The 461,373-nt window shown below is 40.5% G+C and carries 381 protein-coding genes, 13 tRNA genes, 1 other RNA gene, 7 pseudogenes, 2 CRISPR repeat arrays, 2 riboswitches and 1 other annotated feature (2 of these 407 only partly in view); of the genes and pseudogenes, 230 read left to right on the forward strand and 172 right to left on the reverse strand.

Translation table 11 applies throughout. The annotated features are described in order from the left end of the window. The 10 genes from HEMROJRC1_RS08445 to HEMROJRC1_RS08490 form a co-directional block, all read left to right on the forward strand. Positions 1–263, forward strand: partial view of a 4'-phosphopantetheinyl transferase superfamily protein gene (locus HEMROJRC1_RS08445; RefSeq protein WP_226692964.1) — the end only. It extends 445 nt beyond the left edge of the window; the window shows 263 of its 708 coding nt (coding positions 446–708); its start codon lies beyond the left edge, outside the window; it ends in the stop codon at positions 261–263. Positions 264–357: 94 nt separating this feature from the next. Beyond that, positions 358–1,575 (forward strand): FtsH protease activity modulator HflK, encoded by a 1,218-nt coding sequence (gene hflK, locus HEMROJRC1_RS08450; protein ID WP_226692498.1) that lies wholly within the window; start codon positions 358–360, stop codon positions 1,573–1,575. Further along, complete coding sequence (gene hflC, locus HEMROJRC1_RS08455; protein ID WP_226692499.1) at positions 1,575–2,462, forward strand: protease modulator HflC; 888 nt, start codon at positions 1,575–1,577, stop codon at positions 2,460–2,462. The genes hflK and hflC overlap by 1 nt, the downstream gene beginning before the upstream one ends. Positions 2,463–2,613: 151 nt before the next feature. Beyond that, positions 2,614–2,689: transfer RNA gene (locus tag HEMROJRC1_RS08460), tRNA-Gly, on the forward strand. Positions 2,690–2,693: 4 nt separating this feature from the next. Then, positions 2,694–2,780: transfer RNA gene (locus tag HEMROJRC1_RS08465), tRNA-Leu, on the forward strand. Between the two features lie 49 nt (positions 2,781–2,829). Beyond that, positions 2,830–2,905, forward strand: a tRNA-Lys gene (locus tag HEMROJRC1_RS08470). A gap of 761 nt (positions 2,906–3,666) precedes the next feature. Then, entirely contained in the window at positions 3,667–4,182 is a 516-nt protein-coding gene (locus tag HEMROJRC1_RS08475; RefSeq protein WP_304621905.1) for a toxin-activating lysine-acyltransferase, read from the forward strand. A 3-nt stretch (positions 4,183–4,185) separates the two neighbouring features. Further along, complete coding sequence (locus HEMROJRC1_RS08480; protein WP_226692501.1) at positions 4,186–7,218, forward strand: RTX family hemolysin; 3,033 nt, start codon at positions 4,186–4,188, stop codon at positions 7,216–7,218. 66 nt (positions 7,219–7,284) lie between these two features. Beyond that, positions 7,285–9,408, forward strand: a complete 2,124-nt coding sequence (locus HEMROJRC1_RS08485) for a type I secretion system permease/ATPase (protein ID WP_226692502.1) — start codon at positions 7,285–7,287, stop codon at positions 9,406–9,408. A gap of 23 nt (positions 9,409–9,431) precedes the next feature. Continuing rightward, on the forward strand, positions 9,432–10,868 hold the full coding sequence (locus HEMROJRC1_RS08490; protein ID WP_226692503.1) for an HlyD family type I secretion periplasmic adaptor subunit: 1,437 nt from the start codon (positions 9,432–9,434) through the stop codon (positions 10,866–10,868). Positions 10,869–10,978: 110 nt separating this feature from the next. On the opposite strand, the gene ycaO is transcribed toward HEMROJRC1_RS08490, so the two are convergent. Then, positions 10,979–12,742: a 30S ribosomal protein S12 methylthiotransferase accessory factor YcaO gene (gene ycaO, locus HEMROJRC1_RS08495; RefSeq protein WP_226692504.1), complete on the reverse strand. Its 1,764-nt coding sequence runs from the start codon at positions 12,740–12,742 to the stop codon at positions 10,979–10,981. Positions 12,743–12,913: 171 nt separating this feature from the next. Here ycaO and HEMROJRC1_RS08500 point away from each other — a divergent pair, with 171 nt between their 5' ends. Then, complete coding sequence (locus tag HEMROJRC1_RS08500) at positions 12,914–13,252, forward strand: YegP family protein (protein ID WP_226692965.1); 339 nt, start codon at positions 12,914–12,916, stop codon at positions 13,250–13,252. 4 nt (positions 13,253–13,256) lie between these two features. Here HEMROJRC1_RS08500 and HEMROJRC1_RS08505 read toward each other — a convergent pair whose 3' ends face one another. Continuing rightward, positions 13,257–13,961 (reverse strand): class I SAM-dependent methyltransferase, encoded by a 705-nt coding sequence (locus HEMROJRC1_RS08505; RefSeq protein ID WP_226692505.1) that lies wholly within the window; start codon positions 13,959–13,961, stop codon positions 13,257–13,259. A gap of 26 nt (positions 13,962–13,987) precedes the next feature. Between HEMROJRC1_RS08505 and gloB the strand changes: the two genes are divergently transcribed. The 7 genes from gloB to HEMROJRC1_RS08540 all read left to right on the forward strand — a co-directional run bounded on the left by gloB (position 13,988) and on the right by HEMROJRC1_RS08540 (position 17,367). Further along, entirely contained in the window at positions 13,988–14,689 is a 702-nt protein-coding gene (gene gloB / locus HEMROJRC1_RS08510) for a hydroxyacylglutathione hydrolase (protein ID WP_226692966.1), read from the forward strand. Positions 14,690–14,817: 128 nt separating this feature from the next. Next, complete coding sequence (gene hemA, locus HEMROJRC1_RS08515) at positions 14,818–16,140, forward strand: glutamyl-tRNA reductase (RefSeq protein ID WP_226692506.1); 1,323 nt, start codon at positions 14,818–14,820, stop codon at positions 16,138–16,140. Next, on the forward strand, positions 16,124–16,855 hold the full coding sequence (locus tag HEMROJRC1_RS08520) for a phosphodiester glycosidase family protein (protein ID WP_226692507.1): 732 nt from the start codon (positions 16,124–16,126) through the stop codon (positions 16,853–16,855). Before hemA ends, HEMROJRC1_RS08520 begins: the two co-directional genes overlap by 17 nt. Before the next feature lie 123 nt (positions 16,856–16,978). Beyond that, positions 16,979–17,055 (forward strand) — tRNA-Met (locus tag HEMROJRC1_RS08525). A 3-nt stretch (positions 17,056–17,058) separates the two neighbouring features. Next, positions 17,059–17,143, forward strand: a tRNA-Leu gene (locus HEMROJRC1_RS08530). 29 nt (positions 17,144–17,172) lie between these two features. After that, a tRNA-Gln gene (locus HEMROJRC1_RS08535) sits at positions 17,173–17,247 on the forward strand. A gap of 45 nt (positions 17,248–17,292) precedes the next feature. Beyond that, a tRNA-Gln gene (locus HEMROJRC1_RS08540) sits at positions 17,293–17,367 on the forward strand. Between the two features lie 109 nt (positions 17,368–17,476). Here HEMROJRC1_RS08540 and prfC read toward each other — a convergent pair. Next, positions 17,477–19,060 carry a peptide chain release factor 3 gene (gene prfC / locus HEMROJRC1_RS08545; RefSeq protein WP_226692508.1) on the reverse strand — a complete coding sequence of 528 codons (1,584 nt, stop codon included), beginning with the start codon at positions 19,058–19,060 and terminating at the stop codon, positions 17,477–17,479. A gap of 177 nt (positions 19,061–19,237) precedes the next feature. Between prfC and HEMROJRC1_RS08550 the strand changes: the two genes are divergently transcribed. Together HEMROJRC1_RS08550 and argG are read left to right on the forward strand one after the other, a co-directional pair. Next, positions 19,238–20,110, forward strand: coding sequence for a phosphoribosylaminoimidazolesuccinocarboxamide synthase (locus HEMROJRC1_RS08550; RefSeq protein WP_226692509.1), 873 nt, complete (start codon positions 19,238–19,240; stop codon positions 20,108–20,110). 185 nt (positions 20,111–20,295) lie between these two features. After that, positions 20,296–21,630 carry an argininosuccinate synthase gene (gene argG, locus HEMROJRC1_RS08555; RefSeq protein WP_226692510.1) on the forward strand — a complete coding sequence of 445 codons (1,335 nt, stop codon included), beginning with the start codon at positions 20,296–20,298 and terminating at the stop codon, positions 21,628–21,630. Positions 21,631–21,682: 52 nt separating this feature from the next. Here the strand turns inward: argG and ribA are convergent, their stop codons facing one another. Then, complete coding sequence (gene ribA, locus HEMROJRC1_RS08560; RefSeq protein WP_226692511.1) at positions 21,683–22,339, reverse strand: GTP cyclohydrolase II; 657 nt, start codon at positions 22,337–22,339, stop codon at positions 21,683–21,685. 67 nt (positions 22,340–22,406) lie between these two features. Here ribA and HEMROJRC1_RS08565 point away from each other — a divergent pair, with 67 nt between their 5' ends. The 4 genes from HEMROJRC1_RS08565 to HEMROJRC1_RS08580 all read left to right on the forward strand — a co-directional run bounded on the left by HEMROJRC1_RS08565 (position 22,407) and on the right by HEMROJRC1_RS08580 (position 27,279). Beyond that, entirely contained in the window at positions 22,407–23,126 is a 720-nt protein-coding gene (locus HEMROJRC1_RS08565) for a phosphatase PAP2 family protein (RefSeq protein ID WP_226692512.1), read from the forward strand. Positions 23,127–23,347: 221 nt separating this feature from the next. Beyond that, a complete protein-coding gene (gene nagK / locus HEMROJRC1_RS08570; RefSeq protein ID WP_226692513.1) occupies positions 23,348–24,262 on the forward strand; it encodes an N-acetylglucosamine kinase in 915 nt (304 codons plus the stop codon). Positions 24,263–24,437: 175 nt separating this feature from the next. Next, a complete protein-coding gene (locus tag HEMROJRC1_RS08575) occupies positions 24,438–25,871 on the forward strand; it encodes a sodium:alanine symporter family protein (protein ID WP_226692514.1) in 1,434 nt (477 codons plus the stop codon). 74 nt (positions 25,872–25,945) lie between these two features. Further along, positions 25,946–27,279, forward strand: a protein-coding gene (locus HEMROJRC1_RS08580; RefSeq protein WP_226692515.1) for an IS3 family transposase whose coding sequence is annotated in 2 segments (ribosomal slippage) — positions 25,946–26,450 and positions 26,450–27,279 — 1,335 coding nt in all. Because the reading frame shifts where the segments join, the coding sequence is not laid out codon by codon here. Positions 27,280–27,569: 290 nt separating this feature from the next. Here the strand turns inward: HEMROJRC1_RS08580 and HEMROJRC1_RS08585 are convergent. The 4 genes from HEMROJRC1_RS08585 to HEMROJRC1_RS08600 all read right to left on the reverse strand — a co-directional run bounded on the left by HEMROJRC1_RS08585 (position 27,570) and on the right by HEMROJRC1_RS08600 (position 35,069). Continuing rightward, a complete protein-coding gene (locus tag HEMROJRC1_RS08585; RefSeq protein ID WP_226692516.1) occupies positions 27,570–32,132 on the reverse strand; it encodes an autotransporter outer membrane beta-barrel domain-containing protein in 4,563 nt (1,520 codons plus the stop codon). 280 nt (positions 32,133–32,412) lie between these two features. Next, the gene (locus HEMROJRC1_RS08590; protein WP_226692517.1) at positions 32,413–33,606 is read right to left on the reverse strand and encodes a Bcr/CflA family multidrug efflux MFS transporter; all 1,194 of its coding nucleotides are present in this window, start codon (positions 33,604–33,606) and stop codon (positions 32,413–32,415) included. A gap of 1 nt (position 33,607) precedes the next feature. Then, complete coding sequence (gene rsuA / locus HEMROJRC1_RS08595) at positions 33,608–34,306, reverse strand: 16S rRNA pseudouridine(516) synthase RsuA (protein ID WP_226692518.1); 699 nt, start codon at positions 34,304–34,306, stop codon at positions 33,608–33,610. A 136-nt stretch (positions 34,307–34,442) separates the two neighbouring features. Next, positions 34,443–35,069 (reverse strand): DUF1919 domain-containing protein, encoded by a 627-nt coding sequence (locus HEMROJRC1_RS08600; RefSeq protein WP_374707292.1) that lies wholly within the window; start codon positions 35,067–35,069, stop codon positions 34,443–34,445. A 190-nt stretch (positions 35,070–35,259) separates the two neighbouring features. On the opposite strand from HEMROJRC1_RS08600, the gene HEMROJRC1_RS08605 reads away from it, so the two are divergent. Further along, positions 35,260–37,530, forward strand: a complete 2,271-nt coding sequence (locus HEMROJRC1_RS08605; RefSeq protein ID WP_226692519.1) for an NADP-dependent malic enzyme — start codon at positions 35,260–35,262, stop codon at positions 37,528–37,530. A gap of 106 nt (positions 37,531–37,636) precedes the next feature. Here HEMROJRC1_RS08605 and cmoB read toward each other — a convergent pair whose 3' ends face one another. Both cmoB and putP (HEMROJRC1_RS08615) read right to left on the reverse strand, forming a co-directional pair. Continuing rightward, the gene (gene cmoB, locus HEMROJRC1_RS08610) at positions 37,637–38,602 is read right to left on the reverse strand and encodes a tRNA 5-methoxyuridine(34)/uridine 5-oxyacetic acid(34) synthase CmoB (RefSeq protein ID WP_226692520.1); all 966 of its coding nucleotides are present in this window, start codon (positions 38,600–38,602) and stop codon (positions 37,637–37,639) included. Beyond that, the gene (gene putP / locus HEMROJRC1_RS08615) at positions 38,599–40,113 is read right to left on the reverse strand and encodes a sodium/proline symporter PutP (protein ID WP_226692521.1); all 1,515 of its coding nucleotides are present in this window, start codon (positions 40,111–40,113) and stop codon (positions 38,599–38,601) included. The genes cmoB and putP (HEMROJRC1_RS08615) overlap by 4 nt, the downstream gene beginning before the upstream one ends. Before the next feature lie 104 nt (positions 40,114–40,217). Between putP (HEMROJRC1_RS08615) and rng the strand changes: the two genes are divergently transcribed. The 8 genes from rng (at position 40,218) to HEMROJRC1_RS08655 (ending at position 54,471) form a co-directional block, all read left to right on the forward strand. Then, positions 40,218–41,693: a ribonuclease G gene (gene rng / locus HEMROJRC1_RS08620; protein WP_226692522.1), complete on the forward strand. Its 1,476-nt coding sequence runs from the start codon at positions 40,218–40,220 to the stop codon at positions 41,691–41,693. Positions 41,694–42,069: 376 nt separating this feature from the next. Beyond that, a complete protein-coding gene (gene uhpT / locus HEMROJRC1_RS08625) occupies positions 42,070–43,458 on the forward strand; it encodes a hexose-6-phosphate:phosphate antiporter (RefSeq protein WP_226692523.1) in 1,389 nt (462 codons plus the stop codon). Between the two features lie 110 nt (positions 43,459–43,568). Further along, a complete protein-coding gene (gene uhpA / locus HEMROJRC1_RS08630; RefSeq protein ID WP_226692524.1) occupies positions 43,569–44,171 on the forward strand; it encodes a transcriptional regulator UhpA in 603 nt (200 codons plus the stop codon). Between the two features lie 38 nt (positions 44,172–44,209). After that, on the forward strand, positions 44,210–45,685 hold the full coding sequence (gene uhpB / locus HEMROJRC1_RS08635; protein ID WP_374707293.1) for a signal transduction histidine-protein kinase/phosphatase UhpB: 1,476 nt from the start codon (positions 44,210–44,212) through the stop codon (positions 45,683–45,685). A 2-nt stretch (positions 45,686–45,687) separates the two neighbouring features. After that, the gene (gene uhpC, locus HEMROJRC1_RS08640) at positions 45,688–46,962 is read left to right on the forward strand and encodes an MFS transporter family glucose-6-phosphate receptor UhpC (protein WP_226692526.1); all 1,275 of its coding nucleotides are present in this window, start codon (positions 45,688–45,690) and stop codon (positions 46,960–46,962) included. Positions 46,963–47,112: 150 nt separating this feature from the next. Then, positions 47,113–48,897 carry an ABC transporter ATP-binding protein/permease gene (locus HEMROJRC1_RS08645; protein WP_226692527.1) on the forward strand — a complete coding sequence of 595 codons (1,785 nt, stop codon included), beginning with the start codon at positions 47,113–47,115 and terminating at the stop codon, positions 48,895–48,897. Positions 48,898–49,056: 159 nt separating this feature from the next. Further along, complete coding sequence (locus HEMROJRC1_RS08650) at positions 49,057–51,648, forward strand: TonB-dependent siderophore receptor (protein ID WP_226692528.1); 2,592 nt, start codon at positions 49,057–49,059, stop codon at positions 51,646–51,648. A 90-nt stretch (positions 51,649–51,738) separates the two neighbouring features. After that, positions 51,739–54,471 (forward strand): M16 family metallopeptidase, encoded by a 2,733-nt coding sequence (locus tag HEMROJRC1_RS08655; RefSeq protein ID WP_226692529.1) that lies wholly within the window; start codon positions 51,739–51,741, stop codon positions 54,469–54,471. 80 nt (positions 54,472–54,551) lie between these two features. Here the strand turns inward: HEMROJRC1_RS08655 and HEMROJRC1_RS08660 are convergent, their stop codons facing one another. Further along, on the reverse strand, positions 54,552–55,427 hold the full coding sequence (locus HEMROJRC1_RS08660; protein ID WP_226692530.1) for a D-alanyl-D-alanine carboxypeptidase family protein: 876 nt from the start codon (positions 55,425–55,427) through the stop codon (positions 54,552–54,554). Positions 55,428–55,661: 234 nt separating this feature from the next. On the opposite strand from HEMROJRC1_RS08660, the gene HEMROJRC1_RS08665 reads away from it, so the two are divergent. The 11 genes from HEMROJRC1_RS08665 to HEMROJRC1_RS08715 all read left to right on the forward strand — a co-directional run bounded on the left by HEMROJRC1_RS08665 (position 55,662) and on the right by HEMROJRC1_RS08715 (position 71,484). Next, complete coding sequence (locus HEMROJRC1_RS08665; RefSeq protein ID WP_226692531.1) at positions 55,662–56,801, forward strand: bifunctional tRNA (adenosine(37)-C2)-methyltransferase TrmG/ribosomal RNA large subunit methyltransferase RlmN; 1,140 nt, start codon at positions 55,662–55,664, stop codon at positions 56,799–56,801. A 117-nt stretch (positions 56,802–56,918) separates the two neighbouring features. Continuing rightward, on the forward strand, positions 56,919–57,464 hold the full coding sequence (gene pilW / locus HEMROJRC1_RS08670; RefSeq protein WP_226692532.1) for a type IV pilus biogenesis/stability protein PilW: 546 nt from the start codon (positions 56,919–56,921) through the stop codon (positions 57,462–57,464). A gap of 68 nt (positions 57,465–57,532) precedes the next feature. After that, positions 57,533–58,537, forward strand: a complete 1,005-nt coding sequence (locus HEMROJRC1_RS08675; RefSeq protein WP_374707294.1) for a RodZ domain-containing protein — start codon at positions 57,533–57,535, stop codon at positions 58,535–58,537. An 11-nt stretch (positions 58,538–58,548) separates the two neighbouring features. Further along, entirely contained in the window at positions 58,549–59,655 is a 1,107-nt protein-coding gene (gene ispG, locus HEMROJRC1_RS08680; protein ID WP_226692533.1) for a flavodoxin-dependent (E)-4-hydroxy-3-methylbut-2-enyl-diphosphate synthase, read from the forward strand. Positions 59,656–59,664: 9 nt separating this feature from the next. Beyond that, positions 59,665–60,936 carry a histidine--tRNA ligase gene (hisS, locus tag HEMROJRC1_RS08685; protein WP_226692534.1) on the forward strand — a complete coding sequence of 424 codons (1,272 nt, stop codon included), beginning with the start codon at positions 59,665–59,667 and terminating at the stop codon, positions 60,934–60,936. An 18-nt stretch (positions 60,937–60,954) separates the two neighbouring features. Continuing rightward, positions 60,955–61,569, forward strand: a complete 615-nt coding sequence (locus HEMROJRC1_RS08690) for a YfgM family protein (protein ID WP_226692535.1) — start codon at positions 60,955–60,957, stop codon at positions 61,567–61,569. 39 nt (positions 61,570–61,608) lie between these two features. After that, positions 61,609–62,043 (forward strand): isoprenylcysteine carboxylmethyltransferase family protein, encoded by a 435-nt coding sequence (locus tag HEMROJRC1_RS08695; RefSeq protein WP_308443650.1) that lies wholly within the window; start codon positions 61,609–61,611, stop codon positions 62,041–62,043. A 332-nt stretch (positions 62,044–62,375) separates the two neighbouring features. Beyond that, positions 62,376–62,918, forward strand: coding sequence for a C40 family peptidase (locus tag HEMROJRC1_RS08700; protein WP_226692537.1), 543 nt, complete (start codon positions 62,376–62,378; stop codon positions 62,916–62,918). A 124-nt stretch (positions 62,919–63,042) separates the two neighbouring features. Further along, a complete protein-coding gene (locus HEMROJRC1_RS08705) occupies positions 63,043–63,399 on the forward strand; it encodes a hypothetical protein (RefSeq protein WP_226692538.1) in 357 nt (118 codons plus the stop codon). A 105-nt stretch (positions 63,400–63,504) separates the two neighbouring features. Further along, on the forward strand, positions 63,505–64,380 hold the full coding sequence (locus HEMROJRC1_RS08710; RefSeq protein WP_226692539.1) for an OmpA family protein: 876 nt from the start codon (positions 63,505–63,507) through the stop codon (positions 64,378–64,380). A gap of 18 nt (positions 64,381–64,398) precedes the next feature. Then, complete coding sequence (locus tag HEMROJRC1_RS08715) at positions 64,399–71,484, forward strand: hypothetical protein (protein ID WP_226692540.1); 7,086 nt, start codon at positions 64,399–64,401, stop codon at positions 71,482–71,484. Positions 71,485–71,715: 231 nt separating this feature from the next. On the opposite strand, the gene HEMROJRC1_RS08720 is transcribed toward HEMROJRC1_RS08715, so the two are convergent. Together HEMROJRC1_RS08720 and sodA are read right to left on the reverse strand one after the other, a co-directional pair. Further along, positions 71,716–73,049 (reverse strand): IS3 family transposase gene (locus tag HEMROJRC1_RS08720; RefSeq protein ID WP_226692541.1). Its coding sequence is split into 2 segments (ribosomal slippage): positions 71,716–72,545 and positions 72,545–73,049, totalling 1,335 coding nucleotides; the frame shifts between segments, so codons are not numbered across the junction. Positions 73,050–73,135: 86 nt separating this feature from the next. Then, positions 73,136–73,783, reverse strand: coding sequence for a superoxide dismutase [Mn] (gene sodA / locus HEMROJRC1_RS08725; protein ID WP_226692542.1), 648 nt, complete (start codon positions 73,781–73,783; stop codon positions 73,136–73,138). Positions 73,784–74,067: 284 nt separating this feature from the next. On the opposite strand from sodA, the gene ccmA reads away from it, so the two are divergent. The 11 genes from ccmA to HEMROJRC1_RS08780 all read left to right on the forward strand — a co-directional run bounded on the left by ccmA (position 74,068) and on the right by HEMROJRC1_RS08780 (position 82,105). Then, the gene (gene ccmA, locus HEMROJRC1_RS08730) at positions 74,068–74,706 is read left to right on the forward strand and encodes a cytochrome c biogenesis heme-transporting ATPase CcmA (RefSeq protein WP_226692543.1); all 639 of its coding nucleotides are present in this window, start codon (positions 74,068–74,070) and stop codon (positions 74,704–74,706) included. 13 nt (positions 74,707–74,719) lie between these two features. Continuing rightward, entirely contained in the window at positions 74,720–75,385 is a 666-nt protein-coding gene (ccmB, locus tag HEMROJRC1_RS08735; RefSeq protein WP_226692544.1) for a heme exporter protein CcmB, read from the forward strand. A gap of 57 nt (positions 75,386–75,442) precedes the next feature. Beyond that, complete coding sequence (locus HEMROJRC1_RS08740; protein WP_226692545.1) at positions 75,443–76,183, forward strand: heme ABC transporter permease; 741 nt, start codon at positions 75,443–75,445, stop codon at positions 76,181–76,183. 75 nt (positions 76,184–76,258) lie between these two features. Continuing rightward, on the forward strand, positions 76,259–76,462 hold the full coding sequence (ccmD, locus tag HEMROJRC1_RS08745; RefSeq protein ID WP_226692969.1) for a heme exporter protein CcmD: 204 nt from the start codon (positions 76,259–76,261) through the stop codon (positions 76,460–76,462). Continuing rightward, complete coding sequence (ccmE, locus tag HEMROJRC1_RS08750) at positions 76,459–76,983, forward strand: cytochrome c maturation protein CcmE (protein WP_226692546.1); 525 nt, start codon at positions 76,459–76,461, stop codon at positions 76,981–76,983. Before ccmD ends, ccmE begins: the two co-directional genes overlap by 4 nt. Then, positions 76,980–78,926, forward strand: a complete 1,947-nt coding sequence (locus HEMROJRC1_RS08755) for a heme lyase CcmF/NrfE family subunit (protein ID WP_226692547.1) — start codon at positions 76,980–76,982, stop codon at positions 78,924–78,926. Before ccmE ends, HEMROJRC1_RS08755 begins: the two co-directional genes overlap by 4 nt. Before the next feature lie 100 nt (positions 78,927–79,026). Beyond that, entirely contained in the window at positions 79,027–79,575 is a 549-nt protein-coding gene (locus HEMROJRC1_RS08760) for a DsbE family thiol:disulfide interchange protein (RefSeq protein ID WP_226692548.1), read from the forward strand. Beyond that, complete coding sequence (locus HEMROJRC1_RS08765) at positions 79,572–80,036, forward strand: cytochrome c-type biogenesis protein (RefSeq protein ID WP_226692549.1); 465 nt, start codon at positions 79,572–79,574, stop codon at positions 80,034–80,036. Before HEMROJRC1_RS08760 ends, HEMROJRC1_RS08765 begins: the two co-directional genes overlap by 4 nt. A gap of 1 nt (position 80,037) precedes the next feature. Continuing rightward, complete coding sequence (gene ccmI, locus HEMROJRC1_RS08770) at positions 80,038–80,955, forward strand: c-type cytochrome biogenesis protein CcmI (protein WP_226692550.1); 918 nt, start codon at positions 80,038–80,040, stop codon at positions 80,953–80,955. Positions 80,956–81,236: 281 nt separating this feature from the next. Beyond that, entirely contained in the window at positions 81,237–81,806 is a 570-nt protein-coding gene (locus HEMROJRC1_RS08775; protein WP_226692551.1) for a hypothetical protein, read from the forward strand. Further along, positions 81,803–82,105, forward strand: coding sequence for a hypothetical protein (locus HEMROJRC1_RS08780; protein WP_226692552.1), 303 nt, complete (start codon positions 81,803–81,805; stop codon positions 82,103–82,105). The genes HEMROJRC1_RS08775 and HEMROJRC1_RS08780 overlap by 4 nt, the downstream gene beginning before the upstream one ends. 376 nt (positions 82,106–82,481) lie before the next feature. On the opposite strand, the gene HEMROJRC1_RS08785 is transcribed toward HEMROJRC1_RS08780, so the two are convergent. The 6 genes from HEMROJRC1_RS08785 to HEMROJRC1_RS08810 all read right to left on the reverse strand — a co-directional run bounded on the left by HEMROJRC1_RS08785 (position 82,482) and on the right by HEMROJRC1_RS08810 (position 88,445). Beyond that, positions 82,482–83,777, reverse strand: coding sequence for a serine dehydratase subunit alpha family protein (locus HEMROJRC1_RS08785; protein WP_226692553.1), 1,296 nt, complete (start codon positions 83,775–83,777; stop codon positions 82,482–82,484). An 11-nt stretch (positions 83,778–83,788) separates the two neighbouring features. Further along, positions 83,789–85,063 (reverse strand): amino acid permease, encoded by a 1,275-nt coding sequence (locus tag HEMROJRC1_RS08790; RefSeq protein WP_226692554.1) that lies wholly within the window; start codon positions 85,061–85,063, stop codon positions 83,789–83,791. Positions 85,064–85,089: 26 nt separating this feature from the next. Continuing rightward, positions 85,090–85,755 carry a transcriptional regulator gene (locus HEMROJRC1_RS08795; protein ID WP_226692555.1) on the reverse strand — a complete coding sequence of 222 codons (666 nt, stop codon included), beginning with the start codon at positions 85,753–85,755 and terminating at the stop codon, positions 85,090–85,092. Between the two features lie 704 nt (positions 85,756–86,459). Next, entirely contained in the window at positions 86,460–86,789 is a 330-nt protein-coding gene (locus tag HEMROJRC1_RS08800; protein ID WP_226692556.1) for a branched-chain amino acid transporter permease, read from the reverse strand. Then, the gene (gene azlC / locus HEMROJRC1_RS08805) at positions 86,786–87,508 is read right to left on the reverse strand and encodes an azaleucine resistance protein AzlC (protein ID WP_226692557.1); all 723 of its coding nucleotides are present in this window, start codon (positions 87,506–87,508) and stop codon (positions 86,786–86,788) included. Before azlC ends, HEMROJRC1_RS08800 begins: the two co-directional genes overlap by 4 nt. 10 nt (positions 87,509–87,518) lie before the next feature. Beyond that, complete coding sequence (locus HEMROJRC1_RS08810; protein ID WP_226692558.1) at positions 87,519–88,445, reverse strand: LysR family transcriptional regulator; 927 nt, start codon at positions 88,443–88,445, stop codon at positions 87,519–87,521. Positions 88,446–88,754: 309 nt separating this feature from the next. Here HEMROJRC1_RS08810 and HEMROJRC1_RS08815 point away from each other — a divergent pair, with 309 nt between their 5' ends. The 4 genes and pseudogenes from HEMROJRC1_RS08815 to HEMROJRC1_RS08830 all read left to right on the forward strand — a co-directional run bounded on the left by HEMROJRC1_RS08815 (position 88,755) and on the right by HEMROJRC1_RS08830 (position 94,126). Beyond that, positions 88,755–89,729, forward strand: coding sequence for a TAXI family TRAP transporter solute-binding subunit (locus HEMROJRC1_RS08815; protein WP_226692559.1), 975 nt, complete (start codon positions 88,755–88,757; stop codon positions 89,727–89,729). Between the two features lie 83 nt (positions 89,730–89,812). Beyond that, positions 89,813–92,452 (forward strand): TRAP transporter permease, encoded by a 2,640-nt coding sequence (locus tag HEMROJRC1_RS08820; RefSeq protein WP_226692560.1) that lies wholly within the window; start codon positions 89,813–89,815, stop codon positions 92,450–92,452. 79 nt (positions 92,453–92,531) lie between these two features. Beyond that, complete coding sequence (locus tag HEMROJRC1_RS08825) at positions 92,532–92,957, forward strand: universal stress protein (protein WP_226692561.1); 426 nt, start codon at positions 92,532–92,534, stop codon at positions 92,955–92,957. Between the two features lie 78 nt (positions 92,958–93,035). Further along, a pseudogene (locus tag HEMROJRC1_RS08830) lies at positions 93,036–94,126 on the forward strand (IS3 family transposase). 55 nt (positions 94,127–94,181) lie between these two features. Here HEMROJRC1_RS08830 and ggt read toward each other — a convergent pair. Together ggt and HEMROJRC1_RS08840 are read right to left on the reverse strand one after the other, a co-directional pair. Then, positions 94,182–95,936, reverse strand: coding sequence for a gamma-glutamyltransferase (ggt, locus tag HEMROJRC1_RS08835; RefSeq protein WP_226692562.1), 1,755 nt, complete (start codon positions 95,934–95,936; stop codon positions 94,182–94,184). Between the two features lie 150 nt (positions 95,937–96,086). Continuing rightward, entirely contained in the window at positions 96,087–98,042 is a 1,956-nt protein-coding gene (locus HEMROJRC1_RS08840) for a site-specific recombinase (protein ID WP_226692970.1), read from the reverse strand. Positions 98,043–98,495: 453 nt separating this feature from the next. Here HEMROJRC1_RS08840 and tesB point away from each other — a divergent pair, with 453 nt between their 5' ends. Continuing rightward, entirely contained in the window at positions 98,496–99,356 is an 861-nt protein-coding gene (gene tesB / locus HEMROJRC1_RS08845; RefSeq protein WP_226692563.1) for an acyl-CoA thioesterase II, read from the forward strand. Positions 99,357–99,539: 183 nt separating this feature from the next. Here tesB and HEMROJRC1_RS08850 read toward each other — a convergent pair. The 13 genes from HEMROJRC1_RS08850 to galT form a co-directional block, all read right to left on the reverse strand. After that, positions 99,540–100,873, reverse strand: a protein-coding gene (locus HEMROJRC1_RS08850; protein ID WP_226692564.1) for an IS3 family transposase whose coding sequence is annotated in 2 segments (ribosomal slippage) — positions 99,540–100,369 and positions 100,369–100,873 — 1,335 coding nt in all. Because the reading frame shifts where the segments join, the coding sequence is not laid out codon by codon here. A gap of 87 nt (positions 100,874–100,960) precedes the next feature. Further along, the gene (gene murA / locus HEMROJRC1_RS08855) at positions 100,961–102,241 is read right to left on the reverse strand and encodes a UDP-N-acetylglucosamine 1-carboxyvinyltransferase (protein WP_226692565.1); all 1,281 of its coding nucleotides are present in this window, start codon (positions 102,239–102,241) and stop codon (positions 100,961–100,963) included. A 15-nt stretch (positions 102,242–102,256) separates the two neighbouring features. Continuing rightward, complete coding sequence (locus tag HEMROJRC1_RS08860) at positions 102,257–102,514, reverse strand: BolA family protein (RefSeq protein WP_226692566.1); 258 nt, start codon at positions 102,512–102,514, stop codon at positions 102,257–102,259. Between the two features lie 13 nt (positions 102,515–102,527). Next, positions 102,528–102,857 carry a lipid asymmetry maintenance protein MlaB gene (locus tag HEMROJRC1_RS08865; protein WP_226692567.1) on the reverse strand — a complete coding sequence of 110 codons (330 nt, stop codon included), beginning with the start codon at positions 102,855–102,857 and terminating at the stop codon, positions 102,528–102,530. Between the two features lie 10 nt (positions 102,858–102,867). Next, positions 102,868–103,509 (reverse strand): phospholipid-binding protein MlaC, encoded by a 642-nt coding sequence (mlaC, locus tag HEMROJRC1_RS08870; RefSeq protein WP_226692568.1) that lies wholly within the window; start codon positions 103,507–103,509, stop codon positions 102,868–102,870. Positions 103,510–103,538: 29 nt separating this feature from the next. After that, positions 103,539–104,045: an outer membrane lipid asymmetry maintenance protein MlaD gene (gene mlaD / locus HEMROJRC1_RS08875; RefSeq protein ID WP_226692569.1), complete on the reverse strand. Its 507-nt coding sequence runs from the start codon at positions 104,043–104,045 to the stop codon at positions 103,539–103,541. 11 nt (positions 104,046–104,056) lie between these two features. Next, on the reverse strand, positions 104,057–104,842 hold the full coding sequence (gene mlaE, locus HEMROJRC1_RS08880) for a lipid asymmetry maintenance ABC transporter permease subunit MlaE (RefSeq protein WP_226692570.1): 786 nt from the start codon (positions 104,840–104,842) through the stop codon (positions 104,057–104,059). Continuing rightward, positions 104,839–105,633, reverse strand: a complete 795-nt coding sequence (gene mlaF, locus HEMROJRC1_RS08885) for a phospholipid ABC transporter ATP-binding protein MlaF (RefSeq protein ID WP_226692571.1) — start codon at positions 105,631–105,633, stop codon at positions 104,839–104,841. The genes mlaE and mlaF overlap by 4 nt, the downstream gene beginning before the upstream one ends. 92 nt (positions 105,634–105,725) lie before the next feature. Next, positions 105,726–107,264, reverse strand: a complete 1,539-nt coding sequence (gene lnt / locus HEMROJRC1_RS08890; RefSeq protein WP_226692572.1) for an apolipoprotein N-acyltransferase — start codon at positions 107,262–107,264, stop codon at positions 105,726–105,728. A gap of 111 nt (positions 107,265–107,375) precedes the next feature. Beyond that, positions 107,376–108,275, reverse strand: a complete 900-nt coding sequence (gene corC / locus HEMROJRC1_RS08895) for a CNNM family magnesium/cobalt transport protein CorC (protein ID WP_226692573.1) — start codon at positions 108,273–108,275, stop codon at positions 107,376–107,378. Between the two features lie 294 nt (positions 108,276–108,569). Then, positions 108,570–109,592, reverse strand: coding sequence for a galactose-1-epimerase (galM, locus tag HEMROJRC1_RS08900; protein ID WP_226692574.1), 1,023 nt, complete (start codon positions 109,590–109,592; stop codon positions 108,570–108,572). 9 nt (positions 109,593–109,601) lie between these two features. After that, a complete protein-coding gene (gene galK / locus HEMROJRC1_RS08905) occupies positions 109,602–110,756 on the reverse strand; it encodes a galactokinase (RefSeq protein WP_226692575.1) in 1,155 nt (384 codons plus the stop codon). 128 nt (positions 110,757–110,884) lie between these two features. After that, complete coding sequence (gene galT, locus HEMROJRC1_RS08910; protein ID WP_226692576.1) at positions 110,885–111,958, reverse strand: galactose-1-phosphate uridylyltransferase; 1,074 nt, start codon at positions 111,956–111,958, stop codon at positions 110,885–110,887. A gap of 212 nt (positions 111,959–112,170) precedes the next feature. Here galT and HEMROJRC1_RS08915 point away from each other — a divergent pair, with 212 nt between their 5' ends. From HEMROJRC1_RS08915 to mglC, 4 genes are all read left to right on the forward strand, one after another. After that, the gene (locus HEMROJRC1_RS08915) at positions 112,171–113,172 is read left to right on the forward strand and encodes a substrate-binding domain-containing protein (protein WP_226692577.1); all 1,002 of its coding nucleotides are present in this window, start codon (positions 112,171–112,173) and stop codon (positions 113,170–113,172) included. Between the two features lie 159 nt (positions 113,173–113,331). Further along, positions 113,332–114,324: a galactose/glucose ABC transporter substrate-binding protein MglB gene (gene mglB / locus HEMROJRC1_RS08920; protein ID WP_226692578.1), complete on the forward strand. Its 993-nt coding sequence runs from the start codon at positions 113,332–113,334 to the stop codon at positions 114,322–114,324. 64 nt (positions 114,325–114,388) lie between these two features. Then, on the forward strand, positions 114,389–115,909 hold the full coding sequence (gene mglA, locus HEMROJRC1_RS08925) for a galactose/methyl galactoside ABC transporter ATP-binding protein MglA (protein ID WP_226692579.1): 1,521 nt from the start codon (positions 114,389–114,391) through the stop codon (positions 115,907–115,909). Between the two features lie 18 nt (positions 115,910–115,927). Next, complete coding sequence (gene mglC, locus HEMROJRC1_RS08930; protein WP_226692580.1) at positions 115,928–116,938, forward strand: galactose/methyl galactoside ABC transporter permease MglC; 1,011 nt, start codon at positions 115,928–115,930, stop codon at positions 116,936–116,938. Between the two features lie 128 nt (positions 116,939–117,066). Here the strand turns inward: mglC and HEMROJRC1_RS08935 are convergent, their stop codons facing one another. The 3 genes from HEMROJRC1_RS08935 to HEMROJRC1_RS08945 are packed head-to-tail and all read right to left on the reverse strand — an operon-like array spanning position 117,067 to position 120,842. Further along, positions 117,067–118,101: an ABC transporter ATP-binding protein gene (locus HEMROJRC1_RS08935; RefSeq protein ID WP_226692581.1), complete on the reverse strand. Its 1,035-nt coding sequence runs from the start codon at positions 118,099–118,101 to the stop codon at positions 117,067–117,069. Continuing rightward, positions 118,101–119,768: an iron ABC transporter permease gene (locus tag HEMROJRC1_RS08940; RefSeq protein WP_226692582.1), complete on the reverse strand. Its 1,668-nt coding sequence runs from the start codon at positions 119,766–119,768 to the stop codon at positions 118,101–118,103. The genes HEMROJRC1_RS08935 and HEMROJRC1_RS08940 overlap by 1 nt, the downstream gene beginning before the upstream one ends. A gap of 57 nt (positions 119,769–119,825) precedes the next feature. Further along, a complete protein-coding gene (locus tag HEMROJRC1_RS08945; protein ID WP_226692583.1) occupies positions 119,826–120,842 on the reverse strand; it encodes a Fe(3+) ABC transporter substrate-binding protein in 1,017 nt (338 codons plus the stop codon). Between the two features lie 265 nt (positions 120,843–121,107). Between HEMROJRC1_RS08945 and mnmE the strand changes: the two genes are divergently transcribed. From mnmE to HEMROJRC1_RS09025, 16 genes are all read left to right on the forward strand, one after another. Next, positions 121,108–122,466: a tRNA uridine-5-carboxymethylaminomethyl(34) synthesis GTPase MnmE gene (gene mnmE, locus HEMROJRC1_RS08950; protein ID WP_226692584.1), complete on the forward strand. Its 1,359-nt coding sequence runs from the start codon at positions 121,108–121,110 to the stop codon at positions 122,464–122,466. 23 nt (positions 122,467–122,489) lie between these two features. Then, positions 122,490–122,738, forward strand: coding sequence for a manganese efflux pump (locus HEMROJRC1_RS08955; protein WP_226692585.1), 249 nt, complete (start codon positions 122,490–122,492; stop codon positions 122,736–122,738). A 78-nt stretch (positions 122,739–122,816) separates the two neighbouring features. Then, complete coding sequence (gene ppiD / locus HEMROJRC1_RS08960) at positions 122,817–124,679, forward strand: peptidylprolyl isomerase (protein ID WP_226692586.1); 1,863 nt, start codon at positions 122,817–122,819, stop codon at positions 124,677–124,679. A gap of 506 nt (positions 124,680–125,185) precedes the next feature. Continuing rightward, the gene (locus HEMROJRC1_RS08965; protein WP_226692587.1) at positions 125,186–125,842 is read left to right on the forward strand and encodes a nucleoside recognition domain-containing protein; all 657 of its coding nucleotides are present in this window, start codon (positions 125,186–125,188) and stop codon (positions 125,840–125,842) included. After that, the gene (locus HEMROJRC1_RS08970; protein ID WP_226692588.1) at positions 125,839–126,306 is read left to right on the forward strand and encodes a YjiG family protein; all 468 of its coding nucleotides are present in this window, start codon (positions 125,839–125,841) and stop codon (positions 126,304–126,306) included. Before HEMROJRC1_RS08965 ends, HEMROJRC1_RS08970 begins: the two co-directional genes overlap by 4 nt. An 11-nt stretch (positions 126,307–126,317) precedes the next feature. After that, positions 126,318–127,448, forward strand: coding sequence for a M20/M25/M40 family metallo-hydrolase (locus HEMROJRC1_RS08975; protein ID WP_226692589.1), 1,131 nt, complete (start codon positions 126,318–126,320; stop codon positions 127,446–127,448). A 150-nt stretch (positions 127,449–127,598) separates the two neighbouring features. Then, the gene (hinT, locus tag HEMROJRC1_RS08980) at positions 127,599–127,949 is read left to right on the forward strand and encodes a purine nucleoside phosphoramidase (RefSeq protein WP_226692590.1); all 351 of its coding nucleotides are present in this window, start codon (positions 127,599–127,601) and stop codon (positions 127,947–127,949) included. Positions 127,950–127,966: 17 nt separating this feature from the next. Then, on the forward strand, positions 127,967–128,317 hold the full coding sequence (locus HEMROJRC1_RS08985) for a DUF1425 domain-containing protein (RefSeq protein ID WP_226692591.1): 351 nt from the start codon (positions 127,967–127,969) through the stop codon (positions 128,315–128,317). A 2-nt stretch (positions 128,318–128,319) separates the two neighbouring features. Further along, positions 128,320–129,366: a beta-N-acetylhexosaminidase gene (gene nagZ, locus HEMROJRC1_RS08990; protein WP_226692592.1), complete on the forward strand. Its 1,047-nt coding sequence runs from the start codon at positions 128,320–128,322 to the stop codon at positions 129,364–129,366. Beyond that, positions 129,363–130,535, forward strand: a complete 1,173-nt coding sequence (gene rlmC, locus HEMROJRC1_RS08995; RefSeq protein ID WP_226692971.1) for a 23S rRNA (uracil(747)-C(5))-methyltransferase RlmC — start codon at positions 129,363–129,365, stop codon at positions 130,533–130,535. Before nagZ ends, rlmC begins: the two co-directional genes overlap by 4 nt. A 274-nt stretch (positions 130,536–130,809) precedes the next feature. Continuing rightward, a complete protein-coding gene (locus HEMROJRC1_RS09000) occupies positions 130,810–131,355 on the forward strand; it encodes a PTS glucitol/sorbitol transporter subunit IIC (RefSeq protein WP_226692593.1) in 546 nt (181 codons plus the stop codon). A 12-nt stretch (positions 131,356–131,367) separates the two neighbouring features. Continuing rightward, the gene (locus HEMROJRC1_RS09005; protein WP_226692594.1) at positions 131,368–132,357 is read left to right on the forward strand and encodes a PTS glucitol/sorbitol transporter subunit IIB; all 990 of its coding nucleotides are present in this window, start codon (positions 131,368–131,370) and stop codon (positions 132,355–132,357) included. 55 nt (positions 132,358–132,412) lie between these two features. Next, complete coding sequence (gene srlB / locus HEMROJRC1_RS09010) at positions 132,413–132,778, forward strand: PTS glucitol/sorbitol transporter subunit IIA (protein ID WP_226692595.1); 366 nt, start codon at positions 132,413–132,415, stop codon at positions 132,776–132,778. Positions 132,779–132,789: 11 nt separating this feature from the next. Beyond that, a complete protein-coding gene (gene srlD / locus HEMROJRC1_RS09015) occupies positions 132,790–133,572 on the forward strand; it encodes a sorbitol-6-phosphate dehydrogenase (RefSeq protein ID WP_226692596.1) in 783 nt (260 codons plus the stop codon). Between the two features lie 241 nt (positions 133,573–133,813). Next, positions 133,814–134,176 (forward strand): transcriptional regulator GutM, encoded by a 363-nt coding sequence (gutM, locus tag HEMROJRC1_RS09020; protein WP_226692597.1) that lies wholly within the window; start codon positions 133,814–133,816, stop codon positions 134,174–134,176. Positions 134,177–134,198: 22 nt separating this feature from the next. Beyond that, complete coding sequence (locus HEMROJRC1_RS09025; protein ID WP_226692598.1) at positions 134,199–134,969, forward strand: DNA-binding transcriptional repressor; 771 nt, start codon at positions 134,199–134,201, stop codon at positions 134,967–134,969. A 139-nt stretch (positions 134,970–135,108) separates the two neighbouring features. Here HEMROJRC1_RS09025 and HEMROJRC1_RS09030 read toward each other — a convergent pair whose 3' ends face one another. Next, entirely contained in the window at positions 135,109–135,606 is a 498-nt protein-coding gene (locus HEMROJRC1_RS09030; RefSeq protein ID WP_226692599.1) for a YbhB/YbcL family Raf kinase inhibitor-like protein, read from the reverse strand. 11 nt (positions 135,607–135,617) lie between these two features. After that, positions 135,618–136,610 carry a 16S rRNA (guanine(1207)-N(2))-methyltransferase RsmC gene (gene rsmC, locus HEMROJRC1_RS09035; RefSeq protein WP_226692600.1) on the reverse strand — a complete coding sequence of 331 codons (993 nt, stop codon included), beginning with the start codon at positions 136,608–136,610 and terminating at the stop codon, positions 135,618–135,620. Positions 136,611–136,723: 113 nt separating this feature from the next. Between rsmC and HEMROJRC1_RS09040 the strand changes: the two genes are divergently transcribed. The 3 genes from HEMROJRC1_RS09040 to rimI are packed head-to-tail and all read left to right on the forward strand — an operon-like array spanning position 136,724 to position 138,161. Continuing rightward, positions 136,724–137,302, forward strand: a complete 579-nt coding sequence (locus tag HEMROJRC1_RS09040) for a lipoprotein (protein ID WP_226692601.1) — start codon at positions 136,724–136,726, stop codon at positions 137,300–137,302. Between the two features lie 9 nt (positions 137,303–137,311). After that, entirely contained in the window at positions 137,312–137,719 is a 408-nt protein-coding gene (locus tag HEMROJRC1_RS09045) for a DNA polymerase III subunit psi (protein WP_226692972.1), read from the forward strand. Between the two features lies 1 nt (position 137,720). Beyond that, positions 137,721–138,161, forward strand: coding sequence for a ribosomal protein S18-alanine N-acetyltransferase (rimI, locus tag HEMROJRC1_RS09050; RefSeq protein ID WP_226692602.1), 441 nt, complete (start codon positions 137,721–137,723; stop codon positions 138,159–138,161). A gap of 48 nt (positions 138,162–138,209) precedes the next feature. Here the strand turns inward: rimI and fdhE are convergent, their stop codons facing one another. From fdhE to fdnG, 4 genes are all read right to left on the reverse strand, one after another. Further along, a complete protein-coding gene (gene fdhE / locus HEMROJRC1_RS09055; protein ID WP_226692603.1) occupies positions 138,210–139,121 on the reverse strand; it encodes a formate dehydrogenase accessory protein FdhE in 912 nt (303 codons plus the stop codon). A gap of 74 nt (positions 139,122–139,195) precedes the next feature. Further along, positions 139,196–139,906, reverse strand: a complete 711-nt coding sequence (locus HEMROJRC1_RS09060; protein WP_226692604.1) for a formate dehydrogenase subunit gamma — start codon at positions 139,904–139,906, stop codon at positions 139,196–139,198. Continuing rightward, a complete protein-coding gene (gene fdxH / locus HEMROJRC1_RS09065) occupies positions 139,899–140,831 on the reverse strand; it encodes a formate dehydrogenase subunit beta (RefSeq protein ID WP_304621903.1) in 933 nt (310 codons plus the stop codon). The genes HEMROJRC1_RS09060 and fdxH overlap by 8 nt, the downstream gene beginning before the upstream one ends. Before the next feature lies 1 nt (position 140,832). Then, positions 140,833–143,916: a formate dehydrogenase-N subunit alpha gene (gene fdnG, locus HEMROJRC1_RS09070; RefSeq protein WP_226692605.1), complete on the reverse strand. Its 3,084-nt coding sequence runs from the start codon at positions 143,914–143,916 to the stop codon at positions 140,833–140,835. A 267-nt stretch (positions 143,917–144,183) separates the two neighbouring features. Here fdnG and fdhD point away from each other — a divergent pair, with 267 nt between their 5' ends. The 6 genes from fdhD (at position 144,184) to HEMROJRC1_RS09100 (ending at position 151,340) form a co-directional block, all read left to right on the forward strand. Further along, on the forward strand, positions 144,184–144,999 hold the full coding sequence (fdhD, locus tag HEMROJRC1_RS09075; RefSeq protein WP_226692606.1) for a formate dehydrogenase accessory sulfurtransferase FdhD: 816 nt from the start codon (positions 144,184–144,186) through the stop codon (positions 144,997–144,999). Between the two features lie 153 nt (positions 145,000–145,152). Then, positions 145,153–147,333 (forward strand): DNA helicase II, encoded by a 2,181-nt coding sequence (gene uvrD / locus HEMROJRC1_RS09080; RefSeq protein ID WP_226692607.1) that lies wholly within the window; start codon positions 145,153–145,155, stop codon positions 147,331–147,333. A gap of 96 nt (positions 147,334–147,429) precedes the next feature. After that, positions 147,430–148,431, forward strand: coding sequence for an ABC transporter permease subunit (locus HEMROJRC1_RS09085; protein WP_226692608.1), 1,002 nt, complete (start codon positions 147,430–147,432; stop codon positions 148,429–148,431). Between the two features lie 15 nt (positions 148,432–148,446). After that, positions 148,447–149,334: an ABC transporter permease subunit gene (locus HEMROJRC1_RS09090; protein ID WP_226692609.1), complete on the forward strand. Its 888-nt coding sequence runs from the start codon at positions 148,447–148,449 to the stop codon at positions 149,332–149,334. Positions 149,335–149,345: 11 nt separating this feature from the next. Next, positions 149,346–150,338 (forward strand): dipeptide ABC transporter ATP-binding protein, encoded by a 993-nt coding sequence (dppD, locus tag HEMROJRC1_RS09095; RefSeq protein ID WP_226692610.1) that lies wholly within the window; start codon positions 149,346–149,348, stop codon positions 150,336–150,338. A 3-nt stretch (positions 150,339–150,341) separates the two neighbouring features. Continuing rightward, positions 150,342–151,340 carry a peptide ABC transporter ATP-binding protein gene (locus tag HEMROJRC1_RS09100; RefSeq protein WP_226692611.1) on the forward strand — a complete coding sequence of 333 codons (999 nt, stop codon included), beginning with the start codon at positions 150,342–150,344 and terminating at the stop codon, positions 151,338–151,340. A gap of 164 nt (positions 151,341–151,504) precedes the next feature. Here HEMROJRC1_RS09100 and HEMROJRC1_RS09105 read toward each other — a convergent pair whose 3' ends face one another. From HEMROJRC1_RS09105 to udk, 4 genes are read right to left on the reverse strand one after another with little or no spacing between them, the layout of a single operon-like run. Further along, entirely contained in the window at positions 151,505–152,683 is a 1,179-nt protein-coding gene (locus HEMROJRC1_RS09105) for a sugar transporter (protein WP_226692612.1), read from the reverse strand. Then, complete coding sequence (locus HEMROJRC1_RS09110; protein WP_226692613.1) at positions 152,683–153,873, reverse strand: AsmA-like C-terminal region-containing protein; 1,191 nt, start codon at positions 153,871–153,873, stop codon at positions 152,683–152,685. Before HEMROJRC1_RS09110 ends, HEMROJRC1_RS09105 begins: the two co-directional genes overlap by 1 nt. Then, entirely contained in the window at positions 153,874–154,458 is a 585-nt protein-coding gene (gene dcd / locus HEMROJRC1_RS09115) for a dCTP deaminase (protein ID WP_194812507.1), read from the reverse strand. Positions 154,459–154,466: 8 nt separating this feature from the next. After that, positions 154,467–155,108, reverse strand: coding sequence for a uridine kinase (gene udk, locus HEMROJRC1_RS09120; RefSeq protein WP_226692614.1), 642 nt, complete (start codon positions 155,106–155,108; stop codon positions 154,467–154,469). A 166-nt stretch (positions 155,109–155,274) separates the two neighbouring features. Here udk and HEMROJRC1_RS09125 point away from each other — a divergent pair, with 166 nt between their 5' ends. The 5 genes and pseudogenes from HEMROJRC1_RS09125 (at position 155,275) to HEMROJRC1_RS09145 (ending at position 161,942) form a co-directional block, all read left to right on the forward strand. Then, entirely contained in the window at positions 155,275–156,315 is a 1,041-nt protein-coding gene (locus HEMROJRC1_RS09125) for an ABC transporter substrate-binding protein (RefSeq protein WP_226692615.1), read from the forward strand. Positions 156,316–156,374: 59 nt separating this feature from the next. Further along, positions 156,375–157,409, forward strand: coding sequence for an ABC transporter substrate-binding protein (locus HEMROJRC1_RS09130; RefSeq protein WP_226692616.1), 1,035 nt, complete (start codon positions 156,375–156,377; stop codon positions 157,407–157,409). A gap of 60 nt (positions 157,410–157,469) precedes the next feature. After that, positions 157,470–159,527 carry an iron ABC transporter permease gene (locus HEMROJRC1_RS09135; protein ID WP_226692617.1) on the forward strand — a complete coding sequence of 686 codons (2,058 nt, stop codon included), beginning with the start codon at positions 157,470–157,472 and terminating at the stop codon, positions 159,525–159,527. A 23-nt stretch (positions 159,528–159,550) separates the two neighbouring features. After that, a complete protein-coding gene (fbpC, locus tag HEMROJRC1_RS09140) occupies positions 159,551–160,606 on the forward strand; it encodes a ferric ABC transporter ATP-binding protein (protein ID WP_226692618.1) in 1,056 nt (351 codons plus the stop codon). Between the two features lie 367 nt (positions 160,607–160,973). Next, a pseudogene (locus HEMROJRC1_RS09145) lies at positions 160,974–161,942 on the forward strand (IS110 family transposase). Between the two features lie 122 nt (positions 161,943–162,064). Here HEMROJRC1_RS09145 and HEMROJRC1_RS09150 read toward each other — a convergent pair. The 3 genes from HEMROJRC1_RS09150 to grpE form a co-directional block, all read right to left on the reverse strand. Further along, positions 162,065–163,398 (reverse strand): IS3 family transposase gene (locus tag HEMROJRC1_RS09150; RefSeq protein ID WP_226692619.1). Its coding sequence is split into 2 segments (ribosomal slippage): positions 162,065–162,894 and positions 162,894–163,398, totalling 1,335 coding nucleotides; the frame shifts between segments, so codons are not numbered across the junction. A gap of 77 nt (positions 163,399–163,475) precedes the next feature. Next, the gene (gene nrdD, locus HEMROJRC1_RS09155; protein WP_226692620.1) at positions 163,476–165,599 is read right to left on the reverse strand and encodes an anaerobic ribonucleoside-triphosphate reductase; all 2,124 of its coding nucleotides are present in this window, start codon (positions 165,597–165,599) and stop codon (positions 163,476–163,478) included. A gap of 267 nt (positions 165,600–165,866) precedes the next feature. Further along, the gene (gene grpE / locus HEMROJRC1_RS09160) at positions 165,867–166,454 is read right to left on the reverse strand and encodes a nucleotide exchange factor GrpE (protein WP_226692621.1); all 588 of its coding nucleotides are present in this window, start codon (positions 166,452–166,454) and stop codon (positions 165,867–165,869) included. 153 nt (positions 166,455–166,607) lie between these two features. On the opposite strand from grpE, the gene HEMROJRC1_RS09165 reads away from it, so the two are divergent. The 7 genes from HEMROJRC1_RS09165 to cpdA all read left to right on the forward strand — a co-directional run bounded on the left by HEMROJRC1_RS09165 (position 166,608) and on the right by cpdA (position 176,097). After that, a complete protein-coding gene (locus tag HEMROJRC1_RS09165; protein WP_226692622.1) occupies positions 166,608–167,498 on the forward strand; it encodes an NAD(+) kinase in 891 nt (296 codons plus the stop codon). Positions 167,499–167,576: 78 nt separating this feature from the next. Further along, positions 167,577–169,253, forward strand: a complete 1,677-nt coding sequence (gene recN, locus HEMROJRC1_RS09170; protein ID WP_226692623.1) for a DNA repair protein RecN — start codon at positions 167,577–167,579, stop codon at positions 169,251–169,253. Positions 169,254–169,562: 309 nt separating this feature from the next. Further along, the gene (locus HEMROJRC1_RS09175; protein ID WP_226692624.1) at positions 169,563–170,015 is read left to right on the forward strand and encodes a DUF441 domain-containing protein; all 453 of its coding nucleotides are present in this window, start codon (positions 169,563–169,565) and stop codon (positions 170,013–170,015) included. Between the two features lie 3 nt (positions 170,016–170,018). Then, entirely contained in the window at positions 170,019–170,411 is a 393-nt protein-coding gene (locus HEMROJRC1_RS09180; protein WP_226692625.1) for a DUF423 domain-containing protein, read from the forward strand. Next, complete coding sequence (hrpA, locus tag HEMROJRC1_RS09185) at positions 170,408–174,382, forward strand: ATP-dependent RNA helicase HrpA (protein WP_226692626.1); 3,975 nt, start codon at positions 170,408–170,410, stop codon at positions 174,380–174,382. Before HEMROJRC1_RS09180 ends, hrpA begins: the two co-directional genes overlap by 4 nt. Positions 174,383–174,630: 248 nt before the next feature. Next, entirely contained in the window at positions 174,631–175,263 is a 633-nt protein-coding gene (gene nudF, locus HEMROJRC1_RS09190; RefSeq protein ID WP_226692627.1) for an ADP-ribose diphosphatase, read from the forward strand. Between the two features lie 9 nt (positions 175,264–175,272). Next, positions 175,273–176,097: a 3',5'-cyclic-AMP phosphodiesterase gene (gene cpdA, locus HEMROJRC1_RS09195; RefSeq protein WP_226692628.1), complete on the forward strand. Its 825-nt coding sequence runs from the start codon at positions 175,273–175,275 to the stop codon at positions 176,095–176,097. A 63-nt stretch (positions 176,098–176,160) separates the two neighbouring features. On the opposite strand, the gene HEMROJRC1_RS09200 is transcribed toward cpdA, so the two are convergent. Continuing rightward, on the reverse strand, positions 176,161–176,487 hold the full coding sequence (locus tag HEMROJRC1_RS09200; RefSeq protein ID WP_226692629.1) for a zinc ribbon domain-containing protein YjdM: 327 nt from the start codon (positions 176,485–176,487) through the stop codon (positions 176,161–176,163). Between the two features lie 104 nt (positions 176,488–176,591). Here HEMROJRC1_RS09200 and HEMROJRC1_RS09205 point away from each other — a divergent pair, with 104 nt between their 5' ends. Both HEMROJRC1_RS09205 and HEMROJRC1_RS09210 read left to right on the forward strand, forming a co-directional pair. Further along, complete coding sequence (locus HEMROJRC1_RS09205) at positions 176,592–177,149, forward strand: YtfJ family protein (protein ID WP_226692630.1); 558 nt, start codon at positions 176,592–176,594, stop codon at positions 177,147–177,149. A 222-nt stretch (positions 177,150–177,371) separates the two neighbouring features. Then, positions 177,372–178,589 (forward strand): MFS transporter, encoded by a 1,218-nt coding sequence (locus HEMROJRC1_RS09210; protein WP_226692631.1) that lies wholly within the window; start codon positions 177,372–177,374, stop codon positions 178,587–178,589. 220 nt (positions 178,590–178,809) lie between these two features. On the opposite strand, the gene cysS is transcribed toward HEMROJRC1_RS09210, so the two are convergent. After that, positions 178,810–180,189 carry a cysteine--tRNA ligase gene (cysS, locus tag HEMROJRC1_RS09215; RefSeq protein WP_226692632.1) on the reverse strand — a complete coding sequence of 460 codons (1,380 nt, stop codon included), beginning with the start codon at positions 180,187–180,189 and terminating at the stop codon, positions 178,810–178,812. 251 nt (positions 180,190–180,440) lie between these two features. Here cysS and HEMROJRC1_RS09220 point away from each other — a divergent pair, with 251 nt between their 5' ends. Beyond that, positions 180,441–180,953 (forward strand): peptidylprolyl isomerase, encoded by a 513-nt coding sequence (locus HEMROJRC1_RS09220; RefSeq protein ID WP_226692633.1) that lies wholly within the window; start codon positions 180,441–180,443, stop codon positions 180,951–180,953. Between the two features lie 50 nt (positions 180,954–181,003). Next, positions 181,004–181,792 carry a TatD family hydrolase gene (locus HEMROJRC1_RS09225; RefSeq protein ID WP_226692634.1) on the forward strand — a complete coding sequence of 263 codons (789 nt, stop codon included), beginning with the start codon at positions 181,004–181,006 and terminating at the stop codon, positions 181,790–181,792. 2 nt (positions 181,793–181,794) lie between these two features. Here HEMROJRC1_RS09225 and nrdG read toward each other — a convergent pair whose 3' ends face one another. Continuing rightward, entirely contained in the window at positions 181,795–182,265 is a 471-nt protein-coding gene (gene nrdG, locus HEMROJRC1_RS09230; RefSeq protein WP_226692635.1) for an anaerobic ribonucleoside-triphosphate reductase-activating protein, read from the reverse strand. Between the two features lie 185 nt (positions 182,266–182,450). Here nrdG and ffs point away from each other — a divergent pair. Beyond that, an RNA gene (gene ffs / locus HEMROJRC1_RS09235) (signal recognition particle sRNA small type) lies at positions 182,451–182,549 on the forward strand. A gap of 19 nt (positions 182,550–182,568) precedes the next feature. Here ffs and cydC read toward each other — a convergent pair. The 5 genes from cydC to HEMROJRC1_RS09260 all read right to left on the reverse strand — a co-directional run bounded on the left by cydC (position 182,569) and on the right by HEMROJRC1_RS09260 (position 189,593). After that, complete coding sequence (cydC, locus tag HEMROJRC1_RS09240; RefSeq protein ID WP_226692636.1) at positions 182,569–184,311, reverse strand: cysteine/glutathione ABC transporter ATP-binding protein/permease CydC; 1,743 nt, start codon at positions 184,309–184,311, stop codon at positions 182,569–182,571. Continuing rightward, a complete protein-coding gene (gene cydD / locus HEMROJRC1_RS09245; protein WP_226692637.1) occupies positions 184,311–186,071 on the reverse strand; it encodes a cysteine/glutathione ABC transporter permease/ATP-binding protein CydD in 1,761 nt (586 codons plus the stop codon). The genes cydC and cydD overlap by 1 nt, the downstream gene beginning before the upstream one ends. Before the next feature lie 154 nt (positions 186,072–186,225). Next, positions 186,226–187,179: a thioredoxin-disulfide reductase gene (gene trxB, locus HEMROJRC1_RS09250; RefSeq protein ID WP_226692638.1), complete on the reverse strand. Its 954-nt coding sequence runs from the start codon at positions 187,177–187,179 to the stop codon at positions 186,226–186,228. Positions 187,180–187,296: 117 nt separating this feature from the next. Then, positions 187,297–188,154 carry a co-chaperone YbbN gene (locus HEMROJRC1_RS09255; protein WP_226692639.1) on the reverse strand — a complete coding sequence of 286 codons (858 nt, stop codon included), beginning with the start codon at positions 188,152–188,154 and terminating at the stop codon, positions 187,297–187,299. Positions 188,155–188,243: 89 nt separating this feature from the next. Continuing rightward, a complete protein-coding gene (locus tag HEMROJRC1_RS09260; protein ID WP_226692640.1) occupies positions 188,244–189,593 on the reverse strand; it encodes a GntP family permease in 1,350 nt (449 codons plus the stop codon). A gap of 226 nt (positions 189,594–189,819) precedes the next feature. Between HEMROJRC1_RS09260 and HEMROJRC1_RS09265 the strand changes: the two genes are divergently transcribed. Next, the gene (locus tag HEMROJRC1_RS09265) at positions 189,820–190,347 is read left to right on the forward strand and encodes a gluconokinase (RefSeq protein ID WP_226692641.1); all 528 of its coding nucleotides are present in this window, start codon (positions 189,820–189,822) and stop codon (positions 190,345–190,347) included. 42 nt (positions 190,348–190,389) lie between these two features. On the opposite strand, the gene gntR is transcribed toward HEMROJRC1_RS09265, so the two are convergent. Continuing rightward, the gene (gntR, locus tag HEMROJRC1_RS09270; RefSeq protein WP_226692642.1) at positions 190,390–191,385 is read right to left on the reverse strand and encodes a gluconate operon transcriptional repressor GntR; all 996 of its coding nucleotides are present in this window, start codon (positions 191,383–191,385) and stop codon (positions 190,390–190,392) included. Between the two features lie 116 nt (positions 191,386–191,501). Here gntR and selD point away from each other — a divergent pair, with 116 nt between their 5' ends. After that, positions 191,502–192,545, forward strand: a complete 1,044-nt coding sequence (gene selD, locus HEMROJRC1_RS09275) for a selenide, water dikinase SelD (protein WP_226692643.1) — start codon at positions 191,502–191,504, stop codon at positions 192,543–192,545. 294 nt (positions 192,546–192,839) lie between these two features. Here the strand turns inward: selD and hemH are convergent, their stop codons facing one another. Genes hemH through HEMROJRC1_RS09290 form a run of 3 tightly spaced genes read right to left on the reverse strand, consistent with a single transcriptional unit; the run spans position 192,840 to position 197,313 of the window. Further along, positions 192,840–193,811, reverse strand: coding sequence for a ferrochelatase (hemH, locus tag HEMROJRC1_RS09280; protein WP_226692644.1), 972 nt, complete (start codon positions 193,809–193,811; stop codon positions 192,840–192,842). Beyond that, positions 193,808–194,224, reverse strand: coding sequence for a hotdog fold thioesterase (locus HEMROJRC1_RS09285; RefSeq protein ID WP_226692645.1), 417 nt, complete (start codon positions 194,222–194,224; stop codon positions 193,808–193,810). The genes hemH and HEMROJRC1_RS09285 overlap by 4 nt, the downstream gene beginning before the upstream one ends. Next, a complete protein-coding gene (locus HEMROJRC1_RS09290; RefSeq protein ID WP_226692974.1) occupies positions 194,221–197,313 on the reverse strand; it encodes an FAD-binding and (Fe-S)-binding domain-containing protein in 3,093 nt (1,030 codons plus the stop codon). The genes HEMROJRC1_RS09285 and HEMROJRC1_RS09290 overlap by 4 nt, the downstream gene beginning before the upstream one ends. Positions 197,314–197,697: 384 nt before the next feature. Here HEMROJRC1_RS09290 and ompA point away from each other — a divergent pair, with 384 nt between their 5' ends. From ompA to bioB, 9 genes are all read left to right on the forward strand, one after another. Continuing rightward, positions 197,698–198,768 carry a porin OmpA gene (gene ompA, locus HEMROJRC1_RS09295; protein WP_226692646.1) on the forward strand — a complete coding sequence of 357 codons (1,071 nt, stop codon included), beginning with the start codon at positions 197,698–197,700 and terminating at the stop codon, positions 198,766–198,768. A gap of 133 nt (positions 198,769–198,901) precedes the next feature. Continuing rightward, a complete protein-coding gene (locus HEMROJRC1_RS09300) occupies positions 198,902–199,483 on the forward strand; it encodes a LemA family protein (RefSeq protein WP_226692647.1) in 582 nt (193 codons plus the stop codon). Positions 199,484–199,492: 9 nt separating this feature from the next. After that, positions 199,493–199,942, forward strand: a complete 450-nt coding sequence (locus HEMROJRC1_RS09305; protein WP_226692648.1) for a TPM domain-containing protein — start codon at positions 199,493–199,495, stop codon at positions 199,940–199,942. Then, positions 199,935–200,717 (forward strand): YgcG family protein, encoded by a 783-nt coding sequence (locus HEMROJRC1_RS09310; protein WP_226692649.1) that lies wholly within the window; start codon positions 199,935–199,937, stop codon positions 200,715–200,717. Before HEMROJRC1_RS09305 ends, HEMROJRC1_RS09310 begins: the two co-directional genes overlap by 8 nt. Positions 200,718–200,799: 82 nt before the next feature. Continuing rightward, a complete protein-coding gene (gene grxD, locus HEMROJRC1_RS09315; protein ID WP_226692650.1) occupies positions 200,800–201,126 on the forward strand; it encodes a Grx4 family monothiol glutaredoxin in 327 nt (108 codons plus the stop codon). A gap of 109 nt (positions 201,127–201,235) precedes the next feature. Continuing rightward, positions 201,236–201,328, forward strand: a riboswitch (TPP riboswitch). A 109-nt stretch (positions 201,329–201,437) separates the two neighbouring features. Further along, positions 201,438–202,439, forward strand: coding sequence for a thiamine ABC transporter substrate binding subunit (gene thiB, locus HEMROJRC1_RS09320; RefSeq protein ID WP_226692975.1), 1,002 nt, complete (start codon positions 201,438–201,440; stop codon positions 202,437–202,439). Between the two features lie 8 nt (positions 202,440–202,447). Continuing rightward, the gene (gene thiP / locus HEMROJRC1_RS09325; RefSeq protein WP_226692976.1) at positions 202,448–204,055 is read left to right on the forward strand and encodes a thiamine/thiamine pyrophosphate ABC transporter permease ThiP; all 1,608 of its coding nucleotides are present in this window, start codon (positions 202,448–202,450) and stop codon (positions 204,053–204,055) included. Further along, complete coding sequence (gene thiQ, locus HEMROJRC1_RS09330) at positions 204,048–204,677, forward strand: thiamine ABC transporter ATP-binding protein (RefSeq protein ID WP_226692651.1); 630 nt, start codon at positions 204,048–204,050, stop codon at positions 204,675–204,677. The genes thiP and thiQ overlap by 8 nt, the downstream gene beginning before the upstream one ends. A gap of 8 nt (positions 204,678–204,685) precedes the next feature. Further along, positions 204,686–205,699, forward strand: coding sequence for a biotin synthase BioB (bioB, locus tag HEMROJRC1_RS09335; protein WP_226692652.1), 1,014 nt, complete (start codon positions 204,686–204,688; stop codon positions 205,697–205,699). 243 nt (positions 205,700–205,942) lie between these two features. Here bioB and putP (HEMROJRC1_RS09340) read toward each other — a convergent pair whose 3' ends face one another. The 4 genes from putP (HEMROJRC1_RS09340) to HEMROJRC1_RS09355 all read right to left on the reverse strand — a co-directional run bounded on the left by putP (HEMROJRC1_RS09340) (position 205,943) and on the right by HEMROJRC1_RS09355 (position 212,994). Further along, the gene (gene putP, locus HEMROJRC1_RS09340; protein WP_226692653.1) at positions 205,943–207,439 is read right to left on the reverse strand and encodes a sodium/proline symporter PutP; all 1,497 of its coding nucleotides are present in this window, start codon (positions 207,437–207,439) and stop codon (positions 205,943–205,945) included. 313 nt (positions 207,440–207,752) lie between these two features. Then, positions 207,753–211,205, reverse strand: coding sequence for a bifunctional proline dehydrogenase/L-glutamate gamma-semialdehyde dehydrogenase PutA (gene putA / locus HEMROJRC1_RS09345; protein ID WP_226692654.1), 3,453 nt, complete (start codon positions 211,203–211,205; stop codon positions 207,753–207,755). A 197-nt stretch (positions 211,206–211,402) separates the two neighbouring features. Continuing rightward, entirely contained in the window at positions 211,403–211,726 is a 324-nt protein-coding gene (gene trxA, locus HEMROJRC1_RS09350; protein WP_226692655.1) for a thioredoxin, read from the reverse strand. A gap of 155 nt (positions 211,727–211,881) precedes the next feature. Continuing rightward, complete coding sequence (locus HEMROJRC1_RS09355) at positions 211,882–212,994, reverse strand: methionine biosynthesis PLP-dependent protein (RefSeq protein WP_226692656.1); 1,113 nt, start codon at positions 212,992–212,994, stop codon at positions 211,882–211,884. A gap of 246 nt (positions 212,995–213,240) precedes the next feature. Here HEMROJRC1_RS09355 and HEMROJRC1_RS09360 point away from each other — a divergent pair. The 4 genes from HEMROJRC1_RS09360 to HEMROJRC1_RS09375 all read left to right on the forward strand — a co-directional run bounded on the left by HEMROJRC1_RS09360 (position 213,241) and on the right by HEMROJRC1_RS09375 (position 213,631). After that, a tRNA-Gly gene (locus HEMROJRC1_RS09360) sits at positions 213,241–213,316 on the forward strand. 4 nt (positions 213,317–213,320) lie between these two features. Then, positions 213,321–213,394: transfer RNA gene (locus HEMROJRC1_RS09365), tRNA-Cys, on the forward strand. 25 nt (positions 213,395–213,419) lie between these two features. Beyond that, a tRNA-Leu gene (locus HEMROJRC1_RS09370) sits at positions 213,420–213,506 on the forward strand. A gap of 49 nt (positions 213,507–213,555) precedes the next feature. Continuing rightward, positions 213,556–213,631 (forward strand) — tRNA-Lys (locus tag HEMROJRC1_RS09375). A 161-nt stretch (positions 213,632–213,792) separates the two neighbouring features. Here HEMROJRC1_RS09375 and lysS read toward each other — a convergent pair. Beyond that, on the reverse strand, positions 213,793–215,301 hold the full coding sequence (lysS, locus tag HEMROJRC1_RS09380) for a lysine--tRNA ligase (protein ID WP_226692657.1): 1,509 nt from the start codon (positions 215,299–215,301) through the stop codon (positions 213,793–213,795). Positions 215,302–215,404: 103 nt separating this feature from the next. After that, a protein-coding gene (gene prfB / locus HEMROJRC1_RS09385) for a peptide chain release factor 2 (RefSeq protein WP_226692658.1) occupies positions 215,405–216,503 on the reverse strand; the annotation gives its coding sequence in 2 pieces (ribosomal slippage) (positions 215,405–216,427 and positions 216,429–216,503; 1,098 coding nt in all). A gap of 141 nt (positions 216,504–216,644) precedes the next feature. Here prfB and dsbC point away from each other — a divergent pair. The 11 genes from dsbC to yciH all read left to right on the forward strand — a co-directional run bounded on the left by dsbC (position 216,645) and on the right by yciH (position 226,048). Continuing rightward, entirely contained in the window at positions 216,645–217,325 is a 681-nt protein-coding gene (dsbC, locus tag HEMROJRC1_RS09390; RefSeq protein WP_226692659.1) for a bifunctional protein-disulfide isomerase/oxidoreductase DsbC, read from the forward strand. A gap of 128 nt (positions 217,326–217,453) precedes the next feature. Next, the gene (gene recJ, locus HEMROJRC1_RS09395; RefSeq protein WP_226692660.1) at positions 217,454–219,181 is read left to right on the forward strand and encodes a single-stranded-DNA-specific exonuclease RecJ; all 1,728 of its coding nucleotides are present in this window, start codon (positions 217,454–217,456) and stop codon (positions 219,179–219,181) included. A gap of 37 nt (positions 219,182–219,218) precedes the next feature. Then, a complete protein-coding gene (locus HEMROJRC1_RS09400; protein WP_226692661.1) occupies positions 219,219–219,875 on the forward strand; it encodes a thiol:disulfide interchange protein DsbA/DsbL in 657 nt (218 codons plus the stop codon). Beyond that, positions 219,872–220,561, forward strand: coding sequence for a 5'-methylthioadenosine/adenosylhomocysteine nucleosidase (locus tag HEMROJRC1_RS09405; protein WP_226692662.1), 690 nt, complete (start codon positions 219,872–219,874; stop codon positions 220,559–220,561). Before HEMROJRC1_RS09400 ends, HEMROJRC1_RS09405 begins: the two co-directional genes overlap by 4 nt. Positions 220,562–220,586: 25 nt before the next feature. After that, a complete protein-coding gene (gene cmk, locus HEMROJRC1_RS09410) occupies positions 220,587–221,258 on the forward strand; it encodes a (d)CMP kinase (protein WP_226692663.1) in 672 nt (223 codons plus the stop codon). 97 nt (positions 221,259–221,355) lie between these two features. Next, positions 221,356–223,005, forward strand: a complete 1,650-nt coding sequence (gene rpsA / locus HEMROJRC1_RS09415; RefSeq protein WP_226692664.1) for a 30S ribosomal protein S1 — start codon at positions 221,356–221,358, stop codon at positions 223,003–223,005. Between the two features lie 143 nt (positions 223,006–223,148). Then, complete coding sequence (locus HEMROJRC1_RS09420; RefSeq protein ID WP_226692665.1) at positions 223,149–223,433, forward strand: integration host factor subunit beta; 285 nt, start codon at positions 223,149–223,151, stop codon at positions 223,431–223,433. 82 nt (positions 223,434–223,515) lie between these two features. Next, positions 223,516–223,815: a LapA family protein gene (locus HEMROJRC1_RS09425; protein WP_226692666.1), complete on the forward strand. Its 300-nt coding sequence runs from the start codon at positions 223,516–223,518 to the stop codon at positions 223,813–223,815. Next, positions 223,815–225,005, forward strand: a complete 1,191-nt coding sequence (lapB, locus tag HEMROJRC1_RS09430; RefSeq protein ID WP_226692667.1) for a lipopolysaccharide assembly protein LapB — start codon at positions 223,815–223,817, stop codon at positions 225,003–225,005. Before HEMROJRC1_RS09425 ends, lapB begins: the two co-directional genes overlap by 1 nt. 24 nt (positions 225,006–225,029) lie before the next feature. Then, positions 225,030–225,722: an orotidine-5'-phosphate decarboxylase gene (gene pyrF / locus HEMROJRC1_RS09435; protein ID WP_226692668.1), complete on the forward strand. Its 693-nt coding sequence runs from the start codon at positions 225,030–225,032 to the stop codon at positions 225,720–225,722. A 5-nt stretch (positions 225,723–225,727) separates the two neighbouring features. Beyond that, entirely contained in the window at positions 225,728–226,048 is a 321-nt protein-coding gene (gene yciH, locus HEMROJRC1_RS09440) for a stress response translation initiation inhibitor YciH (RefSeq protein WP_226692669.1), read from the forward strand. Positions 226,049–226,096: 48 nt separating this feature from the next. Here the strand turns inward: yciH and HEMROJRC1_RS09445 are convergent, their stop codons facing one another. From HEMROJRC1_RS09445 to ettA, 4 genes are read right to left on the reverse strand one after another with little or no spacing between them, the layout of a single operon-like run. After that, the gene (locus HEMROJRC1_RS09445; RefSeq protein WP_226692670.1) at positions 226,097–226,438 is read right to left on the reverse strand and encodes a SirB2 family protein; all 342 of its coding nucleotides are present in this window, start codon (positions 226,436–226,438) and stop codon (positions 226,097–226,099) included. 8 nt (positions 226,439–226,446) lie between these two features. After that, positions 226,447–226,830 (reverse strand): FkbM family methyltransferase, encoded by a 384-nt coding sequence (locus tag HEMROJRC1_RS10885; RefSeq protein WP_255618276.1) that lies wholly within the window; start codon positions 226,828–226,830, stop codon positions 226,447–226,449. Then, complete coding sequence (locus HEMROJRC1_RS10890) at positions 226,808–227,293, reverse strand: FkbM family methyltransferase (protein WP_255618277.1); 486 nt, start codon at positions 227,291–227,293, stop codon at positions 226,808–226,810. Before HEMROJRC1_RS10890 ends, HEMROJRC1_RS10885 begins: the two co-directional genes overlap by 23 nt. A gap of 58 nt (positions 227,294–227,351) precedes the next feature. Continuing rightward, positions 227,352–229,022: an energy-dependent translational throttle protein EttA gene (ettA, locus tag HEMROJRC1_RS09455; RefSeq protein ID WP_226692671.1), complete on the reverse strand. Its 1,671-nt coding sequence runs from the start codon at positions 229,020–229,022 to the stop codon at positions 227,352–227,354. A gap of 396 nt (positions 229,023–229,418) precedes the next feature. Between ettA and zevA the strand changes: the two genes are divergently transcribed. Next, positions 229,419–230,000 carry a zinc transporter binding subunit ZevA gene (gene zevA, locus HEMROJRC1_RS09460; RefSeq protein ID WP_374707303.1) on the forward strand — a complete coding sequence of 194 codons (582 nt, stop codon included), beginning with the start codon at positions 229,419–229,421 and terminating at the stop codon, positions 229,998–230,000. 4 nt (positions 230,001–230,004) lie between these two features. Beyond that, positions 230,005–230,991 (forward strand): zinc transporter permease subunit ZevB, encoded by a 987-nt coding sequence (gene zevB, locus HEMROJRC1_RS09465; RefSeq protein ID WP_374707295.1) that lies wholly within the window; start codon positions 230,005–230,007, stop codon positions 230,989–230,991. A 97-nt stretch (positions 230,992–231,088) separates the two neighbouring features. Here zevB and HEMROJRC1_RS09470 read toward each other — a convergent pair. After that, positions 231,089–231,164, reverse strand: a tRNA-Asn gene (locus HEMROJRC1_RS09470). Between the two features lie 411 nt (positions 231,165–231,575). Here HEMROJRC1_RS09470 and uvrB point away from each other — a divergent pair. Continuing rightward, a complete protein-coding gene (uvrB, locus tag HEMROJRC1_RS09475; RefSeq protein WP_226692673.1) occupies positions 231,576–233,612 on the forward strand; it encodes an excinuclease ABC subunit UvrB in 2,037 nt (678 codons plus the stop codon). Between the two features lie 64 nt (positions 233,613–233,676). On the opposite strand, the gene HEMROJRC1_RS09480 is transcribed toward uvrB, so the two are convergent. From HEMROJRC1_RS09480 to HEMROJRC1_RS09490, 3 genes are read right to left on the reverse strand one after another with little or no spacing between them, the layout of a single operon-like run. Then, entirely contained in the window at positions 233,677–234,780 is a 1,104-nt protein-coding gene (locus tag HEMROJRC1_RS09480; RefSeq protein ID WP_226692674.1) for a Gfo/Idh/MocA family protein, read from the reverse strand. Between the two features lie 19 nt (positions 234,781–234,799). After that, complete coding sequence (locus tag HEMROJRC1_RS09485) at positions 234,800–235,870, reverse strand: Gfo/Idh/MocA family protein (RefSeq protein WP_226692675.1); 1,071 nt, start codon at positions 235,868–235,870, stop codon at positions 234,800–234,802. Beyond that, positions 235,863–236,561: a FadR/GntR family transcriptional regulator gene (locus tag HEMROJRC1_RS09490; RefSeq protein ID WP_226692676.1), complete on the reverse strand. Its 699-nt coding sequence runs from the start codon at positions 236,559–236,561 to the stop codon at positions 235,863–235,865. Before HEMROJRC1_RS09490 ends, HEMROJRC1_RS09485 begins: the two co-directional genes overlap by 8 nt. A gap of 197 nt (positions 236,562–236,758) precedes the next feature. Here HEMROJRC1_RS09490 and HEMROJRC1_RS09495 point away from each other — a divergent pair, with 197 nt between their 5' ends. Beyond that, the gene (locus HEMROJRC1_RS09495; protein ID WP_226692677.1) at positions 236,759–237,988 is read left to right on the forward strand and encodes an MFS transporter; all 1,230 of its coding nucleotides are present in this window, start codon (positions 236,759–236,761) and stop codon (positions 237,986–237,988) included. 211 nt (positions 237,989–238,199) lie between these two features. On the opposite strand, the gene HEMROJRC1_RS09500 is transcribed toward HEMROJRC1_RS09495, so the two are convergent. Then, a tRNA-Val gene (locus HEMROJRC1_RS09500) sits at positions 238,200–238,276 on the reverse strand. A gap of 220 nt (positions 238,277–238,496) precedes the next feature. On the opposite strand from HEMROJRC1_RS09500, the gene pyk reads away from it, so the two are divergent. The 3 genes from pyk to pntB all read left to right on the forward strand — a co-directional run bounded on the left by pyk (position 238,497) and on the right by pntB (position 243,250). Next, a complete protein-coding gene (pyk, locus tag HEMROJRC1_RS09505; protein ID WP_226692678.1) occupies positions 238,497–239,933 on the forward strand; it encodes a pyruvate kinase in 1,437 nt (478 codons plus the stop codon). 340 nt (positions 239,934–240,273) lie between these two features. Next, positions 240,274–241,815, forward strand: a complete 1,542-nt coding sequence (gene pntA / locus HEMROJRC1_RS09510) for a Re/Si-specific NAD(P)(+) transhydrogenase subunit alpha (RefSeq protein ID WP_226692679.1) — start codon at positions 240,274–240,276, stop codon at positions 241,813–241,815. A 10-nt stretch (positions 241,816–241,825) separates the two neighbouring features. Further along, on the forward strand, positions 241,826–243,250 hold the full coding sequence (gene pntB / locus HEMROJRC1_RS09515) for a Re/Si-specific NAD(P)(+) transhydrogenase subunit beta (protein ID WP_226692680.1): 1,425 nt from the start codon (positions 241,826–241,828) through the stop codon (positions 243,248–243,250). Positions 243,251–243,312: 62 nt separating this feature from the next. Here pntB and HEMROJRC1_RS09520 read toward each other — a convergent pair whose 3' ends face one another. Then, the gene (locus tag HEMROJRC1_RS09520) at positions 243,313–243,717 is read right to left on the reverse strand and encodes a MerR family transcriptional regulator (protein ID WP_226692681.1); all 405 of its coding nucleotides are present in this window, start codon (positions 243,715–243,717) and stop codon (positions 243,313–243,315) included. 81 nt (positions 243,718–243,798) lie between these two features. On the opposite strand from HEMROJRC1_RS09520, the gene HEMROJRC1_RS09525 reads away from it, so the two are divergent. From HEMROJRC1_RS09525 to HEMROJRC1_RS09545, 5 genes are read left to right on the forward strand one after another with little or no spacing between them, the layout of a single operon-like run. Beyond that, positions 243,799–244,491 carry a DUF4198 domain-containing protein gene (locus HEMROJRC1_RS09525; protein ID WP_226692682.1) on the forward strand — a complete coding sequence of 231 codons (693 nt, stop codon included), beginning with the start codon at positions 243,799–243,801 and terminating at the stop codon, positions 244,489–244,491. A gap of 11 nt (positions 244,492–244,502) precedes the next feature. Beyond that, on the forward strand, positions 244,503–244,988 hold the full coding sequence (locus HEMROJRC1_RS09530) for a carboxypeptidase regulatory-like domain-containing protein (protein ID WP_226692683.1): 486 nt from the start codon (positions 244,503–244,505) through the stop codon (positions 244,986–244,988). Beyond that, positions 244,988–245,608, forward strand: coding sequence for a cobalt transporter CbiM (cbiM, locus tag HEMROJRC1_RS09535; RefSeq protein ID WP_226692684.1), 621 nt, complete (start codon positions 244,988–244,990; stop codon positions 245,606–245,608). The genes HEMROJRC1_RS09530 and cbiM overlap by 1 nt, the downstream gene beginning before the upstream one ends. Next, a complete protein-coding gene (locus HEMROJRC1_RS09540; protein WP_226692685.1) occupies positions 245,605–246,252 on the forward strand; it encodes an energy-coupling factor transporter transmembrane protein EcfT in 648 nt (215 codons plus the stop codon). Before cbiM ends, HEMROJRC1_RS09540 begins: the two co-directional genes overlap by 4 nt. Next, the gene (locus tag HEMROJRC1_RS09545; RefSeq protein WP_226692686.1) at positions 246,239–246,859 is read left to right on the forward strand and encodes an energy-coupling factor ABC transporter ATP-binding protein; all 621 of its coding nucleotides are present in this window, start codon (positions 246,239–246,241) and stop codon (positions 246,857–246,859) included. The genes HEMROJRC1_RS09540 and HEMROJRC1_RS09545 overlap by 14 nt, the downstream gene beginning before the upstream one ends. A gap of 77 nt (positions 246,860–246,936) precedes the next feature. Here the strand turns inward: HEMROJRC1_RS09545 and HEMROJRC1_RS09550 are convergent, their stop codons facing one another. Together HEMROJRC1_RS09550 and HEMROJRC1_RS09555 are read right to left on the reverse strand one after the other, a co-directional pair. Then, positions 246,937–247,521 carry a class I SAM-dependent methyltransferase gene (locus HEMROJRC1_RS09550; RefSeq protein ID WP_226692687.1) on the reverse strand — a complete coding sequence of 195 codons (585 nt, stop codon included), beginning with the start codon at positions 247,519–247,521 and terminating at the stop codon, positions 246,937–246,939. A 106-nt stretch (positions 247,522–247,627) separates the two neighbouring features. Continuing rightward, positions 247,628–249,103, reverse strand: coding sequence for a leucyl aminopeptidase (locus tag HEMROJRC1_RS09555; RefSeq protein ID WP_226692688.1), 1,476 nt, complete (start codon positions 249,101–249,103; stop codon positions 247,628–247,630). 130 nt (positions 249,104–249,233) lie between these two features. Between HEMROJRC1_RS09555 and lptF the strand changes: the two genes are divergently transcribed. Together lptF and lptG are read left to right on the forward strand one after the other, a co-directional pair. Further along, on the forward strand, positions 249,234–250,328 hold the full coding sequence (gene lptF / locus HEMROJRC1_RS09560; protein WP_226692689.1) for an LPS export ABC transporter permease LptF: 1,095 nt from the start codon (positions 249,234–249,236) through the stop codon (positions 250,326–250,328). Between the two features lie 8 nt (positions 250,329–250,336). Continuing rightward, positions 250,337–251,413, forward strand: a complete 1,077-nt coding sequence (gene lptG, locus HEMROJRC1_RS09565; protein ID WP_226692978.1) for an LPS export ABC transporter permease LptG — start codon at positions 250,337–250,339, stop codon at positions 251,411–251,413. Between the two features lie 238 nt (positions 251,414–251,651). Here the strand turns inward: lptG and fbp are convergent, their stop codons facing one another. The 6 genes from fbp to HEMROJRC1_RS09595 all read right to left on the reverse strand — a co-directional run bounded on the left by fbp (position 251,652) and on the right by HEMROJRC1_RS09595 (position 258,217). Continuing rightward, positions 251,652–252,656: a class 1 fructose-bisphosphatase gene (gene fbp, locus HEMROJRC1_RS09570; protein WP_226692690.1), complete on the reverse strand. Its 1,005-nt coding sequence runs from the start codon at positions 252,654–252,656 to the stop codon at positions 251,652–251,654. A 209-nt stretch (positions 252,657–252,865) separates the two neighbouring features. Then, positions 252,866–253,552 carry a DUF484 family protein gene (locus HEMROJRC1_RS09575; RefSeq protein WP_226692691.1) on the reverse strand — a complete coding sequence of 229 codons (687 nt, stop codon included), beginning with the start codon at positions 253,550–253,552 and terminating at the stop codon, positions 252,866–252,868. Between the two features lie 78 nt (positions 253,553–253,630). Beyond that, positions 253,631–254,929: an adenylosuccinate synthase gene (gene purA / locus HEMROJRC1_RS09580; RefSeq protein ID WP_226692692.1), complete on the reverse strand. Its 1,299-nt coding sequence runs from the start codon at positions 254,927–254,929 to the stop codon at positions 253,631–253,633. A gap of 209 nt (positions 254,930–255,138) precedes the next feature. Next, complete coding sequence (locus HEMROJRC1_RS09585) at positions 255,139–255,921, reverse strand: LPS chain length-determining protein (protein ID WP_226692693.1); 783 nt, start codon at positions 255,919–255,921, stop codon at positions 255,139–255,141. Positions 255,922–256,029: 108 nt separating this feature from the next. Then, positions 256,030–257,382 (reverse strand): lysine-sensitive aspartokinase 3, encoded by a 1,353-nt coding sequence (gene lysC / locus HEMROJRC1_RS09590; protein ID WP_226692694.1) that lies wholly within the window; start codon positions 257,380–257,382, stop codon positions 256,030–256,032. A 160-nt stretch (positions 257,383–257,542) separates the two neighbouring features. Continuing rightward, positions 257,543–258,217: a vancomycin high temperature exclusion protein gene (locus HEMROJRC1_RS09595; RefSeq protein ID WP_226692695.1), complete on the reverse strand. Its 675-nt coding sequence runs from the start codon at positions 258,215–258,217 to the stop codon at positions 257,543–257,545. Between the two features lie 202 nt (positions 258,218–258,419). Here HEMROJRC1_RS09595 and HEMROJRC1_RS09600 point away from each other — a divergent pair, with 202 nt between their 5' ends. Beyond that, a complete protein-coding gene (locus tag HEMROJRC1_RS09600) occupies positions 258,420–259,502 on the forward strand; it encodes a homoserine O-acetyltransferase (protein WP_226692696.1) in 1,083 nt (360 codons plus the stop codon). A gap of 31 nt (positions 259,503–259,533) precedes the next feature. On the opposite strand, the gene HEMROJRC1_RS09605 is transcribed toward HEMROJRC1_RS09600, so the two are convergent. After that, complete coding sequence (locus HEMROJRC1_RS09605; RefSeq protein ID WP_226692697.1) at positions 259,534–260,088, reverse strand: NAD(P)H nitroreductase; 555 nt, start codon at positions 260,086–260,088, stop codon at positions 259,534–259,536. Between the two features lie 110 nt (positions 260,089–260,198). On the opposite strand from HEMROJRC1_RS09605, the gene sppA reads away from it, so the two are divergent. After that, entirely contained in the window at positions 260,199–262,052 is a 1,854-nt protein-coding gene (gene sppA / locus HEMROJRC1_RS09610) for a signal peptide peptidase SppA (RefSeq protein WP_226692979.1), read from the forward strand. A 289-nt stretch (positions 262,053–262,341) separates the two neighbouring features. On the opposite strand, the gene folK is transcribed toward sppA, so the two are convergent. The 3 genes from folK to dksA all read right to left on the reverse strand — a co-directional run bounded on the left by folK (position 262,342) and on the right by dksA (position 264,872). Further along, positions 262,342–262,818 (reverse strand): 2-amino-4-hydroxy-6-hydroxymethyldihydropteridine diphosphokinase, encoded by a 477-nt coding sequence (folK, locus tag HEMROJRC1_RS09615; protein ID WP_226692698.1) that lies wholly within the window; start codon positions 262,816–262,818, stop codon positions 262,342–262,344. A 3-nt stretch (positions 262,819–262,821) separates the two neighbouring features. Beyond that, positions 262,822–264,156 (reverse strand): polynucleotide adenylyltransferase PcnB, encoded by a 1,335-nt coding sequence (gene pcnB / locus HEMROJRC1_RS09620; RefSeq protein ID WP_374707304.1) that lies wholly within the window; start codon positions 264,154–264,156, stop codon positions 262,822–262,824. Positions 264,157–264,434: 278 nt separating this feature from the next. Continuing rightward, positions 264,435–264,872 (reverse strand): RNA polymerase-binding protein DksA, encoded by a 438-nt coding sequence (gene dksA / locus HEMROJRC1_RS09625; RefSeq protein WP_226692699.1) that lies wholly within the window; start codon positions 264,870–264,872, stop codon positions 264,435–264,437. 250 nt (positions 264,873–265,122) lie between these two features. Between dksA and HEMROJRC1_RS09630 the strand changes: the two genes are divergently transcribed. The 10 genes from HEMROJRC1_RS09630 (at position 265,123) to HEMROJRC1_RS09675 (ending at position 276,561) form a co-directional block, all read left to right on the forward strand. Then, entirely contained in the window at positions 265,123–267,510 is a 2,388-nt protein-coding gene (locus tag HEMROJRC1_RS09630; protein WP_226692700.1) for a DNA internalization-related competence protein ComEC/Rec2, read from the forward strand. Between the two features lie 58 nt (positions 267,511–267,568). Continuing rightward, positions 267,569–269,317: a lipid A ABC transporter ATP-binding protein/permease MsbA gene (gene msbA / locus HEMROJRC1_RS09635; RefSeq protein WP_374707305.1), complete on the forward strand. Its 1,749-nt coding sequence runs from the start codon at positions 267,569–267,571 to the stop codon at positions 269,315–269,317. A 175-nt stretch (positions 269,318–269,492) separates the two neighbouring features. Continuing rightward, positions 269,493–270,482 (forward strand): tetraacyldisaccharide 4'-kinase, encoded by a 990-nt coding sequence (gene lpxK, locus HEMROJRC1_RS09640; RefSeq protein WP_226692702.1) that lies wholly within the window; start codon positions 269,493–269,495, stop codon positions 270,480–270,482. A gap of 1 nt (position 270,483) precedes the next feature. Next, positions 270,484–270,666, forward strand: a complete 183-nt coding sequence (locus HEMROJRC1_RS09645; protein WP_226692703.1) for a Trm112 family protein — start codon at positions 270,484–270,486, stop codon at positions 270,664–270,666. Positions 270,667–270,725: 59 nt separating this feature from the next. Further along, on the forward strand, positions 270,726–271,490 hold the full coding sequence (gene kdsB, locus HEMROJRC1_RS09650) for a 3-deoxy-manno-octulosonate cytidylyltransferase (protein WP_226692704.1): 765 nt from the start codon (positions 270,726–270,728) through the stop codon (positions 271,488–271,490). A gap of 1 nt (position 271,491) precedes the next feature. After that, positions 271,492–273,318 (forward strand): excinuclease ABC subunit UvrC, encoded by a 1,827-nt coding sequence (gene uvrC, locus HEMROJRC1_RS09655; protein ID WP_226692705.1) that lies wholly within the window; start codon positions 271,492–271,494, stop codon positions 273,316–273,318. 75 nt (positions 273,319–273,393) lie between these two features. Further along, positions 273,394–274,107 carry a TerC family protein gene (locus HEMROJRC1_RS09660; protein WP_226692706.1) on the forward strand — a complete coding sequence of 238 codons (714 nt, stop codon included), beginning with the start codon at positions 273,394–273,396 and terminating at the stop codon, positions 274,105–274,107. A 94-nt stretch (positions 274,108–274,201) separates the two neighbouring features. Beyond that, positions 274,202–275,284 (forward strand): PhoH family protein, encoded by a 1,083-nt coding sequence (locus HEMROJRC1_RS09665; protein WP_226692707.1) that lies wholly within the window; start codon positions 274,202–274,204, stop codon positions 275,282–275,284. Position 275,285: 1 nt separating this feature from the next. After that, positions 275,286–275,750 carry an rRNA maturation RNase YbeY gene (gene ybeY / locus HEMROJRC1_RS09670; protein ID WP_226692708.1) on the forward strand — a complete coding sequence of 155 codons (465 nt, stop codon included), beginning with the start codon at positions 275,286–275,288 and terminating at the stop codon, positions 275,748–275,750. A 25-nt stretch (positions 275,751–275,775) separates the two neighbouring features. Then, positions 275,776–276,561: a Cof-type HAD-IIB family hydrolase gene (locus HEMROJRC1_RS09675; RefSeq protein WP_226692709.1), complete on the forward strand. Its 786-nt coding sequence runs from the start codon at positions 275,776–275,778 to the stop codon at positions 276,559–276,561. Between the two features lie 142 nt (positions 276,562–276,703). On the opposite strand, the gene fecE is transcribed toward HEMROJRC1_RS09675, so the two are convergent. The 5 genes from fecE to suhB form a co-directional block, all read right to left on the reverse strand. Next, positions 276,704–277,471: a Fe(3+) dicitrate ABC transporter ATP-binding protein FecE gene (gene fecE, locus HEMROJRC1_RS09680; RefSeq protein ID WP_226692710.1), complete on the reverse strand. Its 768-nt coding sequence runs from the start codon at positions 277,469–277,471 to the stop codon at positions 276,704–276,706. Next, positions 277,471–278,406 carry a Fe(3+) dicitrate ABC transporter permease subunit FecD gene (fecD, locus tag HEMROJRC1_RS09685; protein WP_374707306.1) on the reverse strand — a complete coding sequence of 312 codons (936 nt, stop codon included), beginning with the start codon at positions 278,404–278,406 and terminating at the stop codon, positions 277,471–277,473. The genes fecE and fecD overlap by 1 nt, the downstream gene beginning before the upstream one ends. A 44-nt stretch (positions 278,407–278,450) precedes the next feature. Then, on the reverse strand, positions 278,451–279,443 hold the full coding sequence (fecC, locus tag HEMROJRC1_RS09690; protein ID WP_226692712.1) for an iron-dicitrate ABC transporter permease FecC: 993 nt from the start codon (positions 279,441–279,443) through the stop codon (positions 278,451–278,453). Further along, on the reverse strand, positions 279,443–280,336 hold the full coding sequence (locus tag HEMROJRC1_RS09695; RefSeq protein WP_226692713.1) for a Fe(3+) dicitrate ABC transporter substrate-binding protein: 894 nt from the start codon (positions 280,334–280,336) through the stop codon (positions 279,443–279,445). The genes fecC and HEMROJRC1_RS09695 overlap by 1 nt, the downstream gene beginning before the upstream one ends. A gap of 126 nt (positions 280,337–280,462) precedes the next feature. Then, positions 280,463–281,266: an inositol-1-monophosphatase gene (suhB, locus tag HEMROJRC1_RS09700; RefSeq protein WP_226692714.1), complete on the reverse strand. Its 804-nt coding sequence runs from the start codon at positions 281,264–281,266 to the stop codon at positions 280,463–280,465. A gap of 198 nt (positions 281,267–281,464) precedes the next feature. Here suhB and HEMROJRC1_RS09705 point away from each other — a divergent pair, with 198 nt between their 5' ends. The 9 genes from HEMROJRC1_RS09705 to yfbR are packed head-to-tail and all read left to right on the forward strand — an operon-like array spanning position 281,465 to position 290,341. Continuing rightward, the gene (locus tag HEMROJRC1_RS09705; protein WP_226692715.1) at positions 281,465–281,980 is read left to right on the forward strand and encodes a type II secretion system protein; all 516 of its coding nucleotides are present in this window, start codon (positions 281,465–281,467) and stop codon (positions 281,978–281,980) included. Positions 281,981–281,984: 4 nt separating this feature from the next. After that, on the forward strand, positions 281,985–282,689 hold the full coding sequence (locus HEMROJRC1_RS09710; protein WP_226692716.1) for a type II secretion system protein J: 705 nt from the start codon (positions 281,985–281,987) through the stop codon (positions 282,687–282,689). Beyond that, positions 282,686–283,369: a DUF2572 family protein gene (locus HEMROJRC1_RS09715; RefSeq protein ID WP_226692981.1), complete on the forward strand. Its 684-nt coding sequence runs from the start codon at positions 282,686–282,688 to the stop codon at positions 283,367–283,369. The genes HEMROJRC1_RS09710 and HEMROJRC1_RS09715 overlap by 4 nt, the downstream gene beginning before the upstream one ends. Positions 283,370–283,373: 4 nt before the next feature. After that, positions 283,374–283,649: a DUF5374 domain-containing protein gene (locus HEMROJRC1_RS09720; RefSeq protein ID WP_226692717.1), complete on the forward strand. Its 276-nt coding sequence runs from the start codon at positions 283,374–283,376 to the stop codon at positions 283,647–283,649. Between the two features lie 43 nt (positions 283,650–283,692). After that, a complete protein-coding gene (recC, locus tag HEMROJRC1_RS09725) occupies positions 283,693–287,091 on the forward strand; it encodes an exodeoxyribonuclease V subunit gamma (RefSeq protein ID WP_226692718.1) in 3,399 nt (1,132 codons plus the stop codon). A gap of 58 nt (positions 287,092–287,149) precedes the next feature. Further along, positions 287,150–287,599, forward strand: a complete 450-nt coding sequence (nrdR, locus tag HEMROJRC1_RS09730; protein ID WP_226692719.1) for a transcriptional regulator NrdR — start codon at positions 287,150–287,152, stop codon at positions 287,597–287,599. Between the two features lie 2 nt (positions 287,600–287,601). Continuing rightward, on the forward strand, positions 287,602–288,720 hold the full coding sequence (ribD, locus tag HEMROJRC1_RS09735; protein WP_226692720.1) for a bifunctional diaminohydroxyphosphoribosylaminopyrimidine deaminase/5-amino-6-(5-phosphoribosylamino)uracil reductase RibD: 1,119 nt from the start codon (positions 287,602–287,604) through the stop codon (positions 288,718–288,720). Then, positions 288,721–289,740, forward strand: a complete 1,020-nt coding sequence (gene degS, locus HEMROJRC1_RS09740) for an outer membrane-stress sensor serine endopeptidase DegS (protein ID WP_226692721.1) — start codon at positions 288,721–288,723, stop codon at positions 289,738–289,740. A gap of 7 nt (positions 289,741–289,747) precedes the next feature. Continuing rightward, positions 289,748–290,341: a 5'-deoxynucleotidase gene (gene yfbR / locus HEMROJRC1_RS09745; RefSeq protein WP_226692722.1), complete on the forward strand. Its 594-nt coding sequence runs from the start codon at positions 289,748–289,750 to the stop codon at positions 290,339–290,341. A gap of 596 nt (positions 290,342–290,937) precedes the next feature. On the opposite strand, the gene cas6 is transcribed toward yfbR, so the two are convergent. The 20 genes from cas6 to queC form a co-directional block, all read right to left on the reverse strand. Further along, a complete protein-coding gene (gene cas6 / locus HEMROJRC1_RS09750) occupies positions 290,938–291,837 on the reverse strand; it encodes a CRISPR system precrRNA processing endoribonuclease RAMP protein Cas6 (protein ID WP_226692723.1) in 900 nt (299 codons plus the stop codon). A gap of 2 nt (positions 291,838–291,839) precedes the next feature. Further along, positions 291,840–293,378 carry an RAMP superfamily CRISPR-associated protein gene (locus tag HEMROJRC1_RS09755; RefSeq protein ID WP_226692724.1) on the reverse strand — a complete coding sequence of 513 codons (1,539 nt, stop codon included), beginning with the start codon at positions 293,376–293,378 and terminating at the stop codon, positions 291,840–291,842. A gap of 1 nt (position 293,379) precedes the next feature. Next, positions 293,380–294,339, reverse strand: a complete 960-nt coding sequence (locus HEMROJRC1_RS09760) for an RAMP superfamily CRISPR-associated protein (protein ID WP_226692725.1) — start codon at positions 294,337–294,339, stop codon at positions 293,380–293,382. A 9-nt stretch (positions 294,340–294,348) separates the two neighbouring features. Continuing rightward, entirely contained in the window at positions 294,349–295,047 is a 699-nt protein-coding gene (gene csm3 / locus HEMROJRC1_RS09765) for a type III-A CRISPR-associated RAMP protein Csm3 (protein WP_226692726.1), read from the reverse strand. 2 nt (positions 295,048–295,049) lie between these two features. Further along, the gene (csm2, locus tag HEMROJRC1_RS09770) at positions 295,050–295,472 is read right to left on the reverse strand and encodes a type III-A CRISPR-associated protein Csm2 (RefSeq protein WP_226692727.1); all 423 of its coding nucleotides are present in this window, start codon (positions 295,470–295,472) and stop codon (positions 295,050–295,052) included. Between the two features lie 11 nt (positions 295,473–295,483). After that, on the reverse strand, positions 295,484–298,069 hold the full coding sequence (cas10, locus tag HEMROJRC1_RS09775; protein ID WP_226692728.1) for a type III-A CRISPR-associated protein Cas10/Csm1: 2,586 nt from the start codon (positions 298,067–298,069) through the stop codon (positions 295,484–295,486). Positions 298,070–298,167: 98 nt separating this feature from the next. Further along, positions 298,168–299,832: direct repeats of the CRISPR family, unit length 37 nt; unit sequence ATCTCAATCCCTTTAGAACAGGGCAATGTCTTTCGAC. Positions 299,833–300,044: 212 nt separating this feature from the next. Beyond that, positions 300,045–300,326 carry a CRISPR-associated endonuclease Cas2 gene (gene cas2 / locus HEMROJRC1_RS09780; protein WP_226692729.1) on the reverse strand — a complete coding sequence of 94 codons (282 nt, stop codon included), beginning with the start codon at positions 300,324–300,326 and terminating at the stop codon, positions 300,045–300,047. Between the two features lie 8 nt (positions 300,327–300,334). Then, a complete protein-coding gene (gene cas1, locus HEMROJRC1_RS09785) occupies positions 300,335–301,393 on the reverse strand; it encodes a CRISPR-associated endonuclease Cas1 (RefSeq protein ID WP_226692730.1) in 1,059 nt (352 codons plus the stop codon). Positions 301,394–301,404: 11 nt separating this feature from the next. Further along, positions 301,405–301,686 carry a CRISPR-associated endonuclease Cas2 gene (gene cas2 / locus HEMROJRC1_RS09790; RefSeq protein WP_226692731.1) on the reverse strand — a complete coding sequence of 94 codons (282 nt, stop codon included), beginning with the start codon at positions 301,684–301,686 and terminating at the stop codon, positions 301,405–301,407. A 259-nt stretch (positions 301,687–301,945) separates the two neighbouring features. Next, positions 301,946–302,770 carry a hypothetical protein gene (locus tag HEMROJRC1_RS09795; protein ID WP_226692732.1) on the reverse strand — a complete coding sequence of 275 codons (825 nt, stop codon included), beginning with the start codon at positions 302,768–302,770 and terminating at the stop codon, positions 301,946–301,948. A gap of 81 nt (positions 302,771–302,851) precedes the next feature. Next, the gene (locus HEMROJRC1_RS09800; RefSeq protein ID WP_226692733.1) at positions 302,852–303,208 is read right to left on the reverse strand and encodes a hypothetical protein; all 357 of its coding nucleotides are present in this window, start codon (positions 303,206–303,208) and stop codon (positions 302,852–302,854) included. 117 nt (positions 303,209–303,325) lie between these two features. Further along, positions 303,326–304,528 carry a CRISPR-associated ring nuclease Csm6 gene (csm6, locus tag HEMROJRC1_RS09805; protein WP_226692734.1) on the reverse strand — a complete coding sequence of 401 codons (1,203 nt, stop codon included), beginning with the start codon at positions 304,526–304,528 and terminating at the stop codon, positions 303,326–303,328. 5 nt (positions 304,529–304,533) lie between these two features. Further along, entirely contained in the window at positions 304,534–305,703 is a 1,170-nt protein-coding gene (locus HEMROJRC1_RS09810; RefSeq protein ID WP_226692735.1) for a Card1-like endonuclease domain-containing protein, read from the reverse strand. Positions 305,704–305,712: 9 nt separating this feature from the next. Next, complete coding sequence (gene csx16, locus HEMROJRC1_RS09815) at positions 305,713–306,003, reverse strand: CRISPR-associated protein Csx16 (RefSeq protein ID WP_226692736.1); 291 nt, start codon at positions 306,001–306,003, stop codon at positions 305,713–305,715. A gap of 287 nt (positions 306,004–306,290) precedes the next feature. Next, the gene (rnb, locus tag HEMROJRC1_RS09820) at positions 306,291–308,270 is read right to left on the reverse strand and encodes an exoribonuclease II (RefSeq protein ID WP_226692737.1); all 1,980 of its coding nucleotides are present in this window, start codon (positions 308,268–308,270) and stop codon (positions 306,291–306,293) included. A gap of 92 nt (positions 308,271–308,362) precedes the next feature. Beyond that, entirely contained in the window at positions 308,363–309,151 is a 789-nt protein-coding gene (locus HEMROJRC1_RS09825) for an enoyl-ACP reductase (RefSeq protein ID WP_077417232.1), read from the reverse strand. A gap of 140 nt (positions 309,152–309,291) precedes the next feature. Next, a complete protein-coding gene (locus HEMROJRC1_RS09830) occupies positions 309,292–310,047 on the reverse strand; it encodes a Nif3-like dinuclear metal center hexameric protein (protein WP_226692738.1) in 756 nt (251 codons plus the stop codon). Between the two features lie 95 nt (positions 310,048–310,142). After that, positions 310,143–310,775 (reverse strand): 7-carboxy-7-deazaguanine synthase QueE, encoded by a 633-nt coding sequence (locus HEMROJRC1_RS09835; protein WP_226692739.1) that lies wholly within the window; start codon positions 310,773–310,775, stop codon positions 310,143–310,145. 2 nt (positions 310,776–310,777) lie between these two features. After that, positions 310,778–311,203, reverse strand: a complete 426-nt coding sequence (gene queD / locus HEMROJRC1_RS09840; RefSeq protein WP_226692740.1) for a 6-carboxytetrahydropterin synthase QueD — start codon at positions 311,201–311,203, stop codon at positions 310,778–310,780. 1 nt (position 311,204) lies between these two features. Then, positions 311,205–311,879, reverse strand: a complete 675-nt coding sequence (queC, locus tag HEMROJRC1_RS09845; protein WP_226692741.1) for a 7-cyano-7-deazaguanine synthase QueC — start codon at positions 311,877–311,879, stop codon at positions 311,205–311,207. A 3-nt stretch (positions 311,880–311,882) separates the two neighbouring features. After that, positions 311,883–311,927, reverse strand: a riboswitch (PreQ1 riboswitch). A gap of 168 nt (positions 311,928–312,095) precedes the next feature. Continuing rightward, positions 312,096–312,227, forward strand: a sequence feature (His leader region). 31 nt (positions 312,228–312,258) lie between these two features. On the opposite strand from queC, the gene hisG reads away from it, so the two are divergent. The 25 genes and pseudogenes from hisG to cas2 (HEMROJRC1_RS09970) all read left to right on the forward strand — a co-directional run bounded on the left by hisG (position 312,259) and on the right by cas2 (HEMROJRC1_RS09970) (position 334,257). Next, positions 312,259–313,170, forward strand: coding sequence for an ATP phosphoribosyltransferase (gene hisG / locus HEMROJRC1_RS09850; protein WP_226692742.1), 912 nt, complete (start codon positions 312,259–312,261; stop codon positions 313,168–313,170). Positions 313,171–313,213: 43 nt separating this feature from the next. Then, a complete protein-coding gene (locus tag HEMROJRC1_RS09855; RefSeq protein WP_226692743.1) occupies positions 313,214–313,813 on the forward strand; it encodes a DJ-1/PfpI family protein in 600 nt (199 codons plus the stop codon). A gap of 81 nt (positions 313,814–313,894) precedes the next feature. Then, positions 313,895–315,178: a histidinol dehydrogenase gene (gene hisD, locus HEMROJRC1_RS09860; protein ID WP_226692744.1), complete on the forward strand. Its 1,284-nt coding sequence runs from the start codon at positions 313,895–313,897 to the stop codon at positions 315,176–315,178. Between the two features lie 16 nt (positions 315,179–315,194). After that, positions 315,195–316,262 (forward strand): histidinol-phosphate transaminase, encoded by a 1,068-nt coding sequence (gene hisC, locus HEMROJRC1_RS09865; protein ID WP_226692745.1) that lies wholly within the window; start codon positions 315,195–315,197, stop codon positions 316,260–316,262. A gap of 145 nt (positions 316,263–316,407) precedes the next feature. Next, positions 316,408–316,770: an endonuclease domain-containing protein gene (locus HEMROJRC1_RS09870; protein ID WP_226692746.1), complete on the forward strand. Its 363-nt coding sequence runs from the start codon at positions 316,408–316,410 to the stop codon at positions 316,768–316,770. A gap of 64 nt (positions 316,771–316,834) precedes the next feature. Further along, positions 316,835–317,920 (forward strand): bifunctional histidinol-phosphatase/imidazoleglycerol-phosphate dehydratase HisB, encoded by a 1,086-nt coding sequence (hisB, locus tag HEMROJRC1_RS09875; RefSeq protein ID WP_226692747.1) that lies wholly within the window; start codon positions 316,835–316,837, stop codon positions 317,918–317,920. Between the two features lie 80 nt (positions 317,921–318,000). After that, positions 318,001–318,678: a uracil-DNA glycosylase family protein gene (locus tag HEMROJRC1_RS09880; RefSeq protein ID WP_226692748.1), complete on the forward strand. Its 678-nt coding sequence runs from the start codon at positions 318,001–318,003 to the stop codon at positions 318,676–318,678. Positions 318,679–318,684: 6 nt separating this feature from the next. Next, positions 318,685–319,278: an imidazole glycerol phosphate synthase subunit HisH gene (gene hisH / locus HEMROJRC1_RS09885; RefSeq protein WP_226692749.1), complete on the forward strand. Its 594-nt coding sequence runs from the start codon at positions 318,685–318,687 to the stop codon at positions 319,276–319,278. A 90-nt stretch (positions 319,279–319,368) separates the two neighbouring features. Next, the gene (locus HEMROJRC1_RS09890) at positions 319,369–320,223 is read left to right on the forward strand and encodes a BRO family protein (RefSeq protein WP_226692750.1); all 855 of its coding nucleotides are present in this window, start codon (positions 319,369–319,371) and stop codon (positions 320,221–320,223) included. A gap of 58 nt (positions 320,224–320,281) precedes the next feature. Then, positions 320,282–320,785, forward strand: a complete 504-nt coding sequence (locus HEMROJRC1_RS09895) for an isochorismatase family protein (protein ID WP_226692751.1) — start codon at positions 320,282–320,284, stop codon at positions 320,783–320,785. Positions 320,786–320,835: 50 nt separating this feature from the next. Beyond that, on the forward strand, positions 320,836–321,585 hold the full coding sequence (gene hisA / locus HEMROJRC1_RS09900; protein ID WP_226692752.1) for a 1-(5-phosphoribosyl)-5-[(5-phosphoribosylamino)methylideneamino]imidazole-4-carboxamide isomerase: 750 nt from the start codon (positions 320,836–320,838) through the stop codon (positions 321,583–321,585). Further along, complete coding sequence (hisF, locus tag HEMROJRC1_RS09905) at positions 321,567–322,337, forward strand: imidazole glycerol phosphate synthase subunit HisF (protein ID WP_226692753.1); 771 nt, start codon at positions 321,567–321,569, stop codon at positions 322,335–322,337. The genes hisA and hisF overlap by 19 nt, the downstream gene beginning before the upstream one ends. Before the next feature lie 12 nt (positions 322,338–322,349). Then, positions 322,350–322,901 carry a DUF2726 domain-containing protein gene (locus HEMROJRC1_RS09910; RefSeq protein WP_226692754.1) on the forward strand — a complete coding sequence of 184 codons (552 nt, stop codon included), beginning with the start codon at positions 322,350–322,352 and terminating at the stop codon, positions 322,899–322,901. Next, on the forward strand, positions 322,895–323,542 hold the full coding sequence (gene hisIE, locus HEMROJRC1_RS09915) for a bifunctional phosphoribosyl-AMP cyclohydrolase/phosphoribosyl-ATP diphosphatase HisIE (protein ID WP_226692755.1): 648 nt from the start codon (positions 322,895–322,897) through the stop codon (positions 323,540–323,542). Before HEMROJRC1_RS09910 ends, hisIE begins: the two co-directional genes overlap by 7 nt. A 66-nt stretch (positions 323,543–323,608) precedes the next feature. Continuing rightward, a complete protein-coding gene (locus HEMROJRC1_RS09920) occupies positions 323,609–323,752 on the forward strand; it encodes a hypothetical protein (protein WP_226692756.1) in 144 nt (47 codons plus the stop codon). A gap of 136 nt (positions 323,753–323,888) precedes the next feature. Then, on the forward strand, positions 323,889–326,138 hold the full coding sequence (gene cas3 / locus HEMROJRC1_RS09925; RefSeq protein WP_226692757.1) for a CRISPR-associated helicase Cas3': 2,250 nt from the start codon (positions 323,889–323,891) through the stop codon (positions 326,136–326,138). Between the two features lie 54 nt (positions 326,139–326,192). After that, the gene (locus tag HEMROJRC1_RS09930) at positions 326,193–327,113 is read left to right on the forward strand and encodes an AAA family ATPase (protein ID WP_226692758.1); all 921 of its coding nucleotides are present in this window, start codon (positions 326,193–326,195) and stop codon (positions 327,111–327,113) included. Positions 327,114–327,144: 31 nt separating this feature from the next. After that, positions 327,145–328,050 (forward strand): ATP-dependent endonuclease, encoded by a 906-nt coding sequence (locus HEMROJRC1_RS09935; protein ID WP_226692759.1) that lies wholly within the window; start codon positions 327,145–327,147, stop codon positions 328,048–328,050. Positions 328,051–328,109: 59 nt separating this feature from the next. Further along, positions 328,110–328,787, forward strand: coding sequence for a type I-C CRISPR-associated protein Cas5c (cas5c, locus tag HEMROJRC1_RS09940; protein ID WP_226692760.1), 678 nt, complete (start codon positions 328,110–328,112; stop codon positions 328,785–328,787). After that, positions 328,784–330,562 carry a type I-C CRISPR-associated protein Cas8c/Csd1 gene (cas8c, locus tag HEMROJRC1_RS09945; RefSeq protein WP_226692761.1) on the forward strand — a complete coding sequence of 593 codons (1,779 nt, stop codon included), beginning with the start codon at positions 328,784–328,786 and terminating at the stop codon, positions 330,560–330,562. The genes cas5c and cas8c overlap by 4 nt, the downstream gene beginning before the upstream one ends. 9 nt (positions 330,563–330,571) lie before the next feature. Then, positions 330,572–331,444 carry a type I-C CRISPR-associated protein Cas7/Csd2 gene (cas7c, locus tag HEMROJRC1_RS09950; RefSeq protein ID WP_226692762.1) on the forward strand — a complete coding sequence of 291 codons (873 nt, stop codon included), beginning with the start codon at positions 330,572–330,574 and terminating at the stop codon, positions 331,442–331,444. Beyond that, complete coding sequence (cas4, locus tag HEMROJRC1_RS09955; RefSeq protein ID WP_226692763.1) at positions 331,444–332,115, forward strand: CRISPR-associated protein Cas4; 672 nt, start codon at positions 331,444–331,446, stop codon at positions 332,113–332,115. Before cas7c ends, cas4 begins: the two co-directional genes overlap by 1 nt. Before the next feature lie 35 nt (positions 332,116–332,150). After that, entirely contained in the window at positions 332,151–332,855 is a 705-nt protein-coding gene (locus HEMROJRC1_RS09960; RefSeq protein ID WP_226692764.1) for a hypothetical protein, read from the forward strand. 29 nt (positions 332,856–332,884) lie between these two features. Beyond that, positions 332,885–333,897: pseudogene (gene cas1c, locus HEMROJRC1_RS09965) on the forward strand (type I-C CRISPR-associated endonuclease Cas1c). Between the two features lie 66 nt (positions 333,898–333,963). Then, positions 333,964–334,257: a CRISPR-associated endonuclease Cas2 gene (gene cas2, locus HEMROJRC1_RS09970; RefSeq protein WP_226692765.1), complete on the forward strand. Its 294-nt coding sequence runs from the start codon at positions 333,964–333,966 to the stop codon at positions 334,255–334,257. Between the two features lie 189 nt (positions 334,258–334,446). Further along, positions 334,447–336,310: direct repeats of the CRISPR family, unit length 31 nt; unit sequence GCAGCTGCTTCACGCAGCTGTGAGTTGAAAC. Between the two features lie 115 nt (positions 336,311–336,425). On the opposite strand, the gene yedF is transcribed toward cas2 (HEMROJRC1_RS09970), so the two are convergent. The 4 genes from yedF to moeA all read right to left on the reverse strand — a co-directional run bounded on the left by yedF (position 336,426) and on the right by moeA (position 340,026). Beyond that, positions 336,426–336,695 carry a sulfurtransferase-like selenium metabolism protein YedF gene (gene yedF, locus HEMROJRC1_RS09975; protein ID WP_226692766.1) on the reverse strand — a complete coding sequence of 90 codons (270 nt, stop codon included), beginning with the start codon at positions 336,693–336,695 and terminating at the stop codon, positions 336,426–336,428. Between the two features lie 30 nt (positions 336,696–336,725). Further along, the gene (gene yedE, locus HEMROJRC1_RS09980) at positions 336,726–337,943 is read right to left on the reverse strand and encodes a selenium metabolism membrane protein YedE/FdhT (protein ID WP_226692767.1); all 1,218 of its coding nucleotides are present in this window, start codon (positions 337,941–337,943) and stop codon (positions 336,726–336,728) included. Positions 337,944–338,077: 134 nt separating this feature from the next. Continuing rightward, positions 338,078–338,809: a molybdopterin-synthase adenylyltransferase MoeB gene (gene moeB, locus HEMROJRC1_RS09985; RefSeq protein WP_226692768.1), complete on the reverse strand. Its 732-nt coding sequence runs from the start codon at positions 338,807–338,809 to the stop codon at positions 338,078–338,080. A 2-nt stretch (positions 338,810–338,811) separates the two neighbouring features. Further along, entirely contained in the window at positions 338,812–340,026 is a 1,215-nt protein-coding gene (gene moeA, locus HEMROJRC1_RS09990; RefSeq protein ID WP_226692769.1) for a molybdopterin molybdotransferase MoeA, read from the reverse strand. 148 nt (positions 340,027–340,174) lie between these two features. Between moeA and folE the strand changes: the two genes are divergently transcribed. Beyond that, a complete protein-coding gene (gene folE / locus HEMROJRC1_RS09995) occupies positions 340,175–340,831 on the forward strand; it encodes a GTP cyclohydrolase I FolE (RefSeq protein ID WP_226692770.1) in 657 nt (218 codons plus the stop codon). Between the two features lie 76 nt (positions 340,832–340,907). Here folE and HEMROJRC1_RS10000 read toward each other — a convergent pair whose 3' ends face one another. Then, the gene (locus tag HEMROJRC1_RS10000) at positions 340,908–342,290 is read right to left on the reverse strand and encodes a DASS family sodium-coupled anion symporter (RefSeq protein WP_226692771.1); all 1,383 of its coding nucleotides are present in this window, start codon (positions 342,288–342,290) and stop codon (positions 340,908–340,910) included. A gap of 435 nt (positions 342,291–342,725) precedes the next feature. Between HEMROJRC1_RS10000 and HEMROJRC1_RS10005 the strand changes: the two genes are divergently transcribed. The 4 genes and pseudogenes from HEMROJRC1_RS10005 to tnpA form a co-directional block, all read left to right on the forward strand. Continuing rightward, positions 342,726–342,935 (forward strand): hypothetical protein, encoded by a 210-nt coding sequence (locus HEMROJRC1_RS10005; protein WP_226692772.1) that lies wholly within the window; start codon positions 342,726–342,728, stop codon positions 342,933–342,935. Positions 342,936–343,217: 282 nt separating this feature from the next. Continuing rightward, positions 343,218–355,889: a YadA-like family protein gene (locus HEMROJRC1_RS10010; RefSeq protein WP_226692773.1), complete on the forward strand. Its 12,672-nt coding sequence runs from the start codon at positions 343,218–343,220 to the stop codon at positions 355,887–355,889. A gap of 318 nt (positions 355,890–356,207) precedes the next feature. Further along, positions 356,208–356,477: a hypothetical protein gene (locus tag HEMROJRC1_RS10015; RefSeq protein ID WP_255618278.1), complete on the forward strand. Its 270-nt coding sequence runs from the start codon at positions 356,208–356,210 to the stop codon at positions 356,475–356,477. Between the two features lie 254 nt (positions 356,478–356,731). Then, positions 356,732–356,926, forward strand: a pseudogene (gene tnpA / locus HEMROJRC1_RS10020) (IS200/IS605 family transposase); the annotation flags it as partial. Positions 356,927–357,127: 201 nt separating this feature from the next. On the opposite strand, the gene pgsA reads toward tnpA, so the two are convergent. Together pgsA and HEMROJRC1_RS10030 are read right to left on the reverse strand one after the other, a co-directional pair. Continuing rightward, a complete protein-coding gene (gene pgsA, locus HEMROJRC1_RS10025; protein WP_226692775.1) occupies positions 357,128–357,688 on the reverse strand; it encodes a CDP-diacylglycerol--glycerol-3-phosphate 3-phosphatidyltransferase in 561 nt (186 codons plus the stop codon). 101 nt (positions 357,689–357,789) lie between these two features. Then, complete coding sequence (locus tag HEMROJRC1_RS10030) at positions 357,790–358,392, reverse strand: peroxiredoxin C (protein WP_226692776.1); 603 nt, start codon at positions 358,390–358,392, stop codon at positions 357,790–357,792. 135 nt (positions 358,393–358,527) lie between these two features. Here HEMROJRC1_RS10030 and metC point away from each other — a divergent pair, with 135 nt between their 5' ends. The 3 genes from metC to HEMROJRC1_RS10045 all read left to right on the forward strand — a co-directional run bounded on the left by metC (position 358,528) and on the right by HEMROJRC1_RS10045 (position 361,757). After that, entirely contained in the window at positions 358,528–359,718 is a 1,191-nt protein-coding gene (metC, locus tag HEMROJRC1_RS10035; protein ID WP_226692777.1) for a cystathionine beta-lyase, read from the forward strand. 100 nt (positions 359,719–359,818) lie between these two features. Continuing rightward, positions 359,819–361,174 (forward strand): UDP-N-acetylmuramate:L-alanyl-gamma-D-glutamyl-meso-diaminopimelate ligase, encoded by a 1,356-nt coding sequence (gene mpl, locus HEMROJRC1_RS10040; protein ID WP_226692778.1) that lies wholly within the window; start codon positions 359,819–359,821, stop codon positions 361,172–361,174. A 76-nt stretch (positions 361,175–361,250) separates the two neighbouring features. Continuing rightward, positions 361,251–361,757 (forward strand): DUF2301 domain-containing membrane protein, encoded by a 507-nt coding sequence (locus tag HEMROJRC1_RS10045; protein WP_226692779.1) that lies wholly within the window; start codon positions 361,251–361,253, stop codon positions 361,755–361,757. Positions 361,758–361,819: 62 nt separating this feature from the next. Here the strand turns inward: HEMROJRC1_RS10045 and gltS are convergent, their stop codons facing one another. The 5 genes from gltS to HEMROJRC1_RS10070 form a co-directional block, all read right to left on the reverse strand. After that, positions 361,820–363,028 (reverse strand): sodium/glutamate symporter, encoded by a 1,209-nt coding sequence (gltS, locus tag HEMROJRC1_RS10050; RefSeq protein WP_374707307.1) that lies wholly within the window; start codon positions 363,026–363,028, stop codon positions 361,820–361,822. A gap of 34 nt (positions 363,029–363,062) precedes the next feature. Then, a complete protein-coding gene (gene parC, locus HEMROJRC1_RS10055) occupies positions 363,063–365,330 on the reverse strand; it encodes a DNA topoisomerase IV subunit A (protein ID WP_226692781.1) in 2,268 nt (755 codons plus the stop codon). 75 nt (positions 365,331–365,405) lie between these two features. Continuing rightward, positions 365,406–366,578: a copper-containing nitrite reductase gene (gene nirK / locus HEMROJRC1_RS10060; protein WP_226692782.1), complete on the reverse strand. Its 1,173-nt coding sequence runs from the start codon at positions 366,576–366,578 to the stop codon at positions 365,406–365,408. A 1-nt stretch (position 366,579) separates the two neighbouring features. Further along, positions 366,580–368,478, reverse strand: a complete 1,899-nt coding sequence (parE, locus tag HEMROJRC1_RS10065) for a DNA topoisomerase IV subunit B (protein ID WP_226692783.1) — start codon at positions 368,476–368,478, stop codon at positions 366,580–366,582. 76 nt (positions 368,479–368,554) lie between these two features. Further along, a complete protein-coding gene (locus HEMROJRC1_RS10070) occupies positions 368,555–369,490 on the reverse strand; it encodes a Kdo(2)-lipid IV(A) acyltransferase (protein WP_226692784.1) in 936 nt (311 codons plus the stop codon). A gap of 86 nt (positions 369,491–369,576) precedes the next feature. On the opposite strand from HEMROJRC1_RS10070, the gene hldE reads away from it, so the two are divergent. Next, entirely contained in the window at positions 369,577–371,007 is a 1,431-nt protein-coding gene (gene hldE / locus HEMROJRC1_RS10075; protein WP_226692785.1) for a bifunctional D-glycero-beta-D-manno-heptose-7-phosphate kinase/D-glycero-beta-D-manno-heptose 1-phosphate adenylyltransferase HldE, read from the forward strand. 61 nt (positions 371,008–371,068) lie between these two features. On the opposite strand, the gene araA is transcribed toward hldE, so the two are convergent. The 6 genes from araA to HEMROJRC1_RS10105 all read right to left on the reverse strand — a co-directional run bounded on the left by araA (position 371,069) and on the right by HEMROJRC1_RS10105 (position 378,877). After that, the gene (araA, locus tag HEMROJRC1_RS10080; RefSeq protein ID WP_226692786.1) at positions 371,069–372,556 is read right to left on the reverse strand and encodes an L-arabinose isomerase; all 1,488 of its coding nucleotides are present in this window, start codon (positions 372,554–372,556) and stop codon (positions 371,069–371,071) included. 38 nt (positions 372,557–372,594) lie between these two features. Then, on the reverse strand, positions 372,595–374,193 hold the full coding sequence (locus HEMROJRC1_RS10085; RefSeq protein ID WP_226692787.1) for a xylulokinase: 1,599 nt from the start codon (positions 374,191–374,193) through the stop codon (positions 372,595–372,597). A gap of 218 nt (positions 374,194–374,411) precedes the next feature. Beyond that, complete coding sequence (gene araC, locus HEMROJRC1_RS10090) at positions 374,412–375,251, reverse strand: arabinose operon transcriptional regulator AraC (protein ID WP_255618279.1); 840 nt, start codon at positions 375,249–375,251, stop codon at positions 374,412–374,414. Positions 375,252–375,276: 25 nt separating this feature from the next. Further along, complete coding sequence (gene araH, locus HEMROJRC1_RS10095; RefSeq protein WP_226692789.1) at positions 375,277–376,248, reverse strand: L-arabinose ABC transporter permease AraH; 972 nt, start codon at positions 376,246–376,248, stop codon at positions 375,277–375,279. A 30-nt stretch (positions 376,249–376,278) separates the two neighbouring features. Continuing rightward, positions 376,279–377,781 carry an L-arabinose ABC transporter ATP-binding protein AraG gene (gene araG, locus HEMROJRC1_RS10100; protein WP_226692790.1) on the reverse strand — a complete coding sequence of 501 codons (1,503 nt, stop codon included), beginning with the start codon at positions 377,779–377,781 and terminating at the stop codon, positions 376,279–376,281. An 82-nt stretch (positions 377,782–377,863) separates the two neighbouring features. Then, on the reverse strand, positions 377,864–378,877 hold the full coding sequence (locus HEMROJRC1_RS10105; RefSeq protein WP_226692791.1) for an arabinose ABC transporter substrate-binding protein: 1,014 nt from the start codon (positions 378,875–378,877) through the stop codon (positions 377,864–377,866). A gap of 431 nt (positions 378,878–379,308) precedes the next feature. Between HEMROJRC1_RS10105 and rpsO the strand changes: the two genes are divergently transcribed. The 3 genes from rpsO (at position 379,309) to HEMROJRC1_RS10120 (ending at position 379,969) form a co-directional block, all read left to right on the forward strand. After that, positions 379,309–379,578 carry a 30S ribosomal protein S15 gene (gene rpsO, locus HEMROJRC1_RS10110; RefSeq protein ID WP_005628925.1) on the forward strand — a complete coding sequence of 90 codons (270 nt, stop codon included), beginning with the start codon at positions 379,309–379,311 and terminating at the stop codon, positions 379,576–379,578. 113 nt (positions 379,579–379,691) lie between these two features. Continuing rightward, positions 379,692–379,835, forward strand: a complete 144-nt coding sequence (locus tag HEMROJRC1_RS10935) for a helix-turn-helix domain-containing protein (RefSeq protein WP_226692982.1) — start codon at positions 379,692–379,694, stop codon at positions 379,833–379,835. Further along, entirely contained in the window at positions 379,787–379,969 is a 183-nt protein-coding gene (locus HEMROJRC1_RS10120; protein WP_226692792.1) for a hypothetical protein, read from the forward strand. The genes HEMROJRC1_RS10935 and HEMROJRC1_RS10120 overlap by 49 nt, the downstream gene beginning before the upstream one ends. A 207-nt stretch (positions 379,970–380,176) precedes the next feature. Here HEMROJRC1_RS10120 and ilvN read toward each other — a convergent pair whose 3' ends face one another. Together ilvN and HEMROJRC1_RS10130 are read right to left on the reverse strand one after the other, a co-directional pair. Further along, complete coding sequence (gene ilvN / locus HEMROJRC1_RS10125) at positions 380,177–380,668, reverse strand: acetolactate synthase small subunit (RefSeq protein WP_226692793.1); 492 nt, start codon at positions 380,666–380,668, stop codon at positions 380,177–380,179. Continuing rightward, on the reverse strand, positions 380,668–382,392 hold the full coding sequence (locus HEMROJRC1_RS10130) for an acetolactate synthase 3 large subunit (protein WP_226692794.1): 1,725 nt from the start codon (positions 382,390–382,392) through the stop codon (positions 380,668–380,670). The genes ilvN and HEMROJRC1_RS10130 overlap by 1 nt, the downstream gene beginning before the upstream one ends. A 365-nt stretch (positions 382,393–382,757) precedes the next feature. On the opposite strand from HEMROJRC1_RS10130, the gene HEMROJRC1_RS10135 reads away from it, so the two are divergent. Continuing rightward, the gene (locus HEMROJRC1_RS10135; RefSeq protein WP_226692795.1) at positions 382,758–382,958 is read left to right on the forward strand and encodes a hypothetical protein; all 201 of its coding nucleotides are present in this window, start codon (positions 382,758–382,760) and stop codon (positions 382,956–382,958) included. A 53-nt stretch (positions 382,959–383,011) separates the two neighbouring features. Here the strand turns inward: HEMROJRC1_RS10135 and mrcB are convergent, their stop codons facing one another. Genes mrcB through erpA form a run of 3 tightly spaced genes read right to left on the reverse strand, consistent with a single transcriptional unit; the run spans position 383,012 to position 386,086 of the window. Continuing rightward, positions 383,012–385,378 carry a penicillin-binding protein 1B gene (gene mrcB / locus HEMROJRC1_RS10140; protein WP_226692796.1) on the reverse strand — a complete coding sequence of 789 codons (2,367 nt, stop codon included), beginning with the start codon at positions 385,376–385,378 and terminating at the stop codon, positions 383,012–383,014. Between the two features lie 6 nt (positions 385,379–385,384). Then, positions 385,385–385,738 carry a YacL family protein gene (locus HEMROJRC1_RS10145; protein ID WP_226692797.1) on the reverse strand — a complete coding sequence of 118 codons (354 nt, stop codon included), beginning with the start codon at positions 385,736–385,738 and terminating at the stop codon, positions 385,385–385,387. 3 nt (positions 385,739–385,741) lie between these two features. After that, entirely contained in the window at positions 385,742–386,086 is a 345-nt protein-coding gene (erpA, locus tag HEMROJRC1_RS10150; RefSeq protein WP_226692798.1) for an iron-sulfur cluster insertion protein ErpA, read from the reverse strand. Between the two features lie 128 nt (positions 386,087–386,214). On the opposite strand from erpA, the gene map reads away from it, so the two are divergent. Together map and glnD are read left to right on the forward strand one after the other, a co-directional pair. After that, complete coding sequence (gene map / locus HEMROJRC1_RS10155; RefSeq protein ID WP_226692799.1) at positions 386,215–387,021, forward strand: type I methionyl aminopeptidase; 807 nt, start codon at positions 386,215–386,217, stop codon at positions 387,019–387,021. Between the two features lie 97 nt (positions 387,022–387,118). Next, positions 387,119–389,710 carry a bifunctional uridylyltransferase/uridylyl-removing protein GlnD gene (glnD, locus tag HEMROJRC1_RS10160; protein ID WP_226692800.1) on the forward strand — a complete coding sequence of 864 codons (2,592 nt, stop codon included), beginning with the start codon at positions 387,119–387,121 and terminating at the stop codon, positions 389,708–389,710. A 158-nt stretch (positions 389,711–389,868) separates the two neighbouring features. Here glnD and HEMROJRC1_RS10165 read toward each other — a convergent pair whose 3' ends face one another. The 6 genes from HEMROJRC1_RS10165 to HEMROJRC1_RS10190 form a co-directional block, all read right to left on the reverse strand. Continuing rightward, a complete protein-coding gene (locus HEMROJRC1_RS10165; RefSeq protein WP_226692801.1) occupies positions 389,869–390,798 on the reverse strand; it encodes a bile acid:sodium symporter family protein in 930 nt (309 codons plus the stop codon). Positions 390,799–390,904: 106 nt separating this feature from the next. Then, a complete protein-coding gene (locus tag HEMROJRC1_RS10170; protein ID WP_226692802.1) occupies positions 390,905–391,714 on the reverse strand; it encodes an ATP-binding cassette domain-containing protein in 810 nt (269 codons plus the stop codon). 3 nt (positions 391,715–391,717) lie between these two features. Beyond that, on the reverse strand, positions 391,718–392,773 hold the full coding sequence (locus HEMROJRC1_RS10175; RefSeq protein WP_226692803.1) for an oligopeptide/dipeptide ABC transporter ATP-binding protein: 1,056 nt from the start codon (positions 392,771–392,773) through the stop codon (positions 391,718–391,720). A gap of 2 nt (positions 392,774–392,775) precedes the next feature. After that, on the reverse strand, positions 392,776–393,663 hold the full coding sequence (locus tag HEMROJRC1_RS10180; RefSeq protein WP_226692804.1) for an ABC transporter permease subunit: 888 nt from the start codon (positions 393,661–393,663) through the stop codon (positions 392,776–392,778). After that, the gene (locus HEMROJRC1_RS10185) at positions 393,653–394,618 is read right to left on the reverse strand and encodes an ABC transporter permease subunit (RefSeq protein WP_226692805.1); all 966 of its coding nucleotides are present in this window, start codon (positions 394,616–394,618) and stop codon (positions 393,653–393,655) included. The genes HEMROJRC1_RS10180 and HEMROJRC1_RS10185 overlap by 11 nt, the downstream gene beginning before the upstream one ends. Then, a complete protein-coding gene (locus HEMROJRC1_RS10190) occupies positions 394,618–396,318 on the reverse strand; it encodes an ABC transporter substrate-binding protein (protein ID WP_226692806.1) in 1,701 nt (566 codons plus the stop codon). The genes HEMROJRC1_RS10185 and HEMROJRC1_RS10190 overlap by 1 nt, the downstream gene beginning before the upstream one ends. Positions 396,319–396,433: 115 nt before the next feature. Here HEMROJRC1_RS10190 and HEMROJRC1_RS10195 point away from each other — a divergent pair, with 115 nt between their 5' ends. After that, the gene (locus HEMROJRC1_RS10195) at positions 396,434–397,882 is read left to right on the forward strand and encodes a YcjX family protein (RefSeq protein ID WP_226692807.1); all 1,449 of its coding nucleotides are present in this window, start codon (positions 396,434–396,436) and stop codon (positions 397,880–397,882) included. 192 nt (positions 397,883–398,074) lie between these two features. On the opposite strand, the gene HEMROJRC1_RS10200 is transcribed toward HEMROJRC1_RS10195, so the two are convergent. After that, the gene (locus HEMROJRC1_RS10200) at positions 398,075–398,956 is read right to left on the reverse strand and encodes a DUF535 family protein (protein WP_226692808.1); all 882 of its coding nucleotides are present in this window, start codon (positions 398,954–398,956) and stop codon (positions 398,075–398,077) included. Between the two features lie 68 nt (positions 398,957–399,024). On the opposite strand from HEMROJRC1_RS10200, the gene HEMROJRC1_RS10205 reads away from it, so the two are divergent. After that, positions 399,025–400,086, forward strand: coding sequence for a TIGR01620 family protein (locus HEMROJRC1_RS10205; protein WP_226692809.1), 1,062 nt, complete (start codon positions 399,025–399,027; stop codon positions 400,084–400,086). Between the two features lie 276 nt (positions 400,087–400,362). Here the strand turns inward: HEMROJRC1_RS10205 and HEMROJRC1_RS10210 are convergent. From HEMROJRC1_RS10210 to cls, 6 genes and pseudogenes are all read right to left on the reverse strand, one after another. Further along, positions 400,363–400,827, reverse strand: a pseudogene (locus HEMROJRC1_RS10210) (surface lipoprotein assembly modifier); the annotation flags it as partial. A 123-nt stretch (positions 400,828–400,950) separates the two neighbouring features. Then, positions 400,951–402,969 carry a TonB-dependent siderophore receptor gene (locus tag HEMROJRC1_RS10215; protein WP_226692810.1) on the reverse strand — a complete coding sequence of 673 codons (2,019 nt, stop codon included), beginning with the start codon at positions 402,967–402,969 and terminating at the stop codon, positions 400,951–400,953. 38 nt (positions 402,970–403,007) lie between these two features. After that, positions 403,008–404,981: a Fe(3+)-hydroxamate ABC transporter permease FhuB gene (gene fhuB / locus HEMROJRC1_RS10220; RefSeq protein WP_226692811.1), complete on the reverse strand. Its 1,974-nt coding sequence runs from the start codon at positions 404,979–404,981 to the stop codon at positions 403,008–403,010. Further along, entirely contained in the window at positions 404,975–405,859 is an 885-nt protein-coding gene (locus tag HEMROJRC1_RS10225; RefSeq protein WP_226692983.1) for an ABC transporter substrate-binding protein, read from the reverse strand. The genes fhuB and HEMROJRC1_RS10225 overlap by 7 nt, the downstream gene beginning before the upstream one ends. A 4-nt stretch (positions 405,860–405,863) precedes the next feature. Continuing rightward, positions 405,864–406,628, reverse strand: a complete 765-nt coding sequence (locus HEMROJRC1_RS10230) for an ATP-binding cassette domain-containing protein (protein WP_226692812.1) — start codon at positions 406,626–406,628, stop codon at positions 405,864–405,866. An 82-nt stretch (positions 406,629–406,710) separates the two neighbouring features. Further along, entirely contained in the window at positions 406,711–408,171 is a 1,461-nt protein-coding gene (gene cls, locus HEMROJRC1_RS10235) for a cardiolipin synthase (RefSeq protein WP_226692813.1), read from the reverse strand. A 301-nt stretch (positions 408,172–408,472) separates the two neighbouring features. Here cls and HEMROJRC1_RS10240 point away from each other — a divergent pair. Beyond that, positions 408,473–408,723, forward strand: a pseudogene (locus HEMROJRC1_RS10240) (transposase); the annotation flags it as partial. A gap of 127 nt (positions 408,724–408,850) precedes the next feature. Here HEMROJRC1_RS10240 and ppx read toward each other — a convergent pair. Then, positions 408,851–410,365: an exopolyphosphatase gene (gene ppx / locus HEMROJRC1_RS10245; protein ID WP_226692814.1), complete on the reverse strand. Its 1,515-nt coding sequence runs from the start codon at positions 410,363–410,365 to the stop codon at positions 408,851–408,853. Positions 410,366–410,378: 13 nt separating this feature from the next. Then, complete coding sequence (ppk1, locus tag HEMROJRC1_RS10250) at positions 410,379–412,469, reverse strand: polyphosphate kinase 1 (RefSeq protein ID WP_226692815.1); 2,091 nt, start codon at positions 412,467–412,469, stop codon at positions 410,379–410,381. Between the two features lie 286 nt (positions 412,470–412,755). Between ppk1 and HEMROJRC1_RS10940 the strand changes: the two are divergent. The 3 genes and pseudogenes from HEMROJRC1_RS10940 to HEMROJRC1_RS10265 form a co-directional block, all read left to right on the forward strand. Further along, positions 412,756–412,885: pseudogene (locus tag HEMROJRC1_RS10940) on the forward strand (RNA pseudouridine synthase); the annotation flags it as partial. A gap of 203 nt (positions 412,886–413,088) precedes the next feature. Further along, positions 413,089–413,892 (forward strand): exodeoxyribonuclease III, encoded by an 804-nt coding sequence (gene xthA / locus HEMROJRC1_RS10260; RefSeq protein WP_226692817.1) that lies wholly within the window; start codon positions 413,089–413,091, stop codon positions 413,890–413,892. 9 nt (positions 413,893–413,901) lie between these two features. Beyond that, entirely contained in the window at positions 413,902–414,675 is a 774-nt protein-coding gene (locus tag HEMROJRC1_RS10265; protein WP_226692818.1) for a TIGR01619 family protein, read from the forward strand. A 133-nt stretch (positions 414,676–414,808) separates the two neighbouring features. Here HEMROJRC1_RS10265 and HEMROJRC1_RS10270 read toward each other — a convergent pair whose 3' ends face one another. The 6 genes from HEMROJRC1_RS10270 to HEMROJRC1_RS10895 all read right to left on the reverse strand — a co-directional run bounded on the left by HEMROJRC1_RS10270 (position 414,809) and on the right by HEMROJRC1_RS10895 (position 420,879). After that, the gene (locus tag HEMROJRC1_RS10270) at positions 414,809–415,471 is read right to left on the reverse strand and encodes an NAD(P)H-dependent oxidoreductase (RefSeq protein WP_226692984.1); all 663 of its coding nucleotides are present in this window, start codon (positions 415,469–415,471) and stop codon (positions 414,809–414,811) included. A 267-nt stretch (positions 415,472–415,738) separates the two neighbouring features. Next, positions 415,739–416,905 (reverse strand): MFS transporter, encoded by a 1,167-nt coding sequence (locus HEMROJRC1_RS10275; protein ID WP_226692819.1) that lies wholly within the window; start codon positions 416,903–416,905, stop codon positions 415,739–415,741. 59 nt (positions 416,906–416,964) lie between these two features. After that, entirely contained in the window at positions 416,965–418,419 is a 1,455-nt protein-coding gene (locus HEMROJRC1_RS10280; RefSeq protein ID WP_226692820.1) for a glycoside hydrolase family 32 protein, read from the reverse strand. A 7-nt stretch (positions 418,420–418,426) separates the two neighbouring features. Continuing rightward, complete coding sequence (locus HEMROJRC1_RS10285) at positions 418,427–419,038, reverse strand: glutathione S-transferase N-terminal domain-containing protein (RefSeq protein ID WP_226692821.1); 612 nt, start codon at positions 419,036–419,038, stop codon at positions 418,427–418,429. Between the two features lie 123 nt (positions 419,039–419,161). Continuing rightward, positions 419,162–420,088, reverse strand: coding sequence for an aminoimidazole riboside kinase (locus HEMROJRC1_RS10290; RefSeq protein ID WP_226692822.1), 927 nt, complete (start codon positions 420,086–420,088; stop codon positions 419,162–419,164). A 656-nt stretch (positions 420,089–420,744) separates the two neighbouring features. Continuing rightward, positions 420,745–420,879 (reverse strand): hypothetical protein, encoded by a 135-nt coding sequence (locus HEMROJRC1_RS10895; RefSeq protein WP_255618280.1) that lies wholly within the window; start codon positions 420,877–420,879, stop codon positions 420,745–420,747. Positions 420,880–420,939: 60 nt separating this feature from the next. On the opposite strand from HEMROJRC1_RS10895, the gene HEMROJRC1_RS10295 reads away from it, so the two are divergent. Beyond that, positions 420,940–421,809 (forward strand): OmpA family protein, encoded by an 870-nt coding sequence (locus HEMROJRC1_RS10295; protein WP_226692823.1) that lies wholly within the window; start codon positions 420,940–420,942, stop codon positions 421,807–421,809. A 17-nt stretch (positions 421,810–421,826) separates the two neighbouring features. Continuing rightward, entirely contained in the window at positions 421,827–429,908 is an 8,082-nt protein-coding gene (locus tag HEMROJRC1_RS10300; RefSeq protein WP_226692824.1) for an FG-GAP-like repeat-containing protein, read from the forward strand. Positions 429,909–430,150: 242 nt separating this feature from the next. On the opposite strand, the gene tyrS is transcribed toward HEMROJRC1_RS10300, so the two are convergent. From tyrS to melR, 3 genes are all read right to left on the reverse strand, one after another. Then, the gene (tyrS, locus tag HEMROJRC1_RS10305; RefSeq protein WP_226692825.1) at positions 430,151–431,338 is read right to left on the reverse strand and encodes a tyrosine--tRNA ligase; all 1,188 of its coding nucleotides are present in this window, start codon (positions 431,336–431,338) and stop codon (positions 430,151–430,153) included. 227 nt (positions 431,339–431,565) lie between these two features. Then, positions 431,566–432,285 (reverse strand): DNA/RNA nuclease SfsA, encoded by a 720-nt coding sequence (gene sfsA, locus HEMROJRC1_RS10310; protein WP_226692826.1) that lies wholly within the window; start codon positions 432,283–432,285, stop codon positions 431,566–431,568. Positions 432,286–432,323: 38 nt separating this feature from the next. Beyond that, positions 432,324–433,259, reverse strand: coding sequence for a transcriptional regulator MelR (gene melR / locus HEMROJRC1_RS10315; RefSeq protein WP_226692827.1), 936 nt, complete (start codon positions 433,257–433,259; stop codon positions 432,324–432,326). Positions 433,260–433,490: 231 nt separating this feature from the next. On the opposite strand from melR, the gene melB reads away from it, so the two are divergent. The 8 genes from melB (at position 433,491) to HEMROJRC1_RS10355 (ending at position 444,187) form a co-directional block, all read left to right on the forward strand. Next, on the forward strand, positions 433,491–434,870 hold the full coding sequence (gene melB / locus HEMROJRC1_RS10320; protein WP_226692828.1) for a melibiose:sodium transporter MelB: 1,380 nt from the start codon (positions 433,491–433,493) through the stop codon (positions 434,868–434,870). A gap of 12 nt (positions 434,871–434,882) precedes the next feature. After that, entirely contained in the window at positions 434,883–437,021 is a 2,139-nt protein-coding gene (locus HEMROJRC1_RS10325) for an alpha-galactosidase (protein WP_226692829.1), read from the forward strand. A 312-nt stretch (positions 437,022–437,333) separates the two neighbouring features. Next, positions 437,334–439,739, forward strand: coding sequence for a L,D-transpeptidase family protein (locus tag HEMROJRC1_RS10330; RefSeq protein ID WP_226692830.1), 2,406 nt, complete (start codon positions 437,334–437,336; stop codon positions 439,737–439,739). A gap of 67 nt (positions 439,740–439,806) precedes the next feature. Next, positions 439,807–440,619 carry a D-hexose-6-phosphate mutarotase gene (locus HEMROJRC1_RS10335; RefSeq protein WP_226692831.1) on the forward strand — a complete coding sequence of 271 codons (813 nt, stop codon included), beginning with the start codon at positions 439,807–439,809 and terminating at the stop codon, positions 440,617–440,619. Between the two features lie 130 nt (positions 440,620–440,749). Next, complete coding sequence (gene infC / locus HEMROJRC1_RS10340) at positions 440,750–441,292, forward strand: translation initiation factor IF-3 (RefSeq protein ID WP_226692985.1); 543 nt, start codon at positions 440,750–440,752, stop codon at positions 441,290–441,292. Positions 441,293–441,506: 214 nt separating this feature from the next. Next, positions 441,507–441,704, forward strand: a complete 198-nt coding sequence (gene rpmI, locus HEMROJRC1_RS10345; protein WP_005596065.1) for a 50S ribosomal protein L35 — start codon at positions 441,507–441,509, stop codon at positions 441,702–441,704. A gap of 65 nt (positions 441,705–441,769) precedes the next feature. After that, positions 441,770–442,123: a 50S ribosomal protein L20 gene (gene rplT, locus HEMROJRC1_RS10350; RefSeq protein ID WP_005596075.1), complete on the forward strand. Its 354-nt coding sequence runs from the start codon at positions 441,770–441,772 to the stop codon at positions 442,121–442,123. A gap of 132 nt (positions 442,124–442,255) precedes the next feature. Beyond that, positions 442,256–444,187, forward strand: a complete 1,932-nt coding sequence (locus tag HEMROJRC1_RS10355; RefSeq protein ID WP_226692832.1) for an ABC transporter ATP-binding protein — start codon at positions 442,256–442,258, stop codon at positions 444,185–444,187. A gap of 53 nt (positions 444,188–444,240) precedes the next feature. Here HEMROJRC1_RS10355 and HEMROJRC1_RS10360 read toward each other — a convergent pair whose 3' ends face one another. The 10 genes from HEMROJRC1_RS10360 to HEMROJRC1_RS10405 all read right to left on the reverse strand — a co-directional run bounded on the left by HEMROJRC1_RS10360 (position 444,241) and on the right by HEMROJRC1_RS10405 (position 456,037). Then, positions 444,241–445,608, reverse strand: coding sequence for a sodium-dependent transporter (locus HEMROJRC1_RS10360; protein WP_226692833.1), 1,368 nt, complete (start codon positions 445,606–445,608; stop codon positions 444,241–444,243). 75 nt (positions 445,609–445,683) lie between these two features. Further along, positions 445,684–446,319, reverse strand: a complete 636-nt coding sequence (gene nth, locus HEMROJRC1_RS10365; RefSeq protein WP_226692834.1) for an endonuclease III — start codon at positions 446,317–446,319, stop codon at positions 445,684–445,686. 35 nt (positions 446,320–446,354) lie between these two features. Further along, entirely contained in the window at positions 446,355–447,083 is a 729-nt protein-coding gene (locus HEMROJRC1_RS10370; protein ID WP_226692835.1) for an electron transport complex subunit E, read from the reverse strand. 1 nt (position 447,084) lies between these two features. Beyond that, a complete protein-coding gene (rsxG, locus tag HEMROJRC1_RS10375; RefSeq protein WP_226692836.1) occupies positions 447,085–447,711 on the reverse strand; it encodes an electron transport complex subunit RsxG in 627 nt (208 codons plus the stop codon). Beyond that, the gene (rsxD, locus tag HEMROJRC1_RS10380; RefSeq protein ID WP_226692837.1) at positions 447,698–448,786 is read right to left on the reverse strand and encodes an electron transport complex subunit RsxD; all 1,089 of its coding nucleotides are present in this window, start codon (positions 448,784–448,786) and stop codon (positions 447,698–447,700) included. The genes rsxG and rsxD overlap by 14 nt, the downstream gene beginning before the upstream one ends. Before the next feature lie 212 nt (positions 448,787–448,998). Then, the gene (rsxC, locus tag HEMROJRC1_RS10385; RefSeq protein ID WP_226692838.1) at positions 448,999–451,620 is read right to left on the reverse strand and encodes an electron transport complex subunit RsxC; all 2,622 of its coding nucleotides are present in this window, start codon (positions 451,618–451,620) and stop codon (positions 448,999–449,001) included. After that, positions 451,621–452,202: an electron transport complex subunit RsxB gene (rsxB, locus tag HEMROJRC1_RS10390; protein WP_226692839.1), complete on the reverse strand. Its 582-nt coding sequence runs from the start codon at positions 452,200–452,202 to the stop codon at positions 451,621–451,623. Positions 452,203–452,298: 96 nt separating this feature from the next. Further along, positions 452,299–452,877: an electron transport complex subunit RsxA gene (gene rsxA, locus HEMROJRC1_RS10395; protein WP_226692840.1), complete on the reverse strand. Its 579-nt coding sequence runs from the start codon at positions 452,875–452,877 to the stop codon at positions 452,299–452,301. Positions 452,878–453,031: 154 nt separating this feature from the next. Beyond that, a complete protein-coding gene (gene yccS, locus HEMROJRC1_RS10400) occupies positions 453,032–455,173 on the reverse strand; it encodes a YccS family putative transporter (protein WP_226692841.1) in 2,142 nt (713 codons plus the stop codon). 189 nt (positions 455,174–455,362) lie between these two features. Next, positions 455,363–456,037 carry a DUF2057 domain-containing protein gene (locus tag HEMROJRC1_RS10405; RefSeq protein ID WP_226692842.1) on the reverse strand — a complete coding sequence of 225 codons (675 nt, stop codon included), beginning with the start codon at positions 456,035–456,037 and terminating at the stop codon, positions 455,363–455,365. A gap of 420 nt (positions 456,038–456,457) precedes the next feature. On the opposite strand from HEMROJRC1_RS10405, the gene pxpB reads away from it, so the two are divergent. The 7 genes from pxpB to truC all read left to right on the forward strand — a co-directional run. Further along, the gene (gene pxpB, locus HEMROJRC1_RS10410; RefSeq protein ID WP_226692843.1) at positions 456,458–457,105 is read left to right on the forward strand and encodes a 5-oxoprolinase subunit PxpB; all 648 of its coding nucleotides are present in this window, start codon (positions 456,458–456,460) and stop codon (positions 457,103–457,105) included. Continuing rightward, entirely contained in the window at positions 457,102–458,031 is a 930-nt protein-coding gene (locus HEMROJRC1_RS10415; protein ID WP_226692844.1) for a biotin-dependent carboxyltransferase family protein, read from the forward strand. Before pxpB ends, HEMROJRC1_RS10415 begins: the two co-directional genes overlap by 4 nt. Further along, positions 458,018–458,761, forward strand: coding sequence for a 5-oxoprolinase subunit PxpA (gene pxpA / locus HEMROJRC1_RS10420; protein ID WP_226692845.1), 744 nt, complete (start codon positions 458,018–458,020; stop codon positions 458,759–458,761). Before HEMROJRC1_RS10415 ends, pxpA begins: the two co-directional genes overlap by 14 nt. 9 nt (positions 458,762–458,770) lie before the next feature. Beyond that, complete coding sequence (locus tag HEMROJRC1_RS10425) at positions 458,771–459,955, forward strand: NRAMP family divalent metal transporter (protein ID WP_226692846.1); 1,185 nt, start codon at positions 458,771–458,773, stop codon at positions 459,953–459,955. 51 nt (positions 459,956–460,006) lie between these two features. Next, on the forward strand, positions 460,007–460,282 hold the full coding sequence (locus HEMROJRC1_RS10430) for an acylphosphatase (RefSeq protein WP_226692847.1): 276 nt from the start codon (positions 460,007–460,009) through the stop codon (positions 460,280–460,282). Between the two features lie 70 nt (positions 460,283–460,352). Further along, positions 460,353–460,667: a YqcC family protein gene (locus HEMROJRC1_RS10435; protein ID WP_226692848.1), complete on the forward strand. Its 315-nt coding sequence runs from the start codon at positions 460,353–460,355 to the stop codon at positions 460,665–460,667. Then, positions 460,664–461,373, forward strand: the 5' portion of a protein-coding gene (truC, locus tag HEMROJRC1_RS10440) for a tRNA pseudouridine(65) synthase TruC (RefSeq protein ID WP_226692849.1). The gene runs 7 nt beyond the window's last position; 710 of the gene's 717 nt are visible here — the first part of the coding sequence; the start codon lies at positions 460,664–460,666; its stop codon lies beyond the right edge, outside the window. The genes HEMROJRC1_RS10435 and truC overlap by 4 nt, the downstream gene beginning before the upstream one ends.

Genomic DNA, 461,373 nt, shown 5'->3' on the forward strand with positions numbered 1-461,373 from the left:
GTTGTTGGTGTTTGCGGGAGGCCGTGTTGAAATCCCAGGGGGTTGGCATTGTGAAATTATCGGAAGTACGTCATTTTCCCTGTAAGCAAAAAATTTTTTCGGATTATTGCCCGCAAGGTGAACTATTGTTTACCAATGAACTTCCTTTTTATTTCGCAATGTTTGTCAATCAACGACAAAATCAACCGCACTTTTTTCAATGGAATGGTGAAAAATTGGTTCAAAAAACGCTTAAACATCTTATTCATTATGATGTTAATTAAAGCTGAAAATCCTTTTTACAACCTTGTATTTTTATAGACGAGCCCCCATTATTCCGATAAACTCGTCACAATTTTTTTACAAACGGAGAACGACATGTCACAGAATGATTCAGGACAGGATCCTTGGGGCAAGCCGGGGCAGAGCAATGAGCAAAAGCCCGACAATTCATCAAATAACGGATGGGATTCAAATCAAAATCGCGGTAAGCAAGAGCAATCGCCGCCGGATATAGAAGAAATCTTTAACAACTTACTGAAAAAACTGGGTGGTGGTAAAAAGAGCGGTCAAAATCATGGCAGTTCTAACAACACACCTTCCACACCGCTCAATTTTGGCAAGGCTTTACCCATTGCTGTTATATTAGGCGCGATCATTTGGGGGGCAAGTGGTTTCTACACGATAAAAGAAGCGGAACGTGGTGTAGTGTTGCGTTTCGGCGAACTACATTCCATTGTTCAACCTGGATTAAATTGGAAGCCGACTTTTGTGGATAAAGTTTTACCGGTGAATGTCGAGCAAGTGAAAGAATTGAAAACACAAGGCTCGATGTTGACGCAGGATGAAAATATGGTGAAAGTTGAAATGACCGTGCAGTACCGAGTGCAAGATCCGGCTAAATATCGTTTCAGCGTAACGAACGCAGATGACAGTTTAAACCAAGCAACGGATAGTGCGCTACGCTATGTGATAGGCCATATGACAATGGACGATATTCTTACCACCGGTCGTGCTGTCGTGCGTGAAAACACATGGAAAGCATTGAATGAAATTATCAAACCTTATGATATGGGAATTGAAGTTATTGACGTGAATTTCCAATCTGCACGTCCACCGGAAGAAGTAAAAGACGCCTTTGATGATGCGATCAAAGCACAAGAAGATGAACAGCGTTTTATTCGTGAAGCGGAAGCTTATGCCCGCGAAAAAGAGCCGATTGCACGTGGTGATGCACAACGTATCATAGAGGAAGCTACGGCTTATAAAGATCGTATCGTATTGGATGCACAAGGTGAAGTGGAGCGTTTGCAGCGTTTATTGCCAGAATTTAAAGCATCACCGGATTTATTACGTGAGCGTTTATATATCCAGACAATGGAAAAAGTGATGGCTAATACACCAAAAGTGATGCTTGATGGAAACAATGGCAATAACTTAACGGTGTTACCGCTTGAGCAACTTATGGGGAAAAAAGCAGCAAATAAAGCACAAAGTGCGGTAGATTATTCGCCTGTTTTATCACAGCCGGAGCCTCAGCAATCTCAAACCCAACCGACAACGGTAGAATCAATTCGCCAAGGGAGATTTAATTAATGCGTAAATTTTTATTACCTATTATTTTTGTTCTCGTTGCGGTGATCTATTCCAGTATTGTTGTAGTCACTGAGGGTACGCGTGGCATTATGTTGCGTTTTAATAAAGTGCAGCGTGATGCGGATAATAAAGTGGTAGTTTATGAACCGGGTTTACATTTCAAAGTACCGCTCATTGACACCATTAAAGTGTTAGATGCTCGTATTCGTACTTTAGATGGTTCCGCTACCCGTTTTGTTACCGTAGAGAAAAAAGACCTATTGGTTGATTCCTATGTAAAATGGAAAATCAGTGATTTTGGTCGTTTCTATACTTCAACCGGTGGTGGTGATTACAACCAAGCGGCAAGTTTATTGAGCCGTAAAGTAAATGACCGTCTGCGTTCCGAAATCGGTACGCGTACCATCAAAGACATTGTTTCAGGTACGCGTGGTGAATTGATGGAAGGGGCTAAAAAGGCATTAAACTCCGGACAAGATAGCACGGCAGAATTGGGTATTGAAGTGGTTGATGTTCGCGTGAAACAAATTAATTTACCGGATGAAGTTTCTTCTTCCATTTATCAACGTATGCGCGCAGAACGTGATGCGGTTGCACGTGAGCATCGTTCACAGGGTAAAGAAAAAGCCGCATTTATTCAGGCTGATGTTGATCGTAAGGTAACATTAATTCTTGCCAATGCAAATAAAACGGCTCAGGAGTTACGTGGTTCCGGTGATGCAACGGCTGCAAAACTTTATTCTGATGCATTTTCTCAAAATCCTCAGTTCTTCAGCTTTATACGTAGCTTAAAAGCTTATGAGGCAAGTTTTGCAAATTCGGATAATATGATGATCTTAAAACCGGATAGTGATTTTTTCCGTTTTATGCAAGCACCGAAAAAGTAGCTTTAAAATCGTAAGATAAAAGTGCGGTCAAATTGACCGCGCTTTTCTGTTTGAGTTATTTTTGAGCAGTCAAAGCAAATTTTATTATTTTTTATTTGACAGTCTTTTATAAATCCGTAGAATACGCCGCGTTGTCTGGTAACAGACAAATGCGGGAATAGCTCAGTTGGTAGAGCACGACCTTGCCAAGGTCGGGGTCGCGAGTTCGAGCCTCGTTTCCCGCTCCAATTTGCCCGAGTGGTGGAATCGGTAGACACAAGGGATTTAAAATCCCTCGCCTTTCGAGGCGTGCCAGTTCAAGTCTGGCTTCGGGCACCATTTTATAAAATTCCATTTTTATAAAAAACTCCTTTAAAATCCTATACTTGGGTCGTTAGCTCAGTCGGTAGAGCAGCGGACTTTTAATCCGTTGGTCGAAGGTTCGAATCCTTCACGACCCACCAATTATTCAATTCAATATCTACTCTCTTGTCAAGGTTCAATACTCCTTAACTTATTTTAATTCAATCGATTGATTCTTTAAATAATGTCTAAACTCTAAGTAATACACAGTATGGAGCAATGGTTAAAGAGTATTGACAATTATGATGTCATTGCTCTTATCTGAAGTTGCGTTAAATTTATATCAGTATGTTTTCTGGACGCAACTTGATTAAATTCCTGCAAAATGATCTTATGAAAATGTTCATAGATACCATTTATATCTGTGTAAGAAACTTTCGTTTTGATATGTTGAATGTCGTTGCAACGATATCTGCCTAAGTAATGACGGTTTTCATTCTTCGAGCTTATCTAGACAGATATTTATTGGTAAATCCATTCAACGCCTGTCTTTAAACCATAAACCATATTTTGGTTCATTCCCGTTACTTTATTAAATTTCTGAGTATCGGTTTAAGTATTAATCATTCTCAATTTTATTTTTGATTTATATCAAAAAAAAGTTATTTATTTCCTTTTGAAGGATAAAAATACTTTCTTTTCTAGATCTATTCTTGTAGATTTCACGGAATTTTCACTTCTGTCATAGTTATTAATATTATAAAGGAAGGAAGTAGTGGTATTAAATATCATACTATCTTTCAAATGACAGACAAAAAACTGTTGTTTTTGTGATTTTCGATATAAGAGTTTAACAAAATTAGACCGTCATATTAAATAATCTAAAATTTTAAAAGGAGATAAGTCATTGAGTGTTAATAACATAAATGCCCCATTTGAGACCTTAGGGCATATCGCTTGGCTGTGGGCAAATTCCCCACTACACCGAAATTGGTCACTTTCTTTACTCGCAATTAATACATTGCCTGCTATTCATCATAATCAATACGTTTTATTAATGCGTAATAATTTTCCTGTTGCATTTTGTAGCTGGGCAAATCTAAGTTTAGAAAATGAAGTGAAATATCTTGATGATGTCGCTTCATTATCTGCAGAAGACTGGAATTCCGGTGAGAGAAAATGGTTTATTGATTGGATTGCTCCTTTTGGTGATAACGGGGCGTTATATAAACACATGCGCAAGCTTTTTGCACATGATGTATTTCGTGCTATCAGGGTAGAACCTAATGGTAAAACAGGAAAAATAGTTGAGTTTCACGGAGGTAAAATTGACAAAAAACTAGCAAGTAAAATTTTTCAACAATATCACTTTGAGCTAATGAGTGAGCTAAAAACAAAACCGGATTTTAAATTTTCAATTCTTAAAGAAGGAGAATAGTATATGGCGAATCTACAATCAAAACTCGCTAATGTCAAACAAAGTGCAGCAGCAAAAGCTGCAGCAACTAAACAAGCGCTACAAAAAGCGGCAGAACGTGCTAAGCAAGCCGGAAAAAAACTCATTTTATATGTTCCAAAAGATTATGAAGGACAAGGCTCCAGCCTAAATGAATTAGTTAAGGCTGCAGATGACTTAGGTATTGAAGTTCATCGTTCAGAAAAAAATTCAACCGCTTTAGCTAAAGAAATTTTTGGCACCGGCGAACAATTATTAGGGTTAACTGAACGTGGTTTAGCGTTATTTGCCCCTACAATAGATAAATTATTGAGTAAATATAATTTTTCTAATAGTGCTGGGAACCTTGCTAACCATACCTCAAAAGCTGCAAGCGTATTATCTACATTACAAAATTTCTTAGGAACTGCGTTATCAAGTATGGATCTTGATGAACTAATTCAACGACGCAAAAATGGCGAAAAAATAGGCGGCGAAGAATTGGCAAAAGCAAGTATAGATTTAATTAATCAGCTTGTTGATACCGCTTCTAGTATTGTGAGTAATCTTGATTCTTTTTCAAGTCAACTAAACAAGTTAGGCGATGCGTTATCTCAAACTAAGCATTTAGGTAATGTTGGTAATAAATTGAAAAATTTACCCAATTTTGGCAATGTAGGTTCAGGGATTGAAGCATTATCCGGTGTTTTATCAGCGGTTTCTGCTGCTTTTATTCTTGCCGATAAAAAAGGAGATAAAGGCACACAAGCGGCAGCAGGTGTTGAATTATCAGCTAAAGTATTAGGTAATGTAGGTAAGGCGGTATCTAAATATATTATTGCCTATCGTGTAGCAAGAGGATTATCTACCAGTGCTGCGAGTGCTGGGTTAATTGCTTCAATGGTGACTTTGGCTATTAGTCCTCTTTCTTTTCTCAATGTAGCCAGCCAATTTGATCGAGCTAAAGAATTAGAAAAACTTTCGCAACGCTTTAAGAAATTTGGCTATGAAGGAGATGCTTTACTTGCCTCGTTTCATCGAGAATCCGGAACAATAGAAGCAGCCTTAACAACTATTAATACTGTAATGAATGCTATTTCTGCAGGAGTAAGTGCTGCATCAGCGGCTTCTTTAGTTGGTGCTCCGGTTAGCTTATTAGTTGGTGCGATCACAAGTATTATTTCCGGTATCCTTGAAGCATCAAAACAAGCAATGTTTGAGCATATTGCAGATAAGTTAGCAAGTGAAATTGCTGAATGGGAGAAAAAAAATGGCGGTAAAAATTATTTTGAGAACGGGTATGATTCTCGACATGCCGAATATATAGCTGAAAAGGCTTTAGAAAAATTCTCAGAGCTTGCGAAGGAATATAAGACTCAGCGCTCCCTTGCCATTATTCAGCAACATTGGGATGAAAATATCGGAGAACTGGCAGGAGTTACTCGAAATGGCGCACGGATCAAAAGTGGCAAAGGATATGCTGAATTATATGAAGACGGAAAAATCAAAAGTATGAATGTAGATCAGTATAAACAAGTTGTTTTTGATCCATTAAAAGGAAATATTGCCTTACCGGATAGTGATAAATCGACTTCCCTATCCTTTGTTAGACCGACGTTTGCCCCTGGAGAAGAGATTCGTTCAAGAAAACAAGAAGGTAAATATGAGTATATGACAAGCCTACTCGTTAAGGGGGTTGATAGATGGGTTGTTACCGGGGTTCAAAATGCATCCGGTGTTTACGATTATGCTAATTTGATACAGTTTATGTATGCAGGTTATTCGGATTTAACCAAGGGGGGGCGACAATATCGCGAGCTTAAAATTGTATCAAATCTAGGAAAAAGAAATGATACGGTTTTCCTTGGAGCCGGTTCATCAGAAGTGAATGCCGGGGAAGGACATGATACCGTTTATTATAATAAAACGGAAACAGGCTATTTAACCGTTGATGGTCGAAATGCTACTCAAGCAGGGAATTATACTGTATCAAAAGGGTTGGGTGGAGATGTAAAAATTCTACAAGAGGTTGTTAAAGAGCAAAAAGTTAGAAGAGGAAAATCAACTGAGACCTTACAATATCGTCATTATGAAATGGCACATAGTCATAACCATAATTTAAAAGCTGTAGATAAATTAAACTCTGTAGAAGAGATCTTCGGTGGAATGAAGAACGATACTTTCTATGGTAGTAAATTTAATGATATTTTCCACGGCGGTAAAGGTAATGATGTGCTAGAAGGAAATGACGGCGATGATCGCCTCTATGGAGATAGTGGTGATGATATCCTCAGAGGTGGAAATGGTAATGACCGTCTTTCCGGTGGTGAAGGTAATGATAAATTGTTCGGAGGACAAGGAAACGATTTTCTTGATGGAGGAGATGGTGACGATGAGTTACAAACACTAGGTGGTAAGAATGATAAAAATATCTTACTAGGTGGAGCCGGTAATGATAAATTATACGGTAGTACCGGCGATGATTTATTAGATGGTGGAACTGGTAATGATCTCATGTATGGTGGTTTGGGTAATGATATTTACCGTTATAAGGATGGTTATGGAAATCATATTATTGAAGATAATGGTGGTTATGATAAATTGAGTTTAGCTAACCTCACTTTCAGAGATGTGTATTTCCAAAGAGATGGGGATAATCTAGTTATGACTACAATGACACAATCTAGATCTACCATTACATTTAAAAATTGGTTTAAAAAACCAGACAGAGATAGTTCAGACAATAAAATCGAAGAAATTATTGATAAAGACGGAAGAGTTTTGACTCATCAGGAGCTTGATAAGTTTATTAATGATAGTGCTAAAGCTAAAGGAGGTAGTGATACGCATTTTTCCTGGTATTATACATACCCAAAACAAGAAGCTTTGACTTCATTAGGAAATGATATTCAAAAAATTATTTCTTCAGTCGGCAATTTTGGAGGCGATTCAGCTAAACCGGTCGCGGCTTCACTGTACTCTTCTATGCCAACACCATTTAATACTTATAATAATACCTTAGCTGCTTCGGCTGCTTAATCTTTTGTTAATAAAGGCAATCCTGTTTTAGATAGGATTGCCCTTTTATTTGTTTAGGGAGACATAATGAATTTTACTGAACAGCAAGATTGTGGATTATATGCCTTACAAGTTTTAGCTCAATATCATAATATTGCAATTAATCCGGAAGAAATAAAACATAAATTTGATCTTGATGGGAAAGGTTTAGATATTACGGCTTGGTTATTAGCTGCTAAATCTTTAGAACTTAGAGCCAAAAAAGTAAAGAAACCTATAGAGCGCTTAGACTTTATTTATTTACCTGCATTAATTTGGCGAAATGACGGTAAGCACTTTATTCTAACAAAAATTAATAAGGCAACGGATCAATATCTGATTTTTGATTTAGTACAACATAATGCTAGGATACTTACAAAAGAGGAATTTCAGCAAGCTTATGAGGGAAATGTAATTCTTATTACTTCTCGTGCCTCAATAATCGGAAAATTAGCAAAATTTGATTTTACTTGGTTTATTCCAGCTGTCATTAAATATCGGAAGATATTTATAGAAACGCTCGTTGTTTCTATTTTCTTACAATTATTTGCATTAATTACACCGCTTTTCTTCCAAGTGGTAATGGATAAAGTACTTGTTCATCGAGGGTTTTCTACCCTGAATATCATTACATTCTCACTGGCAATCGTCGTATTATTTGAGATTGTATTAAATGGTTTACGCACTTATATTTTTGCTCATAGTACCAGTCGAATTGATGTTGAATTAGGAGCAAAACTTTTCCGACACCTACTCGCATTACCCATATCGTATTTTGAAAATCGTCGTGTTGGAGATACCGTTGCTCGAGTCAGGGAATTAGATCAAATTCGTAATTTTCTGACAGGACAAGCACTAACTTCTATTTTGGATTTACTGTTTTCCTTCATATTTTTTGCCGTAATGTGGTATTACAGCCCCAAATTAACACTTGTTATTTTATTTTCTTTACCTTTTTATGCAGGTTGGTCTATTTTTATTAGTCCTATTTTACGTCGTCGTTTAGATGAAAAATTTGCTCGAAACGCAGATAACCAATCTTTTTTAGTAGAGTCCGTTACTGCGATAAATACGATAAAATCAATGGCGGTTTCTCCTCAAATGACTCAAATTTGGGATAAACAATTAGCAGGCTATGTTGCCGCAGGCTTTAAAGTAACGACATTAGCAACTATCGGGCAGCAAGGAATCCAATTAATTCAAAAAGCTGTAATGGTCATTAATTTATGGTTAGGCGCTCATTTAGTAATATCCGGTGATCTGAGTATCGGTCAATTAATTGCATTCAATATGCTTGCTGGGCAGATTATTGCTCCGGTAATACGATTGGCTCAAATATGGCAAGATTTTCAGCAAGTTGGTATTTCCGTTAGCCGTTTAGGAGATGTTCTTAATTCACCAACAGAAAGTTACCAAGGAAAACTTGCTTTACCGGAAATTAAAGGCGATATCACATTTCGTAATATTCTTTTTCGTTATAAACCCGATGCCCCTTTAATTCTAAATAATGTCAATTTATCTATTCAACAAGGGGAAGTAATTGGAATTGTCGGGCGTTCCGGTTCCGGAAAAAGTACACTCACAAAGTTAATTCAACGTTTTTACATTCCTGAAAACGGTCAGGTATTGATTGATGGACATGATTTAGCCCTTGCTGATCCAAACTGGTTACGCAGACAAGTTGGTGTCGTATTACAAGATAACGTACTTCTGAATCGCAGTATTCGTGACAATATTGCCTTGAGCAATCCCGGAATGGCGATGGAAAAAATTATCAGTGCAGCAAAATTAGCCGGAGCTCACGAATTTATTTCAGAACTGAGAGAAGGATACAACACTTTAGTTGGAGAACAAGGAGCAGGTCTATCTGGCGGACAACGACAACGCATTGCCATTGCAAGAGCATTGGTTAATAACCCTAAAATTCTGATTTTTGATGAAGCGACAAGTGCCTTAGATTATGAATCAGAACATATCATTATGCGTAATATGCATCAGATTTGTAAAAATCGAACGGTGATTATTATTGCACATCGTTTATCCACAGTAAAAAATGCAGATCGGATCATTGTAATGGAAAAAGGACAAATTGTAGAGCAAGGTAAACATAAAGAATTATTATTAAATCCTGAAGGTCTATACCATTATTTATATCAACTACAATCAGATTAAAATATATTATAAAGAGGAGAAACATGAAAACATGGCTAATGGGCGTTTATGAATTTTTCTTACGTTATAAAAGCATATGGCGTGATACTTGGAAAATTCGGCATGAACTTGATAGCCCGATTCGAGAAAAAGATGAACATGAGTTTTTACCTGCTCATTTGGAATTAATTGAAACACCGGTTTCAAAAAAACCAAGGGCAATAGCCTATTTTATTATGGCTTTTTTAGTACTTGCACTCATTTTATCTATTTGGGGGAAAGTTGAAATCGTTGCAACGGCAGGAGGAAAGCTTGTTTATAATGGGCATAGTAAGGAAATAAAGCCGATTGAAAATGCCATAGTCGATAAGATTCTGGTTAAAGAAGGGGATAAAGTGCAACAAGGAGATATACTCCTAAAATTAACCGCACTTGGCGCAGATGCAGATGCCCTAAAAACACATTCCTCTTTACAACAAATGAAGCTGGAACAATATCGTTATCAGCTTTTATCCCAAGCAATTGAAAAAGGTTACCTTCCCCCTTTTGAATTGCCTAAAGAGAGAATATTTGAAGATCTTGATGAAAATACAAAGTTAAGCTTGAAAAGCTTAGTTGAAGAACAATTTTCAACTTGGCAAAAACAAAAACGCCAAAAAGCGTTAAATTTAACAAAAAAAGAAGCTGAAAAACTTACCGCTTTAGCAAGAATAAAGCGTTACGAAGGAGTATCAAAAATTGAAAAAAGTCGATTAAATGATTTCAAAATTCTATTAAAAGAAAAATCAGTCTCTAAACATGCAGTTCTTGAACAAGAGAATAAGTATCTGGAAGCCATTAACGAGCTTGCTGTATATCAATCTCAGTTACAGCAAATAGAAAATGAAATTTTATTGGCGAAAGAAGAGTATGAGCTCGTTACGCAATTATTCAAAAATGAAGTATTGGATAAATTACGTCAGGTAACAGATAATATAAAAATCTCAAGGCTGGAGTTAGATAAAAATAAACAGCGCCAACAAGCATCCGTAATTAAGGCGCCTGTATCGGGCAAAATCCAACAACTTAAAACACACACTGAAGGAGGCGTGGTAACCACCGCAGAAACCCTAATGGTTATTGTACCTGAAGAGGACACCTTAGAAGTTGTTGCTTTAATTCCAAATAAAGATATTGGGTTTGTGAATCAAGGCCAGGAGGCTATTATAAAGTTAGAAGCATTTCCTTATACGCGTTATGGCTATTTAACGGGAAAAGTTAAAAATATCAATTTAGATGCGATTGAACATCAACAGCTTGGATTAGTGTTCAGTACAATTATTAGTATTGATAAAAATACTTTATTTGCAAAAGATAAAGAAATTGCTTTAACCTCCGGGATGGCTGTAACCGCAGAGATAAAAACAGGTATGCGCACAGTAATTAGTTACCTACTTAGTCCATTAGAAGAGTCCTTTAGTGAGGGGCTGCGTGAGCGTTAGGCTCTAAGGTCATTTCAGATAACTTGTTGAAGCAAAATAAATTGTCAGCACAAATGCTGATCCATTGATTATTATAGAAAAGGGCAAGTTTTTACTTGCCCTGATTTTCTTTATTTCCAATTTTCACGCTTGGCTTTTTGTAACTTTTCGTAAGCATTTAGTAAGGCTTGATGTTCTTTGAAATTTTTCAATTCTTCATCGCTTGCGGATAAGTTATAGAACGGATTGCCTTCTTCAGCAACGGCAGCCCAAGCCTGTTGCACGGCATCTTTGCCATACATTTTTTCAAATACGGGGCGATATTGCGCAGGTTTGCGATTTTCGTCCAAATGTAACTCAATAACACTGATTAAAGCCCGATAATAATTGACACGTTCTGCGGTGAATACGGAACTATTCATATTCAATGTCCAATTTGCCCAGTCAAGTGCTTGTTCCAATTCGCCCACAGCGAGATGAAGCATGGATTTTAGTTCGCCTATGCGCAAGGTTGTCCAACCGCTGTTTTTAGGGGCAACGATACCGATAAATTCACGAACACGGGTTGCATCATCAATACCTTGTGTGTCCAATTCTTCCAACAGTTCTTGGTAAGTTTCCGCATCATGATGCCAATTCGGTAAATCAAGTAAAATTTCGCGCCAGTCCATTCCCATATTGTTATTCGCATAAATAAGATCGTCGGCGGGATAAATATCGGACATACCCGGCACGATAATACGGCAGGCATACACATCCAGATGTTGATAATCCATAATGTACACTTCTTTATTTTCCCCACGGAAAATTGCCATAAGGTTGTTATATTCTTCTTGAGTTGTGCCGCTGAAGTCCCAATCGGCAAAGTCATAATCTGATTCTTGTTTGAACAGATCCCAAGAAATCAAGCCGCTTGAATCAATAAAGTGCGTTTCAAGATTGGCATGATCGGCAACGTCATCATTATTGAAAGACGGTGGTGAAAACACATCTAAATCTTTCAAGCTGCGACCTTGTAAAAGTTCCGTTACCGTACGCTCCAGCGCCACTTGAAAATTAGGATGCGCACCGAAAGAAGCAAAGCAAGTACCGTTATTTGGGTTTAATAACACAACACAGATGACCGGATATTTACCGCCTAATGAGGCATCAAAGGCATAAATCGGAAAGCCTTCTTCTTCCAATTTTGTAATTGAGGCTTGAATGGACGGAAAGCGAGCCATCACATCGGTGGGAATTTCAGGCAAACTGATTGCTTCTGCAATGATTTTGTTTTTCACATAACGTTCAAACACTTCGGACAAACCTTGCACACGCGCTTCAAATTTGGTGTTGCCGGCAGACATTCCGTTAGAGACATAAAGGTTTGCAATGATGCTTTGTGGGATATAAACGGTTTGGCTATCGGATTGACGCACATAAGGCAATGCCACAATACCGCGCGCATCATTACCGGATTGTAAATCTACTAATAATTCCGGCGTGAGTTCACTGTTGGGATCGAAATAGCTCAATAAATAATCGTCTAAAATGCCTTCCGGTAATATCGTGTCATCTTTGATCGGAAACCATTTTTCATTCGGATAATGTACAAAATCGCCGTTTGCAATGCTTTGCCCCAAATAGAAATCGGCGAAGAAATAATTAGTGGAAAGGCGTTCAAAATACTCGCCAAGGGCAGAGGCTAAGGCGGCTTTTTGGCTTGCACCTTTACCGTTTGAAAAGCATTGAGGGCAATTTTTATCACGAATATGTACCGACCATACATTCGGCACAGGGTTGAGCCAAGAGGCTTCTTCTATATTAAAACCAAGTGCGGTCAATTTTTGTTGAAATGTTGAAATACTGTCTTCCAATGCGGCATCTTTACCGGGAATAAAAGTTTGTTCGCTCATAATGGATCTCTATCAGAAAAAGAACGAGCATAATAGGGAAGTTTCTCGGGGTTATCAAGCTTAAAGTTTATCACTTGTTTTCAGGCGGATTTAAGCGTAAATTGTCCCTGTCCGAAATGATTTTCGACAAACGACCCGATGATGAAATATTAATCCGAATAGGAGGATATGATGGCGCAAGGATTTTATGAATTAAAAACAGCAAAAGACGGTCAATTTATGTTTAATTTGAAAGCGACAAACGGACAAATTATTTTGACCAGTGAGCTTTATAAAACAAAAGCCTCTGCATTAAATGGGATTGCTTCCGTACAAAAGAATGGTATTGAAGCAAATAATTTTGAATATCGTGTTGCTAAAAATGAAAAACCTTATTTCGTTTTGAAAGCGGCAAACCATCAAGAAATTGGTCGCAGCCAATATTATTCTTCACAAGCCGCCGCTGAGAAGGGCGTTGAATCTGTCATAAATAACGCTTCCTCTGAAACGATTAAAGAAGTCGAAGAATAGTGGGTTATTTACCCTTGATTTCTTTAAATGCACTTGCCGGCTCTAAAAATGCCGGCATTTTTGACCGCACTTTTTCTGTATTGAATGTGAGAGGGGTGAGGCGTTTTTGTGCCACGATTAGGGTTAAGGGGGAGAATAAGGTTGAATAAGTTTCTTTAATGGAAAGGTTTTTTTGCTCTAGAATTTCAAAGTTGAGCAGTTCCAACCAATCTATAATTCGATAAAGGGGATATTTCCGAAAAGGGAACTCGCCAAGTTTTCGTTTAAAAATCAGCGGGCTTATCGGATTAAATGAGGAAATAAAAACCCAACCGTCATCGGTTAAAACGCGCTGTACTTCCCTTAATATTTGATGAGGATCTTGAGCAAAATTGAGCGTATTTGCAAGAAAACAGGCGTGAATTTCCTTTTGAATCAAGGGAAGATCCGTTAATTCGGCTTGAATTAAACTGTCGCTAGGCGTTAAAAGTGCGGTCAAATTTGGCGATATTTTTTCACTGATAAGTATTTGGTGGCGCATAGGTAACAGAGTTTGTACTTCCGCACTTAATGCGCCCAGTTTTAAAATCTGACAACCTAAAATTTTTTCAAGCCAAGGCTCAAAAGCCCGTTGTAATGCGTTACAATATACTTCACCTTGTGGCAGCCGTTGCCAACCTGTCGGGGCGAAAAAAGAGTGTTTTGCTTTTGCCTGTAAATTAATAAACATTGAATATCCAAATTGAAAGAGGAAGTATGCTGGTCGCTTTGCCTGCGTTGAATGATAATTACATTTGGCTTTATCAACGAGAAAATCTCCCCCTCATTATTGTCGATTTACCCGAAACGGACAAGCTCTTTACGTGGTTTGATAAGCATAATTTACCAATTGAAGCGGTGCTGCTCACTCATGAACATCATGATCACACTCAAGGTGTGGTGGCATTTAAGGCGCGTTATCCGAACGTACCGGTTTATGGTTCTCAAGAATGTGCGAAAAAAGGGGCGACACACATTGTAAATGAGGGCTACATTATTACACCAAACTATCACATTCAAGTTATTCCAACAGGCGGGCATACCGCACAACACGTGAGTTTTTTACTGGATAACCATTTATTTTGTGGTGACGCATTATTTTCAGCCGGTTGCGGCAGGGTTTTCACCAATAATTATGAACAAATGTTTGAGGGATTGCAGCGTTTAAGGGCACTGCCTGATGAAACGATTATTTGTCCGGGACACGAATATACCTTAAGCAATTTAGATTTTGCAGAAACCGTGATGGCTGATAAAAGTGCGGTTAAAAATCATCGTATTTTGGTGAAAGATTTATTTGAAAAAGGAAAACCAAGCTTACCAAGTTCTTTAAAATTGGAGAAACTTATTAATCCGTTCTTACAGGCAAAAAATTTGGAGACGTTCACCGCATTGCGAAAGGCGAAAGATGTATTCTAACTCTTTCAGGTTATTCTGAAGGGATTATTGAATGTGGATTTGCTCAATGGATTGCAATTCATTAAAATAGCGCACAGTTTTTTTATTTTTTCCGTACCTAAAAAGTGCGGTTATTTTTGAACCTATTTATGACCCTTCTTGCTCTTGGTATTAATCACAAAACCGCTTCTGTTGCCGTTCGTGAAAAAGTCGCTTTTTCAGATGAAAAGCGAAATCTTGCTTTGCAACAAATTCAAGCGCAAAACCTTGCGGAAGGGGCTGTCATTCTTTCGACTTGTAATCGCACGGAAGTGTATTTGCACCATCGTCAGATTTCACCTCAAGAATGTGATAAATGGCGAGAAAAAGTAGAAAAATGGTTTGCCGAGATTCATCAACTTCCTTTGACAGAACTTGCTCCTTCTGTTTATGCACATCAAAACCAGCAAGCTGCACAGCATTTAATGCGGGTGGCATGCGGTTTAGATTCATTGATCTTGGGCGAACCTCAAATTCTTGGGCAGGTAAAACAGGCTTTTCAGATTACAGAAACGTTCTATCAAAATGCACATTTGCCCCTTTCCGGTGAGCTTTCCCGATTGTTTCAAAAAACCTTTTCTACGGCAAAACGGGTACGCACCGAAACCAATATCGGCGAAAGTGCGGTATCTGTTGCGTATGCAGCTTGTAGTTTAGCCCGTCAAATTTTTGAATCATTACGTGATTTAAATATCTTGTTAGTGGGAGCGGGAGAAACCATTGAGTTGGTTAGTCGCCATTTGTTGCGCCATGGCGTAAAAAAATTGATGATTTCCAACCGCACTTTGGCAAGAGCCGAACAGTTGGTGGAAAAACTTGCGTCAGATACACCTATTGATGTGTTCTCCTTAGACACTTTGCAGGAAGCATTGAATCAAGCAGATATTGTAATCAGTTCAACAGGCAGCCCGAATGTGCTGATTTATCAGGAAATGGTGAAAATCGCACAGAAAAAACGCCATTATTCCCCGATGTTGTTGGTAGATATTGCCGTCCCACGAGATATCGATGAAACGGTGGCAAAACTGGATAGTGTTTATCATTACACTGTGGATGATTTACAAGATATTATTCGGCGCAATCTAAGCCAGAGAGAAGAAGCTTCTAAACAAGCTGAGGGCATTATTACTCAGGAATGTGCGGATTTCTTTGAGTGGTTGAAGGTTCGCCAATTTTCCAATTTAATCAGACACTACCGTGAAAATGCAGAACATACGCGCCAAGATTTGTTGGAAAAAGCCCTACAGCATTTACAACAAGGCGGCGATGCAGAAACGATTTTAAAAGAATTAAGCTATAAATTAATGAATAAATTGATTCATACGCCAACGCAAACAATGCAATCAATGATGAAAGCAGGTAATGCGGAAGGACTGCATTTGTTTTCCAATACGCTAAATTTTCCCTCTTCTTTTGATGATAAAAACACCTAAATTTTTAACCGCACTTTGTGGCGTCCTCCCTTTCCTCGTATCGGCGGAATATCGAACTTTTACCGATGATAATGTTACTTATGGGATTTTTCACGCAAAACCGGAAGAGGTACGCTTTCACTGGCGGGATAGTGAAGGAAAAGCTTATCGTTCACTGACAAATTTAAAGCGTGCGTTGGAAAAAAATTATCAAGTAAAGATGGTTATGAATGCCGGTATTTATAGCAAAAATAATGAGCCGGCGGGATTATGGATTGAAAATGGTAAAATATTAAACCCGTTAAATACGCGGCGGGGGAGTGGTAATTTTCACGTTCAGCCGAACGGCGTGTTTGCTTTGATAGGAAAGCAACCTTATATTCTTACAACTAAAGCCTATCAACAGAAAAAGTTAAAGCCGACGTTTGCAATGCAATCCGGTCCGATGCTATTGATTAATGGAAAAATTAATCATCAATTTAAACCGACTTTGGAAAGCTATCATAAACGCAATGCCGTATGTTTGGATAAGCAAAATCGATTATTTTTTATTTTAACCACACAAGGTCAGCCGAATCTCTATACTTTTAGTCGGGGGTTACAAAAAATCGGTTGCTATAATGCGCTCTATTTAGACGGCACAATTTCGAATTGGTACATTCCCAATGAGTTTAACAGTTTCCACTGGCATTACTTTGTCGGAATGATTTCTGTAACGGAAAAGTATAAAAAATAACAAAAGCGTTTTTTTTATAAGCAAATAAACCTTAAATTTAGATTTTTTGAAAAAAATGATTGACGAGATAGGGGCAAATCCGCATAATACGCCCCGCAAAGCCGATATGGTTGGCAAATAAATGGCTACATAGCTCAGTTGGTTAGAGCACAACACTCATAATGTTGGGGTCGCAAGTTCGAATCTCGCTGTAGCCACCATTTGCGGGACTGGCGAAATTGGTAGACGCACCAGATTTAGGTTCTGGCGCCGAGAGGTGTGTGGGTTCAAGTCCCTCGTCCCGCACCATTTATCGCTTTGTAAGTCAAAATAGTTGTTGGGGTATCGCCAAGCGGTAAGGCACCGGGTTTTGATCTCGGCATCCCTAGGTTCGAATCCTAGTACCCCAGCCATACTATCCTAAAACTTTTCTTACATTCTTATAAAAGAATTTTTATTGGGGTATCGCCAAGCGGTAAGGCACCGGGTTTTGATCTCGGCATCCCTAGGTTCGAATCCTAGTACCCCAGCCATCTTGTTTCCTTCGTGTAGGCATTTTCTATATTTTCTAATCTCATTTTTCCTCTTGCTTTGAGGTATAAAAAAATGCGGTCAAAATTAACCGCACTTTTAGGCATTAAGTTAATGTTCTCTTGTTTTGAAAAATGCTATATCGGGGTAACGCTCTTGCGCTAAGTTTAAATTAACCATTGTTGGGGCGATATAGGTTAAGTTATCACCTCCGTCTAAGGCTAAGTTTTGTTCGTTCTTGCGTTTAAATTCTTCAAATTTTTTCGCATCACTGCATTCTACCCAGCGAGCCGTGGCGACATTGACATTTTCGTAAATCGCTTCTACGTTATATTCCGTTTTTAGGCGGGAAACGACAACATCAAACTGTAACACACCGACTGCTCCTACAATTAAATCATTGTTTATTAATGGGCGGAATACTTGTACTGCACCTTCTTCCGAAAGTTGTACCAAACCCTTTAACAATTGTTTTTGTTTGAGCGGATCTTTTAAACGAATACGGCGGAATAGTTCCGGTGCAAAGTTTGGGATTCCTGTAAATTTTAACGTTTCACCTTGAGTGAAGGTATCGCCGATTTGGATTGTACCGTGATTGTGTAAACCGATAATATCACCGGCATAGGCTTCTTCTGCGTGTGAACGATCGCCTGCCATAAAGGTTAATGCATCAGAAATGACGACATCTTTACCGATACGAACGTGTTTAAGCTTCATTCCTTTCTCATATTTACCGGACACCACCCGCATAAAAGCAACGCGGTCGCGGTGTTTCGGATCCATATTTGCTTGGATTTTAAAGACAAAACCTGAAAATTTTTCTTCCGAGCTTTCTACCGTGCGAGTATCCGCTTGGCGGGGTTGCGGCTTAGGCGCCCATTCTGTTAATCCGTCAAGGAAGTGATCGACACCGAAGTTACCTAATGCAGTCCCGAAGAATACGGGAGTGAGTTCGCCTTTAATGAAAGCCTCGTGTTCAAATTCATTGCTTGCTCCCTGCACTAACTCCAATTCATCACGTAGCTGTTGTGCTAAATCATCGCCTACCGCCGCATCTAATTCAGGATTATCCAAGCCTTTAACAATACGTACTTCCTGAATAGTTGAGCCTTGTCCTGATTGATAGAGGTAGGTTTCATCCTTGCCGATGTGATACACGCCTTTGAACAATTTGCCACAGCCGATTGGCCACGTGATGGGGGCACAACGGATTTTTAATATGTTTTCCACTTCATCCAATAATTCCATCGGATCGCGAATATCCCGGTCGAGTTTGTTCATAAAGGTGATAATCGGTGTATCACGCAAACGGGTAACTTCCATTAATTTAATCGTGCGTTCCTCAACCCCTTTGGCGGAATCAATCACCATCAAGCAGCTATCTACTGCGGTTAAAGTGCGGTAGGTATCTTCCGAGAAATCTTCATGCCCCGGAGTATCCAATAAGTTCACTAAGCAATCATTGTAAGGGAATTGCATTACGGAAGTGGTAATGGAAATTCCACGTTGTTTTTCCATTTCCATCCAGTCGGATTTTGCATGGGCGGTAGAACCTTTGCCTTTTACTGCTCCCGCCGTTTGGATCGCATTTCCGTATAAAAGCACTTTTTCGGTAATGGTTGTTTTACCCGCATCCGGGTGGGAAATAATCGCAAAAGTGCGGCGTTTGTTTACTTCTTCTAAAGGATAACTCATGATTTTTTCTTCGTTCAATTAAAAATGCGGGCTATTTTCGCTGATTTTGAGATTTTGCTCAAATCAAATTGGGAAAAACAACAAATTTCATTGTTTTTACAAAAATAGCAAACGTTTGCTTAAAAAGTGCGGTACAATGTGCGGCGATTTTTTATTGCGATAAAAAGGTTCAAACCAATGATACAAAATAATCCGACATTGAGTCTTAAAAAAATTTATTCAGGAAAAGTACGTGATCTTTATGAAATAGATGATAAACGTATGCTTATGGTGGCGACTGATCGCCTATCTGCGTTTGATGTGATTTTAGATGAACCGATTCCCCGAAAAGGTGAAATTCTCACGCAAATTTCTAATTTTTGGTTTAATAAACTGGCACATATTATGCCGAATCATTTCACCGGCGATTCCGTTTACGATGTGCTACCGAAAGAAGAGGCGGATTTAGTAAAAGATCGTGCGGTAGTATGTAAACGATTAAATCCGATAAAAATCGAATCTATTGTGCGTGGTTATTTAACGGGCAGCGGTTTAAAAGATTATCAACAAACCGGCACGATTTGCGGTTTGAAATTACCTGAGGGATTAGTCGAAGCGAGCAAATTGCCGGAGCCGATTTTTACCCCATCCAGTAAAGAAGAAGTGGGTAATCACGATATTAACATTAGTTATGCGGAATGTGAGAAATTAATCGGTGCGGATTTAGCGGCTCAAGTGAAGGAAAAAGCCATTGCGCTTTATACGGTGGCAGCGGAATATGCTTTAACCAAAGGCATCATTATTTGTGATACCAAATTTGAGTTCGGTTTAGATGAAAAGGGAACGTTAACCTTAATGGATGAAGTGCTTACACCGGATTCAAGCCGTTTTTGGGCGATTGATACTTATAAAGAAGGGATCAATCCCCCGTCTTTTGATAAACAGTTTGTACGCGATTGGTTAGAAACCAGCGGTTGGAACAAACAACCACCGGCACCGAAAGTACCGGCGGATGTAATTGAAAAAACCGTAGCTAAATATCAAGAAGCCTTAGATCTTTTAACGCAATAAGCGACAAAATCCCTGCAAGAAAGGCAGGGATTTTTGTGCGTGAGAGAGAAGGTAATAATGAATAAAAGTTGTGGATATAATATGGAAATCACTAGACAAAAATAAAAAGTGCGGTTATATTTTTGCGAGTTTTTATTCATATAAAGTGATTAAATATTCAAATTCATTGTCAGTAAGGAAAAAATATGTCAAATACTATTTTACAGGGTTTACCTAAAGGTCAAAAAGTAGGAATCGCTTTCTCCGGCGGTTTAGATACCAGTGCGGCATTACTTTGGATGCGTCAAAAAGGTGCGGTGCCTTATGCCTACACCGCAAATTTAGGGCAACCGGATGAAGATGATTACAATGCTATTCCGAAAAAAGCGATGGCTTACGGTGCGGAAAACGCACGTTTAATTGATTGTCGTGCGCAATTGGTTCACGAGGGGATTGCGGCGATTCAATGTGGTGCGTTTCATATTTCTACAGGTGGTATCCCTTACTTCAACACAACACCGCTTGGCCGTGCGGTAACGGGTACAATGCTTGTGGCGGCAATGAAAGAAGATGATGTCAATATCTGGGGTGATGGTTCTACCTTTAAAGGGAATGATATTGAACGTTTCTATCGCTACGGTTTATTAACCAATCCGAAATTAAAAATTTACAAACCTTGGTTGGATGATCAATTTATCCACGAATTGGGTGGTCGTTTTGAAATGTCCCAATTCCTTATTGAAAATGGTTTCGACTATAAAATGTCGGTAGAAAAAGCCTATTCAACGGATTCAAATATGCTTGGTGCAACTCACGAAGCTAAAGATTTAGAAGAATTAAGTACCGGTATGAAGATTGTGAAACCGATTATGGGGGTTGCATTCTGGGATGAAAGTGTAGAAATCAAACCTGAAACCGTCACAGTCACTTTTGAAGAAGGTGTGCCGGTCGAATTAAACGGCAAACGTTTTGATGATGCCGTAGAAATGATGCTTGAAGCAAATCGTATCGGTGGTCGTCACGGTTTAGGTATGTCGGATCAAATTGAGAACCGTATTATTGAAGCAAAATCCCGCGGTATTTATGAAGCGCCGGGAATGGCATTGTTACATATCGCTTATGAACGCCTATTAACCGGTATTCATAATGAAGATACGATTGAGCAATACCGCATTAACGGTTTACGCTTAGGTCGCCTATTGTATCAAGGTCGTTGGTTTGATCCGCAAGCATTAATGCTACGTGAAACGGCACAACGTTGGGTCGCGAAAGCAATTACCGGTACGGTAACCTTAGAATTACGCCGTGGTAACGATTTTACAATTCTAAATACCGAGTCACCGAATTTAACCTATGAAGCAGAACGCTTAAGTATGGAAAAAGTAGAAGATGCACCGTTTGATCCGATTGATCGTATCGGTCAATTAACCATGCGTAACTTAGATGTCGCGGATACGCGTGGCAAATTAGGTATTTATGCCGAAACCGGGTTGCTTTTGGTTGGTAAGGATTCTGTGTTACCACAGTTAGGTAAAAAATAATAATGTTGATATGAATAACCGCACAAAAGTGCGGTTATTTTTTTGAGCGTTTTTATTTATCACGCATTACTTCTTCCTGACAATGGGGACAATTCATTAAATGTTCTTCGTTATTATGCACAATGTAATGTCCCATTTTTTTAGCTTTGGTATCTAAGTATTTGGTGTTATAGCGGTTTTCGCCGACATTCAGGGGAACACGTTCCACCACATTAATTCCCGCCTTTTTCATTGTTTCCACTTTTTCCGGATTATTAGTCATTAAGCGTACTTTTTTCACGCCTAATAATTCAAACATATCCGCACATACTTCAAAATTTCGTTCATCAGCTTTAAAACCTAATGCGAGATTCGCTTCAATAGTATCCATTCCCTTATCTTGTAGGGAATAGGCACGAATTTTATTAATTAATCCTATGCCACGCCCTTCTTCACGATGATAAATTAATACGCCGCGACCTTCTTCTTTAATTTGATTAAGTGCCGTAGCAAGCTGAAATCCGCAATCGCATTTTAAACTGTGGAGCGCATCACCGGTTAAACATTCGGAGTGAATACGTGATAATACAGGTTCATCACTGTTTGAAATATCGCCCATCACTAATGCCACGTGTTCTTTTTTGGTATCGGGAAATTCAAAACCGACCATCTTAAAAATACCGTACTCAGTGGGTAAATCGGCTTGAGCAACCAACTGGATTTTTGCCATAAAGTTATCCTCATTCATTTCATTTCTGCTAAAATGCGCACTTCATTCTTATTATCAAGGAGCGAAAGTGTTTAAAAGGCTGTCATTATATACGTTATTACTTTGTCTTGTACCATTTTTTATGTGGGCGTTTTCTTATCAATGGAATGGTAATAGCCAATTGATCGAGGCCGATTATTGGCTTTATTTGCTCACCGAAACGGGCAGCGTTCCGTATGCGTTGATTACCTGCGCTGCATTTGCCTTGATTTTTGGTTTTTTATTTAAAAACCGCAAACAATGGTTCTTAGGTGTGATGGTGATGGCCTTTGCAGTAGTTGCTACCCAAGGGGTGAAAACCGGTTTGAAAGCAGTGTTCAAAGAACCTCGCCCGTTCACTGTCTATTTAGCGGAGCAAACACACACAAATGCGGAAAATTTCTATAAAAATGATCGTTCGCAACGTGCACTGATCGCAAGAGATTTTTATAGCAAGCAAGCCGATACGCCGACTTGGCTTGTAAAACATTATGAAAATGAAACGGGTTATTCTTTTCCATCCGGTCATACTATTTTTGCGGCGACTTGGTTAATGCTTGCGGTAGGCTTTACACAATTATTGGGAAACCGTACATGGAAGGCGAAATTACTGGTGGGAGCAATGGCGTTATGGAGCGTATTGATGCTAGTCAGTCGTGTTCGTTTAGGAATGCATTACCCAATTGATCTTTTGATCTCAACCCTTTCAGCGTGGATAATCTGTATGATTATTTTCGGTTTTTTACAGAAAAAACGATCTTCGTCATAAAACAAAGGGTTAAGTGCGGTTAAAATTTTCGGTATTATGCATCAGTTGCACAAAAGGCTGTTTTTAATTCAAATGTAGGGTGCGTTAGGCTTGCCGTAACGCACCAAACTTGGGTTTAACGGTGCGTTACGCCTTTGGCTAACACACCCTACTCTGGTTTTGTGCAACTGATGCATAATACCGAAAATTTTAACCGCACTTTTTATCAAGGAGTTTTGATTATGTATTATGGTTTAGATATTGGCGGTACGAAAATTGAGCTTGCCGTATTCAATGAAAAATTAGAAAAGCTGTATTCCGAACGAGTACCGACGCCAAAAACGGATTACGACGAATGGCTTAATACGATAGTCGATTTAGTGAAACGTGCTGATGAACGATTCGGTGAACCCGGCACGGTGGGAATGGGGGTACCGGGTTTTGTCAATCAACAAACCGGTTTAGCGGAAATCACCAATATTCGTGTGGCGGATAACAAGCCTATTTTACGCGATCTTTCCGAACGTCTGGGGCGTGAAGTGCGGGCTGAAAATGATGCAAATTGTTTTGCGCTGTCTGAGGCTTGGGACGAAGAAAATCAGCAATATCCGACTGTGCTGGGTTTAATTCTGGGAACGGGCTTTGGCGGTGGCTTTGTATTAAATGGCAAAGTGCATTCAGGGCAAGTAGGAATGGCGGGCGAATTAGGTCATTTGCAGCTTAATTATCACGCGTTAAAACTGCTTGGTTGGGACAATGCACCGATTTATGAATGTGGTTGTGGCAATAAAGCTTGTTTGGATACTTATCTTTCCGGCAGAGGTTTTGAAATGCTATATCGGGATTTAAAAGGGGAATCACTTTCCGCCCGTGAAATTATCGATGCTTTCTATCGTGGGAAAGAAAGTGCGGTCGATTTTGTGAAACTTTTTGTGGAGCTGACTGCCATTTCTATCGGTAATATCATCACTGCATTTGATCCGCATATGATCGTGCTCGGCGGTGGTTTATCCAACTTTGATTACCTATATGAAGCTTTACCGAAAGCATTGCCGGCTCATTTAATGCGCACGGCGAAAGTACCGCCGATCAAAAAAGCCAAACATGGTGATTCCGGAGGTGTGCGCGGTGCCGCCGCCTTATTTTTAGCGAAATAATTTTTTAAAGGCGTGTCAATTTTTTACACGCCTTTTAGATTTTATTTAGTTATATGTCTTTTTTATTAGAGAAAATCTTTTCTAATGTCTTTTATTTTCAAGTATTTCTGATAAACATCGCCTTCATTTTCTTCTTCCTCTACAATTTTATTTTTTCATTATTTTGGAGGAACTGATGGAATTAATCGCTTATTTAGAGCAACTTCTCACTTGGATTGTCGATCATTTTGATGGACCATTATGGAATCTCACCATTGTTATTTTACTGGGGGTCGGTCTCTTTTTTACGATCACTACCGGTTTTGTGCAATTACGTCTTTTCCCGGCAAGTATTCGTGAAATGTGGTTTGGACGTGCAGCGGAAGGGAATTCTTTGACACCGTTCCAAGCGTTTGCAACGGGGCTTGCCAGCCGAGTAGGTGTCGGCAACATTGGTGGCGTGGCAACGGCTATTGCGTTAGGCGGTGAAGGCGCGGTGTTTTGGATGTGGTGTACGGCATTTATCGGTATGTCGAGTGCTTTTGCCGAATCTACTCTTGCGCAGTTATTCAAAATTCAGGATAAAGACGGTACCTTTCGCGGTGGGCCTGCATATTATATCGTACAAGGTTTGAAATCTCGTACGATGGCCGCCGCCTTTGCCATTGCTTTAATTTTCACTTTCGGTTTCGCTTTTAATTCCGTGCAATCAAACTCTATTGTTGAGGCGACAAGTAATGCTTGGAATTGGAAAGGCGAATATGTGGGTATTGTATTAGTGATTTTGACGGCAGCGATTATTTTCGGCGGGATCAAACGTATTGCCATCATTTCCAGTAGTCTTGTGCCGATAATGGCATTATTTTATTTAATTATGGCGGTGATTATTCTTGGTATGAATATCGAGATGGTGCCGAATGTTATTCGTAATATCATAACCAGTGCTTTTACCTTTGATGCGGCTGCCGGCGGATTTTTCGGCGCAATGGTATCAAAAGCAATGATGATGGGGATTAAACGAGGTCTATTTTCAAACGAAGCAGGTATGGGATCTGCACCAAATGCCGCAGCAGCAGCGCATGTTAAACACCCCGTTAGTCAGGGGTTAGTACAGATGCTCGGCGTGTTTGTGGATACGATGATAGTGTGTAGTTGTACGGCAATCGTTATTTTATTATCGAACAATTATGGTGGCGAAGAATTAAAAAGCATTTCGCTTACACAAAGTGCGTTGCAGTATCACGTTGGGGAGTTTGGTGTACATTTCCTCGCATTTATACTATTGCTTTTCGCTTATTCCTCAATTATCGGTAACTATGCTTACGCTGAAAGTAATATTCGTTTCATCAAAAACAAACCTTGGTTTGTGTTTGTGTTTCGTTTAGTCGTGTTATTCTTCGTGTATTTCGGTGCGGTGCGTTCCGGCAATGTAGTTTGGAATTTTGCCGATACGGTGATGGCAGTAATGGCGATTATCAATTTAGTGGCGATTATCATACTTTCCCCGATTGTGTGGAAATTAATGAAAGATTATCAACATCAATTAAAATCAGGTAAAACGCCAGAATTTAAAATTGAAAATTATCCGGAATTAAGAAAACGAGTGCTTGAACAACAAACTTGGAAATAGAAAAAAGTGCGGTCAAATTGATCTGCCCCCCAAAAGTTGGACAAAATAAACCAACTCAGTCAGGGGCAGATTTTATGACCAAATACAATCAAACATTCAAACAACAAGCCATCGATTTTTATCTTAAAAATCACTTAGATGTTTCACTTACAAAAAAACAATTTCAACTTTCCGACACCACCTTAAGACGTTGGATTATCCAATATCAACATTCAGGCAATGCAGGGCTTGCCCTATTGCCCGGCAAACGCATTTATTCCGCTGAATTTAAATATCAAGTCATCCTTGCCGTTCAAAAAGGGGATTTCTCTGCAAGGCAAGCGACAATCCATTTCGGCATAAGTAATTCAGGTCTTATCAGCCAATGGTTGAAAGCCTTTGAAAAAGACGGTATAAACGGTTTACACCCCAAACCGAAAGGAAGACCGACAATGTCCCCGAAAAAACCAAAATACGCCAAAATGCCACCGCCGCCGAAGACCGAAGAAGACCGCTTACGGTTAAGGATTTTGGAGCTTGAAGCGGAGGTGGCATTTCTAAAAAAGTTGGACGAAGTGATACGGGAGGAAGAAGCCGAACGGCGGCGATTATCCAAAGATTGAGAGGGACGTTTCCGCTTAACATCTTGCTTTCATTGGCAAATTTGCCTCGTAGTGTGTTTTTCTATCATTTAAAGCCGAAGGCGGATAAAAATACCGCACTTAAAGCGGAAATCAGGCGGATTAAAGCAGAAAATCCGGCGTATGGTTATCGCCGAGTAAGTGCGTTATTGAAAGGCGTTAATCACAAACGGGTACAACACTTAATCCAACAAATGGGGCTACAGGTGAAGGGCAAAAAAGCGAGAAAGTACGCCGCCTATCGCGGTGAAATCGGAAACATCGCCCCAAACCGCTTACAACGGGATTTCACCACAACCCGACCAAACGAAAAATGGCTTACCGACATCACGGAAATCAAAGCCAAAGACGGCAGTAAATGTTACGTCTCACCGATTTTAGACTGCTTCAACTCGGAAATCATCAGCGTTGCTATCAGTCGAAGCCCGAATTGGCAACAAGTGAAAGTAATGTTGCAACAAGCGGTCGAAAAATTACCCAAAGAGGCGAAGCCGATACTGCATTCGGACCAAGGTTGGCAATATCAAATGTGTGCGTATCAACGCATCTTACAAGAAAACGGCATAGTGCAGAGTATGTCAAGAAAGGGAAACTGCCTAGATAATGCGATGATGGAGAGCTTTTTCGGGCGGATGAAAACGGAATGTATCTATGGTAAGCATTTTGACAATGCCGAGGAGGTTGCACAAGCGGTGAGGGAGTATATACGGTATTACAATGAGGAACGAATACAATTAAAATTAAACGGCTTGAGCCCGATACAATATCGAACTCAAACCATGTGTTAAATGGTCTAACTTTTTGGGGTCAGATCAAATTGACCGCACTTTTTTTATCCGTTTGTTCTTGCGCAAGTGCTACATAATATTAAAATTGAGCGGTATTATGTAGCAGCTGCACAAGGAGAATTTTATATCCGGAATTTATTTTGGGGCGTAGGGTGCGTTAAGCTTTGCGTAACGCACCATTTCATTATTAAACCCTCTATTGGTGCGTTGCGGGTTCGCCTAACGCATCCTACGATAATTTATGCAAGTGCTACATAATGCTGAAATTGAGCGCATATGCGACCTTTAGTTTAAAAGGTATAACCAAGTTTTATATTACCAATAGTTTGATTACCGCCTTTGCTCAAAGCTTTTTCAGCTTTCACATTAAAGGAGAAACCGTTGTGCCATTCGTAGCCGAAAGTTGCACCAATGTTAGCAATATTGCGGCTTGGTTCGGTGTTAATCGTAAATTGGTTACCGTTCCGGAAACGCCCTTGCAATGCTTTCTCACCGGAAAATACCCGATAATCTGCGCTAACTTTGAATTGTGCTTTGCCGTTCGTAGTCGGTAATGTTCCTATGATTTCCTGACCTATTCCTGCTTCCAAATGATTGCTGTGCAATGCATCAATATTTAGCCCTGCTACACCGTTTTCTTTCACTGCTTGCTGGTTGAAACGGGTATAAGCTACGCTCAGTTTAGGCACAAATTGCCATTGTTCGCTTAACGGTAAGGCATATTTCAGTTGTGTATAAACACTGACGGCATTTGCTTTGGTACGAGTGTCAAACTGATGGCTGTTATAGCCGTTGTTGATATAACGTTTGCCGTTTAAACGATTTTGAGCGTACATTACACCGCTTGTAAGTGTGAGACGATCAATGTATTTACTTAAATAAGCACCTAAGGAAACACCGTTACCGCTTAATCGACTTTGATTGAGACCGGTAATGGTCGTTTTATCCGTTCCGATGTGTGCACCAACGGTCAAATTATCATTTACACCGTAGTGAAGTGAGAGCATCGAACCCTTTGTCGTCGCTTTATCGGCTGTTTTACGATAATCGATCTTATCGAAGATCCCTTGCGCCGCAATGTGCCATTCTTGGGCTTTCAATTGTTTTTGCATTGCCGATAATGTAAGACGTTGTTGCGAAACGGTTTGATTCAAATGATGGATGACTGCACCGTAAATATTTTGTTCAACGGTTTCCGCCAAATAACGATTGATAGCGTCATTGGCTTGTTGTGCGGATTTATCTGTGGTTAAAGCCGATTCTTGTAATGGATTCACGCCACCGGCTTTCCAATTGGCAATGTAGCTGTCGTAGGCATCTTTATAGGCAGTGTTGAAACGGGCATCCGCTTCATTTTGTTTTGTTGCTAATGCTTGGTTAAGCTCTGTAATTTTTTGCTCCAGCTTCGCAATTTGGTTGCTGCTATTCGTTGTCGGCATATTCGGTTGTTCAGGTTGAGCGGAGGATTGATCCGCTTGTGGAGTAACCATTGCATTTTGTAAAGCCTGCAGTGTTTTTGACAATTCTTTGCGTAAGCTATCTAACTCAGCTTGTTTTTGCTGTTTTGTTTTGTTGTGATCAGCCAATGCCGCTTGTAGTGCTTTTTCCGCTTCTGCTTGTTTACTCTCAATATCGGCTAATTGAGCGTTCAAAGCATCCAATTTGGCTTGTTGCTGTTGTTCGGCTTGTTTTTGAGCCTGTTCCGCTTCGATTTTGGCTTTTTCTGCTTCGGCAATTTGCGCTTTCAGTGAATTTAGATCTTCTTGCTGTTTCTTAGCTTCTTCCGCACTCATGACCACTTTGGGTTGGATTAACAATTTACCGTCTTTAAAGACCGCAGATTGTAAAACATTATTGGTAGCAAAAGTAACTTTCGGATCAAGCTGTGAACGGGCAAATTGTATTTCGTATTCACTTGAGGTTTTAGCCGCGTTGACTACAAATTTACCGACACCGCTTAATGTGAGTTTATCGGCTTTATTAGCGTATAAAGCGTGAGTTTTCGGATCTAACACCTGATAATGGAGATCTTGATTAAGAGTGATATTATTCGTGCCGTCCACGTTAGCATTAGCTAAGAGGAGTGTTTCTTGGTTAATCACCAAATTTTCCGCATTAGCCACATTGTAACCCACCTTAATTGGTAAACCGCCTCCGCTCACTTTACCAAAGTTTAGGGTGTCGTTTCCTTCACCTAAATCAAGAGTTTTTCCATTAAAAATGGCACTGCTGTCTGCGATGGTTAGTTCGTCATCGCCCCCTTTGAGATCAATATCGCCGTTAATCCGAGATTGATTACCAAAGGTAAACTTATTCGCTCCATTATCTCCCAGCACGGCAAGTGGTTTTTCCGTTTTATTAATCATAAAGCCATTGACATTTAAGGTTGTACCGTCTGCATTCACTTCGGTATTTTCTGTAATTTTCAAGGCGGTTTTATAGCCGTTGATAATAGAATCGGTTAAATTGACCTGATGTTTGGCAACTAATGCACCGTTTTCTATCCCCACGCCATTAATAATTGTGTTGGCGATATTCTCATCGGCGGTGGTGATTTTTTCACTATCTTTACCGCTTGGAGTAAGAGGGGCGTTAATCACTTGATAGGTTTTACCATTTTTTGTGAAGGAAGATATATCGTTACCTACGGTTACACGTTCAATTCCCTCATTTTCATTGAGTTTAATGTATAAGCCGCTGTTTTTTACTTTGTAATCGGATTTATCCGCCGTATCAAAATAGCGATAATGTTGGTCGTGATTTTGATCAGGTTGATAGTTCCCAATAATCATTCGTCCGGCGAGAATACCGTAGTTCGTAATATTCCCTTTAAAACCTGAGCGATACTCCGGATTATAGCTACTCCAAGATGTATCAATTTTACCTCGAGCCAATAATGCACTGAGATTACCGGAAATAATTCCTGTGTTGGTAATTGCTGAACGGTGTTCGGCATTCAAGGCAATGCCCGCTCCATTATTGCGGTAATCCACGCGCGAATATTCCCCTTGTGAGAATCCTTGCCACACTCTTGTATAACCGGTAATGACCCCGCTGTTATCAATATCGCCTAAACGGGCGTTTTGTTGACCATATTCGCCTGATTCGGTGTAAGCCCACACCGAAATACCGTTCCCACTGGCGTGAACGGTGGCCGCACTCTGTACGCTGGCTTGTTGATGTGTTGCCGTTGTGGCGCTTGTTGGGGCTTCACAGCCCGGCGTACCGGCAGCCAGCCATTTACAAAGTTCGGCACTTAAACCGCCACTAACATTTGACGTTGTGGAAGAAGTTTGCTGTGTATTTACTTTTGGAATAAATTCTTTATTTTCTGCATTTCCTGCATTTCCTGATTTACCGCTACGCACTTCCAATTGACCACGAATAATTCCGCTATTGTTAACATTGCCGATAGCTGATATTTGTCCGCTGTTTCCTTTAACAAAGGTAGATAAGCCATTACCGGATGCATAGCTGTGCGCCATTATTTCACCCATACCATTTCCTGCCTGCACTTTTGCCGAACCGCTAATCCGGCCGTTGTTTTGTACGTTTCCTAAGGTTGCATTGGTTGGGTAAGTCGTTTGAGCGTTGGAAGATTCCGCCGTTACCGCCACACCGTTACCGCTATTTTGAGCATGTGCATTGGAATAAAGGTGAAACCCTTGATAATTGGAATTATTGCCTGAGATTTGTTCTAATGATCCGGTAATTTCACCGAAATTTTGCAGATTACCAACCGCACTTTCCGTTCTGTTTTTAGCAAATCGTCCGGTAATCGCCATCGCTGAAATACCGTTTCCACTATTGGCTGCTGATGTGCCGGTATGGGTTGTGTTTTGCCCTCCAAATAAATCTGCTTTGCCAACCAAATACCCGTTATTATGAATTTCGCCCAATTTAGCAAAATTATGTTTACCTTCCGAGAAAGTTTGCCTGTCAATGGTGTTCACATAGGAGGCTGCGGATAGGGCATTACCGGATGCGGTAGTGGCCACTGAATAGAATTGTGGTTTATAGCTTGCAGTATGCGAGGTTGCATTTTGATCTGCTTGTGCATGAATTTTAGCTGTAATCAGTCCGCCATTATTCACGTTATTTAGGCTTACCTCAACTGTTTTTCCCTCAAAGTCCACTCGTTCCAGTTCAGGCGAGCTTGGCGTAGATTCGGCTACAGCACGGGTTCTGGTTGTTGAATTGCGGCTAGTACGGCTACGGGAAACACCTGTTGCGCCACTATAACCGTCTGCAATACCATCGGCGCCGACCTCGGCATTGTGTTTACCAAAGTCTGCTAAGCCGATAATTGAAATACCGTTACCGCTGCCGTAGCTTTGAATATCACCATGGGTTTCTGCCGCACCACCTTGTAGAGCGGCTTCCGCTGCAATCGAACCGCTGTTAGAAACGGTATCTAGTTTGAAAACCACATCATTGGCATTACTGGGGGCAGACCAACCGAGGGCATCAATTCCATTGGCCACTCCATCAATAGAAATTGCACCACGCCTATCTTCGGATTCACTTGTCGCTTGCCCCGTTGCAATCACTTTACCGATAATTTGCCCTTGGTTATCCGCCCCGGTTTGTGCTGCTTTACCATCTTGATCCTTAGGATTGCCATACCAAATAATTCTCACGGGATTACCTGAGCGGTTAAATTTTCCTTTAATCCGTTCTTCGGTATTTTCTGTCGCTGTGAGCGTGTCAATTTTTTCAATTTTATCTTCAGTATATACTTTTGCAACGGTTCCTTTGCCTTGTTCGTAAGCATTGGCAGAAACAGAAACCAGCGCAACGGCAACTGCACTGAGAGTTAAACCTTTCAGTAAAGGATGAGGTTTGTGATCCATAGTATTTCCTTCTTGTTGTATTGATAAACAGGGCAGGATTTTAATGTTAATGATATTGATTATCAAGATCATTTTGTTTTTTGATCTTCTGATTCGGATAAATGTTGTATCTGAGAGGTTCAATTTTATAAAAAAAGGGGGGGGAGATAAGGATTGATGAAAGATTATTAATGTCAATTAAAATCGGGCAAAAGGTCGGAATTTAGAACTGAAAATTATCCGAAATTAAGAAAACGTATGCTTGAGAAGCAAAGTGCGGTCAATTTTGACCGCACTTTTTTTATGATTTCAAATTTCGATAAGTCAGAAAATAATAGGCTGACACCGAAATGATTACGCAAGCCCCCGTGGTAAGCAACATTGGTGCTGCAGTATCCATTTTCATCGTTGCAACTAGTGACCCTATAATTGCGCCCACTGCAAAGCGTACGCTGCCCATTAGAGAATTAGCTGTACCTGCCATATTAGGAAATTTTTCCAGCACGGATGCCATGGCATTGGACGAAATGAGTGGGTTTTGTCCTACGAAAAATGCGACACCAAGTGTCATAGACCAAAAACCGAAATCGAAAAGTGCGGTCAAAATCAGCCACATTCCGGATAAAAATTGAATGGTTAAACCAATGCGTAACATCGTTTCTGCACCAAGTTTCGTCACGAAGCGTCCATTTAAGAAAGAGGCGAGAGTCATTATTGCAATGTTCAGCATAAAGAAATAACCGAATTGATCCACTGCGATGCCATAAATACCAATGTACACAATAGAGCCTGCCGTGACGAAAGCAAATAAGCCGCCAAAACCGAATGCGGCGGCGAACATATAGCCCAGTACCTCTTTTTGTTTCCATAAACTTATAAAATTACGCGCGATAATATTGAGACGAAGTGGAATACGGTTTTCTTTTTTATGTGTTTCCGGAATGATGATAGAAACCAGTAAGGCGGATAATGTGCCCATTATGGCGATGACGTAAAAAATCGCATGCCAGTGAAAATATTTCACAATGTAGCCGCCGATAATCGGTGCAATTAAAGGTGCAATCATAAAGACGAGCGTAATACTGGACATCACTTTGGAAAGTTCGTTTTTACTGAATAAATCTTTCAGCAACGCCCCTGAAAGTACAACGGGTGCGGCACCGAAAAAGCCTTGGACAAAACGAAGTGCGGTAAAATTTCCGATAGAATTTATCTCGGTCAGAATAAGAGCGGTAAGCGCACCAATAATCACACCAAGTAAAATAATCGGCTTGCGTCCGAAGCTATCTCCAAAAGGTCCCCAAAATAACTGCCCGAACGCCATTCCGTAAGCAAAGGCGGTGAGCGTATGTTGTACTTGCTCGGGGCTAATGTTGAGATCTTTGGCGATTTCTAAAAATGATGGCAAATACATATCCACGCCAAAAGGCGGCAACATAGATAAAATGCCGAGTGTTGCGATAAAAATAAAGGTGGGTTTTATATTTTGTGTCATATTATTTTACCAAACTGTCAATTTCTGCTTGGGAGAGGGAACGGTATTCACCTTCTTCTAAGGTGTTATCCAATTCGACCTCACCGATTTTCCAACGATGTAAACCGATCACTTTATTACCAAGGGCGGCAAACATTCGTTTTACTTGGTGATAACGCCCTTCGGAAATCGTGAGATTTACATTGTAATCATCTAAAACTTCGAGCTTTGCCGGCTTGGTAGGATTTTTTTCACCCCGTAACAAAATTCCTTCTGCACAGGCTTGCTCGTAGTGTTTTTCCACCGGATCGGCAAGGGTAACAAGATAGGTTTTCTCACAATGATGTTTTGGCGAAGTAATACGGTGAGACCATTGTCCGTCATCGGTTAATAATACAAGCCCTGTGGTATCGACATCTAAACGCCCTGCACTGTGGAGCTTGGCGGACAGGGGATAGTCAAAGAATTGGTAAATGGTAGGATAATCGCCGTCATCATTTGAACATACGCAGCCTTGCGGTTTATTCAACATAAAATATTGCCCGCTTTCCAACCAAGTGAGGCGTTTATCTTCAAAATAAATTTCGTCATCTTGTGAAATTTGACGAGCGCTGTTTTTTTCAATTTCACCGTTAATTTTGACCGCACTTTGGCGAATGGCTTTGGAGGCCTGAGAGCGGGTTAAACCGGTGTTTTCGGCAATGAATTTATCTAATCGCATAGGGTATCTCTTTCTTTTGAGTAGTGAATATTTTACACGATGGCAAAATATTGGCTGATGAATATAGGAAATAATTTTTCTGAGGAATAAGTCCGGATCATCTAAGTCATCCGGTATTGTATTCGGTTTTCAATGATTAAATTTGATTAAACCATTTTACATAATTAAATTGATCATAATATTTCATTCCATTCCAACCTGAGAAGGTAAAAATATCACCCACTTGGTTTTGATTTTCAAACCCTTTGATATAAAAGGCGGATTGTAATTCCGGGTAAGGCTTGTGAGTAAACACGACTTTATTTTTGAACGGAAGCCTCTCAAATGCCGCAAGATCTTCATAAGCGATACCTTGTGCACCGTCTTTGTCCGTCATAATGATAAATAAGTTATCAAAATTCATTCGTGCAGTGCGAATTTGCCATTTTTCATTGGCTTCTTGTTCACTGTGGTAATGCATAAAATGAATCCTGAGATCCGCCAATTTACCAACGGGATAATTTTTTTCCGAAGGAATAAATTCAAGGGGCTGTTTTCGATAAAATTCGATATTTTGAAGATAACGAATGAAATCTTTCGGGCTAAGATAAAGGTTTACAAAAGGTGAATTAAAGGGTTCGTTTAGATCGTGCAGCATAAAGGCACCGACACAGTTGGCGGAAATCACCGTCATTCCGTGATTTTGTAAACTTGATTTTAGCTGATGATTAATTGCTTTTCTTTGCCACCGATTAATCGCATTTTTTAACTTTGAAAATAGCATAATTTCTCCTTGAACCGTCTATGCTATCGCTTTTCTATCTATTAATTCAATCATTATTTTTTGTAACAAATTTGTGAAAATTTGCGCTTCATCACAAATTTATCTGTAAAGAGAGAGTATAATCAAAACATCTTTTCAATTCGATTCTCGGGAATCGAGTTTCGTATCACTACAATGGAGTATTATTTATATGAGCGAACAATTACGCCAAGCAGCATTGGATTTTCACGAATTTCCTATTCCGGGAAAAATTGAAGTTACCCCAACAAAATCACTGGCAACCCAGCGCGATTTAGCACTCGCTTATTCTCCCGGTGTGGCGGAACCTTGCTTAGAAATTGAGAAAGATCCTTTAGCCTCTTATAAATATACGGCTCGTGGAAATTTGGTGGCGGTAATTTCAAACGGCACGGCTGTGTTGGGATTAGGTAATATCGGTGCGCTTGCCGGCAAACCCGTAATGGAAGGGAAGGGGGTATTATTTAAAAAATTCGCCGGCATTAATGTGTTTGATATTGAAGTAAATGAACACGATCCGGATAAATTAGTGGATATTATCGCCTCCCTCGAACCGACTTTCGGCGGTGTTAATCTTGAAGATATTAAAGCACCGGAATGTTTCTATATTGAGCAAAAATTGCGTGAGCGAATGAATATCCCCGTATTCCATGATGATCAACACGGTACGGCGATTATCAGTGCGGCGGCGATTATTAACTCACTTCGCATTGTCGGTAAGAAAATTGAAGAGGTTCGCCTTGTGGCATCCGGTGCAGGGGCGGCTTCCATTGCTTGTTTAAACTTGCTTTTATCATTAGGAATGAAACGCGAAAATATCACCATTTGTGATTCTAAAGGTGTGGTGTATAAAAATCGTGATGATCGAATGGATCAAACTAAAAAAGATTATGCTATTGATGACAACGGCTGGCGCACATTGGCTGATGCGATGCCGAATGCGGATATTTTCCTCGGTTGTTCTGCTGCAGGGGCATTAACTCAAGATATGGTGAAATCTATGGCTGCGCATCCGATTATTCTTGCATTAGCCAACCCGAATCCGGAAATTACGCCACCTGAAGCCAAAGCCGTGCGCCCTGATTCGATTGTTTGTACCGGCCGTTCCGATTATCCGAATCAAGTGAATAACGTACTTTGTTTCCCATTTATTTTCCGCGGTGCATTAGATGTAGGGGCTACTGCGATTAATGAAGAAATGAAGCGTGCTGCAGTTTATGCCATTGCGGATCTTGCGCTTGAAGAACAAAATGAAGTGGTCACTTCCGCTTATGGCGGGGAGGGGGCAACTTTCGGTGCCGATTATGTGATCCCACGTCCGTTCGATCCGCGTTTAATCGTGCGTATTGCACCGGCAGTGGCGAAAGCTGCAATGGAATCCGGTGTGGCAACCCGCCCGATTTCGGATTGGAACGAATACATCGAAAAATTAACCCAATTTGTTTATAAAACCAGTCTCTTTATGCGCCCGATTTTCCATCAAGCGAAGCAAGCGCCACAGCGTATTATTCTTGCCGAGGGGGAAGAAACTAACGCTTTACATGCGACACAAGAAGTGATTTCTATGGGGCTGGCAAAACCGATTTTAATCGGTCGTGAATCGGTGATTGAAAGCAAAATTAAAAAACTTGGTTTACGTTTACAACCGGGTGTTGATTTTGAGATTGTCGATAATGAAAACAATCCACGCTATGAAGAATGTTGGAAACATTACTATGAACTAACCAAACGTAAAGGCATTACTCAAGCAATCGCAAAACGTGTGGTGCGTTCAAATACCACCGTACTCGCTTCGATTTTGGTTAATCTCGGCTATGCGGACGGTTTAATCTGCGGTTTATTCGGTTCTTACGGTAAACATTTGACATCGATTCAAGATATCATCGGTTTAAAAGAGGGCGTGAAAGTGCCGGCGAGCCTACAAAGTTTAGTTTTGCCTAGCGGTAACGTATTTTTGACGGACATTCACGTAAATACCGATCCGAGTGCGGAAGAATTAACGGAAATTACTTTAATGGCGGCAGAGGAAGTGCATCGTTTTGGTATTGAGCCTGCTGTTGCGTTGCTTTCTCATTCAAATTACGGTTCATCAAATGAATTGGGCGCACCGAAAATGCGCGAGGTGTTAGAACTCGTGAAGGAACGTAATCCGAAATTAATGATTGACGGTGAAATGCGCGGTGATTTGGCAATGAATGAAGAACATCGCCGAGAAATTATGCCGGATAGCCCGTTAAAAGGTTCTGCAAACTTGCTTGTATTCCCGAATTTAAGCGCGGCACGTATTAGTTATAGCCTGTTGCGTGGCACAACAACGGCGATCACGGTAGGTCCAATCTTGATGGGAGTAAATAAATCCGCTCATATTTTGAACCCAAGTGCTTCCGTTCGCCGTATCATCAATATGATTGCTTACGCAGCGGTAAAAGCGCAGCAAGGTTAGATTGTTGTCGGTTAAATAGGAAAGTGCGGTCAATTTTTAAAGTGTTTTTAAATTGACCGCACTTTTATAGTGAATTAAGTTTAATTCGCTATATTTGTCCCAAATGTTATTTATTCGCCAATATTACCGCTCTTGTCGGGGCTTGATAGCCCTCAATGGTTTTAGCGTGATCATTCGGATCTAAGAAATCAATCAGGCTTTCATTTTCTAACCAATCGGTTTTACGTTGTTCTTCAAGTGTCGTGGCAGCTACGTCCACGCAACGTACATTGGTGAAACCGACTTTCTCTAACCAGTTTATTAATGCCGCCACAGACGGAATAAAATACACGTTTTTCATTTTTGCGTAGCGATCTGTCGGAACAAGAACCGTATTTTTATCGCCATTCACCACGAGGGTTTCCAGCACTAATTCTCCGCCTTTTTTCAGCTGATTTTTTAACTGTGTCAAATGATCCAATGGGGATTTTCGATGATAAAGCACACCCATAGAAAACACCGTATCAAAGGCGGCAAGCGGTTGCATTTGCTCAATACCTAACGGAATGAGGTTTACTCGACGATCATTATTAAGTAATTTGCGAACCGCCTCAAATTGACAAAGGAAAAGTTCTGTCGGATCAATCCCTACCACCATTTTTGCGCCTTCACCGAGCATACGCCACATATGATAGCCACTGCCACAACCCACATCTAAAATAACACGATCTTTTAAGGAGGCGAGATGGGGGAGAACGCGATCCCATTTAAAATCAGAACGCCACTCGCAATCCAGATGAATATCAAATAAATGATAAGGACCTTTTCGCCACGGCATAAGTTGTTTTAAATGATGAATAATCCGCTGTTTTTCACCTTCGGAAAGCGGCAAAGTGCGGTCAGATTTTACTGCGTTTTTTAAATCAATCCTGTCAGCCTGTAAATCAGGCAAAAAATCCACAATTTTTGACCATTTTGCATAATCGCCGTGAGTTTGTTTTTCCCATTCTTTTAATTGAAGAGGGAGTGTTTCCAACCAATGGGAAAGAGGGCCTATGGCAATTTGTTGATAAAAAGGGCGAAAATCTATCATTTGGCTTCCTTATAAGCGTTTTCCGCTTTATTAAACGTTTCAATCACTGCTTGTGGCGGCTCGCTGGAAATGAGGGAAACGATAAGAATGGATAAACTACTAAATAAAAATCCCGGGATCATTTCATAAATTTTAAACCAGCCGCTTTCTGCCGGAATAATGGCTTTCCACGAGAAAACGGTGATTGCGCCGACCAGCATTCCAGCCATTGCGCCGGAAGCGGTCATACGTTTCCAAAAGAGCGAAAAGAGCACAACAGGCCCGAATGCACTGCCGAATCCTGCCCAAGCAAATTCAACGAGTTTTAATACTTTGCTATTTTCATCTTGGGCTATCCAAATCGCAATGAGGGCTATCACCAACACCATTAATCGCCCTAACCAAACGAGTTCTTTTTCCGACGCTTTAGGTCGAATAAAACCTTTATAGAAATCTTCCGTTACAGAGCTGGATGAAATTAATAATTGTGCGCTTAACGTACTCATTACCGCAGCCAAAATCGCAGAAAGTAAAATACCCGCAATCCAAGGATTAAATAATAATTTTGCCAATTCGATAAATACTTGTTCGGATTCGTGATTTACCGTGCCGGCAACACTTGGATTGGCGAAAAAATAAGGAATGGCGAAAAAACCGATACCAATCGCACCGCCAAGGCAAAGTACCATCCAAGTCATACTGATGCGACGTGCTTTAATGAGGGATTTTACCGAATAAGCCGCCATAAAACGTGCAAGTATGTGGGGTTGACCGAAATAGCCCAATCCCCACGCTGCAAGGCTTAATAAACCCAGTGGGGTTGTTGTCGTAAACAGATCGGTAAAATCCTTATTTGCCGCCATTTCCGCTTGGTTTAATATTACCGAAAATTGTGTCGTATCACCAAGACTTAGCAGTACAAAAACAGGGGTGAGGATTAAGGCGAAAATCATTAATGTAGCTTGAATGGTATCTGTCCAACTTACGGCTAAGAAACCACCGATGAAGGTGTAGGCTATGGTTGCTGCAGCACCAAACCAAAGTGCGGTTGAATATTCCACAGAAAATAGATTTTGGAAAAGTTTTGCGCCGGCAACGACACCGGAAGCACAGTAAATGGTGAAAAACACTAAAATAATTGTTGCTGACAGGATTTTTAGTAATTGATGTGAAGTACCGAAACGGTGATGAAAATATTCCGGCAATGTCAGCGCATTATGATTAAATTCGGTATAAACACGTAATCGACCGGAAACAAGCAGCCAATTGAAATAAGCACCAATTATCAGACCAACGGCGATCCAGCCTTCCACTAAGCCGGATAAATACACCGCGCCCGGTAAGCCCATGAGTAACCAGCCCGACATATCGGAAGCACCGGCGGACATTGCCGTTACAAAACTGCCTAAACGACGGCCGCCCAAAATGTAATCGGATAAATTATTCGTATAATAATAAGCAAGTACACCGATAAGCAACATCCCGATAATGTAAATCGTAAATGTGATCAGTGTCGGGTCAAAAACAAACATCAATATAACCCCAAAAAAAGTGTTGAAAATTTGAGAAAGCTCGCATTTTATCTTATTTAAGTCTATTATTCTATTCCTTAAAAAGGAGACTCAGAGACAACAAAATGGATGCGGTAGAATTATTAATGAACGTTACACCGAATGAAACCAGAATAGCATTGGTGGAAATGGGGGTATTAAAAGAAGTACATATTGAACGCCGAGCCAAATGCGGCATTGTGGGAAATATTTATAAGGGCAGAGTGACACGTGTATTGCCCGGTATGCAATCTGCTTTTGTGGATATCGGTTTAGAAAAAGCGGCATTTTTGCATGCTTCCGACATTGTATCGCATACGGAATGTGTGGATGAAAACGAACAAAAACAATTCAAAGTAAAAAGTATTTCCGAGCTGGTACGTGAAGGGCAAGATATTGTGGTACAAGTGGTAAAAGATCCGCTTGGCACAAAAGGCGCACGACTAACCACGGATATTACATTGCCGTCGCGTTATCTTGTTTTTATGCCGGAAAACAGTCATGTGGGCGTATCTCAGCGGATTGAAAGCGAAGAAGAACGAGCTCGTTTAAAGGCATTGGTCGAGCCTTTTTGTGATGAACTTGGAGGCTTCATTATTCGCACCGCAACCGAAGGGGCGACTGAAGATGAATTACGGCAGGATGCGGAATTTCTCAAGCGTTTATGGCGTAAAGTGTTGGAAAGAAAATCGAAATACCCGACCCGTTCGAAAATTTATGGCGAACCGGCTTTGCCACAACGTATTTTGCGTGATTTTATCGGCACGACATTAGAAAAAATTCGTATTGATTCTAAACTTTGTTTTAACGAAGTAAAGGAATTTACCGATGAATTTATGCCTGAATTGAGTAATAAACTCGTCCTTTACAGCGGAAATCAACCGCTCTTTGATGTGTATGGCGTTGAAAATGGGATTCAGCAAGCGCTGGATAAACGGGTAAATTTAAAATCCGGCGGTTATCTCATTATTGAACAAACGGAAGCGATGACGACAATCGATATTAATACAGGGGCATTTGTCGGACACCGAAATTTGGAAGAGACCATTTTCAATACGAATATTGAAGCCACAAAAGCCATTGCACAACAACTTCAACTGCGCAATCTTGGCGGGATTATCATCATTGATTTTATTGATATGCAATTGGAAGATCATCAAAACAGAGTGTTGGAATCCCTTCAAGATGCGCTTTCAAAAGATCGCATAAAAACCAGCGTGAACGGTTTTACCCAACTGGGATTGGTGGAAATGACCCGTAAACGCACCCGTGAAAGTTTGGAGCGCGTGCTATGCGATGAATGCCCCGCTTGTCGTGGTCGTGGTCGCATAAAAACGGTGGAAACCGTATGTTATGAAATTATGCGGGAAATCATTCGCGTATATCATTTATTCAGCAGTGAACAGTTTGTAGTTTATGCCTCACCGGCTGTTGCGGAATATTTGATTAATGAAGAATCCCACGGACTTCTTCCGGAGGTTGAAATGTTCATCGGCAAACGGGTTCAAGTGAAAACCGAGCCCTTTTACAATCAGGAACAGTTTGATGTAGTGGTGATGTAACAGGAAAATGAAGAAAAAGTGCGGTCAATTTTGACAGCATTATATAGCACTTGCACAAAACATTGTAAGGTGCCGTTAGGCGAAGCCGTAACGCACCAAGTAACAAGATTTAATGATGAAACGGTGCGTTACGGCTTCGCCTAACGACACCCTACCCTAAGAAATCTCGGAGATAAAGTTTTCTTTGTGCGACTGATACATAATGCTGTCAAAATTGACCGCACTTTTTTTGTCTAAAACTGTGAGCTATATCACATTTTTATAAGAAAGTTAGGCATTATAGGAATAATTCTTAGATTTTCCGAGTTGCATTCGCAAGAGTAGGAATAGATTCCGATCTAATATGCGCACAATTATTTTACTTGGAGTCTATCTTATGCTTAATTTTTTAAATGAAGTGAGAAAACCAACACTTGATTTGCCGCTTGAAGAACGTCGTAAAATGTGGTTTAAACCCTTTATGCAATCTTACTTGGTTGTCTTTTTCGGTTATATGGCGATGTATTTGGTACGTAAAAACTTTAATATCGCCCAGAACGATATGATCGAGACTTACGGATTAACCAAAACGCAACTCGGTATGATCGGTCTTGGATTCTCCATCACCTATGGGGTAGGAAAAACCATCGTGTCTTACTATGCGGACGGTAAAAATACGAAGCAATTCGTTCCCTTTATGTTGATCCTTTCTGCACTTTGTATGCTTGGTTTTAGCGCAAGTATGGGCGGTAGCAGTATTGCGATTTTTCTCATGGTGGCGTTTTATGCATTAAGCGGTTTCTTTCAAAGCACAGGCGGTTCTTCAAGTTATTCCACGATAACCAAATGGACACCGCGTAAAAAGCGCGGCACATTCTTAGGATTTTGGAATCTTTCTCACAATGTGGGCGGTGCGGCGGCTGCCGGCGTGGCGTTGTTTGGGGCGAATGTATTCTTTAACGGACACGTAATCGGAATGTTCGTTTTCCCGTCTGTTATTGCGCTGATTATCGGTTTCATCGGTTTACGTTATGGAAGCGATTCGCCGGAAGCATACGGCTTAGGGAAAGCGGAAGAATTATTTGGCGAAGAAATTTCTGAAGAAGACAAAGACGCAGAAAAAAATCAACTCACTAAAAAACAAATTTTTGTTCAATATGTATTAAAAAATAAAGTGATTTGGTTACTTTGTTTTGCCAATATTTTTCTTTATATCGTGCGTATCGGCGTTGACCAATGGTCTCCGGTTTATGCTTATCAAGAACTCGGTTTTTCAAAAGATGCTGCGATTTCAGGTTTCGCCTTATTTGAAGTCGGCGCGCTTGTCGGTACGTTTCTATGGGGATATTTATCTGACTTAGCAAATGGTCGCCGTGCATTATTGGCTTGTGTGGCATTGGTTTTAATCACTTTCACGATTGGTTTTTATCAACACGCAAATAACGAAACGATGTATTTGGTAACGTTATTTGTTCTCGGTTTCTTGGTTTTCGGCCCGCAATTATTAATCGGTGTGGCGGCAGTCGGCTTTGTACCGAAAAAAGCGATTGCGGTCGCCGATGGGGTGAAAGGTACGTTTGCTTACTTAATCGGTGATAGTTTTGCGAAATTAGGTTTGGGTATGATTGCCGATGGCACACCGATTTTCGGTTTAACCGGTTGGGAAGGGACTTTTGCAGCATTGGATGCCTCCGCGATTCTTTGTATGGTATTGCTCGCTTTTGTGGCGATAGCCGAAGAGCGTAAAATCCGTCATTTGAAAAAACTGGAAACACAAAAAAACTAAGCAAAAGTCATTTTTATTCATAAAGCCAAAGTGCGGTCGAAACTGAAAAAGTTTTTACCGCACTTTTTCCAAATGCTACAATTCGCCCCCTTAAAAAGAGGAACGTTACAATGATAAAGGTAGCTATTATTGATGATCATATCATCGTGCGCTCAGGGTTTGCGCAACTACTTTCACTGGAATCGGATATAGAGGTGGTCGGCGAGTTCGGTTCGGCAAAAGAAACCCGCCAAAATCTGCCGGGTACGAAAGCCGATGTTTGTATTATTGATATTTCAATGCCTGATGAAAGCGGATTGGAATTATTAAAAAGTCTCCCTTCCGGCATTCGTTGCATAATGCTTAGCGTAAATGATAGTGAAATGATCGTTAGAAAAGCCCTAGAACTTGGGGCAAAAGGTTATTTGAGTAAACGTTGTAGCCCTGATGAATTAATTCAAGCCGTAAGAACGGTGAATGCAGGGGGAGTGTACCTAATGCCGGAATTAACGGTGAAACTCGTCTCTAATCGTAATCATAATCCATTAGAACAATTAACCAAGCGCGAATTGCAAATTTGTGAATTACTTAGTCAAGGGCTTGAAGCAAAAGAAGTCGGTGAAAAATTAGGGGTAAGTTTTAAAACGATTCACGCCCATCGTGCCAATATTATGAGTAAATTAGATGTGAAAAATAATGTCGAATTAACAAATCTATTTCATCAATATCATTAGCAATGAACTCTCTTATAGCCAACCTTTGTGGAGGAATAATGATGTTTTGCGCCTACTTTGCAATGTGGGCGATTTCGGATTATTTGTTGGGGAATGCTTTATTGGCATTGCTATTTTTACCTTTTGCCCTCCGTTTGGGGATTAATTTACACACCCCGAAAATATTTTGGCTTGTTAGTTATGGGGCGGAAATTGGCGTACTTGTATTGCTTATGTATGCCTCACCGGAAGAAGACTATTTTTCAGCAATGATTTTAAGTTTTTGCAGCTTACCTATTACAGTCATTATGCGAGAATACTATCAAGGTAATGAAAGGCGAAAACTTGCCGTGCAAGGTGTATTGGCACTAGGGGTGAGTGTATTTAATGGATTGATTGGTATGGCGTTATCGCAGCCCTTTTTCTATACCTTTCTCACCGCCTTAACCGGTATGCTGTTGATTCTTCCCGTTTGCTTTTTAGGAAACGAATATTTATTTAAACGTCATTGGATTCCACTCACAGCTAAATTGGCTCATAAACCTATTACCTTACGCACAAAACATATCTTAATTTATATCTTATTGTTTTTAATTAATATTTTTATTCAGATTTATACACCGGAAGAGTTTCACCGTTTTGCTTTATTTTTCCTTTCTATTCCGATCATCTTGCTTGCTTATTATTACGGTTGGCAAGGGGCGATTTTAGGTACGTTGCTTAATAGCATTACGTTAATCGCTTCCATCGGACACTTTTCACGGGGTGAATTAACGGATTTATTTCTCTCCATTTCAGCACAAACCATTACGGGGATATTTTTAGGGCTTGCGGTTCAATATCAACGTGATCTAAACCGAAATTTAACTTCAGAACTGACTCGAAATCGTGATTTAACCCGTAAACTCATTAATACGGAAGAAGCGATTCGCCGACAAATTTCGCGCGAACTGCATGATGAAATCGGGCAAAATATCACGGCAATTCGCACACAGGCTTCCATTATGAAACGTCTTGAATTTTCCCCAAAAATTGAAAACATCAGTAATACGATTGAACAACTTTCACTCAATGTTTATGACACAACCAAAAGTTTGCTTAATCGTATTCGTCCGAAAATATTAGATGATCTATCTCTACAGCAAGCGATCCAAAATTTATTTTTGGAACTGGATTTAAAAACTCACGGTATTTCGACCGCACTTTTTTGGGAAAATGAGGAAAATATTCAACTTGATCATATCCAAGAAATCACTCTCTATCGCCTATGCCAAGAAGGGCTGAATAATATCGTGAAATATGCGCAAGCCGATAAAGTGAATATCTCGATCAAAATACAAAAAGAGATTCAATTGCGAATTGAAGATAACGGAAACGGCTTTCAGCCTGCTTCCGTAAAACACGGTTTTGGATTGAAAGGTATGCAAGAGCGGGTTGATATTTTATGCGGGACGCTTCAATTAATTTCCCGTGAGCGCACGACATCGCCACATCGGCATGGCACTTGCATTACCATTACCTTGCCTAGGATTTAAAAATGAGCAAATTTACCCCGGAAATTGACCGCACTTATGCTTATTGGCGAGTACATTTAATGTTTGCAATGTATCTTGGTTATGCCGGTTTTTATCTTACACGTAAAAGTTTTAATTTCGCCGTACCGGAAATGATTGCCGTGCTTGGTATTGATAAAAGCGATATTGGGTTGATGGCAACGTTGTTTTATATCACATACGGCTTTTCCAAGTTTTTCTCCGGTATTTTTTCCGACAAAGCCAATCCGCGTTATTTTATGGCTATCGGTTTGATGATGACGGGAATCACGAATATTTTTTTCGGGCTATCCGATTCCGTGTTATTTTTCACCGCACTTTGGGTGGCGAATGCTTGGTTTCAAGGCTGGGGCTGGCCTGCTTGTTCAAAATTGCTGACCACTTGGTATTCCCGTAACGAACGTGGGCGTTGGTGGTCGATTTGGAATACGGCACATAATGTGGGTGGAGCGCTTACTCCTTTAGTGATTGGCTATGTGATATTGCATTATAGCTGGCGTGATGGTTTTGTGGTTGTCGGCGGTTTAGCGATTTTTATTAGTTTCTTTTTGTTATGGCGATTGCGCAATACGCCGGAATCGATGGGATTACCGAGTGTAGGTCATTGGCGTGATGATAAATTAGAACTCACTCAGGAAAAGGTCGCTCCTTATCTAAGTTGGCGAAAAATACTACGTCATTATGTTTTTCTGAATAAATATATTTGGTTGCTCGCATTGAGTTATACATTAGTATATATCGTACGTACAGCTATTAATGATTGGGGAAATATTTATCTTACGGAAAAACATCATTATGATCTCGTGTCTGCGAATAGTGCATTAGCGGTATTTGAAGTTGGGGGGATTTTAGGATCACTGGTCGCCGGTTGGGGATCGGATCGTTTATTTTCCAGTAATCGCGGACCAATGGCATTGATTTTTGCAATCGGCATTTTCCTTTCTATTACTGCATTATGGTTGTTGCCAAAAGAAAATTACGTTCTACAAGTTACCTTATTTTTTGTCGTAGGCTTTTTTATTTTCGGCCCTCAGATGTTAATCGGTATGGCTGCCGCCGAATGTTCTCATAAAAAAACACCCGGTGCTGCAACCGGATTTATCGGGCTATTTGCGTATCTTGGTGCAGCTATTGCCGGTTATCCTCTAGCATTAGTTATGCAGTATTTTCATTGGCGTGGCTTTTTCGTTTTTATCGCTTTTTGTGCTGCGGGTATTGCAATTTCATTGTTGCCGTTTTTGAAAGCGCAAAATGACTGAGAGTGAATTTGAAATGTAATCATTAAGGTAGTAAGCACAGAATTTTCCCCAAAATAGCTTGTTTTTTATTACGATTAATTATCAATTGATATTTTAGTGTTAAACTTCGGCACAACAATAATTTATTCTATTTATCCATAAGGAAACAAAATGAATTGGATACAAGAATTGTTAAATTCTTTCTATTGGATAATCAATGTGATGGGAATCATTTTGATTGTTTGCCCGGTTATCTCTGCGATAGTCATCAAGACGACTAAATGGGGACAACAGTTTTGGTTGTTAAGTGCCGATTATTTTTCCGTTAAACGGAGTATTAAGCCGATTGCTTACTTTTTTACCGTATTATTTTTTAGTTTAGTCACCGTTCGAATTGATATTCTATTATCTGAATGGAACAAGGCATTATACAATGCTTTACAACATTTGGATGCGGCGGAATTTTGGACACAAATTATTGTGTTTTCCGTGTTGGCGAGCGTGCATATTGCTAACGCGTTATTGATTTATTATGTGCAGAAAGCATTTACCATCCACTGGCGAACATGGGCGAATGAAGCCGGGTTGGATAAATGGTTCAGCCATCAGACGTATTATAAAATGTATTATGCGGATAAAAGAATCGACAATCCGGATCAACGTATTCAACAGGATATTTCCGCTTATGTGACAAGCTCTTTAAGTCTATCTTTGGGATTAATTAAAGCGGTAACCTCAATGGTTTCCTTTACGATAATTTTGTGGGGATTATCAGGTCCAATGTCAATAGGCGATTTTACCTTGCCTCACGCAATGGTTTTTTTAGTTTTTATTTATGTGTTGGTGAGTACGGCATTTGCTTTTCAAATCGGTAAACCTTTGATTAATCTTAACTTTAATAATGAGAAATTGAATGCAAATTACCGTTATTCTTTGGTTAGGGTCAAAGAGTATGCTGAAAGTATCGCTTTTTTTAAGGGGGAAAAAGTCGAAAAGCGTCAATTAATCACTCAATTTAATAATGTGATCGATAATGTGTGGCAAATCATATATCGAACGTTAAAATTTAACGGTTTTAACCTTGCGGTTACACAAATATCTGTGATTTTTCCGTTTTTGATTCAAGCTACCCGTTTTTTTGAAAAGCAAATTCAGTTAGGCGAGCTGATGCAAACGGCGCAGGCTTTTAGACGGGTGCAAACATCCCTTTCTTTTTTCCGTAATATCTATGATGATTTTGCAGGTTATCGTGCCGTGTTAGAACGCTTGAGTGATTTTTATCAAGCGGCGGATAATGTGCAATATGATGTTAATATTCGGCAGGCAACGGAAAATAACGTTATTTTTGAAGATCTTACGGTGAGAACACCGGAAGGTGATATTCTGGTAAAAAATTTCAATATTAACCTATTTGAAGGCGATTCTCTGTTGGTTCAAGGCATCTCCGGTTCAGGAAAAACAACATTATTGCGGGCAATTTCCGGTCTATGGCGACATTCTGAGGGGAAAATTTTTCTCCCTATTGATAATGTGTTATTTATTGCACAAAAACCGTATTTACCACAGGGTCGCTTAATTGATTGTTTGTATTACCCGAATGTCGTACCGGAAGATGCTGATATGGGGCAACTTACTTCTATTTTGCGTAAGGTTCAATTAGAACATCTTGTTGAGAAACTGAAACAAGAAGAGCATTGGATGAGTATTTTGTCTCTTGGAGAGCAGCAACGGGTTGCTTTTGCACGTATACTTTTACATCGACCGACAGTGATTTTCCTTGATGAGTCAACATCTGCGCTTGATGAATATTTGGAAGAACAAATGTACCTTCTTTTGAAAAAAGAACTGTCGCAGAGTATTATTATCAGTGTAGGTCATCGTTCTACGTTGGTTCGTCATCATAAGCAATATTTACAACTTTATAACGATGGACGTTGGGCATTAACGTATTCGTAACTAATTATCGTAAGATAAGGCGCTTCTATAATGAGGAGATATTTCTCCTCTTTTTTCTTTTTATTTTAAATTTGTGATCTAACTCTCGGTTTTTTTATTCATATTTTAGTATTCTTTTAAGGATAATACTTATTATTTACATTTTGAGAGCATCAATTTATGATGAAAAAAACGCAAATTGCTACCTTTATTTCTTCTCTATTTTTTACTTCAATAACCAATGCAACTCCTACGACATCAGATAGCCAATTAGATACGATCTCTGTGGTTGCAAGTGTTACATCTATTTCGTCAGGTTCAAAAACGCTTTCGGCTGAGGATATTGCCCGTATCCCTTCAAGAAATGGCAATATTTCGGAATTACTCAAAAATAATCCTGCCGTACAGTTTAGCGGTACAACGAATAACTCAAGACAAGCAGGTGAAATTGCGCCTGATTTAATCAGTTTTCATGGAGAACCCTACTATAACAATAGCTATTTAATTGATGGTTTATCAAACAGCGATATTCTTAACCCCGGTTCTGCCAATGGCGGATATAAATCAGCAGAAGATTTTACTCAACCGACTTCTATGTATATTGCCCCCGGTTCACCGGAGTCTTTCCACATAAATAGCCGCCTATTAAGAAATGTTACGGTTTATGATAGTAACGTACCTGCGAAATATGCACGTTTTACCGGTGGTGTAGTTGATGCTGAAATTAAAGATCCTGAACCGTCAAAAGCAAGCGGTTCGATAAGTTATCGTACTACTCGTGATAGTTGGACTTCTTTTCAACTAAACAATAAAGAGCGGGAAGAATTTGACAATGCTTACGCAGAAAGTGATGTTCAGCCGAAATTTACGAAACATATTTTTGATTTTACCTTAAATCAGCCTATTAATGATAAGGCCGGAATATTGTTCAGCTATAACCGTACACAATCAAAAATGCCTGAATATCATCGGGGATTAAATCGTTGGGAAAAAGAACGCCGTTTAGCCGAAACTTTTTTAGTAAAGGGAAGCTATCAAGCAAATGATCGCCATAAGTTATTGGCAACATTCTTATACTCTCCTCACGAAAATGTGTATTACAACGATAATGTTAAAAATGGACGTTATGTGAGCAAAGGTGGTGGTTGGCGCGCTAATATAGAATCACAATATGCGGGCGATTGGGGGGCGTTAAAAACAACGGTTGCATATCAACATAACCGTAACAAAATAGCCCACGATGCAGGGTACAACTATTACAACTGGCTTGGAGAAGGGCTATTACCGAATAGTGGAACGCAATGGTGTAGTTATATCAATATAAAAACAGGGAAATGTGATTTTAAGCGCGAAGGGGGAATCGGTGAGTTATCTTCCCAAATAAATACGTGGATCATCAAACAAGATTATGAATCGGAACGAGTAAATTGGGGAATGACCGAACATAAACTATCTTTAGGGTGGCAAATGGATTTTGCTTCCGCTAAATCGGAACGCCCTCACGCAGTACGCTATATGTCTACATCAAGAGGAGATGCGAAAGGAGTAAGGGTTAGACAAGGTCAAGATTGTGTGGATTGTATTCCAAACGAGCAATTCCAAAATAGTATGGCTTACTATCCGGCATTTAATGCCAAAGTGAATCTCAATAACTACAACCTTTATTTTTCCGATGAAATTAATTGGCAGCGTATTAAGTTAGTGCCGGGCGTAAATGTTAATTACGATAGTTTCTTGAAAAATCTTAATATTGCCCCTCGTTTTGCTTTCAACATTAACCTATTAAATGATGATAGCTTCAATATTACCGGGGGATATAACCGTTATTTTGCCAACAATATATTGGCTTATGCATTACGTTCAACAATTCCTTGCCCTCGAGAAAGCCATAAACGTCGTCGTGCCAATGATGAATGGGTATTGGGTGATTGTGCGAAGAGTTTCGCCTCTTGGGAAAATAGTCGTAATTTAAAAACGCCATATAGTGACGAATATAACCTTGGATTTAATTATACATTGGCGGATCACAGACTTGCATTTAACTGGGTTCATCGTAAAAGTGAACGACAATTTGTCCCGACAAGGCAAGATCCTAAAAATAAAGCACCGAAGAAAATAACGAATGATGGAAAAGGAAAAACCAATACCTTTACACTTAGTTTCCAAAATAACAAAGCCTATAAATTGAACAAATTATCAATGAATTATCGCTTTGGCTTGCGTTACCAACATAGAAATGTGAATTATCACGGTAACTATGATGAAAGTTTAGTTTTTGATCCGGCTTCCTTTAACGGAAGATATTACCTCTTCGAAGGAAAACGTTATGCTTCCGTAAATGAACTTCCGCCGTTTAACTTTAATCAACCGTGGGAAGGTTTTATCGAACTTCAAACCGATTTCTCTGACTGGAATTTAAAATGGACACATGTGCTTAACTATAAAACCGGTTATAAAGCTTATCACCGTTATGATATTGCCCAATGTGCGAACTCAAGCCAACCCCAAGCTTGTGGCGATTACACCGGTGCGGTTTACGACTATCGCTCGAAAAAGTATAGCGGAAAAGCAACGCTGGATTGGCATTTGCTTTGGACATTACCAATTCGTGAGCAAAAAATAGAAGTGAACCTTGATGTGCTTAATGTTTTTAATAGCAGTGTAGCGACAAGCAGCCCGAGTTCACAGTATTTGGGGGGAACGGAAAACCAAAGTTCAACGGGCTATGAATTAGGACGCCAGTTCTGGCTGGGTGTGGCTTACCACTGGTAATCAACTCAATCAATGTATTTATTAATTAAAAATCACGTTAGGTATATTATTACCTAACGTCATTTTTTTCTTTGTTTTACGGAGTATATTTTGCGTAATATATTTTATGTCTTGTTATTTTTATTCTCAACAGCCGCAGTAGCTGATACACCTATGCCGATACAAGGGCAGTTAGAAAACGGGTTGCGTTATACTATCTTACCTCTTCATTCTCAGCCTAAACGTGTAGATGTTATTATGCGGGTTTATGCCGGTGCGATTGATGAAACACCTACCCAAAGCGGCGTGGCACATATGGTTGAACATATGGCATTTCGTACTACAGAATCTTATGCTAAAGGCATCATGCCTTATCTTCATCAACAAGGCTGGTTAAGGGGTAAAAATTATAATGCCTTTACCAATCAGGAAAACACCACTTATATTTATATGCCACCGAAACATTTCAGCCTAATGCAAACGTTAGAGGTGGTAAAACAAATGCTTTTTAAAGCACAAGTCAATGCTTCGGATTGGGAGAGTGAACGTAAAATAATTTTAGAAGAATGGCGAACAAGAGATAGTGCCAGAAGACGACTTTTTGAACAACGACAAACGTCTCAACGTTTTGGTTCCCGCTATGAGAATCGAACTGTGATTGGTTCTCAAAAGAGCATTAATACAATGCCGGTGGCAGAATTACAGCAATATTATCAAACCTGGTATGTACCCAATAATATGCAATTACTGCTTGTGGGAGATATTCAGGTGAATGAAGCTGAAAAGTTGATTAAAGCTCATTTTTCCGATCTTCCGAAAAAACAACTTCCGATTCGTGATAAATATTATTATGAACCTAAATTAATTGAACAAATTAAGGTTGATCGCCTCAGTGATCCGCAAAATAATAACAGCCAAGTGAGCTATTTATGGCGATTTGATGATCATATAAGCCAAGAGCAAACAGAGGTTGGTTTTAAACAGCGTCTTATCGATCAACTGGCGGTAAATAGTTTAAATCAACGTTTTAGAGAAGAAAAAAATCAAATGCCGTCAGATTTATCTTCCCTGTCGGCACGTAAAATTCCCGTAGGAAAAATAACCTCCGCCTTAATTTTTTCGGCTAATGTTGAGAAACAATCACATCGGATCGGTGCAAACTATATGATTGAACAGGCCGAGCGATTAAAACATTATCCGATTACGCAATCTGAATTAGATAAACAGAAGGAAAAAATATTATCTCAACAAAAAAATGATAAAGCGAACCAACAAAATTTCACTTTTGAAGATTGGGTTCAAACCATGATTAGCACATTGCTTAATGAGAAAAGCTATTATGGCCAAGATCAGATTGAAAAAATGACAAAAGACGGAATAAATAAAATTAGTTTGAGCGAAGTTAATCAACGTATTCAATATTGGTTAAATGCCTCGGATCAAATTTTGCAATATATGCCCCCGTTAAATATTGAGATAGCGCCGATTGAACTTGCGGAAGTAAAACAATGGTGGCAAATGGCAAGGCAGGGAAGTTTTAATGTTCCAACGGAAAGTGCAAAAGAAAAAATGACCTTTGCCCCACTAAAACAACGGGGACATATTATGAAGGAACAGCGTTTTCCTGAACAGAATACGGTACGTTGGACACTTTCTAACGGAGATATTGTAGTTTGGCTAAAATCGCCTATCGCAAAAAATAAAAGTTATTTTGTCGCACAAAATCAGGTGGGATCGAATGCCTCAATTCTTCAAGATTGGAAAGGGAAGCTAGCAATACAGCTTATCAGTAATAACGCACCTTTAAATTGGAAGCGTAATCAAATGTTAGAGTGGAAAGAAAATAATCATATTCCCCTTGTGATTCGCCAAAGTTTTGACAAATTGAATATCTTAAGCACTGTTGAGAATGATAAATTCGCCGATTTACTCCGTTTTTACTATGCTCAGCAGAAAGAAACGACAATTAAAGAGGAATTTGAAAAAAACAAAAGAGAAGCTATCTGGCGTATTGAGCTACAATCCCATTCTGATGAATTTAAACGGAATTTAGTGTGGGAAACTTTTGTTTACGGGCATGCGATCAATCCTCAACCAACAATAAAACAAATAGAAGCATTAACCGAAACGGAACTTATGCAACAATGGCAGGCACTTTCCATGGTACCTGTTACTTACTTCATTATGAACGATATGGAAGAAAGTAAAGTGCGGTCATTTTTGGAGCTGAATTTAGCCGCTATCGAACGAGGGAAAACCATTGAAACCGAACCCTTGAAAGTACAAGCGGGTCAAGCTGAAGAGAAATTTGCAATGAATCCGGAACCAAAGGATAACGTCTATATCTCGTGGTTTACTCAAGATAATTGGGACGCTAAAAAAGCCTTAGTGATTGAATTTGCAAGTAGTATCGCTTCTGAAAAATTAAGCAAAAAAATGCGGGACGAGACATTAGGTATTTATAGCAAACGATTTAAAAGCCGTTTGCAAGCGGAAACGAATCGCATACAAACTACGTTGACTTTTTCCTCGAATCCGGAAATAACGGATAAATTGGTGAAAATTGCCAAACAGGTATTAATTGATTTACCAAATAGTATTACCGCAGAAGAATTTAAAACGGCAAAAAGTTATTTTTATCAAACCGAGGAAAGCCGGCAACAATCCCCCGAAGCTTGGTTAGAACGATTGATTTATAGTGAAAATCGCTTTCATACTCCTCAATATTTAACGGAAATTAAACCTCTGGTGGAAAGTATTACGCTTGATGAGGTGAAATTAGCCGCTAAATATCTCTATAATCCTGAAAATCAAAGAGTGTTTATTACAACACCTAAAAATTAATAAGAAAACAGCCGGTAAAACTAAACATTACCGGCTATTTTTTAGAACGTAAAAATACCTGCGGAAAAATCGGAATTCAACTATTTCGAAAGCTGTTCAATTAGGTTTGTTAAACCTTCCTCATCATAACCTTCCTCATATTGTGCTTCATCTGAGGTGAAGTTGTGAAGGCTACGGCCGGCGATACAACCGTACTTTTCTAATTTTCCTTTTGTGAAATTCGTACGATATTGAGAAGAGCTATTATTCAAACTTATCACGCCGATGGTTGAATTTCGGCAAGGGTGTTTATTGATAAAGACTAAGTTATAGCCCGATTCGCGAATATAGCCGGTTTTATTAATCGCCGCATCAAACACTTCTTCGCGCACCAGTTTATTGGTATTTCTCACGAATACATTGCGAGCCCCTGCTTGAATATAAGCACTTGGCATATTAGAAAGGTTTTTGATCTGTGGTTTATGCATAGAATATTTAGCAAGTTTTACTAAATCCATCACGCTTGAAATATTGCTATCCGAGAGTCCGGAACTATCAGTGAAACGAGTCGAACGCATACCCAATTCTCGGGCTTTTTCGTTCATTTTTTGAATGAATTGTAAACGACTCATTCCTGCCGAGCGGGAAAGCGCATGGGCGGCATAGTTATCGGAATGAACAAGCATTGCTTTTAATAATTCATTACAAGAAATAGGCGTATATTTAGGTAATTTTGTCTGCGTGCCTTTAATGTAATCATAGTCATCATCGGTAATCGAGGCGGTACAGCGAGGGTTTTTGTTATGTTCCAGAAATACATTCGCCGTCATTAATTTGGTTACGGAAGCGATGGGTTGAACATTATTGGGTGAGTGACTTTCCAACACTTTATTCCGTGTAAAATCATAAACGACATAAGATTGCGCCGTTGCAAAGGCGGGGATAAAAAATAAAATAGGAAAGAATTTCTTTAACATTGCTAACACCGATAAATAAAAAGACCTCATAATTCTACCGCACTTTTCCTTGAAATATCGCTTATTTTTGCGATCCGACTCCCAAAAAGTGCGGTCAAAAATCGCTTTGTTTTGGAAATCTGCTAGCTTATCGATTGGTAAATCTGTAAAATCGCTGCTCATTTTTATATCAGGCTTTTTTGTTGTGGAAAATACCACAATTTCCATTGCCGTAATGTGTAGCAACGAGGCTTTATGTTAGAACAAATCGAAACGAAAAAAATCAATTTAATGGATTTAACACGCCAGCAGATGCGTGAATTTTTTCAGGAATTAGGCGAGAAACCGTTCCGAGCCGATCAATTGGTAAAATGGATTTATCATTTTGGCGAAGATAATTTCGACAATATGACGAATATTAACAAAAAGTTACGTGAAAAATTAAAAGCGGTGGCTGAAATTAAAGCACCGGAAGTTGCAGTAGAACAACGTTCTGCCGATGGCACGATCAAATGGGCTATGCAAGTGGGAGAGCAGCAGGTTGAAACCGTCTATATTCCTGAGGCGGATCGTGCGACTCTGTGTGTTTCTTCACAGGTGGGTTGCGCGCTTGCCTGTACCTTCTGTTCCACCGCTCAACAAGGTTTTAATCGTAATTTGACCGTTTCTGAGATTATCGGGCAAGTGTGGCGGGCTTCAAAAATTATTGGTAATTTCGGTGTAACCGGCGTGCGTCCTATTACCAATGTTGTGATGATGGGAATGGGTGAACCCTTGTTAAACGTGGCGAATGTTGTGCCGGCAATGGAAATTATGTTGGATGATTTTGCATACGGATTATCTAAACGTCGTGTAACGCTTTCTACATCAGGCGTTGTGCCGGCATTGGATAATTTGAGTAAAATGATCGATGTGGCATTGGCGATTTCGCTCCATGCCCCGAATGATCAGTTACGCGATGAAATTGTGCCGATTAATAAAAAATACAATATCAAAAGCCTAATTGATTCTGTGAATCGCTATTTAAGCGTCTCTAATGCGAATCACGGAAAAGTAACGATTGAATATGTGATGCTTGATCATATTAATGACGGCGTAGAACATGCACATCAGCTTGCGGAAGTGTTAAAAAACACCCCATGTAAAATTAACTTAATTCCATGGAATCCATTCCCACAAGCGCCTTATGCGAAAAGTTCCAATACACGTATTGATCGCTTTCAAAAAACATTGATGGAATATGGTTTTACCGTGATTGTTCGTAAAACCCGCGGTGATGATATTGATGCGGCTTGCGGTCAGCTTGCAGGAGATGTTATTGATCGTACTAAACGCACTGCGATGAAGCGTCAGTTTGGGCAGAATATTGGGATTACACAAGTTATAGCGAATTAAATTAAAAAATGTCTACTGCATTGCCACGCCTCGCCGTACTATTTGTACTGTCTTCTGCTTGCGGCTTTGTATCCATTTAAATTTAATTCACTATTAATCATTGTTATCGGAGGAAAAATGAAACCTTTCTTTATTCAATACTTAAGTGTGGTCATTTTTCCTCTTGTTTTTTCAGCCTGCGTTTCTCAAACTTCCCCTGCTGATTTCAATAAACGGCAAGCGGCAAAGGCCCGTGTGGAATTAGCTTTAGGCTATCTGCATCACAACAATTTTCCTCAAGCTAAACAGAATTTAGATAAAGCCTTGGAGCACGATAAAAATTACTACCTTGTGCATTCTGCCTTTGCACATTTTTATCAGCTACAAGGCGATGTAACCTCCGCACGGGAATCTTATCTTCAAGCAATAAAACTTAATGATAAACAAGGCGAAACCTATAATAATTTCGGTGCCTTTTTATGTGGGCTGGGAGAATTTGAACAAGCCCGCCAAGCCTTTGACCGGGCCTTATCCTCACCTCATTATTATCGCCAAGCCGATACTTATGAAAATATGGCGCTTTGCGCACGAGCATTCAATCAAAAGGATGTTTACCAACAAGCTGTCGATAAATTACGGCAGATCGATGAATATCGTGCGGAAAAACTGAATCAAATCAAATAAAACGTTGCCAAAATGGGCTTTGGACTTTAAAATTCAGCCCTTAATTATGTCTCATAACTTAATATCTTATGAATATGCCAGCTGAACCCATTGAAGTGCAAAGCGATCGAGAAATGACTCTTGGTGAAAAATTTCGTCAAGCGCGTGAGTCGCTTAATCTCTCTCTTGAAGATGTTTCCAAACAAATTGCCTTACGTCCTGCTATTTTAGCGCAAATCGAAAATAATGAATTTATCCAAAAAAATGTTCCGGCAACCTTTATGAAAGGCTATGTGCGTAATTATGGAAAATTTTTACGTTTACCGGAAAGTTTGTGGGCGGATCTTTCTTTTGGCGAAACTGAAAAAAACGATTTAGGAAAAAATGCTCGTGCCAGACGTTCAGCGAATCAATATTCTTCACACGGTCGTTGGGTAGGCTATTTAACGGCTTTGGTGCTTCTTGTGGCTTTAAGTATGACGGGACTATGGTGGTGGCAAAATTATCAGAAATCCAATGAAGAGCGTGATACTTTAGTCCAAAATTATGTATCTGACACCGAGGCAAGCAAGGCGAAATCTGAAAATTCATCAACTCAATCCGTTGAAATTTTAGTATCACAACCAACCCAACCAGTAGAGACATCAGTAAATATTCCTACTACAGAGGTTTCAACAAATACTGAAATCAAGGTGGAAGATTCGGCTCAAACTCAGTTTGTAAAGACGGAAAATCCATTGCCAAAGTCGATGACATTTAAAGAAACTGAAACAGAATCAAACACAAATGAAGAGGTTGTGTCTGATACTCAAAGTGCGGTTGAAAATCCAAGTATTTCTTTAGCGCCACCGACGGCACAGGGTGATTTAGTGGTGGAAATATTAAAAAATACTAGCTGGTTAAGTGTTAAAGATAAAAATCGTAAAGTGCTTGCTCAAAAAGAATATAAGCAAGGTGAAGTGCTAACATTTAGCGGGGATGAATTTTCCTTGATTGTTGGCGCACCCGGTAATGTTCGCATTACTTATAAAGGTGAAAATTATCCATTGAAAGTCGATGGACGAATTGCAAAATTTAAACTTTCACAACCTTAATAAGGAAAGATATGTCTGCTTTTCAACCGACTATTAAGCGTCGTGAATCGACAAAAATTTATGTAGGAAATGTGCCGATTGGTGGAGATGCACCGATTGCCGTGCAATCAATGACTAATACCCGTACAACAGATGTTGAAGCCACTGTTGCTCAAATTAAATCTTTAGAGCGTGTCGGTGCGGATATTGTACGTGTTTCTGTACCCACGATGGATGCGGCGGAGGCATTTAAAGTTATTAAACAACAAGTGAATGTCCCGCTTGTGGCGGATATTCATTTTGACTATCGTATTGCACTTAAAGTCGCAGAGTATGGTGTCGATTGTTTGCGTATTAACCCGGGAAATATTGGACGTGAGGATCGTATTCGGGCCGTGGTGGATTGCGCACGTGATAAAAATATCCCGATTCGTATCGGTGTGAATGCCGGTTCTTTAGAGAAAGATCTTCAAGAAAAATATGGTGAACCGACACCACAAGCCTTATTGGAATCGGCACTGCGTCACGTGGAAATTTTAGATCGCCTTAACTTTGATCAATTTAAAGTCAGTGTGAAAGCCTCTGATGTATTCCTTGCGGTTGAGTCTTATCGTCTGCTTGCAAAAGCAATTAAACAGCCGTTGCATTTAGGTATTACTGAGGCCGGTGGTGCACGGGCAGGTGCCGTTAAATCTGCGATAGGCTTAGGTATGTTACTTGCAGAGGGCATTGGAGATACGTTGCGTGTTTCGCTTGCTGCAGATCCGGTGGAAGAAATTAAAGTCGGTTTTGATATTTTAAAATCCCTGCGTATTCGTTCTCGTGGTATCAATTTTATCGCTTGCCCGACCTGTTCCCGTCAGGAATTTGATGTAATCGGTACGGTAAATGCGCTGGAGCAACGTCTTGAAGACATTATTACGCCAATGGACGTATCGATTATCGGCTGTGTCGTAAATGGACCGGGAGAAGCCTTGATTTCAGATCTGGGCGTTACCGGCGGTAACAAAAAAAGCGGTTACTATGTAGATGGTGAACGCCAAAAAGAACGTTTTGATAACGAGGATATCATTAATCAATTAGAAGCAAAGATCCGTGCAAAAGTGGCATTACAGGATCCGAAGAATCGTATTATTTAAGGAAAACAAGTGGCAAAAATAATTCAAGCAATTCGTGGTATGAACGATTGCTCACCAACGGAAACGCCATTATGGCAATGGGTTGAAAAACAAGTACGTGAAGTATTGGGCAGCTATGGCTATTCTGAAGTGCGTATGCCGATTGTGGAAAGTACGCCTTTATTTGCTCGTGCCATTGGTGAAGTGACGGATGTCGTCTCAAAAGAAATGTACACCTTTTGGGATAATGATGAACAATTGACTCTTCGTCCGGAAGGTACGGCAGGCTGCGTACGTGCAGCGATTGAGCATGGCTGGATTTATAATAATGAACAACGTTTGTGGTATATGGGGCCGATGTTCCGCCACGAACGACCGCAAAAAGGGCGTTATCGCCAATTTCATCAAGCCGGTGTAGAAGTCTTTGGCATTGCAAATCCGGAAATTGATGCGGAATTGATCATTTTAACCGCTCGTCTTTGGAAAGCGTTAGGTATTGAGCAACATGTTTCTTTACAACTAAACTCTATCGGTTCGCTAGAAGCACGAGCAAACTACCGTTCGGCGTTCGTTGCGTTCTTAGAAAATCACCGAAATCTAATGAGTGAGGAAGAAAAAGAGCGTTTAGTAAAAAATCCTCTACGTATTTTGGATACCAAAAACCAAGAATTGCAGAAAGTATTGGATAGCGCACCTAAATTACTTGATTATTTAGATGACGAAAGCCGTGAGCATTTTGCTCAATTATGTTCATTGCTGGATGCGGTAGGTATTCGATATGAAATTAATCCAAAACTTGTACGGGGATTAGATTACTACAATAAAACCGTGTTTGAGTGGGTAACCTCAGCATTGGGCGCACAAGGCACAGTCTGTGGTGGCGGACGCTATGATGGTTTAGTTGATCAACTTGGCGGTCATTCCGCACCGGGGGTTGGTTTTGCTATGGGATTAGAGCGTTTGGTGCTGTTGGTTCAAGAAGTGAATACCAATATTCCGGTGAAAAGTGCGGTTGATATTTATGTTGTTTATCAAGGCGAAGGTACTACTTTGGCAGCATTTCAACTCGCCGAAAAAGTACGCTCGGAATTACCGCACTTACGGACAATGTTGCATTGTTCCGGTGGTAATTTCAAAAAACAATTTAAACGTGCGGATAAATCAGGTGCGGCATTAGCTTTGGTGATCGGTGAAAGTGAAGTTCAAAATAACCAAGTAGTGGTAAAACACTTGCATGGTGGAACGGAACAGCAAACACTTGAGAACACACTGGTGATTGATTATATTCGGTCTCAATTTTAGTTTATAAAGGAAAATAAAATGGCATATTCTATTGAAGAAGAACAAGAGATTAACCAATTAAAAGAGTGGTGGAAAGAAAACGGTAAAACGATCATTGTTGCTCTTATTTTAGGCGTTGCCGGCAATTTTGGCTGGCGTTATTGGCAGTCTCATCAAGCCAATCAAATAGCGGAGGCTTCTGCCGGATATGATGCTTTGATTTATGCGGCAGACCAAGATCCAGCAGCACAGCAGGCAAAATTAGCAGAATTTGTTCAAGTAAACAGCAAGACCAGCTATGCCGTATTTGCTTTGCTTGACGAAGCGAAAAATGCCGTTGCCAAACAAGATTTTGCACAAGCTGAAGCCGCATTGCAGCAGGCTTTAACTCAGTCTCAGGATGAACTATTAACTTCGCTTACCGCATTACGTTTAGGGGCAGTACAGTTTCAATTAGGTCAATTAGATAATGCATTATCTACATTAAATCAAGTTAAAACACTCAGTTTTACCGCCCGTAAAGCGTTATTGACCGGTGATATTCAATTAGCCAAAGGTGATAGTGTCGGGGCTAAAAACAGTTTTGAGCAAGCACTCCAAACAGGGGGGGCGTTAGAACGTCAAGCTGCTCAAATGAAACTTAATAACCTTTAATAAAGAACGCCCGAAAGGGCGTTGACTTTTTATATGCGTATCTTATTTCCTCTTCCCCCGATTCTTTGTGTTTTTATCGGCACAGCTATGTATTTTTTGCCGTTAATCGGACAATATCCCCGCAATCCATATCTCATTTCAATTTTTATTTTGCTCTCCGGAGCTATTGCCATCGCAAGTGTTTGGCAATTCTATCGATACAAAGCAAATATTGATCCGCAACAATTAGACAAAACGACTACTCTTGTTACTTCCGGCATTTTTCGGATTAGCCGTAATCCTATGTATTTGAGTTTATTATTGATGCTATCCGGCTGGGCGTTGTGGTTGGGAAATTTATTGTCTTGGGCTGGTGTGGCCACATTTGTTTTTCTAATGAACCGATTTCAAATTTCTCAAGAAGAAGCCTATTTAGAGCGGCAATTCGGTGAAGATTATCGCCGATATAAGTCAAAAGTAAGACGTTGGATATAAAAATGCGGTCAAAATCGACCGCACTTGTAGATTTTGTAATTAATTGTTAATTGTAAAGGCGAATAAATTAGGATATATGAAAATATCTGGTTATTTGGGTTTAATGGCTTTGAAGGTTCGGTGACAGCTCTTCCGAATGCGAAAGCAAAGAAAAAATAATAAAGTTTTAATGATTAAAAAGGCAACGCATTCTGTGTTGCCTTCTTTTTTGAGAGGTTTATCACAAATTTTCATAAAAGTTCAATTTTAATTAGCAATTTGTTCTTATATTTGATAGTCTTCAAAAGACTTAATCCTCTGCTTTTTCTTTTTGGTATTTTTTTATTTTCAATATGTTAAAACGAATTTTAATGATTGTTGGATTGGTAACTCTCGCAACTGCTTGTTCAAGTAATATGAATTATGCTCAAAACGGCAGAATTTCAGAGAGTGATGATGTTGAATTCCGCAGCAAATTAGAAAGAGTGGAGCCTAATCACCATCATAAACTCAGGACAAATCGCCCTCAAAGCGGTTTAATCGGTGATAAGGCACTTGTCGGAGTTTACAATGAATGGGTTGGTACGCGTTATCGAATGGGCGGAACCAATAAACGTGGTATTGATTGTTCGGCATTTATGCAAACTGCCTTTTGGTCGGCGTATGGTATTGAATTACCGCGTTCTACAGCAGAACAACGGCATTTAGGACGAAAAATCGGCAAACAAGAATTACAGAAAGGTGATTTGGTGTTCTTCCGTGGTAATAACCATGTGGGGGTTTATATTGGTAACAACCGATTTATGCACGCCAGCTCAAGCCAAGGGGTAACCATTAGCTCTTTAAACGAAAACTATTGGGCAAGGACCTATACTCAATCCCGTCGCATTATGTAAAGTGCGGTCATTTTTTATAAAAATTTTGATACTGAAAAAGCTGAAAAGCTTATTTTCAGGTTTATTAAAAAGAAAGTATTTTTTACTTATCGGTTATATTAAAAAAAGCTTTTATTTTAGGAACATGAAACATACACTGATGAGCACAGCACAGCACAGCACAGCACAGCACAGCACAGCACAGCACAGCACAGCACAGCACAGCACAGCACAGCACAGCACAGCACAGCACAGCACAGCACAGCACAGCACAGCACAGCACAGCACAGCACAGCACAGCACAGCACAGCACAGCACAGCACAGCACAGCACAGCACAGCACAGCACAGCACAGCACAGCACAGCACAGCACAGCACAGCACAGCACAGTTATAGCGTAAATCTTTCTTCTTATCAGCTAAAACCCAAGGTTAACGGTTTTTATTTATTAAAAACCGTTAACCTTGGGTTTTTTTGTTTTTCATTAAACTCAAGTGACTGATATTTATTAGATCTTTTACATACGAATTTTCCTTATTATCGGGTTTTATTCACATAACAAGGGAAGTCGGTATCGGATTGAATCATAAAATAAAGAGGTTTATGTATGAAAAAAACATTATTAGGAGTCGGTATTGTATTAGCGCTAAGCGGTTGTGCCCGTGATGCTAATCAACCATTAGAAGTATGGAGCAATTTTAGTCAAACGAAATTGGAAACCCAACTCGGGGAAAATCAAGCCTTAGCGGTCTTTTATCGTCAAGATGATTTTCAAGGTGCGGCAACCAATATCTATGTTGATGGCGATTATCAAGCATCATTGCTTCCAAAAGCATATAGTGCGGTGGCTGTTTGCGCGGATAAACATTTATTTAGTACATCTTTTAGTTCAAATCAAAAATTTGGAAATCGAAGCCAAGGTGCAAGCTATACCTTACCGGTGGGCGACATCGCTTACGTAAAAGTGTCGCAAAGTGTTAACGGACAACCTTACTTAGAACGAGTAGAGCCTTCGGTTGCCGAGCAAGAAATTGCAAACTTACCGAAAGAAAACCAAACTTTATCACGTGTTCCAATGGCAAATAATTGCCAACCACCGGTCGTGATTGCAGCGATAGCAGTAGATAGCAACGCCTTATTTGCTTTCAACAAATTCGGTTACAACGATATTCTTCCGGCCGGCAGAGAAAAATTAGAAAACTTTATAGAACAAGTAAAAACCTTAAAGGTTTCTCACATTATGGTTGGCGGTCACACCGATAATTTAGGTTCTGACAGCTACAACCAAACCCTATCTGAAAAACGTGCAAATAGCGTGAAACAACAGTTACAACAAGCCGGTATTAGCGCACCTGTCAAAGCTATCGGCTTTGGTAAAAAAGAACCGGTGGTAACGAATTGTTCTGCGTTAACTGGTGCGGCAAAAAATCAATGTAATTTACCTAACCGTCGTGTAGAGATTACCGTTTACGGTGAAAAATAATTGAAGAGAGAATAGCTTATGTCAACTACATTAAAAGTATTAAGTGCGAAAAAAGTGATTGCCAGCCATCAAATTAATCAGGGTGAGGCACTGATCATCGAAGCCAGAGATAAATCAAATTACCAATTAATTAACGATCAAACCGGTCTTGCACCGCAAAATATCATAGCCAAACGTGAAGGAAAAGATCTGAAAATTTTCCTAGAAGACGGTGATATGAGCGAAGATGTCATCATCAAAAACTATTATGGTGATGAAAACAGCGAAGAGACCACGAACCTAGTTGTCGGACAACACGAAAACGGTGGTATCTACGCTTACGTACCGGAATCGGGCTTAAAATCGGAAGCGGTCAGTATGTTGGCGGAAGAAGTTGCCGCACCACAAGCATTAGGCGGTGAAGATTTAGCCGGTGCATTTTGGGCATTTAACCCATGGTGGTTACTTGCGCTTGTTCCCCTTGCAGCAGGCATTGCGATTGCGGCGAACAATGGTGGCGGAAGCGGTAGCAAAAATAATGAAAATAAAGACACCACAGCGGATAGCCCGAAATTAAAAGCGGAAAATGACGGTTCGGTAAAAGTCACACCGGGAGCGGACAATACCACAGTTGAGATTAAATATACTGATGAAGCTGGTAAGGAGCATACCGCTATCGTGAAAAAAGATAGCGATGGTAAATGGACATCGGATGATCCGAATGTGATTGTCAATGATGATACTTTCACTATTCCTGCAGATAAAGTGAAAGATGGTTCAAAAGTCACCGCTGAAGGGACGGACAATGCCGGAAATAAAGCAAGCGATGAAGTAACAGCCGGTTCAAATCCTGTCGAACCGCAGCCGGAGCCACAACCGCAGCCGGAGCCACAACCGCAGCCGGAGCCACAACCACAACCGCAGGATACAAAAGCAGATAAACCTGTATTAAAAGCAGAAGATGATGGTTCGGTAAAAGTCACACCGGGAGCGGACAATACCAAAGTTGACATCAAATACATTGATGAAGACGGCAATGAGAAAACCGCGACAGTTGAAAAAGATAGCGATGGTAATTGGACATCAACTGATCCTAATGTTGTTGTAAATCCGGATGGCACCTTTACTATTCCGGCTGATAAAGTAAAAGATAACTCGAAAGTTGAAGCGACGGGTACCGATGAAAAAGGTAACAAAGCGGATGCGGATACGGTAACGGCAGGCGATACCAAAATCCCGGGTGATAGCAATGGTGATGGTGTTGTCGATGAGAATGATGATTCAGGCAACCAAGTGACCTTACCGGATGGTCAAGCTGTTCCTCGTAATACGGATGGTGCACCGAATATCGTCTTTGGCGAAGACAAAGACAAAAATGACAAAATCAATGCTGATGAAATCGATGACATTGATGGTAAAGAAACAACGCCTGTTTATATCACTATCCCGGATAAAACAGAGATTGGTGATACATTAGTGGTCAACGTAAACGGTAAACCGACATCAATTCCAGTTACAAAAGAGATGATTGACAACGGTTACACAAAAGTTGATGTACCTGTTTCTCAAGACGGCGGTATTACCGTAACGGCTAAAGTTACCGATCCTGCAGGGCAGTCTTCAGCAGAAGGTAGTAAAACCGTCACGGTTGATACAACAGCACCATCTAAACCGACAGTAACCGAGAATACTGATGGTTCGGTAAATGTTGATTTACCGGAAGATGCCGATAAAGTGGTGATAAATGTTCCACAGCCAAATGGTCCTGATAAAGAAGTAACCTTTACAAAGGATCCGGATGGTAAATGGATATCAAGTGATCCAAATGTTATTCCTAACCCGAATGATGCAGATCCAAGTCATGTTGAAATCCCGAAAGCTAATATCAAACCGGGAGCTGAAATTACAGCAAAAGCGGAAGATGAAGCGGGCAATACAAGCCAAGACTCGCTTGATTTAGCAGATAAACCAACGATTACGTCTCCTGATAACGATGGCAAAGTCACGGTTGAACCGGGTGCGGACAACAATAAAGTGGAAGTCAAGTTTAAAGACGAAGACGGTAACGACAAAAAAGTGGTTGCTGAGAAAGACGAAGACGGCACTTGGACGGTTACGAACGATGATGGCACGGGTGCTACGATTGAAGACGGTAAAGTGGTGATTCCGGCGGATAAAGTGAAAGACGGCGAACCGGTGAATGCTGAAGGGGAGAATAACGCAGGTAGTACTGCAAATGCTGATGAGGTCAATGCTGGTACTGATGTGAAGAATGCCAAACCGATTGCGAAAGATAAAGACGGAGATGGAAATCCGGATGGTATTACTTACCCAACAGAAGTGAATGAGGGTGAGAATCTAACAGTTAAAGTGAAGTTGGATAACAATAATGGTAACGATAAATTGCCATTCGGTGGCATTGCTGGCACCGGAACGAATCCAACGGATAATGCTGACTTTGGCGAACCAACCTTTACCAACGGCGTCACCAAAAATGCAGATGGAACACTTAATGTTCCGGCAGGCGTAACCGAGTTTGATGTTGTTTATCCGGTACAAGCGGATAATAAAACTGAAAATGATGAAAGGGCAAAAGTGAGCGTTGGCGGAGTTGAAGGTAACGAAGTTACTGTAAAAGATACTTCTCAAGCAGAGGAAGCCCAAGCCCCAACGATAGCTAAAGATCAATATCATCAAGGAGGAGCTGTAGTAATAGCGGGAAATGGTAATGATGAACTTGTTGTAAAATTTCCAACTGAAGCGACAGGTAATCCTGAAGAAATCATTACGGTGACAAAAGATACAACTACTCAAAAATGGACTGCAGATAAACAAATTCCTGGTGTTGTAGTTGATCCTGTAACAGGTAGTGTGCTAATTGCTCCGGATGCTGTGAAAGACGGCGGAAAAGTAGAAGCAACAGGTAAAGAAAGTGGTAAGACGGATAAAGACGGAACACCGGTTACTACTGATACTGATGCGAAAAATGCTAAGCCGATTGTGGGTGAAGTAGTAAGTGCGCCAGATACGATTGATGAAACAGGTAATAACAACAAAGTTGTTACAACAGTTAAACTAGATAACAACAATGGTGTAGATAATTTACCAATCAAGATGTTAGATAATGGATCTTATGAGCTTTCAGATGATGATTTTGAAACACCTGTGGTGAAATATACTGATCCAACAGATAATACTGAAAAAACGTTAGCACCAAATGAACACGGTAATTATAACGTACCGGCAGGAGTGACTGAACTTAAAATTGAACATACAGCGAAACCAGATGGTACAACAGAAGGTACGGAAACAGGTAAAGTGGAAGTAGGTGAGGTAGTAAGTAATTTAATTACTGTTAATGATACTTCGGCAGATCCAACTGTACCTGATACCACAGCAGATGCCCCAACAGTCAAAGCGGAAGACAATGGTGGCTTAACGGTTACTCCGGGAGCGGATAATACTAAGTTAGAAGTGCCATTCAATGATGAAGATGGTAATCCACAAAAAGTGACTGTTGTAAAAGATGGTAACACTTGGAAAGTGGAAGACGGCGCGACTTTACCGGCAGGTGTAACACTTGATCCTGCGACAGGTAAAATAACCATTGATCCTGAAGCAATTAAAGACAATCAAGAAGTAACTGCAACAGGTACGGACGAAAAAGACAATACAGCCACAGGTAATGGTACCACCAAAGCAGATACAACTCCTCCTGCGGTAGATAATTCTGGCAATGATGGAGTGGTAAGTAGTCCTGCAAGTATTGATGAAGGAGGTTCAGTCACAACAACGGTGAAACTGACCAACAATAATGGTGGAACCTTACCACTGGTAATTGGAACAGGTGCAACAGAGGAAAACGGTAAATTTAACACTGCGGACTTTGACTCTCCAACATTCAGTAATGGTGTAACTTTTGATCCTGCAACAGGTATGATGACAGTTCCTGCTGGCGTAAAAGAATTTACGATCACAACTACAGCAAAAGCAGATATGAAGACTGAAGGGACTGAGACGGGGAAATTAACGGTAGGTGGTGTTGAAGGTAATGAAATTACTGTTAATGATATTTCGGTAAATCCAACTGTACCTGATACTACAGCAGATGCCCCAACAGTCAAAGCGGAAGACAATGGTGGCTTAACGGTTACTCCGGGAGCGGATAATACTAAGTTAGAAGTGCCATTCAATGATGAAGATGGTAATCCACAAAAAGTGACTGTTGTAAAAGATGGTAACACTTGGAAAGTGGAAGACGGCGCGACTTTACCGACAGGTGTAACACTTGATCCTGCGACAGGTAAAATCACCATTGATCCTGAAGCAATTAAAGACAACCAAGAGGTAACTGCAACAGGTACGGACGAAAAAGACAATACCGCTACAGCAAATGACACGACTAAAGCGGATACAGCAGCACCTGCAGTGGATAATACTGATGGTAAAGGCGTAGTAAGTGCTCCGGCAACCGTAGATGAAGGTCAAGATGTTGTAACTACAGTGAAACTCACCAATAACAATGGTGGTACATTGTCGTTAGTAATTGGTACAGATAATGAGGACGGTAAGTTCGATAAAACTGACTTTGATGCACCGACTTTCAGTGATGGCGTAACTTATGATGAAGCAACAGGAATGCTTACTATTCCTGCTGGCGTAAAAGAATTTACGATCACAACCAAAGCGAAAGAAGACGCTGCAACTGAAGACGAAGAAAAAGGCAAGTTCAGTGTTGGCGGTGTTGAAGGTAATGAAGTAACGGTAAATGATACTTCTATTGAGGCAAAAGATCCTTCTATTGATATTGATAATATCGCTGGTCAAGCTCAAGCTGCGGAAGGTACGGATGGTTATGCACAGTTCTTGCCTAGTAATATTGCTACAACGGAAATTAGTAATGAAAATAGCGTTGTAACTAAAGGTTTCGTAATCAGTGGTACATCGCAAAACGTTCCTACAGATACTGATGTTTCGGTTACTATTACGGCTAATGGTGAAACCTATTTTTCCGGTACGGCAAAAGTTACAGGTGATGGAACTTGGTCAATTAAGGTTCCAACAACTACGATCACAACAATTGTGACCGGTAGTGGTGAAGATGAAGTAACAGAAGTGACTACTACATATAATAATCCAAAATTTGATGTGGCTTATGAAGTAAAAGCGACTGTCAATGTGAATGGAGACGATTATTCAGATATGGATATTACTGATAGTGCCCCTGTTGTTACGGATATTTATCTTCAAGATAATTTAACTGATGATGCGCCTAATGTAGAAAATTTCTATACCGATACTTCGAAATACATAGGTCGTGTTGATGGTATGGCAGATACGGATGCAACGAAGGCAATTAGCCGTGGTACGGGGTTAACGAATGATCCGAGTGCAGAATTACACTTTACACTTGATAAAGCACCTAAAGCAGGTCAAAGCATTAAGGTATTGCGCTACGCCATTGTAGATGGGGCTGAATCTTCCGTGGAGGATTTGACCACTCAGTTGTCAAATAATGGTCTTGAGTACACCCTTAGACCAACAACTCCACAGTCTGAAACAACAAATGCACTATATCGTTATAAAGTGCTTGTTGAAGATCAAAACGGTGCAGATCTTTCTAGTAAAGATTTCACTTACCGCTTAGATACGATTGTTGAGGCAATGGATGTTAAAGAGTTGAACTCAGATACTAACCAGATGATCCTTCAGGCTGATGGTGTTTCTGAAATTGGAGCAACCATTAAATATAAATACCAGACAGGTGCTGGAGAATCCGAGTTGAAAGATGTCGTTGATAATGGCGATGGTACTTATACCCTTGATTTAGCCAATTGGAATCGTAAAGTGAATGGCAGTATTACACTCCAAGTTATTGATGCAGCGGGTAATGTTTCAGAAACCAAGATTAATGCTGTTAGAAACTTGTTTAACGATTACACATTAGAGAAAGGTTTGAATCCTTCGGGCAATAATTTTGATGATCCGATCATTACAGGCTTAGGACCTAACGCAGGAGGACAATCAGCTTCTCTTGTCGCAGATAATCCGGAAACATTTGCATCCACAGATGGTAATGATACGCTTATCGTTGGTTTAGATAACTTCGGTAAAATGGGAGTCGGTAATGGCTCTGTTGGTCGAGGAATCTATATCGGTGGAACGGTGAAAATCGAAATGGGTAAAGGTGATGACCATATCCAAGTGCGTGGTACAACTCAATCGATGGGAACAGCTTCTGAAGGTTACTTTGATATGGGGGAGGGTAATGACAAGCTCTCATTTAGTGGTACGTTTGTTGTTGGCAACTATAATATTAGAATGGGTGAAGGCAATAATATCATTAACTTTGGTGGAACTACTGTACAAGCCGCAGGTTTAGATATTAGTTATGGTGATGGCAATGATGCCTTACGTGCAGATGTAAATAAAGATTTCGCCGGTGGTAAAACAATTAGTTTTGGTAACGGTGATAACTATATGGAGGTCGGTTACGTATACGATAAAAACGACATTACCTTCGGTAATGGAAATGATATATTTATAGCTAAATCTATTGGTACAAAAGCACCTTCAAGCGGTACGATTGATATGGGCGATGGTAATGATGTTTTCTCTGTTAGCGGTTTATTAGCTCGACAAGAAGTTAAGCTTGGTGCCGGTGATGATATCGCTATCATGGGTGATCGTATTGAAACCGGTGCTGCTTGGGGAAGACTTGATGGTGGTGACGGTAACGATACCCTAGTTCTCACTAAGTCTGATGGCAAAGTTAGCTTACAGAATGTGTTGAACTTTGAGGTTATTGATTTAACTGCACCAACGGCACAAACTATCGGTGTGAGTAATGATTATTTCACTCAGCAGAATGACACCACGAAAGCTGTCTATATTAAAGGTGGTACAAATGATACCGTTGACTTTGGTGATAACGGTAAATACATTAATGGTACTAAATTTAAAGATGGTGGTGGAGCTATTAAATCTAATTGGAATTTCTGGGAAAAAACAGAATCTGATGTGGTGCACGATGGTGTGACTTATGATAAATATACCTATCGTACAGCAGCCGGAGATGTGAATGATGAGGCGGTATATATCCAACAAGGTATCCAAATCATCTAATTTGTTCACTAACGTTTAGTGATAAACCAAATCCCCTAAGGTTCTCCTTGGGGGATTTTTTTCAAACCAGGTATCGCTGCTTTGTTTTTTAATGAACCGATTTCAAATTTCTCAAGAAGAAGCCTATTTAGAATGGCAATTCAGTGAAGATTATCGCCGATATAAGTCAAAAGTAAGACGTTGGATATAAAAATGCGGTCAAAATGATCTGACCCCAAAAAGTTAGACCATTTAACAAATGGTTTGAGTTCGATATTGTATCGGGCTCAAGCCGTTTAATTTTAATTGTATTCGTTCCTCATTGTAATACCGTATATACTCCCTCACCGCTTGTGCAACCTCCTCGGCATTGTCAAAATGCTTACCATAGATACATTCCGTTTTCATCCGCCCGAAAAAGCTCTCCATCATCGCATTATCTAGGCAGTTTCCCTTTCTTGACATACTCTGCACTATGCCGTTTTCTTGTAAGATGCGTTGATACGCACACATTTGATATTGCCAACCTTGGTCCGAATGCAGTATCGGCTTCGCCTCTTTGGGTAATTTTTCGACCGCTTGTTGCAACATTACTTTCACTTGTTGCCAATTCGGGCTTCGACTGATAGCAACGCTGATGATTTCCGAGTTGAAGCAGTCTAAAATCGGTGAGACGTAACATTTACTGCCGTCTTTGGCTTTGATTTCCGTGATGTCGGTAAGCCATTTTTCGTTTGGTCGGGTTGTGGTGAAATCCCGTTGTAAGCGGTTTGGGGCGATGTTTCCGATTTCACCGCGATAGGCGGCGTACTTTCTCGCTTTTTTGCCCTTCACCTGTAGCCCCATTTGTTGGATTAAGTGTTGTACCCGTTTGTGATTAACGCCTTTCAATAACGCACTTACTCGGCGATAACCATACGCCGGATTTTCTGCTTTAATCCGCCTGATTTCCGCTTTAAGTGCGGTATTTTTATCCGCCTTCGGCTTTAAATGATAGAAAAACACACTACGAGACAAATTTGCCAATGAAAGCAAGATGTTAAGCGGAAACGTCCCTCTCAATCTTTGGATAATCGCCGCCGTTCGGCTTCTTCCTCCCGCATCACTTCGTCCAACTTTTTTAGAAATGCCACCTCCGCTTCAAGCTCCAAAATCCTTAACCGTAAGCGGTCTTCTTCGGTCTTCGGCGGCGGTGGCATTTTGGCGTATTTTGGTTTTTTCGGGGACATTGTCGGTCTTCCTTTCGGTTTGGGGTGTAAACCGTTTATACCGTCTTTTTCAAAGGCTTTCAACCATTGGCTGATAAGACCTGAATTACTTATGCCGAAATGGATTGTCGCTTGCCTTGCAGAGAAATCCCCTTTTTGAACGGCAAGGATGACTTGATATTTAAATTCAGCGGAATAAATGCGTTTGCCGGGCAATAGGGCAAGCCCTGCATTGCCTGAATGTTGATATTGGGTAATCCAACGTCTTAAGGTGGTGTCGGAAAGTTGAAATTGTTTTTTTGTAAGTGAAACATCTAAGTGATTTTTAAGATAAAAATCGATGGCTTGTTGTTTGAATGTTTGATTGTATTTGGTCATAAAATCTGCCCCTGACTAAGTTGGTTTATTTTGTCCAACTTTTGGGGGGCAGATCAAAATCGACCGCACTTTTTATCTTTTATTATTTATTTTGCACAGTTACAATCTGCCGTTTTCTTTTCAAAACGTTCGGAAACGTAATCCCAGTTTACGACATTCCAAAATTCTTTAATGTAGTCCGGACGGCGGTTTTGGAATTTTAAATAGTAAGCGTGTTCCCAAACGTCTAAACCGAGAAGTGGGAAACCTTCACAGCCGGCGACATCTTTACCCATTAACGGATTATCTTGATTGGCGGTGGAAACAACCGCTAATTTTCCTTCTTTGTTTAATACTAACCAAGCCCAGCCGGAACCGAAGCGGGTTGCCGCCGCTTTTTCAAATTCAGCTTGGAAGGCCTCAACAGAACCGAAATCACGCACGATTGCATCTTTTAATGCGCCCTGCAAGGTTGTGCCTTTTTTCAAGGATTTCCAAAATAAGCTGTGGTTTGCATGACCACCGGCATTATTGCGTAATGCGACACGTTTTTCAGCCGGTAATCTATCAAGATTTGCGACTAATTGACCCGGACACATTTCCAAAAATTCAGGTGCTAAACCTTCCAATGCTGCGTTTGCATTATTTACGTATGCTTGGTGGTGTTTACTGTGGTGAATTTCCATCGTTTGCGCATCAAAATGCGGTTCTAATGCATCGTAAGCATAACCTAATTCAGGTAGAGAGTAAGCCATAATTCGTTCCTTCTATAAAGTGAGTTTTCGTTTTGACTATTTCGGCTAATTTGATTTTAAACAGACAAAATCTAGCCAAAAGTGCGTGAATAGTAGCAGAAAATTTGATTTAGATCATTAAATGTTTTTTTATTCTGTTAATATTGAATATTTTTAGAAAGCTTGTTCTAAATCAATAAACCCTATAATCTACTTCTAAAGAGTTATCAGTTTTGCCTGTCTGAATCTCGTCAAATTTTTCCCTTGTGGTAGAATATCGCCAAATTTAACGTGATGATTTCCCTATGTTTAAGCTTCATACCTTGTCTGTTAAAAATCTTTCTTGCCGACGTGGCGAGCACTTGCTTTTTCAGGATCTTTCATGTGATTTCAGCAGCGGTGATTTTGTGCAAATCGAAGGACATAACGGTATTGGAAAAACGAGTTTATTGCGTATTCTGGCAGGGCTAGCGGAACAATCGGCAGGTGAAGTGCGGTGGGATTTTGAGCTTATTTCTAAGCAACGGGAAATTTATTACCAAGATTTGCTTTATTTAGGGCATCTTGCCGGTGTGAAACCGGAACTTTCAGCTTGGGAAAACTTGCAATTTTATCAACGTATTAGCCAAGCAGAGCAAGGTAATGATGTACTTTGGAAGGTATTAGAGAATGTGGGGTTATTAGGGCGTGAGGATTTACCCGCAGCGCAACTTTCAGCCGGTCAACAAAGGCGTATTGCTTTAGCGCGTTTATGGCTTTCTCAAGCCCCTTTGTGGATTTTGGATGAACCTTTTACTGCGATTGATAAAAAAGGGATCGGTATTTTGACCGCACTTTTTGAAAAGCACGTTGAACAAGGCGGTATCGTGTTACTGACCAGTCATCAAGATATACCGAGTTCGGCGTTAAAGAAACTTAATTTAGCCCATTATAAAATCATATAGAAAGGAATAGTTGATGATTTTCCTTGAAATTATTAAACGGGAATTACAAATTGCAATGCGCAAGCGGGCTGAAATTTTAAATCCGCTATGGTTCTTTTTAATTGTAATTACGCTGTTTCCTTTGGTTATTGGGCCTGATCCTAAATTACTTTCCCGTATTGCACCGGGGATAGCTTGGGTGGCAGCGTTACTTTCAGCTTTGCTTTCTTTTGAACGTCTTTTCCGCGATGATTTTATTGACGGTTCGCTTGAGCAATTAATGCTAATCCCGCAATCTCTTGCATTAACGGCATTGGCAAAAGTAACGGCACATTGGCTTTTAACCGGTTTGCCGCTGATTTTACTTTCCCCTATCGCTGCATTACTGCTTTCCCTTGAGGTGAATATTTGGTGGGCATTGGTGATGACTTTATTATTGGGTACGCCGATATTAAGTTGTATCGGTGCTATTGGTGTCGCTCTAACTGTAGGCTTGCGTAAAGGCGGTGTACTGTTAAGTTTGCTTGTCGTGCCTTTATTTATTCCCGTGTTGATTTTTGCCTCCTCCGTGTTGGAAGCGGCAAGTTTGAATGTTCCCTACAATGGACAACTTGCTATTTTAGGAGCGATGATGGTTGGTGCGATAACGCTTTCGCCTTTTGCGGTGGCGGCGGCATTGCGTATTAGTTTAGATAATTGATAAGCAAATGGCACGAAAGTGCGGTTATTTTTCTTTTGATTTTTTAAGGATCTTTTTATGTGGAAGTGGTTACATCCTTATGCGAAACCGGAGACTCAATATCGCATTTGTGGAAAATTGAGCCCGTTATTTGCGTTTCTTAGTTTGTTGTTACTTGGGATTGGGGTTATATGGGGCTTGGCTTTTGCGCCTGCGGATTATCAACAGGGAAATAGTTTCCGAATTATGTATGTACACGTGCCGTCGGCGATTTGGTCGATGGGGGTATATGGTTCTATGGCGATAGCGGCTGTGGTGGCGTTGGTATGGCAAATTAAACAGGCTCACTTGGCAATGATTGCGATGGCTCCCGTTGGTGCATTATTTACTTTTTTAGCCCTTGTTACCGGTGCTATTTGGGGCAAACCTATGTGGGGAACTTGGTGGGTGTGGGATGCCCGTTTAACCGCGGAATTGATTCTATTCTTCTTATATCTCGGTATTCTTGCGCTTTATTCCGCCTTTTCTGACAGAACGACCGGCGCAAAAGCGGCAGGGATTTTATGTATTACCACTGTGGTTATTTTGCCGATTATTCACTTTTCAGTGGAATGGTGGAACACTCTTCATCAAGGGGCAAGTATTACAAAATTAGAAAAACCGTCTATCGCCACACCAATGCTGATACCGTTAATTTTATGTATTTTCGGTTTTTTAACGCTCTATATTTGGCTTACTTTGGTGCGTTATCGTGTGGAATTATTAAAAGAAGATGCGAAGCGGCCGTGGGTAAAAGAATTGGCGAAAGAATTGAAGTAGTCCGAATTTGATTATGGGAGATGTATTATCCCTTAAGCGGATTGGTATTTTTTAGAGGGAAATGAGGAAGCAATGATGTTTTTCCAAACTTGGAGTGATTTTTTCAATATGGGTGGCTATGGGTTTTATGTCTGGCTGTCTTATGCGATTAGCTTTGTATCTATTGTTGTACTGATTGTACAAAGCGTGAAACAACGCAAGCAGGTGTTGCAAAACGTCCTGCGTGAAGTGCAACGCGAAGCCCGTTTACAACAAGCCGATAAGGAGAACACCCTATGAATCCGAGACGTAAATCAAGACTTAAATTAGTTGTTTTCGTTGTGCTTGGCATTGCTATTGCAAGCGGTTTGATGTTGTATGCTTTACGTCAAAACATTGACTTGTTCTATACACCGTCAGAAGTGATTGAAGGCAAAGATAACGATCCGAATAAAAAACCGGAAGTAGGGCAACGTATCCGAGTGGGCGGTATGGTTGTGGAGGGATCGGTCGTTCGTGATCCGAAAAGTCTAAAAGTGCGGTTCGATTTGAATGATATCGGACCTGCGATTAGCGTGGAATATGAAGGTATTTTGCCGGATCTTTTCCGTGAAGGACAAGGTATTGTAGCACAGGGTGTGCTGACAGAGCCGACAGTATTAACGGCAACGGAAGTATTAGCAAAGCATGATGAAAATTATGTGCCGCCTGAGTTGGATGAAAAAATGCAAAAAGTACATAAACCTATGGGTGTTGACGCTTCGGATTTAAAAGGCGAAAGCAACCGTGATCGTCAAGAAAAACAAGAAGGCGGGAAATGATTGCTGAATTAGGAAATTATGCGCTCGCACTGAGTTTAGCCGTTTCTTTAATGCTGGCTATTTTTCCTCTGTGGGGGGCGGAAAAAGGTCATGCGCAGTTGATGGCGTTGGCGCGCCCGATGACTTACGGCTTATTTGTTACGCTCACTATTGCCTTTATCGCATTATTTTATTTGTTTGCCGTAAATGATTTCAGTGTGCAATATGTGGTGAATAATTCTAACAGTACGTTGCCGATCTATTATCGTCTGTCTGCGGTTTGGGGATCACACGAAGGCTCTTTATTACTTTGGATTTGGTTGCTCACCTTATGGTCTGCTGCAGTAGCATTATTCAGTAAACATTTGCCGCAAGAAGCTGTAGCCCGTGTACTGGGTATTATGGGCATTATCAGCGTGGGTTTTGTCTTATTCGTGCTGTTTACTTCAAACCCATTTACCCGCACTTTTCCTAATTTCCCTGTGGACGGTAAGGAACTTAATCCGATGTTGCAGGATGTCGGCTTAATTTTCCACCCTCCTTTACTTTATATGGGCTATGTGGGTTTTTCCGTCGCCTTTGCTTTTGCGATTGCCTCCTTAATAACCGGCAAATTGGATTCCGCTTGGGCGCGTTGGTCCCGCCCTTGGACACTTGCCGCCTGGGTATTTTTAACACTAGGGATTGTGCTTGGATCTTGGTGGGCATATTACGAACTCGGTTGGGGAGGCTGGTGGTTTTGGGATCCGGTAGAAAACTCCTCTTTTATGCCTTGGCTGGCCGGCACGGCATTGATTCACTCGCTTTCAGTAACGGAAAAACGGGCTTCTTTTAAAGCTTGGACCGTATTGCTTGCGATTTTAGCTTTTTCCCTTTGCTTGCTCGGTACGTTTTTGGTTCGTTCAGGAATTTTGGTTTCGGTACACGCTTTTGCTTCCGATCCTACACGCGGTCTATATATTCTGGCTTATTTAATAGTTGTCATCGGGGGATCTCTTGCGTTGTATGCCTACAAAGGTAGTCAAATTCGTTCGCGCGATAATGCGGAACGCTATTCTCGCGAAAGTATGTTGTTACTGAATAATATCTTATTAATGACCGCACTTTGCATCGTATTTTTGGGCACATTATTGCCGCTTGTGCATAAACAGTTAGGTTTAGGAACGATCTCAATCGGTGCCCCGTTCTTTGATCAAATGTTTTTGATTATTATGACGCCATTTGCATTGCTACTCGGTATCGGACCACTAGTGAAATGGCGACGTGATCAATTCTCCGCAATCCGTATGCCGGTAATAATAAGTCTGATTGTTATGTCGGTTGCAGGTTTTGCCTTGCCTTATTTCTTGCAAGATAAAATCACCGTAAGTGCGGTGCTTGGTTCAATGATGACGGTTATTATCGTTTTATTGGCATTGTATGAATTACAACAACGGGCAACCTATCGTGAATCATTTTTCACCGGAGTGCGTAAACTATCCCGCTCTCATTGGGGTATGTTGTTTGCGCATTTAGGCGTAGCAATGACGATATGGGGCATTGCCTTTAGCCAAAACTTTAGCGTAGAACGGGATGTACGTATGAAAGTAGGCGACAGTGCGCAAATCGGTCATTATGAGTTCAAGTTTACCGGTGTAAGTGATGTTAATGGTCCAAACTATATCGGCGGTAAGGCGCAAATTGATATTACCGAAAATGATAAACCTGAAGCGGTTTTATTTGCAGAGAAACGTTTTTACACGGTAAGTCGTATGTCTATGACGGAGGCGGCAATTGACGGCGGTTTCACGCGTGATCTTTATGTGGCGCTTGGGGAAAAACTTGATGATGATTCTTGGGCATTGCGTTTGTACTATAAACCTTTTATTCGCTGGATTTGGATTGGCGGGTTATTTATGGCATTAGGTGGATTATTATGTATGTTTGACCGACGTTATCGCTTTAATTCATTATTGAAAAAATAATACCGGTGAATGAAATAAGGTTTTAATCATCATATTTTAGATTTATGTGTGGGGTTTTAAATCTCCACGTTCTGTAACAGGTCGTAAAGTGCGGTAAAAAATGAAAAAGAAATTACTCATTCCTCTTGTTCTCTTTTTGGCGGTGGCAATGATGTTTCTTGTGCAGCTTAATCGTAATGCGCAAGGGGAAGATATAAAAGCGTTAGAATCGGCGTTAATGGGGAAACCTGTACCGATTAAAAATTTAACGGAGCTTTTTGAAAATAAAACTTACGGTAAAGAACTGTTTCAACAAGGAAAACCGATTTTACTCAATGTGTGGGCGACTTGGTGTCCGACTTGTTATGCGGAACATCAATATTTAAATAAACTGGCACAGCAAGGGGTAACGATCATCGGTTTAAATTATAAAGATGACAGTACAAAAGCCGTGAAATGGTTGAAAGATTTAGGCAATCCGTACCAAGTTGTGTTAAAAGATGAAAAAGGTGCTTTGGGGCTTGATTTAGGCGTGTATGGCGCACCGGAAACCTTTATTGTAGATGGCTCGGGTGTGATTCATTATCGTTTAGCCGGTGATGTCAACGAAAAAGTCTGGATACAAACCTTGAAACCGATTTATGACAAATTGACGGGGCAAACACAATGAGAAAATTAAGTATTTTTTTGACCGCACTTTTCTTTAGCTCGGTTGCATTTTGTGCGATTGACGTATTAAATTTCGCCTCACCACAACAAGAAAGTGATTATCACCAACTCACACAATCATTGCGTTGCCCTCAATGTCAAAACAATAATATTGCGGATTCTAATGCGACAATAGCGGTTGATATGCGTAACAAAGTATTTGAATTATTGCAGGAAGGCAAATCGAAAAATGAAGTGGTGGATTACATGGTGGCGCGTTACGGCAATTTTGTCACCTATGATCCGCCGATAACGGCTGCTACGCTCATTCTATGGATTGCGCCGTTATTTTTAATCGTATTTGGCGTAATCGTCTTATTAAAACGCAAACCGAAAGCCCAAAGTGCGGTTAAATCCGACACTGTTTTAACGGAAGAAGAGAAGACGCGTTTAGTGGAATTATTAAATCAAAAGGATAAATAGAATGTATTTTGTATTAAGCCTGATCACAATCACTTTGATGGTAGCATTCATTTGTTTTTATCCTTTACTGCGTCAATTTAAGGTTAAAAATGAACAAAAACGTGATGAATTAAACAAAGCATTATATTTTTCACGCTTGCAAGAGATTGAACGGGAGGATTCGCAAGGTTTAGTGGAAAATGCGGCACAACTAAAACAAGAGTTGCAAAAAACTTTATTGGATGATGTCCCCTCTCTGCAAGAAACCTCTATTCAATTCGGAAAATCCTACGGGAAAATTTGGTTTGTTTCCGGCTTGCTTGCTTTAGGAATTATTGCCGGCACAGCTTACTTTATGGTCGGAGCTTGGCGAGCGGAATCGATGCTTGAACAAACTTATGCAAAATTGCCGTATTTTTATGAACGAATGAAAGAAGAAGAGACAAATCCGCTTTCTGAAGTGGAAATGCAGCAATTTTCTACCGCACTTCGTATTGATTTACAGAAAAATTCAACCGATGCTAAAAAGTGGTGGCTGCTTGGTCAAATCGGAATGAATTTAGGTGATGCACGCTTAGCCTTTGATAGTTATCAAAAAGCACATAAGCTTGATCCTGAAAATTCACAATACAAACTTGGCTATGCACGCGTATTGATGTTTTCTGAGGATACGACTGATAAATTGAAAGGAAGTGATTTATTACGTGAAGTTATTCGTAAAGATCATACTAATATTGAAGCGCTCAGTTTATTGGCTTTCCGTTATTTTGAAACGGAAGATTACAAAATGGCGGCTGTAACTTGGGCTATGATGTTACGCTTAATGCCAAAAGACGATAAACGTATCCCATTGATTGAAAAGAGTATTCGTGCAGCCCGCGACGCTTTGGAAACGCAAGAGCAGGAAAAATCAAAAAGTATCACACCACAGAAAAATTGATATTGAAATAATATTGTAATAGTTTGGATTTAAAATTTTGTTGCGTCAAATTAAGTCCTTTTAAAAGTTAGCCCAACATGAAAGAACTATTTAGAATTGACTAATATTTCCTTTTTCAGAGGATATATTGAGAAATGAGTGAAGTTATTTAGTGAATGATAATCTCGTTATCGACATTTATGTATTGATAAATTAACTTTAATGAGGTATTTTTCACTAAGAAAGGGAGTAATTTACTCATAAAGTTTGAGCGAATTAGTGGTTATAAAAGGACTGTATGTATGAGTTGTCGTAAAAAAATAAATATTTCCCTTTTGCTATTTTCTACTTTATCGGCTTTTTCTTTTTCAACTTTTGCGAATACAACACAAGCTACGGATAAAAACGCAGAATATACAAGAAGTTTAACCCGCTATGTTGATTCCAGAACTCAAGAAACTTTAGAACCGGAAACCTCACTCCAAGACACTAAAAAATTAGCCGGTAGCATTGAGTTTTCGGTTTATGTTGTGAATGAAGAGTTTTCTTCTCACAGTATTTTTGTTTCCAATGCCGGGGTATGTGATGGCTTTCAAAGCAGCTATGGTGTGGATTTTACGAATACGACCAGTAATTATGTAAAGCGTGGAGATAAGAGCCAGTATTACGGTGGAATTACAGGTGCTTCAATCTATAAAGAAAGAAATTCTACAAATTTGAGGTATGCACCTGTTTATGTGATTAATAACGCTGAATTAGAGAAAAAAATTCGTAAACGGGAAGAAGAAAAAATTGAGCAAACCGTTAAGGATAAAATTGATACAAGTAAGCAGTTTTTGGACAAAACAATTTGTAAACCGGGTAAAAAATGAAAAAATTATTGATGACATTTCCTATAGTGTTTCTTGTCGCTTGCAGTTCAACGCAACCTCAACAAGATAATGGTATCTATGATATGAAAACGGTTCAAGAGTATCAGGCTCGCGTTGCGAGCGGAAATACGGTAACCGCAGAACAGAAAGCAAATGCTGCAAGAGATATTGATGATCCGATAAAAGTAAATGCGAGTGATTCCCGACCTAAAGTGCGATATCGTCAATCTGTACCGGTTGTGGTTATGCCAAGTGTCGGATTTGGTTATTATCGTGGCTATCATCACCGTTATTGGTAACAAGAAGTCGTTTATCTCTAAAAACAACAGACCGCACATAAAGTGCGGTCTGTTTTTATCGAATTTTCGGTATTATGTGTCAGTTGCACAAAGAGAATTTTATCTCCAATATTTCTTAGGGTAGGGTGTCGTTAGGCGAAGCCGTAATGGACCAAGTAATTTACCACTCTCCTATACCTTGAATTTCGGTTGTCAGCCTTGCTCATATTATATGGGAGGATTTTTCCACCGCTCAATCTCTTTGATTTCATATGCCTAGCGTATGGTTTTTATAGATAGACATTGTCTTATTTATAAATTAAAACCGACAAGATAAAGTTTGTCGGTTTTTAGAGAAAAAACCTAGTATAATTTGAATAAAATAGAGTTAAGTCATTTATCTGGATTTATTGACCATTATTTCAATAACTTGACGATCTGTATATTGCATACTATGTGAGGCAATATTGCACAAGTTATTAATGGAACGATCGATATCATGTTCAACAATCCCTTCATCTCCGGTTACACGCATACCATCTAATGCCATTAGCATTGATTTATAACTTGATGTTACACTGGTCGAGACTTTCATCGCACAGCTATTTGCTGCTCCGTCACAGATAATACCGCTAATATCGCCGATCATGCTGCTGATAGCCATACTAATACAATCAAATTTTCCCGTCAGTAGCCAAGTAATACCGGCACAACTTCCCATTGCAGCAGTAGTCGCTGCGCAAAGTGCGGATAATTTCGGTAATTTACTGTGAATGTAAATTGCCATTAAATGTGATAAAAATAGTGCACGAATTTTTTGTTCTTCCGAGGCGTGCACATGACGAGCAACTACGACGATCGGCATAGTAGCCGTAATTCCTTGATTACCCGAACCGGAGTTACTCATTGCCGGTAAATTTGCGCCTCCCATTCTGGCATCAGATGCTGCAACCGTTTCAATAACTATACGATTGAGTAAATCATCGCTTAGTAGTTTTGCTCCGATTTGTTTTTGTAATGTACGCCCTATATGTAAACCATAGTCAGTACGTAATCCTTCTTGAGAAAGAGTAGAATTAAGTTTTTCAGCCTCTTTAATGAAGGAAATATCCGCCAATGGTACTTCCATTGAAAAATCAAAGATGTCTTTAGCTGAAAGTGCGGTGAAAATTTCCTGTAGATTTTCAGTTTCTACAGCACAAGATTTACTAAATAACACATTGCCGTTTTTCTCAATATAAATCACATTGGTGTGATGGGCGGCAACGCAAACTTTTACCCAATCTGTTTGATGATATAAACAAGCTTCAGAATATAAGATATGTTTGGTTTCTAACATTGAAACCTGTACTTTATTGTCACACAACATTTGTTTGGCTTGTATAACTTGATTAGCTGTAATGGATTTTAACACCTCTAACCCTGCATTCGGATCTCCGCCAATCGCACCAATTGCCGCTGCCATAGGTAACCCCACAGTGCCTGTACCAGGTACTGTTACCCCCATGCCGTTTTTCATTAAATTCGGCGAAACTCTGGCTTCGATACGCTCGGGTAGATATCCTAAATGTTGGCGGGCAATGGCAGCAGCTAACGCAAGGGATATAGGCTCAGTACAACCTAAGGCTGGTACGACTTCTTTTTTTACTATGTTAAGAACAGATTGTTTAATATTGCCTAGATGCTGTTTCATAGTTGACTCCTTTATCCTAAAAATGCGAGGAATGGGGAAATACATAATAAAATGCCTGTAACGATAATAATATATAAAGCCATCCCTTTATATTTAGCTAAATCAGGAACTTTATAAACGAGATAGGCAGGAATCAAGCAACCCACAAGACCAAATATCGGACTACAAATAGAGGTAAAACTCAAGACAGGTGCATTTAGAACGATAGCCCCCCAAGCCAATAAAATTGCGAAGAACATAATACCTTTTTGGACATATTTGGTATTAATTTTTTCTGCTGGAAATTTTCTGAGCAATAAATTCATTATTATGCCCTGTGTGGCTTCTCTAAAACCTAAATACACACCAAAGAATGCTGTCATAACAGCAAAGATATTTAACGCAACACCAACATAAGTTGCCCAAGAACCGGGAAAAAATTTTGCAGCAATGGCAAGAGCGGAAATATTTTGTTCATAGGCTTGCACGGCTTCATCGCGTCCCATTGCTAAGGTAAAGGAAACTGCATAGAAAAACACGGTAATAAAAAGAATGGCAAAAGCAATATTCATAGCTCGTAAGGCTTTATAGCGAGCTACCTCAATGGATTTTTCCCGTGAACGATAAGAAATAACCATTGGACTAAGAGTCTGGATAAATAAAATTGAGGTTAAGGTAAAGGGGAGTGTGATAATGGCATTTTTAATTAATTTTCCTAACGGTGGTAGCGCACCGATATTATGTAAATGCCACATTCCGACCATAGCTAATCCTAGTGCTGCGACAACAAATAATTTAGACAACACCATAAAGCTGGAAATTTTAAATAATAATTGCTCCCCACGTGATGAAATAGCGACAAGAATACAGATTAAAATTAAACCGTAAAATGGATTTTCAGATAGTAAGCTATCTGTTACACCAAAGGTTTGAAGATAAGATGCGCTATCGTTAGTGATTGCGGTGGAATAAACAAACATCCAGATAACTAACATAACGAAATATAATGCCCCTAGAAAAATTCCCCAGTTTTTACCTAAATAACCACTAATCACACTTGGGTAATCTTTGCACTCAGGTGAGGCAGCTAATGTATTAATAAATAAACGTTGAAATAAATACATGGCAGGGTATCCAATGGCAGACGAGAGTAAAAATACCCACATTCCCATTAACCCAACTTGTACCGGTAAGAAAACAATACCGGCACCTATTGCCATACCGATACTCATAACAATCCAACCGAAGTCTACTGCATCAAATTTTATGGCCGATCGCCATTCTTGCTGAGAGAGTTTGTGGCTCATAGTTAGCTCCTTTAATGTATTAATAGTTATTGCGATTTAAATTCTCTAAGATGTTTATAAATGGTATGAGAGGTTAAATTTAATTTCTCAGCAATCACAGCTACCGCTTCTTTTAATTCAAAAATACCATTTTCAAATAAATGCAGAATAATTGCTTTTTTATAACCTTTTGATTGTTTAGATAATTTTTTTTCTACTTCTAGACAAGCATTAGCAAAGGTTTCATTAATTAAATCGGATGTATTGTTAATAAAGTTTTCATTTTTAAATGCCTGTCCCATATCTGTTGGTGGTATTAAAGCGGTGATGATTTTGTCCATGGGATAAGACAGATTCAAATTAATGCAAAATAGCCCTATCGGATTACCTTTTGTACCTATAATGATGTGTGTAGTGGATTTAATTAATTGACCGTTAGAAAGGTGAGAGAAATAGGTTTGTTGAGTAACGGAACGATCTTTTTGGTAAACTTTAAGTAACTGTAATCCTTTATCAGTAATCGGTGAACCAACTTTTCTACCGGTATGAAAGCCATTGATAATTTTTATCACTGAATTTTCAAATTGACTAAGAGAATGGATCACTATCTCGCAGTATTCTCCAAGTAAATTGGCTATAGAGTGACTCAGTGAAAAATAAGAAAACATGATCTGGCGATCGTAATCCGACAAATAATCAAGGTTAGTATTCATAATCTTGTATCTCCATTTTTGTACAAAATTATAACGATTATAGATTTTGGTCAAGTAAATTTAACTATAGTGTGTTTTTAAGTTTAAATTATTTGACTTTGATCATGCCTTTTGCAAAAAGGAACTCTCCTAGATAATAAAAATCATCAAGGATAATTCCGAATAGGGAAGTGTAGACTAAGTCGGTACAAACAAAGTCATCCGATAGAATTTTTTTGTGATAGGAATGGTTGCACGTTTATCCATTAAGGCCAACATACCGAACTTCCACCCAAAGAATGTTATCCATAATTGATATTCAATTTTTGGGAAGTGAGGGATTTAACGTTGTTTTAGGAGTTTATCAAGATATCTGATAGATCATTTATATTTTATTGGTAGTTCTTTGTAGACTTGCTTTCCATATTAATAATCAAACTATATATCGGAAGGGCTTAATTTTATTTGAGAAATAAAGGTTTATTACAGTTATTGTATTTGTATCGTTAAATATGATTTCTAACGCTATGCATCTTATATGATGGCTTAAGCTGGAAGGACTGTCTTTTGTAGCTTAAGGACCTTGCACTATATGATATTATTTCAGATTTATGTATTTGTTACAAAGCCCAACGCCCTCCTACATAATAAAAGTGCGGTCAAAAAATTGAATGAATATTAAATCTAGCGATTTAAAACCATTTTATTTCGCCGAAGAGCAGAAATTAAATAAAAACGCTCTGTACTAAAATCATATAAAAAATTGTTCCCGCCGCAATGGAAAGAAACATATTCTTTTTCCAAAAATGTAATACCAGAACCAATATGCCGGCGAGAAAATCCGGAATACCATGATGTCCATTAAAAATATCAATATTTTTATAACAATATATGACTAACATCCCGAACATCGCTGCCGGAAAGACTTTGCCTAGATAGCGAATATATTCAGGAATCGGTCTATTAGCCGGAAAAATCCAAAACGGTAATAAACGGGTAAGCTGTACCGCTAATATACACACGCCGATAGTAATAATTTGTTCGGTTAAGGTCATTTTAATGCCTCCAATTTTGTCTTTAATTTCGGGCGGCGTATTGTTAAAACAATCCAAATACCGATTAAAGTAGGAATAAGAAAATGTTCTTTTCCGACAATAAGTAATGAGACAAATGCGATACCCACACCGATTAAAGAACTTTCATGGGATTTTTCTTTCAACCAATTTTCAGCAAAAATAACCAAGAAAAGTGCAGTCATCGCAAATTCTACCCCTTTCAAATCTATCGGCAGAATTTCACCGAATAAATTCCCAATGGTCCCACCAATCACCCAGTAAATATGTAGATATAAACTGACAAAAAACATATACCAGCCTTTATCTAAGTGCGGTGGAATTTTTGCCATATAATTAAGAGAAAAGGATTCATCAACCAATGAACTGATTAAATACCAACGCTTTTTACCAAGTTGTGCTCCGTACTTTTCTAACATTGAAATGGCATAAAAAATTTGACGACCACTCACCATTAATGTAATCAGGAATACACTTAATGGAGAAAAGGGTGCGATCAATGCTCCCGCCGCAATAAATTCTACGGAGCCGGCATAAATTAGTAATGTCATCAACATAGGATATAAAACGCCGAAACCAAGGGCTTTCATATAAATGCCGTAGGCTATTCCAAGGAAAAGAAACCCTGTAATCATTGGAACACTGTAAGGAAATGCCGCCTTAGCCGCCTCACGAATAGAATGTTGAAAGGGAAAATTCATTGATTATCTCTCACTCTAAAACGGATAAGCCGGGTAAGGTTGAAAAACTTTGCGATTTAACCGTTTGATAAAAATCCTCTAAATAAGCAATGCCTTCATCTTCCTTACGAATCGCTGCGTACAAATTACTATATAGTCCTTCAGGTGTTACTTTTCTCGCCACGACATAGCTTTTTTCTAAATAGGGCAATGCAGCCCAGTAAGGCACTGTTGCTATTCCTCGACGGCTAGCAACCAACTGAATCATCGCAATAGTCAGCTCCGTTGTACGGCGTACAGGATTGATGCCTTTTGGCTTTAATACTTTACGCAGTAAATCCAACATATCGTCCGGTACAGGATAAGTCACCCAAGTTTCATCCGCAAAATCTTCTGCCTCCCAAATTTCTTTAGCTGCTAACGGATGATCTTTTGAGCAAATTCCCACCATTTCATAAGAAAAAAGCGGTTTAAAAAGCACGTCATCATTAGCCTCAATTTCAGATACAATCACACTATCAGCTCGATGAGAAAGCAATAATCCGATCGGATCCGTATGAAAACCGGATACAATATCCAATTCAACTAAAGGCCAATGCTCCCGAAATTCATCCATTGCCGGCATTAACCAATCAAAACAAGTGTGGCACTCCACTGCAATACGCAATTGTCCGGCATCGCCATGTTTTACCCGAATCAAATCCCGCTCTGCATCAATAACTTTGGGTATCACTTCATTTGCAAGACGAATCAGACGCTCTCCCGCAGTGGTAAAGCATAAGGGATTACTTTTACGCTCGAATAAAGGCAAGCCAAATTGCTCTTCAATTAACTTTATTTGATGAGAAAGTGCAGATTGAGTGAGATAAACCCGTTTAGCAGCAGCGGAAACACTGCCTGTTTCTTTTAAGGCAAGGAGCGTTTTAAGATGTCGAATCTCAAGAAATGTGGGTTTCATTAGAAAAAACATAAGAATTGAAAAATAAATGCGCCATATGATACTCCAAAATGAAAAAAATTAAAGTAAGAAGCCCGCTCTATCAAAGATAGAAAAGGGCTAATAAAAACAATATGTAACGAAAAATACAAAGGATCTAAGTTTCAGATTAATACACTCATACCTCATTAAAAACATCATTATGTTAAAAAAATGTGAAATAGCTCATATTTTCAAAAGAAAACGATTGCGTCTCCTAAAAAACCAGTATATTTTGTGAAAGTTGCATCACAACATCCCAAAAGTTTCTACTAATAAGAGGGCTTATCTATGAAAACTATCTCAAAAAAATATTCCGCTTTTTCTCTTGCAGCAGTATTAGCAATGGGGGCAGTATCTGCACAGGCTGCAGAAAAATTTGTCACTATCGGTACTGGTGGACAAACAGGGGTTTATTATGTTGTTGGACAATCTATTTGTCAGCTGGTTAATCGTGATACGGCAAAAACACAAATTAAATGTAATGCCCCCTCAACAGGCGCATCAGTTGCGAATTTAAACGCAATCGCCGCTAATCAAATGGAAATGGGGATTGCACAATCCGATTGGCAATATCACGCTTATAACGGCACAAGTTCTTTTGAAGGTAAGAAGAACGATAAACTTCGCGCAATTTTTTCTATTCACCCCGAGCCGTTTACCCTGATGGCTCGTGACGATTCTGCGATTCAACAATTTGATGATTTAAAAGGCAAACGGGTAAATGTCGGTGATCCCGGCTCCGGTACGCGTGCCACAATGAATGTCATTTTGGCGGCAAAAGGTTGGTCTGATAAAGAATTTAAAGTCGCTTCTGAATTAAAACCGTCAGAAATGGCCTCGGTAATGTGTGATAACAATTTAGATGCGATTACTTATAACGTCGGTCATCCAAACGGTGCATTAAAAGAAGCTGCCGCCTCCTGTAATGCTCATCTCGTTCCAATTACAGGTGCGGAAATTGATAAATTGGTTGCCGATAATCCTTATTACGCCAAAGCAACGATTCCGGGCGGATTATATAAAGGAACGGATAATCCGGTAGAAACCTTTGGAGTTTATGCAACTTTAGTTACCTCCGCCGATGTTGATGCAGACAGTGTTTATGCCGTAGTGAAAGCGGTATTCGATAATTTCGATCGCTTCAAACGATTACATCCGGCGTTCGCTAACTTAAAAGAAGATGAGATGATCAAAAATGCCTTGTCTGCGCCTTTGCATGAGGGAGCAATTCGTTATTATAAAGAGCGGGGTTGGTTAAAATAATCCGTTTTATTTAGTATTTAGGCAGGCTATTCCCTGCCTTTTTCAGTTTACCGACTAATATTTTATTTTCGGAGGGTTTTATTATGTCACTAAAATCTGAAAAAATAGATTATGACGATCTGCAAGATATGGTGGCATCGAATGATGCAGGTGGACGAAATCCCAAAGGTTTTACAAAAAAATTGATTATAATTACCGCCATTTTATGGTCTGTATTCCAGCTTTATTACACTTCACCTTTCCCATTTTGGTTACAAGAGATCATTCGAACTTGGGGCTGGGAATTAAATGTCGTCATTGATGACACCAAAGCCCGCTCAATTCACTTGGCTTTTGCGCTATTTCTCGCTTATTTGGCATTCCCCGCCTTCGCCAATTCGCCCAAGCAAAGAGTTCCTTATCATGATTGGCTATTTGCATTATTAGGCGCATTTTTAGGAACTTATTATATTTTCTTCTATGAAAGTCTGGTTACCCGCTTTGGTGCGCCCAATACGCAAGATATTATTGCCGGTTGCTTAGGCGTATTGCTATTACTTGAGGCCTGTCGTAGAAGTCTTGGATTACCATTAGTTATTATTGCCTCGGTATTCTTGTTATATAACTATTTCGGTCAGTTTCTGCCTACCAATTGGATTATCAGCCATCGCTCAGGTTCACTATCGCAAATGGTTAATCAACAATGGATAACTACCGAAGGAGTATTCGGTGTAGCCTTGGGGGTGTCAACCAAATATGTATTTTTATTTGTTCTATTCGGTGCATTGCTAGATAAAGCCGGTGCCGGCAACTATTTCATTAAAACCGCTTTCGCCTATTTAGGGCATTTACGTGGCGGCCCGGCTAAAGCGGCGGTCGTTTCTTCCGGTTTAACCGGATTGATTTCCGGTTCTTCTATTGCCAATGTCGTTACTACCGGTACTTTTACCATTCCTATGATGAAACGGGTCGGTTTTTCTGCTGAAAAAGCCGGTGCGGTTGAAGTTGCCTCATCGGTAAACGGACAAATTATGCCTCCGGTCATGGGGGCTGCCGCATTTTTAATGATTGAATATGTCAATATGCCATATAGCCAACTCATTACTCATGCCGCATTACCCGCTTTAATTTCTTATATCGCCCTAGTTTATATCGTACACTTAGAAGCCTTAAAAATGAATCTAAAAGGCTTACCTCGCACAGACCAACCCGGTCCTATTTTAATTATTTTATTGAAAATAATGACCGCACTTTTGGTGGTTATCGGGTTAAGTCTTGCAACTCATTTGGGGTTGGGTTGGATAAAAATCATCACGCCCGATTACGCCTTCCTTATCGTCTGCTTATTACTCAGCGTCATTTATTTATTATTAATCCGTCGTGTCGCTGCATTTCCCGATTTGGAAATTGATGATCCCAATGCGCCAATTGTTCAACTCCCTTCCGCCAAACCAACCGTCAATGCCGGTTTACATTTTTTAATTCCGGTTATTATACTCATTTGGTGTTTAATGGTGGAAATGCTCTCTCCCGGATTATCCGCATTTTGGGGAACAATTGCACTAGCGGTAATTTTGGTAACTCAAAAACCGTTATTGCATTATTTCCGTAACCAACCGGTAAAAAAATCCCAATTTATTGAAGGTTTCAATGCGTTGATACAAGGTTTAGAAACCGGAGCCAGAAATATGATTGGCATCGGAATCGCTACCGCAACCGCCGGTATTATCGTGGGCGTGGTTTCTCTAACCGGATTCGGTGTTCAACTATCCGGTATTATTGAAGCATTATCAATGGGTAACATCGTGCTTATGCTGATTTTGGTTGCCGTGTTCAGCCTCATTTTAGGAATGGGTTTACCGACTACCGCCAACTACATTGTGGTCTCATCATTAATGGCATTGGTCATTGTTGAAGTGGGAAAACAAAACGGTTTAATCGTTCCATTGATTGCGGTGCATTTATTCGTGTTTTATTTCGGTATTATGGCAGATGTGACACCACCTGTCGGATTAGCCTCTTTTGCCGCCGCAGCGGTATCCGGCGGAAATCCGATAAAAACAGGTATGGTGGCATTTTTTTATAGTCTAAGAACAGCTATCTTACCGTTCCTCTTTATTTTTAATACCGATTTATTATTGATTGATGTTAGTTGGGCAAAAGGGACATTGGTTGCTATCGTATCAACCTTAGCTATACTGGCATTTACTGCCGCGACAATGAATCACTTTTTAATAAAAAATAAATGGTGGGAAACCTTGTTACTCATTCTAGGTGCATTCATCGTTTTCCGTCCCGGTTTTTTTATGGAATATATTTCACCGACTTCACGCCATATTGAACCGATACACTTGGAACAAGAATTAGAGAAAACGCCTGTCGGACAAAATATTCTCCTTAAAGTATCCGGTACCAACCCTTATGGCAAAGAAATTGCATTTTATTCGCAACTCTCAGTGCCTGAAGGAGAAAATAGTGAACAACGTTTACAAAAACTAGGATTAACGCTACTAAATACACAAGAAAAAATTGAAATAGAAGGAAAACAAATTGATAAAATCATCATTGATATGGTTGAAGTAGATTCCCTTGCAGCAAAAGCCGGTTTAAATTGGGATCAAACCATTATCGACGTATCCCTACCTATGGTTTCTTTAGCAAAAGAATGGATGTTTATACCGGGCTTATTAATTATTGCTATTGTCGGCTGGAATCAACGTCGCCGAAAAAAACATACACATTAATACCCTATAAAAGTGCGGTCGGTTTTTCGGTTATTTTTAATCTTTGAAACTACCGCACACAAACAAAAAGGACAAAATTATGTATAACAAATTGTTGTTAGCGATTGATCTCAACAACCCTAAAGGATCACAATTTGTCATTGAAAATGCCTTACGTCTCACCGCCCAAATACAGGATCCCGTATTTCGGGTGGTAACGATTGTAGAACCCGTTGATGACAGTTTTATCTCTGCATTTTTACCTAAAAACTTTGATAAATCCGTCATTGAAGAAGTAAATAAGGCACTACACGAATTTACCCAAAAATATTTTCCACCTAACGCCAAAGTTCAACACATTGTCGCTCACGGCACGGTTTACGAAGAACTTAACCGTATTGCTGATGAAAAAGATGTTGATTTAATCCTTATGCTCGCCAGTAGCAAACCTAACGCAAAAGGATTAAGCAACAACACAAGAAGGGTAGCAAAATACGGCAGTAAACCGGTTTTAATTCTAAAATAAAAAAAGTTCCCGTTCGACAAATGATCTGCCCCCCAAAAGTTGGACGAAATAAACCAACTCAGTCAGGGGTAGATTTTTATGACCAAATACAATCAAACATTCAAACAACAAGCCATCGATTTTTATCTTGAAAATCACTTAGATGTTTCACCTACAAAAAAACAATTTTAACTTTCCGACACCACCTTAAGACGTTGGATTGCCCAATATCAACATTCAGGCAATGCAGGGGGGGGGCGTATTGCACCGCAAACGCATTTACGCCGCTGAATTTAAATATCAAGTCATTCTTGCCGTTCAAAAAAGGGATTTCTCTGTAAGGTAAGCGACCGTCCATTTCGGCATAAGTAATTCAGGTCTTATCAGCCAATGGTTGAAAGCCTTTTGAAAAAGACGGTATAAACGGTTTACACCCCAAACCGAAAGGAAGACCGACAATGTCCCCGAAAAAATCAAAATACGCCAAAATGCCTCCACCGAAGAAGACCGTTTACGGCTACGGATTTTAGAGCTTGAAGCGGAGGTGGCATTTCTAAAAAAGTTGGACGAAGTGATACGGGCGGAAGAAACCGAACAGCGGCGATTATCCAAAAATTGAGAGCCTCTTTTCCGCTTGACATCTTGCTTTCAGTGACAAATTTGCCCCGTAGTGTGTTTTTCTATCATTTAAAGCTCAAAATGGATAAAAATCTCGCGCTTAACGCGGAAATTCGTCGGATTAAATCGAAAAATCCGGAATATGGTTATCGCCGTGTGAGTGCATTATTGAAAGGGGTTAATCACAAACGGGTACAAAGATTAATACAACAAATGGGATTGCAAATGAAAAGCAAAAAACGAGAAAATACTGTGCTTACCGTGGCAATATTGGCAAAATCGCACCAAACCGCTTACAACGGGATTTTACCGCGACCCGACCGAACGGCTCACGGATATCACGGAAATCAAAGCCAAAGACGGCAGTAAGTGCTATGTCTCATCGATATCAGACTGCTTCAACTCAGAGATAATCAGCGTTGCCATCTGCCGTAGCCCGAATTGACAACAAGTGGAGACGATGTCACGACAAAGCGATAAGGGAATATATTCGCTATTATAATGAGGAGCGGATACAATTAAAATTAAAGGGTTTGAGCTCGGTACAATATCGAACTCAAACCCTTTGCTAAACTGTCTAACTTTTTGGGGTAGATCAAAATGGATGGGGAATTTAACTTTCTGATGCTAGAATCCTAGCGTTTTACCATCTGGATTACGCGGATCGGAGTAACCATAGAATCCCCCATCTCTAGCCTGAATAATTTGTACTCTTCCCATTGGTGCTTTAAGTTTAACCTTATGACCTTTATCTCTTAGTATAGCTAACGTGTCGGGACTAATTCCTTCTTCAATACGTAATTCATCAGGAAGCCACTGATGATGAACTCTTGGTGAAACAATTGCTTCTGCCGGATTCATACCATGATCAACCACGTTAGAAATACTCTGTAAAACTGTTGTGATAATACGTGCGCCACCCGGACTACCTGTAACCAACCAAGGTTTATTATCTTTCAAAACTAAGGTTGGTGTCATTGAAGAAAGCGGACGTTTTTTAGCCTCGATCGCATTCGCAGTCCCACCGATTAACCCAAACGCATTAGCTACGCCAGGTTTTGACGAAAAATCATCCATCTCATTATTAAGTAAAATACCTGTTCCCTCCGCCACAATACCGCTGCCAAAATTTAAATTTAAGGTGTAGGTTACTGCTACTGCATTACCGTTTTTATCCATAATCGAGTAATGTGTTGTTTGATCGCTTTCATAAGGCTGTGGATTACCCGGCTTAATGTCTTCCCCTTTGCGAGCCCGATGTTCATCAATATTTTGGCTCAATTCTTTAGCATACGTTTTGGAAATCAATCCGTTAACTGGAATTTTCACAAAATCCGGATCACCGAGGTATTCGGCACGGTCAGCATAAGCTAATTTCATTGTTTCAGCTAAATAATGGATCGTTTTCGCACTATTAACACCAAAATCGGTAAGCGGATAATTTTCCAACATATTAAAAATTTGCACCAAATGAATACCACCGGAACTTGGAGGAGGCATTGTCACAATTTTATAGCCACGATAGTTACCCTCAATCGGTTGACGTTCAACAGCCTTATATTGTTTCATATCCTCAAGAGTAATTTCCCCTTGGTGTCTTTCCATCTCACGAACAATTTTTTCGGCAATCTCTCCTTCATAAAAAACCGTTGAACCCTTCTTCGCAATAAGTTTCAATGAATTAGCTAAATCTTTTTGTATTAATAATTCCCCGCTCACTAAGGGTCTGTTGCCTTTAAAGAAGATTTTACGACTGCTTTCCCATTTCCCCAAGATTTCCTGTTCCGTTTTCAGTAAATTGGCAAGAGTATCACTTACTAAAAATCCCTCTTCCGCTAACTTAATTGCAGGTTCAATTAATGTTTCAAAAGGTAATGAACCCCATTTTTTCCATGCTAGCTCTAATCCGGATACTGTACCTGGTACACCAACCGCAAAATGGGTAAATAAGGATTTACCATCTACGACATTTCCGTTTTTATCTAAATACATATCACGATGAGCACTCAACGGAGCGGTTTCTCTAAAATCAATAGAAAAATTACGTTCTGTCTTAGCATCATGCAAAACCATAAAACCGCCACCGCCAATATTACCTGCATTAGGTAGCACAACGGCAAGAGCAAATCCAACAGCCACCGCAGCATCGACTGCATTTCCACCTTGTTTTAAGATATCAACACCGACTTGAGTCGCCAAAGTCTGCTCTGATGCAACCATTCCATTTTGAGAATAAACAGGATGAAAAATATCAGTGGAGCTATCATAACGTTCAGCTGCTTTTGATACCTCCAGTAAAGTGTTTGCCAAACTACTCTGAGAAGTCAACGTAGCTATCGCTAATAATACTGATGCTAAAGTTTTCTTTACATTATGTTGCATAGTTTTTCTCCTACATGTGATCAAATATTAACCATAAAACTATACTTTATTTAGTAACAATAAAACAACTAAATTTTAACAAATGCTCCTTAATTTTCAGACTGGCTAGAAATCTAGAACAAAGGGCTAAAAGAAATTAGCCCTTTTTTTCTATTTATCAAGCTGAATCGGTAAGAATAAACTCAATGGACGTTGTTTGATTATAAGCCCGACGTCACACCAAATTGCCCACCAACTCTCAATTTCCGTATTTAAAGAACGCAGCGCTAACCAAAGTGTTAAGGAAAAGCTGACGATTAAATTAACCAACCCAATCAGTAAGACAAAGGCAATACATTGTAATAAAAAGATGAACTCAAAATGACCGCTTACAGCAATATAACCGACATTCGCAGAGGAAAATGCTACGTGGCGAATATCCAACGGCAAACCGGTCAAATAGCCGACAACGCCGGTTAAACCAAGCAAAAGCCCAAAGCAAAGATTACCCACAATTGAACCATAATTTTCGTGCATATAATCAGCAAATTTAGCACGTATGGACTCGCTCATCACAGTTTTAAGAAGCGGATGTTGGCGTAAGCGCATACGCACATTCAAATAATTACTGCGATTATCAAAATAACCGGAAATAATTCCGGAAAAAAATAACCATACACCGGCAATCGCCGCAAACCATAAAGTTCCGGCAAAGGGATCAATGCTGTGTAGTTGATAATCGATTTGGGTTTGATTCATTAAGGCTTCACCCGTTTGATGTTGATAACCGAAAGCGATTAACGCGGCTAATGTCATCGCAATCATCACGTTCCCTAATACAGCCACACTTTGTGAACGAAATACATCCACTAATAACTGTGCCAATTTCATATTCAAGATTTTATCTTGTGAATTACGCTCCACCGCTTCGGCAAAACGAGCGGCGGTCATCGCCGGTTGTTTGGTGGCTACGGTAAAATGCAGCATAAAAATTAATGTAAAACCTAAACCGTAATTCAGCCCTTCGGCAATTCCTCTCCAAACCTTATCATCAATTACACTGCCTAAATAGGTTTTAAATAACGCCATCAATGCAATTAACACGCCACCGCCTGCAGCAGAATAAAACATCGCCCAATATTCTTTTTTATTGCGTGTAATATAATGTTCACCATGATCACCTGCATTTTGCGTAATACTACGGGCAATCAATTTTGAACTTTGTTTCCATAAACGGGAAATACTATGCTGTTCTGCAGCAGCCCTTGCAAAACACCCGGTCAAGAGTAATATTCTGCGTGGTAAATAGCGGTTTGATGCAAAGATTGCCATTAATTTTTCTAAACGTTCAAGAGTTTGTGAAAGACGTTCTAATAAGTAAGCAACGTGAAGTGAAGATCCCACAATTGAACCACGTTTTTGCAAGCGCTCGATTAATTGCTGACATTGTTCAAACATCACTTGTAAATGGCTATCATCGAATATTTTTCCCTCACTGCGCGCTTGTAACCAATCCGTCACCTCTCGATGCAATGCAACAAAGGGTGAATCAGCATTTAACAAGGAAGGCTCCATACGCATCAATTCCGGTTCCATATCTTCCGCTGCAATCCAAATAGAAAGCATTTTAATGGCAAATAAACCTTCGTTTTGGAAATGGTTATATAGTCGTTCACGATCTCTTTCTTCCGTATAACGAGCCAATAAACCAAACAGGGCACGCCATTCTTTTAATGGAATAACATCAATCCAGCGCACATCATTTTTATCGTTAAATAATAAATAGAAAATATCCCGTAAATCATTGATATCTTTGAAAGAGGGATTTAAACGTTCGTAAATACGGGTTTTCATCTCTCGGGAAAAACCCTCTCTCGGCAAGAGACCACTGCTAATAAACAACGGATATAAACGTAAACTGCATAGCCAGCCACTCACTAGTGCAGCGACTTTACGCCCTAATTCACGATCTTGTTTTAAAATTCTTTTGATTAAACGGAGATTAGACACGACTTGTTCCGTTTTACTTTCACGCAAAAATCGACTTAATCCCTCCAGCAAAGTAAAGGCATTCCCTCCATCGGTTTGTTCACGAATAAATTGTGCTAAGGAGTTTTGATTTACAATAAATTTGTTCAAGTTATCTTTCCCCATGAGTGTATAAGAACGCGCTATTATACAGATTTCAGCAAAATATCAGAAAAAGTGCGGTCAAAATTAACGCTATTATGCATTTATTGCACAAGTCGCAAGACTAATCCTAAAAAAATGCCCAATTTCTAAGCAACTTTACTTCGTCATTTTTCTACCATTGTTAATACCGTGTTCTTACAAACAAGCATTATGATACTATTCAGATTAGTGATGAGTGAGACCAAGTATTTCTATACGAATCAGTGTTAAACACTTAGGGGGGACAATAAACGTTCCATCCTACTTTTCACTTTATGCAACTGCTACATAATATTGAATTTTAATAATATTTTTCCTCTTAATTCCCTAAGGGACTTATTAGTATTTTGGATCCCTCCAAAACTCCGCTAAAATAAACCGCACTTTTCACATAGCTTGGAAAAAACAATGTCAAATACGCTTAATCAGTTAATTGAACTTTTAAAGTTAGAAAAAATCGATGATTTAATCTTTCGTGGAGAAAGCCAAGATTTGGGGCTTCGTCAAGTTTTTGGCGGGCAAGTGGTGGCACAAGCCTTATCCGCAGCAATGCAGGTAGCACCGGAAGAGCGCATTCTACATTCGTGCCATGCTTATTTTCTTGCTCCTGGCGATAGTCAATATCCGATTATCTATGATGTAGAAACCTTACGTGAAGGTAAAAATTTTTCTGCATTGCGCGTGAAAGCGATTCAGCATAAAGAGCCTATTTGCCATATAACCGCCTCTTTCCAAACATTTGAAGAAGGCTTTGATCACCAAAGCACGATGCCCGATGTCGGCTTACCGGAAAGTTTTATTGATGAAAATGAGATGCGACAAAAAGTAGCAGCCGGCTTGCCTAGCCCGTTGAAAGAAAAATTTGCTACCGAGCAACCTTTTGATGTGCGAACAAAATATCTAAATAATCCCTTTAACGGTACAACATTACCGCCAGAACAATATTCGTGGTTTAAAACTCACGGCAATGCACCGCTTAACTTGAAAATTCAGCAATGTTTACTCGCCTATTTTTCAGATTTTCATTGTATTCTGACCGCACTTCATCCCCACAAAAAAGGTTTCCTACAACCGGGTATGAAAGTTGCCACGATTGATCATAGTATTTGGTTTCATCGCCCATTCGACTTAAATCACTGGCATTTACACTCAGTCGAAAGTAATAATGCTTTTGGTGGGCGCGGTTTGGCGCGCGGTCAAATTTTCTCACAAAGCGGAAAATTGATCGCTACCACACAACAAGAAGGTTTGATTCGTTATCAAAAATAATCATATTTGAGGCAATAATGAAAACAGAATTTTGGAATAAGGTCACGGACGCCTTACAAGAAACCAATCCGCAAAAAATGCGAATATGTCAATAAACTTTATGACGAATTCTTGCCTGCTATCATATTGAGTAAAAACAAAAAAGTGCGGTCAAATTGATCTGACCCCAAAAAGTTAGACCATTTAACAAATGGTTTGAGTTCGATATTGTATCGGGCTCAAGCCGTTTAATTTTAATTGTATTCGTTCCTCATTGTAATACCGTATATACTCCCTCACCGCTTGTGCAACCTCCTCGGCATTGTCAAAATGCTTACCATAGATACATTCCGTTTTCATCCGCCCGAAAAAGCTCTCCATCATCGCATTATCTAGGCAGTTTCCCTTTCTTGACATACTCTGCACTATGCCGTTTTCTTGTAAGATGCGTTGATACGCACACATTTGATATTGCCAACCTTGGTCCGAATGCAGTATCGGCTTCGCCTCTTTGGGTAATTTTTCGACCGCTTGTTGCAACATTACTTTCACTTGTTGCCAATTCGGGCTTCGACTGATAGCAACGCTGATGATTTCCGAGTTGAAGCAGTCTAAAATCGGTGAGACGTAACATTTACTGCCGTCTTTGGCTTTGATTTCCGTGATGTCGGTAAGCCATTTTTCGTTTGGTCGGGTTGTGGTGAAATCCCGTTGTAAGCGGTTTGGGGCGATGTTTCCGATTTCACCGCGATAGGCGGCGTACTTTCTCGCTTTTTTGCCCTTCACCTGTAGCCCCATTTGTTGGATTAAGTGTTGTACCCGTTTGTGATTAACGCCTTTCAATAACGCACTTACTCGGCGATAACCATACGCCGGATTTTCTGCTTTAATCCGCCTGATTTCCGCTTTAAGTGCGGTATTTTTATCCGCCTTCGGCTTTAAATGATAGAAAAACACACTACGAGACAAATTTGTCAATGAAAGCAAGATGTTAAGCGGAAACGTCCCTCTCAATCTTTGGATAATCGCCGCCGTTCGGCTTCTTCCTCCCGTATCACTTCGTCCAACTTTTTTAGAAATGCCACCTCCGCTTCAAGCTCCAAAATCCTTAACCGTAAGCGGTCTTCTTCGGTCTTCGGCGGCGGTGGCATTTTGGCGTATTTTGGTTTTTTCGGGGACATTGTCGGTCTTCCTTTCGGTTTGGGGTGTAAACCGTTTATACCGTCTTTTTCAAAGGCTTTCAACCATTGGCTGATAAGACCTGAATTACTTATGCCGAAATGGATTGTCGCTTGCCTTGCAGAGAAATCCCCTTTTTGAACGGCAAGGATGACTTGATATTTAAATTCAGTGGAATAAATGCGTTTGCCGGGCAATAGGGCAAGCCCTGCATTGCCTGAAAGTTGATATTGGGTAATCCAACGTCTTAAGGTGGTGTCGGAAAGTTGAAATTGTTTTTTTGTAAGTGAAACATCTAAGTGATTTTTAAGATAAAAATCGATGGCTTGTTGTTTGAATGTTTGATTGTATTTGGTCATAAAATCTGCCCCTGACTGAGTTGGTTTATTTTGTCCAACTTTTGGGGGGCAGATCAAATTTGACCGCTCTTTTGCAACTTGGAGCTGTTATTCTTCTGTATTTTGCGTTGAAAAACGCTCGATTCTTGCGCCTAAACAACGAAGCTTTTCTTCAATATGTTCATAGCCGCGATCAATATGATAAATACGATCAACGATAGTTTCGCCCGTCGCAATGCATCCTGCAAGCACTAAACTGATAGAAGCACGTAAATCCGTTGCCATCACTTCCGCGCCGGAAAGCTGCTCAACACCGTGACAAACTGCGGTGTTGCCTTCGATTTCCGCTTTACCGCCCATACGAATAAGTTCAGGAATATGCATAAACCGATTTTCAAAAATGGTTTCTGTGATGATACTTGTTCCTTTCGCCACCATATTTAATAAAGTGAATTGCGCTTGCATATCCGTTGGAAAGCCCGGATGCGGTGCGGTACGAATATTTACGGCTTTCGGACGATTTCCGAACATATCCAAAGTGATGGTATTTTCCGTTACATCCACTTGCGCTCCGGCTTCACGTAATTTATCAATTACGGCATCCAGCGTGTCTGCTTTGGTGTTTTTACAAACCACCCGCCCGCCTGAAATAGCACCGGCGATTAAGAATGTGCCGGTTTCAATACGATCGGGAACAATGCTATGCTCGCATCCGGTTAAACGTTCTACACCTTCAATCGTGATATGATCCGAACCTGCACCACTGATTTTCGCTCCCATTTTGTTGAGAAAATCGGCAGTATCGACAATTTCCGGCTCACGTGCAGCATTTTCAATAACGGTTGTCCCCTTTGCAAGGGTTGCCGCCATCATAATGGATAAGGTTGCACCTACGCTCACTTTTTCCATCACAATGCGTGTTCCCTGTAAACGATCTACCACTTGCGCTTTTACATACCCTTCTTCAAGGGTAATATCCGCTCCCATTTTTTCAAGGCCGCTAATATGTAAATCTACCGGGCGTGCGCCAATGGAACAGCCTCCCGGTAAAGATACTTGACCTTGGTGGAAACGTGCGACTAACGGCGCTAGTGCCCAAATTGAAGCGCGCATTGTTTTGACTAAATCATAAGGTGCAATAAAATGATCAATTTTTGAGGCATTTAATAATACCGCCCCTGTTTCGTCACGTTCTACCACTACACCTAATTTACGTAAAATTTTAAGGGTAGTTTCGATATCTTTAAGTTCCGGTACATTTGTCAGTTTCACCGGCTCTGTAGCCAAGATTGCAGCAAAAAGAATAGGGAGTGCCGCATTTTTAGCACCTGAAATCGTTACAGTACCGCTTAAACGCGACTGACCGCCATAGACACGAAATTTTTCCATAAGAGAAATCCTAATTTAACTGACTTGATGTAAAAGACGATCCCTTTTCCACTTTTCGGTGGTGTAGGTTTTGATAGTTAATGCGTGAATCTCACCTGTGCTGAAATAAGGCATAAGAGGAGCATAAACTGTTTGTTGCTGTTTTAATTTTGACAAGGCGGCAATTTTATCGCTCACGACTATCACACCGAAATGAGCATTCTCACCCTGTACATAGACTTCATCAACATTTAGAGATTCTTTTAAAATTCGTTCGATTTCTTGCAGTTCCATTCGGGGTTCCGTTTTAATGATGATCAATAAAGGCCGCGAGCCAGTCAGATAAATTGACTAAATCCGCAAGCGTTAATAATTGTTGAGGAGGGTTAACTAAGCACACTTTTTTATTAGGTAGTCGTTGACTACTGTGCAAAAAATCACAAAGTAGGACAAAGCCTGCAGAATCAATTCTTTTGATGCCGCTTAAATCCCATTCGATAATCGGTTGATTTAACTTAGCCTCAGACAAAAAAGAAGCACGTTGTTGCCATAAGGGCAACAACGTGTTACGAGATAGCTCCCCACAAAATCGGAGCACCATCTTATCATTATTTCGTATTAAATCCCAATTTAACATAGTCATGAGATTATTTTAAGGTGACAGGCTGCGCTGCCGATTTTTGAATTTGTGCCGTTAATGCCTCGATACCTTGCTTGCGTAAAATACCGCTCCATTCGTTTTGTTTGGTTACTACCATACTCACGCCTTCAGCCACCATATCATAAGCTTGCCATTCACCGGTTTTGCTATTTTTACGCCATTTGAAATCTAATTTAATCGGCGCTGCACCACCGGTTTGAATAATATTCACACGAATACTCACCAAATTCTTATCGCCCACATCTTTTGCCGGCTCAATTTGAATATTCTGGTTACTATATGCGGTTAAAACTTGTGCATAAGCCTGTTCAATAAAATCACCAAAGGCTTTGAAAAATTTTTCACGTTGTTCCGGTGTCGTTGATTTGAAATGTGAACCCAGCACTAAAGATCCTGCATAATTCACTTGTATATAAGGTAATAAATCATTACGAACAATAGTACGCAAATAATTTGGGTTCTGTTTAATTTTAGCCTGATTATTTTTAATGTCGGCAAACAATTTATTTGATGCTTGCTGCATTAAGACATAAGGGCTGGTTTGCGCCATAGCTGTATGTGTAACAAAAAGTGCGGTCACACCAAAGGCAAAAATAGCAAGCCATTTTTTAAACCGAGTGATTTTCATCCTAAATTCTCCTAAACGTAGCATTGTTATTATTTTACTGTCGGATCTGCACTTTCTGCATTTCCTTCAGATTTTTTATCACCATAGAGGAACTGACCAATCAGGTCTTCCAACACCATAGCTGATTTCGTGTCTTGAATTTGGCTCCCTTCTTTTAACATTGCAGTTTCACCATCATCAAATCCCATACTTAATGCGATATATTGCTCGCCTAATAATCCCGAAGTTTTGATCGATAAAGAACTATTTTCCGGAATTTCGTTATATTCTTCGTTAATGGCGATACTTACTTTCGGTAAATAGGTTTTCTCATCTAACGAAATACCGCTTACCCGACCAATCACCACTCCGCCCACCTTAAGTGGAGCACGGACTTTTAGTCCGCCGATATTATCAAAAGTTGCAGTAACAGTATAAGATTTATTTTCACCAAAACCTTGTACATTTGCCACACGTAAGCCTAAAAAAACCAACGCACCAATGCCAAGTAATAAAAATAAGCCTACCCAAAATTCATATTTTATCGTTTGTCGCATAAAAATACCTTTTACCCCGCCCCAAACATAATAGCCGTTAAAATAAAATCTAGCCCAAGTACCACCAAGGATGCGTGGACCACGGTTCTGGTTGTGGCTTGACTGATACCTTCTGATGTCGGAACACAATCATAGCCGTTGAATAACGCAATCCATACTACCGCAATAGCGAAGAATACGCTTTTAATAAATCCGTTAAGAATGTCGTAGCTCCAGCTTACCGCATTTTGCATAACCGACCAAAAGCTACCGGCATCCACACCTTTCCAATCTACGCCCACAAGAGAACCGCCCCAAATACCAATAGCAATAAAGATAATGGAAAGTATCGGCATCGCAATGATCCCCGCCCAAAAGCGGGGCGCAATCACTCGGCGAAGCGGATCAACCGCCATCATCTCTAGGCTAGAAAGCTGTTCCGTCGCTTTCATTAAGCCGATTTCAGCTGTAAGCGCAGATCCCGCACGACCGGCGAATAAAAGTGCGGTCACAACCGGCCCTAATTCCCGCAAAAGCGAAAGGGCTACGAGTTGTCCAAGGCTGGTTTCGGCAGAAAAATCCACTAATACCACATAGCCTTGTAAGCCTAACACCATACCGATAAATAAGCCTGAAAGCATCACAATGAGTAAGGATTGTACGCCTAAAACATACAGTTGCTTAATCAACAAGGGGAAATGTTTGCGAACTTGCGGTTTTCCCACTAATGCGCCGAACAACATAAATCCCGCACGTCCTAAGGCACGGAAAAAACGGATTACATTACTCCCAAGAGAAGAAATCATATCTAATATCATTGAAATAATTCCTCCACATAATCACTTGCCGGATAATGAAATTTCACCGGTCCGTCAGCTTCCCCTTTCAAGAATTGCAATACTTGCGGATCTTTACTTGCAAGTAATTGCTCGGAAGTCCCCTCTGCAATAACGTGTTTATCCGCAATAATATAAGCATAGTCGGCAATACTTAATACTTCCTGCACATCATGGGAAACCACTATGGAGGTGAGATTCAAGGCTTCATTCAAGCGTTTAATCAAACTCACAATAACGCCCATACTAATCGGATCTTGCCCTGTAAAAGGCTCATCAAACATCATTAAATCAGGATCTAATGCAATCGCACGCGCTAATGCGGCACGGCGTGCCATACCGCCTGAAAGCTCGGACGGCATTAATTTTGCTGCGCCACGCAATCCCACCGCTTCCAATTTCATAAGTACGATCTGACGAATTAAACTTTCCGGTAAACGGGTATGTTCTCGAATAGGGAATGCTACGTTATCAAAAGTAGAAATATCCGTAAAAAGCGCACCGGATTGAAATAACATTCCCATACGTTTGCGCACTTCATAAAGCTCACGATTGGAAAGATGACAAATATCTTTATCGTCAAACCGAATTTCGCCTTTTTCCGGATACAGTTGCCCACCGATTAACTTTAGCAGCGTGGTTTTTCCGATCCCTGACGGCCCCATAATTGCCGTAATTTTGCCTTTTTGAATTTTCAGATTCAGGTTATCGTAAATCACCCGCTCACCCCGTTTAAAGGTCAGGTTTTTGACTTCAATTAGATTTTGGTTCATTAAAATCTCATTTCTGCTAAGTGTTTTTTAAAATCACTAATAATATCAATATGATGATGAGTTTCCCCACCAATAAAGTGCGGTCGTTTTGACTATCGTTTTTGTGAAAGGTTCAGCCGATGGTGAACAAATTTCATCATACCGCGCAATACTAAAAACAATAGCATCAAACCATAAAGCGGCAGATTACCAAGCACAGAATAAGGCGTTTTACCCTCAGTCGGCGCAATTTTGTGGGTTAATGTCGTTTCCACAAACTGAGGCGCTTGCGCCAAAATCTGCCCCTTTTCTCCGATAAACACGGTGATCCCCGTGTTAGTTGCACGAACCAAAGGCTTGCCTAACTCCAAAGCCCGCATTCTTGCCATTTGCAAATGCTGCCAAGGTCCAATAGAGTCCCCAAACCACGCATCATTAGAAATAGTAAGTAAATAGTCCGTGTCTTTTTTTAGGTTTTCACGCACTTGTTCACCAAAAATAATTTCATAGCAAATAGCCGGTGAAAAAGCACGATGTTTAGCCAATAAAGAAGGCTGTATCGCCTCACCGCTTTGGAAAGCGGACATCGGCAAATTAAAAACGGAATTTAACGGGCGCAATAAATTTTCTAGCGGCACGTATTCGCCAAAAGGCACAAGATGATGCTTGGCATAACGATTCGCAGTATCCAATTGATAAGGAAAATCAGGGTTTCCTGCCGTCACAATCGAATTAAGCAATTTACCTGATTTATCATCTTGATACACCGTCCCCACCATAATTTCGGTTTTTGTTTCCCTTGCTGAACGATCAAGGGTCTCAAAAAACGGCACTATCGCATTTTCAAGGGTCGGCAAAGCCGATTCCGGTAGAATGATCAGATCGGTCTTACCCAAATTTTCAGCGATTAATTTCTGATAAATTTCTAATGTGGAATAAAAATAGGCAGGATCCCATTTCAAATTTTGTTCAATATTCCCCTGCACTAAAGTGATGGAAATAGCTTTATCCTCTATTGATCTCACAAAATGGATACGTGATGAGTAGACGCCTAATCCCCCTACAACCGCTAACAATAAGAGATTTACCGATACTAACTTAACATTTTTTATTTTGAGTAAAGCAAAAATAGCATTAAAAATAACCGCACTTGCCCATACGACAAAAAAAGTTAAACCCGTTACACCAAAAATCGGAGCGATACCGGAAAACGGACCGTCAATTTGTGTATAACCGAACTGTAACCAAGGAAAACCGGTAAAAATCCAACCTCTGAGAAATTCGGTGAATGTCCAAATTGCTGCAAAAATGACCGCACTTTGCACCTGAAAACGTTGCACAATATAGGTGAAAAGCATCGGGTAAAGGGCGAGATAAGCAGAAAGCAGCCCCACCAATAAATAACTTATCTCTAAAGATGCGCCGCCGAATTGATGAATACTCACATTCAACCAATTTACACCGAAGCAGAAAAAAGCCATAGACCATAAAAACGCACCTAAAAGTGCGGTGGATTTTTTCGGAGTTTTTGCAACATAAAGTAACCCGAGAACGGATACATACGCTAATCCCCAATAATCAAAAGGAGAAAAGGCATAAACGCCGAGAATACCGGAAATGATAGCAATGAGGTAAACAGAATATTTTTTCATAAAAAACGAGGGGCGTATGCCTACGCCCTTTGATGTATCAATTTAAAAATAGATGTATCAATTTAAAAATAAATGTATGTAAATACGCACGATAAAAACGGAGAAAGCAAATTACGCCGTTTTTTCTTCCGAAGCTTCCATCTCCGACAAACGCTCATCCGGTACGGTAACACGAAGCTGAATTAAACGGCGACTATCAGCGGAAGTCACTTTAAATTGCAGATTTTCTAAAGTAATTTCTTCACCGCGTTTCGGCAAATAACCGAAAGCCTGCATTACCAAACCGCCGATGGTATCCACTTCTTCATCATCAAAACGGGTGTTGAATTGGGCGTTAAAATCATCAATATCCGTTAGCGCACGCACCGCATAGGTATGACGTGAAAGCTGGCGAATATCGGCGATTTCTTCTTCATCGAATTCATCTTCAATATCACCCACAATTTGTTCCAAAATATCTTCAATCGTCACCAGCCCGGATACCGCGCCAAATTCATCGACCACAATCGCCATATGAAAACGCTCCGAACGGAAATCTTTCAACATTCTATCGACCCGTTTACTCTCCGGTACAATTACAGCAGGGCGTAAAAGTTTCGATAAATCAAATTCTTCCGCATCTTCACGCAAAAATTTCAGCAAATCTTTCGCATGTAAAATACCGGCGATATTATCCCGATCATCCGCATCGGCAATAACAGGAAAACGTGAATGCGCCGATTCAATAATCGTATTCAAACAAATACTTAAATCTTCTTGCTCTTCAATAAAAACAATTTGAGAGCGAGGAATCATAATATCACGCACGCGAAGCTCGGCAATTTCCATCACGCCTTCAATCATTTCACGGGTATTTTGATCGATGAGATCATTTTGTTCAGAATCACGAATCACCTCGACAAGCTCTTCACGATTTTTTAGTTCGCCTTGAAAAAAGCGACTAAATAAAGATTGGAAAAAAGGCTTTTTAATACTTTCTGATTGAGTTGAATTTTGCTGTTCTTCGTTCATAGTTGTCTTAGCAGTCTATTTTCATTTCGACAAGAGAACCGCTATTCTACAAGCTAAGCGATATAAAAGTAAGCTTAATTTGCAAAAGTTCGGTCAATTTTAGCGGTATTACATTATTATGTAGCAATTGCACAAATCATCGATATTATGTATCAGCTGCACAAAACAGAGTAGGATGTGTTAGCCAAAGGCGTAACGCACCGTTAACCCTAAGTTTGGTGCGTTACGGCAAGCCTAACGCCCCCTACATTTGAATTAAAAACAACCTTTTGTGCAAGTTTTACCGCACTTTTCTTATAAGAACCTAAACTCCGTCCACTGATAATACCGTTCTCCGGCTTTTTGAATACCGCCGTAATTTTGCCATTCGGGGTGATTCGGTGTATCCGGTAGGCATTGGGTTTCTAGTGCGATACCTGAAAAATCGGCATACTGTTCACTGTTTCTTGTCGGTGTTCCCATAAGGTAATTTCCGGTATAAACCTGTAATGCTGCCTGAGAAGTGCGTACTTCTAAACTTAGATCAGCGTTTGGTGAGGTAAGCAATGCGCACGGTTTTTGCCAAGCTTTATTAACGATAAAAGAATGATCGTATCCCTTGACGAGCAGTTGTTCGCCTTGCAAAAAATCTTGCTTAATGGGTTTTGCAAGACGAAAATCAAAACTTGTTCCCACCACGTGTTTCAGCGGGGAGTTAGGAATACCTTCGTTATCAACCGGTAAATAGAAATCGGCATTTAAACGTAGGCTGTGTTCACGTACATCGGAGCCTTGTTCGGCATTTTCTAAGTTAAAATAAGCGTGATTGGTGAGGTTTAAAGCGGTATCTTTATCACTCACGCCTTCATATTCGATTTTTACGCTATTTTCCTCCGTAAGGCTGTATGTAACCGCCACTTCTACATTACCGGGAAAGCCTTGATCGCCATCAGCGGAAAAAAGTGAAAAACGCACGGAATTTTCACCGCACTTTTCAATCGCCCAACGCCGCTTGTCAAAGCCTTCACCGCCATGCAGTTGGTGTTTCCCTTGATTTGCCGTAAGATGAACTTTCTCCCCCTTTAATTCAAATTGCGCATTGGCGATACGATTTGCATAACGCCCCACACTTGCGCCTAAATAGGCTTGCTGAATGGGATAATCTTCAATTTTACAGCCCAACAATACTTCGCGTAATTCACCGTTCACCGGCACTTGGCAAGAGAGCCAAGTCGCCCCCCAATCCATCACTTTGATGCGCATTCCTTTTTGATTTTGCAATGTTATAACTTGGTACGGCACGCTATCCGGCGCATTGAAAATTGTTTTTTCGATCATTATTTTCCCTTAAATCACACGCACACCTTGCGATGCGGTACAGACATAAAATGTTTCTTTTAATCCGGTCGTTTTTTCATAATTCTCGGCAATAATCTTGCGTATGGATTCGACTTTAGAATGCGGCGCAAGTGCAACGATACAGCCGCCGAAACCACCTCCCGTCATCCGAGCTCCGCCGGTTTTTCCGATAACGAGCTGCGCAAGCTCAACAAGGTAATCAATTTGTGGAACGGTAATTTCAAAATCATCTCGCATTGAATCGTGCGATTGTGCCATTAATTCACCTAAGCGGGTTAAGTCATTGTGTTTCAAGGCTTGTACCGCATCCAACACCCGTTGATTTTCCGTCACAACATGACGGGCACGTTTTGCGACGAGGGGATCAAGTGCGGTCAATTCCGCTTCTTTTTCTTTAAATTGCGCCACCGATACATCGCGCAAGGCTTTTACGCCGAAAAATTCGGCTGCCCGTTCACATTGTCGGCGGCGGGTATTGTATTCTCCCGTCACTAAATCATGTGGAACATTGGAATTAACGATAATGACCGACACATCATTAGGCACGGGAGTCGGTAGGGTTTCAAGGCTACGGCAATCAATCATTAACAGATGATCTTCTTGTCCGAGGGCAGAAATAAGCTGATCCATATTGCCACAATTTGCCCCCACAAATTGGTTTTCGGCTTTTTGACCGTTAAGGGCGATATCCGTATGAGAAAGCGGTAAATCGCCCAATTGTTGACAAAATTTGCCTACCGCCACCTCTAATGAAGCAGACGAACTTAAGCCCGATGAAAGCGGCACATTACCGGAAATTACAAGATCTGAGCCTTGTTTGAAATCAGGACAACGTTCTTGAATAAATTTCACCACACCGCGCACATAATTTGCCCATTTATGAGGGCTTTTTTCAATCGTTTCATCAAGAGAAAATTCATCGGTTTCATCAAGATCGGCTGCGTAAACATTCCAACGATGATCATCGCGTTTTATACCGGTAACCGCCGTACCGAAATTAATGGCGCAAGGCATAACAAAGCCATCATTGTAATCGGTGTGTTCACCGATAATATTGACCCGTCCCGGGGCATAAGTCGTTAATGTCGGTTGTGTGTTGAATTTTTGGGTGAAGATTTGTTGAGCTTGTTGGATTGACGTCATATTATTTTTTTCCTTCCGAAATACTTAGAATAATGAATGATCTTCAATAAAATATCACTTTTCCTTTGGGGAAATAGGCTGTATCAATTGATTTTTCCCCAAAGAAAAGGCTGTTAACCGTGGGCAATTTATTTTTTCACTTCCACGCAGACAAAAGCGTCTCTTTCCTTATAATGAACCTCTGCTAAATTTCTCAATCTTTCCGCGGCTTGCTCCGCCGTCAAATCCCGCTGACTTTCACCAAGCATTTCATACCCTACCATAAATTTACGTACGGTTGCAGAGCGTAATAACGGCGGATAGAAATGGGCGTGAAGTTGCCAGTGTTCATTATCTTCATCATTAAATGGCGCAGCGTGAAAGCCCATTGAATAAGGAAATGAAGTTTCAAATAAATTATCGTATTTCGTTGTCAGTTTCTTCAAAATCACGGCTAAATCTTTTGCTTGCGCATCAGTAAGTTCCGTCAAACGTTTTACATGGGCTTTTGGAAGTAATAAGGTTTCAAAAGGCCATACCGCCCAATAAGGCACGAGAGCTACCCAATGTTCGGTTTCTACGACAATACGTTCTTTTAGTGCCAATTCACGTTTTACATAATCCAGCAGCATAACAGAACCCTGTTTATTCAAATAATCACGTTGCGTGCGATCCTCACGGGCAACTTCGTTCGGTAAAAAACTATTCGCCCAAATTTGACCGTGCGGGTGCGGATTAGAACAGCCCATTGCCGCTCCTTTATTCTCAAAAATTTGCACCCACGGGTATTTTTGTCCGAGCTCAAGAAGCTGTTCTTGCCAAACTTTGATCACCTCTTCAATCTCAAGTGCGGTCAATAATGGCAGAGTTTTGCTATGATCCGGTGAAAAACAAATTACGCGACTTTCCCCACGAGCTTGTGAGGATTGAAATAAGGGATCGCCGGATTTTTCAGGTTCCGGCGTATTTTCAAGCAATGCAGAAAAATCGTTTTTAAACACATAAGGCTTGTGATAATCAGGATTCTGTTCACCGGTAATGCGTTTATTACGAGGGCAAAGATAACAATCGGGATCATAACTTGGTTTTTGTTCCTCACCCGCTTTTTCTTGCTGTCCTTGCCACGGGCGTTTAGCACGATGCGGAGAAACCAATACCCATTGATCAATTAAAGGATTATAGCGGCGATGCGGATGATCTGTCGGTTCAAACATTTCACTCATTTAAAGCTCCTTTATTATTGTAAACGGTTACATAAAATAATATGTGTAAGATAGCAAATTAGAAAAAATAAACCGTGATCTACGTCACAAAATAAAAATATAGCCGAATTTTTTTGTGATCTTGGTTACAAATAAAAAAGTAACCGTTTCCAATTTTATTTAAAAATCGCTATGATAATTTCATCGTCATTGAGTAAATGAGACTATTTCCTATGAGTACTATCCATGATGTTGCCGAACTCGCTAATGTTTCTGTCGCCACGGTATCCCGTGTTTTACATAATCATACTTCCGTTAGTCAAAAAACACGTATTGCCGTTCAAAATGCGATTGCCCAATTAGGTTATCAACCCAATGCAAACGCACAGGCGCTTGCCGTACAAAATACCGACACTATCGGTGTTGTCGTGACAGATGTAACCGATACTTTTTTTGCAATTCTTGTTAAAGCAGTAGATAAGGTGGCGGAAGTACATAATAAAAGTATTTTAATCGGTATAGGATACCATCATGCTGAAAAGGAGCGTGAGGCAATCAATACGTTATTGCGCAAGCGTTGTAGCTGTTTAGTCGTGCATTCTAAGGCACTTTCCGATGAAGAATTAATCAGCTATTTAGAAAGGGTGAACGGTATGGTGATTATCAATCGGGTTATCAAGGGCTATGAAAATCGCTGCGTAAGTTTGGATAATCAAAAAGGAACTTATCTTGCAACGGAAATGCTCATTCGTTATGGACATAAAAAAATTGCGTATATCGGCTCTGATCATGCTATTTCTGACGAAGCGGAGCGTAAAATAGGCTATCTTAAAGCATTAAAGGCACACAATTATCCTATTGTTGAACATGCCATCACCCATAATTCTCCCGATTTTGAGGGAGGTGAACAAGCTATGATTGATTTACTCAGTTACAACAAGGATTTAACGGCGGTTGTCGCTTATAACGACTCTATGGCTGCGGGGGCAATCTCCGTATTAAATGAAAACAATATCAATGTACCAAGTCAATTTTCCATCATCGGTTTTGATGATATGCCAATTGCGCGCTATCTTATTCCAAAATTAACAACCGTTCGCTATCCTATTGATTTAATGGCAACTTATGCCGCTAATTTAGCCTTGAGTTTAGTTGATGAAAACGTTCTTCCACCGGCAATAATCCAATTTAATCCTACGTTAGTACGTCGCTTTTCTGTCGAATCTATTGATTAAATTGTGATGAAGGTCACAAATTTTAATATTCTTTTGTAATCGTTTCCATTTATGTGAGTTTGATCACAGATTCAAATGTACTTGTTGAGTATAATTTTTAACGAGTTGCAGTAATGGGCAACATATTTAATTAACCTCAACTTTTTATAGGAGCGTTTTATGAAAAAAGCAGTACTAAGTGCGGTAGCATTAGCAGTAGGTTTAGGTGCAGCGACAGCAAGCTATGCGGCAGATACCCGCATCGGCGTAACTATTTACAAGTATGACGATAATTTTATGTCATTAATGCGTAAAGAAATTAATAAAGAAGCCAAAGCATTAAAAGGCATCGAATTGTTAATGAATGATTCCCAAAACGCACAATCCATTCAAAACGACCAAGTTGACGTATTACTTTCAAAAGGCGTAAAAACCCTAGCAATCAACTTAGTTGACCCGGCAGCCGCACCGACTATTATCGGTAAAGCAAAATCGGATAATGTTCCTGTCGTTTTCTTTAATAAAGATCCGGGCGCAAAAGCGATTTCCTCTTATGATAACGCTTACTACGTAGGAACTGATCCAAAAGAATCAGGCTTAATTCAAGGTGATTTAATTGCCAAACAATGGAAAGCAATGCCTGCGTTGGATTTAAATAAAGACGGCAAAATTCAATATGTACTCTTAAAAGGCGAACCCGGTCATCCTGATGCTGAAGCCCGCACCAAATATGTTATTGAGCAGTTAAATGCACAAGGTATTCAAACCGAGCAACTCTTCATTGATACCGGTATGTGGGATGCGGCAATGGCGAAAGATAAAGTCGATGCGTGGTTATCCAGTTCTAAAGCCAATGATATCGAAGTGATCATTTCAAACAATGATGGTATGGCAATGGGCGCGCTTGAAGCAACAAAAGCACACGGTAAAAAATTACCTATCTTTGGTGTAGATGCGCTACCTGAAGTTTTACAACTTATTAAAAAAGGCGATATTGCCGGTACCGTATTAAATGACGGAGTAAACCAAGGTAAAGCCGTTGTCCAACTTGCAAATAACCTTTCTCAAGGCAAACCGGCAACCGAAGGAACCAAATGGGAACTAAAAAATCGTGTCGTACGTATTCCTTATGTAGGTATAGATAAAGACAATTTAGCCGAATTCTTAAAATAAAAATTAATGATGTAATCTTTAGGGGAGTGCCCGACGGCCTCCCTTATTTCAAGTGAGGTTGGGTATGACAGCTCAAAATCCAAGTCAAGACAGCCAAGTGCTGCTTACTATGACGAATGTCTGCAAGTCCTTTCCCGGAGTAAAAGCTTTAGATAATGCAAATTTAACCGTCCGCTCACACTCAGTTCATGCCTTAATGGGAGAAAACGGTGCGGGAAAATCCACGTTATTAAAATGCTTATTTGGCATTTACGCCAAAGATGAAGGCGAAATTCTCTTTCTTGGTAAACCCGTAAATTTTAAAACGTCAAAAGAAGCCCTAGAAAACGGGATTTCAATGGTTCACCAAGAACTAAACTTAGTGCGTCAAACCAGTGTAATGGATAATCTATGGCTGGGACGCTATCCCCTGAAAGGGCCTTTTGTTGATCACGCAAAAATGTATCGTGATACCAAAGCGATTTTTGATGAATTGGATATTAATATCGATCCAAAAGAAAAAGTCGCCAAACTTTCCGTATCACAAATGCAGATGATTGAAATAGCGAAAGCATTTTCATATAACGCAAAAATTGTAATTATGGATGAGCCTACCTCTTCACTTTCGGAAAAAGAGGTAGAACATCTATTTAAAATTATTCAGAAATTAAAAGATCGTGGTTGTGGCATCATTTATATTTCTCACAAAATGGACGAAATCTTTAAAATTTGTGATGAAATTACCATTCTTCGAGATGGAAAATGGATCAATACCGTATCGGTCAAAAGCTCTACAATGGAACAAATCGTTGCCATGATGGTAGGTCGCGAATTAACACAGCGTTTCCCGGAAAAAACAAACGTACCGAAAGAGGTGATATTAGAAGTTGAACAGCTTACTGCGGTAAATCAACCTTCTATTCAAGATGTTTCTTTTGAACTGCGTAAAGGGGAAATTCTAGGTATTGCCGGACTTGTGGGGGCAAAACGAACCGATATTGTGGAAGCGATTTTCGGTGTACGCGAACTCCAAAAGGGGACGATCAAATTACACGGAAAAACAGTAAGAAATCGAACCGCACTTGAAGCGATTAATAATGGTTTTGCCTTAGTCACCGAAGAGCGACGCTCCACAGGGATCTATTCGAATTTAAGCATTGAATTTAATTCATTGATTTCAAATATGAAATCCTATCTCAACCCCTTGGGTTTACTGAACAATAAAAAAATGCGCAGTGATACTCAATGGGTAATTGATGCAATGAATGTGAAAACGCCATCGCACAAAACGACGATAGGCTCTCTTTCCGGAGGAAACCAACAAAAGGTGATTATCGGTCGTTGGCTATTAACCCAACCGGAAATTCTGATGCTCGATGAACCGACCAGAGGTATCGACATCGGTGCAAAATTTGAGATTTATCAGCTTATTCAAGAACTCGCTAAAAAAGATAAAGGAATCATTATAATTTCATCAGAAATGCCTGAATTATTAGGAATAACCGATCGTATTTTAGTCATGAGTAACGGTAAATTAGCCGGAGTTGTGGAAACTGCAAAAACATCTCAAGAAGAAATTTTGCAATTAGCCGCAAAATATTTATAAAACCAAAAGGAACAGATTATGAGTGCCTTAGAAAAAAATAAATCTCTTGATTTCTTAAAACAAAATGCTATTTATTTTGTGCTGTTGATTCTGCTAGGCGTCATTATTGCACAAGATCCAACGTTCTTAAACGTGATGAATTTTAGTAATATTTTAACCCAATCTTCCGTGCGTTTAATCATCGCACTCGGTGTAGCGGGTTTAATTGTTACACAAGGAACGGACTTATCTGCCGGTCGTCAAGTTGGCTTAGCTGCAGTGATCTCTGCAACAATGCTACAAGCCGTTGATAACGTAAATCGCGTTTTCCCTGATTTAGGACAAGTCCCAATTCCTTTGGTAATACTTGTTGTCTGTGCAGTCGGCGGTTTAATCGGTTTATTCAACGGTTTAGTCGTTGCTTATCTCAATGTAACGCCGTTTATCGCTACAATGGGAACAATGATCATCGTTTATGGCGCAAACTCCCTTTATTATGATGCGGTGGGTGGTTCGCCGATTGCAGGCTTCAGTGAAGAATTTTCAACATTTGCTCAAGGATTCTTCCGATTTGGTTCGTTCAAACTCTCTTACATCACCATTTATGCGGCCATCGCTACCTTCTTTATGTGGGTATTATGGAATAAAACCCGTTTTGGTAAGAACGTTTTTGCGATTGGGGGAAATCCGGAAGCCGCTAAAGTTTCAGGTGTAAATGTAGCAAAAAACCTTGCGCTTATTTATATGATTTCAGGTATCTTCTACGCATTCGGAGGAATGCTGGAAGCAGGTCGTATCGGTAGCGCCACCAACAACCTAGGCTTTATGTATGAAATGGATGCAATTGCCGCTTGTGTAGTGGGCGGTGTATCTTTTGCAGGTGGCGTAGGAACTATCATTGGTGTAGTGACAGGGGTATTAATCTTTACCGTTATCAACTATGGATTAACCTATATCGGTGTAAACCCTTACTGGCAATATATCATCAAAGGGAGCATTATCATTCTTGCTGTTGCGATAGATTCTCTGAAATACGCGAAGAAAAAATAAAAATTCGCGGTTATTATGGAGCATTTGCACAAAATGTTGTAGGGGCGGGCACAAAACCCGCCCCTACCGATATAATGAAATTCTTTTTGTGCATTTGCTACATAATATCGAAAAATTTAACCGCTGTTTTATACTTCAAACAACACGGGCGTATTTTCATTGATGTAGCAACAAACCTGCTGCCCTACATAAAAAGTTTCTACACTCTGAACATTGAGAATGGTCTGTTTAAACTGAATTTGGTAGTGGTAAAAATGCCCATAGAAATGTTGGCTAAGGATTTTTGCCTGTCCGTTTAGATCTGGGCGGAGTTGGATATGTTGTGGGCGAATCAGCCAATCTAATTTCGCTTTTTCAGCCACCGATTGCCCATTGGCAAGGCAAAGCGGGGCAGTAAAAATGTGCTCACCAAGCGGTGAAATAAGCCGATTGCCTTCTCGATGGCAAGGAAGATAATTGGTACTCCCTAGAAATTCTGCAACAAATTTGGTCGTAGGCGTGTGGTAAAGCTCTGTGGCAGTGCCAATTTGCAAAATCTGCCCTTGATCCATCAAAGCGAGTTTATCTGCAAACGCAAACGCCTCTTCTTTACTGTGGGTAACAAAAATGGCAGGGACATTTTGCTGTTTCAAAATTGCCTTAATTTCACTGATCATCTTCTGCCGTACTTGGCTGTCAATGTTAGAAAAGGGTTCATCTAATAAAAGTAAGCGAGGTTTGCACGCTAAGGCTCGGGCAATAGCAACTCGCTGTTGCTGCCCCCCTGACAGCTCGTGTGGGTAACGTGTCAGCAGTTCATTTAAGCGTACTAATGATGCCATTTCATCAATTATCTGTTGCTTTTCTGCGGGGGTTTTGCCATTTAGCCCAAAAGCGATGTTGTCCTGCACACAAAGGTGTGGAAAGAGAGCATAGTCTTGAAAAATTAAGCCAATCTGTCGTTTTTCTGTGGGGAGTGAGGTAAGTTCTTCACCATTTAGTAAAATTTGACCGCTTGTAATTGGTTGTAAGCCTGCAATCGCTTTGAGTAATGTCGTTTTGCCACAACCGCTTGCCCCCAGCAAGCAGAGAATTTCATTTTCCTGCACGGTTAAATGGAGCTGTTGCAGAATGGGCTGTGTGCCATAGTGAGCATTGAGGGCGTGAATTTGTAAGCTCTTCATTATTTGGTTTCCCTATGAGAAGTCAGCGAGCGGGTGAGCCACATCACGGGGATAAGCCCTACCAGCACAAGTGTAATGGCAGGGAGCGCCGCTTGCTCGAGTTGCTCGTCTGAGGTAAAGGTAAAAACGTGAGTAGCGAGTGTGTCAAAGTTAAAAGGACGAAGTAATAATGAGGCGTTGAGTTCTTTCATACTCTCAATAAACACCATTAAAAGTGCGGTCAAAATGCCCTTAGAAAGTAGCGGAAAATGGACTTTCCACAACATTTTCAAGCCGTTATAGCCTAATGTTCGGCTCGCCATATCTAATGCGGGGGAGATTTTGTTCATTGAAGTTTCAATGCTACCAATCGCCATTGCAGAAAAACGCATCACATAGGCTGAGACTAAGGCAAACATTGAGCCTGAAAAAATCAATCCAACAGGTGAAAGTCCAAGCCATTGGAGCAAGCGGTGCAAGAGGTGATCGGCTTGGGTATAAGGAATTAGAATCCCAATTGCCAGCACTGTACCAGGGACCGCATAGCCTAGACTGGAGAATTGTAACCCCAAACGTGCTAACCGTTGCTGATAGGGGGATTTTTGCCACATCAAGCGGTTAAAAAAATGCAAAAATAACGCAAAGACAACACATAAAAAGGCGGAGGTAAACGACACTAATAAGCTGTGAGAGGCATACTCCCAAAAACGGCGAGTGGCATTGAAATCAAAATAAAGGATCGCCCAGTAAATCAATTTTCCAAAGGGGATAAAAAATGCAATGCTCACCAAGCTCCAGCAATAGCCTTGAGCTAGCCATAATTTTAGCCCGTTTAACGGTTTGAGGGACTGTGTTTTTTCATAGCCACGCTGGTAGATTTTTTGGCGATGGCGGCTGTAACGTTCTAACATCAGCAAGCTGAAAATCATCAAAAGCATTAACAATGAGAGATGGCTTGCCGAGCCTAAATCGCCAAAACCGAGCCAAGTATCATAAACAGCGGTCGTCAGTGTTGGAACAGCAAAATAAGATACCGTGCCAAAATCGCCGAGTGTTTCCATTGCAACTAATGCCACTCCGACCATAATTGCAGGGCGGATGAGCGGAAAAATAACCTGACGAAATAACCGACTCCGGCTTGCCCCTAATATTTTAGCACTTTGCAGTAAATTCTCGGACTGCTCAACTAGGGCAACCCGTACCAATAAAAAGATATAAGGATAAAGCACTAACGCCAAGATAAAACACGCTCCGCCAAGGGTGCGAATTGCAGGGAAATAATAATCTTGAGCCGTTACCCAGCCGAATTGTTCTCGTAAAAAAGATTGCACCACCCCCGGATAATCAAGCAATGTTGTGTAGAGATAGCCAACCAAATAGGAGGGCATTGCCAGCGGAAGACAGAGTAGCCATTGCAATATTTTTTGTCCTCGAAACTGATAGCAGGAAACAATCCACGCACTCGGCAATGCTAAAAGCAAGCTCAAAATTACCGTGCCGAACATTAGCCATAGGGAGTTGAAAACGTAATCTGCCAACACCGTTTGCCAGAGATGTTGCAAATGTTGCCCATCGGCTTGCCCTGCTTGGTAAATAATGGCTGAAATAGGTAGCACAAAAAATAAGATGATCAAAAAGGCAATGAAATACCAAATTTTCGAGTGCAAAGAGGAGAAAAAATCACGCATTTTGGAAAGTCCAAAAGGCGACTTAACAAGTTAAGTCGCCTTTTTAAGCTGGGAAAATTAGAGATCAAATTTTACTTCGTCGATCAATTTTAATGCCTTGTCATAATTTTCTGCAATTTTTTCAAGTGGCATAGTATCCGCTTTAAAGCTTCCCCACGATTGTACTAATTCAGACGGCTTAATATCCGCTTTAATTGGGTACTCGTGGTTAAGTTGAGCATACAAGCCTTGTGCTTTATCACCGCTTAAGTATTCCACTAATTTAATGGCATTCGCTTTATTTGGGGCATATTTTGCAACCGCTACACCACTGATATTCATATGCGAACCTTGAGCTTGCTGATTTGGGAAGTTGATATACACTGCTTCCGCCCAACTACGTTGCTTCTCATCTTCTAACATTTTTCCAAAGTAGTAGCTATTACCTAGAGCGTAATCACATACCCCCTCTTTAATGGCTTTCACCTGATCACGGTCGCCACCCTGTGGTTTTTGAGCGAGGTTAGCTTTCAAACCTTCTAGGAAGCTTTTTGCTTTTGCCTCTCCATCTTGAGCAATCATTGAGGCGACTAAAGATACGTTATACGCATTTTTCCCTGAACGCACGCATACTTTGCCTTTTAATTCAGGTTTGGCTAAATCGTAGTAAGTAAAATCTGCAGGCAATTTACCCACACGATCTTTAGAGGTATAAATTGCACGAGTACGGGCGGTAAGAGCAAACCATTGATCATTAGAATCACGATATTGTGCGGGGATATTTTGCTTTAACACCTCACTTTGTACAGGCTGAGCCAAACCACTATTTACAATTTCCATCACACGGCTAATATCCACCGTGAGTAACACGTCCGCAGGGCTTAACTCACCTTCACGTTTTACCCGATCCACCAAACCTTTATCGGCAAAAATGAAATTCACTTTAATGCCGGTATCTTTCTCAAAGTCTTTTAAGATCGGTTCAATAAGGTAAGGTTGGCGATAAGAATAGATATTGACTTCATTAGCGGCTAAGGCAGAACCTGCTACAAAGGTAGAAAGTGTAAGGGCAAGTGCTGAGAGGGATTTTTTCATTGGTTTTTCTCCTAGTCTGAATTAACCGATACACTTTAAAAGTAAATTTAAATTTAGTCAATGAGAATTATTCTCACTATTTCAAAAGTGTGATATAGATCACATTTCAGGTGTGGCAAGCTTTATGATATGATAATCGCAATTTAAACGGTCTCTTTTCGCTAAGATTTTCGGACTATCTGGCTGTGCATATTGCCGAAATAAAAATAGTGCCGAAATAATATCACTTTTGCTAAATTTGAGCATTTCATCAATAAGGATACCTATGAGAGAAACGATTGTCGCCCAAGCCACTGCGCCAGGACGTGGTGGAATTGGTATTTTGAGAGTATCTGGACCACTAGCCGTAAATGTTGCACAAACTATATTAGGTAAATGTCCAAAACCTCGTATGGCGGATTATTTACCCTTTAAAGATACCGATGGTTCCGTTCTTGATCAGGGGATAGCTCTTTATTTTAAATCACCGAATTCTTTTACCGGTGAAGACGTACTTGAACTGCAAGGTCATGGCGGGCAAGTCGTTTTAGATTTATTGTTAAAACGAATTTTGCAAATTGAAGGGATTCGTTTGGCAAGACCCGGCGAATTTTCTGAACAAGCGTTTTTAAACGATAAATTGGATTTGGCACAGGCGGAGGCCATTGCCGATTTAATTGATGCCACCTCCGAACAAGCTGCGCGTTCGGCCTTAAAATCTTTACAAGGCGAATTTTCTAATAAAGTAAATGCGTTGGTGGATTCTGTGATCTATTTGCGTACTTATGTCGAGGCCTCGATTGATTTTCCTGATGAAGAAATTGATTTTTTGGCTGATGGAAAAATTGAAGCGAATTTACGCAGTATTATTGCACAGCTTGATGATGTATGCCGTGAGGCAAAACAAGGCTCGATTTTACGCGAAGGAATGAAAGTGGTAATTGCCGGTCGGCCAAATGCGGGAAAATCCAGTTTGCTGAATGCGCTTGCCGGTCGTGAAGCGGCAATCGTTACCGATATTGCCGGAACGACACGTGATGTATTACGTGAACATATTCATATTGACGGTATGCCGTTGCATATTATTGATACCGCAGGTTTGCGCGAAGCCGCAGATGAAGTGGAACGCATTGGTATTTCACGTGCTTGGAATGAAATAGAACAGGCGGATCGCATTATTTTAATGCTTGATAGTAGCGACACGGAAAACCTGGATCTTAATAAAGTGCGGTCAGAATTTTTAGCAAAATTGCCAACCAATATTCCGGTTACGATCGTTCGTAATAAAATTGATTTAACCGATGAACAAGAGGGCGCAAGCGAAGAAAACGGTTATCATGTCATTCGTTTATCTGCTCAAACACAAAAAGGCGTACAGTTACTCCGTGAGCATTTGAAACAAGCGATGGGTTTTCAAACCGGCATTGAAGGTGGTTTCCTTGCCCGTCGCCGTCATTTAGACGCATTAGAAAAAGCAGCGGAACATTTGCAAATCGGCTTGGTGCAATTAACGGAATTTCATGCCGGTGAGTTATTGGCGGAAGAACTACGTTTGGTGCAAGCTAATCTAAGTGAAATCACCGGGCAATTTACCTCAGATGATTTGCTCGGCAACATTTTCAGCTCTTTCTGTATTGGCAAATAAAGTCGGTTAATGGCATTTTATGATTGATTGCGCTTGGGTTTTCTATGGATGCTTTAGCAGCGGGCATTTCATTTGTTTTTTTAAATGTAAATATCATTGATGCCTTGTCGATTATCGGTGTAATGACTTTTTTAATTTCTTTCATCGGCGTAAAGAGCGGTCATTTTTTAGGGAGAAATTTTAAAAGAGAAGCTGAAATTTTTGGTGGCTTCGTATTGATGATAATGGGGATTGAAATCTTGTTTGAACACGGTGTTTTTTTACATTTTTAAATTTAATTCACTATAAATGTGCGAACTATCTCGCTTTCGATTATAATCTCGAAAATTTTGTTCTCTTTAAGGGTAAATATGTTTATTGAAAAAATGAATGGGGTGGCAAATACCAAAATTGCCAAATTTATTCTCGGTCTTATTACTGTTTCGTTCTTAGTCGGCGGTATGTCCGGTTATTTGTTTAGCTCAAATGATTCTTATGCAGCGAAAGTAAATGGTGAAACCATTTCTCAGCAAGAATTTATGAATCGCTATAATCAAGAATTTGAAGCTCGAGCAGCTCAAGAAGGCGAAGCCTTTTTAACGCAGTCCGATTTACCGGAATTTGTAAATGCACTGCGTCAAGGTTTAATCGATCGTTTGATTGATCAGGAATTACTTCGTCAATATGCAAAAGAACTCAAATTGAGTGTAAGTGATGAAATGATTAAACGTGCGATTGTGACGGATCCTAATTTCCAATCAAACGGTAAATTTGATAATACACTTTATCAACAGATTTTGGCTCAAAATCGTTTAAGTTCGGATGCTTACGCAGCTATATTGCGCAGCGCACTTACCCTTGAGCAAATGCAAAACGGTATTACAGACAGTGAATTTGTCGTCCCTGTTCAAGTAAAAGATAATGCTCGAGTTTTTTTCCAAAAACGCACGGCACGTTTAGCAATCTTGTCTCTTGCAGATGAAATGGCGAAACAAAATGTGAGCGAACACGAAGTTAAAGCCTATTATGATGCCAATCAAAAAGCCTTTATCCAACCGGAGCAGGTTAAAGTGCAGTATATTCATCTTTCCGGTGAAGAAATTGCAAAAGGTATTCAAGTGAGTGATGTCGAAATAGCACAGTATTATCAAGATAATAAAGCGCAATTTATGACTCAACGTTTATCACATATTCAATTCGCTAATGAACAAGACGCTCAAACGGCGTATCAAGAATTACAAAATGGTGCGAATTTTGCCGAGTTAGCGAAAAGCAGTTCAATGGATAAAATCTCCGGTGAAAATGGCGGTGAATTAGGCTGGGTAAACGCAAATGAATTACCAAAGGCTTTTGAAGATGCTGCGACAAACTTAGCAGTCGGTACTTATAGCGAGCCTGTTAATGTAGATGGTAATTTCCATATTATCCGAGTAGAAGAGCGTAAAGAAAAACCACTTTCTGAAGTAAAAGCTCAAGTAGCGGATTTAGTGCGTAAAAACTTATTAGATAATCGTTTCTATGCGATTGAAAAAGAGGTTCGCGAAAAGGCATTTGAAGACAGTAAATCTTTAGAGACAGCGGCACAGGCTGCCGGTGTGAAAGTGCTGGAAAGCGGCTATTTTTCGCGTAAAAATGTACCGGAAGAACTCAATTTTCCTAGTGTGATATCAGCCGTGTTTGATTCTGATATTGCGAATGGCGGTGCGAATTCCGAACCTTTAAATGTCGGTGAACAAAATATTGTGTTGGTGCGTGTATTGGATCACAAAGCAGAAGGTGTCAAAACTTTAGACGAAGCAAAAGCGGATATCAAGACTTTCTTAAAACGTGAAAAAGCGGAGAAAGCCTTAACTGCAATGGCAACGGAACTGGTAAAAAATTTACCGGACAATCCGAATAAATTGCCTTCAGGTGTTACTTTCAGCGCAGATCAAACCTTCACATTTACTGAAAATCAAGATCCTATTTTGCTCAATGGTATTTTCTCTATTCGAAAACCTGAAAATAGTAAAGTAGTCTATGAAGTAATACGTAACAATAAAGGTGATGTAATTGTTGCTGCACTCAATAAAGTAGAGCAAGGTGAATTAAACGAGCAAGAATTGACTCAATTTGGTGCGCAACTACGCCAAGCCGATCAGCTTGAACTACGTGGTCAACTGATGCAAGCCTTGCGTGAGAAAGCACAAATTGAAATCAATGAAAGCTTTATTAAACAAGAAGACGAAAATTAATTTTTAAAATTCAATTCCTCGATTTGCCCCTCCAAAAGTTAGGCTAAATGAACTTAACTTAATAAGGGGCAAATTTTTTATGTCCAAATATATCTAACCATTTAAACAACAAAAAAGTCAGTATTATGTAGCAGTTGCTACACCCAATAAATATTGGATATAGAATTCTCTTTGTGCAACTGCTACATAATACTGAAACAAGCGGTTGAATTCTATTTCACCCTTGCACAAAGATTACATCAATTTATCTTTGAAATTATAAATAGTAGTTCTCCGATGGATTACCCAATTCGGATCTGTGAGCCGCACCGGATTAGCTCCCCTTACCCAAAAAAAACAAATCTATTCCCCGAAATGACTCCGATGCAATATTGAATTCCAACCTTTTGCTAAGTTTTTTAAATTTGAACAAATCATTTATTTTGTGATGTCGATCACGGTAATTTTGAGTAATCTCACTTATAGTAGTTCCACATTTCTGAATGTAATAATATTGGGAGAAAAAAATGAACAAAGAAATGCAAAATAATGATGAAAATAATATTAGAAAACTGATTGTTGGCACTATTTCTCTCGTTTGTGCCATTGTTTTTTTTAGCGGATTTGCTAAAGATTTGTGGGGAGGAGTTTTTGATTTTGGTAAATTAACAGGGCATTTCCCGGACTGGTTGAAAACTTCTGGCGGAACAAGTGCAAAGGGTGGTTTTTTATTTGCATTAACCTTAATTCCTAGCGTAATGTTGGCGCTTGGCTTTATGGCTATTTTTGAACATTACGGTGCATTACTCGCAGCTTCAAAATGGCTTAGTCCTATTTTAAGGCCGTTAATGGGAATTCCTGGTGTCTGCTCTATTTCACTAATTGCCAGCACACAAAGTACGGATGCGGGTAGTTCAACCACAAAATTTTTACGTAATGAAAATAAAATAAGCCATAAAGAGCTATTGATTTTTGCTGCATTCCAATTTAGTGCAGGTGCTTTTTTAACTAATTTTTTAGCATCTTTTGCACCTTTATTAACAATAGCCGATAGTTTTGGCAATGTTCCTCCAATCTCTATTGCATTATGTTTAGGTATCATTTTGTTATTTAAAATCCTTGGAGCAAATTTAATGCGTCTTTATGTAAAAAATTTTGTGAAAGATGATGAGGTGGGAATATGAATCCAACAAAAAATGAAACTAAATTAATTACTGATATTTTTATTGAAGGAGCGAGAAAAGGTTGGAATATCGCAATTCATAGTACGCTACCTAATGTTTTAATGGCTTATGTCATCATCTATATTTTAAATACTTCGGGGTTATTAAAATTATTAGGCGAATATGTCGGTTTTATTATGGCTCCTTTAGGCTTGCCCGGTGAATCTATAGCAGTATTTTTAGCCGCATTCTTGAGTTGGGGCGGTGCCGCCGGCGTATTGGTTGCGTTGGTACAAGAAGGCACATTAAATGCTCAGCATATTGCTATTTTATTACCGGGTATGGCGTTGGTCGGCTCAACTATACAATATATGGGGCGTGTATTGGGAGTGTTAGGTGTACCCGGCAAACATTACTTAGTAATGTTTGGAATTTGCGTTATAAATGCTTATTTAGCAATGTTATTAATGAGATTTATAATTTAAAGGAGGAATATATGCGTAATGAACAATTAAAAAATTTTCTTACGGAGTTAAAGGAACTTACCGATATTGAAAGTCCAACGCATTGTATTGAAGGTGTTAATCAGGTTACTCAATGGTTTATCAAAAAAGCTGAGAGTTTAGGTTTAAGCCACCAAAAGATTGCGATGAACAGCGATAAAGTTGCTGACTGCTTACTCATCACTAATAACCCAAATGCAAGCCGATTTGATCTACTTTTTATCGCTCATATGGATACCGTTTTTCCGGTAGGAACAGGGGAAAAGGTACCGTTTAAATTAGATGGGAATCATCTTAATGCTTTAGGGGTGATTGACGATAAATCAGGGGCATTACTCAGTTTTTATCTATTACAAGAATTAGACCTAACTCGTTATAACATTGCAATTTACCTTAATTCACATGAAGAAACGGGCTCAATTTATGCCAAAGAAAGTATTCGAGAATATGCCCGTAAATCAAAATATTGTTTCGTTATGGAACCCGCTCGTGAAGATGGCTCAATGGTCGCCACTCGCAAGGGGCTGGTAACTTATGATATTGAATTTTATGGTGTTGCGGCACATGCGGGAAATAATCCGCAAAAAGGTCGTTCCGCATTAGTAGAAGCAGCAAATTTTGTTGTGGAATTCTCAAAACTCAATGATTTCGACATCGGGCATACTTTTAATTGCCTAATAACGCATGGCGGAACGGCGCATAATGTGATCGCCGATTTTGCCTCTTTAACCATTGAAATGCGCTACAAACACCCATCTTCCGTTGATTACTTTGAACAGCAATTGAAACGTATTTTAGAAAATCCATTCGTTGAGGGCGTAACGGCTAAGAAAATCTTAGTCAACAATGAGGCTCCAATGATTGATGAGGTATATTTACCAAAACTTAAAAAAATTTTTGATGAAGTCGGACAGTCTATGCAGATACCAACTAAATGGGTTGATGCCGGCGGATTAAGTGATGGAAATATAGCCGCTTCAGTAGGTTGCCCGACGATTGATGGATTAGGCCCTACAGGTGGCAATATGCACGCCAAAACAGAATATATGTTCGTTGATTCCGTCGTGCCTAAATGCAATTTAATTTTAGCTGTTATTGAAAAGCTATTTCAGAAATCAATGTAGGTAACATATTGTTTATAGTTATAAAGGGTTGATTCATTCTGTGATCTTTTTCTTCTTATGAGGAAAGGTGAATTGCAATCAAACCTGATTTCTGATAAAAAGTGCGGTAATTTTCAACCGCACTTTTTTCATTAATGAAAGGAAAGTTTTATGGCAGAAGAAACTATTTTCAGCAAAATTATTCGTAAAGAAATTCCCGCCGATATTGTTTATCAAGATGAACTGGTTACCGCATTTCGTGATATCGTACCACAAGCCAAAACCCATATTTTGATTATTCCGAATAAACTTATTCCGACAGTAAATGATGTTACTGAGCAAGATGAAATTTCCCTTGGTCGCTTATTTACCGTGGCGGCAAAATTAGCCGAACAAGAGGGTATTGCGGAAGAAGGGTATCGTTTGATCGTAAATTGCAACAAACACGGCGGACAAGAAGTTTTCCACGTTCATATGCACCTTGTCGGTGGTGAACCATTAGGAAAAATGTTGAATAAGTGAAGAATATTGGATAAATAATGAAAAAATCACTGATTCTTTTAAGCGCTTTTGTTTTGACGGCTTGTTCAAATTCCGGTTCGAATTTAGTTCATACTAATACTCCCATTTTGAATGTTGCGGCCGAGCTTGCGGCAAATGTTGAAGCGAAGGTGAGTTCAAATTCGGCATGGGTAAAAAATAAAAGAACTCAACCGATCAAGGTGAATTATCATCTTTTTTGGTATAACAACCAAGGTGTAACCCAAGTGTGGGAGCAACAACGTGAAAGTTTGTCGGGAAATTTACGTTTACAACCTCAAGAGCAAAAGGCGATTGAGTTAGCCAAGCCGACACCTGAAAGCACAAATTACCGCCTTTATTTACAATAATTATGTCTACGTTATTAATTGATCTTGAAAGCTATGCGCTAACTCAGGAAGAAATCGAATTACTGGAGCACCCTCTCGTTGCAGGCGTAATTTTATTTACACGCAATTTTCACGATCGCGAACAGATTCAAGCATTAGTAAAATCTGTACGTGAGCGGGTGAAAAAGCCATTACTTATAACGGTGGATCAAGAAGGCGGACGGGTTCAACGTTTTCGTGAGGGGTTTACCCAATTGCCGGCAATGCAAGCCTTTGCGACATTATCATCTGATTTGAAGCAACAACAAAATTGGGCTCGTGAAGCCGGTTGGCAAATGGCGGCGGAAATGACCGCACTTGACATTGATTTGAGCTTTGCCCCCGTATTGGATTTAGGGCATAGATGTCGTGCTATCGGTGATCGTAGTTTTGCCGATGATGTGCAAAGTGCGGTCAATTTAGCAAGCGTTTTTATTGATGGTATGCACCAAGCCGGTATGGCGGCTACGGGCAAACATTTTCCCGGACATGGACACGTGTTGGCGGATTCTCACCTCGAAACTCCGATTGACGAACGCCCTCAAGCAGAGATTTTCGATACAGATATTCTGCCTTTCCAACAATTAATTGAACAGAAAAAATTGGATGCTATTATGCCGGCACACGTAATTTATACCCATTGCGATAGCCAACCGGCAAGCGGTTCGGAATATTGGTTAAAGCATATTTTACGTGAAAAATTGAATTTTAATGGTGCGATTTTTTCTGATGATCTCGGTATGAAAGGTGCCGGATTTATGGGTGATTTTGTCGCTCGTAGCGAAAAAGCATTGAATGCAGGCTGTGATTTGTTGCTTCTTTGTAATGAACGCGAAGGTGTTATTCAGGTATTGGATCAATTAAAACTCAAAGAAAACCAACCGCACTTTCAACAACGTCAAACTCGTTTGAATGCTTTATTTAAGAAAAAATCTTTCAGTTGGGCAGAACTGACGAAAACACCACGTTGGTTAGAAAATCATAAAAAATTGACCGCACTTCAACAGCAATGGTTGGCAACCAAAGTATGATTTCTTGTCGTCATTATCAAACGGGGGATTGTCGTTCATGCCAATGGCTTGATATGCCTTATGAACGGCAGCTTTCTGAAAAAACAACGCATCTTCAAACACAGCTTTCCGACTTGAAATATGATGATTTAATATGGTTACCACCTTTTCAATCTTCACAAAAAGCATTCCGTAATAAAGCTAAAATGGTGGTAAGCGGAGCGGTGGAGCGTCCGATTCTCGGTATTTTGAAAAATCCCGATAACCCCCTAAGTGCGATAGATTTGTGTGATTGCCCGCTTTATCCTAAACATTTTCAAGAGGTTTTTCCTATCCTCAAGGATTTTATCGGACGAGCAGGGCTTGTACCTTACAACATAGCAAAGCAAAAAGGCGAATTAAAATATATTTTACTCACGGAAAGTATGGCGACGGGCAAATTAATGCTTCGTTTTGTCTTGCGATCTGAAAATAAAATACCGCTTATTCGCCGTGAGTTATCGGGATTATTAGCAAAATTACCGCAATTAGACGTAGTCAGTGTAAATTTACAGCCTCAGCACGCCGCTATTTTAGAAGGAGAAGAAGAGATCTTTCTGACCGAGCAGCAATTATTAGCAGAGAATTTTAATGGTGTGCCGCTGTTCATTCGTCCTCAAGGATTTTTTCAAACTAATCCACAGGTTGCTTCGGGATTATATGAAACCGCGCAACAATGGATAAAAGATTTGCCGATAACCTCGTTGTGGGATTTATTTTGTGGCGTGGGAGGCTTCGGTTTACATTGTGCAAAAGCATTGCAGAAAAACCGACTTCATTCTATTGAACTTACAGGGATCGAGATTTCTGCTTCTGCTATTTTCGCTGCACAAACATCCGCACAAAAATTATGCTTGCAAAATGTCAAATTTCAATCTTTAGATGCGGCAAATTTTGCTTTGAATCAGGATGAACGTAAGCCTGATTTGGTGATCGTCAATCCGCCACGCCGAGGTATTGGCAAACCACTGAGTGAATTTCTCAACGAAATGCGACCACGTTTTATTTTGTATTCCAGCTGCAATGCAGTGTCTATGGGAAAGGATTTACGACATTTAACCCATTATAACGCAAGAAAAATTCAACTCTTTGATATGTTCCCACATACAACGCATTATGAAGTGTTAGTGTTGTTGGAACGAACTTTCTGATAAATTAAGGCAGGCTATATACTCGCCTTAGTTTGTTTTTTTACACCGAATCTTCCTATAAAATTACCTCCGATATTTCTCTTATATTTCTTTTTAAATGAAAGTTAATTCGTTTTGATATTTAAAATGAAATAATTTCCTTTCGATTAAAAGATTTTTCTATTTTTGAGATCTTGATCACATTTTTTATTTTCAAAATGAAATAAAATTAATTTCAATGATTAGCTGTTAGATCAGAAACAAAACATAAAACTTTCATTTTGGGAGGAGAGTTATGGAATTTATTACACATGGTGCGGAATGGTTTATCGGATTGTTCCAGAAAGGCGGTGAAGTTTTTGTCGGTATGGTGACAGGAATTTTACCATTATTGATTTCGTTGTTAGTGGTAATGAATGCCTTGATTAAGCTGATTGGTCAAGAGCGTATCGAACGTTTAGCACAACGTAGCGCCGGAAACCCTATTTCACGTTATTTGATTTTACCAGTGCTTGGTACCTTTGTATTTTGTAACCCAATGACCCTAAGTTTAGGGAAATTTTTACCTGAAGTGTATAAACCGAGTTATTACGCAGCAGCTTCTTACAGCTGTCATTCAATGAACGGCTTATTTCCACATATTAATCCAGGGGAGTTATTTGTGTATTTAGGTATTGCCAGTGGATTAACAACCTTAGGTTTGCCTTTAGCACCACTAGCCGTGAGTTATTTGCTAGTAGGTATGTTTACCAATTTCTTTCGTGGTTGGATTACAGATTTTACCACAGCTGTCTTTGCAAGACGGATGGGAATTAACTTAGCGCGTGAAGTACATCTATAGGAGCAACAGTATATGTCAAAAGCACTTTATATTGAAAAAGGTCAAAGCGGCTGGGGAGGGCCTTTAACCATACCGGTTGTAGCGGGGAAAAAAATTTTGTATATGACGGCAGGAACAAGACCGAGTATTGTTGAATATTTGGTTGAATTAACCGGCTGGGAAGCTGTGGATGGTTTTAAAGATGGAGAACCGGAAAATAATGAAATCGGCATTGCAATTGTCGATTGCGGTGGAGTGCTGCGTTGTGGCTTGTACCCAAAACGAGGAATCCCTACGATTAATATTCATGCGACCGGAAAGTCTGGTCCGCTTGCCGAGTATATTGTTGAAAATATCTACGTGTCTGCTGTAAAGGAAAATAATATTACTTTAATTGACACCGAGTTATCGAAAAAAGATGTTATTCAAACCATTCAGGATAAACCAAAAGACAGTGTAAAAAATTATGATACAACAAAGAAAATCACAGAACAAAGTGATGGTTTATTAGCCAAAATCGGCATAGGAATGGGGTCAGTCGTTGCTATTTTTTTCCAATCGGGACGAGATACGATTGATACCGTGTTGAAAACAGTTTTGCCTTTTATGGCATTTGTATCGGCTTTGATCGGGATCATTATTGCTTCAGGTTTAGGTGATTGGATCGCACACGGTTTAATACCACTGGCAAACAGTCCGATCGGTTTGGTTACATTAGCATTAATTTGTTCTTTTCCATTTTTATCACCGTTTCTTGGACCCGGCGCGGTTATTGCACAGGTTATCGGTACGTTGGTTGGTGTGCAAATCGGCTTAGGTAACATTCCACCGCATTTGGCGTTACCGGCATTATTCGCTATCAATGCACAGGCGGCTTGTGATTTTATTCCGGTCGGTTTGTCTTTAGCAGAGGCCAAGCAGGATACTGTTCGGGTTGGTGTACCATCCGTATTAGTCAGTCGCTTTTTAACCGGGGCTCCTACAGTATTAGTCGCTTGGTTTGTATCGGCATATATTTATTAATCAATCAACACAGAGCGGTATGTGCCGCTCTATCTATTGAGGAAAGAAAAGTAAGATGACAGTTATTTATCAAACTAAATTTACCAAAATTGGCAAATTTGCTCGTGAATCACTTGCTGAAAATATGTTTATTACCTTTAAACAAGGTGCGCCAGAAGACCTGGAGGACTACTGTTTTATTCATTCTCACGGAGAATTACAGACTGATATTCAGGTCGGTTATATATTGCAAATTAATAATGAAAATTTTCAAATTACAGCGATTGGCGACGTTGCAAATGTTAATTTGAAAGAATTGGGTCATGTTACTTGGCGTTTTGATGGCGCTAATATTACGGAATATCCGGGGACGATCCACGTGAAAGGCAATATTCCTATGAACATTACAGAAAATACGATTTTAAGCATTATAAAAAATTAAGGAGTTATAATATGAATTCAAAAGTGGCAATCGTTGTCGGAGGCGGACAAACTTTAGGTGCTTTTTTATCTGAAGGATTGGCTGAAAATGATTATAGAGTAGCCGTTGCCGATTTAAACGGAGAAAATGCACAAAAAACGGCTGATAGTATTAATCAAAAATTGGGGCTAACGGTGGCACAAGGTTTTCAAGTTGATGCGACTAATGAACAAAGTGTTATTGCATTAGCGAAGAATGTCGATCAGGCTTTTGGACGTAGTGATTTATTGGTCTATAGTGCAGGGGTTGCCAAAGCCGCTCCAATTACTGAATTTGGTTTGCAGGATTTTGAGTTCTCCGTACGGGTTAATTTAACCGGTTATTTCTTATGCGCAAGAGAATTTGCCAAATTAATGGTTCGTGATGGGATTAAAGGTCGAATTATTCAAATTAATTCGAAATCCGGCAAAGTTGGTAGCAAACATAATTCGGGTTACAGTGCGGCAAAATTTGGTGGCGTGGGATTAACTCAATCTCTTGCATTGGATTTAGCGGATAAAGGGATTACCGTGCATTCTTTAATGTTGGGAAATTTACTTAAATCACCGATGTTTCAATCTCTTATTCCACAATATGCCCAAAAATTGGGCATTTCTCCTGAAGAAGTTGAGCAGGTTTACATTGATAAGGTTCCGCTAAAGCGAGGCTGTGATTATCAAGACGTGCTGAATGTTCTCTTGTTTTATGCCAGTGAGCAGGCCTCTTATTGTACCGGACAATCAATAAACATTACCGGCGGCCAGGTTATGTTTTAGGCTTCCCCGTTTTCTTTCTTAATGTAAGAACGCTCTCAACACTCTTTAACTTAATTTCGCTTATTTCTATTCGCTATTTTCTAAGGTAGAAATTTGGTCAAGTGATTTACGGAGAGACTTTTCCATTATGTTAAAGAGCGGTTGCTTTTTGAGTCGTTTTATCTACATTATAGATATAATGGAATTTTGCGATAAATATTTTATTCCGCTCAAAATAAATTACAAAATATGAGATAATCCTATGATAAACACAACCAATTCGCTTATTTTAATTGCTATTATTGCTTGGATACTGCAACTTTTGCTTGGCTGGTGGCAGGTTTCCCGATTTAATAAGGCGTTTTCGTTGTTATGTCAGCAAGGGAATGTGGGAATAGGTCGCTCTAAGGGACGATTTAAACCTAAAGTAGTCATTGCCGTCGCGTTTGATCAAAACAATCGTGTTGTAAATTCGTTTATTATAAAGGGATTCAGTGTTTTTTCTGCTCCTCAAACGATTACTTCACTGCAAGGATTATTGCACAGTGAAATTATTCCTGAGCGGTTTTTTCCGCATAGTAAAGCATCGCAAGATGCGCTAGAGGAAGCAATCCGGTTGCAATAGCCGAGACTATTACGGATGTTTTATGAAACCAAAAGAAAGACAACTTGCGATCTTAGATTATTTGCAAAGTAACGGTAGAACTGCCGTTGATACTTTAGCACAACACTTTTCCACAACCGGTACGACCATTCGTAAAGATTTAACCGTATTAGAGAATGAGCGAAAAGTTTTACGGACTTATGGGAGTGTTGTATTAGCGGGTAATGAGAAAGAAGACGATGAATTACCGATGACTAATAAAACCCACATTAATTTGGAACAAAAGCGCAAGATTGCGAAGGCAGCTGTCGGCTTATTGAAAGACGGAGATTCGATGATTATTGATTCCGGTAGTACTGTACTGCAAATGATTCCATTGTTGGGAAAACTGGATAATTTAACGATTATGACCAACAGCCTACATATCATTAATAGTCTGGTAAGTTTGGAAAATAATCATGAATTATTAATGTGTGGGGGGACTTATCGAGCGAGATCCGCTTCTTTTCACGGTGTTTTGGCAGAGTCCACCTTTGATAAATTTAATTTTGATAAATTATTTATCGGTACTGATGGGTTCGATCTTGAATTAGGATTAACGACTTTTAACGAAGTGCACGGCGTTAGTCAAGCAATGACGGGGGCTGCACGGGAAATCATTGTATTGGCAGATTCGTCAAAATTCGGGCGGCGTAGTCCGAATGTCGTCTGTCCGTTAGATAAAATTGATGTCGTGATTACTGATAACGGGTTGGATAAACAAATTCATCAAGCTTTGTTAGAACGGAATATTCAAGTGCTTATTGCCGAATAATAGGATAGATTTAGCCGGATCGGTTCGGGCTAATTAAAAAACGGTGTTTTTTTGATTTAGGACATAGGAGACAAAGTGGTTGATATTTTTTTAGGTCAACCACTTTGTCTATTATGTCTTTCAGGTTGGGTCAATATTTTTAAACATCATAAGTTCCCATCACTACGGCTTGATCTAAAATATGTCCTTGCATAGCAAAATGTAGATCATTGAAACGGAAACCGGTGTTGAGATCAAGTTTGGTGTCAAGGGCGTAAACGATTAATTCATAACGGTGTAGGCAATTCGGTGGTGCCATTCCGCCATAAGCGGAAGCTTCGTTTAATTCGAATTTTCCTAAAACGCTTGCCCAAGAATTTGCACCTTGTACATAATCGGTGGCGGTTTGGCTCTCATTTTCCCGTACGCTTGTGCGTTCAAGATTGGCAATCAGCCAGTGAATCCAAACAAAGCCGCTGGCGGTAATGGCGTCTTTATCTTCCAGTACGACAGCGAAGGATTTTGTGCCTTCAGGTGCATCGGTAATATCAAACGGAATGGAGTAGGTCGGCATACCGTTTGGGCTAAATTGTGAGCCGCGTTTACCGTATTTGTCTTCAAACATTCCATTTTTTATGGCTGAACTGGTTACTTTCATTTGATTCTCTCCTAGCTTCTTACTGAATAAACTTTGAATTTTGTGGTTTGTGCCAGCACATCAAATTCACCGAAATATTGCTGCAATAAATCGGGGTAAGGCAAAAAGGCGTTTGCCACAATGCGAAGTTCCCCTCCAGTGTTTAAATACCATTTGGCTTGAGTAATGAGTTCTTTCACTGCACGGTAAGCGGTATCAATACCATCATGGAACGGCGGATTAGAAATAATGAGATCAAATTTTCCGTCAATATTTGAGAACACATCACTAGCGAAAACACGGGCTTCCAATTGATTCTCTGCGAGGGTTTTACGGGACGATTCCAATGCCATTGCGTGAATATCCGTCATCGTGATATTGGCTTTCGGATTCATTTTTTTGATTATCGAACCAATCACACCGGCTCCACAACCAAGATCAAGAACATTGCCTTTAATATGATCGTTGACGGTAGAAAGTAAAAGTGCCGTTCCTACATCCAGTTCATTCGCACTGAATACACCGGGTAAACTATGGACGATTAAATTATCGAGCCGTGGCGATTGATAGGTTTTCCAAAAAGTATCGAGATCAAAGTGCGGTCGTTTTTTCAAGGAAAAATGATACAAACCGCAACGGCGTGCAGAATCAATTTTGGCAATATCACCGAATGAAGATAATATTTTTTCTACGGAACGTACGCCACATCGGTTTTCACCGATAATGAGCATTTCTTGCCCTTCCGAGGCATTGGCGAGAAGCTGCATTAATTGGAATTGTACTTCTTGTTTATTCTTCGTCCAATAATAGACGATAAGATCTGCTTTACCTTGAAATTCAACGGAAAAATCGACCGCACTTTGTGTTATGGCGTAGTCAAAATAGCAACTCCAAACCTGAACAGATTGGCAATATTTGGTGAGCTTTTGGGGAAATTGATCGTTAATTCCGCCGGTAAGTAAAACAGATTTTCCCTGAAAAAAGGGAAAGTGACGTGCTAAAACTTCGCTTTCAAGAGAAATCACGCTTTGAATCCTGTGAAGTATTGGTTTAAAATTATGCGCTATTCTAGCAAAGATAGCGCAAATAGAATATTTATTTAGTTGGGATCTTGCCCATTTATTGTAAGGAAATGTTTATGAAAAAAGTCGTATTTGTCGCAACAGTGGCTGCATTGTTATCGGGGTGTCAGTTAATTGAGCAAATACAGGGGCAATCTCAAGCTCCTTCTAAAGTTGAAGTAACGCCGGAGCAGCTTGAAATGTTCAAAAAGTTAGATGCGCAGTTTGAACGAGTGAAGAAAAGCGGTACGGAAATTGAATTTAACGGCGAAAAATATGTGAAACAAACCAGAGCGGTGAAATCTGAAATTCCTCGTTTTCTTAGTTTAGCAGCAAGTGTGGATCGTACAAATCGTAAAATAATTACCAGCGAGACTTTTTATCTTAAAGATCTCTCCTATGAATCTGCATTAACCGCTCGATATTTAGATGAAAATAAAAGAGTATGTGATTTACAAACTTTTAGTAGCGACAGAACCCCTTACTATGCTTGTAGTGGGAAAGATTTCCAACGTTTTATCGCCATTGTGAATAAAGATAAAAATATTCTTTCATTCCGTAGCCTCAAAACTTACCAACAAAAACCAACGGACGCAGAAGAAAAGTCCATTGTTAGAGGATTAATGAATTATCCGTTTGATACCATATCCCGTTAGTAAGCGATGATGAATAGACGCGATCTTCTTTTAAAAGAAATGGGGATTACCCAATGGCAATTACACCGTCCCGAAGTGCTACAAGGGGCGGTGGGTGTTGCGGTTGCTGCACATATTCGATTTATTGTGGTATCAGATGAAAGTTTAAGTCAGCAGCCTTTATTTGACGATGTGCTGCTTAGTCTTGAATTAAAGAAAGAAGATTGCCTTTGTTTGAATTACGATCAAATCCAACACCTTGAATTAAATCATTCCGTTCGTTATTGGCTATTGGCTGAAAATGCAGAGAAAATCGACCGCACTTTGCCTTATTGTCTTAATGCCGAGCGGGTGTATCGTTCGCCTGACTACATAAATTTTCAAACTTCAACGATTGCCAAACGTGAGCTTTGGCAGCAGATTCAACAGGTTCAATAATATGATTCGGATTCTTACCGTTGAAGAAAATGATTTTGATCGTTTATATGAGATTGAACAACAAGCTCACCTTGTCCCTTGGTCGCTAGGGACGTTAAAAAATAATCAAGGAGAGCATTATCTTAATCTCAAATTGGTGAAAAATAACCGAATTATCGGTTTTGCCATTTGCCAAACAGTATTGGATGAAGCTACTTTATTTAATATTGCGCTAGAGCCTGCTTACCAAGGGAATGGTTTTGGGAAACTTCTATTGATTGGCTTAATGGAAAAGCTAAAGGAAAAGGGAATTCTAACTTTATGGCTTGAGGTTAGGGAATCTAACCCGGCACGTCAGCTGTATGAAAAACAAGGTTTTAACGAAGTCGATATTCGCAAAAATTATTATCCGTTGCCCGATGGCAAACGGGAAAATGCTGTTGTTATGGCGTGTTATTTATAGCTAAAAAAGAAAAGAGCGGTCGTTATTGAATGAATAACGACCGTTTTTTTAGGCATCTTGAGAAGGGAAAATAAATGGGTTAAGACCGCTACGGGCAAAGCCTTTTTCCTCCATTTCGACATCTAAGAAAATGGATGCCAAGTCATCTGCCACCGCTTCGACATTCGGATCTTTTTCTTGGAACATCATTTTCAAATAACTTTCGCAGCTACCGCAGGTTTCGGCTCGGATAAGGGCTAATTTTTCATTTAATGACCATAATTCCAATTTGTCGTGAGCATTGCAATTGGTACATTGGGCGCGCACGAGGTTCCATTCGCTTTCACATAAGGAGCAGTGTAAATAGCGCAAGCCTTGTGATGTACCGATATGAACCATACTGGCAACCGGCGCAGAGCCGCAAACAGGGCAATAGTGAATATTTTCACTATTTTCCAAGCGGCTTGCGTGTGGAATTTGTTGCGCCAGTTGTAACCAATAAAGGGAAAGTGCCGCCCAAATGAATACGGCTTTATCACTGCTAACCAAGTTAAATTCTTCCGCCAACAATTGGTTTGCCATTTCTTCTAATTCTGAGCTTCCTGCTTTTTCTAGGGATTCAATCGTTGCTGCAACTTGTTCGTTCGCTTTAGGCTTAATTTCATACAAAATCTCACTTAAATAATCACGCCAAATATCATCGCGTTTGAAATTTTTGGCATTAAGCGGTTTGATCCCATCTAATTGCTCAAATGTTTGTTTGGGAAGCGGATTTTTTTCAAACGTAGCCAGTTGACCTTCTACGATCTCTGCGACAAATAAGAGATAATCCGCCAAGGGATGATTTTTGGCTAAATCACGTAAGCGTTTTGCTCGGCGTTGATAAAGATTTTTAGGGTTGGCAAATAGGATTGCCGGAGTTTCGTAAGCATTTTTTTTCTGCTCTTTGATTTCGGCTTCTGATAGGATTTTGATGCTCATAATGTTTTTTTATCCGTAGTTTATAAGAAAAAGTGCGGTCATTTTTAACCGCACTTTTGAGTTGGATTTTTGGTTTATTCCGAAATGCTTTTAAATAGCGCTTTGGTTTTTTCACCTTTTTCTTCGCGTTCAATGTCTTTTTCGAGTTCCGGTAGCACTTCTTTTCGATACCATCTAGGGTGATGTTTTTTCGCCCAACGGACGGTTACCCAGCCTTCAATGATACCGCGGATTGAACCCTTCACCCAAAAAGCCATATAAATGTGTACTAAAATGCCGGTAAATAGCATAAAAGCACTGGCTGAATGAAGAAGGATAGCAATTCTCAGCACCGGAATTGAGAAATAGTGGGAAAAATACTGACGCCACATGATGACACCGGTAATCAATAAAGTAAACATTGCAAGGATCAATGTCCAAAACAACATTTTTTGACCCAGATTATATTTACCGTTATCGGCAACGGCGTGTTCGTTTCCTTTTAATACCTCAAAAATCCCTTTCATCCAACGAATATCGTTTTTTTCCGGAATGTTGTGATGCCAATATAACGAGCATAAGAAAATAAAGGCAATAAACATTAAAATTCCGGTGAAAGGATGAATGGCTCGTGCTAACTGCGGCGTACCGAGAATTTCCGTTAACCACGAAAAATCAGGGAAGAAGAAGGCAATTCCGGTAAACATCGTTAAGAAAAAGCAGATTACCAAGAACCAGTGGCTTAAACGTGCAGGGATACGATGGCGAACGATACGGGTATCGTTCGTAATTTCAAATTTACTCATCTTTTTTGCCCTCTTGTTCGTCTTTCTCTTCAAATTTTTCGTGGTGATCTTCCACATCCGTTTCTGTATTCGGGCCTACCGTTAAATAATGACCGATTTCAGCGAGTGCCAAACCGCCCATTGCAACGGCTGCAACCGGTTTTAATACGTCTTTCCATAAGGTGATACTCATATCAATATGAGGATCTTTCGGTAATCCGTTGTAAAGTTCCGGTTTATCGGCGTGGTGCAACACATACATCACGTGTGTACCGCCTACTCCCGGCGGGTCATAAAGACCTGCGTTTTCATAGCCGCGAGATTTAAGATCTTCAACACGTTTTTCCGCATAGATTTTCATTTCCTCTTTCGAACCGAAACGAATTGCACCGGTCGGGCAAGTTTTGACGCAAGCCGGTTCTTGCCCCACAGAAACACGATCGACACAAAGAGTACATTTGTACACGCGGTTATCTTCGGGGTTCATTCGTGGAATATTGAACGGACAGCCTGCGATACAGTAACCGCAACCGATACATTTATCGGATTGAAAATCCACAATACCGTTTTTGTATTGAATAATCGCACCCGGTGCAGGGCAGGCTTTTAAGCAGCCCGGTTCTGAACAGTGCATACAACCGTCTTTACGGATCAACCATTCCAAACGATCGTTTTCTTCCACTTCGTTAAAACGCATCACCGTCCAGGCTTTCGCATTCAGATCGACCGGATTGTCATAAATGCCCACACATTGTGCATTAACATCAGAGCGGATGTCATTCCACTCCGAGCAACCCACCTGACAGGCTTTACAACCGATACAGGTGGAAACATCAATCAATTTGGCAACTTCAACTTTATGATCCCGTGCTTGCGGTGCCGGTGTTAAATCTGAGGTCGCAGAGATCTTAATAATATCTTGAGATTGTACATCCATTGCTCGCATATTATGCCTCCGCTTTCTCAATGTTCACCAAGAATGTTTTATATTCCGGTGTTTGTGTATTGGCTTCACCCCAAGATGGTGTCAAAGTGTTCGTAGAGAATCCACGATTTCCTTTACCATTTAAGGCTTTCATATTCCAGTGAATAGGAATACCTACGTGGTGAACGGTTTTGCCATCAATTTCTAAGTCTTTCAATCGTTTGGTTACGACTGCCACGGCTTTAATATAACCACGTTTTGATGTGATTTTTACCATATCACCTTTTTGAATGCCTTTTTCTGCAGCTAATTTTTCACCGATTTCCACAAATTGTTGTGGCTGAGCGATGATATTCAGCGCCGATTGTGCTGTCCAACTATGGAAATGCTCGGTTAAACGATAAGTTGTCGCGACAAACGGATACTCTTTATTTGAACCGATAAATTCACGGTCTTCTTTGTAGATACGAACTGTCGGATCAGATACCACATTCGGATGAAGCGGATTAGAATCAATCGGACTTTCAATCGGTTCGTAGTGCTCAGGCATTGGACCGTTATTGATCTTATCTACTGCGAATAAACGACCTACCCCTTCGGCAGACATAATAAACGGACCGGCATCCGAACCCGGAGGTTGTGTGCCATAGTCGGCGACATCGTGCCAGTTCCAGTTTTTACCGTTCCACTTAATTAATTGACGGTGTTTATCCCAAGGATTGCCGTTAATATCTAATGAGGCACGACTATAAAGCACACGGCGGTTTGCCGGCCATGCAAAGCCCCAACCTAGAGTGCAGCCTAAACCTGATGGATCGGAATTATCACGGTTTGCCGTTTGGTTACCTTTTTCAGTCCACTGACCGACGTATAACCAGTTACCTGATGTGGTTGTTCCGTCATCACGTAGGTGAGCAAAGCCGTTAAGTAATTGCCCTTTTTTGTACATCAAGTTTCCGTTAGGATCATAAAGATCAGCAAGAGCATAACCGTTTAACTCTTTTGCTAACTCTTCTGCACTCGGTGAGTGAGGTTGAGCATAATTCCACGTCATTGCTTCAAAAGACTCAATACCACGACCGCCTTCTTTTTTATAAAGCTCGTGCATTTCTTCACGAATCATAGAAAGAATATCGACATCAGGTAATGCTTCACCCGGTTGATCACAACCTTTCCAATGCCATTGCGCCCAACGGCCGGAATTGGCAATAGAGCCGTCTTCTTCAGCGAAACAGGTTGTTGGTAAACGGAATACTTCGGTTTGGATTTCAGAAGAATTTACATTGTTTGATTCACCGAAGTTTTTCCAAAATTCAGAGCTTTCCGTTTGAAGTGGATCCATAACAATTAAGTATTTTAATTTGCTCATACCTGCAAGGGTTTTATTTTTGTTCGGTAATGAGTTTAATACGTTAAAGCCTTGTAGAATCCAGCCGTGTAATTGACCGTCATTCATTAATTTCACATGAGTAATCGGATCATATAAACGATCTGTTTTCGGTAAGAAATTAAATCCCCAACCGTTTTCTTTGGTTGCATTATCGCCATAGAAAGTTTTCATCATACTCACGAAGAATTTTGATGTGTTGCGATAATAGTTAATTTGTCCCGGTACGATATCTTTTGGCGTAATCGCATTAATATATTGCTCGTAAGAGGTATCCTTGTCGTTCGGTAAACGCATATACCCCGGTAAGGAGGTTGGTAACAAGCCCATATCCGTTGTACCTTGAACGTTTGAATGTCCTCGAAGCGCATTAATTCCGCCGCCCGGCATACCCATGTTACCTAAAAGTAACTGAATCATCGCCATAGAACGAATGTTTTGCGTACCGATTGTGTGTTCCGTAAAGCCTAACGCATATAAGTGCGTCATCGTTTTATTTGGCGCAGATGTTTTACCGATTTCTTCACAGATTTGTAAGAAGAGTTTTTGTTTTACGCCTGTAACACGCTCCACCATTTCCGGCGTATAGCGAGAAACGTGTTCTTTTAATACGTTAATCACACAACGCGGATCTTGGAGTGTCATATCACGTTTAGCATTGCCGTTTTCATCGAATTGATAATTCCAGCTCGATTTATCATAGCTACGTTTTTCCGCATCGTAACCGGAGAATAAACCGTCTTCAAATTTAAAGCCTTCGTTTACCAAAAATGATGCATTGGTATAGTGTTTCACATATTCGTGCTGAATCTGATTCGTTTCCAATAAGTAACGAATCACCCCCAGTAAGAAGGCAATATCAGAACCGGAACGAATCGGCGCGTGCAGATCTGCGACTGACGCGGTACGGTTAAAGCGAGGATCAACAACGATGATTTTCGCACCGTTTTTCTTCGCTTCAATCGCCCAACGGAAGCCGACAGGGTGTGCTTCGGCAGGATTACCGCCTTGAACGATAATTAAATCGGCATTTTTGATGTCAACCCAGTTATTTGTCATCGCACCGCGACCAAATGATGGAGCAAGACTTGCTACCGTTGGTCCGTGTCAAGTATTCGCTTGGTTACACACCGGCACCATACCGAGCATTCGAATCCACTTTTGCGTGAGTAATGCGGCTTCGTTGCTCATCGCAGAGGCGGTCATAATTCCGGTAGTAGCCCAACGATTTACGGTATTGCCTTTTGCATCGGTTTCAATAAAGTTGGCATCTCGGTCGTCTTTCATTAAACGGGCGATGCGTTTGATCGCTTCTTTCCAAGAAAGGCGTTCCCATTTGTCGGAACCGGGAGCACGGTATTGAGGATAAAGTGAGCGGCTCTCACTATTCACATAATCAAGCGCACCTGCGCCTTTAGGACAAAGTGCACCACGGCTCACCGGATGATCAGGATCACCTTCAAGGTGGAATAATTTAGAACGGGTATTTGTGCCTGTGTGGCTACTTAATGAATCGGAAGGTTTTCCTGTACTGTATAACAACATACCACAGCTAACAGCACAATATGTACAAGTGTTACGGGATTCATAAGCGCGTAATAATTTGTATTCGCGCGGTGCCGCTAATGCGCTTGCCGGAGCAAAACCTAGCATTGCGGCGGAAGTTCCTGCCATACCACCTGCACAGATCTTAAAGAACTTTCTTCTTGAGACCTGCATAATCACTCCTTTCAACAACAAGGTTGTCTAGATATAGATAGTAAGAAATTCGTCTGGATAATTCGGTTGGTTTCGTTAAAATAACAACACAAAACTGACTAAATTGCGCATAGAAAAACATCAATTTAGGGTTGTTTAGGATACCGATTTTTTATGGATAAATCCATAATCAAAATGCATTATATCCGGCAAAATATATGATCCCGATCACAGAATATATAAAAATTGTAATACTTTTGTTATATAAAGTTTAATGGAAAGATAAAAATGAACCGGCTTGTAGAACGAACGATTAATTTTTTTAAAAAATTGAAAACAACAGAAAAATCGACCGCACTTTTACAAACAAAAGCGGATTGTTTGGCGGTTGAAATGCCGGTGTCATTGGTTTATAACGGCATATCTCACGCCGTGATGATGTGTTCACCGGAAGATTTGGAGGACTTCGCCCTAGGATTTTCATTAACGGAAGGCATTATTGATAAGCCGAGTGATATTTATGGCATTGATGTGGTGGACGTCTGCAATGGTATTGAGGTTCAAATTGAGCTTTCCAGCCGAAAATTTATGGCATTGAAATCACATCGCCGAAATCTTACCGGACGTACCGGCTGCGGTATCTGCGGAACGGAACAGCTGAATCAAGTTTATAAAAACTTTCCAAAATTAGACCGCACTTTTGAGTTTAATATCAATTTATTAGATGATTGTTTTTCTGCGTTGCAAAAAAATCAAATATTAGGAAAGCAAACCGGAGCAACGCATGCCGCTGCATTTTTTGATCCGAGTGGCAATATGCTTGTTATTCGTGAAGATGTTGGACGTCACGTCGCATTGGATAAATTACTCGGTTGGTATGCAAATGCGAATAAACCGCAAGGATTTTTGTTAGTTTCAAGTCGGGCAAGTTATGAAATGGTACAAAAGACAATATCTTGCGGTATTGAAATATTGGTCGCGATTTCGGCAGCAACAAATTTAGCGGTGGATATGGCAGAAGCGCATGATTTAACGTTAATCGGATTTGCAAGGGAAGGAAAAGGCAATGTTTATTGCGGAAAAGAGCGGTTAATTTTAAGGTAGTTTTTAATTTGTTCATTTTAGGATTCACATCAATTAAGTTTCCCGACTGTAAGTAGAATTCGATAATTGTAAATGGCTGAAATAATTCGGCATTGTCTAATTTGTAAAATCAAATTATAATCCCCTGTAAATTTACACAGATAAAATAACATAATGGATATTTCCGAATTACTTGATGGCTTAAACGATAAACAGCGAGAAGCAGTGGCGGCACCTCTTGGCAATTATTTGGTTTTGGCTGGCGCAGGGAGTGGTAAGACTAGAGTGTTGACTCACCGCATTGCGTGGCTGATCGCCGTAGAAAATATTTCTGGAGGAAGCATTATGGCGGTTACTTTTACCAATAAAGCCGCCGCAGAAATGCGCCATCGTATTCAAGATACATTAGCCAAACATTCACAATCCAATTTATTCGGTATGTGGATTGGCACGTTCCATAGCATTGCTCATCGTCTATTACGCGCCCACCACTTAGATGTGGGATTGCCGCAAGATTTCCAAATTTTGGATTCGGAAGATCAAGTTCGTTTAGTAAAACGTTTGCTTAAATTGCATAATTTTGATGAAAAAGCCTTTCCGCCGAAGCAAGCCTGTTGGTATATCAACAATAAGAAAGATGAAGGTTTACGCCCTCACGAGATTGAAGATTTTAATGATCGACAAGAACGTGAGTGGATTAAAATTTATCAGATTTATCAAGATACCTGTGATCGCGCGGGATTAGTGGATTTCGCCGAGCTTTTAATTCGAGCTTATGAATTATTTGATAAAAAACCGTTGATTTTGCAGCGTTATCAACAACGCTTCCAACATATTTTGGTGGATGAGTTTCAAGACACCAATAAGATTCAGTATAAATGGATTAAAATCCTTGCAGGGGAAACCGGCAAAATAATGATTGTAGGCGATGACGATCAATCTATTTACGGCTGGCGTGGAGCGCAAGTTGAGAATATCCAGAAATTCCTAAAAGATTTCAAAGCCGAGACCATTCGCCTTGAGCAAAATTATCGCTCGACGGCGAATATTCTGAACAGTGCAAATGAATTAATTTCTAACAATGCCGATCGTCTTGGCAAAAATTTATGGACGAATGGAGAAAAGGGCGATCCTGTGGGTATTTATGCCGCCTTTAATGAATTGGATGAAGCAAAATTTATCGCCTCACAAATTCAAGATTGGACAGAAAATGGTGGCAAGTTAGATGATTGCGCCGTGTTATATCGTAGCAATAGCCAATCCCGTGTGATTGAAGAAGCATTGATTCGCTGCCAAATTCCCTATCGTATTTATGGCGGAATGCGATTTTTTGAACGGCAAGAAATTAAGGACGCGTTAGCTTACTTACGCTTGATCAATAATCGTCAAGATGATGCGGCTTTTGAACGTGTGATTAATACACCGCCACGAGGTATCGGCACTCGCACATTGGACATATTAAGAAATTTAACCCGTGAGCGACAAATAACACTGTGGCAAGCGATACAGGTCGCTACACAAGAAAATATGCTAACAGGACGTGCTTCCACCGCATTATTACGTTTCCAAGAATTGATTAATTCTTTGCAGATAGATACCGAAGAAATGCCGTTATTTGCACAAACCGATTTTGTGATTAAACATTCCGGTTTGTATGATATGTATAAGCAGGAAAAAGGCGAAAAGGGCGAAGTACGGATTGAAAATTTGGAAGAATTGGTCACCGCAACCCGTGAGTTTATTAAACCGGATGATGCGGAAGAAATGACGGAGCTTACCGCCTTTTTAACGCACGCCTCCCTCGAAGCCGGTGAAGAGCAGGCTTCACCCCATCAAGCCTGTGTGGAAATGATGACCCTGCATTCGGCTAAAGGATTGGAATTTCCTAGAGTGTTTATGGTTGGTGTGGAAGAAGGTTTGTTCCCGAGTTTTCGCTCCTTTGAAGAACCGGGGCGTTTGGAAGAGGAACGCCGCTTGGCTTATGTGGGGATTACGAGGGCAAAACAAAAACTCACGATTTCTTATGCGGAAAGTCGCCGATTATATGCCAAAGAAGAGCGTCATTTGCCTTCACGTTTTATTGCGGAATTACCGAAAGATTGTATTCAAGAAATTCGTTTACGCGGAACCGTAACCCGTGCAATGAATTTAGCCAAAGTCGGCACGCTATCGTATTCAACAGAGAATGAAAACGGCTGGAAAATGGGGCAAAAAGTAAAACATGAAAAATTCGGTTTAGGAACGGTGATTAATATTGAAGGCAGCGATAATAACACGCGCTTACAAATTGCTTTCCAAGCTCAAGGCATTAAGTGGTTAATCGCACATTTGGCAAAATTGGAAAAAGTGCGGTAGAATCCGAGAGTGTTTTATTTTTGATTATCGCTTTGTTTTATTTATTAAAAGTGCGGTGAAATTGACCGCACTTTTCCTTTGTCGTTGAGTGATTTAATGTTTAAATTTATCTTCAAACGGATTTTAATGGTGATCCCGACCTTTATCGCCATTACTTTTGTGACCTTTGCCCTTGTGCATTTTATCCCCGGTGATCCGGTAGAAATTATGATGGGGGAGCGAGGTTTAACACCTGAAGTTCATCAACAAATGATGCACCAATTAGGTTTGGATTTGCCTTTGTACCAACAGTATTTCAACTACATTGGTAACGTAATTCAAGGAGACTTCGGTGAATCTTTCCGAACTCATCAGCCTGTGCTTAGCGAATTTTTCACCCTTTTTCCTGCCACTGCCGAATTAGCGTTTTTTGCTTTATTGTGGTCATTGGTTGGCGGGGTCATTTTGGGAACGATTGCAGCAGTAAAAAAAGACAGTTGGATTTCTCATACGGTAACCGCAGCTTCTCTTACCGGTTATTCTATGCCTATTTTTTGGTGGGGATTAATCCTGATTTTATATGTTTCTCCTTGGTTTGATTTACCGCAAGGCGGTCGTTTAGAAAATGATTTTTGGATTGATACGCCAACCGGTTTTATGCTCGTTGATACGTGGCTTTCCGGTGTACCGGGGGCATTTGCAAACGCGATGAAATCCTTAATTCTGCCTGCGATCGTTTTAGGTACAATTCCTCTTGCCATCATCACCCGAATGACACGTTCCGCTATGTTGGAAGTATTGGGCGAAGATTATATTCGCACAGCCAAGGCAAAGGGATTGAGCTATCCCCGTATTGTGATTGTGCATGCTTTGCGCAATGCTCTTATTCCCGTGGTAACAGTGGTAGGTTTAATTGTCGGGCAATTGCTTTCCGGAGCGGTATTAACGGAAACGATTTTCTCTTGGCCGGGCATCGGTAAATGGATTATTGATGCCATTCACGCACGTGACTATCCTGTTTTACAAGGTTCGGTATTAATTATTGCCACCATTATTATAGTGGTAAACCTCACCATTGATTTACTGTATGGTGTGGTTAATCCGCGTATTCGTCATTAAAATAGAGGGGTAATGATGACTGACACAACGTTAATGGTTGCACCAAGGACTCCTTTGCAGGAATTTTGGTTTTATTTTAAACAAAATCGTGGTGCATTAATCGGTTTTACATTTATTCTTATTGTTTCATTAATCAGCATTTTTGCGCCTTATATCGCCCCTTTTGATCCGGCGGAACAAAACCGTGCGGCATTGTTATTACCACCGGCTTGGTACGAAGGTGGTAATTCCGCCTATTTATTGGGAACTGATGATATCGGTCGAGACATTCTTTCTCGTATTATTTACGGTACGCGCATTTCTGTCTTTGCCGGTTTTGTGATTGTGCTGCTTTCCTGTGCATTGGGTACTTCTCTCGGCTTAGTAGCGGGATATTACGGTGGTTTATTGGATACGGTAATTGTGCGCCTGATTGATATTATGCTTGCCATTCCCAATTTATTGCTGACTATTGTAGTCGTCTCTATCCTTGAACCTTCTTTAGTGAATGCAACACTTGCGATTGCCGTAGTGTCAATTCCCAGTTATGTGCGTTTAACACGGGCGGCGGTGATGAATGAGAAAAATCGTGATTATGTCGTTTCATCGAAAGTCGCAGGTGCCGGTGTTTTACGTTTAATGTTCATTGTTATTTTGCCTAACTGCTTAGCACCGTTAATCGTACAAATGACGATGGGAATTTCTAACGCAATTTTAGAATTAGCGACCTTAGGCTTTCTTGGTATTGGTGCGAAACCACCGACGCCGGAACTCGGTACAATGCTTTCCGAAGCGCGTAGTTTTATGCAAGCGGCTAACTGGTTGGTTACTATTCCCGGCTTAGTTATTTTATCTTTAGTGCTCGCCTTTAATTTAATGGGCGATGGCTTACGTGATGCACTTGATCCAAAACTTAAACAATAAGAGGGGACGGAATGGCATTATTAGACGTAAAAGCACTTTCTGTTCACTTTGGCGATAAAAATATGCCTTTTAAAGCGGTAGATCGTATCAGCTATCAAGTTGAACAAGGTGAAGTGTTAGGGATTGTAGGAGAATCCGGCTCAGGTAAATCTGTCAGTTCCCTTGCTATTATGGGATTGATTGATTATCCGGGGCGGGTATCAGCCGAATCATTGGTATTTGAAGATAAAGATTTATTGGCACTCAACGATAAAGCAAAACGTGAACTTATCGGGGCTGATGTGGCAATGATTTTCCAAGATCCCATGACAAGTTTGAATCCCGCCTATACGGTAGGTTTTCAAATTATGGAAGCGTTGAAAACCCATGAAGGCGGCACGAAAAAAGCAAGGCGTGAACGAACTTTGGAATTGCTACGTTTAGTGGGAATTCCTGATCCTGAATCTCGTATTGACGTTTATCCGCATCAGCTTTCCGGAGGAATGAGCCAGCGTGTTATGATTGCAATGGCGATTGCCTGTAAGCCTAAATTATTGATTGCCGATGAACCGACTACTGCTTTAGATGTTACCATCCAAGCACAGATTGTGGATTTATTACTCGACTTACAGAAAAAAGAATGTATGTCGCTAATTCTCATTACTCACGATTTAGCATTGGTGGCGGAAGCGGCACATCGCATTATAGTGATGTATGCAGGGCAAGTGGTGGAGGAAGGACTTGCCGAGGATATTTTTCGTGAACCGAAACACCCTTACACTCAAGCCTTACTTCGTTCCTTGCCTGAATTTTCCGAAGGAAAAGCCCGTTTACAATCCTTGCAAGGTGTTGTTCCGGGGAAATATGATCGCCCGACAGGCTGTCTATTGAATCCGCGTTGTCCTTATGCAACGGAGCATTGTCGTAAAATAGAACCCGATTTACATCATATGGGAAATCGAAAAGTGAAATGCCATACACCGCTCAATGCACAAGGCGAACCGATGGAATATCAAGGAGTATAAGCAATGTCGAATGAAATTAAAGAAAATACGTCATTGCCAAATATGCCGTTATTAAGCGCAATTAACTTAAAAAAATATTATCCGGTGAAAAAAGGCTTATTGGCAAAAACGCAACAAGTCAAGGCATTGGATGGCGTGTCTTTTCAGTTGGAACGAGGAAAGACCCTTGCAGTTGTGGGGGAGTCAGGCTGTGGGAAATCAACACTGGGGCGTTTACTCACAATGATTGAAAATCCTACGGAAGGTGAGCTGTATTATAAGGGGCGTAACTTTCTGGAAAATGATGCGGATACAAAAGCATTACGTCGTAGGAAAATTCAAATTGTGTTTCAAAACCCCTATGCCTCATTGAATCCACGTAAAAAAATCGGTTCTATTTTAGAGGAACCGCTAATTATCAATACCAAACTTTCAGCCAAAGAACGTAAAGAAAAAGTGCTTTCAATGATGGCGAAAGTAGGATTACGGGCAGAATTTTATGATCGTTACCCTCATATGTTTTCCGGCGGGCAACGCCAACGCATTGCGATTGCACGTGGTTTAATGCTAGAGCCGGATATTGTGGTGGCGGATGAACCGGTATCTGCATTGGATGTATCGGTACGTGCCCAAGTGCTGAATTTAATGATGGATTTGCAAGATGAATTCGGGCTTTCCTATGTTTTTATTTCGCATGATCTTTCAGTTGTTGAGCATATTGCTGATGAAGTGATGGTGATGTATCTTGGGCGTTGTGTCGAAAAAGGCACAACGGAACAAATTTTTTCCAATCCTCAGCATCCTTATACACAAGCTCTTCTTTCGGCAACACCTCGTCTGTCAGCGAATTTACGCCGAGAACGTATTAAATTGACAGGCGAGCTACCAAGCCCGATAAATCCGCCGAAAGGCTGTGCATTTAATCCGCGTTGTTGGAAAGCAACAGACAAGTGTCGTGCGGAAAAACCAATACTTGAGCCTTTCCCCGATGGAAAATTAATCGCTTGTTTTAATATTGATTAAACAGAAATTAGGATAAAAATAACCGCACTTTGATCTGCTCCCCAAAATCTGGACAGATAATTTAACTTAATAGCAGTTGCACAAAAAGAATTTGATTATGTTGGTAGGGGCGGGAATAGGAGCCGCCCCTATCTATTTTGTGTAACTGCTATAATAATGATTTTTTAAGTTTTTTGTGGACGATAGAGAAATTGGAAGAGGATAAAGATCAATAATCCGGTAGCACCAAGAGCCGCGCCGCTAAAACCAATATATTTTAACCCTACATAATTCATCATTTGACCACCGAATAACGCACCTGCGCCAATACCTGCATTGAATATTCCGGAATAAATTGCCGTTGCCACATCGGTTGCATCCGGTGCAAGCTGCAAAACCTGCATTTGTAATGCAAGGGCAATGCAGGAAATGCCGATTCCCCAAGCAAAGGCTAGTATAAACATCGTTAACGCATAATGAGACGAACTGAGTAAAAGGGCAAGTGAAAGCACCAATAATCCTATTGCAGTGATAATAAATTTTATCGGGTTAAAACGGTATAAGCGATTGAAGAGTAGGCTTGCCGTGATACCTGATATACCAAAAATTAAGAGGATGAATGTCGCAAGGTTAGGATTGAGTTCTCCGATTTGAATTATAAAAGGTTCAATATAAGTGTAAGCGGTAAAGTGTGCAGCAACGATAGTTACCGTTGTCATATAAAGCCCTATTAATAACGGACGTTTAGCCAATAGCGGGAGGCTGGATAATGAGCCTGCATTTTTACTTGGAATATTCGGCAGTAAACGAATAATGAGAAACATGGTAGCAAGAGCAAGTAGGGCAATGATAACAAAAGTTATTTTCCACCCGACCAATTGCCCGACTAAACGACCGAGCGGTAAGCCTAAAATCGTCGCAAGTGAGGTACCGATGGCGAGCATACTCAGTGCTTGCGTTTTTTTATTTTTAGGCGCAATACGCATAACAAGAGAAGCGGTGATTGACCAAAATACGGCATGTGCCAAAGCAATGCACATTCGAGCGATAAGAAGTATTTGAAAATTCCAAGCGATAACGGAAAGGATATGACCTATGATGAAAATCATAAACAGCTTGATAAGTAAACTTTTCCGTTCCATTTTTCCCGTAGCAAGCATCGCCGGCAGGGACATAATGAGTACAGTCCAAGCATAAACCGTCATCATCAAACCGGTTTCCGAAGGTGGCATATTAAAGCTTTCTGCAATATCTGTGAGCAAAGCCACAGGGACAAATTCAGTAGTATTAAAAATAAAAGCGGCGCAGGCGATAACAACAACACGCCAAGTTTGGATTTTTTCAGCTTGATGATAAAACGACATTATTTCAACTTCTCTTTAATGATATTTTTCAACTGTTTCCGAAAATCTTTATTTATTTCCAATTTATATTGTGGTGAATAGCAACTATCAAAAAAACGAATAGGGAGTGTTAAATTCTTGTATTTTGGATTGGTTGCCGAAAGTGAGAGAGTAATATCACATTGCATCGTATGTAAATCAACCGCGCCCTGCCCTTCCCCTAAAAGTACGGTCGTTTTTAGATTAAATTTATCGATATTCAACAAACTCTTGTCCAGTGAGAACGAGGCTTCAACCTGTTGATAAGGCGTGTTTGCCCTTTTTCCTTCCAATAATTCATCATTGTAGTTAATCGGAAAGTATTGTGAAACAAGTTGAAGTAAGTTTATTCCTAAAAGCTCTCCATCCCGTGCATAAAAATCAAATTTACTTTTCGTTAAATTTGCCTTTTCAAAGGCGAGTTGAATATTAAAATCAGCTGTCCCCGTGATGGTATCGGGAAAATTTAACAGTGTGAGTAATTGTGTTAAAGGGAAATTTTTACCTGAAAAATTGACCGCACTTTCCTCTGCAAGCGTATTAAATTTTAGCACGGCGAGGCACGCCGTAGTGCAATCAGGCTTTATATAGGCGGCAGCCGCTTTTTGTGGTTTGGCGAGATCGGCGTGAATTTCAATATAGCCTAACGGCTGTTGATTTAATGTAGCGCCATCAAATTGAATCAGTGATTCTGCATTTTGGCGAAGTCTAATACCGGCTTTGTTGAAAGTGAAATTAAATTTTTGAGCCAGACCATAAATCGGTTTTTCAAGTTTGATGGAAACAACATTTGAGCCGTTGAATAGGATATTTTTTGATAATAGGTTTTTGACCAAAAAATCGGAAAAACGCATTTCGATTCTGGCGGAATTGAGGGCATCTTCCCCTGATTTGGCTTGTTCAATACTAAGTTGTTGTAATTTTGCTTCACCATAAATTAAAGGTAAAAAAGCCAGTTGAGCATTAATATGTTTTAATGAAATACTACGATAATTAACTTGTTCAATGGTAAGGGTAGGTTGCGGGATAAGGCTTAAATCAAGTGATTTTACCGCTATGCCTCTCTGTTCGAATTGTTCGCTCAGCCGAGTTTTGGCTTGTTGTAGCTGAATATAAAGAAATGCGAAGATCGCAATCGGCACGAACAGCAAGCTTATTGCGATCTTTTTCATCTATTTATCCTCATCAATACGGCTTGCTACCGCATTTTGCTGATTTTTATATTTAGCGTCTTTACGGCTGTTATAAGGGCGGGCAGCCGTGCCGCTTAACACTTCGAAACTGAGTGCGCCAATCACCATATTCGGACGTAGCGCTAAAGGAAGTTTTCCGGAATTATAAAATTCCAATACGATTTTTCCTTCCCAACCCGGATCAATACGGTGTGCGGTAACGTGAACCATTAATCCCAAACGGGCAAGGGAAGAGCGACCGTCTAACCACCCGATAATATTTGCCGGTAATTTTACCGATTCAAGGGTTGTTGCAAGTGCTAATACACCGGGATGTAAGAAAAACGCTTCATTATCCGGAATGATGATTTCATCACTCATCACGGATTCTAACTGGGCGGAAACTTCTTCTTTCGGGCCGCTTAAATCAATGTATGGGGCGGAATGTTCACGAAATACTCGGAAAGAATTACCTAAACGCACGTCAATTGTTGCGCCGTTGATTTTGTCATTATCAGGACGAGGAGTTAAAGAAATAATGCCATCATCCAAATAGCGTTCGATATCGGTATCACAAAGACGCATAATTTCTCCTATTTTTGATTTAATAAATGAAGAATTTGAGCTTTCAACATATTGATTGCAATACGGTTTTTTCCACCGCGTGGGATAACAATATCGGCATATTGTTTAGACGGCTCAATAAATTGTAAGAACATTGGGCGGACTGTCGCACGATATTGATCAATAACGGATTGCAGTGAACGACCACGTTCTTCCATATCACGTTGTAAACGGCGGATAAAACAAATATCCAACGGGGTATCCACAAACACTGAAATATCGCTCAATTGGCGAACACGTTCATCAGTCAGTAATAAAATGCCTTCTAAAATAACGATACGCTTTGGCGTAAAACGTGTGGTTTCTTCTGTGCGGGTGTGTTCCACATAACTATAAACGGGAATATCAACGGCTTTACCGGATTTTAAATCTTTTAAATGCTGAATAAGTAAATCGCGATCCATTGAATTGGGATGATCATAGTTGGTTTTCACCCGTTCACTCATTTCTAAATGGCTTTGATCTTTATAATAGCTATCTTCTGCAATAATGCCGATTTGTTGACAGCCTAATTCGTGACAAAGTTCTCTATGAACAGTGGAAGCAATGGAACTTTTTCCTGAAGCGGAAGCGCCGGTAACGGCGATAATAATACAAGAGGAATCTGGCATAAATATAATCTGAAAGATGAGAATAATTCTCCGAATTATAAAGAAAAGTGCGGTTGATTTCATCTTTATTTTTTAGGTCAAATTTCAAAACTGTGAGAGTCATCACGGTATTATTTTTCGATTTCGAATAAGATCTTAGCGTTTTAGCACAACAGGAGTATTTACTATGAAGTTCAATAAAATTTCTTTTTCTATTTCAACCGCACTTTTAGCGGCGGGTTTAAGTGTGTCCGCTGCAACAAATGCAAAAGGCCGTTTAGTTGTATATTGTAGTGCAACGAATATTTTATGTGAAACGACAACAAAAGCTTTCGGCGAAAAATATGATGTAAAAACCTCTTTCATTCGTAACGGTTCAGGGAGTACTTTTGCGAAAGTAGAAGCGGAAAAAAATAATCCGCAAGCGGATGTATGGTTTGGCGGTACGTTTGATCCTCAAGCGCAAGCTGCGGAACTCGGGTTGGTGGAGCCTTATAAATCCAAACATATTGATGAAATCGTGGAACGTTTTCGTGATCCGGCAAAAACGAAAGGTCATTATGTTTCTGCTATTTATATGGGGATTTTAGGTTTTGGTGTGAACACCGAACGTTTAGCAAAATTGGGCATTAAAGAAGTACCGAAATGTTGGAAAGATTTAACCGATCCGCAGTTAAAAGGTGAAGTGCAAATAGCTGATCCGCAAAGTGCCGGTACTGCCTACACCGCCTTGGCGACCTTTGTTCAACTTTGGGGTGAAAATCAGGCCTTTGATTTCTTGAAAGCATTGCATCCGAATGTTTCACAATACACCAAATCAGGCATTACGCCGTCTCGCAATGCGGCACGTGGTGAGGCGGTTGTCGGTATCGGTTTCTTACATGATTATGCCCTTGAAAAACGTCAGGGGGCACCATTGGAATTAGTGGTTCCTTGTGAAGGAACGGGATATGAATTAGGTGGTGTGAGTATTTTGAAAGGGGCACGTAATATAGATAATGCAAAATTATTCATAGATTGGGCGTTATCTAAAGAAGGTCAGGAACTGGCCTGGAAGCAAGGTGATTCTTTGCAAACCTTAACCAATACGACAGCGGAACAATCGCCGAATGCTTTTGATCCGAATAAGCTTAATTTAATCAATTATAATTTTGAAAAATACGGTGCAACGGAACAACGCAAGTACTTGATTGAAAAATGGGTGCAAGAAGTGAAGTTAGCCAAATAAACTATTTGTTCTTTATTCTTTGAGAAATGAGAGCAATAACAGTTTAACGGAGTGATGAAATGAAACTATCTAAAATTGCTGTTGCGCTTTCTGGAGTTATGTTAGTCGGAATATCGTTAAATAGCTATTCAGTATCTAAAGGTCGCTTGGTCATTTATTGTAGTGCACAAAATACTATGTGCGAACAAGAAGCGATGGAGTTTGAGAAAAAGTATGATATTAAAACCACTTTTATTCGTGGCGGTACAGGTACTATTCTTGCAAAAATTGATGCGGAAAAAGGTAATCCTCAGGGAGATGTTTGGTATGGTGGGACGATGGATCCACATTCACAAGCGGGAGAAATGGGATTGCTAGAACCTTATAAATCACCAAATCTTCCACAAATAATGGAAAAGTTCCGAGATCCGGCAAAGATGAAAGGAAATTATTCTTCGGCTATCTATTTGGGGGTGTTAGGCTTTGGGGTGAATCCAGAACGCTTGAATAAATTGAATTTACCTATTCCAAAATGTTGGAAAGACTTGGCTAACCCAATTTATAAGAATGAAATTCAGGCAGCTGATCCGCAAAGTTCAGGTACCGGTTATACACAGCTTGCCACTTATATGCAACTTTGGGGGGAAAATGAAGCTTTTAACTTCCTGAAAGATCTCAATAAGAATATATCGCAATATACTAAATCAGGTAATACTGCTACACGAAATACTGCTCGAGGTGAAACAGCCATTGGTATTGGATTTTTACACGAATACTCACTTGAAAAAGCGAAAGGTGCCCCAGTGGAACTAGTTGTTCCTTGTGAGGGAACCGGCTATGAAATAGGAGGTGTGAGCGTAATTAAAGGTGCGCGTAATTTAGAGAATGCGAAACTCTTCGTTGATTGGGCACTATCAAAAGAAGCACAAGAATTAACGTGGCAGAAAGGAGAAGCGTACTCCGTTTTAACTAATACTACAGCGCAGCAATCTCCATATGCATTGGATTTCAAATCTATCAATTTAATTAATTATGATTTTGATAAATATGGAGCGACCGATTTACGTAAACGTTTAATCACAAAATGGGTTGATGAAGTGAAATTAGCTAAATAATGATATTAACGATGAAACAGTAGGCGACCTGCTGTTTCATCTTTTAACCAGCGAGGTTGTATGAACGCAAAAAAATTGTCCATCCTACATTCCGCCAACTTTTGGATCATTTTGTCTTTATTGGCATTTTTGTTTTTACCTACTCACGCACTGGATTACGGGTTGCTTGAAAGTACCGTTGATGAATATTTTGATGCAATGGGCTGGGCTTCTTTGGATCTTACTTGGGCGTGGTTTTTACCTGTTATTCTGTATGGCGTATTACCGTTTTTTAAGTTATCAGTTTTACAACAAGCAAAAACAGAGTTATTTTTAACCGCACTTGCCGTATTATTTATGTTTGTCAGTGCGACATTGTACAAGATCAGTATGGGCTATGCCGCCATGGTGTTACTTATCGGTTATACGGCATTGGCGACCCTTTCATTGGCGAAACTGAAAGTGATGCAAGGAGATAAATTTATTATTGCTTCCTTGCTTTGTATTATTTTGCTGATCTTCTTTTTTATCGTCTATCCGACATTGGCGATTTTCGTGTCAATGTTTTATGACGGCGACACCTTTGCACCACAACAGGTGATGCGTATTTTAACGCAAAACTATATTGTACGTGTGATTAGTAATTCACTTCTATTATCGGGATTTGTCGGGCTTGTTTCTACCGTATTCGGTTTAGCTTTTGCCCTTTACACCACACGTATTGCGCGTAGAACCGCTTTTATTGGTAAAATTTTCTCTATTTTACCCATCGTAACACCGCCGTTTGTTGTCGGTTTAGGGGTTACTTTAATGCTAGGGCGTTCCGGTTATGTGACGGAATTTTTGAGTTCATATTTGGGATTCACTAATTACAACTGGCTTTATGGTTTTAATGGCATTGCGATTGCACAAATTCTCGCATTTGCGCCGATTTCTTTTATGATTTTAGATGGCGCATTGAAATCCGTTCATCCTTCCATTGAGGAAGCTTCTTACACGCTACGGGCTAATCGCTATCAAACTTTCTATAACATCATTTTTCCATTACTCCGTCCCGCGTTGGCAAATTCTTTCTTAATCGTATTCATTCAATCTCTTGCTGATTTTAGTAACCCTTTGGTGTTGGGCGGTAGCTTTGATGTGATCGCAACGCAAATTTATTTTTATATTGCAGGCTCACAATTGGATTATGCCTCGGCGAGTACTTTGGGTTCACTGTTGTTAATTTTCTCGTTAGCGATTTTTATCATTCAATATATTTGGATTGGTAATCGCTCTTATGTGACGGTTTCCGGTAAATCTTATCGTGGCGATGTGCAAGATTTGCCTGCCGGTTTGAAATATACCATTATCGCAATGCTTGGTTTTTGGATTGTATTTAATATTGCCCTTTACGGTAGTATTTTCTATGGCAGTTTCACCGTGAACTGGGGGGTAGATTACACATTAACGTTGAAAAACTATGAGATGTTGTTTGGTCAAGATTTTAACAGTGGGGCTTGGCCGTCACTTATTAATACCTTGATTTATGCCGGTATCGCAGCACCATTGACGGCATTCTTCGGGTTATTGATTGCTTATATAGTGGTACGTAAAGATTTTCAGGGTAAAAAATCCCTTGAGTTTTTAACAATGCTTTGCTTTGCCGTACCGGGAACAGTGGCAGGCGTTTCCTATATTTTAGCCTTTAACAATGCGCCGCTTTATATCACCGGCACCGGTATTATTGTGATTATTTCCATGGTAATGCGTGATTTACCGATTGGTATGCGTGCGGCTATCGCAGGGCTAGGGCAGTTGGATAAATCCTTAGATGAAGCTTCTCTTTCTCTAAAAGGTAATTCGTGGAAAACCCTTTGGTATATTGTGTTGCCGTTGTTAAAACCGGCATTGCTTTCTGCGCTGGTAACCAGTTTTGTTCGTGCGATGACAACAGTAAGTGCCATTATTTTCTTGGTGACGGCGGACACACGTGTGGCGACTGCATACATTTTAAATCGTGTTGAAGACGGTGAATACGGTATTGCTATTGCTTATGGTTCACTCTTAATTGTGGTAATGATGGCTATTATTTTATTGTTCGATTGGATTGTGGGCGATACACGCATTTCCCGTTCTAAAGCAAAGAAAATGAATTAACTCGTTAAGCGATAGGTAAAATTATGAGTAGTAATAATGATTTTTTAGTATTAAAAAATATCACCAAAGCCTTCGGCAAAGCAGTAGTGATCGATAATTTAGATTTAACCATTAAACGTGGCACTATGGTCACTTTGCTTGGGCCGTCAGGCTGTGGGAAAACAACGGTTCTGCGTTTGGTTGCGGGGTTAGAAAACCCGACAACCGGTCAAATTTTTATTGACGGCGAAGATGTCACAAAATCCTCTATTCAAAACCGTGATATTTGTATTGTATTCCAATCCTACGCACTATTTCCGCATATGAGTATCGGGGATAATGTCGGCTACGGTTTGAAAATGCAAGGTGTCGGCAAAGAAGAACGACAACAAAGAGTGAAAGAGGCGTTAGAGTTGGTGGATTTAGCAGGTTTTGAAGATCGCTTTGTGGATCAAATTTCCGGAGGGCAACAACAACGAGTGGCATTGGCACGTGCATTGGTGTTGAAACCGAAGGTTCTCTTATTTGATGAACCCTTAAGTAATTTGGATGCAAATCTTCGCCGTTCAATGCGGGAAAAAATTCGCGAATTGCAACAACGGTTGGGTATTACGTCTTTATACGTTACTCACGATCAAACCGAAGCCTTTGCCGTATCAGACGAAGTTATCGTAATGCACAAAGGTAAGATTATGCAAAAAGCGCCGGCAAAAGAACTTTATCTTCGTCCTAATTCTCTATTTTTGGCAAATTTTATGGGCGAATCCAGTATTTTTGATGGAAAATTGCAAAATGGTGTCGTGGATATTAACGGTTATCAATTTCCACTCTCTAATGCGGAACAATTCAATTTGGCGGACGGAGAGTGCTTGGTAGGAATTCGCCCCGAGGCCGTTTTCCTAGCCTCCGAAGGCGCAGAAGTGCAACGTTGTGATATAAAAAGTGCGGTTTATATGGGCAATCATTGGGAAGTGGTAGCGAGGTGGGCAGATAAAGATTTGCTCATCAACTGCAAGCCGGAAGATTTTAATGCGAATCTCAAACAAGCCTATGTGAATCTGTCGGAACAGGGGATTTTTTTGTTGAAAAAAGAAGAGTGAAAATATTAGTCAGAGGTTGTATCAGAACAGCGGTAGGAAGGTTATACTCATTTGAAAGTCTATTTAACTGCCGCAAGATCGGAATAATACGATATTATGTGTCAGTTGCACAAAACAGAGTAGGGTGTGTTAGCCAAAGGCGTAACGCACCGCTAAACCCAAGTTTGGTGCGTTACGGCTTCGCCTAACGTCACCCTTGTATATTAAAACTCTGATAAACTCGCAACAAACAACACAATGTTATCCACAGCTTGGTGCACCCTAGAGTAAAAACTCGTTTCGTAGCGTAGGCGTGGATAACCATCATCAGGAAAACCGAACAGTTGACTATGTTGAACTTCAAACCCGAATACAAGGCAGGTTAATGATGAACACTATCCCTCTTTATTGTGGCATTGATGTGGCTAAAAAATCCCTTGTCATTGGACTTTCCAATCACAAGAAAACCAAAACGGAAACCAATAATCCCAAAGGCATTGCCCATTTATTAGATTATCTGAGCCGTTTTGATATTGCATTGGTGACACTTGAAGCAACCGGTGGTCTAGAAATCCCCGTGGCTAAAGCCCTCGCGCGAGCAGGTTATCGGGTATTGGTCGCCAATCCGCAAAAAGCCGCACAATATGCCCGTTCGCAAAGTACGGCGAAAACCGATACCAAGGATGCGATTAACCTCGCTTTTTACGGTCAAAACCTTGATATCAAAGGCGAAGCGGAGAAATTACTTTACACCCCGCTCACCGAAGCGGAAGAACGGCTTGAAGCCCTTGTGGTACGCCGCCGTCAGCTTGTCGATATGCGGGTTGCGGAATTGAATCGCTTACAGCAAAGCCACGAAACACAGCAGAAAAATATCTCACGACATATTGAAATGTTGGACAAAATGATTGCCGAACTCGACCAAGATATTGACGATAATACTCGACATTTTAAGGATAAAGCCGAACTTATCACTGACATCAAAGGCGTAGGCAAAAACTGTGTAGCCGTCTTGATGTCCCAATTGCCCTAGCTTGGTAAATTGTCCTCAAAACGCATTGCCTCGCTCGTTGGCGTGATACCTCATGTCAGAGAAAGCGGACAATGGAAAGGCAAATCCTTTTGCCAAGGAGGTCGTGCGATAGTACGCAATGCCTTATATATGGCGGCGTTATCCGCCGTACGGCACGAACCCGTATTTAAAGCTTTTTACAACCGATTGGTTGCACGAGGTAAAGCCAAAAAGTTGGCTCTCACGGCTTGTATGCGTAAGTTGTTGACCATTATGAATGCGTTGGTTAAACGTCATGAAAAATGGGATGCGTCTTACCATTTGTCCACTGTTAAGGTGGATTAAACAAGGTCTAATTTTTTATGTTAGACACAGTTGCTACAAAATCGTTATTTAACAATATTTGATAATACCGGAATAATAAAAAAGTGCGGTCAATTTGATCTGACCCCAAAAAGTTAGACCATTTAACACATGGTTTGAGTTCGATATTGTATCGGGCTCAAGCCGTTTAATTTTAATTGTATTCGTTCCTCATTGTAATACCGTATATACTCCCTCACCGCTTGTGCAACCTCCTCGGCATTGTCAAAATGCTTACCATAGATACATTCCGTTTTCATCCGCCCGAAAAAGCTCTCCATCATCGCATTATCTAGGCAGTTTCCCTTTCTTGACATACTCTGCACTATGCCGTTTTCTTGTAAGATGCGTTGATACGCACACATTTGATATTGCCAACCTTGGTCCGAATGCAGTATCGGCTTCGCCTCTTTGGGTAATTTTTCGACCGCTTGTTGCAACATTACTTTCACTTGTTGCCAATTCGGGCTTCGACTGATAGCAACGCTGATGATTTCCGAGTTGAAGCAGTCTAAAATCGGTGAGACGTAACATTTACTGCCGTCTTTGGCTTTGATTTCCGTGATGTCGGTAAGCCATTTTTCGTTTGGTCGGGTTGTGGTGAAATCCCGTTGTAAGCGGTTTGGGGCGATGTTTCCGATTTCACCGCGATAGGCGGCGTACTTTCTCGCTTTTTTGCTCTTCACCTGTAGCCCCATTTGTTGGATTAACTGTTGTACCCGTTTGTGATTAACGCCTTTCAATAACGCACTTACTCGGCGATAACCATACGCCGGATTTTCTGCTTTAATCCGCCTGATTTCCGCTTTAAGTGCGGTATTTTTATCCGCCTTCGGCTTTAAATGATAGAAAAACACACTACGAGACAAATTTGTCAATGAAAGCAAGATGTTAAGCGGAAATGTCCCTCTCAATCTTTGGATAATCGCCGCCGTTCGGCTTCTTCCTCCCGTATCACTTCGTCCAACTTTTTTAGAAATGCCACCTCCGCTTCAAGCTCCAAAATCCTTAACCGTAAGCGGTCTTCTTCGGTCTTCGGCGGCGGTGGCATTTTGGCGTATTTTGGTTTTTTCGGGGACATTGTCGGTCTTCCTTTCGGTTTGGGGTGTAAACCGTTTATACCGTCTTTTTCAAAGGCTTTCAACCATTGGCTGATAAGACCTGAATTACTTATGCCGAAATGGATTGTCGCTTGCCTTGCAGAGAAATCCCCTTTTTGAACGGCAAGGATGACTTGATATTTAAATTCAGCGGAATAAATGCGTTTGCCGGGCAATAGGGCAAGCCCTGCATTGCCTGAATGTTGATATTGGGTAATCCAACGTCTTAAGGTGGTGTCGGAAAGTTGAAATTGTTTTTTTGTAAGTGAAACATCTAAGTGATTTTTAAGATAAAAATCGATGGCTTGTTGTTTGAATGTTTGATTGTATTTGGTCATAAAATCTGCCCCTGACTAAGTTGGTTTATTTTGTCCAACTTTTGGGGGGCAGATCAAAATCAACCGCACTTTTTCCGTTAAAGATGTTTCACTCGGCGTTTTACTTCTTCTTGTTTACCCGCATTAAACGGTCGGGCATCAGGGCTGCCTAGGTAGCCGCACACGCGGCGGGTAACGGAAACTTTAGTACTATCGTGATTGCCGCATTTCGGGCAAACGAAGCCTTTGCTGGTGCATTCAAACTCGCCGGTAAAACCACATTCGTAGCATTCGTCAATAGGCGTATTCGTTCCGTAATAAGGCACGCGATCATAACTATAATCCCACACGTCTTCGAGTGCTTTCAAGTTGTGTTGAATGTTCGGGTATTCCCCATAGCAAATAAAGCCGCCGCTTGCCAGTGGAGGGTAGGCCATTTCAAAATCGAGTTTATCGTAAGGATTTACTTTCTTTTCTACATCTAAGTGATAACTATTGGTGTAGTAGCCTTTGTCCGTTACGCCCTCAATAATACCGAATTGTTTCGTATCAAGGCGGCAGAAGCGGTCGCATAGATTTTCACTCGGGGTTGAGTATAGGCTAAAGGCATAGCCGGTTTCTTTTTGCCATTGTTTTACGGCAGAATTTAAATGGCGAACAATCTCAATGCCTTTTTCCCGTAATTGTTCATCATCAAAAATATGTCCTTGATTGTAGAGAGCATTAACGGTCTCGTGAATGCCGATATAACCAAGGGAAATTGAGGCACGTCCGTTTTTGAAAATTTGTGCCACATTATCGTTGGCGTTCAAACGCACACCGCATGCCCCTTCCATATAAAGAATAGGTGCTACACGGGCTTTGGTGTTTTCAAGACGGGCAATACGTGTCATTAAGGCTTTTTTCGCAATAGCAAGGCGTTCATCCAAAGTGCGGTAAAATTCCGCTTCGTTTTTAGATTCTAATGCAATGCGGGGGAGGTTCAAGCTCACAACGCCCAGATTATTGCGTCCATCGTGAATTTCTTCACCTTGTTCTTCATAAGCCCCTAAGAAACTTCGACAACCCATCGGTGCTTTGAAAGAACCTGTCACTTTCACAACTTGATCATAATTGAGAATATCTGGATACATTCGTTTAGAGGCGCATTCCAATGCAAGTTGTTTAATGTCGTAATTCGGATCGCCTTGTGTTTGGTTCAGCCCTTTTTTAATGGTGAATACAAGTTTTGGGAAAACCGGTGTTTTGTGATTCTTGCCTAAGCCACGGATACGGTTTTTTAAAATAGACTGTTGAATGAGTCTTGCCTGCCAGCTTGTGCCAAGACCAAAACCAAAGGTTACAAAAGGTGTTTGACCGTTGGAAGTATGAAGTGTATTGACTTCATATTCTAAGGATTGGAAAGCATCAAAACATTCTTTTTCAATCAATGCCTTGGCGTAGCCTTCTGCATCTGCTATCTTCCATTCTTGCGCATTTTTTAAATGCTTTTCATAGCTTATTTGCACATAAGGGGCAAGTACCTCATCGATACGATTAATTGTTGTGCCGCCGTAAATATGGCTGGCGACTTGTGCAATAATTTGTGCCGTAACAGCGGTTGCCGTACCGATTGATTTCGGCGGTTCGATTTCCGCATTGCCCATTTTAAAACCACGTGAGAGCATTCCTTTTAAATCAACCAACATACAGTTGAACATCGGGAAGAAAGGGGCGTAATCAAGATCGTGATAATGAATTTCACCCTTTTCATGGGCTTCCACAACATCACGTGGCAGAATATGACGCTTGGCATAATGCTTTGCTACGATACCGGCAAGCAAATCACGCTGAGTGGGTATCACTTTCGCATCTTTGTTGGCGTTTTCGTTGAGCAATTCTATGTTGCTTTGTTCAATCAAACCTTCGATTTCTTTTGTGAGTTGACTGCGTTTTTCACGTGCTAAATCACGATCATGACGATATTCAATATAGGCGCGCGCAATTTGAGGGTAGCGACTCGCCATTAATTTATCTTCAACGATTTTTTGAATTTGATTGATGTCTATTTCTTGTTGATGGCGGGTAAAAATCTCGTTTCCTACCTCTTGCCCGATTTGATGACAATAAAATTCATCATGAATATTGACCGCACTTGCCGCTTTTTTAACAGCCTGAATAATGCGTTGAATTTCAAAATCAGCACGTGAGTCATCACGTTTGATGACTTGGAAATTGTTCATTGTATGCTCCGATATATTGTGTTTCCAAAATTTACGAAGCACTATATATAGATCTAAAAAGATAATCAACACACAATATGTAGTGTTTTTATTGAATAATAAGATGAAAAATCATCTGAACGGTTGATTTTACTGGCTATGGTTGATTTTTATTATTGAGAATTAATCTCAAATAAAATGTTATTTATGTGATCTTGATCAAACTTTGGAAAGGTAAATAAAAAACGGTCGAAAAATCGACCGCACTTTATTCGTTAAATTTTAATATTACGCCGCAACCATCACCATTGCAGGGCGAATAACGCGACCATTTAGGGTGTAGCCTTTTTGCAAGACGGTCGTGATTTGATTTGATTCGAATCCTTCAGCCGGTTGCATTGAAATGGCTTGGTGTAAATCCGGATTAAATGCTTCACCTACTGTGCCAACCGCCTCGACACCAAAGCGTCCCACTGTTGAAAGCAATTCTTTTAAGGTGAGTTCGACACCGTCAAAGAGGGCTTTTATGCTTTCATCTTCGGTATTTGCCGGAGTAGCAAGTGCTCGTTCCAAATTATCAATCGTATTCAAAATATCTTTTGAGAATTTCTCTAACGCGAATTTGTGTGCTTTTTCAATATCTTGCTCGGTACGGCGGCGAATATTGTCAATTTCTGCACGGGTACGAAGTAATAAATCTTGCTCTTTTTTCGCGCTTTCTTCCACTTGTGCTTTCAGTTGTTCTTCTAGTTCTTGCACCCGTGCAATCGCTTCTTCTAAAGGATCTTCCGTTTGCTCCTCTTCTTGTGTCTGCGTTTGTTGAGTTTCCGGCTCAAGCTCATCGGTGTTTTCAAATTTTTGTTCTTGTTCAGACATAATAGTTCTCCGTAAATCAAAGTTTCAGCTATTTTAGCAAGCTTCCTATAAAATTCATACTTTTGATAAGTGCTATGTAATATAATGGCTTAAATATTAAATTCAAGTGCGGTCAAAACCAAGAAGATTTTGGCACGATTTTAAGAGTGAACTATGGAACATTTATATCGTTCTTTTAAAACCATTGGATTAGTGGGAAAGCCCCGCAATGATGTTAATTTGCAGATGCATAAAAATTTGGCGCAATGGTTACAAGAGCGCGGATATCGCGTGCTAGTAGAAAAAGACGTGGCGGAAAAATTAGCCCTTCCTCAGGAAAGTCTTGCCACATTGGAAGAAATCGGTCAGCAGGCACAACTAGCGATTGTTATTGGTGGTGATGGTAATATGCTAGGGAGGGCGAGAATTTTAGCCAAATATAATATTGCCTTGATTGGCATTAACCGTGGAAATTTGGGATTTTTAACCGATATTGATCCGAAAAATGCTTATGCACAATTGGAAGCTTGCCTTGAACGCGGAGAATTTTTTGTTGAAGAACGTTTTTTATTGGAAGCCAAGATCGAGCGGGAAGGGGATATTATTTCATCAGGCTATGCCGTTAATGAAGCGGTGATTCACCCGGCGAAAATTGCGCATATGATTGATTTTCATGTGTATATTAATGACAAGTTTGCTTTTTCACAGCGTTCTGACGGCCTAATTGTTTCTACACCAACAGGTTCTACTGCTTACTCTCTTTCTGCCGGTGGCCCGATATTAACCCCTAATTTGAATGCTATCGCTCTTGTGCCGATGTTTCCTCATACACTGACATCACGCCCGCTCGTGATAGATGGAGACAGTAAAATTTCAATTCGTTTTGCAGAGCATAATACTTCCCAATTAGAAGTGGGTTGTGATAGCCAAATTGCTTTGGATTTTACACCGGACGATATTGTGCATATTGAAAAAAGTATGCATAAATTACGTTTACTACACCTTAAAACCTATAATTATTATAATGTGTTGAGTACAAAATTAGGCTGGTTGAAAAATTTTTAAGCAAAATCTCAAAAAAATCTTTACTGTATATTAAATCAGTATTAATATGACAAATATACAGTGATTAGGGATTCAGCTATGCTTACTCAACTTACCATCAACAATTTTGCTATTGTTCGCCAACTTGACATTGAATTAGCGAAAGGAATGTCGGTGATTACCGGTGAAACCGGTGCCGGTAAATCTATTGCCATTGACGCGTTAGGTCTATGTTTAGGACAACGTGTCGAAAGTGCAATGGTTAGGGAGGGACAAGAACGGGCGGAAATTTGCGCAAGTTTTTATCTTGAAGCGCATAATCCGGCTTATCAATGGTTGCAAGCGCAAGAATTGCAAGATCCTGATAATCCTTCCGAATGTATTTTGCGTCGTGTTATCAATGCGGATGGACGCTCCAAAGCATTTATTAATAGCACTCCGGTTTCGGCGGCTCAGCTCAAAGACGTGGGGCAGTATCTTATTCATATCAACGGGCAACATGCTTCCCAACTTTTACTCAAAAACGACTATCAACTTCAATTGGTTGATAGTTTTGCGCAGCATTCCAATTTACTTAATCAAATGCGGGAAGGTTATCGAATCTGGAAAAACCTACAAACCCAAGTTAAAACTTTTCAGCAGAAAGTAATAGAAAATGAAGCAAAGAAACAGTTGCTTCAGTATCAAGTTGAGGAGTTAGATGAATTTAATCTTCGCCCGAATGAGTATCTTGAATTAGAAGAAGAACAACGTCGTTTATCAAATAGTGAGCAACTCACTCAACTTTCCCAGTCGGCACTACAAATTTTAAGTGAAAATGAAACTGTGAATGTGGATACAATGCTGTATCGTGCAACTCAATATATTGATGAGTTAGCAGGATTGGATCCGCGATATGCGGATGCCGGAAATTTACTCAATGAAGCCCTGATTCAGGTACAAGAGGCGACAAATGAGATTCAGCATTTATCTTCAAATATTGAACAAGATCCGATATTGTTGCAAGAAATCGAACAACGTATGGGGCAAGCATTGCAACTGGCAAGAAAGCATAATGTAAAACCGGAAGAATTAGTTGAGCGGCATAAAAAATTAAAGGCGGAATTGACCGCACTTTTAGATTTTTCGGAAAGTGAAGAAGCATTAATTGAGCAAGAAAAAGCGGCATTTGCACAAATGCGGGTTACTGCGGCTGAATTAACGGCAAGTCGTCAAAAATCGGCGAATACATTGGCGCAACAAGTTACCCAATCAATTAAACGGCTTGCAATGGAAAATGCGGAATTTTACGTAGAACTAAAAGCCGATGGTGAAAAAATCGGCGCTAATGGTGCGGATCAGGTTTTATTTACTTTGCGAAGTAATTTAGGGCAACAACCCCAACCGTTAGCGAAAGTTGCATCCGGTGGTGAACTTTCCCGTATTTCCTTAGCCATTCAAGTACTAACTTCCGATCAATCTGCGATTCCGACTTTAATTTTTGATGAAGTAGATGTCGGCATCAGCGGCTCAACTGCAAGTGTTGTCGGCAAATTATTGCGTCAATTAGGGAATAAATGCCAAGTACTTTGCGTTACCCATTTACCACAAGTGGCTTGCTGTGGGCATAATCAATTTAATGTGGAAAAATTTACGGTAGATGAAAAAACGGAAACAAAAATGACCGCACTTTCTCAAGAGGAACGAATACCGGCACTGGCTCGTTTGTTAGGCGGTAGCCAAATCACAGAACTTGCATTGGCGAATGCGAGAGAGATGTTGGAATCGGTGGTATAGTTTTATTTCCCTATAGACCTATAGAAAAATTATCTGGGAAAGCTAACGTGATTTCATACCGGCAAGAAGCGGTATTCCTAAACAAGCTGGACGGATAAAATAACGGGTTTTATTAGTTCAAGACTAATCGTATTTGACATAGCAGCAATCTGTCTTGAAGCGGGAAAAGAAAAATAAATTCTCTTTTCATTCTCGCTTTTTCATTAAATAAAAGATACAGCAAATGAAGAAATTGCTATAATTCCCCCTTAAATTTATCCGTTTATCTGTAAAAAAACGCTCGTTTTATAAGTGAACTTTGGGAGCATTATGTCATTGCAATTTAATATGATCGCCCTGTTATTGGTAGTTTTAATTGTTCTTGGTTTGATTAGCCATAATAGCGCTATTACCGTTTCTGCCGCTGTGTTATTGATTATGCAGCAAACCTTTTTATCCGAATACATACCTCTACTTGAGAAATACGGTTTAAAGATCGGCATTATTATTTTGACGATTGGCGTATTGAGTCCCTTGGTTTCCGGCAAAATTCAATTACCTGATTTATCGGGTTTATTAAGTTGGAAAATGGTGCTTTCCATTGGGGTAGGCATTTTTGTCGCTTGGCTTGCGGGAAAAGGCGTTCCGCTTATGGGGGAACAGCCCGTATTGGTTACCGGTTTGCTGATCGGCACGATTCTCGGTGTTTCATTTCTTGGTGGAATTCCCGTCGGGCCGCTTATTGCAGCAGGCATTTTGGCATTATTAATGGGAAAATTGTAAGTAATGAAGAATAGTAAATGGTTATCAGTTGCCGCACTGAGCGGTTTTTTATGTGTTGGCATTGGGGCTTTTGTTGCTCATCGCTTAGGTCAAATTTTAGAACCCAAAGCCCTATCGTGGGTTGATACCGCCATAAAATATCAAATGTTTCACACTATTGCCATTATGGGAATCGGCATTGCGCAAATAAGTCGGGAACAATTTGCTTTGAATAAAACGCTCAATTTTACAGCTTGTTCTTGGACATTCGGTATGCTTTTCTTCTGCGGTAGTTTATATTTGCTCGCCCTTGGTGCGGGCAAATTTATGGTTTGGCTGCCCCCTATCGGCGGAATGCTGTTTTTAATCGGATGGCTGTGTTTGGCCTACGGCGGTTTCAAATCTAAATCAGTATGAAAAAAAGAACAATAAAGCAAAAATTAAATCCTTTACAGCAGGATCTTCTCTCTCAATTAAATGATGTTATGTTGACGGATATGCGTCGTTTATCTGCCCGTATTTATGGCATCGGTAAAATTAAAAATCAATCTACCCAACAAGCGGTAGCGGCAGAAATTGAACAACAAATTCAACAAGCTAAATTACGCATAGAACAACGTCAAAGTGCGGTTAAAAATCCGATTGTTTTTCCGGATAGTTTACCGGTGAGTCAACGCAAAGCCGAAATTGAAAAATTGCTATTAAATCACCAAGTGATTGTTGTCGCAGGGGAAACCGGCTCCGGCAAAACCACACAGTTACCTAAAATGTGCTTAGAACTTGGGTTAGGTAATCGGGGAATGATCGGGCATACTCAGCCTCGCCGTATTGCCGCCCGCTCTGTCGCTACACGTATCGCAGAAGAACTGCAAACGGAAGTTGGTGAGCTGGTGGGGTATAAAGTCCGTTTTAACGATCAAATCGGTAACAATACCCAAATTAAGCTGATGACCGATGGGATTTTGCTTGCTGAAATCCAAACGGATCGTTTTCTTAACCAATATTCCTGCTTAATTATTGATGAAGCCCATGAGCGTAGTTTGAATAACGATTTTATTCTCGGCTATTTGAAACAACTTCTTCCTCGTCGCCCTGATCTCAAATTAATCATCACCTCTGCAACCATTGATGTAGAATGTTTTTCTAAGCATTTTGATAATGCGCCTATTATTGAAGTTTCCGGTAGAACCTATCCCGTAGAAGTGCGATATCGCCCGATTGTTGAGGAAGAAGAACAAGATCAATTACAAGGCATTTTAAATGCGGTGGATGAGCTACAAGCTGAAGGGCGTGGGGATATTTTGATTTTTATGAACGGTGAACGGGAAATCCGTGATACCGCTGAAGCATTACAAAAACAAAATTTAAAACACACGGAAATTTTACCGCTCTTTGCCCGCCTTTCTGCGCAGGAACAAAACAAAATTTTTCACTCAAGCGGATTAAATCGAATTGTGCTTGCCACGAACGTAGCGGAAACCTCGCTTACCGTACCGGGGATTAAATATGTTATCGATCCCGGTACCGCACGTATTTCCCGTTACAGCTACCGCACCAAGGTGCAACGTCTTCCGATTGAACCTATTTCACAGGCTTCGGCTAATCAGCGTAAAGGGCGTTGCGGGCGGGTGAGTGAAGGTATTTGTATTCGTCTTTATTCCGAGGAGGATTTTCATTCCCGTCCGGAATTTACCGATCCTGAAATTTTACGAACCAACTTGGCATCCGTAATCTTACAAATGACGGCGTTAGGTTTGGATGACATTGAAGACTTCCCGTTTGTCGATGCACCGGATAAGCGGCATATTCAAGACGGCGTGAAATTATTGGAAGAGTTGGGGGCGTTTGAATATTTCTCCTCCCGTAAAAAGATTCGTGGAGATACTTCTAATATTGAAGAACAAAGCGAAGAGAAGAGTATCTTTAACACATCCTTACAACGTAAATTAACCGCGATTGGTAAGCAACTTGCCCAGCTCCCGGTTGATCCTAGATTGGCAAAAATGCTTCTAAGTGCGGTCAATTTCGGTTGCGTTTATGAAGTAATGGTTATTGTCTCCGCATTATCTATTCAAGATCCGCGTGAACGTCCGATAGAAAAACAGCAAGCGGCAGATGAAAAACACCGCCGTTTTGCCGATAAAAAGTCAGATTTCTTAGCTTTTTTAAATCTTTGGAACTATCTTCAATCACAGCAAAAAGAACTTAGCAAAAATCAGTTCCGTCGCCAATGCCAAAAAGATTTTTTAAATTATTTGCGTATTCGTGAATGGCAGGATATTTATCAGCAAATCCGCCTTGCCGTACGTGAAATGGGGCTGCCGATTAATTCGGAGAAAGCGGAATATCAGCAAATTCATACCGCACTTTTAAGCGGTTTACTTTCTCACATCGGCTTAAAAGAAACGGAAAAACAACAATATCTTGGTGCACGCAATGCGCATTTTGCTATTTTTCCAAATTCCGTACTCTTCAAAAAACAACCGAAATGGATCATAGCGGCTGAATTGGTGGAAACCTCCAAACTTTGGGGGCGAATGGTGGCAGAAATTGAGCCGGAATGGATTGAACCCTTGGCGGTGCACCTAACGAAAAAATCTTATTCCGAGCCCCGTTGGTCAAAATCTCGAGGCTCGGTGATTGCCAATGAAAAAGTGAGTTTATACGGCGTGCAGATTGTCGCGGCACGAGCGGTGAATTATGGTGCAATTGATCCTGCGGTGAGCCGTGAGATTTTTATTCAATCAGCATTGGTGGAAGGGGATTGGAATACCAGACATCCGTTTTTTAAGCAAAATCAACGCTTGATTCGTGAAGTGGAAGAACTGGAACATAAAAGCCGTCGCCGTGATATTTTGGTGGATGAACGCACATTGTTTGAGTTTTATGATCAACGTATCGGTACAGAAGTAGTATCGCAAAAGCATTTCGATACTTGGTGGAAAAAAGCCTCAAAACAAAATCCTGATCTCCTTAATTTCGAGCGTTCTTTCTTGATTAATAATGATGCGGATCAAGTTAGCAAATTGGATTTTCCGAATTTTTGGCATCAAGGGAATTTGAAATTAAAACTCACTTATCAATTTGAGCCGGGGACGGAAGCCGATGGGGTTACGGTGCATATTCCGTTGCCGTTGCTCAATCAGGTGGAAATGACGGGGTTCGATTGGCAAATTCCGGGCTTGCGTGAAGAATTGGTGATTGCACTGATAAAGTCTTTGCCGAAATCTTACCGCCGTAATTTTGTACCTGCGCCGAATTATGCTCAGGCTTTTTTACATCGCTCCGTACCCTTGGAAAAACCGTTATTAGATACGCTGATTTATGAATTACGCCGTATGACGGGCGTAATGGTGGAAGCTGAGCATTGGAATTGGCAACAAATTCCAAGTCATTTAAAAATGACTTTCCGTGTGGTGGATGAAAAAGGTAAGAAAATTGCCGAATCTATGGATTTGGATACGCTGAAATTTGATTTAAAAGAGCGTGTGCAAGAAAGTATTTCCGCAGTGGCAGATGATGGCATTGAGCAAAGTGGCGCACATATTTGGAATTTCGCCGATCTACCGCAGTTTTACGAACAGAAAAAACAGGGATTCAGTGTAAAAGCCTTTCCGGCGATTGTGGATGAGAAAGATGCCGTAGGCGTTAAACTTTTTGAAACCGAATTTGAACAATCTGTGGCAATGCAGCAGGGACTACGCCGCTTATTGTTACTTAACGTGCCGTCTCCAATCAAATATTTACACGAAAAATTGCCGAATAAATCCAAGTTAGGTTTGTATTTCACGCCATTTGGGCGAGTGTTGGAGTTAATTGACGATTGTATTGCTTGCGCAGTGGATAAACTCATTACTGATTTTGGCGGCTTTGTATGGAATGAAGAGGGGTTTGAAAAACTTCGGGATTTTGTACGGGAAAATTTGAATGAAGTAACGGTTGATATTGCTCAAAAGGTAGAACAGATTCTGACATTCACTCATGCTTTGAATCAACGCTTAAAAGGAAAAATGGATTTTACGATGGCGTTTGCCTTTTCAGATATTAAAGCTCAACTTAGCGGCTTGGTGTATCAAGGCTTTGTACAAAAGAGCGGTTATGAGCGATTACCGGATTTATTACGTTATTTACAAGCCATTGATAAGCGAATTGACAAACTTTTACAAGATGTCAACCGTGATCGCGCGGCAATGTTACGTGTAGAGCAGGTTCAGCAATCTTATCAGCAACTGCTTGCCAAACTGCCGAAATCTAAACCGATTTCTAATGAAATAGCGGAGATCAGATATATGATTGAAGAATTGCGCGTAAGTTTATTTGCGCAGCAACTAGGAACAAAATATCAGGTTTCCGATAAGCGAATTTTAAATTTAATTTCGGGGTTCTAGTGCATTTCTGCAAAAAGGCAAAATGCCTCCTTAATTGGATTATTATTTAACAACGATGAATATGTCGGGTTAGTCATTTCATCATTTTTAGATAATGTATCATCTCTTTTATAACCTGTGATCATAAATTAAGCACAGGTTTTTATTTTTTGTGAGCTACTTCAAAGTTTCAACAAAAAGTATAAACCTTATATTTTTTTTATAGTCTTTTAGACGTATGATTTTCACATATATATTTGGAGAAAAATATGCCTGAAACTCAACAATTTAGTCAGCGTGATGTTGAAATTATTAATGAAGAAGTCGTGTATGACGGTTTTTTTACACTAAAAAAAATTCAATTTAAGCACAAACTTTTTGCCGGTGGAGAGAGCGGAGTTGTTACCCGAGAACTACTTATTAAAGGTGCCGCTTCAGCCGTGATTGCTTATGATCCTAAAGAAGATACCGTGGTATTGGTCGAACAGGTTCGTATCGGTGCGGCTTACTATCCCGAACCGAATCATTCTCCTTGGTTATTGGAATTAATTGCGGGAATGGTTGAAAAAGGAGAACGGCCGGAAGAGGTTGCATTGCGGGAAAGTAAAGAGGAAGCCGGTATCATCGTAGAGCATTTAACGCATTGCTTAAGTGTGTGGGATAGTCCCGGCGGTGTGGTTGAACGGATTCATTTATTTGTAGGGCAAGTCGATAGTTCTACTGCAAAGGGGATTCACGGCTTGGACTGTGAAGACGAAGATATCAAAGTACATGTTGTGAAACGTGAACAAGCGTATCAATGGGTATGTGAAGGGAAGATTGATAACGGCATTGCCGTAATGGGCGTGCAATGGCTTCAATTAAATTATGCCCGATTACAACAATGTTGGTTACAAAGTTAGGAGATATCAATGAAAAATACGTTTGTTTATCAGTCTGAGCAAGCTGTAATTAAATTGTTGCAAGTTACGGATTCACATCTATTCAAAGATGAAAAAACAGAATTATTAGGTGTAAATACGCAGGCAAGTTTTGCACAAGTTTTAAGGGAAATTCAACAGGAAAAAACGGAATTTGATATTATTCTTGCCACCGGTGATTTGGTGCAAGACAGCAGCAATGAAGGCTATCAACGTTTTGTGGAAATGATAAAACCTTTTGGTAAGCCTGTTTTTTGGATTCCGGGTAATCATGATTTTCAGCCTAATATGGTGGAAAATCTGAAACAATCCCCGCTGGAAAATGCAAAGCATATTTTGCTGGGAGAACGTTGGCAGGCTTTATTGCTGGACAGTCAGGTTTATGGTGTGTCACACGGCGGGCTTAGTCAACATCAACTTGATTTGTTGAAAGTTACCCTAGCAAAATATCCGGAACGTTATACCTTAATCGTTTTTCATCATCACGTATTGCCGACAAATTCGGCTTGGCTGGATCAGCATAATTTACGGAACTCTCACGAATTGCTTGATGTGCTGGCTCCGTTTAAAAATGTGAAGGCGATTTTATATGGTCATATTCATCAGCAAGTAGATGGTCAGTGGCAAGGGTATCAAGTGATGGCTACACCATCAACCTGTATTCAATTTAAAGCGGATAGCCATCATTTTGCATTAGATACGGTTCAACCGGGGTGGCGTGAAATTGATTTATATCCCGATGGCGCTATTGTGACAAAAGTAAAAAGGATTCAACAGGCGACTTTTTTACCGAATATGCAGGAAGATGGTTATTAAATACGGTGAAAGTGCGGTCAATTAAAACAATGTTTTTTCTGACCGCACTTTTTGTTTGGTGAACTAGGCTTTTTTCAAAAATTCAGATTTCAGCATAATCTTGCCACAATCCACATTATGATCACCCTTGACCAAACGAATATTTTTAAATTTTGCACCTTTCTTTAATACTTCAGATGAGCCTTTCAATTTTAAGTCTTTGATGAGAAGCACATCATCGCCATCAGCCAGTAAGTTACCGTTACTGTCTTTCACGATTAGTTGATCTTCATCGACTTCAACCGGTTCATTATCATTCCACTCGTAAGCACAATCAGGGCAAACGAAATTGACGGAATCGTGATAAACATATTCGCCTTGGCATTTAGGACAAGCTGGCATTTTATCCATTGGGTTTTCCTTCCTAATTAAATATAATGGGGCGCGAGTATAGCAAAAAATGAGTCGTGCTCCAAAAGTGCGGTCGTTTTTTTAATGATTTTTGAGGAAAACAAATGAAAAAACAAATTTTATCCATTGTATTAGGTTCAATTGTCTTTAACGGATCTGCCTTTGCGCATAATTTACAGCTTGAACAAACCGTGCCGACCGCAAAGGTATCGGAATACGGGGAAATTATACTGACCGGAAAATCCGTTCAATTTCAACCTTGGACATCTTCTGCATTAGCGGGGAAAGTGAGAATTGTTCATCATTTAGCGGGAAGAACCGCAGCGAAAGAGAAAAATCAGGCGATGATTGATGCCATTAAAAACGCGCATTTTAATCCGACAAAATATCAGACGACAACCATCATTAATGCCGATGATGCCATTGTCGGCACTGGTATGTTTGTGAAAAACAGTGCAGAGAAAGGTAAAACGGAAAACCCACACAGCCAAGTGGTGTTAGATGATCAAAGTACGGTGAAGCAGGCTTGGGGGCTGAATGCAAAGGATAGTGCGATTATTGTGCTTGATAAAGCCGGCAAAGTAAAATTCGTAAAAGAAGGGAAATTGTCTAACGCTGATATTCAAGAAGTGATTGCCTTGGTAAATGGATTAACGAAATAAAAACAACCATACTAAGTTGAGTATGCTCAAAGTGCGGTTGAAAATCGAATTATTTCAACCGTATTTTCTCTCTCCAATCTGACCTCACTTTAACAACAACTTCATTGCATAAGTTTATAAAACCTTTTAAACTAAGCCGCCATTTTTTTCTGTATTAATGGTTAATTATCCCCTTTCTTTTTGTTTCTTTAAAAGCTACCTGTGAGTAGCAAAGGATTTCTTATGACAAACAAAGTCAATCAATATGGTTGGAAAGCCTTGTTAGGCTCGGCAGTCGGCTATGCAATGGATGGATTCGATCTGCTAATTTTAGGTTTTATGTTAAGTGCTATCTCTGCCGATTTAGCTTTAACCCCTGCGCAATCAGGGTCTTTAGTAACTTGGACATTAATCGGTGCTGTATTCGGCGGGATTCTATTCGGTGCGTTAAGTGATCGCTATGGGCGCGTTCGGGTTTTGACTTGGACAATCGTGCTATTTGCGGTTTTCACCGGATTATGTGCATTCGCTCAAAGTTATTGGGATTTATTAATTTATCGTACCATTGCCGGTATCGGGTTAGGAGGCGAGTTTGGTATCGGTATGGCATTAGCCATTGAGGCTTGGCCTGCCCGTCATCGTGCCAGAGCTGCATCTTATGTGGCTTTGGGGTGGCAAATCGGTGTTCTCGGTGCCGCTCTTTTAACGCCATTGTTATTACCTTATATCGGCTGGCGGGGAATGTTTGTTTTGGGGATTTTCCCTGCTTTTGTCGCTTGGTATCTACGAATGAGATTGCACGAGCCCGAAGTATTTACCCAAACACAACATCGACTTTCCGTTCAAAAACAATCTAAATTTGAATCTTTTAAATTATTAATTAAAGATAAAGCAACTGCCAAAGTGAGCTTAGGAGTTGTGGTTCTCACTTCTGTACAAAATTTCGGCTATTACGGCATTATGATTTGGATGCCAAATTTCCTTGCTAAGCAATTGGGTTTTAGTTTAACAAAATCAAGCATTTGGACTGCGGTTACCGTATGCGGTATGATGCTCGGCATTTGGATATTTGGTCGTCTCGCCGATTATTTGGGGCGAAAACCGAGCTTTTTACTATTCCAAGCCGGTGCTGTGGTGAGTATTTTTACCTATTCTCAGTTAACTGATCCAACGGCTATGCTCATTGCCGGTGCATTTTTAGGGATGTTCGTAAATGGAATGATGGGGGGGTATGGTGCGTTAATGGCTGAAGCCTATCCAACAGAAGCCCGAGCGACCGCCCAAAATGTATTATTTAATTTAGGACGGGCGGTAGGCGGATTCGGGCCTGTGGTGGTCGGAGCGATTGTATCTGCTTATTCTTTCAGTGCCGCTATTGCTTTTCTCGCCATTATTTATGTTATTGATATGCTTGCAACAATCTATCTGGTGCCGGAGTTAAAAGGCAAAAGTCTGACTTAATGGAAACTATCGGTATTATGCATCACTTGCACAAAAGGCTGTTTTTAATTCAAATGTAGGGTGCGTTAGGCTTGCCGTAACGCACCAGACTTGGTTTTTTACGGTGCGTTACGCCTTTGGCTAACACACCCTACTCTGTTTTGTGCAACTGATACGTAATACCGGAAATTATTTAAATGAAAAGGAAGAGACAGCGGGGTTGGCGTCTCTTTTTTCTATTTTATTGTTTACGCCAAGTGGTTCCATTCGCACCATCTTCTAACACAATGCCCATTGCGTTCAGTTCATCACGTGCGGCATCGGCGGCCGCCCAATTTTTCGCTGCACGGGCTTCGTTACGCTGCTTAATTAATGATTCGATTTTTGCCACTTCATTATCATCAGAACCTGCTTGTAAGAAAGTTTCAGGCTCGCTTTCAAGTAAACCTAAAATGCTACCGAGTTCACGCAGACGGGTTGCTAAGCCATTGGCTTTTTCCATATTTTCATTTTTGAGTTTATTCAGTTCACGCGCCATTTCAAATAGCACGGAAAGAGCGTTCGGCGTGTTGAAATCATCATCCATCGCTTCACGAAAAGCCTCGATATAATTTTCACCGCCAAAAGCGACCGCACTTTTATCGGTTCCACGTAATGCCGTGTATAAACGTTCTAAGGCTTGTTGAGCAAGATTTAAGTTTTCTTCGCTGTAATTCAGTTGACTACGATAATGGGCGGTGAGTAAGAAATAACGCACGGTCTCAGCGTTGTAATGGTTTAATACATCACGAATGGTGAAGAAATTGCCGAGAGATTTCGACATTTTTTCTTTATCCACCATAATCATACCGGAGTGAATCCAGTAATTGACATACTTGCCATCGTGTGCGCAACAAGACTGTGCAATTTCGTTTTCATGGTGTGGAAACATTAAATCGGAACCTCCGCCGTGAATATCGAAGTGGTTGCCGAGCTGTTTACTGTTCATTGCCGAACATTCAATATGCCAGCCGGGGCGACCGGCTCCCCAAGGTGATGCCCAACTCGGTTCATTCGGTTTTGACATTTTCCACAAGACGAAATCCATCGGGTTTTTCTTGATTTCATTGATTTCGATCCGTGCGCCGGCTTGAAGTTGTTCTAAGTCTTGACGTGATAGTTTGCCGTATTCTCTGAAACTTTCTACGTCAAACATTACATCACCGTTATCTGCGACATAAGCGTGTCCCCGTTTGATAAGTTGTTCTACCATTTCAATGATTTCCGCAATATGGTGAGTCGCGCGCGGTTCAAAATCAGGAGGAAGAACATTTAAAGCTGCAAAATCTTTGTGCATTTCCACTACCATACGATCCACTAATTGCTCGCAGGTTTCTTTATTTTCGAGGGCGCGTTTGATGATCTTGTCATCAACATCAGTGATATTACGCACATAAGTTAAATCGTAGCCTAAATAACGTAGATAACGGGCAATAACATCGAAAGATACGAAAGTTCGTCCGTGTCCGATATGACATAAATCATAAACCGTTACGCCACACACATACATTCCCACTTTGTTTTCGTGGATAGGTTTAAAAATTTCTTTTTCTCTGGTTAGGGTATTAAAGATTTTTAGCATTTTTAACTCGACTTAACATTGATAAAACATTCATTATTATGTATCAGTTATATAAAATCTTGTAGGGTGCTGTTAGGCGAAGCCGTAACGCACCAATTAACAAGATTTAATGATGAAACGGTGCGTTACGCCTTATGGCTAACGCACCCTACATAATACCGAAAACATTCGGAAATTCGACCGCACTTTTATAGCACTTTCGCTACGATTGTGGAATAATACAACCCTTTATTTTTCAAAAGGAAAACAAAATGGTTACGTTACACACAAACTTTGGTGATATTAAAATTAAATTGGATTTTGATAAAGCACCGATAACGGCAGAAAATTTCTTAAATTACTGTAAAGAAGGCTTTTATAATAACACAATTTTTCACCGCGTAATTGACGGTTTTATGATTCAAGGCGGTGGTATGGAAAGCGGTATGCGTGAAAAAGCAACGAAAGCGCCAATTAAAAATGAAGCGAATAACCGTTTAAGCAATAAACGTGGCACGATTGCGATGGCTCGCACTTCAGATCCGCATTCTGCAAGCTCGCAATTTTTTATTAATGTGGCGGATAACAACTTTCTGGATTTTCGTTCAAAAGAAATGTTTGGTAAAGAAGTGGTACAAGAATGGGGGTATGCCGTATTCGGAGAAGTGATCGAAGGTATGGACGTTGTGGATAAAATCAAAGGCGTGAAAACCGGTAACAAAGGCTTCCACCAAGATGTGCCGAAAGAAGATGTGGTGATTGAATCTGTTTCGGTTGAAGAATAATTTGTTGATGACGCCCGTTTTTAACGGGTGTTTTTAATAAGAGAAACGTTATGCCCTTTTTCGACACTCATACCCATCTTGATTATCTCCATCACTTCACCGGAGAACCGCTTTCGCAATTAATGGAAAATGCAAGGCGGTCAGGTGTAGAAAAAATACTCGTTGTAGCGGTTGTGCAACGGGATTTTAAAAACATTCAAAAAATGACCGCACTTTATCCGGAAAATTTATATTATGGATTAGGATTGCATCCGCTTTATATCAAAGAACATGCGGAAAATGATTTAATATTGCTGGAACAAACCTTGGCGTTGCGTGATAGAAATTGTACGGCGGTGGCGGAGATTGGGTTAGAGCGTGCCGTTCAGGATTTAATTTCTGCGGAACTTTGGCAAAAACAGTGCCGTTTTTTTGAAAGCCAACTTTATTTGGCGAAGCAATTTAATTTACCGGTGAATATTCATAGCCGCAAATCTCACGATCAGGTTTTTACTTTCTTAAAACGTATTTCACCCGCCCAAGGTGGTGTTGTGCATGGTTTTGCAGGTAGTTATGAGCAAGCCAAGCGTTTTGTCGATCTAGGCTATAAAATCGGCGTGGGCGGCACGATTACTTACGTGCGCGCAAATAAAACCCGCCAAGCTATTGCTAAATTACCGTTGGATTCATTAGTGTTAGAGACCGACAGTCCGGATATGCCGGTATTTGGTTTTCAAGGACAACCGAATCGTCCGGAGCGAATTGTACAAGTTTTCCAATCCTTGTGTGAATTAAGAAATGAACCTATTGAGCAAATTGAAGAAACCCTTTGGCAAAATAGTAGCACATTGTTTGGATAACCTTATAAATCTTTGAATCGATAAATGACCTGATTTGCCGATCCTCGCCAAACCAAACTTGGATCGGCTTGTTCTTGGATAAATTTGCCATCGATTAACACGTCAATATAGGGCAACATTGCGCGTTGTTGTTCGTCAAGTTCGTCTAATTTATAACCCGTCCATACCCAAATATCTTTATCGGGGCATTCACGTTTTACGCGTTCTACGAAAGGTAAAAGCGTTTCTACATTGCGTGGATGAAGCGGATCGCCGCCGGAAAGGGTTAAGCCTTGACGTTTAATTCGGGTATCTTTTAAATCATTGATAATTTGCTGTTCCATCGCTTCATCAAAGGGGACGCCAGCACTGAATGACCAACTTTTTTGGTTATAGCAACCTTTGCAACCGTGGGTACAACCACTGACAAACAGCGTACAGCGTGTGCCTTCGCCGTTAATGACATCGGTGGGGTAGTATTGGAGATAGTTCATCGTGATATTCCCTTTTGCAATATTAGGCTTTTATAGTGAAACTGGCATTTTATTGCTGATTATTGCGACAACAAAAACGGCTCAAATTCTCACCAAATTCATCGCGCTTTACAATTAATCTTTGCAATACGACGGTAATTCTTGCATAATAGCGCGCAATCGCTTTGGCGATATCAATGGAAACCTTCTCGGTCTCTCGCAACGGTGTCCGGTTTACTCGGTCAGGTTCGGAAGAAAGCAGCCAAAGTCGGAAGTGCTGTGTGCCGAGAAGAAGCTGGGGAGGTTTCCACCCAACTTTTTTCTCTATATACGTTCCACCAAGCGTTTGAAAAATCCATCTTCTTTCACTACTAATTCCGTATAGTTACCCTGTTCGATTAATTTTCCTTCATCAATCACGCAAATATTGTCGAACCGCTCAATAGCGGTTAAGCGATGTGTTACCATAATGAGCGTTTTATTTTCAGCGTGTTGGAAAATCAGGCGTAAAATCTGGCGTTCCGTTTCACGATCCAATCCTTCTGTTGGCTCATCGAGTAATAAAATCGGTGCATTACTTAATAAAATACGCGCAAGCCCTAAACGACGTTGTTCACCGCCGGAAAGCGGGCGACCGCCATCGCCAAGCCATAAATCCAAGCCTTGTGTTTGATCCGATAATTTACTCAGTCCGACTTGATGTAACACTGAGATCATTTTTTCATCGGAAATAGGCTCAAGATCAGCAAACTGTAAGTTTTGGCGTAATGTATCGCTGAATACATGTACGCGTTGGGTTAAAAAACATAATTGTTTGCGTAGGGTTTGCTCGGAGTAGGCGGAAATCGGTTTTTCTGCAAGTAGGAGTTCGCCACGAAGAGGATCGCCATCAGGAAGATCATAGTTACGCACTAAAAGTTGAAGAAGGGTAGATTTACCGCTGCCGGTTTTACCAAGAATGGCAATTTTCTGCCCCTGTTCAATATTGAGGGTGAGATTTTCTAATGTGAGATAATCTTGTCCCGGGTAGGCAAAATTCAAATTCTTCGCAGAAATTAACCGCACTTTCGGCTCAAAAGCTGCGTTACCGGTAAATTCCACCAAAGGTTTTTGTTCAATAATATCCGTTACCCGTTCTGCTGCGGCAATCACTTGCCCGATATGCAAAAATGCGGCCCCCAAGGGCATAATGATTTCAAATGCCGCTAGTGCAGCAAAAGTGAATAAAGCAATAAAGGCGGCACGATATTCATCGGTGCCGAAATCGGCTTGACTGCTAAACCATAACATTATGCAAATCAATAAACCGTTTAAGAACAAAACAAGTGCGGTTGAAAATCCGCTTAATTTTGCTTCTTTGGATTGAGCGGTTTGCCAGTCTTTCTCTGTTGCCGCCATTTTTTCTTTCACTTGATCTTCGGCATTAAACAATAAAAGCTCTGCTTGTGCCTGAATAAATTCCAAAAATTGTATGCGATAAGTTGCACGTGCTTGAATTAAAGGCTCACCGAATTGCTGCCCTAAACGATAAAAAATTGTCGGAATTAGGAGCAATAATATTAGCAGGAATGCACCTAAGCCAAGGGCGAGCGACAGATTGATAAAACTCAAACCGATTGTCATTGCAATGATGACGAAGATTGCAGTAAAAAACGGCGCAAGAAGTCGCAAATACAGGCTATCAAGAGTATCTACATCAGATACCAAACGGTTTAATAAATCGCTGTTACGATAACGATTTAGTACTGCGGGACTCAACGGAATGATTTTTTCAAATACTTGCACGCGCAATTTTGCCAAAATGCGGAATGTCGCATCATGAGTAACGATTTTCTCAAAATAACGCGCCACGGTTCGCCCGATCGCCAAACCACGCACACTGGCGGAGGGATAGAAAAAATTAAAAAGCGTGCCGAGCCCGGCTATCGCGGTTGCTGCTAAAAACCAACCGGATACGGTAAGCAGCCCCATACTGGAAGCCAGTCCTAAAATCATCAAGACTAAGCCAAGAACGAGCGGAAATTTGGCAAATTTGAATAGACCTATAAAGGAAAGTAAGGCACGCATTATTGAATATCCTGTTGTCGTTGAGCGAGTAATTCGGCAAAAAGACCTTCATTTTTGAGTTGTGAAAAATCCCCTTGTTGGACGATTTTGCCTTGTTGCATTACAAAAATTTGATCGCATTGCTTAAGATCTTCAATGCGATGTGTAATCATTAACGTGGTTTGATAACAGCTCATTTCACTTAAAGCCTGTAGAACTAAATTTTCCGATTGAGCATCGAGGCTGGCTGTCGGTTCATCAAGCAGCAATAATTTACCTTTACGTAGCAATGCTCGTGCAATCGCAAGGCGCTGCGCTTGCCCTACGGAAATACCCAAACCGCCGTCTTTAATTTCGTAAGAAAGCCCGAGTTTATCGGTGAATTCTTTGGCTTGAGCAAGTGTTAAAGCACGGTCAATTTCTTCATCATTTGCCTGAATATCGCCAAGCAATAAATTCTCTTTAATTGAGCCTTGTAATAACAACGGATTTTGTCCTACCCAGGCAATATTTTTTCGCCAGTCCGTAAGATGGCTTTCCCGCAGTTCTTGCCCGTTAATTTTTAGCGATCCCTCATAAGGTAAAAAGCCCAAAATCGTGTTAATTAAAGAGGTTTTTCCGGCTCCGCTTTGACCGACTAAAGCAATGTTATGATTTGCCGGAACATGGAAAGTTAAAGGTTGTGTGAGGGCAGTGCCTTGCGTGGAAAGTATCACTAGATTTTCAGCAGAAATTTCGACCGCACTTTCAAAGGGAATTTGACGATCATTTTGATGAAGAGTGAGATAATCCGTTTCTAGAAAATCAACAATCGCATCAGCGGCACCAATGCCTGCCGCTCGATCGTGATAGTAAGCGCCGAGATCACGTAACGGTTGATAAAACTCCGGGGCAAGAATAAGACAGAAAAAGCCGGTAAAGAGTGTGAGAGGTGCATTATATGTTCCAAACTCGATTTGACCTAAATAGCTAAATCCGAAATAAACCGCCATTAGGGCAATGGAAATAGATGTAAAAAATTCCAACACGGCAGAGGATAAAAATGCCAATTTCAGCACGTCCATTGTCGTTTCTCGGAAATCTTCCGTGACATTTTCGATGTGTTGGGTTTGCTCGGAAGTGCGGTTGAAAAGGCGTAACGTTTCAAGACCACGTAAGCGATCTAAAAATTGCGCACTTAAACGTGCGAGAGTATCCATATTTTTTTGACTGCTATCTGCCGCTACCATACCTACTAAAATCATAAAAATCGGCACTAATGGTGCAGTGAGCATTAGAATCAACCCGGCAGCCCAGTTTAGCGGAAATACTGCAATTAAAATGACAATAGGCACAATCACGGAAAGGCTTTGCTGTGGTAAAAAACGTGCGTAGAAATTATGCAGATTCTCCACTTGTTCCAACATAATACTTGCCCAACTGCCGGCAGGTTTTTGATTGATCGTTGCAGGGCCGACAAGGTGAATTTTATTAAGAATTTGTCGGCGAATATGATTGCGCAGCCGTTTGCCGCTTTCGAAACCGATTCTTTCACGTCCCCATAAAATCACGGCACGCAAGGCAAAGCTGAGAATTAAACCGAGAAAAGAGGGAATGAGTTCATCTCTCGGTATATTTTGCATAATAAGTTTATCAAGCAACGTGGCGAGAAAATAAGTTTGCGCCACTAAAATGAGTGATGAAAGTGCGGCTAACGTAATATTGGCAAGCATTAATTTTTTTATCGGTTGTTGCTGTGCACGAAGCCATTTTTGTAGGTATTTTTGGCGAAGTTTGTCCATAGATTTTGTATTATCCTAGGGCAGAGAGTTGATCAGGGCTAGGCATAATGTTTCTCTTGATCTTCCTTTTTGGGAAGAAGACATAAAACGTAAATAACCCCCATAGGTCTGAAAACCAACCTAGGGTAACAATTACCCTAGGGATAAAATCGGGTTATTCCTGAGCATCCAAGAAACGTTCGGCATCCAATGCCGCCATACAGCCCGTTCCGGCGGAAGTGATGGCTTGGCGATAGTTATGATCCATTACATCTCCGGCAGCGAATACGCCTTCTACGGATGTGGCGGTTGCGTTGCCTTCAAGACCGGATTTCACAACGATGTAGCCGTTATTCAGTTCAAGCTGTCCCTCGAAAATTTGCGTGTTTGGTGAGTGCCCGATGGCGACAAATAAGCCATCAAGGTTCAATTCTTCTTTTTCTCCAGTTTTGGTATTTTGTAAGCGTAAACCCGTTACCCCCATATTATCACCCAGCACCTCATCTAAAGTGCGGTCGGTATGGAGCTGAATTTTTCCTTCCTCCACTTTTTTATATAAACGGTCGATTAAGATTTTTTCTGCACGGAAACTATCGCGGCGGTGGATTAAATGTACCGTGCTTGCGATGTTTGCAAGGTAAAGTGCTTCTTCCACTGCGGTGTTGCCGCCTCCGATTACCGCAACGGGTTTATTGCGATAGAAGAAACCATCACAGGTTGCGCAAGCCGAAACACCACGACCTTTATAATTTTCTTCCGAAGGTAAACCTAAATAGCGTGCTGATGCCCCCGTTGCAATAATTAATGCATCACAGGTGAAATTTTGCACATCGCCGTAAAGTTTGAAAGGACGGGAAGATAAATCTACTTTGTTAATGTGATCGAATACGATTTCCGTGTTGAATTTTTCTGCGTGTTGCAACATCCGTTGCATTAAGCCGGAACCTGTCGTTTCACCAAAATCACCCGGCCAGTTTTCGATTTCATCGGTGGTGGTGAGCTGACCGCCCTGTTGTAATCCTGTTACCAAAACCGGTTTTAAATTTGCGCGTGCCGCATAAATTGCAGCCGTATAACCGGCAGGACCGGAGCCTAGAATAAGAAGTTTTGCGTGTTTAACATCTGACATAAGAATATCCTTGTTTTATTTTTGTTTTGTTGGGACGTAAATTAGCGAAATCTACGCACTCATTAAGCCGGAAACTAAACTGATTAATTGTTCCATTATGAATTATAAGTTTTTCAATCAATAGAGTAATGAATAAAGCAATCTGCGGAACTTATTCGTCAGCGGATCTGAATTACCCATTGCACTTAAAATTGATAAGAATTGTTGTTTTACTTCACCATTTTGCGCGCTTAAGTCCGTTTTTAAAATACCGAAAAGTAGGGTGAGTGCTTCTTCATTACGATTTGCTTGGTGGAGTTGTACGGCAAGTTTTATTGCTATTTCCGTGCTTGGATTTTGGGCAAAATCTTTTTGTAATTGCTGAATTTCAGGGGTGTCTGCCGCTTGAATTAATAACTCGATTTGCGCTTGTAATCCTTGCCAACGGCTATCGCGATCTTGCAGCGGAATTTGATTCAAAATTTCTTGTGCCGCTTCGGTTTTTTTCATTGCAATATAGGTTTCTGCGTAAAGCAGGGCAATGTCGCTGTTCTTTTTATCGGAAAGATCCCAAGCCTCTTTTAATAAAGGCAACGCCGCATCATAATTTTCGACTTGTAAGAAATCTAATGCCTGCTGAAATTTTAATTCTTCCTCTTTGGGTAAAATAACATTTAAACGTTGAATAAGTGAAGTTTGATCAAGTGCGCCCGGAAAGGCATCCAATGCTTGCGCTTCTTTAAATAAATAGGTGGTTGGCAAGGCTTGAATACGGAATTGCGCTGCGATCATTTGTTCTTTTTCACAATTCACTTTAGCGAGAACAAATTGCCCTTGATATTGCTCTGCCAAGTGTTCAAGTAGGTTTAAGAAATCGACGGATTCCTTATGATTTGGCGCATAAAAATTGACGACAAGCGGTTTTTCAAGGGATTGTTGTAGGATTTCGGTGAGATTTTGTTCGTTAATCTCAACGATAAAAGAAAAATCAGTCATTGCTTATCCTTGTTCGGAAAAATAATGGCTGATTTTAACAAAGTGCGGTCAATTTTAGAAATGTTTTGAAAATTGACCGCACTTTAGGGTTAAAGAATAAAACTACCGATAAGCGCGATAATGAAACCGACTACACCAATAGAGGTTTCAAGTAATGTCCATGTTTTTAAGGTTGTTTTGGTATCCATTTCTAAAAATCGACTGATTAGCCAGAAGCCGGAATCGTTGACGTGAGATAATACCGTTGCGCCTGATGCAATGGCAATAACGATAAAACAAAGATCAAATTGACTTAAATCGGAGGCTGCGGCTACAGTTGGTGAAATCAATGCTGCGGCAGTTGTGAGAGCGACGGTTGCCGAACCTTGTGCGACACGCATAACCATTGCAATGACGAAGGCTGCAACAATAATCGGCATTCCCGTATCCGAAAGCATTGCAGATAATACCTCGCCAATACCGCTGGCTCGCAATACTCCGCCAAACATACCGCCGGCACCGGTTACTAATACGATAGAGCAGATAGGGCCGAGTGCGTTATCACAGATTTTTTCGATTTGTTCATAGCTACGCTGTTCTTTAAGTAATAGGATAGCGACAATCAATGTAATCAATAAAGCGATGGGCGTTTTACCAATCAGTCGCAGGGATTGAACCCAAATTTGTGAACCGTCAATCACTTTTGCCACACTTAATGTATTTAAACCGGTATCAAATAAAATTAAGAGAATCGGTAAAAGTAAAATCGTCATTACACGCGCAAAACTTGGCGGATTTTGTACCGATGTTTCACTAATTGCCGTTGCGTTTAAAAAGGCTTTCGGTAAATCAACGTGAATTTTTTTGCTGATAAACATACTGAACAAATAAGTACCGATATACCAAGTAGGGATTGCGCAAACTAAACCGACAATGACTAATAAGCCGATATTTACCCCCAATAAATCACCGGATGCCACCGGGCCCGGGTGGGGCGGTAGAAAAGCGTGCATAACGGCAAATGCACCGGCAACGGGGAAGGCGTAACGTAATACGGAGCCGCCGAAACGTTTTGCAACGCTGAAAACGATTGGCAACATCACAACCAAACCGGCATCAAAGAAAATAGGGAAACCGAAGAGGAGGGCAGCAATACCCAATGCGAAAGGGGCTTTTTGCTCACCGAATTTATTAATTAAGGTATCTGCAAGCACTTTAGCACCACCGGTGATCTCCAATAAACGACCGATCATCGCACCGAGACCAACCAATAATGCAACGGCTGCCAATGTATTACCAAATCCGCCAAGTAAAGTCGGGAGAATTTTTTCCACCGGAATACCGGCGGCAAGGGCGGTAAGTAAGCTGACGATGATCAATGCCACAAAAGCATGAACTTTGAATTTAATAATAAGTAGAAGCAGCAATAAAATTGCGGCAATCATAATGATAATAAGCATAACATTTCCTCTTATTGAATTGTTACGGGTAACATACCTTTTATTTGAACGAGGGTAAATGATCGCCTTTCAGATTTGTGATCTTGTTCACAGAATTTTTGTTTATTAAAGTGCGGTCAATTTTTTTGCGAAATTATTTTGTGATTTAGATCACAAAATAAATTGTTACCAGTAACATTTTTGATGAAATTCAGGTATGGTAAATAAAAAGTTGAGGAGTTTAGGAATGAATGATAATGAACGAATTGGAAAAAGTTTTATCCTAATGGGTGTTTCAAGCACGGGTAAAACATCGGTAGGAACAGCGATTTCCCACCGTTTGGGAATTAAATTGATTGATGGCGATGATCTGCATCCTCGTGCAAATATTATTAAAATGGGTGAAGGACAGCCTCTTAATGATGAAGATAGAGCGCCTTGGTTGGAGCGTATCCGTGATGCAGCGTTTAGCCTTGAACGTAAAAGTGAGAGCGGAATTATTATTTGTTCTGCGTTGAAGAAAAAATATCGCGATGTTATTCGTGATGGCAATGAACAAGTGAAATTTTTGTTTTTGGAAGGTTCTTTTGAACTTGTGCTTGAGAGAATGAAACAACGCAAGGGACATTATATGAAAACGGATATGCTAAAAAGTCAATTTGATACCTTGGAAGTACCGGGTACGGATGAGCCGGATGTGCTTCATATTGATATTGACGGGAGTTTTGAGGAAGTGGTCGCACGTTGTATTTCAGCTTTAGAACCTTTTTTATAAGCATATCCAAAAGTGCGATTAAATTTAACCGCACTTTTGTATTTAGAGACTCTCCCCGGTGTGAATTTTGAAACCGAGATCAATCATTCTTTCCGTTATCGGTTCACCCTTTAACCTTTCTAATAATTCTTGTGCCGCCCGTTTGCCGATATCTAAACGGGGAGTGATAACGGTGGCAAGTTGCGGCGTAACGGAAAACCCCACATCATGCCCGTGAAACCCGGCGATAGCCATTTGTTTCGGAACCTCAATGCCTAAGCGTTGGCATTCAAATAATGCGCCGATGGCTAAGTCGTCATTCGTACAGAAAATACCGTTGGTTTCAGGGCGTTTGGTGATAATATCCCGAAGTTGTTTTCCTCCCAAAGTAAAAGATGATGATTCCTCGGTAATTAAACTATAGGGTTCAAGCCCGTATTTTTTCATCGCTTGTTCATAGCCTTGCATTTTTAATTGGGTTCGCTTATCCATTCTTGCGGTGAAGTACACGATATTTTGATGACCGTGTAAAATCATCGTTTCCACCATAGCTTGCGCTGCTGCAACATTATCAAAACCGATCACCTGCTGAATACCTGCTTGCGTGCTATCCATAATTTCAATCACCGGAATATTGGCGATTTCAATCATTTTGAGAGTGCGTAGCGAATGGTAATTTTCCGATAAAATCAAGCCGTCTACATTATAAGAAAGCAAACTTTCAATGCGTTCCTCTTCTTTTTTTACGCTGTAACCGTAGTGAGCGAGCATTGTTTGATAGCCGGCTTGGTCGGCAATAAGTTCGATACCTTTTAATACATCGGCGAAAACGTGGTTAGTCAATGAGGGGAGCAAAACGCCAATGGCTTTACTTTTTGCATTAGAAAGAATTTCCGGTGCACGGTTTGGGATATAACCGAATTCTTCAATGGCTTTGGCAATACGGCGTTGCGTTTCTTGCGCCACCGAATCGGGATTGCGTAGATAACGGCTTACCGTCATTTTGGTGATGCTAAGGTGCTCAGCAATATCTTGTAAAGTGGGACGTTTACGTTTCATTGAAATTTGAATGAATTAATCTCTTTCAAAAGTATAGCAAAAACATTTGATTTTTTGACCGCACTTTTGTATGAAAAAAGGTATAATTTGCCATCGATTTATCAAAAGGAACGAGTATGGTAGACGAAATTCGTTTAACGCAATACAGTCACGGCGCAGGTTGAGGCTGTAAAATCTCGCCTAAGGTGTTAGGGACGATTTTACAAACTCAGCTTGAAAATTTTGTTGATCCGCATTTACTGGTGGGCAACGATACTGCCGATGATGCGGCTGTCTATGATTTAGGCAATGGTACTGCGATTATCAGTACCACGGACTTCTTTATGCCGATTGTGGATGACCCTTTTGATTTTGGACGTATTGCCGCCACCAATGCGATCAGCGATATTTTTGCAATGGGCGGCAAACCGATTATGGCAATTGCGATTTTAGGTTTCCCGATTAACAAGTTACCGGCGGAAATTGCACGAAAAATTGTGGAGGGCGGTCGTTTTGCTTGTCATCAAGCAGGAATTGCGCTCGCCGGTGGACATTCCATTGATGCGCCGGAACCTATTTTCGGTTTAGCGGTAACAGGTGTCATTAATACGGAAAAAGTAAAACGTAATGCTTCTGCACAAGAGGGATGCAGACTTTATTTAACGAAACCGCTAGGCATCGGCGTACTGACTACGGCGGAGAAAAAAGGCAAATTAAAGCCCGAACATCAGGGATTAGCCACTGAACTGATGTGTCGGCTAAATAGCATCGGTAGCCGATTTTCTGAAGTCAGCGGAGTTACGGCGATGACGGATGTAACCGGATTCGGCTTGCTCGGTCATTTAATCGAAATGTGTGAAGGTGCGAATTTAAATGCTGAGATCTTTTTCGATAAAATTCCTACCTTAAATGGTGTGTCGGAATATATTGCGGAAGGTTGTGTACCGGGCGGAACGACACGTAATTTTGACAGTTATGGTCATAAAGTCGGAGCGTTGTCGGATCAGCAAAAAGCCGTACTATGCGATCCGCAAACCTCAGGCGGTTTATTATTGGCAGTGAAACCTGAAAGCGAGCAAGACATTTTGACGATTGCACAACAAGCCGGTATTAACATTTATGAAGTCGGTGTGTTGAAAGCAAGAGACTTACAAACCGAAATTTTCGTAGAAGTTCGTTAGAAAAAACCGGTATTATGTATCAGTTGCCCAAAGAGAATTTTATCTCCGGTATTTCTTGGGGTCGGTAGGGGGCGTTAGGCGAAGCCGTAACGCACCAATAATAAGATTTAATGATGGCTCGGTACGTTACGGCTTCGCCTAACGGCACCCTGCGATGATTTGTGCAAGTGCTACATAATACCGAAATTACCAATACTTTTGTCTACTATGCCGGAAAAAACGCCTATTATGTAGCGTTTACACAAATGTTATTTTTGCGTGGAATTAGGGGCAGCAAATAGGCTGTCCCTAATTTTATGCAAGTTTTTGTAAAATCAATTTACCCATCATTTCAATATGTGCAGAATCTGCATTTAATGCAGGGATATATTGATAGGATTCACCACCGTTATTTAGGAAATTTTCGCGATTTTCCGTATCGATTTCTTCAATGGTTTCTAAGCAGTCCACAGAAAAACCGGGGCAAACCACGGCGATTTTATGAATGCCTTGTGTAGCGGCAGATTCTAAAAATTTATCCGTATAGGGTTGTAGCCATTCTTCACGTCCAAAACGGGATTGGAATGACATTCCCCATTGATTTTCCGTCAAACCGAGTTTATCGACGATGGCAATGGTCGTTTGCTTGCAATGTTCGCGGTAGTAATCGCCCATCTCTTCATAACGCAACGGAATACCGTGATAAGAAAACAACAAAAACTCCTCTGATTTTAACCGCACTTTAATGGATTCAACCAACGCATTGATATAGTTTTCATCTAAATGATAAGAATGAATAAATTCAAACGGTGTAATATTTCTGGTATTTTTCAGTGCTTTCGCAAAAACATCAAATAATGCGCCGGTCGTTGTACTGGAATATTGCGGATAGAGCGGTAGTACGATGATTTTTTCTACCTGATTTTCAAGTAATTTTTCCACCGCACTTTGCATAGACGGATTGCCGTAAGTCATGGCAATTTCTACTTGAGCGTTGATCTTTTGTTCGGATAAATAGCGTTGTAATGCCTTTTGCTGTTGTTTTGTGATGGCAAGCAACGGCGAACCTTGTTCTGTCCAAATGGCTTGATAATTTTTTGCAATTCGTTTGGAACGTGGCGGCAGGATAACGAATTTGAGTAACGGCCACCATTTCCAACGGGGCAGATCAACAATTCGGGGATCAGATAAAAATTCCCATAAATAGCGGGAAACTGCGGCAGGTGTCGGCTCCTCCGGTGTACCTAAGTTGGCTAAAATAACACCGATTTTTTTTGTTAGGGTCATAAATTAATAATAGAAAGCGTTAATCGTGAAACGCAGCAAAGTTTATCTTGTTCATTACGGATGTCAATTTGCCAAACATGGGTATTTTTACTTAAATTGATAGGTGTAGCCTTTGCTATAACTTTTCCGTTTTTCACCGGGCGAAGATGATTGGCGTTAATATCTAATCCTACCGCAGCCTTTCCCTCTTCCAAGCAAAGAAAGCCGGCAAGCGATCCCAAGGTTTCCGCCAAGGCAACGGAAATGCCTCCGTGCAGTAGCCCAAAAGGTTGAGTGGTGCGGTGATCCACCGGCATTGTAGCTTCAATCCAGTCATCACCAAAGGCGGAAATTTCAATACCAAGATGACCTACGGCACAGTTTTTTCCCATTTCATTGAGTTGGGTTAACGTGAATGGTTTTTTCCAGATCATTTTTCCTCGCTTAATACTTCAAGTAGCGCTTGCAACGGATGTTTTAATACAACCTGTTCATAACGTTTCACTTGGCTGCGACAAGAATAGCCGGTGGCTAAACAAAAGTGCGGATCTTTTCCGTTGAGTTTTTTCCCCCAAGAAATATCATAAATTTCACGGCTCATCGCTTGATTTTGCACTTCGTGACCAAACACGCCCGCCATACCGCAGCAGCCTACTTTTTCCACCTTTAAGGTTTGCCCGAATTTTGCAAAGATTTGTTGCCATTCTTTCGGGCTGTTCGGCATAAAAGTCGATTCCGTACAATGTGGAAACAAATACCATTCAAAAGTGCGGTCATTTTTTTCCATATTTTTCAATTCGATGGTAAATAAGTCGGAATTAAGTTGTGTTGTTAGCCATTCGTGTGCGGTTAATACGTGGAAGTCGCCGCGTTGTTCTTGCAATGTTTCTTTGTATTCATCACGATAAGAAAGCACGATTGCGGGATCTACGCCCACCAATGGCACGCCCAATTTGGCTATGCGATTGAGAAATTCCGCTTGATTTTTAGCGGTTTTGGCAAAGCGTTTCAAAAAGCCTTTTATGTGCATAGCTTTACCATTAGGTTTAAACGGCAACAAAATCGGTTGAAAACCGAGTTTTTGGGCGAGCGCAACAAAATCACGTACGACTTTAGCGTCATAATAAGAAGTATAGGGATCTTGTACGATCAGTAAAACACGCGCTTTTTCGACCGCACTTAACCGTTCCAACTCTTCTAAGGGTTTGCCTTGATAGTGAATTTCGACAAGTTGCTGTTGCAAATTCGGCTCGGAAAGTAGAGGCAAATCCGTCATACCGATTGTTTTTTCTACAAGGGTTTGAGTGGCTTTTAATTTTGTAAAATAATTGAAGAATTTCGCCTGTTTTGCCATATAAGGGGAGGCGATTTCCAAGTTTGCCACAATATGGTCTTTAATCGGGCGCAAATAACGGCTGTGGTAAAAATGAAAAAATTTTGCACGAAAATTCGGTACGTCAATTTTTATCGGACATTGGCTGGCGCAGGCTTTGCATGCCAAGCAGGTATCCATTGCCGCTTTTACCTCGTGGGAAAAGTCATATTCACCACGTCGTTTTTGTACCGTATTACGAATACGTGCGATAAGTGCGGTCAATTTGACTTCGGTTTTTTGGAAATCCAACTGCTCAGGCGTAATATTTTTATCGGCGAGCAAACGTAGCCATTCACGTACCAGTGCAGCACGCCCTTTCGGTGAAAAGACACGGTTTTTGCTGACTTTCATTGAAGGGCACATAATGCTGTGTTCATCAAAATTAAAGCATAAACCGTTGCCGTTGCAGTTCATCGCACCTTTAAATTCATTGCGAATTTGCACGGGGATTTGGCGATCATTATCCGCACGCATGGTTGATAAAATGGAATAGAGTTCATCTTTTGAATTCAATGGCGTGCAGATTTTGCCCGGATTTAAGCGATTATTCGGATCAAATAAGAACTTGATGTAGCGAAGTTCGTTCCATAATTCCGGTGTAAAGAATTTCTCACCATAATGCGAACGCACGCCTTTACCGTGTTCTCCCCACAATAACCCGCCGTATTTTGTTGTGAGCGCCGTCACTTCATCAGAAATTTGTTTGAACAGTTTCACTTGGTTTTTATCGCATAAATCAAGCGCCGGGCGAACGTGTAAAACGCCGGCATCGACATGACCGAACATACCATATTGCAGGTGATGGCTATCCAGCAAGGCACGAAATTCTTCAATGTAATCCGCCAGATGTTCCGGCGGCACGCAGGTATCTTCCACAAAAGGGATCGGTTTTGCCGCACCTTTTGCATTACCGAGTAAGCCTACGGCTTTTTTTCGCATCGCATAAATACGTTCAATGGAAGCTAAATCCGAGCAAACTTGATAACCGATAATTGAATCTTGTCGGCGTGCGATTTTTTCATCCAGTGCTTGGCAAAGTGCGGTTACTTGACGGTCGATTTTTTCTTTATTATCACCGGCATATTCCACGATATTTAAACCGAGGATTGGATTTTCTTCGCTTTCGGTTAAAAGCTCACGCACGGAATGCCAAATGATGTCTTGCTTGGCGAGATTCAACACCTTGGAATCAATAGTTTCTACCGAAAGTGCATTGGCTTTCACCATAAACGGTGCATTGCGTAACGCTGCATCAAAGGAACTATATTTGATATTAATTAAGGTGCGGTATTGGGGAATGGGAAGAAGATTTAATTTTGCTTCGCAGATAAAGGCAAGGGAGCCTTCCGAACCGGTGAGCAGTCGGGTGAGATTAAATTCGCTTGCATCTTCATTAAAAACGTTCTTTAAATCATAACCGGTTAAAAAGCGGTTAAGCTGAGGTAAATCATTAATAATAGCAGTGCGCTTTTCTTTACAGCGTTGGGCAATTTCTTGATAAAGTCGTTTGCCGGAAGCATTTAATTCAAGAGAATTAGTAGTTTCTAAAATATCCTGAAATTTGACCGCTCTTGTATCGAGTATTTCGCCGTTCATTAATACTGCGCGTAGTTCCAATACGTGATCAGAGGTTTTACCGTATTGTAAAGAACCTTGTCCTGATGCATCCGTATTAATCATTCCGCCTAAAGTGGCACGATTGCTGGTGGAAAGTTCCGGCGCGAAAAATAGACCGTAAGGTTTCAAGAATTGATTGAGCTGATCTTTTACTACGCCCGCTTGCACGCGTACCCAACGTTCCTCCACATTAAGTTCCAAAATAGTTGTCATATAACGTGAAAGATCAACGATAATATTGTTATTGAGGGATTGCCCGTTCGTTCCCGTACCACCGCCGCGCGGGGTGAAAGTGAGAGATTGAAAATCAGGTTTATTCGCCAGTTTGGTAATGCGCACAACATCTGCAACGTTTCTTGGGAAGAGAATCGCTTGCGGCAGTAGTTGATAAACGCTGTTATCTGTGGCGAGCGCTAATCGATCCGCATAATTTGTGGCGATATCACCCTCAAAATGTTGCTTTTGGAGTTCCGCAAGATAAGTTTGAACGGTTTTTTCAAGTTGTGGGATATTAGAGAGAAGGGGAAGCATAGTATCAATCATAAAGTATAGAAAAAGCAAGTTAGAAAGATAATATATTATGGCGAAGAAAAAGTCGATTTTTACCTCTTTAAATTTGTTTTTAAAGCAAAAGGTTAGGGTAAATAAAGGTTTATGTTGGGATATTTGTTTGTGTATAAAATCACCAAAACAGCCAAAAAAAATTTGATCTTTGTTTTTTTTATAGGATAATAGACAGAATTTTGAACGTTCCTTTGGCGATTACAAAGGAATTGAATTTGTCAAAAGGTTAAAAATAGGGCAAATTCAAAACCCTAGTTAAGCAATGTTTTGAGTGATGTTTCTTCGGAAAGTTCACGATAAACGAGGAAACTTTTTATTTATCAATCGATGACTAAGATAGAGGACATCAAAATGAAAAAAACTGCAATCGCATTAGTTGTAGCCGGCTTAGCCGCAGCTTCTGTAGCTCAAGCAGCACCGCAAGAAAACACTTTCTATGTTGGTGCTAAAGCAGGTCAAGCGTCAGCGCACGATGGTATCCGTGCAAATGCTAAGCTCGATGGTCTTGGCTACAATCGTAATTCTTTCACCTACGGTGTATTTGGTGGTTACCAAATCTTAAACCGTGACAACTTAGGTTTAGCGGTTGAATTAGGTTATGACGATTTCGGTCGTATTAAAGGGCGTAACGCTGGTCAAACTGTTTTCAAACACACTAACCACGGTGCACACTTAGGTTTGAAAGGTAGCTACAATTTGGGTGGCTTAGTGTCTGCATTAGACGGCTTAGATTTCTACGGTCGTGCGGCGGCAGCATTAGTTCGTTCAGACTATAAATACTATGATGCAAACGGAAGCCGTAACCATGCGGAAGGTGCTCACAGCTTAAAAGTGTCTCCAATGTTTGCAGCAGGTTTCGAGTATGCAATGCCTTCATTACCGGAGTTAGCATTCCGTCTTGAATATCAATGGTTAACAAGCGTTGGTAAAGATAACAAATTAGCTGAAAACGCAGATTACACACCATGGATCGGTTCTATCAATGCCGGTTTATCTTACCGTTTCGGTCAAGGTGCTGCACCTGTAGTTGCACCTGAAGTTGTAAGCAAAACTTTCAACTTGAACTCTGATGTAACTTTCGCTTTCGGTAAAGCTAACTTAAAACCGCAAGCTCAAGCGACTTTAGACGGTATCTACGGTGAAATCGCTCAAGTTAGCAACGCTAAAGTAGGTGTTGCAGGTTACACAGACCGTATCGGTTCTGAAAAAACCAACTTAAAATTATCTCAACGTCGTGCAGACACCGTAGCTAACTACTTAGTAGCTAAAGGTGTTCCGGCACAAGACATCACTGCAACCGGTTACGGTAAAGCAAACCCTGTTACTGGTGCAACTTGTGACGCGGTTAAAGGTCGTAAAGCGCTTATCGCTTGTTTAGCACCGGATCGTCGTGTTGAAATCGCAGTTAACGGTACTAAATAATCCTATTTGGTATCCTTAGCGGATTAAATGGAAAAAGACCTAAACCTTGGTTTAGGTCTTTTCTTTTGTATGCTTAGAATAAGCATAACAATAATATCTTTAAAAAATTTTATTTATTAATAGGAATATTCTTATGAAAAAGTGGTTTGTCATTATCCTTGTTGCCGTAGTGGCGGGATTTACTTTAATGTCTAGTTATAATGGTTTAGTGAAAGCGGAAGAAGAAATTGATTCTGTCTGGGCAAATGTGGAATCTTCTTATCAACGCCGTGCTGATCTTATTCCGAATTTAGTGAATACAGTGAAAGGTCAAGCAAATTTTGAACAACAAACTTTAACCAACGTGATCGAAGCCCGTGCAAAAGCGACACAAACTAAAATTGATCCCTCAAATATGACGGAAGAACAGCTTACACAATTTCAACAAAACCAAAATCAAGTGGGATCGGCATTATCCCGTTTGCTTGTAACGGTTGAGCAATATCCGCAATTAAAAGCGCACGAAGGTTTTATGAATTTACAATCTCAACTTGAAGGTACGGAAAATCGAATTAATGTTGCCCGTAATAAATTTAATGAGGCTGCTCGTGTGTATAACCAAAAAGTACGTCAATTCCCAACAAAATTTGCCGCAATGATTCTTGGTTTTAAAGAAAAACCTTATTTCAAATCAACGGCAGGTGCTGAAAATGCTCCGACTGTGAATTTTAATTAGGATAAGATAATGAAATTCTTTTCAAGGATTCCTGTCGATAAAAAACAAATCGAGGCGGCAATTGTTCGCCTCGAAAGCCAAAGTTCGGCAGAATTGCGCGTATATATTGAGAGGAAATTACCTAAGTCTTCAAAAAACTTATCGGCAATAGCACGGGCTTTACAGGTATTTAATGATCTGGAGATGCACAAAACCGCAGAGCAAAATGCCGTATTAATCTATGTCGGGTATAAAGATCATCTTTGTGCGATTGTCGGTGATAAAGGGATTCACCAATTTGTCGATGCGACTTATTGGCAGAAACAATGTGATCTGATGATCTCCCAATTCAAGCAAGGGGCTTATACCCAAGGCATTGTTGAAGCAATTAATCGTATTACCGAAATCTTAATAACACATTTCCCGGTTCAACCGAATGACCGAAATGAATTATCGAATGAGGTAATTATTCATGACTAGATTGTTGCAGATTATGAAAAGTGCGGTTGTTTTTAGCATTATTTTTTGGGTGAATTTCGTCTCTGCTGCGCAGTTTCCGCCTACGCCAACCCCTTTTCATTATGTGAATGATTACACGAATACTCTGTCATCTCAACAGCAGCAAATTCTTGAAAATAAACTGATCGCTTATGGTAATTCGACAAGCTCACAAATCGCGGTTGTCATCGTGCCCACAACAGGTGAATATGAAATTGCCGATTATGCTTTTGCTTTGGGCGATAAATGGGGAATTGGACGTAAGCAGTTAAATAATGGCGTGTTAATGCTGATTGCGAAAAATGACCGCAAAGTTTTTATCGCCACAGGACAAGGTTTGGAAGGGGTATTGCCTGATGCTTTTTTATCACAAGTTATTCGCCATGCGATTTTGCCTCAATTTAAGCAAGGACAATATGCGCAAGGCATAAATGACGGCTTAAATGACATCATTGCAGCCAGCCAAGGGGAATACGGTGCTTATCAGACGGAAGAAAGTGAATTTGAACAATATATTCCTTTCATTATGGTGTTGGTATTTATCGCTTTTGTTGTGTTTGGTGAATATCTGTATCATAAGGATGAAGTCTATATCAGCCCGAATCAGCGTGATCAATTAAATCGTATTGTGCGTCAATCTACATTATCCCGCCGCCGTAGCGGTTCAGGTTTTGGTGGCGGATTCGGAGGCGGCTCATCAGGCGGAGGCTTTGGTGGTGGCGGTTTTGGCGGCGGTGGAGCCGGCGGAAGTTGGTAAATCCTACATAAATACTCAAGTTATAATTTGTGATGTTTTTAACTTATGTTAAAATGCCCGCTCGTTTTTTATGGGGAACATTATGGAAACTTTAGATAAAATTAAGAAACAAATCAGCGAAAATCCGATTTTAATTTATATGAAAGGATCGCCAAAACTGCCTTCTTGTGGTTTTTCTGCACGTGCGGTTGAAGCCTTAATAAACTGCAAAGTGCCTTTTGGTTATGTCGATATCTTACAACATCCTGATATTCGGGCAGCGTTGCCGAGTTATGCAAATTGGCCGACTTTCCCTCAATTATGGGTTGAAGGTGAATTGGTCGGCGGGTGCGATATTATTTTGGAAATGTATCAAGCCGGTGAATTGCAAACTCTGTTAAGCGAAGTCGCTGCCAAGCACCAAGCATAATGTATTTAGAGCTTAAACCCGCTTTTTGCGGGTTTTCTTTTGCTTGAATTTTGTGATTCGTTTTATCGTAAAGTGCTTGTATATTATAAAGCATTTGTATAGACTTCCACACAATTAGTCGGGGTGCCAACTTGTTTGGCTGAGAAATACCCGTGAACCTGAAACAGATAATGCTGGCGTAGGAAACTAATTCTTTTTCATTAGGCTGTTTCTTCACTTTTTATAAGGATGGCATTATGAAAAAAACACGCTTCATTTTATACGCAATCGCTTCAGCAATTGCTATGGTTTCGCCACCGTCGGCTAAGCCGATGTTCAAAAAACTGTTGTTTTTTGTAACCGCACTTTTTGTTTCATCTCCTTTTACTCAAGCTGCACCGCAACCTTTAACGGTCTATACTTATGATTCTTTCAGCGCTGATTGGAGTGCCGGCCCGAAAGTTAAAAATGGTTTTGAAAAACAATTCCCTCAGTGTCAATTAAATTATGTCGCTTTTGATAATAACGGTACTCTGTTTAATCGTGTACGTTTGGAAGGCAAGAAAATTAAAGCGGACATCGTTTTGGGGTTAGATAATCACCAAATTGATGAAGCGGAAAAACTCGCAATGTTTGAGCCGAATCAAGTTGATCTCAATAAACTTGCGTTGCCGTTAGAATGGGATAATCGTACTTTTTTACCTTTCGATTTTGCGAAATACGCTTTTATTTACGATAAAAATAAATTAACCAATCCGCCAAAAAGCCTGAAGGAATTGATTGAACGAAAAGATTTAAAAGTGTTATATCAAGATCCGCGCACCAGCAGTATCGGACGAGGTTTATTACTTTGGGTGAATACGCTTTATCCGCAAGCTGAAATTGAAAATATGTGGAAAGCGTTAGCTGAACATACGGTTACCGTAACGAAAGGTTGGACTGAAGCCTATGGTGCCTTTTTAAAAGGTGAGGGGGATTTGGTATTAAGCACCAACACTTCACCGATTTATCATCTTCTTTCCGAACAGAAAGAGAATTATATGGCGACTGATTTTGCAGAAGGTGGCGTGTTGCAAGTGGAAGTTGCGGCGAAAGTGGCGAATCGTAGTAATCGTTGTGCCGATCATTTCCTTGAATACTTGCTTTCACCGGAAGCGCAAGCCGATATAGCAAAAAATAACGTGATGTTACCGGTGATTAATACGGCGATTGAAAGCAATATCGATGCCCTAAAGGAGCATACTCAACATAGTGTTGTTCTGGATACATCAAAAGTAACCGGTGAACATTTAAAAAACTGGATTAATCAATGGCAAAAGGCACTTTCTAAATAATGAGTCGTATGGTGCCATTATTTTCTCATCCGCATTTTCGTCCCCGTCATTATATCGGCGGAAGTGCGGTCGTTTTTTTCATTGTTTTACTTTATGTGCTCTCTCTTTCATCAGTGTTTTCTGTAGGAGGAAGCTATACGTGGGAAAACTTTAAACAAGACAGTTATCTACATCAAATCATCACCTTTAGTTTTGAGCAGGCTTTTTTGTCGGCATTGCTTTCGGTGATGATTGGAACGTTATTTGGGCGTGCATTTTTTTATCAATCTTTTTGTGGCAAGCGGCTTATACAGCGTTTATTTTCTCTCACATTCGTATTGCCCGCATTATTGGCTATCTTCGGTTTACTTGGTATTTATGGTTCGGCTGGTTGGCTAAGTTTGCTTATGCAGAGTTTGGGAATCGACTGGAAACCGACAATCTACGGACTAAGCGGCATCTTGATTGCTCATCTTTTTTTTAATATTCCTCTCGCGGCAAGAATGACGGGGCAAGCCCTACAATCTATCCCTTCGGAACAACATCAGCTTGCCGCTCAATTAAATATTCGCGGTTGGCAATTTTTTCGTCTCATTGAATTACCTTATCTTAAAAATCAACTTTTACCTGCTTTTGTGTTGATTTTTATGTTGTGCTTTACCAGCTTCACGATTGTACTCGCACTTGGTGGCGGGCCACAAAATAGCACATTAGAAGTCGCCATTTATCAAGCGATTTTATTTGAATTTGATTTTCCGAAAGCCGCCTTGTTTGCCTTGATTCAATTTGTTTTTTGCTTTGTATTATTTACGATGTCGCAGTTTTTGGCAAAACCACCGGAAACCCACTTATCTCAGCGTTATATTTGGCTGGCTGCCCCTTCAAGTGCGGTCAAAATTTTTAATGTTTTTATTTTAATTAGCGTTTGCTTATTTATTTTTATGCCCTTGTTGAATATTATCGTTGAAGGATTGAACGCACGGCAATGGGGGCGTTTTTTACAAGACCCGCAGTTATGGAAAGCCTTAATGTATTCTCTTTCTATGGCACCGACTTCAGGCGTGCTGGCAATTACTTTTTCTTTTCTCTTATTACTGCTTTCACGCCAATTACAATGGCTCCATTTTCCTGTGTTTGCAACCTTTATTCAAACCGCCGGAATGATGATTTTAGCCATTCCTACATTGATTTTGGCGGTAGGGCTATTTTTGCTTTTACAAGATATTGATTTCACCAATGTACATTTATTTTTTATCGTCGTGCTTTGTAACGCCTTGGCGGCGATGCCTTTTGTTATCCGAATTTTAAATTCGCCGATGATGCAGGCGACGCAATATTATGAAAAACTATGCTTATCGCTTAATCTTAAAGGTTGGCAACGCTTTAAATTAATAGAATATCCGTTATTAAAGGCACCGTTAAAATATGCGTTTGCGCTGGCGACGACACTTTCGTTGGGGGATTTCACGGCAATTGCATTATTTGGTAGTCCGGATTTCACCTCGCTTCCTCATTTGCTTTATCAACAACTCGGGCAATATCGTAGCCAAGAAGCTGCAATTACCGCATTGATTTTGCTGGGTTTATGTATCGGATTATTTCTGTTTATCGAACACAATAAGGTGGACAATGATTAAATTAAAAAAGGTTAAATTTAATTATAAATCAATGCCGATGGCGTTTGATCTACATATTCGTGCGCAAGAAAAAATAGCAATTATTGGTGAAAGCGGCGCAGGAAAAAGCACTTTGTTAAATTTGATTGCCGGTTTTGACTGCGTAAATAGCGGGGAGATTTGGTTAAATAGTGAAAATCACACAAATACCGAACCTTATCAGAGACCTGTTTCTATGTTATTTCAAGAAAATAATTTATTTACCCATTTAACCGTGGCAGAAAATATTGCATTGGGTCTGAAATCGAATTTATCGCTTTCTTCTGAAGATAAAATGCGGATAGAACAAGCGGCAAGTGCGGTCAATTTACAAGATTTTTTAATGCGAAAACCGACCGCACTTTCAGGGGGGCAAAAACAGCGGGTTGCTCTGGCACGTTGTTTGTTACGTAATAAACCGATTTTATTATTAGATGAACCCTTTTCAGCACTTGATCCGCAATTACGTGTGGAAATGTTACGCTTAATAGATCGCTTATGCAGTGAAAAAATGCTAACTTTGCTGCTTGTTACGCATCAGCCGCAGGAATTGGAAGGCTATATTGATCGCCTTATTCATATTCACCAAGGACAAAATTTATAGGGAAAAGTATGACAACTAAACAAACCGTTCAATTAAATAGCATTACACCACATCCTTGCGTTGAGTATTGGTCCGTCTGCAAAGTTGAGGCATTATTTGAAACGCCCTTTTTGGAGTTGGTTTACCGAGCGGCACAGGTACATCGAGAGCATTTTAATCCGCAAGCGATTCAGCTTTCGACATTGATGTCGATTAAAACCGGCGGATGTCCGGAAGATTGCGGCTATTGTCCGCAATCGGCACGGTATCAAACCGGTGTGCAAAATCAGCAATTACTGAATGTTGATGAAATCGTGGAGAAAGCCAAAATTGCAAAATCTCGTGGGGCAGGACGTTTTTGTATGGGGGCGGCATGGCGAGGGCCTAAACCGAAGGATATGGCAAAAGTAACGGAAATTATTAAAGCCGTAAAAGATCTTGGGTTAGAAACTTGCGGCACTTTCGGATTATTGCAAGAGGGAATGGCGGAAGAATTAAGAGAGGCGGGATTAGATTACTATAATCATAACCTTGATACCGCACCGGAACATTATCATAAGATTATTGGTACACGCCGTTTCGATGATCGTTTAAGCACCTTAGGCAAGGTGCGTAAAGCCGGTTTGAAAGTGTGTTGTGGCGGCATCGTGGGAATGAATGAAACCCGTAAGGAACGCGCAGGTTTAATCGCAAGCCTTGCGAATTTGGATCCGCAGCCGGAATCCGTACCAATCAATCAGTTGGTGAAAGTAGAAGGTACACCGCTTGCCGAAGCGGTAGAATTGGATTGGACGGAATTTGTTCGTACCATTGCGGTGGCTCGTATCACAATGCCTCAAAGTTATGTTCGTTTGTCGGCAGGTCGTCAAGGTATGACGGAAGAAATGCAGGCAATGTGCTTTATGGCGGGAGCCAATTCGATTTTTTATGGCGATAAGTTGCTCATTACGGGAAATCCTGAAGAAGACGGCGACCAAATTCTTATGGCAAAACTTGATTTAGAGCCGGAAACGGAAGAAAATCGAAAACCGCTTGAGCGTTAATAAGGGAAAGAAAGTAAAGCGGTATTATGTAGCACTTGCACAAATCATCGTAGGGTATCATTAGGCGAAGCCGTAACGCACCATATAGAGGGGGGTAATGATGAAATGGTGCGTTACGCAAAGCTTAACGCACCCTACTTCCAATAAACATTGATCATAAAATTCTCTTTGTGCGACTGCTACATAATACCGAAGTAAAGAAAAAGTGCGGTAAATTTCACCGCACTTTTTTCTCGCTGTAAGTTAGCCTTTATTTCTGTTCTCAAATTCGGTTAGGGCTTCATCAAATTGTTCCGCTACTGTCGGGTGAACTTGGGCGAATATTGATGAGGTTATCGTGATGAACGAGCAGACTAAGAAACCTGGAATGATTTCATAAAGGTGGGATAAATCTTCCCAGCCTAGGTATTTCATTAACGGGCTCCAAGCGACCACCGTTACCGCACCTGATAACATTCCCCATAATGCCGCTTTAGAGCTGATGTTACGATTAAAGAGGGAGAGAATGACGACAGGGCCGAATGCCGCACCGAAACCTGCCCAAGCATAGGATACCAAGCCCATCACTTTAGAATTTGGATCTTGTGCAATGATGATGGCAACGATGGCGATCAATAACACCATTAAACGCCCAACCCACACTAATTCTTTGCTTGAAGCGTTTTTGCGGAAAAAGCCTTTGTAAAAATCTTCCGTAATTGCAGCAGAACACATTAATAATTGCGCTGATAACGTACTCATCACCGCCGCTAAAATGGCTGATAACACTATACCGACAATCCAAGGATTAAACATCACTTTAGAGAGTTCAATAAAGATGGATTCCGCATTATCAAGCGGAATATTTTTGTGGGTGAAATAACCTAATCCGAAATAACCGACAGCTACTGCTCCACCTAGGCAGAGTAACATCCAAGTAATGCCGATGGTGCGGGCTTTATCAAGGGATTGAACGGAATCTGCCGCCATAAAACGCGCCAAGATATGAGGTTGCCCAAAATAACCTAATCCCCAAGCGAGGGCGGAGATTACGCCGATACCGGATACGTTATGCAACCAGTTGCTATATGGAATGTTAGTTACCGCTGATTTTGCCGCTAAAGCCGTATTGATTTCATCCCAGCCGATATTCACTAACGCCATAATCGGCGCAAGAAGTAAGGCAAAAATCATTAACGAAGCCTGAATGGTATCACTCCACGAAACCGCTAAATAACCACCGATAAAGGTATAAGTGATGGTAGCAATTGCACCGAGCCAAAGAGCGGTGTAGTAATCTAATCCTAATAAACTTTGGAACAATTTAGCACCGGCAACGACACCTGATGCGCAGTAAATAGTGAAAAAGAATAAAATTATGGAGGAAGAAATAATTTTTAACGCTTTTTTCTGACGTGGAAAACGCTGAGCAAAAAATTCAGGCAATGTGAGCGCATTACTGTATTTTTCGGTAAAAATACGTAAGCGACCCGCCACGATTTTGTAGTTCATAAAGGCACCGATGGTCAACCCCACGGCAATCCAGGCTTCAGACAAACCCGAAAGGAAAATTGCCCCCGGTAAACCCATTAAAAGCCAACCGGACATATCCGAAGCTCCGGCAGACATTGCGGTGACAAAACTCCCCATTTTTCGACCACCTAAAATATAGTCGTCAAAGTTTTGAGTTGAGCGATAGGCGTACAATCCGATCCCTAAAATGATTAATAAATACAAACCAAATGTGATGTAAATTTGCATAGTTTTACTCCTATTTTTGAAGTGTTTGTGCTCCCACCATTTACGGAGGAAGTTGTCGCAAAGCGACTGAAGGAAATGCAACAAGCACAGCATAGCGGAAATGATTTGATTTTTAGGGGAGATCACGCCGGTCTACAAAATATCTCTTATTGAGATTATAGTTCAGCACCAACAGGTGGTGTGATCCCCCTAGTTTTCATTCAAGAATGATATACCGTGCAACCGCTACATAACAGAGAAAACGATTAGAAAAATGACCGCTCTTTTCCCTCCGCCTTAATTAAATAGGGGAGGGAATATATAGAGGGTAATGCTAATGTTCTTCTGATGCCATTAACGATGTATTTCCGCCGGCAGCAGTCGTATTATAGCTGCGAGAGAATTCATCGTATAACGGCAGTAAATCTTGTGTCATTTGCCAATCGAAACATTTAAAAATCGCTTTGCTGTTTTCTGCAAGCCATTGGCGTTGAGCCTTTTCAAGTGCGGTCAAATAGATACCTTTTTGACAATGCCCTAATTGAGTATCTACACGAACTCCGACTTTGTTGGTTTTGGCAAGCGGGTGGCTAGGTTCAACTAATATGGTAAAGCCGGCATTAAGTAGTTTATCTGCTGCCGATTGCGCTTTTTCTAAATCACCGTTTAAAATTGCGACTTCGCACGGTAGGTATGCCAAACTGTTATGTTCTCCGGTGATGCTTTCTAGCACCGGTTTGGTGTTAGCTAGTGTGTGTTCGTCACCGAATTGACTATAATAGCGTGGAGTGCGGGTTAATCGTTGGAGATAGAACTCTCCGCCGGCTTTAGGGCCTGTGCCGGATAAACCGTGTCCTCCGAAAGGTTGTACTCCAACAACGGCACCCACGATATTACGATTAATATAGAAGTTACCGCAATTGAGATGTTTTTCCACCAAGTCCATTTGTTTGCGAATGCGGCTGTGGCAACCGCCCGTTAAGGCATAACCTTTTTCGTTTACGCTTTCGAGTACTTTTACTAAATCATCTTTGTGATAGCGGATAATGTGTAGAATCGGACCAAATACTTCGCGTTTAACTTGATTCAAGTTATCTAATAAGTAGATGGATGGCGCAATAAAATGACCACCCTCCGGTACGGATAATTCGGTGTAAGCACGCGCTACTTTACGCATATTAGCTTGGTGATTAAGTAAGTTCTGTTTAGCTTCATCATCAATTACCGGCCCAACATCGGTTTCGAGTAAACGCGGATCGCCAATGCTGAGCTCTTTCATTGCTTCGCTGAGCATTTTGTAATATTGCTCTGCAACTTCTTCTTGCAACAATAAAATGCGAAGGGCGGAGCAGCGTTGACCGGCGGAATCAAATGCAGAACTTAAAACGTCCGCCGCCACTTGTTCAGGTAAGGCGGAGGTATCGACGACCAATACATTTTGACCGCCTGTTTCTGCAATAAGAATCGGATCATTATCTGCTGTCGCCAAACGTTTTTCGATAAGTTTTGCCACTTCAGTTGAGCCTGTGAATACAACACCGTCAAAAGGTTGTTGTACCAATGCAGCACCGAGATCGCCTGCACCTAGCACCAATTGTAAGGTTTCTATCGGCACGCCTGCTTGATGGAGTAATTTCACGGCGGCGTAAGCAATCAGTGAAGTTTGTTCTGCAGGTTTTGCGATCACCGCATTACCCGCTGCAAGAGAAGCGGCAATTTGTCCTGTAAAGATGGCGAGAGGGAAGTTCCAAGGAGAAATGCAAAGTACTTTTCCACGAGCTTCGCCAAGTTGGTTATGTGCGCTTAAATATTCAAGTTGGTTAGCATAATAGCGGAGGAAATCAACCGCTTCACGCAACTCTGCAATGGCATTTGGTAAGGTTTTGCCGGCTTCGACAATAGCAAGTTTCATTAATAAGCCGTGATGCTCTTCATAGAGATCCGCCGCTTTGCGTAAAACGTTGGCTTTTTTGACCGCACTTTGTTCATTCCAAACTTGATTACTCGCTCTATTGAAAACAGTTTCCGCCGTCGTTACATCCAAGAAGCGTACTTCACCGATTGTTTCAGTTAATTTTGCAGGATTTTTTACCGTATGTGCGGTGTGCTGTGTCAAATTATCTAGTGCCGTTAAAGATTCGCCATTGGCGATTTGGGCTTCGTTTAAAGCTTTTTCAAGATTTGCAAGTACAAATTCGTTAGTTAAATCAAAACCTGCGGAATTACGGCGATCCGCAAAGAGCTCTAGAGGCTTACGGACTAATTTATTCGGTTCACCGTGGGATTTTTCATAAAGTTTCCATGGTGGAGTTACGAGTTGTGAAACAGGAATAGTTTCATCTACTAATTGATGTACGAAAGAAGAATTCGCCCCATTTTCCAGTAAGCGACGAACAAGATAGGCGAGCAATGTTTCATGAGTACCGACCGGAGCATATACACGAACCTGACGATCAAAATTATCTTTGCCTACAATGTTGTCATAAAGGTTTTCGCCCATACCGTGTAAGCATTGAAACTCAAATTCTTTTCCTTGCCCTAATTCGTAAACGGTGCACATAGTGAGGATATTGTGAGTTGCAAATTGCGGATAGATGACATCTTGTGCATCAAGAAGTTTTTTGGCACAAGCAATGTAGGCAATGTCAGTATGATTTTTACGCGTATAAAGCGGGAAATCTTCAAGTCCATCGGTTTGCGCCCATTTGATTTCGCTATCCCAATATGCGCCTTTCACTAAACGGATCATCAAATAGCCTTGTTTTTCACGGGCAAGATTGATTAAGTAATCCAACACGTACGGACAGCGTTTGGAGTAGGATTGCACAACAAAGCCAATTCCTTTGTAGCCTTTGAGCTCCGGTTCATCAAGTAATTTTTCCAGTAAATCAAGGGATAGTTCTAAGCGATTGGATTCTTCCGCATCAATATTTACACTGATGTTGTATTTTTGGGCGAGTAAGAAAAGTTGTTTTATGCGCGGGTAAAGCTCGTTCATTGTACGATCGTATTTTGCACGGCTATATTTGGGATGAATTGCAGAGAGTTTTACTGAAACGCTATTACCGTTATAGATGGTTCGCCCTATTGCATTTTTACCTACCTCTTCAATGGCATGCAAATAGTCATTGAAATAACGATCGGCATCAGTCTCTGTCATTGCGGCTTCGCCTAACATATCAAAAGAGAACGTAAACCCTTTTTTATAGCGTGGATTAACGTGTTGTAAGGCTTCTTGCATTGTTACGCCAGCCACAAATTGTTTACCCATAATGCGCATCGATTTAACCATTGCTTGGCGCATTGCCGGTGCTGCGAGACGGGCAAAAAGACCTTTTAAGCTGCCGGAGAGTTGTTCTTCCGTAAGGGTTTCACTCACTTTTTTACCAAAAACCAAACCATAGCTGGCGGCATTGATGAAAAAAGATTTTGAATTGCCAAGGTGAGATTGCCAGTTGCCGTCTTGTAATTTTTCGTAGATAAGCTCATCACGGGTTTTGGCATCCGGAATACGTAATAATGCTTCTGCCAAACACATTAGTGCCACACCTTCCTCCGAACTTAATGAAAATTCTTCCATCAATGCATCGGCACCGTATTGTTTTTGCTTGATATGGCGAAGTTTATTGATAAGTCTGGTTGCATTTTCTGTAATACGTTTTTCTTGTTCTTCCGTGAAATTGAGCGTTGCCATCAAGCGATTAACCGCTGTTTTTTCATCAAGGCGATAATTCTCGGTAATGATTTGACGTTCAGGACGATAAGTTTTGGAAAGTGAAATAGACATTTGATAACCTCTTTCTCGGATACTTATGTTACAAAATTGTGAATAAAATTAAGTCTATTTTGATAAGAAGTAAATAAAGATTTATTAAATTTGTGAGTAATATCACAGAAAATATGGATAAATTAGAAGGCGTTAGCGAAAGAAGAGGATAAATAAAAAAATCCTCTCATTTAGGAAACAAGAGGATTTTTAAATTATTAAAGATGTTGACTAATAAAAGCCGCTAATTGAGTTTTCGGCAATGCACCTACTTGTGTACCAACTACTTCCCCGTTTTTAATCAGAAGTAATGTCGGGATACTGCGTACACCATATTGCGCTGCTACCGTTTGGTTTTCATCTACGTTGATTTTTACGATTTTTGCTTTACCGTCAAATTCCGGGGCAAGCTCATCTAATAGCGGACCAACCATTTTGCAAGGACCGCACCATGGTGCCCAAAAATCGACTAATACAGGGAGATCCGAACGTAATACGTCAGCTTCGAATGTTGCATCGGTGGTATGTAATACTTGACTCATTTTTATTTCCTTTATTTGTGAATGTTGCCTTTATATAAAGGCATTTAGTTAAATTACAAGTGCGGTCAGAATAGCACGAGTTATTTAAAAGTACAGTTATTGATTTAATTGTTAAAAGTAAAAGGGTAAAACATCTACCCGTAAGATTTAGAAACTTATTTTAAATTAGCAAAGGCTTGGAGTAAGTCTGCTTTAATGTCTTCCACATCTTCAATCCCTACAGAAAAACGCAGCAAGGTATTTGTGATACCACGTGCCACGCGTTCAGCCTCCGGAATATCCATATGCGTTTGTGTTGCCGGATAAGTGATAAAACTTTCTGTACCACCAAGGCTTTCTGCAAAGGTAATAAGTTTTATCGATTTCAAGAAAGTGTTTATCCAAGCTTCATCTTTTAAACGGAAAGAAAGCATTCCTCCTTTATTCGGATAAAGCACAGAATCTACTTGCGGTTGTGCTTTTAAAAATTCGGCAATCGTTTTTGCGTTTTCTTGATGGCGTTTCATACGTAAAGAAAGGGTTTTCATACCACGGACGGTTAGCCAAGAATCAAACGGGGAAAGCACCGCTCCCGCGCCATTTTGAATGTAAGCGATGCGATCGCAAAGTTCTTGACCTTTTGCCACAATCAATCCGACTAACGCATCATTATGACCGGCGATATATTTTGTACCGCTGTGAATAACAATATCGGCACCTAAATCTAACGGACGGGAAAGTACGGGAGTTAAGAAAGTATTATCAACGATTAACATTAAATGATGTTTTTTCGCCAATTTAGCGATTTCAGCAACATCGCATTCTTCCATTAATGGATTAGAGGGAGTTTCAATAAAAATCGCTTTAGTGTTTGGAGTAATTGCCGCCTCAATATCAGCGACAGAGGCTGTATTGACATAAACAGGTTTCACACTATTGTTATTTTTATAAGAAAAATCCAAAAGACGGTAAGTACCGCCATATACATCGCTTGAAACGACCCATTCATCCGGTGAAGTGAAAAGAGTCATTAATACTTGAATTGCAGCCATACCGGATGAAAATGCAAAACCACGCTCACCGTTTTCTAATTGTGCGATGGTGTCTTCTAACACCGAACGGGTTGGATTTTTCGTACGGGTGTAATCAAACCCCGTGCTTTCCCCAATACCGTGGTGCCCATAAGCCGTAGAAAGAAAAATCGGCGTTGATACCGCCCCGGTACGCTCATCACTGCGATTACCGGCTTGAGCAAGTAGGGTGTCGATTGCATATTGTTGTGTTGTCATAATGGCCTCTAAAAATAACGAAAAAAGTGACCGCACTTTTTATTTGAAGAATGCCGAACATTTTGGCATAAAGCCCAAATTGATAAAAGAAGAAATTAAAAAATAGAAAGAAATTTCATTTTCTCGTCATTTATTGCCAATAATTTAGACGAAATGCAGTTTTTTTAAACGGTTAATATTTTTTTTTTAAATCTGCGATTGACAGCTTTTCAAATTTCCGTAAAATGCGCACCACTAACAGCAAATGCGGGAATAGCTCAGTTGGTAGAGCACGACCTTGCCAAGGTCGGGGTCGCGAGTTCGAGCCTCGTTTCCCGCTCCAATACGGCGTGTTAGCAAAGCGGTTATGCACTGGATTGCAAATCCATGTAGCTCGGTTCGACTCCGGGACACGCCTCCATAATACGTTGTAAGTTAGTCTATGTGCCCGAGTGGTGGAATCGGTAGACACAAGGGATTTAAAATCCCTCGCCTTTCGAGGCGTGCCAGTTCAAGTCTGGCTTCGGGCACCATTTTATAAAACCCCGTTTTTATAAAAAACTCCTTTAAAATCCTATACTTGGGTCGTTAGCTCAGTCGGTAGAGCAGCGGACTTTTAATCCGTTGGTCGAAGGTTCGAATCCTTCACGACCCACCAATATCGAATTCTCTAAGGCTGTAAGTTATCCTTTCAAATTCAATAGCTTACGGCTTTTTTCTTATCTACTATGCCCTAGATTTGTCAGTACAGATAAAGGAAGGATAAATTCTTAGTATACTCAAAAAGGAAGTCGTTCGACTTCCTTTCTAGTGATTTAATTATTTCTGGCGCATTGCCGGGAATAAAATGACATCTCGAATAGAGGGGGCATTTGCAAATAACATCGCGAGGCGATCGATGCCTAATCCTTCTCCGGCGGTTGGAGGCAAACCGTGTTCAAGGGCAACTACAAAGTCTTCATCTTTAAACATCGCTTCATCATCACCGGCTTCTTTTGCGGCAACCTGTGCATCAAAACGTTCGTTTTGATCTTCGGCATCGTTGAGCTCTGAGAAACCGTTACCGATTTCACGCCCACCAATGAACAATTCAAAACGATCCGTTACGTCAGGGTTTTCATCATTACGGCGTGCTAATGGCGAAATCTCTGCGGGATGAGCCATTAAGAATGTAGGTTGAATTAAGTGATGTTCCGCCACTTCTTCAAAAATTGCATTCACAATACCACCCAATCCCCAAGATTTTTGTACTTCAATACCTAAGCGTTCAGCCGTAGCTTTTGCGCGATCAAAATCGTATAAATCTTCTTTTACGATACCTTTATCTGCACCGTATTTGATGGTTGCATCGTGTAAAGTGATACGTTCAAAGGGTTTACCGAAATCAAATTCGTACTCACCATATTTCACGATCGTTGTGCCAAGGATATCAAGTGCAAGCTTACGTAATAATTCTTCCGTGTTATCCATTAAATCGTGATAATCTGCGTATGCTTGGTAGTATTCAAGCATAGTAAATTCAGGATTGTGTCGAACCGACACGCCTTCATTACGGAAGTTGCGATTTAATTCGAATACACGTTCAAAACCGCCGACAACCAAGCGTTTTAAGTAAAGTTCAGGGGCGATACGTAAATACATATCTACATCAAGTGCATTATGGTGAGTGATGAAAGGACGGGCTGAGGCACCACCGGGGATCACTTGTAACATCGGCGTTTCCACTTCCATAAAGCCTTTGGAAATGAAATATTCACGAATACCTGCTACGACTTTAGATCGAATAATAAAAGTACGGCGGGATTCTTCGTTAGAAATTAAATCCAAATAGCGTTGGCGATAGCGTACTTCTTGATCGGTCAAACCATGGAATTTATTCGGTAATGGACGAAGTGCTTTGGTTAAAAGTTGAACTTCAGTGGTTTTTATAGTGAGTTCATTGGTTTTGGTTTTGAAAAGCGTACCTTTTACCCCGATAATATCGCCGAGATCCCAATGACTTACATCCTCTTTATAAATACCTTCAGGCAGATTATCACGTGCGATATAAAGTTGGATTTTGCCACTCATATCTTGAATTGTGATAAAGGTTGCTTTACCCATTACTCGGCGTGTCATAATACGGCCTGCCACCAACACTTCAATCGCTTTTTCTTTTAATGCCTCGCCTTCCTCAGAATCGTATTTATCGTGTAAATCTTGAGCAAGCGCATTACGGCGGAATTTATTCGGAAAAGCATTACCTTTTGCTCGTAATGCACTAAGTTTTTCACGGCGAACAAGCATTTCGCCATTGAGATCCAGTTCTTTTACTTCTTGTTCTGACATTTTGTTACCTTCATTTTGACTTTAAAATCTATTAAAAAATGACCGCACTTTGTGATCATTTTATTCGGAGGAATGTGAAATGCTATTTCACACATTTGTAATATTACAAACCGGCTTTTAAACTCGCTTCAATAAAGCGATCTAAATCACCGTCCAATACTGCTTGAGTATTACGATTTTCTACGCCGGTGCGTAAATCTTTAATACGTGAGTCATCCAACACATAGGAACGAATTTGGCTGCCCCAACCAATATCGGATTTATTTTCTTCCATGGCTTGCTTATCGGCATTTTTCTTTTGTAATTCCAATTCATACAATTTTGCTTTTAATTGCTTCATTGCTTGATCTTTATTTTTGTGTTGGGAACGATCGTTTTGACATTGTACGACAATGCCACTAGGAATATGGGTAATCCGAACGGCACTTTCCGTTTTATTGACGTGCTGACCGCCGGCACCGGAGGCGCGATAAACATCAATTCGTAAATCTGCCGGATTGATTTCAATATCAATATCGTCATCAATTTCAGGATAAACAAAGGCGGCGCTGAAAGAAGTGTGGCGACGGTTATTGGAATCAAAAGGGCTTTTACGTACTAAACGATGAATGCCGGTTTCCGTACGCAACCAACCGAAGGCATATTCTCCGCTGACTTTGATGGTAGCTGATTTCAAGCCGGCTACATCACCGTCCGAAACTTCCATTAATTCGGTTTTGAAACCTTTACCTTCAGCCCAGCGCAAGTACATTCGCAACAGCATTTCCGTCCAATCTTGTGCTTCCGTACCACCGGAGCCGGCTTGTAAATCGACATAGCAGTCAGCACTATCGTGTTCTCCGCTGAACATTCGGCGAAACTCTAGCTTTTCAAGCTGTTGTTCAAGTTCTTCCAATTCTGCTACGGCTTCATTAAAGGTTTCTTCATCTTCGGCTTCAACTGCGAGTTCTAACAACCCGTCAACGTCTTCTAAACCTTGTTCAAGGGATTTGATGGTATTAACAACTTGTTCAAGAGAGACGCGTTCTTTACCTAAGGCTTGCGCTTTCTCCGGATCATTCCATACATCCGGTTGTTCTAATTCGGCATTAACTTCTTCTAAGCGCTCAACTTTGGCTTCAAAGTCAAAGATACCCCCGAAGCACGAAAGTGCGGTCGGAAAGGTCGGTGATTTTATTTTTTATGGGATTAATTTCAAACATAAATAGAAATGTAATATTACAAAATGTTATAAGTAGCAGGATTATAAGCTATTTTCTAATTTTTGGGTAGTTGGGCTTGCGCAAATTTGCAATCTCTTTATAATTCCAAGCTTTGTTAATTAGGCAAATTTAGGAACAAAAATGAAGAAAATTTTAACCGCACTTTTATGTGTCGTTTCAGTTAACGCAATGGCGGATGATGTCGCTATCAAGAACAGGCTGCAAGCTCTTGGTGCGAAAAATATAGAAGTAAAAAACGCTCCGATTTCAGGGATTAAAACCGCAGTAACCGATGAGGGGATTATTTATGTGACTGAAGATGGTAAATATGCTTTTCAAGGTAAACTTTATGAATTAACCGATAAAGGGCCTGTGGACGTTGCCGGTAAGTTATTGATGGACAAACTTAATTCATACAAAAATGAAATGATTGTTTATCCGGCAAAAAATGAAAAGCATGTCGTGACCGTTTTTATGGATATCACTTGCCATTATTGCCATTTGTTACATAAACAGTTGAAAGAATATAATGATCTTGGCATTACCGTGCGTTATTTAGCTTTTCCTCGAGGCGGTATGAAAACGGAAACGGCAAAACAGATGGAAGCGATTTGGACGGCGAAAGATCCGGTTTTCGCTTTAAATGAAGCGGAAAAAGGCAATCTACCTAAAGAAGTAAAAACACCGAGTATGGTGAAAAAGCATTACGAATTGGGTATTCAATTCGGTGTAAACGGTACGCCGAGCATTATTACTTCAAGCGGTGAACTCATCGGCGGGTATCTGAAACCGGCGGATTTATTGGCCGCACTGGAAGAATAGTATTTAAAGTGGGCTTATTGTCCACTGTTTTTACGATATTATGTAGCCCGTTGTATAAAATATTATTTTTGAATAAAGGTAGGACGTCATGCTTGGCGTCCGAGTTTTCTATTTAGTTATTAATTGTTGTGAACAAACTCATCAAACGTCGTGAAATTCCAACAGGAAATTCTGTTTCAGAAAATCCGCTGTTGGATAGACTTTATCGCGCACGCCATATCAAAAACACGCAAGAATTAGACCGCACTTTAAAATCAATGCTGAACCCGGCTCGCTTATACGGTATTGCTCAAGCCGTAGAGTTACTGGTATCGGCTTATCAGCAGCAACAAAAAATCGTGATTGTCGGTGATTTTGATGCGGATGGCGCAACAAGTACGGCATTGAGTGTGCTTGCTCTCCGTCAGTTGGGTTTTACCGATGTTGATTATCTTGTGCCTAATCGTTTTGAGCAAGGCTATGGTTTAAGTGTTTCCGTAGCGGAAATGGCGATTGAAAAAGGCGTTCAGTTGTTGATGACGGTGGATAACGGCGTTTCCTCTTTTGAGGGAATCGAATTTTTAAAGGCGCAAGGCGTACAGGTTTTGGTTACCGATCACCATTTACCTTCGGACATTTTGCCGCCAGCCGATGCGATTGTGAATCCGAATTTAAGTCAATGCGATTTCCCTTCAAAATCCTTGGCGGGCGTAGGGGTTGCCTTTTATCTTATGCTTGCCGTGCGGGCTAAATTCCGAGAGAACGGCATTTTTACGGAGAAAAACCAACCCAATTTTACCGAATTGCTTGATCTTGTCGCACTTGGCACAATTGCTGATGTCGTGCCACTCGATCAAAATAATCGCATTTTGGCGCATCAGGGCTTGATGCGTATCCGTGCCAAACATTGTCGCCCGGGAATTATCGCTTTAGCGGAAGTGGCAAATCGTGATATTGAACAATGTTCAGCCGGGGATCTCGGTTTTTCTATTGCTCCCCGTTTAAATGCGGCAGGGCGATTGGATAATATGTCCCTTGGTGTGGAACTATTACTCGCCGAAAATATGCAAAAGGCACGTGAATTGGCTTTAGATCTTGATCAGTTAAATCAAACCCGTAAAGAAATTGAAGCGGGAATGAAACTTGAGGCCTTAGAAATTTGCCGAAATTTGACCGCACTTTTCAAAGAATTACCCATCGGCATTGCGCTTTATCAGGCGGATTGGCATCAAGGCGTATTGGGAATTGTTTCCTCTCGAATTAAAGATCAATATCATCGACCTGTCATTGCTTTTGCACAAGATGAAGCGGGTGTGCTAAAAGGTTCGGCACGTTCTATTGAAGGTTTACACATTCGGGATCTACTGGAAAGAATCCATTCTCAATATCCTGATATGATCCTAAAATTTGGCGGTCACGCAATGGCAGCCGGATTGAGCATTCGTGAAGAATGCTTTGGGGAATTTCAGCAAATTTTTAATCAAACCGTTACAAACTGGTTGGACGAAGAACGTTTACAAGGGGTGATCTGGACTGACGGCGAGCTGAAATCAAGTGAGTTTACACTTGATACGGCTGAACAATTAAGAGCGGCAGGACCTTGGGGACAAGGATTCCCCGAACCTTCTTTTGACGGTGAATTTAAAATTTTAGAGCAGCGAGTCGTGGGGGCAAACCGCAATCATCTAAAAATGTTGGTCGAGCCGAAGTCGGGAGGTGTGCTTTTAGATGCTATTGCCTTTAATATTGATACTCGACGCTATCCGGATTTATCCATAAAACAGGCACGTTTAGCTTACAAGCTGGATATAAATGAGTTTCGTGGTAATCGTTACATACAGTTATTGATAGATTATATTGAACCCATTGATGAATAAAATAAAACGGCGATGGCATTATTTAGCTTTGTTTAGTATGACACAATTTGCCTTTGCCGAACCGAACCAAAAAGATTTTTCCGTTCAAAATCAACCTTATTTACCTTCTGTAGATACGTTAAGATTTGAGGACGGACGGGATTATTTTTCTTATCAGGAACCCATCAAACAACCTTTACGGGCGGACAAAAAAATTCGTATTCAATTCTTTTTTGATTATGATTGTCGAGTCTGTTCGTCTGCACTGGATATTTTGGAACTTTATGCTCAGATACGCCCTAATAAAATTGCCTTGGAACAATATCCTGTCGCTACGGCAGAAAGCCAATTTAGTGCAAGGGTATTTTATACTTTAAAAATGCTAAAAGCAGATGAGATGTCAAGTGTGCTGTTATTTGAGTCTTCGGAAAAATCTCGCTACGAAGAATTGGCTTCTTCCGCTAAAATTCTAAAATGGGCGGAAAAAAAGGGGCTTGATAAGCATACCTTTTCGCAAATAAAAAATTCGGATTCAGTGAAAGAGCAGGTGCAAGATGCCGTTGAATTAACGGAGGAATATGGGGTATTTACTTATCCTTATGTTGTTATTGGCGGTAAATATGTGCTTACTGCCAGCACACTTTATAATGATGATTATGCCGTAGCGGTATTGGATTATTTAGTCGATAAATTAGAAAGGGAGCGTAAAAAATGAAAATCGGTATTGTCGGCGCAATGGCGCAAGAAGTTGAAATTTTAGCCGGATTAATGGAAGATAAAACGGAAACTCGGGTTGCAAGTGCGGTCATTTTTGAAGGTAAAATTAATGGTAAAGATGTCGCCTTATTACAATCGGGCATTGGTAAAGTGGCGGCAGCCCTAGGTACAACCGCCTTATTGCAACTCGCAAAACCGGATATGGTGATAAATACCGGTTCTGCAGGGGGAGTAGCAAAAGGGCTAAAAGTCGGCGATATCGTTATTTCTGATGAAACCCGCTATCATGATGCGGATGTCACGGCATTCGGTTATGAAAAAGGTCAACTTCCTGCTAATCCTGCGGCATTTTTATCGGATAAAAAATTGGCGGATTTAGCGCAAGAAATTGCGCAAGCACAAGGACAATCGGTAAAACGAGGTTTGATTTGTTCCGGTGATAGTTTTATCAATAGCGAAGAAAAAATCGAAGGTATTAAACTTAATTTTCCGGATGTAGTGGGCGTAGAAATGGAAGCAACCGCTATTGCGCAAGTATGCTACGCTTTTAATGTGCCGTTTGTGGTAGTTCGAGCTATTTCTGATGCCGGAGATGGTGAGGCCGGTATGTCTTTTGACGAGTTTTTACCATTGGCGGCGAAACAGTCTTCGACATTAGTATTGGGCATGTTGGATAGATTGTAGTTAATCGTTTATCAGGAGCAATGAGATGGGAATGATCATTACCGTTGATGGCCCGAGTGGTGCAGGTAAAGGCACGCTGTGTTATGCTTTAGCTGAAAAACTCGGATATGCCTTACTGGATAGTGGAGCAATCTATCGTGTCACGGCGTTAGCAGCGTTGAAAAGTGCGGTCGATTTATCGGATGAATTGGCGTTAGCAGAATTGGCGCGTAGTTTAGATATTCAATTTATACCGGAAGATGGTGAAGTGAAAATTGTGTTGAATGGTGAGGATGTAAGCCGGTTAATTCGTACTCAGGAAGTGGCGGATGCAGCGTCAAAAGTTGCAGTTTTTCCGCAAGTTCGTGCCGCTTTATTGCAACTTCAACAAAATTTCGCCAAAAATGACGGACTGATTGCAGACGGGCGGGATATGGGAACAGTGGTGTTTCCGAATGCGCAAGTGAAGTTATTTTTAGATGCTAGCGCGGAAGAACGTGCAAAAAGACGTTATAAACAGTTGCAAAATAACGGAATTAGTGGTAACTTTGCGCAGATTTTAGCCGAGATACAGGAACGCGATTTTCGGGATAGAAACCGTGAAGTTGCGCCTCTTAAACCGGCTGAAGATGCGTTGTTATTGGACAGCACAACATTGAGTATTGATGAAGTCATTGCTCAAGCGTTGAATTATATTCGGCAGCGTACAAACAGTTAGTTTTCGGTTTGTTCAAGGATGAATAAACATTTATTACCAACCCCACATATTATGGATAAAATGTGGATGTTATTAACTTTTAAAGAAGATTATTTATATGTCAGAATCTTTTGCTCAACTTTTTGAAGAATCATTAAAAGGTCTTGAAACTCGTCAAGGTTCAATCGTTAGCGGTACTGTAGTAGCTATCCAAAAAGGTTTCGTACTCGTTGATGCCGGTTTAAAATCCGAATCTGCAATTCCGGTTGCTGAATTTTTAAATGCACAAGGTGAACTTGAAATTCAAGTTGGCGACACTGTGAATGTGGCATTAGACGCAGTTGAAGATGGTTTCGGCGAAACTAAACTTTCTCGTGAGAAAGCGGTTCGTCACGAATCTTGGATCGAATTAGAAAAAGCTTACGAAGATAAAGCGACCGTTATCGGTTTAGTCAACGGCAAAGTGAAAGGTGGTTTCACAGTTGAGTTAAACGGTGTTCGTGCATTCTTACCGGGTTCTTTAGTAGATACTCGTCCGGCTCGTGACGCAGATCATTTATTAGGTAAAGAACTAGAATTTAAAGTAATTAAATTAGATCAAAAACGTAACAATGTGGTTGTTTCCCGTCGTGCGGTGATTGAGTCTGAAAATAGCCAAGAACGTGAACAAGTGTTAGAAAACCTTGTTGAAGGTTCAGAAGTTAAAGGTATCGTTAAAAACTTAACCGATTACGGTGCATTCGTAGATTTAGGTGGGGTTGACGGTTTATTACACATTACTGATATGGCTTGGAAACGTGTTAAACATCCAAGCGAAATCGTAAATGTAGGTGATGAAGTAACAGTTAAAGTATTAAAATTCGACAAAGATCGTACCCGTGTATCTTTAGGTTTAAAACAATTAGGTCAAGATCCTTGGGCTGCAATCGCTGAAAATCATCCTGTAAATAGCAAATTAACCGGTAAAGTAACTAACTTAACCGACTACGGTTGTTTCGTCGAAATTTTAGATGGTGTTGAAGGTTTGGTTCACGTTTCTGAAATGGATTGGACTAATAAAAATATCCACCCGTCCAAAGTGGTTAGTTTAGGTGATACCGTTGAAGTTATGGTATTAGAAATTGATGAAGAACGTCGTCGTATTTCTTTAGGTTTAAAACAGTGCAAACCTAACCCTTGGACTCAGTTCGCTGAAACTCACAACAAAGGTGATAAAGTAACAGGTAAGATCAAATCTATCACTGATTTCGGTATCTTCATCGGTCTTGAAGGTGGTATTGACGGTTTAGTACATTTATCTGATATTTCTTGGAATGTGTCAGGTGAAGAAGCGGTTCGTAACTATAAAAAAGGTGATGAAGTTTCTGCTGTAGTGTTAGCGGTAGATGCCGTTAAAGAACGTATTTCTTTAGGTATTAAACAACTTGAAGAAGATCCGTTTAATAACTTCATTTCAATCAACAAAAAAGGTGCGGTTGTTTCTGCAACTGTAGTTGAAGTAGATGCAAAAGGTGCTAAAGTTGAATTAATCGGTGGTGCTGAGGGTTACATTCGTACGTCTGACTTAACAAACGAAGTTGCAGTAGGCGATGTAGTGGAAGCTAAGTACACTGGTGTAGACCGTAAAGCCCGTATCGTTCATTTATCTGTAAAAGCGAAAGATCAAGCTGAAGAAGCGGCTGCAGTAGCAAGTGTGAATAACAAACAAGAAGAAGTTGCTATTCCAAATGCTATGGCTGAAGCATTCAAAGCAGCTAAAGGTGAATAATTAATTTATTCGGTAAGGCTGGGTAAATCCCAGCCTTTTTTTTAAAAGGGCTATTAATAATTTATCGTTGTAAAATAATGAATTATTAATAGGTCTTATTGTCGTAAGTGAACACATTGATAGGATAACAAAGGAGAAATACGATGACGAAATCAGAACTTATCGAAAATTTATCCGCCAAGCATCCCTCTTTATCAGCAAAGGAAGTTGAAGGCATCGTAAAAGATATTTTAGAGCTCATAGCTCAATCATTAGAAGAAGCTAATCGCGTAGAAATTAGAGGCTTTGGAAGTTTCTCGCTTCACTACCGCCAACCTCGTTTAGGTAGAAATCCGAAGACGGGTGAGACTGTAAAATTAGAAGCAAAATGTGTACCCCATTTTAAAGCCGGTAAAGAACTAAAAGAAAGGGTAGATGTATTCGCTTGAGAATAATGAAATAGCGGCACTTAGTGTCGTTTTTCATAGGAAATTTTGGCATAATAGAAAAAATTTTCTTAAAGGATTATCTATGATTAAGTACATTTTGGGGGTTATTATTGTTTTGGCTATCGTGCTTGTTGCAGTTACGGTAGGAGCAAATAATGATCAAATTATCACTTTCAATTATATTGTTGCAGAAAGCCAATTCCAACTTTCAACACTCGTTGCAATTTTATTCGGATTAGGACTAATTTTAGGTTGGCTTATTACCGGTTTTTTCTATTTAAAGTTGAAACTCAAAAATATGTCCTTGAATCGCCAAATTAAGCGTCAAACTTTACAAATTAATGAATTAACGACAACGCGTGATAAGGCTAAGGCTGAATAATGCTTGAATTACTCTTTCTGCTTTTGCCTATTGCTGCAGCTTATGGTTGGTATATGGGGCAGCGTAGCGCAAAAAAAGATCAGGAAGATATTAGCAACAAACTCTCCCGTGATTATGTCACGGGTGTCAATTTTTTACTTTCTAACCAAACCGATAAAGCAGTTGACTTGTTTTTGAATATATTGCAAAAACAAGAAACTGAAAACGAAATAGAAGGTCACTCTCAATTTGAAGCTGAACTCACCCTAGGTAATTTATTTCGTTCTCGTGGTGAAGTCGATCGCGCACTCCGTATTCATCAAGCTCTTGATCGCAGTCCTCATTATTCTTTTGAACAAAAATTGCTTGCAAAGCAACAGCTTGCTCGTGATTTTATGACCATTGGTTTTTTTGATCGAGCTGAAAATCTTTATATTTTATTAGTTGATGAACCTGAATTTGCTCAAAATGCATTACAGCAACTTTTACTGATTTATCAAAAAACAAAAGAATGGAAAAAGGCGGTTAATATTGCTGAAAAACTCGCTAAAATTAGTCCGCAAGAAAATAATATTGAATTAGCACAGTGCTATTGTGAATACGCCCAAAGTTTAACTGCTGAAAGTGCGGTTGAAAAACGTGGTATTTTACAAAAAGCCCTTCTTGTATCTTCAACTTGTGTTAGAGCTTCTATATTGTTAGCAGATTTAAATATTCAAGAAAAAGCATATCAACGAGCGATTAAAACATTGGAAAATGTACTTCATCAAAATTCTGATTATATTGGTGAAGTACTATCAACGTTAAAGCATTGTTATGAGGCATTGAATCAGATTGAAAATTTTGAATTATTTTTAATTCGTGCCGGTCAACAAGTAAAAAATGATGATGTTGATTTAGTATTAGCCGAATTGATTGAAGAAAAAGACGGTAAATCCGCAGCACAAGCTAAACTTTACCAACAATTAACGAAAAAGCCGAGTACACTTATTTTTCACCGTTTTATTCAATATCAAATTGATGATGCAGAAGAAGGCAGAGGAAAGGAAAGTCTTATCTTACTTCATAAAATGGTGGGAGAGAGAATCAAACAGAGCGCAGCTTATCGCTGTTCAAACTGCGGTTATCAAATTCACAAATTACTTTGGAATTGCCCATCTTGCCGTCATTGGGAAAGTATTAAACCATTGTCTTCACAAGAACATAATTAAAAGATACACAGAGAGGTAAAAATTATGACTAATAAAGTTATTGTCGCCCTTGATTATGAAACGGAAGCGGAAGCGCTTGCACTAGTTGATCAAATTGATCCTAGCTTATGTCGTTTAAAAGTCGGAAAAGAGATGTTTACGACTCTCGGGACAAATTTTGTTAAACAACTCCATCAACGTGATTTTGACGTATTTCTTGATTTAAAATTCCACGATATTCCAAATACAGTGGCAAGAGCGGTACGTTCAGCTGCTGATTTAGGCGTATGGATGGTGGACGTGCATGCAAGTGGCGGTTTAAAAATGATGGAAGAGGCGAAAAAAATTCTTGAGCCTTATGGTAAAGATGCGCCACTTTTGATTGCCGTAACGGTTTTAACCAGTATGGAAGATTTAGATTTATTGCAAATTGGTATTAATGCCTCACCAATGGAACAAGTACTACGTCTTGCTCATTTAACTCAACGCGCAGGATTAGACGGTGTGGTTTGCTCTCCGCAAGAGGTTGAAATTTTACGTAATACTTGTGGTTCGAACTTTAAATTGGTTACACCGGGAATTCGCCCTATTGGTGCGGATTTTGGGGATCAACGCCGAGTAATGACGCCGGCAGCTGCGATTCGTTCCGGTTCGGACTATTTAGTCATTGGCCGTCCGATCACACAGGCTGAAAATCCGGCAGAAGTGCTTCGCTCAATTAAGGCTTCAATTGAATAATAGTTATGTCGGATTCTATTTTGGTCTATTCCACAGAAAGTGGGCGTATTAAACAAGAAAAAGTACAATCATCACGTCCTAAAGGAGACGGCATTGTTCGTATTCAAAAGCAGACAAGCGGTAGAAAAGGAGCCGGTGTTTCAGTCATTACAGGATTGGAACTTCCTGATGATGAATTGAAGAAACTTGCAGCAGAATTGAAGAAACGTTGCGGTTGTGGCGGTTCTATAAAAAACGGAGTAATTGAAATTCAAGGTGAAAAAAGGGATCTGCTTAAAACTTTATTAGAGGCAAAGGGATTTGTTGTCAAATTAGCCGGCGGCTGATTGATATGCTTATAAGAGGGAAATACCGAGCATTGCTCGGTATTTTTGTTAGTGCCAATATGCCAATAACATTGCTCCAATGAAGCAACTTAGAGCAAGAATAAAAAAGTGCGGTCGATTTTTCGATTGTTTTTTGCTGAAAAATTTTGCCGCGAAAATAATGTATAACACTAATAGCCCCATCTTTCCAATCAGCCATAAAGGAAGTTCAAATTGCCAAAGAGAGAGGATATAAACGCCACTGGCAAGTAATACTGTGTCGCTGATATGAGGTAAAATCTTTAGTAATTTTACGGCTCGCCAATCTTTATGGGTTAATTGCATAAACGCACGAATGACTAATAAGCTTAAACTTAAAAATGCAAATAAAATGTGTAGGTTAATTAACATAGCTACCCTTAGTTAATATTTTGAATAGTAGGATCATCTTGATGCACTGCCAATAAATTAATTCCCATTGGGAAGAATTTATAATTAAGTGGCGCAAGCAAATTGATAATTTCTTGTTGATTAGATTTTAATATTTCAATCGTCATAATAGGCTTATGTCGTTTAATTGATTCTAATGCACCGGTTAATACGCTAAGTTCCATTCCTTCTACATCAATTTTGATGAAATCAATTCGTTCAAGTTGTAACGAATCAATACTTATTAGTGGAACTTTCTGTGTTTTTTGATAATCAACGATTTGACCGATATTTTCATTCGTCGGACTAGATTGTAATTCTAAGCTACCAAATGATGAAGGCCTATTGTAATCAATGATAGGAATGTCTAACATTGGCTGGCTGGCTGGCTGGCTGGCTGGCTGGCTGGCTGGCTGGCTGGCTGGCTGGCTGGCTGGTATTAGGATTTCCTAATGCGCCATAGATTGCTTTTGCATTAAAGCAGTTATTTAGTGCAATATTGCCGGCTAAGGCATAGTAAATTCGCTCCTGTGCTTCGAAAGCGATTACGTTTCCCCATTCCGTCATTTCAATACTCCAAGGAATGGTATGCGCTCCGATATTGGCACCACAGTCTAATGCGACCACATTATCCCCAAAATATTCTCGGCGAAGATTAAGAATCGTCAGCGCATTTTGTATTTCTTGAGGATCGAAAGAGCCTGTGGACAGGAATTGATGTCCGACTCCATAAGTATGTCCTGCCAAATTAGTTTGCTTATCAAGGTGGTTAACAATTAAGGTACCGAAGTTGGTTGAGCTTAACACAAAAGGTTGTGGTCTGGTGATATGTTTCATTATTTAATCCTATAATTTTAAGAAAAGGCTTAGTTTAGCACTAAGCCTTATTAATAAATTATTTCGCAATCCGTTTATATTTAATACGGTGCGGTTGAACGGCATCAGCTCCAAGGGTTTTCTTTTTCCATTCCTCGTAGTCGGAGAAGTTGCCTTCGTAGAAAGTAACTTTGCCTTCATCGCCGTAATCCAAAATGTGGGTAGCGATACGGTCTAAGAACCAGCGGTCGTGGGAGATCACCATTGCACAGCCCGGAAATTCTAAGATCGCATTTTCTAGGGCTCGTAAGGTTTCCACGTCAAGATCGTTGGTTGGTTCGTCTAATAACAACACATTACCACCACGTTGCAAAAGTTTGGCAAGGTGTAAACGCCCACGTTCACCGCCCGAAAGTTCGCCCACCCGTTTTTGTTGATCGACCCCTTTGAAGTTAAAACGCCCTACATAGGCACGGCTTGGGATTTCAAAGTTGCCAATAGTGAGCACATCTTGCCCGTTAGAGACTTCTTCCCAGACGGTTTTTTTGTCGTCCATTGCATCACGGAACTGATCCACAGAAGCCAACACTACCGTTTCACCAAGGGTAATTGAACCGTTGTCGGGCTGTTCTTTGCCTGAAAGCATACGGAAAAGGGTGGATTTCCCCGCACCGTTTGCCCCGATAATACCGACAATCGCCCCTTTGGGAATGGAGAAGGAAAGATCGTCAATTAACGTGCGGTCGCCGTAGGACTTGGTTAAGTTTTGCACCTCAATTACTTTATCGCCTAAGCGTGGGCCGGGTGGAATAAAGAGTTCATTGGTTTCGTTGCGTTTTTGGTATTCGCCTGAATTGAGTTCATCAAAACGTGCCATACGAGCCTTGCTTTTCGCTTGGCGACCTTTTGGATTTTGGCGTACCCATTCTAATTCTTTAGCGATGGATTTTTGGCGGGCGGATTCAGCCGCTTGTTCTTGTTCAAGGCGTTTTTCTTTTTGTTCTAGCCAAGAAGAATAGTTACCCTCCCACGGAATGCCCTCGCCACGGTCAAGCTCTAAAATCCAACCTGCGACATTATCTAAGAAGTAACGGTCGTGGGTAATCGCCACGACAGTCCCTTCATAATCGTGTAAGAAACGCTCAAGCCACGCCACTGATTCTGCATCCAAGTGGTTGGTTGGCTCGTCTAACAATAACATATCGGGCTTTTCAAGTAATAAACGGCAAAGAGCGACACGGCGGCGTTCGCCCCCTGAAAGATGCTCAATTTTTGCCTCCCAATCGGGCAAACGCAGTGCATCAGCGGCACGTTCAAGCTGATTGTCTAAATTATGCCCATCGTGAGCTTGGATAATCGCTTCTAAGTTAGCTTGTTCGGCAGCAAGTTTGTCGAAATCCGCATCAGGATCGGCATAAAGTGCGTAAACTTCATCAAGGCGAGTGAGAGCATTTTTTACCTCAGAGACCGCTTCCTCAACCGCTTCACGCACGGTTTGGGTTGGCTCAAGTTTTGGTTCTTGCGGAAGATAGCCGATTTTAATCCCCGGCTGTGGGCGTGCTTCGCCCTCAAATTCTTTATCAACCCCTGCCATAATGCGAAGTAGGGTCGATTTCCCTGCTCCGTTTAAACCAAGCACCCCGATTTTTGCGCCGGGGAAAAAGCTCAGTGAAATATCTTTTAAAATGTGTCGCTTCGGTGGAACAACCTTGCCGACACGGTGCATTGTATATACAAATTGCGTGGACATAATTACCTTTTTTATTAGTTAAAAAGTGCGGTCATTTTACTTGAAGTTTATTAATTTGCCTAACATTCCAAAAATTTTTAGGCAAAAAAAACCACCCGAATCGGGTGGTAGGAAAGTAGTTTAGCTATATTTATGATTATTTATTTAGGAACTTTATGAATATCAAGCAATCACTTGACGGAGCGGGATAATACAGAAAATTTTTTGATGAGAAAACCGTGATAAAACAATTGTTTGATATATGTCAAAAAAATTGAGAGATATTTTCATTTTTAATTAAAAGAAATCAAGAAATTGATTGTGGTAGAATGCCCCACTTTGGTGTGAATATAAATAATAAAGGAGGATTCATTGAGAAAGTTTTTCTTACTTTTTTTGGCTTGGATACCACAGGTAATGGCGCACCCCCATGCGTTTATTGATATGAAGATTAAACTCCTGGTGAATGAAGAGAAACTGACAGGATTTCGTATGCAATGGCGGTTGGATGAGGCAAGTTCATCAGAGATGCTGTACGACTTAGCTCTGGCGGAAGGTGATGCCACGGCTAAGCAACGTTTAGTGGATGATGTGATGAAAAACGTGGTAGCAGAACATTATTTCAGCTATTTTTTTGATAAGAATAATAAGAAAATTAAGTATAAATCCACGCCGAAAAACTACGGTATGCACGCACAAGGCACTTATTTAGAGTATTATTTTGATGTCTTATTGGCGAGTCCGCAAAAATTGGCGGCTAATCAGTTTATGTTGATGACTTATGACAAAACCTATTATGTGGCGATGTTGTATCCCGAACCGGTTCGGCAATCAGTAGATTTTTCTGCGTTACCGGCAAATTGTCAGGGAAAACTGATTGAACCGAATATTGATGAAAAATGGCGAAGTTATGCGATGTCATTAGATAAATCACAGCGCGATACAGATAATTCACTTGGTGCAATGTTTGCGCAAACCATAAAAATTCAATGTGAGTAATATTATGATAAAGAAATGGGGTATTTTGCTCGCAGCGGTTTTAATTGCCGCGGTTGTCTTTCCTTATTTATTCGTTAAAGTCGTGGAATGGCAACGGGTATTTAATCAGTTTATTTCGGTAAATTTACATCAAATCAAAGCGCATTCCGATACGGCAGGTTTTACACTCATCGTCGTGAGTTTTTTATACGGTGTTATTCATGCGTTAGGACCGGGACACGGTAAATTTATTATCGCCGGTTATCTTTCAACACATCAAAGCCAATTGAAAACCAGTATGCTGCTCACTTTTTTATCTTCATTAATGCAAGGTTTAGTCGCTATTACTGCTACTACGATTGTTGTCGTGATACTCCGACTTTCATCACATTATTTTCAATTGAGTCAGCTTTGGTTGGAACGAGTGGCGTTTTTGCTTTTATTCATTTTGGGGATGCGCTGGATTTATCAGGGAATAAGAGGTTGGCGTAAGAAAAATATTGTGTCACATAAATTGCAAATTAAATCCGTACAACAATTTTCTCTGCTAAAACAAAGTGCGGTAAAAAATCCACGTGTTTTTGCACCGATAAAATCTACGGCTTCTTGTTCATGCGGGCATCAGCATTTGCCGAGTGATTCGCAATTACGGCAAGCAAATGATTGGAAAGCGAAATCATTGGTGATTTTGAGTATCGGTATGCGCCCTTGTTCCGGGGCGATTTTCGTTTTGTTTTTTGCCTATATGTTAGATCTTTATTGGTGGGGCGTGGTGGCAACACTTGCAATGGCATTAGGTACGGGCTTGATGTTATCGGCATTTGCACTATTGGTGCGATATATTCGTTCACATGCAATCAAATTAGCACAATGGTATCGTTCACCGACTTGGGTGGAAAAAAGTGATGTTATGCTGAAATGTATAGCGGGGGCGATAATGGTATTTTTTGCGCTTAGCCTATTGTACGGCACGACATTATCGGCAACAGGCGGTGTTGTGCTCTTCCGCTAAAAAAATAAAGCCTATCAACAGATAGGCCCAAAACTCTTTTGGTTTGTAATTTAGGATTCGTCAAAGGAGACAAACGAAAACTAAGCCAAAAGAAAATTGGCTCCTCCTGCTGGACTTGAACCAGCGACATATGGATTAACAGTCCACCGTTCTACCGACTGAACTAAGGAGGAATAAATTCTTGTATTACAAGGAATTGGCTGCGCATTCTAATGATCAGAATATTACTTGTCAATGGATAAAAATAGAAAATTCAAAAAAATTATCTGATTTGTTTTTCATTTTTCTATCCACAAAACCTGTGGATAACTTTGTGGATTAAATTGAACTTGAGATCAGAGAATACCGATAAATACTGGGGATTTGGGATATGGAATAAAAATTGGTTGTAAAATAGCATTTCCTTATTTTTCAATATGTTAGATAAAGTCCAGTAAAAAAATTGAAAATTTTTACTGATTTTTTATGCTTTTTCTCTTGACAGCGCTAACACTGTGTAAAACTTACCTTTTTCCCTCAACTGGAGAGTGAAATATGCTAGAATAGCACCAACAAAAACTTATTAAATTTTAACCGCACTTTTTATGACAGAAAAAATTAATAGTAAACCTTTTATTCTTCACTCAGATTTCAAACCTTCGGGTGATCAACCTCAAGCGATTGAAAAACTCGCAGAAAATTTAGATGATGGGCTGGCTCATCAAACATTACTAGGGGTAACGGGATCCGGTAAAACATTTACCATCGCCAATGTGATTGCAAAACTCAATCGCCCGGCAATGTTGCTTGCACCGAATAAAACCCTTGCGGCACAGCTTTACGCCGAAATGAAAGCGTTTTTTCCTGAAAACGCAGTGGAGTATTTCGTTTCTTACTATGATTATTATCAGCCGGAAGCCTATGTGCCGAGCAGCGATACTTTTATTGAAAAAGATGCTTCTATCAATGATCAAATCGAACAAATGCGTCTTTCGGCGACAAAATCCTTTTTGGAACGCCGCGATACGATTGTGGTGGCATCGGTTTCCGCCATTTATGGTTTGGGCGATCCCGATAGTTATTTGAAAATGATGCTGCACTTGCAGCAAGGGGCAATTATTAATCAGCGTCAAATTTTGGCAAAACTGGCGGAATTACAATACACTCGCAACGATCAAGCTTTTCAGCGCGGAACTTTCCGTGTACGTGGTGAAATTATCGATATTTTTCCTGCCGAATCGGACGATATCGCCATACGTATTGAGTTATTTGATGATGAAATCGAGCGTTTGAGTTTATTTGATCCGCTTACCGGACAGGGATTGGGGAGGGTGCCACGTTATACGGTGTACCCGAAAACGCACTATGTAACACCGCGTGAACGTATTTTAGACGCGATTGAAAAAATCAAAGCGGAATTGGTGCAACGCCGTGAATATTTCATTAAAGAAAATAAATTGCTGGAAGAACAACGAATTAGTCAACGTACGATGTTTGACATTGAAATGATGAATGAGCTTGGCTATTGTTCCGGTATTGAAAATTACTCGCGCTATCTTTCCGGTCGAAATGAGGGCGAGCCGCCTCCGACTTTGTTCGATTATATGCCATCTGATGCGATCCTCATTATTGATGAGTCTCACGTTACCGTGCCGCAAATCGGTGGAATGTATCGTGGCGACCGTTCACGTAAAGAAACTTTGGTGGAATACGGTTTCCGTCTGCCATCGGCGTTGGATAATCGTCCATTACGTTTTGAAGAATTTGAACGACTTGCACCACAAACGATTTATGTATCTGCAACTCCCGGCCCTTATGAATTGGAAAAATCCGGTGATGAAATTATCGATCAAGTTGTGCGACCGACAGGTTTGCTCGATCCGGAAATTGAAATTCGTCCGGTTTCGATTCAGGTGGATGATTTACTTTCCGAGGCCCGTCAAAGAGCGGATAAAAATGAACGTGTTTTAGTCACTACGCTAACAAAAAAAATGGCGGAAGATCTTACCGATTATTTAGATGAGCATGGCATTCGTGTGCGTTATTTGCACTCGGATATTGACACTGTAGAACGCGTAGAAATTATCCGAGATTTGCGTTTGGGGGAATTTGATGTGTTGGTCGGAATCAACTTACTCCGTGAAGGTTTGGACATTCCGGAAGTTTCATTAGTGGCAATTCTTGATGCGGATAAAGAAGGTTTTTTACGTTCGGAACGCTCGCTTATTCAAACGATTGGTCGTGCGGCGCGAAATTTGAACGGAAAAGCGATTCTGTATGCGGATAGCATCACAAAATCAATGGAAAAAGCCATCACGGAAACCAATCGCCGCCGTGAAAAACAAATGAAATACAATAAGGAACAAGGCATCGTTCCACAAGCATTAAATAAAAAAGTGGGGGAATTACTTGATATCGGGCAAGGCGCTACAACCAAAGGAAAAAGTAAATCACGCAGTAAAATCATTGCTGAACCGACCGCACTTTACAATGCACCGAAAAATGCAAAAGAATATCAACAGCAGGTCAAAAAATTGGAACAGCAAATGTATAAATTTGCACAAGATTTGGAATTTGAAAAAGCCGCCGCGATTCGAGATCAGCTCCATCAGTTGAGAGAAAAATTTGTGATGAGTGAGTAAAAGTGCGGTCAATTTCTTTGATGTTTTCAAACTCATTCGAAATTGCCCGCACTTACTTTGATTACTAACCTATAATTTCGGATAATGCGACTTTACGATTTTCATAACGCGAACGGGTGCAAGCGTCTGCTGTCGCAATAGCAGCGCGTGCAGCCTCACCGGTTAACAGTTTTTCAAACTCTGCGCTAGGCTGCATACCATGCATGATATCGTTTAGATATTTCATTTCTTTTTTCATAATTGAACTTAGCCACATTGGGGTGCGTTTGCCCGGTTTGCCATATTGAATGGCTCCATCCATTTCTGTGCTGTTATAAATACGGGCTCGATCATCATCTTCTTCTTGGCTTTCGTGAACGAGAAAATAAGTGTCTTTTCCATCTACACGTAAAGTGCCTTTGGTATTATACATATCAATTTTAATTGCCCCTTTCTCTCCTTGGATTAACACATAATGTTCTCCCCAACGAAATGCAGATCCCCATTCAAGCACTGCAAAACGGTTATCTTCATATTCCATAGTGACAAAAATCATATCGTCTTCATCACCAAATTTTTTGCCATTATGTGCAACATTAGCGGCTGCCATTGTTACGGTTTTCGGCATGCCGCCCATTAAAAATTGAACGCAGTCAAGTTCGTGAATATGGTGGTATAAGTGTCCTCCTGATTTTTCACGAATTTTTTTCCAAGATATCGTCGGTTGTTCTTCTTCCCAACCGTTGCGAGCAGTATGACAATAAAGCACTTTACCGATGACACCTTGATTAATTAATTCTTTCGCATGATGAACACCGTTGAAGAAATTCATTACATGACCTGCCATAAATTTCACACCATTTTCGTCACAAGCACGAACCATTTCATCGCAATCTTGATAATTTAATGCGATGGGTTTTTCACAGAAAACGTGTTTTTTGTTTTTTGCGGCTAGTAAAACAGGTTCTTTGTGTAGGTAATTTGGCGTTGCGACAATGACGCAATCAACTTTAGGAGATGTGACCAATTCTTCCAATGAATCGGCAGCTTGACATTGCAATTCTTCGGCAATAGCCTTGCCATTCTCCGGATCATATACATATGAAATATGCGCATCTTCCAGTTCATTCATAAAACGAGCCAGTTCTGCACCAAAATAACCTACACCTACAACACCGTAATTAATCATATTGGACTCCTTATTTGAGTTAATTTTTGAGGGTAATGCGTTTTTCAACAATCATTGAGTATTTTGCCGCTTCTGCAATTTCAATTGAGTCGGCAAGACATTGACTTAAGGGGGAAACGGTTTCATGGCGTAAATGTTTTACTACATCAAGCGCTTCAATTTCTGCAGCACGACTTAACCAAAATGGACAGAGTGTGTGGGGTTGATTGTATTGCTGAGTTCCTTTTGAACTATCACGTAAAGATAAGTCGGCTTCAAATTCTTCATATAAATCATAATGTTCTGTTTTACCGTCTGCATAAGTGAAGGTTACGCTGGAAGTGAAAAAATTAATATCAATGATCCCTTTTTCTCCGTGAATTTGTATTCCCCATTGGTGTTGGCGATAAGCCGTTCCTATTTCTAAAGATCCAAGAGCACCGTTTTTAAAGTGAAAAAGAAGTTGAATAATATCGCGGTTATCGGGTGTATCTTTGTGAGCAATATTGGTAGATTGAGCATAAACGGATGTTATATTCCCTACCAGCCAACATAATAAATCTAATTCGTGAATTAAATGAAAAAGTTCACCGCCGGTTAAATTAGTATCAAGCTTCCACCATTCTTTATTACTTAAGTTTTCAATCCAACGTTGGCGTACGGCTCGTATAACAGTGAGTTGACCGAGTTGGTGATTTTCTAACACTTGCTTAACACGTAATAAACCGGGAAGTGTGCGTTCTAAATATCCGATAAAAATTTGGCGATTTTTTTCTTTTGCTAAATGAATTAAATGCCGGCAATGGGAAGAGCTTAAAGCAAAAGGTGTTTCGATAAAAATATTGCAGTCGGCATTAAGTGCAAGAAGAGCCGGTGAGTAGTGGGCGTAATTAGGCGTCGCGATAACAACAAGTTCCGGTTTACTATTATTTAGTAATTCTTCGGTGCTAAGAAAAACGCGACTTTGATATTGCTGAGCCAATTTATCTGCAAGAGCCGGATTGATATCTGTCACAGCAATTAAATTCGCGCCGGCTTTATGAAATGCAGAAGCAAGTTGTGAGCCAAAAAATCCACAGCCGATTAATGCGATATTAAGCTCCTTATTCATTTTCTTCTCCTTGTAATAAACGTTGTCTAATTCCTTTGAAATAGTGCAAAATAGCGAGTTGCATTCGTACAAGATCGCGTGTTTCAACCGCATCGATTAACTCTTTATGTAACATCGCCATTTGAGGAGCTGAAAGTTGCATTTCCGGTAAATCTTTTTCTACTTCATGATAAATCTGCCAAAATGCATCTAAATACTGTAACAATAGAGGATTATTAAGAGGTTCATAGAGTTCTACATGCAAGCGATATTCATCTTTTGGTGAAAATTTTTGGTTCTTCGCATTTTTTTCCATATTGGTTATATATTTTTGAAGTGCGGTCACTTTTTCATTGGTTATTTTGGCAAGAACCATTGGTGCAAAGCCATATTCTAAAATTTCTCGAATATCTAAAATATTGATGAGCTGATTCAAATCTGAACGCAAATTAAGTTGAGTATGGAAACTCAAGCCACGAATCATTGGTACTAATGAGGATTCACTGACAAAGGTGCCAATGCCATGTTTAATATCTACAATATGTAACGCTTCAAGAGATTTAATGGCTTCTCGTAAGCTGGAACGGCTTACATTAAGTAATTCAATTAATTCGTTTTCTGTTGGCATTAAATCGCCGGATTTTAAATTTCGTTTAATGATTAATGCTTTAATTTTGTCTTGCAGCTCAAGGCTGGCTTCTTTTTTATTCATTGTTTTCATTTTCTATTTTTCTTACCTGATTGAATACTTTCTTTCAAATTTGTGATCTGGTTCTCATTCTTCTTTCATTCACTTGATTGACATAAGACATCATACGTCTTATCTTTGTTTATGCAAGCAGAAAATAGTAGTAATTTAAAATTCTGTGATCTCTTCCACAAATTTCTACTCGTATAAAGGAGGTTACTATGGCAAATACGTTACCATGGTACAAAGAAGTAAGTCCCATTCAGAAAAAAGCATTATTTGCAGCATGGCTAGGGTATGTTTTCGATGGCTTTGATTATATGTTGATCACTTATGTGCTTTTGGATATTCAAAAAGAATTTGCTATGACGACAACGGAAACTTCAACGTTATTATTGGCGGCTTTCGTTGCTCGTCCGTTAGGTGGGGCGATTTTTGGCAGTTTTGCAGATAAATATGGTCGCCGTTTGGCGATGATTGTTTCAATTTTGGTCTATTCGGTTGGAACATTTTTGTGTGGTTTATCTACCGGTTATATTTGGCTTTTCATATTTCGTATGATTGTTGGCATGGGAATGGCAGGGGAATATGCTTGCTCTTCTTCTTATGCTATTGAAAGTTGGCCGCAACATCTGCGCACCAAAGCCAGTGCGTTTTTAGTCAGTGGTTTTTCTATTGGAAATATTTTAGCTTCCCAAATCATTCCTTGGATTGCGGCTGCTTATGGTTGGCGGATTGCGTTTTTCATTGGTTTGGCACCAGTTATATTGGTACTCTATATACGTCGCCATGCTCCGGAAAGTGAGGAATGGGCTACCGCAAAAGCGGAAGGAAAAGTGAAGAAAGTACCATTGGCGCAGTTATTTTCGAAAAAGCAATTGCCAATAACACTGATCGTCTTCTTCGTTTGTTATTCAATTTTTTCGGTAAATTGGCCGGTAGTAGGGTTATTGCCACTTTACTTAAAGGAGAATGGCTACGCCGAAAGTGTAAAATCATTAATGTTTTGGGCTGGATTTGGCATTCTCATTGGCACGCTGATTGCCGGATTTATAGGTGATAAATTAGGTGAAAAGAAAACATTTGTTTATAGTTTATTACTTTCTCTTTGCTTCCTTTTCCCTGTGTTCTATTTACCGAAAAATAATGAGTTTACACTTGGGATATTATTATTTTTCTTACTTGCAACAAATTTGGGCATCGCCGGTTTAGTACCGAAATATATGGCTAAATTTTTCCCAACGGAAATGCGAAGTACCGGGATTGGATTCATTTATAACTTTGCAGCTATTGGTGGTGGGATAGCTCCGGTTATCGCTGCCGCATTGAGTGAACGTGTGGGCTTAGGGTCGTCTTTGGTTTATGTCACACTATTTTGGACGTTATTATTAGTGGGATTAGTCGGACTAAGAATTCCTGAGCGTGTTCAAGAACATACAAAAAATAAATAGTATCTATCAGAAAGACAAAGTGCGGTCAATTTCTTCGGTATTATGTATCGGTTGCACAAAGAGAATTTTATCTCTTATATCTCTTAGAGTAAGGTGTGTTAGGCAAAGCCGTAACGCACCATTACATAATGTTGAAAATATCAGAAATTTTAACCGCACTTTGTTCCAGCTTAAAAGAAAAATCCCCATTCAACGAATGGGGACTTAAATATGGTGCGACTAGCTGGACTCGAACCAGTGACCCCCACCATGTCAAGGTGGTGCTCTAACCAACTGAGCTATAGTCGCGTCAAACGCAGCGGATGATAAACAGTTTTTTCTATAAAGACAAGTGATTTTCTCTAATGTTTGTTATGAATGATAAAAAATTAACCAAAATGACTCGTTTGGAAGTTCATAACTCTTTTTGATTTTGGCTTTTTTTCAGCGTATAATGCGCGCCGACTGGCTTCACCCGAAATGTTCGGGTGAATTTATTTAAAATATAAATATTGACGGAGCAGAATTAATGTCTAGAAGACTAAGAAGAACGAAGATTGTATGTACTATGGGGCCTGCGACTGATCGCGATAACAATCTTGAAAAAATTATTGCGGCGGGTGCAAACGTTGTACGTATGAATTTCTCACACGGTACGCCTGAAGATCATATCGAACGTGCCGAACGTGTTCGTTCTATTGCAAAAAAATTAGGTAAAACCGTGGCGATTTTAGGCGATTTGCAAGGGCCTAAAATCCGTGTTTCTACTTTTAAAGATGGCAAAATTTTCTTAAATGTGGGTGATAAATTTGTTCTTGATGCAGAATTACCAAAAGGTGAGGGTAATCAAGAAGCTGTCGGTTTAGATTATAAAACCCTTCCGCAAGATGTTGTTCCGGGTGATATTCTTTTATTAGATGATGGTCGTGTTCAACTAAAAGTGTTATCTACCGAAGGGGCGAAAGTCTTCACCGAGGTAACAGTCGGCGGTCCATTATCGAATAATAAAGGTATCAATAAATTAGGCGGTGGTTTATCCGCTGATGCACTCACTGAAAAAGATAAAGCGGATATTATCACTGCCGCACGTATCGGTGTTGATTTCTTAGCGGTTTCTTTCCCTCGTTCAAGTGCAGACTTGAACTATGCGCGTGAATTGGCACAGCAAGCAGGCTTAAATGCAAAAATCGTGGCAAAAGTTGAGCGTGCAGAAACCGTTGTTGATGATGAATCAATGGATGATATTATTTTGGCATCAGATGTCATTATGGTTGCTCGTGGTGATTTGGGGGTTGAAATCGGTGATCCTGAATTGGTTGGCGTTCAGAAAAAATTAATTCGTCGTTCACGTCAGTTAAACCGTGCGGTAATCACAGCGACTCAAATGATGGAGTCAATGATTAGTAATCCTATGCCAACCCGTGCGGAAGTAATGGACGTTGCGAATGCTGTATTAGACGGTACTGATGCAGTAATGCTTTCTGCAGAAACTGCTGCGGGTCAATATCCTGCTGAGACAGTTGCGGCAATGGCGCGTGTATGTTTAGGGGCAGAAAAAATGCCTAGTGTGAACGTATCCCGTCACCGTATGGATAAAGAATTTACTGATATTGAAGAAGCCGTTGCAATGTCCGCAATGTATTCTGCAAACCATATGAAAGGTATTGCTGCAATCGTTGCGTTAACCCATACCGGTCGTACGGCATTGTTAATGTCCCGTATTAGTTCAGGCTTACCAATTTTTGCTTTATCCCGTAATCAAGAGACGTTGAACCTTTGTTCTTTATATCGTGGTGTAACGCCGGTATTCAGTGATGTTGAATCTCGTAGCGCAAATGGCGCTCAAGCGGCAATTGCGTTGTTAAAAGAAAAAGGTTACTTAAATTCAGGTGACTTAGTGTTATTGACTCAAGGCGATGATTCAATCAAACACACTAATGTATGCCGTACTTTAATTGTCGAGTAGTCAGTTAGTTTAATTAAAAGAGCGGTGGATTTTCCACCGTTTTTTTATGATTTGAACGGTATTATCTAGCTGTTACATAAGTCATTATTTTAAAATGAACATAGGAACACCATACTTGGTGTTCGGTTTATTATTCGCTTATCTTTATTTCGGTATCTTCCCTCATTTCATTTTGTGATCCCTATCACAATATCTTGTAAAACCAGTTAAAAAACGCTACCAAGTTTTATTGGAACAATGGTACATTTAACGCTGTTTGGCTTTTGTCATTTACAGGAAGAATGGATGTATATTCGTTCAACACAATCATTAACCCAACCATCAAACCGAGGTAAACAGTATGTTAATTGGTGTACCAAGAGAACTGCTTGATAATGAAAGCCGTGTGGCGGCAACGCCGAAAACGGTTCAGCAGATCCTGAAATTGGGCTTTGACGTGATCGTGGAACACGATGCGGGCTTTAAAGCAAGTTTTGAGGATCAGGCATTTTTAGATGCAGGCGCGAAAGTCGGCTCGGCAGCTGAAATTTGGCAATCGGATATTATTTTTAAAGTAAATCCGCCTACGGATGAGGAAATTGCCCAAATGAAAGAAGGGGCAACCCTCGTAAGCTTTATTTGGCGTGCGCAAAATCCGGAATTAATGCAAAAACTCACAGCGAAGAAAATTAATGTTCTTGCAATGGACGCCGTGCCACGTATTTCACGAGCGCAAGCTTTAGATGCATTAAGTTCAATGGCGAATATTTCTGGTTATCGTGCTGTTATTGAAGCTGCACATGAATTTGGCAGTTTCTTCACCGGTCAAATTACGGCGGCGGGTAAAGTACCTCCGGCAAAAGTATTGATTATTGGTGCAGGCGTGGCAGGTTTAGCGGCAATTGGTGCGGCAAATAGTTTAGGTGCGATTGTGCGTGCATTTGATTCGCGTCCGGAAGTGAAAGAACAAGTGCAGAGTATGGGGGCCAGCTTCTTAGAAATTGATTTCAAAGAAGAGGGGGGCAGCGGAGACGGTTATGCGAAAGTGATGTCGGAAGAATTTAATCGCCGAGCGATGGAGCTTTATGCGGAACAAGCAAAAGAAGTGGATATTATCATCACCACTGCTGCAATTCCGGGTAAACCTGCACCACGTTTAATTACCAAAGAAATGGTGGATTCGATGAAACCGGGATCCGTGATTGTCGATTTAGCGGCGGCAACGGGCGGTAACTGTGAATACACACAAGCAGGTACTGTAGTAACAACAGAAAATCAAGTAAAAGTGATTGGCTATACGGATTTCCCAAGCCGTTTACCAACACAATCTTCCCAACTCTACGGCACAAATTTAGTGAATTTGTTAAAACTTTTGTGTAAAGAGAAAGATGGCAACATTAATATCGATTTTGATGATGTTGTGTTGCGTGGTGTAACCGTGGTTCGTGATGGGGAAGAGATTCCGCCGGCACAAATTCAAGTCTCTGCTCAACCGAAACAAGAATCAAAAACAACGGCACCGGTTGCGGAGAAAAAAGAAGTGAAACCGTTAGATCCGCGTGTGAAATATGGTGTGATGGCCGGAATCGGTGTGCTTTTCTTATGGCTTGCTTCTGTCGCACCGGCAGCATTTTTATCACACTTTACGGTGTTCGTGTTAGCTTGTGTGGTGGGATATTATGTGGTTTGGAATGTAAGCCATGCGTTACACACGCCATTAATGGCAGTAACCAATGCTATTTCAGGCATCATCATCGTTGGGGCGTTATTGCAAATTCGCCAACCGACAGGAAACCTCTTTATTGATCTTCTTGCGTTTATTGCAATTTTAGTAGCGAGTATCAATATTTTTGGTGGTTTCCGCGTGACACAACGTATGTTAGCAATGTTTAGAAAAGGTTAAGGAGAGCGCAATGTCTGAAGGTTTAGTACAGGCTGCGTATATTTTAGCAGCATTACTTTTCATTATGAGCTTAGCGGGGCTTTCTAAACACGAAACCGCAAAAGCAGGTTGTTGGTTCGGCATTGTCGGTATGACAATTGCATTGATTGCAACGATTTTCGGGCCTCATTCCGAAGGGACATTCTGGATCATCATTGCGATGATTATTGGCGGAGTGATCGGTGTTCAACGCGCATTAAAAGTTGAAATGACAGAAATGCCGGAACTTGTCGCCATTTTACATAGCTTTGTTGGTTTAGCAGCCGTATTGGTTGGTTTTAATAGCTATGGTTTACACCATGAAGCGGTTGTTCCTGAAAATTTGGATGCGGCAGCGCAAGCTGCGTTTATCGCAGAACAAACGATATTAAGTAACATTCACAATGTAGAAGTGTTTCTTGGAATCTTTATCGGTGCGGTAACTTTCACCGGCTCTGTCGTGGCATTCGGCAAATTAAGTGGCAAGATCAACTCTAAAGCACTAATGTTGCCACATCGTCATAAATTAAATTTAGCGGCTATCGTGGTGTCCGTATTGCTTATGATCGCATTCTTAAGAAATCCGGAAAGCATTTTCCCTGTGTTATTAATGACTGCGATTGCATTAGCATTCGGTTGGCACTTGGTTGCTTCTATCGGTGGTGCGGATATGCCGGTCGTGGTTTCTATGCTTAACTCCTATTCCGGTTGGGCGGCTGCGGCGGCTGGTTTTATGTTGAACAATGATTTACTCATCGTAACCGGTGCGCTTGTCGGCTCTTCCGGTGCAATCCTTTCTTACATTATGTGCAAAGCGATGAATCGTTCATTTATTAGTGTTATTGCCGGTGGCTTTGGTAATGATGTTCAAGTGTCTTCAGATGAAGAACAGGGCGAACACCGTGAAACCACAGCCGAAGAAGTGGCGGAATTATTGAAAAATGCAAGTTCCGTTATTATCACACCGGGATATGGTATGGCGGTCGCGCAAGCTCAATATCCTGTTGCGGATATTACTGCGAAATTACGTGAACGTGGCGTAAACGTCCGCTTTGGTATTCACCCGGTTGCCGGGCGTTTACCGGGGCATATGAATGTCCTTTTAGCGGAGGCGAAAGTACCTTATGACGTGGTGCTTGAAATGGACGAAATCAACGATGATTTCGCAGATACCGATGTGGTATTGGTGATCGGTGCAAATGACACTGTCAACCCTGCCGCAATGGAAGATCCGAACAGCCCGATTGCCGGAATGCCGGTATTGGAAGTTTGGAAAGCACAAAATGTGATCGTATTCAAACGCTCAATGGCGGTAGGATACGCCGGTGTGCAAAATCCGTTGTTCTTCAAAGAGAATACACAAATGCTCTTTGGTGATGCAAAAGATCGTGTTGAAGATATTTTAAAAGCACTTTAAAAACATCGTAAAAAATGACCGCACTTTGGGGGAAAAGCAAAGTGCGGTTTTTTTATCTAATGCTACAACCGCACAAACCTTACCCCGCTATGTTGTAATAATAATTTCATGGGATCTTCATCGGTTGTAGCGGTTTTTTCTTTTAATTCGATTAATTTCATTCGTAAATGCGCCAGTTCGTGAATGCGTTTTGCAATATCTTTAATATGTCGATCCAGTACTTTATTCATTTCTTCCGAACGTTGTTCACTTTGATTTTCCAATGAAATTAGCGTTTTAATTTCCTTTAGCGACAAATCCAAACTGCGACAATTACAAATAAAAGAAAGGCGTTGTATGTGTTCGGTATTATATTTCCGAAAATTACCTGTTGTGCGTTGCGGGGGAGGGAGCAAACCTTGTTTTTCATAGAATCTAATGGTTTCTACGGTACAATTTAATGCTTTGGCAAGTTGACCTATTCTCATTAATTTTTCCTAAAAATTTGCTTGACTATGAAGTTACTTCATATTTTATCATAGGCAAAAATTTCACAGAAAGGAGAAAAAATGAAATTAAAAAAAATGATGCTGGGATTGACCGCACTTTTGGCTTTTTCTGCAAACGCTCATAATGTTTGGCTTGAACCTACTTCAGTACAAGGTGAATATGTAATGAAGTTTGGTCATTTAGAAACCGAAACCTACCCAAAGCATAAAATTCAGTCTATTCAAATCTTAAATTCTCAAGGAAAATTGACCGCACTTGACTATGAATTTAAGCACGATGAGTTTAAAAATGGTGAAGCCTATTTAATGCCAAGATCCGATATCGTATTTATTCAATTCAATAACGGTGTATGGTCAAAATTGCCGAGCGGTAAATATGTGGAAAAAACAAAACGTGAAGAGCCTACCGCAGAATTCAGCACTAACCCGATAAAACTTGGCAAAGCCATTTTAAAATGGAATGAACAAGCCTTCAAAGCGCATAATGTTACCTACGAATTAATTCCGCAAGCCAAAGCACAAGCCGGTAAGCCGCTTTCAATTTTAGTGTTGCATAAAGGAAAACCGGTACAAGGTATTAAAGTAGGCTTAGGAGAAGATGCGCCCTTCAATTTAACCAATGAAAAAGGTATTGCAGAATTTATGCCAAGCAAAGGGTATAACAAAGTTTGGGCGGAATTTGCCGAAAAAGTAGATAACCCTGACTATGATCGCCGTTCTATCGAATATATGCTGACTTTCGATGCGCAATAAAGGGAGTCAGAATGAAAATTTTGTCATTTTTCACCGCACTTTTAACGGCATTGTATTTTCCGAATGCCTATGCTCATGCACTTTATGTGTTTGCCCAATATGACGGGCAAACCCTTTCAGGGAAAGCTTATTATTCGGATATGACGGCGGCTGCAGAAACTTATTTAGAAGTATTTCGTTCCGGAACTAATGAACCGATTTTAAATGCTAAAACGGACGATAAAGGCGCATTTAATATTGTTATACCGGATGTTGCAAATAGCACGCTAAAAGTGGTGGTGGAAGGTGAAGAAGGACATCGTGTTGCCGTGGTTGCGGATCGTGTTATGTCCTCAAGTAATAATGGGGCTGATTTAATGCTACTGCGTGAAGATATTGCCCATTTAAAAGATAAAATTTATCTGCACGATATTCTCGGCGGAATCGGCTATATTGTCGGTATTGCCGGGCTGCTTGCGTGGTGGAATACACGTAAAAACAAACAAGGATGTGCCTAATGCATTTATCTGAAGGTGTATTACATCCCCCGGTTTTATTCGTGGGTGTTGCGATAGCCGTATTGGCAATTGTTGTCGGATTACGCCGTTTAGAACCTGAACGTTTGCCGCTTACCGCGCTATTTGCCGCCGCCTTTTTTGTGGCGGGAACGATTCATATTCCGATAGGTATTGGCAGCGTACATTTAATTTTAAACGGAATGGCGGGATTATTTCTTGGTTGGACGGTTTTTCCCGCTTTTCTGATAGCACTATTGTTGCAAATCTTATTTTTCTCTTTCGGCGGTTTTGCGGTACTGGGTGTGAATCTTTGTATTATGGCAATACCGGCGTTGGTCGCACATTACCTTTTCCGATCAGGTTTAAAACCTCAAATGACATTAAAAGCCCGATTGTTCACCGGAATTGGAGTAGGCGTAATCGGTGTCGGTGGCGCAGGAGCATTGGCTGCTTTGGTACTGGTGCTGGACGGCGGAAAAAGCTACATAGATCTTGTTTGGTTATTGTTCGTTTCTCACTTACCGGTATTTATTTTAGATAGCATTATCAGTGTAGGTGTACTTTCATTGCTCGCTAAAATGTATCCTCAGGCTTTAAATCACGCCTCACTCACATTATGAAAATTCATCGTTTTTTTCAACCGCACTTTAGACTGATTTATCTCTTTCTTTGGGGATTGATGATTAGCGGTTTACACGATTTATCTTGGCTTATTATGCTAAATATCGGCGTGATGAGTGTTTTTTTTATAATGTTGCGTTGTCATTCGAAGTCTTTTTTCAGCTATCTTAAACCTTGGCTTACTTTGCTGATTTTTATCACTCTGATATGGGCGACATTAATCTGGCGAGTAGGTGAGCATGGCATTGAATTGAACTCCCAAGGGGTTAGGTTGGCGGAAATGCTGAGTTTACGAATGCATCTTTTATTATTTTCCCTATGGCTTTTTTTATGGAATATCAATGATGCCGTGTTGTTACAGGCACTTGGTAAGTTGCCTTTGCCGGAAAAATTGGTTCAACTCTTTGTGCTTACGGTTCGTTATATCGCATTACTTGGTGAACTTCATCAAAAAATGGATATTGCAATGCGTGCTCGTGGGTTTCGCACCGGATTAAATCACCGAACCCTTTATGTAACGGCTCAAAGTGTGGCGTTACTCTTAATTCACGCATTATTGAAAGCTGAAATAGCACAAACTGCATTGAAATGTCGTGGTTTTCAATTTGGAAAAAGAAGGAAAAAAATGAATGTTGGCGGTTAAGGAGCTTTACATTGAACGCAATGGCGAGGTGATAATTCAAAACTTGACCTTTTGTCTTGAGGCGAAAAAACGTCTCTTTGTACAGGGAGAAATTGGAGTCGGTAAAACCACATTATTGTTAGCATTGCTTGGTTTTATACCGATTTTAAAAGGGGAAATTCAATTATTTGGCAAAACCTGTCGCAGAGAAAAAGATTTTGCACTGTTCCGAGGGAGTGCCGTTGGAATGTGTTTCCAGAATGCGGATGATCAACTTTTTGGACCGACTGTATTGGATGATGTGGCTTTCGGGCCGTTAAATCAAAATCTCTCCCGTGAAAAAGCCTACGGGATCGCGAAACAGCAGCTGGAGCGACTTGGCATTTTACATCTAAAAGATCGAACGATACATACGCTTTCCGGTGGCGAGAAAAATTTTACCGCCCTTGCAGGGGTTTTGGCTATGCAACCGAAAATGTTGTTGTTAGACGAACCTACAAACGGGCTAGATCGAAAAAATATTGAAAAATTGACCGCACTTTTGCGTGAATTAAATTTACCAATGCTTATTTCATCTCATCACGAGGGATTTATTCATCAATTAGCCGATGAAATTATTTCTTTATGAACAATGTCAAAAGTGCGGATTTGCGGTGTATAGATATACGTGAAATAAAATTTTACGCAAACCATTTATACCTAATATTATTTTTTCTGCCAAATGAACTCAATTGCACATTCCGCATCACCTAAGGTTTGGTCAATATGTGGCGGTAACCCTTCACGATAATAATCATGAACCTGAATAATACTTTCGATATTAACTTGATCAGAAAAATGTTTTGCCAAATCTAAAACGTTCACAGATGAGGGCATTAAGGAGTGATTTTTATGAATAGTAAAACTATGCTTATGGTCTGTATTTTTAATCGAAGGCCAAATACCCTGTTCGTATAAATCTTCATCAGGAACTGTAACGATTAAAAAACCTTTTGGTTTAAGTACGCGTAACCAGTTTTCTAATCCGATAATAGGATCATGTAAATGCTCTAAACAGTGGGAAGAATAAACAAAATCAAAAGTCGAATCCGGAATTGTTTCAAGATATTGCCCGTCACCATCTTCGAGATCCCAAGTTCTGACACTTTGCATTTTAGGAAAGACAGCAAGAAATTGTGCAAGTGAATCAGGCCCGCCCCCGATATCAATTCCATTCCCGACAAAATAACGATTAATGAAATTAATATTTCTAATACGACGTTGAACAACTGATTTGTGAGTTTCTCTCATAATTTTTATCCTTATTTTTGCCTTCTATGAACGAAAATAGAGGTGTGATTTTACCACATCTCTATTTTCCAATTAATTTGTGATTAATATAGCACACACAATAATGTTATTTTACCTGATTAATCAAAAACTGCGTTAATAAGGAAACCGGGCGACCTGTTGCACCTTTATTTGCGCCTTGAAGCCAAGCGGTGCCTGCGATATCTAAATGCGCCCAACGATATTTTTTGGTGAAGTTAGATAAAAATGCGCCGGCAGTGCTTGCGCCTCCCCAACGTCCGCCGATATTGGCGAGATCCGCAAACGGGGATTTGAGTTGCTCTTGATATTCTTCGCTTAATGGTAAATGCCACGCTTTGTCCTGAGTTTGTTGTGCGGCATTAAGTAAGTCGTTTGTCAGATTTTTATCCTCTGAGATTAATCCGCTGTTGTGTTGACCTAAAGCAACGACACAAGCACCTGTTAAGGTGGCCACATCAATAACCAATTCCGGTTCGAAACGCTCTACATAGGTGAGGGCATCGCAAAGCACGAGGCGACCTTCCGCGTCTGTATTTAACACTTCTACGGTTAAGCCGTTCATTGTAGTGAGAATATCGCCGGGGCGGTAGGCGTTGCCGTCCGGTAAGTTTTCACAGCCGGCAAGAACCGCAATTATGTTGAGAGGTAAATTTAATTCAGCAACGGCTTTCATTGTACCGAATACGGAGGCTGCACCGCCCATATCGTATTTCATTTCATCCATTTCTGCTGCCGGTTTTAAAGAGATGCCACCGGCATCAAAGGTTAAGCCTTTGCCGACAAGGACGATAGGTTTGGCATTTTTATCGGGTGCATTGTTAAAGTGAAGAACAGACATATAAGCTGAATTTGCCGAACCGCGGGAAACGGCTAAATAGGCGTTCATACCCAGCTCCGCCATTGTTTTTTCATCAATTACATCAAGTGAAAGTGCGGTTGATTTTTCCGCTAAATTTTTTGCTTGTTCGGCGAGATAAGCAGGGTTGCACACATTCGGCGGCATATTGGCGATATCACGTGCCGCTTTCACGCCGGAAGCAATTGCCTGTGCGTGAGTAATCGCAAGTTCTGCTTGTTTGCTATCGGCGTTGAACGTAATACTTTTTAAATTCAGTGCTTCTGCTTTTTTAGATTTGAATTGATCGAATTGGTAATTGGTGTGCTCGATAGTTTCAATGGCAAAACGCACATTCCAGTAGAGATCGCGATTTTTAAGTTCAATTTCTGTTAAATAGGAAACGGCTTCCTGTATATTTGCTTCTTTTAATGCCTTTAAGGTGTTTTGAATAAGTTGTTTATATTGGCGTTCGGTCAGTTCTCCCTTTTGTCCGCAACCAACGATAAGTACACGTTTTGCTGCAATGCCGTTAAGATCGCGCAGTAAAAGGGTTTGCCCTAATTTACCGGTGAGTTCGCCGGATTTGATTAATTGATTCAGATAGCCCTGTGTGGCGTGGTCGATTTCACTGAAACTTTTTGAAAATTCGTTGTTCTCATACACACCGATTAAGATACACTCTACAGCTTGAGAAAGTGCGGTCGATTTTGCTTGATATTTCATTTGATTTCCTTATTTGGTCTGTTTAATTTAGCGAAAATAAGGTATCATACGCGACCGGTTTTATCTAGGGTTATTAGGCGTTCATTCGCATTCTCCCCCCGATTTTAATGATAAAGAATAACGAAATAAGATGATTTTAACTCGATATTTAACAAAAGAAGTATTCAAAAGCCAAGTGGCGATTTTGTTCATTTTGCTGGTGATCTTTTTTTCTCAGCAACTTGTGCGTGTATTGGGATCGGCTGCAAATGGTAAGGTACCGGCGGATTTAGTGTTTTCGTTGTTAGGTTTAGGTATGCCGGCGATGGCGCAATTGATGTTGCCATTGTGCTTGTTTATTGCGATTTTACTTACTTTCGGGCGTTTATATGCGGAAAGCGAAATTACCGTAATGCGTGCTTGCGGTGTAGGGCAAGGAATCTTGGTTCGGGTTGCGTTATTATTATCTTTATTAACCGCAGGGCTTGCTGCCTATAATGCTTTATGGCTTTCCCCTTGGGCAATTCAAAAGCAAAGCACGATTGTTGAAGAGGCGAAAGCAAATCCAACCATGGGAGCCCTTTCTTCCGGTCAGTTTATGTCCACCGGTAACAATGACTTCGTGTTGTTTATTGATCGTATCAAAGGCAGTCAAATTAATGATGTTTATTTGTTCCAAACCACGCCTAAAGGGCAATCCAAACCTTCGGTGGTGACGGCAGAAAACGGTGAACTGAAAGCATTGCCAAATGGTGATCAAATATTGAATTTACAAAATGTACAGCGGGTTGAAGGCACGGCGGCATTGCCTGATTTCCGCATTACACATTTTGATGATTACCAAGCCTATTTAGGCTATCAATCCACTGATAGTAAATCCGATGAAGCGGCGACACTTTCATCAGATGAATTGATGAAGCAAAACAGTCCTGCCGCCAAGGCTGAATTACAGTGGCGTATTTCTTTGGTGTTAGCCGTGCCATTGATGGCATTAATTGCCGTGCCGCTTAGTCGAGTCAATCCCCGTCAAGGTCGTTTTGCGAAAATTTTACCCGCATTATTGCTTTACCTTATTTATTTCTTATTACAGAGTTCATTTAAATCCGCCGGTTCAGCCGGAAAATTAGACGCAGCGATTTTTATGCCTATCGTCAATATCATTTTCTTATTGCTCGGTATTATTCTGAATGGTTGGGATAGTACGCCGATGTATAAACTCCGTAGTTTTTTTAGCCGAAAAGGGTAAGCCGAATGATGATGAATACCTTAGACCGTTATATTGGTAAAAGCATTTTAGGGGCGATTTTTGCAACCTTATTAACGTTTGTTGGTTTATCGGCAATTATTAAATTTGTAGAGCAATTTAGAAGCGTAGGAAAAGGTTCTTATGATGTATTACAAGCGGTAGCTTACACATTTTTAACGATACCGAAAGATGTCGAAACCTTTTTCCCGATGGCAGCATTACTTGGGGCATTAATTGCGCTTGGCGGGCTTGCCAGTCGTAGCGAGCTGGTGGTAATGCAATCTGCCGGATTTTCCCGTTTTAAAATCGGTTTGGCGGTAATGAAAACCGCGTTACCACTGGTTGTTTTGACCATGGTTATTGGTGAGTGGGGGATTCCGCAAACGGAACAATTTGCCAGAGATATGCGTACACGTGCGATTTCCGGTGGTTCAATGCTTTCCGTAAAAAATGGTGTTTGGGCGAAAGATGGTCAGAATTTTGTTTTTGTACGTAGAGTGTCGGAAGAAGCAAAACTAAATGACGTATATATTTATAGCTTTGATGATAATCGAAACCTTATCGGTTTAAAACACGCCAACCAAGGAACCTATTTACCGGAAGAAGGCAAGTGGGAGTTACGCCAAGTCAGCCATTCAGTTATCGGGCAAGAGCAAATTTCTAATACGAATCGATTATCCGAACGCTGGGAAACCAATTTAACACCGGATAAGTTAGGGGCGGTTTCATTGCGCCCAACGTCATTGTCTGTTAGTGGGTTGTATGAATATATCGCGTTTTTAAAAGAAACGGGACAAGATGCAAGACGTTTTGAACTGACTTTTTGGCGTAAAATTTTCCAACCGATTTCAGTTGGTGTGATGATGATGTTGGCGCTTTCCTTTATTTTCGGATCTTTACGAAGTGTTACTGCGGGGGCGAGGATCGTAACGGGAATTTGTTTCGGTTTCTTGTTTTATGTGGTAAACGAAATTTTCGGACAACTTAGCGTGGTTTATAGCATGCCGGCGATGTTTGGCGCGTTGATTCCAAGTCTATTATTTATCGCCATTATTTGGTGGTTATTGAGTAAGAAGCGGGATTGATTTTCAGCATTATGTATCACTTGCACAAAAGACCATTTTTTTATCCATACGTAGGGTGCGTTAGTCTTTCCGTAACGCACCAAATTGGGCTTTAATGGTGCGTTCCTTTGGCTAACACACCTTACTCTGTTTTATGCAACAGCTACATAATATCGTTAATTTTCAACACATAGAAAGTGCGGTCAATTTCAATTGTATTTTAAAACGCTAAAGAAATTGACCACACTTTTTTAGACGGTTAGTTGTCTTTAAATTCTTCCATCATTTTTTGCGCTTTTTTCACCATTTCTTCAGAACCGACAAATAAGGGTACGCGTTCGTGTAGCTCTTTCGGTTCTATATCTAAAATTCTGCGATAGCCGTTAGTCGCCAAACCGCCGGCTTGTTCTGCTAAGAATGCGATTGGATTTCCTTCATAAAGTAAGCGCAATTTCCCTTCCGGATAAGTAGTTGCACTCGGGTAAATATAAATCCCGCCTTTTAATAAATTACGGTGAAAATCAGCCACAAGCGAACCGATGTAACGGGATACATAAGGGCGTTGTGTCGATTTATCTTCTTCTTGGCAGTATTTGATATATTTTTTCACACCCTGTGGAAATTTGAGATATTGCCCTTCGTTGATGGAATAAATACGACCGTTTTTCGGCATTTGCATATTTTCATGAGACAGGCAAAAAGTGCCGATAGACGGATCGTAAGTAAAACCATTCACGCCGTGTCCGGTGGTGTAAACCAACATCGTTGATGAGCCGTACACAATATAGCCGGCGGCAACCTGTTTGTTTCCCGGCTGGAGAAAATCTTCCAAAGTTACCGGCGTGCCGATAGGGGATATACGGCGATAAATGGAGAAAATTGTTCCTACGGAAACATTCACGTCAATATTGGACGAACCGTCAAGCGGGTCTGTGAGAATCACATATTTTGCATTACGTCCTCGTTCGGTATCAAATGCGATGAAACTTTCTTCTTCCTCTGAAGCAAAACCTGCCACTTCTTCACGTGCCATCAATGCCGCTTTCATTGTGTTGTGAGCAAAGAGATCCAGCTTCATTTGGCTTTCACCTTGTACATTCTCAACACCTGATTGCCCTAAAATATTCGTTAAGCCCGCTTTGTTTATATCACGGTGAATAATTTTCGCCAATAAACGAATAGAAGACAAAATACCACTCAATTCCCCCTTTGCATTAGGGTATTCCGCTTGGCGTTCTACAATAAATTCACTTAATGTTTTCATGCTTTTCCTTTTATGTTTATACAGATCGGCGGAAATTATATGCGATTTGAATTTTTCACAAAAAAGCCAATTTTTCAGAATGGGATCTTGATCACAAATTATTTTTTTCAAAAAACGATTGACAGATCAATGATTTTCTAAACACTCATCAAAACGCTCTCTTTTTCCGTGTCAAGAAATTCTTCACATTTGTTTGGAACGCTGAATTCTTAAATGCCCGATTTTCTTTCCTGTAACCATCTTGACAAGTGAATATCCACGATATCGACCAAGTGTTTGAGAAACGAAATGTCTTGTCCATTATGAAAACGTTGTGTATCACGAGAGCGAAACAATAAAAGTGCGGTCGGTTTGTGCGTATTTTTTGTCCCGAGTAGGCAGCAAGCAACGGAACCGATAGGAAATTCTTCCGCTAAAAACATTAGGGATTTTTCTTTATTGCTTAAATCTCCCAGATAAAACCGGCGTAAGCCAAAGCGTTCTAACCGAATAATTTCAAAGGCTTTTCGATCAATCCGGTAGTGAGCAGGCAAACTGTTATCTTTTTCCCAGCTGTCGCTAAATAGCAGAATTTTAGCTCCATCCAATTCATAGGATTTTGCCCATTGATCCAACTTATTTGCCGCAGAAAGAAAATTTTCCGCTTGAAAAAGTTTCTTTTGTAGCGGCATTAGAGCGAAAAAAATATCGGCTTCTTGAATAGCCAGTTGGTGAAGTTTTTCAATCTGTGAAGTTAACGTGGTGATTTGTTTACGTTGCTGTGCCAATTGTGCTTCAACGAGCGATATTGAACCTTTATGCGGGTGGTATAGCGTTAATGTTTCTAATAAATCGGGGTGTTGTGTGAAGAAATCGGGATGTGTTTTGAGATAAGTAATAATGTCTTGTGTATTCATGATAATGTAGGGGTGTGGTGTCGTTTACCACTAAATATTAGCAGGGCGTATATGATTATACGCCCTACAACTGCAAAATTATGCACCGAAAGGATCACGTAAAATCATGGTTTCAACACGATCAGGACCGGTAGAAAGAATATCTACCGGTACGCCGGTAACTTCTTCAATACGTTTGATATAGTTACGGCAGTTTTGTGGCAATTTATTGACATCGGTTACACGGAAAGTGTTTTCTTTCCAACCCGGTAAGGTTTCGTAAATAGGCTCTACGCCTTCCCAGTCTTTTGCTGCAAGTGGGGCATATTCCACAATTTCACCGTTTGGCATTTTGTACGCAACACAGATTTTTATTTCATCAAAGCCGTCTAATACGTCTAATTTTGTCATACAGAAGCCTGAAATTGAGTTAAGTTGAACTGCTCGGCGAATTGCTACCGCATCGAACCAACCGCAACGACGGGCCCGACCGGTTACTGCACCGAACTCATTCCCTTTGCGTGCAATTTCTGTACCCACATCGTCAAATAATTCCGTTGTGAACGGGCCGCCACCTACGCGAGTACAGTAAGCCTTGATGATACCCAATACATAATCAAGATTACGCGGACCAAAACCGGCACCGGTAGCCACACCACCGGCGGTAGTGTTTGAGCTGGTTACGTACGGATAAGTACCATGATCGATATCTAACATCGTACCTTGTGCGCCTTCAAATAGAATGTTGTCGCCATTTTTACGTGCGGTATCAAGGATCGTAGTAATGTCGGCCACCATACCGGTGATGACATCGGCAACCTCCATAACATCATTTAAGGTTTTTTGATAATCAACAGGGTCAACTTTATAGTAATTTACTAATTGGAAATTATAGTATTCAAGAATGTTCTTGAGTTTTTCGGCAAAAGTTTCTTTATCAAATAAATCCCCTACGCGTAAGCCACGGCGAGCGACTTTATCTTCATAAGCCGGCCCGATGCCACGACCGGTCGTACCGATTGCTTTTTTGCCGAGAGCGGCCTCACGAGCGTGATCCATCGCAACGTGATAAGGCAAAATTAGCGGGCAAGCTTCGGAAATTAATAAACGCTCACGCACATTGATACCGCGACTTTCAAGTTCGCCCATCTCTTGCATTAATGCTGCCGGAGAAAGTACCACACCGTTACCGATTAGGCAGGTTACATTCGGGCGTAATATACCGGATGGAATCAAACGCAATACGGTTTTTTCTCCGTTAATAATTAGCGTATGACCGGCGTTATGACCGCCTTGATAACGCACAACATATTTTACGCGATCCGTTAATAAATCAACGATTTTGCCTTTACCTTCATCGCCCCATTGAGCGCCTAGGATAGCAACACTTTTTCCCATAATTTCACCTTTGGTTGAAAGATTAAATGAATAGTCAAACTTTTTTATTTTGACCCTGTTAAAATTTTACTTTGGCACTAGAGTGTCTAATAGCGATGTTTTAATGAAGAATGTATGCGAATCTCGCATCAATCACGGTTCGCTATGCTAAACTATTCCGCTGCTGCTTTCTAGTTTTTTCTTACGGTAATATGAGTTCAATCTAGTTATTACTCGGATGTTTTGGGGTTACGACGAAAGAAAATACTAAATAATCCGAACAAGAAACCTATTCCTGCTCCTATTATCGCCCAGCTTTTCCGTCCTTGAGGTTTGGGAGCTTGAGGGCTTTTTATGAAATGAAAGGCGGTAAATTGTTCATCAAGCGGGCTTACGGATCTCATCATATTTAATTTTTCTTGCCAATCTTGGTTTCTTGCACTATTGCTATTGTTCAAGTTAAATTGTGCCGCAGTTTTCACTTGAGTAAATAAGTTTTTCCATTGAATAATGAGTTCATCATAAAGATGTTTTTGAGTTAGTGCATTGGCATTATTTATCAAGGAAGAGAGCGACGTATTTAATTGCTCCGATTCATTTAATCTGAGGGTTATTTTTCCACTTTTATTATTGATCGGTTGGAAATGGGTTTCTTCGATTAATTCATTTAATAGAGGTATTTTCTCTTTTGTGTCGCCAGCTATTTTTTGTTGATAGTATGCAGAGTTTTCCCAAAAGTTTTTCAAGTTATCATAGGAAACCAGTTGCTCGGTAAAATTTTGATATACTTCATTGGGGATATTTTCATCCGCTTTATCTTGACTCTTCATCAGATGATACATTGAAGATAAAGAGTAGTAATTGCCCAATTGAGATAAGGCAGGTTGGGTGATTTCAGCTTCCGTTTTCCATATCGGATGTACCCAATAACTGGTGGCATATCCGATTCCCCCGCAAAGTGCGGTCGAAATCACGAATGTTTTTAGCTTTGATTTTCTCTTTAAAGATGGCATATAAATTCCTATTTATTTTTGTTTCTCTTGAATTAATATGAATAACAATACAATAAAACCGGAACCGTTTTTGATTTCGTCAAAAAACGATTCCGACTATTCATTTTTTTATTCAAATAACGATTTGTGTAGTGAACGAACGACTTCATCTGCGTGTTCACTTTGTACTAACATACAAATGTTATTTGTGCTTGCACCATAGCTGATCATTCGAACGCTGTAAGGCTCAAGCGTATCAAAAATACGTTTTGCTACACCTGCCGCAATATGTAAATCATTGCCGATAAGTGCGACTAAAGATAAGCCGGTATCCACCTTCACCGTACAATACTGTCTTAATTCTTCTAATAATTCGCTGGAAAGCAATTCTGTACCGGAGACGGCAGAACCGGTTTTATCTAAGGTTAATGCGATACTTATTTCGGAAGTTGTGATGGTATCCACTGAAATTTTGTGTTTTGCCAAAATACTGAATACGTTCGCCAAGAAACCCTGTGCATGTAACATACTGAGGCTGGAAAGGGTTAATAAGGTTTGATCCCTGCGTAGTGCGATGGCACGGAAAGTCGGACGGGGTTGCGGATTCCGTGTTACCCATGTTCCGCCGTCTTGCGGTGCTTTGCTTGAGCCGACATAAACCGGAATATTGCTACGAACCGCAGGAAGTAAGGTTGCCGGGTGTAGCACTTTTGCACCGAAAGTTGCCATTTCGGCGGCCTCGGCAAAGCTCATCGTATCAATACGTTGTGCGGCGGGTACAATACGTGGATCGGTGGTATAAATACCTGCAACATCCGTCCAAATTAAAACATCTTTTGCATTTAATACTTCGGCTAATAACGCAGCGGAATAATCACTTCCACCTCTGCCTAATGTTGTTGTTTTACCGCCCGCTTCACGACCGATAAAACCTTGTATTACCACTAATTCGCCACGATCAATCAATGGTTTTAAAATGTTATCGCTATTAGCTTGGGTTTGTTTATCATTCGGTACGGCTTTGCCGAAGTGGTCGTTGGTTGCCACAACGGTGCGAACGTCAATCCAAGTCGCACTGGCGTTTTGTTCACGCAGGATTTCAATAAAAATTCGGGTGGACATCATTTCACCGTGACTTATTAACTCATCGGTTAAGGCTGGTGAAGTGGCAAGACTTGCGGCTTCGGAAAGATATTCAATATTTTCAAAGTATTTTTCTATGACAGGGCGGACACGGCTATCGTCTTTAAGTTCATTTAAGATGTTTTCTTGAATTTGACGAATTTCACTGACAAGCTTTCTCCGTTTTTCCGCTTCCACACCACCGGCAAGTTCCACCAAAAGATTGGTGATTCCGGCAGATGCGGAAAGCACCACGACACGTGTATTAGGATCCGCAATGACGATTTTTGCACAAGCCGTCATTGCAGCGTAATTGGCAACAGAAGTTCCTCCGAATTTAGCAATTGATAAATGAGACATAGATAATTCCTCGATTAAAATAAATATTATAGAGATTGTGTTTGCAAGCGTTATAGAAATAGCGACTTCATAAAAAATTGTCAATTATATTCCATAAAAAATAAGTAAAAAGTTGAGCAAATTTAAAACTCAAATTAATTATCGGATAGCTTGATAAATATTACAGGTTATTCGGTAGTGGAAGCGGTTCAGGTTCACGAAGAAAATAAGGTTGGATACCTGCGACTAAATCAAATATCGCTTTAACACGTGCAAACATTTCTCTTACTCTTGTAGCCAAATATACTTCCGGTTGTTTTGCGACAAAACAAATCGCATTAATATCATAATATTTGGCGATTAAGAGTGCGCGTTCACAGTGAAATCGCTGACTGATAATCGTATAGGACGGTACTTGAAAAACTTTACTCGCACGTAATACAGAGTCTAAAGTGCGAAAACCGGCAAAATCTTGGAACAGCCGATCTTCAGGTATTCCCATTTTACGTAAATCTCTTAGCATCATACGAGGCTCGTTATATTGTAGAGTACGATTATCACCGCTTAAAAGCAGGTAGCTGACCTTGTTATTTTCGATAAGCGTTTTGGCCGAGTCGAGGCGGTTGGTATAGTAATCGTTGGTTTTGCCTGTCGCCACATATTTTGATGTACCAAGCACCACTGCATAAGGGCGGTAGGGGAGATCGTCAATTTGTTCAAACACTCGCTCTCGAACATAAAAGCTGACGCTTTGATCGATGATGACACAAACTAAAAATACAAACACACCACCACAAAACACTGCGCGAATGATTTTTTTCAGGTGAAGACGATACCAAAGAGAAAGTGCGGTCATTTTTTAAAGCGTTTTGAAATCGAATATGCTCGGTAACATAATGAAAAATAGCAATAAATTCAAGTTGAATTTTGTATCTATTGTTATGTTTGAGTTTTTTAATGTGATGCATTTTAGCCGTTTAGACGGCTAAAATTTCTTGACAAAGCAGATGAGCTGTTGATAATTGAGGCATTTCTTAGTCGCGTGTAATAGGTTTTCAATGGCTGTTCAAAATGTGGTTCTTTTTCAAGACAACCCGCTTAGGCTTTTGCTTGGTGGTGAGCTCTCTACGATCGATGTGGCTTACCAAACATACGGAACATTGAATGCCGATAAAGATAATATCGTATTAATCTGTCATGCGCTTACGGGAGATGCCGAGCCTTATTTTCCTAATGGAGAGCAAAATGGTTGGTGGCAGCATTTTATGGGAGATGGGTTGGCATTAGACACTTCCCGTTATTTTTTTATTTGCTCAAATGTATTGGGTGGTTGCAAAGGCACGACCGGCCCTGCTTCTATCGATCCTCAGAGCAATAAGCCTTACGGTAGCCGATTTCCGATGATTACGGTACAAGATATCGTACACGTGCAAAAAGCTTTGATTGATCATCTCGGTATTACGCATTTAAAAGCGGTGATCGGCGGTTCTTTCGGTGGAATGCAGGCGACTCAGTGGGGGATAGAATACCCTGATTTTGTGGATAACATTGTCAATCTTTGCTCTTCGCTTTTTTTCAGTGCAGAAGCGATTGGTTTCAATCATATTATGCGTCAAGCGATAATTAACGATCCGAATTTTAATGGTGGCGATTATTATGGCGGTACACCACCGGATCAGGGTTTATCTATAGCGCGTATGTTAGGAATGTTGACTTACCGTACCGATTTGCAACTTGCCAAAGCTTTTGGACGCGCCACCAAAACCGAGGGCGATTTTTGGGGCGATTATTTTCAAGTGGAATCTTATCTTAGCTATCAAGGAAAAAAATTTCTCCAACGCTTTGATGCAAATAGTTATCTCCATTTATTACGTGCTTTAGATATGTATGATCCCGCTCTTGGTTATGATGATATAAAAACCGCCCTTTCCCGCATAAAGGCACGTTATACATTGGTTTCCGTTACAACCGATCAACTTTTTAAATCCGTCGATTTACATAAAAGCAAAGGACTTCTGGAACAAAACAATGTGTCATTAGCTTTCTATGAATTTCCCTCAATTTATGGACATGACGCGTTTTTGGTAGATTATGACGGATTTGACAAGTGGATTCGGGAAGGTCTGGCAGGGGAAAATTAAAAGTGCGGTTAATTTCGACCGCACTTTTCCATCATAAATAGCTTACAAATTCCTCAATATTGCCGGTTCGACATTCACGCTCAATTTTTTCTGCGGCAGTACCAATCATCAATAAAGCGACTATTTCATCTTGTTTGCGGCAACCGAGGGCTTGGCGTAATGCGCTGCCATTTACCCATTTTCCGGTGATCCAAACATTATCGAAACCTTGTACATTGGCGGCAAGTTGAATGCCATAGGCGGCACAACCGGCTGTGACTAACTGCTCCCATTCCGGTACTTTGGCTACATCAGGATTAATTTTGGCGATAACCGCAATCACCATTGGGGCGCGATGTGCTAAATTTTCCGCTTTTTTTAAGCGTTCTTCACCAAGATTGAGTTCCACTACCGCCTCTTTAAGCAAAACTTCCAACTTATCCAATCCTTTATTTTCTATTACAACAAAATGATAAGGCTGTAATTTCCCGTGATCAGGCGTTCGAAGAGCCGCTTGAAACATTTGTTCAAGTTGTACTTTATTCGGGGCGGGGGGTGTGAGTTTTTTATTTGAATGACGCGTGGTTAAAAGTGTTAAGGTATCCATTTTTTATCTCTTTTAATAAAAAGTGCGGTGGATTATAGCATAGTTTTTCACGAAGGTTTGTGTTACGCTAGGCGCAATTTTTCTAACCTATCCAAATACTTATGAATGCTATTTTTCGAGTGATCAAACTCTGTTGGCGGGCACTAAATTTTATTCGTGATTTAGTGATGAACCTTTTCTTTTTAGTCTTCGTTTTACTACTGGTAACGATTTTTAGCTTAACGGCAAATACAAAGAAAAGTGCGGTCAATTTATCGGTAGATAAAGGGGCGTTATTGCTTAATTTAGAGGGATATTTAGCCGACAATCGTGATGATGCGGGATGGATGAAAACCTTGCAAGAATTGACCTCCAATGATAGAACTTCAATGCAAATTTCAACCTTTGATGTGGTTTTTGCCATTAATATGGCAAAAGAAGATGAGCGTATTAGCGGCTTAGTGTTGGATCTCAACCATTTTTCGGGGGGCGATTTACCGGCAATGGATTACATCGGTAGAACGATTAAAGATTTCAAAGAATCTAAAAAACCGGTGATTGTATTTGCAAACAATTATTCTCAAGGACAGTATTTTTTAGCAAGTTTTGCCGATCAAATTTACTTAAATCCGATAGGTCAGGTTTCCATTCAAGGGCTGGCGCAAGAGAATTTATACTACAAAGATTTGTTGGAAAAATTAGCGATTACCCCGCATATTTTCCGAGTCGGTACTTATAAATCTGCAGTAGAGCCGTTTTTACGTAATGATATGTCGCCTGAAGCGAAGGCAAATATGAGCCAATGGTTAAACGGTATGTGGAAAAATTATCTGCAAACCCTGAGTGAAAATCGTGATATTTCTGCCGAAACCTTACTACCAAGTGCAAAACAATACTTAGCCGAATTAAAGGCTTTGAAGGGGGATAGCACGGCTTATACGAAACAGCGTAGGCTCGTCACGGATATTGTGAGCAATTTAGATTTAGAACAAAAATTGATCGCACTTTTTGGTAAAAACTCTGAGGGAAAGGCAAATATGGTAGAACTTTCCGCTTATTTGTCAAATTTCGGCGATCGTGTCGGTTTTTCGTTAGCGGAAAATAAAATTGCCGTTGTGAATGTGGAAGGCGCGATCATTGATGGCGAAAGTGAAGAAGGCGAAGTAGGAGGAGACAGCATCGTGCGTTCGCTACGTAAAGCCTATGATGACGACAGGGTAAAAGCCGTTATTTTGCGTGTTAATTCACCGGGTGGAAGTGCTTTTGCTTCGGAATTGATTCGTCAGGAAGTGGAAAATCTTCAGAAAGCAGGTAAACCGGTCGTGGTCTCAATGGGGGGAATGGCGGCTTCCGGTGGTTATTGGATTTCAGCCACATCCGATTATATTATTGCCGATAAAAATACGATTACGGGATCCATTGGGATTTTCGCTATGTTACCGACTTTTGAAAACGCTATTAAAAAAATCGGCGTGAATGCGGATGGCGTAGCAACCACTGAACTTGCGGAAACTTCTGTATTTAGCCCGCTTTCTAAAAATACTCAGGATATTTATCAGCTAGAAATTGAGCATGGCTATGAAAAATTTTTAAATTTAGTCGGTCGTGGCCGTCAAATGTCAAAAAACGCTGTGGATAAAATTGCACAAGGTAAGGTCTGGCTTGGTGTGGATGCTTTCAAACATAATCTCGTTGATGAATTGGGAGACTTTGATCGTGCGGTGGAAAAAGCCGCAGAATTGGTTAATCTTCATCGAGAAACGGTTATCGAAGGATTTTCCGTAGAATGGGTTACAGAAGAAGAGAGAGATGTGTTGAGTAAATTGGTTCGTGACTTTAAACGAAGCGGGCAGCAACTTATGACGTCTTGGCTTGATTTACCAAAACCGATGCAACAATTCAAACATCATTTGAATCAACTCAATAAATTCAATGATCCTAAAGGACAGTATTTATATTGCTTAAACTGTGGTTTAGTGAAGTAATTAGGAGCTTGGGAAAAGCCGCTTTATTGAATTAAAGCATCTCAGGTTGGCAACCCCGTCTTTTTCATAAAGCGGGGTATTTTTGTTATTTTTGCCCTTTTTTGTCTATTACATTAAGTTGCCTTTCAAGCGGATATTTCCCCAATGTTTGCAATAAGCAACTGATATTGCTGATAATGGCGCAATGTATTGAATAAAAATGTCCACGGTATGAGCAGCCTTCCAAAAATTGAGCAACCGAACCGACAGGACAGATTAAGACGCAGGCAGATCAAAGTGCGGTTATTTTTTAGATTTTTTTCATCTGATGCCGGAGAAAATTGTCGGCTAATACGGAAAGATGTAGTCCGTTTGGCAGTGTTAAATCGGGGGCGATTTCTAGCAACGGCACAATGACAAATTCTCGATTGTGCATATCATAATGGGGGACGGTTAATCGTTCGTTTTGAATGCTCTCATTGCCGTAAAGCAAAATATCTAAATCTAAAGTGCGCTCTCCCCAACGCCGTAAACGTACTCTCCCTTGCTTATTTTCAATGCGTTGTAATTCATCCAATAATGTTAATGGTGCAAGCTGTGTTTCAATTTTTGCTACGGCATTGACATAATCGGGCTGATCCTGCGGGCCGAGCGGTTTACTTTGGTAAAAAGAACTTACCGCAATAAGATTGGTTTGTGCTAGGTTGTCGATAGCTTTTAACGCATTATTGAGTTGTTCAACAGGCGTATTCAAATTGCTGCCGAGGGCAATATATACTGTATTCATATCTTATGACTTCACGGATTTTGACTTACGGGGTTTGCGTGAACGAAAATATTTTTTCTTAGGCTTAGGATGTAAGCGTTGTTGTTCTTGCACAAGTTGATCTCGTTGTTCGCCATTGCTGAATTGATATTCATGCCACCATTTTGCCAGTTCAACCGTCTCTCCGCCTTCGATTTCCGCACGCATTACCAATAAATCAAACGCTGCGCGGAATTTAGGATGTTCCATTACACGCACAGGGGCGGATCCGGTACGTTTTAAAAGTTGTAATTGCAAGAACCAAATATCCCGAATGACAGCTGTGTGGCGGCGTGGCGCAGCAAGCGCACGACAGAATAAATCTAACACTTCATTACCGGCAAGAGCATAAGCATCGTGATTATTTAACCCTCCTTCATTTTTCAAAAGCTCCACTTTTTCACGTAACGGATACCAAAAAAAGGCGGCAAATAAAAATGCGGGATTAATGCGTAGTTTATCGGCAATACGTTCATCTGTTGAGGTAAGTGCGGTTACGATCATACGCTCGGCAAAGCTGTCTTCTTTTTCAGTGAAATAGGATGAAAGAGAAGGAAAAAGTTGTTCAAATAAGCCGTATTGACGTAATAAACGATAGGTTTTTACACCGTGGCCGGCTTGTAACAATTTTAGACTTTCATCAAATAAGCGTGCCGGAGGAACATTTTTCAGTAAACACGCTAATTTGCGAATAGGTTCTTCACTTGATTTTTCAAGAAACATATCCAGCTTCGCCATAAAGCGGATAGAACGTAGCATTCGTACGGGATCTTCTTGATAACGGGTAATTGGATCACCGATCAAACGCAGTTTACCTGCTTTTAGATCTTCAATCCCGTGGAAATAATCACGCAAAGTATTATTTTGCGGATTGTAATAAAGCGCATTTACGGTGAAATCACGGCGTTCGGCATCTTGCTCAATGTTACCGTACACATTATCACGGAGAAGCATACCTGCGTTACTTTGTTTGGCTTGATGTTCACCACGGGCATCGTCGTGATTTGCTCGAAAGGTCGCCACTTCAATAATATCGCGACCAAACATAATATGCGCCAAGCGAAATCTGCGCCCTACCAAGCGACATTGACGTTGGAAAATACTTTGAATTTGTTCGGGGCGGGCGTTGGTCGCCACATCAAAATCTTTTGGGTGTTTACCCAGTAAAATATCGCGAATACAGCCACCTACAATATAGGCTTCAAAACCTTGACGTTGTAATTTTTCCACTACACTGAGCGCATTACGGCTAAACATTCGCGGATGAATACCAAAGTGAGCGGCTTTAATACTTTTGTCATCACGAGGTGATTTATTGATTTTTTTATTTGCTCGAGACGTATTGTTTGAAGGCTCTATTCGTTCGAAATGCGATTTTATTTGGGCTGATTGTTTCGGTGCATTTTGTGATTGCGGTTTTTTCTTTTTGCCAAATAAATTTTTGATATAAGTAAAAATAATAAACTCCGTTTTTTAATTTAATTTTCGTTTGAACCGTCATCGGTAGGGATGAGCTTTGTTCTCAATAAAGAAGCACATTGGAAATGCAAAAAGTGCGGTCAATTTTAACCGCACTTTCTCTTTTTTAACAGAATAAATTAACCGGCGACTTGTTTTTCACGAATCTCCGCCAAGGTTTTACAATCAATACAAAGATCCGCCGTTGGACGGGCTTCTAAACGGCGAATGCCGATTTCTTCGCCACAAGAATCACAATACCCGAAATCATCGGTATCTAATTTTTTCAGTGTCGATTCAATTTTTTTCATCAGCTTACGCTCACGATCACGATTGCGTAATTCTAAACTGAATTCCTCTTCCTGTGTCGCTCGATCTGCCGGATCAGGGAAGTTAGCCGCTTCATCACGCATATGCGCAACCGTACGGGACGCTTCTTCCACGATTTGTTCGTGCCAAGCCGTTAAGATTTTTTTGAAATGAAGAATTTGATCTTCATTCATATATTCTTCATCTTTTTTGGGTTGATATGGTTTTACGCCAGCGAGTTCTAATAAACTTAACGATGCTTTTGACATACCTCACTCCTAATACAAACAGAATTTAAGCGTGGTGTTCACGACTTCCTGCTATTGTTGTCATATTTGGTTCTAAGAACCCCGATTTTTAAGGGCGATATAAATAACAGAACTTTATTGTTTTAGCAAATAGAATTTCGCCCGCTAAATTTGAATTTGTCGATCAAGATCGCAAAATCAATGAAGGATGATTGCTTATTGATTAAAAAATACATAGCGTGTTAGCAGTTTATCTACGGATTTTTGCCTTATGCCGTTTAATGTATTTACGTTAGCAATCAGCATTATTTTTGCTTCGCTATCATTGATGTTTTTGCCGGATTTTATGTTAATCGGCTGGAAACAAATGCTGTTCTGTCATTTAGCGTTCGTTCTGACCGCCGTTTTTTTCTATTGGTTCAAAAAAATATTTGCTTTTCGTTTTTTTATCTATCTAAATATCGCGCTTTTAGCCTTGGGTTACGCTCATTCTTTTGCCCTTGATTTATTGCGACAGGCCGATGAAATCTCCGTTCAAAAACAACCGTTGATTTTTACTATTGAAGAAGTATTACATCAGCAAGCGTATCAAACGGTCATTGTTCGCACGGTACTAAAAGAAAGGCTGGGTGAACAGCGTATTTTTCTTAACTGGAAAGCAAAGGAACGTCCTTTTTTAGGGGAAACCTGGCAAGGCGAAGTTCTTCTTCGTCCGCTTTCCGGAAGATTGAATTTCGGTGGGTTTGATCGTCAGAAATGGTATTTTTCCGAAAGGATTATTGCGACAGGAACGGTAAAAAGTGCGGTCAAAATCAAGAGTGATTTTTCATTACGGGAGAAAATATTACAAAAAGCATTGCAACAAACTGAAGGTCTTTCTTTACAAGGTCTATTAATTGCCTTAGCTTTTGGCGAACGGGCATGGCTTGATAAATCAACACAGAGAATTTATCAGCAAACCAATACTGCACATTTAATTGCTATTTCGGGGCTACATATCGGTTTGGCAATGGGGATTGGTTTTTTTCTGATTCGCTTAATGCAATTTTTTCTTCCAACCCGTTTTATTCATCCGTTTTTTCCCTTGTTCTTTGGGGCGATTTTAGCGTTGTTTTACGCTTACCTTGCAGGATTCGCTCTTCCTACTTTTCGTGCAATTTCTGCCTTGCTCTTTATCTCTTGCATACAAATGGCTAGGCGATATTATTCTGCTTTTCAACTTTTTATTTTAGTGGTGGCATTTCTTTTATTATGGGATCCGCTTATGCCGCTTTCCATCAGTTTTTGGCTTTCTGTAGGTGCTGTGTGCTGTTTAATCCTATGGTATCGTTATGTGCCGTTTTCACTTTTTCAATGGCGTCATCAGCCTTTCTCTCAAAAAGTGCGGTGGATAATGCGTTTGTTTCATTTGCAGTTTGGTTTGTTACTGTTGTTCACACCGTTACAGCTTTTCTTTTTTAACGGTATTGCATTAAGTGGTTTTTTCGTTAATTTAATTGCCGTACCTTTTTATAGTTTTTTCCTTGTGCCTTTGATTCTATTTGCCATATTGACTAAAGGAGCGTGGTCCTCTTGGAGATTGGCTAATGAATTGGCAGAAGGAATAACACAAATTATCGCTTCCTTTCAAGGAAATTGGTTCACGGTATCATTTAATTTATCGCTTGTTTTGACCGCACTTTGTAGTTTGATTTTTCTCTTGATCATTTATGGAATTTATCGGGAAAAACGGGTAACGCAACAAAATTGGAAAATAAAACCGGCAAGATTTTTCACATTAAGTACGAGCAAATCATCTCCGCAGATTGAGTTTAAACAAATGATCGGTGTTTCGGTAAGTATTGCGGTTTTATGTTTATTGATTGGGGCGTATCGGCAGTATCAAAAATCGCTTTGGCAGCTTGATACGTTAGATGTAGGGCAGGGCTTGGCAACGTTAATCGTAAAAGAGGGTAGAGGCATTTTGTATGATACCGGTGCGGCGTGGCAAGGCGGTTCAATGGCTGAATTGGAAATATTGCCTTATTTGCAACGTGAAGGAATTGAGTTGGATAAATTGATTTTAAGTCACGATGATAATGATCATTCCGGTGGTGCGAGAGCAATTTTAAATGCTTATCCTCATTTGGTGTTGATGAGTTCATCGAAAAAAAATTACGGTGAAACTTACCGCACTTCCTGTATTATAGGAAACAACTGGCAATGGCAGGGGATTTCATTTCGTGTGCTTTCTCCTGAAAAATCAGTCGCTCGAGCAGATAATTCAGACTCTTGCGTGATTTTGATTGATGATGGGAAGCATCGTATTTTGCTAACCGGTGATGCTGAAATGAAAAACGAACAAATTTTTGCCCGCACTTTGGGCAAACTTGATGTATTGCAAGTAGGACACCACGGGAGTAAAACTTCTACGGGAGAATTTTTAGTTGCCCGAACCAAACCGGATATTTCGATTATTTCCAGCGGTCGTTGGAATCCTTGGAAATTCCCTCATTCTTCGGTAACGGAGCGTTTAACGCACTATAAAAGTACGGTAGAAAATACGGCGCTTTCAGGGCAGATTCGGGTCGGGTTTTATCAAAATAAGATAACAATCACAGCCGCCAGAGACGCTTTTTCGCCTTGGTATGCGCGAGTGATTGGATTATCAAAGGAATAAAAGGTACAATGCCGCCGAAAATTTTTTATAGAAGATAACGGATATGCAAAATCAAGAGATGCAAGATAAAGACTTTTCTACAATGCAAACTTTTAAGCGTTTGTGGCCGATGATTAAACCCTTTAAAGCAGGATTAGTGGTTGCGGCTATCGCTTTAGTGCTGAATGCTTTAGCCGATTCGGGGTTGATTTATTTATTGAAACCCCTACTTGACGATGGGTTTGGCAAAACCAATCATTCTTTTTTAAAAATGATGGCGTTTGTTGTTGTAGGTATGATTTTCTTGCGCGGTGTAAGTAGTTTTATCTCTAACTATTGCTTAGCGTGGGTATCGGGTAAAGTGGTGATGACAATGCGTCGTCGTTTGTTCAAACATTTAATGTTTATGCCCGTGAGTTTTTTTGATCGCAACCCTTCAGGAAAATTGCTTTCCCGAATTACCTATGATTCCGAGATGATCGCTAATTCCTCTTCCAATTCCCTTGTGACTATTGTGCGCGAAGGTGCATATATCATCTCTTTGCTGGCAGTGATGTTTTATACAAGTTGGGAATTGACCTTGGTACTTTTTGTTATCGGTCCTATCATTGCGATTTTAATTCGTTTAGTCTCGAAAATTTTTCGTAGATTGAGTAAAAATATGCAGGATTCAATGGGAGAACTCACTTCCACCACGGAACAAATGCTGAAAGGACATAAAGTGGTGCTTTCTTTTGGCGGGCAATATGTGGAAGAAGCGCGTTTCAACCTTGTCAGCAACGATATGCGCCGGAAAGGTATGAAAATGGTTACGGCAGATGCTATCTCTGATCCGGTGGTACAAATTATCGCTTCTCTTGCTTTAGCAGCGGTGCTTTATTTAGCCACTACGCCACTTATTGCCGATGATCACCTCAGTGCGGGTTCGTTTACCGTCGTATTTTCCTCTATGCTTGCGATGATGCGTCCGCTTAAATCTTTAACGAATGTAAATTCACAATTTCAACGAGGAATGGCGGCTTGCCAAACCTTGTTTTCGATTTTGGATTTAGAAGTGGAAAAAGATACCGGCACGTATAAAGCGAAACCGGCAAAAGGGGAGCTTGAGTTTAAAAATGTAAGTTTTGCATATCAAGGCAAAGACGGGCTTGCATTAAATAATATTTCGTTCAGTATCCCGGCGGGAAAAACCATTGCGTTGGTAGGTCGTTCCGGCTCCGGAAAATCCACCATCGCTAATCTTGTTACCCGTTTCTACGATATTGAACAGGGTGAAATTTTACTTGATGGCGTGAACATTCAGGATTATCGCTTATCGAATTTACGTGAAAATTGTGCCTTAGTATCGCAGCAAGTGCATTTATTTAATGATACTATTGCCAATAACATTGCTTATGCCGCAGGCGATAAATATACACGTGAAGAAATCATTGCAGCGGCAAAAGCCGCTTATGCCTTAGAGTTTATCGAGAAACTACCGGAAGGTTTCGATACGGTAATCGGCGAAAACGGTGCGAGTCTTTCCGGCGGTCAACGCCAACGTTTAGCCATTGCTCGTGCTTTATTACGCAACTCTCCGGTATTGATTTTAGATGAAGCGACCTCTGCGCTTGATACGGAATCCGAACGAGCCATTCAAGCGGCACTTGAAGAACTGAAAAAAGATCGCACCGTTCTGGTTATCGCTCATCGCCTATCCACGATTGAAAATGCCGATGAAATTTTAGTGATCGATCACGGCGAAATTCGCGAACGTGGCAATCATCAGGCATTGCTTGAACAAAACGGCGCATACAAACAGTTGTATAGTATGCAGTTTAATAGTTAAGTGCGAGTTGAAAACTTACGTTATTGTGTTGCATTTGTACAAAATATAGGGTGCGTTAGGCAAAGCCGTAACGCACCGTTAAAATCCATCAACATTTACGGTGCGTTACGCCTACGGCCAACACAGCCTACTTCAATAAATATTATTTTATCCGCACTTTTAGAAAGGATTGTCTATGCCATTTTGGTACTCCCGTTCTAAACTCGCTTGGCTGCTTTTGCCATTTTCTTTGCTTTTTTGGCTTATCAGCCAAATTCGCCGTGCTTTGTTTTCACTAGGTATAAAACCTGCTTATCGCGCGCCGAAACCAGTTGTTATCGTCGGCAATTTATCCGTAGGAGGGAACGGCAAAACGCCGGTGGTGGTGTGGCTTGTTGAGGAACTCAAAAAACGCGGATTGCGTGCCGGTGTTATTTCCCGTGGTTATGGCAGCCGCTCAAAAATTTATCCGCTGCTTGTAACGGAAAACACTTCTCCTATTGAAGGTGGCGATGAACCCGTTCTTATTGCAAAACGCACTTCCGTGCCGGTTGTGATTTCACCGAACCGTCGACAGGCTATCGAACTACTCTTGAAACAAGGAGAGTGCGACATCATTATTTCTGACGATGGTCTACAACATTATCAATTACAACGGGATCTTGAAATTGTGGTGATGGATGCCGAACGTGCCCTTGGTAACGGTTTTGTACTGCCCGCCGGCCCTTTACGAGAATTGCCGAGTCGATTAAAAAGTGTTGATTTTGTTATTACGAATGGAGGCAAAAATCAGTATTCTGATGTGGTGATGACGCTAATTCCACATTATGCCGTAAATTTAAGAAGCAAGGAAAAACGTCCGCTAAATGAATTTTCATTCGGTTCAGCCATTGCCGGTATTGGTCACCCGCAACGTTTTTTTACTATGCTGGAAAAACAAGGTATCGTATTAAATCACACCCAAGCATTTCAAGATCATCAACATTTTGAAGCGGCACAATTAGAAAAACTTGCCCGAAACCAACCGCTCTTTATGACGGAAAAAGATGCCGTGAAATGCGAAACTTTCGCCCAAGAAAACTGGTGGTATGTACCGGTAGAGGCAGACATTGTCGAAGCCGAAAAACACAATGAAAAACTACCGCACTTTTGGGCAAAAATTGAGAAATTAGTTGGGCGATATTGATATGTTTGAACGATTAAATCCGAAATTACTTGAAGTGATTGCTTGCCCGCGTTGTTTAGGGCTTTTGCAATATGATGCGGAAAATCAACGGTTGATTTGTCGTTATGAGCATATAGCCTATCCCATTGAAAACGGTGTACCTGTCTTGGTGGCGGAAAAAGCCGTAATAATAAGAGAAAATTAAACTCTCGGCGTGTTTTGCGCTGAAATTTAATTCACTATATCGTTAAGAAGGAATATTTTATGTCATTCACCGTTATCATTCCTGCCCGCTTCGCTTCATCACGTTTGCCGGGTAAACCGCTTGCCGATATTGCCGGTAAACCGATGATTCAACACGTTTTTGAAAAAGCACAACAATCCGGTGCAAGCCGTGTGATTATCGCCACAGATAACGGAAAAGTGGCTCAAACGGCGGAACATTTTGGGGCGGAAGTTTGTATGACTTCGGAACATCACAATTCAGGCACGGAACGTTTAGCCGAAGTCGTGAAAAAACTGGCGATTGCCGATGATGAAATTATCGTCAACATTCAAGGCGATGAACCTCTTGTCCCACCGATAATCGTGACTCAAGTGGCGGAAAATCTGGCGAAATTTAATGTGAATATGGCAACACTTGCGGTAAAAATTCGTGAACCTGAAGAATTGTTTAACCCGAATGCAGTGAAAGTACTTACCGATAAAGACGGCTATGTATTGTATTTCTCTCGTTCCGTGATTCCTTACGATCGTGATCAATTTATGACATTGCAAGAAGTGGCAAAAGCAAAATTAGCGGATGCCTATTTGCGTCATATCGGCATCTATGCTTATCGTGCGGGCTTTATTAAACAATATGTACAATGGGAACCGACCCTGTTAGAAAATCTAGAAAAACTGGAACAATTACGTGTTCTATGGAACGGGGAACGTATTCACGTGGAATTGGCAAAAGCCGTGCCGGCAGTGGGCGTGGATACAGCGGAAGATTTAGAAAAAGTACGGTCGATTTTGGCTGTGAATTAATATGTTTGATCCTAAAAAATTTCTCTCGGACGTTTCCCATGAACCCGGCGTTTATCGGATGTATGATGATAAAGATCAGGTGATTTATGTGGGCAAAGCAAAAGATTTAAAAAAACGTCTGTCCAGTTATTTTCGCGCTAATCTCAGTAGTAAGAAAACCGAAGCCTTAGTCGCAGCAATTCATCATATTGATACGACGATCACCTCTTCAGAAACCGAAGCCTTACTACTGGAGCATAATTTTATCAAACTCTATCAGCCGCGTTATAACGTGTTATTACGCGATGATAAGTCCTATCCTTTTATTTTGCTTACAAAAGAACGTCATCCGCGTATTACTTCTTATCGCGGAATGAAAAAAATTGTCGGTGAATATTTCGGGCCTTACCCACACGCAGGGGCCGTGCGTGAAACTTTATCCCTATTGCAAAAATTATTTCCGGTGCGCCAATGTGAAAACTCCGTTTACGGCAATCGTTCCCGCCCTTGTTTGCAATATCAAATCGGACGTTGTTCCGCACCCTGTGTAAAAGGTTACGTGACGGACGAAGAATATAACCAACAAGTTGAATTGGCGCGTTTATTTTTGCAAGGCAAAGATCAGCAGGTGCTGGATTACTTAATCGGCAAAATGGAGCAGGCAAGTCGGGATCTTGATTTTGAACTGGCAGCCCGTTATCGCGATCAAATTCAAGCGGTGCGAGCGGTGATTGAAAAACAATTCGTATCGAACGAAAGATTGGACGATATGGATATTATGTCAATTGCCTATCAGCACGGATTGGCTTGTGTGCAAGTGATGTTTATTCGTCAAGGTAAAGTGTTGGGGAACCGCAGCTATTTCCCCAAAGTACCGGCAAATACGGATCTTTCGGAATTGACGGAAACCTTTGTCGGGCAGTTTTATTTGCAAGGGCATCAAGGCAGAACTATCCCGAATAGTATCATCGTAGATCGCCGACTGACGGAAAAATCGGAATTGGAGCAATTATTGACCGAACAAGCCGGTCGAAAAGTAACCATTCAAGAAAGTGTGAAAGGGGATAAAAGCAAATATTTACAGCTGGCACAAGTGAATGCGAAATCAGCATTAGCAACGCAACTTAAACAATCATCGCGGATGTCGGAACGCTATCAAGCCTTGTGTGAATTACTTGATGTACCTGAAATTAAGCGAATGGAATGTTTTGATATCAGCCATACGATGGGAAATCAAACGGTTGCCTCTTGTGTCGTGTTTAATCAAGAAGGGCCGTTGAAATCCGATTACCGCCGTTTCAATATCGAAGGTATTACCGGAGGGGATGACTATGCGGCGATGGAACAGGCATTGAAAAAACGATACGATCGTGATCTTGAAGAAGATAAAATCCCCGATATTATTTTTATTGATGGGGGGAAAGGTCAGCTCAATCGTGCTTTAGAGGTGTTCCGACATCTCAACGTAAAATGGAATAAAAATCGACCGCACTTAATCGGTGTGGCAAAAGGCGTGGATCGTAGGGCTGGGCAAGAAGTCTTGATTATCAGCAAACAAGAGCGTGAAATTCATCTTCCGGACGACAGCCTTGCATTGCATTTGATTCAGCATATTCGTGACGAAAGCCATAACCACGCTATCAACGGACATCGCAAAAAACGCCAAAAAGCCTTTACTCAAAGCGGCTTGGAAAGCATCGAAGGCGTGGGGGCAAAACGCCGACAAGCATTGTTAAAATATCTCGGCGGATTGCAGGGTGTGAAAAATGCCACCTTGGATGATATTGCTTCCGTACCGGGAATTTCTCGCCGATTGGCGGAAACTATTTTTGAAACCTTGCGCAGTTAGTACAAATAGCCGTTGCTTTTCTTCGTAAAGTGATTATGATCTGCGCTTTATTTTTTTATTTATTAGGAATGAATTATGTTTGAGTGGCTTTCTGATCCTGAAGCTTGGATTTCACTTGTTACATTGACTGCGCTTGAAATCGTTTTAGGGATCGATAACATTATTTTTATTAGTATTTTAGTAGGGCGTTTGCCGGCTCAACAACGCCAATCGGGACGTATTATCGGGCTTAGTTTGGCAATGATTACCCGAATTTTACTTCTTATGTCCCTTGCTTGGATGATGAAACTCGTCGAGCCGCTTTTCACCTTATTTAATCAAGATATTTCCGGTCGTGATTTGATTTTATTCCTCGGTGGTTTATTCTTAATCGTGAAAAGTAGCGGAGAAATTAAAGAAGCACTGCATCCTGAAGCGCATCACGAAAGTGAAAATAAAAAGAAAGTGAGCTATTTCGGCGTACTTATTCAAATTGCAATTTTAGATATTGTATTCTCCCTTGATTCGGTAATCACCGCCGTGGGAATGGCGAAGCATTTACCGGTAATGGTGCTTGCCATCGTGATTGCGGTCGGCGTGATGATGTTTGCGGCAAAACCAATCGGCGATTTTGTGGATACGCATCCGACTTTAAAAATCCTTGCATTGGCGTTTTTAATTCTTGTCGGTGTGAGTCTCATCGCTGAAAGCCTTGATATTCATATTCCGAAAGGCTATATCTATTTTGCTATGGGGTTCTCCGCCATCGTTGAAATGTTGAACATTAAAATGCGAAAAGCAATGAAATAACAAAAACAAAAAGTGCGGTCAATTTTGACCGCACTTTTGGTATCATGAATATTCAGTTAAAATATCGCCAAGTTTTAAACTCACAAACCAAAGTATGACCTCATTTACCCTTGAACCTCAAGATAACACCCGTCTTCAATCCCTTTGCGGTGCATTTGATGATCACCTGAAACTGATTGAAAAAGAATTTAATCTCGGCATTTCCCGTAATAATTTTACTTTCACCATAAAATCGAATGAAGAAACGCCTAAACCCTATGATGAAAAATTGATTCAAAGTGCGGTCAAATTAATTCAAGATTTGTATGTAGAAACCGCACCGATTAAAGGCAAGGTAAAAGAATTGGATTTAGAAGACGTGCATCTTGCCCTACAAGAAAGCAGAATGCTATCTCAGGTGGAATCTACCCGTGCGGAAAGCAAAGTCTATGCCACCACAATTAAAACCAAACGCGGAATGATTAAGCCGCGCGGTGAAAATCAAATTCAATATTTACACAATATTTTAACGCACGATATTAGTTTCGGTATCGGCCCGGCGGGAACGGGGAAAACTTTCCTAGCGGTGGCGGCTGCGGTGGAAGCATTAGAACGCCAAGAAATTCGCCGAATATTATTAACCCGTCCGGCAGTGGAAGCCGGTGAAAAATTGGGTTTCTTACCGGGGGATTTAGGACAGAAAATCGAACCTTATTTGCGACCGCTTTATGATGCGTTGTTTGAAATGCTAGGCTTTGAACGGGTACAAAAATTAATAGAACGCAATGTTATCGAAATCGCCCCGCTTGCATATATGCGGGGGCGTACATTAAACGATAGTTTTATTATTTTAGATGAAAGTCAAAATACCACGGTAGAACAAATGAAAATGTTTCTTACCCGTATCGGGTTTAATTCTAAGGCGGTGATTACCGGCGATATTACACAAATTGACTTACCACGTAGTACAAAATCCGGTTTACGTCACGCCATTGAAGTGTTAGAAAACGTGCCTGAATTAAGTTTTAACTATTTTGATAGCAAAGATATTGTACGTCATCCTGTGGTAGCGAAGGTGGTTCAGGCTTATGAGGCTTGGGAAGTGAAAGATGAAATTCGCCGTCAAGCATTTGCGGAACAACGAAAGGCTGAACGTGAAAAAGAGCGGTCGGTTTTAGCGGAGAATTTAGGAGAGTAAGATGGGCAATATGCTAATTGATTTACAGATCGCAACGGAAAACACGGCTGCTTTGCCGACCGAAACGCAAATTACGCAATGGGCAAGCGCGGCAGTTCAACCGAAAAGTGATAACGTAGAAATGACCGTGCGTATTGTGGACGAAGCGGAAAGCCACGAGTTAAATCTAACCTACCGTGGTAAAGATCGTCCTACAAATGTGCTTTCTTTCCCTTTTGAATGCCCTGATGAAGTAGAATTACCATTATTAGGCGATTTAGTGATTTGTCGTCAGGTTGTGGAGCGAGAGGCGGAAGAACAGGAGAAACCGCTTATGGCTCATTGGGCGCATATGGTGGTTCATGGTAGTTTACATTTATTGGGCTATGATCATATTGAAGATGATGAAGCGGAAGAAATGGAAAGTCTTGAAACACAAATTATGCAGGGGTTGGGTTTTGTCGATCCTTATTTATCGGAAAAATAATAGCAAAAAATAGTATGGAGTCTTTATGTATAAAGCCGTATTTAGTGATTTTGATGGTACTTTATTAACTTCGGATCACAAAATTTCCCCAAGAACTTTAAGAGCGATTCAGCGTATTACTCAAAACGGCGTTCCTTTTGTGCCGATTTCAGCCCGTTCACCACTCGGTATTTTGCCTTATGCGAAACAAATTGAGAATTACAATGTGATTGTGGCTTTTAGCGGTGCACTCATTTTAGATCGCAATTTGAATGCGCTTTATTCGGTAAATATTTCTACGGAAGATATTCAAGAAATTAATCGGGTTTTGACCGCCTATCCCGAGGTAGGGGTAAATTATTATACGAATGATGACTGTGTCGCGCGTGATGTGAATAACAAATGGGTGGTTTTTGAACGTGGCGTTACGGGCATTCAAATTGATCCCTATGATGAAAGTGCGGTCTATTCTCCCCACAAAATTCAAATTATCGGTGAGCCGAATGAGATTATCGAAATTGAAAATCGATTAAAAACAGATTTTCCTCATTTAAGTATTTGTCGCTCTCATCCGAGTTTTCTGGAAGTGATGCACGAATCGGCAACAAAAGGCAATGCAGTATGTTTCTTAGAAAATTATTTCAATGTAAAAATGGAAGAAGTAATTGCGTTTGGCGATAATTTTAATGATTTGGATATGCTACAAAATGTCGGTTTAGGCGTTGCAATGGGGAATGCTCCCGAAGAAATCAAACAGGTCGCTAACCGAGTTACGGCCACAAATAATGAAGATGGCTTGGCGTTAATTTTGGAAGAAATCTTTCCGGAATAAAAATACAGTATTATGTAGCAGTTGCTACACCCAATAAATATTGGATATAAAATTCTCTTTGTGCAACTGATACATAATACCGTAAAAATACAAAAATACCGCACTTTGGTATTAAAAGTGCGGTCAATAAATAGAAAATAATTTATTTCAAAATAAACATCGGCGTGTTACTGACCGGATCGCGATGAATTTCTACTTCTAAATCAAATACATTTTTAAGTAATGCTTTGCTCATTACTTCTTCAGGTGCGCCTTGAGCGATTAAATTTCCTTCCTTAAAAATAATCAAATAATCGCAATAGCGGCTGGCTTGATTGAGATCATGCAAAACCGTGATTATGGTTTTGCCGTTTTGTTGCATTTGACGCATCATTGCCATTAAATCGGCTTGGCGGTTGAGATCGAGATAAGTAGTGGGTTCGTCTAATAATACGATATCGGTGTCTTGTGCTAAGGTCATCGCTAAAAATACGCGTTGTTGCTGACCTCCTGAAAGATCCGACACCGGTTTATCGGCGAGTTTAATCGTGTGCGTTTGTATCATCGCCCGGTTCACTAATTCCTCATCTTTAGCGCTTAATTTTCCCCACAAATTCACATAGGGGGCGCGTCCGTAACTTACTAATTCCCGTACGCTAATACCCTCTGGCACAAGGTGTTGTTGTGGTAAGAAGGCAAGATGTTTGGCATACTCTTTGGGTGTTTTTTGCCAAATATCTTTGCCTTGATAAGTGATAGTACCTTGCTTGGGTTTTAGTAGGCGTGCTATTGCTTTGAGTGTCGTGGATTTCCCGCAGCCGTTCGGACCAAGTAAACCAATCACTTTATTTTGGGGAAAACGGAGTGACAAATGATGGACAATCGGTGTGTCTTGATAGGCAAGTTGTAAATTTTTAATTTCAATTGTCATTATTTGGTTCTCATTAATAAGTAGAAAAAATACGGCGCACCGATAATTGCGGTAAGTATGCCAGCAGGTAGTTCGGTAGGTGGGGTGATGATGCGGGCAATAATATCGGAAATTTGCAATAAAATAGCACCGATAAAAAAGGAGGCGGGGAGTAAATTACGGTGTCTCCCTCCCACTAAACGGCGAGCCAGATGAGGGGCAACTAACCCCAAAAAGGCAATCGGACCGCAAATTGCAACGGCTGTAGTGGAAAGCGCAACGGCAAGAATCAGCACGATAATTTGTACTCTACTAACACCGACTCCTAAGGTACTGGCTTTGCTTTCACCCAATCCAAGAGTATCTAAATCTCGGCTGAAGAAAAATGGAATAGGTAGTAGCAACAATAACCATGGAAGCACTACTTGGGCATAAGCCCAGCTTCTTCCCCAAAGGCTTCCCGTTAGCCATAACATTGCGGTATTAATTTCTACGGGATTTGTTAGCATCACATAATGGCTAATCGCTGCCCATAAGGAAGAGAGAGACACGCCAATAATCGCCATTTTTATCGGGCGGAAGTGAAATCCACAGATGATCCAAAGTAATATGAAAGAAAGCGTACCACCGATAAAAGCAAATAGGGGAATCCAATAAAATGTCAGTTGTGGTAAAAATATCAGTGCGGCAATGGCAACTAAACCGGCTGCATTGTTAATACCCAAAATATCAGGTGAGGCAAGGGGATTGCGCACTACGCTTTGAACTAACACGCCTGAAATCGCTAATGAACCGCCGATAACGACTGCCAATAAGGTACGGGGAAGACGATATTCTACTAAAGTGAAATAATTCTTATCGTGGCTATCAAGCGCGGCAAATAATTCATTGAGAGAAAGCGTGTATGCTCCAAGACGCAAACTCATCACCAAAAGGAAGATGAGAAGAGTGAACATTGAGAGATAAAACAGGCGAATTTTTAACGCAGACAAAGAGGGCATTATCGCTTTCCTTTTGCAAATAAGACAAATATCGGCGCGCCGATTAATGCAAGTACTGCGCCGGCAGGGACTTCGCTTGGAAAATTGACCGCTCTTGCGATTAAGTCTGCCATCAACATTAAAATCGCCCCAAGTAACATCGCCATTGGTAAGGCTTTGCGTAGATCATAGCCAATCCAATAACGTGCCAGATGTGGTACGAGCAGACCTATAAAAGAAATAGGGCCGGCTACACTGACGGCAGCTCCTACAATCAGCAGCCCCATTACATTTGCATACCAACGCAAGCGGAATAAGTTTACCCCTAAAGAGCGGGCTGATTCATCGCTTAAACTCAATAGATTAAGCCGACCTGCAAAAAGAAGGCAGAAAAGTGCGGTCAAAATAAGGAAAGGATAGAGCTGCTGCCATTGCGACCAACGAGCGTGCGAAATTCCACCTGCAAGCCAACTCATAATGCCGAATGCGTGATCTTCCGCCACAATGAGTACAAGTTTTGTCAGGGCGGCACAAAGTAGGGATACTGCAATCCCGGCTAAAATGACACGGCTACGTTCACCTTGACTGTCTTGCCAAGCATTGCCGATAATCATCACCAATAACCAACTTGCACCTCCTCCTAATGCGGCAATAAAAGCAATGCTATATCCGTTTACCAGTGTTGGACTTAAAGTTGTGACTAATACCATGGCTAATGCTGCGCCTGAATTGACACTCAATAACGAAGGTGAAGCCAAAGGATTACGGGTAATTGTTTGTAGCAATGCACCTGCCACAGAAAGGGTTGCGCCTAATGCCACAGCAACTAAAGCACGCGGTAAACGTAAATCAATTACCGTAATTTGCGCCAGTTCGTCGGTTGAATCGGGTAAAAAGACTTGTAATGCAGCAACCGGTTGAATTTCAATGGGATAATATAAAAATAGGCTTCCCCATACTAAGAAAGCCAGTAAAATGATAGGGAGTATCCAACGAAAAATTGTCTGCCGCATTATTTTTGATTTACAAATTGCTCAATCTGAGTCGCCATAATTTTGCTGGCTTCTAAACCTCGTCCACGTGCCCAAATAAAAGGGTCAACAGCAAAAACGTGATTGGATTTCACTGCAGGAATCGCTTTCCAAAGGGGCTCGGCTTCCCATTTACGGGCGATACTTTCATCACGATAATGTGCAATAAATAACCACTGTGGTTTTTCCATCACTAACTGTTCAAGATTAATTTCTATCAGGGTTTGAGGATTATTTTTAATCGTAGCCGGAAAAAAACCGAGTTGTTCTAAGAAACTTGGCACATAAGCGGAATTGTTTTGAAAGGTGAATTTATTTTCACGGGATGTACCGAAAATAGCGGTTTCTCCTTTTAGGTGGAGATTTTGTTTTATTTTTGTGATGAAAGCATTATGTTCATTGATTTTAGCTTTCATTTCGTTACTTTTACCGACAATATCACCGATCTTTTGTGCAGTTTTGAGATTGTCTTGATAACTTTCATGGCGGGAATCAAACATTACCGTAGGTGCAATTTTTTTCAATTCTTCATATACTGCCGTATGACGAGAAGGGTCGGCAATAATCAAATCAGGTTTTAGGGAAGCGATGACCTCAAGACTTGGTTGGGAACGGGTGCCTACCGATTGCCACGGTTGAATTTTTTCTCGTACTTCTTTCAAAATACGTGATGTGTCATTATCATCAGCCACACCGACAGGACTTATGCCCACTTGTGCAAGTGCATCTACAAAAGAATACTCTAATGCAACAATACGAACCGGTGTTTTATCAAGGGTAAATTCACCTTTTTCATCGGTAACCGTTACTGCTTGAGCAAGTGAGGAAACGAATAAAAAAAGAGAAACAAAAAGTAGTTTAGCGGTGTTTTTCATATATTCTCCTGTTTAAAAAAACGTTTGTATTATACACACCTTTTTTAATGAGAATAGTTCTTTTTTATAAAAGAAAAATACCGTATTTTGCGTTTAGGATACGGTATTTTTAGATTGAGAAGATTTTTAGTTTTTAAACTCAGCACCTAAGCAAGGACGAATTTTGTTTAGCATTTCTTTTAATACACGTGCCGGTGCAGCGATGATATTGCCACTGCGTAAATAGCCGGAACCTGCTTCAAAGTCGCATACTAAGCCACCGGCTTCACGCACGATTAAATCGCCTGCAGCGCAATCCCAAGCTTTCAAACCCATTTCAAAATAACCGTCAATACGGCTTGAAGCCACATAACATAAATCTAGTGCAGCCGAACCGGTACGGCGAAAATCAGCCGCCTCTTCAATGAGGGCGTTCATCATTGCAAATTGCGTAGGCATTAATTTAGGCCGTTTGAATGGAAAACCGGTAGCAAGAATCGCACCTTGAAGCTCACGTCTGCTATCTACGCGCAAACGTACTTCATTTAATTTTGCGCCTTCGCCACGAACGGCGGTAAAGAGTTCATTACGGATCGGATCATAAACCACACCCACTTCGGTACGATTTTTGACTCGGATTGCGATCGACACGGCAAAATGCGGAAGACCGTTCATAAAGTTACGGGTGCCATCCAGCGGATCAATAATCCATTGAACATCGCTATCTTTTCCTTCAATAGCACCGGCCTCTTCGGTGATGATAGTATGATCAGGATAGGATTTTTTAATGATCTCAATGATTTCCGCTTCTGCAGATTTATCCACATTAGTTACATAATCATTGATACCTTTTTGTGCGCTTTCGATGTCATCGCGGCGTTCATAATTCTTAGCAATCACATTGCCCGCTCTTCGTGCCGCACGAATGGCGATATTTAACATTGGATTCATATTTCCACCAGATTTTAAAGAACAGAAAATTCTGCGCCATTATAGCGATATTTGCCAAAATAACCAGCCGAAAATCGTAAAAATACGGTTTTTTAAGATCCTGTTACTAAAGTTTGTGATCCGTATCGCAAAAATAATTTGCCTTTATTGCGAGTTACAAAAAATGTTTTAAAGTGCGGTTGAAATTGAGGGTGTTTTATGCGGAAAGGGGCAACATTAATCGAATTATTAATTGCTTTGGCGATTATCAGTATTGCTTTGAGTTTTATCCTTCCCCTTTGGCAAAGGGATGATGACAAAATGATTTTAGCGAAAGAGCAACGTCGTCTTTATTTATTCCTACGGCAAATTCAAGCGCGGGCTGAAAATTCTTCTGAAATTTGGTTTATTTTGGCAAATCGTAACCCCGCAACACAGCAATGGTGTATGACCGCCCAAGTGAAAAACGATAAACTTTGCGATTGCTTACATTCGACAAATTGCCCAAAGGAAGTTTACGCACATTTTTATTATCCTTACTTTGCGGAGAAAACGATGATTGTGAGCCCTAAAATTTACCCCGTGGAGGTTGCGCGTTTTAACGGCATCCGCAACACTATTGATTCCAACTGTTTTTTATTACAAGCAGGCGAGGAACGTACTCTTTTTTCTTTTTTTAATGTCGGTAGTTTGAAATTAAAACCGAATCAATCTGCCAGTGCTTGTACGAGATAAAATAATGTTAAAAGGGCAAACTTTACTTAGCCTAATGATTTCATTGGCAATTTCTGCCGCACTTTTATTCGTGATTTCACAATTTTATGTGGATACGCAAATTCAAAATCAGAAAATCTTTTTACGTTTAAAATTACAGGCGGAAATTCAACGTACGATCCAACTTATCGGCAAAGATCTGCGCCGTGCCGGTTTTCGGGCTCTCAACGATAAATTAATTGAAAGTAATCTGAATTTGTTTGAATTAGATGAAAAGGGAAGTGCTTTGATAATTTCTCAGGCGAATAATGCCGCTCAAAATAGCTGTGTTTTGTTCTTTTATGATCTTGATGCAAATGGTTGTATCGGTGAAAAATACACTAAAAATACTTGTATCAATGGCAATCAAAATGTCGCAAAAGGTATCGAAAAAGAACTTTTCGGTTATAAATTGAATGGCAAAATGATCGAAACCAAGCAAACCTATAAAAATACAATTAAGGTAAATTGTCAATTCGGTGAATGTCAAAAAGCACTTCAACAAAGTGCCTGTAATGCCGGAGGTGGTTGGACGGATTTACTGGACGAAAAGGAATATGAAATTACCCATCTGCAATTTAATCGTTTCGCAGAAGGAAAAGGGATAGAAATTCGGCTCGGCGGTAATTTAAAAAATTATCCGGAGATTCACTATGAAACCGCTATGGTGGTGGCACTTTGGAATCAATAAAAGCGAAAAAAGGTATTGTTACCACCGCAATTTTGATCTTTATTTCCGGGCTATTAATGGTGATTTTATTATTTGATGATAGTACCCTGCGTTTCTTTCTCGCCCAGCAAATGCAGCGAAAACATTATGTAGAGCGTACATTAACCTTACAAAAAATGACCTCAGCCGAAAAACAAAATGCCTGTAAAAACTTGCCTTTGGATAATTCGGAGAAGGTTCGGCAGATTTCTATTACGTTAGATGGTGCGAACGATGCGATTCAATATTCGCTTTGGTGTCAGCGTGTCGCGATATTTAAGAAAACGCCCACGAAAGGGGTTAATCAAGGCTTATTCGATCATTTTATCCGTATGGAAAATCTTAGTGAATTTCGACCGCACTTTTTACGACCTGCAAACCCGTTGCTGTCAAACCAAATACCGCAAATTTATTGGTTTGATCAAAATCAGGCAACTTGGGAAATCAGTGGCAAGGTACAAGGGATTTTGATTGCCGAAGGTGATTTAACGCTTCGAGGAAACGGGCGAATTAGCGGTGCGATCATCACAGGTGGAACTTTAACCTTAGAAGGCGTTACGGTGGCTTATGGCAAAAAAGTGATCGAACCTTTGGTGTGGCAATATAGCAAATGGCAGTTGGCGGAGAAAAGCTGGAGTGATTTTAAAATATCAAGTGAATAGGGGAATGTCGTTGGTTTCCGTAATGTTTACGCTTGCATTGTTTAGTGCGTTATTTTTAGTATTTAGTCGGTGGACGGCAAGTCAGCGCAAAAGTGCGGTCAAAATCTATTATGATTTTCAAGCGTTACAGATTGCCGAAAATCAGTCGCAACGGCAATTTTTAGGCGTGCCTTGTGAGCAATACGTGCAACAAAACGGTGTGAAATTTCGAGTGCAATGCCAAAGTGATAAGGTGGTGGTTCGGTATCCGAAAGGTGAATTCTCGTTGAAAACCGAGTAAAATAATGCACATTATTTTGCCTTTCCCATCATAGGTTGCCGCGGTGTTTATCGTTTATTATTCTAACCAACTTGAAAAACAAAAAGAGATTCTTGCCGAAGTATTTAAAAATCTTCTCCCTGAAGATCCTTTCCAACAAGACATTATTTTGGTGCAAAGTCCGGGAATGGCACAATGGCTACAAATGGCGTTGGCAAAGAAAAATGGAATTTCCGCTAATTTGACTTTCCCGATGCCGGCAACCTTTATTTGGCAACTTTATGCGGATAATTTACCGGCGGTTGCTTTGCAAAATCCATTTGATAAAGATGCAATGATGTGGCGTTTAATGGATTTGATTCCTGACTTTTTAACGCTGGAAAGTTTTGCGCCTTTGCGTCATTATTTGGCTTCTTCGCACCATTCCGAACAATATAAACGCTATCAACTCAGTCGTAAAATCGCCGATTTATTCGACCAATACTTAGTTTATCGCCCCGAATGGATTTTTGCTTGGGAAAGGGAGGAAGATGAAAATATTACAGTGCAAATTAAAATGCAACAATCTCACTTAAATGAAACATTGTTGCAACAAATTCAAGATAATGTAGCGTGGCAAGGGATATTATGGCGTGCATTAGTGGCAAAGGTAAAAGCGGATTTGGGCGATCAAGCTATGCACCGTGCCGCCTTACACGAGCAATTTTTATCCCTATTAAATAATAAAGAGCGGGCTAAAAAATTGCCCGAACGCATATTTATTTTTGGTATTTCGGCATTACCAACGGCATATTTGTCCATTCTGCAAGCAATGTCATCGGAGGTGGATATCCATCTATTCTTCAATAATCCAAGTCAAGAATATTGGGGTGATCTTCGTGATTTGCGTATGGATTATTTACGCTCCCGTATGCGCCGAGATTATCAAAAACAAAACGAAATTCGACCGCTCTTTTCGGTAGGGCAAATATCACAATTAGAAAAAGGCGACCTTGAGACGACTTATCACGATGAAAATCTCCAAATCGGTAATCCGCTGCTTGCCGCTTGGGGGAAAATGGGACGTGATTTTCTTTACACTTTGGTGCGGGATGAAGAGCGGGTTGAAACTTACTCTGTAAACGCTTATGAGGATATTTCAAATTCGACCCTACTTGGTCAGCTACAATCTCATATTTTGCATTTAGAAAACCGCCCTTTAAAAATTGAAAAAAATGACCGCACTTTAAGTATTCATTCCTGCCATAGTGCGATGCGGGAAGTGGAAGTATTGCGTGATTATCTACTGGGCTTATTCAATCAGGATCCGACATTAACCCCAAAAGATATTGTCGTTATGGTGGCGGATATTAACCAATATACCCCTTATATTCAGGCTATTTTCGGGCAAAAAAATGGTAATGCACCCTTAATTCCGTTCTCCATTTCCGATAACAAATTATCGGAAAGTGATGTACTGGTTTCCAGTTATTTAACCTTATTGCGTTTGAAAGAAAGTACGTTTAGTGCGGAAGAAATATTAACTTTATTAGATGTTCCGGCAATGCGGGAACGTTTTAATATTTCTCTTTCCGATTTGCCTTTAGTGCGTGAGTGGGTGGCGGATGCCGGCATTCGTTTCGGTTTGCAAAAACAACAAAACGGCGTGAATTTCAATTCTTGGCAAGCGGGTTTGGAACGTATGGTACTAGGTTATGCTATGCGGGAAGAACACGGTGTCTGGCAAGAAAGTCTCGGATTGGATAGTAGTTACGGCTTGAAAGGTTTGCTTGCCGGTAAATTATCACATTTTTTCTCTGTCCTTTCGGCTTGGTATGAAGAACTTCAACATACTCATTCTATGGAAAAATGGCGTGAAATATTAACCGCACTTTTAACAGACTTTTTTGTGCAAAACGAAGAAACAAAGGACACATTGTTTTATATCCAAGAGAAGATTAACGAGATAGCGGAGCTGTTAGCCGAGCTTCATTTTGATACGCCGCTACAGGCTGATGTGATTGCCGATGTGATGACGATAAAATTAGAAGAAGCCCCAAACAGTCTGAAATTTTTAGCCGGAAACGTGAATTTTTGCACATTATTACCAATGCGTTCCGTGCCCTTTAAAGTGGTGTGTTTGTTGGGGATGAACGAGGCGGATTATCCACGCACGCAAACACCAAACAGCTTTGATTTAATGCAATATCACCATCAAAAAGGCGATCGTGTACGCCGTGATGACGATCGTTATTTATTCCTCGAAGCCTTGCTTGCGGCGAGAGATTATTGTTATATCAGTTATATCGGGCGTTCAATTATTGATAATCAACCGAAAGCACCTTCCGTATTGGTAACGCAACTGCTGGACTATGTTAATCACAGTCAAACGGATGAACAAAAAATAGTAGTTCAACAACATAGCATGACAGCATTTAGCCCGAACAACTTCAAAAACACCGAAAATTTTGACCGCTCTTTTGCCGACAAATGGTTGCCGATGGCAAAAATAGACGCTAGCGCGCAGCAAAAAGAATTTATCGTGAAGATGGACAATAAGGAAAACATTACGGAAATTGAGCTGGATCGTTTCGTGAGTTTTGTGGAAAATCCGGTGAAATTTTTCTTTGAAAAACAATTAGGCGTATATTTTCGTGACGAAGATGATCGTATTGCCGACAGCGAAAATTTTGTCTTAAGCGGATTGGATAAATATGCTCTGAATAATGCGTTGATTTATACGGATGAAGATAAATTTGATGAATATTTTGCGCAAGCTAGGGTAAAAGGCGTGCTGCCACGGGCTCAATTTGGCAAGGTTGCAGCAGAAACGGTGCGGGATACTGTGCTGGAATTTAAAGAAAAAATTGAAGAGCTTGGCAAACCGCATAATGCTTCTATTGATTTTAATTTGGATGTTTTGTGGGGCGATAAAACTCAATCGGTTCGTTTATTCGGCTATATGGAAAATTTATTTGAGGGGGAGCAGGTAATTGAATGGCGTTTTGCCGATTACAAAGAACGCTATCGTATTCGCCCTTGGCTTTATTATTTGCTCCGGCTTGTGACACAAAATAATGCAATGCCGCCGATTTTAATCACTAAAGATAAGCGGATCGAATTTTCACCAATAACGCCTGAAGCCGCCTTGGATCAGCTACGAATTTATGTGCAGGCTTATTTGCAAAGTCAATTTGAAATTCAACTGATTCCAACCGTGGATAAAATCACCGATTTTATTGTAAGAGAGGAAAGTGCGGTCTATTTTGAATCGATTTTAGAAAAACTCAAAAAATTAGCGGAAGATAATAAATTTGGTAACCATACCAAAAAAGCCGATCCCTATTGGGCTCGTGTGTTGGCACAAACCACAAAATTTGAGAAGGAAGAAAATTTAGCCGTACTAATAGAGCAAACGAAAAATTGGTTCGGATTAATGTTTGCCGAATCGGAGAAGAAAACGGTTAAGAAAGGCGGAAAGTAAATCGTCAAAAGAGACTTTTTTTGTTAAGATATCGCCCCCTCTTTGATAAGGATGTCCTATGCATTGTCCATTTTGTTCTACGGAAGAAACCAAGGTTATTGACAGCCGTTTGGTTTCGGATGGTTATCAGGTTCGCCGTCGCCGTGAGTGCGGTAATTGCCATGAGCGTTTTACAACCTTTGAAACAGCAGAGTTAGTGATACCGAAAATTATTAAAACCGATGGCTCTCGTGAGCCTTTTAATGAAGATAAGCTTCGTAGCGGCATCTTGCATGCATTGGAAAAACGTCCGGTGAGTTCTGATGACGTGGAAAAAGCCATTAATCACATCATTATTCAGCTGCGTGCCACGGGGGAGCGTGAAGTACCAAGTCAATTGGTAGGCAAACTCGCCATGAATGCGCTAAAAGGGTTGGATAAAGTCGCTTATATTCGTTTCGCCTCAGTCTATTTGAGCTTTGATAACATCAACCAATTTACTAAAGAAATCGAAAGTCTGAAGGATTAAATATGTCTGAGTTTTCCGAGCAGGATCACCGATTTATGCAACGTGCGTTAGATTTAGCGGCGAAAGGTGTATATACCACTTCACCGAATCCTAGCGTGGGCTGTGTGTTGGTAAAAGAGGGGAAGATTGTAGGTGAGGGTTTTCACTTCAAAGCAGGGCAACCGCACGCAGAACGTGTTGCTTTGACACAAGCAGGGGATAAAGCAAAAGGAGCGACAGCTTACGTAACCCTAGAGCCTTGTTCGCATTATGGACGTACTCCGCCTTGTGCATTGGGTTTAATTGAAGCCGGTGTGGTGAAAGTAGTTGCCGCAATGCAAGATCCGAATCCGCAAGTTGCAGGTAAAGGATTAAAAATGCTCGCGGAGGCAGGCATTGAAAGTGCGGTCAATTTATTGAACGATTTTGCCGAAAATCTTAATAAGGGTTTTTTGAAACGAATGCGTCAAGATGTGCCTTTCGTTCAACTGAAATTAGCTATGAGCCTTGATGGCAGAACGGCGATGGCAAGTGGTGAAAGTAAATGGATTACGGGGGCGGCTTCTCGTTCCGATGTTCAAAAAATGCGGGCAAAATCATCCGCACTTTTATCAACATCGTCAACCGTATTAGCGGATGACCCGAGTTTAAACGTGCGTTGGAACGATTTTCCCGATGATCTTAAAAAAGATTATGCTAAAGAAACCGTGCGACAACCCATTCGAGTGATTTTGGATTCCAAACATCGCATTCAACCTACTCACAAATTATTTGAAACGAACTCTCCTGTTTGGTTGGTTTCAAGCGAAGCACGGGATCTTTCGAATTTTCCCGATTTTTGCGAACAAATACTTCTGCCTAAAGAAAATTTATTATCCGAATTGATGATTGAATTGGGGAAACGGCAAATCAATACCCTTTGGGTAGAAGCAGGTGCAAATTTAGCCGGTAGTTTGATTGAGCAAAAATTAGCGGATGAACTTATAATTTATATTGCACCGAAATTATTGGGTGATCAGGCTCGTGGGCTATGCCGACTTCCTCATTTATTACAGTTGGCGGATGCACCTTTGTGGCAATTAGAGGAATTTCAACAAATCGGCGATGATATAAAATTAACTTACAAGCCGAAAGGATCTTAAATGTTTAAAAAACTTTTTCATGCCGCCCTTTGGGGGTTAGCCGCCGCTGGTGTTATTCTTTTTGCAGTACCTCGGTTAAATACGAATAGCATCACGACTTCAGATGATATTATGTCTTTCAAAAATGCGGTGCGGATTGCTTCTCCTGCGGTGGTGAATGTATATAACCGTTCTTTTTCATCAGCTAGCATTAATGATAATGACAGGTTACAAGTGAATAACTTAGGTTCCGGCGTTATTATGAGCCAAGACGGTTATATTCTCACCAATAAACACGTTATCCAAAATGCCGATCAAATCGTAGTGGCATTACAAAACGGAAATATTTATGAAGCGAATCTGGTTGGGGCGGATAATTTAACGGATCTTGCCGTCTTGAAGATTCATGCGAATAATCTTTCCACGATTCCGCAAAATCCAAAACGTCAAGTGCATGTAGGAGATATAGCCCTTGCTATCGGTAATCCTTACAACTTAGGGCAAAGTGTTTCGCAAGGGATTATCAGTGCAGTCGGGCGCAGTGCAGTAGGGGATTCGCTGGGCAGACAAAATTTCATACAAACGGATGCTTCAATTAATCGTGGTAATTCAGGTGGCGCATTAATTAACTCTGCCGGAGAATTGGTGGGAATCAGTACATTGAGTATTGGTAAAACTTCAAACGAAATTGCCGAAGGTTTGAATTTTGCGATTCCAATGGATATTGCAAATGATGTGTTGCATAAAATTATTCGTGATGGTCGTGTCATTCGTGGCTATTTTGGCGTACAAAGTGATATTAGCTCCGGTCGGGAAGGTATCGTGATTACCGCAGTAAGCCCTAATAGCCCGGCAGAAAAGGCGGGTATTCAAGTGGGCGATGTGATTTTGAAATTAAATAATCAGGAGGGGATTTCCGCCCCTGAAATTATGCAAATCATTTCAAATACCAAACCAAATACACAGGTTATGGTTACTATTGCCCGTTTGGGGAGAATATTTGATTTACCGGTGATGGTTGAGGAATTGCCGTCTAATTAGAGGTTGTATGGAAATTAAAACCAGCCATTTTTTTGCTTGTTTGGATCGCCTGCGTTTGATCCAACGTTGGTCGTTAATGCGTAATATCGAAAAGGAAAATCTTGCCGAACATAGTTTACAGGTGGCATTCGTGGCACAAGCCTTGGCTGTTATCAAAAATAAATTTTTTGCCGGTAAAACCAATCCCGAACGTATTGCCGTGATTGCGATGTATCACGATACTTCCGAAATTTTTACCGGTGATTTACCTACCCCGATCAAATATTTCAACCCTGAAATCACACAAGCTTATAAACATATTGAAAGTGCTGCGGAATTGCATCTTATCAGCCTTTTACCTGCCGAATTACAAGGGGAATTCACACCTTATCTTGACAGTGAAACCTTTTCGGAAGAAGAAAAACATATCGTAAAACAAGCGGACTTAATTTGCGCTTACATTAAAGCCCAATTTGAATTGGAACACGGCAACCAAGAATTTAAAGCCGCCAAAAACCGTTTAGAAACCCTTATGCAGCAATGGCATAGCCAAGAAATGGATTACTTTCTTCAAGTGTTCCTGCCTAGTTTCGGGCGGTCTTTAGATGAGATTGCTTTGTAGAGTTGTAGATATAAGAAAAGGTTTTATTCTCTAAATACCAATATGTAAATTCTTATAAAGCTCATTTTTACGACTTGATTTAAGTTTTTTCCAGCTTCTGATTTTGGGCTTTCTCGTTAATTTTCGAATAATGTCCGCTACTTGATGAAATTGATAAAGTTAAACGGAAATGTTGTGGAAGCCTGCTAAAAATCTGCGATGGTCAACTAATGCTTGAATCTTATAATCTTTTTATTGATGGAATCTTTTCAATATATTATTAGATCGTTATTACTGAACAACTAAATTTTCCAGAGTGTTGTTTATAAGTTTTCTTTCCATCGGAATATTGTTGATAAATTAATTCAGGATTTATTTGAATTTTAAGGGAAATAATTTGAAACAGGATGCATTTTGATAGCGTGGAACATTATTTCTAATACTGTATTTTGGAATATGTCTTTTGGAAAAAAATGGACAAGTCTTTTATTCATTTCCAAAAAAATAGCTTAAAGCCTTACAATATAAGCATTTAAGCTATTTTTTTATCAACTATTTTATCTACCATGTCTATTTTGAACACTAAACGATAGTTAATTTTTCTGTTGTACCAAACTTTACAATAATTGATATTTTCCTAAACCAAAAGTTGCATTTTTACCAACATGTAACCATTGCCCCATATATATTAGCTGTTGCCAATCTTCTGGTACATTATTTAATGCCCAATTTCCAACCAAACCGCCTAATTTCATTTTTTGATTTTGACGAGAAGAATACCTTGTCCAGTCCTGCCAATATAACTGTTTATGATCTTCAATCTCTGTAATACCTTGCTTTAGCTGTTCAAAATTGAGTGAGATCGGCTTATCATGAAATTCGCTTAATAACATAATTCTCTTCGCTAAGCCAAGCAACAAGCGGTTAATTTTAATCTTTTTTTCACCTATTGGCTGACCATTTTCTTGTAGGCGTAAGGGCGTTTCAAAATGTAAGCATAAAGAACTTGATAGATTGCCGGGTAACTCAATTTGAGCATTATGCTCAATAATATGATCATTGACTAAAATGGATTGATCATTATGACGTAAGTCTACAAGTAATGCTTTTCCTTTTCCAACCTGATATTCAAACGCACGTTTGAAGGCAAAAGTGATCAGGGGCAACTGATTGAGTAATCTACCAAACAACACCACATCAAAGGCTAATTTTTCACTCTGTTGATATACACGCTCTCCCCATTTAGGCGGTTCAATAATATACCCATTAGGGACTTGACTAAATTTCTGCACTTGATGTTCAAGCGGTGCGGGTGTTTCAAAAATAGCCGTGTAGGGACAACTACGATAGAGTGGGCAAGTTTTACAGTTTTCTAACTTAGTCATACAACAAATTTTGCGTAATGATCTGCCAAATACACCACGTAAGGTCGAACCTGCATATTCGGGTAAAAAAATAGGCTCGCTCACCTGAAAAATAAAGCGATAACGAGCCACTGATAATGTTTTAAAATCCATTTTTATCCAATCAATCTATTTCGTAATTTATTATACTCTTTATCCGCATTTTTCTTTTTCATTTCCACGCGTGTTTTTACAAACTCTAACGTTAATTGCTGATAAGTAAATTGTTTGTCGGATTCGTTCCAAGATTCTATTGCTGTTCCAATTAGTTTTTTGACTTCGACAAAAAGTGAGGAATGAGTATCAAATTGTTTTTCTCTTCCTGATTCAAATTTAGCCACTAAATCCATAACCGATTTTTGATTTTCATTAAGAGATTCTAATAATGCCAGCTTATCTAACTCAGCTTGTAATTCTGCCTCTTTTTTCGCTTTGTATTCCATTTCTTCTTGAATACGCTTATTTTTCTCTCTTTGCTGATTTTCAAAATGAGCTTGCTTATCAAATAGAGACTTAGGTTGTTTTTCACACCATTGTTTCAACATTACATTTTCCTCAGTCGGATCAACTTCAAGTAATGCCCACCCAAAAGGAAGCAATCTACTTTTTGCATTTTCTGTTGAAGAAGCCAGCCAAAGCGTTGTAGCTTGATCACGATAATCATCTTTTCCGTCTTTACCACCTTTCATAATTTTTATTTGAGCCACATTATCGCCACGATAGCTTTTGCTTTCAGCACCGCTTTTACCTAATCTGACTAAAATGCCTGAACTTTTCTCAACAAGTAATTTTAGTGATTGAGCTTGTTCTCTTTCCATCAACTGACGATCTACTAATAATGCCATTTCTTTATCGAAAAGTGAGCGACTAAATTTATTAAGTATATTTAGATAATCAAAAATATTCTGTAAAGTGGCAAATTTATCTTTTCTTACTATGGCTAATTCAGATTCAAAAGCTCGATATTGTCCTCCAACAATACATTCTCTGCGTAATGCCACACCACGAGCTTCTTTTCTTTGACTACTAACTTTTTTCTTGTGATTTGTTGAATAACAAATTTGAGTGTAAGCAGTTGAATTTGCTTTAAAATCAGCAAATTTTACTGTGCGTAATAGACTATCAGCAAAAAGACCAATATCTTTTTCAATAAGTTTTTGCTTATCTCTTTTATCAATTCTAGGATTACCTCGCTTTTGGTGAGCATCATCTAAAAGTGCGGTAGCTAACGCACCTTTAAAACTACTTGCAGGAATATAGGGTAAATTTTCATAAGGCGAATAACAATGACGTTCAATCGCAAATTGATTAAATACTTTCAGCCCATTCCCTTCAATCGTTGCTGGTTTACCAATTTTCGTTTCCCAATCCTGAGCTACTCCTGAAGCAACATTCGCAAAATAATGAGCGAAATTAACCGCTTGTATTTTATTACGTTGGAAGAATTTCTGAATTTCACCTAAATCTGATTTTTGTGCAAGACCTAATAACTGACTACGTTGAGAATCATCTAACCATAATTTACTCGGTTCAAAATGATACAAAACCCCTTCATCAATTACATAGTTGGTAGGCTCAAAATCTTCCCCACAGCCGATATGAATTGGTGTGAGTGGGGTAAGATAAACACGGTGATGTTGAAGAAACTTATCCATTTTATTCTCCTAAACGCGCAAAATTGATTGTCAGTGGAAATACGACCGTATAGCCTTGATGTACCGCATTAGGTTGGCTAGGTGAAACATTCGCCAAACCATTACCGATAAATTGTTTTGCTTCAAATTGTTTCGGTGTAAATATCGCGCCTATTTTGCTTAAAATAATCGGCTTTTTAAAGGGAGTTGAACTTAATGCTTTAAATGAGCCATGTCGCCCAAATCTTGTGGTGAGCTGATAAAAACAGCGTTCTTTATCTAAATTATTTTGCTGTGGAGCAGCATTGCCAAGAGCTAAGTAGACATTATGATTTGGCTCAAAACTCAATGAAATCGCTTCACTTTTTTCTAAGCTAAAACGTCCTAACCCAATACTCGCATCTCGCCCAAATCCCAATTTCCCGATATTACTTAACACCTCTTTTAATTCTTCATAGGAGAAACGGTTTTCATCGATTACACAATAAATATCTAGCAAGGTTTCAGGCTGATACCAAATTTGTGGCATTGTGTAGGGAGCAAATACCCTTTCATCGGTCGTATGAGTTTGGCGATTTAAGGTATTATGTGGCTGCTCGTGAGTTTCTCTTTTAAAGGTGTTTTGCTCAGAAACCAAAATATCTTTCTCTGCTTTTGCAAATTGTTGCCATTTTTCAACTGTTTGAGTCTTCACGTTTTCCAATGTGATCCACTGTTTTTTCTTTAGTTTTTTGCGATCTTGCTCTTTTCCCTTTTGCCAAAAGCAAGACGGGAGTGTTGGCAAAGGCAAATAGCCACTTGGCATTGCATCAGAAAGTACTAGAAAAGGTTTCTGCTCCGTATAGCCTTTCAATAATTGCGTTAATTTTTCTTCGCCAAATTGATGCCGAATTTCCCAACAAAGTTGCCCAAATAACGTATCACCAACTAATGGCGTACCAAACGCACTTTCAATTTTAATTGTTAAACGATAGGTTTTCATCGTTTCCCCTTACTTGAATGGTTCAATCTCTTTCAATTCTCTTTTTACATCGCCCACCATAAGCTCAACAAACTCGACCTTACCGTAACCACGAGATCCCGAACCACCTAAACTATCAAGTTCCAGTAAACGTAATCCTTTTAACAACAGTTCTACCAGCTCTTGGCTGTCATTCTCAAATTGACGCATAGTCAATTTAAAATCAAATTTTGCTCCCGCTGGCACACGCTCTGTTTGGCGAGGGTTACCTGCAGTTGCAGTAATACGATCAATGGTATTTTCAGATTTTGCTTCTGTGAGTGAAAAATTATCATCACGCAAATTTTTCTCCCATTCCGCATTTAAAGGACAATCCCAAAAGGCAAGGCGAGAAATACCGATTTTTTCTAGCCCTTCTTCATCATTTTTCGTATCCGCACTCACACCAAATAATTTAAGGATATTTTCGACCGCACTTTTATCTTTTGCTTCCTTGATATCTTTAATACTTAAGGGATCTTTTTTCACTTCCCCAGAACGCCATTCTAGCAGTGTCCGAATTTTTCCTTTAAGGCTTGAACCAGGAATATAAGGTGATTGGGTAATCGGATGTTTAATAACGGCATTATCAATACCGCCAATATGCATTTCCGTATCACCCGCCCCGATATGTAATCCTGTTTTTAAAACTAAGCTAGCCTTAATTTCGATAATATTTTGTAGTTTCATTTTTAATACTCCTTACTTTTTGATTCTTCTAATTTGCAATAACCAATAACGGCTTCCATAAATAATTTTGCTTCATTTAATGTTTCTGCCGATTGAATGTTGTTAATACAAGTATTAAATACTTCACTAAAATGTTTATTAATATGTTTCCGTCCTTCAGCATAAGCTACTTTAGCTTTAAGCATTTTAATAAAAGGTTCAAGTTGCTTATATTCATTTTCTCTTTCTTTTCGCTTTAATTGCACTTTGTCATTCCATAAGCAAAGTTCATCATAAAACTTACGAAGTTGTGTACTTTTATTTACCTCTTTATTTAATCTACCTGTTTTAATATCTGTTTTTATATAGATTGCTGCTTGTTCGGCAATATCAGAAAAAATAGTGGGTGATTTTTCTGTTCCAAATTTAATTTGACGAATATCCATCATATTCTCCATTAGCGTTTTTGATAGAAATAATTAAACAACGGAATTGCAAAATTTGCTTGATACTTTTCAATTCCTTGACCAAAAGCTGTTGAGATTTCCTTAAGAGCGAAATCTCTTTGCTCTTTTTTCAATTTATCCACAACATAGCGAGCGGTTTTATAATAAAAACGGCTACGCCACATTGTTGCTTCAATATTTTTCGTATCGCTTGCTTGCTGGCTAAAATAAATTAACGCATAAAGATAAGCGGTCGAAATTGAATAATCCTTTGCAAGTCGCTCAATTTCATCACCTAATTTCTCTACTAACGGTTGCCATTGATTCCAACTAATCGTTTTTTGATAAAGCGTAACCGCATTTTTGCCTTGATGGTCTTTTGCTTTTTCTAAAGCTTTTTCTGCCATTTCGCCTAGCTGTGGCACAGGTGATCCCACTTTCGTCATCCCCATTCCTGCCGAAAAATGAATATCAGGATTAAATGCCACATATTCTGCAAATTTTTGTTGCATTGCATAGGCTAATGCTTGTGTTTTCTTCCAAGAACCGATTAAGAAAAAGTCATCACCACCTGCAAAAACCGTATACATATCCGGATTGTATTTTTGACAATAAGCAGGTAACCATAAACTAAAAAATTGGTTCATTTGGCGTGAAAGACTCGCCATTTTGGCAAAACTGGATTTTTCTAACCCTTTTTGAAAAATTAAGCCAAGATTGTCCACATCCCCTTTTAAAGTCATTAAGGCTCGTTGCCCGATAAATTTCTCTTTATTATCCGTTAAATGACGATCTTCACAAGCAATAAAATCAAAGGTTTTAATCTTACCAATTTCAACACTTTCTTCTGTATTTTTATATTTATCTAAATAGGCTTGATCAGCATCTGCTTGACTAAACAAAGGCACATAGGCATTGATATAACGCCGTGCGTAACCTTGCCAAATAGGTTTATCTATTTCAGGTAATTCAAAATCCCAAAAGCGGTAAATTTTATCAACTAATTGACCAAATTTCCCTGTATCTTCTTGAGTATTGGTAAACACTACGGAATAGCCAAAAATATTCATTGCTAAACGATGTGTTTGGCGATCTCGGTAAATTTCACTATCAGGATCACAAATAATTAAGCGGTCATTTTTTGCTAATAATTTACCAATTTCTATTTGGTCTTTTGATATTATAGAAAGCCCTGAATTTTCTACCTTTTCATCATATTCCGAACAAGCAGGAAACTGACTATTTAAACGGCAAACACCATAAGGATAACTGACTTCTTGTACACTTTGTGTTTGTTCAATTAAATCTAACCGCTGTAATTTAATTTTTTCTAATTGACGAAATAAATTGGTTTGCAATTGGCTAAATTGATTTTCCATAAAATCATTCGCACAGGCTTCTGTCGTTGCAATACCTACGCCAATTAAACCAAAAGTATTTTCAATTGCCCACTGATTTAATTCTTGTTGCACCTTAGCAATCGCTGATTTTATTGTTGGCGTATTCGGAGCAACAATTAAAAATTTACCTGCTGCATTCATTATCTGGCTTATACTTGGTAACTCACAAGCTTGCAATAATTTAAGTGCCGCTAATTCCGTAAACAATGACACTTGGAACGAACGCCCTCTTAATAATTTTGCGGCATTCTTATTCGTTGCACTACCGCCCGAGAAAATAAAATCTTGAATACCGAAAAAATCGCCTTGAATCAGTAAAAAACTTTTTTCACCCCAGCTTTTTTGGTGATTTGTAAAATAGTCTGCCTGAACCTTGTCTTTATTCTCTTCTGTCCAACGCCAAAGTGCGGTCGCTAATGCTGCTGTTGTTTTACTGTGATCATAAAGAGAAACTTCTGCTTTGACTCCAAATGCAGTAGCCGATGGAACACAGGCGGTAAAACATTGGTAGGCAGTATCAAAATGGTCAAGCCATAAATCCCAATTTTGTTGATGTGATTTCGGAATCGTTTTCAAACCTTCTAAAAATGCGTTCCATAATTGGCTATATTCCTGTTGAGCTTTTTCATTATTATTTGGCTCAATTTCTACTTTCTTTTTCGGAAAAATACTCTCTGTACTTAATGACGAAAGTGGATAGGCATAATCATATTTCTCCGCTTTCTTTTGATTAAGCTGAATATTTTCAAACAGGCTCAACAAACGACTTTGATAAAAGTTTTTATCCTCCGCCCGATTATATTCTTCAAATTTTTCTCGTTCAAAACCTGAAGCAATGCGATCCGCTGTTGCAATAATCCATTGTAATAATGTATCGGGTTTGTGATGAGAGGCTGCTGCGTTGATCAGCGAATCCGTGATATCCGTACTTTCCTGCTGACGGGCAATAAACGGATAAGTATGTTGACTAATAAAATTAGGGGCATAAGGCTCAATCTGGTCAAGTGCAATGCCAGTATAAGCTGCGTGAACGTGAGAATGGTATTTCTTTTCCTGATTATAAGGGCAATAAAGGGTTTTATGGGCATCTAGAGTTTCCATTGGGACGGGTAACTTCGCTCGCTGAGCAAGTTTGCCAATATCGTGTATTAGTGCTGCAAATGCCATTCGGCAGGAAGAAGATAAGAGATGACTCATAATTTTTCCTTAATTAGTTCAAATAATGTCTGAAGTATAAAAGATTTTTCAATAACGTTGAAGAAATACAAGTTTGTATTTTTATTGTAGAAAATGATTTATTTGTCCCTTTAGAACAGGGCAATGTCTTTCGACCCAACACGCAAAAGCATTGTTAAGTTTTACGGAGTCTCAATCCCTTTAGAACAGGGCAATGTCTTTCGACAATGCAGTGCGAGAAACCCAATTACTCAGCAATATCTCAATCCCTTTAGAACAGGGCAATGTCTTTCGACTACAGAGGCAATCAATAAACATAGAACTCGCTGGAATCTCAATCCCTTTAGAACAGGGCAATGTCTTTCGACTTTTTACAAATCGCAATTATAGATTTTAACAATGATCTCAATCCCTTTAGAACAGGGCAATGTCTTTCGACAGATTTATCAAATTAATCCGAGGAAAACTCTTAATCTCAATCCCTTTAGAACAGGGCAATGTCTTTCGACAGATTTATCAAATTAATCCGAGGAAAACTCTTAATCTCAATCCCTTTAGAACAGGGCAATGTCTTTCGACAGTGGTTGAACAACACAAAGAGAAAGAACGTAGAAATCTCAATCCCTTTAGAACAGGGCAATGTCTTTCGACTTTAATCAATCAGAATATAACAAAGAAACTATATCTCAATCCCTTTAGAACAGGGCAATGTCTTTCGACTTTAATCAATCAGAATATAACAAAGAAACTATATCTCAATCCCTTTAGAACAGGGCAATGTCTTTCGACTTTAATCAATCAGAATATAACAAAGAAACTATATCTCAATCCCTTTAGAACAGGGCAATGTCTTTCGACGTTCAAAGTGTCTTTAGCTAAATCATTCCATTCTATCTCAATCCCTTTAGAACAGGGCAATGTCTTTCGACAGCATTTGGTACTATCACATTAACAGCAGATACTAATCTCAATCCCTTTAGAACAGGGCAATGTCTTTCGACGCAGTAAGTGGTCTAACAAGCTGGGGTACTAAATCTCAATCCCTTTAGAACAGGGCAATGTCTTTCGACGCATTGAATTAGATAAGGAGATTGAGCTATACCATCTCAATCCCTTTAGAACAGGGCAATGTCTTTCGACTTTGAAGGAATGAAATTCCTTAACAAATTGACATCTCAATCCCTTTAGAACAGGGCAATGTCTTTCGACTAAATTATTCATCAACCAATAAAGAGGAAAATCTTATATCTCAATCCCTTTAGAACAGGGCAATGTCTTTCGACGGAAGAATACCTCTTAGAGCTTGACAAAAGAAGTAATCTCAATCCCTTTAGAACAGGGCAATGTCTTTCGACTACAAAATTGAGTTGTAAACTAAAACTTTACAAATCTCAATCCCTTTAGAACAGGGCAATGTCTTTCGACAAATCCAAGCTAAAAACTTAATGTCTGTTAAGGAAATCTCAATCCCTTTAGAACAGGGCAATGTCTTTCGACTTCGACTACTAGCGGTATCGCTAGTACTATTGACATCTCAATCCCTTTAGAACAGGGCAATGTCTTTCGACGAACAAGAAAAGTTCTTCGAACAAGAAACGAATGAATCTCAATCCCTTTAGAACAGGGCAATGTCTTTCGACTTTGGTGTTATCACTTCATCAGCGGATGCTGTTAGCATCTCAATCCCTTTAGAACAGGGCAATGTCTTTCGACCAAGTAAAATGCAAGGATTAGCCGAAAAGGAAAAATCTCAATCCCTTTAGAACAGGGCAATGTCTTTCGACCGCGGTAGTGATAAAAATGCTTTAATATCAAGCGCTTGTAAGGTGGCTTTCCAACTTTTTAGAGAAGTTAAAGAGTTAAGGTTTAATTTGTACATTTTTAAATCAATTTAATTATTTCCGCCATAAAAAGACATTGTGTATTGTACTCAAATTTAACCGCTTGTAAAAGCCAATATCTCACAAGCGATTACATCTATACTCTTTTTGGCAAATCAATAAATCCCCATTGGCATTCCTGTCAGAAAAATCCCCTCGGGCAAAAAAGATTTTCCTAGTCGCCATTGTTTGCCGTTTGGTGGGAGCTGATATAGGCGGAAGTCATCTTCTTTTTTATTGATAAGATTCAGGATTTCTTCAACACAGCTTTCTAGCATTTTTTCACTGCCTTCAAATAAAAAGACACTGTATTGAATAGGTGTCGCATAATGTAACATTACTTTATACACTTTTGCGAGTCGTTTAGGATTGGCAATATCATAACCGATGAGATACATTCTTCCTCCTAAAAATGAAATTCAAGATTATCAAAAAGTGTATGTAGGTTAAAAAAATAGCGTTCTACAGCTGTTCCCCACGGATTCTTTGCCCCTATGTTAGTCATTATATCTCGCCGTTGTGGTGTGATCATTGCACTTTGTTTTAAAATAAAGCCAAGATCTTGACAATTTTGTGTCAATATTTTTCGCCAAATTTCGACTTGCTTCTCATATGCCATATAGAAATTCACTCGTCCGGTTTTACCCAGTAAACAAGCATCATTTGTGGTAGAAAAATGCTCTTCTCGTAAAATACGCTCACGAAAACAACCTAACAACCAGTTATCTACTAAGGGGCGGAGGGGTTCAATCAGATCACAGGCTAAGGATTCTCGGCCAAAATCTAAACTATGATAAAAACCGATATAGGGATCAAGTCCAGCTCCATAGCTGGCAAGCACGGCTTCGCTATGTAGTAAGGTGTAAGTAAGCGAAAGTACCGCATTAAAAGGGTCTTTAGGTGGACGGCGATTTCGCCCTTGAAAACGCAAACTATCAGGAAGATAAAGGCTAAGGGCAGTAAAATAAGCCGAAGCGGCTCGTCCTTCAATTCCTCTTAAGCAGGCTAAATGGGTTTGGTGATGAATTTTACCTATTAATTTGTCAATTTCTTCCGCTTTTGGTGCAAGCAATATTTTCTTGCCTAATCGTCTGTTTGTCGCTTGCCAAAGCCAATTTTTTTGTGTGACTAATTTAAATAGGATAAGACGTTTTGCAAAGGTGAGACAAAATTGTTCATCTTGTGAAAGCTGATATTGAGCAACTCTTCTAGTTGCATCGTTGTGAGGCTGATTCATAAAAAGAGTTGGGGTATTTTTTCGACCGGATAAACAGATAACCCCGATGCCTCGTTCCCCTAGCTTTGCCAATAATGAGGCTTGCAAAGTAACATCGCCTTTAATATAAATTCGCTCAACAGGTGCAAGTGGAATCGTGCCTGTGCGTTCATCATTTTCATAACAAACTAGTGCTTCTCCATTGAGTTTAAGAGTTGAGCCTTTACGGTCAATATATAAACTAGACATATTTGCCTCCATTAAACAAACAAAAAAGGTTGGGTTGATTTGGTATAAGCCTTGCCATAAAACTGGCGTTCGTTATTTTCAAAGAGCTGAAAAAAGTAAATGCGATCATCACTAGGTTCAATACAAGCGGTCAGATTTTGCTTTAATGTTGCTAATTCGTGTTGCGTTACCCAACATTCATATAAGGATTTCTGCCCGCCGATAGCATAAGATTCGATGATTTTATGCACTTTTTGTAGCCGTTTGCTATCACAAATATCATAGGCGATGAGGTAATGAAAACGATTGGGCATATTTTTCTCCTGCTATTTAGCTATTCGATTAGAGCAACATTTTTGGCAAGGTCGAAAACCAGGAATTTCCATAAATTCTTCGCTTACATCTAACCCATTTTCTTTTAATGAAAAAAGGTAATAGTTAAGCAAACTATAAAATAGTGTATTAGATAAATAGTTAATGTAGAATGAGTTCCATTTATTAAAATTTTAAGATAAATAAATGAAATATATTAAATATACAAATTTGTAAAATTAAAAAGATATAGTTTTTTTATCAATTATTAAAACAACGACAACGACGAAAACCACTTAGATGTAATATTTTTTCTGTAATATCAATCCCTTGACTAAAAGCATATTGAAAATGAAAATGCAAAATCCACATTTGAAGTTGATATTTCAATGCTTGGATTTTTTCCATTTTGAGTTGATCCTCTTCGCATAAATCATCACTATGTAATAATGCTGAAAAACAACGAACTCGCTCTTTTGAGCTATCTTGAACATAAAGTCTAAAAAGCCGGCTGACCCGTTTAATTTCAGCAAGTTGTTCTTCTGATGCAAGATTAAAAAATGCTTCATAAATACCTGTATTTTCATAACGTTTTGGTAAACGAGCAATTTCTTGAATAGATTCCTCTAGCTTAAAAGTATCTTTAAGCTCTTGGCAAAACGCAATAATTACACTTATTTCCGTACCCGCTTGATAACGCTCTTTATTGGCTAAAATCATTTCTCCATAGGCTTTTACATCCTCATCTTTTAATGATGCAGGACGTAAAATATTTTCAAAATCGCTATTTAAAGCTTCACATTCTGAATGAGCGTGGTAAGCAGGCATTCCTAGTTTGAATACCCACTTATTTTGTTCTTGTTTATTCTGAATAAAATACATTCTGCGATTTAAATTACTTAAATCACGATAAAGTAAATCACTAATAACAAGTAGTTTAGCTTCATTTTCAGAAAAATACGCTAGATCTAATGGGATATCTTTTAATTGATAGCCTCGATAGTATTCCTTTTTAAAATAGGAAGGAATATTAATATCTAATGTTTTTATTAAATTTCTATAATTATAATTGGTAATATAAAGCATTATTTTTCCCTCTTATTAAAATTGCATATAGAGTACTAAATAAAGAATATTTTTCGAATAAATACAAGTTTGCAAAATAGCTTAATTTAAACGTATTGTATTTCCCCATTGAATAAAATCAGGGTGTAGAGAAATCGGTGTGGCATGGCAGTTGTAGATATAATACGCTTCAACATCATAGCCGAAGCCTTCTGGGGAAGAGGCGGAGAGTTCTCCGTCATCAATATAGCGACCATATTCTGAATTTAATTGACGGCGTAATGCTTCAATATTATGAATCCATTTTTTCCCTGCTTTTAAAAAATAACGCCCACGATAGGCTTTGGGGTCTTGAATTTCAACAAAACCTAAAGATAAAGCAAGTAATTCACTTTGAGTATAAGGTTGAAAAATAGTAGGAGATGTTTTTACGGGGAGCGTATAAGTAGAATATTGCATTATTATCTCCTATTGAGGCTAAATCATAAGAGAATAATAAAGAAAAATAAGAAAAAATGATGAAAATGCAAATTTGTAAAAAGCCCTTTTACTTTTCAGTAAAAGGGCTTTTTTTTATCAAAGAAATGTTAAGAAGTGAGAAATATTATTTTGAATTTTATCTAAATTAATTTCATCAACAAATAAAGTATAAGTCGTATCAATGACGGGTAGAGAATAAATAGAAGGATTATGCTTATCTACAAATAAATATTTTTGTAATGCTTTATTTAATTGATTGCTTGATTCTGAAAATCTATTCTTAGAAGGTGGATAAATATCTTGAAAAATAGTTTGATCAAGCGGTTCAATTAAACCTAATTCTTGCTTAATTTTATCGGTATCTCCTGTTTTAATATAATCATAAATCTCAAAATATAAACGAACAAAAGGCAATTCATAATATTTATATCGATAGCCATACACTTTACAAATCGCACAAGTTAATAAAAGTGCATAGGGTTTTGCCGCCAACTTAATAGGTTTATCTAATGCACCTAGCTTAACTTTTCGTTCATCTATTGGCGATAAAAAGGTGATACTTGGTTTTTCAATCAACCGCTGAGCTTGTTCAACTGATTGGCTGTAGGTAATCTTTTGTTTTAGTAATTGCTCAGAAACACCTCCGCTTAATCCTAATCTTACCCAAGGAATTTCAGCTAGCATTACTTTAGCCGTAGAAGCATCAAGCTCTTTACCATCACGATCGGTAATTAAATATTGACGTGGTTTTGGATAATAAAAATTTTCTAGCATTTCAAATTTCGAAGAGACTAAAACGTGAGAAAGACTATCTTGTTCACGACCATAAAGTGATAAGGCATAACCTAAGAAAAAGCCCATTGTTTTACGACCGCCTGCAATGGAAATATGCACTGCACTTTGTTCATCTTTGCAAAGATCACCCACTAAAGAAACGATTTGGTCGGACGCAAGTGTATTTTCCTCAGGCGTGCGAATATCTACTAAAAACTGACCGCTCTTATCTTTTAATACCTCAATACAGCTTTCATCAAAATGAATATCTGTAAATCCGTATTGCTGACCATAATCTAAAACAAATTCTGCTATCGCTCCTTGGCCGACTTTACGTCCCCCCTCGATACCTAGCAAGGATTTCATCAACTTATTCTTACCTTGTAAAGTGGTGATCACTTTAATTTCTGTTGGAATAAAGCCTTTTTCCGTTACTAATGCAAATAAAGTTTCAGTAACAACAGCGGGCGACATACCTGTTACGGAAAGTAAAATGCGTTTGTTATATTCAATTTCTTTTTTCATTTGAATTACCCTATCCATTCTTGTAGCTTTTGTTTAAGGCGTTGAACATCTTTACCATCAATAATAGTAATATTATAAGTTTTTGCACGATTTTTTGTGGCATCAGGTACAGGGAAGTAACTCACTAAACATTTCTTAGTCATCAATCCACCGTAATCTTTTAATGTTTCCAATTTATACAAAATATCTTCAGCTTTAACACTATTCCCTTTATCTAAAAGTTGTGTTTTACATTCGATAATGTGAAGTTTATTTTTTGCTAAAAACAAAACATCAAATTCATTCATATTACCTTTATTTTCATTACTATAGGCATTCTTATCTAAACGATATTTATTATTTGCTACTTCACAACTTAGGGCATAATCTTGAACTTTAGCAATTTGTTTCACTTGTTTTAAAGTATATTCTTCCAACCAGCCACCGCTAACTAAATCACGGTAGTTTTTACCGATAAAATCAATGGTATCATCTTTAAGTTTTATTAAACCTACATCATTAAACTTATTAATAATATTTATAAAATATTGAATTTTAATATCCTTACTTTCTTTAAATTTATATCCTGTTTGCTGTGATAAAGTTGCACTTTTATTTAGCAAGGGAATTTCATTTTTATAATCATCATACCTTATAATTAATTCATTAACTATTTCCTGTTGAATTTTGTTTAGTTGTACTTCTCCTTTATTTAAAATTTTTGCCCCATAAGAAGCTAAATAGTCATTTAAATCATTTTTTGCATTAATAGAGAAATCTGAAATCCATTTATTTTCATTATTTTTAGAAATAAATATAATGCGATTTTCATCCGTATCCATATAAAAGACAGGCTTACCAATTAATTCAAAGGCTTTTTGGGCGGCTATTGCTAACAGTTTTGTTCCACCTGTAACATTTAGTCCAATAGAAATGTTAGAATCTTCATATTTTTCTAAAAGAGAAAGTAAATAATCCGACATTTCACCAAAATTAAAAATATCAGGAATATGCTCTTGTTGAACTCTCACACCTTTATCTTTAAAGACTTTTTCAAGATAATTTGCCTGATTTTTCATTTGAGGAGAAACTAAAAAAATAGCTTCCTTTGGTTTAAATTGAGGATCTAAAATTGGAAGTAAGTTTGGTGCTGCTTGCCCTGAAATTAAACAAACCTGAATATCAAAATATGCCATAAAAGCCTCCTAACGCTTTTCAATAAAAAATTCTTGTAGCTGACAACCTTGTTGATTGAGTTGTTCGCAAGTAAGTTCTTTGCCACGCTGTTCAAACTGAACATTGACAGATAAAAAATAAAACTTAGCCCCTCTTTGACACACTTCTGCGGCTAAATGAACAGGCAAAGTACCAATGACCGTATCATTGGTTTGAATTTTATTCACATCTAAATGTTCAATAAAGTGATCGATTCGAATGTTTTGTTGAGAAATCCATTCAATCGCCCCTAAATGTCGAGAAATAAACCAAACAGCCATACATCACACCTTTATCTATCTTAAAGAGCGGTTTATTTTACTGAGTTTTTTACGCTTTTCCGATTTTACAAACTTGCAAATTTTAGAGAAATTATCTAGGAGATTCTAAAACTAGTAACCGTTCAGTAGTTTCATAGCTTACTCTTTAAAGGGAACCACTATTCTTTTTTCTGTAAATTATCCCTTCCTTCTCCTGATTTCGAATATATTCCCATAGCGTATGATTTTTATAGCAGACTTTGTCTGGCCATAATAAAAACGACGCTTATTAAAACGTCGTTTTTATATTAGAAAATCACAGAGCCTACGATACTTCTTGTTTCTTCTTTCACTTCCGTGAGTTTTACTTTGATCAGATCACCGATTTTATAAGCACGTTCACCTTTGATATAAAGGGCGATTTCGTCTGAGTTTACCTGCATTTCTTCTTTGTTATTGTGAAGGGTTGAGGCGGGAACGAACATTGATGCGCCGTTTTCTAATGACTGCACACGTAAGCCGCCACGCATTACATCTTGTACTTCCGCCTCAAATTCCGCATTTTCAGCAACTTTATCGGCAAGATAGCGGCAATATAGCCAATCTGCAATATCACGTTCAACCAAACGATTTTGGCGGCGTGCCTCTTGTAAACGCGCTAAAACTTCATCTTGCGGTTTTTCACAAGTTTGTTGGGCGAGAACGGCTTTAATTAAGCGGTGGTTCACCATATCCGAGTATTTACGAATCGGTGATGTCCAAGTCGCATAGCCTTCTAAACCTAAGCCGAAGTGCGGTGCTAATTCGGCTTTAAATTCGGCAAAGGTTAAATAACGGCGTAAACGAAGTTCCAAATAATCGCCTTCAATCGGCTCAATATCGTGGCGCATTTGGCAATAGCCGTTTAAAGTTGCCAGATTTTCCACAGAATAACGTTTTGCCAGTTCCGCTTGGTTTTCTTCATTGCTTAAATTTGCCATTAAGAAATGATGGGCGTTTTCTAAGAATTTTTTATCAAACCCGCTGTGAGTGTTGAAGATTCCCGTTTGGGCATTTTCGTTTAGAAATTGTGCTGCGCAAATATTGGCGATAATCATCGATTCTTCCACCATTTGATTTGCAATACGGCGATGTTCGGCTTTGATTTCTTGTACCTTACCATTTTCAGCAAGTACAAAAGAGTAGTCCGGTTTTTCTTTAAATAATAAAGAATGGGTTTTGCGCCAGTTTATGCGCGCAAGGGTGAATTGGTGTAAACGGTGAATTTGTTCGGCAATTTCATTGGTTTCCGGCTGCCAGGCGTTAGGGGTTTGTTCTAAATAATCGGAAACGTGGTTATAAACCAATTTTGCTTTAGATTGTACATGGGCGGAAACAAAGTGCGGTTTAGCCGTAATGTTACCTTGTAAATCCGTTTCGATATAGCAAACCAGTGCAGGGCGGATTTCATTTGCCATTAAGGAACAAAGTTTGTCTGATAATTCACGGGGTAACATTGGAATATTGAAACCCGGTAAATAGTTGGTGAAACAACGCTGTTTAGCATCTTTTTCAATTTGAGAATCAAGAGCGATATAGGCTGTCGGATCGGCAATCGCCACAACCAATTTCCAGCCGATTTGTTCGCCATTTTGCTCAATCGGCTCAATGTAAAGCGCATCATCCATATCTTGCGTTCTTTCACTGTCTATGGTGATGAAATGAAGTGCGGTCAAATCTTCGCGAGTTTGTTGGTCCAACATTTCATAACGATCCGCTCCTTGTACCGGATAACGTGATTGCTCGTGGCGTGCAAGAGTTACCCACCAAGGCGCAAATTCATCATCGGCTCTGCAAATAAACTGATTAATGGTTGCGTAGAAAAAGCGATCATCTCTCAATGGATGGGTTTTTAAATTGGCGACCACCCAGTCGCCTTCTTGCAATTCTTCTTTTACGGCTTTTGGTTGCTGTGCGCCAATCGGCTGATTAATACTTGGGTGATCCACCAATACTTGTAATTTCTTGTCTTTATTGAACCGCACTTTGGCGATAAAACGCGTGAGCATCGGTTCAATTAGTGATTCCGGTTCTGCTTGTTCTTTATCACCTTGCTTTTCAATGGTGGCGGCAATTTTATCGCCGTGCATGACTTTTTTCATTGCAGGCGGTGCAATGAAATAGGTTTTTTTATCACATTCTAAAAAACCGTAGGCTTTATCCGTGCCTTTTACGATGCCTTCCACACGTTCTTTGCTGTCGTGAATTTGTTGTTTGAGTTGTGCAAGTAGAGGATTATCTTGAAACATAGTGATTATTTATGGTTGGGGCGTATATTATACGCACTTACAAAATGGAAAAGGCAGGTTATTCAAACCTGCCGATAAATCGTAATAAAATATTATTCTTCGCCTAATTCGCCCATTGCGGTGATGCTGAAACCTGCGTCTACATGAACGATTTCACCGGTAATGCCGGAGGCTAAATCGGAACATAAAAATGCGGCGGAATTACCCACATCTTCAATGGTGACGGTGCGGCGTAATGCAGCGGTTTTCTCAAATGCGGAAAGCATTTTTTTGAAGTTTTTAATGCCTGATGCCGCTAAAGTACGGATTGGACCGGCGGAAATCGCATTCACACGAATGCCCTCTTTACCCAAATCTGCAGCCATTACACGGGTTGCCGCTTCTAACGAAGCTTTCGCTAAACACATTACGTTGTAGTTAGGAATTGCACGTTCTGCCCCTAAGTAAGAGAGGGTCAATAATGCCGCATTCGGATTTAAGTATGGACGGGCAGCTTGTGCCATCGCAACGAAGCTGTACGCACTAATATCATGTGCAATGCGATAGCCTTCACGGGTTGCCGCATTCACATAATCACCATCTAATTGATCGCCCGGTGCAAATGCGATGGCGTGAACGAAACCGTCAAATTTATCCCAGTGTTTGCTGAGTTCCGCAAAGCAGTTTTGAATGCTTTCATCTGTTGCAACATCTAACGGAAGCACGATATCAGAACCAAATTCTTTGGCAAATTCTTCTACTCGCGGTTGTAATTTATCGTTTAAATAAGTGAAAGCAAGCTCTGCGCCTTGTTCTTTCATTGATTTTGCAATGCCATAAGCAATGGAACGGTTGCTTGCAAGACCTGTAACTAAAATTCGTTTACCTGTTAAGAAACCCATAATTTTTCCTGTTTGTTGAATAAAAAATTTTGCGAATTATATCCGTTTTACTTAGTTTGAGCAATGAAGCGACTTTTGGTTGAACCAGTCGTTTATGGTGAATAAAATTATTAATGCCTCAATTTAATTCATGGTAATTTTTACGCAGGATTGTCAATATCCTTAAATTCCACCTCAAACCCATATTCTTTTGCAAGCCATTCCCCCAAGGCTTTAATTCCGTAACGTTCCGTGGCGTGATGGCCTGCCGCAAAGAAGTGAATATTTTGTTCACGGGCGGAATGAATGGTTTGCTCAGATACTTCACCGGTAATAAAAGCATCGCAACCTTGCATCGCGGCTAGATCAATATAACCTTGTCCACCGCCGGTACAAATCCCGATTTTGCGAATTAAGTGCGGTCCGTTTTCGGTGCAAATTAAAGGTTTTCGATTTAGTACGCTTTCAATTCGTGCCGTAAAATCTGCTGCTGAAATCGGTTCGCGCAACGTTCCCCAAACGGGAATACTGGTCGGGCTGTTTTCCAATGGTTGCAAGTTTTCAATTCCTAATAACATAGCCAGTTGCGCATTATTGCCGAGTTTGGGGTGGATATCTAAAGGCAAATGGTAGCCGTATAAATTAATGTCATTAATCAACAAAGTTTTAATGCGTTTGCCTTTCATTCCACGAATGCAAGGATTTTCGCTTTTCCAAAAATAGCCGTGATGAACCAAAATCGCATCTGCTTTTTGCGAAACGGCGTAATCAATTAAAGCTTGACTGGCGGTTACTCCCGTGACGATTTTTTTGACATCGGTTTTGCCTTCAACTTGCAAACCGTTCGGTGCGTAATCACTAATTTTGTCCGAATTGAGTTTTTGATTGAGAAGTTGTTCTAATTCAAGGTTGTTCATAATGAAAAAGAGTGAGAAAAAGGTGAGATATAGTACTACGAAAAAAACCGGTTTGTGCAAAGAAATTTAAGAGAAATGCGCTAAGTTTTTTTATTTTATTCAATGCCGATTAATTTATGGGTTTGTAAACTCAGCTGCCACTTCGGTTTATTGAGGCGTTGGTTGAGTTGACCGAGTTGGGTTATGGTTTCCAGTAAATTCATTTTGCCGTTAATTTCACAAGGCGAGAGATAGTAATGCTTAGCTTGAATTTTTTGTTCGATCAATTCGCAAAAGGAAAACACGTTTTCATCAGCGACAATACGTACTTCGTCAGCAAATTCGATACAACGTTGTTCATATTTGTGTGCATAAAGTCGTTTGGGGCTGGTGGCGATATAGTCAATTTGTAAAGGAACGGGTTTTAAACCGTTGGTTTCGATGGCAAGAAAATAACCCTCGGTTTTAAATTGCGCAAGTAGAAATTCGAGTTGGGGCACGATGGTCGGTTCTCCGCCGGTGATGATAATATTCTTTGCTGAAAATGACCGCACTTTTTCCAAAATTTGTGAAGCCGACCAACGCTCAAATTCATTATAAGGCGTATCACACCACGGACAGGTAAGATTGCATTTGCCGAAGCGCACGAAAATGCTTGGCATACCGGTGTTAAAACCTTCCCCTTGTAAGCTTTCAAAGATTTCTACAATATTAAAGTGCGGTTCTAAATTGCGCTGATTTTGTGCCACGTTTATTCTCCGTATTCACAAAATGATGTGGGGGTTTCCCATAATCGGACAGCAGAAACGGGAAGTTTTTCATCATATTTCAAACGATTAAAAATAAAACGCGCTATTTCTTCTGCGGTGGTACGAAAAGGAACGCCAAAGGTTTTGGAATCAAGTTCTTGCAAAAGCGTTGCAATTTTGCTTTCCCGTTCGCTTGTTTCATCATAAATAAAAGCGTGATCCATTGGATCTAAAATGGTTTTTTTTACCACGGTTTTTAAATCGGAAAAATCAATCACCATCGATTTTTTAGCACCGACTTCGGATAAATCACCGGAAATTTCCACTTGTAATTTATAGGTGTGACCATGCAAATTTTGACACTTTCCATCGTGCCCATCTAATAAATGAGCCATATCAAAGCTGAATTCTTTAGAAACTTTAAACATATTACTCACCTTTTTGTGCCAGATATTCTGCTAAACCTTTATCTCGCAATCTACAACTTGGACATTTACCGCAGCCATTTTCTATGCCTTCATAGCAGGTGTGGGTATGATGGCGAATGTAATCCAGCGCACCCAGTTCATCGGCAAGCTGCCAAGTTTGCGCTTTGGTAAGATACATTAATGGCGTTTTGATGTTGAATTGATAGTCCATCGCCAAATTGAGCGTAACATTCATTGATTTAATGAATACATCTCGGCAGTCGGGATAACCGCTGAAATCGGTTTCACATACGCCGGTGATAATATCTTGAATATCTTTCCCTTTGGCATAAATCGCCGCATAAAGTAAAAATAAGGCATTGCGTCCATCAACGAACGTATTCGGCAATTCGTTGTTTTTTTGTTCGATTTTCGTGTTCTCATTCATCAACGCATTGTTTGTAATGGCTTTGATGACGGAAGTATCGATTAAAGTTTGTTTTATACCGAGATCTTGTGCGATCCAACGTGCTTTTTCCAGTTCAATAGCGTGGCGTTGACCGTATTGGAATGTAATAACTTCAACATTTTTCTTGCCATAATCGGCAAGGGCTTGAAATAGGCAAGTGGTGGAATCTTGTCCACCGGAAAAGATCACCAGTGCTTTGCGATCTTGATTAGGATTTGAAATATTCATATTTTGTACCTAGTTTTTTTATGTAGGAGGTTTGCGAACTACAAATTAAGAGGGCGCATTGTAGGTGGAACAGGCAATTTTGGCAAGTTTTAGCGGATTTCTATTGAAATAAATTAAAAAAATTTAAAATAAGGGCTTGATTAAAGTATTCTTTTCAGCGTAAACTCAGACCCATGTAAAAAACAGGAATTTTATTATGACAATTATTCGCACTCATCATCTTCACCATCACACCTGATTATCTTTCGGGCGTTTTGGCATGGTCGGAAGATAATATCCATCTTCCGAGTGCGAAAAATACCATAAGCAAATAACCCCTCGGAAGGCGACTTTCGAGGGGTTTGTTTTTATCTAAACTTAATAACTATAGGAAAACAATATGACAAATACAACGAATACACAGGAGCGTCTTCGCATTGCTATGCAAAAAAAAGGGCGTTTAAGTCAAGACTGTGCCACCCTATTGAAACAATGTGGGGTCAAAATCAACTGGAATGAACAACGCTTAATCGCCTATTCAGAAAATATGCCAATAGAAATTTTGCGTGTGCGTGATGACGATATTCCGGGCTTAATTTTTGATGGTGTGGTCGATTTAGGTATTCTAGGTGAAAACGTACTGGAAGAGGAAGAATTAGGGCGTATTGCCAGCGGTGAAAATGTCGAGTATAAAAAATTACGCACGCTTGATTTTGGCGGTTGTCGCTTATCTTTAGCCATTGATCGTGATCGAAATTACAACGGCATACAAGATCTTGAAAACGCTCGTATCGCCACTTCTTACCCGAATCTTCTCAAACGCTATATGAAACAAAAAGGTGTGCCGTTTAAAAGCTGTTTACTCACCGGTTCTGTGGAAGTCGCACCGAGTGCGGGGATTGCTAACGCCATTTGTGATTTAGTTTCTTCCGGCGCAACTCTTGAAGCGAACGGTTTAAAAGAAGTGGAAGTGATTTATCGTTCCAAAGCCTGTCTTATTCAGCGTGCCGAGCCTTTATCGGAAAGTAAACAAGCGCTTGTAAATAAACTTCTTACCCGCATCCAAGGGGTACAACAAGCGGTGGAAAGCAAATATATTATGCTTCACGCGCCAAAAGAGAAATTAGCGGAAATTACAGCACTGTTGCCCGGGGTTGAAAATCCGACTATTCTGCCTTTAGCAACAGATAGCGCAAAGGTTGCAATGCACGTTGTCAGCCAAGAAAATCTCTTTTGGGAAACCATGGAACAACTGAAAGCAATTGGGGCAAGCTCGATTTTAGTGTTGCCGATTGAAAAAATGATGAGTTAAAGTGCGGTCGATTTTAGCGATCTTTTTGCAAAAAGGGGAAATAATGAATATTTATTGCGTACTGTTTAATGGCTATGAAAGCCTAGATTTGGTTGGAGCGGTAGCATTTTTACACCGCTTGCCGAATGCCTCCCTACATTATATTTCCACTGATGGAGGAGAAATCAAAAGTTCACAGGGAATTATTAGCTCGACCCAAAAGCTCGACTCGCTCCTACCCAACAGCCTATTGTTGGTGGTAGGTGGACAAGGCACAAGGGCATTAGTCAATGATACTCAATTTATCGATACCCTCACAAAATGGGTTAAACAAGCTGCATTTTGTCTTTGCGTTTGCACTGGCTCGGCATTGGTAGCAAAAACGGGGTTACTTAATCACCTCCCTGCCACCTCTAATAAACGAGCTTTTGAATGGGTGAAAAATGTTAATCCAAAGGTAAATTGGCAGGCGATTGCCCGTTGGGTAAAAGCGGACAAATTTTATACCTCATCAGGCGTTTCAGCAGGAATGGATATGGTGCTAGGTTTCATTGCAGATCAATTTAACGAAACCTTAGCGATACAACTTGCCAATCAACTCGAATATCGCTGGCAAAACGATCCTCAACTTGATCTTTTTGCTGAACTTTATGGTTATAGCTAGCGATCAACTTTTGTTAAAACTTACAAAAACAAGACCGCTTACTGGCATCACTTTAAATAAAAAGACGAAAGGAAACTAAAAATGCAAACACTTATCTGGAACAACTTAAATCCAACCGAAAAACTAACCGCACTTTCTCGCCCAGCACAGATGGTTGGTGAGCAGATCAAACAAGCGGTCGAAGAAATTCGTGAAAATGTCAAAGCCAATGGCGATAAAGCATTATTTGAGCTAGGCGAAAAATTTGACAAAGTAAAATTAGACCGCTTGTCGGTGTCTGCAGAGCAGATTGAGGCGGCTTGCCAACGCATTTCCCCCGAATTAAAAGCCGCCATTGCTAATGCAAAAGAAAACATCACCCGCTTTCACCAAGCCCAATTACCGCAAGAAGTGGATTTAGAAACCCAAGCAGGTGTACGTTGCCAAGTCGTTACCCGTCCGATCAATCGGGTTGGCTTGTATATCCCCGGTGGTTCTGCTCCGCTTTTTTCTACGGTGTTAATGCTTGCCATTCCAGCCCAAATCGCAGGCTGTAAAAAAATCGTGCTTTGTTCACCGCCACCGATTGCCGATGAAATTCTTTACACGGCTCAACTTTGTGGCGTGCAAACCATTTATGCGGTGGGCGGGGCTCAAGCAGTATTTGCAATGGCTTATGGCACGGAAAGCGTGGCTCAAGTGGATAAAATTTTCGGGCCGGGCAATGCCTTCGTTACCGAAGCGAAACGCCAAGTTCAGCAACAAGGCACAGCGATTGATATGCCAGCCGGGCCTTCGGAAGTGCTAGTGATTGCCGATGAATTTGCAGATCCTGATTTTGTCGCGAGCGACTTACTCTCTCAAGCAGAACACGGGGCGGATAGCCAAGTGATTTTAGTGACCCCAAGCGAAACACTCGCAAAACAGACCGCACTTTCCATTGAAAAACAGCTTGCCCAATTACCTCGGGCAGAAACAGCTCGTAAAGCCCTCTCTCATAGCCGAATTTTTATTGCTGAAAGCCTTAAACAAGCGGTCGAAATTAGCAACGAATATGCCCCTGAACATTTGGTGGTGCAAACGGAAAACGCCCGAGCGTTATTGCCTGAACTCGACAACGCAGGCTCAATTTTCTTAGGGGCATACAGCCCTGAATCAATGGGCGACTATGCTAGCGGCACTAACCACGTTTTGCCAACCTACGGCTACACTCGCACCACCTCAAGCCTAGGCTTGGCAGACTTCAGCAAACGAATGACCGTGCAAGAACTCACCCCACAAGGCTTTCAAGATCTCGCCCCAACCGTAATGCAAATGGCACAGGCGGAGCAACTTGAGGCTCATAAGCAGGCGGTGAGTATTCGGTTGGCGAAGATTAACAACTAAATAAAAGGTAACTACTATGCTAAACACAACAAATATCCATCATTTATCTCGAAAAAATATCCAAGCCTTAACGCCTTACCAATCCGCTCGCCGATTGGGGGGCAATGGCGATGTGTGGCTCAATGCCAATGAATACCCCACCTCGCCTGATTTAAATTTAAAGGAACGGATTTTTAACCGCTACCCCGATCCACAACCTCAAGCGGTAATCGAGGGCTATGCTCGCTATGCAGGTGTCGCCCCCGAAAATGTACTGGTCAGCCGTGGCGGTGATGAAAGCATTGAGCTGATTATCCGAGCTTTTTGTGAGGCGGACGATGCGGTGCTGTATTGCCCACCAACCTACGGAATGTATGCCGTCAGTAGCGAAACCTGCGGCATTACCACCAAAACCGTGCCTTTGACGGCGGATTTCCAACTGAATTTACCCGAAATTGAACGCAATCTTAACGGCGTAAAAGTGGTGTTTGTGTGCAGCCCGAATAACCCAACGGGCAATCTGATCAAGCGGTCGGATTTACTCGAACTTTTGCAAATGACCGTCAACCGTGCCATTGTGGTGGTGGATGAAGCCTATACCGACTTCTGCCCTGAAGCCACCCTTGCTAACGAATTGGTGAATTTCCCACATCTTGCCATTATCCGCACTCTCTCCAAAGCCTTTGCCCTTGCTGGCTTACGCTGTGGTTTTACTTTGGCAACCCCCGAACTCATTGGTATTTTGCAAAAGGTGATTGCCCCTTATCCGCTGCCTGTGCCTGTGGCGGATTTAGCCGCTCAAGCCTTAAGCCAACAGGGCATTGAGCAAGTGCAACAACGTGTTAATAACGTGCTGGAAAATCGGCAAAAACTGATCGAAAATCTGCAAAAATGCCCAAATGTCGTGAAGATTTTTGAGAGCGAAGCTAATTATATTTTGGTGAAATTTAAAGACAGTCAAAAGGTGTTTAAAACTTTGTGGGAACAAGGCATCGTATTGCGAGATCAGCACAAGGCTCTTGGGCTTTCGGATTGTATTCGCATTACCATAGGTACGGCAGAAGAAAACCGAAAGGTGGTAGAAGCGATTGTGAAATCCCCCTAAATCCCCCTAAATCCCCCTTTTTCAAAGGGGGACTTGATAGGTAAAAGTGTTTATTTAAAAAGGGAAATTTGAATAAAGAGAAAATATATTTTTACTAATTAAAACTCCCCTTTTTCAAAGGGGGAATATAAGGGAGATTTAAAATATGGAAGAATATGCTCGACATTTAAAACCTGTTTCCAGAATATTACGCCATAATATGACGGAAGCAGAACAACTTCTTTGGCAACGGATACGCCATAAACAGTTATGCAGTTTACAAGTTTATCGTCAAAAACCTCTGTTGAACTATATTGTAGATTTTTACTGCCCTAAAGCAAAATTAGTGATTGAGTTAGATGGCTCTCAACATAATCAGCCCGACCAGCGAGAAAAAGATATTCTTAGAGATCAAGAACTCGCTTCGCTCGGAATTAAAGTTTTACGTTTTCCTAATTCAATGATTTTTAATGATCTTGAAAAAGTGATTGAAATCCTTGAAAAGGAAATAAAATCAAAATCCTCCTAGATATTAGAAAGTCCCCCTTTGAAAAAGGGGGATTTAGGGGGATTTCAAAATACAGGAGAAAACTATGCAACCAACATTATTTATCGACCGTGATGGCACGTTAATTGACGAGCCAAAAACAGACTTTCAAATCGACAACCTTGAAAAACTCAAGCTAGAAAAAAATGTCATTCCCGCCTTGCTAAAATTGCAAAAAAACTACCGCTTGGTGATGGTGAGCAATCAAGATGGATTGGGAACGGCATCATTTCCGCAAGAAAATTTTGACAAACCGCACAATACGATGATGGCGATTTTCAGCTCACAGGGTATTGAATTTGATGATGTGTTGATTTGCCCACACAAGCCTGAAGATGGCTGTGATTGTCGCAAACCCAAAACCAAATTACTGGAGCAATATATTTGCAAAAACTTGTTCGATCCTGACCGCTCTTTTGTGATTGGCGACCGAGCGACCGATGTACAATTGGCGGAAAATCTTGGGATTCAAGCATTGCAATATCACCCCGATAATTTGAACTGGGATCATATCAGCGAAAAATTACTGGCTGAAAATGTTGCTCAAAATCCGAATGAACCTCGTTATGCGGAAGTGGTTCGCACCACCAAAGAAACGGATATTAAAGTGCAGGTTTGGCTTGATGAAGCGGGCGTAAATAACATTCACACGGGTGTGGGCTTTTTCGACCATATGCTCGACCAGATCGCCACCCACGGCGGCTTTAGAATGAATGTCTCCTGCAAAGGCGATTTACATATTGACGAACATCACACCGTAGAAGACACCGCATTAGCATTAGGAGCAGCGTTAAAACAAGCCCTAGGCGACAAGCGAGGTATCCAGCGGTTTGGGTTTGTGTTGCCGATGGACGAATGCAAGGCAGAATGTACCCTCGATTTATCTGGGCGACCTTACATCAAATTCAAAGCGAAATTTAGCCGTGATAAAGTGGGCGATTTCAGCACGGAAATGACCGAACATTTCTTCCAATCCCTCGCTTTCGCCCTAATGGCAACCCTTCATTTAAAAGTGAAAGGCGACAATGCCCACCACCAAATCGAAAGCCTGTTTAAAGCCTTTGGACGCACCTTAAGACAGGCTATCCGAGTAGAAGGAAATGCATTGCCGAGTAGTAAAGGGGTGTTATAATTTAAATCCTGCAATTAGTTGGATGCAATATTTGTGTCCTTACTAAATACTAAACTAAGATTTACTGGAGAATAATAAAGATGAAAAATGAATTAAAAGAAGCATTATTACCACTATATGAAGAAATTAATTTTTCTGATTTCAGTACCACTGATTTATGTATATTTAATGTTCAAGTGGGTAGCGAGTGGGAAAAAGAGAATGGTTTACTTTTTGTAGGTAAAGCAGTAAATGGGTGGAAAAGCATTTCAGAAGGAATAGAAAGTTTATTTGATTATGATAAAGAGCCTTTGGAATGGGTGGAAAAGAATGTAAATAAAGAGAATTACAATACCAATCGTTCTGCTTTTTGGAGAATAATAAAGAAAATATCACAGCAAGTATTAAATGATGAAAAAACTTGGTATAAAAAAATTGCTTGGTCTAATTTATGTAAGGTTTCACCAAATAAAGGAAATCCTAATACAGCTGATTTCTATAAACAAGAAGGTCTTTGTAAGAAGATTCTTCAGAAAGAAATAGAAATATTAAAGCCTAAAGCTGTAATTTTATTTACTTCAGATTGGGACATTCTAGGTGTTAATGATAATGAATTTGAAGAAATAAGTAAGGAAAATTGGGAAGATACATTTTCTGTTTTATATAAAAAAGGGAATATTTTTTATATTCATTCAGATCACCCACAAGGAAAACCTGAAGAAGCCCATAAAGAAGCTATTTATAAATTATTAACTGAAATAAATAATGACCGTAATTAAAAAACTATGCGAAACCTCATCATCATCAACACAGGCTGTGCAAACCTGTCATCGGTAAAATTTGCATTCGACCGTTTGGGGTTTCAAGCGGAAATTAGTCGTGATTTAGACAAAATCAAATCAGCGGATAAGTTGTTGCTTCCTGGTGTGGGAACAGCACAAGCGGCGATGAAGATTTTGCAAGATCGCAATTTGATCGAAATCATCCGAAACGCCACACAACCTATACTCGGTATTTGCCTAGGAATGCAGCTACTCACGAATTTTTCTGAAGAGGGTGATGTTGAAACTTTAGGCATTATCCCAACTCATACGCAAAAATTTCCTGACTGTGGGCTACCGTTGCCTCATATGGGCTGGAACGAAGTAAAATTTGCCGAAAATTCACCGCTCTTTGCGGGCATTCCACAAAATTCGCACTTCTATTTCGTACATAGTTATGCGGTGTTACCCAATCAGTACACGATAGCTACCTGTGATTACGGTATCCCATTCTCCGCTGCTCTACAAAAAGGGAATTTCTACGGCGTACAATTTCACCCCGAACGCTCGGGTAAAGTCGGTTCGCAATTATTGCGTAATTTTATGGAAAATCTGTGAGCAAGATCGCAAAACTCATATAACTGTTTTTATAAACAGTTATATGTTTGCTAAAATGCTGTTGATTTATCCATAATTAAAGGAAATAGAATGAGCGAAGTAAAATTATTTGAAAATCAACAGGTGCGATCTGTGTGGGATAACGAGCAGGAAGAATGGCTATTTAGCGTGATTGATATAGTAGCCATTTTAACTGAAAGTGATAAGCCTCGGGATTACTGGTATCGTGTGAAAAAACGGATGTCAGATGAAGAAAGATCTGAGTTGTCGACAATTTGTCGACAACTGAAACTAAAATCTTCTGATGGAAAATTTTATAAAACCGACGTGGCTGATATGCAAGGCATTCTCCGTATTATTCAATCCATTCCTAGCCCAAAAGCCGAGCCTTTTAAAATGTGGCTAGCAGAGGTTGGGAAAGAACGTTTAGATGAAATTGTTGATCCGGAACTCACAATTGACAGAGCCTTACAAGCTTATCTGCAAAAAGGCTATTCTCGAGAGTGGATTAATCAACGCCTGCAAGCCATTCAAGTTCGCAAAGAACTTACGGATACTTGGCAAGACCACGGCGTTCAAGCAGGGCGGGAATATGCAATTTTAACCGATGAAATTACTCAGGCGTGGTCGGGAATGAAAACCCGAGAATATAAGGATTTCAAAGGGTTAAAAAAGGAAAATTTGCGAGATAATATGTCCACTACAGAACTGGTGCTGAATATGCTTGCCGAAGCTGCCACCAAAGATATTACCCAAATCAGTCACCCTCAAGGATTAGAAGCAAATCGCCAAGTCGCTAAACGAGGGGGAAATGTGGCAAAAATTGCCCGTCAAAGTTTAGAACAAGAAACAGGACAACCCGTCATTACTCGCAAAAATGCGATTGATTTTGCCCGCCTGTTAAGGGTGGTAAGTCAAAAAATTGAGGATAAAAGCAATAAGTGATTAAAGTTAAATAAAACCTTGAATATATAAGCCTTTTAATTATAGTAGGAAAAGAAAAATGTTAGCAGATGCTTTACTTATTATTGATATGCAAAATGCGGTTTGTTTTCAGCAAGAGAAAATTTATCATTTTGATGAATTAGTAACCTTGATAAATCATCGTATTGATGAATATGATAAAAATCATAAACCGATTATTTTTGTGCAACATTCTGATAAGAATTTATTAAAAAATACCAAAGAATGGGAAATTATTGATCATTTACAAAAAAATAAAGCTGATTATTTTATTGATAAACATTTTTCCAGTGCATTTTACCAAACAGAATTAGATAACTTATTGAAACAATTAAATATTGAAAATTTAGAAATTTGTGGGGCAGAAACGCCATTTTGTATCGAAGCAACACTCCAATCTGCTCATTTGCTTGGTTATAAATTACAGATGAAGAAAGGAGCGACAACAACTAATTATACGCAATTTATGACGGCTGAAAATACGATTAAACATTATGAAACAATTTGGGGCTATGATCCTCGTTTTTTAACACTATTCGAGTAATATCAAGCGGTCAAATTTACCTAAAATTTTACAAAAATAAGGAACAAACAATGCAAACATCACAAATTATCCCCGCCCTTGACTTAATTGATGGTCAGGTGGTGCGGTTGCACCAAGGGGACTATGGCAAGCAGACAAATTATTCCTCAAATCCGACTGCTCTTTTTGCGGATTATGTGGCACAAGGGGCGAAGCAGTTGCATTTGGTGGATTTAACGGGGGCGAAAGACCCTACCAAACGCCAAACGAAGCTAATTGGCAAGATTATTCGTGCGACAAATTGTCCTGTTCAAGTGGGCGGAGGGATTCGCACCGAACAAGATGTCGCAGATTTATTAGCCGTTGGAGCAAACCGAGTTGTGATCGGCTCAACCGCTGTGAAGCAGCCTGAAATAGTGAAAGGCTGGTTTGAAAAATATGGGGCGGAGAAATTCGTGTTAGCGTTGGATGTGAATATCAATGAACAAGGCGAAAAGCTGATTGCCATTAGCGGTTGGCAAGAAAATTCGGGCGTATCCCTTGAGGCGTTAATTAAAGATTTTCAAACGGTGGGATTACAACACGTTTTATGTACCGATATTTCCAAAGATGGAACGCTTTCTGGCTCAAATGTGGCGTTATACCGTGAAATTTGTGCAGAATTTCCCGAGGTTGCCTTTCAATCCTCTGGCGGTATCGGCTCGTTGGACGATGTGAACGCCTTAAAAGGCACAGGGGTGGCAGGCGTGATTATCGGTCGGGCATTGTTGGAAGGAAAATTCGACGTAAAAGGAGCGATTGAATGTTGGCAAAACGTATAATTCCGTGCTTGGATGTAAAAGATGGGCAAGTCGTGAAAGGCGTGCAATTTCGCAACCACGAAATTATCGGCGAAATTCAACCGCTTGCACAGCGCTATGCACAAGAAGGGGCAGATGAGCTGGTCTTTTATGACATCACTGCCTCGTCAGATGGTCGCACGGTGGATAAAAGCTGGGTGGCTCGCATTGCTGAGGTGATTGATATTCCCTTTTGTGTCGCGGGGGGAATCAAAACCATTGAAGATGCGGAGAAAATTTTTGCTTTTGGGGCAGATAAAATTTCGATCAATTCCCCCGCCCTTGCTGATCCAAACCTAATTAGTCGGCTAGCAGATCGTTTTGGCGTGCAGGCGATTGTAGTCGGCATTGATAGCTGGTTTGAGGCGGAAACAGGTAAATGTTGGGTCAATCAATATACGGGCGATGAAACTCGCACTCGTCAAACAAATTGGCAGCTACTTGACTGGGTACAAGAGGTGCAGACTCGTGGAGCGGGCGAAATTGTGCTGAATATGATGAATCAAGACGGTGTTCGCAAAGGTTACGATTTAGAACAACTTAAAAAAGTGCGGTCGGTTTGCCAAGTGCCTTTAATTGCTTCAGGGGGGGCAGGGGAAATACTGCATTTTAAAGACGCTTTTGAGGTGGGCGTGGACGGAGCATTGGCAGCGAGTGTGTTTCATAAACGGATTATTGAAATTGGTGAGTTGAAAAATTATTTAACGCAATATTCCATTCCAATTCGTTTTTGACGGGGAAATAAAATGAAAGAAATAGGCTATGTTGTAGGCGGTCTTTTTATTCTCTTTTTTTGCATTGGGCTTATTCTTCCTAAGAAAAAACGAACGTATAAAAAAGAACCGTCTTATTCTCAAATGAAAGAAAATAAATTAGATATCATCGCTAATTCTGTTTATGAAAAACAGAGCGTAATGAATAAAGAAGAATTTATTTTATTTCAGAAATTACAACAATATTTGAATGAACACTACGCTCATCAATTTCGATTATTTATCCAAACGGGATTAGGCAGTTTTATTCGAGTAACAAAAGGCGATGCTTATAAAGTAATAGGTTATATGCGTGCTGATTTTTTGATTACCAATCGTTTTGGTATTGCGGTGGCTGTGATTGAATATCAAGGTGGGCGGCATTATCAGCATAAAAATACCGCAGAACGAGATGCCATTAAAAAAGAGGTTTGCCGCAGAAATCAAATTGAATATATTGAATTTAAGCCAAATTACGGCGAATTAGAATTTCAATTACTTGCTAAAACATTAGACGCATATTTTAATCAGGAAAGACAATGTTAAAAACCGACCAAATCAACTGGCAAAAAGTCGATCATTTACTCCCAGTTATCGTACAAAATATCTACACGAGCGAGGTGCTAATGCTCGGTTATATGAATGAAGAAGCCCTTGTGAAAACCCTTGATGAAAGACGAGTTACGTTTTTTTCTCGCACCAAACAACGGCTTTGGACAAAGGGGGAAACTTCAGGGCATTTTTTAAATGTGGTGGATATGAGCTTGGATTGTGATAACGATACACTCTTGATCCTTGCCGACCCGATTGGCGAAACCTGCCACACAGGGGCGGAAAGTTGTTTCCATCAATTCAGTCAGCAAGCGGTGCAAAATTGGGCGTTTTTTGCCAAATTAGAACGCACCCTTGCCGAACGCCAAAATGCTGACCCAGAAAGTTCTTACACCGCTAAACTTTATGCCAAAGGTACAAAGAAAATTGCTCAGAAAGTAGGGGAAGAAGCGGTGGAAACCGTGTTGGCGGCAATGGAAGGGGATCGAGAAGAGATAATTTCAGAAATAGCTGATCTGACTTATCATTTAACCGTGCTACTGCACGATGCCAATCTTGAATGGGGCGATGTGATTTATAAGCTCAATGAACGTCATCAAGGCATTGGATTACACCCTGAGGGTTCGAATAAATAACGCAATTTAGATAGCTTAAATTGTGCTATAATCCGTCCAAGTTTTATCGTTATAGAGGTTAATATTATGAAAAAATTATTTCTTGTGATTGCCGGTGTGCTGATAATTTCAGCATGTGCGAATAAAGATGTCTATTTCAATGGCTCGGAAGGTTCTCACTCTGGTATGAAATTTGATAAAAATACTCGTCATTGGGGTGTAAATAAATAATCTAATTGTTTAAAGTGCGGTCAATTTTGACCGCACTTTTTCTAGGATGAGGTTCACGTATTTAACTAAGATAGAGTGGCATCTCATATCGGTTGATAGTCGTTGAAATATTTAGAAAATAATTGCGAGGTATCAAATGGAAGACCAAGTGATTCAACCTTTTTACGCTCATTCAGGATTGCTTGAAGATCACTCTGATTGGCAAACACTGCTTTGTCACGCTAATAATGTCGGAGCATTGGCCGCTGAGTTTGCCACCCCTTTCGCTTCGCAAGAAGTTGCTTATTATACGGGACTTTTGCACGATTTAGGTAAATATAGTGAGCGTTATCAAAAGCGTTTGCATGGTGGAGCGAAAGTGAACCATTCCACGGCAGGGGCGAAAATTGCGGCGGAACGTTGGGGAATATTGGGTAAGATGATGGCGTTTTGTATTGCCGGACATCACGCTGGCTTAGCAAATGGTGCTGGAGAAGGGAAGAATCGTTCTACACTCTCACAACGTTTGCAAGAGAATTTCGGTACTGCTCACAATGAACTTCCACCACTTCACCCCATTTGGCAACAAGAACTGAATTTACCCGAAAAATTACTCCCACCTTCTTTAAAACCCTCTAAAAACGAACCTTTCTTTTCTTATGCATTTTTTATTCGAATGCTCTATTCGTGTCTCGTGGATGCCGATTTTATTGATACCGAAGCATTTTATGCAAATTTAGAGAAAAAACCTATTGAACGGGGAAATTATCCGAATTTAACCGCACTTTATCAGCAGTTTAATGCCTTTATGGCAAAAATGAAAAAGCAAGACAGCGAACTGAATCGCTTACGAAGTGAAATTTTAGATTACGCAGTTTCACAGGCAACGCAAGATACGGGCTTATTTTCACTAACCGTACCGACAGGCGGTGGCAAAACCTTGACTTCAATGGCATTTGCTTTGGAACACGCCGAACAGCATCAATTACGCCGCATTATTTACGTCATTCCGTTCACCGGCGTTATCGAACAAAATGCAGCGGTTTTTCGTAAAGCCTTTGGTGAATTAGGCGATATTGCGGTTTTAGAACATCACAGTACTTTCGATCACGATAATTTGCCGGATAAATCCACCCGAGATAAGTTAAAACTGGCATCAGAAAATTGGGATGCACCGATTGTCGTCACTACAGCGGTACAATTTTTTGAAAGTTTATTCGCAGACCGTTCTTCACGCTGTCGTAAGTTGCACAATATTGTAGGTAGCGTGATTATTTTAGACGAAGCGCAAATGTTACCGCTTAATTTATTGCGTCCGATTATGGCAGCGATTGATGAATTGGCGCGAAATTACCAATGTTCCGTTGTGCTTTGTACCGCCACACAACCGGCGATTCACCAGGTGAATGGCTTTTACAAAGGCTTCGAAAACGTGCGAGAAATTGCGCCGAATCCGACCACACTTTTTGAGAAACTAAAACGCACAACCGTGCAACATATTGGCGTTCAAACAGATACCGATCTGCAAGCCAAACTCACGGATAATCCGCAGATATTGATTATCATGAATAACCGCCGCCATGCCCGAGCCTTGTATGATTTAGTTAAAAGGTTGGACGGTGTTTATCATCTCACCACCTTAATGTGTGCCAAACACCGTTCGCAAACATTAGATGAAATTCGTCTACGCCTTAAAAATAATCAGCCTTGCCGTGTGATTGCCACATCTTTAATTGAAGCCGGTGTTGATGTAGATTTTCCATTGGTAATGCGGGCCGAAGCTGGCTTAGATTCTGTCGCTCAAGCGGCAGGACGTTGTAATCGAGAGGGTAAAAAGTTAGCAGAAGAAAGTCATGTTTGGGTTTTCCAACCTGAAGAACAATGGAAAGCACCGATTGAATTAGGGTTACTTTCCGCTTGTATGCGTTCCACTATTCTTAAACATTCCGATGACTTATTGAGTCCGCAAGCGATTAACCACTATTTTCAAGCGGTTTATGAAGTGAAAGGAGCAGAACTCGACAAACAAAAAATTTTAAAAGCATGCCATGATGCCGGCCAAAGTCTTAATTTCCCATTTCAAAAAATCGCAGACGATTTTCGGATGATCACAAACAATTTAATACCGGTCATTATTCCTTTCGAGCAAGAAGCCGAGAAACTTATAGACAGCTTACGCTATGCCGACAAAGTGGGCGGTATTTTAAGAAAACTGCAACCCTACACCGTACAAGTTCCGGAAAAATCCTTAACCGAACTCTATAAAGCCGGCAGAGTTGAAACCATCAATGAAAACAATTTCGGTAAACAGTTTTACCGCTTAATTGGAATGGATTTGTATGATGATGTGGCGGGGTTGAGTTGGAATAATTTGGAATTTTTGAGGAGGGAAACATTAGTTTTATAGTCAAATAATTAGAAGTATTAGTCTTATAGTCAAATAATTAATAGAGGTCTTGTTATGGAACGTTCACGTCTTGTGCGTATGCACATTCAAAATATTGGTTGTATTGGTAATGAAGGTTTAACCGTAGAGTTAGATAATATTGTCTGTTTAGTTGGTGCTAATAATGCTGGTAAAACAACGGTACTGCGTGCATATGAACTAGCTATTCAACAGGAAAAGTTAAAACCTGGAGATATCAATCAAAATGCAAACGGAGAAAATGCAATTGTTGAATTATGGGTTCATATTCCTAAAAATGCAGGAAATATTGATGAAAAATGGAAAGAAGAGGAAGATGGATTATTATTAGTAAGATCTAAATGGGAATGGTCTGCAGAGGGAGGTAAACCTATTCGAACTACATGGGATCCTAAAGAAAATGATTATGCCGATGATGGTAAAGCCGCAGGTCTAGATACTGTTTTTAATAGTCGACTACCAAAACCCTTTCGAATAGGTTCTTTAGATAACCCTCAAGAAGAACATCAGAAACTATTAGAATTGGTGTTAGAGCCAATCCTTAGTAAATATAAAGGAATTATGGAAGATTCAGAATCTGAATTAAGTAAAAAACTACAAGAGGTTAAAGATTTAGCTAATAAACCAATATCAGAGCTTAGTGAAGATATTAAGAACGTTCAAGAGAAAATTAATTCATCATATAACAAGATTTTTAGTAATTCTAATATACGCCTTGATATTGCAGTAGGAGATATAGGGTTTGATCCTAAAAAATCTTTACTGTCAGGTTCAAGGATTAATGTTGAGGAAGCTAATAATTTAGCTAGATGGGATCAACAAGGTACAGGATCACAAAGAGCTTTATTTTGGTCAATATTGCAAGTAAGGTCTGAATTAGCTAGAAATTTAGATATACAAAAAGGTATTGAATCTGATAAAGAAAAACTAAAAAAAACTAGAAGCAAAGCCAAATAAAACCTCAAAAGATACAAAAGAGATTGAAAGATTGAGTGAGAAACTTTCTCTAGCTAATACAAGCAACCTATTTTTGCCAGGTTATATGCTTTTAATTGATGAGCCAGAAACTGCTTTACATCCTTCAGCTGTGCGAGCAGCAAAAGAACATTTATATAGTCTTGCTGAAGAGGCTGGATGGCAAGTAATGCTAAGTACACATCATCCAGCATTTGTAGATCCTTTAAAAGATCATACAACAATTGTTCGTCTTCATCGGAAAGATAGACATAATACTCCGAACATTTACAAATCTGATTCAGCCAAATTTAATGACGAAGAATTGGAAAATTTGAAAGCATTGCTTGCTTTTGATTCGAATGTTTCTGAAATTTTCTTTGGATATTCAGTTATTCTTGTTGAAGGAGATACTGAATTTGCGGCTTTTAATGAAGTAATGAATATACAAAAAGATGCATATCCAATAGAGCAAAGACCTTTAATATTGCGGGCAAGAGGTAAGGCTACCATTGCTATTTTAGCTAAAATTTTAACTCAATTTAAAATAGGTTTTTCTGTTTTACATGATATTGATTCCCCGAAAACAGAAAAAGGAGATAAAAAAAATCCAGCATATTCAATAAATGAGAATATTAAGAAAGTTATAGAAGGTGCTCGTGAATTAGGTCTTTCCGTCAATTATCGTTGCTCATGTCCGAATTTTGAAGAACATCACAAAATGAAATTACCAAGTAAAGATAAACCTTTCGAAAGCTGGAAAGCTATTCGAGAAAATAAAACTATTCGAGATAGTGTAGAAGCTGTTTTAAAAGATTTAATATCCAAATATACAGAATCCAGTACATTAGATCTAGATGGAAAAAACTATGAAAAAATATTAAAAAACTGGATTTGTAAAAATAATAAATCGGCAGAACCTAGATATAAATTTGAGTAATATCATTTTTTATTCACCTCCCCGTGGAGGTGTGGATTACATAATTGAAGGAATATATTATGCCAAACAAAATCAGACTCCATATTTGGGGCGATTATGCCTGTTTTACCCGTCCTGAAATGAAGGTGGAGCGGGTGTCTTATGATGTGATTACGCCGTCGGCGGCACGGGGGATTTTGACGGCGGTGCATTGGAAGCCGGCAATTCGTTGGGTAATTGATAAGATTTATGTGTTAAAGCCGATTCAGTTTGAATCTGTTCGCCGTAATGAGCTGGGGAGTAAAATTTCCGTCGGTAAAATCAGTGGGGCGATAAAGCGTAAAAGTGTGGCGGATTTATATACGGTCATTGAAGAGGATCGTCAGCAGCGTGCTGCAACGGTGTTAAAAAATGTTGGTTATGTGATAGAAGCGCACGCAGTATTAACCAAAAGAGCGGGTGAAGGGGAAACGATTACTAAGCACATTGAGATGTTTAAACGTCGTGCAATAAAAGGTCAATGTTTTCACCAACCTTGTATGGGCGTGCGTGAATTTGCGGCAAATTTTGCCTTAATTGATGACAATGAGCCGTTGCCTGAATGTTGTTTGGCAGAAAACGAGCGTGATCGAGATTTAGGTTGGATGTTGCACGATATTGATTTTGATCACGAAAATCGACCGCACTTTTTCAGAGCCGAAATGAAAAATGGAGTGATTGACGTGCCGCCATTTTATGCAGAGGAGGTGAAATCGTGATTTTATCCGCATTAACACGCTATTATCATCGCCTTGCAGGGCAAACGGATCGTTTGACCGGTAGCGCTAAAGTACCCTCTTATGGATTTAGCGAAGAAAAAATCGGCTGGGTGTTGGAGTTGGATTCGGATGGAAATTTGTTAAACGTGATTCCGAATTTAACCGCGGATAAGAAGCCGCAACCCAAATTAATGAGTGTGCCTCGTCCGGAAAAACGAACATCCGGCATTAAGCCCAATTTTTTATGGGATAAAACGGCTTATGTGCTGGGCGTGGAGAGCAATAAAGACAAAACCACCGCGAAAGCACAACCTATCGCCTTCTCTGAAAAAACCTTTGAAGCCTTTAAACAGTACCATTTAGAATTGCTTGCCGATACTCACGATGAGGGCTTAATTACCGTGAGTCGTTTTCTTCAACAATGGCAGCCTGAACATTTTGCGGAATCTATCTGCCCGATCGAAATGCTGGATGCGAATGTTGTTTTCAAATTAGCCGATACCGGTGGTTATATTCATCAGCGAGAAGCCGCTCAACATCTTTGGGCTGGTTTGTTAGTCACCGAAGAGACTGAACAGGGTTTATGCTTAATCAGTGGTGAAATTGCCCCTATTGCCCGACTTCACCCTGCAATTAAGGGCGTCTATGGCGGGCAAAGTTCGGGCGGTTCAATTATTTCCTTTAATAAAGAATCTTTCACTTCATTTGGCAAGGAACAAGGTAGTAATGCACCTGTTTCTGAACAGGCTGCCTTTGCTTACACCACCGCTTTAAATTATTTGTTACGTAATAATAGCCATCGTTTAACCATCGGTGATAGCAGCACCGTCTTTTGGGCGGAAGCGGATAATACTGCTCAAGCCGAAGCTGCCGAAGAATTTTTTGCCACCTTAATGGCGCCCCCTGATGACGAGCAGGAAAACCAAAAGATCTTTAATGTTTTACAAGAAATAAGCAAAGGACGACCGCTTGCAGAAGTTGAACCGCAGTTGTCTGAAAATACTCGTTTTTATATTTTAGGGCTCGCTCCAAATGCTGCCCGAATTTCTGTGCGTTTTTGGTTGGATACCACGTTTGGCCAACTGGCGAAAAATTTAAGTGAACATTGGCTGGATTTATCACTTGAACCTTGCCCGTGGAAAACGCCGCCTTCAATTTGGAGGCTGTTATTGCAAACGGCATCGCTTGGAAAAAGTGAGAATATATCGCCGGTACTCGCCGGAGAAATGGCGCGAGCTGTTATCACCGGCCATTTGTATCCAATGAGTTTACTCTCTCAACTGATTACCCGCATTCGTGCCGATGGTGATATTAACGGCTTGCGGGTAGCGTTAATGAAAGCGGTATTACAACGAAAATTTAGAAAAGGTCTAATTAAACAAGGAGTTCCTATGAGCTTGAATAAAGAAAGCAATAACCGGGCTTATTTGCTAGGCAGGTTATTTGCGGTGTTAGAACGAATCCAAACCCAAGCATTAGGCGAATTAAATGCCGGTATCGCAGACCGTTATTATGGTTCGGCTTCCGCTGTGCCGTATTCTGTTTTCCCTCGTTTGGTTAGAGGTGCTAAACATCATTTGGCGCGGCTGCGCAAAGATAAACCTGGAATGGCTATTGCTCTCAGTAAAGATTTAAGAGAAATAGTAGCTCGTTTATCAGAAAAGTATCCTAAACATTTAAATGTTATTGAACAAGGAAGTTTTGGTATTGGCTATTTCCAGCAAGAACAAAGTTACTTTATAAAAAAAGAAACCACTGAATCAACTGAAAATTAAGGAAACATTATGTCTATTCAAAATCGCTATGAATTTGTCTTTTTCTTTGACGTAACCAACGGCAACCCGAATGGTGACCCCGATGCAGGCAATATGCCACGCCTTGATCCAGACAGTAGTAAGGGGTTAGTCACCGATGTTTGCTTAAAACGCAAAATCCGTAATTTTATTGAAGTGAGCAGTGAAAACGAAGCAGGCTTCGAGATTTATGTTAAAGAGAAAAGTGTGCTTAATCTGCAAAACAAACGCGCTTATGAGGCATTAGGTATTGAGCCGGAAGCGAAAAAACTGCCGAAAGATGAAGCGAAAGCCCGTGAAGTTACTGCGTGGATGTGCAAAAACTTTTTTGATATTCGTGCCTTCGGTGCAGTAATGACCACCGAAGTGAATAGCGGACAGGTGAGAGGCCCGGTACAATTGGCGTTTGCACAATCTATCGACCCGATTGTTCCGCTTGAGGTTTCCATCACGCGAATGGCGGTAACTAACGAAAAAGATCTAGAAAATAAAAGTGCGATTCAAACAATGGGTCGTAAATATATCGTGCCTTACGCCCTTTACCGTGTTCACGGCTTTATCTCTGCCAAACTTGCTGAAAAAACCGGTTTTTCTGATGAAGACGTGCAAAAACTTTGGCAAGCTTTACAGCTGATGTTTGAACACGACCGTTCTGCCGCACGCGGGGAAATGGCTGCGCGTAAGTTGATTGTATTTAAACACGACAGCGAGCTCGGCAATCAACCTGCATATAAACTTTTTGATGCCGTAAAAGTTGAACGCATTAACGGCGAAAAAGACACACCGGCGAAAGGTTATAACGACTATCGTATCAGCGTACAGGCGGAAGGCTTAAATGGTGTAACTATTGAAGAATTGCTGTAATGAGCGATTTGCAAAATTCCACAGAAATCTTACCGCTTGCCAAGCCGTCATTGAGCAATGACAAGCGGTTGATTTCGCTTTCCGCTTTGCAACATTACGCTTTTTGCCCACGCCAATGTGCGTTGATTCATAATGAACAGGCGTGGGCGGAGAATTTTCTGACCGCACAAGGCAGGGCATTACACGAGCGGGTGGATTCTGGCGAGCCGGAAGTTCGCAAAGGCATTCGTTTTGAGCGAACGGTTCACGTCTCGGCGGAAAAACTGGGCATTAGCGGCATTTTGGATTTGGTCGAACGAAACCTTAAAACCAACGAATTAAAACCAGTGGAATACAAACGTGGCAAACCGAAACCCGACCCAATGGACGAAATCCAACTCTGCGCCCAAGCCTTATGTCTAGAAGAAATGACAGGGCAAACTATCAATGAAGGCGCACTCTGGTATATGCAAACCCGTCACCGTTTGTCCGTTGTCTTCTCCGCCGAGTTACGTGAAAAAACCTTAGCCGTCATCAATGCCGCCCGCTCACTGTTAAACAGCGGACAAACGCCCCCTCCCGAATACGGCAAACGCTGCAAAGCCTGCTCGCTGATTGAACTTTGCCAACCACAGTTATTGGAAAGGGATAAGTCGAAAAGGTATGTGGTGGGGTTGTTTGGGGCAACGTGATATTAGATATTTTATTAAAATTAGGAGAAATTTATATGCCTATTACTGATTGCCGCGGTGAAGATAATCGAGTACAACTTGTCCAGGATTTTGAAATTTTACCCTTGGCTCATGTTAGATTATTGAATGGACAGACAAGGGAAAGTTGTGCTGGACCAACTCTAGATAGGGAGTATTATGTTTTTAGTTACCAAAGCTATGCCAATAGATCAGATGCAGGCACATTCGTTTGTGGAATAACTGTAGCTCATGACTTTATCAATTTAATACAACAACGAAATCCAGAAGTACATCGGTTACCTTTATTTGACCCATTAGCAGGTTTTGCTCAAGTTGAAAACGCTAATAATGTGGATAGAGGAGGAGCAGGAAGAGGGAGACAACAAGTTCCAGCGTGGAATCCAATAGCTAGAGAACTTTATGAGGCAATAAGTATTATTTGTCTTATATGGAATTTGGACAATATTGGAGGTGCTTTGGAACGTGTTTTGTTAAACTTAGCTACAAATCCTATGCTGGTACCGAGAGACTCAGATATACGTAGTATAAATACTATTATTTCTAATAATTTTTTTATCACTGAAAACAATCAACAAAGAGCTAGTTTAGCATTATGCTTTCAGTCTTTTATGAGAAATAATGGAATAGTAAATCCTCCGCTGGTACACTTCCCAAACTTAACAACTCATTTTAATAATCAAGTTGTTAATCCGTGGAATCCAACACCTTATTTTAATTAGTAGTATTTATTGAAAATAAGGTATTAGTAATGCGCAAACTTCAAAACACACTCTACATTACCACTCAAGGTAGTTACTTACATAAAGAACGTGAAACCTTAGTCGTAGAGCAAGATCGAAAAAAGGTGGCGCAGTTGCCAGTGCATTCCATCGGACATATTTTTTGCTTTGGGAATGTGTTGGTATCACCGTTTTTAATGGGATTTTGTGGGGAAAATAACGTCAACTTGGCGTTTTTTACGGAAAACGGGCGCTATCTTGGTCGGTTGCAAGGGCGGCAAAATGGCAATGTGTTGTTGCGCCGAGCGCAATATAAGGCGTCGGAGCAAAATTCTGCGCCTATTGCTCGCAATATTATCGCGGCTAAAATCCAAGCCTCTAAGCGAGTGTTGCAACGGCAGATTCGCAATCACGGTGAGAATGGTGAGCTGCAATCGGCAATTACAGTGTTAAATTATAGTTTGCAACAATTAAAAACTGCACACAATTTAGATTTTATTCGGGGATTGAGGGCGAGGCGGCTTCTCGCTATTTTGGGGTATTTTCGCATTTGATTAAAGCAAATAGCGGGTTTCAGTTTGACGGACGCAATCGCCGTCCGCCACGAGATGGCGTCAATGCGTTGCTATCATTCTTGTACAGCATTGTAGGTAAAGATATTAGCGGGGCATTGCAAGGTGTGGGTTTAGATCCGCAAATCGGTTTTCTACATGCCGATCGCCCGGGGCGAGATAGTCTGGCGCAAGATATTCTGGAAGAATTTCGTGCTTGGTGGGCAGATAGAATGGTGTTGTCGCTGATTAATCGAGGGCAAATTAAACCGGATGATTTTGTGACGGAAACCGGCGGAGCGGTGATGCTTAAGCCTGAAGCGAGAAAATTATTGTTTCAGACATTGCAGGCGAAAAAGCAAGAAAAAATTACGCATCCTTTTTTAGGGGAAGAAGTGGAAATCGGCTTGTTACCTTATATTCAGGCGATGTTATTGGCTCGCCATCTGCGCGGTGATTTGGCTGAATATCCACCCTTTTTAATGCGTTAGTCTTTGTAAAATATTGTTGAAATTTGACCGCTCTTTTCAGCTTCACTTATTAGGGAATAGTTAGACATGCTGATGTTAATTACCTACGATATTTCATTTGATGACCCGGAAGGACAAAAGCGTTTACGTCAAATCGCCAAGCATTGTTTAGATTATGGTGTACGGGCTCAATATTCAGTGTTTGAGTGCGATGTGACACCAGATCAATGGGTTAAGCTAAAAAATAAATTACTGGCAACTTATAACCCGGATTGCGATAGTTTACGCCTTTATCATTTGGGAAGTAAATGGCGTAATAAAGTGGAACATCACGGTGCAAAACCTGCTGTTGATATTTTTAAAGATATATTGATTCTATAGATCGCTAACCTATAGTTCTTATTAAAATAGAGTGGGATTAGCGAATCGAAAAAGTTCTTTAACAATCAGTCAATTAGAAAGATAGCACAATGATTCTGGCGAATCTGCTATACTTTTTTTACTCCCTATAAGCTGTTAGCGAATAACAGGTAATAAAGTTTGATATTTCAATATGTTATCTTATAGGGAGCAGCTGCTTCACGCAGCTGTGAGTTGAAACCTGTGTATGTGCCGCTAAGGTTTCAAAGGCTTTAAGCAGCTGCTTCACGCAGCTGTGAGTTGAAACAAGGTGGCGACAATGCTTGGCTAGTTAAAAAATAGCAGCTGCTTCACGCAGCTGTGAGTTGAAACACCGCCCGGATCACGTGGGTCATTGACATAACCGGCAGCTGCTTCACGCAGCTGTGAGTTGAAACCACGAGTTATAGTGGCAAATATGAGGATAATTTAGGCAGCTGCTTCACGCAGCTGTGAGTTGAAACCTGCAACTTTTCTTAAAAAGAAAATCGCCAATGTTCAGCAGCTGCTTCACGCAGCTGTGAGTTGAAACACCCCAAAGGGCTGACAAAGGGTTTGTGCAATTTGGCAGCTGCTTCACGCAGCTGTGAGTTGAAACTACGGATTGTCGTCCTGCAAATTGTGCAGCGGTTGCAGCTGCTTCACGCAGCTGTGAGTTGAAACTTCCCCAAAGGCAACATAATCCAATCTTGCTCCGGGCAGCTGCTTCACGCAGCTGTGAGTTGAAACACCGGCAAGGGCAAAGCCATCAATATTTTTGGCAGCAGCTGCTTCACGCAGCTGTGAGTTGAAACACCGCCCGGATCACGTGGGTCATTGACATAACCGGCAGCTGCTTCACGCAGCTGTGAGTTGAAACAGGAAAAGCAAAAGACAATCAGCAACAACTGAATGCAGCTGCTTCACGCAGCTGTGAGTTGAAACCCCTACTTATCGGGCGTGAGTTTCGCCACGGCACAAGCAGCTGCTTCACGCAGCTGTGAGTTGAAACCTTATCAATTGGTATTACAAGAAAAAAGATTTTGGCAGCTGCTTCACGCAGCTGTGAGTTGAAACAATGCCGCGCGATTCCAATTCGGCTTTGAGTTGTGCAGCTGCTTCACGCAGCTGTGAGTTGAAACCCCACGCTTGGGATATACCAAGGACTGCGATAGCAGCAGCTGCTTCACGCAGCTGTGAGTTGAAACCTGATAGTGTAATTAGTTCTATTTTCGATTTTGGCAGCTGCTTCATGCAGCTGTGAGTTGAAACCACACCGGCTGCAATTGCAAGCTTGATTAATGACGCAGCTGCTTCACGCAGCTGTGAGTTGAAACCGGCTCTTGTTCCCAATCAAACTCAAAGCCGTTGCAGCTGCTTCACGCAGCTGTGAGTTGAAACAAAGGCATTCAAAAATAACCTTAAAGCGGGTGGTTGCAGCTGCTTCACGCAGCTGTGAGTTGAAACACAATCTATAGGGGCTTTATTGCTAATTAGTTTTGCAGCTGCTTCACGCAGCTGTGAGTTGAAACATTTCGTCCTCCTTAAAAGGGCTTTTAATCGCAGGCAGCTGCTTCACGCAGCTGTGAGTTGAAACAAGCAAATAACCGTGCCCGTTTAACGGCAAACGCAAGCAGCTGCTTCACGCAGCTGTGAGTTGAAACAAATCAAACTTTGCTAAAAAACTAGGCATCTCAAGCAGCTGCTTCACGCAGCTGTGAGTTGAAACACGTAAAGTCATCGCATTGTAAGCATTGTCCTTTGCAGCTGCTTCACGCAGCTGTGAGTTGAAACATCTCATTTGACAACTCTCGCCCCTAGATGAAAGGCAGCTGCTTCACGCAGCTGTGAGTTGAAACACATTTAGAAAGTGCGGTCAAATTCAATCCGCTTTCGCAGCTGCTTCACGCAGCTGTGAGTTGAAACCCTTAACCAGGATAGGGCTAATGACCCAAAGAAGGCAGCTGCTTTACGCAGCTGTGAGTTGAAACACCAATGGTTATTGCGTTGGTTTAACCCTAATCCGCAGCTGCTTCACGCAGCTGTGAGTTGAAACTTAATCAATGAAATAGAACTTACTGGATAATTAGTATCTATGAACCAATAAGAAAATCCACCTTTAATCAGTTAATAATATTTAACCTTTGAGGGTGGATTTTCTTTAGTATTTATTATCGTTGAATTAAATAACGTAATTTTGTTCCGTCTTGTTCAACGCTTAATAAGGTGTAGCCATGGTTTTTTGTATCTACCGGTATATTATTGATAGATTGTGCGCAATCGCTCAATAATTCCAAGACTTCGCCTTTTTGAAGTTGCGGCATGGTTTCTAACATCACGATTGCCGGATAAGGGCAAGGTTCACCAAGGGTGTCTAAGGTGTAATCCGGTGTAATATCTTTCGGATCTTTATCTAGTTTTTGTACAACAGTAAATGCCATATTAAGTCCTCTTTATTTATGAAGAATAAGTTACGCGCCACAGCAATTTTGTGCGGCAACTTTCGCTTTTGCTTTCGCAAGGAAACGACGTTCCCACCATACAACGGCAATTAGGCAAAGAATAAGTAAGCCGTAGTTGACTAATAAGCCGCCGACAGGCCCAAAGGATTTCAAGAGATTGAGTTTTTCATAGTCAAGTGCCAATGCGGGAGCTATATCGTCCCATACATAGGCGAGATAGGTTGATCCCACAACGTTGCCCAAACCAACCCACATAAAATGGACTTGACCTTCCATTGAACGATACATCCAACCGGTTTCGCATCCACCGGCAAGTACGATACCAAAACCGAATAATAACCCGCCTATAATGGCATTTGGCCCTGCCCACATAATTTTTGGTGATACGCCGAGTTGGATATAACTGAATACGCCAATTGTGCCGACCAAAATCCCGAAAATAATGGCTTTTGCCATATAGGCGCGACCGGTTACCCATAAATCACGGAAAGCCGAAGTAAAGCAGATTTGTGCGCGTTCGATTAATAAGCCGAATGCTAAACCACAAAGCATTGCAAAACCAAGTTTAATTGATTCAGTCATGACATAAAGGGAAGCGATGAGATAGGCGAAAAAGATGATCATCCCAATCCAAAAACGGCGTTGGGCTTGTTTCGGATCGGTTTCTTTTAATTTTGCCGCGCCTTTTTTCAGTTCCAGTTTCACTCGAAACATTGGAAGTAATGTCACTTTTACGCCAACGTAAGTGCCTACTGCAGTGGCAATGGTAAAGAACCAAGCATGAGCGGAAAATTGGGGAATACCGGTAAAGAGCGAGGCAAGGTTACATCCCATCGCTAAACGTGCGCCGAAACCTGCTAATGCACCGCCGATTAAGGCTTGTACGATACGGCGTTTATACGGTTGATTACGCCATTTTACGTTGTTTGCCCATAATGCGGCGGAAATACAGCCGGCAAACATCCCGAGAATCATTACGCCATCAATTCGGGTGAAAATCGTCCCCTGCATACCAATGATTTTGTAATAGCTCCATTCGGATACATCAACACCAAGTGCTTGTAACGCATGTCCTCCCCAACGGGTAAATTCACCGGTTACCGCCCAGTAAGTGCCGGTAACACCGAAATAATAAGCAGAGAGCAAACCGGCTGCGATAACCGCAGCCACAGGATTCCAATATTTAATAAGATAATTTTGTTTGAATTGTTGCAAAATCTCTTTCATAAAAAACCTTAGTAAGTTGAATAGAAAATTTGCAAGAGAGGTATAAACAATGTGAAAAAAGAGAAGTTCATCATTTTCCTATACACAAAACTTGCGACATAAGACAAATGGTTGTCAGGACGGTGATGGTAACATTATTTAAAATTAATAGGCAATTTAATTTCTCTTATTTTCATTGTTATTCCATCAATGATGAGTAATCGTCCGCATAAATTCTCGCCGATATTTAACCGCACTTTAATTGCTTCCAAAGCTTGAATCGAACCTATGATCCCGACAATTGGTGCAAGCACTCCGGCTTCTACGCAACTCAATATATTTTGTCCGAAAAGTTGACTGAGATCGCGATAGGTAGGCGTATTAGGTGCATAAGTAAACACCGAAACCTGTCCTTCCATACGAATAGCCGCACCTGAAACAAGCGGAATTTTGGCTTTCTCACATTGCCGATCCAGTTGATTGCGAATATCCACATTATCGGTACAATCTAAAATTACATCAAAGTGCGGTATAATTTCCGCGAGTTTTTCTTCGTCTAATTTAGCGTTGATTGTGTTGATTTGAATATGAGGGTTGATTTGCTCCAACGCTATTTTGGCGGAATCCACTTTTGGCATATTAAGTCGTGCATCGCAATGTAAGATTTGGCGTTGTAAATTAGAAAGCGAAACCTTGTCGAAATCTAACAGCGTTAGATGTCCCACGCCTGCAGCGGCAAGGTATTGAGCGGCGGCACAGCCCAAGCCGCCTAAGCCCACGATCAGCATTTTGCTTTCTTTGAGTTTTTCCTGTCCGTCAAAATCAACGGCTTTTAGAATGATTTGGCGATTGTAGCGTAATTCTTCTTCGTAACTGAGTTCAGCCATTTTTATCCCAATAAATGATTAAAAGGTTCGATAGTAACGGTTTCACCCGCAGCCACGTTGGCACGCTCTTGTTCTAATACAATAAAACAGTTACTTTTCAGAAAAGCACTAAATAAATGAGAACCTTGGAATCCCACTGGTTGTACTTCAATTTGCCCTTGTGTATTAACCCAATAAAAACCACGTTGAAAATCTAAACGACCCGGTGATTTTTTTAAATTCGTGGCTGCGACAGCAGAAAAGTGCGGTGGTTTTTTCCATTGTTTTTCTCCTTGCAGCTTTGTGATAAGCGGTTGTACGAGCTGGTAGAAGGTAACCAAGGCAGAAACAGGATTACCCGGTAAACCGCAGAACCACGCATTTTCCAGTTTACCAAATGCAAAAGGTTTACCCGGTTTAATTGCCAATTTCCAAAAATTCACTTGTCCTACTTTTTCTAACACTGTTTTAGTGAAATCCGCTTCCCCGACGGAAACACCGCCGCTGGTAATGACAAGATCCGCTTGTTTTTGTGCAGAGATAAAGGCTTTTTCAAACTCGGATTCATTATCGGGTAATAAGCCGAAATCAATCACTTCACAATGTAATTTTTCCAGTAATAATTTGACGGTAAAACGGTTCGTATCATAGATTTGTCCGGTTTGCAGCGGTTTGCCGACTTCAATAAGTTCATCCCCGGTGGAAAGTACGGCGACTTTTAAACGTGGGTAACATTTCACTTCGGCGATACCAAGGGAAGCCAATAATGGCAACGAAACCGCATTTAATTTTGCCCCTTGCTCAAGTACCACATCACCTTTTTTCACATCTTCACCAATGCGGCGAATATTTTGATTGGGTTTCGGCAATTCGGTGAAAGTTACCGAACCGTCATCATTGAGCCTGACTTGTTCTTGCATCACCACGGCATCAGCCCCTTCCGGAATCATCGCTCCTGTCATAATTCTGATCGCACTTTTCGCCTTCCATTCACCTTTGAATGGATTGCCGGCAAAAGATTTTCCTGCAACTGACAGAGTGAGTGATTGTTGTAAATCAGCTAAACGTACAGCGTAACCGTCCATCGCAGCATTATCAAAAGAGGGAACATTAATCGGTGAAATAACATTTTCCGCACAAATACGATTGGCTGCATTTTGTAAATTGAGGGTTTCCGTTTTAGTAGGAAAGGGCAGTTGTTCGAGTATTTGCGCACGGGCTTGATCCAAAGTGAGCATAAAAAATCCTTATTTGATAAAAATTGTCGGTTATTGTAGTCCGAAAGGCCAAAAAACTAAAGATTTCATTTCCTTAAGTAATTTTTCTCATTTTACGATCCGATTATCCTTTGCTAGAATACCGCATCATTTTTTAGGAAAGACTGTTATGAAAGAAATTTCACCTGATGCACTGAGTGTGCGTACTGCCTTGATCGAAAAAGGCATTGAAACCCCAATGATTGATCTTACACAAGATAAAGACGGACGTCGTGTCGGAATTGCTAAACATATGCGTGAAGTGATGGCATTAATCGGGTTAGATTTGTGTGATGACAGTTTAGAAGAAACACCCAATCGCTTGGCGAAAATGTTTATTGATGAAATTTTTAGCGGAATGGATTATGCCAATTTCCCGAAAATGACGAAAATCAAAAACCAAATGAAAGTAAGCGAAATGGTGCAAGTCAACGATATTACGCTCACCAGCACCTGTGAACATCATTTTGTGACTATTGATGGCAAAGTTTGCGTGGCATATTATCCGAAAGACTGGGTTATCGGGTTATCGAAAATTAACCGAATCGTTTCTTTTTTCGCACAACGTCCACAGGTGCAAGAACGCTTAACGGAGCAGCTTCTTACCGCATTTCAAACCATTTTAGAAACCGATGATGTGGCAGTATATGTGAAAGCCACGCATTTTTGTGTGAAAGCACGAGGGATTAAGGATACGCACAGCTATACCGTTACTTCTGCTTATGGCGGGGTTTTCTTAGAAGATCGTGATACACGTAAAGAGTTTTTAGCAACGGTTCAAAAATAAAAAAACACAATGAAAAACAACCGCACTTTAAGCTATCCAGAAAGATGAATAAAAGTGCGGTCGTTTTTTATAAAGTTTAGAGCCAAAGGAAATAAGATAAACCACCGATAATAGCGATGCAGAATAAATTTAGAATGAATCCCACTTTTGCCATATGAATTTGTTTCACTCTACCGGTTGCAAATACGATGGCATTCGGTGGGGTGGCAATCGGCAGCATAAAGGCACAACTTGCACCGCAAGCGATAATCGCGGCGAGCGCAATAGGCGGCAAATTCATTGATTGTGCAACAGAGATGATAATCGGCATAATTAATGCTGCGCTGGCGGTGTTTGACGTAAATTCAGTGAGGAAAATAATAAACGCCGTTAGCACAAAGCAAAGCACCCAAAGCGGTTTGGTTTGAACAAAAGACACAATGCTATCAGCCATAATTTTGCTTGCGCCGGAATCTTTCATCACAATGCTGAGTGTTAAACCGCCACCGAATAGCACTAATACACCCCATTCCACACGATCTTGAATTTCTTTCCAACTTGCCACACCGGAAATACAGATGACGATCACGACACAAAGTGCGATGACGGTATCAAAGTTTTCAATTTTTTTCGGTAATTCAAGAAATGCCGTCAACCAAGGATTAATTAAAGAACTAAAAAGCAACAGTATCGCCATTGCGATAAAAATCGTTAAAGTGATGACGTTTTTTCGGTTAAAACTTACGTTTTCGATAGTCGGGTTAAATTCAACATTAAAGTCGGGACGTAGTACCACCCATAATGCCAAAATCATAGAGGGGAGTAGTAATAGCATAACAGGGAAGCCATAGCCTAACCATTCGGTGAAAGTAACCGAAATTTGTGAGGCAAGAATGGCATTTGGTGCGCTTCCGACCAACGTTCCTATACCGCCGATACTTGCGCTGAACGCCATACCAAGCAAAACGAAAGCATAGAGACGGTGGTTTTTAGTGGTGTTGATGCCTTTTAGCATTCCCATCGTAAGGGGTAACATCATTGCTGCAACGGCGGTGTTGTTGATCCACATCGAAAGGAAAGTAGTGACACCGAACAAATAAGCCACGGATAATTTCAAATTTCCTTTGGCAAGGCGAATGATGTAGTTGGCGATGATTTTGTCAAGATTTTGAATTTGTAATACCGCTGCTACCACAAACCCACCGAAGAACATATAAATAATCGGTGTAGAGAAAGGGGCAAGGGCTTTTTGTGTGTTAATTAGCCCTAAGCCAATTGCGAGTACCGGTACCATGAGTGATGTTACCGTAATGTTGAAAGCTTCCGTTAGCCATAAAATACCGATAAAAATCAAGAGTGCTAAGCCACGATTTTCTTGAGGTGAAAAAGGTAACACTCTGATTAGCACAAGCATAAAAATGAAATCTAAGGCGAGAATGGTAAAACTTTTGTATTTAAGAAATGTTGTTTGATGTTGCATAGAAAATACTCCCTTATCGTTTATCAGACTTTTGAATGAGTGTAGGATGCCATGCTACTAGCATCCTATAATAATATCAATTTAATATAAAATTCGGACAACAGCATAGCGCCCCTATGGCATCTATTATTTCAGTCTTGCGCTTTTGCTACACAATACTGGTTTTTTGTAATGTCAAATATTGTATCTTTCTTCTTATTTCGACCTAGAACAATGTGTTTTTATAACTTATTGTTTTGTATGTTTTTATTCTTACTTTATATAGTATGCTTTAATTTTTTTTACATTTAAATTAAAAAAATATATCTTTTTTACAGAAACATATATATAATGCACAGATTTTTATAACGGTAGCAGAAAATTCTAGAAACTGAAATGTAGATTAGGATTTTAATTTTTAAGGTGTAGTAAAACTTTTCCTTTTCTTCTTAAAGTATGGAACATATACTGATGAGCACAGCACAGCACAGCACAGCACAGCACAGCACAGCACAGCACAGCACAGCACAGCACAGCACAGCACAGCACAGCACAGCACAGCACAGCACAGCACAGCACAGCACAGCACAGCACAGCACAGCACAGCACAGCACAGCACAGCACAGCACAGCACAGCACACTGATTTTAGTGTGTCTTTCTCTTAATTTACTTTTAATAAAAAACCCAAGGCTAAGCATTTTTATTTATTAAAAATGCTTAGCCTTGGGTTTTTTATTAAGCTCAAGTTATTGAAATTTATCCTGTTTTTTCTTTAATGTGAAATTTCTTGAAGTTTGGTAATTAATACAAATAACAAGAGAATAAGCATTGTATTAAGAAATAAAACTGAGGTTTATTTATTAAAGTTAAATAAGGATAGATAGTAAAACAAAGGATTGTTATTACTTATTTTAAATAACTTATTAAATTTAGGAGTAATTCATATTATGAATAATATTTATAAAGTAGTTTGGAGTGCGGTGACGAATTCTCTCGTTGTCGTGTCTGAGCTTGCTCGCAGTAAAGGTAAGTCGGCCTCTACGGTTTCGGATGTTAAAGACACTTCTAATAGAACAGTGGCAATCACTATTGCTGCAGTCACTGCCGCCCTTCAAATTGCTGCTGTTGGTACGGTTACTGTCGGTTTGTTTGCTCCGATGGAAGCAAAAGCCGTTATTTCAATTGGTAAAATTAATAATAATGGAACTGTTAGTAACCAAACTGTCGCTTCTTCAACTAAAGATGGGGAAACTTACCCATATAATTATTATAATCCGGGTAGTAAATCTTATGAAAATGCATCTACGAATACCCCTAAAGGAACAGGAGATAATTATACTACTTTATCCTCTACAGGTATTGCCATCGGTTTAAATACTAGTGCAACGTCATTATGGAATAATTATTCAAACGGTATTGCTATCGGTGCTTATTCAAAAGCAACCGGAGGTTTAGCAATTGCGATCGGTGCATATTCTCGAGCTGAGAATATAGGATCTGTTGCTTTAGGTACTGCTTCAAGATCAGCAGGTTTTAACTCTTTTGCGGTAATGCGTCAATCTGCTGCAATTGGTGACTATTCAACAGCAATAGGTTCAACGGCATGGTCTGATGGTCGTTCAAGTGTGGCAATAGGTTCTTCTGCAACGGCAAAAGGTAAACAATCGTTTGCGATTGGTGCGGCGGATCATGTGACATTAGATACAAATGATAAGAATAGTGAAGTAAAACGAACTAAATATGACGGGATGAATAATACTCAATCAAATGGAGATCGTTCATTTGCTATTGGTACTTCAGCGAAAACCAATGGTAATGATTCATTTGCATTAGGTTCAAATTCAACTACCGGTGTTTACGATACTACTTATGATAGTTATTTAAGCGCTAATGTGCTTTCTGCGAATAAGAGTAAAAGTGCGGACAGAGCATTTTCTTTTGGTACTAATAGCCGTGCATTAGGTAAAGATTCTTTTGTATTAGGGACAAGTGCGGCAGCAAAGGAAGATAACGCTTTTGCATTAGGTACAAATGCGACGGCAAACTCAAATTCATCTGTAGCATTTGGTTTTAACGCTGCTTCTACAGGTAATAGTTCAATTGCCTTTGGTGTAACGGCGAAAACTAACGGTGAAAAATCAATTGCATTAGGTACATCAGCAAATACTACTGGGGAAAAAGCAGTAGCGATTGGTAGTGATTCAAAAGCCCTCTCAGCTAGTACGGTTGCAATAGGTACTAATAGTAAGGCGGATAAATTCGGTAGTATGTCAATCGGTGAAAACGCCAATTCTACAGCTAAGAATGCTGTTACCATAGGTATGAATTCAAGTGTGATAGGTGAAAATGCTACGGCTATAGGTACGGAAGCTAATGTTACCATGGCTAATGGTACCGCAATTGGTCGTTCAGCACTATCCAGTCAGAAAAATGCGCTTGCGGTGGGCTATAAGGCGATAGCAAAAGGTGAAGATTCTAGTGCCATAGGTACAGAAGCGCTTGCTTCAGCAACAAATTCAACGGCTATAGGCTCCAGTTCTAATGCAAATGAAAGTTATTCAGCTGCACTTGGTGCTAATGCTAATGCGACTAAACAATATTCGGTTGCTCTTGGTGCAAATTCGGCAACGAATTCTAACGCTACGTCTGAAAACTCGGCTACGGTTAACAATATTACGTATTCAGGCTTTGAAGGTCAGGTAAATGATGATGGTTATCAGGTATCGGTCGGTTCAAGCACGATTAAAAGACAGATAAAAAATGTTGCCGCAGGTAATATTTCTGCAAAATCAACGGATGCTATTAATGGTTCTCAATTATATGTGACGAATCAGGTTATTGGTAATTTGGCTCATTCGATTAAAGATAACTTTGGTGGTAATGCAAAAGTTAATACCAACGGTACGATTACTTATACTAATGTAGGTGGAACGGGAAAGGATACGATTAATGATGCAATTGCAGCAGTAAAAGAAATCGTCATCGCAGGTACAAATACCAATGTAACTTCATCAACAGATGCAAACGGTTCAACGACTTATACGGTAAATGCTTGGAATACAACATTAACAGCCGGCTCTAAAGAGGTAAATGTTACTTCACAAGAAAATGCTACGAGTAGAGTTTTATCCTATACGGTAGATCTTTCTGACTCTGCAAAAAATAATATAACAACGGCAAATAACACAGCGAATACAGCAATTACAGAAGTGAAAAAAGGTTGGAATCTTACCACGAAAGCAAATGGCGGCAGTGTAACTAATAGTTCCATAAAGAAAGTAAATATGGGCGAATTAGTTACATTTAACGCAGGTAAGAATATTAACCTAACGCAAGATGGTGCGAATATTACGATTGCAACCAGCGACAAGCCGACATTTGAAACCGTAACCACGCAGAATTTTACTGTAAAAAGTGGTGGTAAAATTGATATGGGGAACAATATTGTCTCTAATGTTGCTACACCGAAATCAGACAATGATGCGACAAATAAGAAATATGTTGATGACGGACGAACTCAAGTTAAATCATCAGACGGTTCTGTAACTATTACCAATTCAACTGATAATGGCGCTAAAGTTTATGACTTAAAAGTGGCGAAAGTAAACGCAAATATTAGCTATACAGGTGATACCGGAAACGGCACGAGTGAATTAGGTAAGCCAATTAAATTTGCAGGTACACAAGATGAAATTGTTACCGAGGCAAAAGATGGTGAAGTGACGTTTAAGTTAGCTGATAAAGTTAAAGATAATATTAGCAACAATACAAATAATATCACTAACAATACCAATAACATTACTAACATTACAAATACCATTGCCAAAGGTTTCGGATTACAAGCCCAAGATAATAATGTGGTTAATAAGAAGTTAGGTGAAAATGCTTCTTTAGTCGGAGGTAATAGCAATATTAATACAACCGTTAAAGACGGCAAGATCGCAATTAACTTAAACAATACGTTAAATTTAACTAACGATGGATCCGTAAAAATAGATAATACGACCGTTAATAAAGATGGTTTAACTATTACTGGTGGTCCGTCAGTAACTAAAAACGGTATTGATGCAGGCGGTAAGAAAATCACTAATGTTTCAAATGGTACGAATTCAAGTGATGCGGTGAATTTCTCACAATTAAATGCTACCAACAATAATATTACCAACTTAAATAACTCGGTAAATAATATTAATGCCACCGTAAATAAAGGTTGGAATATCAACACCACAGCAAGCACAGGTGGTAATGTTTCCGGCAGTACAGACCATAAAATCAAAATGGGCGATACGGTCACTATTGATGCTGGTAATAATATTAATATTACCCAAAGCAATGGCAATATCAGTATTGCGACTTCAGATACTCCGACCTTTAGCAACGTTACCGTAGGTAAAAATGGTAAAGACGGCAATATCGCCATAAATGGAAAAGGTGGAAAATCAGCGAATATCACTGTTTCAGATGGTAAAACGACGGTAAACTCATCTGATAAAGGTCAAAATATTACACGTATTGTTTACAATACAACCAATACAGATGGTACTGTAACAACCCGTGAAGTTGCGACACTGGATGATGGCCTTAAATTCAAAGGCGACGCAGGCGGAGAGATTACGAAAAAACTTGGCGAAACCTTAAATATTTTTGGGGGAATAACAACGGAAAATAAGCTAACGGACAACAACATCGGTGTAATTGGTAATGCGAATGGCACAATGACCATCAAGTTAAACAAAGACTTGAACCTCACTGAAAATGGCAGTGTGAATCTTGGTGATACCGTGTTGAACAGCACAGGCTTAACGATTACCAACGGTCCAAAAGTGACGAAAGATGGTATCGATGCCGGTGATAAGAAAATCACCAATGTAACTAACGGTACGGTCGATGCGAATAGTAAAGATGCGGTGAATGGTAGCCAGCTTTACGCTACTAACCAAAACGTCACCAATATCACTAACGAAGTAGGTAAAGGCTGGAATCTCACCACGAGCAAATCAGGTTCGGGTAATGCAGTAAACAGCACGCTTCACAACGTAAAAATGGGTGAAACGGTAACCCTTGATGCGGGTAACAATATCAATATCACGCAAACCAACGGCACGATCAGTATCTCAACCTCTGACACCCCGACTTTTGCCAATATCACAGTGAAAGATGGCAAAGACGGTAAAGACGGCGCGTCAGTCGTCATCAACGGTAAAGACGGCTCCATCGGCTTAACCGGACCTAAAGGTGCGGATGGCTCAAATGGTACATCAGCGACAATCCAAGTTGTGAACGGTACGAAAGGGTTAGATGGCAATGACGGTGTAAATGGCGAAAGCAAAACACGTATTGAATACGTTAAACCGGACGGCAATAAAGAGGAAATTGCAACCTTAAAAGACGGTTTAGTGTTCAAAGGTGATAATGACACGAAAATTAACCGCACTTTAAACAGCCGATTAGATATTGTTGGTGGTGCGAAGGAAGCAAATCTAACCGCGAATAATATCGGGGTGATAGGCCATGCTAACGGCACAATGGAAGTGAAGTTAAACAAAGACTTGAACTTAACCGACAAAGGTAGCATTAGCATTGGCAACACAACCTTAAATAATGAGGGTTTAACCATTAACGGTGGACCGAATATTACACAAGGTGGTATTGATGCGGGTAATAAGAAAATTACCAATGTTGCCGACGGCAATGTTAGCAAAGATAGTAAAGATGCCATCAACGGCGGACAGTTATATTCTGTGATTGCCAACACCGGCTTTAATCTTGCGAGCAAAGCGGTAGAAAATACTACCGGCACGGTGAGTGAAACTACTGGGTTAGATGAAGCGGGTAAACGTATTCTGACTAATGAAACCTTTAATTTAGACGCAGGCAATAATATCGTCATCAAACAAATCAAAGACGGTTATGAAGTTGCTACTGCAGAAAACGTGACCTTCACCAACATTACGGTAGGAAAAGATGGTAAAGACGGCACGATCGGCGTGAATGGTAAAGATGGCACAGGTGTCGTGTTAAACGGTAAAGACGGTGTAATCGGTATCAACGGTAAAGACGGCGTGTCAGCGAATATTACTGTAGCTAACGGTTCTGGTACGCTAGATGCGGATGACAAAGGTGGCAAAGGTATTACCCGTATTGTTTACAACACCACTAATGAAGACGGTTCGGTAACAACACGCGAAGTCGCAACCAAAGATGACGGCTTGGTATTCCAAGGTGATAACGGCGACGTGATTAAGAAAAAATTAGGTCAAACCTTAAATATCACCGGTGGCGTAACGGAAGAAAACAAATTAACGGATAATAATATTGGTGTTGTTAGCAAAGATGGCAATTTAACCGTTAAATTGAATAAAGATCTGAACTTAACCAAAGACGGCAGCGTTACGATTGGCGATGTCAACTTAAGCAATGGCGGTTTAAGCATTAACGGTGGGCCGAGCATTAATAAAGACGGTATCGATGCAGGTGATAAGAAAATCACCAATGTAACTAACGGTACGGTCGATGCGAATAGTAAAGATGCGGTGAATGGTAGCCAGCTTTACGCTACTAACCAAAACGTCACCAATATCACTAACGAAGTGGGTAAAGGCTGGAATCTCACCACGAGCAAATCAGGTTCGGGTAATGCAGTAAACAGCACGCTTCACAACGTAAAAATGGGTGAAACGGTAACCCTTGATGCGGGTAACAATATCAATATCACGCAAACCAACGGCACGATCAGTATTTCAACATCAGATACGCCGACCTTCTCCAATATTACGGTGAAAGACGGTAAAGACGGTACATCGGTTGTTATCAATGGTAAAGACGGCACTATCGGTGCAAATGGCAAAGATGGTACGGGTGTCGTGTTAAACGGTAAAGACGGAACAATTGGCATCAACGGTAAAAACGGCGTTAACGCCACTTTAACGGTAGCGGAAGGTCAAACCACGGTTAATCCGAAAGACAAAGGTCAAAACATTACCCGTATTGTGTACAACACCACAGATAAAGATGGTAATACAGTAACCCGTGAAGTAGCAACCCTAGATGACGGCTTGAAGTTTAAAGGCGATAACGACACCGTTATCAACCGCACTTTAGGTAGCCAGTTAAACATCACGGGTGGAGCAGATACGGCTAATTTAACGGATAACAACATCGGCGTAGTGGGTAATGCTAACGGTGATTTAGTCTTGAAGTTAAATAAAAACCTCAATCTCACCAAAGACGGTAGCGTTGTGATTGGTAACAGCACCTTAAATGACGGTGGTTTAACTATCAACGGTGGACCAAGCATTAAGATCGATGGTATTAATGCCGGTGATAAGAAAATCACCAACGTAGCTGCAGGTGATATCAGTAAAGATAGCAAAGATGCGGTAAACGGCGGACAGTTATATTCTGTGATAGCAGATACCGGATTTAATCTTGCGAGCAAACAAGTTACCGGCACAAATGGTGTAAGCAGTGTAGATGCGAATCTTGCGGATGCAGATAAACGTGTTGTCACCAACGAAACCTTTAACTTAGACGCAGGCAATAATATCGTCATCAAACAAATCAAAGACGGTTATGAAGTTGCTACTGCAGAAAACGTGACCTTCACCAACATTACGGTAGGAAAAGATGGTAAAGACGGCACAATCGGTGTGAACGGTAAAGATGGTGCATCAGTAGTACTTAACGGTAAAGACGGTTCAATCGGTTTAACCGGACCGAAAGGTCAAGATGGTAAAGACGGTGCATCAGCTAATATCACGGTGGCTAACGGTACCGGTACTCTTGATGAAAACGGTAAAGGTGGCGACGGCATTACCCGTATCGTTTACAACACTACCAATGCAGACGGTTCAGTAACAACACGCGAAGTCGCAACCAAAGATGACGGCTTGGTATTCCAAGGTGATAACGGCGACGTGATTAAGAAAAAATTAGGTCAAACCTTAAATATCACCGGTGGTGTAACGGAAGAAAACAAATTAACGGATAATAATATTGGTGTTGTTAGCAAAGACGGCAATTTAACCGTTAAATTAAGCAAAGATCTGAACTTAACCGATAAAGGCACCATTACGATTGGTGATGTTAACTTAAGCAATGGCGGTTTAACCATCAACGGCGGACCGAGCATTAATAAAGACGGCATCAATGCGGGTGATAAGAAAATCACGAATGTTGCGGATGGTAATGTTTCTAATGGCAGCAAAGAGGCGATTAACGGCGGACAGCTTTACACAGCGATCACAAATAGCGGCTTTAACTTAACCACGAAAGCGGTAGCGGGTAGCAACGGGGAGGAGAGTGAAGATGCTAACTTGAGCGATGACGACAAACGTATTGCGAACAACGAAACCTTTACGTTAGATGCGGGTAACAACCTCGTTATCAAACAAATTGCCAACGGTTATGAAATTGCGACTTCAAATAACGTTACAATCGGTAAAAACGGTAAAGACGGTGTTGACGGCACAATCGGGGTGAACGGTAAAGACGGGGCATCAGTAGTACTTAACGGTAAAGACGGTTCAATCGGATTAACCGGACCGAAAGGCGCAGACGGTAAAGACGGTGCATCAGCTAATATCACGGTGGCTAACGGTACCGGTACTCTTGATGAAAACAGTAAGGGCGGCGACGGCATTGAACGTATTGTTTACAATACAACCAATAAAGACGGTTCAGTGACAACCCGTGAAATCGCAACCAAAGATGACGGCTTGGTATTCCAAGGTGATAACGGTAAAGCCATTAAGAAAAAACTCGGTGAAACCTTAAATATCACCGGCGGTGTAACGGAAGAAAGCAAATTAACGGATAACAATATTGGCATCATTAATAAAGATGGCAACTTAACCGTTAAATTAAGCAAAGATCTGAACTTAACCGATAAAGGCACCATTACGATTGGTGATGTTAACTTAAGCAATGGCGGTTTAACCATCAACGGCGGACCGAGCATTAATAAAGACGGCATCAATGCGGGTGATAAGAAAATCACGAATGTTGCGGATGGTAATGTTTCTAATGGCAGCAAAGAGGCGATTAACGGCGGGCAGCTTTACACAGCGATCACAAATAGCGGCTTTAACTTAACCACGAAAGCGGTAGCGGATAGCAACGGTCAAGTGAGTGCAGATGGCTTAAGTGATGATGACAAACGCATTGCCACGAATGAAACCTTTACGTTAGATGCGGGTAACAACCTCGTTATCAAACAAATCGCCAACGGTTATGAGATTGCAACCGGCAACAACATTACCGTAGGTGCGGCAGGTAAAGACGGTAAACCGGGTGTTGATGGTACAATCGGCGTGAACGGTAAAGACGGCGCATCAGTTGTTATCAACGGTAAAGACGGTTCAATCGGCTTAACCGGACCGAAAGGTCAAGATGGTAAAGACGGTGCTTCTGCAACGTTACAGGTTGTCAACGGCACGAAAGGTTTAGACGGCAATGACGGTAAAGATGGCGAAAGCAAAACCCGTATTGAGTATGTGAAACCGGATGGCACCAAAGAAGAAGTCGCAACGTTAAAAGACGGTTTAGTGTTCAAAGGTGATAATGACACGAAAATCAACCGCACTTTAAACAGCCAATTAGAGATTGTTGGCGGTGCGAAGGAAGCGGATTTAACGGACAACAACATTGGTGTGATTGGTGATGCGAATGGCACGATGACTATCAAGTTAAACAAAGACTTGAATCTCACTGATAAAGGCAGTGTAAATCTTGGTGGCACTGTATTAAACAGCACAGGCCTAACTATCACGAATGGACCATCAATCACCAAAGACGGCATTAACGCAGGTGATAAGAAAGTTACCAACGTGACAGAAGGTACTTTAGCTGAGGATAGTAAAGATGCGGTGAATGGAAGCCAGTTATATGCGACTAATCAGAACATCACCAACGTAACCAATGATGTCGCGAAAGGTTGGAACATTACCACCAGCGGTAATGCAAACGGCACAAGCTTACACAACGTGAGAATGGGCGATACGGTAACCCTTGATGCGGGTAATAATATCAATATCACCCAAACCAACGGCACAATCAGTATCTCTACTTCCGATACGCCGAACTTTGCTAATGTAACCGTTGGTAAAGACGGACAAAACGGTATTGACGGCACGATTGGGGTGAACGGTAAAGACGGGGCATCAGTAGTACTTAACGGTAAAGACGGTTCAATCGGTTTAACCGGACCGAAAGGTGCAGATGGTAAATCAGCCTCGGCGAATATCACGGTGGCTAACGGTACCGGTACTCTTGATGAAAACGGTAAAGGCGGTGATGGCATTGAACGTATTGTTTACAATACAACTAATAAAGACGGTTCAGTGACAACCCGTGAAATCGCAACCAAAGATGACGGCTTGGTATTCAAAGGTGATAACGGTAAAGCCATTAAGAAAAAACTCGGTGAAACCTTAAATATCACCGGTGGCGTAACTGAAGCCGATAAGTTAACGGATAACAATATCGGCGTGGTTAACAAAGACGGCAATTTAACCGTTAAATTAAGCAAAGATCTGAACTTAACCGATAAAGGTAGCGTGACGATTGGCAACGTGAGCATCAGTAGCGGCGGTATCGATTTAGGTAATACCACCATTACGAATTTGAACGGTAACTTAGATAAAGTGGATAACACCACAACCTCTAACCCTGATCAAACAGGTAATAAATATGAAAATATTACCAATAATGCTGCAACCGTTGGTGATGTGTTAAATGCGGGTTGGAACTTGCAAGCAAATGGTAATGCCGTTGATTTTGTGACTCACGGTAATACGGTGAACTTTAACAATGGCACGGGTGTCGCGGTGAATGCGGTTTATAACGCAACAACCGGTGCGACAAATATTACCTTTAACACAACCAACAGTTACATTGATGAAAACGGTGCGTTAACCAATACACCAAGCAACAAAGTGAAATTCATCGGTGCGAATAACTCAGCCCCGGTGTTAATTACCAATGTTGATAGCGGTGTGTTACCACAAGGTACATCATTGCCGACGAATGTTACCTTCAACGAATACTTGAATAACTTGACAGGTGATGCTTTAAATAATGTGGTGAATGCAGGCGATTTGAAAAATGCAACCCAAAACATCACGAAAGATACGCTAAGTGCGGTCGGATTTAACCTTAAATCTGCGATCGTTGCCGGTTCTAATGGTGCGGTTTCCGAACAAGACGGCTTAACCGAAGCGGATAAACGGCTAACCAACAATGAAACCTTCAATTTGAATGCGGGTAATAACATCGTGATCAAACAGATTGCGAACGGTTATGAAGTTGCGACAAGTAATAACATTACAGTTGGTGCGGCAGGTAAAGATGGCAAAGATGGAGTTGACGGTACTATCGGCGTAAACGGCAAAGACGGTTCGGCTGTCGTGATCAACGGCAAGGACGGCTCCATCGGCTTAACCGGAGCGAAAGGTGCAGACGGAAAAGATGGCGCGTCAGCAACTATTAAAGTCGTGAACGGCACGAAAGGTTTAGACGGCAATGACGGTAAAGATGGCGAAAGCAAAACCCGTATTGAATACGTCAAACCAAATGGTGATAAAGAAGAAATCGCAACTTTAAAAGATGGCTTGCAGTTCAAAGGTGATAACGATCAAGTTATTAACCGCACTTTAAACAGCCAATTAAATATTGTCGGCGGAGCGCAAGAAGCGAACTTAACGGCGAACAATATCGGCGTTATCGGACATGCTAACGGCACAATGGAAGTGAAGTTAAATAAAGACTTGAACTTGACCAAAGACGGTAGCATTACCCTAGGTAATACAACGTTGAAAGACGGCAACTTCACAATGGGTAACGTGACGATTAACAACGACGGCTTAACCATTAAAGACGGCCCGTCAATTACCAATAAAGGCATTGATGCGGGCAATAAAGCGATCACCAATGTTGCTAACGGTACGAATGCAACGGATGCGGTTAATTTATCTCAATTAAATGCATCAACCGCTGCGGCTAAGACTGAAGTTCAACAAGGTAAAAACGTTGTTGTAACAAATACAACTGCAGCAGATGGCCATACCATTTATACCGTGAACGCAGAGAAATCCGTTGTTACCGGCTCTAATGCAGTCAATGTAACCACAACCGTTGATAAAGCAAACTTTACAACTTCTTACAATATCGATCTTTCTGACGAAATGAAAAAACAAATCGCGAAAGAAGAATCGGTTACGGCAGGAGATAGCAACATTAAAGTGGTGGCTAACGGAACGAATAGATCCGGCGGTAAAAACTTTGATGTAAGTTTGAACAAAGACTTGAACTTAACCAAAGACGGTAGCGTAACCATTGGCGGCACAAGCTTGACGGACGGCAATGTAACTGTTGGTAATACCACATTGAATAATGACGGATTAGCGATTAAAAACGGCCCGTCTATTACAAATGAAGGTATTAATGCCGGTAATAAGAAAGTCACCAATGTCGCTGACGGTGATATTAGTCCGAATAGCAAAGACGCAATCAACGGTAGTCAGCTCTATACCTCGATCGCCAATAGCGGCTTTAACCTTGCGACCAACGGCGAAGTTATCGGCACGAATAAACGTATCAATAACAATGAAACCTTTACCTTAAATCAAGGCAAAAATATCGTTGTGAAACAAATTGATAACGGTTATGAAGTGTCAACCGCCAACAACTTTATTATCGGCGAAAAAGGCGAGCCGGGCAAAGACGGTGTTGACGGTACGATTGGAGTCAACGGTAAAGACGGCTCCTCTGTCGTGATTAACGGTAAAGACGGTTCAATCGGCTTAACCGGACCGAAAGGCGCAGATGGTAAGAACGCCACAGCCACAATTCGCGTTATTGACGGCCAAAAAGGCTTAGACGGTAATGATGGAAAAGACGGTGAAAGCAAAACCCGAATTGAGTACACGAAACAAGATGGCAGTAAGGAACAGGTTGCAACCTTAAATGACGGTTTAGAGTTTATGGGCGATTCCGGTACGGTCTCTAAACAGAAACTCAATTCACGAGTCAATGTTGTCGGTGGACAGGCTGATGAATCTAAACTCTCTTCGGCGGCGAATATCGGTGTCGTTTCTGATGGTAAAGGTAAATTAACCGTGAAATTGGCGAAAGATATTGATCTTGGAAAAGAGGGTAGCGTAGCTATCGGCAATACCACCGTCAATAATAACGGGTTAGTGATTAAAGGTAGCGATCCGAAAGGCACGGATACCGTAAGCGTTACCGATAAAGGCATCAGTGCGGGCAATAAAGTGATTAGCAATGTTGCACCGGGTGTGAAACCGACCGATGCGGTTAACAAAGGGCAGCTCGACCAAGTACGAGGAGATATCTATAATGTCAATAATCGCGTTGATAACTTAGATAAACGTGTACGCGGTATCGGTGCGAACGCTGCAGCAGCCTCTTCCTTACCTCAGGTTTATATGCCGGGTAAATCGATGGTTGCGGCGGCAGCCGGCGGATATAGCGGTGCATCTGCTATTGCGGTGGGTTACTCAAGAGCCAGCGATAACGGTAAGGTTATTCTGAAATTAACCGGTACGGCTAACTCCGCAGGACATTACTCCGGTGGTGTAGGTGTAGGTTATCAGTGGTAATCTTTAAGTAAATGAAAAATGCAACCCTCAGCGGTTGCATTTTTTTTCGGTATTATGTAGCAGTTGCACAAATCACCGTAATGAAATTTATTGATAAAAAGGTGCGTTACGCCTACGGCTAACGCCCCCTACGTTCCAAAATAAATTCCGGATAGAAATTCTTTTTATGCAACTGCTGCATAATACCGTAAACGAAATTGTTTTATGTTGTGGTAAATATCGTTGATTTATCTCCATTGTCGGTAATAACCTCGGGCAGGCATAGAGCCTGCCCCTTTGATTGTCATCCGTAGTCAGCCCGATTGTCTGTTTAAAATCATGTTATTGTGCTATCTCTTCGGCATAAAAAGCGAGCATCAATTGGAAAGAAATCGAGGTGAATGTGGCTTACCGCCGGTTTTTGGGATGTCGTTAACCGAAAAAGTGATTGATGCCAGCACCTTAAATCAAAACTGCCTTCGCCGTTTTAACGGGACGGACGTATTTGAACACATTTTCACGAAGATTGTTTGGCAGGCGACAGAGAAAGGTTTAGTAGGAGGAAAACACCTTTTCACCGAGTACTCACTTGAAAGCGAACTCCAATAAAAAAATACAATGAGAAGCAAGAAGTGCGTATCAGCCAATATTTTAAATAGGCTGAATGAAGATGTGGCAAAAGTGCGGTCGTTTTTTCTGATGTTTTTTTATACAAAAAGAAAAATGACCGCACTTTTTATTGCTAACTAAAAACCACCTTCAATGAAGGTTGTTATCGGTTTAAAAGGCTTTACCTGAATAAAGAGACTCATAGAAAATCCTTGTGGAAGTTATCCCCATAACGAACATAAGGAAAAATCACTATGAGTCGATTTAAGAAATCATCGCACGTTATTTGGCATTGTCAATATCATTTAATCTGGACACCGAAATGTCGATTTAGGATTTTAAAAGGCAATGTAGGAAAAGAAGTCTATGTTCAGCTAAGAATTTTATGCGAACAGCTGGAAATAGAAATCGTAGAATTGAACGTCCAAGTAGATCACGTACATTTACTTTAGTGCAAAAAATAGGCATAGTAGACAAAATGGTTGATAAAAACACCATTATGTAGTTTTTTCCAACATTGAAACTCTTTTTTGAATCGGTGGGCAAAAATTTGCCCCTATGAAATCGTTATTTAACAATATTTGTGTAACTGCTACATAATAATGTAGAAATCTATATTTGAATTTCGGCATTTAAAATACAGACCATTTTTACTTTGTTTCTATTTCGTCCAGAACCGTTCCTTTTGCTGCATTTAGATATTGTATCATTGACCAAACCGTTAAAATGACGGCGATATAAAGTAAGACAATGGCGAGAATTTCCATATAAATATTATACCGCCATAATAACCCGCCAAGTGCGAGCATTTGTGAGGTCGTTTTTACTTTACCTAACCAAGAAACTGCCACTTTATTGCGTTCGCCTAATTCGGCCATCCATTCGCGTAACGCCGAAATAATAATTTCACGAGAGATCATAATTATTGCCGGAATAGTAACCCAAAAAGTATGTTGATATTCCACAATTAACACTAAAGCGGCAACAACCATTACTTTATCTGCAACAGGATCTAAAAATGCGCCAAAACGTGTGGTTTGTTTCCATTTTCTTGCAAGATAGCCATCAAGCCAATCTGTTACTCCGGCAATAAAGAAAATAAGCGTTGCAATAAAGGGGGCGGATTCGATTGGTAAGTAAAATGCGATGACAAAAAAAGGAATCAAAATTACTCGGAAAATAGTAAGAAAAGTAGGGACATTAAATCTCATAGAAAATTAACCGCACTTTGGCTAAACGTGCGTTTATTCTAAAGGATCTTGATTTATAAAAAAAGCCACATAGTGTGGCTTCTTGTAAAGATTTTTAAAGATTAAAGTTTATCTGCATTTTGTTTTAGGTATTTTGCAACACCTTCAGGGTTATCTTTCATCCCTTCTTTACCTTTTTCCCATTGAGCAGGGCAAACATCGCCATGCTCTTCATGGAATTGTAATGCGTCAACCATACGTAGCATTTCGTCAATATTACGACCTAGCGGAAGATCGTTCACTACTTGATGACGTACAATCCCGTTTTTATCAATTAAGAACGATGCACGTAGTGCCACGCCTTCTTCAGGATGTTCGATACCATATGCTTGTGCGATTTCGTGTTTCACATCGGCAGCTAATGCGTATTTAACCTGACCGATACCGCCGTTTTCAATTGGGGTATTACGCCATGCGTTGTGAGTGAATTGAGAATCAATAGACACGCCGACGATTTCAACACCACGTTTTTTAAATTCTTCATAACGGTGATCAAAGGCGATTAATTCGGAAGGGCATACGAAAGTGAAGTCTAACGGATAGAAGAAAATTACAGCTGCTTTACCTTCAATATGTTTTTTGAAGTTAAAATTATCAACGATTTCACCATTGCCTAAAACGGCAGATGAAGTAAAATCCGGAGCTTGACGAGTTACTAATACCATAGTCATAATCCTCTATAAGGTTAATAAAATTTTGATAATATGAAATGCCGGAATATTTTAAAATATTTGACCGCACTTTTACAGCTGTTTTTCTCTGTTCCATTGATCCACATTTTTCAGTAATAGGTGAAATATATGTTAAGAAATCACACATTATCTACCACACTTGTTCATTCCGGACGCAATAAGCGCTTTTCTCAAGGCTCGGTGAATCCGGTGATTCAACGCGCTTCATCGCTTGTGTTTGATACGATAGAAGATAAAAAATTTTGCACAAAAAATCGTTATAAGGGCGAGTTATTTTATGGCCGTCGTGGTACTTTGACGCATTTTGCTCTGCAAGAGCTTATGTGTGAGGTGGAAGGGGGAGCAGGTTGTTATCTTTACCCTTGCGGTGCTGCTGCAGTAACAAATACGATTTTATCTTTCGTCAAAACAGGGGATCATATTTTGATGAGCGGTGCTGCATATGAACCGACACAAGATTTCTGCAACATTATTTTGAAAAAAATGCAGATTGAGACGACTTATTATGATCCTCTCGATGGAGCAAATATTGCTAATCTGATGCAACCAAATACGAAAGTGTTGTTTTTAGAATCACCGAGTTCCATCACAATGGAAGTGCCCGATATTCCTGCCATAGTAAAGGCGGTTCGCGCAGTAAATCCTGAAATTGTTATTATGATCGATAATACTTGGGGAGCAGGCGTATTGTTCAAAGCATTAGAACAGGGGATTGATATTTCCATTCAAGCGGGAACAAAATATTTAGTGGGACATTCAGATGTAATGATCGGAACTGCCGTCGCAAACGACCGCACTTGGGCTCAATTACGTGAACATTCCTATCTAATGGGACAAATGGTGGATGCTGATTCGGCATATACTACGGCTCGTGGGATTCGTACCTTAGCGGTTCGCTTAAAACAGCACCATGAAAATGCGTTGAAAGTGGCTAACTGGTTGAAAAATCACCCCCGAGTGAAAGCCGTTTATCATCCGGCGTTACCAAGCTGTCCTGGGCATGAATTTTTTCAACGTGATTTTAGCGGTGCAAGCGGATTATTTTCCTTTGAATTGACTTGCCGTTTAACGGACGAACAAGTCGCACAATTTATGGATCATTTTAAGCTATTTACGATGGCATATTCATGGGGTGGTTTTGAATCTTTAATTTTGTGTAATCAACCGGAAGAAATTGCAAAAATCCGACCGAATATTAAACGCAAAATAACCGGCTCACTGATTCGCGTCCACATTGGTTTTGAAGATCCGGAAGAATTAATCGCCGATCTGAAAAGCGGTTTTGAACGAATTATCTAACTGATTTTCTATTTGTTTAAAGAGCTGTCGGACTGCGCTTATTTACTCATTCTTTGAGTTGATTTATCATAACTTACATTTTTTAGACAAAGAGATAACAATGAAACATATTCATATTTTAGGCATTTGCGGCACATTTATGGGTGGTGTGGCAATGATTGCCAAACAAATGGGTTATAAGGTGACAGGTTCGGATACAAACATTTATCCGCCGATGAGTACATTTTTACAAGAGCAGGGGATTGAGATTATTCCCGATTATGATGTTGAACAACTCCGGCCCGCACCGGATACGGTGATCATCGGCAATGCGATGAAACGTGGTAATCCTTGCGTGGAATATGTTTTAGAAAATCAATTGCCTTATACCTCCGGTCCGCAATGGTTACATGATCATTTATTGAGAAATCGTTGGGTACTCGCAGTTTCCGGCACTCATGGTAAAACCACTACAACCGGTATGCTTACTTGGATTTTGGAGCAAAACGGTTTAAAACCCGGTTTTTTAATTGGTGGTATTGCCGGAAATTTCGGTACTTCCGCCCGTTTAGGTGAGAGTGATTTTTTTGTTATTGAGGCGGATGAATACGATACCGCATTTTTTGATAAGCGTTCTAAATTTGTGCATTACAACCCTAAAACGTTGATTATCAATAATATTAGTTTTGATCACGCAGATATTTTTGATGATTTGAAAGCGATTCAACGCCAATTCCATCATATGATCCGGACGATTCCTGCAAGCGGGCGCATTCTTTCTTTTGCCGATGAACAAAGTGCGAAAGAAACGTTAAAAATGGGTTGTTGGTCTGAGCAACAATTTATCGGAAAAGATAAAGAATGGTTTGCAGAGAGAATGACAACCGATGCTTCCCATTTTTCGGTATTTCATTTAGGAAAAAAAGTGGCGGAAGTGAAATGGGAGCTTGTGGGAGAGCATAATATGCACAATGCCCTTATGGCAATTGCGGCGGCTTATCATATCGGCATATCTGTTGAAGATGCTTGCAAGGCACTCGGCTCTTTTATTAATGCCAAACGCCGTTTAGAAGTGAGAGGCGAAGTAAATGGCGTAACGGTGTATGATGACTTCGCCCATCATCCGGAGGCGATTTTAGCGACTTTAACAGCATTAAGAGATAAAGTCGGTGGTGGTGTTCGTATTCTTGCTGTCCTTGAACCCCGTTCAAATACTATGAAAATGGGTGTGCATAAAGATGAAATTGCACCGGCGTTAGGCAGAGCTGATATCGTATTTATGCTTCAGCCTGATAATATCCCTTGGGAGGTGGCTGAAATTGCCGCACAATGTGTACAACCGGCTCACTGGAGTTCGAATATTGATAAGCTGGCGGATATGGTTGTTGCCGAAGCCCATCCGACGGATCATATTCTCGTCATGTCAAACGGTAGCTTTGGTGGCATTCATCAAAAGATTTTAGACAAACTGAAATAATTCCATTTTGAAGTGCGGTTAGAAAATAGATTTTTCTGACCGCACTTTTTTACTAAACGAAATATAAGGAGAAAAAATGGCGGATCCACATATTCAATCACCTATGGACATTTGGGATAACATCACTGTTGCTATTTATCGAACGGGCTTTTTAATTGCAGGTTTCAGTATTTTATTGCTTACTTGGTTTCCTAAACAGGCTGAAATTGCAACTTTAATCGCAGCGACTTGTTGCGCCTCTTCTTTACATATTTACCTGAAACGTTTTCGCTTAACCTTTCAATTTGCCACTTGGATCGGTTTACTTTGTTATATTTTAGGTTGGTATGAATTGGCACTCGGAGGGGCATTCGTTACATTGGGTGGGCTTTGTTTTAAAGAATATTTTTGTTTTCGTGTTCCGTTATTAAATTTGCAACCTATTTTTATCGCCCTGTTATGGTTTCTTTGGGTGTTTGAAGGGGGAACGTTAACACGTATTTTATCAATTGTGGTGGGGATATTGTTATTGGTTCTTGCCGTACAAAAATGGCGAATGCCATTGCATTTTGATATTGGAGATAAAACGAAATACCAAGTTTAATTTTACGGGTATAAAAAAGAGCGGTTAAATTTGATCTGACCGCTCCTTTTTGATTTACGCAATTAGTGTAGATAAGTAACAATTGCTGAGAATACTTTCAGCAGTGAGGCGTTAATTAAATCAATAAAGAATGCCCCTACCATTGGGACGATTAAGAATGCTTTATGAGAAGCTCCAAAACGACTTGTAACGGCTTGCATATTTGCAACCGCCGTGGGGGTTGCGCCTAAACCGAAACCACAATGTCCCGCACTTAACACAATCGCATCGTAGTCTTTCCCCATCACACGATAAGTGACAGAAACCGCAAAGAATGCCATAAAGGTAACTTGAATTGCCAAGATAACAAGTACATCAGCGGCAAGACCGGCTAACTCCCAAAGTTTCAATGACATTAAAGCAATCGCTAAGAAGATAGATAACCCTACGCTACCGAGTACATCAATGGCAGAATCCGCTACACGGAATTTAAAAAGGTGGGTTAATGTGTTGCGAATAATAACACCGGTGAACAAACACCAAACAAAGGTTGGTAGTTGTAATGCTGTCGCTTTTGTGATGCTATCCAAATATTGGCCGATCAATAAACAGAAAGACATCATTGCAATAGTTTCAATAATAGAACGGGCATTGACTTTGCGCTGATAGGTCGGATGTTCAAATGCTTCTTGTACATCATCCACCTCATCATTTTCAGGATTTTCTCCTTGTTTTTGGCGATTCAGTAGGAAACGTGCGACCGGGCCACCAATAATGCCACCAAATACTAAACCAAAGGTTGCACAAGCCATGGCGATTTCCGTAGCCGCCGGCAAGTTAAATTCCTTGATAAAGGTTTCCGCCCACGCAGCACCGGTGCCATGTCCACCGGTTAGTGTTACCGAACCTGCTAATAAGCCGTACGCCGGGTCAATGCCTAGAATTTGCGTGCCTGCAATGCCGATAACGTTCTGGCAGAAAATTAAGGCGGCGGCAACAAAAAGGAAAATAATTAATGGCTTACCGCCTTTAATTAAACGTGCGAAGTTTGCACTTAAACCGATTGATGAGAAAAAAACCAACATCATCGTTGTTTGTAAACTTTTCTCAAATGTGAATGACGTGCCATCTACCTGATGCCAAATGAAAAGGGCAATAGCGACAATAAAGCCGCCGACAACCGGTTCCGGAATATTAAAACTTTTGAGCACGCTGATACGTTTCACCAAAAAATAGCCTAATAATAAAACAAGGCTTGCAAGAGTCAGTGTTTGATAGGTATCAAAAACAATATTCACTAAATATTCTCCTATAGGTTGGTTTAGTTTAAGATTGGTTTAAGTTCTGTTCCGCGTCAATCACGACAATATCTACATTGCTGTGTAGACCACGAGGGAGCTGTGAACCTTTTCTCCCCCGTTCTGCGCGGAATCTTTGTAGATCCTCCGGTTTTAATGTGACTTTTCGTTTACCGGAATGAAATTCAAGACCGGCTTGATTTGAAATCAGCAATAATTTCACGAGCAACTCGCTGCGATCTTTTGCATTAGCAGCAGAAATACTCACGATCTTATTGCCTTTACCTTTTGATAATACCGGTAAATCTTGTACCGGGAAGATCAGCATTCTGCCGCTTGAAGTTAAGGCAACCAAAAGTGCGGTTGAATTTGACAGAATTTTAGGTTGCAGTACTTTAGCGTTCTCCGGTAATGAAATCAATGCTTTTCCCGTTTTATTACGAGCAATTAAATCCTCAAATTTGCAAATAAAGCCATAACCGGCATCCGATGACATCAATAGTGCTTGCTGTTCTCCTTCCATTATCACGTGTTCAATCGTTGCTCCCGCAGGTAGGGTTAGTTTACCGGTAAGCGGTTCGCCTTGGGAACGTGCAGAAGGCAAACTGAGCGGATCAACGGCATAACTGCGCCCCGTGCTATCAATAAAGACGACAGCTTGGTTGCTTTTACCGCAAGCGTGCGCACGGTAGCCATCACCGGCTTTATAGCTTAATGCTTTAGGATCAATATCATGCCCTTTAGCACAACGCACCCAACCCATTTCCGATAAAATCACGGTAACGGGTTCAGCCGGTGTCATTTCACTTTCAGAAATCGCTTTCGCTTCTTCACGCTCAATCAATTGAGACATCCGCGGACTGGCATATTTTTTAGCATCTTCTTGGATTTCTTTTTTGATGAGCGTATTTAAACGGCGTTCGGATCCTAAAATCGCTTCTAAATTTGACCGCTCTTTTTCCAGTTCCTCTTGCTCTGCACGAAGTTGATGTTCTTCTAATTTAGCTAAATGACGTAGGCGTAAATTTAAAATCGCATCGGCTTGTTCATCGCTTAAATTGAAGCGTGCCATTAATTCGCTTTTCGGCTCATCTTCATAGCGAATAATCTCAATCACTTCATCAATATTTAGAAAGGCTATCATTAAGCCTGCTAGAATATGCAATCGGGAAAGTACTTTATCCAAGCGATATTGCAAACGGCGGGTTACCGTGGTACGGCGGAAAATGAGCCATTCATTGAGAATTTGTAGCAAGCCTTTCACAGCAGGTTTGTGATCAAGCCCGATCATATTCATATTGACACGATAGCTTTTTTCTAAATCCGTTGTGGCGAATAAATGTGCCATTAAAGCATCGGTATCCACACGGTTAGAACGCGGTACAAGTACGATACGAATCGGATTTTCGTGATCCGCTTCATCACGAATATCTTCCACCATCGGAAGTTTTTTCGCCGTCATTTGATCGGCGATTTGTGCAATGATTTTTGATGGTGAAGATTGATGAGGCAAGGCTGAAATGACAATTTCACCGTCTTCTTTTTTCCAAGTGGCGCGCATTTTTATTGAACCGCGACCTTGTTCGTAAATTTTACGAATTTCGGCTTTCGGGGAAATAATCTCCGCTTCTGTAGGAAAATCAGGGCCTTGAACGACATTAAGCACATCATCAAGACTTGCTTTCGGATTATCCAATAACATTATAGCGGCATCGGCAATTTCATTAATATTGTGCGGCGGAATATCGGTTGCCATCCCTACCGCAATGCCTGTTGTTCCGTTCAGCAAAATATGGGGTAAACGGGCCGGCAAATATTGCGGTTCTTCTAATGTACCGTCAAAGTTAGGTTGATAATCTACCGTGCCTTGTCCAAGTTCACTTAGTAGAATTTCTGAGATCTTAGACAGGCGTGATTCCGTATAACGCATTGCGGCAAAGGATTTCGGATCATCCGGCGCGCCCCAGTTTCCTTGCCCGTCAACAAGCGGATAGCGATAGGAAAAGGGCTGGGCCATCAATACCATCGCTTCATAACAAGCCGAATCACCGTGCGGGTGAAATTTACCCAATACATCACCAACGGTGCGGGCGGATTTTTTATATTTCGCCGTCGCATTCAAGCCCAGTTCTGACATTGCGTAAACGATACGTCGTTGTACCGGCTTTAAACCATCGCCGATAAAGGGGAGGGCGCGATCCATAATGACGTACATAGAATAGTTGAGATAAGCACTTTCCGTGAAAGTGCGTAACGGCATTTGTTCAATGCCTTCATAGTTGATATTGGCTGCCATACTATTTTTAGTGTTAGATTAAATTCTATTTGTTTTAAATGATTTACATCAGAAAAAATTTGATAAAAAACAAAACTATTTTGGGGTTGCTCCGGTATTTCCATCCGTATGAGCAGGGCTTCTTATCATTTCCCTGTGCCCGTCAATTTCATATGGTACAGGCTGTGGTTTTGGCGGGTTGATTTCTTTAAAAGGTTCATCTTTTAGTTTACCGGAATAGATTTCCGGATTTTCTTTTCCCGTTACGATTAAATGTCCCATTGTTCCTTTATTGGCGGCTCGGAAAATTGAATGATCCATCAGAACATAAGTACCCGGCACGTCAATTTGTGTTTCAATAATAGTAGAACCTGCCGCAGGGATTAATGTCGTTTGAACGTTGTGATTGATTAATGTACCGCCTTCTACATAAACATTATGAAAAATTGTACCGATAATGTGAAACGAGGCGGCTAAATTAGGGCCTGCGTTACCGATAAATAATCTTATTTTTTCTCCGGTTTTGGCTTGTAAGGCGTTATCACCCATTAAGGAACCTACTTTGCCATTGTATAACACATAATCAGGGCGTTCATCTAATGCCTTTTGCATACTGAAAGGTTGTAACCCCGGCTCACCAAAATTTCCTCGCGTGTAAAATTCACTTTGCATAACGTAGTATTCATGATCAACTTTAGGTAATCCCTCTTTCGGTTCGACTAAAATTAAACCGTACATCCCTTTTGCCAGATGTACGGCGACAGGTTGGCTGCCGCAATGATAGATATAGAGACCGGAATGTAAGGCTTTAAATCGGAACGTGCTGGTGCGGCTCGGGGCGGTTTCATTTGCTATTGCGCCGCCCATTGGGGCTGAGGCGGCGTGGAAATCAATGCTGTGTGACATCATTGAACCGGCTGAGTTTGAAAGTTGAACTTCTACAATATCGCCCTCACGAACACGAATAAAAGGAGCCGGCACGCTACCGTTGAGCGTCCAAAATTTGAATCGTACCCCCTCCATCAGTTCCGTAATTTGCTCAAGTGCGGTCAATTTTACGATAATTTTTGCAGGGTAGTTACGGTCAATCGGTTTAGGAACCTGAGGGGCTAATGTTAATTCCGCTTCAATTTCAGGCAAATTGTCATCAATTGCTTTATTTGATGTTTGCGCATATGCATTAGGCACTGGGTTTAAGCCTGCACCTAGTGTGATTGCGGCGATATTTAACACGCCGGTTTTGAGAAAATCACGTCGTTGTTCATTCATTTTATACAACCAAATCCACTTGATCGCCTTTGGCTTGTAACCAGTTTTTTCGATCTTCCGAACGTTTCTTCGCCAATAGCATATCCATTAATTCCAAGGTTTTTAAATCTTGATCTTCTTCCAAATCATAAGTTAATTGCACGAGACGTCGGGTATTCGGATCCATTGTCGTTTCACGTAATTGAGACGGATTCATTTCACCCAAACCTTTAAAGCGTTGTACGTTCGGCTTGCCTTTTTTGATTTTCAAACGATCTAAAATCGCCTCTTTTTCGCTTTCATCTAAGGCGTAGAATACTTCTTTGTTTAAGTCGATACGATAAAGCGGCGGCATTGCTACGTAAACGTGTCCGTCTTGCACCAGTTTTGGGAAATGACGTAGAAAGAGCGCGCAAAGCAAGGTAGCAATATGTAAACCGTCAGAATCCGCATCGGCAAGAATACAAACTTTACCATAGCGAAGCTGAGATAAATCATCATTATCCGGATCGATACCAAGTGCTACGGCAATGTCGTGAATTTCGGTCGAACCTAACACTTGTTCCGGCGAGACTTCCCAAGTATTGAGGATTTTCCCGCGTAATGGCAAAATTGCTTGATATTCACGATCACGGGCTTGTTTTGCCGAACCGCCTGCCGAATCACCTTCGACTAAAAAAAGTTCGGTCTTTTCTAAATCTTGTGAGCCGCAATCGGCTAATTTACCCGGTAACGCAGGGCCGCTGACTAATTTTTTACGTACTACTTTTTTGGCGGCACGTAAACGTCGTTGTGCAGAACTTATCGCCATTTCGGCAAGTTTTTCGGCATCTTGCACGTTTTGATTGAGCCATAAGCTAAATGAATCTTTTAAAACACCGCTTACAAAGACCGCACTTTGGCGTGATGACAATCGTTCTTTGGTTTGCCCGGCAAATTGTGCATCTTGCATTTTGAGCGAAAGAATATAAGCGCAACGCTCCCAAATATCGTCTGCGGTCAGCTTTACGCCTCGTGGTAATAAATTGCGAAATTCACAAAATTCACGCATCGCATCAAGTAAGCCTTGGCGTAAACCGTTAACATGGGTACCGCCTTGAATAGTGGGAATAAGGTTTACATAGCTTTCGCCAATGAGTTCGCCACCTTCAGGCAACCATAACAATGCCCAGCTAACCGCTTCGTTTGAGCCTTTAAATTCACCCACAAAGGGTTTTTGCGGCAAAGTCTCATAGCCATTAACCGCTTCAATGAGATAATCGGATAAACCGTCTTCATATAACCACACATCTTGTGTGTTGTTGACCTTGTCAATAAATTTGATTTCAAGCCCTGAGCAGAGAACGGCTTTTGCACGTAATAAATGACGTAAGCGACTTACGGAAAATTTCGCACTGTCAAAATATTTGGGGTTCGGTTTGAAGTGTACGGTTGTTCCGGTGGTGCGTCTGCCGCAGGTACCGATGATTTCCAATTCTTCCACTTTTGCGCCGTTTTCAAAGGCGATTTTGTACACTTCGCCATTGCGTTTAACTTGAATATCTACGCGTTCCGAGAGGGCATTGACCACGGAAATCCCCACACCGTGCAAACCGCCTGCAAATTCATAGTTTTTATTGGAAAATTTACCGCCTGCGTGTAGTTTAGTGAGGATAACTTCTACACCGGAAACGCCTTCAGTCGGGTGAATATCTACCGGCATACCGCGACCGTTATCAATCACTTCAATGGATTGATCGGCGTGTAAAATGACTTCGATTTTTGTTGCAAATCCGGCAAGGGCTTCATCTACACTATTATCAATCACTTCTTGGGCAAGATGATTAGGGCGGGTTGTATCCGTGTACATACCGGGGCGAATTTGCACCGGTTCAAGATCTTTTAAAACGGTGATTTCTTGGGCTGAATAGTTGGTTGTCATTTAAAATTCGTGATTCGTTAAATTTGAAAATTGTGCGTGATTCTATCAAAAAGTGCGGTCATTTTCGACCGCACTTTTAATCATACAGGCTCGGCTCGTTTTCATTCGGTCTTGTTTTGAAGCGGCGATGCAACCACATATATTGCGTGATGCCTTTCATAATTTCCTTTTCCACAACTTGATTCATTCTTGCCGCAATCGCTGTTTCTTCATCTAAATCGCTAAAATCCACAGGAGCGGAAATGCTTACCGTATAACCGGAACCGTCTTGATTGCGTAACGGTGCAAAAGGAATCACTTTGCTGTTGGGGGAGGATTTTAATAAAAAATAACTTCCCGAGGTTGTGCAGGTCTCTTTCACGGCAAAAAACGGTACGAATACGGCATTTTTTCGTCCATAGTCGTGATCAGGGGCATACCAAATCGTTTCACCATGACGAATGGCTTTTATCATTCCGCGTAAATCTTTGCGATCAAGCATATCTTTATTTGAACGTAAACGACCTTGTGTTTGTAGCCAATCAAAAGCAGGATTATCATTCGGTCGATACACGCCTAGCCCCGGGTGTTGTAACCCTACGATGCGTGCGCCAAGTTCAAGTGTTAAAAAATGTACGCCGACAAATATAATCCCCTCTTGTTGATGGTCTTTCAGATAATGTAACCCTTCAATCTTTGACCACTTTTTAATACGGGCATCAGACCAAAACCAAGCCATACCGGTTTCAATAATTGCCATACCGACATTGCGTAAGTTTTCTTGCAAAATAGCTTCACGTTCCGTTTGGGATAGCTCGGGAAAACAAAGTTCAAGATTACGACGTGCAATGAGAGCACGGCGTTTACCCACCTTTAAACGAGAAAAAAGCCAACCTAACCCATTGCCAATACGGCGTAAAATAGGGTAGGGAAGTAATAATAAAGTGCGCCAAATTCCCACACCAAGCCAAAAGCCCCAATATTTTGGTGCAAGAAAAGCACGTTGAAAAGTAGGAAGTTTAGTGTTTTTCATAAAACTCCTTGTTAAATTGCGCGGTAGTTTAACGCAAAAATGACTTATGGTAAAATCACGCCAAATTTTTTATAAGAGAGATCAAAATGGCTCAATATTCAGCAGAATTTAAGCAAGCAAAGGTGCTTGTTCTAGGTGATGTAATGCTCGATCGCTACTGGTTTGGCGCAACCAATCGGATTTCACCGGAAGCACCGGTGCCGGTAGTACGGGTACAAGAAAATGAAGAACGTGCGGGTGGTGCGGCGAATGTGGCGATGAATATTGCTTCTTTAAATGTGCCGGTACAACTGATGGGATTGATTGGGCAAGATGAAACCGGTGCGGCACTTTCCCGTTTGCTGGAAAAACAAAATATCGATTGTAATTTTGTCGCATTGGATTCTCATCCGACTATCACGAAATTGCGCATTTTATCACGCCATCAGCAACTTTTACGCCTTGATTTTGAAGAAGATTTCCAAAATGTGGATTGTAAAGACGTACTTTCAAAATTAGAAAGTGCGGTCAAAAATTACGGTGCTTTAATTCTTTCCGATTACGGCAAAGGAACGTTAAAAGACGTACAACAAATGATCCGAATTGCATGTAAAGCTAATGTGCCGGTATTAATTGATCCGAAAGGAACGGATTTTGAACGCTATCGCGGTGCGACATTACTAACCCCGAATATGTCGGAATTTGAAGCGGTGGTGGGAAAATGTGATTCTGAAGACGATCTTATCGAAAAAGGGTTGAAATTAATTTCGGATATTGAATTGACCGCACTTTTAGTCACTCGCTCCGAAAAAGGTATGACTTTACTTCGCCCGAATCAAAAACCTTATCATTTACCTACCGTTGCAAAAGAAGTATTTGACGTAACAGGTGCCGGCGATACGGTGATTAGCGTATTGGCGACCGCGTTGGCAGACGGTCGCTCGTTTGAAGAATCTTGTTATCTTGCCAATGTCGCAGCCGGTATTGTCGTCGGTAAACTCGGCACATCAACGGTTTCTACCGTAGAACTGGAAAATGCCATTCACGCCCGCCCGGAAACAGGGTTTGGCATTATGAGCGAAACACAATTAAAAGAAGCCGTAGCCCAAGCGAAAGCACGTGGCGAGAAAATTGTGATGACGAATGGGTGTTTCGATATTCTACATCCGGGACACGTGTCTTATTTGGAAAACGCCCGTAAGCTGGGTGATCGTTTGATTGTCGCGGTAAATAGTGATGATTCCGTCAAACGTTTGAAAGGTGAAAGCCGCCCGATTAATAATCTTGAAAGCCGTATGGCAGTGCTTGCAGGACTGGCTTCCGTAGATTGGCTTGTACCGTTTAGCGAAGACACACCGCAACGCTTAATTGGCGAAATCTTGCCGGATTTACTGGTAAAAGGCGGGGATTATAAACCGGAAAATATCGCAGGTAGCCAAGAAGTATGGGCAAACGGTGGAGATGTAAAAGTACTGAATTTTGAAAACGGTTGTTCCACCACGAATGTGATCGAAAAAATTAAATCGTTGAAAGACTAAGTGAGAAGAAAAGGTTGGAGATTTCCAACCTTTTTAAGTTTTTCTAATGGGTTGCTTGTGGCTATTTGTATGCTATTTCATTCCAACGAAGCTCATTTTTTAGTGTGGTGAGATCGGTATTGGCATTGATATGAATGAATTCAATACCGAAAAATTCGGCAAAGATACGTAACATTTCTGCATCAATATCTAAACTAAATACACTGTGATGTGCGCCGCCGGCAAGAATCCAGGCTTGTGTGCCGACATCAAAATTCGGGCGTAGTTTCCAGAATGCGTGTCCTACGGGTAAGTTTGGCATTGCTTGGGGCTTTTCGATAGCATCAATATCGGCAACGATCATACGGAAACGGTTGCCCATATCAATAATTGTTGCATTGATGGCTTCCCCCGGTTTGGAGGTGAAAATCAAACGTGTCGGATCTTCTTTGCCGCCAATCCCCAGCGGTTTAATATCCAATAAGGGTTGCTCTTGTGCGATAGAGGGACAAACTTCAAGCATATGTGCGCCTAGCACAATTCCATTATTTTCATCTAAGTTATAAGTGTAATCTTCCATAAAGGAAGAGCCTTTCGGCAAACCGTAACTCATCACTTTTACCGCACGCACCAGTGCGGCGGTTTTCCAGTCGCCCTCCGCACCAAAACCGTAACCTTGTTGCATTAAACGTTGCACCGCTAAGCCGGGCAATTGTTTTAAACCGTTGAGATTTTCAAAAGTATCGGTAAAGGCTTTAAAATTCCCTTTTTCTAAGAAGGTTTTTAGTCCTAACTCAATACGGGCACTATCTAAAAGTGCGGTTCGTTTTTCGCCTGTTTTTTGTAAGCTTTCTGTAAGTTGGTAGGCGGTTTCATATTCTTTCACTAAATGAGCAACATCTTCCTCTTTGACTTGCTCAATAGCGTTTACTAATTCATAAACACCATAACCGTTTACGCTGTAACCAAATTTTATTTGAGCCTCTACTTTATCGCCTTCTGTTACGGCTACTTCACGCATATTGTCGCCGAAACGTGCTATTTTTAAGTGTTGTTGATCATAAATTGCAGCAATGACCCGCATCCAGCGATCAAATTTGTATCGCACCGTTTCACTTTGCCAATGCCCGACAATGATTGTTCTCGGTTTACGTAAACGGGTAGCCAAAAATCCGAATTCACGATCTCCGTGAGCCGTTTGATGCAGGTTCATATAATCCATATCAATATCATTCCAAGGAATATTTCGATTAAATTGAGTATGGAATTGCAATAGTGGTTTAGTCAGCCGGGTTAACCCTGTTATCCACATTTTAGAAGGAGAGAAGGTATGCATCCAAGCGATAAGACCGACACATCGCTCCGTATTATTGGCTTTTTGGCAAACGCTTAGAATTTCATCCGGTGTCGTTGCTAGTGATTTTAGTTTTATTTGAATAAATGGGTTTTGTTCATTGAGATAAGTGGTTATCAGTTTTGCATTTCTTTCGACTTGTCGTAGTACTTCCTGACCATATAAATGTTGGCTACCGACAACAAACCAAACTTCAAGTTCTTTTAGAAATTTCATTGTATTACTCCTTGTTAAATATTAATAAAATAATGTGATTATTTATTTGAAGCGAACTCTGCCACTGCTTTTGCAATGGGGATGCCCTGTATATAGCGTTGCATAAATTGCTCGTAACCCTGTTTCATTAACGGCTCCGGTTTACTGATAGAAAACTTAGTGTTTTTGAAAATCGTTTCATCTAAATATTGCTCTAATGATTGGGTTGAGGCATAACTCAAATAATTAGCGAGCAGCGCAATTCCCCAAGCCCCTCCTTCAGATGCAGTATCCATAATGGCAATCGGAACATCAAGGGCAGAGGCGAGAATTTTTGACGCAACGTTCGGTGTTTTGAAAATACCGCCGTGGGCAAGAATTTGTGTCACTTCTACATTTTCCTGTTTCATTAATATATCCACACCCGATTTCATTGCACCAAATGCGCTGTACAAATGAGCACGAATCAAATTGGCAAGATTAAAACGCCCCTCGGTCGGATGGATAAATAACGGGCAGCCTGTTTCTAACCCTACGCTGTGTTCACCTGAATAAAAACCGTAGGATAATAACCCTCCGCAGTTATCATCTCCATTTAGTGAGTGTTGGAGGAGCTTTTCATAAAGTAGGTTGTCACTTTGCTTTATACCGAATACATCTAAGCATTCACGGAAAATATTTATCCAAGCATTAATATCGGTTGTGCAGTTATTGGCGTGTGCCATGGCAACGGGCTTTCCGTTGGGAGTGGTGACGATATCCAGTTGTTCGTAAACGTTAGAAAGAGGCTTTTTCAACACAATCATCGCAAACGCGGAAGTACCGGCAGAAATATTACCTGTTGTTTCTTTAATACTGTTGGTGGCGATCATCCCTGTTCCGGCATCACCTTCCGGAGGACACATTTTTATTCCCGGCTGTAATTGTCCGCTCGGATCTAATAAACGTGCGCCTGTCTTTGTTAAGTAACCGGCGAATTGTCCTGCGGTTAATACTTTTGGCAGAATTTCAGTGATTTTCCATGGATAGTTTTTTTCTGCGATGAGGCTATTGAATGCACTTAACATAGATCGATCATAGGATTGGGTTTGTTGATCGATCGGGAACATACCGGAGGCTTCACCGATACCAATCACTTTTTCACCGCTTAACATCCAGTGTACATAGCCGCTTAGGGTTGTGAGATAATCAATTTGGGCGATATGCGGTTCCTGTTTGAGGATTGCGTGGTAAAGGTGGGCAATACTCCAGCGTTGCGGGATATTATGCTGGAAAAGTGCGGTCAGTTTTTGTGATGATTCTGTGGTGAAATTGTTACGCCATGTGCGAAATGATACGAGTTGATTTTTCTGATTATCAAAGGGAATATAGCCGTGCATCATACCACTGATACCGATGGCTTGTGCTGAGACAATTGGCAAACCATATTTTTCTTTTACCGCTTGTGCCAGTGATTGATAAGCATTCTGAAGTCCCTGCCGGATGTTTTCTTGAGAATAAGTCCATATACCGTCAATGAGTTGATTTTCCCAATTGACACCACCGCTTGCCAGTATATTTCCAAATGAATCAATAAGTACCGTTTTGATTCGAGTAGAGCCAAATTCAATACCGATAGAGATATTTCCGTTGCGGATGAGTTCCTTATTTGAAGGCATATATTCTCCTTACCTGAGATTTAAATAAGTTAAGGTATGCTTATACAAACCGGAGGAAATCTTAGTATTAAATCTTAGTTGAGGTTAGAGTAAAATATGCTATTTATATGGATAAAACGGCTGGTTATTATAATTTGTGATATTGCTCATATTTATAATAAAAAATATCCCCATTACTTATTATGAAAGGAGATATTTGGATCGAATCATTTTGATTATTATCTTGAATTACGATACTCCGAAGGATTTAACCCAGAGTGTCGTTTAAATAGGCGAGAAAAGTAGAGTTGATCATCATAACCTAATTGGCGGGCGATATGATAAATCGGAGCATTAGACGCATGGAGTAAATACTCTGCTTTTATCATTCTTTGTTCTTCCCGCCATCTTATTATCCCTGTGCCGATTTGTTGAACAAAAAGATGGGCTAAACGTGACGGTGAAATGTGTATATGAGCCGCAATTTCAGCAATATTATAGTTTTTATCTAAATTATCCGTAATAAAATGGCATGTTGATAAAATGCGGGGATCCAGCAAGCGTTGTTTATTCGACGGATCTAACTTAAAACATTGAATGAGCAGTTGTTCCAATAAGCACATAGACATCTCTTCGCTCAGTAAAGACCCCGAATGATATTCTTTCTCTATTGATTGAAATAATTGGAGAATCTCTTGGTAATTTTGAGTATGAGGAATTGTTAACCGTCCGACATTATGAATCGTATTGCTCCAATTTAGCCAGTTTAGCCAAAGCGCTCTGGGACGAAAATAAATCCATTGATGATGCCATTCATTGGCATCTTCTGCTCGGTGGTAATAATGAACGGCGTTTGGCGGAAATAACAATAGGTCACCGACGGTGCAATCAAAGGTATTCTTATCACTGAAAATCGTGCCTTTACCTTTAACGGTGAGATTAATAATGTAGCCTTTCATACCATTTGGGCGGTTAATGGTAAAATCCAATGCCTCGCCTTTTTGGATTGGTGTACAACCCGCAACGAGATAGGCACCGAAGTTGTAGCCGGGAAGTAGCGGGTTGGTCTGTTTATTCATCTCATTTTGTTTCATATAAATAGGATTATGCCTTGATAAATTTTTGTTTATATTTATCAAAGATTACCGCAATAAGCAAAATTAACCCGCGTACTACATATTGTGCAAAGGGGGAAATATTGAGTAAATTCATTGCATTTTCAATCGTACCGAGAATCAATACACCGGCAATAATAAAGGAGATTTTCGCCACACCGCCATTTAAGGAAACACCGCCTAGCACACAGGCTGAAATTGCAACTAACTCAAATCCGATGGATGTCATCGGTTGCCCGCTGGTCATTCTCGCGGCAAGAATTATTCCCGCTAATGCAGAAACTAAACCGGAAACCACAAAGATGATGAGTTTTGTGCGATCAACGTTAATTCCCGCTAAGCGCGAGGCTTCTTCGTTACCGCCGATTGCAAGGGTATTACGCCCGTAGGTGGTTTTACTTAATAGAAAACCAAAAATAACGATACAAATAATGGTGAAAATAATCGGTAGAGGAACGCCGAGAATGGATTCATATCCAATGTCGAAAAACGCTTCCGTGGTGATACCAACGGCTTTCCCATCTGAAATAATATAGCCTAAACCGCGGGCAATCTGCATTGTTGCAAGCGTTGTGATGAGAGAATTAATTTTTAATTTTGCAACGGCTAAGCCATTAATCAAACCAATTAATGCGCCTAGCCCGAGACCTGCGGAAATACCGAAGAAAATATTTTGCGTTGAATTTAATACAACGGCAGTGACAACTCCTGCACAAGCAATGACGGAAGCCACAGAAAGATCAATTTCCCCGGCAGCAAGGCAAAATAACATTCCACAAGCGACTATACCGCTCATCGAAATAGCCAAACCCAGCCCCTTCATATTAATAACGGTAGCGAAATTAGGAATAAAAATGCAGGAAGCGATAAAAATAGCGGAGAAAATCAGTAACATTCCATAGGAATTCCAGATTTTGTTTAGTGTGCCTGTTTGTTTTTCTATTGAATTTTTTGTATTCATATGACATCTCCCAAATTGATTCGTGATGTGTTAAGCGGTTTTGTTTTCAACTATTGCCAACTTCAAGATAGTTTCTTCGGTTGCATTTTGGCGGTCGATAATGTCTATGATTTGTTGAGTGCGCATTACCATAATTCGATCCGATAATCCGATCACTTCCGGTAAATCACTAGAAACAACGATAATTGCCAGTTTTTCATCGGCGAGTTTAAAAATTAAGTCGTAAATTTCGGATTTTGCTCCAATATCAATGCCACGCGTCGGTTCATCCAGCAGCAAAACTTTAATATCTTCAGATAACCAACGTCCTAAAATAGCTTTTTGTTGGTTACCACCGGATAGATTCACAATAGTTTGTTCAATTGATGGGGTTTTTATATTCATTTGTTGGCGCTGTTTTTCTGCATTTTCACGTTCCCATTTTTCATTAATGATAAACTTCAGGAAATTATGAGTTCGGCGTGCGCTGATATTGATATTTTCGCCTACGGTTGCTGTTGGAATAATACCTTCTTTTTTACGATCTTCCGGACAAAGTACAATGCCTTGTTCAATTGCATCTTTGGGTTTATTAATTACGACGGTTTGCCCGTCTAACTCAATGGTTCCTGAGGTCATCGTATCTGCACCGAAGATGATTTTTAACAATTCCGACCGACCAGCTCCGACCAGACCAAATAATCCCAAAATTTCACCGGCTCGCACTTTTAGATTAAAGTTCCCTTTAAGTTTCGTTCCACAAAGTGCGGTTACTTTTAGGCGAGTTTTTCCTATTTCTCGTGGGCGATAGTTGTAAATGTCGCCAAGGTTTCTTCCCACCATGCTACGCACTAATACATCATTATTAATTTGGCTTAAATCGGAAAAGGTTTCCACAAATTGCCCGTCCTTCAATACGGTGATTTCGTCACTAATGCGGAAAATTTCTTCCATTCGGTGAGATACATAGAGAATGACTTTGCCTTCCTGTTTTAATTCGTTTATTACATTAAATAATTTCTCAATTTCCGGTGCGGAAAGGCTGCTGGTTGGCTCATCAAAAGCAATGATTTTAGCACCACGGCTTAAAGCTTTCGCAATTTCAATCATTTGCCATTGTCCGATAGAAAGTGCTTTCAATGGCATATTGGGGGATATGTTTAGTGCTAATTTATCCAGATAATACTGTGCTTTTTTAACCAATTCCTTTTTGTCTACTACGCCAAAAGTATTTGGCAATTGTCCTAAACAAAGATTTTCGGCCACTGTCATTTCCGGCACGATGTTGAGTTCTTGATAGATAATTGCAATACCGGCAAGTAAGGCTTCTTTGGTATTTTTGAATGTCATCATTTTGCCGCCGATAGACAATTTACCTTTGGTTGGTAAATAGTTACCACTTAAAATTTTGAGTAATGTCGATTTACCGGCTCCGTTTTCCCCCATTAATGCGTGGACTTTGCTTTCATAACATTTAAAAGAGACATTTTGCAATGCCTTAACGCCGGGAAAGGTTTTGCTGATATTGTCAAATTCTAAATAGGGAATCGGCATATCTAACTCCTCTTTCTGATGTTTTTTTAGAGATATGTTGGTATCCGGTATGAATACCAACAGAGTGATCGAGAATGTGTTGTTATAATCCTTTTTTGGCAAGTTCTTCTTTAAAGTTGTCGCGTTTTAAGAAGATCACCTCTTTTACCGCAATATACTTTTCAGGTTCAACGCCGTCTTTGATCCATTTATACAGCATCTCGGTACTACGGTAACCATGAACATCCGGGCTTGGCAGTAAAGAACCAAGGAAACCGGTCATATTCGGTTTGGAAAGTTCATTAACCGCATCAACGCCATTAATACCTATCCCTACCACATTTTCCGCTTTAAAACCTTGCCCTTCAGTCGCGCGTACACCGCCCAAAACGGTATTATCATTCATGCCGACAATGAGCCAATGTTTTACTTCCGGATGTTGTACTAGCATCGCATTTGCCGCATCTAATGCCCCCGGAATATCGTTGCTTTTGGTCGGTGATTTATAGATTTGTTTTTCAGGAAAACCGGCTTTAATCAAAGCCGAAATCGAACCTTCGGTACGTCTGCGGGCGGTATCCAATTCATCGGCAGTAATGGCTAATACACCGGTATCTTTTACATTCCAGCCCCGATTTTGCATTTCTTTATATAATTCTTGTCCTTGGCGTTCACCAATTTCTGTGGCTGCCATCATAATTAGGGGTACGTTAACCATCGGTTCACCGACCGCATTTAAGAATTGATCATCGACAGCAATGACTTTCAGATCATAAGAACGCGCTTTCGCCATAATAGCCGGGCCTAAACGAGGATCCGGAGTACAAATAACAAAACCTTTTGCACCGTTGGCCGCAAGATTATCAATAGCGTTTAAAGTCTTTTCACCATCAGGAACGGCAATTTTAATAATTTGAACATCACCAAGATCTTTTGCCGCTTTATCTGCAAACGCCCATTCGGTTTGAAACCATGGCTCTTCAGGCTGTTTGACTAAATAACCCAATTTGATTGTTTTCGGAGAGCTGGAATATGCTAAATTAGCGTTTAAACCGGTAATAGATAAAACGGTTATCGCGATAGCTGATTTAAGTAGCGCTCTTTTTGTAAATTTCATATTGATTCTCCTATAAGGTAAAATTATTAATAAAATCAATATAATACACTTATTGATTGGCTTGTTTGCTCATAAGCAGGGCAATCATATAGGATTTAATGTTAAAAAAATTAGATCTTGATCACATAATGAATTTATAGCTATTTCATCCATATATTCAGCGGATAACTACTATATAAGCTTCTAGCTCAGTGGTATGAATTAGTCGGGAGAAATTCTTCTAAGAGGAATAATCCCTTAGAGCCGGTATTAATTTGGTCGGAGATCATTAAGATTAGATTTATTCTTTGAACTTATGGATGATAAATCGAATTTATCATGGAATTGCTTGCTTTTAAGTGCTTCAACCGCTAGAATGCGCACTCCTTGTCATCGCTGAGTTAGAGATCGGCGAATGATGTATCAACAACACTACCTTTTAGGAGTAAAAAATGTCTCTAAGTACTGAAAAAAAAGCAGCAATCGTTGCTGAGTTTGGTCGTGATGCAAAAGATACCGGTTCTTCCGAAGTTCAAATCGCATTATTAACTGCACAAATCAACCACTTACAAGCTCACTTTGCCGAGCATAAAAAAGACCATCACGGTCGTCGTGGTTTATTACGTATGGTTTCTCGTCGTCGTAAACTTTTAGACTACTTAAAACGTACTGATCTTGCTTTATATCAAAGCACCATCGCTCGTTTAGGTTTACGTCGTTAATTTTTATTACGATAAATATTGAACCCTCGAAATTTGATCTGCCCCCCCAAAAGTTGGACGAAATAAACCAACTAAGTCAGGGGCGGATTTTTATGATCAAATACAACCAATAGATCAAACAACAAGTCGTTGAATTTTATTTCAACCACAACGAAAGTCTTACACAAACTCATCATCAATTTGGCTTCGCATCGAAAAGCGTTCGACAATGGATAGCCCAATTTCACCACGCAGGTCTCAACGGATTGCGAGTGTGAGCCATACCAAACAAACTTTACCCCGTAGTGTGTTTTTCTATCATTTAAAGCCGAAACAGGACAAAAATACGGCGGTTAAAGCTGAAACCCATCGAATTAAATCGGAAACTCGGAATATGGTTATCGCCGTTTAAGTGTATTATTGAAAGGCGTTAATCACAAACGGGGACAAGGATTAATACAACAAATGGGATTGCAAGTGTATGTAGTTTGATACAAAAGGATAGTGTTTACTATCCTTTTCTCGTTTTAAAAGTGGTGTTATTTGTATGTTTTTTTAGTCTTGGGCAACTGCTACATAATACCGTAAATCTCAGTACGGATTTTCCTCAAAGAAATCATTAAAGTATATTTTTCTCACCACGAGACAAACTAATCAACCCTGAACGGACAATTTCCAGTAATGTCGTTTCTTCTTTCACGGCAGCAACAAAAGCATCAAGTTTGTCTTTCGTGCCGGTAAGCTGGATCGTGTAGGATTTTGGTGTTACATCTACTATCTGACCACGGAAAATATCTGCCAGACGTTTGATTTCATCACGTGAAGTGCCGGTTGCTCGAACTTTAAGGAGCATAACTTCACGTTCTACGTGTTCGTGCTGGCTTAAACTAATCACTTTGAATACATCAACCAATTTATGGAGTTGCTTTTCAATTTGTTCCAATACTTGCTCATCTCCCACCGCTTCAATCGTCATTCTAGATAAAGTCGGATCGTCTGTCGGTGCTACGGTGAGGCTTTCAATATTAAATGCACGCTGAGAGAATAAGCCTACCACGCGTGATAACGCACCGGATTCATTTTCTAATAAAACAGATAAAATTCTACGCATTATTCATTCTCCCCTTGCGGTTTACTTAAAATCATTTCATTCATCGCCCCGCCACGCACTTGCATTGGGTAAACGTGTTCGGTTTCATCTACGTTAATATCAACAAAGACAAGTTGATTCTTAATACTAAAGGCTTCTTTTAATTTACTTTCCAATTCATCCGCTGTAGCGATTTTTATGCCGATATGACCATAAGATTCCGCCAATTTCACAAAGTCCGGCAGGGAATTCATATAGGTTTGGGAATGGCGACCGGAATAAATCAAATCTTGCCACTGTTTCACCATTCCTAAAAAATGGTTATTCAAACAAATTACGACCACAGGAATACCATATTGCGTTGCAGTGGAAAGTTCTTGAATATTCATTTGAATGCTGCCATCACCGGTAACGCAAACTACCGTTGCATTCGGTTGAGCCAATTTTGCCCCCAGTGCCGCCGGTAAGCCGAAGCCCATTGTGCCTAAACCGCCCGAATTGATCCAACGACGTGGCTTATCAAAAGGATAATGCAATGCGGCAAACATTTGATGTTGCCCTACATCGGAGGCAATATAAGCTTCCCCATTGGTGATGTGATACACCGCTTCCATCACTTGTTGAGGTTTAATAACTCCGGAAGTGCGGTCGAAATCCAAACAGTTTTTTGCTTTCCATTCATTAATTTGCTTCCACCAATCTTCAAGGTAATTTTGTGAACGGGCAACCCCTTCTTCACCTAATAAACTTAAAAATTCTTCTAATACGTTTTTCGCATTTCCCACAATAGGAATTGTTACTTGTACATTTTTAGAAATAGAAGTGGGATCAATATCAATTTGGATCACTTTGGCATGCGGGCAATATTTCTCAAGATTATTTGTCGTACGATCATCAAAACGTACACCGATACCAAGAATTAAATCACTCTCGTGCATGGCGTTATTCGCTTCATAAGTACCGTGCATTCCCAACATACCTAAAAACTGTTTATCGCTACTTGGGTAAACCCCTAGGCCCATTAAAGAGGTCGTTACCGGTAAATTTAGATTTTGTGCAAATTTCAAGAGTTCATCACTACATTCTGCCGAAACCGCCCCACCACCGACAAAAAGAACTGGTTTTTTTGCCACAAGTAAAGCTTTTAATGCTTTTTTAATTTGTCCTTTATGTCCGTTTACTGTCGGATTATAAGAACGCATCTCTACGGATTTTGGATATTCATAAGGGAATTTATGATTCGGATTTACCGTATCTTTCGGAATATCCACCACAACCGGACCGGGGCGACCTGTTGAAGCAATATAGAAAGCCTTTTTCAATGTCTCGGGAATGTCTTCTGCTTTTTTTACGATAAAGCTGTGCTTAACAACAGGACGTGAGATCCCCACCATATCACATTCTTGGAACGCATCACGACCAATTAAATCCGTCATAACCTGACCTGAAAGCACCACCATCGGAATAGAATCCGCATAAGCGGTCGCAATACCGGTAATCGCATTTGTCGCCCCCGGACCTGATGTAACAAGCACACAGCCGACTTTGCCCGTCGCCCTAGCATAGCCATCCGCCATATGTACGGCAGCCTGTTCGTGACGAACCAGAATATGCTCAATCCCCCCAAGGGTGTGAATCGCATCATAAATATCTAATACCGCACCGCCCGGATAGCCGAATAAATACTCTACCCCTTCATCACGTAGCGATTGCACTACCATTTCAGCACCGGATAATTTTTTCATAATTCTCTCCTAAAATTGACCGCACTTTGTGTTGTTACTGACTGTTTAAGATTATTATTTTCTTAATGTCATTCATCATACTGACAAAAAAATCTTTGTCTAGAATAAAATATGTACATCAAAAAGGATAAGCTCAGGATTAAAATCTATGATTTGAAATTTTTAAAGCTTAAAATAAAAAATAAAAAGCTAAAATAACAAAAAATACAACTTTATTCTATATTTTATAAAAATGACAAAATTTTATTTTTTATTCATTTCTTTGAATCGGATCACATTTTTATGCGGGATTAGTGAGACAAATATTGTGTCAATACAATATTGTTATTGCGATATGCACTAACAAAATAAAAGAGGTGATAAAAATGAACGGTAGTCTTACTATTCGCATTGATAACGAAATCAAACAACTTGCCGCTAAAAATGCCAAACAATTAGGCTTAGATTTATCTACGGTAATCCGTATGCTACGTTGGAAATCTCCGCGAAACTTAAAAAAGAGGCAAAACGTTATCAGCACGATAAAAAAGGGGGGTAATGGACAAAATGGTTGCTATTTTCGGTAGGTAGCAGTTGCACATTACTTTTCATAAACCTAATCATTTTGACCGCACTTTTGCTATTCAGGTTTTGCCTCTGTGATCGGTGCTTTGTCTAATACATCCCATAGGCTACCTTGTGGTGCTTCGGTGGAGGAGGGAGCAGTAGTCGTTATAGATGAAGTGCTACCGCTTGGCGATGAACAGAAATTTTGTCCTTTATTCGACCATACGGGAATTGTGCGATAACTACTGCAATCCCAGCCGCCGTATGTATTAATGCCAATCCATTTTATGTCGGTCGGTTTTTGTAATTTTAATTTTTCAATGTAAACCCGATTGAGATAATCTTTGTAAATTTGTAATGCGCCGGATGCGCCGGTGAGTTTGGTTTCTCCGTTATCATCTCGCCCTAGCCAAATAGTGCTCACATTCTTTCCATCAATTCCGACAAACCAAGTATCGCGAGCATCATTGGTTGTTCCGGTTTTTCCTGCAAGATGTAGATCCGCATAGTCGTGTTGTAGGCTGCGTGCAGTTCCTCGTTCAACCGTTTTTTGCATTGCAAATAGGGTTTGGAAAGCGGCTTCTTGCGGTACGACTTGTTTTGCTTCTTTATTGTGTTGATAAATTTGGTTGCCTTGGCGATCGGTAATGCTATCTATCGTCGTCAATTCAATTCTCCCGCCTTGATTGGCGATAGTTTGATAGAGCTTTGTTACATCATAAGGTGAAATAGAATAGGAACCAAGCAGCATTGCCGGTACTTTAGGAATTTCTATATTATCCCAGCCCATTGCTTTTTGTGTGTCAATTACATTGCTTAAACCGACTTTCATACCGATATTGACCGTTGGAATATTTAGGGAGCGGGCAAGCGCATCCATCAGCATCACAGAGCCGCTGTATTTACGATCGTAGTTCCTCGGTCGCCATGGCGGGCTGCCTTTTACATTGATGGTAATCGGCTGGTTATTGATCGGCGTGTTTAAGCGGAATTGTTCAGGGTTAGTAAGTGCGGTCAAATAAATCGAAGGTTTTACTAGCGAGCCAATTTGACGTTTTGCCATTAATGCACGATTAAAACCTGCATATTGGGTTTGTAATCCGCCCACGATAGAACGAACTTCACCGGTACGATAATCCGCTACAATCATTGCCCCTTCTAAGTGAGGATTTTTCGTTTGTACTTGCAGTTTGGAAACGGTGTTTACTACGGCGTTTTCAGATTGTGCTTGCTGTTTTAGATCCATTGTGGTGAAGATGCGGGCACCGAGTAAGCCGGACATTTTATGTTCACCAAGCTGACGGCGTAAATCCGTTTGCAGGGTTTGAATGAATGCGGGGTATTTACGTGAAATTTGCCCTTTGGTTTGTACACCGAGCGGGCGTTTACTGAGCAATTCGTAAAGTTCTCCACCGATCATTTTGTGGTCAAGCATCAGCTTTAACACCACATTACGGCGTTCTAAGGCATTTTGCGGATTACGCCACGGATTATAAAGAGAAGGCCCTTTCACCATTCCGACCAGTAAAGCGATTTGATCGAGACTAATTTCTCGAATGGAGCGACCGAAATAGAATTGGCTAGCCAACTCAAATCCATGAATTTGCGTATCGCCGTTTTGTCCGAGATAAATTTCATTGAGATAGGTTTCAAGAATACGATATTTATCATAACGCCAATCCAGTACAAGCGACATTAAGGCTTCATTGGCTTTACGGGTAATGGTTCGCTCGCTGGATAAAAAAAGATTTTTTACTAATTGCTGGGTTAATGTACTTCCGCCTTGCACTGTTTGCCCTGCTCGAATATTGGCGATTAAAGCGCGCATAATTCCAATAGGATTGATGCCGTTGTGTTCATAAAAACGGCGGTCTTCCGTTAAAATAAGCGTATCGATCAGTAGGCGGGGGTAATTTTGTAAAGGAATGGCAAGACGATCTTCGTTATCTGATTCCAACATCGCAATGAGCTTTGGCGCTAAACGAAATTCATCAACGGTTTTTAGGTTAACCAAATCTTCAATTCGGCTTAATTTATTATCCGTGAAACGCAAGCGTAAGACGCGCTGAGGTTCGGGGTTATCGGGGAAAGGGAAAGCACGGCGCAATACGACAATAGTATCTTCTTCCAACTTGAAATCACCCGGCGCTGCGACCATTGTGGTTTGACGATATTCGTTATCAAGCAAGATTTGAATGACTTCATCAAAAGCCAGATTATCGGAAATTTTGACACTTTCGATTCGGCTGTAAACTTCTGCCGGCAAACGCCAAATTTGCCCATCCATTTTAGAACGAATTTGCCAATCTAAATAGCCGCCGTAAAATATCGCCAACACGCTTGCCGTAAAGCCGGCTTTGAGCAAAAACATTTTGCAGGCGTGTCGTTTATTCGGCTTATTTTTTTGATTTTTTTCTTGTTCGTTATTTTCGGCGGTCATAGTCGGTTAGGCAATAAAATCAACGTAGGCTTCAAGAAAATGAATAAAATCCTGCGTGCCGCAAAAAGCGATGCTTTCCTCATCATAATAATGAAAATCCTCTTCCAAAATTTCATCGGATTCTATGGCAAGGTTATTGGCGCGTACTATTATTTCATCGGCATTTAGAAACAAGGTATATTCGGCACCGATTAGGGTTTCTTCTTGATTTTCAGTGAGTTTTCGTGCGGTAGAAAGTGCGGTCAAAATTCCTGTCGGATTTGACCGCACTTCCGTATTAAACCAGTTTGCAAGGGCAATGTGTTCCATCGAGCATTTAACAGAAACATTCCCCGAGTAAGCGGTGAATTGGAAATCCATATTTTAAACGCTGAATGACGAACCGCAACCGCAGGTACTGGTTGCATTCGGGTTGTTTACCACAAAACGAGAGCCTTCAAGACCTTCGGTATAATCCACTGTGCCACCGATAAGATATTGTAAACTCATCGGGTCAATCACAAGTTTTACACCGGATTTTTCAATAGTCAGGTCGCCTTCATTGACTTTTTCATCAAAGGTAAAACCGTATTGGAAACCGCTGCAACCACCACCGGTGATATATACGCGCAATTTCAGATCGTTATTTTCTTCTTCACTAATCAAATTTTTGACTTTGTTGGCGGCTGCATCGGTGAAGGTGAGCGGCACTGCAATATTATCTGTCATATTTTATTTTTCCACTTTCCTAAAATGAGTGAGGTATTATCCAATAACCGACTTACTCATTCAAGATTTTTCATGGAAATCCTGTTATACTCCGCAACATATTGTTTGTTAATACAGAGAAGATCATTATGTCTATTCCATTAAGAACCGAAGAAGAAATAGTAAAATTACGTGAAGCCTGCAAACTGGCTTCCGATGTGTTGGTGATGATTGAACCCTATGTAAAACCGGGGGTAACGACAGAGGAGCTTGATCGAATTTGTCACGAATATATGGTAAACGAACAAAAAGTGATTCCCGCCTGTTTAAATTATCACGGTTTTCCGAAAGCAACCTGTATTTCTATTAACGAAGTGGTTTGCCACGGTATTCCTAGTAAAGATAAAGTGCTTAAAAACGGTGATATTGTGAATATCGATGTAACGGTTATTAAAGACGGCTACTTTGGTGATAATTCAAAAATGTACATCGTGGGCGGCGAGACCAATATTCGTAGTCAAAAATTAGTCGAAGCGGCACAAGAAGCATTATATGTGGGGTTACGCACGGTAAAACCGGGCATCCGCTTAAATGAAATCGGTAAAGCGATACAAAAATACACAGAAGGGCAGGGGTTTAGTGTTGTACGGGAATATTGCGGGCACGGTGTTGGTACGGAATTTCATTGTGAACCCCAAGTTTTGCATTATTACGCCGATGATGGCGGTGTGATTTTAAAACCGGGAATGGTGTTTACCATTGAGCCGATGATTAACGCCGGTAAAAAGGAAGTTCGACTAATGGGAGACGGTTGGACGGTAAAAACCAAAGATCGCAGCCATTCCGCACAATATGAGCACCAAATCGTCGTAACCGAGACAGGCTGTGAAGTGATGACCATTCGTGATGAAGAAATTGCGGAAGGACGAATTTCACGGATTATGATGAATAGTTAATTTGGCGCACTGACAAAAGCTCACGTTTGTGGGCTTTTTCTTTAAATTTAATTCACTATATAATGTATTCCACGGTTTTCCATATCATTGAAATAATATGCTTTTTCCCTTTGAAATCATTTCATCTTTAACCCCAAGTGCGGTCAAAATTCAGCGTGAAAATCTCAAGCAATTTGAATTGGCGCATTTTGCGGATTTCTCCATTTTTTCACTTATCGAAAATCGCAGCGATTTTTATGATGCGATGTTGAATCAACTATGGCGAGAAATGGGGTTGAGTGAAATCTTTCAACTGGCATTAATTGCCGTAGGCGGTTATGGCCGCAAGGAAATGTTTCCATTATCCGACTTGGATTTTCTTATTTTATCGGAACAACCGCTTACGGCCGATACGGAAGAAAAAATTGAGCAATTTGTACGATTTTTGTGGGATAGCGGTTTTGAAGTCGGGCATAGCGTGCGTACTTTAGCGCAATGTGAAACGGAAGGTAAACAAGATATTACGATTGCAACGAATTTATTGGAAGCCCGATTTCTTGCAGGAAATCGACCGCACTTTGAAGAGCTTCAGGAACGGGTGAAACGTGCTGATTTTTGGTCGAAGGAAGCGTTTTTCAATGCGAAAGTGCAAGAGCAAACCGAACGTTATCATCGCTATCACAACACGGCTTACAATCTGGAACCGGATATTAAATACAGCCCAGGCGGTTTGCGTGATTTGCATTTATTGTATTGGATTGCATTGCGCCATACCGGCGCGCTGACATTAGAGGCGATTTTACAAAGCGGATTTATTTATCCGCAAGAATATCAGCGTTTGCAAGAAAGCCAAGCCTTTTTATTTAAAGTGCGGTTTGCCTTGCATTTAATTTTGAAACGTTATGACAATCGTTTGTTGTTTGATCGTCAAATAAAAGTGAGCGAATTATTGGGTTTCACGGAGGGGGGCAATCAAGGCGTAGAAAAAATGATGAAGCGTTTTTTCCAAGCCTTACATCGTATTTCGCTGATGAGTAATTTATTAATCCAAGATTATCGCGAACATTTTCTTTCAACCCATTATGATGTCTTTATTCATCAATTGGATGATGATTTTGAATTAGTGAATGGCAGCTTATGCTTGCGTAATTCGAATTTATTTTTGCAAAGCCCCGAACGTATTTTAGATTTATTTTTTTATCTCACACAATTTGAACAGGCGATAATTCATCCTACGACGTTACGAAAACTACAACTCGGTCTTGAACAGCTACCGCAAAAATTATGCGAAATACCGGCTGCTCGTGAGAAGTTTTTACGATTATTTAATCAACCGAATGCGATTCAACGGGCTTTTGTTCCTATGCACCAATATGGCGTATTAACGGCTTATTTACCCCAATGGCAGGCAATCGAAGGCTTAATGCAATTTGATTTATTCCATATTTACACGGTAGATGAGCATACCTTGCGGGTGATGTTGAAACTGGAAAGTTTTTTGCATAAGGAAAGTGAAATCGAACACCCGATTTGCCATCAAATATTTAGTCAATTTTCTGACCGCACTTTACTTTATGTGGCGGCATTATTTCACGATATTGCAAAAGGACGAGGAGGGGATCATGCAGAACTTGGCGCGCTGGATGTGGTGGAATTTGCCGAGTTGCACGGTTTTGATCGGCGTGAAATTGATACTTTGAACTGGTTGGTTCAATCTCATTTATTGATGTCAATCACCGCACAACGTAGAGATATTCACGATCCGGAAGTCGTAATGAAATTCGCAGAAGCAGTACAAAATCAGGTTCGCTTAGATTATTTAACTTGCCTTACCGTTGCGGATATTTGTGCGACGAATGCTACGCTTTGGAATAGTTGGAAACGTTCGCTTTTTTCTTCTTTATACGATTTTACCAAACGACAGTTTCGCCAAGGTATGTTGGCATTGTTGGATTATTCGGAAAAATCGGAAGAAAATCGCCGTTTGGCGTGGCGAATTTTAACATCGGATTCGACCGCTTATTCGGAGATTGCCATTCAAACCTTATGGGCGCGTTGTCCGGATGAATATTTTTTACGTAACAGCCCGAAGCAAATTGCAGGGCATACCGCATTACTGATTAATTTTTCAGGCGAATTATTAGTCAAAATTACCAATCGTTTTGCTTTAGGTGGGACAGAAGTCTTTATTTACTGCCAAGATCAACCGCATCTATTTAATAAAGTGGTTACCACCATCGGTGCAAAAAAATTCAGTATTCACGATGCGCAAATTATTACAACACAAGATGGTTATGTGCTTGATAGTTTTATCATTACGGAACTAAATGGTGATTTGGTGAAATTTGATCGTCGTCGTGAATTAGAAAGTGCATTAATGCTGACGTTACAAAGTGAAATGCGCCCGACTTTATCACTTCCACCTAATCGCCAATTGCAACATTTTTCGGTAAAAACCGATGTGCGCTTCTTACATGAAAGTAAAACGGAACAGACGGAAATGGAATTGATCGCTTTAGATAAACCCGGGTTATTAGCCGAAATAAGCCGGATCTTTAGTGATCTCAATTTGAATTTATTGAATGCCAAAATTACCACTGTAGGTGAAAAAGCGGAGGATTTCTTTATTTTAAAAAATCAAGACGATAAAGCTTTAACTTTACAAGAAAAAGAAAATTTGCGTGAAGTGATTTATCGGAAAATTAGGTAACGGAAAAAGTGCGGTCAATTTTGACACCATTATGTAGTTGTTGCACAAAGAGAATTTTATATTCAATATTTTGAGGTAGGGGGTGTTAGCCGTAGGCGTAACGCACCTTTTTATCAATAAATTTCATTACGGTGCGTTACGGCTTTGCCTAACGCATCCTACTTATTTTTCATATTTGAGAAAATATTTGCCAAGACCGGACCGGAAACATTGTGCCAGAAACTGAATAAAGCGCTTGGTACGGCGGCGATTGGGTTGAAGTGTGCCGCGGCAAGAGCTGCACCTAAACCGGAGTTTTGCATACCGACTTCAATGGCAATAGCTTTGCTGTCTGCCGTATTGAGTCTGAGCAATCTTGCGGCAAGGAAACCAATGAGATAGCCAAAGCAATTATGTAGTACCACTACGCTAAAAATGAGCAAACCGGATTCTACGATTTTATCTTTACTCACAGCAACGACAGCCGCCAAAATTAACACAATGGATACGACGGAAATCAACGGGGTGATTTGGCTTGCTTGTACAATGGCATTTTTAAATAGCGTCCGAGCGATTAAACCTAAGAAAATTGGGAAAAGCACCATTTTTAGCACCGACATAAACATTGCGGAGGCATCAATATCTAACCATTGACTTGCTAATACATAAAAAATTGCAGGCGTTAAAAGTGGTGAAAGTAAGGTTGAGATTGTGGTACAAGCTACGGAAAGTGCCGTATTGCCTTTCGCAAGATAGGTCATTACGTTTGAAGATGTGCCACCAGGGCAAGAGCCGACTAAAATTACACCGATAGCGAGATCAGAAGGTAAACTGAAAGCATTTGCTAAAAAGAATGCGATAGCCGGCATAATGAAAAATTGTCCTGCGACACCGATAAATACGGCTTTCGGATGTTTTGCCACTTCACCGAAATCGTTGAAAGTGAGCGTAATCCCCATCCCGAACATGACTAAGCCTAGCAGGTAAGGAATGTAGGGGGCGAAGATTTTAAACTCTGCCGGAAATAGAAATGCGAGCACAGCGAAAACAATTGCCCATAATGCAAAAGTTTTACTGATAAATTGAGTGAATTTAAGTAGTGATTGCATAAATTTTCCTTATAGCGGGTAGGTAAAAGTGCGGTCGATTTTAATGGTATTTTTCATTATTATGTAGATATTTTCGTTATTATATCGTTGTGATTTAAAATATAAATCAATCATCTTTATCAGTGCTAACCCATGAAGTTTCATCAAGCAGTCTGCCGAAATGGCTTTCCACCAGTCGTTTTGTGATAGTTGTTTGAGGATGGCAGAAAAGTTCTTGCGGTGTGCCGTATTCAATCATTTTGCCTTCATCCATCACAAGCACATGGTCAGCCATATGTTTTATCAAGCCGAGATCTTGTCCGACATAAATATAGGATACGCCTAGGCGTTCTTGTAAATCTAAAGAAAGGTTGAGTAGTTGCACTCGTACGGAGCTATCCAATGAACCTAGCGCATCATCAACGATAATAATTTCAGGTTCGAGAATAAAAGCTCGCGCCAGTGCGATCCGTTGTTTTTGGCTTACGGAAAGATTTTTTATTTTTAAATTTGTGTAGTCGGGATAAAGCCCCACCATTGCTAGGGTCTCAAAAATCTTTTGATTTCGTTTTTCTTCATTCCAATCTGTCGTTAGACGCAAAGGTGCATCTAATGCTTGCCCGATATTTTGACGGGGATTGAAGGCGGAATTGACATCTTGGAATACCATACGAATATGTTGGGCGCGGTAATGAGTATCTTCAAAATTTAGCGTGGTTCCGTTAAATTTAATTTCACCGCAGGTGGGCTTTATCATCCCTGCAATCATTTTTACTAAAGTTGATTTTCCCGAACCGTTTTTACCGATAATGGCGAGCGTTTGTTTTTGGTCAAGGTTAAAACTAATATTTTCTACGGCATAAGATTTGTTTGAGCCAAACCAATGGGCAGGACTATCAAAGGTTTTACTGAGATTCGCCACTTGCAATAATGACATAGATTATTCCTTATTGTTCGGTTCGGTGGATAAGGTTAACGGGGAATTAGGCATTGCTTCCTTCACTCTCTTTTCTCTAAAGTTAATCGGGAAATGGCAAGAGAATTCGTGTTGTTTAATACGATAACGGGCCGGCTTTTGAATACATTGTTTTTGTGCAAATGGGCAACGAGGCCCTAAACGGCAGCCCATCGGCATTTGTTCTAAAATCGGCACCGTACCTTCCAATGCCCCTAATTTGGTTTTAAAACCAAGCGGTTTGGTGAAATCGGGGACAGAATGAATAAGTGCTTGCGTGTAAGGGTGATGTGGTGTTTTTAACAACGTTTGCGTTGGCGCGTATTCCGTGTTTTGCCCGCAATACAATACGGAGATATTGTGACAAAGGTCGCTGATGTCGCGAATATTATTACTTGCCAAAAGAATGCTTGTTCCTAAGTTTTGATTCATACTTGAAAGTAAACGGGAAACTTGCAACGCCGTGATGGATTCAAGCGCATAAGTAGGTTCGTCTGCAATTAACAAACGAGGTTGATTCGCCACGGCAATGGCGATCATTACTTTCTGTCCTTCACCTTCGGTGAGATCATTGGGATAACTTGCCATAATGTCTTTATGTGCTTTTATGCCGACACGATGTAGTAACTCAATGGCTCGACGTTTTTTCCAGCCGAACCACTGCCACCATTTTCCGCGAAATGTCCAATTAGGAATGCTTTGAATAAGCTGTTTGCCGATTTTTCGACTTGGGTCAAGGCAGGTGAGCGGATCTTGGAAAATCATCGAAATTTCTTTTCCGACTAATTTTCTGCGCTGGCTAGGGGAAAGTTTTAATAATTCGATATCATTGAAACGGAAACGATCTGCCGTGACAACCCAATCTTCTTTAATGGAATTGCCGATGACTTTGGCAATCAAACTTTTGCCGGAGCCTGATTCGCCGACCAAACCCAATATTTCTCCTTCATTGAGGGTTAAATTTACACCGTCAACGATTTTGATTCGACCGTTTGGAGTCTTAATTTCAATATTGAGATTTCGTATATCCAGTAACGCCATAATTATTGATAATACTGATTAATGGCTTTGCACAAGCCGTGAGTAAATATAATGCTTAATAAAATTGTGATGATAATCGCAAAACCGGGAAGCAAAACAGCCCAAGGAGCAAGATAAATGAGTTCGAGAGAATCCTTAATCATTGCTCCCCATTCCGGCATCGGTCGTTGCGCACCGAGAGAGATAAAACTCAAGGCACTAATATCCAAAATCGCCACCACAAATGCCCGTGAGATTTCTTGAATATAGGTAACGGTAATATTCGGTAAAATCGTGCTACGCAGTAATTCACTATCGGATATCCCGTCCAACTTTAACATTATCACATATTCTTTTTTGAGTTCTTGTTGAATAGCGTGATAAACGGCGTGGATAAAATAGGGCAGTATCGCCAATAGTGTCGATACCATCGCATTGATCAAACTCGGTTCCATGAATGTGGAAATAATGATCGCAATGAGTAAAATCGGGATCGATAAAAACGTATCGAAAATATGCCCAAGAAAGCGTGCTTTGAACCCGCCCGATATTCCCGCCCAAATTCCTAGCGCACCACCGATAAGGGCGATGAATATGACAACGATAAGGGAAGAACCCACGGTATAGCGCGCACCGATAAGAACACGGCTTAATACATCACGAGCGAGATCGTCCGTGCCGAAGAAGAAGGCGATTTCTCCCTTTTCTACCCAAGAAGGTGGCATTAATTCTTTCCCTACAAACTCCATACTATCGCTATATGGTGCGATAAAAGGCGCAAAAAGTGCGGTCAAAATGATCAAAAGAAAGAGGTAAAAACTAAACAGGGCTACACGATTTTTACGAAATTGTAACCAAATTTGATAGATTGATGTGCTTTCACGAAATTCATCAGGTTCTTTATCTTGCATACCAACCTTTCTTATTAAACGGATCGAGAGTAAACATTATAATTTTCGCCAGTACGTCAATAGTAATAACACAAATCCCCAGCACGATCACTCCTGCAGAAATGCTGTTGTAATCTTGGTTGGCGACAGCGTCAATGAGCCAACGACCTATCCCCGGCCAACCTAACACGGTTTCAACCAACATACATTGAGTGATCAGCAAAGTAAAGACACGGGTAATATGCGGTATGAGCAACGGAAAGGTATTGCGGAAAACATATCGTCGCAAAATCTTCCACTTTGACCAACCTCGTGTAATAGCAACTTTCGTGTAGTTTTGTTGCAGGATATATTCGGCACGTTGCTGAATTATGCGGATAATTTCCATTGTCGGCAGAATACATAAAATGAGCGTTGGTAGAGCTAAATGTTGTAGTACGCTTTGTACGATTTTCGTACGATAAGGCACATCAACAAACCACACATCGATCACCGGAAAACCGGTAATCGGCTTAATTTCATAGAGTAAATTATATTGACCCGTTGCGGAAATTTCCCAACCGTAAATGGCCGCCATATAAAGCAAAATAGGGGCAAGCCAGAAAATGGGAATTGACAAACCGACATAAGAAAGGGTTTGTAAACTTTTAGAAAAAACACCTTGATTATTGACCGCACTTAGAATGCCCAAAGGAATACTTAAAATAAATGCGAGTAAAAGTGCGGTGAAACAAAGTTCTAAAGTGGGCGGAAGTACGGTAAAAATAAGCGATTTTAGCGATTGACCGCCATTGTAAGTAATCCCTAAATCCCCCTGTAACAAATTATTAAGATAGTGAAGATAACCACTGTAAATATTATTTGTAATAAGTACCGAATTTAGCGGATCGCGCATTAAAATACCGAAGCTGACTAATGTTAAAATAAACAGTAACAAGGCCACCCAAAGGAGATGACGTAATGCCGACCACAACATTATTTTTTCTCCTTAGTAAAATAGAGAGTCGAAAAATTCATATTGCCGAAAGGGCTGGTTTGCACGCCTTTTACTTTGCTATTGGCAACTAAAAAGCGTTTTGCATTGGCAATAGGCATAATCGGTAATTCTTTTAACACAAGCTCTTGTGCCCTATTGTAATTTTTTGCCCGTTCACGCAAAACGGTCGTGGCGAGGGCATTATCCATAAGTTCGTTAAATCGGTGATTGCACCAGTTGGATAAATTTGTGATTTCATTTTGGGTATCACAGCTTAAAATCGGACGCATAAAACCATCAGGATCTAAATTTCCGGCAAGCCAACCGGTTAAAATCATATCGTAATCTTCCGTTTTCTTATCAAGTTGTTCCAACAAAAAGGTACGTGTAACCGACCGCACTTTCACTTCCACTCCGGCTTGTGCCAAATCCCACTTTATTAATTCCGCCATTTTGAGCGGAGAGGGATTATACATTTGTTCTTCGTTCAGCACCCACATATTTAGATGTAAATTTTTATCTTGCAGAAATTTTTTCGCCTGTTTCGGAGAATAATCAAACTCAAATTCCGGCGTATTGATATTCGATGCCCAAGAAATATTAGGAATAATGTTATTCGCTACGGTTGCCGTATTATGGTAAATATTCCGAACAATACGTGCTCGGTTAATGCCTTGAGAGATTGCGTGGCGAATTTGTTCATCTTGCATCAAAGGTTTATTAAAATTAAAAGCAAGGTAAGACAGATTCATCCCTTCGACCGATTGCAGATAATAGCGAGCGTCTTTATCCTGTAAAAGCCCTAGCTGACTCACTTCCGGATAGGCGGCGATTTGGCATTCATTATTAAAAAATTTAATAAGCCGAGCCGTACGAACAGTAGAAAGATCGACTAAAATATGTTTGATTTTTGCTTCTTTGTTCCAATATTTATCATTGCGTAATAATCGCACGTACTGGTTATACACATAATCTTGTACTTGATAAGGGCCTGTGCCGACAGGGTGGGTGTCTAACTGAACCAAATTATCGTCCGCACTTAATTGATAAGCATATTCTTGCGAGAAAATAATGGCATATTGACTGGCAAGATGAGATAAAATTGATGAATCCGGCTCAAACAATTCGATTTTGACTTGGTAAGGATTGACCACTGTTACGGACTTAATTTTCCGATTTAACTTAATGCTATCAAAATAAGGAAAGCGTACTTTTTTAGCCTGTTCGTGAAATACGTGATATTGCGGGTTTTTATCGTATGCCGAATTATCTTGGCTAAAAAAAGTAGGGAGGTAAGTATCGTGTCCAAGTACACGATTGAGAGAAAATACCACATCTTCAGCATTAAAATCACGAGTTGGTGTAAACCAAGGGGTGTGGTGGAATTTCACACCTTTGCGTAAATAAATGGAAATTTCTTTTCCATCGGGTGAAATAGAATAAGATTGCGCTAAAGAAGGTGTTACTGTGGCACTATGATTTTTAATTTCAAACAGTTTATTGTAGATTTGTTCCGTTATCACATTCATACTTGTACCGGCATCAGCCGTTTGCGGATTAAAAGAAAATCCCGAGGCATTGGTACAATAAATTAAACCGTTTTCCGTTAAACTTTCCGGTACGCGTGGCGCTGCTTGAACTTGTATGAACAGGCCCAAGTTTAAAAGAAAATAGAAAAATAGTAAGTTTCGGCGTAACATAATGAATGCGTTATGATAAATTATGCCACAAATTGTAAGGTATATTGCCCAAAATGGCTAGATGTTGCTTTTATGAAGCAGGGTGTCATTCAACATAATTTTATCCAAGACCCTAATGTTTAATTCCATTCAAAAAGAAATCAATCAAATAATCAACCGAGGATTTGACCGCACTTTGCGCCTTGCTGTTACCGGTTTAAGTCGTAGCGGTAAAACCGCTTTTATTACCGGTTTAATCAATCAACTTCTATCAATTAATCAAACCACAAAAAATCACTTGCCATTATTTGAAGCGGTTCGAAACGGGGCGATTATTGCGGTAAAACGTGTTCCACAGCAAGACTTGAGTGTACCGCGTTTTGATTATGAAGAAAATTTAAACGCGCTTTCTCAACAACCTCCGCAATGGTGTGAATCAACCCGTGGCGTGAGTGAAACGCGTTTAGCCATTCGTTTTCAACGCCAATCGGGTTTGTTTCGTCATCTAAAAGAACGGGGTACGCTTTATTTGGATATTTTTGATTACCCGGGGGAATGGTTGTTGGATTTGCCTTTACTGCATTTGGATTTTCAACAATGGTCAACCGAACAGGCTCAAATTACTCAGGGCATTCGTGGTGAATTGGCAGAGCCTTGGCTTGATGAGATGAAAAAATTGGATTTAAGTGCAGTTGCTAATGAAGAAGTTTTGGCAAAAATAGCAAAACGCTACACGGATTATCTTCAACAATGCAAAATGCAAGGAATGCAATTTATTCAACCGGGACGATTTGTGTTACCGGGAGAATTGGAAGGTGCGCCCGCATTACAGTTTTTCCCTTTATTGCATTTAACGCAAGAGCAATGGAAAAGGCTCAAAAAAGAAGCTAAATCAAACAGTTATTTTGCAGTGTTGAACAAAAGATACGATTACTATCGCAATAAAATCGTAAAAGGTTTTTATGAGCATTATTTCTCTACCTTTGATCGCCAAGTGATTTTGGCAGATTGTTTAACGCCGCTAAATCATGGCCGACAAGCCTTTTTGGATATGCAAGCCGGATTGAATCAGTTATTTAAAAACTTTCATTATGGTAGCCGAAATTTTCTATACCGTTTATTTTCCCCACGTATTGATAAATTGATGTTTATTGCAACAAAGGCGGATCATATCACCAGCGATCAAATGCCGAATTTAATTAGCCTTATGCGCCAATTAGTGCAAGAGGGGGGGCGTCATGCTGAATTTAAAGGTATTGATATTGAATATACTGCAGTTGCCGCAATTCGTGCGACAAAACAAGTGGTAGTAAATAAAGATGGCAAACAGATTAAAGCGATTCAAGGTGTACGCTCTAAAGATAAGCGACCGGTTACTCTCTATCCGGGCACAGTACCAAGCAAATTACCCGGTCAAGAATTTTGGCAAAAACAACCGCACTTTGAAGGGAATGGGGAGAATTCCCACAACACGCCGTTCGATTTTGATTATTTTGAACCGCCACACCTTGAAGCGGGAGAGGCAATCCCCCATTTGCGAATGGATGCCGTGCTGCAATTCTTGTTGGGGGATCGTTTTGAATAAGGCTGGAAAAACCGGTACTATGTAGCACTTGAACAAATCATCGTAGGGTAGCGTTAGGCGAAGCCGTAACGCACCGCTTCATCATTAAAACTTGTTGTTGGTGCGTTACGGCTTCGCCTAACGGCACCCTACCCCAGGAAATATTGGAGATAAAATTCTCTTTGTGCAACTGCTACATAATACTGGGAAAACCTAGCTGAGATGTTTTTTAATATCAAGTGCTAATTGATCCAACATCTCATAACGTTTGCGATACATCGAACGTTTTTTACTGGCGATTTCCTCTAACGGTTTGCGTTCAACCTCAAGCGGTAACAGCCAATAAGGCTCTTGATAAACCGCTTGATTTTCTTGCCAAAATTCGTCGTAATTGAATAAAATTTTACTGCGTGCAGAAAGGCGATATTTACCTTGAAATTTGTGCGGAATACCCAACAGATCGCATTGTAGGTTTTTGGCTAATTCACGGAATACGTTCATCAGCATAAACATTGGGCGAACGCCGTGTAGATCTTTCGTTGCTTGTTTGACCAATCCCTGCGTGTTACCGTGGCGAGGGCCTTGAATAGACGCAATTAACAATTTGTTCGGCGATAAAAAAGTAAACGAAGCGTCATAAATACGTTCATTATTTTTATTGCGAATATTGACGGCAAAATAGCCTTCAAAAGGATCAATAAAATTTAAACTTAAATTAAGTGAAAGATCATCGCTTAATTGACTTAATAAAATGGATTGCTCACTAAGTAAACGGGAACAAAGTGTTAAGCCCAATTTTTCTTCCGCAATATTTAAATTTTGCGTAATCGCATCGAATCGTTGAGCGGCTGAAAAACGTTTATCGCAATAAGTGGTTAAAAGCGGGTTAAAACGATAATAATCTTGCGTGAAGAGTGGCTGCCACTGCGTCTTTTCATTTAAAAATGCGATAAGTTGTCGGCATTGTTTTTTGTGAATAAACGTGTAGGCATAGTAGCGAAGTTTTTCCCGTAGCTGTTTTGCGAACGGACGATCCTTTGAATAAGGATACATTTGCACATAAGTTGGAAATGAAATTTTAGTTGGCTTAATCATTTTGATATTGATGAGTAGAATGTCAGCGAAAACGATGACATAAAATTAGAAACAGGGCGTATTTTATAATGGAAAAGCAAATTTTCAACCAATATGATGAATCCGAGGCGGAAACTTTTCAGCCAAAACAGGAATTTATCGACGTAGAAACCATACCTGATGAACCTTTGGAAGGGGAATTACTTGATGAACGCTTTGAACAGGCGATGAAACCTAAATCAAAGACTTGGAAAACAACGTTAAAATTGACCGCACTTTTATTCGGTGCGGCAACCGTGGCGCAGTCGCTTCAATGGATTTGGGGTAGCTATCAAAATCAACAATGGATTTATTTGGCATTTTCCCTTGTAAGTCTGATCGTTATCCTGTTCGGTATAAAAGAAATCTTGCTTGAATGGCATCGTTTGAGCCGCTTGAAAAAACGCGAACAACTACAACAAGAAAGCCGTTTATTTTGGAAGCAAAGTGCGGTCAAAAATCATGATGTTTTTGAATATCGAGACGGCGAACAAAGTAAAAAACTTTGTTTGGAGATGGCGAAAAGTCTGCATTTAGACGAACAATCACCGATTCTTGTTCAATGGCAAAATCAACTAAATGAAACCTATTCGGCACAAGAAGTCGCACAGCTTTTTAGCCATCACGTGTTAAAACCTTTTGATGCCAAGGCGAAAAAATTAATTGGCAAAATGGCAGCGGAATCAGCTGTCGTGGTAGCGATAAGCCCTCTTTCTTTAGTGGATATGTTTTTTGTGGCGTGGCGAAATATTCGCTTAATTAATAAAATTGCGGAAATTTACGGCATCGAATTGGGCTATTTTACACGTATTCGTTTATTGCGAATGGTGCTAGTGAATATTGCTTTCGCCGGTGTAACGGAAATCGTGCAGGATATGAGTATGGATTGGCTTTCACAAGATATTACCGCAAAATTTTCCGTACGGATTGCACAGGGCATAGGTGTAGGGTTACTCACAGCCCGTTTGGGAGTAAAAGCGATGGAATTTTGCCGCCCGCTTGCATTTCAACCTTCTGAAAAACCAAAACTTTCACATATCCAAAAAGAACTTTTGACGACTATTAAAGATGTGGTGCTGAATAAAAAAATGAAAGAGAAGGAGTTGGTGTAACTTAATGTTTTTTATTGCTTAGAGAAATTTTCAAATAATAAAAAGTTCGATCAAAAATAGCGGTATTATGTAGTAGTTGCACAAATCATAGTAGAGTGCTGTTAGGCGAAGCCGTAACGCACCAATTAATAAGATTTTGTGCTGAAATGGTGCGTTACGCAAAGCTAACGCACCCTACCAAAATTAAATATTGGATATAAGTTTATCTTTGGGTGATTTCTATATAATAAAAAATAGCAATGTTTTAATATAACCGCATTTTTATTGCTAAAAATCCTAAAATACTTTTTCCACCGTTAAAAACCACTCCGAACTTCGGCGGGAATAAAACATTGGAATATTACTGTTAATTCGCCGATATTGATAATTTAACTTAGGCATAAAACCCTGCCATTGTAATTTTTGATGCCAAAGGGAAGCATTAAATTTCGTTTCTAAATCACGGCGTTTAAATTGATTTTGGCTATAAAAATGATTTGCTCTAAATTGACGCTTAAAATAACCTCCGCTGAGCCTTAATCCGATATTTTTATAATTAGCAATCAGACCTAAATTTCCACCCCATTTATTAGAAGATTCCGCTTTATCTTGGGTTAAATCCCGATTAAAACTTGCTCCGATAAATAAAGTAAAGCGAGGGTGTAGATAATAATATAAGGTGCTATTTAATTGGTTGGCATAACCATTATAACGGCGTGCCGTTTGTTGATCCGCATAACGTTTTTGTGTGTAGCTAAAACGGTTTGCAAGGCTAAATTTTTAGCTTAATTCCCGATTAAAGGATAAATTCACCCCATATTTATATAAAAAATCCCAATTCCGCTTATACGGAATTGGGATTTTTATCATTTTAATGGGGTGAAATTACCACTTATAGCTTAAATTTGCGCTGAAGCGGCGTCCTTCTCCGTAGTAGCAGGTGCTGTAAAAACAGCTTGCAACATATTTTTCATCCGTTAGGTTGGATACGTTCGCTTGCAATTCCCAATTGGTGTTGATGCGGTATTTCAACATAATATCCGCCAAGGTTTTTGCAGGGGCTTTAATATTATCCGAAGTGCCGTTTGATGAGGTACCGATGTAACGGATTGCTGCGCCTGCAATGAAATTATCAAGGAATTGATGGGTTACTTGAGCCGAAGCAGTATGACGAGGAATCAATGCAGGGCGGATAACATCACCGGTTTCTCGAATATCTTTCACTCGATTAAAGGTATAGCCTAATACGATTGCGGTTTTTTCCGCCACTTTAAAATTGGCGGCAATTTCAATACCTTTACTTTTCAATTCTTTTGTTTGGAAAGCATTGCCTGTAGCACTTGGAGTGAAGGCGTTATCTTGTTTTAAATCAAAATAAGCAAGGGAGAACGTTCCATCAATAAAACTTGGTAAATATTTGATACCGGCTTCATATTGTCTGCCTTCTGTCGGTTTATATTGTGCGGTTTCCGGCACGAAAGATTCCGAATAGCTGAAATAAGGCGCAAGCCCATTTTCTGCGACATACATTACACCGCCGGAATAAGAGGTATGATTAATTTTATAACTTTGCGATCCTTCTTCACCTTTGGCTCGGTCATTACGCACGCCGCCGGATAAATGCCAGTTACCGATTTTGACTTGATCTTGCAAATAGAAACCTAATTGACGTTGAGTTACATCATAATCAGGTCGGGCGTTATTCGGTACTTGAATGCCATTATAAATAGGCGATAAGCTATTAAGCGTATAAAGCGGCGTAAAAGTTGCCGGTACGGAGTACGGCATATAATAACTGTTGTATGCCCCTTTTGCCGTTAAATATTGATAATCAACCCCGAAGGTTAAACTGTTTTCATAATTATCATATTTCCAATTCTTAGTAAGGCGGTTATCAATAGAATGGCTTCTGGTTATGACATCATTAAATACCGCACCTTGCCCGATGATTGGGAAAACCGTTACGCCGTTTGAGAAAGCGGATTGCTGTTTCACATCTTGCATATTGAATTTGTAGTTTTGTGAAAAAGTTAAACTGTCATCAAATTTGTGGGTAAATTCATAGCCGAGTGAATATTGTTTACGGTTTAATGTGTCTGTTGTCGGATCGCCTAAGTTTGTTCGGCGGTCAATTTTCCCCAAGTTGGTTTGAAGTGTTCCCTGCATTGGGAAGAAACCTGTGGTTGGTACGCCCACATCTTTTTGCACGCTTGCCAACAGGGTGAGGGAAGTGCGGTTAGAAATATCCCAAGTTAAACTTGGTGCGAAATAATAGCTTTCCAGCCAAGTACCACGTAATTCCCCTTGTTTTTTGTGGTAATCGGCGACAAGGCGATAACGTACGTTTTCTGCCGCTTTGTCGCTAATATCCGCACTGAGGCCGCGTTCGTGTCGATTACCCAGCTTGAAATTCACTTCTCCTTTAGGTTCGGCAGTCGGACGTTTGGTGATTAAATTGATTAAACCACCGCTTTGTGCAGAACCGTAAGTCAATGAATCGGCACCTTTTACCACTTCTACCGCTTCTACGCCATACATATTCGGCGACCAATGGCTGTAGCCCGTATTATAAACGGCGGAGCCGTCAATGGTTAAACGGGAATCCATTCCGCGTACTTTTACCCAGTCATTGGTATCCAAATCCGCACCGTAAACCTGTGCCAGCGTACCTGTTTCATAGCGAAGGCTTGCATCAAGTTGATTTAATTCCCAGTTTTTTAGGGTTTCATCATTGATCACCGCAATAGAACGTGGTGTCATATAATCCACTTTACCGGCTTTGGCAACAGAGCCGACTACGTTGATTTCATCCAGTTCTTCCATGTTCTGAGTTTCCGCTTGGGCAGAATTAACGGCAAAAATGACCGCACTTGCCAGCGCACTATATACAAAGGTTTTTTTCATGTTTCGTTCCTATATTGAGGTTGAGGTAAATAAATTCACTATACTTTTCGTATCATCAGTAAAAAATAGCTTCCGCCGACTAATGTGGCGACTAATCCCGCCGGAATTTCATAGGGAAAGAGGATTTGTCGCCCGATCCAATCGGCAATGAGCATTAAAATGCTGCCTAATAAGGCAGAGAGTAATAATTGAGACCGCGCCCTATATACGCCCAAAAAGCCGGTTAAATGCGGTACGAGCAAGCCGATAAAACTGAGCGGACCGATAATTAGGGTAGCAAGTGCGGTCAAAATCGCACTAAAAATAATGATAATCCAACGCGTACTTTTGATATTTAATCCCAAGGCTTGTGCCATTGGTGTTTGCAACGCGAGTAAATCCAGCCGGAGGCTAAAAATCAAACTGATTGCCAATAAAACGATTGAAAGCAGGATAAAAGGCACTGAAAGTGTCGGATCAAGATTTTGTGTCGAGCCTGATGTCCAACTGATTAATTGATTGGCTCGCGGATCACCACTGGCAAGTGCGATGCGTTGTAAGGTATCAAATAACGCAGAGAGGCTAATACCTGTTAGTAATACTTTTTCCGGCAACATATGATTGCGTTGATTGATGAACGTAATAATCATTAGAGCAATCAATGCGCCGCTGATACCGGCTATCCAAAACCAAATGGTATCTTGCGCAGGAAAAATAAAAAGCAAGGCAAGAATCCCCATACTCGCACCGGAGGATACACCGAGCAATTCCGGACTAGCCATTGGATTGAGGGTGAGGCGTTGCAATAATATGCCTGCCACAGAAAGCAAAATACCGGCGCAAATAGCAATCAAAATACGTGGATAGCGCAATGCCATAATCGATAAATCCGAATCATTATTCGGTAAAAGTATTTTCCATTCCGAATGAAATGCGCCTTTCCCTACGCAAAGTACGATAAATAAAATTATGACAAAAAGCAGGATAATCAACCACGTAAAGTGCGGTCGATATTGACGGGGTTTTGGCGGTAAATGGTTGGTTAAGCGTCCGCTTTGCGGTAAGGCACGGAACATTAACCAGAGCAATAATGGTGTACCGAGTAAGGCGGTAACGGCACCTGTCGGTAAACTGATGTGATGATAGAAATTAATCAGTTGCAGTACTAGATCGGTGATAGTAAGCAACAATGCGCCAAGCACAAAGGAAGCCGTTAATTGCTTGGTGAACGTGCGGATGCCAAGTTGACGAACTAGGGTTGCGGCAGCCAGCCCTACAAAGCCTATCATTCCGACAACACTTACGACAGAAGCAATCAAATAAGCACTGAGAAGTAGTCCGATAAAACGGAGTTTGCCTACTGATACACCGAGACTTTTCGCATTGTTATCATTTAACGCAAGGATCGTGAATGGGCGGCGTAGTAAAAAAATAAGGCTAAAACAGACCGCACTTTGTAGCGATAAAAGTTGGCTATCCCGCCAACTTTCTTGCACCAATGAGCCGGCTCCCCATTGCGCTAAACCACGTGATTCTTCGGGATAAAATAACATCATCATACCGGTGAACGCACCAAAATAGAGATTCACTACAAGCCCTGCAAGAATCAATAATAAGGGCGACATTGTTTTCCGTATGGCAAGCGCCGTTACCATTAGCAAACTTAGCCCCGCTCCGGCAAGCGAGATGAGATTTGAGCCGTATTCCAATAAATGAGGGGCAAAAATTGCCACCAAAAAAAGACTAAATTGCGCACCGCTATTAATGCCGAGGGTGCTGTCGGAGGCTAGCGAATTCCCCGTTACTTGTTGTAATAATAAACTGGCGAGAGCAAGGCTGCCACCGGCAAGCAAGGCTATTGTGATACGTGGTAGGGTATAGCTTTGCAATAGCAATAAGTCTAAGTTATCGGTTGTGCCAAACAGATCCCAAATAGATGTATTTTCAGGCAATTGCACATTAAACAACGTACCGAACAAGGCGATAAACACACAGATTAAAAAAGTGATGAAGATAGCGGAACGATTTACCATATTTCACCGCCTTGTAATAATCCTTTAGCAAAAATAGGTACGAAACGTTGAGCGGAAGGAATTGCGCCGAATGTCCATACGGCGGGTAAAATCAAAGGTTCTCGGGCAAGAGGTAAATGTTGCCACAAGGTGTTATGGCTAAGTGCCGTGACAATATTATTCGGATAGGGTTTTATCACTACAAAGCGGGTATTTTCGGGGAGTTTTGCCAATTCGGTGATTTCGATATTTTGAAAACCCCAATAATTTACTTCAGGTAAATAAGCATTCTCAAAACCTAATTGATTAATTACCGCACCAAGTAAACTGTTTTTGCCATAAATGCGTAAATGGCGGGTATCGATAAACTGCACTAAAGCGATAGGACGATCCGTGAAAGGCTTTAATAACGTACGGTAGTGGCTGATAGTTTGTTCATATTCTGCAAGTAGGTGTTGAACTGCTGCCGGTTTATCAATGATCCTACCGATTTCTTGTGTGGCGGCAACGATATTTTCCCAAGCATTCCCTTCCTTATAAAATTCCACGTTATAAACTTTTCCGTAAGAAGATAACTTATTATTCAGTGAGGCATAAAATGAGCTGTGTATAAATGTGAAAAATTGCTTGCCTAATGAACGGGATAGGCTTGAAATGCGTTCTAAATTCGGTTGCAAACGCACACCTAAATCAATGATATTGGCGGGAAGTTGAGGTTCGATCACCCAAGTTTGATAACTTTTCACATCACCTACGGCAAGTGGAGCCTGCCCTAGTGCGATTAAAGTTTCCGCCACCGACCAGTCCACCGTGGCATAAGCGATTTGTTTCTCGGCAATGCTTTTGGTTGGGATAAAAAGTGCGGTCAAAATCAGGAGTGAATTTTTGAGTAATCGCAACATATTAATAAAAACTCACGGGACGATGGGTTTTAGGGTGTTCGATTACATTCAATTCGATACCGTAAATTTGCTGCAATGAAGGGATGTTTACGATCTCGAATGCATTGCCTTGAGCTAATAATTTTCCGCTATGTAACGCCACTAAGTGATCACAAAAGCGGGAAGCAAGGTTAATATCGTGAATCACAATAATGATCCCTAGATTGAGTTCTCGGCTAAGGCGGTGAAGAAGTTGCATCACCTCTACTTGATGGGCAATATCCAATGCGGCTAAAGGTTCATCAAGCAATAAAAATCGGCTTTGTTGGGCTAATAACATCGCAAGCCAAATGCGCGAACGTTCACCGCCGGATAGGGTATCGACTAATTGATTTGCAAACTTTTCCGTGTGGGTGAGCTGTAACGCATTTTCAATCGCTTGCTTGTCGCTTTTGGTTTCACGCCCGAATAAACCGTTCCACGCATAGCGTCCCATTGCAATGAGTTCTTGAGCCGTCATATTGGTGGCTTGAGGCAAATGTTGCGGTAAATAAGCCACACGTTTAGCAAAATCACGATTATGCCAATGTTTGACTGAACGATGATCTAATAAAATATCTCCGCCGGATATCGGCTGTTGGCGTGCCATCAATTTAATTAAAGTGGATTTTCCCGAACCGTTATGACCGATTAAACCGTATAATTTTCCGCTTTCAAAGGAAAGCGATAGGGGATGCAGTAAAACCCGTTGTGGTATAGAAAATGAAACTTGTTGAAGCTCAAACACAAATAACCCGAAAAAAACATCAAAATGATGGCGCGATTCTATATGAAAACCATTCTTATTTCAAACCCGTCTGATGATTAGATTATAACAATGGGCTAAACAGAAAAAATAATCGCTCAATAATGCGGTAATAAAATGGTCGAACGAACCATTTTTTGCTATCAAGCAGTTCGGAATCTTCAATATAACTTTGGTGCAGAATGGCCAATTCATTGGCGAAGGCACGATCTTCTACCGCAAGAGCAAGTTCAAAGTTTAAGAAAAAACTACGTAAATCCATATTGATCGTGCCGATCAAAGCAAGTCTATTATCAATCAATACGCTTTTAGTATGTAGAAGGCCCGCTTTAAATTCATAGATTTTTACACCGGCGGCGAGTAAATCATCAAAAAAAGTTCGGCTTGCCCAGCCTACCATAAGAGAATCGTTTTTCTTTGGTAATATCAGTGAAACCTCCACACCACGTAATGCTGCGATACGTAAGGCTTCCGCAATGCTATGGCTTGGTACGAAATAGGGGGAGGTGATCGTAATACTTTCACGGGCGGCGTAAATCGCCAAGGCTAAAGTCTGTGGCGCAAGATCGTCAGGAAATGCCGGGCCTGTGGCGATAACTTGAACGGAGTGGGTATCGTTATCTTCAATCGGTACGAGCGGACAATTCGGTAAAAAAAACATTAGCTCATTGCCGGTTTCAATTTCCCAATCCCAAGCATGTAAGCTATTTAATACGGCGGATACCGCACCGTTCACTCGTACCATTACATCAACCCAATTTCCCACATTGCTATCTTGTTTGAAAAAAGCCGGATCGACCATATTCATACTACCGGTGTAGGAAATTTGGTTATCAATAACAATAATTTTTCGGTGTTGGCGCAGGTCGATACGGCTGAAAAACATCCGAAATAAATTTACATATAGCGTTTCGACGATTTCAATACCTTGTTCACGTAAAGTTTTACAGGCTTTGCTTCTCAGAAAAGGACGACTCCCTACGGAATCTAATAAAATGCGAATTTCTACACCGCGTTGTTTGGCTTCTAATAAGGCTTGACTGATTTCTTCGATCATTCCTTTATTCGACCAAATATAGAACACCATATTAATGGAGTGCTGTGCTTGTCGAATATCGGCAATAATACTGCGAATGATACTTTTCGGCGTATCTAAAATATGTAATTCGTTTCCTCTAATGCAGGGAATGCCCAAACGGCGATGATTCAGATCAAAGAGTGGTCGATATTGTAGGCTTTTCGGTACACTGATAAGCTCCGTTTGCTGCGATAAACGGGCGAGCCACAGGCTGTATTTAGGGTGTAAGGTTTTGAAAGCGTTAGCACGCTTTGTTCCCAGCTTTATTTCACCGAAAATCAAGTAAGCCATCACACCAATGATTGGCACCAAATAAATCAACATCAACCAAGAAAGGGTGGCGGAAGAAGATTGTTTTTTTACTAAAAGGCGAAGCGTAACCGAGATAATTATTAACCACGCCAACAAAGGAATAATATAAACCAGTATGATATGTTCAAAATTCATAAAATTTTAACCGCACTTATGAAATTAGATATTCTTTATCAATATCGTGATTTTATCATTATTTACAAGCCTTATGGTGTAAGTGTGCATAAAAGATAATGCTGAAGTGATCTGCCCCAAAAAGTTGGACGAAATAAACCAACTAAGTCAGGGGCGGATTTTTTATGACCAAATCACCGATTTTTATCTTGAAAATCACTTAGATGTTTTGCTTACCAAAAAACAACTTCAACTTTCCGATATCACGGAAATCAAAGCGAAAGACGGCAGTAAATGCTATGTCTCACCGACATTAGACCGCTTCAAACGCATCTTACAAGAAAACGGTATTGTGCAGAGTATGTCAAGAAAGGGAATTACCTTGATAACGCTATGATCGAGCGCTTTTTCGGGCGGATGAAAACGGAATATATCTATGGTAGGTATTTCGACAATGCCGAGGAGGTGGCACAAGCGGTGAGGGAATATATTCGGTATTACAATGAGGAACGAATACAATTAAAACTAAAGGGTTTGAGCCCGGTACAATATCGAACTCAACCCCCTTGCTAAACTGTCTAACTTTTGAGGTAGATTTTTGCATAAAAAATAGTCAATTTGAAATACAAATGGAAAAGCTTTCTACTGAACTGAAGGAAAATTCAGGGGCAACGCCCCTTTCCCTTTGTTTTTGAATTTTTTAACTAAAATTAAACTTAATTCCAATCGTTTTTAACACGATTTGCTCTTGCGTTAAATCATTCACCACTAATGGATTTCGTTCCAAATAGCCTTTTTCAAATTCCAATTCCCAATTTTCTCCGCCGTGATTGATGTGCAGAATATCATTGTCGGTAAATTCTGCTGCTTGGCGGGAGCGGTTGATAATCACGGCTAAACGTAATAAAACGATTAACGCGATTGTATCCCGTTTATGAAATAAACCCTCTTTAGGTAATTCCAAGGCTTTGAACGACTTAATATGAAAGCGGACTAGATTAACCAAAAGTTGCTTTTGTTCCGGGGAGAAGCCCGGTAAATCCAAACTTTGTAACATATACGCGGAATGTTTTTGTACACCGCTGTGATTTAATACCAATCCGATTTCATGTAGCTGAGCGGCAGCGGATAAAATGCTGTGCATTTCGTCAAGTTGTTCATTATTGTGCCAATGATTGTATTTTTGTAGCAACACATCGGCAGTGTGACTAACGCGGCCGGCTTGCGACTGATCAATGGCAAAATTTTTCATCACGCTGTTTATAGTACGTTGGCGAATATCATCCACTTGAAAGCTTTGCTCTAAACCGTACATCACCCCTTCACGTAACGCACCGTCGGAATAACGCATTTGTTCAATACGAAAGGTTTCAAACACAGCATTTAAAATGGCTAATCCCGGTAAAAACAATGCCAGACGATCTTCTTCCAATCCGGCGATTTTGAGTTTATCTAAGCTATCAAATTTCAGTGTTTGATCAATGAGCTGTTTCAAATTACCGGCAGTAATAACATCGCTATTGTAATTGGCTTGTATCACTTGGCTAATAGCTTTCACCGTGCCGGATGAGCCTAACACCGCCTGCCAACCTAAATTACGGTAATCCCAAGACAGATCTTCAATTTTTGCCAAGGCGGCTTTTTGTGCTTTATGAAATTGCTTTTCACTGATTTTTTTGGTATCAAAAAACGCTTTGGCGAAACTCACACATCCCATATGTCGGCTTTCACAACGCAATGGTGTAAAACCGTCACCGATGATCATTTCCGTCGAACCGCCGCCAATATCCACCACCATTTTTCGACCATTTTCCGGCTGGGTATGGGAAACACCTGAATAAATCAATTCGGCTTCTTCCTGACCGGAAATAATTTGAATCGGAAAAGGATAAACCGCTTTAGTTGCCGCTAAAAAATCTTGATTATTGACCGCTCTTCTGAGCGTATAAGTCGCGACAGTACGCACATTTTCAATGGGAATACCCTGCAAACGTTCGGCAAATAATGCTAAACAATCCACACCGCGTTGAATAGCAGCTTGATTTAAACGGTTTTTGTTATCCAGCCCGTCCGCTAACTGCACACGCTGTTTTAAACGGGATAAAACTTGAATCGATCCGTTAACAATGCGGACTATCATCATCTGAAAACTATTGGAACCTAAATCTACGGCGGCAAAGTGCGGTCGGTTTTCGGCTTGTTTTTGTGTGTTCATAATAACTCTTTAGTTACTTTTTAGTGTCGGCTTTATTTGCCAAGTATTCATAAATGGCAATCTGCGAACGACAAGCCGGTTTGTCATTGCGGACATATTCATTTTTTTCATCCGCATCAATAATACGGGCTTTTACATTATCTGCAAGCTGAATATTGAGAATATCGATCACACATTGTTTTGTCCGAGCATCATACAACGGTGTGCCCACTTCAATACGGCGGTCTAAATTACGGGTCATTAAATCGGCAGATGAAATATAGACATCCGGATCACCTTCATTTTCAAAATAATAAACGCGTGGATGCTCTAAAAAGCGATCGACAATACTGATAACATGAATATTTTCACTGAGATTTTTCACTCCCGCACGTAACGCACACATTCCCCGAATAATCATTTTCACCGTCACACCAGCTTGACCGGCCTCATAAAGCAAATCAATAATTTCCTGATCCACCAGATTATTGACTTTAAAAATAATACCGCTTTTTTTGCCATCCTTTGCGTTTTTGATTTCCCGTCTTACCAGCGACATTAAATTTTGACGAACATTGACCGGAGAAACCAATAAATGATTGAAATTTATCGAATTAAATGGCATTTCAATAAAACGGAAAACATTGCTGACTTCTTTGGTAATTTTCGGATTTTTGGTTAATAATGCGAAATCCGTATAAATTTTTGCGGTATTTTCATGGAAATTCCCTGTTCCCACATGCGCATATTCCACCAAATTTTCCCCTTCTTTTCGGGTAATTAAAAAGAGTTTTGAATGGATTTTAAAACCCGGTGATGAAAACACTACTTTGATATGGTTATCTGTCAGCATTTTAGACCAATGAATATTGGCTTCTTCATCAAAACGGGCTTGCAGCTCAATAATTACCGTCACTTTTTTACCGTTATTTGCCGCATTAATTAACGCCTGAATAATACGGGAACGAGAAGCTACACGATATAAATTAATCTTCAACGAGATGACATTCGAATCAAAAGACGCTTGGCGGAATAATTCACAGATCACATCAAAGCTATGATACGGATAATAAAGCAGAATATCCTGTTTACTGATAACATCTAAAATCGGACAGCGAGATTTAATTTGAGGATGCTGAATAGGTGGCAATGAGCTATTTAACAACTCTTTTTTACCGAGATCCGGAAATTGCAACAAATGCTTGAAACTTAAATAACGTTCACCTGCTTCAATTGAGTCTAAATTACTCATATTCAACCGCTCTTTTAATAATTTCAGCAAACCTTTCGGCATGTTTTTTTCATATAAAAAACGCACGGGTTGAGCGGCGATACGTTGTTTCAAACTGGAAGACATTAACTCCAACAAGCCGTATTCCACTTCGGTCACCAGATCATATTCCGCATCACGGGTCATCTGAATAGAATAAGCGGTAATTTCATCATAATCAAATACGGAGTTGGAAAAAAGTTCATTCAAACAAAAACGGATAATATTATCTAATAAAATAATACGCCGATGGCGTTTATAACGTTCTTTCGGCAACACCACAAAGCGGGAAAGTTTATCGGAAGGAATCGGCAATACCGCCAATTGAGAAATTTTTTTATTTTTCTTCAGTTCGACAATAAGGTTTGAATTATGTGCATTTAAAGAAGCGGATAAATCAATTTCTTCATTTAAAATTATCGGAAAAATGTGTTGTTTGATTTCTTTTCGAAAATACGCTTTCAGCCAATCTTGATGAAAAACGGAGAGTTGACTTTCATTAATTAAGAAAATTTGATGTTTTGCCAATCGTAACATCAAACGATTGTATAATTCCGAAAATTTTTTGTTTAACTGCTCCGTACGTTTTTGGATTTTCTTTAAATACGTACGGATTTGTTTAGCAGGTAACGATTCCTGATTACGAATTATCAGCAGCCGGTGCTTTAAATTCGCAAAGCGAACTTGATAAAATTCATCTAAATTAGAGGCGAAAATACCCAAAAAGCGGATACGCTCCAATAATGGATTGTCTTCATCTGCGGCTTCTTGTAAAACACGTTCATTGAATGCCAACCAACTCAGTTCTTTAGCGGTATATTTTGTTTCATCATTTTTGTTTTTAAAAATCATCATTAATCGTCCCCATTGTGATATTTTTCGCTTTATCAGAAATTATTATCTTGAGGACGCTATTCTGACAAAAGTTTATGACAATTTAATGACTTGTAAAAATCTTCTATATAGAAAGAAAATTGAAGATGAACGTTTTATAACCGCTCAATTTATTTAATAATACTAACTTAATGATTGTGGCAGTATTTTTAGACTTAGTGTAGAAACGTCGAGTATTTAAAGGTTAAATCTCGCCTTTCACAATGGGGCGACATAAAATCTACCTGCCGGCAGTGGCGGCTAAATGCCTCAAACCGACAAAATCCACCAATTACGGGTGGCGATGAAAAGTCTTGGCAATCCGATTTTAGGCGATAAATTATATGGCAAAAACACTGCGGAAATTGACCGCACTTATTTGCACGGGGAAAGATTAGCATTTGAATTTAAAAGGGAAAAAATGGAACTATTTGCTATGCCGAGAGAGGGAATTATTTGGCAGAAAGAATCCGTGCAGCATATTTTGCAAGATGTGTTTGGATTGGGAGGGCAATTTAACTCAAAGGCGATTTTAAGAAATGAGGAGAGATCCTGTATAATGCCCCACAATTTTGCAAATAAATTTACAATAGGAACTTAGATGAAATTTATCTCTTTTAATATTAATGGGTTACGTGCTCGTCCGCATCAGCTTGAAGCGGTGATTGAAAAATATCAACCGGATGTTATCGGTTTACAAGAGATCAAAGTGGCGGATGAGGCATTTCCTTACGAAATCACCGAAAATTTGGGTTATCACGTGTTTCATCACGGGCAGAAAGGGCATTATGGCGTGGCGTTATTCACCAAGCAAGAACCTAAAGCGATTCGTCGTGGTTTCCCAACGGATGCGGAAGATGCACAAAAACGCATTATTATGGCGGATCTTGAAACACCATTTGGTTTGTTGACGGTGATTAACGGCTATTTTCCACAAGGTGAAAGTCGAAATCATGAAACGAAATTTCCGGCAAAAGAAAAGTTTTATGCGGATCTCCAATGTTATTTAGAACAAGAGCACGATAAAGCGAATCCGATTTTAATTATGGGAGATATGAATATTAGCCCGAGCGATTTAGATATTGGCATTGGTGAAGAAAGCCGTAAACGTTGGTTGCGTACCGGTAAGTGTTCTTTTTTACCTGAAGAACGGGAGTGGTATCAGCGTTTATATGATTATGGTTTGGAGGATAGCTTTCGTAAACTGAACCCGACCGTTAATGATAAATTCTCGTGGTTTGATTATCGCTCAAAAGGCTTTGACGATAATCGCGGTTTGCGAATTGATCATATTTTGGTGAACCATAAATTGGCAGAACATTGTGTGGATGTCGGCATTGCACTAGATATTCGTGCAATGGAAAAGCCTTCGGATCACGCACCGATTTGGGCGGAATTTAAATAGGAATAAAATATGGATATGGCGAATTGGCAGAATTATCGTTCCACAGTGAACAATATGCCTGCTGTGTTTACGGCAAACATTGAAAATATCGATCTCTTTCATGATAAGCGTTGCAATAAAATCGTGCAGTTTGCCATTAATTATGACGGAGACGAGACGGGGTTACCCTCTGAAGATGAATACGATAAGTTAATTCATCGCATATTCAAAATTTTGTCACAATTGACCGCACTTCCGAATGTATTTTTTGCAGGACATTTTATTTGTGGCGGGCAAGCGAAAATGCATTTTTATTGTGAGCATTCGGAGATTCTATTGGAAACCTTGGCGCAAATTGATTTTGCAGAAGATGTGAGTGTTCAAGATGATCCGAATTGGGACATTTATTTTGACTTTTTACTTGCTTCTCCCCTTGAAATTAAGATGAATGCGACAGAAGAATTGCTTGGGTTATTACAAAGTAAAGGGCGTGATTTAAGTGATACTTATATAGTAGAGCATCGTTTCCATTTTGATGAAGAACAAAAAATGTTTTCTTTTATGGATGAGTTAAGCCTCGGTAATTATTCGTTTATTACATTGCAATATTCGGCACAACCGATCCGGTTTAATGAAGAGGATGAACCTTACTATTTGGTGAAACTTGAGCAAGAAATTTCACTTGATAATAGTGAGATTTTTGAACTGGTTGAGATGTTTGAGAAAATGGCTACCCAGTTTATGGGCGAATATATCGGCTGGGAATGCGATAGCTTAATGAAAGAAAGTAATCAGCTGAACTAAAGTATATCTACTAGGGGTAGGGTGCGTTGAGCTTTGCGTAACGCACCACTTCATTTATTGGTGCGTTACGGCTTCGCCTAACTGTACCCTACAATGATGACAAGGATTTGTTCAACTATATAATAATGAAATATTATTCAACCCAAGTGACAATTTCATCCATTGCTTTACGGGATTTTTTCGTAATATCACGCGAGCGATAGCCAAATGTGGCAGCAACAGATACCCCATATTCATTCGGATCGAATAAACCTTCTTCTGCAAGAGTTTGGTTCATTAATTCATAATTGAACCCTTCAATCGGGCAAGAGTCAATGCCTAATGCCGCAGCACCGGTAAGCATATTGGCAAGGGCGATGTAGGTTTGTTTACTGCACCAATCAAATAAAGTGCGGTCACTTTCCAGCAAATTCATTTCATCTTCTTGCAATGCTTTGTATTTTTCTAATGCTTGTTTTTGCTGTGCTTCGTTTAACCCTTTCCTTGTCATTACATCAATAAAAAACGGGCTGTCATAACGGGCATTTTTCTTGGCGAGTAATACGACAACGTGGCTACAATCATTTAGCTGATTTGCCATACCCCAGCTAAAAGGTTTGATTTTTTCGCGTAAGGTTTTATTTTGAATTACTAATAATTTCCAAGGTTCAGAACCCACGGAACTTGGCGAAAGGCGGGCGCATTCTAAAATAGCATTGAAATCTTCATCACTGATTTTTTTACTTGAATCGTAATAGCGGGTGGAGCTACGTTGATTAAGCAATTCAATAACTTCTTTGGCGGTAAGTTTTATCATCATTTTTTCCTCTATAACTAAAAATCCGATACTATGTAGCTGTTGTACAAAGGGAATTTATATCCAATATTTATTGGGGGAAGGGACGTGAGCTTTGCATAACGCACCCTTTCATCATTAAATCTTGTTAATTGGTGTTACGGCTTCGCCTCTAACTGCTCCCAACATAATTTGTACAACTGCTACATAATAATGTAAAAACGTATCTCATTTTACGCTATTTATCCGTCAAGTCTAAGTAAGATTGTTTCATCTCTTTAGTTTGTTTTATACGGATTTTACTTTTTTTAAGCAAAAAATACTCACTAAAATTAATGCCGTGGCGACATAAAACACTGAATTATAATGCCAAATCTCGGCAATAATACCGGCAATCGGGCCACCGATAACCCAGCTTGCTTTTGCGGCGTTGCTAAAAAGCGTAGTGGCGGTGCCCATCTGTGTCGGCATAAGATCTTGGAAATAGATCATACCGATTGTGGCTGTAATACCAATGAAAATCGCATTCAAGAACTGTAATGTGACGAAGTGCCACGTTTGTGTTGCGAATACTATTCCGATATAAAACAAGAGTCCGGCGAATAATGCAAAAGCGATTAATTGTTTCTTTGTGAAATATTTTGTCAGATAGCCGGCGATGATCATCACAGGAATTTCTAATCCTGCTGCGGTTCCCATTAATATTCCTGCAAGTTCCTTGTCTAGTTGCAATTCATTGATAATGAATAACGGCATATTGATCAAATACATACTATTACAGGTCCATAAAAGGAGATTGGCGATAAAGAGATAAACCACACTTTTACGTGGTGATGTTTGTTCTGAAACATCTAATTTTTTGACCGCACTTTGGCGTGAGATTCGAGGTAATAGCAAACTTACACCTGCACAGAGCAAAAATGCGAACCCTGCCACCAGATACATATACTCAAAGCCCCAGTTTAGTGCGATAAAAAAGGATAACGGTGGGCCAACAATCCAAGCAAGGGAAATTTGTGTACGCATAATTGTGCTGAACATAACGGCTTCTTTGTCTACACTTTCCGCATATTCCCGAGCCAAAGCAAAGGATTGAGGATTAGCGGCAGAGCCTAAACCGAGTAGTGTCGTAGCCAATAAAATCAAAACATAATAATTACGGTTATAGGCAAATAATAAGCAGCCCGCAATAGCAATTAAGCAACAATAAATTATTATTTTTCTGCGATCCTCTTGATTATCTGAATATTTCGCCACGGCTTGGCTGAGAATAATACCGATAATGGCATTGACAGAGTAAAATAATCCGACAAAGAAAGGAGAAACTTGGATTTCTTGCGAGAGAAAAAGACTTAATGTGGGCGTTTGAAATGCGGAGGCAATTCCCGTGAGGAATGCGATAAGAAGAAAATTAAAGGCGATGAGGTTTTGAGGATGTTGTCGGTTTTTTAGCATGATGATTTTATATTATGAGCGCTGTTGGTAGAGGATTTCGCCCGAAGGCGAAATCACGATTAAATGAATTGAATTGCTTTCGGGTATCCCACCTCAATATCCAATTCACGATCAGAAACGACAATATTTTCTCGATTTTCAATAAAGAATCTGGAAGTCATTACTTTTTCCCCATCATTTAAGAAAATTTCCATAATTGAACGGTCAAAGAAAATCTCCACATTGTGCAGTTTGCTGATTTCACAATAACGTTGCATGCCAAATTTTTCCATCAGTTTCGTTTGTGTCGATTGGCTTCGATCTAAACAAATCAGCCCGTTTTGATAAGACAAACGCAATGTTTCGCCTTTTTCATTGAGGAAAAAACTCAAGTCGAAAGGCTGATTTTGTGCGTTAAATTTTAGATAAGCGCGATCTAAATCTTGAATTGAGGTTTTTCCTTGCAGTCTTTGCTTGGAAAGTGCGGTCATATTTTCATAAATTTTTGCGATCGGTCGCTGATATAAACGGTTATTCTCAATATGAACTTCACGTGGCATTGTGAGGGAAGAATGCCATTTGAATTTGTCTGTCGGATAAGTTAAATCCGGTAATCCGATCCAACCGAACATAATGGTGCTTTGTTTGTTTTCTAAACCGCCAAAAGTTTGTGGTGCATAGAAATCAAAACCTTGATCAAGCTCGGCAATATATTCAGTTTCCAGCGTATTGCGGTTTAAATGACCTATTGCATAAGTAGCGTGATAATTGTTTTGGAATTGGTGGGTTTCACGATCTTTGCCTTGTGGCGACCAGACGAAAATATCTTTATCGCCCAGCTTAAATAAATCCGGACATTCCCACATAAAAACGTTTTGATTGTTGAAATCAGGAATAGATAATTCCCCTAATAAACGGGGGGTATCCTCTAAATTATCCATTTCAAAGAGAATTGCCGTGCCGGTAAGATTTTTACGTTGTGCGCCACATACAAAGCGAATTTTTCCGTTTTGTGCGAAATAAGGTTTAGGATCGCGTACGTGTTCCGTGTAACCCTGAGGGGCGTTTTCGATTAACGGGCGTTTGCTGATGAGTTTTCCATCTAAATCAAAAATCGCTAAATTTTGATAAGGCACACGTTGATTATCACTTGGGCGGCGCGTATTACCGGTATAGAACATTGCCAACTTCTCGCCCACTTTTAATGCACCGCCGGAATAGCAGCCGTGGGATTCAAATAATTCGCAAGGAATCAAATCATCTGCGGATTGATAAGTTTGAAAATCACCTGTAATAAAATGCTTCCAGTGTTTCATACCGTGCATCGCATCGAAAGGAAACCATTGATAAAACAAATGATATTTTTCACCGTCAAAAATCAACCCGTTCGGATCATTTAATAATCCTGTTGGGGGGGCAAGGTGGTAAGTCGGGTAGAAATCTTTATCGCTTTCTACCATTTTGCGTACTGCGGAAAGTTCACCCTGTTCTGCAGCAAGAATACTCTTGTATTTACCGTTGTTGAAAATAATCATAGTCGTCCTATTTCGGGGAAGTTTCGTTTAAACAAGCATAGCGGGCGTTCATCCTTTCAGCCCATAATTTTAACGGTGCGATAACGGCGTGTTTTGAGGCATAAGTCCAATTATCACGGAAAAGTAAAAAATCAATCGTACAGACCGCATTCAACGTACCGATATTTAAGTCTTCGCCAAAGGCATCAATCGTTTTTTGAAGTTCAAATAGGCTTTTTTCCGTTCGTTGGAAGATTTGTTCGTGGCGTTCTTTCCACCATTCGGATTGGGGGCGAGAGTGTTTTTCAGGAATAATCGATATTTCGTTTTCTAAAATACCATCGGCTAAATAATGTAGCCGAAGCATTTGCCAACGCTGTTCATCTTTTCCATAAAGTGAAGGTCGTGCCCCTAATTGATCGAGATATTCTGCGATGAGCGAGCTATTGTATAACCATTCGCCGGTTTTGAGTTGTAACGCCGGTAAGCGGCCAAGAGGATTATCTTGATTATGAGGGGAATTTTTATCTAAGCCGCTGGTGGCCAGTAATAATTCAATTTGATGCTGAAGTTGGTGATGTTGAATGACTGCAAGCACTTTTCTAGCGTAAGGGCTTGTAGTGGAATACCATAGTTTCATAAAAACTCCTCAAAAAATTATACACAATCACTTAAAACGATTGTTATACCTTACGGTACCGTTGGTGAAACCAACGTTCAAAATCTAAAGATTTTTTGACCGCACTTCTTAAGGTATGGTGGATTAATTTGCTAAAAATTCTGCGAGTTGCATTTTGTTCGGCAATGCCGACATCGCACCTTTAGCTGTGGTGGCTAACGCTCCGCAAGCATTTGCCTGGCGGATAATTTGTACTAATACCTCATTATTTTTCCAATCTTTATGTTGGGAAAGTCCGGCTAATAAACCGCCGACAAAAGCATCGCCTGCACCGGTGGTATCTACCGGTTTTAAGGCTTTTCCTGCAATCACCTCTTTTTTGCCGGAAAGATGATATAACGCCCCGTCTTTGCCGAGGGTAACGATAATCAATTTTTCAGGGTAAAGTGCGGTGATTTTATCAAATGCTTTTTCAAGGCTATCGGTATTGGTTAAAAGTGTGAGTTCTTCTTCTGAAAATTTTAATACATCAGCGAGAGCAACGGCTTTCATCACGACAGTTTTCATTTCATCTAAACTAGCCCAAAGGGATTCACGCAAGTTCGGATCGAATGAGAAGAAACCGCCCGCAACTTTAATACGGCGAATGGCTTCAAAAGTGGCTTCCCGTGACGGATTATTGATAAGCGCAATAGAGCAGCAATGTAGCCATTCACCGGCTTGAAATGGGGGTAAATCACCGATTTGTAAGAATTGATCCGCACTTGGATTCACCATAAAAGTAAAGCTACGTTCCCCGTTATCCAAACCGACAACAACCGTTGAAGTACGATGTTGCGGATCTAAAATCATATGAGCAGTATCCACATTTTCGGTCTTCAAGGTTTCTTTCATAAATTGACCGAGCGGATCATTTCCCACACGTCCGATAAATCCGCTTTGGCTACCCAAACGCGCAACACCCACCGCAACATTAGCCGGTGCACCGCCTGCACAACGTAAATAATGATTTTTCCCATCCGGAATCAGATCGACCACCGCATCACCGGTTACCCAAATTTTTTGATTCATTGTTTTTCCTTTTAAAATTTTGTTGAAAAATAACCGCACTATGCGGTATTTGCATAAAAATTTTACCCTATATTTGTCAGGTTCAATTATAGCAAAAGACAATGATGATGTACTATTAGCTTATATGGTCTAATAAAATAATTATTTATACTTTAGATTTCAACTGTCACTGTGGTTCTCAAAATTGATTTTTATATACGACGGGCTTTAGCTAATAAAAATATCGAGTTATTTCAGAACAGAATTAAAGTGTTTTTTGATTTTAATCAATATAACCTCAGCACGTTTTAGATAAGCAGCATAATTCCTGAATTATGCTTGATATATGAAGATAAATATCTATAATCTGTTTAAGTTTTTCTTTTAACTTAGGTATTGAGGAAAATATAATGTTGCAGACAGCAGACAGCAGACAGCAGACAGCAGACAGCAGACAGCAGACAGCAGACAGCAGCAGACAGCAGACAGCAGACAGCAGACAGCAGACAGCAGACAGCAGACAGCAGACAGCAGACAGCAGACAGCAGACAGCAGACAGCAGACAGCAGACAGCAGACAGCAGACAGCAGACAGCAGATATAAATATCTAGCCTTTCAGATTTTTTTCGCAAAAACCCTAGCCCAAACCAGATTTAATTTATTAAGTCTGGTTTGGGCTAGGGTTTTTGTTTTTTCAATTTCCCTAGTCCCCACATACTTGAATTATCATTATGAACTACGGAAGTGGTGGTTGTCGTAATGTTTTCTTTTCTTTGAGGTTTTTGATTGATTGCATTGGGTAATACAAACATAAAAATACCTTGGAGAACAGTATGTATTTTTTAGAGAAAATGATTAATAGAGGTCTCTTTATGAAAAAAACATTACTTGGATTGACAGTCGCATTTGTCTTTACTGGGTGTGCTAGAAATATTGATCAACCGTTAGAAGTGTGGAGTAATTTTGAGCAAAGTAAAGTTCCCACACAGCTAGGCAAAAACCAAGCTTTGGCGGTGTTTTATCGTCAAGATGATGTGCAGGGGCCGGCGGTTAATGTCTATGTTGATGGCAACTATCAAGCATCATTATTACCAAATGCATTTACACCGATTACTGTTTGTGCAAATAAGCATTTGTTTACTACTTCATTTACGACAAATTCACAGTTTGGTAATCGCACACAAGGGATAACTCATACATTACCTATCAATGAAATTACTTACATCAAAGTGAGCCAACAAAATAACAAGTTAACCTTTGAGCGGGTAGAAAGTGCGGTCGGTTCTGAGGCTGTTTCTAAATTACCAAAAGAAAATCAAACGCTTTCTCGTGTTCCTTCTCCTAGGAATTGTAGTCCCGCAGTATTAACTGTTGAAGCATTAGATGCTAGTGCATTATTTGCGTTTAATAAATTCGGTTATAAAGATATTTTGCCTAAAGGAAAAGCAAAAATACAAGAATTTGCAGAAAAGGCAAAAACATTGCCGGCTATAAATGAAATTCAAGTATCCGGTCACACAGATCCTGTTGGTTCAAACCGTTACAACAAAGCGCTTTCACAAAAACGTGCTGAAACGGTGAAAAATGCGTTACAGAAGTCAGGGGTAACTGCACCAATTAGTGCTGTGGGATACGGAGAAGCCGAACCGGTAGTAAGTAATTGTGAACATTACAAAGGTGCCGCACGTAATCAGTGTAACCAAGCAAATCGCCGAGTTGAAATTGCTGTGTATGTAGATTAATTTTTAGGAGAAATTTTATGTCAACAACATTAAAAGTATTAAGTGCTAAAAAAGTTATTGCCAGCCATCAAATTAATCAGGGTGATGCTTTGGTAATTGAGGCCAGAGATAAATCAAATTATCAATTAATTGATGATCAAACTGGGCTTGGTCCGCAAAATATTATTACTAAACGTGAAGGAAAGGATTTAAAAATCTTTCTTGAAGATGGTGATATGAACGCTGATGTAGTAATAAAAAACTACTATGGTAACGATCAATCGGAAGAAGTAACAAATTTATTAGTCGGTCAACATGAAAACGGCAATATGTATGCGTATGTACCGGAATCAGGTTTAAAATCCGATGCGGTTAGTATGCTTGCCGAAGAAGTTGTTGCGCCACAAGCCCTTGGCGGTGAAGAATTAACTAGTGCATTTTGGGCGTTTAACCCGTGGTGGTTGCTTACACTTGTTCCACTTGTTACAGGTATTGCTATTGCGGCTAATAATGGAAGTTCGGGTAGCTCTACAAGTAAGGTTGATGCCGGAGAATCCGCCGAAGACTTAGTGAAAAAAGCGGAAGAAGCAGAAGCGGCGGCGGAAAAACTGCTTAAAGATGCGAACGAAGACGGCACCATTACGCCGGAAGAAGTGAAAGCCATCGAAGATGCGAATAAAGCGGTAGAAGAGGCGAAAGCGAAAGCGGATGCGGCAGTGAAAGCCTTACCGCCGGGAACGGAAGGACAAGAGGCGTTACAAACCCGAGTCGATGAGGTGAATCCGGTTGCGGTACCGCCGATTTCAGATCCGAAAGCGGCCGCGGAAGACTTAGTGAAAAAAGCGGAAGCGGCAGAAGCGGCGGCGGAAAAACTGCTTGAAGATGCGAACAAAGACGGCACCATCACGCCGGAAGAAGTGAAAGCCATCGAAGATGCGAATAAAGCGGTAGAAGAGGCAAAAGCGAAAGCGGATGCGGCAGTGAAAGCTTTACCGCCGGGAACGGAAGGACAAGAGGCGTTACAAACCCGAGTCGATGAGGTGAATCCGGTTGCGGTACCACCAATTTCAGATCCGAAAGCGGCCGCGGAAGACTTAGTGAAAAAAGCGGAAGCGGCAGAAGCGGCGGCGGAAAAACTGCTTGAAGATGCGAACAAAGACGGCACCATCACGCCGGAAGAAGTGAAAGCCATCGAAGATGCGAATAAAGCGGTAGAAGAGGCAAAAGCGAAAGCGGATGCGGCAGTGAAAGCCTTACCGCCGGGAACGGAAGGACAAGAGGCGTTACAAACCCGAGTCGATGAGGTTAATCCGGTTGCGGTACCGCCGATTTCAGATCCGAAAGCGGCTGCGGAAGACTTAGTGAAAAAAGCGGAAGAAGCAGAAGCGGCGGCGGAAAAACTGCTTAAAGATGCGAACGAAGACGGCACCATTACGCCGGAAGAAGTGAAAGCCATCGAAGATGCGAATAAAGCGGTAGAAGAGGCGAAAGCGAAAGCGGATGCGGCAGTGAAAGCCTTACCGCCGGGAACGGAAGGACAAGAGGCGTTACAAACCCGAGTCGATGAGGTGAATCCGGTTGCGGTACCGCCGATTTCAGATCCGAAAGCGGCTGCGGAAGACTTAGTGAAAAAAGCGGAAGAAGCAGAAGCGGCGGCACAAAAAGTCCTTGATGATGCGAAGGCAGATAACAACATCACGCCGGAAGACGTGAAAGCCATCGAAGATGCGAATAAAGCGGTAGAAGAGGCGAAAGCGAAAGCGGATGCGGCAGTGAAAGCCTTACCGCCGGGAACGGAAGGACAAGAGGCGTTACAAACCCGAGTCGATGAGGTGAATCCGGTTGCGGTACCGCCGATTTCAGATCCGAAAGCGGCTGCGGAAGACTTAGTGAAAAAAGCGGAAGAAGCAGAAGCGGCGGCACAAAAAGTCCTTGATGATGCGAAGGCAGATAACAACATCACGCCGGAAGACGTGAAAGCCATCGAAGATGCGAATAAAGCGGTAGAAGAGGCGAAAGCGAAAGCGGATGCGGCAGTGAAAGCTTTACCGCCGGGAACGGAAGGACAAGAGGAGTTACAAACCCGAGTCGATGAGGTGAATCCGGTTGCGGTACCGCCGATTTCAGATCCGAAAGCGGCTGCGGAAGACTTAGTGAAAAAAGCGGAAGAAGCAGAAGCGGCGGCACAAAAAGTCCTTGATGATGCGAAGGCAGATAACAACATCACGCCGGAAGACGTGAAAGCCATCGAAGATGCGAATAAAGCGGTAGAAGAGGCGAAAGCGAAAGCGGATGCGGCAGTGAAAGCTTTACCGCCGGGAACGGAAGGACAAGAGGCGTTACAAACCCGAGTCGATGAGGTGAATCCGGTTGCGGTACCGCCGATTTCAGATCCGAAAGCGGCTGCGGAAGACTTAGTGAAAAAAGCGGAAGAAGCAGAAGCGGCGGCACAAAAAGTCCTTGATGATGCGAAGGCAGATAACAACATCACGCCGGAAGACGTGAAAGCCATCGAAGATGCGAATAAAGCGGTAGAAGAGGCGAAAGCGAAAGCGGATGCGGCAGTGAAAGCCTTACCGCCGGGAACGGAAGGACAAGAGGCGTTACAAACCCGAGTCGATGAGGTGAATCCGGTTGCGGTACCGCCGATTTCAGATCCGAAAGCGGCTGCGGAAGACTTAGTGAAAAAAGCGGAAGAAGCAGAAGCGGCGGCACAAAAAGTCCTTGATGATGCGAAGGCAGATAACAACATCACGCCGGAAGACGTGAAAGCCATCGAAGATGCGAATAAAGCGGTAGAAGAGGCGAAAGCGAAAGCGGATGCGGCAGTGAAAGCCTTACCGCCGGGAACGGAAGGACAAGAGGCGTTACAAACCCGAGTCGATGAGGTGAATCCGGTTGCGGTACCGCCGATTTCAGATCCGAAAGCGGCTGCGGAAGACTTAGTGAAAAAAGCGGAAGAAGCAGAAGCGGCGGCACAAAAAGTCCTTGATGATGCGAAGGCAGATAACAACATCACGCCGGAAGACGTGAAAGCCATCGAAGATGCGAATAAAGCGGTAGAAGAGGCGAAAGCGAAAGCGGATGCGGCAGTGAAAGCTTTACCGCCGGGAACGGAAGGACAAGAGGCGTTACAAACCCGAGTCGATGAGGTGAATCCGGTTGCGGTACCGCCGATTTCAGATCCGAAAGCGGCTGCGGAAGACTTAGTGAAAAAAGCGGAAGAAGCAGAAGCGGCGGCACAAAAAGTCCTTGATGATGCGAAGGCAGATAACAACATCACGCCGGAAGACGTGAAAGCCATCGAAGATGCGAATAAAGCGGTAGAAGAGGCGAAAGCGAAAGCGGATGCGGCAGTGAAAGCCTTACCGCCGGGAACGGAAGGACAAGAGGCGTTACAAACCCGAGTCGATGAGGTGAATCCGGTTGCGGTACCGCCGATTTCAGATCCGAAAGCGGCTGCGGAAGACTTAGTGAAAAAAGCGGAAGAAGCAGAAGCGGCGGCACAAAAAGTCCTTGATGATGCGAAGGCAGATAACAACATCACGCCGGAAGACGTGAAAGCCATCGAAGATGCGAATAAAGCGGTAGAAGAGGCGAAAGCGAAAGCGGATGCGGCAGTGAAAGCCTTACCGCCGGGAACGGAAGGACAAGAGGCGTTACAAACCCGAGTCGATGAGGTGAATCCGGTTGCGGTACCGCCGATTTCAGATCCGAAAGCGGCTGCGGAAGACTTAGTGAAAAAAGCGGAAGAAGCAGAAGCGGCGGCACAAAAAGTCCTTGATGATGCGAAGGCAGATAACAACATCACGCCGGAAGACGTGAAAGCCATCGAAGATGCGAATAAAGCGGTAGAAGAGGCGAAAGCGAAAGCGGATGCGGCAGTGAAAGCTTTACCGCCGGGAACGGAAGGACAAGAGGAGTTACAAACCCGAGTCGATGAGGTGAATCCGGTTGCGGTACCGCCGATTTCAGATCCGAAAGCGGCTGCGGAAGACTTAGTGAAAAAAGCGGAAGAAGCAGAAGCGGCGGCACAAAAAGTCCTTGATGATGCGAAGGCAGATAACAACATCACGCCGGAAGACGTGAAAGCCATCGAAGATGCGAATAAAGCGGTAGAAGAGGCGAAAGCGAAAGCGGATGCGGCAGTGAAAGCTTTACCGCCGGGAACGGAAGGACAAGAGGAGTTACAAACCCGAGTCGATGAGGTGAATCCGGTTGCGGTACCGCCGATTTCAGATCCGAAAGCGGCTGCGGAAGACTTAGTGAAAAAAGCGGAAGAAGCAGAAGCGGCGGCACAAAAAGTCCTTGATGATGCGAAGGCAGATAACAACATCACGCCGGAAGACGTGAAAGCCATCGAAGATGCGAATAAAGCGGTAGAAGAGGCGAAAGCGAAAGCGGATGCGGCAGTGAAAGCCTTACCGCCGGGAACGGAAGGACAAGAGGCGTTACAAACCCGAGTCGATGAGGTGAATCCGGTTGCGGTACCGCCGATTTCAGATCCGAAAGCGGCTGCGGAAGACTTAGTGAAAAAAGCGGAAGAAGCAGAAGCGGCGGCACAAAAAGTCCTTGATGATGCGAAGGCAGATAACAACATCACGCCGGAAGACGTGAAAGCCATCGAAGATGCGAATAAAGCGGTAGAAGAGGCGAAAGCGAAAGCGAAAGCGGATGCGGCAGTGAAAGCCTTACCGCCGGGAACGGAAGGACAAGAGGCGTTACAAACCCGAGTCGATGAGGTGAATCCGGTTGCGGTACCGCCGATTTCAGATCCGAAAGCGGCTGCGGAAGACTTAGTGAAAAAAGCGGAAGAAGCAGAAGCGGCGGCACAAAAAGTCCTTGATGATGCGAAGGCAGATAACAACATCACGCCGGAAGACGTGAAAGCCATCGAAGATGCGAATAAAGCGGTAGAAGAGGCGAAAGCGAAAGCGGATGCGGCAGTGAAAGCTTTACCGGCAGGAACGGAAGGACAAGAGGCGTTACAAACCCGAGTCGATGAGGTGAATCCGGTTGCGGTACCGCCAATTTCAGATCCGAAAGCAGCTGCGGAAGACTTAGTGAAAAAAGCGGAAGCGGCAGAAGCGGCGGCGGAAAAACTGCTTGAAGCTGCGAACAAAGACGGCACCATCACGCCGGATGAAGTGAAAGCCATCGAAGATGCGAATAAAGCGGTAGAAGAGGCAAAAGCGAAAGCGGATGCGGCAGTGAAAGCTTTACCGGCAGGAACGGAAGGACAAGAGGCGTTACAAACCCGAGTCGATGAGGTGAATCCGGTTGCGGTACCGCCAATTTCAGATCCGAAAGCAGCTGCGGAAGACTTAGTGAAAAAAGCGGAAGCGGCAGAAGCGGCGGCGGAAAAACTGCTTGAAGCTGCGAACAAAGACGGCACCATCACGCCGGAAGAAGTGAAAGCCATCGAAGATGCGAATAAAGCGGTAGAAGAGGCAAAAGCGAAAGCGGATGCGGCAGTGAAAGCTTTACCGGCAGGAACGGAAGGACAAGAGGCATTACAAACCCGAGTCGATGAGGTTAATCCGGTTGCGGTACCGTCAACAGACACAACGGCAGATAAACCGACGATTGTCTCACCGGATGAGGATGGTAAAGTTGAAGTGACGCCGGGTACGGATAACACGAAAGTGGAAGTGACCGTGAAAGACAATGATGGTAAAGAGCAAACCGTCGTGGCAGAAAAAGGTGCTGATGGAAATTGGGCGATTAAAGAGCCAAATCCGGTAGGCGCAACTTTTGAAAATGGCAAAATCGTGATTCCGGCAGACCAAGTGAAAGACGGTGAACCGGTAAACGCTAAAGGTACGGATGAGAAAGGCAATACAGCTGATGCAGATGTTGTCAATGCAGGTACGGATAAAAGTAGTAAAGTTACGATTACCGCTTATGAAGATCAGGTCGGTGATGTTCAAGGAACGGATATGCAAAGTGGTACAACGACCGATGATGCAAACCTAATTTTGAAGGGAACCAGCCAATCACCAAACAGTACTATTTATCTATTTGAGCAAGATATTGGTAAGCATTGGGTTAAGTTTGCTGAGGTTCAGACTGATGGTGAAGGTAATTGGAAATACGAAGTACCTGCAGATCAACCATTAACGGTTAAAAAGCATTCATTTACCGCTTCAAGCAGTGATGTACCCCCAAGTACACCTGATGCAGCAGATATCTTTGATGTTACTGTAATAAGAGGTGAAGATCAGAGTTTTGCTGAATCAATGAAGAAAATAGAAACATACGGAGTTACGATTTCCCCATTGGGAACGTTTATTCCTGGACGGAATGATTCTTTTGTTTCGATGTCAGCTAACCGAGATAAACTTGATGTTTTGAGTCCAAACGAAAGTGATAATCCTGATTTTAAACTAACAGGTATAGATATTCCTCGTCCTAGTTATATTCAGACTGGTTTAGGTGATTTTAATGGTGATGGTAAAAATGATATTTTAACAACAACATTAGATTACTCATCTAGGTATTCTCGTATACCAAGAGGAACAGCAATGTCTGTAAAACCTTATGAAGCTGAAGGGGTTGAAGTTACCTTAATTTCAGGTGTAGGTAGAGGTTCACCGAGAGCTAATTTAGATTATAGCAATTTAGATGGCGGTGTAATGGGCGTTGCGAACCTTGGGGATGTCAATGGTGATGGATTAGCCGATGTGGCAGTATTAGGAAGAAATTCCTCAAATGTTTATTTTGGTAAAAATGACTTATCGGACAAAATTGCGCCTAATCAGAAAAATCTTGATTTCTCTGATACACTTGAGTCATCAAATATAGCTGCCAAAGCCCCTCGAGCTGCATCATTAGGTGATTTTAATGGTGATGGTTATGCTGATGTTGTAACAAACAAAGGAATTTTCTTTGGTAGTGCAGATGGTTTAAGCAATGATAATCGTCTTGCCTTTAATATTGATGTAGATAGTGTTTATGCTGCGGGCGATGTTAATGGCGATGGCTATGCGGATGCTATTGTATATTCCGAAGCAAATAAAAAAGGCTATGTTGTTTTTGGTGGAACATCAAAAGGCAGTGTTACATTAGCTGATAATGTTGCTGGTGGGAATGGCGGTTTTGCCATTACCGGAAGTGATACGATATTTAATGGTAAAGTAGCCGTATCCGGTATTGGTGATTTAGATGGCGATGGTTTAAGTGATTTCATTGTTGCAACCTCAAGTGGCGGTAACTATGTACTCTTTGGTAAAAATAGTAGTGATTCTCTTGACCTGACAAATCTTGGCGTAAAAGGCATTGTTATCGCTGATTCTAATTCACACGGTTTAGCGATTGCCGGTTTTTCTGATTTTAATGGAGACGGGTTAACTGACTTTGCTCTATTAGATAAAGTTGCCACAACAAAAGAAGGGACACCTAAGCTGGTACCGCAAGAAGCTGATGCTGATATCAAGGAAGCAGGAAAGGCGGCAATCTTCCTAGGGCATAAAGAGCTCAATGTTTCACCAACATTCCAGGCTATTAGCGGTGAAGATACATTAGGTACCAAACATAGTGATTTTATTGCAGGTTCAAAAGGCAATGATAAAATTATCGGTAATGGCGGAGCTGATGTCATTTACTCAGGACAAGGCAATGATGTTATTGTTTTAAATAAAAGTAATCTCGATGCCTTAGAGCGGAGTAGTTATGATACCGATGGACGAGTGGCCCGTGTGGATGGTGGACAAGGTATTGATACTTTGGAGTTTGCGGGCGATGTAACGAATATTGATTTGACAAAAATCAGTAATTCAGGCTTAGGATATATGGCCTCCGGTGTCGGAATGTCTCGTATTTCAAATATTGAAGTTATTGATCTCAATGGGGGGGATAACGCTGCGAGAACGCTAACTATTCAAGCTAAAGATGTACTTGATATGAACCATAATTTGAGATCTTTTAATGATATTGCTAAACACCAAGTAAAAGTTTTAGGGGATAACAGTGATGTTGTTAAATTAACTCAAGGCGAATGGGAAAATGATCCAACGACAGTAACGCATGAGGGGGTAAGTTACAATGCTTATAACCAAACGGGAGCAGATTTTGGTGCACAACTACTCATTCAGGAGGGGGTAACGGTACAGCTAATCTAGTTATTTAGTTTGTACAGCAATACTATGTAAAGAATAATCTGCACTCTAGGAGTTTACTTAAATCACTAAGTATCTAGGGTGCAGATTTTTATGATTTAATTTCCGATAGAATAAAAGGCAATGTGATTGACATTGCCTTTGTTTTTTTTTGAATTGATGCGATTTCTTATACAACAGTTAAATCGTATTGAAAAATAACCGCACTTTTGAAGAAAGAAGTGCGGTTATTTTGCCTTGTATTTTTATTTTACTGTTACGCGGGCAAATTTACGTTTACCCACTTGGTAAACATTTGTGCCTTTTGGTGCATTGGTTTTAACGTTATCTACTTTTTCACCGTTTATTTTCACACCGCCTTGTTGTGCGGCGCGAATCGCTTCTGAAGTAGAAGGGACTAATCCGGCTTCTTTTAATAACGTTGCTAAACCGATTTCACCGTTAAAGGTAAACTCAGGCATTTCATCCGGCATTGCGCCTTTTTGGAAGCGGTTGATAAATTCTTGTTCCGCAGCATTAGCAGCTTCTTCATCGTGGAAACGGGCGATTAATTCTTTTGCCAGTAAAATTTTCACATCACGCGGGTTTCTACCGTTTTCAACGTCTGTTTTTAACTGTGCAATTTCAGTTAGTGGACGGAAGGAAAGTAGATCGTACCAATCCCACATTAATTCATCGGAAATCGACATTACTTTACCAAACATTTCATTTGGTGCTTCTGTTACGCCAATGTAGTTTCCAAGGGATTTGGACATTTTTTTCTCGCCATCTAAACCGACTAACAGCGGAAGTGTGATTGCAACCTGTGGTTTTTTGCCGGCAGATTTTTGTAATTCACGACCGACAAGCAAATTGAATTTTTGATCGGTACCGCCTAATTCTACATCGGCATCTAATGCCACAGAATCATGACCTTGTAATAACGGGTAAATAAATTCGTGGATCGCAATAGGTTGATTATTGGTAAAACGCTTTTTGAAATCATCACGCTCTAACATACGTGCAACCGTATAATTGCTTGCAAGGCGAATCATTCCTTCCGTACCTAATTTACCCAACCAGTCGGAATTAAAAACAATTTGGGTTTTTTGCGGATCAAGAATTTTGAAAATTTGTTCTTTGTAGGTTTCCGCATTGCGCAGCACATCCTCACGGCTAAGTGGCGGACGTGTGGTATTTTTGCCGGATGGATCACCCACCATACCGGTAAAATCGCCGATTAAGAAATAAACCTCATGACCAAGTTGCTGGAATTGGCGTAATTTATTTAATACAACCGTATGCCCTAAGTGAATATCGGGTGCCGTGGGATCTGCGCCTAATTTTACTTTTAATGGGCGATTTTCTTTCAGTTTTTCAATTAAATCGGCTTCTGAAAGAATTTCATCAGTACCGCGCTTGAGTTCCGCGAGAACGGTATTAATATCAGTCATTTGTATTTCCTGTTTATGTTTTTCTGAAAGGCTTTATTATAGGGATTCTGATAGATTTGTGAATAAAAAAAACGCCTATTTGTGGGGAAATAGGCGGGAATGTTGGAGTGATTATCTGCTGAGTGCTTCAAATGAAGAAGAAACTCTATATTATTGTTGGAATGAGCAGATGATAATTGTTCTCAATAATGATGTCAACAAATAAATAAAAATAATTCTCAAAAAAATTATCTATGAATATAAGGGACTGCTTCAGTGAGAGAAAGTGCGGTCGGAATACCATCTGAAATCTCAAATTCTCCGGCATAAGCATAAGCTTCTACGCCTTGTTCGATTGCCTCTTTCAATAAGCGATCATATTCGGGATCAATAGATTCTGCGATTTTGAAACGATCAAAACCATTATGCAAACCGGCAAATAGTACCACAGCCCGATGACCTTGTTTTCTCATCGCTAACAATTCGCGCACGTGTTTTTGTCCGCGCGTAGTAACGGCATCGGGGAACATACCTAATTCACCTTTTACCAAAGTAATGGATTTCACTTCCACATAGCAATCAGGCAAATTTTTACCTTTCAACAAAAAATCAATACGGCTGTTTTCTTCACCATATTTTACCTCAGGATAAATTTCATCGTACATTGCCAGTTCTTTGATTTGCTTATTTTGTAAGGCTTCAAGCACAAGTTGGTTAGAACGGTGCGTGTTAATACAGCAGAGTTGCCCGTTGGCAAGTTGGGTAAGTTCCCAAGAATGCGGATATTTGCGGGTTTGGCTGTCGGAATGGGAATACCATACCGTGTCGCCTTTTTCACCACAGCCTGTCATTGCACCGGTGTTGGCGCAATGAATAGTCATCACTTCACCATTGGCAAGTTCAATATCTGCAAGAAAGCGTTTGTAGCGGCGAATTAATTTCGCAGATTGTAGCGTCGGGAGTTGCATAAAATTCCTTATAAAAGTTTGTTGAGTTTTTCACTGTTTTAGTTAGAGGCATGTTGAATTGACATACTGCCTCGCATTTGTTTTCGATAGTTCATCGGTGATGAACCGGTATATTTTTGGAAATTTTCATAAAATCGGCTGAGGGAATTAAAACCTGCCGTCAGTGAAATATCCAATATTGTTTTATCGGTATCGCTTAATAAAGCTTTGGCGTGATTAACACGCATCATTGTAATGTACTGCTTAATAGTTAATTGCATTGCACTTTGGAAAAGTCCCATTGCGTAATTCGCATTTAAACCGACCGCACTTGCGACCTGTGAAACAGTGAGTGCTTGGTTGAAATGGCTACCGATGTAGTTAAGCATTTCAATCACGTAATGTTGTGTATGGCGAGAGGATTTTCCGCCTAAATTGGGCTCGTAGTGGGTTTTTAATAATACTTCCCAACCATCGAGTTCTAATCGTTTTAACAGTAATTGCACTTCGTTATAAACCAATTGGTTGCGATTATTATTGTTTTTTGCCAGTTCATTTTCCCAGCGGGTAATTTCAAAGACACCGGCAAGTGCAGCGTTTTTAGACTGAATCACGACACCGTGTGTGATGTGGGTAACAAGATTGTCCGGTAACTGCCAAGAAAGAAATTGATGAACAGGAATATCAATCACCGCCATTTCCGTGCAATTTCTACGATTGACCAAACTGTGTGGAATAGAAGCCCAAAAAGCGGCAATATGATTTTCTTTAATCGTAATGAAAGAACCGTTGTAAAAATATTCCACATCACCGTTAAAGGGAATGTTGATCTCTATGTGTCCGTGCCAGTGGTGAGCCGGCATATTTACTGGCGGTTGCCAAAGTTTTACGCGTAGCGATTGTTTTTCTAAAGGCAAAGATAAAGGACTGGTGGTTTTGCTACCGAGAGAGTTTTCCGAGTCAAAATAACCGAGTGCAAGATCTTCAGGTTTCATAATACGTTCCTACCAAATATCTCAGGGAGAAAAGTGCGGTCAGATTATACCGAATTTTTTGATGAATTCCTATTTTCCTAGAACTCTTTCCTGAAAACTCATTTTTTGTTATGTCGATCTCGAAAAATGAGCTTTCGGGAATTTTGCATGAGAAAACGATATAGGAAAAGGATAGTCTTTTTGTGATGATAACCCCCCGAATTTATCGTTTGTTACGGAGAGGAGCCATTTATGAGTTTGTCAATGAAAACCAAAATCAGTTTTGGTTTAGGGGCTTATGGTAAAGATTTTGCCATTGGCATCGTATATATGTATCTGATGTATTATTACACTGATGTATTGGGGGTATCCGGTGCGATTGTCGGAACGATCTTTATGGTGGCTCGTGTGTGGGATGCTTTAAATGATCCTATCATGGGTTGGATTGTAAATAATACACGCTCACGTTGGGGAAAGTTTAAACCTTGGATTTTGATTGGTACGATTCTTAATTCCATTTCGCTTTTCTCACTTTTTTGCGCCGATTATTTTTCCGGCACCGCACTTATTGTTTATATTGCCGTTACTTATATTCTTTGGGGAATGACTTACACGCTAATGGATATTCCATTTTGGTCGCTCACCCCAACTTTAACCCTTGATCAACGTGAACGTGAAGAGCTTGTGCCTTATCCCCGTTTTTTCGCAAGTCTTGCAGGTTTCGTTACTGCCGGCGTTTGTATGCCGTTTGTGGATGCGGTAGGCGGTGATGATAAAGGTTTTGGATTTAGAATGTTTACATTGGTGATTATTGCATTCTTTGTTATTTCAACCGTTATTACGCTTGCCAATGTGAAAGAAAAATATTCTTCCGATGCGATTGAAACCGCCGAACCCCAGAAAAAAGTACCGCTTAAAACCTTGGTATCACTTATCCCGCGTAATGACCAGCTTTCCAGTTTACTGATAATGGCACTCTGCTACAACATTGCCGGTAATATCATTTCGGGTTTTGCCGTTTATTACTTCACTTATGTGGTCGGCGATAAAGAAATGTTCCCTTACTATATGTCCTATGCCGGTATTGCGAACCTTGCGATTATCATCTTGTTTGCACGTTTGGCAAAAATGTTTTCACGCCGCATTTTGTGGATCACCATTTCTGCAAGCTCAATTATCAGCTGTGCGATTTTGGCTTATACGGGACTTGCCGATCATCATAGTATTTTCTTAATTGTCCTTGCAGGTATCTTTATGCAAATCGGTAGTGCGTTATTTTGGACATTACAGGTGATTATGGTGGCGGATACGGTGGATTATGGTGAATACAAACTAGGTATTCGCTCCGAAAGTATTGCTTATGCGGTGCAAACAATGGTTGTGAAAGCGGGTTCGGCAGTGTCCGCATTCCTAATCGGGGTGTTATTAACCGCCATTGATTACGTGCCGAACGTTCCGCAAAGTGAAACCACCTTGTTCTATATGAAGGTGATTATGATCGGATTGCCGATTTTCTTTTACCTTATCAAATTATTCGTGTACTTCCGTTATTACAAACTGCATGGTGATTTATTGGCAAAAGTGAACATCACTTTATTAGATAAATATCGCAACGTAGAAACCAAATATTAAGAGGGTAGCTTTATGATTTCACCATTAATTCGCTTACAAAGCAAAAATACAGATTTAATTTTACGCACAGAACCGGCAGAAATACTTTACTTTGGTAAACGCCTTGAATTGGAGAATATTACCGAAGCTGATTTAGCGAGCATTGATCGGGGTGTGGCAAACGGGAGCTTGGATATTGATATTCCGATTACTTTAGCGGCGGAAAACGGTCGTGGTTATTTTGGCGTTGCCGGAGTTGAAGGGCATCGCAACGGTTATGATTGGGCGCCGGTATTCGTCACCAAAAATATCAGCAAAACCGACCGCACTTTAGTGTTGGAAATGGAGGATAGCATTGCAAAATTAGGCTTTACAGCCGAAATTGAAACCGATGAAAACGGCGTGTTTAAATTCCGCAATACGTTAACGAATTTAGGGGAAGAAACATTTACCGTCAATCGTTTATCGGTCACTTTGCCCGTGCCGGAATATGCAGACGAAGTCTTGAGTTTTTACGGCCGCTGGTGCAGAGAATTGCATGAGAATCGGGTATCCCTCAAACATGGTGCGTTTACACAAGAAAATCGTCATGGGCGAACTTCTCATGAATATGCACCTAACTTAATTATCGGCACACCGCATTTTAGCCAGCAACAAGGCAAAGTATGGGGCTTTCACCTTGCTTGGTCGGGTAATCACCGCATTCGTGCCGATGTGCTGATTGACGGGCGTCGGTTTGCTCAATTAGAAAATCTTTATTTACCGGGAGAAATTCAACTTAAACAAGGTGAAAGTCATCACACCCCTTGGGTATATGCGGTATATTCGGAAGAAGGGTTGAACGGAATGTCTCGTCAGTTTCATGATCATGTGCGTGAACATATTCTTCATTTCGCTCATAAAGAACGTCCGGTACATTTAAATATTTGGGAAGGTGTCACATTCCATCATCAACCGTCTCATATTATTGCTATGGCGGAAAAAGCGGCGGAAATGGGGGTAGAACGTTTCATTATTGATGACGGTTGGTTTATTGGACGTAATGATGATTTCGGCGGATTGGGGGATTGGTATTTAGATGAGGAAAAATACCCGAATGGTTTGGATGAAGTGATCAGTGCAGTAAAAAAATTCGGTATGCAATTTGGTATTTGGGTGGAACTGGAAATGATCAACAAACCGACTAAATTATACCAAGCGCATCCCGATTGGTTGTTACAACTAGAGGGTTACAACCAGCCGGAAGAACGCCATCAATATGTGCTGAATCTTACCAAGCCGGAAGTTTTTGATTATTTGCTTGAACGGATGGATTGGTTGCTGGGCAATCATGATATTGATTACATCAAATGGGATCACAACCGCCGTCTTGTTCAACCGGGAAGTAATGGACGAGCTGCCGTGGTGGAACAAACGAAAGCGGCTTATCGCTTGTTTGATGCCTTGCAAAAACGTTATCCGAACGTGGAAATCGAAAGTTGCTCATCAGGAGGAGCACGTGTGGATTATGAAATTCTGAAGCGCTCACAACGTTTTTGGTCGTCTGATAACATTGATGCTTTCACTCGTCAACAAATTCACCGTGGAATGAGCTATTTTTATCCTCCGGAAGTGGTTGGTGCACATATCGGCGGTTCTCCTTGCCAAACGACTTATCGTCGTTTTTCCATTGATTATCGCGGATTAACCGCTTTGTTCGGGCATATGGGCGTGGAACTTGATCCTGTGAAAGAAAGTGCGGAAGAGCGGGCAGGTTTTGCGAAATATATCGCGTTACATAAACAGCTTCGACCGTTGTTACACGGCGGTGATGTTTTTCGTTTAGATTATCATGAACCTAACACCATTTTGCATGGTGTTGTGGCAAAAGATAAGTCGCAAGCGGTTGTGCTTATCAGCCAATCCGATATGCCGGATTACAAGCAAATGGGTAAACTTCGCTTGCCTTATTTGGAAACCGATGCTGTTTATCAAGTAAAGGTGCTTGCCGTCCCCGATTATATTCGAGAGGGCAAAGCGGGACATTTAATGAAAGTTTTCCCACAATGGCTCCGTGATTGTTTCGATGAAAAATTAGTGACGGTTCGTGCTGAATGGCTCGCTAATGCCGGTTTAACCATTCCTGTATTAGATCCACAAAGTGCAATATTGTTGGAATTTAAAAAAGTATAAACACTATCATTATGCAGCAGTTACACAAAGTGAATTACTTATTTGAGCAGGGGGGCGTTGGTCTTTACGTAACATACCATTTCATCATAAAACCTTGTTAATCGATGCGTTACGGCTTCGCCTAACAGCAACCTACAAGAATTTGTGCAAATACTGATACCTCCAAAAAGTGCGGTCAAAAATGACCGCACTTTTCTTTTATAACCCTAACCGCCCCTCTACATTATCCAAGAAAGAGCGGAAGAAGTCTTAACCGACCCGAAAAACCTCGACGGCGTAAAACCAGAAACCGTTCAGCAGTCTGTAGACGAAGTGTTAGAAGATTTCGCGACGAACGAAGCTCACGGTAAAGAGATGAATAAAGTGGCGAAAGACTTGCAGAGTGAGACTGCATTATTGCAGGACTTGCAAGATATGATTTTGTCTGATGAAAGACAAGCCGACTTCCTTCGTCGTTATGCGTATAAAGATAGCAAAGCATTGAAAGCTAAGGCAGTTGAACTTCTTAATAACTTGAAGAAAATCGTCGCTGCGGTGATAGCCGGTATAAGCGTATGGAGTGCGACGGTTGCAGACAACACTGCGTACGCCAACGACACGATGACGTACCAACAATCAGAGCAGTACAATATCGCCGGTCAGTCCAAACAAGCGAATGATGTGATTAATGCCGTTATGCAAAACAACGACCATGGGGGTAAAAACTTCATTGTGGCGGATAAAGCCAACGGTAAACTTTTAGTTGTTGATTCAAACGGTAAGTTAATCAAAGAAATGCCGGCGTTGTTTGGTAAAAATAAAGGCGATGATAACTCCTTTGGTAACACTCCAAGCGGTCGCTTTAAGTTGCAGAAATATAACACCGTTGCCGGCACGAAAGACAGAGCCGTGTTCGGTAAGGATGTTTTAGACTTTACCGACCCAAGAACAGGTAAACCGATTCGAGCGAAAGATGGTGGGATTTTAGCGGTTCATCGTTTAATTAATAAACCTGAACGCCACGCTGCGTTGAAGTCTGCAACAGCGAATGACAATTACCTATCGCACGGTTGTATTAATATGCCGACGGCGTTTTACGATGCGAACTTACCAAACCTTGACGGGGCGATGATTTACGTGTTGCCGCAAGATGGTAAACACGCATTGAAGGTGGGTAAAGCCTTAGCTGATGTTGTAAATACGCCCGCAGTGTCTTATACGAGCGCGAGCGTAAGCAAGGCTAAGCCAAGTAAAACCGGTTCGGTTAAATTTGATACCAAACAGGGCAAATTCAGTGCGCCCGCAGTGAAATTTAGCTTAAGTGAACGTGCGGACAGTGACTTCGCCAAAGCGGTGGAAGCGGTTGCGGACGGGGAGCAAACTGCGACAAACGAAATACAGCTAGGAACAACACCAGATGTATTAAAAATGCTTGGGGTTGATAATGCTAACGTAATTATACATGCCAAAACTTTGCAAAAAGATATGATAGGTAAACACGCTGTTTCGGCTGAAGCAATGAAAAATCTGCCAAAACAACTAAATAATCCTATTGCGGTAATGAAGTCTCGTGATACTTCTACTAATCCGGATGGCTACTTAGTGCTAACCGAACTTAATGAGACGGTGAAAGGAAAAGAGTTGCCGGTTATAGCAGCGTTGCATTTCAAGAAAAATGACCGTGGTGTACTTGAGTTGATAAATATCGCGAGTGCGTATGGTCGAAGAAATATAAAAATCGCCAAAGATTTAGCGGAAGGGACGTTGTATTGGAATAAAGCAAAAGGTAATCAATTCTTTGATAACTTCGCGCTATCGGAGGGAAGTGATTTTGACCTCCCTGCACTACGTACCTCGTTATCAGATAATGATTACCTTTCTGCAAAGAATATTAAAACAGAAAAGGATTTAAGTCAATTTAAAGAGAGAGCTAAATATGCGTTAGAAAAAGGTGCAGAGCAAATTGGGGTGGGCGAAACTCCGGGAAAAGACGGCTCGGCAAAACCATCTATAACACCGCCGAAGGTGACCGCACTTTCTCAAGATGAAGTCGCACAAACGAACCCTCACATTGACACGGCTAAGCTAAAAGCCAGCCTTAAGAAGTCGTTGGGTAAACTTGCCGATAGCGTGCACCTCATCTCTCAAGAACAGTTCCAACACCACCCGGGGATGGAAGTGATACGTAAAAACGGCATTGAGGGGATTTATCACCCTGAAACAGGGCAGATTTTTATCGTTGCGGACAACATTAAGCCTATTCCTGGAATGAGCGCGGCTGACCGTATCAACTTTGTCGCTTATCACGAATTAACACATCGTGGTTTAGATACGAAATACGGTGAAGACTTGCGAAAAGTGCTTGAGGATGTGGGTAAAAACAGCTTTATCGCCGACCTTGCGAAAGCTATTTCAAACGAACGCCGTTCTGACGCTGTAACAATCAACGCATTGACAGCAAATGAAGAAGCTTTGGCAGAGCTTAACGCCGCGTTAAAAACAGGAAATATGAAACACCTCGCCGAACGCTACGGTGTGACTATCCCGTTAGAATATCGTAAAGGACTTAAAGCGACTATTGCTCGTTTCTATCAACAAATGCGGGATATTTACCGCAAGGTGCTTGGTAAGCCGGTGATGTCTAATTTGGCGGTGGAGAAGTTATTGGAGGCATTGATTAAGTTTTGTTTACAAATCCATTATAATCAACCTCCACTGCGATATTCGTTAATCCACTAAAAAACACCGAATTGTGTTTAACTTAGGGAAAGTTGTTGCTCTAGCGTTTCATAACAGGAAATAAAAAATGAAGAAAAAACTACTCAAAACCCTCACGCCCGAACTTCATTTAGTTCAATATAACGAAATTCCGGTTTTACATTTAAAACATGCTATCGGTTCGGCAAAAATTGCACTTCAAGGTGCACAATTATTAAGTTGGCAACCTAAAGGGGCGGCACAAGATGTTTTATGGCTCAGCGAAATAGAACCTTTTCAAATAGGGACGGCAATTCGTGGCGGTATTCCGATTTGTTATCCTTGGTTTGGTGGTGTTAAACAACCTTCACACGGTACGGCTCGGATTCGTTTGTGGCAGTTAAGTCATTATGATATTTCGGCAGAAAAAGTGCGGTTAGAATTTGAATTGTTTTCTGAGTTAAATATCATTGAAGCAAAACTTGTAATGATATTTAGCACTGAGTGCCGTATTACTTTCACCCATTATGGCGACGAGCCGGCGCAAGTTGCGTTGCATAGTTACTTCCATGTCGGTGATATTTCGCAGGTAGAAGTTGCAAATTTACCGAAAACCTGTTTTAACAGTTTGAATCAAAAGCAGGAAAATGTACCTTCTCCACGCCGTATTACAGAAAATGTAGATTGTATTTACACGGCAGATAAATCGCAAAATCAGATTATTGATAGCGCATTTAATCGTACCGTTGAATTACATCATCATAATGCCTCTCAAATCGTGCTTTGGAATCCTTGGCATAAAGCCACAAGTGCTATGAGCGGGAAAGGCTATTTAAGTATGCTTTGTTTAGAAACCGCAAGGATTCATCATTTGCTGGAATTTGGTGAAAGTTTAAGCGTAGAAATTCGTGTAAATGGTTAAATCTTGTTGCATAAAATCACCGGATACTATAAAATTCGCGCGTTTTTGCTCAATTTAATGGGCTATAAAATTTGGAATCTTTTGCTTGCTGTAAAAGATTTTTACTGAAATCAATAGAAGGAATACGATTATTAAAACCGTAAAAAAAGCGCCGGCAGTAAATCGCCCGAATCGCATTAATGATGAAATTCGTGTCAAAGAAGTTCGTTTAATTGACCAAGATGGTGAACAAGCAGGGATTGTCTCCATTCAACAAGCCTTAGATATGGCGGATCAGGCAGCCCTTGATCTTGTTGAAATTAGTCCGAATGCAGAGCCTCCGGTTTGCCGTATTATGAACTACGGTAAGTTCCTCTATGAAAAAAGTAAAAATGCTAAAGAACAGAAGAAAAAGCAAAAAGTCGTACAAGTGAAAGAAATTAAATTCCGACCGGGTACGGATGAAGGAGATTACCAAGTTAAATTACGTAGCCTTATTCGTTTCTTAGAAGATGGTGACAAGGCGAAAATTACCGTGCGTTTCCGCGGTCGTGAAATGGCACATCAAAACATTGGTTTAGATGTGTTGGAGCGTGTGAAAAACGATTTAGCCGAGATTTCGGTTGTTGAATCTGCGCCGGGTAAATTAGAAGGTCGCCAAGCGGTAATGGTGTTAGCACCTAAGAAAAAATAAGAATTTTTATTGAAGTTTCTGCTTCAATAAAATCTTTTCATTCGGCTTGATTCGAGTGAAAAGGCAATTGCACGTTGGGCACACTACGCAGCCTAACTGCTTTTGGAAAGGCAATTTAGTTTGCCTTATATTGGAATAATCAGTGCTTTCAAGTAACTTTTTAAGTTCGCCTGATTATGTTGTTTTAAACGAAAAATGCGGAGTTATTTTAACAATGCCTAAAATCAAAACTGTACGCGGCGCAGCTAAGCGTTTCAAAAAAACCGCTTCCGGTGGTTTCAAGCGTAAACAATCTCACTTACGTCATATTTTGACTAAAAAAACAACTAAGCGTAAACGTCATTTACGTCACAAATCAATGGTTGCGAAAGCTGACCAAGTTTTAGTAGTAGCTTGCTTACCATACGCATAAGCCGTTATTTAAGCAAAACGTACGATTAGTTTATTTTAGTAAAATATTTCATAGGAGATTAAATAATGGCTCGTGTAAAACGTGGTGTTATTGCAAGAGCACGCCATAAGAAAGTTCTTAAGGCTGCTAAAGGTTATTATGGTGCACGTTCACGCGTGTATCGCGTTGCTTTCCAAGCGGTGATTAAAGCCGGTCAATACGCATATCGTGACCGTCGTCAACGTAAACGTCAATTCCGTCAATTATGGATTGCACGTATCAACGCTGCGGCTCGTCAAAACGGTTTATCTTACAGCAAATTTATCAACGGTTTGAAAAAAGCGTCAGTGGAAATTGACCGTAAGATCCTCGCTGATATTGCTGTATTTGACAAAGTTGCTTTCGCTGCATTAGTTGAAAAAGCAAAATCTGCACTTTAATTTTTTAAAGTTTAGAGAATGAGGACGCTAAAAAGCGTCCTTTTTTCTTATCATTATTTTTCTTTTCGCTTTTCTTTTTAAACCACACTAAAATAGTGCGGTCATTTTTAGTTGAATTTTTACGAGGTTATTGTGGCATTAATTAGCTTAACGAATGCTTATCTTTCTTTTAGTGATGCTCCGTTGTTAGATCATGCTGAACTGCATATTGAATCCGGTGAACGGGTTTGCTTGGTGGGGCGAAATGGCGCAGGTAAATCAACCTTGCTGAAAGTTATCGTCGGTGATGTATTGTTGGATGATGGCAAAATTCAGTATGAAAAAGATTTGGTGGTTTCCCGTCTTGAGCAAGATCCACCACGTAATGCGGAGGGAAATGTTTTTGATTATGTGGCGGAAGGTGTTGAACATTTAACGGATTTACTAAAAGAATATCATCGAATTTCCGTTCAACTGGAAGAGCATTACAACGAGCAAATTTTAAATCAGCTTGAACAAATTCAAAATAAATTAGAGCATGCGGACGGATGGCGATTTGAAAATAAAATTAATGAAGTTCTGCTTAAGCTCGGTCTAAACCCGAACACAAAATTGACCGCACTTTCCGGAGGTTGGTTGCGTAAAGCGGCATTAGCACGTGCGTTAGTATGTGATCCGGACGTGCTGTTGCTGGATGAGCCGACTAACCATCTGGATGTGGAAGCCATTGAATGGTTAGAAAATTTCTTACTGGAATTTAACGGTAGTATCGTTTTTATTTCTCATGACCGTTCTTTTATTCGCAAAATGGCAACACGTATTGTTGATTTAGATCGTGGGCAGCTGGTTTCTTATCCGGGGAATTATGACTTATACCTCACCGCAAAAGAAGAAAATTTGCGGGTAGAAGCCTTACAAAATGAATTGTTTGATAAACGATTAGCGCAAGAAGAAGTTTGGATTCGCCAAGGTATTAAAGCACGTCGTACTCGAAACGAAGGCCGTGTACGTGCATTAAAGGCAATGCGTGAAGAACGCCGTCAACGCCGAGATGTAATGGGAACGGCGAAATTGCAGCTAGATACTTCAAGTCGTTCCGGCAAAATTGTGTTTGAAATGGAAAATGTGAGCTATGAAGTTGCCGGCAAACAGTTATTAAAAGATTTTAGTACTACGATTTTACGGGGCGATAAAATTGCATTAGTTGGTGCGAATGGTTGTGGTAAAACCACCTTTATTAAATTATTACTCGGTGAAATTCAGCCTACAAAAGGGAAAATTCGTTGCGGTACAAAATTAGAAATTGCTTATTTTGACCAATATCGAGCGGATCTTGATCCGGAAAAAACGGTGATGGATAACGTTGCCGATGGCAAACAAGATATTGAAGTAAATGGTATAAAACGCCACGTTTTGGGTTATTTACAAGATTTCTTATTTCCGCCTAAACGTGCGATGACACCGGTTAAAGCGTTATCGGGCGGTGAACGTAACCGTTTGTTATTAGCAAAACTATTATTGAAACCGAATAATTTGCTGATTCTTGATGAACCGACCAATGATTTGGATGTGGAAACGCTCGAATTATTAGAGGAGATTCTGACGGATTATCAAGGCACATTGCTTATTGTTAGCCACGATCGTCAATTTATCGATAACACGGCAACCGAATGCTATATGTTTGAAGGAAACGGCGTATTAAATAAATATGTGGGCGGCTTTTTTGATGCAAAACAGCAACAGATGAATTATTTGGCATTAAAAGCGGAGCAAGTACAGAGTAAAAAAGTTGAAGTTAAGCAGGAAAGTGCGGTTAAAAATGCGCCTGTTTCTAAGCCGAAATCGGTAAAGCTCACTTATAATGAACAACGTGAGTTGGAGCAGCTTCCACAATTATTAGAAAAATTAGAGGAAAAATTGACCGCACTTCAAACAGAAGTCGGTGAACCTACATTCTTCCAACAGCCTCATCACGTAACGGAGACAAAATTAAAAGAACTCGCCGACACGGAAGCGGAGCTGGAAACCGCATTTTTGCGTTGGGAAGAATTGGAAGAAAAGAAAAAGCAGTCAGAAATGAAGTAGCGTTAGAGACGTAAATTAAAAAGAAACCGATTGTCAGATCGGTTTTTTCTTGCTTAGAATAAGTTACTGATAAAAATCACTAAAATAATCACCGGCACGACAAATTTTACATAGTTAAACCAAATTTTTATAAAAGTGGAATTCGGTGTTGGAGAAAGTTCTTTTTTTGCCTCATCTTTTAATACGAAACCCACGAAAATTGCACAGCCAAGGGCCGTGAGCATAAAGAGAATGTTGCCGCTGACAAAATCGAAGGTATCAAAAATACTTTTTCCAAAAAAAGTTACCTCTTTCCAGATATTATCTCCCAAGATAGAGGGTAAGTTACCCAGTAAGAAAATACCGCCTAAAGTGAAAGCAATGGCTTTACCGCGGCGCATTCTGAGTTTTTCTTGTAATGCGGTAATAATTACTTCATAAATGGTAAGCGAAGTTGTAAGCGCGGCGATGAGTAATAAGCCGAAGAAAACAATCGCAAAAAATTTACCTGCCCATAGGTGTGAGAATACGATCGGTAAACTTTGGAAGACAAGTGTCGGGCCTGCATTGGGTTCAATGCCGAAAGTGAAAAGGGAAGGGAAGATCATAAAACCGCATAATACGGCAATAATCGTATTCGTGAATCCCGTGATAACGGCGGTGTGAATAAGATTTTCTTCTTTGTTTAAGTAACTGGACAGGGTGATTAACACACCGAAACCAAGGCTTAATGCGAAGAAGACTTGCCCTAATACAAAAATAAATAATTTAGGCGTAATTTTGCTGAAATCCGGTTTTAAATAGAAGCTGATACCTTCCATTGCACCCGGTAAGGTTACATTGCGGATCACCATACCGATAAGGAAAATAAAAAGTAAGGGCATTAAATATTTTACCGAACGTTCAATCCCGCCAATAATGCCTTTGGCTAAAATAATGTAATTGACGATAACAAATAGCAAGGTATAAGTAGCGATTTCCCAAGGGCTGTTGCCGATATGTAGATCGTAGAAATCTTTGGCGATTTCTTTTGTGATTGGTGCGGAAATGTCTAATGAACCGCTGATAAGGCTAACGATATAAGAAATTACCCAACCGCCGAGCACCATATAATACGCCATAATGCCGAATGCGCCGAGCAACCCCATATAACCTAGAATTTTCCAATACTTGGAAATCCCTTTATCCTGTAATCGATCACCAAAGGCATCAATAGAATTAACACGTAAACGGCGACCAATTACATTTTCTACTAAAATCATCGGAATACCGATGACAATCATAGCAATACAAAACAGTATCACATAAGCACCACCGCCGTTTTCCCCCACAAGGTAAGGAAATCGCCAAGTGGCACCAAAGCCTACCGTTGCGCCGGCAACTGTCATTACATAAGTTAATCGGCTTGACCAAGTTTGACGTTGTTGTTTATTTGTTGTCATTTTTTCCTCGTTAAAATAAAAAAGTGCGGTCACAAAATAAAAAGATTGTGAGCGCAAACGAAATGTCCGAAAATTTTAATATTCGGTTTTGTCTTTATATTCACAGAGATCTTCAATAATACACGAACCACAACGTGGTTTACGTGCCACACAGGTGTAGCGACCGTGCAAAATAAGCCAATGATGTACATCTATTTTAAATTCAGCAGGCACGACTTTAAGCAGTTTTTCTTCTACTTTAACAACATCTTTACCCGGTGCAAAATTTGTGCGGTTACATACGCGGAAAATGTGGGTATCTACCGCAATAGTGGGGTGACCAAAGGCGGTATTTAATACCACATTTGCGGTTTTTCTTCCTACTCCCGCCAGTGCTTCCAAGGCTTCTCGATTTTCAGGTACTTCACCGTTGTGTTTCTCAATGAGATCTCGGCAGGTTTTGATGATATTTTCCGCTTTGCTATTAAAAAGCCCGATTGTTCTGATATAGCTTTTTAGCCCGTCTAAGCCTAAATCTAAAATAGCTTGCGGTGTGTTGGCGACAGGAAAAAGTTTTTCCGTTGCTTTATTGACCCCTTTATCGGTGGCTTGCGCCGATAAAATCACTGCGATTAACAATTCGAAAGGCGAATTATACTGTAATTCTGTGGTGGGGTGGGGATTTTGATCCCGTAATCGGGTTAATATTTCAATTCTTTTCTTTTGATTCATAAATCTTAATGAGGCTTAACAAGTTAAATGGTGCTTTAACGGTTAGTTTTTAATTTTTGTTGATGATTGTCAATTTTGTTTTTTAGGGCAAGTAATAATCCCAAACCAATAAACGCCCCCGGTGGCAAGATAAAAAGTAAGAAACTGCTATCGGTGTGGTAAATATGAAGCGAGAGAAATTTTGCGTGTTCACCAAAAAGGTTTTCAATACCTTCAAATAATGTGCCTTGTCCGATAATTTCTCGTAGCGCACCAAGTACGGTAAGGCTTAGTGCCATGCCGAATCCCATAGAAAAACCGTCCCAAGCGGAATGTAAGAGGTTATTTTTAGAGGCAAAAGCCTCCGCACGGCCGATTACAATGCAGTTTGTTACGATGAGCGGTATGAAAATGCCGAGAGATTGGTAGAGCGTGTAAGTATAAGCATTCATTAATAATTGCACCACGGTAACGGTGGTCGCAATAATCATTACATAAATCGGAATGCGGATTTCGTGTGGGATTTGTTTACGAAATAGTGAAATTACCGTGTTAGTACAGGTTAAAACCAACATTGTGGCAAGCCCTAATCCTAGGGCGTTGGTTGCCGTAGCGGAAACCGCCAGTAGAGGACAAAGCCCGAGCAATTGCACGATTGCCGGGTTATTCTTCCACGTTCCTTGTGTGAAAATCTCTTTCAATAAAGATTTTTCTGCCTGATTTTCAAGCGTACTTTGAGGCAGTGTTTCCTCAAGTGCGGTCGTTTTTTCCGTTAAATTTTCCATATTATTTTTCCCTCGCGGCGGCGAGTTGTTGTAGTAGTGATTGGTTGTTTAGCATAACGAAGGCGGAACGCTTAATCTGATTTACAATAGCGCGTGGTGTAATGGTCGCACCGGAGAATTGATCGAATTTACCGCCGTCTTTTTTTACCGCCCAATCAGTTAAATTCGTTTCATTAATGGGTTGATGATTGAAACTTAAAATCCAGTTAGAAATGCGTAACTCGATCTTGTCCCCTAACCCCGGGGTTTCGTGATGTTCAATAACCCGAACGCCCAATACTTCCCCGGCCGGAGAAAGCCCTATTAATAGCCGAATATTGCCTGAATAGCCGTCGGGTGCGGTGGTTTCATAGGCATAAGCCGAGACTTGATTTTCTTTTTTGGCAAAATAAACCTTTTGAATTCCGTTCAGACTTTCAGCCTTCGGAATGACCGCACTTTCCACTAAATTATTATCAAAATAGCTTTGCGGTATCACTTGCAATAATAATTCTCTCTGCTGTGCTGCCATGGCTTCATCGATTTTTCCTTTGGTAAGAAAGAAAATACCGGCAGAAATTGCGGTACAGAGCAGAGCAACCAAGCCTAAAAGTGCACCATAGCCGGAGCTTATCTTAAATGTTCCCATTATTTTTTCCTTTTAAGTGATAACCTGCCACTCGTGGTCGTGTGTAATGATCGATAAGCGGCACGCAAATATTACTTAACAAAATGGCAAACGCAACACCGTCCGGGTAGTTTCCGTGATAACGAATAAGATAGACAAGAAGACCAACGAGCGCACCAAATACGATTTTCCCACGTGGCGTAATTGAAGCGGTAACAGGATCAGTGGCAATAAAAAATGCACCGAACATCATTGCGCCGCTTAGCATCTGACTGATAGCACTTAAATGCGTGTTGCCGGTAAGGGCTGTAATCGTGGCTAAACTGAAAAAAGTCACTAACATCGCTATCGGAATTTGCCAATGAATGGTGCGTTTTAAAATTAAGAAAATGCCTCCAACCAGAAATGCGACATTCACTTGCCACCAACCTTGTGCAAAATCAGTACCATTTCCCATAAAAATCGGCATTTTAATGAGTTGGTAGAAATCGTCTAATTCTTTGTGGTTTGAATAAAAGATCTTTGCACTATCTAATGGCGTGGCCTGCGTAATTCCGTCAATGCTGTGAGTGAGTTGTGATAGGCTAAAACCATCGGTAGTTAAGCCTGAAAAAATCAATGAAACCGAATCGGAAAATGTCGGTGGTTCCTGCAATAAATTAATCGGCGGTATCCAACTTGTCATTTGTAGAGGAAAGGAAATAAGTAATATCACATAGCCGATCATCGCAGGATTAAACGGGTTTTGCCCTAAACCGCCATAAATATGTTTGCCAAGCAATACTGCGCAAAGCGTACCGATAATAATAATCCAATAAGGAGCGTAAGGCGGGATAGCCATTGCTAAAATTAAGGCGGTTAAGATTACGCTAAAATCGGCAAGATAGGAAAATGGTTTTCTTCCTCGTAACTTTATCGCCGTAAATTCAGCAAGCACTGCGATAGAAATTGCCAGTGTGATTTGAATTAATACACCTAAACCAAAATAATAAATTTGCGTAAATAAAGCGGGTATCATGGCTAAGATAACCCAAAGCATAATACGTGCCGTTAATTTCCCTGAATGTGTGTGAGGGGAGCTGACCATTTTAAACATTATTTATTCCTGAGATTTTTCCAATTCTTGTTGAGTCTGTACGATCTTTTTTGCTTTGCTTGCGTAATAGCGGTTGAATTTCCATCTTTATGTAAAAAAGTTTTATATCCAATTTTCATTGGTGGGGCGTTGAGCAAAGCGTAACGCACCATTTCATCTATTGATGCGTTACGGCTTCGCCTAACGGCATCCTACAATGGTTTGGGCAACTGCTACATAATACAGGAATTTTCTTCTGTTTTTTCGACCGCACTTTCGGTTTTCGTCTCGCTATTGCTGTTTGCTTGAGCAAGTTTTTTCGCTTTAGCCCGAGCAATGGCGGCTGCTACGGCGGCTTTTTTCGGATCAAGTGCGGTTAAATTTTCTTCTGTTTTTTTGACCGCACTTTCGTTTTTCGTCTCGCCGTTGCTGTTTGCTTGAGCGAGTTTTTTCGCTTTAGCCCGAGCAATGGCGGCTGCGACAGCGGCTTTTTTCAGATCAAGTGCGGTTAAATTTTCTTCTGTTTTTTCGACCGCACTTTCGTTTTTCGTCTCGCTGTTGCTGTTTGCCTGAGCAAGTTTTTTCGCTTTAGCCCGAGCAATGGCGGCTGCAACGGCGGCTTTTTTCGGATCAAGTGCGGTTAAATTTTCTTCTGTTTTTTTGACCGCACTTTCGTTTTTCGTCTCGCCGTTGCTGTTTGCTTGAGCGAGTTTTTTCGCTTTAGCCCGAGCAATGGCGGCTGCAACAGCGGCTTTTTTCGGATCAAGTGCGGTTAAATTTTCTTCTGTTTTTTTGACCGCACTTTCATTTTTCGTCTCGCCGTTGCTGTTTGCCTGAGCAAGTTTTTTCGCTTTAGCCCGAGCAATGGCGGCTGCAACGGCGGCTTTTTTCGGATCAAGTGCGGTTAAATTTTCTTCTGTTTTTTTGACCGCACTTTCGTTTTTCGTCTCGCCGTTGCTGTTTGCTTGAGCGAGTTTTTTCGCTTTAGCCCGAGCAATGGTGGCTGCAACAGCGGCTTTTTTCGGATCAAGTGCGGTTAAATTTTCTTCCGTTTTTTCGACCGCACTTTCGGTGTTTGTCTCGCTACTGTTGTTTGCCTGAGCAAGTTTTTTCGCCTTAGCCCGTGCAATGGCGGCTGCGACTGTGGCTTTTTTTGTGTCGGTAGTTGGGTTTTCCGGTGCCGTATTTTCTTCCGTTATCGTTTCCACTTGCTGACGTGCCAGCCGGCGGGCTTTACGCAATGCCATGATATCCGTATTATCCGGTTGAATTTCGCCTTTTTCCGAAGTAACGGTTTTAATTTGTATTGTTTCGGTAGCTTCAGATTTTTTTGCTTTCAAACGTTCTAATGCGGCTTTTACCGGATCTTCTCCTTTGGTTTTAACAAGCTCCTCTCGGCGTGCTTCAGCTGCACGTTGGGTGCGGGCTTTACGTTCTTGCTCTTCACGCTCCATACGTGCTTGTTTCGCTTCAAAACGAATTTTGGCTTCATCTGCTTTTTTCTGTTTTTCTTTGATTTGCCAAATTTTTGCTTTTTCTTGGCGGAAATATTGAATCAATGGAATGTGGCTCGGGCAAACATAGGCACAAACGCCGCATTCGATACAATCTTTCAGCGCGTATTCTTCCGATTTTTTGTGATCTTCACTACGGGCAAACCAATAAAGTTGCTGAGGCATAAGATTAACGGGACAAGCGTCAGAACAGGCGGAACACCGAATGCAGGCTTGCTCCTGTTGAGGCTCGGCATATTCAAAATGATCCGGCGCAAGGAGGCAGTTTACGATTTTAGTTACCGGTGCATTAAGATTTGGTAATTCCAATCCCATCATAGGGCCGCCGACAAAGACGGGAAAACGTTCATCAAATCGATAACCTACGTGGGTGAGTGCGTGATAAATCGGTGTACCGAATCGCACCCAATAATTCCCTTTTTTTTGGATTTTATCACCTGTAAGCGTTATTGCACGCTCAATTAGGACTTCGTCATCCATAACGGCACGTTTGATTGCAAAGACCGTTCCTACATTCTGCATTAGTACCCCAATGCTGGATGAACGTTCACCACTTGGTACTTCCATACCCGTGAGTAAATAGATCAATTGTTTTGCCGCACCGGAGGGATATTTTGTCGGAATAATGCGTACATCAATATCATTTGCACCTTGTAGGGCGTGTTTGATGGCTTTAATTGCTTCCGGTTTATTGTCTTCAATGGCGATAACTACTTTTTCCGGGCGCAAAATATAGCGCAAAATACGTACACCTTCGATAATTTCATCGCTATGTTCTTGCATAAGGCGATCATCACAGGTGATGTAAGGTTCACATTCTGCGCCATTAATGATTAATAATTTAATTTTTTTATCTGCCGATTGGATCTTCGCTGCGGTAGGGAAAACCGCTCCCCCCAGTCCGGCTACGCCGGCTTGGTAGATTTTTTCGATTAGTTGTTCCGGTGTTAGACGTAGAAAATCATCAACCGGATGACGTTCAACCGATTGATCCAATCCGTCTGCCAATAAATGAATTGTCGGTTCATCTAAGCCTGAAGGGTGGGCTGCAACATAAGGCGCGATAGATTTAATGATTCCGGATGTTGGAGCATGAATAGGCAGCATACGCAAGCCATCGCCTTGCGTTAGGGGTTGACCTTTTAAAACATAATCACCGACTTTCACCAGCAGATTGCCCGCTTGCCCGGCATGCTGCTTCAGTGGAACGTAGAAATCCGTACTTAAAGGAATTGTTCTTAGCGGTTGGTGGCTTGACTGAGCTTTCATATCCGGTGGGTGAATGCCACCTTTGAAATCCCATAATTTGCCGGAATTAAAACGAGATAAAACGTCCGTCATTTATTCCCCCACAACTAATTTTTTATCAGTATCGCTGATGTTTACCACCGGAATGACTAACTTGGCATCAAATTTCCAATCCCAACTGTCAATATTTTTTTTCACGGGAATCATTGAAATACAATCCGTAGGGCAGGGGGCAACGCAAAGTTCGCAGCCGGTGCAGAGATCCGGTATGATGGTATGCATTGCTTTGTTTGTGCCGATAATGGCATCTACCGGACAGGCTTGGATACATTTAGTGCAGCCGATACACATATTTTCATCAATAAATGCCACCATTTCGATGGGTTCTTCTACCCCCTCCATCGTAGGGACATCCACCCCCAAAATTTCTGCAATTTTTACAACGGTAGGTTGACCGCCGGGAATACATTTTGTGATTTCATCACCATTGGCAATCGCTTCCGCATAAGGTTTACAACCGGGATAACCGCATTGCCCGCATTGGCTTTGAGGTAGTACGGCATCGATTTTTTCTACAATGGGATCTGCCTCGACCTTTAATTTTAGGGAAGCAAAGCCCAAAATCGCACCGAAGATTAAGGCGAGTAAGGTGATTACAACGAGTAAAACGGTCATTATTTCTTTGTTTTTCCGGAAAATTTTTGATAAAGCCCGATAAATAAAATCAGTACGGTGATAGCCATTAAAAGATAAATCATAAAGTCATCAATATTATTTAACGAGCCCCGTAAAGCCCATAAAAGCAAGGGACATTAATCCTGCCGTAATTAAGGCGATAGATGAACCTCGAAACGTGATAGGCACATCTGCCGCGATGAGGCGTTCGCGCAGTGCGGCGAATAACACCAAAACAAGAGCGAAACCGAGGGAGGCACCAAATCCGTAAATGACGGATTCTGTGAGATTGTGTGCCAAATTTACATTGAGCAATGCTACGCCTAAAACCGCGCAGTTTGTAGTGATCAAAGGTAAGAAGATACCAAGTAGACGATAAAGTGTCGGGCTGGTTTTATTGATCACCATTTCCGTGAATTGTACGACAACCGCGATAACGAGAATGAAAACTAGCGTACGTAAAAATGTGGCGTTTAAAGGCTGCAAAATATAATGATCCACTAAGTAAGCACAAAGCGAAGCCACGGTTAAAACAAACATCGTTGCCAACCCCATCCCCACCGCTGTTTCAATTTTTTTCGATACGCCCATAAAGGGACAAAGCCCTAAAAATTTCACTAACACGAAATTGTTAATCAATGCCGTACCGATAACCAATAAAATATAATGTGTCATCACTCACCGCCTTTATTTATAAGGGCGATATTATCCCTATTTCTGAACGGGAGAACAATAGGTAATTTGGGGGAGAACCGTTACTTTTTCTTCGCTTTAAAAATCTTTAATCGTTATTCGGGTAAACATAGCTAGAGCGACAAATAAAGTGCGGTCAATTTTGCCGATGTTTTTGAAAATATTCATACAGTTGCGGCAACAATTGCGCAATCAAGTTTAGTTGTTGAAACGGTATCGTAAAGGCAGATTTTTCTTTAATTTGAGTTTCATCCCATTGCACTTCTTTGAGGCTTAATACAATGTTTTCTTGTAATTTATGAAAAACTTCTTGTGGGAGTTTTTCAATATTTTCTAGGGTATATAAGATTTTTTTGGCTGTGGGATAGAAACCGGATAAAAATTGGGTGTTTTGTCGCAGCTTTGTCATACGATAGCGATAAGAACCGAGTGCCGAGATGTAGCTTAATAGGGAATAGTTCATTTTCAGTAAATCAAATCCTTCCTGCAAATGGGCTTGATATTTGTGCGGTTCATTATTCATATTGGAAAGTGTGGAACTTAGTGCCGCAGCATATTGATGGGCATTGCGGCGTGCAATGCGGTATTTTAAGTCATCACTTTTACCAAATTGTAATTGACTGATGATATGTAAAAAATATTGGGCATCACTGTGAATAGCTTGGTGGCTCACTTTATTTAATTCTAAATACTTCCAATCCGGCCATAAATAGGACACGGCAAACCAAGAGATCGCCGTGCCGATTAAGGTATCCAGTAAACGAGGTAACAAAGCGGTTTCTGCACCAAACCCCATTACATCAAAACTAATAAGCACCTGTAAGGTTATGAAAAAGGTGGAGAAGCTATAATTGTTGCTTCGGAAAAAGAAAAAGAGGGTGCAGGTGAGAACGATTAGACCTAGTTGCATTTCCAGTGTCGGGTTTAAATAAGGCAGTAGTGAACCGACTACAACGCCTAAAATCGTGCCGATAATTCGTTGGCGTAATCTGGTTTTTGTAGCGGAATAATTAGGCTGACAGACAAAAACTGCGGTAAGTAAAATCCAGTAACCGAGGTTAAATCGGAAAAATTCCACAATGGCACAGCAGGCGAATACCACGATTGAAAGTCGAACCGCGTGTCGGAAGAGTGGCGATTCAAAGGTGAAATGGCTGAAAATGACGGAAACGATGTTTTTTAAACCGGTAATTTGTTCCGTGTGAATGCGGGCGTTTTGTTCATTTTCTGTGGTTTCTTGTTCTAATTGGCGTAACTGATAGTCAATGTTTTGTAGATTATCCAATAGCGTTTGGATAACTAATAATTGTTCGCTATGTTCAGTGTGTTGGTGGCTATAAAGCTCGAAGGATTGCATTGTTCCGATTAATGCTTTTTCTACCCGAGGATTATAGCGGTAAGATCTATTTTCACGCAGACTTGCGGCAATTCCATGACAAGCCTGAGCTTGTAATTCCAGCAATCGTTGAATACGGAAAATTAAATCCGTATTTTTGAGTTGTTCGGCGATTTGTTTGTAATCAAAATGGGTGGAATTTGTGCGTTCGTGAATTTCTTGCGCGGTGAAATAATAGCGAATCATTCGTTTGGTACGAGTATGCCGATGTTGTCCGCGGATACGATAGAAAAGCGTCGTTCTGGCAAGATTAAAAGCATTGACTACATTGGCGTTTTTCATCGCAAAATTAAGGTGCTTTTTCTCGATTTCATCTACTTCATCAGGATCAAAAAATTCAGATTTTGCATCCAGATATTCTCCCAAAGCACAAAAAGCTTTTGCAACGCTTTCTTGCACGGGGCGGTTCGGAAAGAACAGGTACACAACCAGTGTAACAATGCTGTAAAGCGTGGTTCCGATGATAATCAGCAGTGGATTAATATACCAGTTTTGCACGACATTCGAGGAATAAGTCAGGGTAGTATAAACCGCAATCACCAATGTTCCGAAAGCAATGGTTCGATAGCGTTCTCCGATAGCTCCTATCATCGTAAAAACAAAGGTGCCGATTGTCATCAATATTAAGTAGGATAAGGCGTTATCAATGTTTAGTTGAACGATGATTGCAGAAAACGTGAAGGCGATAAGGGTGTAGAAAATGTTTTTCAGTCTGCCGGTTAGGCGGTTATCCAAATCGACTAAACCGCCGGCAATAATCCCCAATATCAAGGGCATAGATTGGGTAGAAATATCAAAGAACCAAATACCAAGTGCGGCAATATTTACTGCAATGAAGATAGGAATCGCAGCAATGACTTTTGCATTGAGCCAATGGTTCATTTGATTATCCTCTTTATTTTCTATTGATTAATGTAAAAAGTGAGCCTTATAAGCTCACTTTTCATCTTAAAGTGCGGTCATTATAGTGAATTAAATTTAAAAATGTTGACGAGCGTTGCTACACCTCGCCGTACTGTTTGTACTGTCTTCGGCTTGCAGTTTTTGTATCTATTTTAATTTAATTCCCTATTATTTATGAGATTTTGCCCAGTTCAAGAAACGTGTTTGAGTTTCTTTGTCCGCTTGTTGGAACCAATATTGTAATTGTTGTTCCGCCACGTTTTGACCTTGAACCACTACTTTTCCTTTGGTTGCTTTGCTGTTTGCGGCCCCCGCCGTTGCCATCATAGGCGCTGCCGGTGCTGTTGCTACGGCAAGTGAAGATACTGCGGCTTTAGCTCCGGAAGCATTGTAACCTGCTAAATCACTTACTACATTAGCGGACGGGAATAAACCCTCTTGTTTTAAAATATCGATTTTAGCCGGAATTTCTTGTCCGGAAGTTGTTTTTACTGTGATAACCGGTGCTGAATTGAATTTTTCAGCTTCCCTTTTATTACGAATACTTGGTGCGGAAATGACCAAATCTTCAGTACTACCTTGGAAAGTTACGATAATCGGATTGGACTCAAATAAAGACTGGCTTGAACCTCCACCTACAATTTCACTCACGCGAACGACAACTTGGTGGGTAGTTGTGTCAGTTACATTGAATGAACGGGTTTCTTTTAAAAGGGATTTATTTGCTTTTTGTCCATCAATAGCTAAAAAATCCATATTCGATGAAGTTGAAACCATACCGGCAAAAGCGGCAGAGCTTGTCAATAAGGTTGCGATACTAAATGCTATGGTACGTAATTTCATTATTACTCCTTTTTACTTGTAAACGAAATTGCCGTCTATGCTATGCTAATTTCCGTAAAATGAAAATAGGCAAGTGCGGTTAAAAATGAAAAAGTTTTATAGTATTGTTTTCTATTCTTCTTAGGAGGCTTTCGGATAACAAAAATGTTATAGGAGAGTAGGATGAGAAAGTAAATTAAGCTGAGATAAGTAAAGTCATTAAATTGTGTTTTTTGTTACAGAAATGACTGAGAGATTAAATCATAGTAAGGTTTTGTTAAAAATTAAGCTTTAAAACAACAAGTTAACGAACAACGAGGATATTTACCCCGAGTAATTTTAATCTTTAAATTATTGTTAAATTTTTGTTTGAATTTATTTGACAATACATAGGCGAAGCGTTAAAACACTGTAGTGCTTTCTTCTCATTAAGGGGGGCTTATGCTAACCATATCTTATACCAGCGAATTTTCATTATTATGTGCTTTGTCGCCACCTGCGACTTTGTCAAACCAACAACGGCTATGGCAATTTGCAAAATGGAGTGAGGGGCTGCCGGACGTGCAAGAAGCCGTGGTGGGAATGAATAATCTGACGTTGTTTTTTTTCTCATCACCTGATACGACCATCATCAAAACCTTGCTTGAGCAATGGGAAGCCCTACAACATCAATCCTTTCAAGACATCGGGCGACTGATTGAAATCCCTGTGCATTATGGCGGCGAAGTCGGGTTGGATTTAGCCGCTGTAGCTCAATTTCATCGCTGTTCCCCCGAAGAGATTATCCGCCGTCATACCGAGCCCACCTACACTGTTTTTATGATCGGTTTTCAACCCGGTTTTCCTTATTTAGGCGGTTTGCCCCACCATTTACACACCCCAAGACACGCCAAGCCTCGTGCCAAAGTGCCTGCGGGAGCAGTGGGGATTGGAGGGGAGCAAACGGGTATTTATCCTTTCAGCTCTCCCGGTGGTTGGCAGCTTATAGGGCAAACCTCAATTCCGCTATTTGATGCGAACAAAGAGCCACCTGTATTGCTACAAGCGGGTGATAAAGTGAAATTTTTTGCAGAGCGTATCGAACTATGATTTATATTCAATCTCTTCAAGCCTTTGCTCATATTCAAGATTTAGGGCGTTTGGGTTATCGTGGACAAGGTATCGGGCAAGCCGGAGCAATGGATAAGCTTGCCTTAAAAGCAGGCAATTTATTGCTACAAAATGCTCCTGAATGCCCGGCGATTGAATTTGCAATGGGCGGTCTTACCCTCACTTTTGATTGTGCCACCCCATTTTGTTTAACCGGGGCATTATGCGAAGCAACCCTTGATAATCAACCGATTTTTCCTTATTGGCGTTACACGGCAAAGGCCCGCCAAACCTTACATATCAAGCGTATTACCACAGGAAACTATGGCTATTTATGCGTTGCCGGAGGCATAAACGTTCCGCTCTTTTTGAACTCCGCCAGTACCGATTTAAATGCGAAGTTCGGCGGATTTTACGGGCGTTTATTGAAGAAAGGCGATCATTTAGCCACTGGTAAGCGTGATACTTACCTTTCCCCGTTAGGCATTGAGCCGATCAATTTTTGTTCGCAAATTCACGCTTTGGTTTCTAGCGAATATGAAGCTTTTGAAGAAACTAGCCAACAGGCTTTTTGGCAACAGGCGTGGACAATTCAAACGCCTAGTGGACGAATGGGCTATCGCCTGCAAGGAGAAGCCTTGCGGCTGCGTTCAGCCTTAGAAATGCTTTCGCACGCTGTGCCGATGGGAACGATACAAGTACCGCCCGATGGGCAACCTATCGTGTTAATGGCAGATGCTCAAACTACAGGAGGATACCCGAAAATCGGCTGTGTAATACAGGCGGATTTAGGCAGACTGGCACAACAAGCGGTCGGATCTTCTGTACGTTTTACCCAAGTAGATCGCCAAACGGCACAGAGATTATCCCAACAAGATGAGCTCTATTTAGACAACATTAGGAGAAAAGCAAATGCAACACGTTGATTTAAATGTCGATTTAGCCGAAGGCTGTGGCAACGATGAAGTGTTATTACAATTAGTCAGCTCCGCCAATGTGGCTTGTGGTTTACACGCAGGTGATTATCAAGAAATGAACAAGGCAATTCGTTGGGCGAAAGCGAACCAAGTTGCCGTGGGTGCTCACCCTAGCTTTCCTGATCGAGCCAATTTCGGGCGAACAGAAATGCAACTTGCCCCCGACGATTTGCAAGCTTGTTTGCGTTACCAACTTGGGGCAATCAAAGCCTTATGTGATGCGGAAGGCGTAAAATTAGCCTATGTAAAACCGCACGGGGCATTATATAACCAAGCGGCTAAAGATGCGGAGCTTGCAACCTTGATCGTTAAAACGATCAAAGCCTTCGATCCTAATTTAAAGCTGATGGCGTTATCGGGGAGTTTACCGATTCAAATCGCTCAAGATCTCGGCTTAGGCACGATTTCAGAAGTATTTGCCGACCGTCATTATTTAGCCGATGGTTCACTTGTGCCTCGTTCAAGAGCTGATGCCTTAGTGAAAGATGAAGATGAGGCGATCCGTCAAGTGTTGCAAATGGTCAAAACCGGCACGGCACAATCCGTCGAGGGGCAGATGATCCCAGTGAATGCCGAAAGTATCTGTTTACACGGTGATGGCGAACACGCTGTCGATTTTGCAAAACGCATTGTGGCATCACTCCGTTCACAAAATATCCAAATTATGTCTTGTCGTTAAGGGGGAAGTATGTCTGCTAACCGTAATGCCCTATTAGGGGCTGCTTTTTTAATGGCAACCTCAGCCATTGGTCCGGGCTTTTTAACTCAAACCGCTACCTTTACCCAAACCCTGCTGGCAAGTTTCGGCTTTGTGATCCTGCTCTCTATTTTGCTGGATATTGGGGCTCAACTCAATATTTGGCGAATTATCTCTGTGTCTGAAAAACGGGCTCAAGACATTGCTAATGAAGTATTGCCGGGAGCGGGATATGTGCTTGCCGTGTTGATTGTAATGGGCGGATTGGCGTTTAATATCGGCAATGTAGGGGGAGCCGGTTTAGGGCTAAATATTCTCATCGGCGTTTCGCCCGAAGTCGGTGCTTTGATTAGCGGTGCAATCGCTATCGGCATTTTTATTTTCAAAGAGGCGGGCAAAGCGATGGATCGATTTGCTCAAATAATGGGGTTTATTATGATTGCTTTAACCCTTTATGTTGCCTTTAAAGCCAATCCGCCTATTGGTGAAGCGGTTTACCACACTTTTTTACCTGAACAACTGGATGTGATTGCCATCGTTACCCTTGTGGGTGGCACAGTAGGTGGCTACATCACCTTTGCAGGGGCACATCGTTTATTAGATGCAGGCATTAAAGGGAAATCCGCTCTTAAAGAAGTCAGCAAAAGCTCAATCTCTGCCATTTTAATTGCCTCTATTATGCGGGTGGTGTTATTTCTTGCGGTGTTAGGCGTTGTTGCACAAGGGGTTAAACTCGATCCGGCTAATCCTGCGGCAACCGCATTTTCCTTTGTCGCCGGAGATATTGGGCTTATGATTTTCGGAATGGTCATTTGGGCGGCTTCTATTACTTCGGTAATTGGTGCTGCCTATACTTCCGTTTCTTTTATCACCAGTTTCTCCCCAAAAATAGAGCAACACAAAAACCGCTGGATTGTAATTTTTATTGCAATATCGACCGCTATTCTCGCCACCATTGGTCGCCCTGCACAGGTGTTAGTCTTTGTCGGCACACTTAATGGCTTTATTTTACCGATTTCACTCGGCTTAATCTTAATTGCGGCTTACAAGAAATCCATTGTCAAAGATTACAAACACCCCGTTTCATTGGCGATTTGTGGTTGGATTGTCGCAATTTTAATGGCGATATTAAGCACGATCACCTTCGTTAAATATCTCGGTTTGTGGTTTTCATAACAGATAGTTTAAATATAGCACTTGGGGAAAATACTGAAATATATTGAGGAAATGAAAGTGACAAAGCAATTTTTTATTTACGGACGTGTACAAGGTGTTGGATTTCGCTATTTTACTTGGAAAGAAGCGGAAAAAATAGGTATCAAAGGTTCGGTAAGAAACCGCAGTGATGGCTCTGTGGAAGTGATTGCTCAAGGCAATGAGGCACAAGTAAGTGCTTTGGCGCAATGGTTAAAAACAGGACCGAAAACGGCAAAAGTGGAACGAGTGATCGTAAATGAACATAGAGAAATTATCGTGAAAAATTTTTCTATTATTCATCATTAAAATTAACCGCACTTTTGCGAAATTATCGGATTTTGCGTAGAATGTGCCGATTTTTTTATGGGGAGTAACTATGCGCAATCAAACCAAAATCCACCTTGAACAACTTCGGCAAACGATGCAGCGTTTAAATTTGTGGCAGGCTATGCCGCCGGCGCAGGAAGCGTTTTTAAGCCAAGAACCTTTTTCGCTTGATACGATGGCGCCGGAAGAATGGTTGCAATGGGTTTTTATTCCTCGTATGCAGGCGTTATTAGAAAGCGGTGCACCGTTACCGAATCAAATTGCGATTTCACCTTATATTGAAGAAGCATTGAAAGAGTTTGATGATCTTACTGTATTGCTTGCTCCTTTAGTTGCATTGGAAGAGTTGTTACAAAATCAATGACATTAGAGATTTTATATCAAGACGAGTGGTTGGTTGCCGTGAATAAACCGGCAGGAATGTTGGTGCACCGTAGTTGGTTGGATACCCACGAAACGCAATTTGTGATGCAAACCTTGCGTGATCAAATCGGGCAACACGTATTTCCTATTCACCGTTTGGATCGTCCGACTTCCGGTGTATTGTTATTTGCATTAAAGCCTGAAGTCGCACATTTGATGTGTTTGCAATTTGAGCAAAAGACGGTAAAAAAATCTTATTTGGCGATTGTTCGTGGTTATGTGCAAGAAAACGGGCGTATTGATTATCCATTGAAAGTTCGGTTAGATAAAATTGCGGATAAGTTTGCCGAAGAAGGCAAAGAACCGCAAGATGCCGTCACGGATTATGAATGTATAAAAACCGTTGAAATGCCATATCCGGCAGGGCGTTATACGACTTCACGTTATTCCTTGCTGCGTTTAATACCGCATACGGGGCGAAAACATCAGTTGCGTCGTCATTGTAAACATATTTTTCACCCTATTTTAGGTGATACACAGTACGGTGATTTACATCAAAATCGTGCATTAGCGGAAAATACGGGAGGCAAACGCTTATTCTTACACGCGGAAACCTTGTGTTTTAAACATCCTATTTGGGCGCAGAAGGAAATCATCATTAATGCACCATTAGATGAACAATGGCAAAATTTAATAAAAATATTCGG

The organism is Rodentibacter sp. JRC1 (assembly GCF_020521555.1).
GTDB classification, from domain to species: domain Bacteria; phylum Pseudomonadota; class Gammaproteobacteria; order Enterobacterales; family Pasteurellaceae; genus Rodentibacter; species Rodentibacter abscessus.

Bases quoted from the DNA above. Each gene is read 5' to 3' on its own strand.
- rpsO (WP_005628925.1), top strand. From the start codon at position 379,309: ATGTCTCTAAGTACTGAAAAAAAAGCAGCAATCGTTGCTGAGTTTGGT.
- yciH (WP_226692669.1), top strand. From the start codon at position 225,728: ATGTCGGATTCTATTTTGGTCTATTCCACAGAAAGTGGGCGTATTAAA.
- HEMROJRC1_RS09695 (WP_226692713.1), bottom strand. From the start codon at position 280,336: ATGAAAAACACCGCTAAACTACTTTTTGTTTCTCTTTTTTTATTCGTT.
- rsuA (WP_226692518.1), bottom strand. From the start codon at position 34,306: ATGCGATTAGATAAATTCATTGCCGAAAACACCGGTTTAACCCGCTCT.
- hemA (WP_226692506.1), top strand. From the start codon at position 14,818: ATGACCCTTCTTGCTCTTGGTATTAATCACAAAACCGCTTCTGTTGCC.
- HEMROJRC1_RS10370 (WP_226692835.1), bottom strand. From the start codon at position 447,083: ATGGAAAATTTAACGGAAAAAACGACCGCACTTGAGGAAACACTGCCT.
- HEMROJRC1_RS09585 (WP_226692693.1), bottom strand. From the start codon at position 255,921: ATGCCATCTTTAAAGAGAAAATCAAAGCTAAAAACATTCGTGATTTCG.
- HEMROJRC1_RS08500 (WP_226692965.1), top strand. From the start codon at position 12,914: ATGGCGCAAGGATTTTATGAATTAAAAACAGCAAAAGACGGTCAATTT.
- HEMROJRC1_RS09420 (WP_226692665.1), top strand. From the start codon at position 223,149: ATGACGAAATCAGAACTTATCGAAAATTTATCCGCCAAGCATCCCTCT.
- corC (WP_226692573.1), bottom strand. From the start codon at position 108,275: ATGAACGAAGAACAGCAAAATTCAACTCAATCAGAAAGTATTAAAAAG.
- HEMROJRC1_RS08710 (WP_226692539.1), top strand. From the start codon at position 63,505: ATGAAAAAAACATTATTAGGAGTCGGTATTGTATTAGCGCTAAGCGGT.
- rng (WP_226692522.1), top strand. From the start codon at position 40,218: ATGGATGCGGTAGAATTATTAATGAACGTTACACCGAATGAAACCAGA.
- argG (WP_226692510.1), top strand. From the start codon at position 20,296: ATGTCAAATACTATTTTACAGGGTTTACCTAAAGGTCAAAAAGTAGGA.
- fdhE (WP_226692603.1), bottom strand. From the start codon at position 139,121: ATGAGCATCAAAATCCTATCAGAAGCCGAAATCAAAGAGCAGAAAAAA.
- sodA (WP_226692542.1), bottom strand. From the start codon at position 73,783: ATGGCTTACTCTCTACCTGAATTAGGTTATGCTTACGATGCATTAGAA.
- azlC (WP_226692557.1), bottom strand. From the start codon at position 87,508: ATGAATTTTCCCTTTCAACATTCTATTCGTGAGGCGGCTAAGGCGGCA.
- HEMROJRC1_RS09405 (WP_226692662.1), top strand. From the start codon at position 219,872: ATGAAAATCGGTATTGTCGGCGCAATGGCGCAAGAAGTTGAAATTTTA.
- HEMROJRC1_RS08815 (WP_226692559.1), top strand. From the start codon at position 88,755: ATGAAAACTATCTCAAAAAAATATTCCGCTTTTTCTCTTGCAGCAGTA.
- HEMROJRC1_RS10170 (WP_226692802.1), bottom strand. From the start codon at position 391,714: ATGTCATTATTGCAAGTGGCGAATCTCAGTAAAACCTTTGATAGTCCT.
- HEMROJRC1_RS09305 (WP_226692648.1), top strand. From the start codon at position 199,493: ATGAAATTCTTTTCAAGGATTCCTGTCGATAAAAAACAAATCGAGGCG.
- fbpC (WP_226692618.1), top strand. From the start codon at position 159,551: ATGAGTAGTAATAATGATTTTTTAGTATTAAAAAATATCACCAAAGCC.
- HEMROJRC1_RS08480 (WP_226692501.1), top strand. From the start codon at position 4,186: ATGGCGAATCTACAATCAAAACTCGCTAATGTCAAACAAAGTGCAGCA.
- yccS (WP_226692841.1), bottom strand. From the start codon at position 455,173: ATGAACCATTGGCTCAATGCAAAAGTCATTGCTGCGATTCCTATCTTC.
- pntA (WP_226692679.1), top strand. From the start codon at position 240,274: ATGTTAATTGGTGTACCAAGAGAACTGCTTGATAATGAAAGCCGTGTG.
- ybeY (WP_226692708.1), top strand. From the start codon at position 275,286: ATGGGCAATATGCTAATTGATTTACAGATCGCAACGGAAAACACGGCT.
- moeA (WP_226692769.1), bottom strand. From the start codon at position 340,026: ATGCTCACTTTGGATCAAGCCCGTGCGCAAATACTCGAACAACTGCCC.
- ribA (WP_226692511.1), bottom strand. From the start codon at position 22,339: ATGGCAAAAATCCAGTTGGTTGCTCAAGCCGATTTACCCACTGAGTAC.
- cysS (WP_226692632.1), bottom strand. From the start codon at position 180,189: ATGCTAAAAATCTTTAATACCCTAACCAGAGAAAAAGAAATTTTTAAA.
- HEMROJRC1_RS09600 (WP_226692696.1), top strand. From the start codon at position 258,420: ATGGCTGTTCAAAATGTGGTTCTTTTTCAAGACAACCCGCTTAGGCTT.
- HEMROJRC1_RS10405 (WP_226692842.1), bottom strand. From the start codon at position 456,037: ATGAAATTACGTACCATAGCATTTAGTATCGCAACCTTATTGACAAGC.
- HEMROJRC1_RS10425 (WP_226692846.1), top strand. From the start codon at position 458,771: ATGTCTGCTAACCGTAATGCCCTATTAGGGGCTGCTTTTTTAATGGCA.
- HEMROJRC1_RS10045 (WP_226692779.1), top strand. From the start codon at position 361,251: ATGGCGGATCCACATATTCAATCACCTATGGACATTTGGGATAACATC.
- ppx (WP_226692814.1), bottom strand. From the start codon at position 410,365: ATGAACACACAAAAACAAGCCGAAAACCGACCGCACTTTGCCGCCGTA.
- csx16 (WP_226692736.1), bottom strand. From the start codon at position 306,003: ATGGCTGTTTGGTTTATTTCTCGACATTTAGGGGCGATTGAATGGATT.
- pyrF (WP_226692668.1), top strand. From the start codon at position 225,030: ATGACTAATAAAGTTATTGTCGCCCTTGATTATGAAACGGAAGCGGAA.
- HEMROJRC1_RS09710 (WP_226692716.1), top strand. From the start codon at position 281,985: ATGTTAAAAGGGCAAACTTTACTTAGCCTAATGATTTCATTGGCAATT.
- HEMROJRC1_RS09110 (WP_226692613.1), bottom strand. From the start codon at position 153,873: ATGAAAAAGATCGCAATAAGCTTGCTGTTCGTGCCGATTGCGATCTTC.
- pgsA (WP_226692775.1), bottom strand. From the start codon at position 357,688: ATGAGATTTAATGTCCCTACTTTTCTTACTATTTTCCGAGTAATTTTG.
- HEMROJRC1_RS10145 (WP_226692797.1), bottom strand. From the start codon at position 385,738: ATGGATTTCCAATTCACCGCTTACTCGGGGAATGTTTCTGTTAAATGC.
- queD (WP_226692740.1), bottom strand. From the start codon at position 311,203: ATGTTTAAAGTTTCTAAAGAATTCAGCTTTGATATGGCTCATTTATTA.
- hisF (WP_226692753.1), top strand. From the start codon at position 321,567: ATGTTGGCAAAACGTATAATTCCGTGCTTGGATGTAAAAGATGGGCAA.
- hldE (WP_226692785.1), top strand. From the start codon at position 369,577: ATGGCTCAATATTCAGCAGAATTTAAGCAAGCAAAGGTGCTTGTTCTA.
- HEMROJRC1_RS08715 (WP_226692540.1), top strand. From the start codon at position 64,399: ATGTCAACTACATTAAAAGTATTAAGTGCGAAAAAAGTGATTGCCAGC.
- ribD (WP_226692720.1), top strand. From the start codon at position 287,602: ATGTCTGAGTTTTCCGAGCAGGATCACCGATTTATGCAACGTGCGTTA.
- putP (WP_226692653.1), bottom strand. From the start codon at position 207,439: ATGCAAATTTACATCACATTTGGTTTGTATTTATTAATCATTTTAGGG.
- degS (WP_226692721.1), top strand. From the start codon at position 288,721: ATGTTTAAAAAACTTTTTCATGCCGCCCTTTGGGGGTTAGCCGCCGCT.
- fbp (WP_226692690.1), bottom strand. From the start codon at position 252,656: ATGAAAACATTAAGTGAATTTATTGTAGAACGCCAAGCGGAATACCCT.
- melR (WP_226692827.1), bottom strand. From the start codon at position 433,259: ATGAAACCTGAAGATCTTGCACTCGGTTATTTTGACTCGGAAAACTCT.
- rpsA (WP_226692664.1), top strand. From the start codon at position 221,356: ATGTCAGAATCTTTTGCTCAACTTTTTGAAGAATCATTAAAAGGTCTT.
- HEMROJRC1_RS10005 (WP_226692772.1), top strand. From the start codon at position 342,726: ATGGAACATATACTGATGAGCACAGCACAGCACAGCACAGCACAGCAC.
- HEMROJRC1_RS09930 (WP_226692758.1), top strand. From the start codon at position 326,193: ATGGAACGTTCACGTCTTGTGCGTATGCACATTCAAAATATTGGTTGT.
- lptG (WP_226692978.1), top strand. From the start codon at position 250,337: ATGATGAATACCTTAGACCGTTATATTGGTAAAAGCATTTTAGGGGCG.
- HEMROJRC1_RS09100 (WP_226692611.1), top strand. From the start codon at position 150,342: ATGTCGAATGAAATTAAAGAAAATACGTCATTGCCAAATATGCCGTTA.
- araG (WP_226692790.1), bottom strand. From the start codon at position 377,781: ATGCCGATTCCCTATTTAGAATTTGACAATATCAGCAAAACCTTTCCC.
- zevB (WP_374707295.1), top strand. From the start codon at position 230,005: ATGATAAAGAAATGGGGTATTTTGCTCGCAGCGGTTTTAATTGCCGCG.
- HEMROJRC1_RS09660 (WP_226692706.1), top strand. From the start codon at position 273,394: ATGTTTGAGTGGCTTTCTGATCCTGAAGCTTGGATTTCACTTGTTACA.
- HEMROJRC1_RS09480 (WP_226692674.1), bottom strand. From the start codon at position 234,780: ATGATTAATTACGGTGTTGTAGGTGTAGGTTATTTTGGTGCAGAACTG.
- HEMROJRC1_RS09895 (WP_226692751.1), top strand. From the start codon at position 320,282: ATGTTAGCAGATGCTTTACTTATTATTGATATGCAAAATGCGGTTTGT.
- cas1 (WP_226692730.1), bottom strand. From the start codon at position 301,393: ATGTCTAGTTTATATATTGACCGTAAAGGCTCAACTCTTAAACTCAAT.
- thiP (WP_226692976.1), top strand. From the start codon at position 202,448: ATGGTGCCATTATTTTCTCATCCGCATTTTCGTCCCCGTCATTATATC.
- HEMROJRC1_RS10215 (WP_226692810.1), bottom strand. From the start codon at position 402,969: ATGAAAAAAACCTTTGTATATAGTGCGCTGGCAAGTGCGGTCATTTTT.
- dcd (WP_194812507.1), bottom strand. From the start codon at position 154,458: ATGCGTCTTTGTGATACCGATATCGAACGCTATTTGGATGATGGCATT.
- pilW (WP_226692532.1), top strand. From the start codon at position 56,919: ATGAAACCTTTCTTTATTCAATACTTAAGTGTGGTCATTTTTCCTCTT.
- HEMROJRC1_RS09255 (WP_226692639.1), bottom strand. From the start codon at position 188,154: ATGACTGATTTTTCTTTTATCGTTGAGATTAACGAACAAAATCTCACC.
- HEMROJRC1_RS09220 (WP_226692633.1), top strand. From the start codon at position 180,441: ATGGTTACGTTACACACAAACTTTGGTGATATTAAAATTAAATTGGAT.
- fdxH (WP_304621903.1), bottom strand. From the start codon at position 140,831: ATGCGAGCAATGGATGTACAATCTCAAGATATTATTAAGATCTCTGCG.
- fecD (WP_374707306.1), bottom strand. From the start codon at position 278,406: ATGTTCACTCTTCTCATCTTCCTTTTGGTGATGAGTTTGCGTCTTGGA.
- HEMROJRC1_RS08645 (WP_226692527.1), top strand. From the start codon at position 47,113: ATGAATTGGATACAAGAATTGTTAAATTCTTTCTATTGGATAATCAAT.
- mpl (WP_226692778.1), top strand. From the start codon at position 359,819: ATGAAACATATTCATATTTTAGGCATTTGCGGCACATTTATGGGTGGT.
- HEMROJRC1_RS10265 (WP_226692818.1), top strand. From the start codon at position 413,902: ATGGATATGGCGAATTGGCAGAATTATCGTTCCACAGTGAACAATATG.
- HEMROJRC1_RS09705 (WP_226692715.1), top strand. From the start codon at position 281,465: ATGCGGAAAGGGGCAACATTAATCGAATTATTAATTGCTTTGGCGATT.
- HEMROJRC1_RS09550 (WP_226692687.1), bottom strand. From the start codon at position 247,521: ATGAGAGAAACTCACAAATCAGTTGTTCAACGTCGTATTAGAAATATT.
- HEMROJRC1_RS09200 (WP_226692629.1), bottom strand. From the start codon at position 176,487: ATGGATAAAATGCCAGCTTGTCCTAAATGCCAAGGCGAATATGTTTAT.
- HEMROJRC1_RS08820 (WP_226692560.1), top strand. From the start codon at position 89,813: ATGTCACTAAAATCTGAAAAAATAGATTATGACGATCTGCAAGATATG.
- uvrD (WP_226692607.1), top strand. From the start codon at position 145,153: ATGGATATTTCCGAATTACTTGATGGCTTAAACGATAAACAGCGAGAA.
- galM (WP_226692574.1), bottom strand. From the start codon at position 109,592: ATGATCGAAAAAACAATTTTCAATGCGCCGGATAGCGTGCCGTACCAA.
- HEMROJRC1_RS10015 (WP_255618278.1), top strand. From the start codon at position 356,208: ATGTTATTGTGCTATCTCTTCGGCATAAAAAGCGAGCATCAATTGGAA.
- HEMROJRC1_RS09260 (WP_226692640.1), bottom strand. From the start codon at position 189,593: ATGCTTATTATCATTATGATTGCCGCAATTTTATTGCTGCTTCTACTT.
- HEMROJRC1_RS10175 (WP_226692803.1), bottom strand. From the start codon at position 392,773: ATGGCGTTACTGGATATACGAAATCTCAATATTGAAATTAAGACTCCA.
- cas7c (WP_226692762.1), top strand. From the start codon at position 330,572: ATGTCTATTCAAAATCGCTATGAATTTGTCTTTTTCTTTGACGTAACC.
- parC (WP_226692781.1), bottom strand. From the start codon at position 365,330: ATGGCAGCCAATATCAACTATGAAGGCATTGAACAAATGCCGTTACGC.
- HEMROJRC1_RS08935 (WP_226692581.1), bottom strand. From the start codon at position 118,101: ATGAAGAGCTTACAAATTCACGCCCTCAATGCTCACTATGGCACACAG.
- HEMROJRC1_RS09825 (WP_077417232.1), bottom strand. From the start codon at position 309,151: ATGGGTTTCTTAACAGGTAAACGAATTTTAGTTACAGGTCTTGCAAGC.
- HEMROJRC1_RS08705 (WP_226692538.1), top strand. From the start codon at position 63,043: ATGAAACATACACTGATGAGCACAGCACAGCACAGCACAGCACAGCAC.
- HEMROJRC1_RS08590 (WP_226692517.1), bottom strand. From the start codon at position 33,606: ATGACACAAAATATAAAACCCACCTTTATTTTTATCGCAACACTCGGC.
- HEMROJRC1_RS08810 (WP_226692558.1), bottom strand. From the start codon at position 88,445: ATGAAACCCACATTTCTTGAGATTCGACATCTTAAAACGCTCCTTGCC.
- ycaO (WP_226692504.1), bottom strand. From the start codon at position 12,742: ATGAGCGAACAAACTTTTATTCCCGGTAAAGATGCCGCATTGGAAGAC.
- cas10 (WP_226692728.1), bottom strand. From the start codon at position 298,069: ATGAGTCATCTCTTATCTTCTTCCTGCCGAATGGCATTTGCAGCACTA.
- hisC (WP_226692745.1), top strand. From the start codon at position 315,195: ATGCTAAACACAACAAATATCCATCATTTATCTCGAAAAAATATCCAA.
- HEMROJRC1_RS09800 (WP_226692733.1), bottom strand. From the start codon at position 303,208: ATGCAATATTCTACTTATACGCTCCCCGTAAAAACATCTCCTACTATT.
- HEMROJRC1_RS09545 (WP_226692686.1), top strand. From the start codon at position 246,239: ATGTTGGCGGTTAAGGAGCTTTACATTGAACGCAATGGCGAGGTGATA.
- HEMROJRC1_RS10190 (WP_226692806.1), bottom strand. From the start codon at position 396,318: ATGTTACGCCGAAACTTACTATTTTTCTATTTTCTTTTAAACTTGGGC.
- trxA (WP_226692655.1), bottom strand. From the start codon at position 211,726: ATGAGTCAAGTATTACATACCACCGATGCAACATTCGAAGCTGACGTA.
- HEMROJRC1_RS08790 (WP_226692554.1), bottom strand. From the start codon at position 85,063: ATGAGCCACAAACTCTCTCAGCAAGAATGGCGATCGGCCATAAAATTT.
- cpdA (WP_226692628.1), top strand. From the start codon at position 175,273: ATGAAAAATACGTTTGTTTATCAGTCTGAGCAAGCTGTAATTAAATTG.
- HEMROJRC1_RS10085 (WP_226692787.1), bottom strand. From the start codon at position 374,193: ATGCCTTCAAATAAGGAACTCATCCGCAACGGAAATATCTCTATCGGT.
- uhpB (WP_374707293.1), top strand. From the start codon at position 44,210: ATGATGTTTTGCGCCTACTTTGCAATGTGGGCGATTTCGGATTATTTG.
- galT (WP_226692576.1), bottom strand. From the start codon at position 111,958: ATGAGTGAAATGTTTGAACCGACAGATCATCCGCATCGCCGCTATAAT.
- HEMROJRC1_RS09265 (WP_226692641.1), top strand. From the start codon at position 189,820: ATGAATGATAATGAACGAATTGGAAAAAGTTTTATCCTAATGGGTGTT.
- nagZ (WP_226692592.1), top strand. From the start codon at position 128,320: ATGTCTACGTTATTAATTGATCTTGAAAGCTATGCGCTAACTCAGGAA.
- HEMROJRC1_RS08915 (WP_226692577.1), top strand. From the start codon at position 112,171: ATGAGTACTATCCATGATGTTGCCGAACTCGCTAATGTTTCTGTCGCC.
- gntR (WP_226692642.1), bottom strand. From the start codon at position 191,385: ATGAAACGTAAACGTCCCACTTTACAAGATATTGCTGAGCACCTTAGC.
- HEMROJRC1_RS09605 (WP_226692697.1), bottom strand. From the start codon at position 260,088: ATGGATACCTTAACACTTTTAACCACGCGTCATTCAAATAAAAAACTC.
- mrcB (WP_226692796.1), bottom strand. From the start codon at position 385,378: ATGACCGCCGAAAATAACGAACAAGAAAAAAATCAAAAAAATAAGCCG.
- rsxA (WP_226692840.1), bottom strand. From the start codon at position 452,877: ATGACACATTATATTTTATTGGTTATCGGTACGGCATTGATTAACAAT.
- yfbR (WP_226692722.1), top strand. From the start codon at position 289,748: ATGGAAATTAAAACCAGCCATTTTTTTGCTTGTTTGGATCGCCTGCGT.
- HEMROJRC1_RS08860 (WP_226692566.1), bottom strand. From the start codon at position 102,514: ATGGAACTGCAAGAAATCGAACGAATTTTAAAAGAATCTCTAAATGTT.
- mlaC (WP_226692568.1), bottom strand. From the start codon at position 103,509: ATGAAAATCACTCGGTTTAAAAAATGGCTTGCTATTTTTGCCTTTGGT.
- HEMROJRC1_RS08760 (WP_226692548.1), top strand. From the start codon at position 79,027: ATGAAAAAGAAATTACTCATTCCTCTTGTTCTCTTTTTGGCGGTGGCA.
- HEMROJRC1_RS09125 (WP_226692615.1), top strand. From the start codon at position 155,275: ATGAAGTTCAATAAAATTTCTTTTTCTATTTCAACCGCACTTTTAGCG.
- HEMROJRC1_RS09180 (WP_226692625.1), top strand. From the start codon at position 170,019: ATGAAGAATAGTAAATGGTTATCAGTTGCCGCACTGAGCGGTTTTTTA.
- HEMROJRC1_RS09755 (WP_226692724.1), bottom strand. From the start codon at position 293,378: ATGGATAAGTTTCTTCAACATCACCGTGTTTATCTTACCCCACTCACA.
- HEMROJRC1_RS09225 (WP_226692634.1), top strand. From the start codon at position 181,004: ATGCCCTTTTTCGACACTCATACCCATCTTGATTATCTCCATCACTTC.
- HEMROJRC1_RS08700 (WP_226692537.1), top strand. From the start codon at position 62,376: ATGTTAAAACGAATTTTAATGATTGTTGGATTGGTAACTCTCGCAACT.
- HEMROJRC1_RS09355 (WP_226692656.1), bottom strand. From the start codon at position 212,994: ATGACAACACAACAATATGCAATCGACACCCTACTTGCTCAAGCCGGT.
- rnb (WP_226692737.1), bottom strand. From the start codon at position 308,270: ATGTTTCAAGATAATCCTCTACTTGCACAACTCAAACAACAAATTCAC.
- uvrC (WP_226692705.1), top strand. From the start codon at position 271,492: ATGTTTGATCCTAAAAAATTTCTCTCGGACGTTTCCCATGAACCCGGC.
- pxpB (WP_226692843.1), top strand. From the start codon at position 456,458: ATGCTAACCATATCTTATACCAGCGAATTTTCATTATTATGTGCTTTG.
- gloB (WP_226692966.1), top strand. From the start codon at position 13,988: ATGCTGGTCGCTTTGCCTGCGTTGAATGATAATTACATTTGGCTTTAT.
- HEMROJRC1_RS09575 (WP_226692691.1), bottom strand. From the start codon at position 253,552: ATGAATACACAAGACATTATTACTTATCTCAAAACACATCCCGATTTC.
- araC (WP_255618279.1), bottom strand. From the start codon at position 375,251: ATGAATAAACAGACCAACCCGCTACTTCCCGGCTACAACTTCGGTGCC.
- HEMROJRC1_RS09675 (WP_226692709.1), top strand. From the start codon at position 275,776: ATGTATAAAGCCGTATTTAGTGATTTTGATGGTACTTTATTAACTTCG.
- HEMROJRC1_RS09870 (WP_226692746.1), top strand. From the start codon at position 316,408: ATGGAAGAATATGCTCGACATTTAAAACCTGTTTCCAGAATATTACGC.
- HEMROJRC1_RS08825 (WP_226692561.1), top strand. From the start codon at position 92,532: ATGTATAACAAATTGTTGTTAGCGATTGATCTCAACAACCCTAAAGGA.
- HEMROJRC1_RS09175 (WP_226692624.1), top strand. From the start codon at position 169,563: ATGTCATTGCAATTTAATATGATCGCCCTGTTATTGGTAGTTTTAATT.
- uhpT (WP_226692523.1), top strand. From the start codon at position 42,070: ATGCTTAATTTTTTAAATGAAGTGAGAAAACCAACACTTGATTTGCCG.
- galK (WP_226692575.1), bottom strand. From the start codon at position 110,756: ATGACGTCAATCCAACAAGCTCAACAAATCTTCACCCAAAAATTCAAC.
- cbiM (WP_226692684.1), top strand. From the start codon at position 244,988: ATGCATTTATCTGAAGGTGTATTACATCCCCCGGTTTTATTCGTGGGT.
- putP (WP_226692521.1), bottom strand. From the start codon at position 40,113: ATGTTTGTTTTTGACCCGACACTGATCACATTTACGATTTACATTATC.
- HEMROJRC1_RS08520 (WP_226692507.1), top strand. From the start codon at position 16,124: ATGATAAAAACACCTAAATTTTTAACCGCACTTTGTGGCGTCCTCCCT.
- HEMROJRC1_RS09595 (WP_226692695.1), bottom strand. From the start codon at position 258,217: ATGACCGCACTTTCTCTTTGGTATCGTCTTCACCTGAAAAAAATCATT.
- HEMROJRC1_RS09090 (WP_226692609.1), top strand. From the start codon at position 148,447: ATGACTGACACAACGTTAATGGTTGCACCAAGGACTCCTTTGCAGGAA.
- HEMROJRC1_RS08650 (WP_226692528.1), top strand. From the start codon at position 49,057: ATGATGAAAAAAACGCAAATTGCTACCTTTATTTCTTCTCTATTTTTT.
- HEMROJRC1_RS08975 (WP_226692589.1), top strand. From the start codon at position 126,318: ATGCGTAATGAACAATTAAAAAATTTTCTTACGGAGTTAAAGGAACTT.
- HEMROJRC1_RS10285 (WP_226692821.1), bottom strand. From the start codon at position 419,038: ATGAAACTATGGTATTCCACTACAAGCCCTTACGCTAGAAAAGTGCTT.
- dsbC (WP_226692659.1), top strand. From the start codon at position 216,645: ATGAAGAAAATTTTAACCGCACTTTTATGTGTCGTTTCAGTTAACGCA.
- hisB (WP_226692747.1), top strand. From the start codon at position 316,835: ATGCAACCAACATTATTTATCGACCGTGATGGCACGTTAATTGACGAG.
- queC (WP_226692741.1), bottom strand. From the start codon at position 311,879: ATGAATATTTCAAATCCTAATCAAGATCGCAAAGCACTGGTGATCTTT.
- pxpA (WP_226692845.1), top strand. From the start codon at position 458,018: ATGCAACACGTTGATTTAAATGTCGATTTAGCCGAAGGCTGTGGCAAC.
- map (WP_226692799.1), top strand. From the start codon at position 386,215: ATGTCTATTCCATTAAGAACCGAAGAAGAAATAGTAAAATTACGTGAA.
- dppD (WP_226692610.1), top strand. From the start codon at position 149,346: ATGGCATTATTAGACGTAAAAGCACTTTCTGTTCACTTTGGCGATAAA.
- HEMROJRC1_RS09920 (WP_226692756.1), top strand. From the start codon at position 323,609: ATGAAAAAATTATTTCTTGTGATTGCCGGTGTGCTGATAATTTCAGCA.
- cas2 (WP_226692729.1), bottom strand. From the start codon at position 300,326: ATGTATCTCATCGGTTATGATATTGCCAATCCTAAACGACTCGCAAAA.
- hinT (WP_226692590.1), top strand. From the start codon at position 127,599: ATGGCAGAAGAAACTATTTTCAGCAAAATTATTCGTAAAGAAATTCCC.
- ccmE (WP_226692546.1), top strand. From the start codon at position 76,459: ATGAATCCGAGACGTAAATCAAGACTTAAATTAGTTGTTTTCGTTGTG.
- HEMROJRC1_RS09760 (WP_226692725.1), bottom strand. From the start codon at position 294,339: ATGAAAACCTATCGTTTAACAATTAAAATTGAAAGTGCGTTTGGTACG.
- ilvN (WP_226692793.1), bottom strand. From the start codon at position 380,668: ATGCGTAGAATTTTATCTGTTTTATTAGAAAATGAATCCGGTGCGTTA.
- cas2 (WP_226692765.1), top strand. From the start codon at position 333,964: ATGCTGATGTTAATTACCTACGATATTTCATTTGATGACCCGGAAGGA.
- melB (WP_226692828.1), top strand. From the start codon at position 433,491: ATGAGTTTGTCAATGAAAACCAAAATCAGTTTTGGTTTAGGGGCTTAT.
- HEMROJRC1_RS08690 (WP_226692535.1), top strand. From the start codon at position 60,955: ATGGCATATTCTATTGAAGAAGAACAAGAGATTAACCAATTAAAAGAG.
- HEMROJRC1_RS09830 (WP_226692738.1), bottom strand. From the start codon at position 310,047: ATGAACAACCTTGAATTAGAACAACTTCTCAATCAAAAACTCAATTCG.
- HEMROJRC1_RS08485 (WP_226692502.1), top strand. From the start codon at position 7,285: ATGAATTTTACTGAACAGCAAGATTGTGGATTATATGCCTTACAAGTT.
- ccmD (WP_226692969.1), top strand. From the start codon at position 76,259: ATGTTTTTCCAAACTTGGAGTGATTTTTTCAATATGGGTGGCTATGGG.
- mglB (WP_226692578.1), top strand. From the start codon at position 113,332: ATGAAAAAAGCAGTACTAAGTGCGGTAGCATTAGCAGTAGGTTTAGGT.
- hemH (WP_226692644.1), bottom strand. From the start codon at position 193,811: ATGACCCTAACAAAAAAAATCGGTGTTATTTTAGCCAACTTAGGTACA.
- HEMROJRC1_RS09630 (WP_226692700.1), top strand. From the start codon at position 265,123: ATGCCGTTTAATGTATTTACGTTAGCAATCAGCATTATTTTTGCTTCG.
- hisIE (WP_226692755.1), top strand. From the start codon at position 322,895: ATGTTAAAAACCGACCAAATCAACTGGCAAAAAGTCGATCATTTACTC.
- kdsB (WP_226692704.1), top strand. From the start codon at position 270,726: ATGTCATTCACCGTTATCATTCCTGCCCGCTTCGCTTCATCACGTTTG.
- HEMROJRC1_RS08550 (WP_226692509.1), top strand. From the start codon at position 19,238: ATGATACAAAATAATCCGACATTGAGTCTTAAAAAAATTTATTCAGGA.
- HEMROJRC1_RS09135 (WP_226692617.1), top strand. From the start codon at position 157,470: ATGAACGCAAAAAAATTGTCCATCCTACATTCCGCCAACTTTTGGATC.
- lptF (WP_226692689.1), top strand. From the start codon at position 249,234: ATGATTTTAACTCGATATTTAACAAAAGAAGTATTCAAAAGCCAAGTG.
- HEMROJRC1_RS09485 (WP_226692675.1), bottom strand. From the start codon at position 235,870: ATGAATAAGGAGCTTAATATCGCATTAATCGGCTGTGGATTTTTTGGC.
- recN (WP_226692623.1), top strand. From the start codon at position 167,577: ATGCTTACTCAACTTACCATCAACAATTTTGCTATTGTTCGCCAACTT.
- gutM (WP_226692597.1), top strand. From the start codon at position 133,814: ATGATAAACACAACCAATTCGCTTATTTTAATTGCTATTATTGCTTGG.
- HEMROJRC1_RS08675 (WP_374707294.1), top strand. From the start codon at position 57,533: ATGAATATGCCAGCTGAACCCATTGAAGTGCAAAGCGATCGAGAAATG.
- fhuB (WP_226692811.1), bottom strand. From the start codon at position 404,981: ATGGTAAATCGTTCCGCTATCTTCATCACTTTTTTAATCTGTGTGTTT.
- nrdD (WP_226692620.1), bottom strand. From the start codon at position 165,599: ATGAACAATTTCCAAGTCATCAAACGTGATGACTCACGTGCTGATTTT.
- HEMROJRC1_RS10430 (WP_226692847.1), top strand. From the start codon at position 460,007: ATGAAAGTGACAAAGCAATTTTTTATTTACGGACGTGTACAAGGTGTT.
- HEMROJRC1_RS10275 (WP_226692819.1), bottom strand. From the start codon at position 416,905: ATGCTAAAAAACCGACAACATCCTCAAAACCTCATCGCCTTTAATTTT.
- HEMROJRC1_RS10270 (WP_226692984.1), bottom strand. From the start codon at position 415,471: ATGATAAAACTTACCGCCAAAGAAGTTATTGAATTGCTTAATCAACGT.
- HEMROJRC1_RS09665 (WP_226692707.1), top strand. From the start codon at position 274,202: ATGACCTCATTTACCCTTGAACCTCAAGATAACACCCGTCTTCAATCC.
- HEMROJRC1_RS08965 (WP_226692587.1), top strand. From the start codon at position 125,186: ATGAACAAAGAAATGCAAAATAATGATGAAAATAATATTAGAAAACTG.
- fecC (WP_226692712.1), bottom strand. From the start codon at position 279,443: ATGCGGCAGACAATTTTTCGTTGGATACTCCCTATCATTTTACTGGCT.
- HEMROJRC1_RS09910 (WP_226692754.1), top strand. From the start codon at position 322,350: ATGAAAGAAATAGGCTATGTTGTAGGCGGTCTTTTTATTCTCTTTTTT.
- hflK (WP_226692498.1), top strand. From the start codon at position 358: ATGTCACAGAATGATTCAGGACAGGATCCTTGGGGCAAGCCGGGGCAG.
- cas3 (WP_226692757.1), top strand. From the start codon at position 323,889: ATGGAAGACCAAGTGATTCAACCTTTTTACGCTCATTCAGGATTGCTT.
- mlaD (WP_226692569.1), bottom strand. From the start codon at position 104,045: ATGCGACAAACGATAAAATATGAATTTTGGGTAGGCTTATTTTTATTA.
- rsxG (WP_226692836.1), bottom strand. From the start codon at position 447,711: ATGGGAACATTTAAGATAAGCTCCGGCTATGGTGCACTTTTAGGCTTG.
- cas4 (WP_226692763.1), top strand. From the start codon at position 331,444: ATGAGCGATTTGCAAAATTCCACAGAAATCTTACCGCTTGCCAAGCCG.
- ccmB (WP_226692544.1), top strand. From the start codon at position 74,720: ATGATTTTCCTTGAAATTATTAAACGGGAATTACAAATTGCAATGCGC.
- mlaF (WP_226692571.1), bottom strand. From the start codon at position 105,633: ATGAACCAAAATCTAATTGAAGTCAAAAACCTGACCTTTAAACGGGGT.
- erpA (WP_226692798.1), bottom strand. From the start codon at position 386,086: ATGACAGATAATATTGCAGTGCCGCTCACCTTCACCGATGCAGCCGCC.
- araH (WP_226692789.1), bottom strand. From the start codon at position 376,248: ATGAATACAAAAAATTCAATAGAAAAACAAACAGGCACACTAAACAAA.
- HEMROJRC1_RS09425 (WP_226692666.1), top strand. From the start codon at position 223,516: ATGATTAAGTACATTTTGGGGGTTATTATTGTTTTGGCTATCGTGCTT.
- metC (WP_226692777.1), top strand. From the start codon at position 358,528: ATGTTAAGAAATCACACATTATCTACCACACTTGTTCATTCCGGACGC.
- srlB (WP_226692595.1), top strand. From the start codon at position 132,413: ATGACAGTTATTTATCAAACTAAATTTACCAAAATTGGCAAATTTGCT.
- csm2 (WP_226692727.1), bottom strand. From the start codon at position 295,472: ATGGATATTCGTCAAATTAAATTTGGAACAGAAAAATCACCCACTATT.
- purA (WP_226692692.1), bottom strand. From the start codon at position 254,929: ATGGGAAAAAGTGTTGCTATCCTAGGCGCTCAATGGGGCGATGAAGGT.
- HEMROJRC1_RS09490 (WP_226692676.1), bottom strand. From the start codon at position 236,561: ATGAATAAAAAAGAAGCCAGCCTTGAGCTGCAAGACAAAATTAAAGCA.
- HEMROJRC1_RS08865 (WP_226692567.1), bottom strand. From the start codon at position 102,857: ATGTTAAATTGGGATTTAATACGAAATAATGATAAGATGGTGCTCCGA.
- nudF (WP_226692627.1), top strand. From the start codon at position 174,631: ATGCCTGAAACTCAACAATTTAGTCAGCGTGATGTTGAAATTATTAAT.
- HEMROJRC1_RS09530 (WP_226692683.1), top strand. From the start codon at position 244,503: ATGAAAATTTTGTCATTTTTCACCGCACTTTTAACGGCATTGTATTTT.
- HEMROJRC1_RS09720 (WP_226692717.1), top strand. From the start codon at position 283,374: ATGTCGTTGGTTTCCGTAATGTTTACGCTTGCATTGTTTAGTGCGTTA.
- HEMROJRC1_RS08505 (WP_226692505.1), bottom strand. From the start codon at position 13,961: ATGTTTATTAATTTACAGGCAAAAGCAAAACACTCTTTTTTCGCCCCG.
- HEMROJRC1_RS10325 (WP_226692829.1), top strand. From the start codon at position 434,883: ATGATTTCACCATTAATTCGCTTACAAAGCAAAAATACAGATTTAATT.
- HEMROJRC1_RS08940 (WP_226692582.1), bottom strand. From the start codon at position 119,768: ATGCGTGATTTTTTCTCCTCTTTGCACTCGAAAATTTGGTATTTCATT.
- tesB (WP_226692563.1), top strand. From the start codon at position 98,496: ATGTCAAATACGCTTAATCAGTTAATTGAACTTTTAAAGTTAGAAAAA.
- moeB (WP_226692768.1), bottom strand. From the start codon at position 338,809: ATGGCTGAACTCAGTTACGAAGAAGAATTACGCTACAATCGCCAAATC.
- HEMROJRC1_RS10185 (WP_226692805.1), bottom strand. From the start codon at position 394,618: ATGTTGTGGTCGGCATTACGTCATCTCCTTTGGGTGGCCTTGTTACTG.
- HEMROJRC1_RS10120 (WP_226692792.1), top strand. From the start codon at position 379,787: ATGGATAGCCCAATTTCACCACGCAGGTCTCAACGGATTGCGAGTGTG.
- ppk1 (WP_226692815.1), bottom strand. From the start codon at position 412,469: ATGATGATTTTTAAAAACAAAAATGATGAAACAAAATATACCGCTAAA.
- grpE (WP_226692621.1), bottom strand. From the start codon at position 166,454: ATGTCTGAACAAGAACAAAAATTTGAAAACACCGATGAGCTTGAGCCG.
- HEMROJRC1_RS09045 (WP_226692972.1), top strand. From the start codon at position 137,312: ATGAATAGACGCGATCTTCTTTTAAAAGAAATGGGGATTACCCAATGG.
- HEMROJRC1_RS09555 (WP_226692688.1), bottom strand. From the start codon at position 249,103: ATGAAATATCAAGCAAAATCGACCGCACTTTCTCAAGCTGTAGAGTGT.
- HEMROJRC1_RS09165 (WP_226692622.1), top strand. From the start codon at position 166,608: ATGGAACATTTATATCGTTCTTTTAAAACCATTGGATTAGTGGGAAAG.
- HEMROJRC1_RS10180 (WP_226692804.1), bottom strand. From the start codon at position 393,663: ATGCAAGATAAAGAACCTGATGAATTTCGTGAAAGCACATCAATCTAT.
- HEMROJRC1_RS09085 (WP_226692608.1), top strand. From the start codon at position 147,430: ATGTTTAAATTTATCTTCAAACGGATTTTAATGGTGATCCCGACCTTT.
- HEMROJRC1_RS08985 (WP_226692591.1), top strand. From the start codon at position 127,967: ATGAAAAAATCACTGATTCTTTTAAGCGCTTTTGTTTTGACGGCTTGT.
- nrdG (WP_226692635.1), bottom strand. From the start codon at position 182,265: ATGAACTATCTCCAATACTACCCCACCGATGTCATTAACGGCGAAGGC.
- lpxK (WP_226692702.1), top strand. From the start codon at position 269,493: ATGCCATTTTGGTACTCCCGTTCTAAACTCGCTTGGCTGCTTTTGCCA.
- ppiD (WP_226692586.1), top strand. From the start codon at position 122,817: ATGTTTATTGAAAAAATGAATGGGGTGGCAAATACCAAAATTGCCAAA.
- HEMROJRC1_RS10165 (WP_226692801.1), bottom strand. From the start codon at position 390,798: ATGCAATCACTACTTAAATTCACTCAATTTATCAGTAAAACTTTTGCA.
- cydC (WP_226692636.1), bottom strand. From the start codon at position 184,311: ATGCGTGCCTTACTTTCCTTTATAGGTCTATTCAAATTTGCCAAATTT.
- hrpA (WP_226692626.1), top strand. From the start codon at position 170,408: ATGAAAAAAAGAACAATAAAGCAAAAATTAAATCCTTTACAGCAGGAT.
- thiQ (WP_226692651.1), top strand. From the start codon at position 204,048: ATGATTAAATTAAAAAAGGTTAAATTTAATTATAAATCAATGCCGATG.
- HEMROJRC1_RS10280 (WP_226692820.1), bottom strand. From the start codon at position 418,419: ATGATTATTTTCAACAACGGTAAATACAAGAGTATTCTTGCTGCAGAA.
- cydD (WP_226692637.1), bottom strand. From the start codon at position 186,071: ATGGACAAACTTCGCCAAAAATACCTACAAAAATGGCTTCGTGCACAG.
- HEMROJRC1_RS10195 (WP_226692807.1), top strand. From the start codon at position 396,434: ATGTTTAATTCCATTCAAAAAGAAATCAATCAAATAATCAACCGAGGA.
- HEMROJRC1_RS09030 (WP_226692599.1), bottom strand. From the start codon at position 135,606: ATGAAAGTAACCAGTTCAGCCATAAAAAATGGAATGTTTGAAGACAAA.
- HEMROJRC1_RS08755 (WP_226692547.1), top strand. From the start codon at position 76,980: ATGATTGCTGAATTAGGAAATTATGCGCTCGCACTGAGTTTAGCCGTT.
- cas5c (WP_226692760.1), top strand. From the start codon at position 328,110: ATGCCAAACAAAATCAGACTCCATATTTGGGGCGATTATGCCTGTTTT.
- hisG (WP_226692742.1), top strand. From the start codon at position 312,259: ATGACAAATACAACGAATACACAGGAGCGTCTTCGCATTGCTATGCAA.
- hisH (WP_226692749.1), top strand. From the start codon at position 318,685: ATGCGAAACCTCATCATCATCAACACAGGCTGTGCAAACCTGTCATCG.
- HEMROJRC1_RS08575 (WP_226692514.1), top strand. From the start codon at position 24,438: ATGGAATTAATCGCTTATTTAGAGCAACTTCTCACTTGGATTGTCGAT.
- HEMROJRC1_RS08780 (WP_226692552.1), top strand. From the start codon at position 81,803: ATGAAAAAATTATTGATGACATTTCCTATAGTGTTTCTTGTCGCTTGC.
- HEMROJRC1_RS10890 (WP_255618277.1), bottom strand. From the start codon at position 227,293: ATGAAACATATCACCAGACCACAACCTTTTGTGTTAAGCTCAACCAAC.
- csm3 (WP_226692726.1), bottom strand. From the start codon at position 295,047: ATGAAACTACAAAATATTATCGAAATTAAGGCTAGCTTAGTTTTAAAA.
- pyk (WP_226692678.1), top strand. From the start codon at position 238,497: ATGTCTAGAAGACTAAGAAGAACGAAGATTGTATGTACTATGGGGCCT.
- yedF (WP_226692766.1), bottom strand. From the start codon at position 336,695: ATGGCATTTACTGTTGTACAAAAACTAGATAAAGATCCGAAAGATATT.
- HEMROJRC1_RS10105 (WP_226692791.1), bottom strand. From the start codon at position 378,877: ATGAAATTTACAAAAAGAGCGCTACTTAAATCAGCTATCGCGATAACC.
- HEMROJRC1_RS08605 (WP_226692519.1), top strand. From the start codon at position 35,260: ATGAGCGAACAATTACGCCAAGCAGCATTGGATTTTCACGAATTTCCT.
- rlmC (WP_226692971.1), top strand. From the start codon at position 129,363: ATGATTTCTTGTCGTCATTATCAAACGGGGGATTGTCGTTCATGCCAA.
- rsxD (WP_226692837.1), bottom strand. From the start codon at position 448,786: ATGTTTAAAATGGTCAGCTCCCCTCACACACATTCAGGGAAATTAACG.
- HEMROJRC1_RS09060 (WP_226692604.1), bottom strand. From the start codon at position 139,906: ATGAGTAAATTTGAAATTACGAACGATACCCGTATCGTTCGCCATCGT.
- nth (WP_226692834.1), bottom strand. From the start codon at position 446,319: ATGAATCAAAAGAAAAGAATTGAAATATTAACCCGATTACGGGATCAA.
- suhB (WP_226692714.1), bottom strand. From the start codon at position 281,266: ATGAATCCAATGTTAAATATCGCCATTCGTGCGGCACGAAGAGCGGGC.
- HEMROJRC1_RS09960 (WP_226692764.1), top strand. From the start codon at position 332,151: ATGCCTATTACTGATTGCCGCGGTGAAGATAATCGAGTACAACTTGTC.
- HEMROJRC1_RS09290 (WP_226692974.1), bottom strand. From the start codon at position 197,313: ATGCTTCCCCTTCTCTCTAATATCCCACAACTTGAAAAAACCGTTCAA.
- cls (WP_226692813.1), bottom strand. From the start codon at position 408,171: ATGAATTTTGAACATATCATACTGGTTTATATTATTCCTTTGTTGGCG.
- HEMROJRC1_RS08800 (WP_226692556.1), bottom strand. From the start codon at position 86,789: ATGACCTTAACCGAACAAATTATTACTATCGGCGTGTGTATATTAGCG.
- araA (WP_226692786.1), bottom strand. From the start codon at position 372,556: ATGAAATTTCTAAAAGAACTTGAAGTTTGGTTTGTTGTCGGTAGCCAA.
- HEMROJRC1_RS08740 (WP_226692545.1), top strand. From the start codon at position 75,443: ATGTGGAAGTGGTTACATCCTTATGCGAAACCGGAGACTCAATATCGC.
- mlaE (WP_226692570.1), bottom strand. From the start codon at position 104,842: ATGATATTAGATATGATTTCTTCTCTTGGGAGTAATGTAATCCGTTTT.
- udk (WP_226692614.1), bottom strand. From the start codon at position 155,108: ATGCCAGATTCCTCTTGTATTATTATCGCCGTTACCGGCGCTTCCGCT.
- msbA (WP_374707305.1), top strand. From the start codon at position 267,569: ATGCAAGATAAAGACTTTTCTACAATGCAAACTTTTAAGCGTTTGTGG.
- HEMROJRC1_RS10010 (WP_226692773.1), top strand. From the start codon at position 343,218: ATGAATAATATTTATAAAGTAGTTTGGAGTGCGGTGACGAATTCTCTC.
- nirK (WP_226692782.1), bottom strand. From the start codon at position 366,578: ATGAATGAACAACGACGTGATTTTCTCAAAACCGGCGTGTTAAATATC.
- ggt (WP_226692562.1), bottom strand. From the start codon at position 95,936: ATGCAACATAATGTAAAGAAAACTTTAGCATCAGTATTATTAGCGATA.
- putA (WP_226692654.1), bottom strand. From the start codon at position 211,205: ATGTCTATTTCACTTTCCAAAACTTATCGTCCTGAACGTCAAATCATT.
- fecE (WP_226692710.1), bottom strand. From the start codon at position 277,471: ATGACAATTGAAATTAAAAATTTACAACTTGCCTATCAAGACACACCG.
- lnt (WP_226692572.1), bottom strand. From the start codon at position 107,264: ATGAAAAAATATTCTGTTTACCTCATTGCTATCATTTCCGGTATTCTC.
- HEMROJRC1_RS09285 (WP_226692645.1), bottom strand. From the start codon at position 194,224: ATGATCTGGAAAAAACCATTCACGTTAACCCAACTCAATGAAATGGGA.
- HEMROJRC1_RS09890 (WP_226692750.1), top strand. From the start codon at position 319,369: ATGAGCGAAGTAAAATTATTTGAAAATCAACAGGTGCGATCTGTGTGG.
- ettA (WP_226692671.1), bottom strand. From the start codon at position 229,022: ATGTCCACGCAATTTGTATATACAATGCACCGTGTCGGCAAGGTTGTT.
- HEMROJRC1_RS09025 (WP_226692598.1), top strand. From the start codon at position 134,199: ATGAAACCAAAAGAAAGACAACTTGCGATCTTAGATTATTTGCAAAGT.
- HEMROJRC1_RS09040 (WP_226692601.1), top strand. From the start codon at position 136,724: ATGAAAAAAGTCGTATTTGTCGCAACAGTGGCTGCATTGTTATCGGGG.
- tyrS (WP_226692825.1), bottom strand. From the start codon at position 431,338: ATGACTGATATTAATACCGTTCTCGCGGAACTCAAGCGCGGTACTGAT.
- HEMROJRC1_RS08765 (WP_226692549.1), top strand. From the start codon at position 79,572: ATGAGAAAATTAAGTATTTTTTTGACCGCACTTTTCTTTAGCTCGGTT.
- ccmA (WP_226692543.1), top strand. From the start codon at position 74,068: ATGTTTAAGCTTCATACCTTGTCTGTTAAAAATCTTTCTTGCCGACGT.
- HEMROJRC1_RS09310 (WP_226692649.1), top strand. From the start codon at position 199,935: ATGACTAGATTGTTGCAGATTATGAAAAGTGCGGTTGTTTTTAGCATT.
- ccmI (WP_226692550.1), top strand. From the start codon at position 80,038: ATGTATTTTGTATTAAGCCTGATCACAATCACTTTGATGGTAGCATTC.
- HEMROJRC1_RS10030 (WP_226692776.1), bottom strand. From the start codon at position 358,392: ATGGTATTAGTAACTCGTCAAGCTCCGGATTTTACTTCATCTGCCGTT.
- ispG (WP_226692533.1), top strand. From the start codon at position 58,549: ATGTCTGCTTTTCAACCGACTATTAAGCGTCGTGAATCGACAAAAATT.
- folK (WP_226692698.1), bottom strand. From the start codon at position 262,818: ATGAATACAGTATATATTGCCCTCGGCAGCAATTTGAATACGCCTGTT.
- lysS (WP_226692657.1), bottom strand. From the start codon at position 215,301: ATGTCAGAACAAGAAGTAAAAGAACTGGATCTCAATGGCGAAATGCTT.
- uhpC (WP_226692526.1), top strand. From the start codon at position 45,688: ATGAGCAAATTTACCCCGGAAATTGACCGCACTTATGCTTATTGGCGA.
- hisA (WP_226692752.1), top strand. From the start codon at position 320,836: ATGCAAACATCACAAATTATCCCCGCCCTTGACTTAATTGATGGTCAG.
- dksA (WP_226692699.1), bottom strand. From the start codon at position 264,872: ATGTCAAAAGCATCGTTAAGTTTATTAGAACTCGCTGGCGTAAAACCA.
- HEMROJRC1_RS09520 (WP_226692681.1), bottom strand. From the start codon at position 243,717: ATGAGAATAGGTCAACTTGCCAAAGCATTAAATTGTACCGTAGAAACC.
- HEMROJRC1_RS09445 (WP_226692670.1), bottom strand. From the start codon at position 226,438: ATGTTAATTAACCTACACATTTTATTTGCATTTTTAAGTTTAAGCTTA.
- HEMROJRC1_RS10895 (WP_255618280.1), bottom strand. From the start codon at position 420,879: ATGTTTGTATTACCCAATGCAATCAATCAAAAACCTCAAAGAAAAGAA.
- HEMROJRC1_RS10205 (WP_226692809.1), top strand. From the start codon at position 399,025: ATGGAAAAGCAAATTTTCAACCAATATGATGAATCCGAGGCGGAAACT.
- HEMROJRC1_RS10885 (WP_255618276.1), bottom strand. From the start codon at position 226,830: ATGTTAGACATTCCTATCATTGATTACAATAGGCCTTCATCATTTGGT.
- cmk (WP_226692663.1), top strand. From the start codon at position 220,587: ATGGGAATGATCATTACCGTTGATGGCCCGAGTGGTGCAGGTAAAGGC.
- HEMROJRC1_RS10295 (WP_226692823.1), top strand. From the start codon at position 420,940: ATGAAAAAAACATTACTTGGATTGACAGTCGCATTTGTCTTTACTGGG.
- nrdR (WP_226692719.1), top strand. From the start codon at position 287,150: ATGCATTGTCCATTTTGTTCTACGGAAGAAACCAAGGTTATTGACAGC.
- HEMROJRC1_RS08795 (WP_226692555.1), bottom strand. From the start codon at position 85,755: ATGAATACTAACCTTGATTATTTGTCGGATTACGATCGCCAGATCATG.
- folE (WP_226692770.1), top strand. From the start codon at position 340,175: ATGAAAGAAATTTCACCTGATGCACTGAGTGTGCGTACTGCCTTGATC.
- HEMROJRC1_RS09400 (WP_226692661.1), top strand. From the start codon at position 219,219: ATGACACAATTTGCCTTTGCCGAACCGAACCAAAAAGATTTTTCCGTT.
- HEMROJRC1_RS08945 (WP_226692583.1), bottom strand. From the start codon at position 120,842: ATGAAAAAATCCCTCTCAGCACTTGCCCTTACACTTTCTACCTTTGTA.
- rplT (WP_005596075.1), top strand. From the start codon at position 441,770: ATGGCTCGTGTAAAACGTGGTGTTATTGCAAGAGCACGCCATAAGAAA.
- HEMROJRC1_RS09210 (WP_226692631.1), top strand. From the start codon at position 177,372: ATGACAAACAAAGTCAATCAATATGGTTGGAAAGCCTTGTTAGGCTCG.
- HEMROJRC1_RS10435 (WP_226692848.1), top strand. From the start codon at position 460,353: ATGCGCAATCAAACCAAAATCCACCTTGAACAACTTCGGCAAACGATG.
- thiB (WP_226692975.1), top strand. From the start codon at position 201,438: ATGTTCAAAAAACTGTTGTTTTTTGTAACCGCACTTTTTGTTTCATCT.
- parE (WP_226692783.1), bottom strand. From the start codon at position 368,478: ATGACAACCAACTATTCAGCCCAAGAAATCACCGTTTTAAAAGATCTT.
- HEMROJRC1_RS08490 (WP_226692503.1), top strand. From the start codon at position 9,432: ATGAAAACATGGCTAATGGGCGTTTATGAATTTTTCTTACGTTATAAA.
- pntB (WP_226692680.1), top strand. From the start codon at position 241,826: ATGTCTGAAGGTTTAGTACAGGCTGCGTATATTTTAGCAGCATTACTT.
- HEMROJRC1_RS09000 (WP_226692593.1), top strand. From the start codon at position 130,810: ATGGAATTTATTACACATGGTGCGGAATGGTTTATCGGATTGTTCCAG.
- HEMROJRC1_RS08585 (WP_226692516.1), bottom strand. From the start codon at position 32,132: ATGGATCACAAACCTCATCCTTTACTGAAAGGTTTAACTCTCAGTGCA.
- prfC (WP_226692508.1), bottom strand. From the start codon at position 19,060: ATGAGTTATCCTTTAGAAGAAGTAAACAAACGCCGCACTTTTGCGATT.
- rsxC (WP_226692838.1), bottom strand. From the start codon at position 451,620: ATGACGGACGTTTTATCTCGTTTTAATTCCGGCAAATTATGGGATTTC.
- HEMROJRC1_RS09105 (WP_226692612.1), bottom strand. From the start codon at position 152,683: ATGTCGTTTTATCATCAAGCTGAAAAAATCCAAACTTGGCGTGTTGTT.
- HEMROJRC1_RS09855 (WP_226692743.1), top strand. From the start codon at position 313,214: ATGAATATTTATTGCGTACTGTTTAATGGCTATGAAAGCCTAGATTTG.
- HEMROJRC1_RS10300 (WP_226692824.1), top strand. From the start codon at position 421,827: ATGTCAACAACATTAAAAGTATTAAGTGCTAAAAAAGTTATTGCCAGC.
- mglC (WP_226692580.1), top strand. From the start codon at position 115,928: ATGAGTGCCTTAGAAAAAAATAAATCTCTTGATTTCTTAAAACAAAAT.
- hflC (WP_226692499.1), top strand. From the start codon at position 1,575: ATGCGTAAATTTTTATTACCTATTATTTTTGTTCTCGTTGCGGTGATC.
- cas2 (WP_226692731.1), bottom strand. From the start codon at position 301,686: ATGCCCAATCGTTTTCATTACCTCATCGCCTATGATATTTGTGATAGC.
- HEMROJRC1_RS09130 (WP_226692616.1), top strand. From the start codon at position 156,375: ATGAAACTATCTAAAATTGCTGTTGCGCTTTCTGGAGTTATGTTAGTC.
- yedE (WP_226692767.1), bottom strand. From the start codon at position 337,943: ATGAAAGAGATTTTGCAACAATTCAAACAAAATTATCTTATTAAATAT.
- HEMROJRC1_RS10130 (WP_226692794.1), bottom strand. From the start codon at position 382,392: ATGAAAAAATTATCCGGTGCTGAAATGGTAGTGCAATCGCTACGTGAT.
- HEMROJRC1_RS09005 (WP_226692594.1), top strand. From the start codon at position 131,368: ATGTCAAAAGCACTTTATATTGAAAAAGGTCAAAGCGGCTGGGGAGGG.
- HEMROJRC1_RS09795 (WP_226692732.1), bottom strand. From the start codon at position 302,770: ATGCTTTATATTACCAATTATAATTATAGAAATTTAATAAAAACATTA.
- rimI (WP_226692602.1), top strand. From the start codon at position 137,721: ATGATTCGGATTCTTACCGTTGAAGAAAATGATTTTGATCGTTTATAT.
- csm6 (WP_226692734.1), bottom strand. From the start codon at position 304,528: ATGAAAAAAGAAATTGAATATAACAAACGCATTTTACTTTCCGTAACA.
- HEMROJRC1_RS09810 (WP_226692735.1), bottom strand. From the start codon at position 305,703: ATGGCATATTTTGATATTCAGGTTTGTTTAATTTCAGGGCAAGCAGCA.
- HEMROJRC1_RS10200 (WP_226692808.1), bottom strand. From the start codon at position 398,956: ATGATTAAGCCAACTAAAATTTCATTTCCAACTTATGTGCAAATGTAT.
- xthA (WP_226692817.1), top strand. From the start codon at position 413,089: ATGAAATTTATCTCTTTTAATATTAATGGGTTACGTGCTCGTCCGCAT.
- grxD (WP_226692650.1), top strand. From the start codon at position 200,800: ATGGAAACTTTAGATAAAATTAAGAAACAAATCAGCGAAAATCCGATT.
- ompA (WP_226692646.1), top strand. From the start codon at position 197,698: ATGAAAAAAACTGCAATCGCATTAGTTGTAGCCGGCTTAGCCGCAGCT.
- HEMROJRC1_RS10070 (WP_226692784.1), bottom strand. From the start codon at position 369,490: ATGAAAAACACTAAACTTCCTACTTTTCAACGTGCTTTTCTTGCACCA.
- HEMROJRC1_RS08660 (WP_226692530.1), bottom strand. From the start codon at position 55,427: ATGTTAAAGAAATTCTTTCCTATTTTATTTTTTATCCCCGCCTTTGCA.
- mglA (WP_226692579.1), top strand. From the start codon at position 114,389: ATGACAGCTCAAAATCCAAGTCAAGACAGCCAAGTGCTGCTTACTATG.
- HEMROJRC1_RS10135 (WP_226692795.1), top strand. From the start codon at position 382,758: ATGAACGGTAGTCTTACTATTCGCATTGATAACGAAATCAAACAACTT.
- HEMROJRC1_RS09495 (WP_226692677.1), top strand. From the start codon at position 236,759: ATGGCAAATACGTTACCATGGTACAAAGAAGTAAGTCCCATTCAGAAA.
- srlD (WP_226692596.1), top strand. From the start codon at position 132,790: ATGAATTCAAAAGTGGCAATCGTTGTCGGAGGCGGACAAACTTTAGGT.
- sfsA (WP_226692826.1), bottom strand. From the start codon at position 432,285: ATGCAACTCCCGACGCTACAATCTGCGAAATTAATTCGCCGCTACAAA.
- HEMROJRC1_RS08600 (WP_374707292.1), bottom strand. From the start codon at position 35,069: ATGCTATTTTCAAAGTTAAAAAATGCGATTAATCGGTGGCAAAGAAAA.
- trxB (WP_226692638.1), bottom strand. From the start codon at position 187,179: ATGTCAGATGTTAAACACGCAAAACTTCTTATTCTAGGCTCCGGTCCT.
- HEMROJRC1_RS08970 (WP_226692588.1), top strand. From the start codon at position 125,839: ATGAATCCAACAAAAAATGAAACTAAATTAATTACTGATATTTTTATT.
- HEMROJRC1_RS09880 (WP_226692748.1), top strand. From the start codon at position 318,001: ATGAAAAATGAATTAAAAGAAGCATTATTACCACTATATGAAGAAATT.
- HEMROJRC1_RS08785 (WP_226692553.1), bottom strand. From the start codon at position 83,777: ATGAAACAGCATCTAGGCAATATTAAACAATCTGTTCTTAACATAGTA.
- nagK (WP_226692513.1), top strand. From the start codon at position 23,348: ATGTATTATGGTTTAGATATTGGCGGTACGAAAATTGAGCTTGCCGTA.
- HEMROJRC1_RS09525 (WP_226692682.1), top strand. From the start codon at position 243,799: ATGAAATTAAAAAAAATGATGCTGGGATTGACCGCACTTTTGGCTTTT.
- HEMROJRC1_RS09205 (WP_226692630.1), top strand. From the start codon at position 176,592: ATGAAAAAACAAATTTTATCCATTGTATTAGGTTCAATTGTCTTTAAC.
- uvrB (WP_226692673.1), top strand. From the start codon at position 231,576: ATGACAGAAAAAATTAATAGTAAACCTTTTATTCTTCACTCAGATTTC.
- murA (WP_226692565.1), bottom strand. From the start codon at position 102,241: ATGGAAAAATTTCGTGTCTATGGCGGTCAGTCGCGTTTAAGCGGTACT.
- mnmE (WP_226692584.1), top strand. From the start codon at position 121,108: ATGAGAGAAACGATTGTCGCCCAAGCCACTGCGCCAGGACGTGGTGGA.
- bioB (WP_226692652.1), top strand. From the start codon at position 204,686: ATGACAACTAAACAAACCGTTCAATTAAATAGCATTACACCACATCCT.
- HEMROJRC1_RS10000 (WP_226692771.1), bottom strand. From the start codon at position 342,290: ATGCAACATCAAACAACATTTCTTAAATACAAAAGTTTTACCATTCTC.
- uhpA (WP_226692524.1), top strand. From the start codon at position 43,569: ATGATAAAGGTAGCTATTATTGATGATCATATCATCGTGCGCTCAGGG.
- HEMROJRC1_RS09645 (WP_226692703.1), top strand. From the start codon at position 270,484: ATGTTTGAACGATTAAATCCGAAATTACTTGAAGTGATTGCTTGCCCG.
- HEMROJRC1_RS10335 (WP_226692831.1), top strand. From the start codon at position 439,807: ATGAAGAAAAAACTACTCAAAACCCTCACGCCCGAACTTCATTTAGTT.
- HEMROJRC1_RS09300 (WP_226692647.1), top strand. From the start codon at position 198,902: ATGAAAAAGTGGTTTGTCATTATCCTTGTTGCCGTAGTGGCGGGATTT.
- HEMROJRC1_RS08775 (WP_226692551.1), top strand. From the start codon at position 81,237: ATGAGTTGTCGTAAAAAAATAAATATTTCCCTTTTGCTATTTTCTACT.
- HEMROJRC1_RS10360 (WP_226692833.1), bottom strand. From the start codon at position 445,608: ATGACAACAAATAAACAACAACGTCAAACTTGGTCAAGCCGATTAACT.
- glnD (WP_226692800.1), top strand. From the start codon at position 387,119: ATGCTTTTTCCCTTTGAAATCATTTCATCTTTAACCCCAAGTGCGGTC.
- cas6 (WP_226692723.1), bottom strand. From the start codon at position 291,837: ATGGATTTTAAAACATTATCAGTGGCTCGTTATCGCTTTATTTTTCAG.
- HEMROJRC1_RS10290 (WP_226692822.1), bottom strand. From the start codon at position 420,088: ATGAATCAAAAAATTTGGGTAACCGGTGATGCGGTGGTCGATCTGATT.
- zevA (WP_374707303.1), top strand. From the start codon at position 229,419: ATGGCGCACCCCCATGCGTTTATTGATATGAAGATTAAACTCCTGGTG.
- lapB (WP_226692667.1), top strand. From the start codon at position 223,815: ATGCTTGAATTACTCTTTCTGCTTTTGCCTATTGCTGCAGCTTATGGT.
- HEMROJRC1_RS09540 (WP_226692685.1), top strand. From the start codon at position 245,605: ATGAAAATTCATCGTTTTTTTCAACCGCACTTTAGACTGATTTATCTC.
- rsxB (WP_226692839.1), bottom strand. From the start codon at position 452,202: ATGACCGTTTTACTCGTTGTAATCACCTTACTCGCCTTAATCTTCGGT.
- fdhD (WP_226692606.1), top strand. From the start codon at position 144,184: ATGAACCGGCTTGTAGAACGAACGATTAATTTTTTTAAAAAATTGAAA.
- HEMROJRC1_RS10415 (WP_226692844.1), top strand. From the start codon at position 457,102: ATGATTTATATTCAATCTCTTCAAGCCTTTGCTCATATTCAAGATTTA.
- lysC (WP_226692694.1), bottom strand. From the start codon at position 257,382: ATGTCTCATTTATCAATTGCTAAATTCGGAGGAACTTCTGTTGCCAAT.
- HEMROJRC1_RS08665 (WP_226692531.1), top strand. From the start codon at position 55,662: ATGTTAGAACAAATCGAAACGAAAAAAATCAATTTAATGGATTTAACA.
- hisD (WP_226692744.1), top strand. From the start codon at position 313,895: ATGCAAACACTTATCTGGAACAACTTAAATCCAACCGAAAAACTAACC.
- rpmI (WP_005596065.1), top strand. From the start codon at position 441,507: ATGCCTAAAATCAAAACTGTACGCGGCGCAGCTAAGCGTTTCAAAAAA.
- cmoB (WP_226692520.1), bottom strand. From the start codon at position 38,602: ATGATAGATTTTCGCCCTTTTTATCAACAAATTGCCATAGGCCCTCTT.